A 344711-nucleotide genomic window follows, 5' to 3' on the forward strand; every position below is an offset into this window, starting at 1 on the left:
TGGGTTGATAGGCCGGATGTGGAAGCCTCGTGAGGGGTGGAGCTGACCGGTACTAATAGGCCGAGGGCTTGTCCATGTGTGCTCGCGTCCACTGTGTAGTTCTGAAACAACCAGCAACCACACACCCGTCTAGCTGTAGGGCTGGGTTGGTGTGTGGGACAGTTTCATAGTGTTTCGGTGGTCATAGCGTTAGGGAAACGCCCGGTTACATTCCGAACCCGGAAGCTAAGCCTTTCAGCGCCGATGGTACTGCAGGGGGGACCCTGTGGGAGAGTAGGACACCGCCGAACAATTTTTCAGCTCGGGTCCCCCGATTAATTCGGGGGACCCGAGCTTTTTTGCGTTCAGCACCCCTGTACGGTGAGCCCGTGCAGTACGACCTGGTGATCTTCGACAACGACGGCGTCCTGGTGGACAGCGAGCCGATCTCCAACCGCATCCTCGCGGACTGCCTCACCGCGGCCGGACACCCCACCACCTACGAGGACTCCCTCCGCGACTTCATGGGAGCCGCACCGCACCGTATCCACGATGTGGTGCGCGAGCGGTCGGGTGCGGAGTTGCCTGCCGACTTCGACGCGGCCTATCACGCGCAGGTCTTCGCCGCGTTCGAGCGGGAGCTGGAGCCGGTGGACGGCGTGGCGGTCGTCCTGGAGAAGCTGGCGGCGGAAGGGGTGCCGTACTGCCTGGCGTCGTCCGGGGGGCATGAACGGATTCGGGTCGCCCTGCGGAAGACCGGGCTGTACGCACGGTTCGGGGAGGAGCGGATCTTCTCCGCGCAGGACGTGGGGCGTGGCAAGCCGGCGCCCGACCTGTTCCTGCACGCCGCACGTGAGATGGGGGTCGCCCCCGACCGGTGTGCCGTGGTGGAGGACAGCCGGCTGGGTGTGGCGGCGGCGCTCGCGGCCAGGATGGACGTGTACGGGTACACCGCGATGACGCCGGCCGAGAAGCTCGTGGGGGCGACGGCGCTCTTCCACACCATGGCGGAGCTCCCCGGCCTGCTGTCCGGCTGACCGTTCCGGCGGCGCGGGCGGCGGCAGGCGCGGCGGTCCGCACCGCACTCGGCGAGGAATCGTTTCCCCGGCCCCTACTCATCCGTAGCTTTCGCGCTTAGCCTGCTCGCTTATGGATGTCGCTCGCCCGCAGGCCCTGCGGCAAGGCCGAGCCGCCCTCGCGGTCAGCTTCTTCGCGCAGGGCGTGCTGTTCGCGTTGCTCGTGACCCGTATCCCCGCGATCCAGGACCGCTACGGGATCAGCGACGGGCTGCTGCCGGTGTTCCTGGCGGCCGTGCCGATCCTGGCGGGCATCGGGAGCGTGCTGACCGAGCAGCTGGTGAAGCGGGTACGGCCGAGCGTGGTGCTGCGCTGGGTGCAGCCGACGGTGGGGCTGGTGCTGGCCGGCCTGGGTGCCGGGGACCGGCTGTGGGTGGCGGCGGTGACGTTGGCGCTGTTCGGGGTGTGCGTCGGCGGGCTCGACGCGTCCATGAACATGCTGGGCGTGAGCCTCCAACGGGCCTGGGGGCAGAGCATCATGCTGGGTTTCCACGCCGCCTACAGCCTGGGCGGCATCGTGGGGGCGTCACTGGCCTGGTCGGGCGCGCACTGGCACTTCGCGCTGTTCTCGCTGTACGCGCCCGCGGCGCTGGTGCTGATCCCGCTGGCACTGACCGCGAGCCGCTGGTACCGCGACCAGCAGCCCGACGACGCGGCCGTGGCCGCCGCCTCCGGTGCCCAGGGCGCCCAGGCGCCCGACGGTGCCCGTGGCGCGGCCGGTGAGGGCCTGGCGGTGCCGTACGGCCCCGAGCCGCCCGCGTCGGCGACCGCGGGCCTTCCAGCCGCGTCCGGGGTGTCCGGGGTGTCCGCCGCGTCCGACCCGGCCGGCGCGTACCCGGCCGTGCCCCGGGCCGTCCAGCAGGTCGCCATGCGGATGCTGCTGCCGCTGTGCCTGGTGATGGCGTTCGCGTACATCGGCGACTCGACGGTCTCCAACTGGAGCGCGAAGTACTTGCAGGACACCCTGCACAGTTCGGACCAGCTCTCCACGGTGCCGTACGCGGTGTACATGGTGACGACGCTGATCGGGCGGTCGGTCGGTGACCTCGGGGTGCGGCGGTTCGGGGCGGTCGCGGTAGTGCGGCTGGGCACCGTGGGGGCGGTGGCCGGGTTCGCGGTGGTGGCGGTGGCGCCGGGGCCCTGGGTGGGCATGCTCGGCTTCATGCTGCTCGGGCTCGGGTTGTGCGTGGTCGTGCCGCAGACCTTCGCCGCGGCCGGGCGGATGTTCCCCGACGCGTCGGACACGGCGATCGCACGGCTGAACATCTTCAACTACGTCGGGTTCCTGGTCGGGTCGCCGCTGGTGGGCGCGCTCGGCGACGCGTGGAGCTACCGCGGCGCCATGGTCGTACCGATGGTGCTGGTGGCGGCGACGCTGGTGTACGCGCGGTCATTCGCGGCCGGGCCCGCCGGGTACGGTGTCGGCCATGAGCGGCCGCGCACAGTTGATGTGGGATGACCAGGAGACGGCGTACGACTTCGGGGCCGGGCACCCGATGGACCCCGTGCGGCTCAAGCTGACCTGGGCCCTGGTGCGGGCGTTCGGCCTGGACGCGGGGTTGAAGGTGGTGGCGGCGCCGCCGGCCGGGGACTCGACGTTGGAACTGGTGCACCGGGCGGACTACCTGGCGGCCGTGCGCCGGGCCTCGGCGGACCCGCGGGCCGCGCAGGCCGGCGCGGAGGCGGGGTACGGGATCGGCAGCGTCGACAACCCGGCGTTCGCCGCGATGCACGACGCGTCCGCGCTGATCGCGGGGCAGTCGGTGGGTGCGGCCGAGGCGGTGTGGCGGGGCGAGGTCGAGCACGCGGTGAACTTCGCCGGCGGGCTGCACCACGCGATGCCGGGCCAGGCGGCGGGCTTCTGCGTCTACAACGACGCGGCGCTCGCGGTGGCGCGGCTGCTGGAGTTGGGCGCGGAGCGGGTGGTGTACGTGGACACGGACGTACATCACGGGGATGGCGTGCAGACGGTGTTCTGGGACGATCCGCGGGTGCTGACGATCTCGCTGCACGAGACGCCGCGCACGCTCTTCCCGTATGCCAGCGGGTGGCCGGAGGAGACCGGCGGGGCGGCGGCGGAGGGCGGCGCGGTGAACGTGGCGCTGCCGGCCGGGACCGGGGACGCGGGCTGGCTGCGGGCGTTCCACGCGGTGGTGCCGGAGTTGGTGGCGGCGTTCCGGCCGCAGGTGCTGGTGTCGCAGCACGGCGTGGACACCCATGTGGAGGACCCGCTGGCGCATCTCGCGGTGTCGCTCGACGCGCAGCGGGTGGTCGCGGAGGCGTGCCACCGGCTGGCGCACGAGCACGCGCAGGGGCGCTGGTTGGCGCTGGGCGGCGGCGGTTACGCCGTGGCGGACGTGGTGCCGCGGGCGTGGACGCATCTGGTGGCGATCGCGGCGGGGACGCCGGTCGCGCCGCAGACGCTCGTGCCGCAGGAGTGGCAGGAGCAGGCGTACGCGCTGACCCGGACGTCGGTGTCGGCGCGGATGACGGACGGGGCGGCGGCGCGCTGGACGGAGTTCGACGACGGCGGGTACGACCCGGCGTCGCGGCTGGACCAGGCGGTGCTGGCGACGCGGCGGGCGGTCTTCCCGCTGCACGGGCTGCTGCCGTAGCCGCGGTCGCGGCCCGGTGCCGGGACCCGGCGCCCCACCCGTGGGAGTGATTTCGGAGGGTTCGTCATGCGCCGGGCGCACGACGTGGGCAGGATCGGCCGGGTGGTGAGTGTGGGTGCGCTGCGCGCACATCTGGTGGCGGTGGGGCTCGCGGGCCGGGTGGGCACCGCGCGGGAGCAGAGCCTGGTGAACTACGGGCTGTTCGCGGCGCGTGATCCTCGGCAGACCTGCGGGCTGGAACCCGACGGCGAGTGGGGGCGGGCGGAGTTGCTGCGGTTGATGGCCGACCGGTGCGGGGTGTCGGCCGATCCGGGGCAGACGTCGGGGCCGGACGCGATCGATCCGGACCGCACGGTGGCGGCGCTGGACGCCTTCGCGGAACGCCTGGCACGGGCGGCGCACGACCGCGTACCCGTCCTGTTGGGCACAGGACATCCACATCGCCTCCTTGGTTTCTACGCAACTTTGGCCGCCGCTCTGTCGGCGGCCGGGTGCCAAGTGCTCACCCCGCCCTACGCTCGCTGCATGCGTATGTCCACACACTTCGGCGTACGCGCACACCGCCTCGGCTACGTCGGAGGGGTGGCTCTGGTGCGTTCGGAGGGGGCGGAGCGCGGGGCGCACACGCACTCGCCGCTGCCGGTCCGGGCGGCGCTCGCGGCGGCTGCCGAACAGACCGGGATATTGCCGAAACTGGTGGTCGGAGACCATGGATTCGTCTGCGGGGCAGGGCAGTTGGGCATCGAGGCGATCGGCCTGGGGGACTGCGACGACCCCGCGGTTTTCGTCGCGGAAGCGGAGGGCAGGGTGTCGGTGGCCGTACCACTCGACGACACCGCTCGCTCGGACTACTACCGGCCGGTCACCCGCTACGTGTTGAAGAGTGCGTGGCTCGCACAGTAGTCAACCCTTCGCAACTCCTCTTCCCCACTCGCATCATCCGCCCCTAATCTGAGGGGGAGCGCACATGCCTGTTTGGAGTCGCCGGAGGGGAAGCCGGTGGCCGTCATGTGCGGAAGGTTCAGGTGTGTCATGGCTGTAACTGAAAGTCGGCCTCTCAACGAGGTCGTGTTCCTCACCGTCGCCGAAGTCGCGGCGGTAATGAGGGTGTCGAAGATGACCGTGTACCGGCTGGTGCACAGCGGTCATCTGCCGGCGATTCGCGTGGGTCGGTCCTTCCGGGTTCCGGAGCAGGCCGTGCACGAGTACCTGCGGGAATCCTATGTGGGGGTGGAGTCTGCCTGAGCTGCCCGAGGCGGCCCGGTAACGGGCCGGTGACGGACCGCGTGGGCCTCGATTACGTTCGTCCGCTCGGGGCGGGTAGGCTTGGCCGACGTAGGTCGTGTGGGCTCGGACGCCCCGCACCGAGTGAAACCGAAGCGAGGGTTGTCGTGGGCTCTGTCATCAAGAAGCGGCGTAAGCGTATGGCGAAGAAGAAGCACCGCAAGCTTCTGAAGCGGACGCGTGTTCAGCGCCGTAACAAGAAGTAAGCGAGCTTTTTGCCGCTCTCCTGCCCCCTTCCTCCGCCTGATTCAGGGTGGTCGAAGGGGGCAGTGGCATGTACGGGGGCCGGTCGGGGCGCGGGGGCGTTTCGTCACCGTCGCGCAACAGCGGCGGGGTACGGTGACAGCATTCCCCGAGGAAGGCGCTGAACGTGGGCAAGGTGGTGCTCGTCACCGGAGTCGCGCGGCAGCTCAGCGGGCGGTTCGTCCGGCGTGTGCAGCGTGAGCCCGAGGTCGACCGGGTGGTCGCGGTCGACGCGGTGCCGCCGGAGCACGACCTGGGGGACGCGCAGTTCGTGCGGGCCGACATTCGGCAGCCGATGATCGGCAAGGTGCTGGCGCGGCACTCCGTGGACACCGTGGTGCACCTGGACGTCAGCGGCACCCCGCTGGGCTCCGGCGGCCGCACCCAGGCCAAGGAGACCAACGTCATCGGCACGATGCAGCTGCTGGGCGCGTGCCAGAAGGCGCCGACCGTCCGGCGGCTGGTGGTGAAGTCCACCACGAGCGTCTACGGTTCCGCGCCGCGCGACCCGGCGGTGTTCAGCGAGACCACCCCGGTCAAGTCGCTGCCCAGCGGCGGCTTCGCGAAGGACGCGGTCGAGGTCGAGGGGTACGTCCGCGGCTTCGCCCGGCGCCGGCCCGACGTGGCGGTGGCGGTGCTGCGGTTCGCGAACATCCTCGGCCCGCGGGCGGACACCCCGCTCGCGGAGTTCTTCGACCTGCCGGTGCTGCCCACCGTGTTCGGGTACGACCCCAGGTTGCAGTTCGTGCACGAGGACGACGTCAACGAGGTGCTGGTGGTCGCGGCCACGGAGGCGCGGCGCGGGACGCTCAACAGCGGCACGTTCAACATCGCGGGCGACGGGGTGCTGCTGCTGTCGCAGACCGCGCGGCGGCTGGGCCGTCCGACCGTGCCGGTGCTGCTGCCCGCGGTGACGTGGGTGGGCCGGATGCTGCGGACCGCGGGCGTGACGGACTTCTCCAGCGAGCAGATCCGGCTGCTCACCCACGGCCGGGTGGTCGACACCCGGCAGATGCGGGAGACGCTGGGCTTCCACGCCGCGTTCACCACTGCGGAAACGTTCCACGACTTCGCCCGCACCCGGCAGCCCGGCCTGCTGCCGCCCGCACGGGTGGCGGCCGCGGTCGACGAGGTGGCGGCCAAGGTGCGGCGTACAGAGCCGGCGCGATGACGGTGGACGTGGCGGCGGTGGACGCGGTGACGGCGGATGCGGTGGACGCGGTGACGGCGGTGGACGGCGTGGGATCGATGCGGGGGCCGGAGCGGCAGAAGGAGCGGCAGCCATGACGGACGCGAAGGTCATTCCGTTCGGGGATGACGCCCGTCGCCGCGGCAGTGGTGGCGGCAGTGGTGGCGCAGGAGCCGGGGCGCGGCGGTCGCGGAGCCGGGAGCGCAAGGCGGGCCCGCCGGGGGCGGGCCAGACGGCCGAGGGACGCGCCCAGGCGCCGCTGGCGGCCGTACCGGAGGAGGGCCCGGGGATTCCGGCGCAGGCGGACGGGTCGGAGCCGGCAGGGCCGGGGGAGGGCCCGCACGGCGGCACCGCGGCCGAGGGGTCCGCGGCCGGCACGAGCGGTGCCGGCGACTCCGGAGGCCCGGGGTCCGATCAGGGCGCACCGCTGGCCGCGGCGCTCGGCGCGGTCGCCGACCGGCTGCTCGGCGGGCCGTGGGAGCGGAAGGTCGCGGCCGGGCTGTCGTTCCTGCGCCGGCGGGTGACCGGGGACTACGACGTCGACGAGTTCGGTTTCGACGCCGACCTCACCGACCAGGTGCTGCTGTCGCTGCTGCGCCCGCTGTACGAGGGGTACTTCCGGGTCGAGGTCAAGGGCATCGAGAACATCCCCGCGGAGGGCGGCGCCCTGGTGGTGTCGAACCACTCCGGGACGCTGCCGTTCGACGCGCTGATGACCCAGGTCGCCGTGCACGACCACCACCCGGCCGGGCGGCACCTGCGGCTGCTGGCCGCGGACCTGGTGTTCGTGCTGCCGGTCATCAACGAGCTGGCGCGCAAGGCCGGGCACACCCTGGCCTGCTCGGAGGACGCGCAACTGCTGCTGGAGCGGGGCGAGGTGGTCGGGGTGATGCCCGAGGGCTTCAAGGGCCTGGGGAAGCCCTTCTCCGAGCGGTACAAGCTCCAGAGGTTCGGGCGGGGCGGGTTCGTGGCGACGGCCCTGAAGACGAAGGTGCCGATCGTGCCGTGCTCGGTGGTGGGCGCGGAGGAGATCTACCCGATGGTGGGCAACTCCCGCACGCTCTCCCGCGTCCTCGGCGTCCCGTACTTCCCGCTCACGCCGACCTTCCCCTGGCTCGGCCCGCTCGGACTGGTTCCGCTGCCGACCAAGTGGACGATCCAGTTCGGCGAGCCGATCCCCACGGAGTCGTATCCGCCGGAGGCCGCGGACGACCCGATGCTCGTCTTCAACCTGACCGACCAGGTCCGCGAGACCATCCAGCACACGCTGTACGAGCTGCTGGTGGAGCGGCGGTCGGTGTTCTTCTGAGGGCTGCCGTAGGGGAGCGCAGCCCTATGTGAGCCTGCCGCACGGAGATCGGGGGCGGGTGGTCCGGGTGGACCGTCCGCCCCCGACGCGTGCCGTGATGCGTGCCGTCAGCCCTGGTCGTCGCTGCTGGTCAGGCCGAGACCGGGGAGGAGACCGGGGAGCAGCGGGGGCAGCTCGACGGAGTGGTGCGGCGAGCTGGGGGTCTCCGTCGGGGTCGCCCCGGGGATGCCGGGGAGGGTGGGCTGCGTGTCGAGCAGCTTGCCGGAGCCGCCGATGAGACCGTCGGGAGCGCTGTCGGAGGGCGAGGGGCTGGGGCTCTGCCCGCTGTCCTCGCCTGCGGTGCCCTTCGTCGTGGTCGTCGCCGACGGGCTGCCCGAGGGACCGCTGCCGGGGATGCCGCCGTCGTGACCGGTCCCGGAGCCGTCCGCGCCGTGGGTGGCGGGTGTGCCGGGGCGGTCCTTCTGCGGCAGGGACAGCGGCGCGACCTCTGCGTCTATGGCGTCGAAGAGCGAGGTCACCTGGTCGGAGACGTCGGTGAGCTGGCTGGGCAGCTTGCCGCTCAGGTCGGCCCAGCCCTGCCGGTGGCTCTCCGCGAAGGTGTTCAGCAGCTCCATCGGCTGGAGCGAGCCGTCCTTCTGGTAGGCCGCGGTGAGCAGGCGGTGCCCCTCGGACACCTCCTGGTGCATCCCGGAGAGCGCCTTGCGCACCTCGCCGACCGACTCGCTGTCGAGCTGGCCGCCGCGCCCGCGGTCCATCAGCCGGCGGGCCTCCTGCATGCGGGTGGACGCCATGTCGAGGTAGACCTTGCCCCGGGAGGAGTCGCTGCCCGCCATGTCCAGCTTGATGTCCTCCATGCTGCGCTTGAGGCCGTAGAGGCTGTCACCGGGCAGGGCGTTGGTGCTCGCCGCCGCGACGCCGCCGAAGGCACCGGCGGCGACTCCCATGGTGAGCCCGCCGACCGCGATCCGGCGTGACAGCCGGGAGCGTGGGGCGAGCTTGCGCAGCGCGGCCGCGGGTGCTCGCCTGGGGCTCTCGCCGCGTTGCTCGGGCACCCGGGCGGTGGCGCGGAAGCTGCCGTCGGCGATGGCCTGCTCCATGGCGGCGATCAGCTGGGCGCGCTGCACCGTTTTCTGCTCGGGGTCCATCGCGGGGCGGGGCCGCCGGCCGAGCACCTCGGCGAGCGCGACCATCGAGACCTGCTCGGGGTCGGCGTGCCGGTCGGCGGCATGGGAGCCGTGCGCGCCGCCGTGGCCGCCGTGCTCGCCATGGCTGCCCGTACCGGCACCCGCGCCGGAACCGCGGGCACCGGACCCGTGGCCGTCGGCACCGCCGTCCGTACCGGTACCGGCGCCGTGCCCACCGGTGGTCTCCTCGCGGCCGCCGTCAAGCCCGGCGTCCTCGACCGCCTGGGCGAAGGCGTTCGCCCGACGGTGTGCCGTTGCCTGTCCGATCACGGGCGGCACCTCCTCTCGTCTCCACACTCGACTCCTCCCGCCGTCTGGAAGGTTGCCCTCTCCCAGGCCGTCCACCCGATCGGGTGAAAAACGGTGAGCGGCGTGCGGCGCGGAAGTGTCTGCATGTGTTGCAACGAGTGCCGGTCCGGTTGGGTTACGCAGGTCTGATGATCGGGCAGGGTGAACCGTACGCGGTGCTCATCTGGCGTCTTCGGGCAGCAGGCGGGCCAGGGTGCGCACCGCGCGGTACTGGAGCGTCTTGATGGCGCCCTCGTTCTTCCCCATCACCCGGGCGGTCTCGGCCACCGACAGGCCCTGCAGGAAGCGCAGGGTGATGCACTCCTGCTGCTGCGGGTTGAGCTTGCGGACGGCGGTGAGCAGCGCCTCGTTGGAGAGCTGTTCCAGGACCGATTCCTCGGGGCTGCGGGCCACCTCGTTGGCGTCCAGCATTTCGCCGGTGGTCACTTCGAGTCGGAACCTGCTCGACTTGAAGTGGTCGGCGACCAGGTTGCGGGCGATCGTGACCAGCCACGCGCCGAAGTCGCGGCCCTGCCAGGTGAAGGTGCCGATACGGCGCAGGGCGCGCAGAAAGGTCTCGCTGGTCAGGTCCTCGGCGGTGGCCTTGGAGCCGACCCGGTAGTAGATGTACCGGTAGACGGTGTCGCTGTAGTGGTCGTAGAGCCGCCCGAAGGCCTCGGTCTCGCCGCTCTGCGCGGCTTCGACCAGGTCCATCATGCGGCCGCTGTCGGTGTCCGACGCGGGCCGGCGGGCGTGGGCGCCCTTGTCGGCGGCGCTCTGGCCGCGCTGCGGGCTGCTGTTGCGGGTGCGTCTGCCTGCGGCGGTGCTGACTTCGGCCAGGGCGTAAGCCGAGCCGGGGACGGTGGGACCGGACGTGGCGAGGGCGGGCACGGCGAACGCGGGGACACGCGGCAACTGGTCGGAGACCAGAGCGCGCAGCGCAGCCAGGCCGGAGGTGACAACCCCGTCGTGTGGGTACACGGGACTCCCAGAGGCAGAACTTCCATCACGTGCAGTACGGGACCGTTCACCCGTCGTGGCGACGTGTGGGTACCGGAATGCGTCTGAGGAGAATAACGCTTCGTACAGGCGACGCTACACCGAGTTGTGGAATTCGCCGTTTCCGGCACTTCCTGTGCGGAATCGTGATCGACCAATTATCGAACAGGGCACCCGAGTTGACCACTTGCAGTCGTGAAGCGCTCGTGTGAAGCGCGTGTTGTGCTCGTGTCGAAGTCGGCGAAGCGAGCCGCGTGTTCGACGGAGCGAGCCATGCGGGGTGGCCGCGGTCGGCCGCGCCGGGGCGTACGCGGGCGGACCGTGAGGGGGCGGGTCGAACGAGGGCGGGTCGAACGGCGGCGGGCCGTACGGGAGCGGGGTCCGGGTCTCCGCGGTCGGGCCGGGCGGCGCGGGTTGGTGCGGTTGGTGCGGGCTCGCCGTCAGCGGTAGCGCCGGCGCACGGCCACCGCCGCCAGCACCCCACCGGTCACCGCGCCCATGCCGGCGGCCGCGGGAATCCCGATCTTCGCGGCCTTGCGCCCCGTGCGGTAGTCGCGCAGCCGCCATCCCTCGGCCCGCGCGTGCTTGCGCAGCGCGCTGTCGGGGTTGACCGCGTACGGGTGTCCGACCAGCGAGAGCATCGGGATGTCGTTGGTGGAGTCGCTGTAGGCCGCGCACCGCGACAGGTCGAGGTCCTCGGCCGTCGCCAGCGCCCGTACCGCCTCGGCCTTGGCCGGGCCGTGCAGGGGTTCGCCGACCAGCCGGCCGGTGTAGACGCCGTCGACGGACTCGGCGACGGTGCCCAGCGCCCCGGTCAGGCCGAGCCGGCGGGCGATGATCGTGGCGGTCTCCACGGGCGCGGCCGTGACCAGCCAGACCCGCTGCCCGGCGTCGAGGTGGGCCTGGGCGAGCGCGCGGGTGCCGGGCCAGATCTTGCCGGCCATGTACTCGTCGTAGATCTCCTCGCCGATGCTCATCAGCTCCTCGACCCGGTGCCCCTTGACGATGGACAGCGCGCTGTCGCGGGCGTCCTGCATGTGCTCGGGGTCCTCGGAGCCGGCCAGCCGGAAGTACGCCTGCTGCCAGGCGAACCGGAGCAGGTCGCGCTTGTCGAAGAACTTCCGCTTGTACAGCCCGCGGCCGAAGTGGAAGAGCGCGGCGCCCTGCATCACGGTGTTGTCGAGGTCGAAGAAGGCGGCGGCCCGCGGGTCGCCCGCCACCGGGAACTGCGGCTCCTCGGTTTCGGCCGCCGCGTCGCCGGACCGCGCCTCGCTGCCGAGCGCGGCCTCCGCGGCGGCCTCTCCTGCCAGCACGCTCCGCTCGGTGGCGGACTGCTTACGGGGGGTGAGCCATTTGAGAGCGGCCATGTCGCGAGCATAACCAGATCGGGGGGCGGGTCGGCTGCGGCCGGGATGCGGGCGCGTGAACGGCGCGGGACACAATGGCGGGTATGACGACGACCCCGAAGACGGTGACCTTGATCGGCAAGCCCGGCTGCCACTTGTGCGACGACGCCCGAGCCGTGATCGAGAAGGTCGCCGCGGAGACGGGCGCGGCCGTGGCCGAGCAGGACATCACCCAGGACGCCGAGTTGTACGACCGCTACTGGGAGCAGATCCCGGTGGTGCTGGTCGACGGCGAGCAGCACACCTTCTGGCGGGTCGACGAGCGGCGGCTGCGCGCGGCGCTGGCCTGAGCGGGCGCTGAGCCCGACCCCGCGCCCACCTGACCCGACCTGGCCCGACCCGGCGCTCACCTCACCTGGCGCACGGCCCCGGCCGCCCGACCCGGCGCTCGGACACGTGAATCCGTGCACGAACCCCGGGGCATTTTGAGCGGATTGCCTACGGAGCCGCGTATTCGATTACCATCAGGGGCGTTTTGTACACCCGGGGGCGATGCGTGAGGAGTGTGGGCACGTGCTTCCGGGCCGGAGTCAGGGTTCGTACGGCTATGCCGTCGTGGACTTGGAGGCGACCGGCTCGTCCTCGCACCGGCACCGGGTGGTGGAGTTGGCGGTGCTGCTGCTGGACCCGGACCTGGTGCCGCAGGGCGAGTTCACCACGCTGATCGACCCGCAGGGACCGGTCGGCCCCACCCACATCCACGGCATCGAGCCGGAGCACCTGAGCGGGGCGCCGCGGTTCTCCGCGATCGCCGCCCGGCTGCTGGCGCTGCTGCGCGGCCGGGTGCTGGTCGGCCACAACGTCGGCTGTGACCGGGCCTTTCTGGTCGCGGAGTACGCGCGGCTGGGCCTGCGGCTGCCCGCGGTGCCCGAGGTGTGCACGATGCGGATCGCGGCGGCGGCCGGCGGCGGCCCCGCGCCGTACGGGCTGTCGCTGCGGGCCCGCGCCGCCGCGATCGGGCTCACCGACTGGAGTCCGCACACCGCGCTCGGTGACGCCCGCGCCACGGCGGCGCTGCTGGCCCACCACGCCCCGCAACTGCCCGGCCTGTCCGAGCTGCTGGCGACCGCGGCCGGGCTGCGGTGGCCGGAGCCGTCCGACCTGCCGGCGGCGGCGGACGGCCTGTGGGTTCGGCGCAGCAACGATTCGGCACGGCGAACAGTGCCGAATGTCCGGCATGGGCATGCGTGATGCCCATCACTTCCGCCGGGCAAATCGGACACCATCTTTGTGCACGCGTTCACAAAGACATAGCCTGGCGTCCACGGGGCGTCCCCAAAGACCGTGGTCGCCCTCAGCCCAGCTCTACCCGCAGGAGCACCGTGGCAACTGGCCGAACACACCGACCGGCGACCCGCGGCCGAGGAATTCCCGAGGCCACCGTCGCCAGGCTTCCGCTGTATCTGCGGGCACTGACAGCACTCTCGGAGCGCTCCGTGCCCACCGTCTCCTCGGAAGAACTCGCCGCCGCCGCCGGAGTCAACTCCGCGAAGCTGCGCAAGGACTTCTCCTACCTCGGCTCCTACGGGACGCGCGGGGTCGGATACGACGTGGAGTACCTCGTCTACCAGATCAGCCGGGAACTCGGCCTCACCCAGGACTGGCCGGTCGTCATCGTCGGTATCGGCAACCTCGGCGCCGCGCTCGCCAACTACGGCGGGTTCGCCTCCCGGGGCTTCCGGGTCGCCGCGCTGCTGGACGCCGACGCGGGCCTGGCCGGGCGCCTGGTCGCGGGCCTGCCGGTGCGGCACATCGACGAACTCGAGGCGATCGTCGCGGACAACCAGGTGTCCATCGGGGTGATCGCGACCCCGGCCGGCGCCGCCCAGGAGGTCACCGACCGCCTCGTCGCGGCCGGCGTCACCTCGATCCTCAACTTCGCCCCGACCGTGCTGTCGGTGCCCGACGGGGTCGACGTGCGCAAGGTCGACCTCTCCATCGAACTGCAGATCCTCGCCTTCCACGAGCAGCGCAAGGCCGGTGAGGAACGCCAGGACCCGGACGGTGACGTACCCGCCGTGATGCCGGCATGAGCGAGCGCAGCGAGAGCACCCTCGGAAGGTGCGCCCCGGCCGCGGGCCGGCCCGAGCACAGCGGGAGGCGCGCATGAGCCTCCTTGTCGTCGGGCTGAGTCACCGCACCGCGCCGGTCAGCGTCCTCGAGCGCGCCGCGCTGCCCGAGGGCGCGCGCGCCAAGCTGCTCCAGGACACGGTGGCCTGCGAACCGGCCACCGAGGCCGCGGTGCTGGCCACCTGCAACCGCATAGAGCTGTACGCCGACGTCGACAAGTTCCACGCCGGGGTGGCCGAACTGACCACGCTGCTCGCCCAGCACAGCTCCGCCGGCCTGGACGAGCTGACCCCGCACCTGTACGTGCACTACGAGGACCGGGCCGTCCACCACCTGCTGTCGGTGGCCTGCGGGCTGGACTCCATGGTGGTCGGCGAGGGCCAGATCCTCGGCCAGATCAAGGACGCCCTCGCCCTCGGCCAGCAGCAGCACACCGCCGGCCGCCTGCTCAACGACCTGTTCCAGCAGGCGCTGCGAGTCGGCAAGCGGGCCCACTCCGAGACCGGCATCGACCGCGCCGGACAGTCCCTGGTCACCTTCGGACTGTCCCAACTGGCCCCCGCCACCGGCCCGCTCGACGGCCGCAGCGCCCTGGTGGTCGGCGCCGGATCGATGTCCTCGCTCGCCGCGGCGACCCTCGCCCGGGCCGGCGTCCGCGAGTTGGCGATCGCCAACCGCACCGTCGAACGCGCCCAGCGGCTGGCCCGCGCGCTCGCCGACCAGCACCCCGGCCTGGGCACCCGCGCCCTCACCATCGCCGACGTGCCCGACGCCGTCGCGCAGGCCGACCTCGTGGTGTCCTGCACCGGCGCCACCGGCCTGGTGCTGACCGCCGACGACCTGGGGACCGCCGTCGCCCGCCGCACCGGCGAAGGACCGCTGGCCGTACTGGACCTGGCGATGCCGCGGGACGTGGACTCGGCCGCCCACCAGCTCGACGGCCTGCACTTCGCGGACATCGAGTCGCTCGCCGCGGCCTCCGCCGACGCCCCGATGGCCGCCGACGTGGACCAGGTGCGGGCGATCGTCTCCCAGGAGGTCGCCGCCTTCGGCGCGGCCCAGCGGGCGGCCCGGATCACCCCCACCGTGGTGGCGCTGCGCGCGATGGCGGCCGACGTCGTGGCGGGTGAACTTTCCCGACTCGACGGTAGGCTGCCCGATCTGGACGACAAGCAGCGCGCCGAGATCACCCAGACGGTACGCCGTGTGGTGGACAAACTCCTGCACGCTCCGACCGTGCGGGTCAAGCAGCTTGCCGGTGAGCCCGGCGGCGCCGGGTACGCCGACGCGCTGCGTGAACTCTTCGACCTCGACCCGCAGGCGGTCGCCGCCGTCAGCCGGGCCGACACCCGGCCGCCGACCCGGGTGGCACAGAACCGAATCGAGGCGGGCAATGAGTAACCCTGCGGGGCCGGGACCGGAAACGGTGCGGCCGTCGGCCGCGGCCCCCGGACCGATCGGCGCCGGTGCCGCCACCGCGGAGGCGGGCCCGGCAACGGACCGGCCCGCGCCGGCCGCTGACGTGCGCGCGCCCCACCGCGACTCCGCCCCCGGCGGGCGACCGCTGCGGCTGGGCACCCGCCGCAGCAAGCTCGCGATGGCGCAGTCCGGCATGGTCGCCGACCAGGTACGGCAGTTGACCGGCCGGCCGGTCGAGCTCGTGGAGATCACCACCTACGGCGACGTCTCCAAGGAGAGCCTGGCCCGCATCGGCGGCACCGGGGTGTTCGTCTCCGCGCTGCGCGACGCGCTGCTCACCGGCGGGATCGACTTCGCCGTGCACAGCCTCAAGGACCTGCCCACCGCCGAGCCCGACGACCTGGTCCTGGCCGCGATCCCGGTCCGCGAGGATCCCCGCGACGCGCTGGTGGCCCGTGACGGCCTCACCTTCGCCGAGCTGCCGCCCGGCGCCAAGGTCGGCACCGGCTCGCCGCGCCGCATGGCGCAGCTCAACGCGTGGGCACGGTCACACGATCTGGACATCGAGACGGTCCCGATCCGTGGCAACGTTGACACCCGAATCGGGTACGTTACTTCAGGCACGCTCGACGCGGTCGTGCTGGCCGCCGCCGGGCTGAACCGTATCGGCAGGCTCGCCGAGGCGAGCGAGCTGATCGACACCAGCGTCAGCCTGCCCGCTCCCGGACAGGGGGCACTGGCCGTCGAGTGCGCCGCCTCCAACCAGGAGTTGGCCGCACAGCTCGCCGAACTCGACGACCCGTTCACCCGGGCCGCCGTGACCGCCGAGCGATCCCTGCTCGCCGCCCTTGAGGCCGGTTGCTCCGCCCCCGTGGGCGCGCTGGCCGACCTCGTGGCCGACGGGCAGTTTACCGAGCTGCGCCTGCGCGGCGTCGTCGGCACCACCGACGGCACCTCGCTGGTGCAGATGTCCACCACCGGTCCCGTACCGGCGTCGGACGACGAGGCGCGGGCCGTTGGCCGCGAACTCGCCGTGGCGATGCTCGCCAAGGGTGCGGCCGGTCTTATGGGGGAGCGCACATCTTGAACCCCGCCGCCGTCGCTACAACCAACCCGGCCGGCACCGCCGCCGGTCCGGCCGTACCAGCAGCCGGGCACGTGACCTTCCTCGGTGCCGGGCCCGGTGACCCGGGCCTGCTGACTCTGCGCGCCGTCGAGGCACTCGCCCTCGCCGACGTGCTCGTCGGCGCCGGACACGTGCTCGACGTCGTCCGCGGCCACGCCCGCGCCGACGTGGGCACGGCCGAACCCGCCGTCAACGGTGAGGTGTTGGACACCGCCGACGCCGCCGCTGCTGCCTCACAGCTTGTCATGTCGTCCGCGCGCACCGGTAAGCGGGTGGTACGCGCGGTGGCCGGCGACCCCGGTCTGGACGCGTCCACGGCCGAGGAGATGCTGGCCTGCGCCCACGCGGGCATCCCGTTCGAGGTCGTCCCCGGCGTCGCCGCCGCCCTCGGCGTGCCCGCGTACGCCGGCGTGCCGCTCAGCGGCGACGTCCGGTTCGTGGACGCGGCCACCGCCTCCGACCAGTGCTGGGGCGAGGTCGGCGCGAGCTCCGCGACGCTGGTGGTCTCCACCACGCTGCAGACCGTCGCCGCGGCCGCCGCCGAACTCGTCGCCGCCGGGCGCAAGCCCGACACCGCGCTGACCGTCACCGTGGCCGGCACCACCACCCGGCAGCGCACCTGGAGCGCCACCCTGGCGACCATCGCGGCCGAGCTGAAGGCGACCAAGGCGCTGCCGACGCCCGAGGGGCCGATCGCCGCGATAGCCGTGGTCGGCGAGCCCACCGCGTACCGGCGGCAGCTGTCCTGGTTCGAGACCAAGCCGCTGTTCGGCTGGCGGGTCCTGGTGCCGCGCACCAAGGAGCAGGCCGCCTCCCTGTCGGACCAGCTGCGCTCCTACGGCGCGGTCCCGCACGAGGTGCCGACCATCGCGGTCGAACCCCCGCGCACCCCGCAGCAGATGGAGCGCGCGGTCAAGGGCCTGGTCACCGGTCGCTACGAATGGATCGCGTTCACCTCGGTCAACGCGGTCAAGGCGGTCCGGGAGAAGTTCGAGGAGTACGGCCTGGACGCCCGGGCGTTCGCCGGGATAAAGGTCGCCGCCGTCGGCGAGCAGACCGCGCAGGCGCTGGTCGAGTTCGGCGTCAAGCCGGACCTGGTGCCCAGCGGTGAGCAGTCCGCCGCCGGGCTGCTGGAGGACTGGCCGCCCTACGATCCGGTCTTCGACCCGATCGACCGGGTGTTCCTGCCGCGCGCCGACATCGCCACCGAGACGCTCGTCGCCGGTCTGGTGGAACTCGGCTGGGAGGTCGACGACGTCACCGCCTACCGCACGGTGCGCGCCTCGCCCCCGCCGGCCGAGACCCGCGAGGCGATCAAGGGCGGCGGCTTCGACGCGGTGCTGTTCACCTCGTCCTCCACGGTGCGCAACCTCGTCGGGATCGCCGGCAAGCCGCACAACGTGACCGTCATCGCCTGTATCGGCCCCGCGACCGCGAAGACGGCGGAGGAGCACGGGCTGCGGGTGGACGTGATGGCTCCCGAGCCGTCCGTGCACGCGCTCGCGCAGGCGCTCGCGGAGTTCGGGCGGGCACGACGTGCCGCGGCCGAGGAGGCGGGCGATCCTGTCACGCGGCCCAGCGAGCGTCGGCCGGGTGCCCGGCGCCGCTCCCGGGTCTGACGGGACCCTCCGGGTGGATGGTCCCGTCGGTTCCGGGACCACCCACCAGTGGGCGGTCCCGGAACCGGCGTGCGGGGGCACGCCGGAGGGTCAGGGCCGCCCCGGGAGCACCGACTTTGCGTCGGGAAGAGCACCCTGCGTACGGGCGTACCGTGGAAAGCCTGGTACAGATCCGCACCCTTCTCCTGAAAGGCGGCGCAGCCGATGAGCAGCCGATACGGCGAGTTCCCTGGAGCGCGGCCCAGGCGCCTCCGGACGACCCCCGCGATGCGCCGCCTGGTTGCCGAGACACGCCTGAACCCGGCGGAGCTGATCCTCCCGATGTTCGTGCGGGAGGGCGTCAGTGAGCCGGTCGAGGTCTCCTCGATGCCGGGAGTGGTCCAGCACACCCGTGACAGCCTCCGCAAGGCCGCCGTGGAGGCGGCCACCGCCGGTGTCGGCGGGCTGATGCTCTACGGCGTGCCCGAGACCAAGGACGCGGTGGGCAGCGCCGGTACCGACCCGGACGGCATCCTCCAGCAGGCGATCCGTGACGTGGTGGCCGAGGTCGGGGACGCGGCCGTGGTGATGTCCGACCTGTGCCTGGACGAGTACACCGACCACGGCCACTGCGGCGTGCTGGACGACCAGGGCCGGGTCGACAACGACGCGACGCTGGAACGTTACGCCGAGATGGCCCGGGTGCAGGCCGACGCCGGCGTCCATGTGGTCGGCGCGTCCGGGATGATGGACGGCCAGGTCGGTGTGACGCGCGACGCACTCGACGAGATAGGCCGCCAGGACGTGGCGATCCTCGCCTACACCGCCAAGTACGCCTCCGTGTTCTACGGTCCCTTCCGCGAGGCGGTCAACTCCTCGCTCCAGGGCGACCGAAAGACGTACCAGCAGGACCCGGCGAACTTCCGGGAGTCGATGCGCGAACTGGCGCTCGACCTCGCGGAGGGCGCGGACATGGTGATGGTCAAGCCCGCGTTGCCGTATCTTGACGTGCTGAGGAAGGTCGCGGACACCGTCGACGTGCCGGTCGCGGCGTACCAGATCTCCGGTGAGTACGCGATGGTCGAGGCCGCGGCCGCGAACGGCTGGATCGACCGGGAGCGTGCGATCCTGGAGACGCTGACGTCGATCCGGCGGGCGGGTGCGAACCTGATCCTGACCTACTGGGCCACGGAAGTCGCCCAGCGGCTGTAGCGGCCGCGGTGGTCGTACGGCCCGAGCGGCCGCGGGACCGCGGCGGTCATGACGGCCGCCGGGCGCGTGTTGAGGAAAGGGGAGGGGTCCGATGAGCCGGGGCATACCCTCGTGGGCAACGGTGAGCGGGCTGACCGCTGCGGCGATGGCCGCGGTGTCGGTGCTCGCGATCCAGGCCAGCGGATCGTCCCCGAGTGGCAAGCCGACCGCCGCCGGGCCCACCCCGCACCCCACCGCGACCAAGCAGCATGCCCCGCAGGCCCCGCCGCCGGTGCCCCCGCACTCGGACACCGGCAAGCGGATCGTCTACTCGCTCTCCCAGAACCGCGTGTGGGTGGTGCCGCGCTCCGGCCCGACCTCCACCTTCCTGGTGCAGCCGGGTACGGTGCCGGCCCAGGTGGGCACCCACTACGTGACCCGCCGCAAGCCCACTGGTGTGGGTACCGACGGCACGAACATCGAGAACATCGTGTACTTCGAGTACACCGCCGAGACCTGGGTGGCCTTCTCCGCCCCGGTCAACGACAAGGTGACGGCGCCCTCCTCCTCGCTGCACACCGGCGCCATCCGTGCCCACCGCGCCGACGAGACGAAGATCTGGAACAACACGGTCATCGGGTCCACGGTCGTCGTCCTGAAGTGAGCGCGCGCCCGGCCGGCCCGCCTCAGTCCCACCAGAAGGTCCAGACCCCCTCGTCCACCAGGGACTTGGCGTAGGCGCGCAGGGTGCCGGGGCCCTGGGTGATGTTGTCCGGGCAGAAGGAGAGGTGCTCGGCGGCGACGGCCTCGGCCTCCTCGACGGTGGTCGGCGGGGCGGCGACGGTGGCGGTCAGCGTGGCGAAGCCGAGGGCGACCACGCGCAGGCCGAAACGGTCCTCCCAGGAGCGCAGCACCGCGCACAGCCGGGCGACGTCGTGCTCGTGGTTGACCGGGCCGGTCCAGCCGATGGCGGCGGGTACGTCGGCGCTCCGGCGGGCGTACACCAGGGCCGCGCGCGGGTCCCGCAGGCGGCCGGAGCCGGTGAGCGCCGCGGTGAGTTCGGCGGCGACCGCGTCGGGCCGGCCGGCGGCGGCCTCGGCGGAGGTGAGCAGCTTCGGGGCGAGGCCGGGGAAGGCGGGGCCGAACGGGGCGACCAGGTCGCGCAGTTCGTCGTCCCACTCCGCGTCCGCCGGGTCGTCGTCGCGGTCCGCGGGGCCGGCGTCCGCGTCCTCGGCCGTGTCGTCGTCGCGGTCCGCGGATACGTCTGCGTCCGCGGGTACGTCTGCGTCTGAGTCCGTGTCCGTGTCCGCGGCTTCGGCGCACAGCGGCCAGGCGTGGGCCAGGACCTCTTCGGCGTCATGGTGGCCCGGATACGACATCGCGCCGGGGTCCAACTCCCAGGTGGCGACGTCCTCCATGCCGGGTATCCCCCCGGACTCCAGCAGCACCGGCAGCAGGCCCACCGCCCGGGCCGCCGCCGGCTCCGGCCAACCGCCGGGCCCTGCCGGGGTGTCAGCGTGCCAGAGCAGCGGCTCGTGCCAGGTCCCGTCGCAGGTGGTGTCGACCAGTCGCCCCGGCGGCAGCCGCAGGCCGAGAGCGGCACCGCTGAGGTCGTCCGTGAGCCGGGGGAGGGGGTTCGGAAGCATCGCCATGCCGAGACTCTAGGACCGGGCCGCGACAGCGTCCGCACCGCGGTCCTCGGCGCCCGCCCGGGCCCGACCCGCACCGCGGTCCCCGGCGCGCACCGAGGACCGCGGGGCACGGTCCTACAGGCGCTCGGGGCTGCGGATGCCCAGCAGTTCCAGGCCCTTGCTCAGGGTGCGGCCGGTCAGTTCGCACAGCAGCAGGCGGTTCTCCACCTGCGCCGGGCCGCCGTCCGCGGTCAGCACCGGGCACTGCTCGTAGAACGTGGTGAACAGCGAGGCGAGTTGGAAGAGGTACGACGCCAGCCGGTGCGGCTCGTAGCTCTCCGCGACCTCCGCGAGGCTGTCCCCGAACGCGTCCAGGTGCAGCCCCAGCGCGCGCTCGGCCGGCTCCAGGGCCAGCTCCGGGTGGGCGACGGGCCGCTGGTCGGCGCCGGCCTTCCGGAAGATGGACCGGGTCCGGGCGTACGCGTACTGGAGGTAGACGCTGGTGTCGCCGTTGAGCGAGACCATCCGGTCCAGGTCGAAGATGTAGTCCCGGCCCAGCGAGGTGGACAGGTCGGCGTACTTGACCGCGCCGATGCCGACCTGCCGGCCGTTGTCCACGATCTCCTGCTCGGACAGGCCGATCTTCTCGCCCTTCTCCCGCACCACCGCGGTGGCCCGCTCGACGGCCTCGTCGAGCAGATCCTCCAGCTTCACGCTGGCACCGGCCCGGGTCTTGAACGGCTTGCCGTCCGCGCCCAGCACGGTGCCGAACGGGAGGTGCCGCGCCACCACGCCGTCGGTGAGCCAGCCGGCCCGCCGGGCGGTCTCGAAGACCATCCGGAAGTGCAGCGACTGCCGCACGTCCACGACGTAGAGCAGGGTGTCGGCGTGCAGGTCGCCGGTGCGGTTCCGGATCGCGGACAGGTCGGTGGCCGCGTACCCGAAGCCGCCGTCCGACTTGCGGACGATCAGCGGGACCAGCTCGCCGTCCTTGCCCTTGATGTCGTCGAAGAAGACGCACAGCGCGCCCTCCGAGCGCACCGCCACGCCGGACTTCTCCAGCAGCTCGCAGGTCTCGACCAGCATGTCGTTGTACCCGGACTCGCCGACGATGTCCTCGTCGGCGATCTCGATGTCCAGCTTGTCGTAGACCGAGAAGAAGTAGATCTTCGACTCGTCGACGAACCGCTGCCAGGTCGCCAGCGTCTCGGGGTCGCCCGCCTGGAGGTCGACCACCCGGCGCCGGCCCCGCTCCTTGAACGCCTCGTCGGCGTCGAAGAGGGCGCGCGACGCTTTGTACAGCCGGTCGAGCCGGGACATGGACGCCTCGCCCGAGTCCGCGTCGGCGCCCTCGGTGTGGTCCAGCGCGTGCGGGTGCTCCAGCAGGTACTGGATCATCATGCCGAACTGGGTGCCCCAGTCGCCGATGTGGTGGCGCCGTACCACCCGCTCGCCCGCGAACTCCAGGATCTTCACGATCGCGTCGCCGATCACCGAGGAGCGCAGGTGGCCGACGTGCATCTCCTTCGCCACATTCGGCTGTGCGTAGTCGACGACGGTGGTGCCGGGGGCGGCCTTCTCGGGCACGCCGAGCCGGTCGTCCGCCACGCGCAGGGCGAGGTTCGCGGTGATCGCGGAGTCGGGCACGCTGATGTTCAGGAAGCCGGGGCCGGAGACCTCGACCTGGCCGACCACCTCGTCGGTGGGCAGCGCGGCGAGCACGGCCGCGGCCAGCTCCCGCGGATTGGCCTTCGCCCGCTTGGCCAGACCCAGCACGCCGTTGGCCTGGAAGTCCGCCCGGTCGCTACGTCGCAGCAGCGGGTCGGCGTCGACGGCCGACGGCACCGCGGCCGCGAGGGCGGCGGAGACGCGCTGCTGGAGCGAAGCGGAGAGGGAAGCGACCGAGGCCATGGAGGTGCCGTTCCGTGTGTTGGGGAGATCGGACGTGCTACGGCGAGGTAGCAGCATCATTGTCCCATGGGCCCCGCGACCGGCTCACCCGGTTATCCACAGGCCGCACGGTCGCCGTCGGGTTATCCACAGGCGGGATTATCCGCTGGCGAGCGGAGGCGCCAGGTCTGGGAGAATGAACGTGCCGGGCCGCTCCGGCCGCCGGGGCCCAGGCCCCGGGAAAAACCATCGGAACCCCCCCAGGAAGAAGAGGACCGTGGCTGCAAGCACCGAGGCCGACTGGGTCTCCCGTTTCGCGGACGACGTCATCGCCGAGGCGGAGCGCCGCGCCCCCGGGAAACCCGTTGTCGTCGCGTCCGGGCTCAGCCCCTCCGGCCCGATCCACCTGGGAAACCTGCGGGAGGTCATGACCCCCCACCTGGTGGCCGACGAGATCCGCCGCCGCGGCATCGAGGTGCGCCACCTGATCTCCTGGGACGACTACGACCGGTACCGCAAGGTGCCCAAGGGCATCCCCGGGATCGACGACTCGTGGGCCGAGCACATCGGCAAGCCGCTGACGTCGGTGCCCGCCCCCGCCGGCTCCGCGTACCCGAACTGGGCGGAGCACTTCAAGGCCGCGATGACCGACGCGCTCGCCGTCCTCGGCGTGGAGTACGACGGCATCAGCCAGACCGCGCAGTACACCGCGGGCGCCTACCGCGACCAGGTGCTGCACGCGATGCGGCACCGCGCCGACATCGACGCCATCCTCGCGCAGTACCGCACGAAGAAGCCCGCGCCCGCCGCCAAGCAGGGCCAGAAGCCGGTGGACGACGCGGAGCTGGCAGCGGCCGAGGGCTCGGGAGCCGCCGCGGAGGACGACGGCAGCGGCACCGGTGCCGAGTACTACCCCTACAAGCCGTACTGCGCGCAGTGCGGCAAGGACCTCACCACCGTCACCGGATACGACGACGAGACCACCGAGCTGACCTACACCTGCGCCTGCGGCCACTCCGAGACGGTCCGGCTCAGCGAGTTCAACCGCGGCAAGCTGGTCTGGAAGGTCGACTGGCCGATGCGCTGGGCGTACGAAGGGGTGGTCTTCGAGCCGTCCGGCGTCGACCACTCCTCGCCCGGGTCGTCCTTCCAGGTCGGCGGGCAGATCGTCGGACCGATCTTCGGCGGGAAGCAGCCGATCGGGCCGATGTACGCGTTCGTCGGCATCTCGGGGATGGCGAAGATGTCCTCCTCCAAGGGCGGCGTGCCCACCCCGGGAGACGCGCTGAGGATCATGGAGCCGCAGATCCTGCGCTGGCTCTACGCCCGCCGCCGTCCCAACCAGTCCTTCAAGATCGCCTTCGACCAGGAGATCCAGCGGCTGTACGACGAGTGGGACGCGCTGTCCCGCAAGGTCGCCGACGGCACCGTGCTGCCCGCCGACGCCGCCGCGTACGGCCGGGCGGTCGGCACCGCCCGCGGCGAACTCCCGCACACCGTCCGCCCGCTGCCGTACCGCACCCTCGCCTCGGTCGCCGACGTGACCGCGGGCGCCGAGGCCCAGACGCTGCGCATCCTCTCCGAGCTGGACCCGGAGCACCCGCTCACCTCGCTCGACGAGGTGCGGCCCCGCTTGGACCGCGCCGAGGACTGGATCTCGACCTACGTCCCGGCCGAGCAGCGGACCGTGGTCCGCGACCAGCCGGACACCGACCGTCTCGCCGCACTCGACGACGCCGACCTCGGCGCGCTGAAGCTGCTGCTCGACGGGCTGGAGTCGCACTGGTCGCTGGACGGCCTGACCACCCTCGTCTACGCGGTGCCGAAGATCCGGGCCGGCCTCGCGCCCGACGCCAAGCCGACGCCCGAACTCAAGGTGGCCCAGCGGTCGTTCTTCGTGCTGCTCTACGAACTGCTGGTCGGCCGGGACACCGGTCCGCGGCTGCCCACCCTGCTGCTGGCCGTGGGCCAGGACCGGGTGCGTTCGCTGCTGGGCGGTGCCTGACCGGCCCCAGCGGGACAAGTGCCGGGCGGTGCCGGCCGGTGGGGGACCTGGCGTGGTCCCCGCCGGCCGGCGCCCGCCGGGATGACGTGACGGGCTGTCGAGTCCGCTTCCGGCGCTCACGGTCGGCGGCGCTCGGGGCGGGGGCCGGCCCGTCGGCCGCTATCGGGGTGCCCGCGATCCGCGAGGCGCGGCGCCGTACGCCCGGTGGCCTGGCCGCGTGCGACAACTGCGGTCGCCGAACGACGCGTTGACGTTCGACGCGCGCCGGCCGCAGGGGCTGAAGGGAAGCCGGCCGCCCGGGCGGCGTCCCGGCCCCGGACTCGTGGGGCGGCACGCCCCGGGGGACTACGGGATGTACTCGGTCTCCGCCTCGGACGTGTAGCGGTAGCGCAACTCGCGGTGCGCGGCGATGAGTTCGCGCAGCTCGGGCGCGTTGCCGCCGTATGCCTCCTCCAGCAGCCGGGCGAGCTGGCGGGCGTTGGGGAAGGTGCCATGCTCCCGCACGTACTGGCGGTAGGCGGCGAAGTAGGCGTCCTCGACCGGCACGTCGTCGGGCAGGCGCAGGGTGCCGGAGGGGTAGGTCGCGAGATCGGCCTCCGGCTCCGGTTCGGCCGCCGGCTCGGGCGCCGGGGCGGCGGTCCGCTGCTCGGCCGGGCCGGGTTCCTCGGAGCGCTGCCCGGGGAGGGAGACGCCGTTCGCCTCACCCGAACCGTTGACCGGGTTGGCGCCGTTGCCGCTGCTCATGCCGTTGACCGCGTCGCCGTCCGTGCCCACGCTGCCCAACGGGCGGGTGCGGTTGGGCCCGGCGGGCACCATCACCTGGGGCTGCGGCTGCTGGTGGGCCGGGCCCTGCCCCGGGAACTCCTCGCCGGGGAAGTCCTGCCCCGGCACCTGCTGTCCCGGCACCTGCTGCGGCATCTCCTGCGGCGCGTACGCCTGCTGCGGATCGGCGTATCCTGCCGGGCCGTAGGGGTAGGGGTACGGATGTCCCTGGGCCTGGGCGGCCTGCTGCGCGGCGAACCAGGGGCTGTCGTGCGGCGCGCCCTGCCAGTCCTGCTGGTAGGCCTGCTCCTGGAGCTGGCGTTCGTACATCTGCCGCTCGTACTCCTGCGCCTGGGCCAGTGCCAGGTCGAAGTCCTGGTCCAGCTCGCTCGCGGGGCCGGCCGGCCGCGCGGGCCGAGCCGCCACGGCCGCCACCTGGTCGCCGCTGCGCTCACCCGCCTGCTCGCCAGTGGCCTGCCCGGCGGCCGGCTCGGCAGCCTGCCCGGTGGCCGGCTCGCCCGTGGCCGGAGCGCTCGCCCCTGACGTGGCCGCCGTCAACTGCTTGGCCGCAGGCTGGAGTTCGATGCCCGCCGCCTCCAGGCCCGCGTCCGCGGTCTCGGACAGCGGTACGCCGTAGCGGGCCAGCCGCAGCGGCATGATGGCCTCGATCGGGGCCCTGCGCCGCCACGCGACGCCGTAGCGGGCGCGCAGCCGGGCGCGGTAGACCAGCCGGTCCTGCTCGCGCCGGATGACCTCTTCGTAGGAGCGCAGCTCCCACAGCTTCATCCGCCGCCACAGCCGGAAGGTCGGCACCGGGGCGAGCAGCCAGCGGGTCAGCCGCACGCCCTCCATGTGCTTGTCGGCGGTGATGTCGGCGATCCGGCCGATCGCGTGCCGGGCGGCCTCGACCGCCACCACGAACAGCACCGGGATGATCGCGTGCATGCCGACGCCGAGCGGGTCGGGCCAGGCCGCGGCGCCGTTGAAGGCGATGGTGGCCGCGGTGAGCAGCCAGGCGGTCTGCCGCAGCAGCGGGAAAGGGATGCGCAGCCACGTCAGCAGCAGGTCGAGCGAGAGCAGCACCACGATGCCGGCGTCCACGCCGATCGGGAAGACGTTCGCGAACCAGCCGAAGCCCTTGTGCAGGGCGAGCGTGCGCACAGCGGCGTACGAACCGGCGAAACCGATTCCGGCGATCACCACGGCACCGGAGACGACGATACCTATCAGTATCCGGTGAGTCCGGGTCAAACGTATCGCGGCCACCCGCGACCCTCCTGCTGGTCGGCACCTGTCCCGTGAACTGGCCGACCCAGACTGCCACATGCGGGTGGCGTCGGGAGGATCGGTTGACGCCGGAGTCGACTCGCGGTCGGACAAACGTACGGATACGGGGCCCATGAGGCCGAGTTGTTACGCGCTGCGGAGGGCGGCGGGCCGAGGCGGGCCGCGGCGGCGTTGCGGCAGCGTCGCCGCGGCGGCGTCGGAGGGGAGTCGGAAGCGGAGGGGAGTCGGAAGCGGAGGGGAGACGGAAGCGGCGTGGAAGCGGCGTTACGCGTTGGCCGCCGCGACCGAGGCGACCACGTCCTTCGCGGCGCGCTGGGCGTCGCTGTTCACGGTCTTCGCGCTCGGGTTCTTCTTGCCCTCCAGGCCGGCGCCGTCGTACTCCACGATCAGGACGACGTTGCCGGTGCGGACCACCACCGAGTCGTTCTGCGACTTGACCTTCGAGACGATCGTCCAGCCGCTGATCGAGCGGGCCTCGTCGCCGAGCCCGGTCACGCCGGTGGCGGAGGTGCCCGCGGTCTTCTCCACGGCGGAGACCTCGTCGGTGAACCGCTTGTGCGCCTGGAGGTCGGCCGCGCCCAGCTCGGGGGAGGAGTCGTAGCGCTCCAGGGTGACCGAGAGCCAGCGGTACTGGAAGCCGTCCTTGCCGTTGCCGGTCCACGAGCAGCCGCTGCGGGAGTTGCCGGTGTCTGCGGTGTCCGTCGCCGTGCCGCCGCTGTGCTTGGCCTTCGGGACCAGCTTGCTGATCGTGTCCTTGGTGATCGTCTTGCAGGACGACGGCAGCGTCTTGAAGCGCGCGGGCGCGATCGGCGGTGTGGTGGTGGCGCTCGGGGTCGGCGCGGCCGAGCCGTTCTTCCCTCCGGAGCCGGAACTCGCGGTGGAGCCGGAGGCGGAGTGGGACGAGCCGCCGGAGCCCGAGGAGCAGCCGGCCACCAGCAGGGCGGGCACGGTCGCGCAGGCGAGCAGCACGGCCAGGCGGCGCTTGGAGGGGCGTCGACGTCGTTCCATGGTCTCGGGTTCCTTCGGCAGCGGAGGCGGTCGGCCGGTTCGGCCCACCACCCTAAGGGGTCGCGGTGGACCCCTGGCCCGCGCGCCGGTTCAGCCCTCGACCTTGTGCTGGAGGTCGCTCGCCACCTTCTCGGCGCCCTTCTGCAGGTCAGCGCTCTTCGGTGGCTGTGCGTCGGTGGGCGACGACTGCGTGTAGGTGACGGTCGCCAGGACGTTCGCGGTGCGGAAAACCAGCGTCACCGTGCGGCTCGAGCCCTTTCCGGGCTTCTTCGCCACGTCGTTGATGAATGCGGCGTTTCCCACACCGGACAGCAGCCGCGGGGCGAGATCGGGGCTGCCCGTGTTCGCGTCGTTCGCCGCGTTCGACCCGATTGCGTCGTTCGAGGAGCCGGTCGAGGACGGAGTGCCCGAGCCGGACGAGGAGTTGCCGCCCGCGCCGCTGGTCGCGCTGCTGCCGCTGGTGCCCGCGCTCCCGTTCGACCCGCTGTTCGCGGTCCCGGTCGACGACGAGGTGGTCGGGGTCGTCGGGCTCGTGGTCGACGGCGAGCCGCCGGGCGGGGTCGACGGGATCGACGCCGCCTGGGCCCGCTTGTCGAAGTCCGACGACGCCTGCGCCTCATCGCTGACCGACGGGTCGTACGACACCACCCGGACCAGGCTCAGGCTCAGCGAGCGGGAGGTGCCGTCGGCCGCCTTCACCTTCCACGAGCAGCCCACCAGCCGGTCGGTGTCGTACGTCAGGGACTCCGCGCCCGAGTAGTCCTGCAGGCCCGGCACCAGCTTCTTCAGCGAGTCCGTGTCCACGGACGTGCAGGGCTGCGGCAGCGTGCGGTACTTGCCCGGGGGAGCGGACGAGACGCTGCCGCCCGTGACCGGCCCGGTCTTCCCGTCGCCGTCCGCGCCGTCCGACGAGCCGGAGCCGGTGCACGCGCCCAGGGTGGCGACCGCGACCGCGGTCAGCACGGCCCCGGCGGCGAGCGGCAGCCTTCGTGTCGACGGCAACGTGGACCGCACCGGCCGGACCCCTTTCGTCATTCCTCGCGGGTAATTCCTTGGCGCATACGAGCGAGCCTTGGACACAATGTCTATCGCACCCGGGACCGAAACCGCCCGTCGGGGCGGTGCGCCGGACGGCCCGCGCAAGCCCGCCGGTACGACCCGATCGTCACGCCGTACGCGCCCCCACGGGCTGTGCGGAGCGTGTCCTCGCTCCCTTTCTTCGTATTGTCGCTCAATTATCCGTACCGCCATCGGGGGGAATCCATGTCGTACACCGAGCTGCCGGGCGTCCGCGTACCGATCCGGATGTGGGCCGACCCCGCGTCCGTCGAACAGGGCGCCATGCAGCAGCTGCGCAATGTCTCCTCGCTGCCCTGGATCAAGGGCCTCGCGGTCATGCCCGACGTCCACTACGGCAAGGGCGCGACCGTCGGCTCGGTCATCGCGATGCACGGCGCGGTCTGCCCGGCCGCGGTCGGTGTCGACATCGGCTGCGGGATGAGCGCGGTCAGGACCTCGCTGCGGGCGGGCGACCTCCCCGGCGACCTCTCCCGGCTGCGTACCAAGATCGAGCAGGCCATCCCGGTCGGCCGCGGCCTGCACGCCGACCCGGTCGACCCGGGCGCGATCCACGGGTTCCGCACCGCGGGCTGGTCCGACTTCTGGACCCGTTTCGACGGCCTCGCCGACGACGTGAAGTTCCGCGCCGAACGCGCCGCCCAGCAGATGGGCACGCTGGGTGGCGGGAATCACTACATCGAAGTCTCGCTCGATGCCGACGAAGCGCTCTGGCTGACCCTGCATTCCGGTTCCCGGAACATCGGCAAGGAACTCGCCGAGCACCACATCGGGATCGCCCAGGGCCTGTCCCACAACAAGGGCCTGGTCGACCGTGACCTCGCGGTCTTCGTCGCCGACACCCCGCAGATGGCCGCCTACCGCAGCGACCTCTACTGGGCGCAGGAGTACGCGAAGTGGAACCGGGCCGTGATGATGACCCTGCTCCGCGAGGTCGTCCGCAAGGAGTTCAAGAAGGCCAAGCCGGTCTTCGAGCCCGAGATCTCCTGCCACCACAACTACGTCGCCGAGGAGCGCTACGACGGCATGGACCTGCTCGTCACCCGCAAGGGCGCGATCCGCGCGGGCAGCGGCGAGTACGGCATCATCCCCGGCTCCATGGGCACCGCGACGTACATCGTGCGCGGCCTCGGCAACACGGCGGCGTTCAACTCCGCGTCCCACGGCGCAGGCCGCCGGATGAGCCGCGGCGCGGCCAAGAAGCGCTTCACCACCCGCGACCTGGCGGAGCAGACCCGCGGCGTCGAGTGCCGCAAGGACTCCGGCGTCGTGGACGAGATCCCCAGCGCCTACAAGCCGATCGAGCAGGTGATGGACCAGCAGCGCGACCTGGTCGAGGTGGTGGCGAAGCTCAAGCAGGTCGTCTGCGTCAAGGGCTGAGCCGGGCGGGGGCGAGCCGAGGCCCGTGCCCGGCTGGTGCGCCCGGGTGCCGGGCCGGTGCACGCCGGCCCGGGCTGCGGCGAGTTCAGAGGTTTCCTTGAGGTGGGGTGGGGGTGGGGGTGGGTACTGTCCCGGGCACAGGGGCCGGGGTGTGGGGCCCACCGGGGGAAACGCGAGGGGGACGCGGTATGGACGCGATGTTCTATGGGGTGCCCGCGCTGATCGGGCTGGTGGCGCTGGCGGTGGCGATCGGGAGCGTGCGGCGGGCGCTGGAGTTGCGGGCGGCGTGGCGCAGCGGGCTGACCGCCGAGGGGCGGTGCCTGCGGGCGTACACCACGCACAGCGAGGACAGCACCACCCACCACCACGTGTACGCCTTCACCACGAGGGACGGGCGCGAGGTCCGGTTCGAGGAGCGGAACGGGCCGACGACCCGGGTGGCGGGCGACCACGTCACCGTGCACTACACGGCGGCGCGGCCGGAGAAGGCGACGGCGGCCGCGCCGGGGGGCGTGAAGAACGCGGCGGGCGCGGTCGCGGTGGTGGCGTTCTGCGGGGTGATGATCGCGTTCTGCGCGGTGTTCGCGATCACGGTGCCCACGTAGCCGCGGCCGGAGCCGCGCGGCGTGCCGCGCGGCTCACTGCTCCCGGTGGACCTTGGTGTTGCTGGCCTGGGCGCGCGGTCGCAGCACCAGGAGGTCGACGTTGACGTGGGAGGGGCGGGTGACGGCCCAGGCGACGGTGTCCGCGACGTCGTCGGCGGTGAGGGGTTCGGCCACGCCGGCGTAGACGGCCTCGGCGCGGGCGGCGTCGCCGTGGAAGCGGGTGAGCGCGAACTCCTCGGTCCTGACCATGCCGGGGGCGATCTCGATCACCCGCACCGGCTTGCCGTTGAGCTCCAGGCGCAGCGTCTCGGCGATGACGTGGGCACCGTGCTTCGCCGCCACGTAACCGCCGCCGCCTTCGTACGTGCCCAGGCCCGCGGTCGAGGAGAGCACCACGACGGTGCCGTCACCGGAGCCGGTCAGCGCGGGCAGCAGGGCCTGGGTGACGTTGAGCACGCCGAGCACGTTGACCTCGTACATGGTGCGCCACTCGGCGGGGTCGGCGGTGGCGACCGGGTCGGTGCCGAGCGCGCCGCCCGCGTTGTTCACCAGGACGTGCAGCGGGGGCAGGGCGTCCAGGGAGGCGGCGAAGGCGTCGACGGCGGCGCGGTCGGTGACGTCGAGGGCGTGCACGGAGGCGCTGCGGCCTTCGGCGGTCAACTCCTTGGCGAGCGCGTCCAGTCGGTCGGTGCGGCGGGCGGCGAGTGCGACGTGGTAGCCGGCCTCGGCGAGCCTGCGGGCGGTCGCGGCGCCGATGCCGCTGCTCGCACCGGTGACCACTGCGGTACGGGAACTCATGTCGGGCTGCCTTTCGGACGGTCCTGCTGCTGAGGCCGGTTGAGCCGGTTGAGCCGGTCGAACCGGGTCGAGTCGGTCGAACCGGGTCGAGCCGCTTGACGGGCTCCGGACGCGCCGGACGGCTCGGCTCCTACCTGTTCAGCATAGGTGCGGCCGTACCGCCGGCGCTCAGGAGTCCGCGTTCAGCGCCCGCAGCATGATCTTCTGGTCGAAGGCGAGCAGGGCGACCGTCGTCGCGCACATCAGCAGCGCGAAGGCGACGTGCGCGGCCGGCGAGGTCGCCTCGACGCCGACCAGGCCGAGCACGAAGTGGACGCCGACGCGCAGCGCGATCAGGCCGACGGCGAGCTTGCGGGTCTTCCTGCCGCGCAGGATCGCCTTCGCCATCTTCAGCCGGCCGCGCAGCACGGTCCTGGCCAGCACCACGTTCACCGCGACCGCGACCACGATGACGATCCAGCCGTGCGGGTCGCTCTTGACGATGTCGTACGAGGCGCCGATCAGGCCCTCGAAGGCGAAGAACCAGACCGGGACGGGCTGGTAGCCACCGGTGGCGGTGCCGGTCTTGGCGTCGGCACCGCCCTTCGCGCCGGTGCCCGTGCCGATGCCCGTGCCGATGCCGGTGCCGTTGCCAGTGCCGGCGGGGGCGCCGCTCCGCGGGGACGGCCAGGTCGTGGTCTGCGTGACTGCCTCGGTGGTTGCCATGGACTCAGCTTCGCGTCCGCGGGGGTGCCGGCGGCAGAGCCGGACGTCCGGGGTCGGCGATGACATCTGTCATGTCCGGCCCCGCCGTTCGTCACCCCTCGGCCGCCCGGCGGGCGGCGAGCACGGTGTGCCGCAGCAGCAGCGCCGTGGTGATCGGGCCGACCCCGCCGGGCACCGGCGACACCGCGCCCGCCACCGTCGCGGCCGACGCGTCCACGTCGCCGGCCAGCCCGCCCTCCGGCGTCGGGTTGGTGCCGACGTCGACCACGACCGCGCCCTGGCGCAGGTGTTCCGCGGTGATCAGCCCGATCCGGCCGGCCGCCGCGACCACGATGTCCGCCTGCCGGGTGACCGCCGGCAGGTCGGCGGTGCGGGAGTGGGCGACGGTCACCGTGGCGTCCCGGTCCAGCAGCAGGTGCGCCAGCGGCTTGCCGACCACCGTGGAGCGGCCGACGACGGTGACCGTACGACCGGAGAGCGGGACGTCGTGGAAGTCCAGGAGCTGGACGACGGCTTCGGCGGTGGCGGGGGCGAAGGCGGGCAGTCCGGCGGCGAGCCGGCCCAGGCTCAGCGGGTTCGCGCCGTCGACGTCCTTGGCCGGGTCGAGGGCCGCGGCCAGTTCCGCGGCGACCGCGCCCTTGGGCAGCGGGGTCTGGAGGATGACGCCGTGCACGGACCGGTCCGCGCTCAGCCGCTCCAACTCCTCCCGGATGAGCGCGGGTTGGCTGTCGGCGGGCAGCGTCACGAGGTCGCAGGCCAGCCCGGCCTTCTCGGCGGCGCGGGCGATGGAGCGTACGTACCAGGCGGTCGACTCGTCCTCGGTGGCGACCACCACGGCCAGCCGGGGCCGGTTCCCGCCCGCGGCCGACTCGGCGGCGGCAAGGGCGACTTCGGCCCGGATCTCGGCGGCGCGCGGGCGGCCGTCCAGGGCCACCGAAGGCGTGGCGGTCATCGGGCGATCGCCTTGCGTACGGCCTCGGTCACGGCGTGGGCGCGGGCGGCGAGCCGGTCCACGCCCCCGATGGCGATGGTGAGTTCGGCCCGTACCGCCTCGTCCTTGATGCCGCCGAGGTTGATCTCGACGTTCACCCGGGCGGTGGTGGCCGCGGCGCGCGCGGCCTCGGTGGCGGCGGCGATGTCGGTCACGACGTTCGGGTTGCCGAACGGCAGCAGCTCCTCGGCGAGTTCGACCACCCGGGCGGCGACGGCGATCACGTCGGCCGGCGGCCGGGCAGCACCCGCGAGCGCGTCGGCGATGGCCAGCGAGCGGGCCGCCTTCTGCTCGGCCTCGGCCCGCGGCAGCTTGTACGCGTCGGTGACGGCGGTGAAGGCCCGCGCGTCCTCCTGCGCCAACTCCAGCGCCCGCAGCCGCAGTTCATCGGCCGCCGCGGTGATCGCGGCGACCTGCGCGGCATGTGCGGCGTACTTCTCGCCGGTGGTGTAGCGGGCCACCATCGCCAGCAGAGCCGCACCCTGGGCCGCGTGCAGGGCCGCCGCCGCCCCGCCGCCGGGTGCCGGTTCGCGGGCGGCGAGCCGATCCAGATAGCCGCCGATCGTCTGGTCCTGCATACGGGCTCCCACCTCGCGCCTGGCCACTGCCGTCGTCGCCCCGACCCTATCGCCGGAGACCGCAGGAGACCTCCGGGGACCGCCGCGGACGGGCGCGTTCGCGGGTGTGGTCACGGGCGCGTTCGCCGGCGCCTCCACGGCCGTGGTCGACGGCACGCTCAGTGCTGCGAGGAGGCCCGGTAGCCGTCGGCCACCCCGGCGGTGAAGACGATGTCGGAGTCGGTGTGGTCGGTGCGGTAACGCGCTATCTCGCGGTACGCGGGCGAGGCGTACCAGTCCCGCGCCGCCGCCAGGTCGGGGAACTCGATGACGATCAGGTGGCCGGGCCAGGTGCCCTCCACCACGTCCAGCACCGAGTCGTGGACGAGGAAGCGGCCGCCGAAGGGGTCGAGGGTGTCGGAGATCCGGTCGAGGTAGAGGCCGATCTCGGGGTGCGGGGTGACGCTGCGCATGTGGGCGACGGCGTAGGCGGTCATGTGGGGCTCCTCGGGTCGTCCGGTCCTGCCGGGCCGGGGCGGTCGCCCCGGCCGGTGCTCCGGTACGGCAGACGCTACGGAGGGCCGGCGCCGGCGGAATCCGTCACGCTTAGGTAGTCGCGCCCGGTGCGCGGCCCCCGCCGTCCCGCCCCCGCCGCACCCGCACCCGCCGGGCCCGTACGCCACCGCCTCCGCACCCACCGGCCCCGCACCCACCGGCCCCGTACGCCCCGCGCACCGCTCGCGCCTCCCCGCGTCGCCCCGGCGGTCCCATCAGCCCCGCTCGCCCCGCCCGTACGGCCGCAAGTACTCTCGATCGTTCCGCAAGAACCCGACGGACAGGCGTAGTTGTTCGCCAAAGACACGAAATACCTGTGCAGGAATCTTGTGGTGGCGGATCGGGCCGCCCTACTGTCACCTCACCGTTTCGCCCCCTCAAGAGAAACGAGCTAGCGATGTCACGGAGCATCACCGGTGCGGTGGCAAGTGGGCCCGGCAGATCCCGACGAAGAGCGGCGGCCGCCTTCGCCGCGGTGACCGCGGCCGCGGTCGGCCTCGGTGTGCTGGCCGGCGCACCCGCGTACGCGGGCGGCGTCGCCCACGGCGGGGGGCCGGGCGCGGGCCAGGCCGCGGCCGTCACCCGCGCCGCCCTCGACCCCTCGCTCGTCGCGGGCCGGGGCGCCGACCTCGGGTTCGCCGAGCAGGAGGCCGAGGACGCCGCCACCGACGGCACGGTGATCGGCCCGGGCACGGCCGCGTACACCCTGCCCGCCGAGGCGTCCGGCCGCAGTGCGGTGACGCTGAAGCCGGGCCAGTACGTCGAGTTCACGCTGCCGAGCGCGGCCAACGCGATCAGCGTCCGCTACAGCATTCCGGACGCGCCGGCCGGCGGCGGCATCACCTCGCCGCTGGACGTCTCGCTGGCGGCGAAGAGCGGCGGCGGTGTCCAGGGCCGCAAGACGATGACGCTCACCTCGCAGTACGCCTGGCTCTACAACCAGTACCCGTTCTCCAACGACCCCGACGCGGACCTGCTCTACCCCGACCAGTGGATCACCGAGTGCGCGTGCGTGCCGGACCAGACCACGCCGACGCCGACGGTCGCCAAGCCGTTCCGCCCCAACCACTTCTACGACGAGCAGCGGCTGCTGCTCGGCCGCACCTACCAGGCGGGGGAGAAGGTCCGGCTCACGGTGCCGAAGGGCGCCGCGACCACCACGGTCGACCTGATGGACTCGCAGCTGGTGGCCGCGCCGAAGATCGACCTGCCGGCGGCGAACGTGCTGGCCTTCGGCGCCGACCCGACCGGCCGCCGGGACTCCGCGGACGCCATCGACAAGGCGATCGCCTTCGCCAGGCGGGCGCACCTGAAGGTGTACATCCCGCCGGGCACCTTCCAGGTCAACCGGCACATCGTGGTGGACCACGTCACGATCGAGGGCGCCGGCAACTGGTACACGGTCATCAAGGGCCACCAGGTCACGCTGAGCAAGCCCGCTCCTGGGAGCACCTCCCAGCCCGCAGGGCCTGGGGGAGGGTCGCTCCACACCGGCGTCGGCTTCTACGGCAAGGACGCGGCGGACGGCGGCAGCAGCGACGTGCACCTGTCCGGCTTCGCCATCGAGGGCGACGTCCGGGACCGGGTGGACACCGACCAGGTCAACGGGATCGGCGGCGCGCTCAGCGACTCCACCATCTCCGGCCTGTACATCCAGCACACCAAGGCCGGCATGTGGTTCGACGGCCCGATGCACGACCTGACGATCACCGGCAACGAGATCGTGGACCAGACCGCGGACGGCATCAACTTCCACACCGGCGTGACCGATTCGGTGGTGCGGAACAACGTCGTCCGCAACACCGGTGACGACGGGCTGGCGATGTGGTCGGACAAGGTCGAGGACGCGAACGACACCTTCGACCACAACACCGTCCAGACGCCGGTGCTCGCCAACGGCATCGCGATCTACGGCGGCACCGACAACACCGTCTCCGGCAACCTGGTCGCCGACCCGATCCGCGAGGGCAGCGGCATCCAGGTCGGCTCCCGGTTCGGCGCCGAGGCGTTCACCGGCCACCTGTGGATCACCGGCAACACCACGGTGCGGGCAGGCACTTACGACCTGAACTGGAACATCGGGCTCGGCGCGATCTGGTTCTACGCGCTGGAGAAGAACATCAGCGCCGACATCGAGGTGACCGGGGACGACTTCCTCGACAACACCTACAACGCGATCATGCTGGTGAGCGACTTCCCGGTGAAGGACCTCTACTCGATCACCAACGTGCACTTCAAGGACATCAAGGTGGACGGCACCGGCACGTCGGTGCTGAGCGCGCGGGTCGCCGGCGGCGCCACCTTCCAGAACGTGGACGCCCGCAACGTGGGCGCGGTCGGCGTCAACAACTGCGGTTCGTTCAACTTCACGCCCAGCGGCTCGGAGTTCACGCTCACCGACCTCGGCGGCAACGACGGCGGGGGCACCACCGGGGACTGGCTCGCCCCGTGGGAACTGCCCAACACGATCACCTGCGACGACCGTCCCGCGGTGGTGCCGCCGCCGGCCCCCTCGGCATGGTGACGCGCTGAGCGCACGCCTTCGGTGAACCGCGGCCGCCCGGCCCTCCCCCCGGGCGGCCGCGGTCGTGTGGGCCCGGCGGCCGATTGCCGGGGTGCGCCTACGGGTTGCCTACGGGTTGGGGCGGCCGGACCTGGTGTTCACCCAGGCCGGGCCGCCCGCCGCGTGGAAGACGGCCATCGGCAGCGCCCCGAGCGCGGCCGCGACGCAGGCCGCGCCGGGATGGTCGCCGGGGCGGGCCCAGTACAGGCTCAGCCCGGCGACCACGAAGAGCGCCCAGCCCCCGATCGCGTTCGGCACCGGCCCGTTGCCCGTCACGCTCGGGTACGGGCGGCCGGTGATGCCGCTGACGAAGTGCGGCAGCGCGTTCGCGGCCATCAACCCGGCGAACGCGCTGAGCAGGACGGTCTGGGTCATGGCAGTGCTCCTGGAGTCGAGAGCGGGCGGGCCGGTGCGGGTGCGGGTGCCGGTGCGGGTGTCGGTGCCGGACCGCGGCCGGGGTACGGGCCCGGCCGCGGCGCATGGGGGCGCAACACGGTGCAACGCGGCGCAACATGGTACGGAATGGCGTGAAACGGTGTGTCGCGGCACGCCTCGGCCGCACGACGCGGCACGTTTCGTGCAACGCGTGTTGACTCAAACGACGGTAGCGGTCGCCGGCCCTTCGGTCAACGCGTGTAGGCTGAATCTGTGACGCCCCCGGATAAGCCGCCGACCGCCTCCGGCTCGGCCTCCACCTCCCCCTCCGACTCGGCCTCCGTCCCGGCCCGGACGACCACGCGGGCCGAGCGGCGGCGTGCCACCGAGGCCCGTATCCTCGCCGCCGCGCGCCGGCTGTTCGCCGAGGTCGGGTACGAGCGGGCCACCGTACGGGCCATCGCCGCCGCGGCGTACACCGATCCGAGCCTGGTCACGCGCTACTTCGGTTCCAAGGAGGCGCTCTTCCAGCAGGTCGCGCGGATGGCGCCGGACGACGTCTCCGCCGACACGATCGAGGGGATCGCCGAGCAACTGCTGGCCGCGCTCGCCGACAAGCTGTCGGACGAGCCGACCGACGTGATGGCGGTGCTGCGGTCGATGTTCACCCGTCCCGAGGCGGTGGTGGAGGCCCGCGAGGCGATGCTGGAGCAGCAGCGGCGCACCGCCGAGCGGATCGACGGGGAGGCCCCCGACCTGCGGGCGGGGCTGGTCGGCGCGATCACGATCGGCTCGGTCGTCGGGCGGCACCTGCTTGGGCTCGACGGGTTGCGGGACGCCTCGCCGGAGCAGGTCGTCGCGATGCTGCGGCCGGCCTTCCACGAACTGCTCGGCGTCCCGAACCCCCCGAGCGCCCCGAACCCCCCGAGCCCTCCGGCCGCCCCGAACTCCCCGGCCGCCCCGCCCGGTTAGCCGAAGGACCCTCGCCCGGTTCCGGGGCGCGGCTCACTCCGGGGCGCGCTCCGCGCCGGCCTTCAGGGAGGCGGCCTCGGTGTCGACCATGCGGCGGATCGTGGCGGCGCCGAGGCGGCCGAGGAGGGCGCCGGCCGGGCCTTCCATGGCGAAGGTGAGGACGACCTCGCAGCGGTCCGCGCCGTCGGGGCGGACGACGTGGTCGGCCCACTGCCGGACGCCGCCGGCGCTGCGGCTCCAGCGGAAGCGGCGGCCGGGCTCGACGGTGTCGACGGTGTACGTGGTGGGGCGGCGGCCCGGTTGGGTGAGGGTGACCGGCGTGCCGACGGCGAGTTCGGCCGCGCCGTGGACCTCGGCCGCGGTGACCGTGGGGGTCCACCGCGGCCAGCCGCCGAGGTCGGCCAGCAGCGCCCACACCGTCCGCGCCGACGCGTCCACCCGTATCTGCGTCTCGTACCGCATGCCCGCCTCCCGGGGTCCGGCTGCCTTGACCATCTGGTCAAGTCGCTCGCCCCCACCCTAGCCCTTGCGGTCACGTAGGGTGAGGGATGTGAGCGCGAAGGACGAGTTGACCGGCGCCGTGCTCGATCACCTGCTGAGCGACGCCGGCCGGGAGGGGTTCGACGGGAGCCTGCGCTCGCTCGCCGGGGCGATCGGGGTCGGCCACTCGCTGCTGCTGTACCACTTCGGTTCGCGCGAGGGCCTGCTGGTCGCGGTGCACGAGGCGTGCGAGCGGCGCGAGCGGGCGCACCTCGCGGCCTTCGGCGCCGAGGACGCCGATCCGGCTACGACGATGCGCCGGATGTGGCGGCACCTCGCCGAGCCCCGGATGTGGCCGCTGTACCGCGTCGGGTTCGCGCTGCGGGCCCGCCGGCCCGGCGTGGACGAGACCCGCGAGCCGTGGATCGACGAACTGCTGCCGCTGGTAAGGGCGGTGGGCGTCCCCGCCGGCCGGGCCCGGGCCGAGGCGCTGCTGTGGCTGGCCACCAGCCGCGGCCTGCTGTCGGAACTCACCACGGGCGCCGACCCGTTGGCGGTCGACGCCGCGGCCGAGGCGTTCTTCGCGCACTACGCGACGGCGGCGCGCGAGCGCTGATCCGGGGCCTGCGCCCGCCGACTGCGCCGCCGACTCGCCTGCCCCGGAAGGGTGTTGTGCGTGTCCAGGACGTTGCGGTGATCCGCCAGCGGCAAACCGGGCGAAGGGGGCGAAGCGCGCCGCCGGACGAAGGGGCCGGGACGGGCCCCAGGGGGAGGTGCTACGGCCAGACCAGGCAGTAGAGCTGGTGGCCGGACTCCTCGCAGCGGCGGGCGAAATCCTGCCATTCGTGCAGCATCTGGTAGATCACGAACGCGTCGCGCGGGCCGCGCCGGTCGGGCACCGTGGACCAGATGAAGGCGGCGGCGCCCAACGACTCCTCGTTGGCGGTGCGCAGCGGGTCGACCACGGACGCCGGCAGCCGGACCACGGCGTAATCCGGGTGCAGGACGACGAGTTCGAGCGGCGGGACCTTCGACGGAGGTATGCCCTCGATGCCGGTGAGCACCATCGCGGCCATCGTCTCCGGCTTGACCTTGGTGTACATGCCCTGGCCGAGTTCGTCCCCCCCGAGTTCCTCCGGGCGCATGGAGATCGGGACGCGGGCCGCCGTGGCCCCGTCGGGCGCGCCGAAGTACTTGTAGGTCACCCCCACTCGGCCACCCCTGCTCCTGCCCTCTGCGGTCGGTCGCTGTTCCGGGCGGTCGGCCCCGGAGTCGTTGTTCTCCTGCGGTACGCGATCGGCGGGCCGGCGTCGCCGGCCGGTGGGACGGGGGTTTTCGGGCTCGCGATCGCCCGGCACGTCGCCCGGTTCACCACCGCGCTGCTGCATTCCACTACCCGACCATCCGTCGACCCAACCATGCAACCCGATCATCGTCTCAGATACGAGGTCGAGACGTTGCGGCGCAACGCCCGTCGTTTGAGAGCATGTGCCTGTGAGCTATCCGTACGAAGCACCAGTGTCCCAGGAACTCTTCGACCGCGCGGCGGCCGTGACCCCAGGTGGCGTGAACTCCCCGGTGCGGGCGTTCCGCGCGGTGGGCGGCACGCCGCGGTTCATGGTCTCCGGTGCGGGCCCGTACCTGACCGACGCCGACGGGCGCGAGTACGTCGACCTCGTCTGCTCGTGGGGACCGATGATTCTCGGCCACGCGCACCCGGAGGTGATCGCGGCCGTGCAGGCGGCGGTGGTCGGGGGCACCTCCTTCGGTACGCCCACCGAGGGCGAGGTCGCGCTCGCCGAGGCGATGGTGGCGCGGGTCGAACCGCTGGACCAGGTGCGCCTGGTGTCGTCGGGCACCGAGGCCACGATGTCGGCGATCCGGCTGGCCCGCGGCTTCACCGGCCGCGCGAAGGTGGTGAAGTTCGCCGGCTGCTACCACGGTCATGTGGACGCGCTGCTGGCCGCCGCCGGTTCCGGGGTGGCCACCTTCGGGTTGCCGGACACCCCCGGGGTGACCGGCGCGCAGGCCGGCGACACCATCGTGCTGCCGTACAACGACATCGAGGCCGTACGGGCCGCGTTCGCCGCGCACCCGGGAGAGATCGCCTGCGTCATCACCGAGGCGTCGCCGGGCAACATGGGCGTCGTGCCGCCGCGGGACGGCTTCAACGCGCGGCTCAAGGAACTGTGCACGGCCGAGGGCGCCCTCTACATCTCCGACGAGGTGATGACCGGCTTCCGGGTCAGCGCGGCCGGCTGGTACGGCATCGACGGGGTGCGCCCGGACCTGCTGACCTTCGGCAAGGTGATGGGCGGCGGCTTCCCGACCGCGGCCTTCGGCGGGCGCGCCGACGTGATGGCCGCGCTCGCCCCGGCCGGGCCGGTCTACCAGGCCGGCACGCTCTCCGGTAACCCGGTCGCCACCGCCGCCGGGCTGGCCCAACTCCGCCTGCTGGACGCGGCCGCGTACGCCCGGCTCGACGCGGTCTCCGCGCAGATCCGCGAACTGGTGAGCGCCGCGCTGGACAAGGAGGGCGTCGCGCACCGGGTGCAGACCGCGGGCAGCATGTTCTCCGTCTTCTTCACCGACGCCGAGGTACGGGACTTCGACGACGCGAAGAAGCAGGAGGCGTACCGTTTCACCGCTTTCTTCCACGCGATGCTGGCGCAGGGCGTCTACCTGCCGCCGTCCGCGTTCGAATCCTGGTTCGTGTCGACCGCACACGACGAGCAGGCGGTGCAGCGGATCGCCGCGGCGCTGCCCGCCGCCGCACGTGCCGCAGCGGAGGCCCACGCATGAGTGCCGATCCCACCGAGCTGACCGTCGTGCACCTGATGCGCCACGGCGAGGTGCACAACCCCGAGGGGGTGCTGTACGGGCGGCGGCCCGGCTACCACCTCTCCGAACTCGGCCGGCAGATGGCCGACCGGGTCGCCGGGCACCTGTCGGGGCGTGACATCCGCCACGTCGTCGCGTCCCCGCTGGAGCGGGCCCAGGAGACCGCGGCGCCGATCGCGAAGGCGTTCTCGCTGGACATCGCGACCGACCCGCGGCTGATCGAGGCGGCGAACATCTTCGAGGGCAAGACCTTCGGGGTCGGCGACGGCGCGCTGAGCCGGCCGGCGAACTGGAAGTACCTCACCAATCCGTTCCGGCCGAGCTGGGGGGAGCCGTACGTCGACCAGGTGGTGCGGATGATGGCGGCGCTGGGCGCGGCGCGGGACGCCGCGCGCGGGCACGAGGCGGTGTGCGTCAGCCACCAGTTGCCGATCTGGATCGTGCGGTCCTACGCGGAGCGGCGCAGGTTGTGGCACGACCCGCGGAAGCGGCAGTGCACGCTGGCGAGCGTGACCAGCTTCACGTTCCAGGGCGACGAGATCATCTCCGTCGGCTACAGCGAGCCGGCGATCGACCTGGTCCCGGCGAGGTTGCGGGCGGGCGCGAAGCCGGTACGGGGCTCGGTGGGCGCGTAGGCGCGTAGCCGGCAGGCGGGTAGGCGCACCCTGGGTCCGTCACGGAAGAGGGTGCGCACGTAGGTAAGGGGCGCTGGGAGGTATTCCCCGCGCCCCTTTTCGCTGCCCTTTTCCGTCAGGGCACCGTGCCCCTTTGCTTGGCACCCTTCTCGCGCATATGCCAGCTCCAGGCCTCTTTTAAGGTGATCTGTTTAGCCCATAAGTGGGCTATTCGGCGGAGAGCCCCCGTTTCCCCATGACCGTGAGGAAGTGGTGAGGGGCAACGACGCGGACGCAGAACGCAGACGCAGAACGCAGACGCCGAGAGACGGGGATCGCATGAGTGCCATGACCCGAAGGGCCCTGTTGACCACCACCGCCGGAGCCGCCGCGGGTGTCGCCATGGCGGGCTGCAGCGCCAAGGAGGGGGGCACCTCGGGTTCCGCCCCGAGCGCCCGCAAGACGGGGGAGCACTCCGGCGCGAGTGGCGCGAAGGCCCCGTCGACGACCGTGCGGCTGATCGGCGACGGCTCCACCGCCGACACCGGCCCGCAGCCCGGCCAGCCCGTGGTGGACCGGCTGGAGCCGGGCCAGACGCCCCCGCAGTTCGTGGTCTTCTCCTGGGACGGCGCCGGCGAGATCGGCAACGGCCTCTTCCCCCGCTTCCGCAAGCTCGCCGACGACCACGGCGCCAAGATGACCTTCAACCTCTCCGGCCTCTACCTGCTGCCGGAGGGCAAGAAGCTGCAGTACGCGCCGCCGAACAGCCCGCTCGGCGCCTCCGACATCGGGTACCTCGCCGACGACCACATCAAGATGACGCTCGACAACCTGCGGCAGGCGTGGAACGCCGGCCACGAGATCGCGACCCACTTCAACGGCCACTTCTGCGCCGGCGCCGGCAGCGTCGGCCGCTGGACCCCGGCGGACTGGAAGAGCGAGATCGACCAGGCCGTGTCGTTCGTCACCCAGTGGAAGACGAACACCGGCTGGCACGACGACGAGCCGCTGCCGTTCGACTACGAGAAGACTCTGATGGGCGGCCGCACCCCCTGCCTGCTCGGCCAGGACAGCCTGCTGCCCACCGCGGCCGCGCTCGGCTGGCGCTACGACACCAGCAACCCCGGCGGCAACCAGACCTGGCCGGACAAGATGCAGGGCCTGTGGAACTTCCCGCTCCAGCTCATCCCGTTCCCGGGGCACACGTTCGAGGTCCTGTCGATGGACTACAACATGCTCGCCAACCAGTCCCACGCCGCCACCAAGTCCGACCCGCGCAACTACCCGTACTGGCGCAGCCAGGCGACCGCCTCGTACGTCGCCGGGTTCCAGCGCGCCTACGAGACGAACCGCGCGCCCTTCTACATCGGCAACCACTTCGAGGACTGGAACGGCGGCATCTACATGGACGCCGTCGAGGGTGCCTTCCAGCACATCGCCTCGCTCGGCTACAAGGACGTGCGGCTGGTCTCCTTCCAGCAGCTCAGCGACTGGCTGGACGCCCAGGACCCGGCGATGCTGGCCAAGCTGCGCGAGCTGGAGGTCGGCGGGCAGCCGCCCGGCGGCTGGAAGGAGTTCACCGGGCAGGTGCCGGCCTCCGACGCGACCGGGGCCGCCCCCGCGACCGGAGCCGCGCCCTCGGTGCCGGCGGCGACCTGACCCTCGCATCCTTACTTGGGGCAATTGCCGTCTTTGGGGTTGACGGTGGGGGGGTGCGGAAGATCGTCCGAGGGCCCATGCGAAACTTTTCACATGAGTTCTCCGTGCGCCTTCGGTCGCCGCCTGCTCCGTCGCGCCGCCGCGCCGGCCGGAGCCGTGGCGCTGGCGCTGACGCTCGCCGCATGCAGTTCGTCCACGTCGTCGTCCGGCGCCGGCAACTCCAACTTCGTCGGTGGCAACGGCGACATCACGATGGTCAAGGCCGCCCAGCGCAAGCCCGCCCCGGAACTGTCCGGCAAGACCGTGGCCGGCGCCACCACCAGCCTCGCCGCGTACAAGGGCAAGGTCGTCGTGGTCAACATCTGGGGGTCGTGGTGTGCGCCCTGCCGGGCCGAGGCGCCCAACCTGGCCAAGGTCGCCACGGCCGAGGCGGGCAAGGGCGTCCAGTTCCTCGGCATCAACACCCGTGACCTGGACCGCTCCAACGCCGCCCGGTTCGACAAGCGCTTCGGCATCACCTACCCGAGCCTGTACGACCCGTACGGCAAGCTGATCCTGAAGTTCCCCAAGGGCAGTCTCAACCCGCAGAGCCTGCCGGCCACCCTCGTGATCGACCGGCAGGGCCGGGTCGCGGGGCGGGCGCTGGCCGCGCTCACCGAGGACCAGCTGCACAAGCTGATCGACCCCGTCGCCGCGGAGAAGTGACGTGGCGGGCGGCACTCTCCTCCTGGCCGGCAGCGCGGACACGGTGACGTCCGGAGCGCTCATCGCGGCCATACCGATCGCGATGTTCGCCGGGCTGATCTCCTTCGCCTCGCCCTGCGTCCTGCCGCTCGTGCCCGGCTACCTCTCCTACGTGACCGGCGTCACTGGCAGCGACCTCGGCGAGGCCCGGCGCGGGCGGATGTTCGCCGGGTCGCTGCTGTTCGTGCTCGGCTTCAGCGCGGTGTTCGTCTCCGGCGGTGCCCTGTTCGGCAACTTCGGCTCCGACCTCCAGGAGCACCGGCAGCTGCTGACCCGGATCTTCGGCTCGCTCACCATCGTGCTCGGGCTCGCCTTCATGGGCATCCTCGGCGGCATCACCCAGCGGGAGTTCCGCTTCCACTACCGGCCCGGGGTCGGGCTGGCCGGCGCCCCGCTGATCGGCGCCATGTTCGGGCTGGGCTGGACGCCCTGCGTCGGACCGACGCTCGGCGCGGTGCAGTCGCTGGCCTTCAGCAACGCCAGCGCCGGGCGCGGCGCGCTGCTGATGGTCTTCTACTGCCTGGGCCTCGGGGTGCCCTTCATCGTGGCCGCGCTGGCCTTCCGCCGTACGCTGGGCGCCTTCGGGTGGGTCAAGCGGCACTACGCGTGGGTCATGCGGATCGGCGGCGGCATGCTCGTCGCCGTCGGGGTGCTGCTCGTCACCGGCGTGTGGGACCACATCACCTACCAGATGCAGATCTGGTCCAGCGGCTTCTCCACAGGGGTCTGAACCGTGAGCATCACGCACAAGCCAAGCGACGGCCGTGTCCCCGGCCAGGGCCCCGGGCCGGACGCCGGCCGGGACCGCGACGTCCGGGAGGACCGGGACCCCGGCATCCAGGAAGAGGGGACCGGCGGCGAGGACGGCCTCGGTGCCGCGGGCGCGCAGCTGTCCACCCAGCCGGTGGACACCCTGGCCAGCGGGCCCTCGCTCGGCGTGCTCGGCTGGCTGCGCTGGATGTGGCGGCAGCTCACCTCGATGCGGATCGCGCTGATCCTGCTCTTCATGCTGTCGCTGGCCGCGATCCCCGGCTCGCTGATCCCGCAGCACAGCGACGAGCTGAAGGTCGCGGCGTTCAAGAAGGCGCACCCGGACATCAGCCCGCTGTACTCCAAGCTGGACCTGTTCCACGTCTACGGCTCGCCGTGGTTCTCGGCGATCTACATACTGCTGTTCATCTCGCTGGCCGGCTGCATCGTGCCGCGCAGCTGGCAGTTCGTCGGGCAGCTGCGGGCCAAGCCGCCGGCCGCGCCCCGGCACCTGGTCCGGCTGCCCGCGTACAGCACCTGGCACACCGACGCGAGCCCGGAGCAGGTCGCGCAGGCGGCCCGGAAGGCGCTGCGCGGGCGGCGGTTCCGGGTCAACGCCACCGGCACCTCGGTGGCCGCCGAGAAGGGCTATCTGCGGGAGGCCGGCAACCTCTGCTTCCACGTGGCCCTGTTCGGCCTGCTGATCGGCTTCGCCTGGACCTCGCTGAACGCGGCGTCCGGCGGCAAGCTGGTCGTCGAGGGCCAGGACGGCTTCGTCAACAACCTCACCCAGTACGACGACTTCTCCGGTGGCACGCTCTACGGCGCCGACGACCTCAAGCCGTTCGGCTTCACGCTGGACAGCTTCGACGACCAGTACGCCACCAGCGGCCCGGAGCGCGGCACCGCGCTGAAGTTCCAGGCGAACATCCACTACTGGAGCGGCACCAGCGGCGCGCACACCACGAAGGGCACGATCTCCACCAACCACCCGCTGAACATCGGCGGCGAGAAGGTGTACCTGATCTCGCACGGCTACGCGCCCGTGGTCACCGTCAAGGACGCCCAGGGCAATGTCGCCTACCAGGGCCCGGTGCCGTTCCTGCCGCAGGACGCCAACCTGACCTCGACCGGTGTGATCAAGGTCCCGGACGCGATGGGCAAGAACGGCAAGCCCGACCAGCTCGCGTTCGAGGGCTACTTCACGCCGACCGGTGACACCTCGCGCGGCCCGATGTCGCTCTTCCCCGGCGAACTGCAGCCGATCCTGTGGCTCAACGCCTACCACGGCGACCTCGGCCTGGACTCCGGCATCGCGCAGAACGTCTACCAGCTCGACACCACGCACATGAAGCAGTTCAAGCTGAACACCAAGACCGGTGTGAACGGCGTCGCGCTCGGCCCGGGCGACTCCATGGACCTGCCCGGCGGCGCCGGCACCCTGGAGTTCGACGGGGTCAAGCGCTGGGCCAGCTTCAGCATCTCCCACCAGTCCGGCAACGAGCTGGCACTGGTCAGCGGCATCGTCGCGATCCTCGGCCTGATGGGGTCGCTGTTCATCCAGCGGCGCCGGATCTGGGTGCGGGCGGTGCCGTCCGATGGCGGCACCCTGGTCGAGATGGGCGGCCTCGGCCGCAGCGAGTCGGCCAGGATCGCCGACGAGTTGGGCGAACTCGTCGACCAGCTCCAACCGGCCGCCCCGGTCAGATCCGCCGCCGCGCGGACCGACGACCCCGAGCCGGCCGACGACTCCGCTGCCGATCCGGCCACCGGGTCCGCGTCCGAGCGCCCCTCCGATACCGCCGACGAGGCCACACCCGGGACCGTATCCGGGTCCGGCGCCTCGAACGCCCCCGACGAACCGCAAACCCCGCCCGACGACGAAGGAGCCCGCGCGTGAACCTCGCGGCCGCGGTCAACGAGAACTTCGCGAACTACAGCAACTACCTGATCCGCTCGGCCATGTTCGTGTACGCGCTGGCCTTCCTCGCGCACCTCGCGGAGTGGGTCTTCGGCGGCCGCAGCAAGATCGCCGTGCAGTCGGCCGCGCTCACCCGGGAGGCGGCCCAGGACGCGGCCGTGCCCGCGGTGGCGGTGCGCTCGGCAGGCGGCACCACCACGCTGGAGCGCCCCAAGGTCGTCACCCGCTCCTCCGCCAGCGACCGCGACATCGCGGACGGCCCGGGCGCCGCGGGCGACAACGACAAGGGCGACCTGTACGGCAGGATCGCGATCTCCTTCACCGCCCTGGCGTGGCTGCTGCACGTCAGCGGCGTCGCCTTCCGGGCCGCCTCGGTGCAGCGCGCGCCGTGGGGCAACATGTACGAGTTCTCCACCACGTTCGGCGCGGTGGCGGTCGGCGCGTACCTGCTGCTGCTGGTGCTGAAGAAGAACGTCCGCTGGATCGGGCTCTTCCTGACCACGTCGGTGCTGCTCGACCTGGGCCTGGCGCTGTCGGTGCTCTACACCTCCAGCGAGCAGCTGGTGCCGGCGCTGCACTCGTACTGGCTGTGGATTCACGTGTCCTGCGCGATCATCTCCGGCGCGGTGTTCTACCTCGCGGCCGTCGGCACGCTGCTCTACCTGTTCCGCGACCACTACGAGATGGCGCTGCTGGCCGGGCGGGCGCAGGACAACCGCTGGGGCGACATCATGCGGCGGCTGCCGGCCGCCGCGAGCCTGGACAAGTTCGCGTACCGGATGAACGCGCTGGTCTTCCCGCTGTGGACGTTCACCATCATCGCGGGCGCGATCTGGGCGCAGGCCGCGTGGGGCCACTACTGGGAGTGGGACCCGAAGGAGACCTGGTCGTTCATCACGTGGGTGGTGTACGCCGGTTACCTGCACGCCCGCGCGACCGCCGGGTGGAAGGGCCGCAAGGCCGCGTACCTGGCGCTGGTCGCCTTCGCGTGCTTCCTGTTCAACTACTACGGCGTGAACATCTTCGTGACCGGCAAGCACTCCTACGCCGGGGTGTGACGAAGCTCGCCTCGCGGCGTACCGCTCACCGGGACGGTACGGCTCACTCGCCTTCGGGGGAGGGGGCCGTGCCGTCCCCGCGCTTCTGCCGGTTCAGCTCGGCGAGCGAGCGCAGGAACTCGGGGTTGTCGTCCGGCGGCACCCAGTCCTCCCGCGGTGCCTCGAGCAACTGGCCGTCCAGCGGCCGGCGCTCGGCCGGGCGGGACAGCTCAGGCCCCCACGTGGGCCGGACCGCGCCGCGCGGGCCCGGCACCCGCCGCTTGCCCAGCGCCAGCCAGGCCAGCGGGCCGATCAGGATCTCGCCGAAGAAGAGCACGATCAGCAGCCAGACCACCTTCGGCAGGCCGCGCACCTGCCGGTCCGGCGTGCCGAGGCAGTCCACGAACGCGTATATCCATACCGCGATCACCAGCAGGAACGGCATGTAGCGCGTCATTTCGAGAACCCCGGCACCATGTTGACCAATCCTTGACCCCACCCAGGTTACGTCCTGGCGTCCGGCGTCCGGCGGCCCGGCCGCGTACCGCCGCCACGGGGTGGAAGACTGACCGCATGGCTTACGACGATCTCCGCTCGCTGCTGAGGGCACTGGAGAAGGACGGCGACCTCAAGCGGATCACCGCCGAGGTGGACCCGTACCTCGAAGTCGGGGAGATCACCGACCGGGTGAACAAGGCCGGTGGCCCCGCGCTGCTCTTCGAGAACGTGCGCGGCTCGCTCGCCCCGCTGGCGATGAACGTGTACGGCACCGACCGGCGGCTGCTGAAGGCGCTGGGCCTGACGTCGTACGCCGACATCGGGGAGAAGATCGGCGGGCTGCTCAAACCGGAGCTGCCGCACGGGTTCGTCGGCGTGCGGGAGGCGTTCGGCAAGCTCGCCGGGATGGTGCACGTGCCGCCGAAGAAGGTGAAGGACGGCCCGGTGCAGGAGGTCGTGCTCACCGGCGACGACGTGGACCTGGACCGGCTGCCCGCCCTGTTCACCTGGCCGCAGGACGGCGGGTCCTTCTTCAACCTCGGCCTGACCCACACCAAGGACCCGGTCAGCGGGGTGCGCAACCTCGGCCTGTACCGGCTCCAGCGGCACGACCGGCGCACCATCGGGATGCACTGGCAGATCCACAAGGACAGCCGCAACCACTACCAGGTCGCCCAGCGGCGCGGCGAGCGGCTGCCGGTGGCGATCGCGTTCGGCTGCCCGCCCGCGGTGACCTACGCCTCGACCGCGCCGCTGCCCGGCGACATCGACGAGTACCTGTTCGCCGGGTTCGTGCAGGGCAAGCGGGTGGAGATGGTGGACTGCAAGACGGTGCCGCTCCAGGTGCCCGCGCACGCCGAGGTGGTGCTGGAGGGCTGGCTGGAGCCCGGGAAGACGCTGCCGGAGGGGCCGTTCGGCGACCACACCGGCTTCTACACCCCGCAGGAGCCGTTCCCGGCGCTGACCATCGACTGCGTGACGATGCGGAAGCGGCCGGTGTTCCAGTCGATCGTGGTCGGCCGGCCGCCGACCGAGGACGGGCCGCTGGGGCGGGCCACCGAGCGGTTCTTCCTGCCGCTGCTGAAGATCATCGTGCCGGACATCGTGGACTACCACCTGCCGGAGGCGGGCGGCTTCCACAACTGCGCGATCGTCTCCATCGACAAGAAGTACCCCAAGCACGCGCAGAAGACGATGCACGCGGTGTGGGGCGCCCACATGATGTCGCTCACCAAGCTGATCGTGGTGGTGGACGCCGACTGCGATGTGCACGACCTGCACGAGGTGGCCTGGCGGGCGTTCGGCAACACCGACTACTCCCGCGACCTGACGGTGGTGGAGGGCCCGGTCGACCACCTCGACCACTCGTCGTACCAGCAGTTCTGGGGCGGCAAGGCAGGCATCGACGCGACCCGTAAGCTGCCGGAGGAGGGCTACACCCGTGACGGCGGCTGGCCGGAGATGGTGCTCTCCGACCCGCAGACGGCGGAGCTCGTGACGAAACGGTGGAAGGAGTACGGATGGTGAGCGACGCACGCGAGGCCGCCGGGCGGCTGCCGAAGACGAGACCCGCACTTTCGTGCCGAGCGGGCGGTGGGGGTACCTCCCAGGCGGCAGCGCTGGGAGAGAGCGGAGACGAGCTGTGAGCGCCACGACGCCGGATCTGTTCGAGTCGGAGCCGCGGCCCGACAGCAGGGTGCGGGCCTTTCTGCGGCTGGTGATGATCGAGCACTCGGTCTTCGCGCTGCCGTTCGCGTACATCGCCGCGCTGACCGCGATGTTCCGCGAGAGCCACAGCGTGCACTGGCGCCAACTGCTGCTGGTGACGGTGGCGATGGTGGGCCTGCGGACCTTCGCGATGGCCTGCAACCGGATCATCGACCGGGAGATCGACGCCCGCAACCCGCGCACCGCCAAGCGCGAACTGGTCACCGGCGCGCTGTCGGTGCGCTCGGCGTGGACCGGGGCGCTGGCGGCCGTGGTGGTCTTCCTCGGCGCCGCCGCGCTGCTCAACCCGCTGTGCCTGGCGCTGGCGCCGGTCGCGGTGGTGCCGATGGTGGTCTACCCGTACGGCAAGCGGTTCACCAACTTCCCGCACGCGATCCTGGGTGTCGCGCAGGCGATGGGGCCGATCGGCGCGTGGCTTGCGGTGACCGGCTCCTGGGACTGGCACGCGGTCGTGCTGGGCCTGGCGGTCGGGGTGTGGATCGGCGGGTTCGACCTGATCTTCGGCAGTCAGGACGTGGCCGCGGACCGGGCGCACGGCGTGAAGTCGGTGCCGGCCCGGTTCGGCATCCCGGCGGCGCTGTACGGGGCGCGGGTCTGCCATGTGATCACCACCGCGCTGCTGGTCTGGTACGGCGCCACGACCGGCGCGGGCGGCTTCTGGTGGGTGGGCATGGCGATCGTGGCCGGCGCGTTCGTCTACGAGCACTCGATCGTCAAGCCGCACGACCTGAGCCGCCTGAACCGGGCGTTCTTCACGGTGAACGGCGTCATCGGCATCACGCTCTTCGTCTTCGCGCTCTTCGACCTGATCGCGCGCGGCCTGGGCTGGTAGCGGGCAAACGGACTTGTGAACGGCCCCGGCGGGAGGGTGTGATCCGCCGGGGCCGTCGCCGTCCTGTGTCACGCGTCTCGCGGTCCGCGCCGCACGGCACGCCTCACCGGGCGGGCGTCGTGCGGCGCGGGTGGGGCCGCGCTCAGAACATCGAGTTGTCCGAGCCGTCGCCGCCGAACTGCTTCATGATCGCGCTCACCACGTCCTGCGGGTTGAGCGCGACCGCGCCGCTCGGCGCGGAGATCGGCGCCGCGCTGCCCTTGAACCCGACGGTCAGCGGCAGCGGGCCGGTGGACTGGCTGTCCAACTGGTGGATGTCGAAGGTGATCGACTCGATCTTGCCGTCCTTGATGGCGACGTCGGCCGCGACCTTCTTGTTCGGCACGCCCTCGGCCTTCTGCAGGCTGTCCAGGTCGGACTGCTTCATGCCGGGGATCTGCTTGAGCGCCGGGGTGACGCCCGTGGCCACGTCCTTCGCGAACTGCTGCGCGGGCACGGTGACCGTGATGTGGTCGGCGCCGCCCTTCTTGCCGGCGTCGGCGAAGGTGGCGTCCTTCGTCAGCGCGGCGCGCAGCGAGGTGACGATCTGGTTCTGGGTCTGCGGGTCGAGCGTCGGGGTGGTCGAGCCGGAACCGCTGTCCGCGCCCTGGGCGGCGAGGGCGCTCTTGACGAACGCGCTCCACACCGTCGGGTCGATGCTGACCCACTTGCCCTTGAGCGCCGACCCCACCGAACCGGGCGTGCTGGTCAGGCCGTTGAGGTACTGCTCGTTGAACTGGTTGATGGAGTCGCCGTCGGACTTGCTGGTGTCGAGCTTCTCCAGGCCCTGGATGTCGGCCCGCAGGTAGACCTTCTGGTCGACCATGCGCACCTCGATCAGCTTCTTGCCGCTCGGGCCGTCGGTGGAGAGCAGGAAGCCCGCGGAGGAGCCCTTGGTGGCGTCCGCGCCCTTGCCGAAGCTCTTGCCGAGCAGGTTCAGCGACTGCTGCGAGCTGCCGCCGATCGTGACGTGCAGCGAGGCGAGCAGGTCGGCGTCGGCCTGCGTGAAGCCGTCCTCGTTCTTCATGGCCGAGTAGATCTGGGCGGAGGTGCCGCTGAAGCCCAGGTCGACGGAGACGGTGTTCTGCTTGCCGAGTTTCTGGAAGGCGTCGCTCACCTTTCCCTGGGGCGAGGCGGGGCTGTCCGCACCGCACGCTGCGGACCCGGCGGATATGAGGGCCACCACTCCGGCGGCGGCGAGGCCCTTGCGCATGCTGATGATGACGAACTCCTAGGAAAGGGGTGGGTAAGTGGACGAGCTGGAGCAGAAGCGTAACTGTGCGGGCGCTGTGGAATCACCCGGGTTGTTCAGGGCGAGTTGCCGGCCGGTTGGTTGCCGGAATCCGGCAACCGCTCAGCCGCCGTACGGTGGTTCGCCGGCCCGTACCTCGGCCGGCCGTTCACGGAACAGGTAGGCCGCGGCCACCCCGCCGACGAGGCCGAAGAGATGGCCCTGCCAGGAGACGCCGGTGTGCACCGGCAGCACGCCCCACAGGATGGAGGTGCCGTAGTACGCCCCGACGAGCAGGCCCACCACCAACTCCAGCGCGCGGCGGTCGACGAAGCCGCGCACCAGCAGATAGCTGAACAGGCCGAAGATCAGGCCGGACGCGCCCGCGGTGTTGGTGTGCGCGGGGGAGAACGCCCAGACGCCGAGCCCGTCGATGACGATGACGGCGAAGGCCACGCCCAGGAAGCGGCCGATGCCCCGCAGCGCGGCGATGAAGCCGAGCACCAGCAGCGGCAGGGTGTTGGACGCCACGTGCCCGTAGCCGAAGTGGATGAAAGCCGAGGGGACGATGTCCACCAACTCGCCGGCCCTGCGCGGCTGGACGCCGAGGCTGTCCAGCCGGTGGCCGGTCGTCATGTCGACGACCTCCAGGGCCCACAGCAGCGCCACCCAGGCCACCATCAGCACCGCGGCGGAGGCGAGCCGGTCGCCGGCCGTGGCGGACGTGGTCCGGTCACGGGCGCGCAGCGGTGCGCGCAGCGCCCCCCCGCGGCCGGTGTACGCCGCGATGCGTCCGTACGCCACCGAATCCCCCCAATCCCGCCACGTCCCCACGTGGTTCAGTGCTCTCCAGTGTGCACGACGCCGCCGACACCGTCTGCGGTTCCCGTCCCGCTCGGGCCGATCGGCCGGAACCGTCCGTACCGGGGGAGACCCGGGCGAACCTGCCCGGGTCGGCGCCTTGCGCAGGTCGCGGCTACGCTCGACCGCGTGGAGGACGCGGACCGGGACGAGCTGGACAACGTGGGCGGCAGGGACGGCGTGACGGACGCGGACCCCGGCCGGGGCGCGGGCGCAGGCGCGGGCGTGGGCGGCGGTGCGCCGGGGCGCGGTGGGCGCACCCCGTGGATCGTCGGTGTCTCCGGCGCCTCGGGCACGCCGTACGCGGCGGCGGTGCTGCGCGCGCTGCTGGCCGCCGGCGAGAGCGTGGACCTGGTGGTCAGCCGGGCCGCCCGGCTGACCCTGCTCGACGAGACCGGGGCGGCGGTGCGGGACGCGCACTGGCGGGAGGACCTGGCACGGTGGCTGGCCCGCGGCGCCGACGGCCGTCCGGACGCCTTCGCCCCCGGCCCCGACCTGGCGGCCGTACGGTACTGGCCTGCGGGCGACCTCGCGGCCGGGCCGTCCTCGGGTTCCTATCCGGCCAAGGGCATGCTGATCGTGCCGGCCAGCACCGCGTGCGTGGCCGGGGTGGCGCTGGGCCTGTCCAAGGACCTGTTGCAGCGCGCGGCGAGCGTCACGCTCAAGGAGCGCAGGCCGCTGGTGGTCGCGGTGCGCGAGACCCCGTTGAGCGGTCAGACGCTGCGCCAGCTCACCGCGTTGGCCGACGCGGGCGCGGTGGTGCTGCCCGCCTCACCGGCGTTCTACGCCGGCGGCACCACGGCGCAGGAACTGGTGGACTTCGTGGCCGGGCGGGTGCTGGACGCGGCAGGCGTGCCGCACCGGTTGTACCGGCGGTGGACGGGCGAGCTCGGCGGTGCGTCGGGCGAGCGGGACGGGGCGCCGGGCGGGACACCGCACGGATCTTCCGACGGGACGTCCGACGGGCCTTCCGACGGGTCGTTCGGCGGCATCGAAGTGTAGATGCGCAGGGCAAGAACCGTTTCATGCCTTAGATTCGTGTCCTGACAGCGCAGTCACCAGGCGAACGGGAGGGTCCAATCCGATGGACGCGGTGGACAGGCAGCTCATTCAGGCGTTGCGCGAGAACGGCCGGGCGTCCTACGCCGAGCTGGGCCGGCTCGTCGGTCTGTCCGGGCCGAGCGTCACCGATCGGATCAACCGCCTGGAGCAGGCTGGCGTGATCACCGGTTACCGCGCGACCGTCGCCCCCGCCGCGATGGGCCTGGGGGTGACCGCGCTGGTCGGGCTCCAGCTGTCGGACGCCGCCGACCACGAGGAGGTGGCCCGGCGGCTGTCGGACCTGGACGAGATCGAGGACTGCTGGTTCATCGCGGGCGACGACTCGTACATGCTCAAGGTCCGGGTCGGCGACGTGGACGGGCTCGAACACACCATCCGCAGGCTGTCCGGCACCAAGGGCGTGGCGAGGACCCGTACCACCATCGTGCTCTCCACCAAGTGGGAGAACCGGGTCGGGCACCTTCCCGAAGAGGTGTGACCGGGGCACTTCCGCCGGCTGCGCCGGGAGGTGCCCCCACCGCCGGCCGCGGGTCGGGGGAGTACCGTCGGGTGGGCCGAACCGCGTAGGAGGAGAGACACAGACATGGACGCTGGGCTCAAGCGCGAGCTGGAGGAGAAGGTCCACGCCGGCGAGCGGCTGACCCGTGAGGACGGGGTCGCGCTCTACGAGTCCGACGACCTGGCGTGGCTGGGCGGCCTCGCGCACGAGGTGCGCACCCGCAAGAACGGCGACGTGGTCCACTTCAACGTCAACCGCCACCTGAACATGACGAACGTGTGCACCGCGTCGTGCGCGTACTGCTCCTTCCAGCGCAAGCCGGGCGAGAAGGACGCGTACACGATGCGGATCGAGGAGGCCGTCCGGCTGGCCAAGGCCATGGAGGGCGACAACCTCACCGAGCTGCACATCGTCAACGGCCTGCACCCGACGCTGCCGTGGCGGTACTACCCGCGGTCGCTGAAGGCGCTCAAGGAGGCGCTGCCGCAGGTCTCGCTGAAGGCGTTCACCGCCACCGAGATCCACCACTTCGAGACGATCTCGGGCCTGTCCGCCTCCGACATCCTCGACGAACTGATCGACGCCGGCCTGGAGTCGCTGACCGGCGGCGGCGCCGAGATCTTCGACTGGGAGGTGCGGCAGCACATCGTGGACCACCGCACCCACTGGGAGGACTGGTCCCGCATCCACCGGCTGGCGCACTCCAAGGGCCTCAAGACCCCGGCGACGATGCTCTACGGCCACATCGAGGAGCCCCGGCACCGCGTCGACCACGTGCTGCGGCTACGCGAACTCCAGGACGAGACCGGCGGGTTCCAGGTCTTCATCCCGCTGCGCTACCAGCACGACTTCGTGGACATGAAGGACGGCAAGGTCCGCAACACCCTCCAGGCCCGCACCACCATGGCCACCGGCGCGGAGGCGCTGAAGACCTTCGCGGTGTCCCGGCTGCTGTTCGACAACGTGCCGCACGTGAAGGTGTTCTGGGTGATGCACGGCCTGTCCACGGCCCAACTCGCCCTCAACCACGGCGCCGACGACATGGACGGCTCGGTCGTCGAGTACAAGATCACCCACGACGCGGACGACTACGGCACGCCCAACAAGCTGACCCGCGACGACATCCTCGACCTGATCAGGGACGCGGGCTTCCGTCCGGTCGAGCGCAACACCCGCTACGAGATCCTCCGCGAGTACCCGGGCCCCGACGGCTCCCGCCGGGAGTCGCCGCAGCCCATGCGGGTGTGACGCGGGTGACAGGAAAACGGCGGGCGGCCGCACGCGGGTAATAGGTACTCTGCTGCTATGGCACTTACCTTCGTACTCGATCCGGTGATCGACGACGACCTGCGCGAGGGCATACTCGCGCTGTGGGCGGACGTGAGCAACGCGGGCGGCGCGGTCGGCTTCGTGCCGCCGGTCACCCCCGGGGAGATCGCGCCGTCCCTGGCGGAGTCGCTCGCCGAGGTCGAGGCGGGGCGGCGCCGGCTGCTCGTCGGCCGCGACGAGGACGGTCGGGTCGCCGCGACCGCGTTCCTCACGTACAACTCCCACCGGCTGATGACCCACTGGATCTGGCTCTACACGGTGATGGTCCACCCGCGCCACCAGGGTGCGGGGTACGGCCGGGCGCTGCTGGCCGAGGCCGAGCGGGCCGCGCGCGGGCTCGGCGGGGTCGAGGCGATCCGGCTGACCTGCCGCGGCGGCCTCGGCCTCGAACGCTTCTACGCCTCCTGCGGCTACAAGGAGGTGGGCCGGGTGCCCAACGCGATCCGGGTCGCCCCGGACGACGACCGCGACGACGTCTTCATGCTGCTGCCCCTGTCCTAGGAGCGCGGAGCGGGGAGGCGGGGGTGGGCCGAGGGCCGGGATCGGGGCGTGCTTCACTGGACGCATGCTCCGATACACCGCAATGCGCTTCGGCCTCATCGTCGGCAGCTTCGTGGTCATCTGGGGCCTGGTCCGGCTGCACATCCTGCCGGCCGGGCTCGGGAACTCGAACTACCTGTGGGTCGCCCTGCTCGCGCTGATCGTCTCCGCGCCGCTGAGCTTCGTGCTGCTGCGCGGCGCCCGTGAGCAGGCCGCCGCCCAGGTCTCCAGCCGGGTCGAGCGCACCCGGCTCAACCTGGCCGCCGCCGCGGGCCAGGAGGACGACGCCGACGACGAGGCCCGCGAGGTCACGCACGGCGGGAAGCCGCACGCCGCCTGACCGGCCGGTCCCCGCGACCGACCACTGAGCACGGGGGAGGGTGGCGCCGGTGGGGACCCAGGGCAAGCGCGCGCAGCGCGTGCCGAGGGCGGTCCGCGAGCGGCAGATGCTGGACGCGGCCGTGGCCGTCTTCGCCCGCCGCGGCTACCGCGCCACCTCCATGGACGAGATCGCCGTCGCGGCGGGCGTCAGCAAGCCGCTGGTCTACCTCTACCTCAACTCCAAGGACGAGCTGTTCACCGCGTGCGTACGGCGCGAGGCCCAGGCGCTCAGCGCGGCGGTGCGCGCGTCCGTCGAGACCGGTGCCGCCCCTGACCGCCAACTGTGGTCCGGGCTGCTCGGGTTCTTCCGGTACACCGCCGAGCATCCCGACGGCTGGAACCTTCTCTACGGCCAGGCCCGCAGCGGGGGCGCTCCCTCCGGCGACGAGGTCGCCGCGATGCGGGCGGAGCTCGTCGACTTCGTCACCGCGTTGATCGGTTCCGCCGCGCGCGGGGCGCCCTGCGGGCCGGCGCTGGCCGAACGCGAGGTGCGGGCGCTGGCGCTCGCGCTCGTCGGTGCGGCGGAGTCCCTTGCGGGGTCCTCGCCGGACGGGCTGGAGACGGCCGCGACGTTGATGAACTTCGCGTGGGCCGGGCTCGGCAACCTTCTTGAGGGGAGTCCTTGGGTGCCCTGAGGCCCTGGGGTATCTGACTCCCTGGGGTGCCCCTGACCCTCCGGGGTGCCTCGTTCGCTGCGATACGGGACCTTGCGGTCCGCGGTGGCTTGTCGCGCAGTTCCCCGCGCCCCTGTTGTGGCCGGCCGCCGCGGAAGAGGTGCACCATCCAGGGGCGCGGGGAACTGCGCGGGCAACCCCCCACCGGCAGGTGGTCCCTGAACCGGCAGGCAGGGGCACCCCGGGGGGTCAGCTTGCCCCGGAAACGTGGAGGCCTCGCCGTGAGCGCACCTCGAACCGTGGTCCGGAAGCCGCGAAGGTGACCGTGGAGGGCAGCGGCACCGGAGCGCGGAATTCCGCGCGCACCGTCTCGCTCAAGCCGAGCGCAGCGACACTGCGGGCGACGGTCCACATCCCGTGGGCGATCGCGCGGGGGAAGCCGAGCGGCCGGGCCGTCCAGGCGTGCAGGTGGATCGGGTTGTAGTCGCCGGAGACACGGGCGTGGCGGCGCCCGAGATCGGCCGGCAGCCGCCACTCCTCGACCGCGGGCAGCTCGGCTTCGGGGGCGCGGTCGGCCCGCGGCTCCTGCGGGCGGCCGGTGGCGTGCCGGGCCAGATACGTACTGCGGTCGGTCCACACCGGCTCCCCGCCGAGCAGGGCCTCCGTGACGAACACCACTTCCGTGCCGCGCCGATGCGGCCGCAACTCCTCGGCGTGGACGGCGATCTCGGGCCGGTCCCGGCTGGTGAGGGGCCGCCGCGCGGCGATCTCGATCGAGGTGTGCACCAGGCCCATCAGCGGCAGCGGGAAGTCCCGCGCGGCCATGATGCGCGCGGCGAGCGGGAATCCGAGGATGTGCGGGTAGGTGAGCGGCACCCGGTCGGCCGCGGGGGAGTAGCCGCAGACCTCCGCGTACCGGGCCATCCGCGCCGGGTCGATCCGTACGTCCGGCTCGGTCAGCCGCCGGTGCGGCAGCGCGGCGCCGGCCGAGGGCTTCTTGCCGATGCCGGTCAGCGCGCCGCGCCCCAGGGTGAGCAGCAGCGCCATCTCACGCCCCCAGCAGGGACTGGCCGCAGACGCGGACGACCTGGCCGGTGACGCCGCCGGAGCCGGCCGCCGCGAACCAGGCCACGGTCTCGGCGACGTCCTGCGGCTGCCCGCCCTGGCCGAGCGAGTTCATCCGCCGCCCGGCCTCGCGGATGAACAGCGGTACGGCGGCGGTCATCCGCGTCTCGATGAAGCCGGGGGCGACCGCGTTGACGGTGATGCCGCGCTCGCGCACCTCGGGGGCGGCGGCCAGCGCGCGGACGAAGCCGATGATGCCGGCCTTGGAGGCGGCGTAGTTGGTCTGGCCGACGTTGCCCGCGATGCCGGCGATGGACGCGGTGCCGACGATCCGGCCGTGCGGGCGGACCACGCCGGCCTTCAGCAGGTGGTCGGTGACGCGCAGCACGCTGCCGAGGTTGACCTCGATCACCGCGTCCCAGCCCTCGGCGGCCATGTTGGCGAGCTTGCGGTCGCGGGTGATGCCGGCGTTGTGCACCAGCACGTCCAGGCCGCCGGGCACCGCGGCCGCGATCCGCTCGGCGGCGTCGGGCGCGGTGATGTCCACGGTCAGCGCGGTGCCGCCGATCCGGGCCGCGGTCTCGGCGAGCGCGTCGGCCGCCTGCGGTACGTCCAGGCAGATCACGTGGGCGCCGTCCCTGGCGAGCGTGGCCGCGACCGCCGCGCCGATGCCGCGGGCCGCCCCGGTGACCAGCGCCGTACGCTTGCCGCCCGTCCCCGCGGCCCCGTCCCGGGCGGAGGCCGCGCCGGTCGCCTCGGCATCTCCGGTGGTCGGCCCGCCCACCTCCGGGCCGACCTCGATCACCTGCCCGCTGACGTACGCCGACTTGGGCGAGAGCAGGAACTCCAGCGTGGAGTCGGCGGCGGCGCCGGGCGCGAGCCGGACCAGCTGTACGGTCCTGCCCCGGCCGATCTCCTTGCCGAGCGAGCGGACGAAGCCCTCCAACGCCTGCTGGGCGGCGGCCTGGTGGACGTCGGCGTGGTCCGGCCGGGCGCCGAGCACCACCACCCGGCCGCACGCGGCCAGCGAACGCACCAGCGGGTGAAGGCTGTCGCGGACCGCCCGCAGCCCGGCCGGTTCGGTGACGCCCGTCGCGTCCAGCACCACCGCGGCCGGCCTCGGGTCGCCCGGGGCGGCGGGCGGCGCCGGCTCGCCTGCGGTCAACCGCAGCACGGGGCCGTCGAGTTCGGGGGTCGCGGCCGACCAGCGCCGCAGCGCGGTCGGCTGCGGCAGCCCGAGGCGCCGGGTGAGGAAGCGGCCGGGAGCCGTACCGGTGAAGCCGAGATAGCGGTCGGCCATTGGCCTTCTCCTTACTCTGGAGTAAGTTTACCGCCGGTAAGGCTACTGGTGAGTTGTCGCTCCGGCCAAGAGCCCTCAGGAGTTCCGCATGCATACCGTTCGCCGCGTCGCCGTCATCGCCGGCCACCGCATCCCCTTCGCCCGCTCGGACGGCCCCTACGCCACCGCGTCCAACCAGGACATGCTCACGGCCGCGCTGAACGGCCTGGCCGAGCGCACCGGCCTGGCCGGCGGCGGCGCCCCCGCCGAAGGCCGCGCGACGGTGGGGGAGTTCGCGGCCGGGGCGGTGCTCAAGCACGCCCGCGACTTCAACCTCGCCCGGGAGACCGTGCTCGGCTCCGTCCTCGACCCGACCACCCCCGCCTACGACATCCAGCAGGCGTGCGGCACCGGTCTCCAGGCCGTCTTCGCGGTCGCCGCCAAGATCGCGCTCGGCGTGATCGACTCCGGCATCGCCGGCGGCGCCGACACCACCAGCGACGCGCCGCTCGGCGTCAACGACGAGCTGCGCCGCACCCTGCTCGCCGCCCGCCGCGCGAAGACCCTCGGTGGCCGCGCCCGCGCGCTGGCCGGACTGCGCCCCCGCCACGTCGTGCCCGACATGCCGCGCAACGCCGAGCCGCGCACCGGCCTGTCGATGGGCGAGCACGCCGCCGTCACCGCCGCGCAGTGGGGCATCACGCGGGCCGCGCAGGACGAGTTGGCCGCCGCCAGCCACCGCAACCTCGCCGCCGCCTACGACCGCGGCTTCTTCGCGCCCCTGGTCAGCCCCTATCGCGGCCTGGACCGCGACCAGAACCTGCGGCCCGACTCCACCCCGGAGAAGCTGGCCCGGCTCAAGCCCGTCTACGGCGGGCCCGGCGGCACCATGACCGCGGGCAACTCCACGCCGCTCACCGACGGCGCCGCGGTGGTCCTGCTCGGCTCCGAGGAGTGGGCCGCCGCACACGGGCTGACCCCGCTGGCGTACCTGACCGCGTACGAGACGGCCGCGGTCGACTTCGTCTCCGACCGGCCCGACGCGGACGGGCTGCTCATGGCACCCGCCTACGCCGTGCCGCGGATGCTGGAGCGGGCCGGACTCGGCCTCGGCGACTTCGACTTCTACGAGATCCACGAGGCGTTCGCGTCCCAGGTGCTGGCGACGCTGGCGGCCTGGGAGGACAAGGCGTTCTGTGCGGATCGCCTGCGGCTGGCGGGGCCGCTCGGCACGATCGACCGGGCGCGGCTCAACGTGGCCGGGTCGTCGCTCGCGACCGGGCATCCCTTCGCCGCGACCGGGGCACGGATCGTGGGGACCCTGGCGCAGCTCCTCGCGGAGCGCGGGTCGCCCGGGCGCGGCCTCATCTCGATCTGCGCGGCGGGCGGACAGGGCGTCACCGCGGTGCTCGAACGTCCTTAGCGGGACCGCCCGGGGCGCCCCGTCCCGTGAGTGCCCGGACCTTTCGGTCCGCGGGTGGCTCGTCGCGCAGTTCTCCCCCTGGCCTCGCCGGGAGGTGCCCCCAGCGCCCCTGGGTATGTGCGGCCACCTCCGCGGAAGGACGACGGCAACCCCCAAGGGGCGCAACTCACCCTCACCTCTTCTGGAGCCGCAACCATGTCGATCGAAGCAGGGCAACCGGTGCATCCGGCGCCGCAGTTGGTGACCGAGGAAGGCCGGACCGTGCAGGCGGCCGTACCCCCGTTGGTCGAGGCGCCGAGGAGCGGCAGCTTGGCGGACATCCCGTTCACCAACGCGGCCGAGGCTCCGCGGGACGTCGTGCTGAGCCGGGAGGGCGCGGACGGGACCTGGCGTGACGTGACCGCCGCGGAGTTCTGCGCGGAGGTGACCGCGGTCGCGAAGGGGCTGATCGCGGCCGGACTGCGGCCGGGCGAGCGGTTGGCGATCATGGCGCGGACCAGCTACGCGTGGACGTTGCTGGACTTCGCGGGGTGGGCCGCCGGGCTGGTGACCGTACCGATCTACCCGACCTCGTCCGCCTCGCAGATCGCGTGGATACTCGGCGACTCGGGCGCCGCGGCCTGCGCGGTGGAGAACGTGGAGCAGTCCCGGCTGGTGACCGGGCGCCGCTCCGACCTGCCGGAGCTGCGCCAGCTGTGGCAGCTGGACGCGGGCGCGATCGCGCAACTCAGCTCGGAGGGCAAGGAGTTGCCGGACGCGCTCGTCACCTCGCGGCGGCAGGGCCTGGCCCCGGCGAGCACGGCCACGCTGATCTACACCTCGGGCACCACCGGCCGCCCCAAGGGCTGCGTGCTCACCCACGGCAACTTCTTCGCCGAGGTCGACAACGCCACCGAGTTGCTGCACCCGGTCTTCAAGTCGGTGAGCGACGAGCCCGCCTCGACCCTGCTCTTCCTGCCGCTGTCGCACGTCTTCGGGCGGATGGTCGCGGTCGGCTGCCTGCGCGCCCGGGTCCGGCTCGGCCACGCGCCCAGCATCGCCACCGAGGACCTGCTCGCCGACCTGGCCGGCTTCCGGCCGACCTTCCTGCTGGCCATCCCGTACGTGCTGGAGAAGGTCTACAACACCGGCCGGGCGACCGCGGAGAAGATGGGCCGGGCGTCGTCGTTCGACCGTGCCGCCACGATCGCGCAGCGTTACGGCCGGGCGGTGGTCGCCCAGCGGACCGGCGCGGGACCCGGGCCCTCGCTGGGCCTGCGGATGGCGCACGCGCTGTACGACCCGCTGGTCTACCGCCGGATACGGGCCGCGCTCGGCGGCAAGGTCAAGTACGCGATCTGCGGCGGCTCCCCGCTGGGCGAGCGGCTCACCGCCTTCTACGCGGGCGCCGGGGTGATGGTCTTCGAGGGGTACGGCCTGACCGAGACCACCGCGGCCGCCACCGTCACCCCGCCGCTGGCGCCGCGGCTGGGCACCGTGGGGCAGCCGCTGCCCGGCACCGCGGTACGGATCGCCGACGACGGGGAGGTGCTGCTGCGCGGCGGGCAGGTCTTCACCGGCTACTGGAACGACCCGAGCGGGGTGCCGCAGGTGGACGGGTGGTTTCCGACCGGGGACATCGGCGAGCTGGACGGGGACGGGTATCTGCGGATCACCGGCCGGAAGAAGGAGATCCTGATCACCGCGGGCGGCAAGAACGTGGCGCCGGCGCCCCTGGAGGACCGACTGCGGGCCCATCCGCTGGTCGGCCAGTGCATGGTGGTCGGCGACAACCGGCCGTTCGTGACCGCGCTGATCACGCTGGAGGCGGACGGCCTCACGCACTGGCGGCGGATGCGGCACAAGGAGGGGCTGCGGCCGGCGCAGCTCGTCACCGACCCGGACCTGCTCGCCGAACTGCAGAAGGCCGTGGACGACGCGAACTCCACGGTGTCCCGGGCCGAGTCGATCCGCGCCTTCCGGGTACTCCCGGTCGACTTCACCGAGGAGAGCGGCCACCTCACCCCGTCGATGAAACTCCGGAGGGCGGCTGTCGCCGCGGACTTCGCCGAGGACATCGAGGCGCTCTACCTCCGTTAGGGTGCCCTCGATGCCCGACCTTGAACGGTGCAGGAGAGAGGGCGGTAAAAGGAGGCAGGGGCCCCGCGCAATTGCGGGGCCCCTTGGTACTGCAGGTTCTGGGCGCGATCGCGCCGCTGTCCGTCCCGACTAGTGGAGAACTAGCTGGGGGTGACGTTCTCCGCCTGGGGGCCCTTCGGACCCTGGGTGACGTCGAAGGTCACCGGCTGGTTCTCCTCGAGGGAGCGGAAGCCGGTCGCGTTGATCGCGGAGTAGTGAACGAAGACATCCGGGCCGCCGCCGTCCTGGGCGATGAAGCCGAAGCCCTTTTCAGCGTTGAACCACTTCACGGTTCCGGTAGCCATAAAGCCCTCCTTGGGCCCAAAGGGTTGCCCTGCTCCAGAACCTGCAACAGCGAAGTCTGAAAACTACAAAAGCCTGCGGGTTACATGATCCGCAGGCTTTAGTACTGCAAGGAAACCAAACTGCAACTTGCGATGAGCCTAGCATGTGGGGTCCGGAGCGGGGAAGGGTTGCAAGATCCTTCTTACGGCTCGCCGGGGCACCCCCGCACAGCTCCGCGGTGACCCAGGAGTAGCGTCCGCCATATGGACACAACCGCGCGTGAAAGCGACAGCGACCGGGTCCGCCCCCGGGTCGGCCACATCCAGTTTCTGAACTGCACCCCGCTCTACTGGGGCCTGGCCAGGACGGGTGCGCTGCTGGACGTGGAGCTGACGAAGGACACCCCGGAGAAGCTCAGCGCCCAGCTCGTCGAGGGCGATCTGGACATCGGCCCGATCACCCTCATGGAGTACCTCAAGCACGCCGACCAGCTGGTGGCGCTGCCCGACATCGCGGTGGGCTGCGACGGCCCGGTGATGTCGTGCGTCATCGTCAGCCAGCTGCCGCTGGACCGGCTGGACGGCCAGCGGGTGGCGCTCGGCTCCACCAGCCGCACCTCCGTCCGCCTCGCCGAGCTGCTGCTCGCCGAGCGGTACGGCGTCACCCCGGACTACTACCGCTGCCCGCCGGACCTCTCGCTGATGATGCAGGAGGCCGAGGCCGCGGTGCTGATCGGCGACGCCGCCCTGCGCGCCTCCCTCCACGACGCGCCCCGGCTCGGCCTCACCGTCCACGACCTCGGGCAGATGTGGAAGGACTGGACCGGGCTGCCCTTCGTCTTCGCCGTCTGGGCGGTCCGGCGGGACTACCTCGCCGCGCACCCCGACGCCGTGCACGAGGTGCACCGCGCCTTCCTCGCCTCCCGCGACCTGTCCCTCCAGGAGGTCGACAAGGTCGCCGAGCAGGCGGCGCGCTGGGAGGCGTTCGACGAGGAGCTGCTGCGCAGCTACTTCACCACCCTGGACTTCTCGCTCGGCACCCCCCAGCAGACCGGCATCACCGAGTTCGCCCGCCGCGTCGGCTTCCCCCCGGGCGCCGGCGTGGAACTCCTCCCCCCGGCGTGAGCCCACCGCGCTGAGCCCACCGCCCTTGAGCCGAGCGGCCCACGTCGGAGCCCGCCGTCGGTACCGTGCGGTGGATGGGGAGACGACGGGGAGCCGCCGAAGCGCTGGACGCGTTCTTCCGGGCCGGCAGCGAGGCGGAGCGGTACGCCGCGGCGCCGCGGGTGGTCGAGGCCGTGGGGCAGCCGCGCCTGGCCGCGATCCTGGCCGGGACGCGGGAGCGGATCGGCCCGTTCGAGGGCGTCGAGGAACGACCGGACGGGCTGTTCGCACGGGGGCCGCGCGGCCGGGTGGCCGTGGCCGGCCAGGTCGACGACGAGGGTCGGCTGGCCGCGCTGTACGTGGCCGGGCGGCCCGCGGCCCGCTCGCCGTGGCGGGCGGCGCCGGCGCTGCGGGCCGCACGGGTGTGGTCGGCGCGCGTGGTCTGGCCGCTCGCGCTGGTGGCCGCCGGGGCGGCCCTGTGGACCGCCGGCTCGGCGGGGGAGTGGCTGGACCGGGCCGCGGTCGTGGGGTTCCTGCTGGTGATGGCGTTCGGCTTCAAGGCGCCCTCGGCCACCGACCTTCCCCGGTGGGCCCGTTGGGCGCTCGCCGCGCTGACGGTCGCCTCGGCGGCCTCGGCCGTGCGCCTGCCGGGCCGCCCGCGGGGCACCGTGAGCCTGTGGGGGGCCGTGGAATGGGTCCTGGTGGCGGCGCTGGCCGCAGTGGTCGCTTCGAGCCGACGGGCCAGGGCGGCCGAGACGGTGTCGAGCCCCCTGCGGCTGCCGCTCGACCCGGGGGTGTGGTGGGTGATGCAGGGAGGCGGGCGCTGGCTCAACCACCACCACGTCGTGCCGGAGCAGCGCTGGGCCGTCGATCTGGTCAAGCTCGGTCCTGACGGCACCCGGGCGCCCGGTCTGCGGATCGACCGCGACGCGTCCACGTACGCGGCCTACGGGACCCCGTTGTACGCGCCGTGCGCCGGCACCGTGGTGCGGGCCGCCGACGGCTGGCCGGACCAGGCGCCGGGCCGGGTGGTGTTCGCGCCGCCGGCCGGCAACCACGTCGCGATCGACACCGGCCGCGAACACGTCCTGCTCGCGCATCTACGGCCGGGCACCGTACGGGTCCGGGTCGGCGACCGGGTGGCGGTCGGCGACCGGCTCGGCGAGGTCGGCAACTCCGGCAACTCCACCGAGCCGCACCTGCACCTCCAGGCGGACCGGGACGGCCGGAGCGTCCAGTTGCGGTTCGAAGGGGTGCGCGGCCGGCTCCGGCGGGGCCGGCGGATCAGCGTCCCCGGGTAGCGGCCCGCCGTCGTGACGGTCGCCGTACCTCCGCCCGGGCGGCCCGGGGAGCCCACGGTGGGGCGGTCGGGCAGGGGGTCAGGGGTGGGGGAAGGCGCTGGCGTAGGCTGGGCCGGTCCGGATTCGTATCCTCCGAAGGGCCTGCCACGGTGACTTCCTCGACCGAACTCGCAGCCGTCCTCGACCGCGCCGCCGCAGGGGGCAGGATCACCCCGGAGGAAGCGCTCGACGTCTACCGGTCCGCGCCGCTGCACGCGCTCGGGGCCGCCGCCGACGCGGTGCGCCGCCGCCGCTACGCGGGCACCGAGCACATCGCGACGTACATCATCGAGCGCAACATCAACTACACGAACGTGTGCGTCACCGCGTGCAAGTTCTGCGCGTTCTACGCGGCGCCGAAGGACACCGGCAAGGGGTGGAGCCGCGGGCTCGACGACATCCTGCGCCGCTGCGCCGAGACCGTCGAACTCGGCGGCACCCAGATCATGTTCCAGGGCGGCCACCACCCGGACTACGGCGTCGAGTACTACGAAGAGCACTTCGCCGCGATCAAGCGGGAGTTCCCGCAGCTGGTGATCCACTCGCTGGGCGCGTCCGAGATCGACCACATGGCGCGGGTCTCCGGGGTCAGCGCGGAGGAGGCGATCCGCCGTATCCACGCCGCCGGGCTCGACTCGTTCGCCGGCGCCGGCGCGGAACTCCTGCCGGAGCGGCCGCGGAAGGCGATCGCACCGCTGAAGGAGTCCGGCGAGCGGTGGCTGGAGATCATGGAGACCGCGCACGGGCTGGGCGTGGAGTCCACCACGACCATGCTCATGGGCACCGGTGAGACCAACGCGGAGCGGATCGAGCACCTGCGGATGATCCGCGACGTGCAGGACCGCACCGGCGGGTTCCGGGCGTTCATCCCGTACACCTACCAGCCGGAGAACAACCACCTGAAGGGCCAGACGCAGGCGACGCTCTTCGAGTACCTGCGGATGATCGCGATCGCGCGGCTCTTCCTCGACAACGTCGCCCACATCCAGGGGTCCTGGCTCACCACCGGCAAGGAGGTCGGCCAACTGTCGCTGCACTACGGCGCGGACGACCTCGGGTCGGTCATGCTGGAGGAGAACGTCGTCTCCTCGGCCGGGGCGAAGCACCGCTCCAACCGGATGGAGCTGATCCATCTGATCCGCGCGGCCGGGCGCGTGCCCGCGCAGCGCGCGACCACCTACGAGCACCTCGTCGTGCACGACGACCCGGCGAACGACCCGGTCGACGACCACGTCGTCTCCCACCTGTCCTCGACCGCGATCGAGGGCGGCACCGCGCACCCCGAGTTGAAGATCCTCGAAGCCAGGTAACAGCCGGGTGGTAGCCGGGTGGTCGCTCCACGGGCCGGGCCGCACCACGTCCGGACGGGCCCGCGCCCCTGGAAGGCCGCCCTGCTCACCTTGGACGTAGGGTGGGGCGCGTGACACGGGCCTCCTTGGAGAAGCAGCCGCAGGACGTCGCCGCGATGTTCGACGGTGTGGCGGCGAAGTACGACCTGACGAACGACGTGCTGTCGCTCGGCCAGACCCGGCTGTGGCGCAGGGCGGTGGCGCAGGCGCTGGACGTACGGCCGGGCGAGCGGGTGCTCGACCTGGGCGCGGGCACGGCGACCTCGTCGCTGCCGTTCGTGGCGGCGGGCGCGCAGGTCGTCCCCTGTGACTTCTCGCTCGGCATGCTGCGGGAGGGCAAGAAGCGCCACCCGGAGCTGCCGCTGACCGCCGGCGACGCGACCCGACTGCCGTTCGCCGACGGGGTGTTCGACGCGGTCACCATCTCGTTCGCGTTGCGCAACGTGCACGACACCGACGCGGCGCTGCGCGAGATGCGGCGGGTGGCCAGGCCCGGCGGGCGGCTGGTGATCTGCGAGTTCAGCCACCCGACGTACCGGCCGCTGCGCACCGTCTACACCGAGTACCTGATGCGCGCGCTGCCCCCGGTGGCGACCAAGGTGAGCAGCAACCCGGACGCGTACGTGTACCTCGCCGAGTCGATCCGCGCCTGGCCCGACCAGCGGGCGCTGGCCGGGCGGTTGAAGGACGCGGGCTGGACGGGCGTGGCCTGGCGCAACCTGACCGGCGGGATCGTGGCGCTGCACCGCGGCGCGAACGGGTAGCTGTATCCGGCAAGCGGTAACCGGCCTCCACGGAAGAGGAATCCGCGGTTCCGGGTCGTCGTCGCCGGTGGGGGCCATATGCTGCGATGTCCGCGGGGGGACAGCAGCCCCGCCGTCTCCCGGAGTTGCCGATGCCGTTCTGCCCCGCGTGCGGGAACCAGGTCGCCGAGGCGGAAGGCGTCCGCTTCTGCCCGCGTTGCGGCCGTGACCTGACCGCGCCTTCCCTCCCCGCGCCGCCCCCGCCCCCGCCGACCGACGCTCCCGCGCCGCAGGCCACTCCGACCCAGGTCGGGGCGCTGCCTCCACCGCCTCCTCCACCGCCGCCGCCGTACGGCGCGCCGCCCGGGCAGACGGCGATACCGCCGGGCCCGCCCGGCTACGGGCCGGGCTACCCGCCGCCCGGACCGGTCGTGCCCTCGCCCGCCGCGGTGTTCGTGCGGAGGGTGTTCACCGGCCGCTGGGAGATGCCGCTGCTGGTCGCGCTCGGCCCGGCGCTGACCATCGTCGCGGCGGCCCTGGCGATCGCGGGTGTCGCGGGCACAGCGCTGCCCAGCGGCTCGGTCGGCATGGCCACCCGCACCCGGGCCGCCCTCGCCGCCCTCGTCCAGGGCCTCGGCGGCAACCTCAAGGCGAGCACGACCTACACCGACGACACCGGCTTCGACGACTCGGACGACGGTGACGGGTTCTCCGACGGTGGCAGCGACGGCAGCGACGGCGGTGACTTCTCCGACGGCGGCTCCGACGGTGACGAGTTCTCCGACGGCGGCAGCGACGGTTCGGATGGCTCCGACGGCTATGACGGCGGCAGCGACGGGTACGACGACGGCTCCGACGGGTACGACGACGGCAGCGACGGGTACGACAACGGCTCCGACGGTTCGGACGGTTCGGACGGCTCCGACGGCTCTGACGGGTACGACACCTTCGACTCCGGCAGCGACGTCGGCTACACCATGAGCGGCAGTGGCAGCGGCGGCCACGCGCACACGTACCACGCGTCGCTCACCGTCCTGCCCTGGACGGTCACCCTGCTGTGGGTCCTGGTGCTGGTGCTCGGCCTGCGGATGATGCGCAAGCGGCAACTCGCCACGGCCGCCGCCTCGGGCGCCGGCCCGGTCACGACCGCCGACAGCGCCGCGGCCGCCGTACGCGTCGCGCTGCTCGCCGCCGCCGCGGCGCTCGCCGTCGGCTTCTTCGCCGAGCCGCACATCGCCCTGGCGCACTTCACCACCGCGCCGTTCCTGGCCATGCTGGGGACCTTCGTGCTCAGCCTGGTCACGGCGCTGATCGTACTGTGCCGTCCGGCGCTGACGGCGTGGCTCGCCGCGCGGCCGGGTGCCGCGGCCACGTACCGGGTGGTCTCCACCACGGCGATCGCGCTGCTGGCCACCCTGCTCATCGCGGGCGCCGTGGTCTTCGTGATCGCGGCCGCGCACTACCACGACCTGACCGGCTGGGGAGTGGCCGCGGCCGGGCTGCTGCTGCTCAACCTCGGGGTCTCCGGGCTGGGGCTGAGCTGGGGGGCGCCGTTCCGGGTGGGCTCGGACTACGGCAACGGCAACGAGCACCACGTGTCCTTCGGCCTGGGCGACCTCAACCACGTGTGGGGCGGCTGGTCGGTGACCGGCACGGTCGCGGGCGGGCTCGGCTGCGCGCTGCTGATCGGGGTGCTCGCGGTCCGGCGGACCCGTGGCCGCCCCGAACAGTTCGCGGTGGCCGCGCTGTTCACCGGCCTGCTGGTGATCCTGGCCGCGGTCAGCGGCGCGCGCACCGGCGGGGACACGGCCCTGACCGGCGTGCTCGACCACGTCAGCGCGGGCACGAAGGTGCCCGAGATGCTGGGTCTCGGCCTGCTGTGGACGTTCGGCGGCGTGCTGGTCGCGCCGTACGTGTGGCGGGTCTTCGGCGGCCGGGTGCCGCCGGCGTACCCGGTCGGACCGGGCGCCCCCTCGCCGTACGGCCCGGTTCCCCAGAGCGGAGCGGCGTACGGCGGGACGTACGGGACGACCGGCGGGACGTACGGCGCGGTCCCCGGTGGCGCGGTGCCGCCCCAACCCGGCCCGCCCGCCGGGGCGTACGGCCCGCCGCAGCCCCCCGGCCCGCCCGCGCCGGCGGAGCCTGTCGTGCACGACCTGGGCGTGGTGGAACCGGACCGGCTGCGCAAGCCGCCGCCGGACCCGCACTGACCCGCCGCTCTCCCGAGAGCCGCCGCTCCACCCGGAGCGGCGGCCTCATACACTCGGCATGACGTCCTCGCATCCGACGTCGAACACCAGCAACAGCCCTTCGCCGAACCGGGAGAGTCCACGTGACCGACACCGCACTGTCCGAGCGCAGCGCCGATGTGATCGTCGTCGGCGCCGGGCCCGCCGGTTCGACGACCGCGTACTACCTGGCCAAGTCCGGTCTCGACGTGCTGCTGCTGGAGAAGACCGCCTTCCCGCGCGAGAAGGTCTGCGGCGACGGGCTGACCCCGCGCGCCACCAAGCAGCTGGTGTCGATGGGCATCGACGTCTCGGAGGAGGCGGGCTGGCTGCGCAACAAGGGCCTGCGGATCATCAGCGGCGGCATGCGGCTGGAGATGGACTGGCCGGAGCTGGCCGCCTACCCGGACTACGGACTGGTGCGCAGGCGCGAGGACTTCGACGAACTCCTCGCCCAGCAGGCCGTGAAGGCCGGCGCGCGGCTGTACGAGCGGTGCAACGTCGGAGCGCCGATCGTCGATGAGCGCACCGGCCGGATCACCGGCGTCACCGCCAAGCTCGGCGAGGAGAAGACGCCGGCCGCCTTCCACGCGCCGCTGGTGGTCGCCGCCGACGGCAACTCCACCCGGCTGTCGCTGGCGATGGGCCTGCACCGCCGCGACGACCGCCCGATGGGGGTCGCGGTGCGGACGTACTTCACCTCGCCGCGGCACGAGGACGACTACCTGGAGTCCTGGCTGGAGCTGTGGGACCGGCGCGGCGCCGCCCCGCGCCAACTGCCGGGCTACGGCTGGATCTTCGGCCTCGGCGACGGCACCTCCAACGTGGGCCTCGGCATCCTCGACTCCTCGGCGGCCTTCCGCGAGCTGGACTGGCGCGAGGTGCTCAAGGCGTGGGTCGGCTCCATGCCGGAGGACTGGGGCTTCACCCCGGAGAACATGACCGGGCCGATCCGCGGCGCCGCGCTGCCGATGGCCTTCAACCGCCAGCCGCACTACACCCGCGGCCTGCTGCTGGTCGGCGACGCGGGCGGGCTGGTCAACCCGTTCAACGGCGAGGGCATCGCCTATGCGATGGAATCCGGGCAGATCGCCGCTGACGTGATCACCCAGGCGCACGCCCGCGCCACCGCCGGGCAGCGCGAACTCGCGCTCGCCGCCTACCCGCGCATCCTCAAGGACACCTACGGCGGCTACTACAACCTCGGCCGCGCCTTCGTGAAACTGATCGGCAACCCGAAGGTCCTCCAGCTGTGCACCCAGCGCGGCCTGACCCACCCGATGCTGATGCGCTTCTGCCTCAAGCTCCTCGCCAACCTCACCGACCCCACCGGCGGCGACGCGATGGACCGCATCATCAACGGCCTCACCAAGATCACCCCCCGCGCCTGAACCGGCGCCCGGGCAACGCGGGGCCGGGCCCGTACGGCTCCGGGGCGACCGGCGGTCAGACGGGCAGGTCCCAGCCCGGACCGTCCTCGTCGCCGATCCAGACGCGCTGCCCGGTCGGGGAGACGGTGAGGCCGAAGCCCTCCTGGTGCGGGGCGCCGGCCTCCTGCCAGCGCTGAACGGCCGCTTCGACCCGGTCCCACAGCCGTACGGGCCCGCGCTGTACGACCGTCCAGCCGCCGTCCGGTCCGGGCGTGGTCCGGGCCTGTGAACCGGTGGAAACGTCCCACAGGACCTGTTCGGCTCCCGCTCCCAGCCGCTCTGCCGCAGGCGCGGCGAGCTGGGCGACCCAACCGCCGGTCCAGGTGGTGATGACCGCGGGATCGATGGTGCTCGGACGGTCGTCGCCGGGCAGCAGGGCAAGCGCGGGGCGGGGCGGCCGGTCGTGCGGGCGGGCGATCATGAAGCTGGTGTACCCGGGCAGGAACCTGCCCGTGGCGGTGCCGGGTCCGGTCACCGTGAGGAGCACCAGCCCGGACGCGTAGCCCCAACCGGACAGCGTGACCAGGATCTTCCCGCCCGGTTTCACCTGGTGCAGCCAGGCCAGGGGGATGTAGCGGACGGAGCAGGTGGCGATCAGGCGGTCGTACGCGCCGCCCTCCGGATCTCCGCGCAGGCCGTCCCCGACGATCAGCCTCGGTGCGTACCCGGCTGCGCCGAGTGCTGCGGAGGCTGCCTGCGCGACCACCGGGTCGTACTCGATGCTGGTGAGCGCGGTGCTCCCGAGGCGGTGCGCCCCGATGGCGGTCGAGTACCCGGTCCCGGTCCCGACCTCCAACACCCGCTGCCTCGACTCGACATCGAGCTGGTGCCACATGCGCAGCACCAGCGAAGGAAGGGTGGACGACGAGGAAGGGGAGCCGGTGACGGTCCCTTCGGTCACATCGCCGGGCCGGATGCGGCCGTCCAGTTGCGTGATCAGCGTCCGGTCGCCGTAGACGCCCTCCAGCCAGCCGTCGTCACCTTGGTGCACGGGTCGGTAGCGGGTCGGGAAGCTGTCCGGGACCTCGTCGAAGTAGGACGGTGTGAACAACTCCCGGGGAACCGTCTCGACGGCGCCACGCCACGCGGGGTCCGTCAGCGTGCCGTCCTCGGCGAGCCTGTCCGCCAGCGCGGCGCGCAGTTGAGCCAGTGTGCTCACAGGTCGGAGTCCTTCTGTAGTTCGTCGCAGATGGCGTGCGCGATGGCGTCGGTGGTTTCGGCCGGCTGCCAGGCCCACTGCCCGTTGGGGTTGCACTCCAGGAAGTACCACCGGCCGTCAGCGGTCACGGCGAAGTCGAACGCGCCGTAGGTCAGGCCGAATTCGCCGAGGTAGGAAGCGATGGAGTCTGCGACCGCCTCCGGCACGGCGATCGGTCCGCACCGCATGAGGTCCTGCCGGTGACGCCAGTCGACGTCCGAGCTGTCGATCCGGGTACCGAACAACCGATCGCTGACGGCGGTCACCCGCACGTCGAACTCCTTGTCGACCGTGGCCTGGAACAGGTGCGGGCAGACGGCAACGGCACTCGTGATCTCGTCCTCGTTCACCTCGCGCACCCAGACACTGCGCGGCTGACCGTCCACCCGGTAAGGCATGCTCCACAGAGGTTTGTACACGACTGTGCCGACTTGGCGCGCCATGAAGTCTTGGACCTCGTGTTCGTCCGTGGTGATGAGGGTGTCGGGCACCAGGAACCCGTTTCTCTGCGCGGCGGCGAGTTGGGCGGCCTTGTGCTCGGCCGCACGGTTGCGCCACGGGTGGTTGACGTAGTGCGCTCCCGGGAGCGAGGCGAGGATGCCTCCGGTTCCCCAGGTATGCTGCGCCGCAGCGAACCTGCGGTCTTGTTCGTCCAGCCCGGGAGGGCCCCCGTAGGGCGAGGGCCTGCGGACCCAGACGGACCGTACGTGTGCGAGATCGAGTTGCCGGCTCGGGGTGCGCAGGAGGCATCCTTGTTCGCCCGTGCCGTATCCGGCGGACAGCGAAGCACCCGCGTACAGGTCGATGCCGGGGTCGAGGCGGACCACGGGAACTCGTCGTGCGGCGAGTATCCGCAGCACGACATCCGACGTCACGTCTCGGCTGTTGGTCAGCACCAGCACCGACCCGGGTCGGTCGTCCATCAGTCGGACTGGTCCTGGTCGTAGGACTCGGTGACGTCCGAGTCCGTCGGGCCACTCGGCCCCGCGCCATCGCCGGGCGTCGTACTGGTGGGTGTGACACCGCTCGTACTGGTGCCGTGGTCTCCCAACTCGACCGTGCGGCCCTCCTCGTCCACGATCATGGCGATCTCGTGGGACGCCCACCCGGTACCAGGCCGCATCAGCTCATCAGTGGCTCAATGGGCACGTTCCGAGGGAGAGTTCACACGCGCTTGTGCTGGAAGCGTTCGCACGCCGTCTTGGGCGGGCGGTTACCTGCGCGGAAGCGGGCCTGCCCCTCTCCGCGGCTGAAACGTCCGCGTTCGCCGGGGAGGCGGGTTGGTCCGGGGATACGGTGGTGGGACTCGTCACGATGGGGAGAGCCGATATGGACCCGTCCAGGCGCAATTTCCTCTCAACTGCTCTCTATGCCGCCGCGTTGCCGGTTCCGCTGTACGCCGAGGTGGTCGGTCGGACCGAGTACGGCGCGGGAGGGCACACGACTCGTATCGGTGCGGGCGACGTCACCACCGTACGGACGATGACCGAACGCATCGCGGACATTCTCGACGAACTGGGGGGAGGCCACGCCCGCCCCATGGCCGCCGCCTTCCTCGTCAACACGGTGGCACCGTACCTACGGGCCGACGCGTCGGACGCCACCCGGAAGAGCATGCTCGCCGCTGCGTCGGACCTCGTGTACCTCACCGGGTGGATGGCCATGTACGAAAAAGCGCACGGTCTCGGTCAGCGCTACTACCTGCAGGCACTTCGGCTGGCCGGGGAGGCAGAGGACCACGTGACGTACTGCCGCACGCTGCGTGGCATGGCCCTGCAGGCGGCTGATCTCAGGCATGCGAAGCGAGCGCAGGAACTCGCCGACTCCGCAGCCGAGGCGGGGCCCAAGGCGGGCCCGCGACTGCGGGCGTTCCTCACCGGACAGCAGGCGCAGGGGGCCGCACTCGTCGGCGACAAGCGCCGGGCCTTCTCCCATCTCGCCGAGACGGCGGACGCCCTTTCGCAGGCCGACAACCGGCGCGACTTCGTCGGCGGTTACGACCAGGCCGCGTACCACTTCCACGTGTCCAGCGTGCTCTACGCCTTGGGCGACGTGCGGGGATCGGTCACGGCCATGCAGGAGTCCAACCGGGCGCGGCCCCCGATGGAGAAGCAGGGCAGGGCCCACGCGAACGGACTGCTCGCCCAGCGGCAACTCGAGGTCGGGCAGATGGAAGCCTCCTGCGCCACCTGGGACGACTTCCTCGACGACTACGCGCACTTGTCCTCTGCACGCGCCGACGAGCACTTCGGTGTCCTAAGGAGACGCCTGCGCCCGTACCTGAAGAGCTCCCGGGTGCGCGAGGTGTACGACCGGGCCGCGGACGTGGCGCGTCACAAGGCCGCGTAGAACCCTGGCCGGTCTCGGACCCGAAGGGCCCGACGGACCGCGCGTACGGCCGTACGCCCGTACGAAGGTGCGGGGAGCCGCTCAAGCTCCCTCTGGACGGTCCCCCGCACCCGCGTTCGCTTCGGGACCCGCTGGACCTACTCGCTCCGACCGGTCTGCCCGGCGGGCAGGCCGACCCGGTTGCCCGCCTTACGCAGCGGCACTCAGAGGACGTTGACCGCCCAGTCAGGCATGTAGTCCGCGAGCTGGTGGATGGCGACCGGGGTGGACGGGTTGGCCGCGTCCAGGTACTGGCCGTCACCGATGAAGACGCCCACGTGGTAGGCGCTGCCCTCGCCGCCCCAGAAGATGAGGTCGCCGGGCTGGAGGGCGGAGATCGAGACGGGCGTGCCGACGGTCGACTGGTCCTGCGAGGTCCGCGGGATGTCGACGCCGATGGAGGCGAACGCCGCCTGGGTCAGGCCCGAGCAGTCGTACGAGCCGGGGCCGGTGGCGCCGTACACGTAGGGCTTGCCGAGCTGGGACTTCAGGAACGCGATGAGCTGGTCGACCTTGCTGGACGAGGCCGCGGTGACGGTCGCGGTCGGCGTCGCGGTGACCGAACCCTGTCCGGACGAGCCGAGCGTGGTCCTGGTGGTGGAGCGCGAGGCGGCCTGGCCGGCCCGCGCCTTGGCGGCCTTGGCCGCCTTCGCGGCGGACTCGGCCTTCCTGAGTGCGGCCTTGTGCGCCTTGGCCGCGGTCTTCGCGGCGTCGGTGGCGGCCTTCTCCTGGTCGGCGGAGAGGGCGGCGGACAGCGCCTCCCGCTCCAGCGCCGCGACGGCCTGCTGAGCGGAGGCAGCCGTGGAGAGCGTCGCCGCCCGGACGTTGAGGTCGCGCGCGGACTGCGCGTCCCGCGTGGCCTGCGCCGAGGCGGCCGTGGTGGTGGTGTGCGTGGTCTCGGCCATGGCCGGAGCGGCCGCGCCGCACAGGGCGAACGCGCTGACGACGCCGCCGACGAGTCCGGCCCTGCGGACCCACTTCGGGTCACGGGGCGCCGCGTGCCGTCGGCGGCCGGTATGGGTATGCGTGTCGGACACCTGTGTCCGGGATGTGTTCGGGGACATGGGTCCCTGGCTATCAGGAACGAATGGTTCCGTTCAATAAAGGTGGGATGCGCCACAGTTGACGTGCTCACGGCTCAATTGCCCGTTTCACGATCTTGCTTGACGGGTGCTTTGATCCGTTTTCGCTCCTCCGGTGACGTATGCGCTCGTGCACACTTTCACGCGCGTCATTCCCGGGTTCCGCGGCTCACCCGGGCGGGTTCGGCGGCGCTATCACGGCGATTCGTCCATCGCCAATTTGCCTGCTGCGGAGGCTGTCTGATAGTGGATGCGCCGCGCTGACCAGCGAGAACGCCCACGAATGTGACGTGAAGTGATCGTTTGGGTGCCATCCGCCGCAAGATCACCGCTCATCCGACTTCATGATCGTTGGTCAGGTGGTGGAGATCACAAAGCTCGTGCTGACCCCCGTGTCGCAGATCACAGACCGGGAGGCATAGGATGCAGGCGGCTTGGGCTTGTGAACTGCCTCACATAGGCGCGATCTTCGCGGTTTTGTGGCGTGGCGCACCGCCCCGGTCACGGTCCGTACATCAGTCACAGTCGACTGGAAGGAGCGGGGGACGGTGAACGCCTACGCGCCCATCCTCGTGCTGGGCGGCCTCGCGGCCGGCTTCGCGATCTTCTCCGTTTTCATGGCCTCGATCATCGGGCCGAAACGGTACAACCGGGCCAAGTTGGAAGCGTATGAGTGCGGCATCGAGCCGACTCCGCAGCCGGCCGGTGGTGGCCGCTTCCCGATCAAGTACTACCTGACGGCGATGCTCTTCATCGTCTTCGACATCGAAATCGTCTTCCTCTATCCGTGGGCGGTCACCTTCGACCGGCTGGGGATGTTCGGGCTCGTCGAGATGCTCCTCTTCGTGCTCACCGTCTTCGTCGCCTACGCCTACGTGTGGAGGCGCGGCGGCCTGGAGTGGGACTAGGGCCTGACGAGTTCCGGCAACTGACGGCGACCAGGGGACCGAGGAGACCAGGAGCCAACCCATGGGTATCGAAGAGAAACTGCCGAGCGGATTCCTGCTGACGACGGTGGAGACCGCGGCGGGCTGGGTGCGTAAGGCGTCGGTCTTCCCGGCCACCTTCGGCCTCGCCTGCTGCGCCATCGAGATGATGACCACCGGTGCCGGGCGGTACGACATGGCCCGGTTCGGCATGGAGGTCTTCCGCGGATCGCCGCGGCAGGCCGACCTGATGATCGTGGCCGGCCGGGTCAGCCAGAAGATGGCCCCGGTGCTGCGCCAGGTCTACGACCAGATGCCGAACCCCAAGTGGGTGATCTCGATGGGCGTGTGCGCCTCCAGCGGCGGCATGTTCAACAACTACGCGATCGTGCAGGGCGTCGACCACGTGGTGCCGGTCGACATCTACCTGCCCGGCTGCCCGCCCCGCCCCGAGATGCTCCTCGACGCGATCCTCAAGCTGCACGAGAAGATCCAGCACGGCAAGCTCGGCGTGAACCGTGAGGCCGCCGCCCGCGAGGCGGAGGAGGCGGCGCGCAAGGCGCTCCCCACGATCGAGATGAAGGGGCTCCTGCGATGACCGCCACCCCCAACCCGCCCCAACTGCCGGAGGAGCCCGCCGAGGGCGGGGTGCCCGCGCAGCGCCACGACGCCGGCGAGGTGATCGGCGTCCGCAAGGGGATGTTCGGCGCCAACAACGGCGGCGACACCACCGGTTACGGCGGCCTGGTCCGTACCGTCCGGCTGCCCGGCGCGACCAACCGGCCCTACGGCGACCCCTTCGACGAGATCGCCGACGAGCTGGAGGGCGCCCTGGAGGAGCAGGGGCTGCCGCCGGCCGAGGCGATCGAGAAGACCGTCGTCGACCGCGGCGAACTGACCTTCCACATCGCCCGCGAGCACCTGGTCCGGGTCGCCCGCACGCTGCGCGACGACCCCGCGCTGCGGTTCGAGCTGTGCACCGGCGTCAGCGGCGTGCACTACCCCGGCGACACCGGGCGCGAGCTGCACGCGGTCTACCACCTGCGCTCGCTCACCCACGGCCGGCTGATCCGGATCGAGACCAGCGCGCCCGACGCCGACCCGCACGTCCCCTCGCTGGTCCCGGTCTACCCGACCAACGACTGGCACGAGCGCGAGACCTACGACTTCTTCGGCATCGTCTTCGACGGCCACCCCGCGCTCACCCGGATCATGATGCCGGACGACTGGCCCGGCCACCCGCAGCGCAAGGACTACCCGCTCGGCGGCATCCCCGTCGAGTACAAGGGTGCCCAGATCCCGGCTCCCGACCAGCGGAGGTCGTACTCATGACCCCACACCGTCGCCCGACCGCCACCCCTCAACGACTCCCTGCGGGAGGCTGTTCATGAGTTATGGATACACCGCCCCCCAACAAGCCGAGGAGCGGGAGACCACCGAGGGCCGGGTGTTCACCGTCACCGGTGGGGACTGGGACGAGCTCGCCGAGACCGTGGGCAAGGCCGACGACGAGCGGATCATCGTCAACATGGGCCCGCAGCACCCGTCCACCCACGGCGTGCTCCGGCTGATCCTGGAGATCGACGGGGAGACGGTCACCGAGGCCCGCTCCGGCATCGGCTACCTGCACACCGGCATCGAGAAGAACATGGAGTTCCGGACGTGGACCCAGGGGTCCACCTTCGTGACGCGCATGGACTACCTCACGCCGCTGTTCAACGAGACCGCCTACTGCCTCGCGGTGGAGAAGCTGCTCGGCATCACCGACCAGATCCCGGACCGGGCCAGCGTCATCCGGGTGCTGATGATGGAGCTCAACCGGATCGCCTCCCACCTGGTCTGCATCGCCACCGGCGGCATGGAGCTGGGCGCGACCACCATCATGATCTACGGCTTCCGCGACCGCGAGTACATCCTCGACATCTTCGAGCTGGTCACCGGGCTGCGGATGAACCACGCGTACGTCCGCCCCGGCGGCCTCGCCCAGGACCTGCCGCCCGGCGCGGTCGACCAGATCCGCGAGTTCGTGAAGAAGTTCCGGAAGAACCTGCCGGAGTACGACAAGCTCGCCACCGGCAACCCGATCTTCAAGGGCCGGATGCAGGACGTCGGCTACCTGGACCTGACCGGCTGCATGGCGCTCGGCGCCACCGGCCCGATCCTGCGCGCCGCCGGCCTGCCGCACGACCTGCGCAAGGCCGACCCGTACTGCGGCTACGAGAACTACGACTTCGAGGTGCCGACCACCGACACCTGCGACTCCTACGGCCGCTTCCGGGTCCGCCTGGAGGAGATGCACCAGAGCCTGCGGATCGTCGAGCAGTGCCTGGACCGGCTCGCCCCCGGGCCGGTGATGGTCGAGGACAAGAAGATCGCCTGGCCCGCGCAACTCGCGCTCGGCCCGGACGGCATGGGCAACTCCCTGGACCACATCAAGAAGATCATGGGCACCTCCATGGAGGCCCTGATCCACCACTTCAAGCTGGTCACCGAGGGCTTCCGGGTACCGCCGGGACAGGCGTACGCCGCCGTCGAGTCGGCCAAGGGCGAGCTGGGCGTGCACGTCGTCAGCGACGGCGGCACCCGCCCGTACCGGGTGCACTTCCGCGACCCGTCCTTCACCAACCTGCAGTCCATGGCCGCGATGTGCGAGGGCGGCCAGGTGGCCGACGTCATCGTGGCGGTGGCGTCCATCGACCCCGTGATGGGAGGTGTCGACCGATGACCGAGCTCTCACAGGGCAGCGGCTCCCCCGGTGTGTCCCTGGGCATCCCCGAAATGCCCGCCCCCGACTACCCGGCCGACGTCCGGGCCCGGCTGGAGACCGACGCCAAGGAGGTGATCGCCCGCTACCCCGGCTCGCGCAGCGCGCTGCTGCCGCTGCTGCACCTGGTGCAGTCCGAGGAGGGGTACGTCACCCGCACCGGCATCCGGTTCTGCGCCGAGCAACTGGGCCTCACCACCGCCGAGGTCACCGCGGTCGCCACCTTCTACACGATGTACCGGCGCAAGCCGTCCGGCGAGTACCAGGTCGGCGTCTGCACCAACACGCTGTGCGCGGTGATGGGCGGCGACGCGATCTTCGAGGAGCTGAAGGAGCACCTCGGGGTCGGCAACGACGAGACCACCGAGGACGGCAAGGTCACCCTCGAACACATCGAGTGCAACGCGGCCTGCGACTTCGCGCCCGTGGTGATGGTCAACTGGGAGTTCTTCGACGACCAGACCCCCGAGTCGGCCAAGCAACTCGTCGACGACCTGATCGCCGGCCGCGAGGTCCGCCCGACCCGCGGCGCCCCGCTGTGCACCTACCGGCAGACCGCCCGCATCCTGGCCGGCTTCCCCGACGAGCGCGAGGGCGCCGTCGAGGCGACCGGCGGCGCCGGCCCCGCCTCGCTGGCGGGCCTGCGGCTGCACCGCGGCGAGCTGCCCGCGCCGAAGGTGGTCGGCCAGCGCGACGCCTCGCCGAGCGGCGAAGCCGGGACGTACGACACCGCCACCTCGCCGTCGCCCGCGCAGCACCCCAGCTCGCACGACGCGCCCGCGCAGACCGCCGAGTCCGACCCGGCCCACCCCGCGGACCCGGTGGCCGAGCACGTGGACCACGCCACCGAGGAGGAGGGCGAGTGATGACCGTCGAACCGGCCGAGAAACTGCTCGCGCCCGTACTGTCGGCGTTCTGGGACGACCCGCGGTCGTGGACGCTGGAGACCTACCGCAGGCACGACGGGTACGAAGCGCTCACCAAGGCGCTCGCGATGGCCCCGGACGACCTGATCGCCTACGTCAAGGACTCCGGCCTGCGCGGCCGCGGCGGCGCGGGCTTCCCCACCGGCATGAAGTGGCAGTTCATCCCGCAGGGCGACGGCAAGCCGCACTACCTGGTGGTCAACGCCGACGAGTCCGAGCCGGGCACCTGCAAGGACATCCCGCTGCTCTTCGCCAACCCGCACTCCCTGATCGAGGGCATCGTGATCGCGTGCTACGCGATCCGCTCGCACCACGCCTTCATCTACCTGCGCGGCGAGGTCGTCCCGGTGCTGCGCCGGCTGCACGAGGCGGTGCGCGAGGCGTACGCCGCCGGCTACCTCGGCAAGAACATCAAGGGCACCGGCTTCGACCTCGAACTCACCGTGCACGCGGGCGCCGGCGCCTACATCTGCGGCGAGGAGACCGCGCTGCTGGACTCCCTGGAGGGCCGCCGCGGCCAGCCCCGGCTCCGCCCGCCGTTCCCCGCCGTGGAGGGCCTCTACGCCTGCCCCACCGTGGTGAACAACGTGGAGTCGATCGCCTCGGTTCCCGCGATCATCCAGCGCGGCAAGGAGTGGTTCAAGTCGATGGGCAGCGAGAAGTCCCCGGGCTTCACGCTGTACTCGCTCTCCGGCCACGTCGCCCGCCCCGGCCAGTACGAAGGCCCGCTCGGCATCACGCTGCGCCAGCTGCTCGACATGGGCGGCGGGATGCGCCCCGGCCACCGGCTGAAGTTCTGGACCCCCGGCGGCTCCTCGACCCCGATGTTCACCGACGAGCACCTCGACGTGCCGCTGGACTACGAGGGCGTCGGCGCGGCCGGCTCCATGCTCGGCACCAAGGCCCTGCAGTGCTTCGACGAGACGACCTGCGTGGTGCGGGCCGTCACCCGCTGGACCGAGTTCTACGCCCACGAGTCGTGCGGCAAGTGCACGCCGTGCCGTGAAGGCACCTACTGGCTGGTCCAGTTGCTGCGGGACATCGAGGCCGGGAAGGGCCGGCCGGAAGACCTCGACAAGCTCCAGGACATCGCCGACAACATCAACGGCAAGTCCTTCTGCGCCCTGGGCGACGGTGCCGCCGCCCCGATCTTCTCCTCGCTGAAGTACTTCCGCTCGGAGTACGAGGAGCACATCGAGCAGAAGGGCTGCCCCTTCGACCCGGCCCGCTCCACCGCCTGGGCCGACAAGTCCCGTACGGAGGCCCACGCGTGACCATCACTACGAACGCACCCTCCGGTGGGCAGCCGGCGCCGCCCCCTGAAGACCTGATCTCGGTCACCATCGACGGCATTCCGATCTCGGTGGCCAAGGGCACCCTGGTGATCCGCGCCGCCGAGCAACTGGGCATCGAGATCCCCCGGTTCTGCGACCACCCGCTGCTCGACCCGGCCGGCGCCTGCCGCCAGTGCATCGTGGAGATCGAGGGCCAGCGCAAGCCGGTCGCCTCCTGCACCATCACCTGCACCGACGGCATGGTGATCACCACCCAGCTCACCTCGCCGGTCGCCGAGAAGGCGCAGCGCGGGGTGATGGAGCTGCTGCTGATCAACCACCCGCTGGACTGCCCGGTCTGCGACAAGGGCGGCGAGTGCCCGCTGCAGAACCAGGCGATGTCGGTCGGCGACCCCGACTCCCGCTTCGAGGGCCGCAAGCGCACCTTCGAGAAGCCGGTGCCGATCTCCGCGCAGGTGCTGCTGGACCGCGAGCGGTGCGTGCTGTGCGCGCGCTGCACCCGGTTCAGCCAGCAGATCGCCGGCGACCCGATGATCGAACTGCTCGAACGCGGCGCGCTCCAGCAGGTCGGCATCGGCGAGGGCGACCCGTTCGAGTCGTACTTCTCCGGCAACACCATCCAGATCTGCCCGGTCGGCGCGCTCACCTCCGCCGCCTACCGGTTCCGCTCCCGCCCCTTCGACCTGGTCTCCTCGCCGTCGGTGTGCGAGCACTGCGCCGGCGGCTGCGCCACCCGTACCGACCACCGCCGCGGCAAGGTCATGCGGCGGATGGCCGCCAACGACCCGGAGGTCAACGAGGAGTGGCTGTGCGACAAGGGCCGGTTCGGCTTCCGCTACGCGCAGCGGCCCGAGCGCCTCACCCACCCGCTGGTGCGCGGCGCCGACGGTGAACTCGCCCCCGCCAGCTGGCCGGAGGCGCTGGCCGCCGCGGCGGCGGGACTGACCGCGGCGCACGGCCGGGCCGCGGTGCTGGCCGGCGGCCGGCTCACCGTCGAGGACTCCTACGCGTACGGCAAGTTCGCCCGGGTCGCGCTCGGCACCAACGACGTGGACTTCCGGGCCCGCGCGCACTCCGCCGAGGAGGCCGACTTCCTCGCCGCCCACGTAGCGGGACACGGCGTCGACCTGGACGGCAGCGGGGTGACCAACCGGGCGCTGGAGCAGGCGCCGACCGTGCTGCTGGCCGGACTCGAGGCCGAGGAGGAGGCCCCGGGGGTCTTCCTGCGGTTGCGCAAGGCGCACCGCAAGAGCAAGCAGCAGGCGTACGCCCTGGCCACCTACACCTCGCGCGGCCTGGAGAAGGCCGGCGGCATCCTGCTGCCGGCCGCGCCCGGCACCGAACCGGAGTGGCTGGACGCGCTGGCCGGCGGGGTGGGCCTGGACGAGGCGGGTCGGCTGGCCGCGGAGGCGCTGCGCAAGCCCGGCGCGGTGATCCTGGTCGGCGAGCGGCTGGCCGCGGTGCCCGGCGGGTTGACCGCCGTGCTGCGGCTGGCCACCGCGACCGGCGCCCGGACGGCGTGGATTCCGCGCCGGGCCGGCGAGCGCGGCGCGGTCGAGGCGGGGGTGCTGCCCGGGCTGCTGCCCGGCGGGCGCCCGGTCACCGACCCGCGCGGTCGCGACGAGGTCGCCCGGGTGTGGGGCCTGCCGGCCCTGCCGACCCGGTTCGGCCGCGACACCGGGCAGATCGTGGAGGCCGCGGCGGACGGCGAGCTGGCCGCGCTGGTGGTCGGCGGCGTCGAGGTCGCGGACCTGCCGGACCCGGCCCGGGCCCGGATCGCCTTCGGCAACGTCGGGTTCCTGGTCAGCCTGGAGCAGCGGCCGAGCGAGGCCACCGAGCGCGCCGACGTGGTGCTGCCGGTCGCCGCGGTCGTCGAGAAGTCCGGCACCTTCCTCAACTGGGAGGGCCGGGCCCGGATGTTCGAGGCCGCGATCAAGCCCGACCAGGCCACCACCCGGCACCAGCTCCCGGACGCCCGGGTGCTGACGATGCTCGCCGACGCGATGGACGTCGCACTCGGCCTGTCCGACGTGCGGGCCGCGCGCCGCGAACTCGACCGGCTCGTGGGGGCTCCCACGCCGCAGGCAGGGGGATGGTCCGGCACCCACGCGACCGCGCCCGCCGAGACGTCCGTGCCGCTGCCCAGGCCCGGTTCGGGCCAGGCGGTGCTCGCCGGGCACCGGCTGCTGCTCGACCAGGGCCGGCTGCAGGACGGCGACGACGCGCTGGCCGCCACCCGGCACGCGGCCGTCGCCCGGCTGTCGGCCGCGACCGCCGCGGAGGTCGGGGTGGGCGACGGCGAGATCCTCACCGTGGCCGGACCGGACGGCACCGTGGCGCTGCCGCTGGCCGTCACCCCGATGCCGGACCGGGTGGTCTGGGTGCCGCTCAACTCCGTTGGCCACGGCGTCACTTCGGACACCGGTGCCCGCCCCGGGCAGGTCGTCTCGCTCAGCGCGGAGGTCCAGTCATGACCGCCCTGTCCACCGGCGGGAGCCAACTCGCCGCCACCACCACGGAGAACCTGTCGTTCTTCGGCACCGACCCGTGGTGGCTGATCGTCATCAAGGCGGTGTTCTGCTTCGCGTTCGCGATGCTGACCGTGCTCTTCTCCATCGTGTGGGAGCGCAAGGTCGTCGCCTGGATGCAGTTGCGGATCGGCCCGAACCGACACGGCCCCTGGGGCATGCTCCAGTCGCTCGCCGACGGCATCAAGCTGATGCTGAAGGAAGACCTCACCGTCAAGCGCGCGGACAAGGTGGTCTTCATCCTCGCGCCGATCGTGGCCGCGATCCCCGCCTTCATGTCGTTCGCGGTGATCCCCTTCGGCCCGGCCGACAACGAGGTGTCCATCTTCGGCCACCGCACCGCGATGCAGCTCACCGACCTGCCGATCGGCATCCTCTACATCCTGGCCACGGCGTCGGTCGGCATCTACGGCATCGTGCTCGCCGGCTGGTCGTCCGGCTCGACGTACCCGCTGCTGGGCGGCCTGCGCGCCTCCGCGCAGATGATCTCCTACGAGATCGCGATGGGCCTGTCCTTCGCGGCGGTCTTCCTCTACTCCGGCTCGATGTCCACCTCGACCATCGTCGAGGCGCAGCACGGCCGCTGGTACATCATCCTGCTGCCGGTCTCCTTCCTGGTGTACATCTGCACGATGATCGGCGAGACCAACCGGGCGCCGTTCGACATGCCGGAGTCCGAGGGCGACCTGGTGGGCGGCTTCAACACCGAGTACAGCTCGATCAAGTTCGCGCTGTTCATGCTCGCCGAGTACGTCAACATGGTGACGGTCTCCGCGGTCGCCACCACCCTCTTCCTCGGCGGCTGGCGGGCACCCTGGCCGATCACCACCTTCTGGGACGGCGCCAACCACGGCTGGTGGCCGCTGCTCTGGTTCGTGATCAAGGTCCAGCTGCTGCTCTTCTTCTTCATCTGGCTGCGCGGCACCCTGCCCCGGGTCCGCTACGACCAGCTGATGAAGCTCGGCTGGAAGGTGCTCATCCCGGTCTCGATGGTCTGGCTGATGCTGGTCGCCGCCGTGAAGGCGATGCGCAACGAGAACTACGACTTCACGAAGATCGTGCTGTACATCGGTGGCGCGGTCGTCGCGCTGCTGCTGATCTCGCTGGTCATCGACGTCTTCCGGGACCGCGAGGAGAAACGGAAGGAAGCCGCGGGCGGCGGCGCACTGGCCCCGCAGGAGCGGTTCGACCCGATGGCGGGCGGCTATCCGGTGCCCCCGCTGCCGGGCCAGCAGCCCGAGCGGGTGCCACGGCGGCCCAGCCGTGCACAGGCCCAACTCGTAGGCGCACCTGGTGCGTCCGGCGTGTCCGGCTCGCCCGGACAGGACGCCGCGCAGACGGAGAACACGGAGGACGGCGATGCCTGAGTTCCTGGACCCGGTCGCGGGCTTCGGCGTGACCTTCAAGGCCATGTTCAAGAAGCGGCTGACCGAGCAGTACCCCGAGTACAAGAAGCCGACCGCGCCGCGTTTCCACGGCCGCCACCAGCTCAACCGGCACCCGGACGGGCTGGAGAAGTGCATCGGCTGCGAGCTGTGCGCCTGGGCCTGCCCGGCCGACGCGATCTACGTGGAGGGCGCGGACAACACCGAGGAGGAGCGCTACTCCCCGGGTGAGCGCTACGGCCGCGTCTACCAGATCAACTACGCCCGCTGCATCCTGTGCGGGCTGTGCATCGAGGCGTGCCCGACCCGCGCGCTGACCATGACCAACGAGTACGAACTCGCCGACCGCACCCGCGAGTCGCTGATCTTCACCAAGGAGCAGCTGCTCGCCGGCCTGGAGGAGGGCATGGTCGAGTCGCCGCACTCGATCTTCCCCGGCATGGACGAGGGCGACTACTACCGCGGCCAGGTCACCGAGGCCGCGCCCGGCACCGTACGGCAGGTCGCCGTCTCCAAGGGCGAGAAGGCGGACGAGTCGGTGCCGGTGGAGAACCCGTACACCGGTGAGCCGGAGGCGGCCGAGACCGTCGCCCCCGGCGGCGCCGCCCCGGCCGGGACGGGGGAGGAAGCATGACCGGCTCGATGCAGTCGCTGCAACTCGCCGCCGGCTACCAGACCTCCACCGGCGAGGCCGTGCAGTTCTGGGTGCTGGGCACCGTCGCCGTGATCGGCGCGCTGGGCACCGTGCTGATGAAGAAGTCGGTGCACAGCGCGCTGTCGCTGGCCGGCACCATGATCGTCCTCGCGGTCTTCTACCTCGCCCAGGGCGCGTACTTCCTCGGCGTGGTGCAGATCGTCGTCTACACCGGCGCGATCATGATGCTCTTCCTCTTCGTCGTCATGCTGGTCGGCATCACCGCCGCCGACTCGCTCAAGGAGACGCTGAAGGGCCAGCGGTGGATGGCCGCGGTGTGCGGCCTCGGCTTCGGCATCCTGCTGATCGCCGGCATCGCCAACGCCTCCCTGGACACCTTCGCCGGCACCGGCGGGGCCAACGCGGCGGACGGCGGCAACGTCCAGGGCCTGGCCCACCTGGTCTTCACCAAGTACGTGTGGGCGTTCGAGATCACCGGCGCGCTGCTGATCACCGCCGCGATCGGCGCGATGGTGCTCACCCACCGCGAGCGGACCGAGGAGCGGCGCACCCAGCGCGAGCTGGCCGAGGCCCGGGTCCGCGAGGGCAAGCAGGTCACCCCGCTGCCGGCGCCCGGCACCTACGCCCGGCACAACGCGGTGGACGTCCCGGCGCTGCTGCCCGACGGCTCGGTCTCCGAACTGTCGGTCAGTTCCACGCTGCGCGAGCGCGGCCAGATCCGCGACGTGTCGCGGGACGCGATGCGGCGGCTGGCCGAACTGGACCAGCGCTCCGACGAGTGGCTGGAACGCGCTCCGGAACAGCCCGAGTTGGAGCAAGACGGCGAGCGGGCCCCGGCCTCCGCCGAGGAGGGTGCGAAGTGAACCCGGCGAACTACCTCTATCTCGCGGCGCTGTTGTTCACCATCGGCGCGGCGGGAGTGCTGATCCGGCGAAACGCGATCGTCGTGTTCATGTGCGTGGAGCTGATGTTGAACGCCTGCAACCTGGCGTTCGTCACCTTCTCCCGGCTGCACGGCAACCTCGACGGGCAGGTCATCGCGTTCTTCACGATGGTCGTGGCCGCCGCCGAAGTCGTGGTGGGCCTGGCGATCATCGTGTCGATCTACCGAACCCGCCACTCGGCCTCGGTCGACGACGCGAACCTGATGAAGCTGTAAGGGGCTGCGAGACGTGGAAACCCTGATCGGACTGCTCGTCGCGGCACCGCTGCTGGGCGCGGGCATCCTGCTCACCGGCGGCCGCCGGCTGGACCGCACCGGCCACCTGCTGGGCACGCTGCTCGCGCTGCTGTCGTTCGTGCTCGGCGTGGTGCTCTTCGTCAACATGCTCGGCAAGCACGCCGACGCCCGCGCTCTGCACTCGCACCTGTTCACCTGGGTGCCGGTGGAGGGCTTCCAGGCGCAGGTCGGCTTCCAACTCGACCAGCTGTCGATGACGTTCGTGCTGCTGATCACCGGTGTGGGCACGCTGATCCACATCTACTCGATCGGCTACATGGAGCACGACGAGCGCCGCCGCCGCTTCTTCGGCTACCTCAACCTCTTCCTCGCGGCGATGCTGCTGCTGGTGCTCGCCGACAACTACCTTCTGCTGTACGCGGGTTGGGAGGGCGTCGGGTTGGCGTCCTACCTGCTGATCGGCTTCTGGCAGCACAAGCCGAGCGCGGCGACCGCGGCGAAGAAGGCGTTCCTGGTCAACCGGGTCGGCGACATGGGCCTGTCCATCGGCATCATGCTGATGTTCACCACCTTCGGCTCGTTCGCGTTCTCCAACGTGCTGCCGAGGGCGGCGGGCGCCTCCGCCACCCAGCACGCCACGATCACCGGCATCGGTTTCATGCTGCTCCTCGCCGCCTGCGGCAAGTCGGCCCAGGTGCCGCTGCAGTCTTGGCTCGGCGACGCGATGGAGGGCCCGACCCCGGTCTCGGCCCTGATCCACGCCGCGACCATGGTGACCGCGGGCGTCTACCTGATCGTCCGCTCCGGCGCGATCTTCAACGCGGCGCCGGACGCGCAGACCGCGGTGGTCACCGTCGGCGCGGTCACGCTGCTCTTCGGTGCGATCGTCGGTTGCGCCAAGGACGACATCAAGAAGGCGCTGGCCGGCTCCACGATGTCGCAGATCGGCTACATGATCATGGCGGCCGGGCTCGGCCCGATCGGCTACGTCTTCGCGATCATGCACCTGGTCACGCACGGCTTCTTCAAGGCCGGGCTGTTCCTCGGCGCCGGCTCGGTGATGCACGGCATGAACGACGAGGTGGACATGCGCCGCTACGGCGGCCTGCGCAAGTTCATGCCGATCACCTTCGTCACCTTCGGCCTGGGCTACCTCGCGATCATCGGCTTCCCCGGGCTGTCCGGCTTCTTCTCCAAGGACAAGATCATCGAGGCGGCCTACGCCAAGGGCGGCACCGAGGGCTGGATTCTCGGCAGCGCGGCCCTGCTGGGCGCCGCGATCACCGCGTTCTACATGACGCGGGTGATGCTGATGACGTTCTTCGGCGAGAAGCGCTGGGTCCCGGACGCGGAAGGCCACGAGCCGCACCCGCACGAGTCGCCGAAGTCGATGACCGTCCCGATGATCATCCTGTCGATCGGCTCGGTCTTCGCCGGCGGCCTGTTCAGCATCAACTCGGCGTTCGTGAAGTGGCTGGAGCCCGTCACCGGGCACAGCGAGGGCAACTCGCCCCTCAGTACCGGCACGCTGACCGCCGCCACCCTGGTCTGCCTGGTGGTCGGCGTCGGCATCGCCTGGCTGATGTACGGGCGCCGGTCGGTGCCCGCGACCGCGCCGCGCGGCAGCCTGGTCACCCGGGCGGCCCGCCGCGACCTGCTCCAGGACGACTTCAACCACGTGGTGCTGGTCCGCGGCGGCGAGCACCTGACCCGCTCGCTGGTCTACCTCGACCACTCCCTGGTCGACGGCGTCGTCAACGGCACCGCCGCCTCCGTCGGCGGCCTGTCCGGACGGCTCCGCCGGCTCCAGAACGGCTACGTCAGGTCGTACGCCGTCTCCATGCTCGGCGGTACCGCGGTGGTGGTCGCCGCGACCCTTCTCATGAGGGCGGTCTGATAGCTCATGTCGTTTCCTCTGCTGACCACCACTGCGGTACTGCCCGCGGTCGGCGCCATCGCCACCGCGGCCGTGCCCGCCGCGCGGAGGGTCGCCGCCAAGTACACGGCGCTGGCCTTCTCGCTCGGCACGCTGGTGCTGGCGATCATCGCGATGGTGCGCTTCGACCCGCACGGCGACCGCTACCAGCTCACCGAGTCGCACACCTGGGTGAAGAGCTTCGGGCTCCACTACGACCTGGGCGTGGACGGCATCGCGGTCGTCATGGTGGCGCTGACCGCGCTGCTGATCCCGTTCGTGATGCTCGCCGGCTGGCATGACGCCGACCCGCTCGAAGGGCCCGACCCCAACCGGCGCTGGCGGCCCACCCAGGGCTTCTTCGCGCTGATCCTGCTGGTCGAGGCGATGGTGGTGCTCTCCTTCGAGGCCACCGACGTCTTCCTCTTCTACATCTTCTTCGAAGCCATGCTGATCCCGATGTACTTCCTCATCGGCGGCTTCGGCGACCGCGCGCACGCGGCAGGGGAGGAGGAGGCGGCCCGCCAGCGCTCGTACGCGGCGGTGAAGTTCCTGCTCTACAACCTGGTCGGCGGGCTGATCATGCTGGCCGCGATCATCGGCCTGTACGCCGCCACCGCGCAGCAACTGGGCACCGGGACCTTCTCGTTGCAGGAGATCCTCTCCGCCCGCGCCTCCGGGCACCTGCACCTGGCCACCTCCACCGAGCGGTGGCTCTTCCTCGGCTTCTTCTTCGCCTTCGCGGTGAAGGCGCCGCTGTGGCCGCTGCACACCTGGCTGCCGAACGCGATGGGCGAGGCCACCGCGCCGGTGGCGGTCCTGATCACCGCGGTGGTCGACAAGGTCGGCACCTTCGCGATGCTCCGCTTCTGCCTCCAGCTCTTCCCGGAGGCGTCCAAGTGGGCGACGCCGGTGATCCTGGTGCTCGCGGTGATCAGCATCATCTACGGCGCCCTGCTCGCGGTCGGCCAGCGCGACATCAAGCGGCTGATCGCGTACGCGTCCGTGTCGCACTTCGGCTTCATCATCCTGGGCATCTTCGCGATGACCAGCCAGGGCCAGTCCGGCGCGACGCTCTACATGGTCAACCACGGCATCTCCACCGCCGCGTTGATGCTGGTCGCCGGGTTCCTGATCACCCGGCGCGGGTCGCGGATCATCTCCGACTTCGGCGGGGTGCAGAAGGTCGCGCCGGTGCTCGCCGGCACCTTCATGATCGGCGGTCTGGCCACGCTGTCGCTACCAGGGCTCGCGCCGTTCGTCAGCGAGTTCCTGGTGCTGGTCGGCACGTTCAGCCGCTACCCGGTGCTCGGCATCATCGCCACCCTGGGCATCGTGCTCGCCGCGCTGTACGTGCTGGTGCTCTACCAGCGGACCATGACCGGCCCGGTGAAGGCCGGCATCGAGGGCATGGCCGACCTCAAGGCGCGTGAAGTGCTGGTGGTCGCCCCGCTGATCGCCCTGCTGCTCTTCCTCGGCGTGTACCCGAAGCCGGTGGCGGACATCGTCAACCCGTCGGTCAAGCACACGCTCTCCGACGTGCACAAGACCGACCCCAAGCCCGCGCTGGAGGCGAAGAAGTGAGCGCCGCACTGCATACGGGACCCGCCGTCCACACCCTGTGGACGAGCGCCGCGTCCACCACGGACCGCTTCCCCACCCCGCACATCGAGTACGCGCAGCTCTCACCGGTGCTGATCGTCTTCGGTGTGGCGATGGTGGGGGTGCTCGCCGAGGCGTTCGTGCCCCGCAGGTCCCGCTACACCGCGCAGGTGGTGCTGGCCGTGGTCGGCCTGGCCGCCGCGTTCGCCGCCGTGGTGGCGCTCGCCGAGAAGGGCTACGGCACCACCAAGGCACACATCGCGGCCATGGGCGCGGTCGCCGTGGACGGCCCGGCGCTCTTCCTCCAGGGCACCATCCTGCTGGTCGCGCTGGTCGCGGTCTTCACCTTCGCCGAGCGCCGGCTCGACCCGAAGGCGCACGGCAACCACGTCGACTCCTTCGCCGCCCAGGGCTCCGCGGTGCCCGGCGGCGACCAGGAGAAGGCCGCGGTACGGGCCGGGTTCACCACCACCGAGGTCTTCCCGCTGCTGCTCTTCGCGGTCGGCGGGATGCTGGTCTTCCCGGCCGCGAACGACCTGCTGACGCTCTTCGTCGCCCTTGAGGTCTTCTCGCTGCCGCTGTACATCCTGTGCGCGCTGGCCCGCCGCAACCGGCTGCTGTCGCAGGAAGCCGCCGTCAAGTACTTCCTGCTCGGCGCCTTCTCGTCGGCCTTCCTGCTCTTCGGCATCGCCCTGCTGTACGGCTACGCCGGCACCGTGTCGTACTCCGGGATCTCCTCGGTGATCGACGGCACCGCCAAGATCACCCCGGCGCTCGCCGACACCACCGGGAACGACGCGCTGCTGCTGATCGGGCTGGCGATGGTCACGGTCGGGCTGCTCTTCAAGGTCGGCGCGGTGCCCTTCCACATGTGGACGCCGGACGTCTACCAGGGCGCGCCCACCCCGGTCACCGGGTTCATGGCCGCGGCCACGAAGGTCGCCGCCTTCGGCGCCCTGCTGCGGCTGCTGTACGTGGTGCTGCCCGGGATGCGCTGGGACTGGCGGCCGGTGATGTGGGGCGTGGCGATCGCCACGATGATCGCCGGTGCGGTGATCGCGGTCACCCAGACCGACGTGAAGCGGCTGCTCGCCTACTCCTCGGTCGCGCACGCCGGGTTCATCCTCGCCGGCGTGATCGCCACCGACAAGTCCGGTGTGTCCTCGGTGCTCTTCTACCTCGCCGCGTACTCCTTCGTGACCCTCGGCGCGTTCGCGGTGGTCACCCTGGTGCGCGACGCGAGCGGCGAGGCCACTCACCTGTCCCGCTGGGCGGGGCTGGGCCGGCGCTCGCCCCTGGTCGCCGCGGTCTTCGCGGTCTTCCTGCTCGCCTTCGCCGGCATTCCGCTGACGTCCGGCTTCGCCGGGAAGTTCGCGGTCTTCAAGGCGGCGGCGCAGGGCGGCGCGATGCCCCTGGTGATCGTGGGTGTGATCTCCTCGGCGATCGCGGCGTTCTTCTATATCCGCGTCATCGTGCTGATGTTCTTCAGCGAGCCGAAGCCCGACGGCCCCTCGGTCGCCGTGCCCTCCCCGCTGACCTCCACCGCGATCGCGGTCGGCGTCGCGGTCACCCTCGTCCTGGGCCTGGCCCCCCAGTACTTCCTCGACCTGGCCGACAAGGCGGGCGTGTTCGTGCGGTAGTTCCCTGCGGCAGGGACGGAAGGAGGGGCCCGGGTGACGAACCGGGGCCCCTCCTTCCGCACTTCGTCCGGGCGACGCCGCTACGGCCGACTCGCCCGCCACTCCTTGAACGCCGTCGGAAGTTCCGTGCGGCCGTAGTCGACCAGCCCGTCACCGTAGGACCGCAACCTGGCGTACGCCCTCTTGAGTTCGCCCTCGGTGGGGAACCTGCCGTGAAGAATCGCCAGTTGCAGGACCTGCTCGATGGTCAGCACGGTGAGGTCGTAGCGTGCGGAGGTGGCCTGGCCCTCCTGGTCGTCGATGGCTACGAATACCTCGTGGCCGCGTTCCACGAACTCCACCGCGTGGGCGATCACCACTGCCTCGCCGAGGTCCTTGGGACGGCGCAGCGCCTTCTCGAACTGCAACCCCCGGATCTCCTCGAAGACCTCGACGACCCGTGGTGGCGCGGTGGCGGCCCGTAGCGCCGGAAGTACGCGCACGCAGTCGCTCGCGACCAGCCGGCGCCAAGGCGCCTCGATCGAACCGTACTTCCTTGCCTTGCCGAGAACCTCCTGATGAACCTCCTCCGGCACCAGAAGGACCAACTGCGCGGCGCGGAGTACGTCGACCAGGAGCCGCTGCAGATTCGCCCCCACGAAGTGGACGCAGATCACCGCATCGAGCACGCACAGCGAGTCGAGCCCGGTGGACGAACCGCCGTCGCCTTCCACGGCTTCGTCACGCTTCTCGGGCAATCCCCACCCCTTTGTTCGGTACTCTGTCCGGCTCTGACAGCCCGTCCCCGATGAGCAGCGGCGCCGCCCCCGAGTCCTAGTGATCCTCAGTGTCGGGTTCGGGCCGAGCTCTGGCGGCGAGACGGGTGATGTCGGCTCGCTTGGGTGTCTGCGGTTCGGGTACGAGCCCGGCTTCGCGCAGGGCGGCCTCCGTCTCCTCGACGCCGCGTCCTTCGAGCATCGCCAGCACTCTCACCCCGATCCGGTGCCCGCGGTACGCGAGCATCGCCCGTTCGAGGATGCGTCGAGGAGGGCGCACGGTCTGGGAGGCGTCGATCTCCTGCTCGTAGGCCGGCCCCCAGCCGTAGCGCTGCGAGAGTTCGACACCGGTCGGGCCCTTCAGCGAGCTCTTGCGAGCGGCCGAGATCAGGTTCAGGCATTCCAGCTGGATCAGCATCACGGGGAAGCTCACCCGGAAGTGGCGTGCCAGCAGAGCGGCGGTCCGCTCGTCGACGAGCTCGTCGGCTTCGGAGTCCGGGCCTTCGTCCGGAGGACCCAGCCAGGTCCGGATGCCGGTCAGGGGGGCCAGCAGGTGCCGTGCGAACGCGTCGCAGCGCTGCTCGGCAGGGGTTCTGGCGCCACCCAGCTCGTGCACCTCCGTGCCGTCGCCCTGGAGAAGGTGCCCGAGCTCGTGGGCGAAGGTGAACCTTTGCCGTTCCGGTACGTCGCACGCGCGGACCGCGATGAGAGTGGTGTTCCGTTCGGGGTCGGTCACCGTGAAGCCGTCGACGGGTTTGGGCAGTCGGAGCACCGCCGTGTCCACGCCGGTGAGGTGCTCGATGAGCTCGTCGATGTCCGCGATCGGTGCCGCGCCGAGGCCGAGCGTGGAGCGCACGGACTCCGCGAGCGCCTTCCCCTGCTCCTCGGGCGTGGCGCAGGTGCCGACCGGGCGCGGCCCGGTCGCGGGCCGGCGAGGCGGCCGATCCGTCACACCGTCACCGGCGCCGCTGTCCAGGCGCGCGTCGAGTTCGAGCACCTCGACGACCAGACGCAGCGCGTCTTCCTTGTCCTCCTCGGCGACCGCGGGGTCGATGCGCGCGGCGATATGCACGCGTTCACGCACAGGGCTACCGGTCGTGAGCTGCCGTACCGGCAGGTCCAGGGCGTGCGCCAGCCGGTCGATCTCGGCAAGGGTGACCTGCGCCCGCGTGCCGAGCTCGATGCGGTGGAGGGTCGGCTGGGAGAGACCGGCGAGTTCGGCGAGGGCCCGCTGGCCGTATCCGGCCCGCTCGCGCTCACGGCGGATTCGCCGTCCCACAGCTACCAGATCCACTGAGCACCTCCTTGCTTGAATCAATTCTACTTCGGTGATTCACGCTGTCCATCCGTATGTCTACCAGGGGGGTACGACAGCGCGTGTGCCGGTCGTGTCGTGAGAGGGCGGCGTCGTGTGCCCGAGCGTCAGGCAAAGGCGGGGGCGAGGCGGCGTCAACTCAGATGAATATCAAGTTGTTTGTCGTTCACATCAGTTGACCTTTGCTCGGCGGGTGGGCGATGCTGAACGGCGTCGCCGCCGGCAGCCCCTCCGCCGTACGGCGAGGGGACGCGGAGACGCGTGACGGGCACGGAACGTGCAGGGAGCGGCAGGAGCGCGCCCCTCGCCGGTCGCGCGGCCGCCGCCGTGGACGCGTCCTGTGTACGGTCCGGCCACGGCGCGACCGCACCGCCGCTCCTCGGCCGGGCCCGACCTGGGCCCACCCGGCCCCACGTGGTCGGAGCCGGTCCGGGACCGGAATCCGCCGGCCGGAGCCGGGAGCGGTCCGGGTCCCGACCGCAACGGCGGCCGGCCACCCGGCCGGCCACGACCGAAGGAGAACCCGTGTCCCCTCTCGCCGCGAAGGCAAACGACAGCACCGCCCTGGCCGCCGTCCCGCTCCGTGCCACCGACGTCCAGCGGCTGGCCAACACCGAGGTCGCGCCCATCCTGTCCGTCGTCCTGGTGACCTGCTCCGTCAGCGTGTCCATCAGCGTCTCCGGCGGGACCGAGCCGACGGGCATGTAGCGGCGGGCCCGCCGTACCGGGCCGGGCGATGCCACCCGGCCCGGTCCGGCGTGCAGCTCCGATCGCGTGCGCGGAGCGTCGGCGTCCTCCCGCGTCCTCCCGCCAACACCCGGCAACTCCCGCCCCCGCCAAGCTCCTTGCGGCCCGGGCGAACTCCCAGCCGAACTCCCAGCCGAACTCCCAGCCGAACTCCCAGCCGAACTCCGAACTCCGAGTGAAGGGGAAGACCCGTGCCGAGACTCCGGCGGATGCTGCGTGCCGCGGTGGCACCTCCCACGGTCGACCGCGGCACCGCGCTGACCGTCATGGAACGGCTCGGCGCGGTCAACCACCTGGTGGCGAGCCTGGAGTACCTGGTCACCCCCGACGACCGCCGCCCCGGCGGCCTCAACGACTGGCAGGTCGCCCGGGGGCAGTTCGCGCGGTGGCCGCGCCCGGCCCGTGCCGCACTCGACGTGGTGGGCCGGCCCGCCGTGACGCGCGCGCTGCACGGCGCCCGCGTCGCCGCGGCCGGCGCGCTGCTGCTGCCCCTGCCGCGCCGCGGCCGGCTGGCGGCCGACCTGGTGCTCACCGCCGCGTCCCTCGCGCTCTACCCCCGCAACCACTACGGCACCGACGGCGCCGACCAGGCCGCGTTCCTCGTGCAGACCGCGGCGGCGGTCGGGCGGGCCGCGGAGGACCGGCCCCGTACCGTCGACGCCTGCCTGTGGTTCGCGGGAATGCAGTCGGTGCTCTCCTACACCGCCTCCGGCTGGGTCAAGGCGTCCAGCGAGACCTGGCGCAGCGGCCGCGCCCTGCCCGGCATCCTGCGCACCGTCTCCTACGGCGAGGAGCGCGCCTGGCGGCTGGTCCGCGACCACCCGCGCGCCGCCAAGGCGGTCTGCACCTGCGTGGTGGCCCTCGAATCGTCGTTCCCCGCGGTCCACCTGGCCCGCGGCCGGGCGGCCAGGCCGATGGTCGCCGCCGCGGCCGGCTTCCACCTCGCCAACGCCGGCGTGATGGGCCTGGGCCGCTTCCTCACCGGCTTCTGCTCGCTGCACCCGGCGGTGCTGTACGTCACCGGCCCGCGCGAACGCGTCCTCGCCGACGGCCGGGTGCAGCGGCGCGACGACACCTTCCCGGTCGCCGCGGGCGCCGCGCTGGCCGCGGCCCTGACCGCCGGGGCGCTCGTCCGGGCCAGGGACCGGCGGACCGTGCTGCGCGGCCGTGGCGACGAGCGGCGGTTCACCACCGCCGCGGGCACCACGCTCGTCCACCGCCGGATCGACCCGCCCGGTGGCCGTCCGGCCCCGGACACGCCGGTCGTGGTGGTCAGCGGAGCGCTCGCGGAGTCCCCCGAACGGGCCGAGTGGCTGGTCCGCGAACTCGCCGAACGGCACACCGTGGTGACCTACCACCGGGCCGGCCAGGCCGGTAGCGCCGCCGTGCGCGGGCCCCGCCCGGGCACCGGGCTCGACGGCGCCGCGGCCGACCTCGCCGACCTGGTCCGCCACACCGCGGCCGGCCGGCCGGCCGTGCTCGTCGGCCACGGCCTGGGCGGTCACATCGCCGCGTCCGCCGCCACCCGCCTGGACGGGCACCTGTCGGGCCTCGTCCTCGTCGACCCCCACCACCCCGACGACGCCCCCCGCCAGGACCCGGACGGGGGCGACGGCGACACGGGCGACGGCGGGGCAGGCGGTGGCGGTGACCGTGGCCGCGACCCCGATCACCGCGAAGTCACCGCGCTGCTGGACCAGATGGCCGTCTCCCTGCGCCTCGGCCTGGGCCAGCTGCTGCGCGACCCGGACTGGCTGCGCCTGCTGCCCGAGGACGTCCGCGGCCTCGCCCGCGCGCACTACCGCGACGCCGCCGGCTGGAACGCGGCGCGCCAGGAGTGGCGGGCGCTGCGCGCGGCGCGGCGGCGGACGGGTACGGTCGCGGTCCCGGCCGCCGCCGTGTCCACCTGCCTGATCCTGTGCGAGCCGGGCGGCCCGCCGCCCGACGCCAGGCGCGCCCTCCAGGAGGAGTACGTGCGCCGCGCCCCGCACGCGGTCGTGCACGCCGTGGACGCCCCGCGCGAACAGGTCCTCGCCGCCCGGGCCTCCGCCCGCGCCGTCGCGGAGTTGGTGGCGGGGTTCGCCGCGGCGAGCCTCCCGCGGGGGAGGGCCGCCGATGTCCCCGCTTAGCGGTGGAGGGCCGGCCGGCGGGCGGGACCTCGCGGGCGCGGCGGCGATCGCGGCGCTCGCGGCCTGGTTCGCCGCCACCGTCCTGAGCCAGCACCCGCGCCCGGAGTTCAACCGGCTCGCCGTCCTCGACGGCACCGGCGCCGTCATCCCCAACTGGCGCTTCTTCGCGCCCGAGCCGGCCCGCCACGACTTCCATGTGCTGTTCAGGACCGAGGACGCCGAGGGCCGGGCCACCCCGTGGCAGGAGGGCTCCGCGATCACCCCGCGGCGACCGCTGCACATCGTGTGGTTCCCCTCCCGCCGCCGGGAGAAGGCGCTCTACGACCTGTGCCACGAACTCGTGGCGGTCATGCGGCAGTTCGGCGGCGACCTGACCCTCGCACCGGCCTACCGGATGCTGCGCAACTCCGTCGCCCGCACCGTCTCGGGCCTGCCCGGGGACCCGCCTCGCGGCTTCCAGTTCGTGGTCGCCCGGCACACCGGCCACGACCCCGGGCACGACCCGGACTACCTCTTCGTCTCGCCGTACATCCCCTACACCCCGGACGCGCCCTACGCGTGAGTCAGGACGTGGTCGCCCAGGCCAGCAGCGCGGCGTGCGGCAGGGACAGCGCGCCGTCCCGGGTGCGGAACTGCGCCGACAACTCGTCGTAGTGGCGGCGTACTTCCGCGACGGTGCCCGGGGGAAGGGCGTGCAGGATCTGGCCGATGGTGGCGATCCCGGCGGCCGGACCCGACCACCAGACGTCGGGGTCGACCACGTGGTCCCAGCGCAGCGTCGTACAGCGGGCCCCGGTCAGCCCGGCCGCCGTCAGCAGTCCGGCCAGGCCCTCCTCGGTGCGGGGGAAGTCGTCCTCTGCGGCGAGCGCGGGTACGGAGGACGGCCGGGCGGCGCCCGCCGCTTCCAGGGCGCGGCCCAGCAGCGCCTGCCCGGGGGCGGGCGGCGCGGCCCAGATCGTGACCGCGACCCGGCCGCCGGGGCCGGCCACCCGCCGCAGGTCGGCGAGCGCCGCGGCCGGGTGCCCCACGTGGTTGAGCACGAAGTTCGCCACCACCGCGTCGAACTCGCCGTCCGCGAAAGGCAGTCCGGGCAGCAGCCCGTGCCGCACATCCGCTTCCGGCACCGCTCGCGTCGCCCGCTCGACCATGCTCGGCTCCGCGTCCACCGCGCACACCTCCGCGCCGCGGCGCACCGCCAGCGCTGCCGCGGTGCCGGGCCCGGTGCCGACGTCCAGCACCCGCACGCCCGCGCCCACCCCGGCCGCGTCCAGCAGCTTGGGCACGGCGTGCGCGCACAGCATGCCGAAGCTCCGCGCGTACGCCTCCGCCCGGCCGGCCCATGCCTCCCGCTCGAACGCGTCGAAGTCGCCCACCGCACACCTCCGTGCCGTACCGAACTGGTCCCCGAACGCCTGTGGTTGATCACTTTAGAGGAGGGATACGACACTCCACGCCACTCGCGTTCAACCCCGCTCGGCCACCAGGAACGCGCCCTCGGCCGGACGTTCGGACCCCCGCCCGTACGCGGCCGCCAGCGCCGCCTTCCCGTGCGCGGTGACCGTCCAGCCGTGCCGGGTCAGCCACGCGTCCGGCGGTTCGGCGAGGCCGCCCCGCCACAGGTCGCTGATCGGCCGGAACTCGTCCCCGGTGCGGGTCTGCCGGACCATCCGCGCCAGCCCGCCGCCGTGCGTGAACGACAGCACGCTGCCGGGCGCGGACAGGTCGCCGACCGTACCCAGCACGGCCGCCGCCTCGTCGGCCGTCAGATAGATCAGCGGCCCCTCCACCAGCCACGCCGTGGGCGCCGCCGGGTCGAACCCGGCGGTCCGCAGCGGCACCGCCCACTCCCCGCGCAGATCCACCCCGACCACGGCCCGCCGGCAGCGCGGCACCGCGCCCGCCCCGGCCAGCACCTCCTCCTTGAAGCCCACCATGTCGGGCAGGTCCAGCTCGAACACCCGCAGCCCGTCCGGCCATTGCAGCCGGAAGGCCCGCGTGTCCAGCCCCGCCGCCACCAGCACCACCTGCGCCCGGCGGCCGTCCGCGACCGCTGCGCGCAGGTAGTCGTCGAAGAACCGCGTGCGCAGCACCACCTGTTCGGCCATCACCCGCCCGGTCGGCGACTCCCCGCCGGGCCCGTCCGGCGGCCGGCCCGCCGCGTCCGCCGCCCGCACGAACGCCGCGGCCAGCGGGTCGTCGAACAGCCGGTCCGCCCGCCGGCTCTCCGCCGCCCGCACCCGCGCGGTCCCGATCGCGGTCCGCCCCACACCCGCCGGTACTCCCGTCCGCTCCATGCCCGGCCAACTCACGCACCCCGCCCCGGTGTTCCCGTCGGAGGACCGGAACACCGGGGCGGGGCAGCGGCGGGCGGGCCGAACGGCCCGGCCGGGCAGGTCAGTTGGGGACGGCGAGGAGGAGGGCGAAGCGGGCGGCGGGGTCGGTCCACCAGTGGCGGACGGTGAAGCCGCCTTCGTGGAGTTCGGCGGTGAGGGACTCGCGGCGGAACTTGCAGGACAGTTCGGTGCGCACGTCCTCACCGGCCGCGAGGTCGAAGGAGAGGTCGAGGTCGGGGATCTTGACGGTCTGCGCGACCCGCGACCGCAGGTGCATCTCGATCCGCTCGTCCTCGGCGTTCCAGACGGCGACGTGCTCGAACGCGTCCGGGTCGAAGTCGGCACCGAGCTCGCGGTTGAGGACGTGCAGCACGTTCTTGTCGAACTCCGCGGTGACGCCTGCCGCGTCGTCGTAGGCGCGGACCAGCACCGCCGGGTCCTTGACCAGGTCGGCGCCGAGCAGGAGCACGTCGTCGCTGCTGAGCGAGCGGGCGAGGGTGCGGTAGAAGGCGGCGCGCTGCGGGCCGTCGAAGTTGCCGATGGTGCTGCCGAGGAAGGCGAGCAGGCGCGGGCCGGGTTCGTCGGAGAGCGGGATGCCGCCCTCGAAGTCGGCGACGGTGGCGGAGACGGTCAGCCCCGGGTAGTCGGCGCAGATCGCGCGCCCGGCCTCTTCGAGGGCGGAGGCGCTGACGTCCAGGGGCGCGTAGCGGCGCAGGGTGCCGGCGGCGGTGAGGGCGTCGAGCAGCAGCCGGGTCTTGCGGGAGGAGCCGGAGCCCAGCTCGATCAGGGTGGCCGCGCCGGTGGCCGCGGCGATCTCGGGCGCCCGGCGGACCAGGATCTCCTGCTCGGCCCGGGTCGGGTAGTACTCGGGCAGCCGGGTGATCTGCTCGAACAGGTCGCTGCCGCGCTTGTCGTAGAACCACTTCGGCGGCAGGGTGCGCGGGGCGGCGGTGAGGCCGCCGGTCACGTCGGCGTGCAGCGTGTCGGTGAAGTAGCCGGCCGGAAGCCGGTCGTCGAGGGTGAAGCGGCTCTGGTTCTCGGCGCTCATGAGGGTGGTGTCCTTGCGTTCGGGGCGCAGCGCGATGACGCGGACGCCTTCCGGGGTGGCCAGGAGCAGGGAGCGGTCGGGGACTTCACGCCATTCGCCGAGCAAGTCCCCGGCCGCGTCGTCGGGTTCGGACGCGACGACCACCGCGCCCGGACCGAGCCGGTACCAGAGCGTGTCGCCCCACGCGCTGGCGGCGATGGTACGGCCGTCGGTGAGCAGGAAGTTGAGCCGTGCGGTGGGCCGGGCGGCGGCGACCTCGCGGACCACCGCGGCCAGCGCGCCGCCCGGCGGCTCGCCCCGGCGCAGCCGGCCCGCGAGCATCGCCCACAGCAGCGCGGAGTCGGAACGCGCTTCCAGGGCGAGCAGTTCGGCCGGGTCCAGCCCGGTCGGCAGCCGGGTCCAGTCCGGCACGGCGCCGTTGTGGCTGAAGAGCCAGCGCCCGTCCCGGAAGGGCGCGGCCGCCGACTCGTCGGGCGTGGTGCCCTCGGTGGCCGACCGGACCGCGGCCAGGACGGCACCGCTGCGGATCACCCGGGCCAGCTCGGCGAAGTTCGGGTCGGCCCAGACCGGAAGCGCCCGCCGGTAGCGCGCGGGCACGGCCGGCCCCTCGTCGCCGGGCCGCTCGGGACCGGGCGAGCTGTCCGCCGGCGGCGGCCCGTACGGCACGGGCGCCCCGGGCTCAGCGGGTCCGCCGGGCTCAGCGGGTCCGTCGGGCTGACCGGGCACACCGGGCCCACCGAGCACGCCGGGTGCGGGCTCCGGCGGGTACCAGCCGACCCCGAACCCGTCGGCGTTCACCGTGCCGTGCCGCTGCCGGCGCGGCTGCCAGGACTGCTCGTACAGCCCCCGAGGCGGCTCGACGAGCAGCCGCGCCAGCGTCAACGGCGGCCCCACGTACGCGAGATGGCGGCACATCAGGCGGCCCCTCCGCCCGCCGGACCCGAATCGCCGTGATCCGCGGCCGCGTCCGCCGGGTCCGTGACGTCCCTCGCCGTGCGGAACCCGGCGAAGATCTGCCGCCGGATCGGGTAGTCCCAGTTCCGGAAGGTGCCGCGGCAGGCCACCGGGTCCACCCCGAAGGCGCCCCCGCGCAGCACCTTGTACTCCGGGCCGAAGAAGACCTCGGAGTACTCCTTGTAGGGGAACGCGGCGAAGCCCGGGTAGGGCGTGAAGTCCGAGGACGTCCACTCCCACACGTCGCCCACGAGCTGCCGGGCGCCGCTGGGCGCCGCGCCCTCGGGGTAGCTGCCCACGGGGGCGGGCCGCAGATGGCGCTGGCCGAGGTTGGCGTGTTCGGGGCCGGGGTCGGCGTCGCCCCACGGGTAGCGGCGCGAGCGGCCGGAGAGCGGGTCGTGCCGCGCCGCCTTCTCCCACTCCGCCTCGGTCGGCAGCCGCCGGCCGGCCCACCGCGCGTAGGCGTCGGCCTCGTACCAGCACACGTGCAGCACCGGCTCGTCGGCGGGCACCGCCTCCACGTGGCCGAACCTGCGGCGTATCCAGCGGTCGCCGTCGCGGGACCAGAACAGCGGCGCGGTGAGCCCCGCGTCCTGGACGTGCCGCCAGCCCTCGGGCGTCCACCACTGCGGGTCGCGGTAGCCGCCGGCCGCGATGAAGTCGGCGTACCGCGCGTTGCTGACCGGCACGGTGTCCAGCCAGAACGGCGCCACCGGCACCTCGTGCGCGGGCAGTTCGTTGTCCAGCGCCCACGGCTCGGTGCTGGTGCCCATCGTGAACGGGCCGCCGGGGACGAGGACTTCACGCGGCAGCGCGGCCGCGTCGGCGGGTGCGGGCGGCGGCGCGGGCGCGTCCAGCACGGCCGGCCCCGACCTCAGCTGGTGGGTGGCGAGCATCGTCTCGCCGTGCTGCGCCTCGTGCTGGGCGAGCATCCCGAAGACGAAGCCGCCCGCCAGCAGCCGCTCGGGGTGCGCCGGGTCGGTGTCGATGCCGGCCAGCACGTCGAGGGTCTCGTCGCGTACCTCGGCGACGTAGCCGCGGGCTTCCGCCGGGCCGAGCAGCGGCAGCGCGGGGCGGTCGGCGCGGGGGTGCCGGAACGCGTCGTAGAGGTGGTCCAGGTCGGGCCGCACCCCGGTGCGCCGACCCGCCTCGCGGATCAGCCACAGCTCCTCCTGGTTGCCGATGTGCGCCAGGTCCCACACCAGCGGCGACATCAGGCGGGAGTGCTGGGCGACGAGGTCGTCGTCGGTGACGGAGTCGGTGAGCAGGCCGGTACGGTGCCGCGCGGCCTGGAGCGCGGCGAGCGCGCGGGTGGCCGGGTCGGCGGGCGCCGCGACCGGCCCGCCGCTCGGACCCGCCGGGTTCTCCGGGGCTGGAGTGGCGGAAGGGTCTGATGAGTCGGATGCGGCTGAAGTGGTCCGGTTTTCGGCAGTGTTGCGGTGCGGAGTGCGAGGGTCTGTCACGACTAGCCTTCCGGAGGGTCAGGCGCGGCTCAACGCGTCCAACTGGTCGTGGGCCGGACATCGGCCGCGTTCTGGATAGCGCTCGGCGAAGTCGGAGACGGCCCGCCGCAGGGCCGGGGAAGCGCCGGGGCGCGCGAGGGCGCTCTCGGCGGCGGCGAAGCAGGCGCGGGCCGCCTTGGCCAGTTCGGGGTCGGCCAGGCCGACCCGGGCGGCGCGACGCCAGACGAGATCGGAGGGGAGAGGGTCACCATCCGTGCTGAGCGGTTCGGTGGCCGCGTACGCGGTCTCGGCGGCGACCGGATCGTCCAACAGGGTTGCCGCGAGCACGGTCGGCACGATCCACTGCTCGCCGTCCTGCGCGTCGGTCATCCGCAGCTCCAGCCAGCCGCGCGGGCGGACCGGCGGGAAGAGAGTGCTGAGGTGGTAGTCCAGATCGGCGACGGTGGGCCGCCGGACCCCCGGGGCACCGCGCACCCACTGGCGGAAAGTGAGCCCAGGAGGCGCGGACCAGTCCTCAAAAGAAGCTCTCACCGTGCCGACGTTCGAGCCGAGGTCAGAGCCGGATTCCGAGTCTTCGCACTCCTGGCGGATGCACAGCACCCTGGCGTCCAGGGCGTACCGCGCCCAGGCGGCCCGCGGGTCCTCGTCCAGCCCGTCGTGGTGCGGCTGCCGGGTCCTGCCGGGGTCCATCAGGGCCCAGTTGGCCTGCCGGGTGGACACCCAGCCGGTCGGGCGGCCGTCCCGGAAGGGCGAGTTCGCGAACGCCGCGACCATCACCGGGCCGATCCGGTGGGCGAGCGCCCAACGCCTGCGATAGCCGGCCACGCCCTCGCTGTCGTCGCCGCTGTCCAGGTTGACCTGCAACGACGCCGTGCGGCGCATCATCGTACGACCCCAGGGGCCCTCGCGGTCGAAGAAGCGTTCCATCGCCCGGTAGCGGGGATGGTCGAGGACCCGGGGCGGTTCGCGGTGGGGGTCCATGCCGTGTCCGACGAGCACCAGTCCGGCTCGTTCGACGGCTTCCCTGAGGGTGGCGAGGTCTTCTGCCATCGCCTTCACGCACCCCGCGAGGGTGGGTGCGGGTGGAGAACTCAGCTCCACCTGGCCACCCGGTTCACGGGTGAGCCTGCTGCCCCGGGGCAGTGCCCCTGGGGCCTCGACCGGCGCGAGCGCCGCGTCCAGTCGTTCGACGGGTATCAGTTCGCGTGGATCGGAGCGGTCCTGGACGAGCCACTCCAGCTCCACGCCGGTCCGCTCGGGCGGGCCCGTCTTGAAGCACACCCCGCGTACGTGGGCTTCCGCCCCGTCCTCGGTGAGGTCTTCACTACGGTCGGCACGCTTGGTAGCCATCGGTCCACCTCCTCAGTTCTTCTGTCGGGTGTTCATCCGAAGCGAGGACATGTCACATGTTGCTGTCGAGAGTGTAGTTCGCCATGGTGCGTGGCGGTCTTACGTAATGATGAACGGGCATGCGGTCAAGCATTCGATATCGGCCGAGTATTCCCCTGTCCGCGCGCTTCACTCTTTCGTGTGGGTCATATATGAATAAACCAGGTGATCGGGATTATACGGGCGGTGATCGTCCGTAGCTCGTCGCAGGGCGATGCCCCGGCGGTGATCAACACCTGACCGGCTACCCTGCCGGTAGGAGCAGTCGCAGGTCCCCGTCCCCGGATGGAACCCGCGGAAGTGCCCCGGTCGTCGTAGCCGCGTAGCCGCCCAAGCCCAGACCCCGCCAGATGCCAGACCAGCGACAGGAGTACCCCTCGTGACCGTCGTCGGGCCCTTCGGGCTGAGCGTGTGGGACGAGAACCTCGATGCCGACGTCCAGGCTGGTCTCGCAGCCGTGGAGGAAGGGCTGCTGGAGGCGACCAAGAGCGACGTCCCCTTCATCACCGACACGGCCAGACACCTTCTGCAGGCCGGCGGCAAGCGCTTCCGGCCACTCCTGGTGATGCTCGGGGCCCAGTTCGGCGACCCGCACGCGCCCGGCGTGGTGCCGGCCGCCGTCGTCGTGGAGTTGACCCACCTCGCCACCCTCTACCACGACGACGTCATGGACGAGGCGGACGTACGGCGCGGGGTGCCCAGCGCCAACTCCCGCTGGGGCAACTCCGTTGCCGTGCTCACCGGCGACTTCCTCTTCGCCCGCGCCTCCCACATCCTCGCCGACCTCGGACCGGAGGCGGTGCGGGTGCAGGCCGAGGCGTTCGAACGGTTGGTCACCGGGCAGATCATGGAGACCGTCGGCCCGCGCGACGGCCGCGACCCGCTCGACCACTACCTGGAGGTCATCGCGGGCAAGACCAGCTCGCTGATGGCGGTCTCCGGGCGGTTCGGGGCGATGATGTCGGGCGCCGACGAGTCGGTCGTGCACGTCCTCACGCAGTACGGCGAGCGGATCGGCGCGGCGTTCCAACTCGCGGACGACGTGCTGGACATCGCCAGCGACAGCCACGAGTCGGGCAAGACGCCCGGGACGGACCTGCGCGAGGGGATTCCGACGCTGCCGGTCCTGCACGTGCGCAGGTGGCACGCGCAGGGGAAGGGGTCGGCGACGCCGGAGGACCGGCGGCTGAACGAACTCCTCGACGGTGACCTCACGGATGATGTGCTGCACGCGGAGGCGCTGCGCCTGCTTCGGGCGCATCCGGCGTTGGAGCAGGCTCGACGGGACACGGTGCGGTACGCGGATGAGGCGCGGGCGGCGCTGGCGCCTCTTCCGGATCTTCCCGCGAAGGCGTCTTTGGCGGCGCTGTGCGATGCGGTGGTCCACCGCGCCGGTTGAGGGGGCCCATGGCTCTCCAGGGCGGGTGGTTCCGTCGGTTGGGGGACCACCTCTCGGTGGTGGGTGGTTGCGCGCGTAGTTCTCCCCCGGGGCTTCGCCTGGGTGGTGTCCCCACGCGCCCCTGGGTGGTGCGGTTCCCTCCGTGAAGAGGGGCATCCACGGAGGGAGTGTCATACCGGGGGCGTAGGGAGGGGCGCGACCCCGGAGGGATGCGCGGGGGGCGGGGGTTTGGTCGTATGGGGGTGCCCCATTTCACGGCGGACTGGGCGACAATGGCCCGGGTAGTGGGACACGTGCGAGTAGGCCGCCGCTCACGACGGAGGTAGGACGCAATGGCACTGATCCAACCGATCGGGCGACCCGAACCGGACGAGCCCGACGAACCGCGCGGCCGCGGCCGGAAGATCGCGCGCTACACCGTGCCGGTCGCCGTGGCGGGCGTGGCGGTGGCGACCATCACCCTGGTCCCGGCGCTGGCGGACGCGGGCGACCCCTCGCTGCCGAAGATCACCACCCAGCAACTGCTGACGAAGATCGCGGCCTCGAACACCCGGACCGTCGACGGCACCGTGAAGGTGAGCACCGACCTCGGCCTGCCCGACGCGCTCTCGGGGGGCGCGGCGGGGAGCCTGCTGTCGGGCGCGGGCGGCGCCGGCAAGAGCGGTTCGTCCTCGGCGGCGCCGCAGAGCCGGCTCGCCCAACTGCTCGTCGGCACCCACCAGCTGCACGTCTCGGTCGACGGCCCGGACCGGCAGAAGGTCTCGATCATCGAGCCCACCGCCGAGTACAGCGTCATCCACAACGGCACCCAACTGTGGGCGTACGACAGCGCGTCCGACCAGGCGTACCACTCGGCCCTGCCCGCGGCCGCGCCGGACCAGCAGCCGTCGCAGCTGCCCGAGGGCGTGCCGACCACCCCGCAGGCCGCCGCCGAGCAGGTGCTGAAGGCGGCGCGGGGCATCGCCTCGATCACCGTCGACGGCACCGCACGGGTGGCCGGCCGCAGCGCGTACGAACTGGTGGTCACGCCCGAGCACGCCGACACCACCACGGTCGGGAGCATCCGGATCGCGGTGGACTCCTCCACCGGGGTGCCGCTGAAGTTCACCCTCGTCCCGAAGGGCGGCGGCAAGGCGGTCTTCGACATCGGCTTCACCAAGGTCGGTTTCGGCGCGCCGGCCGCGAGCACCTTCTCGTTCAGCCCGCCCAAGGGCGTGAAGGTGACCGAGGGCAAGACGTCCGGCGCGCGCCCCGGCGACGTCGGCAACGGTTCGCAGAACTCCGTGCCCGGCGCCGCCGAGCCGACCGTGCTCGGCACCGGCTGGGACTCCGTCGCGGTGATCGACACCGGCGCCCTGGCCTCCGCGGGCAAGGCGGCGGACAGCGGCGCGGGCTTCGGCTCGGACGGCAAGGGCAAGGCCGGTTCCGGCCCCGGCGGCGGCGACCCGCAGTCCCTGCTCAACAGCTACGGCACCAAGGTCACCGGCTCCTTCGGCAGCGGCACGGTCTTCCACACCCGCCTGGTCAACGTGCTCCTCACCGACAAGGGCAAGCTCTACGTCGGCGCGGTCACCCAGTCCGCGCTGACCGCGGCGGCCGACGCCGCGAAGTGACGCGGGCGGCCGGACCCGGGCGGGCAGCGGACCGGGGGAGCGAGGGAGCGTGATGGCGAAGCCGGCCCAGGCGGCGGCGCGGGACGAGGCAGCGGCGCGGGACGAGTCGGCGGCGCGGGTTGAGACGGGGCCGCGGGCTGAGGCGGAGGCCCCGGGCGAGGTCGTCATCGAGACCCGCGGCCTCGCCAAGCGCTACCACGGCACCCTCGCCGTCGACGGCCTGGACCTGCGGGTGCCGCGCGGCAGCGTCTTCGGCTTCCTCGGGCCGAACGGCTCGGGCAAGACCACCACCATCCGGATGCTGATGGGCCTGATCGAGCCGACCGCGGGCACCGCCCGGGTACTGGGCCGCCCGATGCCGCGCGCCGCCCGCTCGGTGCTGCCCCGGGTCGGCGCGCTCATCGAGGGCCCGGCGCTGTACGGCTTCCTGTCCGGCCGCGACAACCTGCTGCGGTACGACGCGGCCGACCCGACCGCCGACCCCCGCACCCGCCGGGCCCGGGTCGGCGCCGCCCTGGACCGGGTGGGGCTGGCCGCGGCCGCGGGGAAGAAGGCCAAGCAGTACTCGCTCGGCATGAAGCAGCGCCTCGGCCTGGCCGCGGCCCTGCTCCAGCCGCGCGACCTGCTGGTGCTGGACGAGCCGACGAACGGCCTCGACCCGCAGGGCATGCGGGAGATCCGCGCCCTGGTCAGGGAGTTGGCCGCCGACGGCACGACCGTCTTCCTCTCCTCGCACCTGCTGGACGAGATCGAGCAGGTCTGCACGCATGTCGCCGTGATGGCCCGCGGCCGGCTGATCACGCAGGGACCGGTCACCGAACTGTCGGCCGGCAGCCGCGGGCGGCTCGCCGTCACCACGCCGGACCCGGCCGACGCGACCCGGGTACTGGCCGAGCACGGCGTGATCGCCCTGGCCACCGACGGGCAGCGCGTCACCGGCGAACTGCCCGCCGACCCGCCCGACCTCGCGGAGCTGAACGCCGCCCTGGTCGCGGCAGGCGTCCGGGTGCGCGGCTTCGGCCTCGAACGCGGCTCGCTGGAGGACGCGTTCGTGGCGCTGACCGGGGAGGGTTTCGATGTCGCGGGCTGAGACGGCACCGGAAGGCGCCGGCACGGACACGGCTACGGGCGCGGGTACGGATACGGATACGGATACGGGTGACGGTGCCGCGCGGGACCGTACCGCTCGGAACCCCACCGCGCCGGAGCCGGACCGCGGCTCCCCCCGGGCGCCGCGGCTGCTGTGGTCCCTCGGGCTGTTCCGCTCCGAACTGGTCACCGTGTTCCGGCGCTGGCGCACCCTCGCGCTCTTCGCGGTGCTGGCGGGCGTGCCGGTGCTGGTGGGCATCGCGGTCCGGATCGAGACCCGCCACGGCAGCACGATCAGCGGCGGTTCCAACGGCGACGGCGGCCCCGCGTTCATCCAGCAGGTCAGCAACAACGGCCTGTTCCTCGCGTTCACCGCGCTCGCCGCCACCCTGCCGTTCTTCCTGCCGATGGCGATCGGCGTGGTCGCGGGCGACGCGATCGCGGGCGAGGCGAGCGGCGGCACCCTGCGCTACCTGCTGGTCGCGCCCGCCGGGCGGTCCCGGCTGCTGCTGGCCAAGTACGCCTCGGTGCTGGCCTTCTGCCTGGTGGCCACGCTGGTCGTCGCCGTGTCGGGCCTGGTCGTCGGTTTCGTGCTCTTCCCGGTCGGCGACGTGACCACGCTGTCCGGCACCACCCTCCCGCTCTCCCAGGGCATGCTGCGGGCCCTGCTGATCGCGGTCCTGGTGGCCGGGTCCCTGGTGGGCATCGCCGCGCTCGGGCTGTTCGTCTCCACCCTCACCGACAGCGGGATCGGCGCCATGGCGGCCACCGTCGGGCTGCTGATCACCGTGCAGATCGTGGACACGATCCCCCAGCTGCACGCGGTCCAGCCGTACCTCTTCCCGCACTACTGGCTGAGCTTCGCCGACGTGCTGCGCGACCCCGTGCCGTGGGACGCGATCGGGAAGAACCTCGGCCTCCAGGCCCTGTACGTGGCCGTGTTCGGGTCGGCCGCGTGGGCGCGCTTCACCTCGCGGGACGTCACCGCGTAGCCGGGCCGGCGGTCGTCGTCGGGTTCGCGGGACCGCTCGCGCTCTCGTTCCCGTCCGCGGGTCCCTCTGCGGGTCCCCCCGCGGGTCCCTCCGCGGGTCCCTCCGCGGGTCCGTCCGTGGGCTCGGCCGCGGGTCCGGCCGCGGGTCCGTCCGTGGGTCCGGCCGCCGCGCCGGCGAGCGCGAGCCGGCCCCGGCGGGCGGTGCGCAGGGCGTCCCAGGTGAGCACCGCCAGCGCGGCCCAGACCAGGAAGAACCCGGCCCACCGGTCCGGCGGCATCGTCTCGTGGAAGTACAGCACCCCGATCAGGAACTGGGAGACGGGGGTGAGGTACTGCATCAGGCCGATCGTGGAGAGCGGCAGCCGGGTCGCGGCCATGCCGAAGAAGATCAGCGGTATCGCGGTGACCAGCCCGCAGGCGGCGAGCAGCGCGGCGTGTCCCGGACCGTGGTGGGTGAAGGTCGAGTGCCCCTGGGCGCCCAGCACCATCAGGTAGGCGAGCGCCGGCAGGAACTGGACGCCGGCCTCGGCGGCGAGCGACTCCAGCCCGCCCATCGCCACCTTCTTCTTGATCAGCCCGTAGCCGCCGAAGGAGAAGGCCAGGGTGAGCGCGATCCACGGCAGCCGCCCGTAGCCGACGGCCAGCACGACCACCGACAGGCAGCCGATGCCGACGGCCGCCCACTGCACCGGCCGCAGCCGCTCGTGCAGCACCAGCACGCCGAGCGCGATGGTGACCAGCGGGTTGATGAAGTAGCCGAGCGCCGCCTCGACCACATGGCCGGCGTTCACCGCCCAGATGTACACGCCCCAGTTCACCGTGACCGCGGTCGCCGCCGAGGCGATCAGCGCCATCCGCCGCGGCTGCCGGACCAGTTCGGCGATCCACGCCCAGCGGCGCAGCGCCAGCAGGATGACGGTGGCCACCCCGAGCGACCACACCATCCGGTGCGCCAGGATCTCCAGGGCCCCGGCCGGCTCCAGCAGCGGCCAGTACAGCGGGAAGAGGCCCCACAGCCCGTACGCCGCGAAGCCGTAGCCCAGTCCCACCCGCTGCTCGCCCATTCGCCCGCCCCTCCCGACGCCGCACGGCACTGCCGACGTTAGCGGGCGGCGGCTCGGCCTGTCATGGCCATATCGAACTGTGGTCATGACAGGCCGAGCGCCGCACAGCGAGGGGCGAGGGTCAGCCCTTGAGCGCGGCGGCCACCGACTGCGGCATCGGCGTGGTCGGGCGGCCGATCAGCCGGGACAGCTCGCCGCTGGTGCCGGCGAGCAGGCCGCGCCCGATCGCCCGGTCGACGTCGACCAGCACCTCGGCGAACGACGCCGGCAGGCCCGCGCCGACCAGCACGTCCAGATACTGCTCGGACGAGACGTTCTGGTAGGCGATCTCCCGGCCGGTCGCCGCCGAGACCGCCGCCGCGTACTCCGCGAAGCTCCACGCGGTGTCGCCGCTCAGCTCGTACACCTTGTTCTCGTGGCCCTCGCCGGTGAGGACCACGGCCGCCGCGGCCGCGTAGTCCGCCCGCGCCGCCGAGGCCACCCGGCCCTCGCCCGCGCTGGCGACCACGGCGCCGTGCTCCAGCACCGTGCCGAGGTTCTGCGTGTAGACCTCGGTGTACCAGCCGTTGCGCAGGAAGGTGTGCGGCAGCCCCGAGTCGAGGATCAGCTGCTCGGTCAGCTTGTGCTCCTCGGCGAGCGCGAAGTCCGCCGCCGGTCCGCCCAGGATGCCCGTGTACGCCAGCAGGCCGACCCCCGCCTCGCGTGCGGCGTCCACCACGGCGGTGTGCTGCGGCAGCCGCCGGCCGACCTCGCTGCCCGACACGAACAGCACCCGGTCGCCCGCCTTGAACGCCTCCTTCAGCGTCGCCGGCTCGTCGTAGTCCGCGACCCGCACCTGCACGCCCTTCGCGGCCAGGTCGGCCGCCTTGCCCCGGTCCCGTACGACCGCGGCGACGTCCCCCGCCCCCACTCCGCGCTCCAGCAGGTCCTCGATGACGAGCCGGCCCAACTGCCCGCTGGCCCCGGTGACGACGATGCTCATGCTGTTGCTCCCGTTCTGCGGTGATATGCGGATCTCTCCGGCTTCCCCGCCACCGTAACGCGAACACTAACTCTGGGAAAGTACCTACCTTGGCGTACGGTACCTACATGAAGGTAAGTGAAGCGGCCAGGGCCGGCTGTCCCGAGCGGGCCGTCCTCGAACACGTCACCAGCACCTGGGGCGTCCTCGTTCTCGTCCAGCTGTCCGACGCGGGGACCCTGCGCTTCAGCGAGCTGCGCCGGCGGATCGGCGGGGTGAGCGAGAAGATGCTGGCGCAGACCCTGCGGACCCTGGAGCGCGACGGTTTCATACGCCGCCGGGCCCGCCCGGTGATCCCGCCCCACGTCGACTACGACCTCACCACGCTCGGGGTCCAGGTCGCCGAGAAGGTCGGCGCCCTCGCCGAGTGGACCGCCCGGAACGTCACCGCCGTCACCGCGGCCCAGCAGACCTACGACGCGGCACTCTGACGCCGCGCCGGAACGCGACCGCCCCGCCGTGCCGGGCGGTGCCGGCGGGGCGGGGCGGGTGCGGGGCGGGTTCAGCGTGCTGGGGGCTAGTCGGTGACGGTCCAGGTGTCGGTGCCCGCGAGGAGGCCGGCGAGGTCGCCGGGGCCCTGGCGGGTGGTGGCCGCTTCGAGCTGCTCCGCCATGTCCGTGTCGTAGACGGCGCGGGTGGTGTCGCGGAAGACGCCGATCGGGGTGGCGGTGCCGGGGCCGAAGGCGGTGCCGTCGGTGAGGCGGGACAGGGCGAAGGCGTTGGTGGGCGAGGGGGAGTGGGCGTCGTGGACCAGGACGTCCGCCTCGTTCTCGGCCGTGACGTCCACGATGCCGAGGTCACCGGTGCGCGGGTCGCGGACGATGCCGCGCGAGCCCTCGGGGCCGAAGCGGACGGGCGCGCCGTGCTCCAGCCGGATCAGCGCGCTCTCCGCGGTGCTCTTGTCCTTGAGGACGTCGAAGGCGCCGTCGTTGAAGATGTTGCAGTTCTGGTAGATCTCGACGAGCGCGGTGCCCTCGTGGACGGCGGCGGCGCGCAGCACCGACTGGAGGTGCTTGCGGTCGGAGTCGATGGTGCGGGCGACGAAGGAGGCTTCGGCGCCGATCGCCAGCGACAGCGGGTTGAACGGGGCGTCGAGGGAGCCCATCGGCGTGGACTTGGTGATCTTCCCGACCTCGGAGGTGGGGGAGTACTGGCCCTTGGTGAGGCCGTAGATCCGGTTGTTGAAGAGCAGGATCTTCAGGTTCACGTTGCGGCGCAGCGCGTGGATGAGGTGGTTGCCGCCGATGGACAGCGCGTCGCCGTCGCCGGTGACCACCCACACGCTCAGGTCGCGCCGGGAGGCGGCCAGGCCGGTGGCGATGGCCGGGGCGCGGCCGTGGATGGAGTGCATCCCGTAGGTGTTCATGTAGTACGGGAAGCGGGAGGAGCAGCCGATCCCGGAGACGAAGACGACGTTCTCGCGGGCCAGGCCCAGCTCCGGCATGAAGGACTGGACGGCGGCGAGGATGGCGTAGTCACCGCAGCCGGGGCACCAGCGCACCTCCTGGTCGGACTTGAAGTCCTTCATGGTCTGCGGGCCGCCGGCCTTGGGCACCAGCGACAGCGCCGTCGCGCCGGCGAGCGGCCCGACAGCGGCGCCGGCGGACGCACGTACGGAGGCGCCGGCGGCACCGCCGGCGCGTGTGGCGGCGGGAGTCTCAGACATCCGCGTTCTCCTTCGCGATGGCCTGCGCCAACTGCTCGGCCTTGAACGGCAGTCCGGTCACCTGGGTGTAGGAATGGGCGTCCACGAGGTACTTCGCCCGGAGCAGGTGCGCGAGCTGGCCGAGGTTCATCTCCGGCACCAGCACCTTGTCGTACCGGGCCAGCACCGCCCCGAGGTTGGCCGGGAACGGGTTGAGGTGGCGCAGGTGGGCCTGCGCGACCTGGCCGCCCTCCCGGCGGATACGGCGGACCGCGGCGGTGATCGGCCCGTAGGTCGAGCCCCAGCCCAGCACCAGGGTCCGCGCCGCGCCGCCGGGGTCGTCCACCTCCAGGTCGGGCACCGCGATGCCGTCGATCTTCGCCTGCCGGGTGCGGACCATGAAGTCGTGGTTGGCCGGGTCGTACGAGATGTTCCCGGTGCCGTCCTGCTTCTCGATGCCGCCGATGCGGTGTTCGAGGCCGGGGGTGCCGGGCACCGCCCAGGGCCGGGCCAGGGTCTCGGGGTCGCGCAGGTACGGCCAGAAGCTCTCCGTGCCGTCGGCCGCGGTGTGGTTCGGGCCGGACGCGAACTCCACCCGCAGGTCCGGCAGTTCGGCGACGTCGGGGACGCGCCACGGCTCCGACCCGTTGGCGAGGTAGCCGTCGGAGAGCAGCATCACCGGGGTGCGGTAGGTGATCGCGATCCGGGCGGCCTCCAGCGCGGCGGTGAAGCAGTCCGCGGCGGTGGCCGGGGCCACGATCGGCACCGGCGCCTCGCCGTTGCGCCCGTACATCGCCTGGAGCAGGTCGGCCTGCTCGGTCTTGGTCGGCAGGCCGGTGGACGGCCCGCCGCGCTGGATGTCCACCACCAGCAGCGGCAGCTCCAGCGACACCGCCAGGCCGATCGTCTCGGACTTCAGCGCCACCCCGGGCCCGGAGGTGGTGGTGACCGCCAGCGACCCGCCGAACGCGGCGCCCAGCGCCGCGCCGATGGCCGCGATCTCGTCCTCGGCCTGGAAGGTCCGCACGCCGAAGTTCTTGTGCCGGCTCAGCTCGTGCAGGATGTCCGAGGCCGGGGTGATCGGGTAGGAGCCGAGGAACAGCGGCAGCCCGCTGCGGCTCGACGACGCGATCAGGCCGTAGGCGAGCGCGAGGTTCCCCGAGATGTTGCGGTAGGTGCCGGCCGGGAAGGCGCTGGCGGCGGGCGCGACCTCGTAGGAGACCGCGAAGTCCTCGGTGGTCTCGCCGAAGTTCCAGCCGGCGCGGAAGGCGGTGACGTTCGCCTCGGCGATGTCCGGCTTCTTCGCGAACTTCTTGCGCAGGAAGGACTCGGTGCCCTCGGTCGGGCGGTGGTACATCCAGGAGAGCAGGCCCAGCGCGAACATGTTTTTCGCGCGCTCGGCGTCCTTGCGGGCCAGGCCGCTGTCCTTCAGCGCCTCCAGGGTCAGCGTGGTCAGCGGCACGGGGTGCACCGCGTACGCCGCCAGCGAGCCGTCCTCCAGCGGGCTGGCGGCGTACCCGACCTTCGCCATCGCGCGCTTGGTGAACTCGTCGGTGTTGACGATGACCTCCGCGCCCCGCGGCAGGTCGGCCAGGTTCGCCTTCAGGGCGGCCGGGTTCATCGCCACCAGCACGTCGGGGGCGTCACCCGGGGTGAGGATGTCGTGGTCGGCGAAGTGCAGCTGGAACGAGGAGACGCCCGGCAGCGTGCCCGCGGGGGCCCGGATCTCGGCCGGGAAGTTCGGCAGCGTGGACAGGTCGTTGCCGAACGACGCCGTCTCGGAGGTGAAGCGGTCGCCGGTGAGCTGCATCCCGTCACCGGAGTCGCCGGCGAACCGGATGATCACCCGGTCGAGCCGACGGGTCTCCTTGTCGGAGGTGCGCTGTTCCCCGCGCTCCGCGAGCCCTCCGCGCTCTTCGAGCTCCCCGAGCTCCCCGAGTTCCTTGAGGCTCCCGAGCGCTTCGGCTTTCCCGACCGGGGAGCCGAGAGCGGTACCCGGGCCCTCGTGTTCCTCGTTGATGGGGCTGCTGACCTGGCTGGTCACTGAACGGACCTCCTTCGCGGCGGCACGGCGCAGAGCCTGTCCGGTGGCCTCCGCCCGGGTGGCACCCGACAGGCTCTCACCGGTCATCGTACGTCGGTAAGGGTCGCCTTCCCGGTACGTCCCGGCATCTGGCAGCCGGGCGCACGGTGGTGCGCGCACCCGGCTGCCCGCCCCTGCGCAGCGCTGTTGCCCGTCCCGCCGTCAGACGGCCGGTCGGTGATTCCGGAAATTCACGAGTTCAAATAGGTCAGCACCGCCAGCACCCGGCGGTGATCTCCCTCACTTGGCGCGAGCCCGAGCTTCAGGAAGATGTTGCTCACGTGCTTCTCCACGGCGCCGTCGCTCACCACGAGCTGCTTGGCCACCGCCGAGTTGGTCCGGCCCTCGGCCATCAGGCCCAGCACCTCGCGCTCGCGCGGGGTCAGCCCGGCCAGCACGTCCTGCTTGCGGCTGCGGCCGAGCAGCTGCGCGACCACCTCGGGGTCCAGCGCGGTGCCGCCCTCGGCGACCCGGACCACCGCGTCCACGAACTCGCGGACCTCGGCCACCCGGTCCTTGAGCAGGTAGCCCACCCCGCGGCTGCTGCCCGCCAGCAGCTCCGTCGCGTACTGCTCCTCGACGTACTGCGACAGCACCAGCACCCCGACGCCCGGGTGCTCCTTCCGCAATTGCACGGCGGCGCGCACCCCTTCGTCGGTGTGCGTCGGGGGCATCCGCACGTCGGCCACCACCACGTCGGGAGGCGCGCCCTGGTCGGCCAGTTCGCGCACCGCCTTGATCAGCCCCTCGGCGTCGCCGACCCCCGCGACCACGTCATGACCCCGGTCGGTCAGCAGCCGGGTCAGTCCCTCCCTGAGCAGTACCGAATCCTCGGCGATGACGACCCGCACTCTTTCCTCCACGGTCTTCAGCTTCCCCCGTCCGAACCGACTCCCCCAGCATCCCAGCATCGGCGGCCCAATGAGGAATACGGTGCGGGGTGGGCAAGGTTGCGCCCGGCGATCAGAGGCAGCTGCCCATGCGGGCGGGGGCCCAGGGAGAGGAGAACGTGTGCGCGCGGTCGGTTTCGACGTCATCGGCGGTCCTGAGGTGCTCAAGCCCGTGGATCTGCCCGCCCCCGTGCCCGGCCCCGGTCAGCTCCTGGTCCGGGTCGCGTACGCGGGCGTCAACCACGACGAGATGCGGCACCGGCTCGGGGACTTCGGCACGCCGCGGCGCACCACCGTGCCCGGCTTCGAGGTCTCCGGCGAGGTCGCGGCGGTCGGCCCCGGCGTGACCGGCCTGGCGGTCGGCGAGCAGGTCGCCGCCTACCTCCCCGACGGCGGCGGCTACGCCGAGTACGCCCTCGCCCCCGCGGACTTCGCCTTCCCGCTCGACGGGATCTCGCTGCGCGACGGCGGCGGCGCCGGCCTGACCCTCACCGCCGCTTACGGCATCCTCGCCGGCGCCGCCCGGCTGACCGCGGGCGACACCGTGCTGATCCACGCCGCCGCCGGCGGTATCGGCTCGGCCGCCGCGCAGATCGCCCGCGCCCTGGGCGCCGCGGCGGTCTACGGCACGGTCGGCTCCCCGGCGAAGGCCGAGTACGCCAAGCGCTTCGGCTACGACGCGGTCCACCCGCGGGACGCCTTCGCCGAGGCGGTCCGCGAGGTCGACGTGGTGCTCGACCCGATCGGCGGCCCGACCCGGCTCGCCTCGCTGCCGCTGCTCGCCCCCTTCGGCCGCCTCGCCCTCTACGGCGAGGCCGCCCGCCACCCCGACCTCACCCTCCCGCTGCTGCCGCTGTGGCAGAACAACCGCTCGCTGGCCGGCTACCACATCGCCGACCTCGCCCGCCGCGCCCCCACCGCCGTCCGCTCGCACGCCCTGGCCGCGCTGTCCCTGCTGGCCTCGGGCGCGATCCGGCTCGACGTCACCTCGGAACTCCCGCTCGACCGGGCGGCCGACGCCCACGAGGTCCTGGCGGCGGGCCGCGGCACCGGAAAGGTGCTGCTGCGGGTCGCGTAGCCTCCGATGAAGCCGGCGGTCCGCGACGAGGCGGCCGGCGTACCAAGCCGATCGACCCGGGAGTTGGGCATGGAACGCGTGACGGAGCGGCTTCTGCTCCGGGGGTGGCGGGACGAGGACCTGGTCCCGCTGGCCGACATCTACGCCGACCCGGAGGTGATGCGGTTCATCGGCGCCGGTGCCACCCGCACCTACGAGCAGACGGCCGCGAGCTTCGCGATGCTGCGGCAGGAGTGGCGGGACCGCGGCTACGGCATGTTCGCCGTCGAGGTCCGGGCGACCGGTGAGCTGGCCGGCTGGGTCGGCATGACGGTGCCGGCCTTCCTGCCGGAGATCCTGCCCGCCGTGGAGATCGGCTGGCGGCTGGGCCGGGCGCACTGGGGGCGCGGATACGCCACCGAGGCCGCGCGCGAGGCGCTGGCGTACGGCTTCGACGAGGCCGGCCTGGACCGGATCGTCAGCGTCTGCAACGTGGAGCACCACGCGTCGCGGCGGGTGATGACCAAGCTGGGCATGGTGCTCGACCGCCGCACCACGGTCCCCGCGCACGGGACGCCGGTGGACGTCACGGCGATCACCCGGGCGCAGTTCACGGCGGCGCGGGCCGCCGGGGCGTGACGCGGCCCCCCGGCGGCCGGGTTCCGGCGGCGGGGCGGCAACGGCGCCGCCCGGATGGGCGGTTGGCGCGCCTGCGGCCGGACCCGCTCGATCGCGGCGAGGTCGATGGCCGGGGCGTCCCGCGCCGGGCGAGCCGGATCAGCGCCGACGGCCGGGCCGGGGCCAGTCCGTGCGGTCTTGCCGGCGTACCCGCCGGCTGGCCGTCCTTACCCGGTCGCCGCCGTGAGGTCGTGGGCGAAGGTGACGCGGTCCAGGCCGGGGCCGTCGTAGTCGGGGTGGACCGAGGGGGCGGCGTCGGGGGAGCCGGGGAGTTCAGTGAAGCCGATCCGGGTGTGGAAGGCGCGGGACGCGGCGTTCGCCGGGCTGGTGATCGCATGCACCTGACGGCAGTGGCGGGCCCGGGCGAGGGCGAAGAAGCGGTGGTAGAGCGCGGTCGCGATGCCACGGCCGTGCAGCGCCGGATCGACGCCGACGAAGTGGATGTAGGCGATGTCGGGCCGGTCCTGGGAGAGGAAGCCGACGAGGAACGCGGCGAGTTCGCCACTGGGGCGCTCGGCGACATGGCTGGTGCCGGTGAAGTGCTGGAAGTACAACCGCGGCAGCAGCAGGGCCCGCTCCCGTGACCCCGTCTCGCCGCCCAGCCCTCCCCACCACTGGTCGAGTACGGCCAGTACCCGTGCGTGGTCCTCGACGCGGGGGTGACGCAGGGCCAGCCCGCCGGGAAAGTCGTCGGTCATCCCTCCAGTCTCCCAGCAACCCCCGCCGAGCGGCGCGCCGGAACCCGTGGGCGTGGACGATCGGCGCCCGGCACCGCGCCCGCACCCCGCGCCCGCCCCCTCACCCGCACCTCCTCACGGCGGGCGGACCCTGACCGTGCTGCACCTGCCCGGCCACCCCCCGGGTCGGTCGCCCTGCTGGAGGAGCACACCGGGACGCTCTGCTCCGGTGACGTCGTGTACGACGGCCACCTCGTGGCCGACCTGCCCGAGTCGGACCCGGCGGCCTACCGCCGCAGCCTGGAGGTCCTCGCCCAGCTGGACGTGGCGGTGGTGCACCCGGGCCACGGCCGCAGCTTCGACCGGGCCCGGCTGCGCCACATCGTCACGCGCCACCTCGGCGGGCGGTAGCCGGGCGGACTCCCCCCGGCCGGCCGCGGCCGGTCACACCCGCCAGGGCAGCTCCGCCGCGATCCGGGTGGGACCGCCCGGCGGGGAGTCCACCACCAGCACCCCGTCGACCGCGTCGAGGCGCTCCGCCAGGCCGGCCAGGCCCGAGCCGGCGTCCACCGACGCCCCGCCGCGGCCGTTGTCGTAGACGTGCAACATGAGCCGGTCGTCGGTCTGCCAGACGTCCACGGAGGCGCGGGAGGCGCCGCTGTGCTTGCTGACGTTCTGCAGGAGTTCGGAGACCGTGAAGTAGGCGATGCCCTCGATCGCGGGCACCGGCCGGGCCGGCAGGTCGACGGTGACCGAGACCGGCACGGTGCAGCGGGCGGCGACCGCCGAGAGCGACGGGCCCAGGCCGCGGTCGGTGAGGATCGCCGGGTGGATGCCGCGGGCGAGGTCGCGCAGCTCCTGGAGGGCCACCTTCACCTCGCCGTGCGCCTCCTCGACCATGGCCGCGCCGGTCTTCGGGTCCTCCAGCAGCTTCTCCTTGGCCAGGCCCAGGTCCATGGCCAGGGCGACCAGCCGGGCCTGGGCGCCGTCGTGCAGGTCGCGCTCGATCCGGCGCAGGTCCGCCGCCGCGGTGTCCACCACCGCGCCGCGGTCCGACTCCAGCTCGGTGACGCGGTCGGCCAGCCGGGACGGGCCGAGCAGGCCGCTGACCAGCATCCGGTCCACGTGCGCCATGCCCCGCACCACCCACGGCAGCAGCGCCACCAGCGCCAGCCCGATCACCACGCACAGCAGCAGGTCCGCGGGGGTGTGCAGCCACCAGCCGTGGTGGCGGTCGCCGTCCCCGTAGACCTGGAGGCCCTGCTGGCCGAAGTAGACCGGGAAGACCCAGCGCCACAGCGGGTAGGTGAGCAGCCCCCAGCCGTAGGTGAAGAAGCTGATCGACACGCAGAAGGTGAGGACGCCCCACGGGAAGTGCAGCAGGCAGTAGATCGCGTGCCGCCAGTTGACGCCGCTGCCGAGCTGGCCGCCCAGCCACGGGAGGAAGCCGCGGCTCTTGGTGCGGACCGGGCCGGGCTCCTCGACGTCGAGCCAGAGCAGCGAGCGGGCCCGCGCCCGCTCGACGTAGCCGACGGCCCGGCAGCCGCCGAGGGCCAGCACCAGCACCGGCAGCCCGATGAAGGTGATCAGCAGGCCGGCGCCCAGCGACAGCATCGTGACCGTCCACACGAAGCCGATCAGGCACATCGGGAGGTTCAGCAGGAGGTACGCGAGTTCCCGCCAGGTACGCGCCTCGACGGGCGCGCGCAGTGCGGTGGGCAGCCGGTGCTCTCGCTCGGCCGGCTGGTTGCCGTACGCCATGGTCGGGACCGTCCTTTCGGTACTGCTGGTCATACCGACCACAGTGCCCGGGCCGGAGGCGCGCGCCCATGGTGCGGATCGGCGTCTTGGGGGTGGGGATTTCCCTACCTATCGCTGGGGCGTGCCGCTGCTCCACGCCCGCGGGCCTGCCGGCACTGCCCTGACGGCGCGGCCCTCGCCGCACTGCCCTACCGGCGCGGCGCGGCCTGCGTGCCGAATTCCCGGTCCCGCCACGGCAGCTCCGCCGTCACCATGGTCGGCCCGCCCACCGGAGAGGCCACCACGAACAGGCCGTCGACGGAGTCCAGCCGCTCCGCGAGCCCGGCCAGGCCGGACCCGGAGCTGACGTCCGCGCCACCCTGCCCGTCGTCGCGCACCTGGATCATCAGCCGGTCGCCCGAGTGCCACACGTCCACCGACGCGGTACGGGCCCGGCTGTGCTTGCTGACGTTCTGCAGGAGTTCGGAGACCGTGAAGTACGCGATGCCCTCGATCGCCTCGGCGGGCCGGGCCGGCAGGTCCACGGTGACCGAGACCGGCACGGTGCAGCGGGTCGCGACCGAGGACAGGGCCGCGTCCAGGCCGCGGTCGGTGAGGATCGCCGGGTGGATGCCGCGGGCGAGGTCGCGCAGCTCCTGGAGGGCCACCTTCACCTCGCCGTGCGCCTCGCCGACCATCTTCGCCGCCGCCTCGGGGTCCTCCAGCAGCTTCTCCTTGGCCAGGCCCAGGTCCATGGCCAGGGCCACCAGCCGGGCCTGGGCGCCGTCGTGCAGGTCGCGCTCGATCCGGCGCAGGTCCGCCGCCGCGGTGTCGAAGACCACCCCGCGGTCGGACTCCAGCTCCGCGATCCGCTGCTCCAGCTCGTCGGAGGGCTGGAGCAGCCCGCGGGCCAGCGCCCGGTCCACCGTCGACATGGCCCTGGCCAGGTAGGGCAGCACCGGCCACAGCACGAACAGCGAGGTGAGCGTCACCGCGAAGGTGACGATGCCCCACGGCAGCCGGATCGAGAAGTAGAGCGCGTGCCGCCAGGCCACCGGGTCCTTCAGCGACGCCCACAGCCAGGGCAGGAACCCGCCCAGCGTCTTCTTCCGCAGCGGCCGCGGCTCCTCCACGTGCACCCCGAGCAGCTTGCGCACCCTGGCCCGCTCCAGCTTGCCCAGCAACCGGCAGCCGCCCAGGCCGAACGCCAGCAGCGGCAACCCGATCACCGTCACGGACAGGCCGGCGCCCAGCGACAGCGTGGTCACGACGTAGATGAAGCCGATCAGCGACATGAAGAGGTTCAGCAGGAGGTTCGCGATCTCCTTCCACGTCACGGCGTCGAAGGCGAACCGGGCCGGGGGCAGCGGTTCGGACGTCGAGGTCGCGGAGCTGCGCGGGGCGGGCGAGGTGTCCATGGGTCAAGCCTGCCGTTCCGGCGGGGGCCCGCGCCATGGGGTGCGCGCTCCGGCGTGTGGTGGGGTTATCCCCCGTATCCGCTGGAAGCGGCCCGGCGGTGCGGGTTGAGTGCATTCGCCGGGGCTCGTCCCGGGGCTCGCACCGCGGTCCCCTCGGCCGCCTGCCGCGGTCCGGCCGCCCTCTCCTCCGTCATCCGTGGACGGCTGCGTCCGCCGGTGGGACCAGGGCCTAGACTCCCTCCGTATAAATCGTCTAAAGATCCATCCGGATCGCTGGACATCGCTGGTCAACGAGTGAACGAGGGGCGGACGGACGTGGACTACTTCCACGGCTACTCGGTCGTCGGTCTGGTCGCGGTCGTCGGCGTGCTCTTCGTGACGGTCTCGTTCACGGCCGGGCGGCTGCTGCGGCCTGACGTGCCGACGCGGGAGAAGCTGCTCACCTACGAGTGCGGCGTCGACCCGGTCGGCGAGGACTGGGCGCACACCCAGATCCGCTACTACGTGTACGCGTTCCTCTATGTGATCTTCGCGGTGGACGCGATCTTCCTCTTCCCGTGGGCGACGGTCTTCGCGGCCCACGGCTTCGGCGGCACCACGCTCGTCGAGATGTTCGTCTTCCTCGGCTTCCTCGCGGTCGGGCTGCTCTACGCGTGGAAGAAGGGCGTGCTCGAATGGACGTGACCCTGCCCGACCCGGCGCAGCCGGCCCCGCCCAGGGTGGCACTGCCCGAGCCCCGCCGGCTCGGCCCGCTGGCCCGGCTGGCGCCCGAGCCGATGAAGGTCGTGCTCAACTGGGGCCGCCGCTACAGCCTGTGGGTGTTCAACTTCGGGCTCGCCTGCTGCGCGATCGAGTTCATCGCCGCGTCCATGGCCCGGCACGACTTCATCCGGCTCGGCGTGATCCCGTTCGCGCCCGGCCCGCGCCAGGCCGACCTGATGGTGGTCTCCGGCACGGTCACCGACAAGATGGCGCCCGCGGTGAAGCGGCTGTACGAGCAGATGCCCGAGCCGAAGTACGTCATCTCCTTCGGCGCCTGCTCCAACTGCGGCGGCCCGTACTGGGACTCGTACTCCGTGACGAAGGGCGTCGACCAGATCATCCCGGTGGACGTCTACGTGCCCGGCTGCCCGCCCCGGCCCGAGGCGCTGCTCCAGGGCATCCTCAAGCTCCAGGAGAAGATCGCCCGGGAGTCGCTGGGCGAGCGGTACGGCCACGGGCCGGCCGCGCGGCCCTCGACCGCCGCGCTGACCAGCGGCCTCGTCACACCGCCGCCGCCCCCGGCGCCGTCGCCCCCGCCGGCTGCCTCGGACTCACCCGGGGACGGCTCGGGGAACGCCGGCCCGGGGAACGCCGGCCCGGAGGCGGACGGACCGGAGGCGGGGGAGCGGTGAGCGCCTTCGAGCAGCTCCCCGAGGGCGCGGCCGAGGTCTTCGGCGAGGGCGCGACCGCCGAGGAGGCGTACGGCCTGCTCACCGTCGACGTCCCGCCCGCCGGGTGGGTGGCGGCGCTGACCGCGGCCCGGGACACCCTCGGCTGCACCTTCTTCGACTGGCTCAGCGCGGTGGACGAACCCGGCACCGGCTTCCGGGTGTGCGCCCATGTCGTACGGCTCGAACGCGGCGTCGGGCGGCTGCTGGTGCGGACCACCGTGCCGCACGACGCGGCCGAACTGGCGACCGCGACCGGGGTCTACGCGGGCGCGGGCTGGCACGAGCGCGAGACCCACGAGATGTTCGGCGTCGCCTTCACCGGGCACCCGGGGATGGCCCCGCTGCTGCTGCCCGAGGAGTTCGAGGGGCACCCGCTGCGCAAGGACTTCGTGCTGGCCGCGCGGGTGGCCAAGGCGTGGCCGGGCGCGAAGGAGCCGGGCGAGTCCCACGACGGCGGCCCGAAGCGGCGGCAGATGCTGCCGCCGGGCGTGCCGGACCCGAACGAGTGGGGCCCGTTGAAGGGCCAGCTGCCGCCGGCGCCGGCCCGCCCTGCGCGGCGCGCGGGTGCCGCGGGTGCCGGTGCTGGTGCGGGGGAGCGGCCCGCCCGCAGGACCCGCAGCGCGGGCGACGGCTCGGCGAGCCAGACCCCGTCCCGCCCGGCCCGGACACCGCGCCCGGCCACACCGGACGCGCCCTGGCAGAAACCGGCGGAGCAGCCTCCGGCGGACCAACCGCCCGCCGAGCAGCCCCCCGCCGAGCAGCCCCCGGCCGAGCAGTCTCCGGCCGAGCAGCCCCCGGCGCCGCCCGCCCGTGACGAACCCCCCACCGCCGAACCGCCCGCCGCCGAACCGCCCACCGACGAAGGAGGCCGTACCCCGTGAACGACACGCTCCATGTCGTCCTGCGGCTGGTCGCCGTCCTCGTCGTGTTCCTGGTGCTTCCGCTGGTGGTCGGGCAGACCGAGCACAAGGTGATGGCGCACATGCAGGGCCGGCTCGGCCCGATGTACGCCGGCGGATTCCACGGCTGGGCCCAACTCGTCGCCGACGGCGTGAAGTTCGCGCAGAAGGAGGACGTGGTCCCGGCCGACGCGGACCGCCGGATCTTCCAGCTCGCGCCCGCCGTCGCCCTGTTGCCGTACCTCCTGGTGCTGATCGTCATCCCGGTCGGGCCGCACGGCTTCGTCGGGGAGGCGATCGACGCCGGGCTGTTCTTCGTGCTCGCCGTGATGGGTGTCGGCGTGCTCGGGTCGCTGATGGCCGGGTGGGCGTCGGCGAACAAGTTCTCGCTGCTCGGCGGTCTGCGCACGGCCGCCCAGCTGATGGCGTACGAACTGCCGATGCTGCTCGCCGCCGCGTCCGTGGCGATGGCCGCGGGCACCTTGTCGCTGCCGGGCATCGTCGAGTCGTACCACTGGTGGTGGACGCTGTGGCAGCTCATGGGCGGCCTGGTGTTCTTCACCGCCGGGCTCGCCGAGTTGCAGCGGCCGCCGTTCGACATGCCGGTGGCCGACTCGGAGATCATCTTCGGCGCGTACACCGAGTACACCGGGCTGCGCTTCGCGCTGTTCCTGCTCGCCGAGTACGCCGGGATCGTGGTGCTGTGCGCGCTGACCACGGTGCTGTTCCTCGGCGGCTGGCACGGGCCGTGGTCGGGCAGCGTCGGCTGGCTGTGGACGCTGCTGAAGACCGGCGTGCTCGCCTTCGTGGTCATCTGGCTGCGGGTGAGCTACCCGCGGCTGCGCGAGGACCAGTTGATGAAGTTCGCCTGGACCGTGCTGATCCCGATCTCCCTCGTCCAGATCGCCCTGACCGGCGTCGTCAAGGTGGTGACCTCGTAAGCCATGCCTCTTCCCGGCTCCGGTCTGGCCAAGGGCCTGGCCGTCACCCTGCGCACGATGACGAAGAAGACCGTCACCGCCCGCTATCCCGACGCGCAACCCGAACTCCCCCCGCGCAGCCGCGGCGTGATCGCGCTGTTCGAGGAGAACTGCACGGTGTGCATGCTGTGCGCCCGTGAGTGCCCCGACTGGTGCATCTACATCGACTCGCACAAGGAGACGACGCCGCCCGCCGCGCCCGGCGGCCGCGAGCGCAGCCGCAACGTGCTGGACCGCTTCGCGATCGACTTCTCGCTGTGCATGTACTGCGGCATCTGCATCGAGGTGTGCCCGTTCGACGCGCTGTTCTGGTCCCCGGAGTTCGAGTACGCGGAGACCGACATCCTCGAACTCACCCACGAACGCGACAAGCTGCGCGAGTGGATGTGGACGGTGCCGGCGCCGCCCCCGCTCGACCCGGCGGCGGAGGAGCCGAAGGAGATCGCGGCGGCCCACAAGGCGGCGGAGAAGGCGGCGCAAGCGGCGGCGCAGGAAGCGGCCCAGGCGGCGGCTGAGGCGGCGGACCGGTCCGCGGACCAGGCTGCCGACCAGGCCCAGGCGCCCGACGAACCCGGGGAGGACGCGTCGTGAACGTCCACCACAGCGCCCTCGCGCACCACGGCTTCCTCTCGCCCACCGGTGTCGAGATCACCTTCCTGCTGGTCGGCCTCGCCACCCTCGGCGCGGCCGTCATCACCGTCACCACCCGGCAACTCGTGCACGCGGCACTGTGGCTGGTGGTCGCGCTCGGCGGCATCGCGGTGGAGTACCTGCTGCTGACCGCCGAGTTCATCGCCTGGGTGCAGGTGCTGATCTACGTCGGCTCGGTCGTCGTGCTGCTGCTGTTCGGGCTGATGCTCACCCGGGCGCCGATCGGCCACTCGCCCGACGCCGACTCCGAGAACCGCTGGGTCGCCCTCGCGGTGGCGGTCGCCGCCGCGGCCACCCTGGTGTGGGTGGTGGTGGACGCCTTCCGCAGCACCTGGATCGACGTCCACCACGCCGCCGGGCAGAGCGCCACCAAGGTCACCGGCACCAGCCTCTTCCGGTTCTGGGTGCTGCCGTTCGAGGCGCTGTCGGTCCTGCTGCTGGCCGCCCTGGTCGGCGCGATCGTGCTGTCGAAGCGCGGGCCCGACGCGGTGCCCCCCGGCGGCGCGAACGGCCCGGCCGTACCCGGCTCCGGCGGCCCCGCCGCCCCGAACGGCAAGGACCGCTGATGCACCTCGTCTACCCCGCCGTGCTGGCCGCCCTGCTGTTCTGCGTCGGCCTGTACGGGGTGCTCGCCCGGCGCAACGCGATCCTCGTCCTGATGTCCGTCGAGCTGATGCTCAACGCCGTCAACCTCAACCTCGTCGCCTTCGACACCTGGCTCGGCGACCGGCTGCACTCCGGGCAGGCGCTCACCCTGTTCACCATCACCATCGCCGCCGCGGAGATCGGGATCGGCCTGGCGATCGTGCTGCTGGTGCACCGCAACCGCGGCACCGCCGACATCGACCGCCTCACCGACCTGGCCGACCCCGGGCAACCCCTCGGCGTGCCCGGGCCCCCGGAACCGGGCCCGGCCACCGCCTCAGGCCACGACGAGAAGGCAGAGGCCACCGCGTGACCCTGACCGCCCTTGCCGCGCTCGTCCCCGCACTGCCCTTCCTGGGCGCGGCCGCCGGACTCCTGCTCGGCCGGCGCGCACCCGGCTTCGTACGCCCGCTTGCGGTGCTGCCGACCGCGGTCTCCTTCGTGCTCGCCGCGATCGTCGCCGCCCGGCAGGGCACCGGAGCGGCCACCGACGCCTCGCACCGGCTGACCGTCACCGGCTCCGTGCCGATCGACCTCTCGCTGCACCTGGACGGCTTCTCCGTCCTGATCGCGCTGCTGGTCGGCCTGGTCGCCACCTGCGTGCAGGTCTACTCCGTCTCCTATCTGCGCGACGACCCGCGCTACCCCTCCTACGCGGCCGTGGTCTCGCTGTTCACCTCCGCGATGCTGCTCGTCGTCTACTCCGGCGACCTGATGGTGCTGCTGGTCGGCTGGGAGGTCATGGGCATCTGCTCCTACTTCCTGGTCGGTCACTACTGGGAGACCGAGGCGGCCCGCTCGGCCTCGATCAAGGCGTTCCTGGTCACCAAGCTCGGCGATGTGCCCTTCCTGATCGGCGTGTTCGCGCTCGCCGCGGACGCCGGCACCTTCCGGATCAGCGGCATCCTGCACGCCGCCGCCGACGGGCGGCTGCACCACCCGACGGTGATCGCGCTGCTGCTGCTCGCCGGCGTGGCCGGCAAGTCCGCGCAGTTCCCGCTGCACACCTGGCTGCCCGACGCGATGGCCGGCCCCACCCCGGTCTCCGCGCTGATCCACGCCGCGACCATGGTGGCCGCCGGCATCTACCTGGTGGCCAGGCTGCTGCCGGTGTTCACCGCGTCGGCCGCCGCGCTCGTCGTGCTGGCCGTGATGGCCGCGGTGACCATGGTCGGCTCGGGCCTGGCCGCGCTCGCCCAGGACGACATCAAACGGGTCCTCGCCTACTCCACGATCGGCCAACTCGGCTACATGGCGGGCGCGCTGGCCGTCGGCGACCGCGACGCCGCCGTCTTCCACCTCCTGTCGCACGGCGCGTTCAAGGCGCTGCTCTTCCTGGGCGCGGGCGTGGTGATCCACGCGGCGGGCACCAACTCGCTGACCGCGATGTCCCGTACGGGCGGGCTGCGCAAGCGGGTGCCCGACGCGATGTGGACGATGGCCCTCGCGCTGGCCGCGCTCGCCGCCCTCCCGCCGCTGTCCGGCTTCTTCTCCAAGGAGTCGGTGCTGCGCGCCGCCGAGCACGCCTCCTCCGGCGACACCGCGCACGTGCCGTCGGCGGTCGGCTGGACCGTGCTGGTCGCCGGGCTGGCCGCGGCCGTCCTCACCGGCGCCTACGCCACCCGCCTGTTCCTCCTCGCCTTCCTCGGCAACGGCCCGGCCGCCCCCGACCACGGACGGCAGCCGTTGCCGATGACCGCCGTGCTGTGGGTGCTGGCGATCCCCACCCTCGCCTTCGGCGGGCTCACCTACCGCAAGCTGCCCGACTGGTTCGGCGGCGGCACCCCGCTCGGCCCGACCCTGGTCACCTCCCTCCTCGGTACCGGGCTCGCCCTGGTGGGCGTGCTGATCACCTACGGGGCCTGGAAGGCGGTCGCCGCCACCCGCCGGGCCGTGCCGATCGGCGCGGTCGTCTCCGAACCGCCCGGCACCGGCAGCGCGCTCACCGACCACCTGGACGCGGACTCCGAACCCGCCCTGATCGAGGCCGAGGCCGAGGACAGCCACAAGGAGGTCTACGGCGACGTCGCCACCGCGCACGACCCCGGCGACCCGGGCCGGCTGCTGCTCGGCCCGCTGCACGCATCCGCCGCGCACGGCTTCCGCCTCGACGCCCTCTACACCGCGGTGTTCGTCCGCCCGGTGCTGGCCGCGGCCGCGCTGGTCCGCTTCCTGGACCGGGACGTCGTGGAGACCTGGGTACGCGGCGCCGCGGGTACCCCGAACCTGCTCGGCGCGGCCGTCCGCAAGGCCCAGACCGGAAACGTCCAGACCTACCTCAGCGCGCTGCTGGCCGGTGCGGTCGTCCTCGCCGTCCTCGTCGCCGTCGGAGGCTGAGCCCGAAGTGAACGACACCGCCCTTCAGTACATCCTCGCGGCGATCCTCGTGCTGCCGCTGCTCGGCGCGGTCGGCGCCCTGCTGCCGCCTCCGCCCGGTCTGCGCGGCCGCGACCCGGACCAGGCGGTGCTGCGGCACGGCGTGACCGTCACCGGCGCGGTGCTGGTCCTCGCGATCGTGCTCGCCGCCGGCTTCGACCACGACCACCCGGCGAAGATGCAGGCCACCACCGACCTCAACTGGATTCCCGCGCTGCGCATCCACCTCCACCTCGGTGTCGACGGCATCTCGCTGCCCCTGCTGGTGCTGACCGCGCTGCTGACCTTCCTGTGCGCGCTGTACTCGTACTTCAAGATGCCGGACGGCCCGCGGCCCCGGGCCTTCGTCGCGCTGCTCCTGCTGCTCGAAGGCGGCACGCTGGCCAGCTTCGCCGTCCTCGACCTGATCCTCTTCTTCCTCGCCTTCGAGACCGTGCTGGTCCCGATGTACTTCCTCATCTCCCGCTGGGGCGGCGCGAACCGGGAACGCTCGGCGCTGCGCTTCATCGTCTACACCCTTCTCGGCTCCGTGATCATGCTGCTCGGCCTGCTCCTCATCGGGGTGAAAGCGGGCACATTCGACATGGTGGCACTCGCCACTGACAACGGGTCACACCTCAGTCACACCACGCAACTCGTCGCGGTCCTCGCGATCGGTCTCGGCCTCGCCGTGAAGGCCCCGATGTGGCCGCTGCACAGCTGGCTGCCCGACGCCCACACCGCCGCCCCCACCGTGGGCTCGGTGCTGCTCGCCGGGGTGCTGCTGAAGATGGGCACCTACGGCCTGGTCCGCGTGGTGCTGCCGATCGCGCCCGGCGGGATGCGCACCTTCGCCCCGTACCTGGCGGCCTTCGCGGTCGTCGGCATCATCTACGGCTCGCTCGCCTGCCTCGCGCTGGTCCGGCAGGGCAACGGCGGCGACCTCAAACGGCTCATCGCCTACTCCTCGGTCGGCCACATGGGCTTCGTGCTGCTCGGCATCGCCTCCATGAACCCCACCGGCGTCAACGGCGCCCTGTTCGCCAACGTCGCCCACGGCCTCATCACCGGCCTGCTCTTCTTCCTCGTCGGCGCCCTGAAGGACCGCTACGGCAGCAGCGACCTCGACCAGCTCGCCGGCCGCACCGGCGCGGCCCTCTACGGGCGGGCGCCCCGGCTGGGCGGCCTGCTGGCCTTCGGCGCCGTCGCCTCGCTCGGGCTACCGGGCCTGGCCGGGTTCTGGGGGGAGATGCTGGCGATGTTCGGCGCCTTCAAGCCCGGCGCCGGGCTCAGCCGTCCGGCGTATCTCACCTTCACCGCCGTCGCCGCCTTCGGCACCCTGCTGACGGCCGCCTACCTGCTCACCGTGGTCCGCCGGATGTGCATGGGCGACCGCGACACCGCGCGGGCCCAGCCGGCCCTGGCCGACGTACGCGGCTACGAGTTCGCCGCGTGGACACCGCTGGCCGCGCTCACCGTGCTGGCCGGGCTGTGGCCCGCGCTGCTGCTCGGCCTCACCGATCCGGCCGTACGCTCCCTGCTCGGAGGAAGCTGATGACCTCCCTCGGCGCGATCCCCGCCGCGATCCCCGCCGCGCTTCCGGGTGCGATCGCCACCGCGGGCCCCGCCCACAGCCCGGCCCCCGGCCTGGTGCACGGACCCGGGTTCGCGCTGGCCTCCTCGCTGACCGAGTCCGTCGACTGGAGCGCGGTCGCCCCGGCCGCGATCCCGGCCGCGCTGGCCGTCGTGCTGCTGGTCGCCGACCTCTTCCTGCCGCCGCGCCGCAAGCAGCTGCTGGCCTGGGTGACGGTCGCCGGGCTCGCGCTCGCGCTGCTCTCCCTGATCCCGCTGCGGGCCGGCCACCACGCCACCTTCTGCCGTACCGACGTCACCGGTGGCGGCTGCTCGTACACCGCCGACCGGTTCGCGCTCGTGGTGCAGGTGCTGGTGCTCGGCGGGGCGCTGCTGACCGCGCTGCTGTCCGCGCCCGCGGTCGAGGAGGAGCTGCCGGCCGGCGAGTTCTGGTTCCTGCTGCTGGCCTCCGCGGCCGGCGCCACCCTGCTGCCCGCCTCCCGCGACCTGGCCACGCTGATCGTCGCGCTGGAGGTCACCACGCTGCCGTCGTTCGCCCTGGTCGGGCTGCGCCGCGGCGACCGGCTGAGCAGCGAGGCCGCGCTGAAGTTCTTCCTCACCTCGGTGACCGCCACCGCGGTGTCGCTGCTCGGCGTCAGCTTCCTGTACGCCACCACCGGCACGCTCTACCTGGACCGGATCGGCCGTACGCTCGGCCACGAACCCGGCCAGCTGCACACCCTCGGCAAGGCCGGTGCCGCCCTGACGCTGCTCGGCTTCGCCTTCAAGCTGGCCGTGGCGCCCTTCCACTTCTGGGTGCCCGACACCTACGCGGGCGCACCGCTGCCGGTGGCCGCCTACCTCTCGGTGGTCGGCAAGGCGGCCGGCTTCTCCGGCCTCATCCTGCTCACCACGCTCGCCTTCCACCCGTACGCCGGCACCCTGGGCCCGGCGATGGGCGTCCTCGCCGCGCTGACCATGACCGTCGGCAACGTCGGCGCCCTGCGGCAGCGGCCCGACGCCGAGCGCGGCGCCGTACGCCTGCTGGCCTGGTCGTCGATCGGGCAGGCCGGCTACCTGCTCGTGCCGCTCGCCGCCGAGGCCGCCGGCCGCCCCGCGGGCTACCACGTCGGCACCACCGTGGCGTACGCCCTGATGTACGCGGTGGTGAACCTCGGCGCCTTCGCCGTCGCGGCCCTGGTCAGCCGCGGTGCGCCGCGCGGCCGGCTGACGGACTACCGCGGCCTGTACGCGTCCCGGCCCGCGGCCGCCCTCGCGCTCGCCTTCTTCCTGCTGTGCCTCGCCGGGCTGCCGCCCGGGCTGATCGGCCTGTTCGCCAAGGTGGCCGTCTTCTCCACGGCCGTCGACGCCCAGCACGGCTGGCTCGCGGTGATCATGGCCGTCAACGTGGCGATCGCCCTCGTGTACTACCTGCGGTGGACGGCGCTGCTGTTCGGACGCGCGAAGAGCGGGCAGGAAGGGGACATGGACGGCACGGTGGGCACGGCGGGCGACGCGGCGGGCCTCGCGACGGCCGCACGTACGCCCTTCGCCCTGACCGCCGCCATCGCGCTCGCCGCGGCGGCCGGCGTGGTGCTGTCCGGCGCGCCCCAGATCGTGCTGCGCTACGCGGAAGGGGTGCTGCTGTGAGCGCCGCCGCGGGCGCCGCAGGTGGGACGGGTCGCCGACGCGGATCGGACGGTAGCGCTGCGTGCGCGCGGGGGAACCAACGGCGTCCGAGTCGCGTTGACCAGTGCAGGAGGTTTTCCTGAAGGGGGAGATCCCCCCGACGCACACTTTGGAGGGCGCACGTGCACCGCCGGCACAACGGGCTGAAGACCGCCGTACTCCTCGGCGGGCTGTCCGCACTCATCCTGGTCATCGGCGCGTTCTTCGGCCGGACCGGGCTCATCGTGGCGCTCGTCATCGCCCTGGGCACGAACGCGTACGCGTACTGGAACAGCGACAAGCTGGCGCTGCGGGCCATGCGCGCGCGGCCGGTCAGCGAGTTCGAGGCGCCCGAGATCTACCGGATCGTGCGCGAGCTCTCGACGGCCGCCCGCCAGCCGATGCCGCGGCTGTACATATCGCCCACCGAGGCGCCGAACGCGTTCGCCACCGGCCGCAACCCGCGCAACGCGGCGGTCTGCTGCACCGAGGGCATCCTGCAGATCCTCGACGAGCGCGAGCTGCGCGGAGTGCTCGGCCACGAGTTGAGCCACGTCTACAACCGGGACATCCTGATCTCGTCGGTGGCGGGCGCGCTCGCCTCCGTCATCGTCTTCGTGGCGAACTTCGCCTGGCTGATCCCGATCGGCCGCTCCGACGACGACGACGGCCCCGGCATCCTCGGCATGCTCCTGCTGATGATCCTCGGCCCGATCGCCGCCTCCGTGATCCAGCTCGCCGTCTCCCGCTCGCGGGAGTACGAAGCGGACGCCTCCGGTGCCCGCCTCACCGGCGACCCGCTCGCGCTCGCCTCCGCGCTGCGCAAGCTGGACGCCGGCACCCAGCAGCGCCCCCTGGCGCCCGAACCCCGGCTGGAGACCACCAGCCACCTCATGATCGCCAACCCGTTCCGCCCGGGCACCGCCTCCAAGCTGTTCTCGACCCACCCGCCGATGGCAGAGCGCATCTCGCGCCTGGAAGAGATGGCAGGTCGTAACCGATGAAGACGATCCTGAACGTGATCTGGCTCGTGCTGTGCGGGCTGTGGATGTGCCTGGGCTACTTCCTGGCCGGGCTGATCCTGTGCATCACCATCATCGGCATCCCGTTCGGCATCGCGGCCTTCCGGATCGGCATCTACGCCTTGTGGCCCTTCGGCTACACGGCGGTCGAGCGGCGCGACGCCGGAGCCGGTTCCTTCGTCGGGAACGTGCTGTGGCTGATCCTCGCCGGCTGGTGGCTGGCACTCGGCCACATCGTCACCGGGATCGCGCTGTGCATCACGATCATCGGCATCCCGTTCGGCCTCGCGAACTTCAAGCTGATCCCGCTGTCGCTGATGCCGCTGGGCAAGGAGATCGTGCCGACCGATCAGCCGTTCGCCACGCGCTGAGCGGGCGCGGGACGGGGCGACCTACGGCGGGACGCGGGGTCGGGCGTGCGGTGAACGGACCGTCGCCCGGGCCCGTACTCTCCTAGTCCAGCCCTTACCGAGGAGATCGCGATGACCCTGCAAGTCGGCGACAAGGCACCGGACTTCACCCTCCCCGACCAGTCGGGCACGGGGGTGACGCTCAGCGAGCGGCTGCGGGAGAAGGTCGTCGTCCTGTACTTCTACCCCAAGGACAACACCCGCGGCTGCACCGCCGAGGCGTGCAGCTTCCGCGACGGCTACGAGAGCTTCACCGACGCCGGCGCCGAGGTGATCGGCGTCAGCTCCGACACCGTCGAGTCGCACGAGAAGTTCGCCGGGCGGCACGAACTGCCCTTCACCCTGCTCTCCGACCGCGACCGCGCGGTCCGCAAGCAGTACGGCGCCACGACGCTCGGCGTCGTCCCCGGCCGGATCACCTTCGTCATCGACCAGGACGGCACCGTCCGGCACGCCTTCTCGTCGATGATGAACATCGGCGGGCACGTGGACGACGCGCTGGCGGTGGTGAAGCGGTTGCAGGGGGAGGGCGCCGCCGCGGGTGAGGGCTCAGGTCCGGGCGCCGGCTCGGGCGAGGGCTCAGGTTCGGGTGGGGGCGCCGGCTCGGGTGAGACCGGGAGCGGGGAGTAGCGAAGCGCGGAGGCGGAGGCCGGCGTGGGTGCGTGGACGCCCAGCCGGCCTCTCGCCGTTCCTGCCGTTCCTGCCGTTCCTCCTACTGCTGCCGCCGCTCTCGGCGCCGGTCAGCGGTAGTTGACGAACTGGAGCGCGAAGTCCAGGTCCTTGCCCTTGAGCAGGGCCTGCACGGACTGGAGGTCGTCACGGCTCTTGGAGCTGACCCGCAGCTCGTCGCCCTGGACCTGCGCCTTGACGCCCTTCGGGCCCTCGTCCCGGATGATCTTCGCGACCTTCTTGGCGTTCTCCTGGGAGATGCCCTCTTCGATCGTGGCGAAGATCTTGTACTCCTTGCCGGACAGCTGCGGCTCGCCCGCGTCCAGCGACTTCAGCGAGATCCCCCGCTTCACCAGCTTGGTCTCGAAGACGTCCAGGATCGCCTTCACGCGCTCCTCGGAGTTCGCCTCCAAGAGGATCTTCTCGCCCGACCAAGCGATCGACGCGCCCACGTTCTTGAAGTCGTAGCGCTGCGAGATCTCCTTGGCGGCCTGGTTGAGGGCGTTGTCGACCTCCTGCCGCTCGACCTTCGAGACGATGTCGAAACTGGAGTCGGCCATCTTCAGTGGGCTCCTTGACTGTGTTCATCGGTACGTCGGTTCCATCACTTCCGCGACGGCCCAACCCGGCACCGCCACCGGCCCAGCCTAGTCACCCGCGCCCCCGATGCCCTGATCAATCCGGTGGCGAACCACCCCTCTGCATCAGGTATCGTTTACCCCGTCGCCACGACCCCCGGCCCCCCAGGCCGGCCCGAGGCGCATCTCATGGCGGTATGCCCGAGCGGCCAATGGGAGCGGACTGTAAATCCGTCGGCTTAGCCTACCGTGGTTCGAATCCACGTGCCGCCACACCCAGGGAAAACCCTCTCTGACCAGCGACAACGCTGGCTCGGAGAGGGTTTTTTCATGCCCTGGACGCCTACTCGAACGTGGATCGAAATCCGGTACTTTGTCTCACCCTGTCTCGGGCTGAATCACGCCCTGATCAGTGCGTGTCCCCCAGGTGTCCCCCGGGGGACGGCCCCGTCCCCCGCCAGTCGTGCAGGGCCGCATCGATCTTCTGGTTGGCTCGGTCCTGCGACTGAGCCAACACCTTCGCGTACACACGGAAGAGGACAGCGACGGAGTGCCCTGCCCTGCGCGCGCACTCGATCGGCTCCACTCCCGAACTGAGCCACAGGGAGACGCCGGCGTGCCGTAGGTCATACGGCCGCCGCGCCAGCCGCGAGGCCCCCGCGGCGTCCGTACCAAGTGCCGTACGGCGTGCCCGCGCCCACACTTCGCCGTAGCCCGACTCCTGCAACAGGCCGCCCCGCTCGGTGCGAAACAGTCTGCCGTCGGGAGCCGTGCCATAGGTCTCCAGGTGGTGCCGCAGCAGCCGGACGAACGGCGGTGGGATCGGCACCGGGCGGGAGTCCTGCACGGCTCGCGCTTTGAGGTGCCGCCGCTCGTGCGCGCTGCCGTCGTCGGTCCAGCTCCGACCCACCCGCACGATGCCGCCTCGCAGCACGAGAGAGCCCCAACCGCTTGCCGGCAGGTGGCACTGTTCGGCCCGCAGTGCGGCGGCCTCGGCCGGGCGCATGGCCGCGAAGTACAGGCAGCCGAAGAATGCCTCCAACTTCTCGCCGCGCGGGCCCTGCTGGCGGACCGCACGCAACAGGAGGTCAACTTGCCCGGGGTGCGGTACGGCCTCGGGGTCGACGGCTTCCGCTGACTTCGGAGCGCGCCATTTCACGGTGCTGAGGGGGCTTACCGGGGTCCGGAAGTACTGGGCTTCGGCCGCCATGTTGAGCACGTCGCTCAGGCAGGCTTTCTTGCGGCGGGCGGTGCTAGCGGCGGCGGCAGTCCCGTCCGTCTTCCTGCTGAGGGCGTCCAGAGCCAGCCGCAGCGTTGCCGGGTCTTCGAGTGCGGAGATCGGGACCGAGTTCTTCTCAATCCAGCGCAGGGCAGCCGCTACGTCCGCAGGCTGCTGTCCCGGCCAGCGATTCCGGTTGAACGCCCAGCCGTACAGCGCACGTCGCAGAGATTCCGGGGCGGGAGCTCCCGGGGCGCCCGTCACCAGAGCGGGGGTGATGGTGGCCAGCGCATCGGCGTAGCTCTTGCGGGACTTGGCGGGGGCGGTGTCCCATTTGCGGTCGATGTAGGTCCGCGCGTGCTCGTACCAGGTCACGGAGCTTTGCCGTGCCCTCAACTCCGAGGCAGGCAAGCCCGTTTCCTCGTCGAACTGGTCCTGATTGCGCAGCGCCGTCATCAGCTCCGACCGGCGGCCGTCGGCCTGGGCCTTGATCGTGTAGCTCTTGGAGTGCTTGCGGGTACCGACCAGCCACCGCAGCCGGTAGGGCTTCGGCCGGTCTCGGCGCGTCTCGATCGAGTAGATGCGTACGTCGTAGGTGAGCACGTGTCTCCCATCGGTAGGGGGCCCGCCGGCACGGCGGGCCCCGGGCCGGGTTAGGTGGGGGGCTGCTCGCACGAGGTCAGCCAGGCGTCGAGGTCACTGCGGCGCACGCGGATCTGGCCGTTGGGCAGCTTGATGCACTTCGGGGCCTGACCACGGGCGCGGAGGCGGTAGAAGGCGGCGCGCGACATGTTGATCTCGTCCAGGACTTCGGGGAGTTTGAGGCTCGGGCAGCGGGCGGGTGCGCGGCGGTCCGTGGTGTGCGGGTGCCCGTTCACGCCGGCTCCCCGGTGCTGGTGTCGGTGTCGAGGTGGGGGAAGACGGAGTACATGCGTACGGTCGTCTTGCCGATGGCGGTCACGCACTCCAGGTGCTGGCGGTTGTCGAACGTCCGGTACGTGGCCGAGTTGGCGGGCACGTTGAGGGTGCCGCGCCAGACTTCCCAGGCGCTCGGGGTGTCGAGTTGGACGTCGATGCCGCCGGGGGTGACGTTGCGGGAGACGACGTACGCGCCGGGGAGTTCGGGGTGCTGCTCGGCGATGTGGAGCAGGGCGCGTAAGGCGTCCGCTTGCGCCGCGAGGGGCGGTTGCGGGCCGGGGTCGTAGGGCATGCTGGGGGCACCTCCTGTGCCGTGGCTGCGGGATGGGAGGGACCGGAGCAGCGGGTGTACGTTGGCCCGTCGGCCGCTGCTCCGGGTTGAGTCAGGTGTCGTCGCTCGCGGGGTGGTCGGTGGGGGCGACGGTGGTGGTGGCGACGAGGGAGACGACGCCTTCGGGCTCGCCCTCGAAGACGGTTTCCATCCAGTCCCAGGTGTGTTCGCCGTCGAGCGGGGTGTAGCCGAGGGACGCGAGGGCGTGGGTGCGGGCGCGGAGGGTGGGGATGCCGTCGGTGAGGGGGAAGGGGACGGTGGGCCACCGGATTTCGTCGGGGAGAGCGACGAAAACCTGCCATTCGGTGCCGTCGTAGGACTGGATCATGTGGGCGCGCAGGGCGCGGGTGTGGGGCATGCGCTCCTTTCGGTCGGGGATGGGGATCGTCAACTCGCGTGCAGGAAGCCGTGGGTGGCGGCGAAGCGGATGAGGTGGTGCAGGGCGCCCTCGGCGTGCTCGCCGTAGGCGTGGGCGGTGTCGGCGAGGGCGGTGGAGAACTCGACCTCGGCGTCGGCCTGTTCGTCGTCCTGCGCCTGCTCGCAGGCGATGAGTCGGGTGCGGAGGTCGGCGAGTTCGTGGGCGCCGGCCTGGACGGTGAGGGAGCCGTCGAAGTCGGGGAGGTCGTCGGCGCCGAGGGGGTAGTTGCCGTTTCGGTCGCGCGGGAGTTCGACGTGGTGGGGGTGTTCGCTGCGTAGGACGGCGGCCAGGGCGGTGGCGGTGCCGTGGGCGTAGCCGAGGGCGGCGTTCTCGTAGAGGTCGCGGGTGTGGTGGTCGAGGACGAGGTAGAGGTCGCTGAGCTGCCAGAGGGCTTCGTCGTGGGGGCGCACGGGGTCGGCGCCGGGGACGGTGAGCAGGCCGGGGACGGGGATGATGCGGGCCGGGTCGGTGGTGCGGGCGGTGTGGCGGGCGTGTTGGTGGGCGTCGCGCAGCTCGCGGGCGGCGGAGCCGAGGGCGTGCACGCTTTCGAGGAGGGTGAGGTGCCATTCCGGGGTGGCGGGGGTGGTGTCGGGCATGGGTTCCTCCGTTGGGCGGGCCGGGCGGGCTGTCCGGTCCTCGGCATGGCCCCAACTCCGTTGCCTGGTTGGGGCCGTACCGGGAACCGTCAGACCAGCGGGCCGAACGCGGACAGCCCGGCCCGTTCGAGGAGCTGCCGCAGGTCGCCGCCGACGGCGGCGAGGCGGTGCTCGATGGCCTTCCAGGACTCGGCGTCGATGGCCATGAGCGAGGCGATTGCGTTGGGGGCCTGGCCGAGTTGGAGGGCGGTGAGGGCGTCGCGTAGGTCGCCGACGGCCATCAGGGAGAGCCGGGGCTCGGTCGCGTGGGCGCACATGGTGATCTCCCTTGTTTTCACTGGTGGTTGCCGGGGATGGCGTCGCGGAGGGCGGACATGATCTGGTCGACCGAGGGCGCGGCGCTGCTGCGGGCGAGGTAGAAGCCGAAGAGCAGGGCGGCGATCGCGGCGCCGGCGCCGAGGGCGCGGTAGCGGATGAGCAGGGCCACGAGGGCGCCGAAGAGGACGAGCGCGGAGATGCTGAAAGCCATGAGGGTGCCTTTCTCGGGTGGGGCCGCGGCCTCAGCGGGTGCCCTCGCGGTGGAGGCGCGTGGCGACGTTGTAGAGGTGGCGGCCTACGCGGACGCGCTGTCCGTAGCCGTGGCAGCGTCGGCACTCCCGGCCGCGGACGATCCGGCCGCGCCGGTTCTGCCGCACCTTGAATCCGAACCCGCCGCACCTGCGGCAGGTGCCGAGCGGACTGGCCGCGCACAGGGCGGCGTAACAGGCGGTGGTGAGGACGACGAGGGTTATAGCGGCGGCGAGCGGAGGCATGACAGACCCCTTTCCAGGGCGGAACCAGGGCGTGCGGGAAGTGGGCCGCTAGGAGCTAGCGGCCAGGTCAGAGGGGGCGTGGGGCGCTAGCGGGGGTGCTAGACCTAGCGGGGTGCGGTGCTAGGGCGAGCACCGCGAGCAACTACGCGCACTTACGCGGCGGCGCTGCCGGCGTCACGCTCGGTGAGGGCCTTGAGGACGTCCGTACGGCGTAGGCCGCGGCGGTTGGCGCCCTTGCCGTCGGCGGTGCCCCATACCTGCACGGTGCGGATGCCGTACGGCTTGACGGCGGCGGCCAGTTGCTCGGTCGTCCAGCCCGTGTAGACCTCGGGGCGGAGTTCGGCGAGCCGGGTGACGATGTCCTCGCTCCACGCCTTCGCCTTGCCGGCGGGCAGCGCGGCGACAAGATCGGTGAGGAGGTCGTACGACGCCGAAGCGCTCGTCTCGACTTCTTCGCCGAGGGCGTGACCGGTCAACGTGTTGGCCTGCTTGCGTAGTTCGTGAACGCGCAGTGCCAACGTGTCGGCGCCGGGGGCGTCCACTTCGACGCACCGCACGATCCGGGCGTCGGCTCCCTCGCCGACGAACCAGGCGATGCCCTTGTCGGCCCAGGCCAGGGTGTTGGCGCGGATGCCGCGCTTGTAGGAGCCGGTGCCGAGGACCATGTCGTTCTCGATCTGGCCCATGACCTTGAGGCACCAACGGACCGTGGCGTTCGCCGAGATGCCGGTCGGCAGCGACTTGGAGTCCGGGCGCTGCGTGGCGAGAAGCAGCGTAATGCCCAGCGCCGGGCCACGCTTGACGAGGTCGGTGCAGTGCTCTTCGAACTCGGCCCCGTGCTGCGGGTGTTCGAACCACTTCTGGCACTCGTCCACGCCGATGACGATCGGGTGCAGGCCGAGCGACTTGCGGTCGGCGAGCGTGGAGGTGACCTTCGACTCCGGGCAGAGGTCTTTCGGCAACTCGCGGATGACCCGGGTCCGACGCCTCAACTCGGCACGCAACTCACGGAGATCGGCGAGCGCGTACGCGATGTCGTCCTCTTCCTCGCCTGCCCGGTAACGGTGGGCGACGCGGGCGACGGCGGAAAGGTCGCCGGTGCCCTTGAGGTCGTACGCGTGGATCTCCGCGCGCAGGTCCATGCAGGCGATCAGCAGAACCAGACGGAGCAGGAAGGTCTTGCCCATCCGGGGGACGGCGCCGATGATCCCCGAGACGTACATCAGTGTCTGGCCCACCCACCGGCCGCGCTGGTCGGTGGCGAACGGCTGCGGCTTGAACAAGTCGAGCGGTTTTCCTTCCAGGAGTGGCCACTTTGGCTGCCGGGTCCGGGACATGTCCTGGTCCCCGACCCACAGCCGCAGCCGCCCGGTGTGCTCGTCGGGTACCGCCTCGGGCCATACGCAGCCGAGCGGGCGACGCAGTCCGGAGGCCAACTTCTCCCGCCGGTCGAGGACATCGGCGACGGTGACGCCGTACGGGAGATCGCCCTCGGCGAGCCACCCGGGACCGTCACGGGTGATGGGCGCGGTGAAGGCGAATCCCGAACCGCCCTTGCTCTGCGCCTGGTTGACCGCAGGAATGCCGAGAGCACCGAGAGCGCGCAGCACGATGTCGCTCGTGAGGCGGGTGGCCTTCGGGATTTCCACAGCCCTGTGGATGACCGGCGCGTCCTCGGCCTGGCCGAGCCGGCCCAGCGTGAGGGTGAGCGCCGTACAGCAGGCGGCGAGCATCCAGGCCGGGGCGAGGACGTACAGGGCCAGCGCGGTCACCGCGCCGAAGATCACGGCCAGGACGCCGACGACCGTACGCCATCGCACTCGCCGGTCCCGTTGCCGCGACAGCTTCAAGTACTCCTCTACGTCCTCGCGCGTCGCCGCTGCCTGCCGTAGCGGTTCGCCTTCCGCGTCGACCACCCACCGCAGCGAGCCGCCGACGAACCGGGCTGTGCCGCGCGGGGCTTGGAGGGTGAGCCGCAGGGCGTACCAGGGCGCGCGGACCGCGTGGTACGCGCCGATGTGGCCGGCGTACCCGCCCGCCCACCGCGCGGTCTTGCGCAGTTCGCGGTGCGAGCGCGCCCAGGCCGGGACCACCGGGCGCCGCTTGGCGCCCCGGACGCGGTCCGTGAACCCGGAGTCGGCCGGGCCGCCGGGCTTGTCGACCAGGACCGCAGGCTCCGGGGGCGGTAAGGGGGTGTACGGGGGTTCGTCGTCGGGATCGTGCTTCACTGGCGATTCCTTCCTTGCACGGAGGGATGCCAGGGCCCGGCCCTACCCGCCAAAGCAGCGGCCGGGCCCCGGCGCGGAACGATGGGGGCGAAGCCGTCAGGACTTCGCGGCGCCGGGGACAGGCGCGGGTGAGCGGGGAGTCGACGTGTTCACCGGACGCGGGCCGCGTTCACGGTCGAGCCGTACGAACACGCCGTGGACGTAGCTCGGTGCTCGGGTGGCGCGGCGGGCCGTTTCGCGGACGGTGAGACCGTCGGCCCAGCCGCGTTCGATGACCGCCAACGCCTCGGAAGTGCCGAGCTTGGCGGGCGGACGTGCGGCCGAACGGCCCCCGCTGTCCGGGGTGTTCAACGGCGGGAGTTCGGTGAACAGCCGTCGGGGGTACTGGCGGACGTTCGCCGTCGCCCGGGCCATCTGGTCGCGGACCTGCCCGGCCAGCGCCGAGGCGGCCGGGTCCGCAGCCGTGTTCGCCCAGGGCGAGGGCAGGGCGATCGTGGCGAGCGAGACCGCGTTGCGGCGGGCGGCGAGCTGGTCGAGCAGCTTGCGCCGCTGCTCGGCGTCGGTGCCGACGCAGGCCCGGGCCACGGCGACGGACAACCGTCGCGCGATCCGGCGCCCGCGCCGGCTCTCCCGCCGCTTCGGGCTGATCTCGGCGAGCCGGGAGGCGAGGGCGACCGCTCGTACGGTGGCACGGTCGCGGGTGATCTGGGCGGCGTCGCGGTGGCGTACGGCGATGCCGAGCCGGGAGAGCAGACGTTCGCGCAACTCCCGTACGAGCAGGGCGCCGAAGCCGTTGGACGACGCGTCCGGTGTGCGGTGCCGCAACTCGATGCCCATCGCGAGGTGCCAGAGCATCGCGGCCATCACCGGCCCGACGAAGGCGCGTACGGTGCCGCCGACCGGGCCGGATTCGGCGTACGCCGGGATGACCTGTACGCCGGTGATCACCCACACCAGGACGCCGGGGACGCCCGGGGCCGCGGTCGGCCCGTTGAGGTTCTGTCGGGCCATCAACGCCGTTGAGAAGAGGGCGAGTTCGGCAGCCCCGAACAACGCGGCTCGTTCGGCGGTCCCGGCCATGTCGAGGAAGTCGGCGGCGAACCGCCATGACGTGTCAGCGCTGTACGCCGTGCAACCAACCGCCGCGAGCGCCGCAACCCGGATCGCGGGCGTGCCCCGCCTGAGCTGCCGGACAGTGCCCCACGCCAGCCAGGCCCCGAGCAGGGCACCGACGTACGGGGCACCGGGGGTATGGGCGAGGGCGAGGAGGACGTTCATGCCGCCTCCGTCGCCACACGCGTGGTGCTGCGCAGCAACTCAGCACCGCCGAGCCGCACCGCGTACCACGCGGTCTGCAAACTGACCGGGTCGTGCTCGCCCTCTTCCAGCAGTTCGGCGAGCACATCACGGGCCGCCGCCAGACGGGCGGCCCGCTGTTCCGCCGACTCGCCCACACCGGGCGGCCCGCGGAACAGATCCCCGAAATCGGCCGGGGGTACCTCTAACTCGAAGTCGTCGCCACCTTCGCAGCGACGCGTGGACGTACGCATGAACGCTCCTGGTCATGGACGGGGGTGGGAGCTGCGGACAGCTCAGACGCGGAACCGCCGCGGCGCTGCCAGCCGAGCCGTCCACCGGACGACCGAGGTCGCGGCGCTGTAGCCACCGGCCCCGGCCAGGAACGTCAGCAGCCAGTCGGCGCCGACCTCGCGGGCGGAGTGGCCGGCCACGAAGGCGAAGAGCACGGCGATGACGTGTCCGGTCGCGCGTGCCGCGCTCCTGCCGCGGGCGGCGGGGACGACGGCGCGGGCGACGATGTCGAGGTCGGCCGGCTCCGCGAGGTGCAGATCATCGGCGACCTGGAAGGCGACGAGGGGACCGTCGGGGTGGCTGGCCACGCCGGCCACCCTGCCGAGTGACCGGTCGGTACGGTCACGGACCACGTCGCCGATTGCGAGATGCATCGGGTCCCTCCTTGGGATGACGGCGGGACCGCTCATCACGGACGAGCGGTCATGACCTCCGGCACCGCCGACCGCTGAGGACGGCGGCCGTGCCGGGATCAAAAGCACTCGTTCGTTTCGCGTGCGCTGTGGAGTTTTCAAGCGGCGGGCGCTGCCTTCGGGACCGTGACGCGGGCCCTCCGGACGCTGCTCCGAACTAGACAACTCCTCAGGACCTCCTGTCCTCAAGTCCTCTTGAGGAGTTGATGGAGTGAGACTATGACCTACAACTCCTTAAGTCGTCAAGACCTCTTGAGGAGTTGTATGCTGAAGCGGCCCGATGATCAGGACGGTGAGCCGCATGGCCAAGGCGTACGAACGGATCGCTGATGATCTACGCGACCGCATCCGCGCAGGTGAGCTGAGTCCTGGTGACCGCTTGCCCTCGGAGACGGCGCTCGTGGACGAGTACGGCAAGAGCCTGCCGACCCTGCGGCAAGCCCTTGCTCTCCTCCAAGCCGAGGGGCTGATCGAGAAGCAGCACGGCCGCGGCAACTTCGTCCGGCGGCCACGTACGCGGGTGCTTCGTACGAATCTGCGGCACCAGTGGGAGAAGGACCGCGCTCGGGAGCCGGAGCAGCAGCGGAAGAAGACCGGCGCCACGGAACACGACACCGGGCTCGAAGTGGACGACCTGGTCTTCCACGCGTCGTACGAGCAAGTCGAGGCCGGCGCGGAGCTGGCGGAGATCTTCGACGTGCCGGTCGGCACGATCATGCTGGAACGCACCTACCGCACCCGATACCGGGCGGAGGACTACCCCTTCAGCCTGGTCGACTCCTACCTCGTCCGCGACGTGGTCAGCGCGAACCCTGATCTTCTCGACGCCGCCAACGAGCCCTGGCCCGGCGGTACGCAGAGCCAGCTTCACACGATCGGCATCGAACTGGACCGGATCGACGAACGCGTTCTCGCCCGGCCGCCGTCCGCCGAGGAAGCCGAGGAACTGGGCTTGCCGCCGGGCACCTCGCTGATCGTCCTCGGCAAGACCTCGTACGACATCACCGGCCGCGTGGTCGAGCACTCCTTCGTCCGCCTGCCGGGCGACCGCACCGTCATGACGTACACCACCCCCCTGGAAAGGTGGTGACCGCCGTGGCGGACCGCCGCATCGACGTCATCACCGCCGTCCACGCCCCCTCCGCGCCCTACCTCGCCGACGCGTACAAGTCGCTGTGCGCCCAGGAGTTGCCCGCCGACTGGGAGTGGCACTGGATCATCCAGGAAGACGGCCAGGGCGACGCCGTACGGCCTCACGTCCCGGACGACCCGCGCGTCACCTTCCACCAGGGCCGCCCCGGCGGCCCGGGCGTCGCCCGCACCATAGCCCTCGCGTATGCCTCCGGCCCCTACACCAAAGTCCTCGACGCCGACGACCAGTTGACCCCAGGCGCCCTCGCCCGCGACCTGGCCCTCCTGGAGGCCGACCCAGATCTCGGCTGGGCCACCTCCCGCGTCCTGGACGTTCTTCCCGACGGCTCGACCGCCGGCTTCGACGGAGACCCGGAGGGCGGCCCCGTTGAACGCGGCGCCGTCGTCGCCTACTGGAAGGCCAACGGCTTCCGCGCCCAGGTCCACCCGGCGACGCTTTTCGTCCGCCGTGACCTGCTGCTCGCGCTGGGCGGGTGGATGGCCTTGCCGGCCTCCGAGGACACCGGCCTGCTGCTGGCCCTGAACACCGTGAGCCGCGGCTACTTCACGCGGCAGTACGGCCTCCTCTATCGCAAGTGGGAAGGCCAGGCCACGGCCCAGGCCAGCCACACGAACGAGGCGGAGAGGGAAGCGCGGATGGCCGTGGTGGCTGCGCGGGCGGAGGCGTTGGGACGGTTCTCACTCTGAGAACCGATGATCCCGGAGCCCTCGACACGCTTTAGCGGGCACCCGGTCAGGGGTTTGCGGGGAGGGAATGCACCGTCAGGTGATCGATCCTTCTTATCATTCTCGACCCGTCGGCGCTGTCCATTTCATGCATCAATGAATAAATCTTTGGAGCGTGCAGCCTCGCACTGAAACTAGGAGGGCGAGGCTGCACGCTCATCCGATCTTTCAGCGCGAATGGAGCCACCAAGTGAAAAATGCCACCGCGCTCTGCCCTGCTGCGGTCCCGATGCCGCGGGCAAAGGAACCACAAGCTGATACTGCTGCTCTTCTTACAACGTGCCGTTTCTGCCCTGGACGCGCCCTGGAGTGCGTCGCCGGAGCGCCTGGTTTCTTGCCATGCGTTGATGCCATGCATCCATACTGTGCGTCGCACTCAAGAAGGTGATCGCTCCAGGACGGTGCGAGACACTATCAGTCTGTCTAACTGCCTGACGTCTGACTTTGGAGCTGTCAGACTGATGGCAGTAGACACTTCGCGACACTTGAGGCAGGGCGATGGCGGAGCGCAGAGGACACCGCGGCATCGAGCTCCCAGACGAAGCACGGGTACCGCCTGGCGCGCACCGTGATCTTCTCATCGAGTTGCATAAGCTATACGTTGCGGCAGGGCGACCAGGCGTCCGTACGATTGCAAATGGGATAGTCGAAGACGATTCCCTGGCCGCGACTATCAACTATCGCACAGTTGGAAAGATTCTTAACGGTACGGTCTTGGCGTCTCGCAGGCAAATTCAGACAATTTCCGTATGGCTGGCGCGAGAAGCCAATGTCGAAGATTCACAGTACTCGATCAGTGCTTTGATGCGGCTCTGGCAAAGCGCAGAAGAGGCCAGACTTTCGGTGCTGAGGAGATCGGATATTGGCGAGGTTCGGTCGGAGACTTCACCCGATACACCTGAAATTGAAGGCGATGCGGATGTGCCGACTTCCAACCAAAATAAGGTTTCTGACACACCGGAAAAAGTTGATCTAGAGGCCGAGCGTAGGGTCTTGGCGGCGATGCTGAAGTCTCCCGACGCGACGGCTGACATAATCGAGATCATCTCGGCGCAAGATTTCTATGATCTAGACAACCGCGAGACATTCAGGGCGATCTGTCTACTTCATTCAGAAGATCCGCGATCCGTAAACTTTTCTGCTGTTGTGCACGAATTGCAAGACTACCGAGTTGGCGACTTCGATGGGGTGGGATATCTCCGTGGCATCGTCGAAATTGAGACGAATCCTCGGGACGCCGAGCGCGACGCGGAGATCATGCGGAGGGCTTCACTGCTCCGAGCTCTGAAAGAGGTGGGCGCTCGAATCGCAAGTATCGGCAGTACAGAGCTCCCGGACGCCGGGGGTGATGAAGATGCCTTGATCGACTCCGCTGAGGAAGAAGTCCAAAAACTAGTTCAGCGTTATAGCCCTAAATTGGATGCGGGCTATCGGTGGGAGGTTGTCCTGGATGAGATTGAGGCATTGGGAGCCATGCCTCATCACCCTTCCGGAGTTCCAAGTGGGTTTCCCAAACTAGATGCGATTATTGGAGGATTCAAGCCTGGAAAGTTGATTATCCTTGCTTCGGCCTCGGCGATAGGGAAATCAACATTGGGGCTTGACTTTATCCGGAGTTCTGCGATCGCACATAAAATGCCAAGTGCTATTTTTTCGCTGGAATCTGAGGAGGTGGAGATATCGAAGCGTGTATTAGCTGCTGAGTCACGTGTCCCAGTAAACCGAGTCAACTCGGGCACTTTGACGGATGACGACTGGACCAAAGTCGCGCGCCGGATGGCTGATGTGACAAGCGCCCCTCTGCATATATTTGACCAAACGGACCTTACGGTCGAGCTAGTGGTCAGGCAGTGTAGGAGGCTGTGGCGAAGACAGGGTCTGCGTTTGGCACTGGTAGACACGATCCAGGCCCTGTCTATGCAGCCTGAGCGTGGCGGTTCGGCTCTGAATCTCACTACGCTTCTGCATCAGTTTCGCACCATGGCTAGGGAGATCAACCTTCCTGTAATATGCACTGCGAGACTTGAATATCCCAACGGTCGTCCAGATGTACACGATCGCCGACCGAAGCTCGATTACCTGGCACCCGCCCTGGTTGAAATGGCGGATGTTGTGATACTTCTCCATCGTGAAGATGCTTACGATTTGGAATCACCCAGGGCAGGAGAGGCCGATCTCATAATAGCGAAGCACAGGGATGGTCCCACGGCCGTAGTAACAGTCGCCTTCCAAGGGCATTATTCCCGGTTTGTAGATATGGGTGAGAGCTGACTGTAAAATCTGAAGGATCTCATGGCGCGGTCTCAGTTCCGATGGCAGCCCTGTGCTGCCGTGCCCTCTCCCTGCCGGCGGTTGGACCGGTCTGGGCGATTTTGGAGTACAGGCGGTGCCAGACTAGAACAAGCAGAGAAAGCTCGCGAGCCATGGCGGCTGTCCCCGTTGGACCGCTTCGCTCCACTCGCGGTCAAGGTGGGCCTGACTGATGGGCCGTAACGAGAAACCCTAGTTGGAGCCACGGCCTCGGACGGCGCCGGGCGGTGACTGACGCGCGGCCCAAGCCGTCACCCATGCGGTTAGCGCTGTTCTGGACAGGCCAATTGGCGCGCCCAGAAGCCCTGCAGTCGCCTCATGATCAGTTCCTGCAGCGTTGCTTAACGAACTGGAACTTCGTAGACCACTTCGCACAGGTTGGCCGGGACCACGATGTCTGCCGTCTCGACCGGGCGGCCGTCTTCCGCGTAGTAGGTGCGGGTGATGTGCGTGGCCAGGGTGCCCTTCTGGACGCCGAGCAACGCGGCTTCCTCGGCGGTCACGGCTCGCGGTGAGGGTTGCTCCACCGCTCGCGTGACCGTCACCCCGATCTCGGCCATGCGGCGGACGACGCCGAGGCCGGCGTGGGGCCCGCCCTCGGGGAGGACGATCAGCGTGCCCGCCGTCAGGGCGTAGGGCTCCCAACTCGTGGAGAGCTGGGCGGGCTTGCCGTCGGCGAGGAATTCGTAGGCCGTGCGGACGCACAAGTCGCCCTCGGCGATGCCGAGTCGGGCCGCGATGTCGGCCGGGGCCGGCACCTTCGCGTCGGTGCGGCTCTCCCAGGAGCCGCGCTTGCCCAGGGCGGCCATGTCGGCTTGGAAGGGCGAACCGCCGACCTGTTCGCGGTAGAGGGAGCGGACGATCCGGAGCCGTTCGCGCGGCGCGGCCACGTACGTGCCGGAGCCGGCGCGGCCTTCGAGGGTACCCACGGAGATCAGCAGCTCTTGGGCGCGGCGGATGACGTTGTCGCCGACGCCGTAGGCCGCGGCGAGGTCGGCGCGCGACGGCAGGCGGTCCCCGGGCGTCCACTCCTGCTCGGCGATGCGCTTGCGGAGGGCGTCCGCGATCCGGAGATACGGCGGCTGATCAGGCATGTGGACAATCTAGTCCACTAGCTCTAATCTAGTGAACTAGCTTCACTGAGAGTGCTTGATTGGCAACGGAGGACCGTCTTGTGCTGCCACCTGAAGCGCGCATTGCCGACATCTGCGCGCGCCTGGCTGCCGTAGGGCTGACGCCCGAACGGACGGACGGCGGCGACCGCACGCGGATCGAGGCGCGGGTCCCGTCGGACTTCCCCACCGGGAGTTGGTCGGAGCTTTTGGCGGTCCTCGAAACGGCCGACCGGTTCGGCCTTGCCGACGGCGCCTCACGCGGTCGCCTGCTGTGGGCGGTCGTGTGCACAGACCCTCCCGAGGCGAGCCACGCCCCGGGGGGCCGGGACAGACCTGAACCGTAGGAGCTGATCCAATGCCCCATCTCTGCAACCGAGTTGTCGTGTGGATCGCGCGGCAACTCTTCCCGCCCGCCGGACGGCACAGGCAGCAACGCCTCTTGCGGAACGACCCGTTGGTGCCGATCGCCGATCCCGCGACTACCGAGTTCGTGACCCGCGTCGGGCCGCCGCCTCCGCACTGGAGCCTGATCCGCGCGGAGGAGACCGTACTCGTCCGCCCGTACGTCCTCGCCGCAGAACGACGGCTCGCCTCGGCGGTGCGGCTGTGACCGCGCGCCACCAGGTCGTGGCCGACGACCTGCGTCGCCTGATCACCGCGGGGGACTACGCCGAGGGAGAGCGGTTGCCTCCAGAGACCAGGCTCGCGGCGCGATACCACGTCAGCACGCCCACCTTGCGCGATGCTCTCGAACTCCTGCGAGCCGAGGGGCTGATCGCCAAGCACCAGGGTCGCGGAAACTTCGTCTGCCGAGCGCCCCAACGGCTCACCTACCCCTCGGCGGCCGACGACCTTGACGTCATCGTGAGCGCCCAGGCGACCACCGCCATCGGCGAGTTGGCCGATCACCTCGGCAGACCGCCCGACGAACCCCTCACCGAATACGTCCTGTTGAGCCACCGCGACGACGCCGTTCAGTCCCTCGCGCGCATCTACGTACCGCTGTCCGTGGCGAAGGAAGCCGGCGTGGTCCGGGTCACCCGATCCTCGCCGTGGGGCATGGAGTTGTTCGTCAGCCTCGCGGCCGGGTCCGGCAGTTCGATGGTGATCAGCACCGACCAGGTCACCGCCCGGTTCCCCACCGGCGCGGAAGCACAGTCGTTGCGCATCACCGCCCGTACGCCGCTCCTCGCGATCGAGCGCACCCTCAAAACCGACGAGGGACAGGTCCTCGCCTACGCCCTCGTCGTGCTGCCCGGTGACCGCGCCGAGGCAGCCTTCACCGTCCGGATCGGTACGGAATCACCCACCGAGGAGGTGCGCTGATGATGCGGTTGCTGCCGTGGCCCGGCGTCGACGGGAAACCGTGCTACCTGGACTCGGACGCCGCCGGCACGTCGTTTCTGTCCCGGCTCGCCGACAACCTGGAATCGGTCCAACTCGGGATGAGCCGCGAACTCCTGGACCACGTGCGGACCGACGTGTTGCAACGTCACGTCGATGAGATCGAGTTGAGCGTCGTCGTCTCGAACCTGTGCTCCGCGCTCACTGACGTGTTGCGGGTGGCCGAGTGTCGTGGCCAGCGCCTCCCGGCTCCGGATGACGACCTCGACCCCGAGGAGGCGGCCCGCATGACCGAGGTGGTGGGTGCCTTCACCAGCCGTGCCCTCACCCGTCGCGAGGCCCGCTGAGCGCCTGCCAGAGAGGAATTATGACCACTCAACGTGGTTCTCGTGCCGGGCCCGCACTGAGGTTCATCTGCGGTCGACGTGCCCTGATGTCCGAGGAACTGGCACGTACGGTGCTGAGCCTGGTGCCCGCCGACGACCCGTGCGCGTACACCCGCGAGGACGTGTTCGCCACGCTCGTCTGCACGATCGAAGCGCATGGGGGACCCGTGCACTACGGCGCCGCGCTGAACCTCCGAGGCCCGGACGCCGGGACGGTTTGGGCGCTCTGGCGGGAGGGCGAGACGGCACGCGCGGCCATCGAGATCCCCGACTGCCCGGCCGTCCGCGCGGAGGACGACGACGCGTGCAGCGAGTTCGCGGGCCACCCCGGCGGCCACAGTTGGACGCTGGGCGACCCGCCCCAGCCTGCCGAGCCCTTCCCGCTTCCGCGCCCTCTGCCGCTGTAGCCGACGGACAGCCCCGTCAACTCCCTTGCTCAAAGCCCCAAACCTCGAAGACAAGGAGCAACCTGCGCATGGTCAACGAGACCTCGGCCGACCCCGGCTCCGGCGACACCGCCGGGCCACCCTCCGCCACCCCGCGGAGATGGACCCTCACCACGATCGACGGCGCCACGATCCACGGCCACCTGCCCGGCTGGGCGGGAGCCGACCCCAGCGAACACAACGTGCCGACGAACGAGTTGGCCGACCGGCTCGCCGACATCCACCACACCGTCCGCTTTCCCGGTCAGACCCTGCCCGTCTATACCGCCGCCGCGCGCACGGGAAAGTCCGTCGAGCAGGAGATCCTGTCGTGCTCGGTCGACTGCACCCCGTACGCGAAGGACCCCGAACCCCGAGCCCCGGTCGCCAACTTGCACCTTTGCGAGGAGAACTGGATTCCCGACCTCGACCCGGACGGATTGGCCCGGGTCGCGGACCACTTCCGTGCGCAGGCCGACCGGATCGACCACCAGATACTGCCCATGCTCGTGGCCGCGTGTGAGGACTGGAACATCAACGGCGGTACGGTGCTGGGCCGATCGGATGAGTGACGCCACCAATCCCCCTGAACTCTCGCCGGAGGGAGACACGTCGATCCCCAGGCGCCGCGCCACCAACAGGCTTTACCAGGAGCCGGAAGCAGTCACCTGGGCGCGGAAGATGGCCGGTTTGACCAAGCGGGCGTTGGCCCAACGGGTAGGTATCTCAGAGCAGTTGATGGGCGAGATCGAGTCCGGCTGGCGCAGCGCCACCCCGGCGAACCTCATCAAGATCGCCGAGGCGCTGAACTGCCCACGCGTCGTCCTGGAACGCAAGCGCGTTCCTGATGACGGCCAGGACGCCGCCTGAACTGCCTCTGTAAGTCCCGCTCCTGCAAACCACGTTGGGCCCGGCCGCCGTACCGGGCCCAACGCTTTTCCGCGTCCGCAGCGCTTCTCTCCCTGTTGCTCCGCCGGCGCCCAAGGGCAACTACGGCAACGTCTCCGCGTCCACCCGGGAGAAGACGAGGTCGCTCTCGCCTGTGACGGGGCCTCGCCACCGTACGGGGACTGCTGAGGCGCCGCGCAGTGCGGCGGGGTACGAGGCTGCGGCGTACTCGTTGGCGAGCCGGTAGACGTGGAAGCCGGCGTCGCGCATCGTGTCGAGCAGTTCCTCGACCGAGTCGCCGAGTTGTTCCATGCGCTCCGGTGTGACCTCGACGGTGACCTCGGCGTCGGGTCGTAGGCGTTCGAGCATGGGGGCCATGCCCCGCACGACGCTGCCCTCGGCGCCCTCGACGTCGACCTTGACGACCCGCGCGCGGGTGATCTCCTCGTCGGTCAGTACGTCGGGGAGCGGGTGCGCGTCGATGTCGAAGACGGACTCGGTCGGGCCGTCCCAGGGGACGATGCTGTTCGCGCCCATGTTCGCCGAGCTGGCGAGGATGAACGTCAGCGTCTGGTCCTTGTCGGAGACGGCGGTGTGCACGGCGCGGATGTTCGTGCAGCCGTTGAGCCGCGCGTTCTGCTCTACACGGTCAAGGAAGGGGCGCGACGCCTCTATGGCGACGACGTGCCCGGTGGGGCCTACGAGTTGCGAGGCGAGCACGCTGAAGTAGCCGATGTTCGCGCCGACGTCGATGTACGTGTCCCCGGGCCCCAGGCGGTTGCGGAGCCAGTGGGTCATGCGCGGTTCCCACGTGCCGAACAGGTACAGGTAGCGCTGGATCAGGTCCTGCGTGTCGACGGCGAAGCGCGCGCCGCTCGCGGTTTCGGTGACGCGCCGGCGCGGCTCGTCCCGCAGGTGCGGGTTCAGCCAGCGGCCGGCGAGCGTGCCCTTGCCGAGGGTGCCGGGGGCGTTGCGCACGTACCAGCGGCCCAGGGTGACCAGGGCTTCCGAGGTGGGGTTGCTCATCCGTTCGCTCCTCCGCCGCACGCGCCGCACGCTGCCAGGGCACCCACCCTACGGGCGCGCGCCCGCGGCCACCGAGGGCCCCGCGACCCGGAAGCCCCGGAACCGCTCCCGCGTCGCCGTCCACCCTCCTAAAATCCTCAAGACGTCTTGATGACTCGGGGACCGGGGGTGGGCTTGAGCACGTCCGAGCAGTTGCTGACCATCGCCGCCGTCCTCCTGGGCGCCCTCACGACGTACGTCACCAACTACTGGACCGAGCGCCAGCGCATCCGCCGCGAACTGCTCACGCGCTGGGACACGAAGAAGCTCGAAGCGTACGAGAACTACATCGACCGCGTCCGCGCCGCCGTTTACCTCGCCGTCGAACTGTACGAACACCGCGAGGGCATCCGCGTCAGCGACGACCCCGAGTCCCGCCAACGGGCCGACCTCTACGAAGCCACCCACCTCCGCGGCCGGGCCTTCGAGCGCATCATGCTCCTGGCCGGCGACGAGGTGGTTGAGGCCGCCCACGCCCTGAACGCGGCGACCCTGGAGGTCGACTGGCAAGCCACCGGCAAGACGCCGGGCACCCTGGACGACTGGCGCGCCCGCAACCGGGCCGTGTTCGCAGCGATCAACGCCTTCCACGAAACCGCGCGGGTTGACCTGGGCGTCAGCGGCTCCGTGATGGGCGAGGTGCACCCGGAACGGGACCTTCTACTCCCCGATTCTCGATCCGCACAGGGCGAACACGAGGTCTGAAACTAGTTGGAGTCTAAACGTCACATCGCGGCCTTCGGAGGACCGGCCGGATAATAGGCTGACTCCACGATGTTTGCCGTAGTAGCTCTCTCATAGCTTGGGCGGCTTCTCGCGGGCTCTACGAATCGATTGATCGCTCGTGAAGCAGGTAGCTTTTCTCCTTTAAGCGGATTGGTAACCAAAATGTCGAGTGCAGGGGCTGCGGTGATGGCCGCCGTCGTGACGGCGCTTGCAACAACGGTAGTTCTGGAACTGACTGTAAAGCCATGGCTCGAAGCCCGTGGTGAGAGAGTAAAGGAGAGCCTCCGGGGCCGGTATCGCTTAGCTCGGCAGGCGGCAATTATTTTGGCCGCCTGCGACCGATTGGAAGCGGGGCGGCGGACGGCAGACGGAGCCACGGTGACAACGCGAGAATCGCGCGATGGTCGAATGGTAACAAGTACACACTTCAGAAGCATGGTTCAGAAGGTACATGTTGAAGAACGTCGTTGGCTTATTCAGCTTGATGAAGCAACCCAGGAGATCGTGGATAGCTATGAATCGGGTGGGCATTCTCTAGCTAAGCGCCTATTTAGTGATATATTTGCTGACTTTGCGCTCGCGACGCGTTGGGTCGTTGTGTCCGACCTGCCTTTGGAGACTAAAATTGCGCACCTGCGGGCGATGACGAATCCTGCCCGTACCTTGTTTTTCTCAAGTTGGCCCGTCTGGCTGCGCAGTGGTGGCGGATCAAATTCGGTTGAAATGGTGCGAGCTGAACTTAGGGTGGCCATTGATGCTGTCAGCCGTGGGAACTTGCTTTCCTACGAGCAGCCAACCCTGTTCGAAATCATGGATCAATATAGGCAAGATGAAGGCCGGCAAAGAGCCGGTGGGGATGATTTTGGAAATACGTTTCAGGATTAAGGTCGGCGCGAATGGACAATTTCACGCGGTTTGGATTCGCGCGACTTTATTGAAATATAGGTTTGCTCACTTTCGCAGTCGCACTGGCTGCCAGGCGTGTCGGCTGGTGCTCGGTGCTGCGTGCGCTCGAATCAAGATCAGGACGTGGCGCGGACGGGGGCACGTTGAGGTCTTCGGTATCGAAGGTCCAACCTGGTCTCAACTCAAGGCGGTTGAGCAACAAACGGGGACCGCACCGTGTGAAGCGCTCTTTCTCTCAGCCCTCACGGCTGCCCGACTGGCAGAGCCCTACCCCGAACTGCTAGCGGCTAGTTCTCACTTGCTCGCCGTCGGTCACTCGCCAGGCTGAGCACCCGACGGATACCCGAGGCGATTAGCCGAGCTCGTGGGATAGATGGAGTCTCAGTGTCTTTTGCTACCCGGCCTGTCAGCATGTCGTCATATACGTCAAGAAGAATCATGGCGCACGCTAAAACCGGATGTATTCTGCATGACGTACCTATTTCCCCGCTTTACTAGGCTTCCGGTAACCGATACAGAAGCACCGCTTTCATGTGCCCGCGTGGCGACAGAGTAATCCTCTTCTGCCAGATCGAGCCAAATCCTTCTCAAGCGATCGTTGAATCCACCTTCAACGATGCCGGCGATGCTGACTTCTCCTGGACCCAGTTTGCCTTCGCGATGGAGCCTTACTACTGCGCCGATAACAGTGACGTCATCCTCTGGGGCAGCGGCACGCAAGTCTTGCGCCGCCTCAGTAAGCACAACCACCTGATCCCGATTGAGAACTATTGGCGCCTCCGGTTCGACAGGGCGGGACAATGCCCACGAGAAGTCAATGCGGGCTCCCCCTCCCTCCCTGGAAGTAAATCCGGTGAGTGCTTCGCAAAGGTTGGCGTTGACGCCCAACTCTGCGCGCCTCGTGAAAGCCTCGATTCCCTCGCGACGTTGAATCACCTCGTCGGCAGCCGAAATTGCAGCGCGGGTAGCCTCGCGTAATTTGAGGGACACGCGCCGTTGAAACGGCTGGTTGAGAAGCCTTATCTGCGGGTGGTCAACTTCGATCGCCGTTTGCCCGATTAGGGGGGGCACCGGGATGTAGACAGTCAGAACATAACTGCCTTCAAAGGTTGGCCCGAGGCGAACGGCGCGCATGAAGTCTAGCGCAGCAGCGGGCTTCCGCGCCGGCTGTACGAGGCGCGCCTTTCCGGAGGTTGCGGAAACGGCGCCAGACAGAACCCATTGCCGTAGACTCTCGAATGCCCTGACGCCTTCATTAATAGGCGTAGTTCCCGGGTCTGCGTCGGGATCTGTATGTACAAATTGTACGTCTGCATCAGAAACGGAGATCTCAAGGGCAATCTGCGCTTCATTTCGCCCTTCGGCAACTGCAAGAGTCTTGAGCATGCTGCTCAGATACGAAGAGTATCCCCTCATGCTGCGATGCCGGGGGACGAATACTTCGAATGCTTCGTCATGTGCGACCCAGAGGGTCCCGCCAGAGTCGTCTTGCGGCTGCCATCCACGCGAGGTTAAGTAGAGGGAGATGCGTTGAGGATCGCCAGATAGAGCGTAGCGGAAGTCTCCTACATTTGTAATCAACTAGAACGACCCCCTTCGATAACGCCACCCTTGACTAACTGCGTTAAGCTGTCGACTGTCAGTAGATTCACCGTCGGGACGTGAACCGTTTTGTATGCCTGAGAGTCGGGATCTATCGGCTCCCGATCCATCAAGTCGACCCAATATATCGCGTGATGGAAGTTGCTCGAACCGGGTGTCGAAGTAACATAATCTGCTTTAGATGCGGGGGTGTGTACCAGAAACAGATATCGTCGAGTGGGTAATTCGATCCCAACTCGGCCGATAAGGTCATTATAGTTTTTTACGGGGATAGAATAGGCGAAGCAATCGCGAACGTAAGAAGGATTGCAGCAGGATTTTACCTGTGCCTCGATCAGTGGGTAGCGCATAGTGCTTGCCCTACCGGGGAATCCAATCTGGATGTCGACTCCGTCCACATCCAATACGCGCTTGCCCGGGTTAAGGCCGGCCGCGCACGATAGGGCCCAAACTAGTCCTTCGGCGAAATGTCCCTGCCAGACTTCGCTGTTTAAGCCCACCTGATCTCCCCCCGCCGCGGACGGCAGTCTCGCAGCCTCAGGCAGTCATTTTGGTCCGACGAGCGAGGCCGCGCAATAGGGCGACCAGCTCACACGTCCTGACCAGCAACTACCGGCCCGAACACGTCGACGGCACGCGGATCGTCGATCCCACCCGGGGCCCCGCCGGCCGTGGCGGGGGGTTTCGTGTGCTGTACGACGCCGGTTGCGAGACTTGCCGCATGAAGAAGCAAATCTTCGCCTGGATGCCTACGGCGGAGGAAGCGGACCTGCTCAAACGGGGAACCCTTCGCGCCGCGTCCCTGCTCGGGCCCCACCGCGCTGGGCGGTCACGACTTGCGAGACGGACGGCGCCGCGGACCGGTACTTGCGAGGCTTCGCGTCATCGTCGTGATGACCGGTGCCAACAGCTCCACGTCCAAAGCTCGAATGCCTCGGCGTGAGGTAGGTGTACTTTTTCGAGTTCATCCAATCGACTTAGTCAAAGTCAGAATAATCGACTTACCCGTGTTCTCACGGCGTCCACAACTGACTTCTTTTTTGCATCGGCGTGTAGACTGCGTGTTGCTCTGCGGAAAACATGGCTTGAGCTACGTCTAGATTGGCAACATGCGCCATGCCATCCGGGACTTCAATTCGATAGTCGTTGACAATCGCAGAGTAGCTACGGAATTTCTGTGGCACGGGTAGTGGGCCAAGCCATGCGTGGAAGTTACGCCCGCCCAGCTTATCTGTGCTCAATCCTTTTGTTTTTCCTTTGATGTACAGAACTCTATACATCTCCCGCTCTGCTCCGAAAGTTATCGCAGAGGCTCGGACTCCCCATTTCCAGCACGAGACGCCGACGAATCTGAAGTTGCTCGGCAATACTTCCTGGAGCATGGAGTCGGGGCGGTAGGCCAGTACGTTGTTGGTGCCTACAAAAATTCCATTATCGAGAACCTCTTGTGGTACTGGAGCAAGGGGGAATCTACTGAAGCAATCTGCGTAAGCGTCTGCGAGTAGCATGGAACGGTAATGCGTATCCAGCAGCCAGATGAGCTTGAAAAATTGTTCTTCGATGTCAGCATCCTTCGTAAGGATGATGGTGCTGACTCCAGTTGACAGAGCCCGGTGAATCGCTGCAAATACTAGCTTTTCGTCGGTTCCTCGGGTGTCGCCAATTCCTTTCATGGAGAGCTTTGCCGCCCGCTCGCCAAATACCTTCTGGGCTATTGCGTACGGCGTAATAGGTGTGCCGTTTTTGTCTTTTGCGGATTGCGCTTCTTCGATAATCGAAGGCATGGCAATTGCCCTCCTTCGAGCGCGAAGGAGGGCGACGTAGTAATCTTTCGCCAATTGATCGATACTCGTCAGTTCCGAGTCGTCAATGACCGTGAGGCGTTCACTCTTGGTCGCGATCATCTGGCTGACCGGATGGTTGGGACGGATGGCGAGCCATGGTGTAAGTTCTTCGCGAACTTCAGTCGTGATGAAGAACTTTCCGGGGTGATTTGCCAGCGCTTCCCAGAGCTTGGGATCGGCGTCATCTTCAAAGATGCTGTTGTCGCAAAAGAATTGCTTATCGTTTGCTCCGGCCACGGCATCTACTATGGCGGAGCTGGAGACCTGTGAGCCGTAACCGACTCGAAAGGAGAGTCGGGCCACGAAGGTGGGGTCTGCGAACGTCTTTTCGGGCACTTCGACGATGCCGGTTTGATACTTTCGGCTATGCATATGGTGCAGAGTTGGTGAGATCCTGCTCATTAAGGAAGAGTGTCCCAGAATCACCTTTGCGTCAACGGATTTGCCAGATTCTGTGGGCTCGTGCGACTCGGGGTTGGTGTATCGACTTGGACGACCGCCCGTGGTCGGCTCTACTGTCCGCAACGGCAGAAGCTGTCGGATGGTCTTGGTCGACCGAAATCCGATGCCGAGTGGCCTGCTCCGCTGGCCCGTCTTACGCAACTAGTCGGAAGGGACCGAGCAATGCAGCGAAAGCTTGATCGTCCCCCCAGCGGCCCCCGACTGAAGGAGGTTGCGGGAAAATACCTGGTCAGGAGGGGTGAAGCCGGTTCACTGTAAATCCGTCGGCTTAGCCTACCGTGGTTCGAATCCACGTGCCGCCACACCATGAAGAGGCCCCTCACCTGCGCTCGCGCGGGGGAGGGGCCCTTTGGCGTATCGGGGCTCCTCCCGGCTCGCCGTGGGGGTCGGCCCACCGCATCCTGGGTCCATGAGCGAGCCAACGCCGGGGCAGGACCCCGGTCCGGAGCGGAAGGAGCCCCGCGGAGGGCCAGCCGCGGGGCCGGCGCCCGAGCCGCACGGACATGTGCACCCTCCTCCGCCGCGAAGGAGGCGGAAGCGGCCGTGGGTCCTGCTCGCCGCGGCCGTGGTCTTCTTCGGCGGCATCATCGCCATCGCGGCCGTCGTCCGCGGTGACGCGGGCAAGTCGGTCACCGTGAGATACCGCGTCACCGGCACCGCCCGCGACGTGACCATCGGGTACCCCACCTGGCACGACGACACCATCTCGACGACCAAGGTGACGGCGAAGACGCTGCCGTGGCAGAAGGAGTTGACGACGAAGAGTTTCGTCAAGGGCGGCTCGCTCTCCCTGACCCTGGGACCGGGCGGCGGCACGGCGACCTGTTCCGTCGTGGTCGACAACGGCAAGGCGCACACGGCCACCGCGACCGGCCCCTCCGCGACCGTCGACTGCAACGGCTTCTGACCCCCCGACCCTCCGGTCCCGATCCGAACGCCCGTGGCATGGAAACGCCCTGTCCGGCCTTCAGATGCCGTACGCGCCCGGCGGCACCCCGTGTGCCGCCGCGTACGGGGTCAGCGCGATGACCCCGGTCCCGCGCGAGGGCGTGTCAGGCCCGATGGCGGGTTCGAGGGCGAGCGGGCTCACCCCCAAGGCGCGGGCGATGTCCGGTGCCATCTCGTACGCCTCGTGCGTCCACGTGTCCTCGTCCTCCTCGCTCTCCTGGGCCGGGTCCCATTCGGGCCGCAGGCCCACTTTCGTGCGGTGCTCACGTTCGAACGCGAGGGGCTCGCCGAGGGTCAGCAACTCGTCGTCGGCCTCGCCCGATTCGCAGTAGCGCCGCACCACGGCGCCGCGCTCGGCGACGAGCCAGGCGGAGCCGTCTCCCTGGCCTCCCCAGTAGTACGCCTGGGCCTGGCCGTAGCGTGCGCTCAGTTCGGTGCACAGGCGCAGGACGTCCGCGCTCCGCTCCTCGTGGCACGGGCTGCACCATGCGCCGAGGACGAGGGTCCAACCGTCGAGTTCAGGGGTCACGAAGACCCGGGAGTAGGCGGAGTCGTCGTGGCAGTGGCCGTCGGAGTCGATGACCTCGTGGGCGAGCTTGAAGGTCGCGGACCTGGGGTCGGTCAGGCCCAGGACCGCCATGACTCCTGCCTGGTCCCCACTCGGAACGGCGATCCAGTGGTTCCAGCAGGCCCAGATCCCCGTCGGTCTGTCGTCCTGGAGCCTGATCCTGATGAGCCGTTCGACCGCGGCCACGTCAGCGGTGGACAGCGCCGCCTCCCCGCCGATGTCCGCGAGCACGGTCAGCGCCCGCGCCCGCAGCCGGCCCGGCCCGCGCCTGCGGACGTCCTGGAGCAGCGGTACCACCTCCTGCCCGTGGTGGACCAGCAGGAACTGCGCCTTCCTGGCGATCTCCGGGTCCGGGTCGACGAGCAACGGCAGCACGGCGGGGAGTGCGGTCCGCCCGGCTTCGTCGCATCCCCGGACGCCTTCGACAGCCGCGGCCCGGATGAACGGCTCGTTGCTCGCGAGCGCCGTCCGGTAGTGGTCGAGAGCGGCCGGGCCGAAGGAGGAGAACGCGTAGCCCAACCGACTCCGGGACGCCTCGGCAGGTGCCGACCGGAATCCCTGCCACAGTCCCTCCAGCGCCCCGCTGCCGATCCGTTGGAGCACTTCGCGGATCTGCCGCGGCCCCACCGGGGAGTCGCCGTCCGCCAACTCCCGCACCAGCGGCTCCACCGCTTCCGCGCCCAGCGCCACCAGGGCGTTCGCGGCCGCCTCACGTGTGTCGTCCGACGCGAGGCCCCGTATCGGATCTGTCGCCACTCCGGCCCCCTCTGCCTGCCCGTGATCGTCCCCGGCTTCAGCATCGCGCACGGGTCCGACACTCGGCCGCCACCGATTCCGCCACCGATTCCGGCACCGACTCCGCCACCGATTCCGGCACCGCCGCTGACCCCGATGTCGCTGTGACCGTCGGGGCAGAGGAGACCGGCTCCGACGAGCGCGGAGGACCCCGGAGAACCGGTGCGGCGGGCTCAGAGGCCGGGGATGCCCTCCTGGTCGACCTCGAACCGGCCGGGGCGCCGCACACTCGCGTTCCCGCCCAACTTGCGCCGGCAGTTCTCCCCGAGCCCCCATGCGCGGCTCTCCGCGTCGGACAGCGGATGCCCGCACATGCCGCAGAGCACCACCCGCCGCCCGGCAGCCGCCAGTTCCTCGTCGGTGGCGAGGCCGGGGAGCGGGGCGTCGGAGGGCATGAGGACAGTGTGCGCGATACCCCGGCCGCCGCGGGAATCCGGTCGCGCCGGACGGGTGGTGCCTGGCAGGCTCGGCGGCGTGGATCACGCGGAGGTGTTGCTCATCGGCGGGCGGGCCGGCGTCGGGAAGTCGACGGTGGCGTGGGAGGTTTCGGCGGGCCTGCGGGGAGCGGAGGTGCCGCACGCGGTGGTGGAGGGCGACTTCATGGGGCAGGTGCACCCGGCGCCGGAGGGGGACCCTGACCGCTCGCGGATCACCGAGCGCAATCTGGCGGCGCTGTGGGCGAACTACGCCCGGCTCGGCTACCGGCGCCTGGTCTACACGAACACCGCGAGCGTGCTGCCCGAGTCGGCCGCGATGTTCACCCGCGCGATGGGCGCGGACCTGCGGATCGTACGGGTCCTGCTCACCGCGTCCGACGCCACCGCCACCGCGCGGCTGACGGGCCGCGAACTCGGTTCGGAGCTGGAGCGGGAGGTGGGCAACAGCATCCGCAAGGCCCGCCTCCTGGACGAGCGGACCCCGGCGGACGCCGTACGCGTGGCCACCGACGGCAGAACGGTCCCCGACATCGCCCGCGAGGTGCTCGCCGCCACGGGCTGGATCACCGCGCGGAGTTGACGGGATCACCGCGCGGAGTTGACGGGATCACCGCGCGGAGTTGACGGTGGCCGCGCGGAGTTGCCGGCACCGCGTGGAGCTGGCAGCGCCGCACCGCAGGTCTCAGACGGGCGTGCCGCCACCGGTGCTGACGGTGTGGCGGACCTTGTCCACGGCCTTCTGGTAGAGCGCGGAGGCGAGTTGGGGCGAGTCGCCGGCGATCTGGAAGAACGTGTAGCCGACCAGGACCGGGCCGACGCGCCCGAACGCCATGTACCCGTTGACCTGCACGCCGCTCAACTTCCCTTCCATACGCGTCGCCGTGCTCTCGCCGCCGCCGAAGCGGATCGGCTTCAGGGTGAGGGCGAGCCGGGTGCCGCCCTCGGTGAGGGTGAGGTCGCGGCAGGAGGTGAGCGCGGCCTTGGCCCGTGCGTAGACGGCGCCCTCCTTGGCCGACGTGCCCGCGGTCAGCTCTTCGCTCAGCAGCGGCCCGGTCTGGCCGCCGCTGAAGTCGGCCTCCTGCGTCCCCGCTCCGGGCGGCGCTTCCAGCACCTTCACCAGCGCCGGGCAGCCGGAGATCCCGTCGCCGCCGACGCCGCCACCGCCGCCGGTCGAGTCCGCACCGCTCAGCCCGGTGTCCCCGGGGGTCAGCAGCGCCGCCTTCAGCTCGGACGGGCTCGGTGCCGGTCCCTCGCCGCTCCGCGCCCCGGTGGCGGCCCCCGCGGTGTCGGCGGCCACCGTCCCGCCGAGGACGGCCGCAGCGGTGAGCACCGCGGCCGTACACATCAGACGGTTCCTGCGCACCCCGTGTCGACGACGCGTCCCCAGCATGGCGTCTCCCTAGGACTCGGCACCCGGTCCACCTTCCCGGCCAGTGTGCGCCGACCCCCGCCGTACCGCATTGTCAGAGCCCCCGACCGCCCGGCCGCCTGGGTTCATGACACTCCGTGACGGTACGGTCGCGCCGGTCGCGGCCACCTGTCTTCTGGCTGACGGCACCGGCGGTTCTGACGGCCCCGTCGGTCAGGACGCTGACTTCTCCTGCGCCGCCTTCTGGACGTACTCGTCGGTGTAGGTCTTCGCCAGGTCGATCTTGTGACCCTTGACGGCCGGGTCGATCGCGTTCAGCACCCGCAGTACGGTCTGCGGCGCGTCGGCCGGCATCTGGCCGGTGGGGTTGTACATGCCCATCTCGTTGGCCAGCGCCTGGATGTACTGGTCCTTGCCGCTGCCGGAGTAGAAGTCGGCCGGGACCTGGGCGGTGATCTGCGCGGCCGAGTGCGACTCCATCCACTGGAGCGTCTGGTAGATCGCGTTGACCATCTTCTGCGTGGTGTCCTTGTGGCTGTTCGCCCACGCCGTCTGGACGGTCAGCGCGGTGCCCGGGTACGGGCCGCCGAGGGCGGCCTTGGTGCCGGCGGCCGTGCGCATGTCGGCGACGATCGTGCCGAGGTGCTTCTTCAGCAGGGTCGAGATCGTCGGTTCGGTGGTGACACCGGCGTCGACCCGGTTGTGCTGGAAGGCCGCCACGAAGGTGGGCCCGGCGGCCACGGCCACCAGATGGGTCTGGGCCAGCGGGATGTTGTTGTGGACCGCCAGGTAGGAGCCGATGTTGGAGCTGGCCGAACCGAGCGAGGTCACCCCGACCGTCTTGCCCCGCAGGTCCGCCGGGGACTTGAGCGACTTCTCGTTCGCGCGGGTCATCTCGACCATGCCGGGCGCCTGGAGCAACTGGACGACCGCTTCGGTGTTCTTGCCCTTGGCCTGGAGGTCGAGGTTGTGGTCGAAGAACCCGATCATGCCCTGGACGTCGCCCTTGAGCAGCGCGTCGGAGACCTGCGGGGTGCTCTGCAGGTTGTCGATCTTGACGTCCAGCCCCTGCTTCGTGAAGTAGCCCATCCGCTCGGCCAGGATGAGCGGGAGGTAACTCTGGTTCGCCTGGTTCGACAGGGCGATGGTCACCTTCGTCAGGGAGCCCTCGCTCGCCGCGTCAGTGCTGCCGGACTTGTCGTCCGAGCAGGCCGTCACCCCTGTAGCCAGGAACGTCGTCGCGGCTATGAGAACGATCTTCTTGCGCCACATGAGCCTTGCTTTCTTCTCGGGAGCGGACGCGCCGCCGGCCGTCTTCGGCCGTGCCGCGTTCCGCCGGTCATTGCGGGGTGGACATGCGTCAGGGAGTTCACGTCGATCGCCGGGTCAGGCTCCCGCGCCGGACCGCTGCGGGCGCGGTTGCCACCGCAGCAGGCGCCGTTCGAGGAGCGTGATCAGGCCCTCGGCCGCCAGGGCGAACGCGGCGGTGATGACCAGGCCCGCGTAGACGCCGTCGGGGTCGAAATTCGCCTGCGCCTGGAAGATGAGCAGCCCGAGGCCCTGCTGCGCCCCGAGCAGTTCCCCCACGATCGCGCCGGTGACCGCGAAGCCGAACGCGACGTGCAGGCTGGTGGTGATCCAGCTCAGCGCGGACGGGACGACGACCTGCAAGGTCACCTTGGCGTTCCCGGCGCCGAGGATGCGGGCGTTGGCGATGAGGTTGCGGTCCACCTCGCGGGCGCCCTGGAAGGCGTTGAAGAACACGCCGAAGAAGACCAGCACCGCCGACAGCGTGACCTTGGAACTGATCCCGAGGCCGAACCAGATCGCGAACACCGACCCGAGCAGGATGCGCGGTATCGAGTTCAGCGTCTTGATATAGGGGGCGAAGACGTCGGCCAGGAAGCGCAGCCGACCCAGCAGGATGCCGAACACGACGCCGAGGGTCACGCCGATCCCGAAGCCCATCAGCGTCTCCTGGAGCGTCACCCACACCTGGTCCCACAGCGAGCCCTGCGAGGTGCCGTGGCGTACCCAGTCCCACAACTTCGAGCAGATGCCGGACGGTTCGCCGGTGTAGAACCTGTCGATCGTTCCCGCCGAGGCGAGCCACTGCCACAGCCCGACGAACAGGGCGAGGACGAGGACCCGGGTCAGGTTGACCAGCACGTGGCGCCGCAGCCGTTGCCGCCGGGCCGTGGACCCGGTTCGGGCCTCGCTCTTCGACGGTTCGGGGCGGGCGGTGCGGTCCGCGGCGTCACCTGCGGCATCACCCGTGGCTTCACCGCTCGCGCCGTCGGTCACTTCCTCGACCGCGTCACCGGTCGCGCCCTCGGCCGTACTGGTGGTGTCGGGATCGGCGTCCGCCGTATCGGCAGTGGACCGGGGACCGTGCACGTTCATGCGCTCTTGCCTCTTCCGGCGGGGGTGGGTCAGGCCGCGGTCTCGGGCGTCGCGGTCACGGTGCGGCGGTAGGCGACCTGGACCTCGTCGCGCAGCGATTCCCAGATCCGCTCGTGGAGCTTGACGAAATCGGGGGTGTGCCGGATCTCGCGTGGATTCCTCGGCCGGGGGAGATCGATCTCGAACGTCTCCTTCACGGTGGCCGGTCCCGCCGTCATGACCACGACCTTGTCGGCGAGCGAGATCGCCTCCTCCAGGTCGTGGGTGACGAACACCACCGACGGGCGGGTCTGGTCCCACAGGGAGAGGAGCTCGTCCGACATGATCTGGCGGGTCTGCACGTCCAGGCCGGCGAACGGCTCGTCCATGAGGAGCACGCGCGGCCGGTTGATCATCGTCTGGGCGAGTGCGACCCGCTTGCGCATCCCGCCGGAGAGCTGGTGCGGGTGGTACCGCTCGAACCCCGTCAGGCCCACCCGGCCTATCCAGTCGGTGGCCTCGGCGTGTGCCTCCCGGCGTGACGCGCCGCGGAAGCGGGGGCCGGCCGCCACGTTGCCGAGCACCGTCTTCCAGGGGAACACCGCGTCGGTCTGGAAGACGAAGCCGACGTCCTTCCCGATGCCGTCCACCGGGCGGCCGTCGATGAGCACCTCGCCGGTGTCCGGCCGGTCCAGGCCGCAGATCAGCGACAGCGTGGTCGACTTACCGCAGCCGGTGGGACCGACGACCGCGGTGAACTCGCCGGCCGCCACCGAGAAATTGACGTCGCGCAGGACATCGTGATTGCCGCCCTGCGGCGTGTTGAAATGTTTGGTCACATTGCGCATCACGATAGGAGGCGTCGTCGGTTGCGGCGATGTGACCGACCCATTGGTGTCTGCACGCTGGGATTCGCTTGTCACGCGAGTGAGGCTGCCAGAACCCGGCGCGGGACAACAACCTCGCCGAACAAGGGTCCACTGACTTAAGCGCGGGCAGGGCGCCTATCTGCGGCTCCTCTCCGCACGACGACCTCCCCGTGTCCGGAGAAAATCCGCAAAGTGTGCTTTCTGTGCATTGTCGACGATGGTTAGACGCGGCGCGTTCTTCGGAGGTAACTTCTAGCGATGACGTTCCGTTATCTCGGCATACCGTCTGAAACCCCCCTTCCGGACCGGCTTGCGCTGCGCATGCTCGTACAGACTTTCCGGCCGGAACTAATGGATCGGCTGGTGGACAAAGCCGAGCGGAGAGAGCGCCGCAGACGGCTGCTGCCCGCGCGGCTCATGATGTATTTCGCTCTCGCGATGTGGCTCTTCGGGACCTCTTCCTACGAGGAGGTGCTCGCCAAGCTGACCGGCGGCCTCCCGGAGATGTTCCAGGACGCCGGTGACCTGGCCTCCGCTGCCGCGATCGCCCGGGCCCGCATGCGGCTGGGCGTCGAACCGCTCAAGGAACTCTGCGCCCACGTGGCCGCGTCGGCCGGGCAGCCGGGACCGCCGGGCACCGAGCGGGTGTTCGCCTTCGAGAGCGTCGCCATGGAGGTGCCGGACACGCCCGCGAACCGGGCCGCGTACGTGCTGCCCGGCGTCGACGGGGAGGCGACGGGCGAGGCGACGGGGGACGGCGAGCGCGGCGACGGCGCCGACCGCGGCGACCGGACGAGGAGACCTACGAAGGGTCGCGCCCTGGACGTGTGGCTGGTCTCGCTCACCGAGTGCCGGATGTGCCTCTCCGTCGCCTCGGCGATCGCCCCCAGCCCGGAGTTGGGTATCGAGGGCATCATCGCCGAATGGCCGCACGACCTCCTCGGCGCGGGGGCGCTGGTGGTCGGCGAACGTGAGGCGGTCCCCACGGCGATGTGGAACGCGCTGGCCGCGGCCGGCGCCCATCAGATCTGGCGGCTGGACGGCCGCACCGACACCGCGCGGCCCCTGCCGGTGGTGCGCGCGCTGCCCGACGGGTCGTACCTGTCGAAGCTGCCGCCGGACGGCCGGGCCGCGGGTGCCGAGCCGGGTGCGGAGTTGGGGGCGGAGTTGGGTGCGGGGGCCGTCGTCCGCGTGGTGCCGTGCGGACCCTCCGCTTCCGCTCCCGGCCGGTCGCGGGGACCGGCCGGGAGCGCTCCGGTGCTGGTCACGTCGTTCCTCGACGATTCGGTGACGGCGGGCGAGATCACGGCACGGCACGAGAGTGTGGCGGAGATGTGCCGAAACGGTGTCGGCCGGTTCGCCGATCAGATCGCGGGGCTGCGGGTGGTATTGCGGTCGAAAAGTCCCGAACTCGTCCGGCAGGAAATATATGCGATGCTCTGCACGTATCACGCCGTCGGGCACCTGCTATCCCCGATGCATTCGGCGGACCAGCTTTCGGTCGAAGCGCGCGGACGGACGGTGTGACCGGGGGAGACCTCTTAAGTCAGTAGCGAGATCCTTTGCTCCCGCGGGCGTGCGTGTGCTGCAATGAGGTCCCCGACCAGCGCGCGGAAGTAACGCGCCGGCGACTTGGTGTGTACCTGAGTCGAGCGCTTGTTGTGGTGAACCGAATGACCGAGCGCCGCCGCGTCATGCTGCGACGTTATGAGGGTTGAGGGTTAGTAAATGGAAGACCAGGGGCCTCGCGAAGCCGGCTATCCGTTGACGTGCGGGGACCGCTTGGCGCAGCACAATGTGGCGATGCCGTGACAACGGCACGGAGATCCCGTTCCGCTTCCGCACCGAAGTGGATCACCGCCACCGGCGGAAAGGTCCTCGCCCGGCTGCACGTCAAGCGCCACCTGGGCGACTGGCGGCTCCGCAGCCGCATGCTGGTCCTGGTGCTGGTCCCGCTGATCGCGATCATCCCGCTCGTCGGTGTGCGCGTGGTCTCCGAGGTCGGCAGCCTCCGGTCCGCGGCGCACATCCAGGGGCAGACGCAGCTCGCCCGGCAGATCTCCACCCTGGTCGGCGCGCTCGACGACGAGCGCGACCTCACCGAGGTCGCGCTCAACGGGTCGGGCGTCGCCCGGGACAAGGAACTGACGGCGGCCCAGCGGACCACCGACGCGCAGGTGCGGGAGTTCGACGAGAGCCTGCGCCGGCAGCAGGACAGCGTCGACGCCCTGCCCGCCATGGTGCGCCAGCTCGGCGCGCGCGGGGAGGCCCGGCTCGGTGACCTGAGCCCGCTGCGTGCCTCCGCGCAGGGCCTCGCGGCCGGCGCCGGCACGCCGACCTTCAGCGCGTACAGCACGATCATCGGCGACCTGCTCGACTTCAGCGACCAGCTCGCCGCGGTCAGCTCCGATCACACGCTCGGCAGCCTGGTCGCCACGCTCTCCTCGATCGAGCAGATCGAGCAGCAGACGTCGAGCGAGCGCGGCTACCTCGTCGACGTGCTCGACAGCGGCGGCTTCACGCTGGAGCAGAAGGAGAACATCGAGCAGGCGCAGTTCGAGACGGCCGGCGACGCGCTCGCCAACAACGCGCCGACCTCGCTCCTCAACCTGTACCAGTCGACGGTCAGCGGCGACAAGGTCGGTGCGGCCGACGGCACCGTCCAGGCGGTCTCCACCGCCGCGCAGGAGGACATCCCGCTCGCCGACCTGGGGATCAGCAAGGCCACCGCGTTCAACCAGCTGACGGACAAGCTCGACGCGGTGCGGATCGTCGAGCGGCAGGCCGTCGCGGACATGAACGACCGCGCCTCGCACCTGCTGTCGGCCGGGCGGACCCAGCTCTACGAGAACATCGCGATCATCGTCGCGGTGGTCGCGCTGTCCTTCCTCGGCGCCCTGGTCCTCGCCAGGTCCGTCGTACGCCCGCTGCGCCGGCTGCGCGTCTCCGCGCTGGACGTCGCGGACAACCGGCTGCCCGAGGCCGTGCGCCGGCTTCGTGACGTGGAGCCCGCGGAGACCGACGAGCCGGTGCAGGTCCAGCCGATCGAGTTGCAGACGCAGGACGAGGTCGGCCAGGTGGCGCGCGCCTTCGACCGCGTGCACTTCGAGGCGGTCCGGCTCGCCACCGAGCAGGCGAGGATGCGCAGCAACGTCAACGCGATCTTCACCAACCTCTCGCGCCGCAGCGAGAGCCTGGTGCTGCGGCAACTCCAGCTCATCGACGACCTGGAGAACAGCGAGCAGAACCCGAGCCAGCTCGCCAGCCTGTTCCAGCTCGACCACCTCGCGACCCGGATGCGCCGCAACAACGAGAACCTCCTGGTGCTCGCCGGCGAGGAGCAGAGCCGCCGCTGGAACCAGCCGGTGTCGCTGTTCGACCTGGTCCGCGCCGCCACCGCCGAGGTCGAGCAGTACGAACGCGTGATGCTGTACGAACTGCCCGACGTGGCGGTGGCCGGCCATGCCGCGACCGACGTCGTCCACCTGGTGGCCGAACTCATCGAGAACGCCACCGCGTTCTCCGGCCCCGAGACCCAGGTGCTGGTGGGCGCCAAGATGCTCACCTCCGGCGATGTCGTGCTGGACATCGCGGACGCGGGCATCGGCATCCGGCCCGAGGAGCTGAACCGGATCAACCGGCGGCTCGCCGAGCCGCCCGTGCTCGACGTGGCGACCTCCCGCCGGATGGGTCTGTTCGTCGTCGGGCGGCTGGCGGCCAAGTACGGCATCCAGGTGCGGCTGACCGGGTCCGGCCGGACCGGCCTCAACGCGCTGATCCGGATACCGCCGGCCCTGCTGCTGCCGGTCAGCGAGATCGACGCGGGCATGGGACCGGCGTTCGACCAGGCCACCATGCGCCCCGGCCCGTACGACCTCCCCGAGCCCGGCACGCTCCCCGCCCGGGGCCCGTCGTCGGCGGTCGGCGACCCGCGGTTCGGCGACCCGCGGGCCACTGACCCGCGGTTCGGCGACCCGCGGTTCGACACTTCCTACGGTCCGGCGGTGGAGACCGGTGCGGGCGCGCGGCGCCTTGAGGAGGCGCCGTCCGGGCGCCACTCGGGTCCGCCCGACGGCGGCTTCCCGTGGTTCAACGAGGAGGAGCAGGCGGCGGGGCAGTCCGGCCACGGATTCTCCTGGTTCGCGCAGCCGGTCGAGGAGCACCCGCTTCCGGGCGGTATGGACGGCCGGCCGGCGATGGAAGGACCTCCGCAGGCCGGGTCCCACGTGGCGGGCAGTCACACGGCGGGCGCCCGTATACCCGACGCGCCGCAGCCCGGCCGGCACGCGTACCCGGACCCGGCGCCCGGCGGCCACGGGTCCGAGCGGCTGCCGATCTTCGAGTCGACGAGGTCGGGGTGGCCCGGCCCGGAGAGCGGCCAGGGACAGCCGGACCGCGGGCAGCCGACCCGTGGTCTGCCGGACCCCGGCCGGCCGGCGATGGGCGGGCCGCAACCGGCGCAGTCCGGGCCCGCCCCGCTCCCGCAGCGGCCCCAGCCCCAACCCCCGCGGTCCGCGCAGCCCCAGCCGCAATCCCAGCCGCAATCCCAGGCACAGCCGCAAATCCAGCAGTCCGCGCAGCCCCAGCCGCAGCCTTCCCGGGACGGCGCCCACCCGTCGCCTTCGTGGGCGCGGCCCGACACCAGCCCGCGCCCCGGGGCCGGCGGAGAAGCCGGGCCGTCGACCGGCGGTTCGGTGGTCGGAGGTTCGACCGCTCAGGGACTGCCCCGGCGCGTGCCCTTCGGCAACCTCGCCCCCGGCGCGGGGGCACGCGACAGGGCGGCACAGCCGCACGCGGCGCCGGTCGCACCGCGCCAGGCCGACCTGATGCGAGAGCGGCTGTCGAGCTTCCACCAAGGCGTCAGGCGAGGGAAGGACGGCGCCGAGCGCGGCGACGGGTCCGAGCGTGACGACGGGCGCGGCCGGTCACCGGGCGGATCGGGTCCGGTATGAGCGGGTCGCCGTCCCCTCTGCCCGCAGCGCCCTCGGCCGATGTCCCCCGCAGCATAGGAAGCAGCCACACCCATGAGCGATCTGAGCACCGAAGCGCAGAACCTGAACTGGCTCATCGCCAACTTCGTCAAGCAGGTGCCGGGGGTCGCGCACGCGGTGGTCGTCTCCTCGGACGGAGTCCAGCTGCTGGCCTCGGCGTCCATGCCCAAGGACCGGGGCGACCAACTCGCCGCGATGGCCTCGGGACTGGCGAGCCTGACGCAGGGGGCGGCCACGCTCTTCGAGGCCGGCGCGGTCACCCAGACCGTGGTGGACATGCTGAACGGTTTCCTCTTCCTGACCTCGATCAGCGACGGCTCCGTCCTGGTGGTGCTCGCCGCGCCCACCTGCGACATGAAGGTCGTCGGTTACGAGATGACCTTGCTGGTCGAACGGACCGGCGACGTGCTCACCCCCGCCGTGCGCCGAGAACTGCAGAGCGCGCTGGCCGGCTGAGGCCCGGCGCGATCAGCCGTCCGCGTCACACCCGGAAGGATGTGCGTTCGTGAGTGCAGACCGCAGGCGCAACTCGTCGCCCTTCGTACGCCCGTACGCCGTCACGCGCGGACGTACCACGGCGCGGACCGACTTCGCGCTCGAGGCGCTGGTCAGCACCACCGCACGCGCCTGGGAGAACGGGGTACGGCTGTTCCCCGAGCAGCAGGCGATCTGCCGGCTGTGCCTGAACCTGACCTCGGTGGCCGAGATCTCCGCGCTGCTGCACATCCCGCTTGGCGTCACGCGCGTCCTGGTGGGCGACCTGGCCGAGAGCGGCCTGGTCAACGTCCAGCAGCCGGGCCACGAGGGGGGACGGCCGGACGTCACCCTGCTGGAGAGGGTGCTCACCGGCCTGCGCGGCCTGTGAGTTCCCGCCCGGCGCCCACCTTCCCGGGCCACGCGACAACCTAGGGAGTGCCATGTCCCAACTGCCCGAGCTCGCGGTGTCCTTCGGTGCCGCGGCGCAGGACTACGACCGCTACCGGACGGCGCCGCCGGCCCAGGCGCTCGACTGGCTGCTGCCCGCGGACTGCGCCTCGGTCCTCGACCTGGGCGCCGGCACCGGCCTGCTGACCCGTCAACTCGCCGACCGCGCCGCCGAGGTCGTGGCGGTCGAACCCGACGCCCGCATGCGCGAGGTGCTGGCCGTCGCCTGTCCGCGGGCGACGGTGCTGGAGGGGACCGGCGAGCACATCCCGCTGCCCGACGCCCGGGTCGACGCGGTCACGATCTCCGCGGCGTGGCACTGGATGGACCCGGCGGTCGCGCTCCCGGAGATCGCCCGGGTGCTCAAGCCGGGCGGGACACTCGGCATCCTGTACACGCGCCGGGACCGGCGGGTGCCGTGGCTCGACCGCCTGGACGCCTACGTGCACGACGAGATGGGGACCGACGACCGGGTCGGCGACCTGATCGGGCGGATGAACGACGGGCCGTGGCTGCCGGACGGCGTGCCCTTCACCGAACCGGAGCCCCACGCCGACACCTGGACCGCCGCGATGAGCGCCGAGGAGGTGACCGCCATGTTCGCCACCTACAGCAGGTTCATCGCGCTGCCGGCCGACCGGAAGCGGGAACTGGCGGCCCGGATCGAGGCGAAGGTCCGCGAGACGGCGGAGATACGGGACGACCTGGTCCGGCTGCCCCTGGTCTGCTACTCCTGGCGCACCCGGCGGACCGGCTCCTGACGCGCGGACCCTTCCTGGAGCGCGCACCGTCCCCCTGACTCAGGGACGCTCTCCTGACTTAGCGGGGCTCCGGACCGCGTGACCCGGCCCCTTACTCCCGCCGGCTCCCGCCGGCTCCCGCCGGCTCCCGGTCCTAGCTGCCGGACGCCACCGCGCGCACCGCCTCCGCCACCGGGTCGGGCCCCGCGATCAGCTCCAGGGTCAGCCCGGCCGTGCCCGGCACCGTCAGCAGCTCCGCCAGCACCGCCGCCACGTCGTCCCGCGGCACCGAGCCGCGCCCGGTGGACGCGGCGAGGTGGACCCGTCCGGTGCCGCTGTCGTTCGTCAGGGCACCCGGGCGCAGGATCGTCCACTCCAGCCCCTTCCGGGCCCGCACCGCGTCGTCCGCCGCGCCCTTCGCCCGCAGGTATGCCGTGAAGACCGGGTCCACACCGGTCGCCTCCGCGTCCGCGCCCATGGACGAGACCACCAGGAAGCGCCGTACCCCGGCCCGCTCGGCCGCGTCCGCGAGGAGCACGGCCGCGCCCCGGTCCACCGTCTGCTTGCGCTCCGCCCCGGAGCCCGCGCCGGCGCCCGCCGCGAACACCGCCGCGTCGGCGCCTTCCAGCACCGCCGCCACCTGCTCCAACGTCGCCGACTCCAGGTCGAGTACGACCGGTTCCGCGCCCACCGCCCGCAGGTCGTCAGCCTGGGCGGCGTTCCGGATCAACCCGGCCGCGCTGTCCCCGCGCCCGCTCAGCAGCCGTTCGAGCCGCAGCGCGATCTGTCCGTGTCCACCAGCGATCACCGTACGCATGCCGCGACGCTACGCCTCGCGGTGCGCCTGACGCGGGAGGTCGAGGGTCGCGTCGCCCGCCGAGTCGCAGTACTCGCGTACCGCGCTGGTCCGGGAGACCACCCGGCCGCGGTGGATCACGATCCGGCTGTAGGCGAGCGAGAGCACGCCGGCCAGGCTCTCCCCGCGCACCGCGAGCAACTCGGCCGGGAAGCCCGCCTCCACGCGTACCTCCGGCAGCCCGAGCACCGCCCGGGCCTCGGCGCTCACCAGGTCGTACGCCCGCGGGGGAGGGCACTCGCCGTGCGAGGCCAGCAGGTAGGCCGCCTCCAGCGGGTCGCCGCGGCCGACCGGGTTGGCCAGGTCGCAGAGCGCGCCGCTGCCCGCGGTGACCCGTACTCCCGCAGCGCGCAGCGCGCGGACCGCGGTGAGCGGCGCCAGCGGGCGGACGGAGGCGGCGGCGCGGGCGGCCGGGGTGTCCGGCGCGGGCGCGCAGCGGTCCAGGGCGCCGCAGCCGCCCTGGGGGAGTGCGACCACGGAGACGCCCGCGGCGGCCAGCCGGTCTGCGGTGCGCGCCACCCCGTCAGGACCCTGCGCGGCCAGGCCGTGGCAGGGGCCGAGGGTGACGCCGGGCCGCAGCCCGCCGGCCATCGCGGCCAGCCGGGCCATCCGCGCCGGGTCGTCGGCGGCGGTGTGCAGGTCGACCGGCAGCCCGAACTCGGCGGCCAGCGCCAGCACCGCCTCGGTGTAGCCGCTCGGGTCCGGGTCGAGGTCCGGGCAGCCGCCCACCGCGGAAGCGCCCATCTTCAGCGCGTCCCGCAGCATCGCCAGGCCGTCCGCCCCCGCGGCGCCGGTCAGCACCCTGGGCACGGCCACCGCCTGCACGTCGAGCAGCCCGCGCAGCGACTGCCGGGCCTGGAGCACCGCCTCCAGCGAGCGCAGCCCGCGGACGTCGCCGATCCGTACGTGGCTGCGCACCGCCGTGGCGCCGTGGCCGAGTTGGAGCAGCGCGGCCTCGGTGGCGCGGCGCTGGACGTCCTCGGTGTCGCCGGAGGGCGGGCCGCCGGCGGTGAGCGCGAAGTCCAGGTGCGCGTGCGGCTCGGCGGGCGCGGGCAGCAGGAGGTAGCCGCGCAGGTCGATCCGGGCACCGCGCTCGATCCGGCCGCCCCGGTCGGGACGGTCGGGGGTCCGCTCGCCGCCGAGGCCGCCGCCGCGGTCGGGGCGTTCCGCGGACACGGCGAGGCTGCCCGCGGTGCCCACGGCCTCGATCCGCGAGCCGCTCAACCGGACGTCTACGGTCCGGCCGTCGGTGAGGCGGGCGCCGCACAGCAGCAGGGTGGCGGTCTCCGCGGTGGTGCCGCGGGAACTGTCGGTCATCGCGCTCCTCCGGTACGGGCCTTGCGAGCGGTGGGAGGCAGGATCACGGGACAGGAAGACGGACGATCATCTGCAGATCACGGAAGATGATCGGTGAGCAGGACATACGGCATGATCACGCACTCCGAGCGTAGGGCGCCGGACGGCGAGGTCCTGGCAGGAGCGCATTAGTCGTACCGGCCGGGGTCGCGCCAAACGTCCTGCGCACGGGCCGGTTCACCGGCCGCGCGCCGGCCTGGGCGCGGTACGCGAAAGGGTGCCGACAGGCCCCGGGCGAGGCGCGGTTCGGGTGTCCGCCAGGTCCGATGTGCCCTGCCGGATACGGATTTCACGTATCGCTGCGGAGCGTGTAATGTCTTCCTCGCTCGCCCCAATAGCTCAGTCGGTAGAGCGTCTCCATGGTAAGGAGAAGGTCTACGGTTCGATTCCGTATTGGGGCTCTGATGGATCGCACCCCCGTCGTTTCGGCGGGGGCCGGTTCGTCGAGGCGGCGTAGCTCAGTCGGTAGAGCAAGCGGCTCATAATCGCTGTGTCACCGGTTCAAGTCCGGTCGCCGCTACTCTCCGTAGCCGATTGCGGGTTCGGTCCCTCGATCGGCTACTCTTTCTGTGTTCATAACACCCGTTCGTCAAGGAGCACTCACGTGGCCGCCACCGACGTCCGCCCTAAGATCACGCTGGCCTGCGTGGAGTGCAAGGAGCGGAACTACATCACCAAGAAGAACCGGCGCAACGACCCGGACCGTCTTGAGATGAAGAAGCACTGCCCCCGCTGCAACGCCCACACCGCGCACCGCGAGACCCGCTGACCCAGGCGGTCCCTCTCCCAGTGCCGCCGAGGCGGGGCTGTTCGCGGCAGGCCGCCGGTACCCTACGGTTCCGGCAGACCGCGACTTCGGGCTCCGCAGCGGCGGAAGCCCGGGCCAAGTCCGGCTGAAAGCTTTACCGTGAGGCCGTTCCCGTATTCCGGGGGCGGCCTCACGGCATGTCCCGACCCGCGCCGGCCCCCTCGCGCCGACCGCACTCCCGCCGACCCCATCCGTATCCGGAGGTAACGATGGCCCTCGACCCGTCCTTCGTGGGGCGGAGCTATCCGCCCAGTAGCGTCTACGAGGTCGGCCGGGAGAAGATCCGCGAGTTCGCCGAGGCGATCGGCGACCCGAATCCGGTGTACGTCGACGCCGACGCGGCCAAGGCGCTCGGCCACCCCGACGTGATCGCGCCGCCGACGTTCCCCTTCGCGATCAGCTACAAGGCGGCCGGCGTGGTGGTCCGCGACCCCGAACTCGGCCTCGACTACAGCCGGGTGGTGCACGGCGACCAGAAGTTCTCCTACCGCCGTCCGGTTCGGGCCGGCGACCGGCTCACGGTCACCTCCACGATCGACACGATCAAGTCCCTTGCGGGCAACGACGTCATCGAGATCCGCGGGGAGATCCACGACGAGTCCGGCGAGCACGTGGTGACCGCCATGACCAAGCTGGTGGCCCGCGCGGCCGAGCCGGACGACGCCGACGTGAGCGGCAGCGACAAGAGAGGGGACGTGTGATGGCCGCGGCAATCGCCTACGACGACGTCGAGGTCGGTACCGAGCTGCCCGCCCGGGAGTTCCCGGTCAGCCGGGCGACCCTCGTGCAGTACGCCGGCGCCTCGGGTGACTTCAACCCCATCCACTGGAACGAGAAGTTCGCCCGCGAGGTCGGGTTGCCCGACGTCATCGCGCACGGCATGTTCACGATGGCCGTCGCCATCCGTGTCGTCACCGACTGGACGGTCGATCCCGGCGCCGTCGAGGAGTACGGCGTCCGCTTCACCAAGCCGGTCGTCGTCCCCAACGATGACCAGGGCGCCACCGTGCACGTCGCCGCGAAGGTCGCGGCCAAACTCGATGACCGCCGCGTCCGGATCGACCTCGTCGCCACCTCCGACGGCCAGAAAGTCCTCGGCATGTCCCGTGCGGTGGTCCGCCTCACCTGACCCCCGGGCGCCCCCGCCCCTCCGCCGAAGTCCCACCCCCCGGTGCCCGGTGCGGTGCCCTACGGTTCGTCCCCGGCTCACGGCCGGTGGTGGGTTGCCCCGTTCCCGGGGTGGCCGGGCGCTGCGGAGGAGCCGCACATCCCCAGGGGCGCGGGGAACTGCGCGACAAGCCCACCACCGGCGGGCGGGCAAGCAAGCACCGCACGGGGCACCCACCCAGAGCCGGCCGTCAGACGAGGACGAGGCAGCCACCCCGCAGGGGACCACACGGAACCATCGACGGCGCACCCCCTCCCCGCCGACACCCCACCCGCCGAGTTGACTGGTAAGTGATTGACCACTAACTTAGTCCCCATGGCAAGGATGAGCGCCGAAGACCGACGCGCCAGCGTCATCAGCGCGGCAATGAGCGAGTTCGCCCAGGGCGGCTACAAGGGCACGTCCACCGAAGCGATCGCCCGCCGCGTAGGCGTCTCCCAGCCGTACCTGTTCCGCCTGTTCCCCAACAAGCAAGCCATGTTCATCGCGGCCGCCGAACAGTGCCTCACCCAGACCCGCGAGGTCTTCGCTCACGCCGTGGAGGACGTCCCCATCGAGGGGCGGCTGCCCGTGATGGCCGCGGCGTACCAGCAACTCCTCCGTGACGACCCGGAGAAGCTGCTGATGCAGATGCAGATGTACGCGGCGGTCGCGGCGGCCGAAGCCGCCGGCGACCACGACTTCGGCTCGACCCTCAGGACGTCCTGGCAGCAGATGTGGGACGAGGTCCGCACCGCGCTGGGCACGGACATCGACGAGACGACGCAGTTCTTCGCGTACGGAATGCTGATCAACACCTTCGTCTCGTTGGGCTTCCCGCCGGGTCACCGGAACTGGGAGGGCTTCTACGTGGAGGCGAGGCCCGAGTGACCGGGGCCGAGCGGGCCCCGGTGCCGGCGGGCATATTTTTTTGACCTCGTAACTTAGTGACCAATAACTTACTATCAAGCGCGGCACCTACTGCCGGCGAACGCAACAGGGGGTAGCACGATGAGTACCGCAGAGCAGCAGCCGCAAGGCCGTACGGAGGCACCGGCACCGGACGGGAAGAAGGGGCCGGGGCTCGGGTGGGCCCTGGTCATCACGAGCGTCGCGGGCTTCATGGCCGCGCTGGACAACCTGGTCGTCACGACCGCGCTGCCCTCCATCCGCAAGAGCCTCGGGGGAGCGCTGTCGGACCTGGAGTGGACGGTGAGCGCGTACACCCTCACCTTCGCGGTGCTGCTGATGTTCGGCGCCGCGCTCGGCGACCGCTTCGGCCGGCGCCGGCTCTTCCTCGTCGGGATCACCATCTTCACCGGCGCGTCGGCCGCCGCCGCGCTCTCCTCCGGCATCGACGCGCTGATCGCCGCACGGGCGCTGCAAGGCGTGGGCGGCGCGATCATGATGCCGCTCACCCTGACCCTGCTGACCGCGGCCGTCCCGAAGGAGAAGCGCGGGATGGCGTACGGGATCTGGGGCGCCGCCAACGGCCTCGCGGTCGCCTGCGGCCCGCTGATCGGCGGCAGCCTCACCCAGCACATCTCCTGGCACTGGATCTTCTGGCTGAACGTCCCGATAGGCCTGGCCCTGCTGCCGCTGGCCCGGCTGAAGCTGCGCGAGTCCTACGCACCCGACGCCCGGCTGGACTTCCGCGGCACCGTACTGATCAGCCTCGGCCTGTTCGGCATCGTCTACGCCCTGGTCAGCGCGAACGACCACGGCTGGAGCAGCGCCCGGGTGCTGGCCGGACTGATCGGCGGCGGCATCCTGGTGGCGGCGTTCGTCCGGCACGGCTTCACCGCGAAGCGGCCCATGGTGCCGATGCGGATGTTCGCCAACCGCGGCTTCGCGGCGACCAACGCGACCAACATGCTGATGTTCATCGGCATGTTCGGCTCGATCTTCCTGCTCAGCCAGTTCCTCCAGACCGTCGTCGGGTACGGACCCACCGAGGCGGGGCTGCGGATGCTGCCCTGGACCGGCATGCCGATGATCGTGTCGCCGTTCGCGGGCTACCTCGCCGACCGGATCGGCGGGCGGGTGGTCGTCGCCACCGGGCTGGCCTTCCAGGCCATCGGCCTCGGCTGGTACGCGTCGGTGGTCTCGACGGACGTCTCCTACGCCGCGCAACTGCCCGCGCTGATCATCAGCGGCGTCGGGATGGCGCTGTTCTTCGCCCCCGCCACCACCCTGATGATGGGCGCGGTGAAGGAGTCGGAGCAGGGCATCGCCTCCGGCACGAGCAACTCGCTGCGCGAGGTCGGCGGGGCGCTCGGCATCGCGATGCTCAGCACGATCTTCTCCTCGCACGGCGGCTACCAGTCCCCGACGGCCTTCGTGAACGGCATCACCCCGGCACTGTGGGTCGGCGCGTCGGTCCTGGCGCTCGGGATGGTCGCGGCGCTGTGCAACCCGACGCGTCGGGCGCTCGCCGCGAAGGGCGGGGCGCCGGGCGCGGAGGGCCCGCGGGACGCGGCCGAGCCGGCGCTGAGCGCGCGGTAGCGGCCCTGGCGGGCAGCGGGACACGGAGCCTGCGTTCCACGCGGGGAACAGAACGTTCCTCGCGGGGAACGTAGGCTTTCCGCGTGGATGTCGTGGATACAACGGAGAACGCCCGGCTCGCGCCGCTGACCACCTTCCGGTTGGGCGGCCCGGCCCGGCGGCTGGTGACCGCCAGGACCGACGAGGACGTGGTGGCGGCGGTACGCGAGGCGGACGCGCGCGGCGAGCCGGTCCTGCTGATCGGAGGCGGCAGCAACCTGGTGATCGCCGACGAGGGCTTCGAGGGCACCGCCGTCCGGATCGCCACCCGGGGCGTGGCGCTGCACGGCACCGCCCTGGAGCTGGCGGCGGGCGAGGTGTGGTCCGACGCGGTGACCCGGACCGTCGAGGCGGGCCTGGCCGGGGTGGAGTGCCTGGCCGGCATCCCGGGCTCGGCCGGTGCGACACCGATCCAGAACGTGGGGGCGTACGGCCAGGAGGTGTCGTCCACGATCACCGAGGTGGTCGCGTACGACCGGCAGCGCGGCGAGGTCGTCACGCTGCCGAGCGCCGAGTGCGCGTTCGCCTACCGGTTCAGCCGTTTCAAGGCGGACCCGGCGCGGCACGTGGTGCTGCGGGTGCGGTTCGCGCTGGAGGACGCGGGCGGGCTGTCGGCGCCGCTGAAGTACGCCGAGACCGCGCGGGCGCTCGGCGTCGAGGCCGGCGACCGGGTGCCGCTCGGCAGGGCCCGCGAGACGGTGCTGGCGCTGCGGGCGGGCAAGGGGATGGTGCTCGATCCCGCGGACCACGACACCTGGTCCGCCGGGTCGTTCTTCACGAACCCGGTGCTGAGCGCGGCCGAGCACGCGGAGTTCCTGGTGCGGGTGAAGGAGCGGCTCGGCGCGGAGGTCATCCCGCCCGCGTATCCGGCCGACGCCGACCACGTGAAGACCTCAGCGGCCTGGCTGATCGACAAGGCCGGGTTCGCCAAGGGGTACGGCACCGGGCCGGCCCGGATCTCCACGAAGCACACGCTGGCGCTCACGAATCGTGGTGCGGCCACCACGGCTGACCTGCTGGCGCTCGCCCGTGAGGTCCGTGACGGCGTCCACGACGCGTTCGGCGTCACTCTGGTCAACGAGCCGGTGTTCGTCGGCACGGCTCTCTGACCGCTGGGGCCTGATCGCTGGGGCCTGACCACCGGGCCTTGACCGCCCGGGCTGCCCCGTCCTGCCGGTTCCCGCACCTCGCGGTCGTGACGGGTTGCGCGCGCGGTTCTCCCCCCAGAGCCTCGCCTGGGAGGTGCCCCCACGCGCCCCTGAGGGACCCCGGAGGGTCAGGGGGCCGCCCACTGGGTGATGCCGGACAGGAGGCGGTCGCGGACGTCCTTGGGGGCGCGGGAGGCGCGGACCGACTGGCGGGCCAGCTCCGCCAGTTCGGGGTCGGAGAAGCCGTGGGCGTCGCGGGCGAGGTCGTACTGGGCGGCGAGGCGGGAGCCGAAGAGGAGGGGGTCGTCGGCGCCGAGGGCCATGGGCACGCCGGCGTCCCAGAGGGTGCGCAGGGGGACGTCCTCGGGTTTGTCGTAGACGCCGAGGGCGACGTTGGAGGCCGGGCAGACCTCGCAGGTGATCCCGGAGTCGGCGAGGCGGCGCAGCAGGTAGGGGTCCTCGGCGGCGCGGACGCCGTGCCCGACCCGCTGGGCGTGCAGGTCGTCGAGGCAGTCGCGGACGCTGGAGGGCCCGGACAGCTCGCCGCCGTGCGGTGCGGCGAGCAGGCCGCCCTCGCGGGCGATGGCGAAGGCCCGGTCGAAGTCCCTTGCCAGGCCGCGCCGTTCGTCGTTGGACAGGCCGAAACCGATCACGCCCTGGTCGGCGTAGCGGACCGCGAGGCGGGCCAGCGTGCGGGCGTCCAGCGGGTGCTTCATCCGGTTGGCGGCCACGATGACGGCCATGCCCACCCCGGTGTCGCGGGAGGCGGTCCGCACCGCGTCGAGGATGATCTCGATGGTGGGGATCAGCCCGCCGAGCCGGGGCGCGTACGAGGTCGGGTCGACCTGGATCTCCAGCCAGCCGGAGCCGTCGGCGGCGTCCTCCTCCGCGGCCTCGCGCACCAGCCGCTGGATGTCCTCGGGCGTGCGCAGGCAGGAGCGGGCGATGTCGTAGAGCCGCTGGAAGCGGAACCAGCCGCGCTCGTCGGTGGCGCGCAGCTTCGGGGGTTCGCCCGAGGTCAGCGCCTCCGGCAGGTGCACGCCGTGCTTGTCGGCCAGCTCCAGCAGAGTGGCGGGCCGCATGGACCCGGTGAAGTGCAGATGCAGATGTGCTTTGGGCAGCTCGCGGATCTCGCGTGCCGTCGTCCCTACCTCGCGTGCCATCTGTAGATCCTGCTATACGTCGGCCCCCGCCCGGAACCATTTTCTCCGAACGGGGGCTTGCCCGAAAACGCGAACGGGTGCGAACGGGCACGGAAGGCGCGCGGAACGCGCCCGGAAGCGGAGGGCGCCGAAGCAACTGGACTAGTCGGTGGCCTCGCCGAGCAGCTTCTGAATCCGGGAGACGCCCTCGACCAGGTCCTCGTCGCCGAGCGCGTAGCTCAGCCGCAGGTAGCCGGGCGTGCCGAACGCCTCACCGGGCACCACCGCGACCTCGGCCTCGTCGAGGATCAGGGCGGACAGCTCCACCGAGGTCTGCGGGCGCTTGCCGCGGATCTCCTTGCCGAGCAGGGCCTTCACCGACGGGTAGGCGTAGAAGGCGCCCTCGGGGACCGGGCAGAGCACGCCGTCGATCTCGTTGAGCATCCGGACGATGGTCTGCCGGCGGCGGTCGAACGCGGCGCGCATCTCGGCGACCGCGGACAGGTCGCCGCTCACCGCGGCGAGCGCGGCGACCTGCGCCACGTTGTTGACGTTGGAGGTGGCGTGCGACTGGAGGTTCGCGGCGGCCTTGACCACGTCCTTGGGGCCGACGATCCACCCGACCCGCCAGCCGGTCATCGCGTACGTCTTGGCGACGCCGTTGACCACCAGGCACTTGTCGCGCAGCTCGGGCACGATCGCGGGCAGCGAGGTGAACTTCGCGTCGCCGTAGACCAGGTGCTCGTAGATCTCGTCGGTGAGCACCCACAGGCCGTGCTCGACCGCCCAGCGGCCGATCTCCTCGGTCTCGGCCTCGCCGTACACCGCGCCGGTCGGGTTCGACGGGGAGACGAAGAGCAGCACCTTGGTCCGCTCGGTGCGGGCCGCCTCCAGCTGCTCGACCGACACCCGGTAGCCGGTGGTCTCGTCGGCGACGACCTCGACCGGCACGCCGCCCGCGAGCCGGATCGACTCGGGGTAGGTGGTCCAGTACGGAGCGGGCACGATGACCTCGTCGCCCGGGTCGAGGATCGCGGCGAACGCCTCGTAGATCGCCTGCTTCCCGCCGTTGGTGACCAGGACCTGCGAGGCGTCCACCTCGTAGCCGGAGTCGCGGAGCGTCTTGGCGGCGATGGCGGCCTTCAGCTCGGGCAGGCCGCCGGCCGGCGTGTAGCGGTGGTACTTCGGGTTCCGGCACGCTTCCACGGCCGCCTCGACGATGTAGTCGGGGGTGGGGAAGTCGGGCTCGCCGGCGCCGAAGCCGATCACCGGACGCCCGGCGGCCTTGAGGGCCTTGGCCTTGGCGTCCACGGCCAGCGTCGCGGATTCGGAGATCGCCCCGACGCGGGCCGATACCCGCCGGTCGGTGGCGGACGGTGCGGAGGGTGTGGCGGAGGGAGTGGCTGCGCTCATGACTGCATCGTCCCAGACCCGGCCCGGGCCCGGCACCTGTGTTGGCCGGGCCCGTTCGGCTCTTTCGGGTGCAAGGCGTTCGACGGGGCGGCCCGGACCACGTACACTCATCGGTCGGTGGCCTTCCCGTCGTACCGTTGCGGTACGTTGGGGGTGTCAGCGTAGGGTCGTAGCTCAATTGGCAGAGCACTGGTCTCCAAAACCAGGGGTTGTGGGTTCGAGTCCCTCCGACCCTGCTCCACACGTCCGACGGTGGGCGTGGGCGCAGGTAGCAGACAGAAGCACTCGCCGTACCGCGCGACGGGCGCGGCATGGCCACGACCCGGAGTCAGGTGAGGACGAGTGACTGAGATCACGGACTCCGTTGAGGTCCCTGCTGAGGACGACAAGGAGACCGACAAGAAGCCCCGCCGCGGTGGTAAGCGCGGCAAGAAGGGCCCGCTCGGTCGTCTCGCGCTCTTCTACCGTCAGATCGTCGCCGAACTGCGCAAGGTCGTCTGGCCGAGCCGCAATGACCTGTCGACGTACACCACTGTGGTGATTGTGTTCGTTGTCGTCGTCATCGCGTTCGTCAGCGTGGTTGACTACGGTTTCGAGAAGCTTGTCTCGTACGTCTTCGGATGAGCCTTCCCTCGTAACCGCGGCCCGCTCCGGATTCCACGGCGGCGAGCCGTATGTCCCACCCTTTGAGAAGTCAGGAAGAAGCAGTCACCGTGTCTGACCCGAACGTGCACGATGCCGACGTCGCCGACGAGTCCGTGCAGGACGAGGACTCCGCACTCGACATCGTCGACGCTGCCGACGGCGACATCGACGAGGCCGAGGCTGCGGACCTGGCCGCGGGGGAGCCTGCCGAGCAGGGCGCGGTGCACGACGTGGACCCCGAGGCCCCCGAGAAGGCCGAGGAAGCCGCTGACGACGACCTGGCCCAGGCGGACGCGGTAGCCGCGAACGCCGCCGCTCACGCCGAAGAGGCTGACGACGAGGCCGCGGCCGAGGACGAGGTCGAGGACGACGAGGCGGAGGACGGCGCTGAGGACGACGCCGACGCCGAGGAGGCCGCTGACGCCGACGCTGCCCCCGCCGCCGAGCCGGTCGACGCGGTCGCCGCGTTCCGCGAGGAGCTGCGCACGCTGCCCGGCGAGTGGTACGTCATCCACACCTACGCCGGCTACGAGAACCGCGTGAAGTCCAACCTTGAGCAGCGCGCCGTCTCGCTCAACGTCGAGGAGTACATCTACCAGGCCGAAGTGCCCCAGGAAGAAGTAGTCCAGATCAAGAACGGCGACCGGAAGACCATCCGGCAGAACAAGCTCCCCGGCTACGTTCTGGTTCGCATGGACCTCACCAACGAGTCCTGGGGCGTCGTCCGCAACACCCCCGGCGTCACCGGCTTCGTCGGCAACGCCTACGACCCCTACCCGCTGACGCTGGACGAGATCGTCAAGATGCTCGCCCCCGAGGTGGAGGCCGCGGCCGAGGCCGCCGCGATCGCCGAGGGCACCGCCCAGCCGCGCAAGGTCGAGGTCCAGGTGCTGGACTTCGAGGTCGGCGACTCGGTCACCGTCACCGACGGCCCCTTCGCCACCCTCCAGGCGACGATCAACGAGATCAACCCGGACTCCAAGAAGGTCAAGGGCCTGGTCGAGATCTTCGGCCGCGAGACCCCGGTCGAGCTCAGCTTCGACCAGATCCAGAAGAACTAGCCCCACCCGCCTTCCGAAAGAACCCCCGGCCCACGGATTTCCGTAGCCCGGGGGTTCTTTGGCGTGCGGGGGTTCTTCGGGTGGCGCGTGGGCGGTCAGGACGCGTGGGTGGTCAGGAGGCGTCGGTGGTCAGGACCGGGAGGTAGCCGTCGGCGTGGCCGGTGGCGGTGGGGTGGTAGGACTCCCAGGTCGGGCTGATGACCAGGGAGTGCAGCCAGTCGTCGCCGGAGCACAGCTCGTGGCCGTTGAAGGTGGTGCGCACGTCGCCGAAGGTGAAGCCGTGCGCGGCGGCGCGGGCGGCGATGGTGGAGTCGATCAGGTCGGCGGCCTCGTTGAGCTTGTTGTGCTTGGTCGTACTGAGGCCGAGGCACAGCGTGTTGAGCTTGTACAGGTGCGGGTAGTCGAGGACGACGACCTTCGCGGAGGGCGCCTTCGCGCTGATCGCGCTGTAGACGGCGTCCAGCCGGCCCGGAAGCGTGTTCTGGATGTAGCTCTCGGCGGTGTTGACCCGGCTGACGCAGGTGTCGTCGGAGCCGGTCACGCAGGTGGTGATCACGTCGGAGAAGCCCGCGTCATCGCCGCCGACGGTGACGCTCACCAGACCGGTCGAGGCGTTCAGAGAACCGAGCTGGTTGTTGATCACGTCCGTGGTCACCGCACCGGAGCACGCGGCGAACGTGAACGAGGACGGGCTGTGCGCGCCGGCCCACAGGGCAGGGTAGGCGCTGTTGCTCCGGTGGCAGTCACCACTGGAACTGATGTAGTTTCCGGCGCCGTTGCCGGCCGCGTACGAGTCGCCCAGCGCGACGTACGCCGGTCCGGCAGCTTGCGCCGGGGCCGCCAGCAACATCGCTGCCACCAGGGCGAATGCCACGGCGGCAAGGGCGGTCAGGGACTTGGTCAGTCTCACGAAACCTCCAAGGGCAGGATCGCTGCGACACCTTGGTACCGCGCGGTAGCTTCGCTTGGGAAGTGTCCATGCCAAGAATTCTCCCCGCGTAGACCTGAGTGTCAGTCAGTGGTACCCGAGAAGCAGGTGTGTTGGGGAGCGGCACGTGAGACGCGTGGGGGCGCACTGGGGTGTTAGGGGGTCGTGCTGGGGTACGGGGTTGCGGCAGGGCGATGCCGGGCGCCGTGCCGAAGGTTCAGCCTGGGGTGCGAGGTTGTGGGAATGCGCCAAAGGGCGGCGCCGTGCCGAAGGTTCAGCCGTCGGTCCGCTGCTTGCGGCGGGAGACCACTTCGGTGAACGACCGCCGGGGCGGCCGCGCGGTGATGTCGCCGCCGCGGGACTCGCCGGCCAGCCGTACCCGCAGGATCGTCGGGCTCTCCGGCTCGGCCGGGCGGATCTTGATCTCGCCGCTGCCGCGTTCCAGCCCGTCGGTGTCGACGACGATCCCCGGCCTGGTCACCAGCAGCAGGTTCCCGCCGACCCGCAGATTGAGGTCCACGTCAAGGGTGTTGTGGGTGATGACCGCGTCCGTGAAGTCGAGCTTCGCCTCGCAGAACATCAGCCGGATCTCCATCCGGCGCGGCACCAGCCAGCGGCCGGCCCGCGAGACGTCCCCGAACCGCTGGTCGATCCGGATCAGCTCGGCGGCCTGCGGCGGCATCCCGTCGGAGGGCAAATCCGCGGTGAGCCGGGCGAGTTCGCCGACGGTGCGCGAGGACAGCGCGGCGTCCAGCCGCTCGTCCAGCTCCTCCGCGGTGATCCGCCCGTCGCCCGCGGCCACTTGGAGGATCTCCACGACTTGGTCCCGTTCCCGATCGGACGCCCGCAGATCCGGTGCCCGCAGGTCCGGCGCCGCACTTCGCCCGGGTACTCCGTCGACGGGCCCGGCTTCATCAGTCATGCGGGCAATTCTGCTGCGCGGGCCGAGGTCCGGGCAACGTACGGCGTTCAGGTGCAGCGGGTGAGTTCCAGGGCGAGTTGGGAGGCGAGGAACCAGGGAGCCGCCTCCCGGTCGCCGTAGGGCATGTACGTGTCCGCGGAGTTGACCAGGGCGCCGGTGGGGGAGGGGGTGACGAAGCCGCCGAAGACGCCCCAGACACGGGGTTTGCGGGAGCGGACGTAGAGGGGCGCCGCGAGGTGGGGGCAGTGGCGTACGGCCAACTCCGCGCAGGGGTGGCAGATCGGCGGCTTCGTGGTCAACGTGCCCTCGATCGGCTCCGGTTCGGCGCAGCCCTCCTCTCCCGGCGGCGCGGCCGGCATCAGAAAGAGCCAGCCCTTGGCCGTACGGTCCGCCGGCCCCCCGCACACCTGGCACAACTTGCACAGCGCGGCGACCCGTTGGCGGTGGGAGCTCATCGCGCGGTAGTCGGGCCGCCCGACCCCCACGGCCTCACCCATCCGGGCCCACAGCACCCCGTGCCCGTCCCGATCCGCGGCGACCTCGTCCTCGTACGCCAACCCCGAACCGTCCGGCTTCACGACCAGCCCCGCGGTGCTGACGGATTCCCCGCTCCAGCGGGCCACATACGGCACAGGCAGCCGCCCCGGCCCCCACGTAAGGAGGTCGGGCGGGGCGGAAGTGGTCGCGGTACAGGGCATGGGTAGCTCCTTTGTGCGAGGGCGGCTGGGTGGCTTTCGCGGGGTGCGTGACCTCCGACCCCTCCAGACTGCGCAGCTTGCGATGGGCGGCGCAACGAAATCCGCCCGTTTCACTGCGAAGTGCATAGTCGGTTGCATATGCTCTACGTGACTCGTTAAGTGCTCTGCGTCAGATTCGTCGGGCTCGCGGAGCGCTCGACTGCACTCACTGCTTGGGGAGGACGACTCATGGCGGCGCCAACAGGGCCCACTGTTCGACGCGTACAACTAGGCGCGGAACTGCGTAGGTTGCGCGAGAAGGCCGGGCTCACCCTGGTCGACGCTGTGGATGGACTGGCCCTGTCAACCACGAAGGTCCATCGTGTGGAGAACGGCCTGACCGCATTCAAGTCGACTGCCGAACTGCGTCTGCTGCTCGATCGCTACGGCGTTGAGGACGAAGAGGACATCGAGTTCCTGGTCGAGATCCAGCGGGACTCGCTCAATCGCGGTTGGTGGTCGCAGTATCGGAGTGTGCTGCCGTCCGGCATGGAGATGTACGTCGGTCTGGAGACCGGCGCGCGCACTATCCGGGCATGGCAACCAACCGTGGTGGTGGGCCTCTTGCAGACCGAGGGTTATGTCCGCGAGATGCTCCAAGCGGCGAAGCCCGTTGAGGAAACGACGACCGAGTTCGTCGAGCGCATGATCCAACTGCGGATGGAACGCAAGGAGCGGCTGATCGGCAGGGCCAACGGCCTGGAGCTGTGGGCCATTGTGGACGAGGCCGCGTTGCGCCGGGTGATTGGCGGACCGGACACGATGCGGGAGCAGTACGAGGAGATCATCCGCTTGACGAAATTGGATAATGTGACGGTTCAGATCCTCCCGCTGGCCAGCGCCACCTATCGCTCCAGCGTCAACTTCACCCTGCTGGAGTTCGGCGATCCGAAACTCACGGTTGTTCAGACCGACGTGCCGGAGGGATCGAACGTCAGCGACAAGGACACGACGACTTGGGCCTACACCCGCAGGTTCGACGCTTTGCGAGCTGGCGCCCTGCCTCCGGGCGAGACGCCGACCTTCCTGCACCGACTAGCCGGAAAGATCTGATCACTATGACGCACCGCACGGCCCCTGACCTCGCGCTCGACGTTGACTGGTTCACGTCGTCCTACAGTCAGGAACAGGGCAACGCCTGCATAGAGGTCGCCGATCTCGCCCCCACCGGGCAGGTGGCCGTGCGGGACTCGAAGGACAAGGCCGGCCCGGCCCTGCTCTTCCCGACGGAGTCGTTCACCGCATTCGTGGCTGCCGTGCGGGACGGTAGTTTCGGCGCTTGACCGTAGGGCCGGATCTGGCCTAGGTCCGGTGCGTGACCCGACCTCACACTGTGGGGGCGGGTCATTTCGCATGCGGATCGAGGAGGTCGCGGTGCCGAAGCGCGTCGCTCCTGAAGGCGCCTGGTTCAAGTCCTCCTACAGCCAGGAAACGGCCAACGCCTGCATAGAGGTCGCCGATCTCGCCCCCACCGGGCAGGTGGCCGTGCGGGACTCGAAGGACAAGGCCGGCCCGGCCCTGCTCTTCCCGACGGAGTCGTTCACCGCATTCGTGGCTGCCGTGCGCGGTGGGCGGTTCGGCGGCTGAGCCGCTGGGGAAACACCCCCTCCCTTCCACTTTCCGACAACTGCCCTCCCAGAACAAGACTGCAGTTTTCACGGTCAAACCAGGACACTTGCTCGCGGGGGTGGTGGCACGCGCCGCTTCCGACGGGAGGTGCCGTATGGCAGAGATCTGGGACCCGCACGGCAGCCTGCACCGGATGCTGTGGATCGGGGGAGCGCAGTGGTGCGGGAAGAGCACCGTGTCCGAACTCCTTGCCCGTGAGCACGGGTTGACGGTGTACCACTACGACTACCACGACGCCCGCGGCCACCAGGACCGCAGGGTCGCGCGGCGGGTCGCGCGGGGGGAACCGCTGGGGGAGCGGACACCCGACGAGAGGTGGGTGGGCCGGAGCCCGCGGGAGATGGTCGAGGAGACGCTGGCCGGGTTCCCGGTGCGGTTCGCGTGGGTGCTGGACGACCTGCGCGCGCTGTACACGGGCCGCCCGGCGATCGCCGAAGGCTGGGGGTTGCGGCCGGAGTTGGTCGCGCCGCTGCTCGACTCACCCGGGCGGATGGTCGTGCTCGTCCCGACGGAGGACTTCCGGCAGCACCAGATCCGTACGTTCCCGCGCGCGGGCCGGCTCGGCGTCACGGTCCGCGACCCCGACCGCGCGCAGGCCAACCGGGTCGCCCGTGACCGTATGGTCGCCGAGGACGCGGCTCGCCACGCCCGCCGGCTCGGCATCCGTGTCATCGAGATCGACGGCTCGCTCGACGCAGCGGGGGTGGCCGCGGAAGTGGCCGAGCAGTTCGCGCCGTACCTGGAGCTGTACGCGTAGCGCTGCCGGTCGTCGGAGGTCGCGTTGCGGCGGGCCGGTCGATGGCCCGAGGCTGACGTGGTGCCGCCGTGGTGAAGCGGAACGTCTACTTCACGCCGCGCCGTCGGCGCGTTCGGCGAGCAGGTGGTCCGCAAGGTGCGCGCGGGCTTTCCGTACGGTCACCGTGTCCTCGGTCGTGGAGTAAGCGTGCGCGCATCCGTGTACACGGGCTTCGGTGTGCGCGAGCCGTGGCCGAGTCCTCCACTAGGTGAGCCAAGGAGCTCGGAATAAGGCTCTCATAGTCTAGAATGTGTGCCACGCCGTGGCGGCCATCCGGCAGTTCGGCCGTGTTGATCCGCGTGGGCCGGAAGTCGGCTCCGCTCACGGCCGACCGGCACACTGGAGGAGCCTTGAGATCGATGATCGCGCCAATCGGAGAATGGTGCGGGCGGCGAGCGGGAGGACCACATGCCTGAGACGGATGCCTGGCGGGAAGCCGTTCGGGAGGCGGCGGAGGTACTCGGGCACCGTGACCCGGGTATCCCGCGCACCGTCGCCGGCATCCAGGATGCCTTGCGGCACGAGCTTCGCGACGAGTTCCTCGCGGAGTTGGGGACGCTGTCCGACGGTGGCCCCTTCGAGGTGTTCCTGGACCACTGGTGGACGCAGGTCGTGGTGGACGCCGCCACCGACGAGCAGGGCCGGGATGCCGCGCTGGATTTCGCGGACCTGGCGGTGTCGCTGCGCATCCTGAGCGACGGGCGTCCTCCGGTGCCCACGGCCGAGGTCGAGGCCCTGATCAGTTCCTTCGGCACGGCGGAGGCCCAGTGAGGTACACGATCATCTGGGAACGCGCGGCCAAGGACGGGATCAACCGACTGCGTCAGAGGGACGGCGACGCGGTGAAGCCGTTCGTCCGGGCCATCAACGGCTTAGCCGTGAACCCGGAGCCACCGGAGAGCAGCAAACTCGGCGGGTCGCGCGTCCGTCGGCTGCGCGTCGGCAGATACCGGGCGACTTACGAAGTCGACGGCGACAGGATTGCCGTTCACCTGGTCCTGGTGGGCAGCGTCCCCGCGTAACTGCCCTTCGGGCGCAGGAGCCAGGGTGGAATCCCGCCTCGGCCCAGCCGCACCCGGGCCGCTACTCCCCGGACTGCCGGCCGAACTTCGCGAGGGCGGCGTCGGTGACGGGGGTGAAGAAGTTGACGAGGTTGCCGTCGGGGTCGCGGAAGAGGAGTGCGCGGTTGCCCCAGGGCATCGTGGTGGGCTCGTTGACGAAATCCGCTTCGTCGATGAAGCCGGCGAGGTCGCGGTAGATGGCGTCCACGTCGTCGACGAGGAACTCGATGATGACGCTGCGGTTGGCGGCGGGCTCGGCGGAGCCGGGGGCGAAGAGGGGGACGGTGCGGGTGCTGCCGATGGCGAGGGTGGCCGCGGAGGTGCGGATCTCGGCGAAGTCCTCGGTGGCCCAGGCGGCCGGTACCCCGGTGACGCGCTCGTAGAAGGCGACGAGGCGGGCGATGTCGTCGGTGATGACGCGGATCGAGACGAGGTTCATGGGGTCGCTCCGAAAGTCGTCGGGTGCCGTCGGTGGCGGCGGGTTCGGCACCGGTCGGTGCCCCTGACCACACGCTAGGGCGGATACTGGGCAGAATCCGCCCGCTATCCGGGGGAGAATCGGGGGCATGGCCCGACCCATCGCCCGCGTGCTCACCCTGCTGGAACTCCTCCAGTCCGGCGGCATCCGCACCGTGGGCGAGCTGGCCGACCGGCTCGGCGTGGACGAGCGCACCGTGCGGCGCTACGTCGACCACCTGCTCGACCTCGACGTGCCCGTCGAATCGGTCCGCGGCCGCTACGGCGGCTACCGGCTCGGCCCCGGCTACCGCATGCCCCCGCTCATGCTGAACGACGACGAGGCGCTCGCCGTACTCCTCGGCCTGGTGGCGGGGCGCCGGGCCGGCCTGACCACGGCCGCGGGTGCGGGTGCGGGCACGGTGAGCGAGACCGCGGCCGGCGAGACCGCGGCGGCCAAGATCCGGCGGGTGCTGCCCGAGCGGCTCCGGGCCCGGCTCGACACCGTGCTCGGCTCCCTCGCCTTCACCGGCCCGGGCGGTGAGGAAGCGGCGGTGCCGGACACCACCGTCCTGCTCGCGCTCGCCGACGCGGTGAGCCACCACCGCCCGGTCGCCCTCCGCTACACCACCGCCGGCGGCCGGCGCGGCGAGCGCACCCTGCGCCCGTACGGCCTCGTCGCCCACGCGGGCCGGTGGTACGTCACGGGCGCGGCCGAGCCGAGCGGCGAGGACCGTACGTTCCGGTTGGACCGCATCGCGGACGTACGCACCCTGCCCGGCGCGTTCGAGCCGCCCGCCGACGTCGATCCGGCCGCGCGCGTGCTGACCGGCCTCGCCACGGCGCCGTACCGGTACGAGGTGGTGCTGCGGATCGCGGGCACCACCGAGCAGATCCGCACCCGCCTGCCCGCGTCAGTCGCGGTCGTGACGGCGCCGCCGACCCCGCCGGCCCCGGCGAGCGGCCCGGACGACCCCGCCCACTGGCCCCGCGTCGAGCTGCACGTGGAACGGCTGGACTGGCTGCCCGGCGTGCTCGCCTCGCTCGACCTGCCGTTCGCCATCGAGCGCCCCGACGAACTCCGCGCCCTGGTCACCGCCCTGTCCGACCGCCTCCACCACTCGGCCCACCGCCCCCCGCCCGGGGCGACGTAACGGCATCGCGGCCGCCGCCGCATGGTGCCGGGGCTTACGATTTCAGGGCGCGCCCCGATACCCGCTATCGTGGTGCGGTATGCCTGCTCGCAGGCATGAACACTCTCAACAAGACCCGGAGAGAGCAATGCCTCCCAAGAAGAAGAAGGTCACGGGGCTGATCAAGCTCCAGATCAACGCCGGTGCGGCCAACCCGGCGCCGCCGGTCGGCCCCGCGCTGGGCCAGCACGGCGTGAACATCATGGAGTTCTGCAAGGCCTACAACGCGGCCACCGAGTCGCAGCGCGGCATGGTGATCCCGGTGGAGATCACGGTCTACGAGGACCGTACCTTCACGTTCATCACCAAGACCCCGCCGGCCGCGAAGCTCATCCTGAAGGCCGCGGGCGTGGAGAAGGGCTCCGGCGAGCCGCACGTCAAGAAGGTCGCCTCGCTCAGCCGTGAGCAGGTGCGGGAGATCGCCACCACCAAGCTCCCCGACCTGAACGCGAACGACCTGGACGCCGCGGAGAAGATCATCGCGGGTACGGCTCGTTCCATGGGCATCACCGTCCAGGGCTGACGCCTCGCTCACGGGTACCCGCCGACGCGGCGGCCCGGAGCACCCCCCGGCAGTGAGTGGCAGGGCCTGCTCGGCTCGGACCACGACTCCAAGACAACGTAGGAGCAGCAAGTGAGCAAGCGCAGCAAGTCTCTCCGCGCTGCGGACGCCAGGATCGACCGGGAGCGCGTGTACGCGCCCCTGGAGGCCGTCCGTCTCGCCAAGGAGACCGCGACCACCAAGTTCGACTCGACCGTCGAGGTCGCCTTCCGCCTGGGTGTGGACCCGCGCAAGGCCGACCAGATGGTCCGTGGCACCGTGAACCTTCCGCACGGCACCGGCAAGACCGCCCGGGTCCTGGTCTTCGCGACCGGTGACCGTGCTGCGGCCGCGGAAGCCGCGGGAGCCGACATCGTCGGCTCCGACGAACTGATCGACGAGGTGTCGAAGGGCCGGCTCGACTTCGACGCCGTCGTCGCCACCCCGGACCTGATGGGCAAGGTCGGCCGGCTGGGCCGCGTGCTCGGCCCGCGTGGTCTGATGCCGAACCCGAAGACCGGTACGGTCACCCCGGACGTGGCGAAGGCGGTCACGGACATCAAGGGCGGCAAGATCGAGTTCCGCGTCGACAAGCACTCGAACCTGCACTTCATCATCGGCAAGGTCTCGTTCGACGAGACCAAGCTGGTGGAGAACTACGCGGCGGCGCTGGACGAGGTCCTGCGCCTCAAGCCGTCCGCGGCCAAGGGCCGTTACATCAAGAAGGCGGCCGTCTCCACCACGATGGGCCCGGGCATCCCGCTCGACTCGAACCGCACCCGCAACCTCCTCACCGAGGAGGACCCGGCCGCCGTCTGACGGCAGCCAGGTCGCGCGTCAGCGCGGTAGCGCGGTAGCCGGGCCCCCGCCCGGCCGCACCAGTGGCACCAACCGCACCACGGCACCACCGCAGCACCACGGCGCCCCGCTTCCCCCGGTATCCACCGGGCGGAGCGGGGCGCCCGCCGTTTACAGTGGGGCGCTCACCCGTGACGCAGGGGCACGGGGAGCATGGGGCAACCAGGGGTGGGGACCACGCGATGAGATCAACCACGGCTGTCTGCTGCGCTGTTGCCGCGACAGCACTGCTCGCCACGGCAGGCTGCGGCGGCACCACGCACCACGCGGCGGGGGACCGCCACACGGCCGCGGCGCCCGCGAAGGGCGCGGCGAAGGACACCGGGACCACGCCCCCGGCCGGCGACAGCGCGGCGAGGGCCGCCCTGACGGCAGCGGCAAAGTTGGCGGAGTCGAAGAAATCCGCGGACATCACGCAGACCATGGACCTGTACGGCAAGCGCACGTCGGCGAAGGGCAGTTACACGTGGGGGACCGGCGAGGCGCGTAGCGACACGATGGTCGATGCCGCCAAGGTCGGCTTCCAGAAGCTCGTCCACACCGATCAGATCGAGGCGCGGCAGATCGGCACCGCCACCTACTACCGCATCGACCCGCAGCCCAGCGGCCCGCTCCAGGGCAGGCACTGGGTGAGGATCGACCTGTCGGCGTACCTGGGCACGGCTGCGGCGAACACCGACGCCGGGGACGCGGCCAAGGGTGATCCGGCCGTCGCGCTGCGCCGGCTCGCGGCCTCCACCGATCTGCGGACGGTCGGACCGGCGACGGTCGACGGCAGGCGGACGACGCACTACCGCGGCCACGTCCCCGCGTCCGCGGCCATGAAGAAGCAGGGCCTCGTGGAGCCGCCGCTGGAGGACGTGTGGCTCACGCCCGACGGCACGCTGGTCCGCGTCCGGCAGGACGTCAGCTCGGTGATCACCACCCTGGACTTCACCAGCTTCGGCGGGGTCAAGGAGATCGCGGTTCCGCCGGGCTGGGACACCGCCGACAGGACCGACGAGGTCGCGGCACAGCGCCAGAAGGCGCTGCACCCGTCGACCCCGGGCGCGACGTCATGAGAACCGCCCGAGCCCTCCCGCTCGCCCTCACCGGCACCGCCGTCGCCCTCGCCGCACTGACGGCCTGCGCCGGATCGAGCAGCCCCGGCAGCCGCGCCCACACCGGGCAGCCGACCGCGGCCACGTCCGCCGCTCCGCCGTCCCACCCGGCTCCCCGGCCCGCCTCCGCCGTGGCCGCGCTGAAGCAGGTCCAGGCCCGGCTCGCCCAGGTGCACTCGGTGCGGGAGGACTCCTCCGACGCGTCGGGCGCCCTCAGTTGGCGGGAGAAGGGGGTGAGCGACTGGTCGCACGGCACCGTCGACGACACGGTCGTGACGTTCACCGACTCGGTCGACAAGGCCGTCCTTCAGCAGTTCGGCGTGAGCCACAGCCTGGAGACCAGGTCGGTGGCGGGCACGAGCTACGTCCGCATCGGGCCGCAGGAGGCGGCGAAGAACGGCGGCCGGACCTGGGCGAGGTCGGCGGGCGGCGTGGGGGCCTTGGCGATGCTCCAGACGGTTCCCCAGCAGGGCGACGCCGGCCCCGCGGGGATCGTGTCGAAGCTGCTGGCGGTGCCCGGCGTGCACAGCGTGGGGACCGAGACCGTAAGCGGTGTGCGGGCGGACCACTACACCGGGACGCTGACCGCGAAGCCGCCGACCCGCGACGCCGACGGGAAGCTGGTCATGGCCCCGGACACCCTGCATCAGGACATGCAGGCGGCCAACCTCACCCGGGAGAAACTGGACGTGTGGGTGTCGGTCGAGGGGCCGGACAAGGGATTGCCGGTCCAGGAGTCGCTGTACGGCACGGCGCCGCACCACAGCAGCGACACGGTCTCGATCCTCGCCCACTACTCTGGCTTCGGGCTGAAGGTGCACGTGGTCGCGCCTCCCGCGAAGGACTGCGTGGACGCCTTCGCGTTGCGGTAGCCGGCCGCGAACGACCGTACTCCGCCGGAGCCCGCGGCCCGTTCCGTACCGGCCCCGGCGGAGGCGGAGGCGGAGGCGGAGGCGGAGGCGGAGGCGAGGTGCTTCGGGGCGACGCCGTTCCCGTGCCGGGCGCCTCGGAAACCCTTGTCGAAGAGAAGGATTTGCCCGACGGGCTCCCGCTCCCGTACTCTCAGCACGAAGCCAAAGACCGCAGGTTGTCGTCGTGCCCGTCATCGGGTGGGGCGGCCGAAGGAATCCGCTGAGTGCGGACGGCCCGCGTAGGTGATCGGACCAAGACCTCCGGAAGTGCTGAAGCACTTTCGTCGAGTTCCGCCCCGTGCGCCTGCGCTCGGGGCGTTTGTGTTGTCGCGCCAGTCACGTCCCCTTCGTCAACCGGGCGGTCCGCAATCACCCGGAAGGAGGCCGAGACTCATGGCGAGGCCCGACAAGGCTGCCGCGGTTGCCGAGTTGACGGATCAGTTCCGCTCCTCGAACGCCGCAGTGCTGACCGAGTACCGCGGTCTCACCGTGGCGCAGCTCAAGACGCTGCGCCGTTCGCTCGGTGAGAACGCCACGTACGCCGTGGTGAAGAACACGCTGACCAAGATCGCGGCCAACGAGGCCGGGATCAGCACGCTCGACGACCTGTTCGCAGGTCCGTCGGCCGTCGCCTTCGTGACCGGTGACCCGGTCGAGGCGGCGAAGGGTCTGCGCGACTTCGCCAAGGACAACCCCGCTCTCGTCATCAAGGGCGGTGTCCTTGACGGTAAGGCGCTGTCCGCCGACGAGATCAAGAAGCTTGCGGACCTCGAGTCCCGCGAGGTTCTGCTCGCCAAGCTGGCGGGCGCCATGAAGGCCAAGCAGTCCCAGGCTGCCGCGCTCTTCCAGGCGCTCCCGTCGAAGTTCGTCCGCACCGCGGAGGCGCTTCGGGCCAAGAAGGCCGAGGCCGAGGCAGAGCAGGGCGGTGCCGAGTAACTCGGCTCGCACAATGACCGCCGCCTGACCCGTATCCGTACGGAGCGGGAGCGGTCGCCGCGGGCCCGATGTATGCCCGCCGACATGTACACCACGGCACCAGCCGAATGAATGGAAGGACGCCATCATGGCGAAGCTCACCCAGGACGAACTGCTCGCCCAGTTCGAGGGCCTCACTCTCATCGAGCTCTCCGAGTTCGTGAAGGCGTTCGAGGAGAAGTTCGACGTCACCGCCGCCGCCCCGGCCGCCGTCGCCGTTGCCCCGGGTGCCCCGGGTGCCCCGGCCGACGCCGCCGAGGAGAAGGACGAGTTCGACGTCATCCTCACCGCCGCCGGTGACAAGAAGATCCAGGTCATCAAGGTCGTGCGCGAGCTGACCTCGCTCGGCCTGAAGGAGGCCAAGGACCTCGTGGACGGCGCCCCGAAGCCCGTCCTGGAGAAGGTCACCAAGGAAGCCGCGGAGAAGGGCAAGGAAGCCCTCGCGGGCGCCGGCGCCTCGGTCGAGGTCAAGTAACACCTCACCGCGCTTCTGCTCCACCCGCCGTAGGGCGGCCACCCGATCGGGTGGCCGCCCTCGGTCGTTTTCGATCTCCGCGAGGCTTGGGCCTTGACGGATGGCACGCAGCGCGCAATTCTCAGGACGCGCTGCCACACGCGGTCACCCGATCCCGCACACATCCGCCGCACACTTCTTGGCGAGCCGGATGCATGGATCGTCGGCGAACCGGGAATGGATGCGATGGTGGTTGAGTGACCGGTTCCGGCCGGGCGCGCAGCAGGCAGGACAGGATGACGGAAGCGGCACCCGGGCTCCGAGGGCCGGGCGACGCGGACGATGAGACAGGCGGAGGGGGCGACGATTCGGTACTCCGAATCTCAGCCTGGACATCAGTGGGCCAAGTGGCTACACTGACCCTTTGCGCTGCCTGTTAGCTGCTGCCTGGCCCGTCACCAGGGGTATGCCCGTGTCCGAGCACTCGTGAGGAAGCCTGTCATCAGGGCTTTTCTCTTCCGCTCGGGTTCGGTCCGGTACGCGCGTAGTGAGTCCGAGCCCTCGGAAGGACCCCCTCTTGGCCGCCTCGCGCAACGCCTCGACCACCAATTCGAACAACGGCGCAAGCACCGCCCCGCTGCGCATCTCTTTCGCGAAGATCCGTGAACCGCTCGAAGTTCCGAACCTCCTCGCGCTCCAGACCGAGAGCTTTGACTGGCTGCTCGGCAACGCCGCGTGGAAGGCCCGTGTCGAGGCGGCCCTGGACAGTGGGCAGGACGTCCCCAGGAAGTCCGGTCTGGAGGAGATCTTCGAGGAGATCTCCCCGATCGAGGACTTCTCCGGGTCGATGTCCCTCACGTTCCGTGACCACCGCTTCGAGCCGCCGAAGAACTCGCTCGACGAGTGCAAGGAGCGCGACTTCACCTACGGCGCCCCGCTCTTCGTCACCGCCGAGTTCACCAACAACGAGACCGGCGAGATCAAGTCCCAGACCGTCTTCATGGGCGACTTCCCCCTGATGACGAACAAGGGCACCTTCTGCATCAACGGCACCGAGCGTGTCGTCGTCTCGCAGCTGGTCCGCTCGCCGGGTGTCTACTTCGACAGCTCCATCGACAAGACCTCCGACAAGGACATCTTCTCCGCCAAGATCATCCCGTCCCGGGGTGCCTGGCTGGAGATGGAGATCGACAAGCGCGACATGGTCGGTGTCCGCATCGACCGCAAGCGCAAGCAGTCGGTCACCGTCCTGCTCAAGGCGCTCGGCTGGACCACCGAGCAGATCCTCGAGGAGTTCGGCGAGTACGAGTCGATGCGCGCCACCCTGGAGAAGGACCACACCCAGGGCCAGGACGACGCGCTGCTGGACATCTACCGCAAGCTGCGCCCGGGCGAGCCGCCGACGAAGGAGGCCGCCCAGACCCTGCTGGAGAACCTCTACTTCAACCCGAAGCGCTACGACCTGGCCAAGGTCGGTCGCTACAAGGTGAACAAGAAGCTCGGCAGCGACGCGCCGCTGGACGCCGGCGTGCTCACCACCGACGACATCCTCGCCACGATCAAGTACCTGGTGAAGCTGCACGCCGGTGAGACCGAGACGGTCGGCGAGTCGGGCCGGTCGATCATCGTCGAGACCGACGACATCGACCACTTCGGCAACCGCCGCATCCGCAACGTCGGCGAGCTGATCCAGAACCAGGTCCGTACGGGTCTCGCCCGTATGGAGCGGGTCGTGCGCGAGCGCATGACCACCCAGGACGTCGAGGCGATCACGCCGCAGACCCTGATCAACATCCGGCCGGTCGTCGCCTCCATCAAGGAGTTCTTCGGCACCAGCCAGCTGTCCCAGTTCATGGACCAGACGAACCCGCTGTCGGGCCTGACGCACAAGCGCCGGCTCAACGCGCTCGGCCCCGGTGGTCTGTCCCGTGAGCGGGCCGGCTTCGAGGTCCGTGACGTGCACCCGTCGCACTACGGCCGGATGTGCCCGATCGAGACGCCGGAAGGCCCGAACATCGGTCTGATCGGCTCGCTCGCCTCCTACGGCCGGGTCAACGCGTTCGGCTTCATCGAGACGCCGTACCGCAAGGTCGTCGACGGCCAGGTCACCGACGACGTCGACTACCTGACCGCCGACGAGGAGGACCGCTTCGTCATCGCGCAGGCCAACGCGCCGCTGACCGAGGAACTGCGGTTCGCCGAGTCCCGCGTGCTGGTCCGCCGCCGTGGCGGCGAGATCGACTACATCCCCGGCGACGACGTCGACTACATGGACGTCTCGCCGCGCCAGATGGTGTCGGTCGCGACCGCGATGATCCCGTTCCTGGAGCACGACGACGCCAACCGCGCCCTGATGGGCGCGAACATGATGCGCCAGGCCGTGCCGCTGATCAAGGCCGAGGCGCCGCTGGTCGGCACCGGCATGGAGTACCGCTGCGCGGTCGACGCCGGCGACGTGATCAAGGCCGAGAAGGACGGTGTGGTCCAGGAGGTCTCCGCCGACTACGTCACGGTCACCAACGACGACGGCACGTACACCACGTACCGGATCGCCAAGTTCTCCCGCTCCAACCAGGGCACCTCCTTCAACCAGAAGGTCGTCGTGGACGAGGGCGCCCGCGTGGTGGCCGGCCAGGTGCTCGCCGACGGCCCGTCCACGGACGAGGGCGAGATGGCCCTCGGCAAGAACCTGCTGGTCGCGTTCATGCCGTGGGAAGGCCACAACTACGAGGACGCGATCATCCTGTCGCAGCGCCTCGTGCAGGACGACGTGCTCTCCTCGATCCACATCGAGGAGCACGAGGTCGACGCCCGCGACACCAAGCTGGGCCCCGAGGAGATCACCCGGGACATCCCGAACGTCTCCGAGGAGGTGCTGGCCGACCTCGACGAGCGCGGCATCATCCGGATCGGTGCCGACGTGGTGGCCGGCGACATCCTGGTCGGCAAGGTCACCCCGAAGGGCGAGACCGAGCTGACCCCGGAGGAGCGGCTGCTGCGCGCGATCTTCGGCGAGAAGGCCCGCGAGGTCCGCGACACCTCGCTGAAGGTGCCGCACGGCGAGGTCGGCAAGGTCATCGGCGTGCGCGTCTTCGACCGTGAGGAGGGCGACGAGCTGCCGCCCGGTGTCAACCAGCTGGTGCGCGTGTACGTCGCGCAGAAGCGGAAGATCACCGACGGCGACAAGCTGGCCGGCCGGCACGGCAACAAGGGCGTCATCTCCAAGATCCTGCCGGTCGAGGACATGCCGTTCACCGAGGACGGCACCCCGGTCGACATCATCCTCAACCCGCTCGGCGTCCCGTCCCGGATGAACCCGGGCCAGGTGCTGGAGATCCACCTCGGCTGGCTCGCGAAGCAGGGCTGGGACGTCTCCGGTATCGCCGAGGAGTGGGCCAGCCGGCTCGACGCCATCGGCGCCGGCCGGGTGGAGCCCGACACCAACGTGGCCACGCCGGTCTTCGACGGCGCCCGCGAGGACGAGATCGTCGGTCTCTTCGAGGCCACGGTCCCCAACCGCGACGGCGACCGGATGGTGAAGTCCTCCGGCAAGGCCCGGCTCTTCGACGGCCGCTCCGGCGAGCCGTTCCCGGAGCCGATCTCCATCGGCTACATGTACATCCTCAAGCTGCACCACCTGGTGGACGACAAGCTGCACGCGCGCTCCACCGGTCCGTACTCGATGATCACCCAGCAGCCGCTGGGTGGTAAGGCGCAGTTCGGCGGGCAGCGATTCGGCGAGATGGAGGTGTGGGCGCTGGAGGCTTACGGCGCCGCGTACGCACTCCAGGAACTGCTGACCATCAAGTCCGACGACGTGCTCGGCCGCGTGAAGGTCTACGAGGCCATCGTCAAGGGCGAGAACATCCCCGAGCCCGGCATCCCCGAGTCCTTCAAGGTGCTCATCAAGGAGATGCAGTCGCTCTGCCTCAACGTGGAGGTGCTGTCCAAGGACGGCATGTCCATCGAGATGCGGGACACCGACGAGGACGTGTTCCGTGCGGCGGAGGAGCTCGGCATCGACCTGTCCCGGCGCGAGCCGAGCAGCGTCGAAGAGGTCTGACGGGCCGGCCCGTCCGGTCTCCAGCCGGACGGGCTCTCCCGCGACCCGTTCAGACCATTTGAGAATCAACCCTGAGAGGGATTGACGACACAGTGCTCGACGTCAACTTCTTCGACGAGCTGCGGATCGGCCTGGCCACCGCGGACGACATCCGGACCTGGTCGCACGGCGAGGTCAAGAAGCCCGAGACCATCAACTACCGCACCCTCAAGCCGGAAAAGGACGGGCTCTTCTGCGAGAAGATCTTCGGCCCCACCCGGGACTGGGAGTGCTACTGCGGCAAGTACAAGCGCGTCCGCTTCAAGGGCATCATCTGTGAGCGCTGCGGCGTCGAGGTCACCCGCGCCAAGGTGCGTCGTGAGCGGATGGGCCACATCGAGCTGGCCGCGCCGGTCACCCACATCTGGTACTTCAAGGGCGTGCCCTCGCGCCTGGGGTACCTGCTCGACCTCGCCCCGAAGGACCTGGAGAAGGTCATCTACTTCGCGGCGTACATGATCACCTGGGTGGACGACGAGCGCCGCACCCGCGACCTGCCCTCGCTGGAGGCCCAGGTCTCCGTGGAGCGCCAGCAGGTCGAGCAGCGGCGTGACGCCGATGTGGAGGCCCGGCAGAAGAAGCTGGAGGCCGACCTCGGCGAGCTGGAGAACGAAGGCGCCAAGGCCGACGTCCGCCGCAAGGTGCGTGAGGGCGCCGAGCGCGAGATGAAGCAGCTGCGCGACCGCGCCCAGCGCGAGCTGGACCGGCTCGACGAGGTGTGGGCCCGCTTCAAGAACCTCAAGGTCCAGGACCTGGAGGGCGACGAGCTGCTCTACCGCGAGCTGCGCGACCGGTTCGGCACGTACTTCCAGGGCTCGATGGGTGCCGCGGCGCTGCAGAAGCGCCTGGAGTCCTTCGACCTGGACGAGGAGGCCGAGCGCCTCCGCGAGATCATCCGCACCGGCAAGGGTCAGAAGAAGACCCGCGCCCTGAAGCGGCTCAAGGTGGTCTCCGCGTTCCTGCAGACCACCAACAAGCCCGGCGGCATGGTGCTGGACTGCGTCCCGGTGATCCCGCCGGACCTGCGTCCGATGGTCCAGCTCGACGGTGGCCGGTTCGCCACCTCCGACCTGAACGACCTGTACCGCCGTGTGATCAACCGCAACAACCGCCTGAAGCGCCTGCTCGACCTCGGTGCCCCCGAGATCATCGTGAACAACGAGAAGCGGATGCTCCAGGAGGCCGTCGACGCGCTCTTCGACAACGGCCGCCGCGGCCGCCCGGTGACGGGTCCCGGCAACCGTCCGCTGAAGTCGCTCTCCGACATGCTCAAGGGCAAGCAGGGCCGGTTCCGCCAGAACCTGCTCGGCAAGCGCGTGGACTACTCCGCGCGTTCGGTGATCGTCGTCGGCCCGCAGCTCAAGCTGCACCAGTGCGGCCTGCCCAAGGCCATGGCGCTGGAGCTCTTCAAGCCGTTCGTGATGAAGCGCCTGGTGGACCTCAACCACGCGCAGAACATCAAGTCGGCCAAGCGCATGGTCGAGCGCGGCCGCACGGTCGTGTACGACGTGCTGGAAGAGGTCATCGCCGAGCACCCGGTGCTGCTGAACCGTGCGCCGACCCTGCACCGGCTGGGCATCCAGGCGTTCGAGCCGCAGCTCGTCGAGGGCAAGGCCATCCAGATCCACCCGCTGGTCTGCACCGCGTTCAACGCGGACTTCGACGGCGACCAGATGGCCGTGCACCTTCCGCTGTCCGCGGAGGCGCAGGCCGAGGCCCGCATCCTGATGCTGTCCTCGAACAACATCCTCAAGCCCGCCGACGGCCGCCCGGTCACCATGCCGACCCAGGACATGGTGCTCGGTCTGTTCTTCCTGACCACGGACTCCGAGGAGCGCGAGGTCAAGGGCGAGGGCCGGGCGTTCGGCGCCACCGCCGAGGCGATCATGGCCTTCGACGCGCGTGAGCTGTCGATGCAGGCGCGGGTGGACATCCGCTTCCCGGTGGGCACCGTCCCGCCGCGCGGCTGGACCCCGCCGGAGCCGGTGGAGGGCGAGGAGCCGTACCAGGTCGGTGACAGCTTCCGGCTGCGCACCACCCTGGGTCGGGCGCTCTTCAACGAGCTGCTGCCCGAGGACTACCCGTTCGTGGACTACGCGGTCGGCAAGAAGCAGCTCTCCGAGATCGTCAACGACCTCGCCGAGCGGTACCCGAAGGTGATCGTGGCGGCGACGCTCGACAACCTGAAGGCGGCCGGCTTCCACTGGGCGACCCGCTCGGGCGTCACCGTGGCCGTCACCGACATCGTCGTGCCCGAGGCGAAGAAGGGCATCATCGCCTCCTACGAGGCGCTCGACGAGAAGGTCCAGAAGCAGTACGAGCGCGGCCTGATCACCAAGCAGGAGCGCTCGGACGAGCTGATCAACATCTGGACCAAGGCGACCAACGAGGTCGCCACGGCGATGAACGCCAACTTCCCGAAGACCAACCCGATCTTCATGATGGTCGACTCGGGTGCCCGCGGGAACATGATGCAGATGCGTCAGATCGCGGGTATGCGTGGCCTGGTGTCGAACGCCAAGAACGAGACGATCCCGCGTCCGATCAAGGCGTCCTTCCGCGAGGGCCTGTCCGTGCTGGAGTACTTCATCTCCACCCACGGTGCCCGTAAGGGTCTGGCCGACACCGCGCTGCGTACCGCCGACTCGGGTTACCTGACCCGTCGTCTGGTGGACGTCTCGCAGGACGTGATCATCCGCGAGGAGGACTGCGGCACCGAGCGCGGTCTGAAGCTGCGGATCGCCGAGCGGGCCGAGGACGGCACGCTGCGCAAGGCGGAAGACGTCGAGACCAGCGTGTACGCGCGGATGCTCGCCGAGGACGTCGTGGTGGACGGCAAGGTCATCGCCCCCGCCAACGTCGACCTGGGCGACGTGCTCATCGACCAGCTGCTGCGGCACGGCGTCGAGGAGGTCAAGACCCGCTCGATCCTCACCTGCGAGTCGGCCGTCGGCACCTGCGCCTACTGCTACGGGCGCTCGCTGGCCACCGGCAAGCTGGTGGACATCGGCGAGGCGGTCGGCATCATCGCCGCCCAGTCGATCGGCGAGCCCGGCACCCAGCTGACGATGCGTACCTTCCACACCGGTGGTGTGGCCGGTGACGACATCACGCAGGGTCTGCCGCGTGTGGTCGAGCTCTTCGAGGCGCGCGTGCCCAAGGGTGTCGCGCCGATCTCCGAGGCGGCCGGCCGGGTCCGGGTCGAGGAGACCGAGAAGACCAAGAAGATCATCGTCACCCCGGACGACGGTGCCGACGAGATCGCCTACCCGATCTCCAAGCGCGTCAAGCTCCAGGTCGGCGAGGGCGATCACGTCGAGGTGGGCCAGAAGCTCACCTACGGCGCGACCAACCCGCACGACGTGCTGCGCATCCTCGGCCAGCGCCAGGTCCAGATCCACCTGGTGCAGGAAGTGCAGAAGGTCTACAACTCGCAGGGCGTGTCGATCCACGACAAGCACATCGAGATCATCATCCGGCAGATGCTGCGCCGGGTGACGATCATCGAGTCCGGCGACGCGGAGCTGCTGCCGGGCGAGCTGGTCGAGCGCGGCCGGTTCGAGACCGAGAACCGTCGCGTGGTCTCCGAGGGCGGTCACCCGGCCTCGGGTCGTCCGCAGCTGATGGGTATCACCAAGGCCTCGCTGGCCACCGAGTCCTGGCTGTCGGCCGCCTCCTTCCAGGAGACGACCCGGGTGCTGACGGACGCGGCGATCCACGCGAAGTCGGACTCGCTGCTGGGTCTGAAGGAGAACGTCATCATCGGCAAGCTCATCCCGGCCGGTACGGGCCTGTCCCGCTACCGCAACATCCGGGTGGAGCCGACCGAGGAGGCCAAGGCCGCGATGTACTCGGCCGTCGGCTACGACGACATCGACTACAGCCCGTTCGGCACCGGCTCCGGCCAGGCGGTGCCGCTGGAGGACTACGACTACGGCCCGTACAACGGCTGAGTGGTGGGCCTGACGGTCTGAAGGACCGCGGTACGAAGGAAGGGCGGTCGCCCCGGGACTCCGGGGCGGCCGCCCTTCTCGTGTGCCCGGGGGGCGTGCGTGGGGCTGTGTGGGCCGTGCGTGGCGCCGTGCGTGCGGCCGGGCCGGCCGGTTGGGCCCGGGGTGCTGTCGGGGCGGAGATAGATGCGTGTTACCGTTATCTCCGTTGTCATCATCTGATGACATCAGTGGGTGACAACTGACCCGGGAGAGCGACGGCATCGTGTCGATCAGCGGAGACATAGCAAGCGGGCCCGCCGGGCCCGGGGCCCTACCGCGCGGGCTGCGACTGCGCCTGCTCGGGCCGACCCTGGTGATCGTCGGCTCGCTGATGTCGGTCGTCTCCAGCCTGGGCGCCCCGCTGATCCCCACCATCGCCCACGCCGACGGCGTCTCGCTGAGCACGGCTGAGTGGCTGCTGACCATCACGCTGATGACCGGCGCGCTCGCCACGCCCCTGATGGGCCGGCTCTCCGACGGGCCCCGGCAGCGCGAGGTGATCCTCGCCGCGCTCGGCTCGGTGGTGGCCGGCTGCGTGGTCGCCGCGCTCTCCAACGGCTTCGCCATGCTGATCGTGGGCCGCGGCCTGCAAGGGGTGGGGCTCGGCCTGCTGCCGGTGGCGATGGCCGTCGCCCGGCGCAACCTCGCGCCCGAGAAGTCACGGCAGGCGATCGCCACGCTCTCGGTCACGGCCGCGATCGGCGCCGGGCTCGGCTACCCGCTGACCGCGCTGATCGCGGAGACCTTCGACTTCCGGGGCGCGTACTGGTTCGGCGCGATCACCGTCGGCTGCGCGTTCCTGCTCGCCGCCTTCGTGCTGCCCGGCCGCGCCGAGGTGCCCACCCGGCGGTTCGACACCGTGGGCGCGACCCTGATCAGCCTGGTCGTCGTCGGGCTCTCGGTGGCGCTCAGCGAGGCGGGCGGCTGGGGATGGACGTCGGCCCGCGCGCTGGGCCTCTTCGCCGGCAGCCTGGTGCTGCTCGCGGTGTGGATACCGTACGAGCTGCGCACCACCGACCCGTTGATCGACCTGCGCCAGGTCAAGAACCGCTCGGTGCTCACCGCCGACACCGGCGGGTTCCTGATCAGCGTGGCGATGTACCTGCTGCTGCCGGTCGTGGTGGAGTTCGTCCAGGTCCCGGCGTCCCAGGGCTACGGCTTCGGGGCCTCGCTGGTCGTCTCCGGCCTGGTGCTGGTGCCCTACGCGGTGACGAACTTCGTGGCCAGCCGCTTCCTCGGGATGTACGAACGGCGGTTCGGCACGCGGAGCATGATCCCGCTCGGCTCGCTGATCTTCGCCTTCGGCACCGGCTTCTTCGCGCTGGAGCACTCGCACCTGTGGGAGGCGTTCGTGGTCTCCGGGATCGCCGGCTTCGGCATGGGGTTCACCTACGCCGCGATGCCCGGCTTCATCGTGCGCGCGGTGCCGGCCGGCGAGACCGGCAGCGCGACCGGCTTCTACCAGGTGCTGCGCAGCATCGGCCTCACGCTCGGCAGCGCGCTGTCGGCGGCCGTGCTGATGGCGCACACCCACGCGGGGAGCGCGCTGCCGGAGGTGTCGGGGTTCCGGATGGCCCTGATCATCGCGTCCGCGCTGGGCGTGGCCACGGCCGTCATCAGCTTCGTGCTGCCCGGGCTGGGGGCCGGCCGCCGGGTCGCGTCGGGCGCCCCGGCCCCGGCGGCGGTCGTCCCTATGATGGAGGAGGAGGCCGAACTCGCCGGCTCCGGCTACATGACCGTCGACGACCGGACTTCCGACACCCGCTGAGGAGGACCAGGGTGAGCGCCGAGCACGCGGTGCCCGAGCGGCCGCGGGCGGGCCGGGCCCGGGACGCCGCCGCCAGCAAGCAGGCCCTGCTGCGGGCCGCGCAGGAGCTCTTCGGGCAGAAGGGCTTCGAGCGCACCACGATCCGGGAGATCGGCGAACGCGCCGGTGTGGACGCGGCGTTGATCGCCCGCTACTTCGGCAACAAGGCGGAGCTGTACGTCGCCGCGGTGGTGGCCGAGGACGCCGCCGCGCGCATGCCGGCCGACTTCCGGGGGCTGGCGCAGATCACCCACACCCTGGTCACCAGGTCCGACGAGCGCGGGCCCGGCCCGATCCTCCAGGCGCTCATCCGGTCCGACACCTCCCCGGAGATCCGGGTGGCCGCCGGTGACCGGATCGCCCGCCGCGTCGTCGAGCCGCTGGCCGCCGACCTCGCCGACCGGGACCTGGACCGCGCCCGGCTGCGCGCGGAGATCGCCGTCTGCGCGCTGTACGGCATCAGCCTGGGCCGCTCGCTCGGCTGGTTCGAGGAGATCCGTTCGGTCCCCAAGGACGAACTGGTCGCCCTGGTCACGGAAGCGCTCAGCGCGCTCGCCACGCCGGGAGCGAATGAGGAGCCGGGCGGCGTTCCCGGCGACGGGTAGCCGTCGCCCGCCGTCGCGCGATTCCCGCAACCGCACCGCGATTCCTCCCGCGGACCGCCGTTTTGGGGCATCCTGGAGGCATGCTGGCCGGTGACGCGGATCGTGAGCACGCGGTGGACATCCTCAAGGAGGCGTACACCGAGGGCCGGTTGAGGCCCGAGGAGTACGACGAGCGGATCGGCTGGGCGTACCAGGCACGCACCTACGCCGACCTCGACCGCATCACCGCGGACATCCCCCACGCTCCGGCGCACCGGGCCCCGCCGCAGCCGTATCCGCCCGTCCCCCTCACCTTCGCGCCGGTCCCGCGCACCAACAGCGCGGCCACCGCCGCTCTGGTCTGCGGCATTCTCGGCTTCCTGACCCTGGGCGTCACCTCGCTTCCGGCGGTCATCTGCGGCCACGTCGCCAGGGGCCAGATCCGCCGCACCGGCCAGCACGGCGACGGGCAGGCCACCGTCGGCCTCGTCCTCGGCTACCTCGGCCTGGCCGGCCTGCTCGCCCTCATCAGCCTGATCGCCGTCCTCCTCGCCTTCGCCCCGGGCCCCTGACACCGGTCCCCTGACGCCGGGCGGCCGCCCCCCTCCGGCGGCCGCCCGGCGCCGATCAGCGGGCGGGCTCCAGGTAGGGCCGCAGGTGGTGCAGCCGGGTGTGGTAGTCGGGGTGCGAGGACAGCAGCCTGGTGAGCAGACCGCCTTCCGTGGTCGCGGCCGTCGCGCCGTGTGCCGGCAGGGCGAGGGTCGCCGTGCGGGGGTCCCGACGGCTCTGCGACTGCATGGTCTGGAGGACCTCCGCGAGCATCGGCCCGAAACCCAGCGCTGCCGCGTGCTGGTCGGCGCGCAGCTCGGCGCGGCGGCCGACGGCCGCCAGCAGGTACGGGGCCACCAGCAGCGGGAGCACGACGAACCAGTACGACACGGCGAGCGCCACCACGAACCCGGCCGCCATGATCAGCAGCAGGAACGTCAGGCAGCCGTTGACCCGCCGGAAGAAGCGCGCCACCGCGCGGACCGCGGCCCAGGCCAGCCGGCCCGGCGTCGCGTACCACTGGCCGAGCAGCGACGACCAGGCGTGACCGCCGGTGTGGTGGCTGAGCTCGTGGGCCAGCACGGCCGCGAGCTGGCCGTCGGGCAGGGTGAGGGAGAAGCGGGTGACGCCCACGATGTGGCCCGCCGCCGAGAGGGCGTTGAGGTCGTCGCGGTCCTCGACCCACAGGTGGTACGCGCGGCCCTCGACGCCGGCCAGCGCGGCCACCTTGCGCCACTGCGGCTCCAGCCGGTGCCACTCCGACGGGGTCGGATAGCGCAGTCCCAGCAGGTGGCGGGCGATGAAGCTCTCGGTCGGCGGGTGGAAGACCAGGGCCCCTGAGGCCAGCCAGGCGGCCACGATCACCCAGTCCGCGCGGGGGAGGACGGCGTGCGCGATGCCGGCGACGAGGATCAGGCTCACCAGGAAGCTCGGCAGGTGGAGGAGGAGCTGGCCCAGCGCGGTGGCGTCCGCTCCGCGCTGCCGCCTGGTGAGGTGCACCCGCCCCGGCGCGGCACCGGCCGTCCACGGCTGCTGCTGCCGCGGAAACGGTGGAACGACGGGTCCGGGGGGTGGCGCGGCCGTGGTGGTGGCCGTGGAGGGCCGCGGTGGCAGGCCGCCGGGGTAGGGAGGCGGCGATGGCCGGGCGCCCGTGGGGTAGCGCGGCGGCATGGAAGGGCCGCGGCTGTCGGGCGGGTCGTCGTCGGTGGCGGACGGGGTGGTCATGCGATGTGCCTTCCGATCGGGCGTCGCGGGTGTCGGTCAGCCGAGGAGCAGGGCGCTGGGCAGCAGCACCGCGCCCGCGGCATATGCGATCAGCCCCACACGTATCCAGGTGTGCTTGGTGCCGACGATGCGGCTGGTGGCGGAGAGGGCGTCGATCAGGCCCGCGTCCGCGGCGGCGTCGGTGTCCGCCAGCGCGCGCGGCAGCACGTCCTGGGCGACCGCCCGCCGGATGTCGTCGAAGTAGGTCAGCGGGCGGCCCGGGGCCCACAGGTCGCTGCCGTAGCGGGGTGTGATCGCCAGCAGCAGGGCCAGCAGGCAGCCGGCGAGCGACGCGATACCGGACCACCACAGGAACTGGTCCGCGGTCGCCAGCCGGGTCGGCGTCCAGCCGTGGGCCGCCAGCAGCGCGCCGACCAGGCCCGCGGTCATGCTCAGCGCACCGAGCAGGACCGATGCCTTGTTGTCGGCGTGGGAGATCTCGGAGCGCAGCTCGGCGAGTAATCGTTGGCCCGCGGTGGCGCTGCTCACGACTCGCCCGTTTCCGGCCCGTTCGGGCCGCTGGGTCCACTCGGCTCGCTGGACCCATGGGGCCCGCTGGGCGGTGGTGCGTCGTGGGGTCGGGTCCACGGCAGCACGCCGGGCATGGGCGGCGGGGCCTTGGTGGCGCCCGGCAGATTGCGGGTGAGCACCTCTTCGATGATCTGCGCGGCGTGCTTGTTCATGTCCTCACGCTGGTACTCCTCCAGACCGGCGCTCTTGAGCACGTCCAGGGCGACGTTCACCTGGCTCTGGATGAGGGCGAGCTGGTCCTGGCGCAGGCTCTCCATCACCAGCCGGGAGTCCTCCGGGTGCTGGGCGAGGTGGAACGCCCAGGACCGCACGCCCTCCTGCTGGAGGTAGTACTGGTAGAACTCGATCTTCTCCGCTTCCAGGCTCTGGCGTTCGATCTCCCCGCGCCCCTTGAGCATCGCCAGCTCGTGTTCCTGCTCGGCCTGAGCCGTCGTTCGTTCCGCCTGGAGCCGGTCCTCGCGCATCGCGAGCGCGTGCGAGGCGCTGAGCTTCTCGTCCGCGTAGCGCGTCTGGCGAAGCTCGCGCTGGTGCGCCAGCGCGTCGTCGTCCACATGCAGGCGCAGCATCCAGTCCACCCGCAGCCCGGCATCGCCGCCCAGCGGCCCGGCCGTCTCGACGGCGCGCCGCACGGCCTGTTCGGCGGCTGAGGAGCGGTCGATCGGCAGTGCCCGGGTGTGCGGGCGGGCGAGTTCTTCGAAGCGCCGTTCCAGCAGCGTCGGCACGTGGCGCTCGCCGCTGGCGACGAAGAGGTCGGGTCGGACGACCTGCCAGCTCAGCTCCAGTTCCGCGGTGAAGTGGAAGGCGTCGTTGTCGCTCGGCAGGCGCAGCGAGGACGCGCAGCGGTGGATGCCCACGTCCACCTCGTACACGGCGGAGTACCGCTTGGTGGCCATCTCCGAGCGGGTCGGCCGGTGCGGTGGCATGAAGACGTCGTAGCCGCCCTTGCCGGTGGTGAACACCAGGGCGTTGTCGATCCGGCTGTAGAGCTTGCGGTACTCGAATCGGGCGAGTTGGCGCACCACCAGGACCGGGTCGGACAGATCGCTGTGTCGGTCGGCGCCCTGGTCCCAGTCCGGGGGGCGGCGGAAGTCCGCCATGGTTCGTCGCTCCTTGTCGTCGCGGGTGGCGAGGTGTCGGGATGTCGCGGGGGTCGGCGTGCCGTGCGCGGTCTTCGTCGTCGTTCGTCGTCGTTCGCCGGTGCCGTGGTGCCGTGGTGCCGTGGTGCCGTCGTGCCGTGCGCTGCCGCGCTACAGGGCGGCGAGCAGCCTGCCCGCCACCTGCGGCGGTTGCCCGCCGTGCGGTGCCGGCAGCGTGCGCAGCAGGTGGCTGAGGCGCTTGCGGTCGTCGGCGGTCACCGCGATCGCCGGGAGCAGGCCCAGCAGCGCGGACTCCACTGTCGGGTCGGTGTCGGCCTGATGGACCCAGCGGCGAAGCGCCTGCAACGCGTCGCCGGTGTACGACAGGTCGCCGAGGGCGGCGCGCCACAGCGCCGAGAGGTGCCGGTCGTCCGCCGTGCCGCCCGACGCCGCCGCTTCGGCGTGCCAGCGCAGGAGGAGCAGGTCGTCGGTGTGCTCGCAGGCGAGGACGAACGCACGAAGCGTGACCCGGCGTACCGGTGGCTTGTCGTGGACCAGTTCGGCCAGTTCGGAGAGCACCCGGCTGCGGGTGTCGGCCGCCGGCGCGGTGAGCAGCAGGGCGATCGACTCGGCGATCTGCTCGGCCTCCTCGTCGTCGCCCTCGGCCCGGGCCGCGTCCGCGAGCGCTTCCAGCGCCTCTTCGGGCATCTCCGCACCCACGAGCGCGTACGCGCGGATCGCCGTCCACCGCAGCCGCTCGTCGGGCTGCTCCCGGTCGCACCAGGCCCGCAGGATGCTGGGCACGTTGGGGGCGCCCAGGCTGTGGGCGAGGGCGAGGGTGTTGGCCGCGACGAGGCAGAAGCGGTACCGCCTGGCACCGGCCCAGCCGTGCACGAGGAGCGCCATCGCCGAGGGCAGGTCGGCGTAGGTCAGCACCGCCGCGGTCACCGCGGCGCGGGTACGGACCAGTGGACGGCCGTCGTCCGCGAGCCGGCGCAGCCAGTGGATCAGGGCGGGCCGGGCGGACGGGTAGCTGGTCCACACCTCGCGCAGGAGCACGATCGCGGCCAGCGGCTCCTCGAAGCGGGCCTTGTACTGGCTGACCGGGCCCCACTCGGTGTGCTCCATCTCTTCGTAGCCGCGCGCGCGGGCCAGGCGCAACCGCTTGGTGATGGAGGTGCCGAAGACCGGGATCAGCGGCCGGACACCGGGGTGTTCGGTCCGCTGGAGAGCCGCGTGCAGCTCGTCGCTCAGCTCTGCGGCCAGGGCATAGGGGGCCTCGTCGAAGGCGGCGAGCGCGATCAGGAACGCCTTGTCGCGCAGCGGGGTCTCCTCGTCCCCGAACCACTCCTGCACCTGGTCGGTCACGGCAGCGGCCTGGAAGGAGCTCAGTGTCTGCTCGGTCAACTCGCCGCGGGCGTAGGCCGCCAGTGCCTCCGCGAACCTGGCGGCCTCCCGAAGCTGGTGGTGGCCGTGGGCGACGAAGTCCTGGGCGGGCTCCAGCGCGAGCAGCATCCGCTCGCGCTGCGCGTCGCCGACACGCCGAGCCAGGTGGGCTCGCAGGACGGCATCCGGAGCGGGCGGCTGCCAGGGCATCGGCCGGACCCCGGACAGCGAAGCCGCCAGACCGATCGTGACCACGAGATAGGCGTCCTCCTTCACCAACTCCTCCCGGACACCGAGCAGATCGATGTCCCGCAGCGGATGGTCCCGGTCGGTGGTCAGGTCGCACAGCAGGTATCCGCGGGCACCCGCGCCCAGTTCGTCCTTGAGCGCCGTGGGCCGGGTCTTCGGGTCGAGCGCGCGGACGGGAGCCGCGCCCAGCGTGTGCAGCAGCATGAGCGCGGCGCTGCGGCGGCCGGTGTAGGGGGCGCCGGACAGCACGAGCACGCGATCGTCGCGCAACCGGGCCAGGGCGGCGTCGACGTGTTCGGTGTCGGCGACGAACACCTCGGCCAGTTCGGCCAGTTCGGACGGCGGGAGCTCGCCGGAGGTGTGGGTGGAGGAGCCGAGGCGGAAGTGGTTCTCGACCTTGCTGCCCATGATCAGGTCGCCGTGCAGCCGGCCGCCGGTCATCCCGATCTGGTCGCCGGCGGTGAGTCCGCCGCCGAATGCGGTCGGGGCGTGCAAGTACAGCTCGCGGCGGGCGACCCAGGGGTCCTGCGGGCGGTCGTCCTCCTCGGCGGGCTGGTCCTCGCCGGCCTCCTGCTCGTCAACCGGCGGCTCTTCCGGCTGCGGCTCTTCCGGTGGGTCCGGCCGGTCCTTTCCGTGCGGCTCGCTCATCGGCGCTCGCCGCCGGAGTCCCGGTGGACGCTGCCCATGATCACGTCGCCGGTGACCTGGCCACCGCTCACGCCGATCTGGTCTCCCGCGACCTGGCCGCCGCCGAAGGTCTGGGAGCCGCCGTCGAAGGTGAAATGGACGCCGACGTCAGCGGCCTGGGGGCGCCGCCGGGGCTGTGGCTGCGCCTGTTCCCCCGGTTCCGCCCGTTCCCCCGGTTCCGCCCGTTCCCCCGGGCTCACCCGTTCCCCCGGGCCTACCCGTTCCCCCGGCAGCGCCGGCTCCCCCCGCGCCCCCGAGCGCTCCCTCCCCACACCGGCGGCGTCGCGGTCGCCGCCGTGCCCGCCGGGCACCGGTCCGTACAGCCAGGCGTCCAGCCGGTCCTCCTTCACCGCCACGGCGACGCGATGGAACTCCTCCTTGGCCAGGCCCCGATGGCCGTGCCGGACCACCCCCTCGTAGACCGGCGCCGAGACGCACAGCACGCAGTCGGCCGTCTCCCGCTGCCGTAGTGCCTCCCGCAGGACGTCGGCGTCGAGCAGCCGGCACGCCTGGTTGAGGTCGTGGCCGACGAGACCGCCGACCGTGCTGCCCTGCGGATCGTGCGCCACCTCGCCGGAGGCCAGCACGATGCGCAGCCGCATCTGGGTGCTGCTGGCGGCGAAGCGGTTGTAGGCGCGAAGCGCGTCGGGTGTCTCCTTCAGCAGCGCGCGCAGCAGCCGGGCCTTCGAGACGTCGCCGCTGATCAGGATGATCAGCCCGTCGCCGCGGTCCTCGCGGTACTGCTGGGTGCGCTCCACCCCGGCCGCGGCGAGGCTGTCCGCCACGACGCTGTCGAGGCCGCGCCGCAGGAACGCCTGCTCCATGTCGTCCCGCCGGCTGAAGCGCTCGATGTCGAAGAGCAGGATGGTGCGGTTCACGGGTTCGGTCATGGCCGCCTCTCACGAACTCGACTGTGCGTGCCGACTCTCCCGCACCGCACTGACAGTCGGGAGGGACGTCGACACAGACGATCTGTGACCGAGTGCACACAACGGGGCTCCGGCCTGTGGCAGCCGCCGTCCGCTGCTCGCCGCTGCTCGCCGAGACCGACTACTCGCCGCGGCCGACTACTCGCCGCGGCCGATCCGGCGCAGTTGTTCCGGCCGGACGATGATCAGACTGCGGCGGCTGGTGCGGACGATGCCGCGCTCGCGCAGGTCCTTGAGCAGCCGCGCGACGGCCTCGCGGGAGGCCCCCACCGAACCCGCCAGATCGTGCTGGCTCAGGCCGGTGGTCAGCCGCAGCCCTTCCGGTACCTGCGTGCCGTGGGTGCGGGCCAGTTCCAGCAGCAGGATGGCCAGCCGCTCCCGTACCCCGAGGGCGCCGAACTCCACCCGCCGGCGGTCGCTGGCCCGGGTGCGGTCGGCGGTGAGGCCCAGGAGCTTCAGGGCGATGGCGGGTGAGGCGGCCAACTGGGCCAGGAACCGGTCGCGTTCGACGGTGACCGCGTTGACCTCCTCCAGCGCGGTCACGGTCGCCGAGCGCGGCCGCCCGCTGACCGCGGACGCCTCGCCCACGATGTCGCCGGGGCCGCGGAGGGCGAGCAGCGCCTGGTATCCGTTGACCGCGGAGCGCGTGACCTTGGTCCAGCCGGTGAGCACCAGCAGCACATGGGCGGCCGGCTCGTCCTGGTGGACGAGGGTCGATCGCGCGGGGTAGACGAGCGGGCGGCCGAGGGCCAGCAGCGCGACGCGGTCGTCCTGCTCCAGGCGGGCCAGGAAGGGAATCCGGTCGTCCAGCGTGCTGGGCTGCTCCGCCCAGCCGGGAGAGGTGCTTCGGCCGGCGTCACCGGTGACAGTCATGAGCGAAGCTCCCCCGAATCGCGGCGGTACGAGGCCGCAGCACCCTAGCGCAGCGCGCGGCCCCGGGGAGCGGAACGGCGTCGGCGGGCGGCCGGTGGAAGCCGCCTCCACCAGGGTCAAGGGGTGAGGTGCATTTGTTTTGACCGTAGCCGATGCGGTAGGTACGCTCTCATCTTGTGCCTGGGGTGTGCCCGGGTCCTTGTGCGTGCCATGTGACCGGACGAGGACACCGAGGCCGCGGCGCCCGACCAAACGCACTTTCCGTTCCTTCGGATACGTGCGGGGTCCGCGACACACCCGACCGCGTGGGTCGGTCCCCAGGTTAGTTTTATCGAGATCGGCACACAGAAACCGGAGAAACGGTGCCTACGATCCAGCAGCTGGTCCGAAAGGGCCGGCAGGACAAGGTCGAGAAGAACAAGACGCCCGCGCTGAAGGGTTCGCCCCAGCGCCGCGGCGTCTGCACGCGTGTGTACACGACCACCCCGAAGAAGCCGAACTCGGCTCTCCGTAAGGTCGCGCGTGTCCGTCTGACCAGCGGTATCGAGGTCACTGCCTACATCCCGGGCGAGGGCCACAACCTTCAGGAGCACTCCATCGTGCTCGTGCGCGGCGGCCGTGTGAAGGACCTGCCGGGTGTTCGCTACAAGATCATCCGCGGTTCGCTCGACACGCAGGGCGTGAAGAACCGCAAGCAGGCCCGCAGCCGCTACGGCGCCAAGAAGGAGAAGTAAGCATGCCTCGTAAGGGCCCCGCCCCGAAGCGCCCGGTCATCATCGACCCGGTTTACGGCTCCCCGCTGGTGACCTCGCTGGTCAACAAGATCCTCCTGCACGGGAAGCGCTCCACCGCCGAGCGCATCGTGTACGGCGCTCTCGAGGGCGTGCGCGAGAAGGCCGGCGCCGACCCGGTCATCACGCTCAAGCGCGCTCTGGAGAACATCAAGCCGACCCTTGAGGTCAAGTCCCGCCGCGTCGGCGGCGCGACCTACCAGGTGCCGGTCGAGGTCCGTCCGGGCCGCCAGAACACGCTGGCGCTGCGCTGGATGGTCGGGTACTCCCGCGCCCGTCGCGAGAAGACCATGACCGAGCGACTGATGAACGAGATCCTCGACGCCAGCAATGGCCTCGGCGCCTCCGTGAAGCGCCGCGAGGACACGCACAAGATGGCCGAGTCCAACAAGGCCTTCGCGCACTACCGCTGGTAGTCACCACCCCCATCGAAACCGAGAGAAGACTGAGCCACATGGCCACCACTTCGCTTGACCTGGCCAAGGTCCGCAACATCGGGATCATGGCCCACATCGACGCGGGCAAGACGACGACCACCGAGCGGATTCTGTTCTACACCGGTGTCTCCTACAAGATCGGTGAAGTCCACGACGGCGCTGCCACCATGGACTGGATGGAGCAGGAGCAGGAGCGCGGCATCACCATCACGTCGGCCGCGACGACCTGTCACTGGCCGCTCGACGATGTCGACCACACCATCAACATCATCGACACCCCCGGCCACGTCGACTTCACCGTCGAGGTGGAGCGTTCGCTGCGCGTCCTCGACGGCGCCGTGACCGTGTTCGACGGTGTCGCCGGTGTGGAGCCGCAGTCCGAGACGGTCTGGCGTCAGGCCGACCGTTACGGCGTGCCCCGCATCTGCTTCGTCAACAAGCTCGACCGCACCGGCGCGGAGTTCCACCGCTGCGTCGACATGATCGTGGACCGCCTCGGCGCGGTGCCGCTGGTCATGCAGCTTCCGATCGGCGCGGAGGCCGACTTCAAGGGCGTGGTCGACCTCGTCCAGATGAAGGCCCTGGTCTGGTCGCTCGAAGCGACCAAGGGCGAGATGTACGACGTCGTCGACATCCCGGACACGCACGTCGAGGCGGCCGAGGAGTGGCACGGCAAGCTGCTCGAGGCTGTCGCCGAGCACGACGACGAGATGATGGAGCTGTACCTGGAGGGCCAGGAGCCCACCCAGGAGCAGCTGATGGCGGCCATCCGCCGGATCACGCTCGCCTCCAAGGGCAGCGCGGACTCGGTCACCGTCACCCCCGTGTTCTGCGGCACCGCGTTCAAGAACAAGGGCGTGCAGCCCCTGCTCGACGCGGTCGTGCGCTACCTCCCGTCGCCGCTGGACGTCGAGGCCATCGAGGGCCACGCCGTCGGTGACGCCGACGAGATCATCAAGCGCAAGCCGTCGGACGACGAGCCGTTCTCCGGTCTCGCGTTCAAGATCATGAGCGACCCGCACCTGGGCAAGCTCACCTTCGTCCGGGTCTACTCGGGCCGCCTGGTGTCGGGTACAGCGGTGCTGAACTCGGTCAAGGGCAAGAAGGAGCGCATCGGCAAGATCTACCGCATGCACGCGAACAAGCGTGAGGAGATCGAGTCGGTGGGCGCCGGCGACATCATCGCCGTGATGGGTCTGAAGCAGACCACCACCGGTGAGACGCTGTGCGACGACAAGAACCCGGTGATCCTGGAGTCGATGGACTTCCCGGCGCCGGTGATCGAGGTCGCGATCGAGCCCAAGTCCAAGGGCGACCAGGAGAAGCTGGGTGTCGCCATCCAGCGGCTCTCGGAGGAGGACCCCTCCTTCCAGGTCCACTCGGACGAGGAGACCGGCCAGACCATCATCGGCGGCATGGGCGAACTGCACCTCGAGGTGCTGGTCGACCGGATGCGGCGCGAGTTCCGGGTCGAGGCCAACGTCGGCAAGCCGCAGGTCGCGTATCGCGAGACCATTCGCAAGACGGTCGAGCGCATCGACTACACCCACAAGAAGCAGACCGGTGGTACCGGTCAGTTCGCCAAGGTGCAGATCATGCTGGAGCCGCTGGAAGGCGGCGACGCGACCTACGAGTTCGTCAACAAGGTCACCGGTGGCCGCATCCCCCGCGAGTACATCCCCTCGGTGGACGCGGGTGCGCAGGAGGCCATGAAGTTCGGCATCCTGGCCGGCTACGAGATGGTGGGCGTCCGCGTCACCCTGCTCGACGGCGGCTACCACGAGGTCGACTCCTCCGAGCTGGCGTTCAAGATCGCCGGTTCGCAGGCGTTCAAGGAGGGTGCCCGCAAGGCGAGCCCCGTGCTTCTCGAACCGATGATGGCCGTCGAGGTCACCACCCCCGAGGACTACATGGGCGACGTCATCGGCGACCTCAACTCCCGCCGTGGCCAGATCCAGGCCATGGAGGAGCGCAGCAGCGCCCGGGTCGTCAAGGGCCTGGTTCCGCTGTCGGAGATGTTCGGCTACGTCGGTGACCTGCGGTCCAAGACCTCGGGCCGGGCCAGCTACTCCATGCAGTTCGACTCCTACGCCGAGGTTCCGCGGAACGTCGCAGAGGAGATCATCGCGAAGGCCAAGGGCGAGTAGTACCCCTCGGTACCTCGTTTAGGCTTGACAGCAGGCTTTCGGGGTGTTTCCGGCACAATGTGTCGGAAACGCCCCCGGGTCGGCATTCCAGCAAAGATCACCTGGCGCCGATGAACCAAGGCGTACAGATCCACTCCCAGGAGGACCCCAGTGGCGAAGGCGAAGTTCGAGCGGACTAAGCCGCACGTCAACATCGGCACCATCGGTCACATCGACCACGGTAAGACCACGCTTACCGCGGCGATTACCAAGGTGCTGCACGACGCGTACCCGGAACTCAACGAGGCTTCGGCCTTCGACCAGATCGACAAGGCTCCTGAGGAGCGCCAGCGCGGTATCACCATCTCGATCGCGCACGTCGAGTACCAGACCGAGTCGCGTCACTACGCGCACGTCGACTGCCCCGGTCACGCGGACTACATCAAGAACATGATCACCGGTGCCGCGCAGATGGACGGCGCGATCCTGGTGGTCGCCGCGACCGACGGCCCGATGCCGCAGACCAAGGAGCACGTGCTGCTGGCCCGCCAGGTCGGCGTGCCGTACATCGTGGTGGCCCTGAACAAGGCCGACATGGTGGACGACGAGGAGATCCTGGAGCTCGTCGAGCTCGAGGTGCGCGAGCTGCTCTCCGAGTACGAGTTCCCGGGCGACGACCTGCCGGTCGTGCGCGTCTCCGCGCTCAAGGCCCTCGAGGGCGACAAGGAGTGGGGCGAGAAGCTGCTCGGCCTGATGAAGGCCGTCGACGAGTCGATCCCCACCCCCGAGCGTGACGTCGAGAAGCCGTTCCTGATGCCGATCGAGGACGTCTTCACGATCACCGGTCGTGGCACCGTCGTCACCGGTCGTATCGAGCGCGGTGTGCTCAAGGTCAACGAGACCGTGGACATCATCGGCATCAAGACCGAGAAGACCACCACCACGGTCACCGGCATCGAGATGTTCCGCAAGCTGCTCGACGAGGGCCAGGCCGGTGAGAACGTCGGTCTGCTGCTTCGCGGCATCAAGCGCGAGGACGTCGAGCGCGGCCAGGTCATCATCAAGCCGGGCACGGTCACCCCGCACACCGAGTTCGAGGCGCAGGCGTACATCCTGTCCAAGGACGAGGGCGGCCGCCACACGCCGTTCTTCAACAACTACCGCCCGCAGTTCTACTTCCGTACCACGGACGTGACCGGCGTGGTGACCCTCCCCGAGGGCACCGAGATGGTCATGCCGGGCGACAACACCGCCATGACGGTCTCGCTGATCCAGCCGGTCGCCATGGAGGAGGGCCTGAAGTTCGCCATCCGTGAGGGTGGTCGTACGGTGGGCGCCGGCCAGGTCACCAAGATCAACAAGTAAGTCCTGCGGGCTCGTTGAGCCGTAGCCGAGGTGCCCCACTCCGCTTGGAGTGGGGCACCTTCTTGCGTGTGGAGGGTCAGCGCAGGAGCTTGTTCGCTGCCGCGCTCGCCGCGTAGGCGATGGCCGCCGTGAGGAGCACCGTGACCGTCAGCACGGTGGCGGGGGCGCCGTGGGAGAGCGTGAGCGCCAGTACCGTCACCGCGACGAGCGGCCCGGCCGCGTACCACGCGAGGTAGATGAGGGGCCCGGGGGAGCCGATGGGGGAGCCGCCGCCGAGGAACATGAGCTGGGTGCGGGCGGGGCCGCGGCAGGCGCCGTAGAGCGCGGCGGCGGTGAACGGGAAGGCGCACAGCGGCAGGTAGAGCAGGGCGATCGGGGCGCCGTGCAGCGCGAAGGGCACCGCGGCGAGCAGGCCGAGGACCGCGCCCACGACGGCCGGCACGATGCCGTGTTGCAGCATGAGGCCGCGCAGCCGGTACGGCGACCAGGCCGCGCGGCGCAGGTCGTCGGTCTCGACCCGGGCGGACTCGGCGAGCGCGCCGACCGCGAGGTAGCCGCAGACCAGGCCCACCACCAGGCCGACCGGGCGCCGCTCGCCGCCGAGGTCGGCGCCGAGCCCGGCCGCGGTCGCGGCGGCGGCCGTCCACAGCACGGCCCGGCCGACCCGGCCGGGCGCGCGCAGCAGCGTCAGGGCGTCGCGCCAGACGACGGCGAGGTGCCGGGCCCAGCGCCCGCGCGGGGGCGGCAGCCGGACCATGCGGGTGGCGTCACCGCCGCCGGCCTCCAGCAGGGCGAGCTTGGCGGCGCGCAGTTCGAGCGACCAGGCGACCGAGGCGACGGTGGTGGCGGTGGCGGCCCTGGCCCGCAGTTGCCCGGTCGGTACGGCGGCGGCCTCGCGGTGGGCGAGCACGACCGCGGCGGCGGTGGCGGCCAGCAGCAGCGCCAGGGCGGCCGGCCAGCCCGGCACGCTGCCGCCGCAGGCGCGGACCACCGGCTGGGCGGCCCAGCCCCACGGCCCCGACCACAACTCGACCCACTCCAGCGGCCGGACCCGGTGCCCGGAGCCGGCCAGCCCGGTCTGCGCGCCGAGCGCGGCCAGCAGCAGGACGGCGGGCGCGGTCCAGCGCCGTACGGTCCTGGCGCGGTCCGGGCGGCGCTCCACGGCCATGCCGAAGGCGACCGCGAGCAGGGGCAGGCAGACGGCGGCGGGCAGCGCGGCCGGCAGAGCCTCGCCGATGGACGCCTGGCCGGTGACGCGCAGCGCCACCGCCCCCGCGACGCCGCCGAGCACGCCGGGGATCAGCGCGAGCCCGGCGGAGAGCCGGAACCACGGCCGCAGCACCGCCGCGCGCCGCACGGGCTGCGCCAGCAGCCAGCCCACGGCCGGGCCGGGCAGCACCACCGGGCCGCGCCACAGCGCGTCGCGGGCCGAGACCAGGAACAGCAGCAGGCTCAGCGCGGTGAACAGGGCGGGCAGGCCGCGGGTCAGACCGGCGCCGAAACCGCCGTAGTCCGTCCCTTCGTCGAGGCCGCGCAGGAAGTGCACGGCCAGCCCGCTGCCGTAGCCGACGACGGCGAGCAGCACGGAGTAGAGCAGCACCGCCAGGTCGCGGCCCTGCCGGCGGCGGTGGGCCTTGCGCTTGGTCCGCAGCCAGGCGAGCGTCTCGGTGGTGCGGTCGTCGTCGGCCTCGCTCCAGCCGCCGGAAGCGTACGTGTCGGGGTCGTCGGCTGCCGGGTCGTCGGCTGCCGGGTCGTCGGGTGCGAGCTCGCCGGGTACGGGGCTGTCGGGCGCGGGGCTGTCGGTCATGTCGGCGTCGTGGTCCGCGAGTCCGGGCCCCTCGGGGGTGTCCGCCGAGGCGCGGCTGCTGCCGGTCATGCGCCCGCGCCGAGCTGCCGCAGCACGTCGGCCGGCGGGCCCTGGGCGGCGACCCGGCCGTCCTCCAGGGCGACCAGGTGGTCGGCGACCGCCTCGGCCAGCTCGGCCTGGTGGGTGGCGAGCAGCACCGCCACGCCGCTCTCCTTCTCGGCGACCAGCAGTTCGGCCAGCCGCTGCCGGGCGTCGGGGTCGAGCCGCTGCTCGGGCTCGTCCAGGACCAGCAGGTCCCGCGGGCGGACCAGCGCGGCGGCCAGCAGCAGGGACTGCATCTGGCCGGAGGACAGGGCGCCGGGCAGCGCGTCCGCGTGGTCGGACAGCCGCCGGTCGGCGAGCACCTGGTCGATCCAGCCGGCCGCGTCGTCGACGGCGTGCGCGACCGTCACCAGTTCCAGGTGCTCGCGCACGGTGAGGTCGGGGTAGCAGGCCACGGTGTCACCGACCACGGCGACCCGGGCGCGTACCTCCGGGTCGTCCTCGCTGATCGGCCGCCCGGCGAAGAGCGCCTGGCCGCTGGTGGGGGCGTCGCGGCCGGACGCGATCCGCAGCAGCGTCGACTTGCCCGACCCGTTGTGCCCGAACAGCGCGGTGCACTTCCCGGCGGTCACATCCAGGTCCAGCGGCAGCAGCGCCTGCCGCTTCCCGTAGTTCCTGCTGACCTTCCGCAGCCGCAGCAGGGCACCCGAACCCTGGGCCTTCACCGCCATCGCGGGCCTCCCTGCACTAGGTGGATTCCCGTGACCCTAGTACGGCCGGCTGCGCAGGCGGCGGGGCGTGTCAGTTTCGCGACCGCCCGCCCCCGGTGCGGAGCGGTCGCCCGGCGAGCGCCGGACCGGGCATCGGTGCGGGCCGGCGCCGGTCATGGCCTGACACCCCACAGCGGTGTGCCGAGGACGCCGGCCGCATGTCGCCTGACCTTCCGCACCCTCACGGTTTGGCCCGGACCCACTTCTGGTTGGAGGTGCCGGCGCAGTCCGCCAACTGCAACTTGGTCCCGTTGCCGGTTCCCTTGTTGACCGCGGCCACGCACTTGTTGGCGAGGATGCTCACCAGATCGCCGCCCGTGGTGGTGTTGAGGGTCCACACCTGGGCCGGGCCGCCGTTGCAGTTGGCCAGCTGGACCGTGGTGCCGGCGGCCGTGTTCGCGTTGGCGACGTCCATGCACAGTCCCAGCGAGTGGATGGTGCCCCGGTAGTCGGCCTTCCCGTCCAGGACGAAGGTCCACTGCTGCCAGGCGGCGCCGCTACAGTCCCACAGCTCCAGCGGCTTGCCGTCCTTGCCCCCCGGCGCGACGCCGTCCGTCACCGTGATGCACCGGTGGGAGCCCTGGCCGACCAGCTCGACGGCCGAACTCCCGCTGGCGGGCGGCGTCGTGTGCTTGGGGCCGCTGCCGCTCCCACCGCTGCTTCCGCCGCCGTGGCCCCCACCGCTGCTGCTACCGCTGCTGCCGCCTCCGCCGCTGGTGCCGCCGCCTCCGCGGGCCGGGGTGTCCTGCGGGGTGGTGGGCACCGCCGCACTCGGGGTGGTGGCGGCCGGCTGCGGCGGCGCGGGCGCGGAACTCGGGCTGGGGAGCACACTCGCGGTGCTCTGCTGGACGAGTGGCGTGGCCCGGCTGCTGAGGGCGGGCGCATGGGTGAACCAGAGCGCGACGCCGACGATGACGAGCCCCAGGCAGAGGGTGAGGGCGGTGAAGAGCCAGCGGGGCAGGACGCCGCGCTGGACGTAGGCGCCGTCCACGGTCAGCGGGCTGACCCCCGAGCGGGACACCGACAGCCGGTACGGCCGGTTCTGCTTGGCGCCGATCCAGATGATCTGGCGGGGCTTCAACGTGGCGGCGACGAAGGCCGCTCGGCCCGGCTCGATACGGACGTTGGACGGGACGATCTCGTAGCCGAGCTGGTCGCCGTTGTCCTCGCCGGTCACGGAGGCGGTGAGGGCGGTGTTGCCGAGGTTGTCGACAGCCAGCTTGGGCCGTCCCCGGAAGCGCCCCTTGACGGTGTGCGGGACGAGTTCCGCGCGCACCTCGACGAACGGCGTCACCGTGATGTTGCCCTCGGGGACGGTGGTCGCCTCGGGCTGCTCGGACGGGGTGATCTGCACGGCGTAGGGGTGCGGCCCGGCGGTGGCGTCGGGGGTGCGGGGCGGCGCGACCGTGAGCTCGACCGTGCCCGTGGTGCCCGGGTAGAGGCGGAGGGTCGCCGGTTCGGCGGTGATGTAGGGCGCGAGGTCACCGACGACGGTGAAGCGGTACTCGTCGACGACGTCGCCGGTGTTGCGGATGCGAAGGCGCACGGCCGCGGTGCTGCCCGCGTCGACAGTCGTGGACGGGGGCTCCAGGGAAGTCCATAGGCTCACCTTGGAAAGTTACCCGGGCGGGCGGGTATCGGGACAGAGCGCCAATAGGCCACGTTTCGCGCCTCAAAGCGCCTGCCGCGCGCCCCTGTTGACCGCCGCCCGGGCGGGCGGGGCGGACACCGGCGGGGCGACGGCCCCGCGCGGGCGGTGATCGGGACCTGTCCGGACCCGCCCCGCCCAGGTTTGGGTGTTCCGGGCCACGGGGTAAGCTACCCGGCTCGATTGGCGTCCGGTGCGTCCGGTATGGCAGACTACCCAAGTTGCTCGGTCGAGCGCCGATGTTGCGCGCCTCCCGTCGGGAGGACCGGAAGCGAGTCCCACAGTACTCGTCGTCCTTATCTGCCCTCCGGGCAGCGCTGGGGCGGACGTACGGGAATCTTCCGGGAAGTGTCAACGCGGCTCCGATCAGGCATCCGGTGGGTGAGATCTCCCACGCAAATCCCTGGTGCAGGGCCTTTCCGCATGCGGAAAGTCATGTGCGAGAGACGCGACACGCCCGACCGCGTGGGTCGGACAAGCGGATGCCAGAGCGTAAAAAGAGACAAGGACTACGGAGTAGCCATGGCGGGACAGAAGATCCGCATCCGGCTCAAGGCCTACGACCACGAGGTCATCGACTCTTCGGCGAAGAAGATCGTCGAGACGGTGACCCGTACTGGTGCGCAGGTCGCGGGCCCGGTGCCGCTGCCCACTGAGAAGAACGTGTACTGCGTCATCAAGTCGCCGCACAAGTACAAGGACTCGCGCGAGCACTTCGAGATGCGCACGCACAAGCGCCTGATCGACATCCTCGACCCGACGCCCAAGACCGTTGACTCGTTGATGCGCCTGGACCTGCCGGCCGGCGTCGACATCGAGATCAAGCTCTGAGAGGCGCGGAGAAGATGACCAAGCAGATCAAGGGCATCCTGGGCGAGAAGCTCGGCATGACCCAGGTCTGGGACGAGAACAACCGTGTCGTCCCGGTGACCGTGGTCAAGGCCGGCCCGAACGTTGTGACCCAGGTGCGTACGAACGACGCCGACGGCTACGAGTCGGTCCAGCTCGCCTTCGGCGAGATCGACCCGCGCAAGGTGAACAAGCCCCTCAAGGGCCACTTCGCCAAGGCCGACGTCACCCCGCGCCGCCACCTCGTGGAGCTGCGCACGGCCGACGCCGCCGAGTACACCCTCGGCCAGGAGATCACCGCCGAGGTGTTCGAGGCCGGTGTCAAGGTCGACGTGACCGGCAAGAGCAAGGGCAAGGGCTTCGCCGGTGTCATGAAGCGCCACAACTTCAAGGGCCTCGGCGCCGGCCACGGTGTCCAGCGCAAGCACCGCTCTCCCGGCTCCATCGGTGGCTGCGCCACCCCGGGCCGCGTGTTCAAGGGTCTGCGTATGGCGGGCCGCATGGGCAACGAGCGGGTCACCACCCAGAACCTGACCGTTCACGCCGTTGACGCGGAGAAGGGCCTGCTGCTCATCAAGGGCGCGGTTCCCGGTCCGAACGGCGGCCTCGTCCTGGTCCGCAGCGCGGCCAAGGGGGCCTGAAGGATATGAGCACCAGCATCGACATCCTGTCGCCCGCGGGCGACACCGCCGGGACCGTAGAGCTCCCGGCCGAGATCTTCGACGCCAAGGTCAGCATCCCGCTGATCCACCAGGTCGTCGTCGCGCAGCTTGCCGCGGCCCGCCAGGGCACGCACAAGGTCAAGACGCGTGGCGAGGTCCGCGGTGGTGGCAAGAAGCCGTACCGCCAGAAGGGCACCGGCCGCGCCCGTCAGGGCTCGACCCGCGCACCGCAGTTCGCCGGCGGTGGCGTCGTGCACGGCCCCGTGCCGCGCGACTACTCGCAGCGCACGCCCAAGAAGATGATCAGGGCCGCCCTGCGCGGTGCCCTGACCGACCGCGCCCGGCACAGCCGTATCCACGTCGTGACCGGCATCGTCGAGGGCGAGACGCCGTCGACCAAGGCCGCGAAGACGCTGCTGGGCAAGATCAGCGAGCGCAAGAACGTGCTGCTCGTCGTCGAGCGGGCCGACGAGGCCGGGTGGCTGTCCGCCCGCAACCTCCCCCAGGTGCACATCCTGGAGGCCGGCCAGCTCAACACGTACGACGTGCTCGTCTCCGACGACGTGGTCTTCACCAAGGCCGCCTTCGACCGGTTCGTCAGTGTCCCCGGTACCGGCGCCGCCGAGACCGAAGGGAGCGACGCCTGATGGCCGAGCAGACCGAACTGACCGAGGTCACCGACCAGGTGCCGGCCGCCTCGATCACCAGCAAGACCTTCACGGACCCGCGCGACCTGCTGATCAAGCCGGTCGTCTCCGAGAAGAGCTACGCGCTGCTGGACGACAACAAGTACACCTTCGTCGTCGACCCGCGCGCCAACAAGACCCAGATCAAGCAGGCCGTCGAGGCGGTCTTCCAGGTCAAGGTCACCGGGGTCAACACGATCAACCGGCAGGGCAAGCGCAAGCGCACCCGCACCGGTTTCGGAAAGCGCGCCAACACCAAGCGCGCCATCGTGACCCTTGCCGAGGGCGACCGCATCGACATCTTCGGCGGCCCGGTCTCCTAACGGGGATCGGTTCGAGTCGAAGTCCGGAATATTCCGAGGACTGAGAAATGGGTATCCGCAAGTACAAGCCGACGACCCCGGGCCGTCGTGGCTCCAGCGTCGCCGACTTCGTCGAGATCACGCGGTCCACGCCGGAGAAGTCGCTGGTCCGCCCGCTGCACAGCAAGGGCGGCCGTAACAACGCCGGTCGTGTGACCGTTCGCCACCAGGGCGGTGGCCACAAGCGCGCCTACCGAGTGATCGACTTCCGTCGGCACGACAAGGACGGCGTGCCCGCCAAGGTCGCGCACATCGAATACGACCCCAACCGCACCGCGCGCATCGCGCTGCTGCACTACGCGGACGGCGAGAAGCGCTACATCCTCGCCCCCGCCCGCCTGCAGCAGGGCGACCGGATCGAGAACGGCCCCAGCGCCGACATCAAGCCGGGCAACAACCTGCCGCTGCGCAACATCCCGGTCGGTACCACGATCCACGCGATCGAGCTGCGGCCCGGTGGCGGCGCCAAGATCTCCCGCTCCGCGGGCGCCTCGGTGCAGCTGCTGGCGAAGGAAGGCAACATGGCCACCCTTCGCATGCCGTCCGGCGAGGTCCGGATGGTCGACGTCCGCTGCCGCGCCACCATCGGTGAGGTCGGCAACGCCGAGCAGTCGAACATCAACTGGGGCAAGGCCGGCCGCATGCGGTGGAAGGGCGTTCGCCCGACCGTCCGCGGTGTCGCCATGAACCCGGTGGACCACCCGCACGGTGGTGGTGAGGGCAAGACCTCCGGTGGTCGCCACCCGGTCTCGCCCTGGGGTCAGAAGGAGGGTCGTACTCGTTCTCCCAAGAAGGCGAGCAACAAGTACATCGTCCGCCGCCGCAAGACGAACAAGAAGCGCTAGGAGCGGGTTTAGATGCCGCGGAGTCTCAAGAAGGGGCCCTTCGTCGACGACCACCTGATCAAGAAGGTGGATGTCCAGAACGAAGCAGGCACCAAGAACGTCATCAAGACCTGGTCCCGCCGCTCGATGATCGTCCCGGCCATGCTGGGCCACACGATCGCGGTGCACGACGGCCGTAAGCACGTCCCGGTGTTTGTCACTGAGTCGATGGTCGGCCACAAGCTCGGCGAGTTCGCGCCGACCCGCACCTTCCGCGGTCACGAGAAGGACGACCGCAAGGCGCGGCGTCGCTGACCAGCGGCGAGAAGCGACCGACCATGACAGACACTGAAGGGACAACCATGGAAGCCAGGGCCCAGGCGCGGTACATCCGCGTCACGCCCATGAAGGCCCGCCGCGTGGTGGACCTCATCCGTGGCATGGATGCCACGGAGGCTCAGGCGGTCCTGCGTTTCACGCCGCAGGCCGCGAGCGAGCCGGTGGGCAAGGTGCTCGACAGCGCCATCGCCAACGCCGCGCACAACTACGACCACACGGACGCCGAGTCGCTGTTCATCAGCGAGGCGTACGTGGACGAGGGTCCGACCCTGAAGCGGTTCCGGCCGCGCGCCCAGGGCCGCGCCTACCGCATCCGCAAGCGGACGAGTCACATCACCGTGGTCGTTGCCAGCAAGGAAGGGACCCGGTAATGGGCCAGAAGGTTAACCCTTACGGGTTCCGGCTCGGCATCACCACGGACTTCAAGTCCCGGTGGTACGCCGACAAGCTCTACAAGGACTACGTCAAGGAAGACGTCGCCATCCGCCGGATGATGACGCAGGGCATGGAGCGGGCCGGCATCTCCAAGGTGGAGATCGAGCGCACCCGTGACCGCGTCCGCGTCGACATCCACACCGCCCGGCCGGGCATCGTCATCGGCCGTCGCGGCGCGGAGGCCGACCGTATCCGCGGTGACCTGGAGAAGCTGACCGGCAAGCAGGTCCAGCTGAACATCCTCGAGGTCAAGAACCCCGAGATGGACGCGCAGCTGGTGGCCCAGGCGGTCGCCGAGCAGCTCTCCTCCCGGGTCTCCTTCCGCCGTGCCATGCGCAAGAGCATGCAGGGCACGCTGAAGGCCGGCGCCAAGGGCATCAAGATCCAGTGCGGTGGCCGTCTCGGCGGCGCCGAGATGTCCCGCTCGGAGTTCTACCGCGAGGGCCGGGTGCCGCTGCACACCCTGCGGGCGAACGTGGACTACGGCTTCTTCGAGGCCAAGACCACCTTCGGCCGGATCGGTGTGAAGGTGTGGATCTACAAGGGCGACGTGAAGAACATCGCCGAGGTCCGCGCCGACAACGCCGCGGCCCGTGCCGGCAACCGCCCGGCCCGTGGCGGTGGCAACGAGCGTCCGCAGCGCCGCGGTGGCGAGCGCGGCGGCCGTGGTCGTCGTCCCCAGACGGACGGTGCCGCAGCGGCCCCCAAGGCCGACGCGCCCGCTCCTGTCGAGGCGGCGGCTCCGGCTGCTGAGACCCCCGGAACGGAAGGCTAAGTACCATGCTGATCCCCCGTAGGGTCAAGCACCGCAAGCAGCACCACCCCACCCGGCGCGGTATGGCCAAGGGCGGCACGGAGCTGGCGTTCGGCGAGTTCGGCCTGCAGGCCGTCACCCCCGCCTACGTGACCAACCGGCAGATCGAGTCCGCTCGTATCTCCATCACCCGCCACATCAAGCGTGGCGGCAAGGTCTGGATCAACATCTACCCGGACCGCCCGCTGACGAAGAAGCCGGCCGAGACCCGCATGGGTTCCGGTAAGGGTTCGCCGGAGTGGTGGATCGCGAACGTCAAGCCCGGTCGGGTGATGTTCGAGCTGTCCTTCCCGAATGAGAAGGTTGCGCGCGAGGCGCTCACTCGTGCCGCGCACAAGCTTCCGATGAAGTGCCGCATCGTGCGGCGCGAGGCAGGTGAGTCGTGATGGCGGCCGGTACCAAGGCGACCGAGCTGCGCCAGCTTGGCGACGAGGACCTCGTCGGCAAGCTGCGTGAGGCCAAGGAGGAGCTGTTCAACCTCCGCTTCCAGGCGGCCACCGGACAGCTTGAGAACAACACCCGGCTCAAGACCGTCCGCAAGGAAATCGCCCGGATCTACACCCTCATGCGTGAGCGTGAGCTCGGCATCGAGACGGTGGAGAGCGCCTGATGAGCGAGAAGAATGTGACTGAGACCCCCGCCAGTGACGCGCGCGGCTTCCGCAAGACCCGTGAGGGTCTCGTGGTCAGCGACAAGATGGACAAGACCGTTGTGGTCGCTGTCGAGGACCGCGTGAAGCACGCGCTCTACGGCAAGGTCATCCGCCGCACCAACAAGCTCAAGGCACACGACGAGCAGAACGCCGCAGGCATCGGCGACCGCGTCCTCCTGATGGAGACCCGGCCGCAGTCCGCGACGAAGCGCTGGCGTGTCGTGGAGATCCTCGAGAAGGCCAAGTAACCCAGTAATTCCTGCGGGGATTCCCTCGCAGGACGGTTCCGCCAGGCTCGGCGGGCGCCACGCAGGTCAGCTTGCGTGGCGCCCGCCGGGAACCGGCAGACAAACAGGAGACAGACGTGATCCAGCAGGAGTCGCGACTTCGTGTCGCCGACAACACTGGTGCCAAGGAGATCCTTTGCATCCGTGTTCTCGGTGGTTCGGGTCGCCGCTACGCGGGCATCGGTGACGTCATCGTCGCCACCGTCAAGGACGCGATCCCCGGTGGCAACGTGAAGAAGGGCGAGGTCGTCAAGGCGGTCATCGTCCGGACCGTCAAGGAGCGCCGTCGCGCCGACGGCTCGTACATCCGCTTCGACGAGAACGCCGCCGTGCTTCTCAAGAACGACGGCGACCCCCGCGGCACCCGTATCTTCGGCCCGGTGGGCCGTGAGCTGCGCGAGAAGAAGTTCATGAAGATCGTCTCGCTCGCGCCGGAGGTGCTGTAACCGATGAAGATCAAGAAGGGCGACCTGGTCCAGGTCATCACCGGCAAGGACAAGGGCAAGCAGGGCAAGGTCATCGTGGCCTTCCCCCGCGAGGACCGGGTCCTGGTCGAGGGTGTCAACCGGGTCAAGAAGCACACCAAGGCCGGCCAGACCGACCGCGGTTCGAAGACCGGCGGGATCATCACCACCGAGGCGCCGATCCACGTCAGCAACGTGCAGCTGGTTGTTGAGAAGGACGGCAAGAAGGTCGTGACCCGCGTCGGCTACCGCTTTGACGACGAGGGCACCAAGATCCGCGTTGCCAAGCGGACCGGTGAGGACATCTGAGATGACTACTGCAACTTCAGGTGCCGCTACCACCAGCACCGCTCCGCGTCTCAAGACGCGCTACCGCGAGGAGATCGCGGGCAAGCTGCGTGAGCAGTTCGACTACGCGAACGTCATGCAGGTCCCCGGTCTCACCAAGATCGTGGTCAACATGGGTGTGGGCGACGCCGCCCGCGACTCCAAGCTGATCGAGGGCGCGATCCGCGACCTCGCCACGATCACCGGCCAGAAGCCGCAGGTCACCAAGGCCCGTAAGTCCATCGCGCAGTTCAAGCTGCGTGAGGGTCAGCCGATCGGCGCGCACGTCACGCTGCGCGGTGACCGGATGTGGGAGTTCCTGGACCGCCTGCTGTCGCTGGCGCTGCCGCGTATCCGCGACTTCCGGGGCCTGTCGCCGAAGCAGTTCGACGGCCGGGGCAACTACACCTTCGGTCTCACGGAGCAGGTCATGTTCCACGAGATCGACCAGGACAAGATCGACCGGGTCCGGGGCATGGACATCACCGTGGTCACCACGGCGACCAACGACGACGAGGGTCGTGCCCTCCTTCGTCACCTCGGCTTCCCGTTCAAGGAGAACTGACCGTGGCGAAGAAGGCTCTGATCGCTAAGTCGGCTCGCAAGCCCAAGTTCGCTGTGCGCGCGTACAACCGCTGCCAGCGCTGTGGCCGGCCGCACTCCGTCTACCGCAAGTTCGGCCTGTGCCGCGTGTGCCTTCGTGAGATGGCCCACCGTGGCGAGCTGCCGGGCGTGACCAAGAGCTCCTGGTAGTCCTCTTCCGGACATCAGGACCCGATCCACTACGCCGTAGGTCCCCGCACCACACCCGCTCCCGGCTCAAGCCGGGGGAGAGGGACGGAGCAGACAGGAAACCCCGGCGAGAGAGGCCCAGGGCCAACTCATGACCATGACCGACCCCATCGCAGACATGCTGACCCGTCTGCGGAACGCTAACTCGGCGTACCACGACGAAGTCGGGATGCCGTTCAGCAAGATCAAGTCGCACATCGCGGAGATCCTCCAGCAGGAGGGTTACATCACCGGCTGGAAGGTCGAGGAGGCCGAGGTCGGCAAGAACCTCATCCTCGAGCTGAAGTTCGGCCCCAACCGCGAGCGCTCGATCGCCGGCATCAAGCGGATCAGCAAGCCGGGTCTTCGGGTCTACGCAAAGTCCACCAACCTGCCTCGGGTGCTGGGCGGCCTGGGCGTGGCGATCATCTCCACGTCGCACGGTCTGCTCACCGGCCAGCAGGCGCAGAAGAAGGGCGTGGGTGGGGAAGTCCTCGCCTACGTCTGGTAACCGGGAAAGAGAGGTAGAGCAATGTCGCGCATCGGCAAGCTGCCCATCTCGGTTCCCGCCGGAGTGGACGTCACCATCGACGGCCGCACGGTTGCGGTGAAGGGCCCCAAGGGCTCCCTCACCCACACCGTTGCCGCGCCGATCGAGATCGCAAAGGGCGAGGACGGCGTGCTGCTGGTCACCCGCCCCAACGACGAGCGTGTCTCGAAGGCCCTGCACGGCCTGTCCCGCACGCTGGTGGCGAACATGATCACCGGCGTGACCGCGGGCTACAGCAAGTCCCTTGAGATCAGCGGAGTCGGGTACCGCGTCCAGGCGAAGGGCTCCAACCTGGAGTTCGCGCTGGGATACAGCCACCCGATTCTCGTCGAGGCCCCCGAGGGCATCTCCTTCAAGGTCGAGTCCCCGGTGAAGTTCTCCGTCGAGGGCATCGACAAGCAGAAGGTCGGCGAAGTGGCCGCCAATATCCGCAAGCTGCGGAAGCCTGACCCGTACAAGGCGAAGGGCGTCAAGTACGCCGGCGAAGTCATCCGCCGCAAGGTCGGAAAGGCTGGTAAGTAGCCATGGCATACGGTGTGAAGATCGCCAAGGGCAAGGCGTACAAGGGTGCGGCGCTCAAGCGGCGCCACATTCGGGTCCGCAAGCGCGTCAACGGTACGACCGAGCGCCCGCGCCTGGTGGTGACGCGGTCCAACCGCGGCATCGTGGCGCAGGTCATCGACGACCTCGCGGGCCACACGCTCGCGTCGGCGTCGACCCTCGACGCGTCCATCCGCGGCGGCGAAGGCGACAAGAGCGCCAAGGCGAAGCAGGTCGGCCAGCTCGTGGCCGAGCGTGCGAAGGCCAAGGGCGTCGAAGCTGTCGTATTCGACCGTGGCGGCAACCAGTACGCTGGGCGGATCGCCGCCCTGGCGGACGCCGCCCGCGAAGCCGGTCTGAAGTTCTGACCGGTTCCGTTAGCTAGCGGATAACGAAGAGAGGTAATTCCAATGGCTGGACCCCAGCGCCGCGGAAGCGGTGCCGGTGGCGGCGAGCGACGGGACCGTAAGGACCGGCGGGACGGCGGCCAGCAGGCCGAGAAGACCGCCTATGTCGAGCGGGTCGTCGCGATCAATCGCGTCGCCAAGGTTGTGAAGGGTGGTCGTCGCTTCAGCTTCACCGCGCTGGTCGTGGTGGGCGATGGCGACGGCACCGTCGGTGTCGGCTACGGCAAGGCCAAGGAGGTGCCGGCCGCCATCGCCAAGGGTGTTGAGGAGGCCAAGAAGCACTTCTTCAAGGTCCCCCGTATCCAGGGCACCATCCCGCACCCGATCCAGGGCGAGAAGGCCGCGGGCGTCGTCTTGCTCAAGCCGGCTTCCCCCGGTACCGGTGTGATCGCCGGTGGCCCGGTGCGCGCCGTGCTGGAGTGCGCGGGCATCCACGACGTGCTGTCCAAGAGCCTCGGCTCGGACAACGCGATCAACATCGTGCACGCCACGGTGGCCGCGCTCCAGGGCCTTCAGCGGCCCGAGGAGATCGCCGCCCGCCGCGGTCTGCCGATCGAGGATGTCGCGCCGGCCGCGCTGCTGCGCGCCCGAGCCGGGGTCGGTGTGTGATGGCGCGCCTGAAGGTCACGCAGACCAAGTCCTACATCGGCAGCAAGCAGAACCACCGTGACACCCTGCGTTCGCTCGGGCTCAAGCGCCTGCACGACGTCGTGGTCAAGGAGGACCGCCCGGAGATCCGCGGCATGGTCCACACCGTCCGCCACCTCGTCACGGTCGAGGAGGTCGACTGATCATGGGTGACAACCCGATCAAGGTGCACAACCTCCGTCCGGCTCCGGGCGCCAAGACCGCCAAGACCCGTGTGGGTCGCGGCGAGGCGTCCAAGGGCAAGACGGCCGGTCGTGGTACCAAGGGCACCAAGGCCCGTTACCAGGTTCCGGAGCGCTTCGAGGGCGGGCAGATGCCCCTCCACATGCGCCTCCCGAAGCTCAAGGGCTTCAAGAACCCGTTCCGCACCGAGTACCAGGTCGTCAACCTGGACAAGCTCGCCGCCCTCTACCCCGAGGGTGGTGAGGTCACCGTTGCCGACCTGGTCGCCAAGGGTGCCGTGCGCAAGAACCAGCTCGTCAAGGTGCTCGGCGCCGGCGACGTCTCCGTGGCTCTGCAGGTGACCGTGGACGCGGTCTCCGGCTCCGCCAAGGAGAAGATCACCGCGGCCGGCGGTACCGTCACCGAGCTCGTCTGAGCCGGATGTGCAACCCGACCGGGGACGCCCAGTACCTCAGGGCGTCCCCGGTCGTTCATTTCTGTGAATTTTCCCTGGCCGATGGGTCATTCCTACCGGGGCCACGTCGCCGGTAAGGTGGCCGAGCCCCTATCCGTCAGAAATCTCACCAGAGACCGTCCTTCCGCCGTGGCGCGGGGGGTGCAGGAGGCACCGTGCTCACCGCGTTCGCCCGGGCGTTCAGGACGCCCGACCTGCGCAAGAAGCTGCTCTTCACGCTGGCCATCATCGTGGTGTACCGGCTGGGCGCGCACGTCCCGGTGCCCGGTATCGACTTCGGCGTCGTCAATGACTGTGTGAAGCAGACGAAGGGCAACAACAGCCTCTTCGGTCTGGTCAACATGTTCAGCGGCGGAGCTCTGCTCCAGCTCACCATCTTCGCGCTCGGGATCATGCCGTACATCACGGCGAGCATCATCCTGCAACTGCTGACCGTGGTGATTCCGCGGCTGGAGGCCCTGAAGAAGGAGGGGCAGGCCGGCACCACCAAGATCACGCAGTACACCCGGTACCTGACGGTCGCGCTGGCGATCCTGCAGGGCACCGGTCTGGTGGCGACCGCCCGCTCCGGCAACCTCTTCTCGACCTGCTCCAAGGGCAACGACATCGTCCCGAACCAGTCGATCTTCACCACCGTCACCATGGTGACCTGCATGACCGCGGGCACCGTGATGATCATGTGGCTGGGCGAGCTGATCACCGACCGCGGCATCGGCAACGGCATGTCGATCCTGATGTTCGTCTCGATCGCGGCCGGCTTCCCCGGCTCGCTGTGGGGCATCAAGGTCTCCGGCACCATCGCGGGCGGCTGGGTCGAGTTCCTCGCGGTGATTCTGATCGGCCTGGTCATGGTCGGCCTGGTGGTCTTCGTCGAACAGGCCCAGCGCCGTATCCCGGTGCAGTACGCGAAACGCATGATCGGCCGCCGGTCCTACGGCGGCACCTCGACGTACATCCCGCTCAAGGTGAACCAGGCCGGTGTGATCCCGGTCATCTTCGCCTCCTCGCTGCTCTACATCCCGGCGCTGATCGTGCAGTTCTCCGGGTCGACGGCCGGCTGGGCACAGTGGATCGAGCGCAACTTCACCAAGGGTGATCACCCGGCGTACATGGCCGCGTACTTCCTGCTGATCGTCTTCTTCGCCTTCTTCTACGTCGCGATCTCCTTCAACCCCGAAGAAGTAGCCGACAATATGAAGAAGTATGGTGGGTTCATCCCGGGTATCCGGGCCGGTCGCCCCACCGCTGAATACCTGAGTTACGTGCTCAACCGCATCACGTGGCCCGGTTCGCTGTACCTGGGCCTGATCGCCCTCGTTCCGACGGTCGCGATCGCGATCTTCAACGGGAGCAACGGCAACTTCCCTCTGGGTGGCACCAGCATCCTCATCATCGTCGGTGTGGGTCTGGAGACCGTGAAGCAGATCGAAAGCCAGCTCCAGCAGCGTAACTACGAAGGGTTCCTCCGCTGATGCGTATCGTCCTGGTCGGGCCGCCCGGCGCAGGCAAGGGAACGCAGGCCGCGTTCCTCGCCAAGAACCTCTCGATCCCGCACATTTCCACGGGCGACCTGTTCCGCGCCAACATCAACCAGGGCACCGACCTGGGCAAGCAGGCGAAGGCGTACATGGACGCCGGCGACCTGGTGCCCGACGAAGTCACCATCGGCATGGCCGAGGACCGGCTGGAGCGCCCGGACGCCGCCGGCGGCTTCCTGCTGGACGGCTTCCCGCGCAACGAGCACCAGGCGCGGGCGCTGGACGCCTACCTGGCCCGGCACGACATCGCGCTCGACGGCGTGCTGGACCTGGAGGTCCCGGAGGAAGAGGTGGTCAAGCGGATCGCCGGCCGCCGGATCTGCCGCAACGACAGCGCGCACGTCTTCCACGTCGAGTACAAGCAGCCGAAGACCGAGGGTGTCTGCGACGAGTGCGGCGGCGAGCTGTACCGGCGTGACGACGACGCCCCGGACAAGGTCCGCAACCGGCTGGAGATCTACCACCGCGAGACCGAGCCGATCATCGACTACTACAAGAAGCAGGGCCTGGTGGTGACGATCTCCGCGCTCGGCGCGGTGGCCGACGTCACCGGGCGGGCCATGGCGGCCCTGCGCGCGGACGCGGACAGCGAGCAGAGCGCGTAGCCCACCTGGTACCGGCCCGGCCGGTACGCGTACCTCCCACGGCCGTGGTGCCCCGACGGGCGCCACGGCCGTATGGTTGGTGGAGGCAAGGACTTACCGCAGCAACGACTTACGGCAGTAGCGACTCACGGCAGTAGCGACTCACGGCAGCAAGGAAGGCATCAGCCGCGATGGTGGAGCTGAAGACCCCGGAGCAGATCGCCAAGATGCGGGAGGCCGGTCTGGTCGTCGCGGCGATCCACGAGGCGACCCGGGCGGCGGCCGTACCGGGCGCCAGCACCAAGGACCTGGACGAGGTCGCCGCGAAGGTGATCGCCGACCACGGCGCCAAGCCCAACTTCCTGGGCTACGGCGGCTTCCCCGGCAACATCTGCACGTCGGTCAACGACGTGGTGGTGCACGGCATCCCGGACGCCGTGACGGTGCTCAAGGACGGCGACATCCTCGCGATCGACGCGGGCGCGATCGTCGACGGCTGGCACGGCGACGCGGCCTTCACCTGCCTGGTGGGCACCGGACACGCCCCGGAGCTGGCCGAGTTGAGCCGGGTCACCGAGGAGTCCATGTGGGCCGGCATCGCCGCCTTCCGCAAGGGCAGCCGGCTGGACGACATCTCGCAGGCGGTCGAGTCGTACATCCGCCGCCAGCCGCGCCCGTCCTCGGGCAAGTACGGCATCGTGGAGGGGTACGGCGGCCACGGCATCGGCACCCAGATGCACATGGACCCGCACGTGCTCAACTACGTCACCAAGAAGCGCGGCCGCGGCATCCGGCTGGTGCCCGGGCTGTGCCTGGCGATCGAGCCGATGGTGACACTCGGCACACCGCACACCCACGTGCTGGAGGACGAGTGGACCGTCAAGTCCGACGACGGCTCCTGGTCCGCGCACTGGGAGCACACCATCGCCCTCACCGAGCAGGGCCCGCTGGTGCTCACCGCCCCTGACGGGGGCAAGGCCAAGCTGGCGGAGTACGGCATCACCACCGCCCCCGACCCGCTTCGTTAGCGCCTTCTCGCCTCCGGCCGGCTGAACCCGTCCTTCGGCTCGCCGGCGAGGGGTGGCCTCCGCGCGTAACGATCACGCTCGGTGGGCATACATCTCGATTCGTGTTTCAGCGGCGCTTGCCGTAGACTCATATGTCGGCCCCGCGTGTCTTCCGGCATGTCCGGAGCCGACCCCGGTAGCCGATCCCGAAAGCAGGACATGGCCAAAAAGCAAGGCGCCATCGAGATCGAGGGCACCGTGATCGAGTCTCTGCCGAATGCGATGTTCAAGGTGGAACTGCAGAACGGTCACAAGGTCCTCGCGCACATCAGCGGCAAGATGCGGATGCACTACATCCGAATCCTTCCGGATGACCGGGTCGTCGTGGAGCTGTCTCCCTACGACCTGACGCGCGGACGGATCGTCTACCGATACAAGTAACCCGCTTGTAGATCTCACCACGACCCGGAGAACCTCAGTCCCATGAAGGTCAAGCCGAGCGTCAAGAAGATCTGCGACAAGTGCAAGGTGATCCGCCGTCACGGCCGGGTCATGGTCATCTGCGACAACCTGCGCCACAAGCAGCGCCAGGGCTGACGCCCGCCGACCACCCCTGCACCAGCAGAACTTCGCGCGACGCACCACGCGTACATACGCAGTTCCCATCCCCGTCCGGTACGGGGATGACACCCCCGGTGGAGGCCGGGGACCCGTTCCGTACCTGGTACGGCGGAAGGGAACCCGGAACTGCGGAAGACCTCCGAGAACACCAGGAGCCAAGCACATGGCACGCCTTTCAGGCGTTGACCTCCCGCGCGAGAAGCGCGTGGAGATCGCCCTCACCTACGTCTTCGGCATCGGGCGCTCGCGCGCCCAGGAGATCCTGAAGAACACCGGTGTGAACCCCGACACCCGCGTCCGCGACCTTGCCGAGGAAGACCTCGTCAAGATCGGCAAGTGGGTCGACGAGAACTACACGACCGAGGGTGACCTCCGCCGTGAAGTCCAGGCCGACATCCGCCGCAAGGTCGAGATCGGCTGCTACCAGGGTCTGCGCCACCGTCGGGGCCTGCCGGTCCACGGCCAGCGCACTCACACCAACGCCCGCACCCGCAAGGGCCCGCGTCGCGCCATCGCCGGTAAGAAGAAGCCGGGCAAGAAGTAGTCCGACAGCCAGACCCCATCAGCGGTCTTCGCTGTAGGACCGATCACCTCCACCGGGAGAAGTTGACACATGCCTCCTAAGGGCCGTCAGGGCGCAGCCAAGAAGGTGCGCCGCAAGGAAAAGAAGAACGTCGCTCACGGGCACGCCCACATCAAGAGCACGTTCAACAACACCATCGTCTCGATCACCGACCCTGCCGGGAACGTGATCTCCTGGGCCTCCGCCGGTCACGTCGGCTTCAAGGGCTCGCGCAAGTCCACCCCCTTCGCCGCGCAGATGGCCGCCGAGTCGGCTGCCCGCCGCGCGCAGGAGCACGGCATGCGCAAGGTGGACGTCTTCGTCAAGGGTCCCGGCTCCGGCCGCGAGACCGCGATCCGCTCCCTCCAGGCCACCGGCCTCGAGGTGGGTTCGATCCAGGACGTCACCCCGACCCCTCACAACGGCTGCCGCCCGCCGAAGCGCCGCCGCGTCTGACCAGCTGATACAGGAGAACTGAGACAATGGCGCGTTACACCGGGGCCGACTGCAAGCGATGCCGTCGGGAGAAGCAGAAGCTCTTCCTCAAGGGAGCTAAGTGCGAGAGCGCGAAGTGCCCGATCGAGATCCGTCCTTACCCCCCGGGTGAGCACGGACGCGGGCGCACCAAGGACAGCGAGTACCTTCTCCAGCTTCGCGAGAAGCAGAAGTGCGCGCGTATCTACGGTGTCCTCGAGAAGCAGTTCGTGAACTACTACAAGGAAGCGAACCAGAAGACCGGCAAGACCGGTGAGAACCTTCTGCGCATCCTCGAGACCCGCCTCGACAACGTGGTGTACCGGGCCGGCTTCGCCAAGTCCCGTGACCACGCCCGTCAGCTGGTCCGGCACGGACACATCACCATCAACGGCCGCAAGACCGACATCCCGTCGGCGCGCGTGGCCGTGAACGACATCGTCGAGGTCCGCGAGCGCTCTCGTAACCTGACCCCGTTCGCGGTGGCGCAGGGCGAGGCCGGCGACAAGACCGTGCCCGCGTGGCTCGAGTCGAACGCCGGCAAGCTGCGGATTCTGGTGCACAGCATGCCCGAGCGCCAGGTGATCGACACCCAGGTGCAGGAGCAGCTCATCGTCGAGCTCTACTCGAAGTAGTAGTCGAGTAGAAGTTCGCAGGTGGGGGGTGGTGCGGCGGCCGTTTCACGACGGTTTCGCCGCGCCACCCGTACCCTCGTAGTACAGGGGGCGTCAAATAGCGGGCGCCCACGACTGAAGGACCGAACACATGCTGATCGCTCAGCGTCCCTCGTTGACCGAAGAGGTCGTCGACGAGTTCCGCTCCCGGTTCGTGATCGAGCCGCTGGAGCCGGGATTCGGCTACACCCTCGGCAACTCCCTGCGTCGTACGCTCCTCTCCTCGATCCCGGGTGCGGCTGTCACCTCGATCCGGATCGACGGGGTCCTGCACGAGTTCACCACCGTGCCGGGCGTCAAGGAGGACGTCACCGACCTCATCCTCAACATCAAGCAGCTCGTCGTCTCCTCGGAGCACGACGAGCCGGTCGTGATGTACCTGCGCAAGCAGGGCCCGGGTGTGGTCACCGCCGCCGACATCGCGCCGCCGGCCGGTGTCGAGGTGCACAACCCCGACCTGGTGCTGGCCACGCTCAACGCCAAGGGCAAGCTGGAGATGGAGCTGACCGTCGAGCGCGGTCGCGGCTACGTCTCCGCGGTGCAGAACAAGCAGCAGGGCCAGGAGATCGGCCGTATCCCGGTCGACTCCATCTACAGCCCGGTGCTCAAGGTCACATACAAGGTCGAGGCGACCCGTGTCGAGCAGCGCACCGACTTCGACAAGCTGATCGTCGACGTCGAGACCAAGCAGGCCATGCGGCCGCGTGACGCCATGGCGTCGGCCGGCAAGACCCTGGTCGAGCTGTTCGGCCTGGCCCGCGAGCTGAACGTCGACGCCGAGGGCATCGACATGGGTCCGTCCCCGACGGACGCCGCCCTGGCCGCGGACCTGGCGCTGCCGATCGAGGAGCTGGAACTCACCGTCCGCTCCTACAACTGCCTCAAGCGCGAGGGCATCCACTCGGTGGGCGAGCTGGTGGCCCGCTCCGAGGCGGACCTGCTCGACATCCGCAACTTCGGTGCCAAGTCGATCGACGAGGTCAAGGCGAAGCTGGCCGGCATGGGCCTGGCCCTCAAGGACAGCCCGCCCGGATTCGACCCGACCGCCGCCGCCGACGCCTTCGGCGCCGACGACGACGTGGACGCGGGCTTCGTGGAGACCGAGCAGTACTGACCGTCTCCGACGGTTGACGTGTGACATGCCCCGAAGGGGCGCGTGGGAACTCCCGGGCCGCCAGGCCCAGGGGGAGGACCCCGCGCCCCTTCGGGGAGCCCCGAGGCGCGAGCCTCGGGTACTGACGAGTCGGCGGCCGCCGGCTCGCACTGACATCGGTACCTGACACGGCCGGTGCAGCGTAGAAGGAGAAGGACCATGCCCCAGCCCGCTAAGGGCGCCCGTCTGGGCGGGAGTGCCGCGCACGAGAAGCTGCTGCTCGCGAACCTCGCGAAGTCGCTCTTCGAGCACGGCCGGATCACCACCACCGAGGCCAAGGCGCGCCGGCTGCGCCCGGTCGCGGAGCGGCTGATCACGAAGGCGAAGAAGGGCGACATCCACAACCGTCGCCAGGTGCTGCAGCAGATCACCGACAAGGGGATCGTGCACACCCTCTTCACCGAGATCGCGCCGCGGTACGAGAACCGCCCGGGTGGCTACACCCGCATCACCAAGATCGGCCCCCGTCGCGGCGACAACGCCCCGATGGCGGTCATCGAGCTGGTGGAAGCCCTCACCGTGCAGCAGAACGCGGTGGGCGAGGCCGAGGCCGCCACCAAGCGCTCCGCCAAGGACCGCGCCGGTGACGAGGCCCTGGCCGACGTCAAGAAGGACGCGCCGGTCGAGGACGCCGCGCCCGAGGCCGACGCGGCCGCGGACGAGGAGTCCAAGGACGCCTGAGCGTCCTGACGGTTCCCCGGATCTCCGAGGACCGACGAGCGGGCCCGCACCCTCCGGGGTGCGGGCCCGCCGCCGTATGGCGAGGGTGAGGGCGGTGCGCGCCGTGGCGTGGGCGCGGGCCGAAGCAGGTGGCACAGGCACCGGACGGGGCACCGGACCCGGGGCACGAGGCGCGAGGAGCGACGGGTGAGCGAGGGGCCGGCGGCCGGATTCGTACGGGTCAGGTTGGATCTCGGGTACGACGGGGCGGACTTCTCCGGGTGGGCGAAGCAGCGCAGCCGGCGGACGGTGCAGGGGGAGCTGGAGTCGGCGATCGGCACGGTGCTGCGGCTGCCGGACCCGGTCGAGCTGACGGTGGCGGGCCGCACGGACGCGGGGGTGCACGCGCGCGGGCAGGTGGCGCACGTGGACCTGCCGGCGGAGGTGTGGGAGCGGGAGAGCGGGAAGCTGCGGCGCCGGCTGGCCGGGCGGCTGCCGTGGGATGTGCGGGTGTGGGGGGTGGCGCGGGCGCCGTCCGGGTTCGACGCGCGGTTCTCGGCGGTGTGGCGCCGCTACGCGTACCGGATCGGGGACCACCCGGGCGGGGTGGACCCGCTGCTGCGCGGCCATGTGCTGTGGCACGACCGCCCGGTGGAGGTGGACCTGATGAACGACGCCGCGAAGCTGATGCTCGGCGAGCACGACTTCGCCGCGTACTGCAAGAAGCGGGAGGGCGCGACCACCATCCGCACCCTGCTCGACCTGTCGTGGGAGCGGACCGCGGACGGCCTGGCGGTGGCGACCGTACGGGCCGACGCCTTCTGCCACAACATGGTGCGGGCGCTGGTCGGCGCGATGATCCTGGTCGGCGACGGGCACCGGCCGGTCGGCTTCCCGGCGGAGGTGCTGGCCGGACGGGAGCGGCACTCGGCGGTCAACGTGGTGCGGCCGCACGGACTGACGCTGGAGGAGGTCGGCTACCCGGCGGACGAGCTGCTGGCTGCGCGCAGCCGGGAGGCCCGCAACATGCGGACGCTGCCCGGCTGCCTGGAAGGACCCGGGGTGCCAGGGCCCGCGGTGTGAGGAGCTGGGGTGTAAGGACCCGCCTCCTGGAGGTGGGTCCTTACCCGCGTCCTTACTGCTTGTTCGCCTGGGCCTGCGCCGCGTCGCGGCCGCGCTGGACGATCCGCTGGAAGGCGAAGTCCGAGGCGTCGTTGGCGGCCTGGGTGCCCGTGGTGTTGCCCGCGGTGAGGGTCTTGCCGTTCTTGAAGCCGGCGATCGCGAAGTAGGCGTACCGGCCGACCGAGTTCGAGGTCATCTGGCAGGCCACGGCGTGGCAGAAGTCGGAGATGCCGCCGCCGTTGAGCGGGGCGACGTACTGCGCGACGTTGTGCACCTTGGTGGCGCGCGCCTCGTCCGCGAAGACCGCGACGCCGACGGTGACGGCGATCTGGCCGTTGGTGTACGTGGCGCGCAGCAGCTTGGTGCAGCCGTTGGAGGCGAGCACGCCGGACAGCTGGCCGCCGGCCGCCGAGGAGCAGCTGGTGGTGCTGGCGCTGTTGGTCTTGACGTAGGTGCGGCCGCCGAGCACGAACTGCTTGCCCGGGAAGAGCGACGCCGGGGTGATGGGCGCCTTGTCCTTCGCCGCCGTGGAGAGGAAGTCCAGCGGGTTCGCGGGCGGCGGCGGGGCCACCGAGGAGAACGACGGCTCGGGCGGCAGCGGCTTCTGGCTGGCCGTGCCGCTCCCCGACGCGCTCGGGTCGGCGATGGCGTGGCCCGAGCTCTTGCCGGACATGACCACGGCGGTGGCCACACCTCCGGCTATCACCGCCACCGCGACGATCCCGCCGACCAGCATCATGACCCGGCGCCGCCGGGCCGCCCCGCTGGCCTGCTCCTCGGCCAGGGCGCCCCAGTCCGGCGTCCCCGGCTCCGAGGCCGGGCCGGGCCCCCTCGCGGGTGCCGGGCCGGTCGAGGGCGCCCCCGGCCCGTTGCCGCCGCCCGCGCCGGGACCACCCGGAGCGCCCGGCCCACCGGTGCCTTGCGGGCGCGGGAAGCCGTATCCGCCCTGGGAGGCAGGGGGTGCGGCGGGGTTGCCCGCGGTTCCGGGTGGCTGCTGCTGGGGGAAGCCGTATCCGCCCTGGCCGCCGGGAGGTGTGCCGGGGTTGCCCTGGGCGGCGGGTGGCTGCTGCTGCGGGAAGCCGTACCCGCCGGCCGGCTGGCCCGGCCGGCCCTGAGGGCCGCCCTGGGCGGGGCCGGGGTTCTGCGCCGGGCCGGGGTATTGCGCCGGGCCGGGCGGCGCCGGGGCGGCCTGCGTGGGGGTGTGCGGGGGCTGCTGCCCCGCGGCTGCCCCACCACCGGGCCGGCCAGGGCCTCCGGGGCCACCGGGGCCGCCAGGGCCGCCCGGCCGGAAGCTGTAGGGGCCGTCGGGGGTGGCGCCCCCGGGTGCCGTGGCGGCAGGGCCCTGGGGGTCCTGCTCCGCCTCCTCCCGGGGCCGCGCGTGCTGCGGAGGGCCTGCGAAGCCGCGCCGGGGGTCGGATGTGCGGGAGGGGATGACGCGTCCCTCCAGGACCTCGCGGGGGCCGTCGGAGGCTTGGTTACGGGGTTCCTGCGGGGGCTGCTGCCCCGGCCCTTCACTCATGTGGCGCATCATATTGCCGCCGAGGCCCCGGAAAAGGACTTGGGGCAGGTCCGTGGAGGCAGGGAGAATCCGGGCCATGGGTCATGTGGAAGCCGCGCACATCGAGTACTACCTCCCGGACGGCCGGGCGCTGCTCGGCGACGTCTCGTTCCGGGTCGGCGACGGCGCCGCGGTGGCCCTGGTGGGCCCCAACGGCGCGGGCAAGACGACACTGCTGCGGCTGATCTCCGGCGAGCTGAAGCCGCACGGCGGCACCGTCACCGTCAGCGGCGGCCTCGGCGTGATGCGGCAGTTCGTGGGCAGCGTCCGCGACGACCGCACCGTCCGCGACCTGCTGGTGTCCGTCGCGCACCCCCGTATCCAGGCCGCCGCGAAGGCCGTCGACGCCGCCGAGCTGGCGATCATGGCGCAGGACGACGAACCCGCGCAGATGGCGTACGCCACGGCGCTGAGCGAGTGGGCGGAGGCGCGCGGGTACGAAGCGGAGACGCTGTGGGACATGTGCACCATGGCGGCGCTCGGGGTGCCGTACGACCGGGCGCAGTGGCGCGAGGTGAAGACGCTCTCCGGCGGCGAGCAGAAGCGGCTGGTGCTGGAGGCGCTGCTGCGCGGCCCCGACGAGGTGCTGCTGCTGGACGAGCCGGACAACTACCTGGACGTGCCGGGCAAGCGCTGGCTGGAGGAGCAGATCGCGCAGACCCGTAAGACCGTGCTGTTCGTCAGCCACGACCGCGAGCTGCTGTCGCGTACCGCGGAGAAGATCGTCAGCGTGGAGACGGGCCCGGCCGGGTCCACCGCGTGGGTGCACGGCGGCGGGTTCGACACCTTCCACGAGGCCCGCAAGGAGCGGTTCGCCCGGTTCGAGGAGCTGCGCCGCCGCTGGGACGAGGAGCACGCCAAGATCAAGGCGATGGTGCTGCGGCTGCGGCAGCAGGCGGCCATCAGCCCCGACATGGCCTCCCGGTACCACGCGGCGCAGACCCGGCTGCGGCGGTTCGAGGAGGCCGGCGCGCCGCAGGAGCCGCCGCGCGAGCAGGACATCCGGATGCGGCTCCAGGGCGGCCGGACCGGGGTGCGCGCGATCACCTGCGAGCAGCTCGAACTGACCGGCCTGATGCGGCCGTTCGACCTGGAGGTGTTCTACGGCGAGCGGGTCGCGGTGCTGGGCTCCAACGGCTCGGGCAAGTCGCACTTCCTGCGGCTGCTGGCCGGGGACACGTCCGTCGCGCACACCGGGGTGCACAAGCTGGGCGCCCGGGTGGTGCCCGGGCACTTCGCGCAGACCCACGCCCATCCCGAGCTGACCGGCCGCACCCTGGTGGACATCCTGTGGGCCGAGCACGCCCGCGACCGCGGCCGCGCGATGTCCGTGCTGCGGCGGTACGAACTCGAGCGGCAGGGCGACCAGCCCTTCGACAAGCTGTCCGGCGGCCAGCAGGCCCGCTTCCAGATCCTCCTGATGGAGCTCCAGGGCACCACCGCGCTGCTGCTGGACGAGCCGACGGACAACCTGGACCTGGAGAGCGCGGAGGCCCTCCAGGACGGCCTGGAGGCGTACGACGGCACGGTCCTCGCGGTCACCCACGACCGCTGGTTCGCCCGCGCCTTCGACCGCTACCTCGTCTTCGGCTCCGACGGCCTGGTCCGCGAGACGGCGGAGCCGGTCTGGGACGAGCGCCGCGTGGACCGGCCGCGCTGACCCCCCGGGGGTGGTGCGTTCTGTCGGTCGAGGGACCACCTGTCGGTGGGTGGCTGGTCGCGCGGTTCCCCGCGCCTCCGGCCCCCGCAGGGGATCGTTTTGACCCGGCAGGGACCACACGGGTATTCTGCGATGTCGTTATGCGTATTGGCTTGCTCTATCTCACGTGAGAGGCCCTTACGCCGGTCCACCGGGCCGATGACCAGCGGTAGGCCCATGGGTTGCGTCCCCTTGTGTCTCCAAGGCTGTCGTGATCGCCGGGTGGCCTTGTCAGGACCAACTCACCGAAGATAGCGAAGGCTAACGACCGTGCGTACGTACAGCCCCAAGCCCGGCGACGTTCAGCGCCAGTGGCATGTCATCGACGCGCAGGACGTCGTCCTGGGTCGCCTGGCCACCCAGGCCGCGACTCTCCTGCGGGGCAAGCACAAGCCCATCTACGCGCCCCACGTCGACACCGGTGACTTCGTCATCATCATCAACGCCGACAAGGTGCACCTGTCCGGGAACAAGAAGACCCAGAAGATGGCCTACCGCCACTCCGGGTACCCCGGCGGCCTGCGCTCCGTGCGCTACGACGAGCTGCTGGCCAAGAGCCCGGAGAAGGCCGTCGAGAAGGCCGTCAAGGGCATGCTCCCCAAGAACACCCTGGGCCGCCAGATGCTCACCAAGCTGAAGGTCTACTCGGGCGACCAGCACCCGCACGCTGCCCAGCAGCCGGTGCCGTTCGAGATCACCCAGGTCGCGCAGTAGTCCCGGCCACCTGCTACCAGAAAGAATCTGAGGAGAATCGTGGCTGAGACCACCGCCGAGACCGTCGTCGAGGGCGAAGAGTCCTACGACGAGATCACGACCTTCGAGTCCGAGGCCGTCGAGGGGGAGTACACCTCCGAGTCGCTCGCCTCCCGCTTCGGCGACCCGCAGCCGGCTGCCGGCACCGGCCGCCGCAAGCGCTCGATCGCCCGCGTCCGGATCATCCCCGGCAGCGGCAAGTGGAAGATCAACGGCCGCACCCTTGAGGGCTACTTCCCCAACAAGGTGCACCAGCAGGAAGTCAACGAGCCGTTCAAGGTGCTCGAGCTCGACGGTCGCTACGACGTCGTCGCCCGCATCTCCGGCGGCGGCATCTCCGGCCAGGCCGGTGCGCTGCGCCTGGGTGTCGCCCGTGCGCTCAACGAGGCGGACGTCGACAACAACCGCGGCCCGCTCAAGAAGGCCGGCTTCCTGACCCGTGACGACCGCGCGGTCGAGCGGAAGAAGGCCGGTCTGAAGAAGGCCCGCAAGGCGCCGCAGTTCAGCAAGCGCTAGTCGTCCCGACGGGGGAGTCGGGCGTTCCGCTTCACCCCCGTTCGGCGCGCAACGCAACGCCCCGGAGGCACATCGGTGCCTCCGGGGCGTTCGCATGATGAGCTAGGGGCGTATATGTGTGCTTGTACGACCCAGCGGCACCGCGACACCCAGCGGCACCGCGACACCCAGCAGTACCGCGGCACACCGCAAGCACCGCAAAGCAGAGCCGCCGCATCGCATCGGAGGAAACACTGTGGGACGACTCTTCGGCACCGACGGGGTGCGGGGCATCGCCAACGCCGACCTGACCGCGGAGCTGGCGCTCGGGCTGTCGGTCGCGGCGGCGCATGTACTGGCCGAGGCGGGCAGTTTCGCCGGACACCGGCCGGTGGCCGTGGTCGGGCGCGATCCGCGTGCCTCGGGTGAGTTTCTGGAGGCCGCCGTGGTGGCGGGCCTGGCCAGCGCGGGCGTGGACGTCCTGCGCGTCGGTGTGCTGCCCACTCCCGCGGTGGCGTATCTCACCGGCGCGCTGGGCGCCGACCTCGGCGTGATGCTCTCCGCCAGCCACAACGCGATGCCGGACAACGGCGTCAAATTCCTGGCCCGCGGCGGCCACAAGCTCGACGACGAGCTGGAGGACCGGATCGAGTCGATCTACGAGGAGCACCGCACCGGCGCCCCGTGGGTCCGCCCGACCGGCGCCGGCGTCGGCCGGGTCCGCGACTACGACGAGGGCTTCGACCGCTACGTCGCCCACCTGGTCGCGGTGCTGCCGAACCGGCTCGACGGCCTGAAGATCGTGCTCGACGAGGCGCACGGCGCGGCCTCCCGGGTGTCGCCCGAGGCGTTCTCCCGGGCCGGCGCCGAGGTGATCACCATCGGCGCCCAGCCCGACGGCCTCAACATCAACGACGGCTGCGGCTCCACCCACCTCGACCTGCTCAAGGCCGCCGTGGTCGAGCACGGCGCGGACCTGGGCATCGCCCACGACGGCGACGCCGACCGCTGCCTGGCCGTCGACGCGGCCGGCGAGGAGGTCGACGGCGACCAGATCCTCGCGGTGCTGGCGCTGGCGCTGCGCGAGCAGGGCACGCTGCGGGAGAACACCGTGGTCGCCACGGTGATGTCCAACCTCGGCTTCAAGCTGGCCATGGAGCGCGAGGGCATCACCTTCGTGCAGACCGCGGTCGGCGACCGCTACGTGCTGGAGGCGATGAAGGAGCACGGCTACGCGCTCGGCGGCGAGCAGTCCGGCCACGTCATCGTGCTGGACCACGCCACCACCGGCGACGGCACCCTGACCGGGCTGCTGCTGGCCGCCCGGGTCGCCGCCACCGGCCGTTCGCTCGCCGACCTGGCCACCGTCATGCAGCGGCTGCCCCAGGTGCTCGTCAACGTCCCCGACGTCGACAGGAGCCGGATGTCCCGCGCGCCCGAACTGGCCGTCGCCGTCACCGAGGCCGAGGCCGAACTCGGCACCACCGGACGGGTCCTGCTGCGCCCCTCGGGCACCGAGCCGCTGGTGCGGGTGATGGTCGAGGCCGCGGACATCGACCACGCGCGCACGGTGGCCGGCCGGCTGGCGGACCTGGTCAAGGCGACGCTCGGGTAGTGCCCGGGCCCGGCGGACGGGTACGCGTACGGGCCCGGCGGAAGGTCAGCGCGGGGCCCGGCCCGGGCCGCGCCGGGTGAACAGGCCCTTGGGATACCGCTGCACGTTGCTCGCCCAGTACCACTTCTGGGCGAGCAGCGTCAGCGTGCCGGCCATCGCGATGCCCGCCAGGTTCAGCGCGAGCTGCACGGTGGAGCCCCAGACCTCGTGCCAGTCGGTGTACGAGATGGCCAGCGCGGCGTTCGCGGCGGCCGGCACGGTGGTCACCGAGATCGCCACGCCGACCAGCGCGCCGGACTTCGCCGACGTCAGCGACAGTATTCCGGCGATTCCGGCGAGGAAGGCCACCATGAAGGAGTCCGCGGTCGGCTGCCAGATGAACTGGGTGGCCGGGTGCGGGGCGGAGAACTTCGCCTGGGTGAACAGGCCGACGGCGTTCAGGATCTCCGCGAAGGCGCCGGTGAGCAGCACCGCCAGCGGGAAGCCGATCAGCAGCGCCACCAGCGAACGCCGGGCCAGCGCCGCGTCGCGCCGGACCAGCGACGTGCAGAACCCGGCCAGCGGGCCGAACTCCGGGCCGACCACCATCGCGCCGACGATCAGGATCGAGCTGTCCAGCATCACGCCGTAGGCGGCGAGCATGGTCGCCACCGTGAGGAACGCCAGATAGGTGACGGTCAGCGAGGACTCCTCGTGGGTCTCCTCGACCAGGGACTCCCACAGCACGGCGTCGGCGCCCTCGCCCGGTGCCTCCTCCTCCGCCCGGTCGGCGCTCTTCGAGAGCGTCAACTCGACCGGCTCCACCGAGATCGAGCCGGTCTCGCTGATGCCGAGCTCGCGCAGCGCGGCCAGCAGCGGGTCGGCCGCCTCGCGGGCCACCTCGCACGTCAGCAGGTCGCCGGGCGGGTCGAGCGCGGCGCCGCGCAGCCGGGTCAGGTGGGTGGCGCCGACGGTGTTCCGTACCAGGTCGCAGACCTGCTCGGTGCGGTCGGACGGCACGATCAGCCGCAGATGAAGCACGGGTTGCTCTCCGTCGGGTAGCGCGGGGTGGGAGGGCCGGGAGGCGGGTCCGCCGCAGTGGGGCGGGGGTGGTTCTGGGCGGCTGCCGGGCGCCGGCCGGTCAGAGCTTGCGCAGCCTCAGCCGCTGGACCTTGTGCCCCTCGCCCTTGCGCAGCACCAGCGTGGCGCGGCTGCGGGTGGGCAGCACGTTCTCCTCCAGGTTCGGCTGGTTGATGGTCCGCCACATCAGCCGGGCGTAGTCCAGCGCCTCCTCCTCGGGCACCTGGGTGTACTTGCGGAAGTACGAGTCCGGGTTCTGGAAGGCGGTCGCGCGCAGCTTGCGGAAGCGGTCGAGGTACCACTGCTCGATGTCCCCGGTGCGCGCGTCGACGTACACGCTGAAGTCGAAGTGGTCGGCGAGGCCGATCCGGGTGCGGCCGTCCTTGCCGGGCAGCGTGGGCTGGAGGACGTTGAGCCCCTCGACGATCAGGATGTCCGGGCGGCGCACGGTCAACCGCTCGCCGGGCACGATGTCGTAGCTCAGGTGCGAGTAGACCGGCGCGGTGACCTCGGGGCGGCCGGACTTCACGTCCACGACGAAGCGGGTGAGCGCGCGGCGGTCGTAGGACTCGGGGAAGCCCTTGCGGGCCATCAGCCCGCGCCGCTCCAACTCGGCGTTGGGCAGCAGGAATCCGTCGGTGGTGACCAGCTCCACGCGGCGCGGGGGCCGCACGGCGCCCCCGGACGGGGCCTGGGGGAGGGCGAGCAGGGCGCGCAGCACCCGGGCGGTGGTGGACTTGCCGACCGCGACGCTGCCGGCCACCCCTATCACGAACGGCGTGCCGGGCTGCACGCCGGCCGGTCCGGCCGCCGCGCCGAGGAAGGTGTTGAGCGCGCCGCGCAGCCCGCTGTGCGCGGCGATGTACAGGTTCAGCAGCCGGGACAGCGGCAGGTAGACGTCGACCACCTCCTCCACGTCGACGACGTCGCCGAGCCCGCGCAGCCGCTCCACCTCCTCGGCGGTGAGCGTCAGCGGCGTATGGTCGCGCAGCGCGCTCCACTGGGCGCGGGTCAGGTCGACGTAGGGACTCGTGGCGGCGGCGAGCGGCGGCGTGGTCGGCACCGGGCCATTGTCCAGTGGCCGCGGGCCGGCGGTGCCGCGGGGGCGGGTGCGGACGGCGTTCAGGTCGCCCGCCGCGCCCTAAGCTGACCTCCATGGACGGCAGCACGCGGCAGGGCGGTCCGGTCGGGACGGCGCCCCGGACCGCATCCCGGACCGCATCCCGGACGGCACCCGGTACGGTCCCCGGCACGGTCCCCGGCACGGCAGCGGGCGCGGCGTGATCGTCGGCGTCGGCATCGACGTTGCCGAGATCCAGCGCTTCGAGGCGGCTCTGGCCCGCACCCCGGGCATGGCCGGACGCCTCTTCACCCCGGCCGAGTTGCTGCTGCCCTCCGGCGCCCCGCGCGGGTCCGCCTCGCTGGCGGCCCGCTTCGCCGCCAAGGAGGCCCTCGCCAAGGCGCTGGGTGCGCCCGCGGGCCTGCAGTGGCTCGACGCGGAGATCACCACGTCCCCGGCCGGCCAGCCGCACCTCGCCGTCCAGGGCACCGTCGCCGCCCGCGCCGCCGCTCTCGGCGTCCGCAACTGGCACGTCTCGCTCTCCCACGACGCGGGCATCGCCTCGGCCGTGGTCATTGCCGAGAGCTGAGACCGCGACGGCTCACCTCGGCCGGGCCCCGGAGCGGGCACCACGGGTCGGCTTGGCGTGGCAGGGAGTTCGGGTGCTCCGTAAGCTCGGGAGGGGCGCCGAGCGGAAGGTTGCTGATGAGGTACGGGCACAGTGTGGAGACCGTGCGGCGGGGCGAGGCGGCGCTGATGGCGCGGGTGCCGGAGGGCGCGCTGATGCAGCGCGCGGCGGCCGGGCTGGCCACCGCGGGCGCGGACCTGCTGGGACGGGTCTACGGAGCGCGGGTGGCGGTGCTGGTGGGCAGCGGCGCGAACGGCGGGGACGCGCTCTTCGCGGCGGCGCGGCTGGTCCGCCGGGGCGCGGCGGCGACCGCGGTGCTGCTGAACCCGGAGCGGGCGTACGCCGAGGGGCTGGCGGCGTTCCGGGCGGCCGGGGGACGGGTGGTGACGGCGGACGAGGGTGCGCGGGCCGTCGCGCGGGCGGACCTGGTGCTGGACGGCGTGACCGGCATCGGCGGCAAGGGCGGGCTGCGGCCCGAGGCGGCCGACCTCGCGCGGGCCGCCCAGGACGCGCGGGCCGCGGTGCTCGCCGTGGATCTGCCCAGCGGGGTGGACGCCGACACCGGCGAGGTGCACGGCCCGGCGGTGCGCGCGGACGCGACCGTCACGTTCGGCACGTACAAGCCCGGGCTGCTGATCGACCCGGCGGCGGGGTTCGCCGGGGCGCTGCGGCTGGTGGACATCGGCCTGGACGGCGACCTCGGGGCGCCCGAGTTGGCGGCGCTCCAGCACGCCGACGTGGCCGCGCTGCTGCCGCGGCCGAGCGGGGAGAGCGACAAGTACCGGCGGGGCGTGGTCGGGGTGGCCGCCGGGTCGGAGCGGTACCCGGGCGCGGCGGTGCTCGCGGTGTCCGGGGCGCTGCGCGGCGGCGCGGGCGCGGTGCGGTACGCCGGGCCCGGCGGGGCGGCGGTGCTGGCCCGGCACCCGGAGACCCTGGTGTCGGCCGGATCACCGCGCTCCGCGGGGCGGGTGCAGGCGTGGGTGGTCGGGCCCGGGCTCGGCGACACCGCGGACGCGCACACCGCAGTGGACGACGCGCTGGCCGCGGACGTGCCGATCCTGGTCGACGCGGACGGGCTGCGGCTGCTGACCCCCGAGGCGGTCCGGCGGCGTACGGCGGCCACCGTGCTGACCCCGCACGCCGGGGAGGCGGCGGCGCTGCTCGGCTGGGCGCGCGAGGAGGTGGAGGGGCGGCGGCTGCACGCGGTGCGCGAGTTGGCCGCGCGGTTCGGGGCGACCGTGCTCCTCAAGGGCTCCACGACCCTGGTGGCCGACCCGGACCCGGCCCGCCCGGTGCGGGTCAACGCGACGGGCAGCGCGTGGCTGGCCACGGCCGGCAGCGGCGACGTGCTGTCCGGGCTGACCGGTTCGCTGCTCGCGGCCGGCCTCGCGGCCCAGGACGCCGCCTCGGTCGGCGCCTACCTGCACGGCCTGGCGGCCAGGCTGACCGAGGTCCCGCTGACCGCGCTCGACCTCGCCGACGCGCTGCCCCGCGCCTGGCGGAACGTGTCGGGTTAGGGCTTGCCGCCGTCAGACCCGGGGGACCAGGTCGCGGTCGGGTCGCCTGGTCCGCGCAGCCCGCTCAGCTTGTCGGGGTTGACCTGGAAGCGCAGCTCGCTGATCAGGCCGTCGGTGACTTCGAAGGTCAGCGCGCCGACAGGGTGGCCGCCGAGGGTGAACAGCACGCCGGGCTGCCCGTTGATGCCGGCCGCCCGCACGACGACGTCGGCCAGCTCCGGCTTGGCGAGCACCCCCAGCATCCAGCGGGCGACGCGGTCGGGCCTGCGCAGTGGCCTGGTCGCCGCGGTGACCTTTCCGCCGCCGTCGGACCAGGAGGTCACGTCGGGCGCGAGCAGTTCCATCAGCGCGTTGACGTCGCCGCCCGCGCTGGCGGCGAGGAACCGCTCGGTCAGTTCCCGCCGCGCCGCCTGGTCGACGTCCTCGGTGTCGTAGCGGGGGCGGCCGGCCTGGACGTGGTTCCTGGCGCGGTGCGCGGTCTGCCGTACGGCCGGCTCCGTACGGTCCAGGAACCCCGCGATCTCGCCGTAGCCGTAGCCGAAGACGTCGTGCAGCACGAACACCGCCCGCTCCAGCGGGCTCAGCGACTCCAGGACCACCAGCATCGCCATCGACACCGAGTCCGCGCGTTCGGCGTGTTCGGCCGCGTCCGGGCTCGCCAGGCCGGTCAGCAGCGGCTCCGGCAGCCACGGTCCGACATACGTCTCCCGGGTGGCACGCGCCGACGTCAGGCGGTTCAGGCACAGATTCGTGACGGTGCGCACCAGATACGCCGTCGGGCGCTCCACCCTCGTACGATCCACCGCCGCCCACTTCAGCCAGGCGTCCTGCAGCACATCCTCCGCGTCCGCCACGCTCCCGAGCATCCGGTACGCCGTCGAGAAGAGCAGCGCCCGGTCCCGGGTAAACGGCTCCACCGCCGCCCCCCCGACCACCTCGCCCTCCCCCGACTCCCCCTCAAAAAACCCGCGCATACGCCCACGCTATCCCGACCCCCGAGCAACCGGCCCCCGGCGGGTGCCCGGGGCAGGCCCGGGTGAGCCGCACTTATCCGGGGGCGCGGGGAACTGCGCGCGCAACCGGTCACCGGCGGGTGGCCGGGGCAGGCCCGGGTGAGCCGCACCTACTCAGGGGCGCGGGGAACTGCGCGCGCAACCGGTCGCCGGCGGGTGCTCGGCGGCGAAGCCGGAACCGTCGCGGCGGGGAGCCGGGGGACCCGCGGGTACACGCGGCGAGCAGCCACTCCCCAGGGGCGCGGGGAACTGCGCGCGCAACCGGTCACCGGCGGGTGCCCGGCGGCGAAGCCGGAACCGTCGCGGCGGGGAGCCGGGGGACCCGCGGGTACACGCGGCGAGCAGCCACTCCCCAGGGGCGCGGGGAACTGCGCGCGCAACCGGTCACCGGCGGGTGCCCGGCGGCGAAGCCGGAACCGTCGCGGCGGGGTGCCGTCGCCCGTTTCTGCGGCGGGAGCCGAATTGCGGGGTGCCGTCACCCGTTTCTGCGGCGGGAGCCGAACTGCGGGGTGCCGTGGCCCGTTCCTGCGGCGGGAGCCGAGCTGCGGGGTGCCGTCGCCCGTACCCGCGGCGGGAGCCGAGCTGCGGGGAGCCGTCACCCGTACCCGCGGCGGGAGCCGAACCGCGGGGCCCGGGCCTGCGACACTTGCACGTGCGCAACGCGCAAAACCGCACCCGGACCGCCGCCCGACAAGAAGATTCCGCACCGCACCCACAAGTCACCGCAAGGACCACCGCCATGGACACCGACTCCGCCGTCGCCCCCGCGCTTCGCGCCACCGCACGGATCGACCTCGCCGCGCTCCGCTCGAACGTGGCCGCGCTGCGCGCGCACGCGCCCGGCGCGGCGTTCATGGCCGTGGTGAAGGCGGACGCGTACGGCCACGGCATGGTGGCGTGCGCGCGGGCCGCGCAGCAGGCCGGCGCGGAGTGGCTCGGCGCGGCCACCCCGCAGGAGGCCCTCGCGTTGCGGGCGGCCGGCCTCGGCGGCAGGGTGCTGTGCTGGCTGTGGACCCCCGGAGGGCCCTGGCAGGAGTGCGTGGAGGCGGACATCGACGTGACGGTCAGCGCCCGTTGGGCGCTGGACGAGGTGGTCGCGGCGGCCCGCGCGGCGCACCGCACCGCACGGGTCCAGCTCAAGATCGACGCGGGCCTGGGCCGTAACGGCGCGCAGCCCGCCGACTGGCCGGACCTGACCCGCGCGGCACGCGCCGCCGAACGGGCCGGCGCGATCCGCGTCACCGGCGTGTGGTCCCACTTCTCGTGCGCCGACGAGCCCGACCACCCCTCGATCGCGCGCGAGCTCGGCGTGTTCCGTACCGCCCTCGCGCAGGCCGCGGAGGCCGGGCTCGACCCGGAGGTGCGGCACCTGGCGAACTCGCCCGGCACGCTCACCCTCCCCGAGGCCCACTTCGACCTGGTGCGGCCGGGCGTGGCGATGTACGGCATCTCGCCGGTGCCGCAGATCGGCGGCCCCGCGGACTTCGGGCTGCGCCCCGTGATGACGCTCGCGGCCCGGCTCGCCTCGGTCAAGCGCGTCCCCGGCAACCACGGCGTGAGCTACGGCCATATGTACGTCACCCCGGGTGAGACCACGCTTGCCCTGGTCCCGCTGGGGTATGCAGACGGTGTACCGCGGCATGCGTCGGGCAGCGGCCCGGTGCTGGTGGCCGGCAAGTGGCGGACGGTGGCGGGACGGGTGGCGATGGACCAGTTCGTGGTGGACCTCGGCGGCGACACCGCGGCGCCGGGCGACGAGGCGGTGCTCTTCGGTCCGGGCGACGCGGGCGAGCCCACCGCCGAGGACTGGGCGCGCGCCTGCGGCAGCATCGCGTACGAGATCGTCACCCGGATCGGCCCGCGGGTGCCGCGCGTGTACGTGGGCGAGGTGGCATGAGCGGCCAGGCCCAGGGGGCGCGGTCGGCGGGCTTCCGCGCGCCGGCGTGCATCGATCGGGTCCAGTGCGCCCCCACCTCCGGCCGGCCCGGCCGGAGTGCCGCCTCCACACCGACGGGGAGTGGCTGACCGATGGCGGAGGGAGCGGGGATGAAGTGGGAGCGGGCCGGGCTGGTCGGCGCCGCGATCGGCGTGGTGGCGGCCGGCGCGGCCGCGGGCGTGGCGATCGAACGGGCCACCGTCGGCCGCGGGATGCGCCGCCGCGCGCAGCTCGCGCTCGATGCCGCGGGCCCGTACGGCAGCCTGCGCGGCACCCCTGGCGTCGCGGTGGCCGAGGACGGCACCGAGCTGTACTACGAGGTGGACGAGCCGCCGCCCGCACCGGAGCCGGAGAGCCCGCCGCCACCCGCCAGGTCCGCCCGTCCCGCCAATCGCGGCTGGCTGCGCGCCCGCCGCGCCGAGTCCGACGCCGAGTCCGGGGCCGGGCCGGAGGCCGAAGGGGCGCCGCAACCGCCGGTCACCGTGGTCTTCTCGCACGGGTACTGCCTCAACCAGGACTCCTGGCACTTCCAGCGGGCGCTGCTGCGCGGCGCGGTGCGGGCGGTGTACTGGGACCAGCGCAGCCACGGCCGCAGCGAGCGCGGCCGGGACCAGCTCGCGGGCGAGCCGGCCACCATCGACGAGCTGGGCCGCGACCTGAAGGCGGTGCTCGACGCGGCGGTGCCGCAGGGCCCGGTGGTGCTGGTCGGGCACTCCATGGGCGGGATGACGGTGATGGCCTTCGCGGACCAGTTCCCGGAGTACGTCCGCGAGCGCGTCGCCGGAGTCGCGCTGATCTCCACCTCGGCGGGCAAGCTCGCCGCGGTGCCGCTGGGTCTTCCCGCGGTCGGCGCGCGGGCCTTTCGGGCGCTCGCGCCCGGCATGCTGCGGGTGATGGGCCGCCAGGCGGAGCTGGTGGAGCGCGGCCGGCGGGCCACCGCCGAGCTGTTCGCCGGCGTCATCAAGCGCTACAGCTTCGGTTCCAGCGACGTCGATCCGGGCGTGGCCCGCTTCGCCGAGCGGCTGATCGAGGGCACCCCGATCGACGTGGTGGCCGAGTTCTACCCGGCGTTCACCGAGCACGAGAAGAGCGAGAAGCTCGCCGCGCTCGCCGGCCCGCCCGCGCTGGTGCTGGCCGGCGACAAGGACCTGCTGACGCCGAGCGCGCACAGCGCGGACATCGCCGAGAAGCTGCCCGGCGCCGAGCTGGTGGTGGTGCCGGGCGCCGGTCACCTCGCGCTGCTGGAGCAGCCCGAGGTGGTGGGGGCCGCGCTGGCGGGGCTGATCGCGAAGGCCGCGGACGGCGTGCGCGCCCCCGTACCGCAGCGGCTGCGCGACCTGACGGCCACCATCGACGCGTAGCATTCGCCTTCATGGGCAAACCGCACGACCCTTATCCCGCGGCCGCGGGCACCGCAGAAGACGCGCACGCGGTCCGGATCACCGTACGCACCGCGGATCACATGCGTGAGCTGGGCAGACGGCTCGCCGCGCTGCTGGTTCCCGGCGATCTGGTGCTGCTCACCGGTGAGTTGGGCGCCGGCAAGACCACGCTCACCCGCGGGCTGGGCGAGGCGCTCGGCGTGCGCGGCGCGGTCACCTCGCCGACGTTCGTCATCGCCCGGGTGCACCCCTCGCTCACCGGCGGACCGGCGCTGGTGCACGTCGACGCGTACCGCCTCGGCGGCGGCCTCGACGAGATGGAGGACCTGGACCTCGACGTCTCCCTGCCGGAGTCCGTGGTGGTGGTGGAGTGGGGCGAGGGCAAGGTCGAGGACCTGTCGGACGCGCGGCTCCAGGTGGTGATCGGCCGCACGATCGGCGAGGAACGGGACCACGCGGCGGGCGGGGAGCCGCCCCACCCGGGCCCGGACGACGCCCTCGGGTCGGAGCCGGAGGGCGCCGACGACACGCGCGAGGTGACCGTGATCGGAATCGGGCCGCGCTGGGTCGGGCAGGACCTCACACCGCTGGTCTTCTGAGCGGCCGAGCGAGCGGCCGGCCGAGCGGTCCGCCGAGCAGTCGGACCCGCGGTCGGCCATGCGGTCCGCCGAGCCGGAGGTTACGCCGACAGGCTGTCGGGAAGATGTTGCGCGAGGGTGGGTGGCCGTGGTGTGCTGGTAGCGGACACCTGCTTAGGGTTGCCTAACTTCTCTTCCCGGGGAGGCGCGCATGACGGCCCACGACGACGCTGCTGCACAGGCCCCGGCGCCTGCTGTGCCCAGGGTGCCCACGGTGCGGGATGTCCTCGCGTCCTGCGCCGCCGCGCGCACCGTCTCCACCGCTCCCTGCGACCCCGCCGCGCGGTCCGAGGACGAACCGGCCGACGGCCCGGCCCCGTCCGCCTGAGATCGCGGGGCTACGGCACCACGGCCACGAGGGAGCCCATGGGCGCGTGCCGCCAGAGCGCGGCGGCGTCGGAGGGCGCCTCGCGCATCACGGCGCCGGGAGCGCCCGCGCCCGCCCCCGCGGCCGCACTGGAGCCGAACCCGACGTTCGCTCCGTTGGTGGACGCGAACAGCACCACCTCGCCGCCCTCGCGGGCGAAGACGCGGTGCGTGCCGCGCGCGGGGGCGACGGTGCCGCCGCGCACCCCGTAGGTCCGCAGCACACCCTCGTGCGCGTCGACGAGCCACACCCGGTGCCGCCCGAGGCTGTAGACGACCCGGGCGCCGTGCCCGGAGCCGGCGGGGAGCGCGGTGGGCGCGGGGTCGGGGGAGGCGGCGGCGGAGCCGGGCGCGGAGGTGGCGGTCCTGCCGGGTGCGGCGCCCGGGTGGTGCCGCGGCGGCGCGCCCACCGCGGCGGCCGTGAGCATCCCCACCGTCGCGAGCGCCGCCGCAAGGAACCCGGCCGCCGCGACCCCCGAACTGATCCGCACCACGGCCGCCGTCCTCCCGCCGGATCGACGTGCCGCCGAACCGACTGTCATATACGTGTAATGAGGCTTTTGTCGGAATTGAAAGTAGCAGTCGCACCGCTCGCCCCCCTGGCGCCCCGCCGCGCCCCGCGTGCGCCGTAGGCTGGGGTCGTGCTGCTGCTTGCCTTCGACACCGCCACACCCGCTGTCACCGCCGCCCTGTACGACGGGGAGAGGGTGCTCGCCGAGTCCACCGTGATCGACGCGCGCAGGCACGGCGAACTTCTCGTACCCGCCGTCGACCGGGTGCTGGGCACCGCCGGCCGCGCCCTCGCCGATGTCACGGGCGTGGTCGTCGGCACCGGCCCGGGCCCGTACACCGGGCTGCGGGTCGGCCTGGTCACCGCCGCGTCCTTCGGCGACGCCCTCGGCGTTCCGGTGCACGGCGTCTGCACGCTGGACGGGCTGGCCTGGGCGGCCGGCGAGGCGGGCCTGGACGGCCCGTTCGCGGTGGCCACCGACGCGCGCCGCAAGGAGGTGTACTGGGCGCGGTACGACGGCCCGCTGCACCGGGTGGGCGAGCCCGCCGTGGACCGCCCGGCCGACATCGCCGCCGAAGTCGCGGGGCTGCCCGCGGTCGGCGCCGGCGCCGCGCTCTACCCCGACGTCTTCACCGACCACCGCCCCGACCCCGCGCACCAGTCGGCCGGTGCGCTCGCCGCGCTCGCCGCCCACCGGCTGGCCGCGGGCGAGACGTTCCCGCCGGCCCGGCCGATGTACCTGCGCCGGCCCGACGCCCAGGTGCCGGCCGGCTACAAGGCGGTACTGCCGAAGTGACCGAGCGAACCGGCGGCGCCCCCGCGGGCGGCGCCACCCTGCGCGCCATGCGCTGGTGGGACCTGGACGCCGTACTCGCCCTCGAACACGAACTCTTCCCCGAGGACGCGTGGTCGCGCGGCATGTTCTGGTCCGAACTCGCCGACGCCCGGCACCCGTCCGCCAGCCGCACCTACGTCGTCGCCGAGGAAGCCGTCGAGGAAGCCGTCAAGCAGGCCGGGGCGCAGGCCGCCCCGGACCCGCCCGGCGCCGCCCCGGCCGGCGCCCCGCGGATCGTCGGCTACGCCGGTTTCGCGGCGATCGCCGGCACCGGCGACGTGCAGACCATCGCCACCGCCCGCGACCAGTGGGGCAGCGGCCTCGGCGGCCGGCTGCTCACCGAGCTGCTGCGGGCCGCGACCGCCGCCGAGTGCCACGAGGTGCTGCTGGAGGTGCGAGTGGACAACGCCCGCGCCCAGCGGCTCTACCAGCGCTTCGGCTTCGAGCCCATCGGCGTGCGCCGGGGCTACTACCAGCCCGGCAACGTGGACGCGCTCGTGATGCGGCTGGCCGATCCCGCGCAGACCTTCGCCGCCGACCTTCGTTGAGGAATTCTGAGGATCTGAGGAACTGATGGCTGACGAACCCCTGGTCCTGGGTATCGAGACCTCCTGCGACGAGACCGGCGTCGGCATCGTCCGCGGCCACACCCTGCTCGCCGACGCCGTCGCCTCCAGCGTCGACGAGCACGCCCGCTACGGCGGGGTGGTGCCCGAAGTCGCCAGCCGCGCGCACCTGGAGGCGATGGTCCCCACCATCCAGCGCGCCCTGAAGGACGCCGGGGTCAGCGCCCGCGACCTCGACGGCATCGCGGTCACCGCCGGGCCCGGGCTGGCGGGCGCGCTGCTGGTCGGCGTCTCGGCCGCCAAGGCGTACGCCTACGCGCTCGGCAAGCCGCTGTACGGGGTCAACCACCTCGCCTCGCACATCTGCGTCGACCAGCTCGAACACGGCGCGCTGCCCGAGCCGACGATGGCGCTGCTGGTCTCCGGCGGCCACTCCTCGCTGCTGCTCGCCCCCGACATCACCAGCGACGTCCGCCCGCTCGGCGCGACCATCGACGACGCGGCCGGCGAGGCGTTCGACAAGGTCGCCCGGGTGCTCGGCCTCGGCTTCCCCGGCGGGCCGGTGATCGACCGCTACGCCCGCGACGGCGACCCGCGGGCGATCGCCTTCCCGCGCGGCCTGACCGGCGGCCGCGACCCGATCTACGACTTCTCCTTCTCGGGCCTGAAGACCGCCGTCGCCCGCTGGGTCGAGGCGCGCCGCCGGGACGGCGAGGACGTACCGGTCGCCGACGTGGCGGCGTCCTTCCAGGAGGCCGTGGTCGACGTGCTGACCCGCAAGGCCGTCCGCGCCTGCAAGGACAACGGCGTCGACCACCTGATGATCGGCGGGGGAGTGGCCGCCAACTCCCGGCTGCGCGCGCTCGCCCTTCAGCGGTGCGAGGACGCCGGCATCCTGCTGCGGGTGCCGCGCCCCGGGCTGTGCACGGACAACGGCGCCATGGTCGCCGCGCTCGGCGCCGAGATGGTCGCCCGCGGCCGCTCGGCCTCCACCCTGGACCTGCCGGCCGACTCCTCGCTGCCGGTCACCGAGGTCTCGGTGCCCGGCCACACCCACGACGAGCAGCACCCCCACGACCACGGCCACGCACATCCCCACGACCACGACCATGTGCACGAGTTGAGCAAGGACAACCTGTACGGATGACCGTCACGCTGATGTGGGAGGCGGCCGCGGCCGACGACCGCGGCGCCGAACTCCTGGACTGGGCACGGCGGCAGGAGCTGTCCGGCGCGCCCGAGCGGGTGGAGTACCTGACCGCGCCCGGCGACCGGGTGCTCGTCATCACCTGGTGGGACGCGCCCTACGGCGCCGAGCTGCCCGAACTCCCGGACCCGCCGGCGGAGTTGGTCCGCCGTCAGGTGCACCGCTGGCGGTTCGTGTCGGTCGCGGTCAGACCCTGATCCGGCCGTCCCACGCCACCGGCTCGCCGACCAGCATCGCCGGCGCCCCCGCCATCCGGGTCAGGAACACCGTCGCCTCGTGCGGCCCCCGCGGCCGTACCCGGCGCCTCAACTCCTCGGGTTCCATGGCGAATCCGCGCTTCTTCACGGTCAGCCGCCCCACCTCGCGCTCCCGCAGCAGCGCCTTGAGCCGCTTGAGCCCGAACGGCAGCGCGTCCCGGATCTCGTACGCCGCCGCGTACGGCGTCGGGTGCGGCGCGTCGCCGGTCACGTACGCGATGGTCGGGTCGATCAGCCCGCCGCCCACCTCGTCCGCCACCAGGGCGACCAGGTGCGCGCGGATCACCGCGCCGTCCGGCTCGTACAGGTACCGCCCCACCGGCCGCACCGGCGGGTCCGGCGGCAGGCCGCGCGCGGCGAGGTCCGCCCCACCCGGCAGCAGCGTGGCGCGTACGGTGCCGGGCGCGGTGCCGAACCACAGCGCCGCCTCCTTCACCTCGCCCCGGTCCGAGACCCACTCCGCCTCCGCGTCCTGGGGCACCGCCTCGTGCGGGATACCCGGCGCCACCTTCACCGCGGCGTGCGGGACGGTGCGTGCCGCCGCCAGCGCCCAGGACAGCGGCGGGGAGTACGCCTCCGGGTCGAACGTGCGGCCCCGGCCCGAGCGGCGCGCCGGGTCCACGAACACCGCGTCGTACCCGGCGGTGTCCACCTCCGCGACGTCCGCGCAGCGCACCTCGATCCGGTCGGCCAGGCCCAGCGCGTCGGCGTTCGCCCGGGCCACCGCGCAGGTGAGCGGGTCGCGGTCCACCGCCAGCACCTCGATGCCGGCGCGGGCCAGCGCGACCGCGTCGCCGCCGATGCCGCCGCACAGGTCGGCCAGCCGACGTACGCCCAGCGCGCGGAAGCGCTCCGCCCGGTGCGCGGCGACCGACGCGCGGGTCGCCTGCTCGACGCCGTCGGGCGTGAAGTACATCCGCGCGGCGTCCTCGGCCGCGAACTTCGCCGCGGCGCGCTGTCGCAGCCGGCTCTGCCCGAGGGCGGCGGAGACCAGCGAGATGTCGTGGGTGCGCCGCAGCCGGGTGGCGGCCGTCAGTTCGTCGGCGGGGTCCAGTTCACGCAGCTCGGCGAGCAGGGCCTGCCCCTCGGGGGTGAGCAGCGCGTCGAAGTCCTCGGGATTCACCCGCCCATTGTCCGCGCCCGGGCGAAGCCCCTTGGACGGGGCCGCGGGTACACCCGTATGTGCGGCGCCGCTGGCACTCCGCTTGACCGAGTGCTAAGCGCGTCCTAGTCTCGGTTCTGGCACTCGGCACCGCTGAGTGCCAGAACTCAGCGACGGGCAGGTCCGGCACCCGCGACGACGGGCCTACCAGGTCGCCGACCCAGACAGACACTCCCGTGAGCCCTTTGAAGGGGGAGGTCGGATCGTGACGACCGCCAGCACCAAGGTTGCCATCAAGCCGCTTGAGGACCGCATCGTGGTCCAGCCGCTCGACGCCGAGCAGACCACGGCCTCGGGCCTGGTCATTCCGGACACCGCCAAGGAGAAGCCCCAGGAGGGCGTCGTCCTGGCCGTGGGCCCGGGCCGCTTCGAGGACGGCAACCGGCTGCCGCTCGACGTCGCCGTCGGCGACGTCGTGCTCTACAGCAAGTACGGCGGCACCGAGGTGAAGTACAACGGCGAGGAGTACCTCGTCCTCTCGGCCCGCGACGTTCTCGCGATCATCGAGAAGTAATTTTCCGGCTTCACCACCAGCCGTGATCCCGCCCCGGATTCTCCGCGCCCTCTTCCGGCCGGGGCCGGGGCGGTTTCGTTGACCGTCCTCACTGACTGACGACGACATACGAGTAGACGAGGTAGTTCGCAGGCATGGCCAAGATCCTTAAGTTCGACGAGGACGCCCGTCGCGCCCTTGAGCGCGGTGTCAACAAGCTCGCCGACACCGTGAAGGTGACCATCGGCCCCAAGGGCCGCAACGTCGTGATCGACAAGAAGTTCGGCGCCCCGACCATCACCAACGACGGCGTGACCATCGCCCGCGAGGTGGAGATCGAGGACCCGTACGAGAACCTGGGCGCCCAGCTCGTCAAGGAGGTGGCGACCAAGACCAACGACATCGCGGGTGACGGCACCACCACCGCGACCGTGCTGGCGCAGGCGCTGGTCCGCGAGGGCCTGCGCAACGTCGCCGCCGGCGCCTCCCCCGCCGCGCTGAAGAAGGGCATCGACGCGGCCGTCAAGGCGGTCTCCGACGAGCTGCTCTCCTCCGCCCGCGCGATCGAGGGCAAGGAGGACATCGCCGCCGTCGCCGCCCTGTCCGCGCAGGACAAGCAGGTCGGCGACCTGATCGCCGAGGCGATGGACAAGGTCGGCAAGGACGGTGTCATCACCGTCGAGGAGTCCAACACCTTCGGGCTCGAGCTGGACTTCACCGAGGGCATGGCCTTCGACAAGGGCTACCTGTCGCCGTACTTCGTCACCGACCAGGAGCGGATGGAGGCCGTCCTCGACGACCCGTATATCCTCATCCACCAGGGCAAGATCGGTTCGATCCAGGACCTGCTGCCGCTGCTGGAGAAGGTCATCCAGGCCAACTCCTCCAAGCCGCTGCTGATCATCGCCGAGGACGTCGAGGGCGAGGCGCTCTCCACCCTCGTGGTCAACAAGATCCGCGGCACCTTCAACGCGGTCGCGGTCAAGGCCCCCGGCTTCGGTGACCGCCGCAAGGCCATGCTGGGCGACATCGCCACGCTGACCGGCGCCACCGTCATCGCCGAGGAGGTCGGCCTCAAGCTCGACCAGGCCGGTCTCGACCTGCTGGGCTCCGCCCGCCGGGTCACCGTCACCAAGGACGAGACCACCATCGTCGACGGTGCCGGCGACAAGGCCGAGATCGAGGGCCGGGTCGGCCAGATCAAGGCCGAGATCACCACCACCGACTCCGACTGGGACCGCGAGAAGCTCCAGGAGCGCCTCGCGAAGCTGGCCGGCGGCGTCTGCGTGATCAAGGTCGGCGCGGCCACCGAGGTCGAGCTGAAGGAGAAGAAGCACCGCCTGGAGGACGCGATCTCCGCGACCCGCGCGGCCGTCGAGGAGGGCATCGTCTCCGGCGGTGGCTCCGCGCTCGTGCACGCGGTCAAGGTGCTCGGCGACAACCTGGGCAAGTCCGGCGACGAGGCCACCGGTGTCGCCGTCGTGCGCCGCGCCGCGGTCGAGCCGCTGCGCTGGATCGCCGAGAACGCCGGCCTGGAGGGCTACGTCATCACCTCCAAGGTCGCCGAGCTCGACAAGGGCCACGGCTTCAACGCCGCCACCGGCGAGTACGGCGACCTGGTCAAGGCCGGCGTCATCGACCCGGTGAAGGTCACCCGCTCCGCCCTGGAGAACGCGGCGTCCATCGCCTCCCTGCTGCTCACGACCGAGACCCTGGTCGTCGAGAAGAAGGAAGAGGAGCCGGAGGCCGCTGCCGGCGGTCACGGCCACAGCCACTGACGCACACCCGCGTCCGAGGCCCCTTGAGGCCCCGAGGGCCCGCCACCCCGTTCACGGAGTGGCGGGCCCCGGTCGTTCCCGCGGATGGGTTCCCGCGGTGGCCGGCCCTCGCCGCGCGGTCAGCCCTTCGGGTCGAACCGGCCGGTCCGGCTGGAGGCCGCGCCGAAGAGGGCCGGCGGCACATGGCGGGCGAGCGAGACCGCCACCTTGTAGCGGGCCGACGGCACGCTGATCGTGCGGCCCCTGGCCAGGTCGCGCAGGGCGGTGGCGACGACCGCGTCCGCGTCGAGCCAGGCCCACGACGGCAGCCGGGAGGCGTCCATGCCGGCCCGGGCGTGGAACTCGGTGCGCACGAACCCCGGGCACAGGGCGAGGAAGCGCACCCCCGAGCCGCGCAGTTCGTGCGACAGCCCTTCGGTGAACCGCACCACCCACGCCTTGCTCGCGCCGTACGTGCCGCGCGGCACGTAGGCCGCGACCGAGGCGACGTTCACCACGAAGCCGCGCCGTCGCTCCCGCATCCCCTCCACCGCGGCCGTGGTCAGCCGCAGCACCGCCTCGCAGTGCACCTTGATCATCCGCACCTCGTCCTCGACGGGCACGTCGAGGAAGGTGCCGCCGTGGCCGAACCCGGCGTTGTTCACCAGCACGTCCACCGGCCGGGCGGAGTCGCGCAGCCGCGCCTCGACCGCCTCGATCCCGGTGTCCGTCGCGAGGTCGGCGGCCAGCACCTCCACCTCGACGCCGTGCCGCTCGCGCAGGTCCGCCGCGAACCGGGCGAGCCGGTCGGCGTTCCGGGCGACCAGCACCAGGGCGTGATCGTCGGCGGCGAGCCGGCGGGCGAAGGCCGCGCCGAGGCCCGCGGTCGCCCCGGTCACCAGAGAAGTCGTCATACCGCCACCCTAGAAGGGCCGGGCCGCGCCTGGCGCCCCGCCGCGGTCAGCGGTCCAGCCGCCGCCGGATCTGCGCCCGGTCCGCGGCCGGGAAGGCGGCCAGGTCGACCAGCAGCGGCAGCAGTTCGGGCTCGCTGGTCACCGCGCGGAACGCCACCGCCACGGTCACCTCGTGCGCCGGCCGGTCCACCACGTCCACCGCGTCGCCCGCGCCGACCTCGCCCGCCTCGATCACCCGCAGATACGGTCCCGGCCGGGCGGCCCGCACGAACCGCCGGGTCCACCCGCCCTCCGCCAGCCATCCGGCGAAGGTCGCACACGGGATGCGCGGGCAGGACACCTCCAGCAGCGCGGAGCCGATCCGCCAACGCTCCCCGATCAGCGCCGCGTTGACATCGATCCCGGCCGTGGTCAGGTTCTCCCCGAAGGAGCCGTTGGGCAGCTCCCGGCCCAACTCCTGCTGCCAGCGGTCCAGATCCTCCCGGGCGTACGCGTACACGGCCTGGTCGTCGCCGCCGTGGTGCTTCACGTCGTACACCCGGTCACCCGCGAGCCCGACCGCGCCGGTTCCCTTCGGACCAGGCGCCGCCACGGCCACCGGACCGGGCACCGGCCGCTTGTCGATGCCGGTCGCGGGCAGCTGCTTCCACTGATTCGGCTGCGGCCGACCGATGTTGACGGTCAGCACCTTCCGGTCCATCGTCCGCCGCCCCTTCGTCAGTCCGCCGCGAGGATGTACGGCGTGGTGACGGCCAGCGCGGCGAAGCCCAGCCGCTCCAGGATCGGCCGGCTCTGGTCCGAGGCGTCCACCTGGAGGTAGCGGCAGCCGCGCGCGGCGGCGATACGGGCGCGGTGCGCGACCAGCGCGCGGTAGATGCCGCGGCCACGCCACTCCTCGACGGTGCCGCCGCCCCACAGGCTCGCGAACTCCGTGCCCGGGTGGAACTCCATCCGGGCGCCGCACACCGGCCGCTCGCCCGCCATCGCCACGGTCATCTCCACGTCGGGACCGCCGACTTCGGCCAGCAGCCGCTCCCTCAGGCGGGCGGATTCCGTGCCGAACGCCTGGTCGTGCACGTCCGCGATCAGGTGCACGCCCGCCGCGTCCGTCACCGGCTCCAGCCGGACCCCCTCCGGCACCGGGGTGTCCGTCGGCAGCGCCGCGATCTCCGCGACCATCAGGGTCTCCGGGGGTTCGGCGACGAACCCCGCGGCGGTCAGCCGCTCGGGGAGGTCCGCGGGCAGGTCGTACGAGTACAGCTTCCACTCGAACTCGCGGCCCTTGCCTTCGGGGGAGCGCAGCCATGTCCGCTGCGCGGCGATCGCCCGGTCCGCCTTCGCGCCCTCCTCCGCGGTGAACCCCGACCACACGACTCCGGCCCACCCGTTCGGGCCGTCGCCCTCGACCAGGCGCACGACCCCCTCCGCCGTCACCGGTCCCGCCCCCCGCCGGATCTGGCCGTCAAACGTCTTCCGCAGCTGCCCCATGTCCATCCCCGCACTCTAGGGGGCCCCTGTCCCCCCGGGCTGCCCCTTTTTCCCCGTCCGGGACCTCGCGGCCGGTGGGTGGTTGTGCGCGCCGTTCTCCCCCGGAGCTCCGCCTGGGAGGTGCCCCCACGCGCCCCTGAGCAACTGCGGCTCGCCGCGTGCTTGCCCCGGGGGACCCGGGCATGTCCGCGCAACCGGCCACCGGGAGGTGGTCCCGGAGCCGACAGCACGAGGCACCCCGGGGGGTCAGGGGTCCCTCAGGGAGCAAGGGCGTTCAGGACCCGCTCCACGTCGGCTGACGTGTTGTGGAGGTGGACCGCCAGACGGATGGCGCCGAGGGGCGCGGAGAAACGGATGCCGGCGGCGGAAAGGCGGCTCGGGTAGGAGGAGGGCGCCCCCGGCACCGAGACGATCGCCGAGTCCCCCGGCACCGCGGGATACCCGAGCGCGGCGAACCCTTCGCGCAGGCGTGCCGCGAGCGCGAGGTCGTGGGCACGGACGGCGTCCACGCCCAGCTCGGCGAGGAGCGAGAGGGACGCGGCGGCACCGACGAACGGCAGATACGCCGGGCGGGAGTCGAAGGCGTGCGCGGCGGCCGCGAACCGCTCGATCGGGCCGTAGCAGTTCGCCCACCGGTCCGCCGCGGCGTACCACCCGGCGGAGCCGGCGGACAGGGCGTGCTCCGCCCCTTCCCGCACCGTGAGGAAGCAGGCTCCGTGCGGGCTCACCAGCCACTTGTAGCCGTGGGCCACCACGAAGTCGTAGTCGTCGGCGCACAGCGGCAGCCACCCCACCGACTGGGTGCCGTCGATGAGGACGCGGGCCCCGGCCGCCGCGGCGGCCGAGCGGATCGCCGGGAGGTCGGCCACCCGGCCGTCCGCGGACTGCGCACCGCTGACCGCGACCAGCGCGGTGGAGGGCCGGACCGCGTCGGCGATCCCCTCCAGCGGCACCAGCCGCAGCTTCAGGTCCGCGCGGGCCGCGAAGGGCTGGACCAGCGAGCTGAAGTCCCCCTCGAAGGCGACCACCTCCGCCCCGGCGGGCAGCGCGGCGGCGATCAGGCCGACCGCCTCGGCGACGGTACTGGCCAGCGCCACCCGCTCGACGGCGACGCCGACCAGCCCGGCGTACGCGGCCCGCGCGGCGGCCACCGCGGCTTCGTATCCGTCGAGGTCGGGCCGGCCGGCCGCCCACGCGTCGACGGCGGACCGCAGCGCGGCGGCGGTACGGGCCGGCGCCAGCCCGTGGCTGGCCGTGTTGAGGTACCCGGGCGCGATGCCCGCGTACTCGGAGCTGACGATTTCCTGGAAGCGGGAGGCGTCGGTGTCCATGACTCCTGAGCCTGACGGCTCCTCGTCCCAAAGTCCATCAACGATGTCTGTCGTGTACATCCAAGCTCCGCTTATGGTTGTGGGGTGATCGAGGCACGACATCTACGAGTGCTGCGCGCGGTGGCCCGTACCGGTTCCTTCTCCGCCGCGGCCCGCGAACTGGGCTGTACCCAGCCGGCGGTGAGCCAGCAGATGAAGGCGCTGGAGGGCGCGGCGGGCACCCCGCTGCTGGTCCGCGGTGCCCGCGAGATGCGGCTGACGGAGGCCGGCGAGGTGCTGGTGCGGCATGCGGCGGGCATCCTCGCCGGGCTGACCGCGGCCGAGGAGGAGGTCGCGGCGATCGCCGGGCTGCGGGCCGGACGGGTCCGGCTCGCCTCCTTCCCCTCGGGCAGTTCCACGCTCGTGCCGACCGCGGTGGCCGATCTGCGTGCCCGCCATCCGGACACCCGCGTCTCGCTGGTCGAGGCGGAGCCGCCCCGGTCGGTGGAGATGCTGCGGGCCGGCGACTGCGACATCACGCTCGCCTTCCGGTACGTGGACCTGCCGACCCCGGCCGAGGAGTCCTGGTCGGACCTGGTGGTGCGCCCCCTGTTCACCGACCGCCTGGTCGGCCTCGTCCCCGAGGGCCACCGGCTGGCGAAGGCGGGAACGCAGACGGGGGCGGAGCCGGGAGCCGGGACGGAGAGCGGGGCGCCGACAGCGGCGGTGGCCGACACGCGTGCCGCCGCGGGCCCGCACGGCTCCCGCGCGGGCGGGGCGCCCGTGCCGTACGCGGAGCTGGCCGCCGAGCAGTGGATCGCCGGCTGCCCGCGCTGCCGCCGGCACCTGGTCGAGGTCTGTGAGCGGGTCGGCTTCACCCCCCGGATCGACTTCGCGACCGACGACTACCCGGCGGTGGTCGGCCTGGTCGCCGCCGGTCTGGGCGTGGCCGTGCTGCCCGAACTCGCCCTCGCGGCGGTGCGGACCGACGGGGTGGCCGTGCTGGAGATGGCCCCCGCGGTGGAGCGCGAGGTCGTGGCGCTCACCCTCCCCGACCTCGCCCACGTACCGGCGGTGGACATGATGCTCACCCGGCTGAGCCGGGCGGCGCTTCGTTCCCGAGTCCCCCGATGACCCCCCTCCGATGACCGAGCCCCCCGACACCCCCCGGCGGGGCCCGTGGGGACCCCGTCTGAAAAATCGATTCTTCGGAACGGTCGCGGTATCCCGCGGTCAGTAGATGCGCACCGCTTCGGTGTCGCGGTCGGGCTCCATGCCGAGGTCGGGCTCGCCGTCGTACGGGTCGTAGTCGTCGTGGGCGTCGTGGCCGGCGTGCGGGCCGTCCTCGTCGGCGTCCGCCGCGGCTTCGGCGGCGTCGGCCTCCTCCAGGTCCGCGTCGGCGTAGCGCTCGTACCGCTTGCGCTCGCGGTCCCGCTCACGTTCGCGCTCGCGTTCGTCGTCGTCCCGGTCGTTGGCGCGGTGGCGCGAGCGGCCCATCATGGCCTCGCGCTCGTCCTCGGTGAGCCCGCCCCACACTCCGTACGGCTCGCGTACGGCCAGTGCGTGGGTGGCGCACTCCGCGCGGACCGGGCAGCGCATGCACACCTCCTTGGCGGCGGCCTCGCGCGCGCTGCGGGCAGCGCCGCGCTCGCCCTCGGGGTGGAAGAACAGCGAGCTGTCGACGCCGCGGCAGGCGGCGACGAGCTGCCAGTCCCATAGGTCCGCGTTCGGGCCGGGAAGGCGGGAGAAGTCTGCCATTGCTCATCCCCTCGAAGCGTGGGTGACGGCCTGGGAGGTCGGCTTCGCTCAGCCGTACGTCCGACCGTACATCTACTGTCGTAGTAGATGTAAATATGACTCATCGCCAATCTAGCGGCGATTACCCCACGCACCAGAAAAGAGCCGCCAAACAGTGCAAATTCCGGCATAAGACCCGTTTGGCAGAATTCGCGAACCCGATCGCTGCGCCGCGCGGGTGGCGCGTCACCCCTCGCGCGGCTGAACCAGGCCGCCCGTCACCTCGGAAATCACGGCCGCCTCGCCCATCTGACCTGCGACATGGTCGATCCGTACACGCATGATCACGTAGAGTGCACACGACTGCGATCCGACGTCGTAACTCTTTCGGGTGAGGGTCGTTGAGTGTGGCGGAAGCGGTTGGCGGGATCACGTGATTCGGGCACTTGCCCGAGCCGTCAGCCCCAACGGTGAAGATTCGTACTTCGTACAGCCTGGAGGCACAAGTGACGCGGTTCAGCTGCGGAGGGCGGTCATGACTTCCGTCCTCGTCTGCGACGACTCCCCGCTCGCCCGAGAGGCCCTGCGCCGCGCGGTGGCCACCGTGCCCGGCGTCGAGCGCGTTACCACCGCGGCCAACGGCGAGGAAGTCCTCCGCCGCTGGGGTGCCGACCGCTCGGACCTCATCCTGATGGATGTCCGCATGCCCGGCCTCGGCGGCGTGGAGACGGTACGGCGGCTGCTGTCCGCCGACCCCGGCGCCCGCATCATCATGCTCACCGTCGCCGAGGACCTGGACGGGGTGGCGCTCGCCGTGGCGGCCGGCGCCCGCGGCTACCTGCACAAGGACGCCTCGCGCGCCGAACTGCGGGCCACCGTCACCCAGGCGCTCGCCGACCCGACCTGGCGGCTCGCCCCGCGCCGGCTGCGCTCGGCCGAGATGGGCGCCGCGCCCACCCTGACCGCCCGCGAGATCCAGGTGCTCGAAGGGATGAGCCACGGCCGCTCCAACGCGGAGATCGGCCGCGAGCTGTTCCTGTCCGAGGACACCGTCAAGACGCACGCCCGGCGGCTGTTCAAGAAGCTCGGTGCCTCCGACCGGGCGCACGCGGTCGCCCTCGGCTTCCGCTGGGGCCTGGTCCGTTAGGGCCGTGTCCCGGTGGGTGTCGGCGGGTCCATTCGGTCGCCCGGACCCCCGGCCGACCTCGGCGAACTCCCGTGGAACTGCCGCGGGAACGCCGGGAAGTCACCGGCGGGTCCTCGGTTTCCCGGGGGAGGACGCATGCTTGACGTATGGACTTCCTCGGGGATCGGTGGGGGCCGGGTATGGCGGAGATGACGGCGGCGGGCGCGCGAGCGCGGCCGTCCGTGCCCGCTCCCGGTGTGAACGGCGGGCCTGACGCCGTGCGGAGCGCGCCTTCCGGTGCGGCTTCCGCGGCTTCGGCAGCCTCGGCTGCTCCGGCGGTGCCGGGCGCCGTGCCAGGCGCGCGGTCGTCCGTTGCCGCGCGCGGCACTTCGTCCGGGGCGCCGTCCGCGGCGCGGTCCGGAACCGGGTCCCCGGCAGGGGCCGGAACCGGGGCCGGAACGGGCGTCGCAACTGGCGTCGCGACCGGGTCCGATGCCGCGGGCGACTCCGTCCCGGAGGCCGGGCCGGGGGCTCCGTCGGGTGCCGTGCCGGGCGGACCGCATAACGCTTCGGTGCAGAAGTACGGCCGCGATGCGGCGAATCGTCCGGTGGCGAGGCACCATGGGGGGATGCGTGACGACGACCCCCCGGCCATCGGTGCCCTCGTTCGTCGCGCGGTCGACGGGGATCAGCGGGCCACCCACGACCTGCTCGCCGCCGTTCACCCCCTCGCCGAGCGCTACTGCCGGACCAGGCTGTCCCGTCTGCCCGGTGACGCGCGGCACTTCGTGGACGACCTCGCCCAGGAGGTCTGCCTCGCGGTGCTGTGCGCGCTGCCCCGCTACCGCGACCTCGGCCGCCCGTTCGAGGCGTTCGTCGTATCGATCGCCGCGCACAAGATCGCCGACCTCCAGCGGGCCGCGATGCGCGGTCCCGGCGCCGCGGTGCCGTCCGACGAGATGCCGGAGAAGCCGGACGACTCGCTCGGGCCCGAGGAGCGCGCGCTGCTCAACAGCGACGCGGCGTGGGCCCGCAAGCTGCTCGCCCGCCTCCCCGACCACCTGCGCGAGCTGGTGCTGCTGCGGGTCGCGGTGGGCCTGAGCGCGGAGGAGACCGGGCAGGTGCTGGGCATGTCGCCGGGTGCCGTCCGGGTCGCCCAGCACCGCGCGCTCAGCCGGCTGCGGGCGATCGCGGAGGAGTCCGGCGCGGTGTCGGCCGAGACGGACGCGTCGGGCCTGAGCGCGTAGCCGTTCCGGGTACAGCGGTTCGGCGGGTTCGGCGGTTCCGGGGTCGACCGGCGGTCCGGGAGGGTCGTTCGGGTTGAGTCGTTCCGGGGTGAGTTCCCGGTCGGTCGTTCCCGCTCACGCGTTCCGGGGGCGCTCGTTGCCGGTCACGCGTTCCGGGGCGGCCGTCCGCGGGCGGCTGTTCGCGGGGAGCCGCCGTTCCGGGGCCGGGGCGCCCGCGTCCCCGGGCGGTGCGGGCGACGCGCGGGGGTGGCGAAGCCGACAGACCGGGCGGCTCCGGGCGGTCAGGGGAATAGCGGCAAAGCCACTACCATTGAACAACTCGCCGGGCAAGACCATTCGGGAAGGTGTCATGTCGCTGAACGCCGACGGAGTAGCCGAGAAGTTCGCCACGCTCGGGCTCACCTACGACGATGTGCTGCTGCTCCCGGGGGCGTCCTCGGTGCTGCCGCACCAGGTGGACACCTCCTCCCTGATCTCGCGGAACGTCCGGGTGAACATCCCGCTGCTCTCCGCCGCGATGGACAAGGTCACCGAGGCGCGGATGGCGATCGCGATGGCCCGCCAGGGCGGCGTCGGCGTGCTGCACCGCAACCTCTCGGTCGAGGACCAGGTCAGCCAGGTCGACCTGGTCAAGCGCTCCGAGTCCGGCATGGTCACCGACCCGATCACGGTCCGGCCCGACGCCACCCTCGGCGAGGCCGACGCGCTGTGCGGCCGGTTCCGGATCAGCGGCGTGCCGGTCACCGACGAGGCCGGGCGGCTGCTCGGCATCGTCACCAACCGCGACATGGCCTTCGAGTCCGACCGCAACCGCCAGGTCCGCGAGGTCATGACCCCGATGCCGCTGGTCACCGGCAAGGTCGGCATCTCCGGCACCGACGCGATGGCGCTGCTGCGCCGGCACAAGATCGAGAAGCTGCCGCTGGTCGACGACGAGGGCCGGCTCAAGGGCCTGATCACCGTCAAGGACTTCGTCAAGGCCGAGCAGTATCCGCACGCCGCCAAGGACGCCGAGGGCCGGCTGCTGGTCGGCGCGGCCGTCGGCGCCAGCCCCGAGGCGCTCGACCGGGCCCAGGCACTGGCCGCCGCCGGCGTCGACTTCCTGGTGGTCGACACCTCCCACGGCCACAACAGCAACGCGCTGGACTGGATGGCGAAGATCAAGTCCAGCGTCCAGGTCGACGTGGTCGGCGGCAACATCGCCACCCGCGACGGCGCCAAGGCGCTGCTCGACGCGGGCGTCGACGGTGTCAAGGTCGGTGTCGGCCCCGGCTCGATCTGCACCACCCGGGTGGTCGCCGGCATCGGTGTGCCCCAGGTCACGGCGATCTACGAGGCGGCGCAGGTCTGCATCGACGCCGGTGTCCCGGTGATCGGCGACGGCGGCCTGCAGTACAGCGGCGACATCGGCAAGGCGCTGGCCGCGGGCGCGAGCAGCGTCATGCTCGGCAGCCTGCTGGCCGGGTGCGAGGAGTCGCCCGGGGAGCTGCTGTTCATCAACGGCAAGCAGTTCAAGTCCTACCGCGGGATGGGCTCGCTCGGCGCGATGCAGTCGCGCGGGCAGGCCCGGTCGTACTCCAAGGACCGTTACTTCCAGGCCGACGTCTCCTCCGACGACAAGCTCGTTCCCGAGGGTGTCGAGGGGCAGGTCGCCTACCGCGGTCCCCTCTCGGCGGTCCTCCACCAACTGGTCGGCGGGCTGCGGCAGACCATGGGGTACGTCGGCGCGGCGGGCATCGCCGAGATGGAGTCCAAGGGGAAGTTCGTCCGCATCACGGCCGCGGGGCTCAAGGAGTCCCACCCGCACGACATCCAGATGACCGTCGAGGCCCCCAACTACCACGGCTGAACCCGGACGGGACCGCCCGGGTCGCCTGCTTGCCGATCTGCCCGGACCTTGCGGTCCGCGGGCGGCTTGTCGCGCAGTTCCCCGCGCCCCTGGATCACTGCGGCTGCTTCCGGGGCAGGCAACCCACCCGGGGGGACCCGTCATACTGGGCTGCGCAGGACGTACAGAGAGGCGTAGGACGTGACTGAGATCGAGATCGGGCGGGGCAAGCGGGGCCGCAGGGCGTATGCGTTCGACGACATCGCCGTGGTGCCCAGCCGGCGGACCCGGGACCCCAAGGAGGTCTCGATCGCGTGGCAGATCGACGCCTACCGGTTCGAGCTGCCGTTCCTGGCCGCGCCGATGGACTCGGTGGTCTCCCCCGAGACGGCGATCCGGATCGGCAACCTGGGCGGCCTCGGGGTGCTGAACCTGGAAGGGCTGTGGACGCGGTACGAGGACCCGGAGCCGCTGCTCGCGGAGATCGCCGAGGTCGACGACTCCCGGGCCACCGCGCGGCTCCAGGAGATCTACGCGGCGCCGATCCGCGAGGAGCTGATCGGCCAGCGGATCAAGGAGGTGCGCGACGCCGGGGTGACCACGGCGGCGGCGCTGTCGCCGCAGCGTACGGCGCAGTTCTCCAAGGCCGTGGTGGACGCGGGCGTCGACCTGTTCGTGATCCGCGGCACCACGGTGTCGGCCGAGCACGTCAGCGGGTCGCACGAGCCGCTGAACCTGAAGCAGTTCATCTACGAGCTGGACGTGCCGGTGATCGTCGGCGGCTGCGCCACGTACACCGCGGCGCTGCACCTGATGCGGACCGGGGCCGCGGGCGTGCTGGTCGGCTTCGGCGGCGGGGCCGCGCACACCACGCGGAACGTGCTGGGCATCCAGGTGCCGATGGCGACCGCCGTCGCGGACGTCTCGGCGGCCCGCCGGGACTACATGGACGAGTCCGGCGGCCGGTACGTACACGTCATCGCGGACGGCGGCTTCGGCGCGAGCGGCGACCTGCCCAAGGCGATCGCATGCGGCGCGGACGCGGTGATGATGGGCTCCCCGCTGGCCCGTGCCACCGACGCGCCCGGCCGCGGCTTCCACTGGGGCATGGAGGCGGTCAACACCGAACTGCCGCGCGGCAAGCGGATGAACCTCGGCACCGCCGGGACCACCCAGGACATCCTGCTCGGCCCGTCGCACGCCCCTGACGGCTCGATGAACTTCTTCGGCGCCCTGCGCCGCTCGATGGCCACCACCGGCTACTCGGACCTGAAGGAGTTCCAGCGCGTCGAGGTCACCGTGTCGCCGACCCACCACCGCTGAGGCCGGGAGCACCGGAACCGGAGCGCCGGAGCCGGAGCACCGGAGCCGGAGCCCCCGACCGGGAGCACACGAAGGGGCCCGTACCGCGTCCGCGCGGTACGGGCCCCTTCGTCATGCGGTGGTGGCGGCTCAGCTTTCGCCCATCCGCTTGGCCAGGCCGAAGGCGGCGAGCGCGGCGAAGATCAGGAAGAAGACCCGCATCGCGCCGAAGTCCGACTTCCACGCCTTGAAGAGGGTGCCGAAGTGGTGGAAGAGCAGCTGGCTGACGGAGAGGTCCCCGCCCTGCTGGCTGATGTAGTGGCTGATGACCAGCGCGCCGCCGAAGATCTCGCCGAACATCACCGAGAGCAGCGCGAGCACGATCGCCACGAACGGCAGCGCGAGGTTGCGGCCGCCGACCTTGCCCATCGCGACGCCGATCAGCGCGCCGACCGCGAGCGCCGCGTAGCGGAACTCGACCGTGGTGCCGTCGCTCTTGGCCATGGCGCGCAGCAGCCCGCCGTAGGCGAGCGCCGCGACGATGGCGACCACGACGCCGGCCACGATGCCCAGGCCCACGTTGTCGCGGTGCTGGGCGACCGCCGGCGGCGGGTAGGCGTTCGGGTTGAAGGCGGGTGCGGCCTGCGGAGCGCCGTACGGGTTCTGCGGCTGGTTCTGCGGCTGGCCGTACGGGCTCCCGGCCGGCGGCTGGCCGTAGGGGCTGCCGGGCGGCTTCGGGGCGAACGGGTTCTGGCCGGACGGCTGTTGCGGAGGTGGGAAGTTGGCGCTCACGAAAGGTTCCCCCGGGGACGGAAGCGGGTATCGCACAAGGTTGCGCAGGTGCGAAACAGTGACGCCGAAATCTAGCAGGGGGGGATGACAATCGGACAAGATGCTTCATCTGCTCGTTACAGGACCACGACAAGTGTGCGCAACCTCCGCCCCACGGGACCCTGTTGTCCCGTCCCGGGCCCGCGGCCTACAGCCGGGCCGCCGCTCCCGCGGGGGTCGCGCCCCTGGTGTCCAGCAGGAGTTGGGCCTTGACCGCCAGCCCCTGGAGGTCGTAGGTGCGGTGGTGCTGGAGCAGCAGCGTCAGGTCGGCGTCGGCGGCGGCCTCCCACAGCGAGTCGGCGCGCGGCACCGGATGGTCGAGAACGCGCCACTGCGGCACGTACGGGTCGTGGTAGCAGAGTTGGGCGCCCAGTTCCATCAGCCGGGTGCCGATCTCCCGGGCCGGCGCGCCCTCCTGGTCGGCGAGGTCCGCCTTGTAGGTGACACCGAGCAGCAGCACCCGGGCGCCGCGCAGTGACTTGCCGTGCTCGTTGAGCAGGGCCGCGGCGCGCTGCACCACGTAGCGCGGCATGCGGCCGTTGACCTCCTGGGCGAGTTCGACCATGCGCAGCGGGTGGCCGGGGGTGCGCGGGCGGCCGGTGCCGCCGCCGGTGCCGGTGGCGAAGTGCGGTGCCGCGTTGGGGTCGAGGGGCACCGCGTGGCCGCCGACGCCGGGGCCCGGGCGGAACGCCTGGAAGCCGAACGGCTTGGTCTCCGCGCAGCGGATCACGTCCCACAGGTCGACGCCGAGGTCGTGGCAGTAGACCGCCATCTCGTTGGCGAAGGCGATGTTGACGTGCCGGTAGTTGGTCTCCAGCAGCTTGACCGCCTCGGCCTCGCGCGGGCCGCGGGCGCGTACCACCCGCTCGCTCAGCCGGCTGTAGAAGGCGGCCGCCGCCTCGGTGCAGGCGGGGGTGAGGCCGCCGACCACCTTGGGGATGTGGGAGAGCGGGAAGTCGCGGTTGCCGGGGTCGAGCCGGCCGGGGGAGTAGGCGAGGTGGAAGTCGCGGCCGGCCCGCAGCCCGCCGGCCTCGATCAGCGGCCGCAGGTACTCCTCGGTGGTGCCCGGGTGCACCGCCGACTCCAGGACGACGGTGGTGTGCGGGCGCAGGTGCCCGGCGAGCGCGCGGGCGGCGGCGGCGACCGCGGTCAGGTCCAGCGCGTGGTCCTCGCCGAGCGGGGTAGGAGCGCAGATCACAGCGGTTCTGACCCGGCCGAGCACCGCGGGGTCGCTGGTCGCGCGGAAGCCGCCGGCCAGCATCCGGCGCAGTTCGGCCGCGGCCAGGGTGCCCGGCGGCACCCGGCCGGCGTTGATGTCGGCCACGACGGCCGGATCGGGGTCGTAGCCGATGGTGCCGATACCGGCGGCGGTGGCCGCCTGCGCGAGGGGGAGACCGGTATGGCCCAGTCCGAGTACGGCGAGGTCTGCGGGCATCGTTGCGGGTCCTCTCCCTGGAGCCGACCCTCGGTGAGACACACAAAGAGGCTCACAGATGGTTTTAAAACAGGCTAACCAGACAAATCACTGATATGACCACACGGCGCGCCGGGCAGCGCTGGCCGGTCGGCGCGGGTGCGGTCACTATCGAGAGGGAGCGGGTAGGTACGCGGCGGCCCGGTCCGACCGCGCCACCAGCCGCGGAACACGCTGTGGCGGCGACGCCACGGCACCGATCGGCAGGCGGCAGCGCGACACCGCGCGACAGCGAGCGACACCGAGACACCGAGCGACACCGCAGCGACGCAGTCACGGAGGCACGGATGCGTACGACATCACTCGGCCCGGCGGAAAGGGCCCAGGCTCTCGCCCGGATGGCCGAGCACGAACTGGACATCCTGGTCGTGGGCGGCGGCGTGGTCGGCGCGGGCACCGCGCTGGACGCCGCCACCCGCGGCCTGTCGGTGGGCCTGGTCGAGGCCCGCGACTGGGCGTCCGGCACGTCGAGCCGGTCGAGCAAGCTCATCCACGGCGGCCTGCGCTATCTGGAGATGCTGGACTTCGCCCTGGTCAGAGAGGCGCTGAAGGAGCGCGGCCTGCTGCTGGAACGGCTGGCCCCGCACCTGGTCAGGCCGGTGCCGTTCCTCTACCCGCTCCAGCACAAGGGCTGGGAGCGGCTCTACGCGGGCTCCGGCGTGGCGCTCTACGACGCGATGTCGATCTCCTCCGGGCACGGCCGCGGCCTGCCCGTCCACCGCCACCTCAGCCGCAAGCACGCGCTGCGGATCGCGCCCGCGCTGCGCAAGGACGCCCTGGTCGGCGCCCTGCAGTACTACGACGCCCAGGTCGACGACGCCCGCCTGGTGATGACGCTGGTGCGCACCGCGGCGTCGTACGGCGCGGTGGTGGCCAACCAGGCCCGCGTGGTCGGGTTCCTGCGCGAGGGCGAGCGGGTGGTCGGCGCCCGGGTCGAGGACCTGGAGGCCGGCGGCGAGTACGAGGTCAGGGCCCGTCAGGTGGTCAACGCGACCGGGGTGTTCACCGACGACACGCAGGCCCTGATCGGCGAGCGCGGCCAGTTCCACGTCCGCGCCTCCAAGGGCATCCACCTGGTCGTGCCGAAGGACCGCATCCACTCCAGCACCGGGCTGATCCTGCGGACCGAGAAGAGCGTGCTCTTCGTCATCCCGTGGGGCCGGCACTGGATCGTGGGCACCACCGACACCGACTGGGACCTGGACAAGTCGCACCCGGCCGCGTCCAGCGCCGACATCGACTACCTGCTCGAACACGTCAACTCGGTGCTCGCCACCCCGCTGACCAGGGACGACGTCCAGGGCGTGTACGCGGGCCTGCGGCCGCTGCTGGCCGGCGAGTCCGACGCGACCAGCAAGCTGTCCCGCGAGCACACCGTCGCCCACCCGCTGCCGGGCCTGGTGGTGGTGGCCGGCGGCAAGTACACCACCTACCGGGTGATGGCCAAGGACGCGGTGGACGAGGCCGTGCACGGCCTGGACCGCAAGGTGGCCGGCTGCTGCACCGAGGAGGTGCCGCTGCTCGGCGCCGAGGGCTACCAGGCGCTGTGGAACGGCCGGGCCCGCACCGCCGCCCGTACCGGCGTGCACGTCGCCCGGGTGGAGCACCTGCTCAACCGGTACGGCACGCTCGCCGAGGAGGTGCTGGCGCTGATCGACGAGGACCCCTCGCTCGGCGAACCGCTGCCCGCCGCCGACGACTACCTGCGCGCCGAGATCGTCTACGCGGCCCAGAGCGAGGGTGCCCGTCACCTGGAGGACGTGCTGACCCGCAGAACGCGTATCTCGATCGAGACCTTCGACCGCGGCACCGGAAGCGCGCGCCCCGCCGCGGAGTTGATGGCACCCGTGCTGGGCTGGGACCAGGCGCAGATCGACAAGGAAGTCGAGTACTACGAGAAGCGGGTCGAGGCCGAGCGCGAGTCGCAGCTCCAGCCCGATGACCAGACCGCGGACGCCGCTCGGTTGGGCGCGCCCGATATCGTGCCTCTCTAGGCGCCAAGTTCGCCTGGGCGCAAGACGGGAGGCGCCCGCGGGGGACCGGAAGGGCACGACATGAATGGGGCCGGACACGGCGACGAAGGGCGGCTCGTCGCGGGCCGCTACCGGCTGCTCGAACGCATCGGCCGGGGTGGGATGGGCACGGTGTGGCTGGCCGAGGACGAACTCCTCGGCCGGCGGGTCGCGGTGAAGAAGCTGCACCCGCCGCAACCGCACATGGACGACGAGGAGATGGCCACCCTCTTCGAGCGCACCAGACGCGAGGCCCGGGCCGCCGCGCGGATCAGCCATCCCAACGTGGTGGTCGTGCACGACGTGGTCGACGACGCCGGGCTGCCGTCGATAGTGATGGAGTACGTCCCCTCGGTCACCCTGGGCGAACGGCTCAAGGCGCAGGGCCCGTTGGAGCCGGCCGAGGCCGCCCGGGTGGGCCGCGGCATGGTCGCCGCGCTGCGCGCCGCCCACCGCGCCGGGGTGCTGCACCGCGACGTGAAGCCCGGCAACGTGCTGCTCGGCGAGGACTCCCGGATCGTCCTCACCGACTTCGGCATCGCCCAGGCGTCCGGCACCTCGACCCTCACCCGCACCGGCGAACTCATCGGCTCCATCGACTTCCTGAGTCCGGAGCGGATACGCGGCGTCCTGCCCGGGCCCGAGTCGGACCTGTGGGCGCTGGGCGCGACCCTGTACCAGGCGGTCGAGGGCATCTCGCCGTTCCGCCGCCCCACCGCGATCGAGACCGCGTACGCCATCGCCGAGGAGCCGCTCGAACCGCCGGGCAAGGCCGGGGTGCTCGCCGACCTCATCGCCGGACTGCTCGTCAGGGACCCGCAGCAGCGGCTGTCGGCCGAGGATGCCGAGCGGATGCTGCGGCTGCCGGCCGCGGAGACGGACACCGCGGAGGTGGAGCGCGAGCGGTTCGGCGCCGAGCAGTCGCCCCGCACCGGGACCACCGTCGTCACACCGCTGGGCACGGGCACGGCGGCCGGCCCGCAGCAGGGCGCGGACGCCGCTCAGGAGCACCCTGGCGGTGCTGCGGGAGCCGCGGGCGGCCCGGGGACGCCGCCCGGCCCGGGGGAGCCCGAGCCGGGCGGGCAGGGCCGGGACGACGACACACCGCGGAGCCCGCAGCACAGCGACTCGCTCGCCTCCCACCGGTCGGGCACCGCCCCACGCCGCCGGCGCCGCGCCCTGCCGTGGATCGCGGCCGTCGCCGTGGCCGCCCTGGCCGCCGGCGGCGCGCTGTACGCCGTCCACCGCTCCCACAGCGGCGGCGCGGACGACTCCGCCGTCGGCAGTCCGACACCGACCGCTCCGACCAGCGCCCCGGCTCCCACCACGGCCCCCGCGCCGACCACACCGCCGCCGCCGAAGCTCCCGGCCGGCTACCGGCTCGCCACGGAGCAGCACGACGGCTACGACTACTCCTTGCCCGTGCCCGAGGGGTGGACCAGGTCCACGCCGAACGGCAGCGACGAGGTCGACTGGCTCACCGCCGACGGGCTGGTCGGGCTGAAGGTCAACGCGCTGCCGTTCGGCAGCACCGATCCCCTGGAGCACTTCGAGGAACTGGAACCGCAGACCGAGAAGCAGGTCGACGGCTACCACCGCAAGCGGATGGACCGCACCCTGGTCCTCGGCGAGCGGGCCGCGCTGTGGGAGTTCACCTTCAAGGGCAAGATCCGCGACTGGCACGCCATCGACATGGGCTTCGGCAAGCCGGGCGGCACCGAGTACGCGATCTACCTGTCGGCCCCCGAGGCCCAATGGCAGCAGTGGCTACCGGTGTTCAACAACGCCGTCGCCGGATTCCGGGCCAAGGACTGACCTGCGGGGTTCGCAAGCACCTTCCCCGTTCGGGGATGATGGGTAGCCGAACCGCCCGACAACCGCCGCCGGTGAAGCCGTTGGCGGCTGCCGCCATCCGGCACGCGCGCAGGCGAGCACCGGTGCGCGCCGCCACCCCGGGAACCAGGCACCCACCCGGAAGACACGACAGAGGGATTCCATGAGCGAGGACGAAGGTACCGACGGACGCCTGCTCGCCGACCGGTACCGCCTCGGTGGCGTGCTCGGCAAGGGCGGCATGGGCACCGTGTGGCGCGCGGTCGACGAGACGCTCGGCCGCAGCGTCGCCGTGAAGGAGCTGCGCTTCCCCGGCAACGTGGACGAGGACGAGAAGCGCCGGCTGGTCACCCGCACCCTGCGCGAGGCGAAGGCCACCGCGCGCATCCGCAACACCGGCGCCATCACGGTCTTCGACGTCGTCAAGGAGGACGACCGGCCGTGGATCGTCATGGAGCTGGTCGAGGGCCGCTCGCTGGCCGACGCGATCCGTGAGGACGGGCCGCTCTCCGCCCGGCGCACCGCGGAGATCGGCCTGGTGCTGCTCGACGTGCTCAAGGCCGCGCACGCGGAGGGCATCCTGCACCGCGACGTGAAGCCGTCCAACGTGCTGCTCGCGGAGACCGGCGACGACGAGGAGGGCCGGGCCTCGGGCAGCGGGCGGGTCGTGCTCGGCGACTTCGGCATCGCGCTGATCGACGGCGACCCGTCGGTGACGTCCACCGGCATGCTCGTCGGCGCGCCGTCGTACATCTCGCCCGAGCGGGCCCGCGGCCAGAAGCCCGGCCCGCCCGCCGACCTGTGGTCGCTCGGCGCGCTGCTGTACGCCTCCGTCGAGGGCCACCCGCCCTACGACAAGGGCTCCGCGATCGCCACCCTCACCGCGGTGATGACCGAGCCGGTCGGGCCGATGCGCAACGCCGGGCCGCTCGCCGAGGCGATCAACGGGCTGCTGGTCAAGGACCCGGACCGGCGGCTGGACGACGCGGGCGCGCGGCGGCTGCTCAACGCCGTGGTGAACGCCCCGGAAGAGCCGGTCGAGCCGGCCGCCGACCCGACCAGCGTGATGCCGATGCCGTCGGTGCCACCCACCGTGGGTACCGCGATCGACCCCCAGCCCGTGCCGACGGACGCGCCGCCCGCCGCCCGCAAGGCCGCGATCGACCAGGCCAGGGCACGCGAGGCGCTGCGCGCGCTGCGCAAGGCGACCGACCGGAAGGTGCCCGCCGGAGCGGGTGCGGCGGCCCCGGCCGGACCGGCGCGCGCGCCGCTGAGCGACGTGGTGCCGCGCCGCACCATGGTGATCGTCATCGCCTTGGTGGTGCTGGCGCTGCTGGGCACCGTGATAGGCATCGCGATAGCCAACTCCGGTGGCGGCGACGGCAAGAGCGGCAAGGGCGCGTCCGGCGGCGGCGCGCCGAGCACCTCCGCCCAGGGCACCGACGAGAACGCGGCCAAGGAGAAGGGCCAGGGCCAGGACCCCGACGGCGCGGCCGGGTCGCCCAGCACGGCCGGCACGGCCGCCTCCACCACCCCGCCGGCCTCCGGGTCCGGCACCGACGCCCTCCCCCAGGGCTGGCACACCTTCAAGGACTCCGAGGGCTTCTCGATCGCGCTCCCCGCGGGGTGGAAGCGGGTCGGCGACGACGGCTACGGCGTCGGCTCGCGCTTCAAGGGCAGCGGCGGCGAGAACCTGCTGGTGGACTGGACCCACAGCCCGGGCAAGAGCGCCCTGCACAACTGGCAGGTCTCGGCGGCCGCCGCGCCCGGGCAGATGAAGAACTACCACCAGATCAAGGTGGCTTCCGCGGACTACCGTGACTACGACGCCGCCGACTGGGAATACACCCGGCAGCAGAACGGCAAGGCCGTACATGTCCTGAACCGCGGCATGGTGACGGACAAGAAGCACGGCTACGCCCTGATGTACACCACCCCGGCCGGCGCGTGGGGCAGCGACGTGAACCAGCACAGGCTCACGACCTTCTTCAGTACCTTCAAACCGGCCAAGTAGGCGGGGCGAAGCACGTAAGGTGAGTGCGTGTGGACTGTCCGCAGCCGGATACGGACCGACTCGCCGTCGGAAGTGTCCGGACCTGAAAGGGCCTGACCGTTTCGGGTGCGCGGGCGGATGAGCGAACGGGCGGGCCGGAAGGGGGGCGCCGTGGAGGAGTACGCAGGACGGGTGCTCGCTGAGCGCTACCGGCTGCCCCGGCCGCCCGCCGACGAGTTCGAACTCGTCGAGAGCCGCGCCTTCGACACCTACAGCGGCCAGGAGGTCCTGGTCCACCAGGTGCTGCTGCCCGAGGTGGTCAGCGCCGACCCCGGCGAGGAGGGCCCCGGCGGGTCCGACGGCGCCGAGGGGCTGGACGAGAGCGCCCGGCGCGCCCTGGAGGCGGCCCGCACCGCGGCCGCCATCCCCGACCACCCGCGGCTGGTCCAGGTCTTCGACATCTTTGTCGAGGACGGCAGCCTGTGGATCGCGAGCGAACTGGTGTCCGCCCGGTCGCTGGCCGCGTTACTCGCCGAGCGCCCGCTGGACGCCTACCGCGCCGCCGAGGTCGCCTCCGACGTGCTGACCGCGCTGCGCGCCCTGCACGCCACCGGCTGGACGCACCGCAACGTCACCGCGAGCACCGTGCTGGTCTGCGACGACGGCCGCGCGATGCTCGCCGGCCTGGCCGCGGGCGCCGCCCAGGAGGCGCTGTGCGGATACGACCCGGTGCCCGAGCAGGTGCTCGCCGGCGGCACCGACGCGGACCCCGACGACTGGCACGGCCCGCGGTCCGCGCTGGAACAGGAGCGGGCCCGGCAGAACCGCATCACCGTGGTCGGCGCCGTCACCGAGCGCTGGGCGCCCGAGCAGGCGCACGAAGTGCACGAGAACTGGCGGCTGTCCCCGCCGGTCGGCCCGGCCGCCGACCTGTGGGCGCTCGGCTCGCTGCTGTTCCGCAGCGTCCAGGGCCACCCGCCCTTCCCCGAGGAGAGCGCGGCCGAACTCGTCCAGCTGGTCTGCGCGGAGCCGCCGGCCTTCGCCGAGGAGTGCGGCCCGCTGCGGCCGATCGTGGAGTCGCTGCTGCGCCCGGACCCCGAGGAGCGGCCGGAGGCCGAGGAGCTGGGCGGCTGGCTGCGCTCGCTGATCCGCTCCGCGCCCGAACCCGACCTCGGCGTCAGCACCGTGCAGGTGCCCACCGACCCGGCGAAGCTGCCGGTGAAGCGGCGCCGGGGCGAACTGGTCCGGCGGCGCCGGCGGAAGGCGGCCGCCGAGGAGGCCGGCGCCCAGCACCGCAGGCACGCCCGCGGCAAGCAGGCCAAGGTGGGCCGCCCGCCGAAGCCGCCCAAGCCCGCCAAGCTGCCGAAGGCGCCCGGTGCCACGACCGCCCTCGGGATGTCCGGCACCGGTCCGGCCCCCGCCGCGCCGGTCGCGCCGGCCGCGTCGATGGAAGCGACCCGCCCGGCCAAGGCGGCCCGGCAGCCGCGCCCGTCCGTGCCGGCCCAGCCCACCGCCGGCCGTAGCGGCCCGCGCACCGCGGCCCGCCCGCACATCCACGAGGAGGACGTCGTCTACCGGCGTCCCGACGGCAGCGACGACTCGCCGCGCCGGCTCGGGGTGCGGCTGCTGATCGCGGTGCTGGTGATCCTCGCGGCCGCGGTGGCGTACGCCCTGCTGGTGATGCCGCACCGCGGCGACTCCTCCGACGGCGCGAAGGCCGACCGCAGCGTGCCGGCCCGGATGCCGAACCCCGGTGCGGGCAAGGGCGACGGCAAGGGGGACGCCTCCACGGCGCCGTCCACCGGCACCTCCGCGCCCGCCGGCAAGTCCCCGACCAAGCCCGCGAAGACGGCGCCCGCCTCCCCGTCGGGACCCGCGCTCGGCCCCGGCTACGCGCTGCGGCACGACGCGGCCGGCTTCTCCGTCGCGGTGCACACCGGCTGGCAGCGCTCGGGCCCCAACGCCCAGGACGAGGTCACCTACTCCGGCGACGACCTCCAACTCACCGTGGTCCCCGGCCGCGACAAGTCCTCCGCGCGCGGCACCGACCCGGTCGCCTACCAGCTCAACGAGCCGGAGCTGTCCGACTTCCGCTCCTCGTCCTGGTCCTCCGCGTCGGGCCTGCAGTCCCTGACGCTCGACGGCCACCCGGCGGCCGAGGGCGAGTACACCTACCGCAACTCCAGCGGCCAGGGCGTGTACGCGCGGAACCTCGCCATCCTGATCGACGGGAAGTACCACATCGTGCTGGTCACCGGCCTGGACAACCAGCGGGCGGCGGTCCAGCAGGCGTTCGACAAGGCCGTCCAGACCTACACCGCGAACTGACCCCGGCCCGGCCCCAGGCCCGACGGTCCGTCAGCCCGCCGCCCGTTCGCGGTCCCGCTCGTTCGCCGGTCCGTGCGTGCGCCCGCCGCCGGTCGTTCGCCTGCCGTCCTTCCGTTCGCCCGCCGGACCGCCGTCCTTCCGTTCGCCCGCCGGACCGCCGTCCGTCCGCCCGCCTGTTCGACCGTGCTGACCTGCGAAGATCACCACGATGCCATTGCACGCTGGCGTGGTTGCAGAAGTCACGGAGAAAAAAGCTACTGATGGGTACCCACGGCGGGCCGGTCGCCGTACCCTCACCGGCATGACGGATTCGCCGGAAAGCGTGACACGCAGTGCCTCCCTCACCGACGGCAGCACCGACAACCCCGTCGCGCCGCAGCCCGCCACCGCACGCGGCCCGCGGGATGTCGTCACCCCCGACCTCGTCGCCCGGCTGACCCGGGGCGTGCTCGGCTCCGGCCGCACCGCCGGCCACACCCCGCTGACCGGCGACAAGCTCGCCGACCTGCCGGAGGCCACCCCGGACGACGTCGCCGAGGCGTACCGCCGCGCCCGCGCCGCCCAGACCGGCTGGGCGGCGACCTCCGTACGCGAGCGCGCCCGGGTGCTGCTGCGCTTCCACGACCTGGTGCTCGCCCGGCAGGCCGAAGTCCTCGACCTGATCCAGCTGGAGACCGGCAAGGCGCGGCTGCACGCCCACGAAGAGGTGCAGGTGGTCGCGATGGCCGCCCGGCACTACGGCTTCAAGGCGCCCGCCTACCTCAGGCCGAAGCGGCACACCGGCGCCGTGCCCACCCTCACCAAGGCGCTCGAAGTGCGCCAGCCGCGCGGGGTGGTGGGGCAGATCGCGCCCTGGAACTACCCGCTGGAGCTGTCCGTCGGCGACGCGCTGCCCGCCTTCGCGGCGGGCAACGCGGTGGTGATGAAGCCCGACACCGAGACCGCGCTGACCGCGCTGTGGGCCCGCCGGCAGCTCATCGAGGCCGGGCTGCCCGAGGACGTCTGGCAGATCGTGATCGGGGACGGCCCGGTGGTCGGCCCCGCGGTGGTCGAGCACGCCGACTACGTCTCCTTCACCGGCTCCACCCGCACCGGCCGCGAGGTCGCCCAGCGCGCCGCCGCCCGGCTGGTCGGCGCCTCGCTCGAACTCGGCGGCAAGAACGCCCTGCTGGTGCTGCGCGACGCCGACCTGGACCGGGCCGCGGCCGGCGCGGTGCGGGCCTGCTTCGCCTCCGCCGGGCAACTGTGCATCTCCATCGAGCGGTTGTTCGTGCACGAGTCGGTCGCCGACGCCTTCACCGCGAAGTTCGTCGAGCTGACCCGCTCGCTGCGGCTCGGCACCGCGCTGGCGTACGGCGCGGGCATGGGCTCGCTGGTCGGGCCGCGGCAGCTCGACGTGGTCACCCGGCATGTGGACGAGGCCCGGGAGAAGGGCGCCACGGTGCTCACCGGCGGCCGCCCGCGCCCCGACATCGGCCCGTACGTCTACGAGCCGACGGTGCTGACGGGCGTCGAGGCCCCGATGGCGGTGTGCGCCGAGGAGACCTTCGGCCCGGTGGTGTCCGTCTACCGCTTCCACGACGAGGACGAGGCGGTCGAGCGCGCCAACGCCACCGAGTACGGCCTCAACTCCAGCGTGTGGACCCGCGACGTCCGCCGCGGCACCGCGCTCGCGGCCCGGCTGCGCTCCGGCACGGTCAACGTCAACGAGGCGTACGCGGCGGCCTACGGCAGCGTGCGGGCGCCGATGGGCGGCATGAAGGACTCCGGGCTCGGCCGCCGGCACGGCTCGGAGGGCATCGTGAAGTACACCGAGGCGCAGACTATCGCGGTGCAGCGGCTGATGCCGATGGGCCCGGCGTTCGGCATGAGCGACGAGAAGTACGCGGCGCTGCTCAACGCCTCGCTGCGGCTGATGAAGGGGCTGCACATCCGCTGAGCGCGGCCCGGCTCCCGACGTGCGCCGGCTCCCGACCGCGCCGGTTTCCGACGTGACCCGACCCGACCCCGCTCGACGACCGATCATCCTCCGGAGGACCAGGTGGCACAGGAAGACGGCTACGACTACGACGTCATCGTCGTCGGATCGGGCTTCGGCGGTGCGGTGTCCGCGCTGCGGCTGACCGAGAAGGGCTACCGGGTCGGCGTGCTGGAGGCGGGCCGCCGCTTCACCCGCGAGGAGCTTCCGAAGAACTCCTGGGACGTGCGCAACTACCTGTGGGCGCCCTCGCTCGGCCTCTACGGCATCCAGCGCATCCATGTGCTGGGCAAGGTGCTGGTGCTGGCCGGCGCGGGCGTCGGCGGCGGTTCGCTGAACTACGCCAACACGCTGTACGTCCCGCCGGCCGCGTTCTTCCAGGACCGGCAGTGGGGCGCGATCACCGACTGGCAGCAGGAGCTGGCGCCGTACTACGACCAGGCCAAGCGGATGCTCGGGGTGCGGCTCAACCCGACGATGACGCCGTCCGACGTCCATCTGAAGTCCGCCGCCGAGAAGATGGGCGTGGGGGAGAGCTTCCACCTCGCGCCGGTCGGGGTGTTCTTCGGCGACGGGCGGGACGCCTGCGGCGGCGAGGGAGCCGGCGGCGAGGGCGACGGGACCGGCGGGCCGGGCGCGGCGCCCGGCGAGGAGGTCGCGGACCCGTACTTCGGCGGCGCCGGGCCGCGCCGGCGGGCCTGCGTCGAGTGCGGCGAGTGCATGACCGGCTGCCGGCACGGCGCGAAGAACACGCTCAACGAGAACTACCTCCACCTCGCGGAGCGGGCCGGCGCCGAGATCCGGGCGATGACCACCGTCGTCGAGCTGGCCGACGACCCGGCGGGGGGCTACCGGGTCACCACCGTGCCCACCGACCGGCGCAGGAAGGGCGCCCGCGGCGTGCTGCGGGCCCGCCAGGTGGTGGTCGCGGCCGGCACCTACGGCACCCAGACGCTGCTGCACGCCATGCGCGACTCCGGCCGGCTGCCGCGGATCTCGGCCCGGCTGGGCGAGCTGACCCGGACCAACTCCGAGGCGCTGGTGGGCGCGCAGACCTCCGCGTCCCGCTACCGCAAGCGCCACCCGGACCGCCCGCTGGACTTCACCCGGGGCGTGGCCATCACCTCGTCGGTGCACCCGAACGACCACACCCACATCGAGCCGGTCCGCTACGGCCGCGGCTCCAACGCGATGGGCAACCTGTCGATCATGGCCGCGCCGTACCGAGGGAAGCTGCCGCGCTGGGCGGAGTTCGCGGTCAACTACCTGCGGCACCCGGCGGTCGCGTTCCGTTCGCTGTCGAACTTCCGATGGTCGGAACGGACGATCATCGGACTGGTGATGCAGACCAGCGACAACTCGCTGACCACCTACCGCAAGGACAAGGGCCTGGGCAAGGGGCTGCTGACGGCACGTCAGGGCCATGGCGCACCGAACCCCGTGCACATCCCCGAGGGCGCGCGGGCGGCCGAACTGATCGCCGAGGAGATCAACGGCTTCGCGGGCAGCAACGTCGGCGAGGCCACCGACCGGCCGATGACCGCGCACTTCCTGGGCGGCTGCCCGATCGGCGCGGACGCCGACCACGGCGTGATCGACCCGTACCACCGGCTGTTCGGGCATCCGGGCATCCATGTGGTCGACGGCGCCGCGGTCTCGGCGAACCTCGGCGTCAATCCCTCGCTGACGATCACCGCACAGGCCGAACGGGCGATGTCGCTGTGGCCGAACAAGGGCGCGGCGGACCCGCGGCCGTCCCAGGGCGAGGCGTACCGCAGGATCGCCGCGGTCGAGCCGGAATCCCCGGCGGTGCCGGCGGACGCGTTCGGCGCGCTGCGGCTCACGCTGCTGCCGATACCCCGAGTTCCTCGGGCGGAAGAAGCGCCGCGGGTGCCCAAAACGTCCTGAACACGCTGTAATGTGTCACTCGCAGAGCGGCCGGTCCCGGGCGTCCCCGGGAACCGACCGCCTCTTTAGAGTCGTGACCGGGCTGCTGTCCCCTGCCGTCCGGCCACTCGCACCGATGCGAGGTCCCACGGCGGCCACATTGCCGCGGCCGCCTCATCGCACCGGCTCACACCCCGCCTAGCTGCGTCTAGGCGGTGTCCATTTCCACGCGTGGTGTTGGGTTACCGCCCCTGGCTGGCACGGACATCACCTCCAACGAAGGGGCCGTCGGCCGGTCACGTGCCGTTCGGGTGATCCCCCTCGAAAGGGGAACCTCGCCCGTCGCGGTCATACCGTCATACCCGACCCCGGCCCAGTTCCAGCAGGGTCATCGCGAGCGCGGTGCCGGGGCGGCCGAGGGTGTCGCCGTACGCCCGCAGCACCTCCATCTCGCGGGCCAGGTGCAGCCGCCGGCCGCCGGCGCCCATCCGGGCCCGCTGCACATCCTGCGACACCGCGACGCGCTGCTGGACGAGTTCGATGATCCGCGCGTCGAGGTCGTCGATGCGCTGCCGGGCCTCGGCGATGATCTGCTCGGTGTCGGAGGGAAGGGTCTCGGTCACGGTCTGCTCCTCGGGTCGGTGGCACGTCGGTCACGACCCGGGCCGCGGTCCGGGGAAACGACAGGCGCCCCGGGCCGAGTGGCCCGGGGCGCCTGGAGGTCGCTTGCGTCAGCTCACGCGACGCGACCATGGCAGCCGGACCAGCCGGTGCCATAGGTAAACGCGAAGGTGTGCGTGTGCATGGCGCCCAGTATGGACCACCGACCGGGTGCGCGCGCAAGGCGGGGCGCGGGCGGTGCGGCGGCGGTGCGGTGGGGGCTGCGTCGGACGGTGTGGCGCTGGGCGCGCGGGGCGGGGCGGCGGGCGGAAGCGGCGGGGGCGGCGGGCACCGTCGGGGGAGCCGCCCGGCGCTGGGTAGACTGGCGGCACACTCCCGCACCCTCGCCGGAAGGCCGCCCGTGTCCTCAGCGACCCCAGCCGACCCCGCTCCCGACGGCGCCGCCGCCACCGACACCGTCCTGGTCGTGGACTTCGGCGCGCAGTACGCCCAGCTCATCGCCCGCCGGGTGCGCGAGGCGCGGGTCTACAGCGAGATCGTGCCCTCGTCCATGCCGGTCGCCGAGATGCTGGCGAAGCGGCCGAGCGCGATCATCCTGTCCGGCGGCCCCTCGTCGGTCTACGCACCGGGCGCGCCCAGCCTGGACCGCGAGCTGTTCGAGGCCGGAGTACCCGTCTTCGGGATGTGCTACGGCTTCCAGCTGATGGCCACCTCACTCGGCGGCACCGTCGACAACACCGGCGCCCGCGAGTACGGCCGGACCGCGCTCGAGGTCTCCAAGCCCGGCTCCACCCTCTTCGAGGGCACCCCCGCCCAGCAGTCGGTGTGGATGTCCCACGGCGACGCCTGCTCGGCCGCGCCCGACGGCTTCACCGTCACCGCGAGCACCGACGTCGTCCCGGTCGCCGCGTTCGAGAACGACGAGAAGCGGCTGTACGGCGTGCAGTACCACCCCGAGGTGATGCACTCCACACACGGCCAGCAGATCCTGGAGCACTTCCTCTACCGCGGCGCCGGCATCAAGCCGGAGTGGACCACCAGCAACGTGGTGGACGAGCAGATCGCCGCGATCCGCGCCCAGGTCGGCGACCGGCGGGCGATCTGCGGACTGTCCGGCGGGGTGGACTCCGCGGTCGCCGCCGCGCTGGTGCAGCGCGCCATCGGCGACCAGCTGACCTGCGTCTACGTCGACCACGGCCTGATGCGCAAGGGCGAGACCGAACAGGTCGAGAAGGACTTCGTGGCCGCCACCGGGGTGCGGCTGAAGGTCGTCGACGCCTCCGAGCGGTTCCTCGCCGCGCTCGCCGGGGTGTCCGACCCGGAGCAGAAGCGCAAGATCATCGGCCGGGAGTTCATCCGGGTCTTCGAGCAGGCGCAGGCCGAGATCATCGCCGAGGCGCCGGACGACCAGCCGGTGGAGTTCCTGGTGCAGGGCACCCTCTACCCGGACGTGGTGGAGTCCGGCGGCGGCACCGGCACCGCCAACATCAAGTCCCACCACAACGTGGGCGGCCTGCCCGAGGACCTCCAGTTCGCCCTGGTCGAGCCGCTGCGCAAGCTCTTCAAGGACGAGGTGCGGATGGTCGGGCAGGAGCTCGGCCTGCCCGACGAGATCGTCCAGCGGCAGCCGTTCCCCGGCCCGGGCCTCGGCATCCGTATCGTCGGCGAGGTCACCAGGGACCGCCTCGACCTGCTGCGCGAGGCCGACGCCATCGCCCGCGAGGAGCTGACCGCGGCCGGCCTGGACCGCGACATCTGGCAGTGCCCGGTGGTGCTGCTCGCCGACGTCCGCTCGGTGGGCGTCCAGGGCGACGGCCGCACCTACGGCCACCCGGTGGTGCTGCGGCCGGTCTCCTCCGAGGACGCCATGACCGCCGACTGGTCCCGGCTGCCGTACGACGTGCTGGCCCGGATCTCCACCCGGATCACCAACGAGGTCGCTGACGTGAACCGGGTCGTGCTCGACGTCACCAGCAAGCCGCCGGGCACCATCGAGTGGGAGTGAGCGGGCACCGCCCCCGGACGGTCTCGCGCCAGGGGGCGGTCCGGTGCGGCAGCAGGTGCGGCGTCCGGTGCGGCGGCCGGTGCGGCGGCCGGTGCGGCGGGCCCGGAAATGTCCCGCCGGGTTGAGTCACAGCCCGCCGGTATACGTATGACCCCCTGACGCCGCTGCAACGGAAGACGACTTCCACCCCACCAAGAGCGGCGGGAGAGGCGGGAGACGATGCTGGAGATGTGGCGGGAGACCGCACGTCGCTACGCACTGCTGCCGTTGCGGATCTTTCTCGGTGTGACGTTCACCTACGCCGGGCTCGACAAGCTGACCAGCAACACCTTCTTCACCGACTCGGCGAACGGCTCGCTGCTGCAGACCCTGCACGGCGTGCGGGACTCCGCGGCGATCCCGGCGATGGTCGACCTCGCGCTGAAGGCGCCGCACGGCTTCGGATACGCGATCGCGCTCGGCGAGCTGGCGGCCGGTCTCGGCGTGCTCTTCGGGCTGCTCGGCCGGGTCGCCGCGCTCGGTGGCGCGCTGATCTCGCTGAGCCTGTGGCTGACCGTGAGCTGGTCCACCACGCCCTACTACTACGGCAACGACCTCGCCTACCTGATGGCCTGGCTGCCGCTGGTGCTGGCGGGCACGCCCTACCTGTCGATCGACCTGCTGATCAGGAAGCGGCGCACCGGTGCGGGCGCCGGCGCCGCCGTCGCCGGGGCGCCCGGACCCGCGGCGGCTACCGCCGAGGGGATCGACGCTTCCGCAGGGCCCGTACGGTCCGCACCCCCTGCGTGACGACCCCCGTCGCCACCACCAGGCCGAGGCAGGTGCCCGCGACGGGGATCGACAGGTTGGGGTCCGAGAGGTTCCCCACACCGGCCACGTCGAGGAAGAAGGCCACCGCCAGGCCGATCAGGACCAGGCCCATCACCAGGGCGGTCGGTTCAAAACGGTGCCGCTTCACCGGACCACCCGCAGATCTCCGACGCCGACCTTGACCGTGAGGTCGATGGTGCCGGTCGACGGGGTGCCCGGCCTCGGGCTGTAGACCTCGGTGTCGTGGGTGCCGCTCCTGATGTTCACTCCGCTGTGGCTCTTTCCCGGCAGCAGCACGTCACCGACGCCGATGTGGTAGGTCAGGACCACCGTGGCGTTCGGCGGCAGCTTCACTTCCGCCTCGCCCACGTGCACGTCCAGCCGGGTGCTGACCGTGCGGTTGCCCAGGGACACGGTCCGCAGGTCGAGGACGCCGTCGCCCGCGCCGCGCACGTACGACGGCTGGATCGCGGTCGCGGTGGCCGGGGTCCAGCGGCTGGTCCACCCCTCCTGGTCCTTCGGCAGCGAGGCGGCGCCGATCAGGCCGGCGATGGTCAGCAGCGACCAGAACGCGGTCAGGCCGCGCGGCCGCCCCGCGAAGGACGCGATCAGGTAGGCCACGCCGAACACGCCCAGCGCGGACGCCAGTCCGATCTCCACGCTGCTGCCCACCGACGTCCGGTGCACCGCCACGCAGGTGCCCACGCCCGCGGCCGTCGCCGCCAGCAGGAAGGCCACCAGGCCGAACGGCCACTGGCGTTCCTTGCGGGTCTTCCTCTTCCGCTCCCGCCACGCCTGCCGGTCCGCCGCCTGGTACGGCCCGTCGTCCGGGCCCCACAGGTAGGGCGGCGCCTTCGTCAGCGGGTCGCGCCACCAGGACGGGGCGCTGCCGGGCTCGGGCGGCGCCTGCGCGGCGGGCGGTGCGTCGGCGACGGCGCTCGCCGCCGCGAGCGGGGTCTCGCCGGCCGCCTGCATCCTGGTCCGCTGCTGCGACCAGTACACGGCGGCCACGGTGGCGGCCAGCAGGATCAGGGAGAACGCCTGGTTGGCGCCGTTGCCGAGCATCGAGGCGTACAGACCGCAGCCGACCAGTGCCATCAGCACGGCGGTCAGCGGCGCCCCCTCGATCCGGCCGGAGAGCAGGCGGTGCGCCTCGCTCTCCTCCTCGTCCTCCTGCGGGATGACCAGCCAGCCCAGGCCGTAGATGATCAGACCGATGCCGCCGGTCAGCGCGAGGACGGCGAGCACGATACGGAAGATGACCGGGTCGACGCCGAAGTAGCGGCCCGCGCCGTGGCAGACGCCGGCCAGCACCTTGTCCTTGCCGTGGCCGCGCCGGAGTTGCGGGCGGCTGTCGTCGGAGGTGCCCTCGCCGTCGCCGTCCTTGCCGTCGTCCCCGTGCGAGGCGCGGGTGCTGCCGGACCGCGTGCCGGTGTCCGTGCCGCCCGCGTCGGTGCCGCGGTCGTCCCGGGTCGCGCCGGCCGGCCGCGGGGCCTCGTCCGCGGGCGAGGGGGGCGGCGCACCGGCGCCCTCGTCCCGAACCTCGCCGCGGACCTCGTCCCGGTCCGTGGCCCGGTTACGGGCCGCGCTCGTCTCGGTGGGGTCGTCGGTCATGGACACCATGGTCGCCCGTCCGCCGCCGTACCGGCACCCGCCCCGACCCTGGTACGACCCTGATCCCGCCCCGGACGCTCCCTGGGGGTCGGGCCGGGCAATCCTCGGGGGTTCACCCTGATGCCCGCGAGGACGTGCTTGTGTGACGATCGGGGTATGTCAGCCAGCACCCCGCCGCCGCCCGGACCGTCCGGCGGCGTCTCCGGAGCGTCCTTCCTCACCCCGCCCGAACCGGCGGGGTCCGGTGTGCGCAAGCTCTACCGCAGCTCCGAGGGCCGGATGGTCGGCGGGGTGGCGCGCGGGCTGGCCGGCCACCTGGGGCTGCCCGTGCTGTGGGTACGGGCCCTGTTCGTGCTGCTCGCCGTCTTCAACGGCATCGGCATCCTGCTCTACGCGGTGTTCTGGTTCTTCGTGCCGCTCGGCGTCGGCGGTGTCTCCGAGGCCAAGGAGCCGCGCGACGCCCGGTCCTGGCTGGCGGGCAAGCGTCCGGACAAGGGCCAGATCATGGCCCTGATCGCGCTGGCCGGCGGCACCGGCATCCTCGTGGACAACCTCAACCTCGGCGCGGCCAACCGCGCGGTGTGGCCGCTGCTGCTGATCGGCGCCGGCGTCGCGCTGGTGTGGCGGCAGGCCGACAACGCCCGCAAGGCGCGCTGGGTCGAGATGAGCCACGGCAAGCGGTTCTGGCCGCTGGTACGGGCCGCGGGCGGCATCGTGCTGGTGATCGCGGGGGTGACCGGCTTCATCGTGGTGCGCGGTTCCGGCAGCCACCTCGGCGGCATCCTCCAGGCCGCGCTCGCCGTGCTGGTCGGGGTCGCGCTGATCGCCGGGCCGTATCTGGTGCGGATGACGCAGGACCTGTCCGCGGAGCGGCTGATGCGTATCCGCGCCCAGGAGCGCGCGGAGGTCGCCGCCCACGTGCACGACTCGGTGCTGCACACGCTCACGCTGATCCAGCGGCACGCGGAGGAGCCGCGCGAGGTGGCCCGGCTGGCCCGGGCCCAGGAACGCGAGTTGCGCGCCTGGCTCTACCGCCCCGAGGGCACCGGCCGCGACGACGAGCCGACCACGCTCGCCGACGCCGTACGGGCCGCCGCCGCGGAGGTGGAGGACGCGCACGGCGTGCCGGTGGAGGTGGTCTGCGTCGGCGACTGCCCGCTCGACGAACGGCTGGCGGCGCAGATGCAGGCCGCGCGCGAGGCCATGGTCAACGCGGCGAAGTACGGTGGCGACGGCACGGTCCAGGTCTACGCCGAGGTCGAGGAGGCGAAGGTGTTCGTCTCCGTACGCGACCACGGTCCCGGTTTCGACCTCGACCAGGTTCCCGGCGACCGCATGGGCGTAAGAGAATCGATCATCGGACGGATGCGGCGCAACGGCGGCGAGGCCCGGTTGCGGGCCGCGCCCGGCGGCGGCACGGAAGTCGAACTCGAGATGGAGAGGGTGGCGGTGGCATGACTACGCCCACGGGAGACGAACGACGGGTCCGGGTGGTCCTCGTCGACGACCACCGCATGTTCCGCACCGGGGTGCAGGCGGAGATCGGCGTCACCGCGGAGACCGGGGTCGAGGTGGTCGGGGAGGCGGCCGACGTGGACCAGGCGGTCACCGTCGTCAACGCGACCCGGCCGGAGGTGGTGCTGCTCGACGTCCACCTGCCCGGCGGCGGCGGGGTGGAGGTGCTGCGGCGGTGCGCGGCGCTCAGCGCGGACCCGGACCGGCCGGTGCGCTTCCTCGCGCTGTCGGTGTCCGACGCGGCCGAGGACGTGATCGGCGTCATCCGCGGCGGCGCGCGCGGCTACGTCACCAAGACCATCACCGGACCCGACCTGGTCGACTCGATCTTCCGGGTGCGCGACGGCGACGCGGTCTTCTCGCCCCGGCTGGCCGGCTTCGTGCTGGACGCCTTCGCCTCCACCGACGCCCCGCCCGTCGACGAGGACCTGGACCGGCTCACCCAGCGCGAGCGCGAGGTGCTGCGGCTGATCGCCCGCGGCTACGCCTACAAGGAGATCGCGAAGCAGCTGTTCATCTCGGTGAAGACCGTCGAGTCGCATGTCTCCGCGGTGCTGCGCAAGCTCCAGCTCTCCAACCGGCACGAGTTGACGCGCTGGGCGACCGCCCGGCGGCTGGTCTGAGCGCGCGGGTCGCGAAGAGCGGGCCGGGCCGGGCGGCGACGGCTCACTCGTCCTCGTCGGTGGGCCAGACCAGGACGTAGTTGGGGGTGTGCGCGGTGCGCTCTTCCACCGGGGTGTGCACGGAGTCCATGGGGACGTCGTCCGGCACCGCGCAGCGGCTGAGGTGGATGCCGGTCAGGCACCCGTCGCACCAGAAGGACGCGTAGCCGACGCGGTCGGCGGGCAGACCGCAGAAGGTCAGATTCAGCTCGCGGGCACCGCAGTTGGGACAGCGGACGTCCGGCGCCGTGCGCGGCAGCCGGTCGTAGCGCTGCTGGAAGGCTGCCATCCAGTCGCCCCAACTCGCCTTCAGGGCTTGCATCGGTGGTTCTCCCGTCGGGTCGGCTCATCGGGCGAGCGTAGACACTACGCCGGTGCGGGGCGGCGACGGTCGGAATGCCCGAACCGTGACCTTCGGCGGCGCTGGGAACGGCGATTGGTCTTTTATGCCGGACAAGTTCTCACAGAAACTTCACAGCTCGTGCAACGTGTGCGGGCGCGGGCCCGTCAAGCAGGGTGAGCCACAAGGCTCTTGATTCCTCTCGTCACGGCGGCCGGGCCTCCCGGCCGCCGTGACGCTGCTCAAGCGGAGAATCCATGCGTATACGCGCAACCGCGGCCGTCGCAGTCGTCTCGGGCGCACTGGCCCTGACTGCCGTCGCGATCCCGGCCGCACAGGCGACCGGCGCTTCCGGCGCTTCCGGCGCTTTCCCGGCCCACGGCGGCTGGGCGTCCGCCCACCGGTTCGCGGTGGGCACCTCGGCCGCCGGGCCGGAGGCCGGGTCCGCCGCCAAGCCGGCGGTGAAGGAAGCCACTTCGGCCGCGACTTCGGCCGCTGCCTCGGCCGCGACCACCGCCGCCGAGCCGTACCCGCTCGCCGTGACCTTCTCCCAGCTCAAGGTCGACAACGGCAAGCCGGCTGTGGTCGTCGGCACGACGAACACGGTGCACGTGCCCTTCAGCTTCACCCTCACCGCCACGAACGTCGACGTCCGCGCGGCCGACTTCTACGCCGGCGTCGACCTCTACCGCGGCTCGGCGAACACCCCGAGCAACGACCTGTTCGGTGACAACCCGCCGAAGTGCAGCGTCACTTCCTCCACCAGCTCCGCGAACTCCGTGGTCACGGTGGAGAGCTGCAAGGGCACCGTGGACATCTACCCGGGCCAGGACCTCACCTTGAAGGACGCGGGCACGGGCTGGCACTCGGTGGCCTGGGCGGTCGCGCTCAACGGCCAGGACGGCGACAACCCGGACCCGAGCAAGATCGGGCAGGCCGCGCTCACCGGCCAGCACGCGCCGGCCATCCAGCGCTACGCGACGCTGACCGCGAGCGCCAAGCCGAAGCCGGTGAAGAAGGGCGGCACCGTGACCGTCACCGGCAAGCTCAGCCGCGCCAACTGGGACACCCACAAGTACGCCGGCTACACCGGCCAGCCGGTCAAGCTGCAGTTCCGCAAGAAGAACAGCAGCACCTACACCACGCTCAAGACGGTGAAGACCGACAGCCACGGCAACCTGAAGACCACCTACAAGGCGACGGCCGACGGCTACTGGCGGTTCTCCTTCGCCGGCACGTCGACCACCCCGGCGGTCTCGGCCGCGGGCAGCCACGTCAGCCTCAAGTGAGCAGGGCGCCCCGGCCGGTTGACGGTCCGGGGCGCCCCTGAGGTGATTCCTGACGGAGTCCTGATGGGAGTCCTGACGGAAGTTACGGCGTGGCGGGGGCGACCACGTCCGCCACCACGCAGCTCACGTTGTCGGGGCCGCCCGCGCCGTTCGCGAGAGCGATCAACGCGCGGGTGGCCTCGTCGGGTTCGGCCTCCTCCATCAGCACCCGGCGGATGTCGGCCGGCTCGGCGACCACCGGCAGCCCGTCGGAGCACAGCAGGTAGCGGTCGCCGGGCCGCGGGGCGTGCAGCTTCAGGTCGGCGGTGGGCGGCGGGCCGTCGGACAGCAGCGCCCGCAGCAGCAGGGACCGGTCCGGGTGGGAGGCCGCCTCGGCCTCGGTGAGCCGGCCGTCGTCGATCATGGACTGCACGAGGGTGTGGTCGTGGGTGATCCGGAACAGCTCGCCGTCGCGCAGCAGGTACGCCCGGCTGTCGCCGATGTGCACCAGGGCGAGGTGGGTTCCGGTCCACAGCATGGCGGTGAGCGTGGTGCCGACGGGGGCCGTGCCGGGTGCGGGTGGTGCGGGTGGTGCGGACGGTGCGGATGCCGGTACGGGTGCGGGTGCCGCGGTCCCGACCGCGCGGGCCGCTGCCTCCACCGCGTCCTGGAGGACGTTGAGCAGGTTGCCCGGCGGGAGCGGTGCGCCCGTGTCCAGGTCGGCGAGCGCCTCGATCGCGGCCGCGCTGGCCGGGGCGCCGGCCGGCCCGAAGCCGTCGGCGACCGCGAGCAGGCGGTCGCCCGCGTACACCGCGTCCTGGTTGCCGGGCCGGACCAGACCGGTGTCGGAGCGGGCGGAGTAGCGCAACGTCAGAGTGGTGTCGGGCATGGGTGCGTTCCCTTCTGAAGGGCCAGGTGTTCGGGGGCCGTGCTCTTGGGTGTCGGGCTCTTGGGTGTCGGGCGCTTGGCGGCCGGTTGCTCCGGCGTGCGGGGCGCGGTCGAGGTGGGCGAGCAGGAAGCCGGCGAGGTCCCGCCGCGCGGCGGTCTCCGCCTCCACCTGCGCCCAGTACCCGCGTATCTCCTGGGCGGCGGCCGCGTCGGTGGCGCACGCGCACACCCGCTGGATGCGGGCCAGCGGCATGCCCAGCCGGCGCAGCCACGCCACCAGCCGGGCCCGTTCGAGCTGTTCGGGGGCGTAGAAGCGGTAGCCGGTGTCCGGGTCCACCCGGGCCGGGGGGAGCAGGCCGAGGTCGTCGTACAGCCGCAGCGCCTTCGGCGAGAGCCGGGCCGCCTTCGCGAAGGCGCCGATGGTCAGCAGGTCCATGCCCGGGTCAGGCCGCGGCCGCGACGTGGGAGGCGATCCGCTCCCGCGTCGTCGCGTTGTCCGTGTGCAGCACCGCCGACATGCCGAGCGCCTGGGCCGCCTCGACGTTCGCCGCCAGGTCGTCCACGAACAGGCAGTCCGCCGGGCGCGCCCCCAGCCGCTCGCAGGTCAGCGTGAAGGCGCGCGGATCGGGCTTGGACCACCGGATCTCGTGCGAGTAGACCACCGCGTCCGCGCCGCCCACCAGCGCCGCGAAGCCGTACCGCTCCTCCTCGCGCTCCCGGGCGCCGACGAAGCTGTTGCTGAGGATGCCCAGGGTGCAGCTGCCCTTCAACTCCCTTATGTACGCGATCAGTTCGGTGTTCGGCGTGCCCAGGTACTCCGTCCACAGGTCGGCGAAGAACGCGTCGGTCCGGGCCGGGTCGAGGCCCAGCTCGGCGCTGACCGCGGCCCGGGTCTCCGGCTCGGTCATGGCGCCGGACCCGCCCGCCGTCCACACCGCCTCCAGCCGCTGGTCCACCGCGCCGGCCGGCAGCCCCAGCCGCCGCTCCCAGGCGGCATCCCAGCCGGTGCGCGGGGTCAGTTCCAGCACCCCGCCGATGTCGAGGATCAGGCACGCAGTGGTCATCCCGGTCGTCCTTCCGACGCGTGGCCGGGCGGGCGGCCCGGGGAACCGGCCTGGTCGGCGGCCGGTACGACCACGATGGGCCCTGTCCCAGGGGGAAGGTCAAGCACGGCCCGGCCGGGCGCCCGGCCGCCATCCGGTGGGCGCCCGGCCGATGCCCGGCAGATGCGGGCCCTCGGGCCGCCCCCGGATCGGCCTCGGGCCGGCCTCGGCCCAACCCCTGGACAGTGCGGCCCGGTTTTTGGCACGGTGGGGTGCGCCGACCCACCCTTCGAAAACGTGGCCGATGGTCGACGTCACAGTCGAATGCCGCAGGCAGGGGGCTCCACCATGACCGCAGACCGCCTCGCCCCAGAGGAAGCCGCCTTCTACGCCTCGCAGAGCAGCTTCTCCGACCCCGGCGAGCTGGTCGGCTGGTACACCGACCTCCCCAGGGACGTCGGCGAACTCGCCCGGGTGGTGCGGGACGTGATGGTCCACCGGGTCGAGGGCGGCCAGTTCGGGGTGCCGATCGCCGAGGACCGGATGCGCGACGACGCGGAGACCCGCTACGTCGACGACATCCTGCGGCTGGTGGTGAACCGCAACGGCGCGCCGCTGGTGGAGCGGCGGGAGTTCGCCGACCGGTTCGTGGGGATCTGCCGCGACTTCACCCTCCTGCACGTCTCCCTGCTGCGCCACGTCGGCATCCCCGCGCGGCTGCGCTCCGGGTTCGCCGACTACTTCGGCGACGACGGGTTCCACTTCGACCACGTCGTCACCGAGTACTGGGACGACCAGCGCGGCTGGCTGCTGGCCGATGCCCAGATCGTCGACCCCGAGCGGTACTCGATGCCGTTCGACCCGACCGACGTGCCCAGGGACCGCTTCCTGGTCGCGGGCAAGGCGTGGCAGCTCATCCGCGCCGACGGGGCGGACCCGAAGTCCTTCGGGCTCCACCTGCCGGAGGGGCCGATGGTGGGCGCGTGGTTCGTGGCCGGCAACGTCAGGCTCGACCTGGCCGCCCTCAACAAGGTCGAGACCCTGCTGTGGGACGTCTGGGGGACCGGCGCGGGGTCGGACGACGAGATGGGCGACGAGATCCGCGACCTCTACGACACCGCCGCCCGCGTTACCGGCGACGAGGTGCCCTTCGCTGAGGCCCGCGCGCTCTTCGCGGACCACGACGGGCTGCGCACGCCGTCCACCGTGCTGTCGCTGGCCCCCTTCAACGGCCCCAGCCGGGTCGCCCTGCGCTGACGATCGGCCCGCGCTGACTGCCGACCCCGCACTGACAGCCGACCCGGCGCGCGGGTCCGGCCGCCGGTGATCCTCGCCTCCCACCCGACAGAGAGGTACTTGACATGGTTCAGGTGTACGAGGACCGGCGGCTCGCCGGCTCCTACCACGCGGGAAACGACATGCCGGACGCTTCGCTCCGCGCCTGGGCCGGACTGATCGCGGACTGCGCTCCCGTCCCGGCGCCGCGCGTGCTGGAAGTGGGCGCCGGCACCGGCATGTTCGCGGCTGCGCTGGCCCGGTGGACGGACGCGCGCCTCGTGGTGGGCGTCGAGCCGTCGCCCGCGATGCTCGCCGAAGCGCATCGGCTGCACCCGGCCGCGCACCGCCCGGACCGCCTGCACTTCGCGGCGGGCCGCGCCGAGGCGGTGCCGCTCCGCCCGCGCTCGGTCGACCTCGCCCTGCTCTCGCGGGTGATCCACCACCTGCCCGACCGCCGCGCCTGCGCACGGGAGTTGGCGCGGGTGCTGCGGCCCGGCGGGGTGGTGGTCGTCCGGACCACCTTCCGGGAGCGGCTGGACGCCGTCGTCTACACCTACTGGCCGCGGCTGCTCGACATCGACCGCGTCCGTTTCCCCGCGGAGGCGGACGTCCGCGCGGACTTCGCGGTGCACGGGTTCGAGGTCGTACGGATCAGCTCGCACGCCGAGCCGGTCGCCGCCGGCCTGCGGGCGTACCACCAACGGCTGGTGACGCGCCCGCAGTCGAAGTTCACCCACCTCACCGAGGCCGAATTCGCCACGGGGCTGGCCCGGTTGGCCGCTGACGCGAAAGCCGAAGCCGAGGCCGAGGCCGGAGCCGCAGCCGGAGCCGGAGCGGACGCCGAACCGCTCGTACGGCCGCGCCCCGTGTCGGAGCGCTACGACGTGGCGGTGTTCCGGCTCCGTTAGCCGGTCACGCGGGGCGGGTGGCGCCGGCGAAGGGCATCTCGGAGATGGGGGCGATCCGGATCGGGGCGCCCGGGTGCGGGGCGTGGATCATCTCGCCGTGGCCGATGTAGAGGCCGACATGGGAGATGCCGGAGTAGAAGAAGACCAGGTCGCCCGGGCGCAGTTCGGACTCGGCCACGCGGGTGCCGGCGTTGATCTGGGTGTAGGTGGTGCGCGGCAGGGAGACGCCCGCGGCCCTCCACGCGGCCTGGGTGAGGCCGGAGCAGTCGTACGAGCCGGGCCCGGTGGCGCCCCAGACGTAGGGCAGCCCGATGGCGCGGTAGGCGAACGCGACGGCCTGGGCGGCGCGCGCGGAGGGTGCGGGCGAGGCGTCGAGCGGCGGCCGGGAGGTGCCGCGGGTGGCGGTGCCGGAGCCGGGGGCGCCGGAGCGGTTCGCGTCCGCGCCGCCGTCGGAGCCGTCGACGGTGGCGCGCTGGGCCGGCGTGAGGGAGTCCAGCAGCACCTGCGCCTGGTGCAGCGCGGTCTGCACGGTCCGCTTGCGGTCGGCGAGTTGGCCCTGTGCGGCCTTGAGGGTGGCGAGCTTGCCGTCCGCCTCGGCGCGGGTCTGCTCGATGTCCCTTCGCTGCCCGGCCAGTTGGGCGAGCGTGGCGGCCTGCCGGTCGCCCATCCGGTCCAGCGCGCCGACCTGGGCGAGGTAGGTCTCGGGCGAGGAGCTGAGCGCGAGTTGCAGGGCGGGGTCCAGCGTGCCGGAGCGGTACTGCGCGGTCGCGATCGAACCCAGCCGGTCCCGGGTCGTGTTGAGCTGCGCGGTCTTGCGGGCCAGCTCGTCCTGGAGGTCGGTGACCGCCGCGCGGGCGGTGGCGGCCTTCTGCCGCGCGCCGTCGTACTGCTGCGTCGCCGCCTCCGCCTGCTGGTAGAGCGCGTCGACCCGCGCCTTGACCGCCGGGACGGAACCGGCCGGGCCGTCCGCTCCGGACGCCGTCGTGGCGCCGGCGGCGGCCGGGCCCGGTTCGGCCTGCGCACTCTCGCCGAGCAGGCTGACGGACGCGGCCGACACCAGCGCCAGCGACAGCGCGGCGCGGGCGGTCGCCCGTGAGACGAGCGGTGGCCGGGCGGCGGTGCGGTCCGTGGCGCGGTCAGCGGGGACCGGGCCGCGGCGGTGGCGACTCCGGCGACTGTGCGAGGCCATGCGGCCGTCACTCCTTCGGCAGGGCGGGCCCGGCGGCGCCGCGTTACGGGGGGACGCGGCACCGCCGGACGTCGGCAGGGCGGCCGTGCCGCCGACGTACCGACGGCGAAGGGAACCGGCCACCTGCCAGTGACGCTAAACCTGCCCCGGGGGCCGTCCGGGGCAGGTGTCCGGGACTGCCCGCTTTCCGCCGCGGCCGACCGGATTCGACCGCCGTTCGACGGGTGACCCGCCCGCATCCGGGCGCCCGCCGACCGAAGCCCGCGATACGGCACCCCGCCCGCCGCGCGCTGCTATACGCGCCGTAGGGTCCGGCCCATGGACACCCTCATCAATGTCTTTGTCGGGCTGCACATCATCGGCATCGCGGCGCTGCTGGGCGGCTTCCTCACCCAACTCAAGGCGATGGGCCGGGGCAGCGCCGAGCCGCGGTTCGTGCCCGGCATGCTCTACGGGGCCGGCACGATGCTCGTCACCGGGGTGGCGCTGGTCGGCCTCGCACACGCCGACGACCGGCACCTCAGCAACGTGAAGCTGGGCATCAAGCTGGTCGTGCTGCTGGTGATCCTCGGGCTCGTCTACGTCAAGCGCGACGAGGAGAAGGTCGACGCGGCCTCCTTCGGCGCGGTCGGCGGCCTGACCGTCGTCAACATCTTCATCGCCGTGCTCTGGACCTGACCGCGATGACCGGCATCTCCTACGACCGCGCCACCGCCGAGCAGTACCGGCTGGCCCGCGAGGTCCCGCGCGCCGGGCTGTCCGCGTGGCGGGCGGCGATCGAGGCGGCGGTCGAGGCGACGGCTGAGCGCACCCCCGGGCTCACCCCCGGGATGACCGTGCTCGACGTCGGCGCCGGCACCGGCGGTTTCGCGGCCGCGCTGCACGACTGGTTCGGCGTCCACGTCGTGGCGGTCGAACCGGCCGAGGCGATGCGCGCGCTCATCCCGCGGGCCCCCGCGACGGACGGCCGCCCCGGCATCGAGGCCCTGGCCGGCCGGGCCGACGCGCTGCCGGTGCCGGACGGCGGCGCGGACGCGGCCTGGCTCGGCTCGGTGCTGCACCACATCCCCGATCTGCCCGCCGCCGCCCGCGAGTTGCGCCGCGCCCTGAAGCCCGGCGCGCCGGTGCTGATCCGCAACCTCTTCCCCGGCCGGGCCGACCGCGACCTGCGGGTCCGCTTCTTCCCCGAGACGGTGGCGGAGATCGACGGCTACCGGACGGTGGACGGCGTCTGCGCCGACTTCGCGGCCGCCGGGTTCGTACGGCGCCGACTGGTCGCCGTACCGCAGGAGAGCGCGCCGAGCCTCGGGCACTACGCCCGCCTGCTGCGCCGGGACACCGACTCCAAGCTGCGGGCGCTGAGCGACGAGGACTTCGAGCGCGGCATGGCACGGCTGCGGGCGGCCGATCCGGCGGCGCCGGCGACGAGCTGGATGGACCTGCTGGTGCTGGCCTGAGCCGCGGGGTGGGGCACGAAGGCCATGAGTAAGGGCCGGTCTCCTGGAGACCGGCCCTTACTCATTACGTGCTGACGTGGCCTGCGTTCAGCCGCCGCACGCCCGCTTACGCGATGCGGCGGGCCGCCGCGAACGGCATCCAGTCCATCGGGGCGACCTCGACCGTCGCGCCCGTGTGCGGGGCGTGCACGATGTTGCCGTTGCCGATGTAGATCCCGACGTGGCTGATGCCGGAGTAGAAGAACACCAGGTCGCCCGGGCGCAGATCGGCCTTGGAGACCGCGGTGCCGTCCTTGACCTGGTCCCAGGTGGTGCGCCCGATGGTGATCCCGGCGGCGTGGTAGGCGGCCTGGGTCAGCCCCGAGCAGTCGTACGAGTCCGGGCCGGTGGCGCCGCGGTAGTACGGCTTGCCGCGCTGGGCGAGCGCGAACTGGATCGCGGCGGCGGCGCGGCCGGACGCGGGCCCGTTGTACTTGTAGGTCGAGCTGGAGCCGGACGACGAGGACGAAGACGAGGACGACGAAGAGGTCGACGTCTTGGGCTGCATCGCGGCGAGCTTCCTCTTCTGCTCCGCGTTGAGGCTGTTGAGCAGTTTCTGCGCGGCGGCGAGCTTCGTCTGCAGGTTCTTCTTCTGCGTGGCGAGCGTGCTCTGCGAACCGGTCAGCTTCTTGAGGCTCGCGGTGGCCTGGGCCCGCTGGACCGACGCCTGCTCCTGCTGGATCTTGAACGTCTTGAGCGCCTGCTCCTGAGTGGCGGTCATCCGGTCCAGCAGGTGGTTCTGCGAGAGGAAGCTCTCCGGGTCGTCGGAGAAGAGCAGCTGCGTGGTGGCACCGAAACCGCCGGTGCGGTACTGCTCGGCGGCGAACTGCCCCAGCACCCGCCGGGACTCGTTCATCTGCTGGGTCTTGTCGGCGACCTGGGCGAGCAGCTGGTTGGTCTTGGTGCGCTGCGCCGCCGTGTCCTCCTGGGCCTGGTCGTACTTCTGCGTGGCGACCTCGGCCTGCTCGTTCAGCGAGTCGACCTGCTTCTTGACCTCGGCGATGGAGGGCTTCGCGGGCGCCGCGTTCGCGGTCTCGCTCATCAAGGTGACCGAGGCCAGGGCCGCGGTGGTGATACCGACGGCGGCCCGTGTGCCGGTCGACGCGAGTATCGGGGTACGCGGCTTGCGATGCGACGCCAAGGAGACGACTCCTTCCGGGTACCGCCGACCGGGTTAGCTGACGGGTTCGGGCGGGGAAGGTCGCCCTACGGGTCGAACGCTCGTCGCGTCCACCCCGATTCACCCCAAAGTGCCTGTGGGTCCCCGGTTCCGGCCTCCGGCCGGATTAGGCGGAGATGGTTCGCTGCCGGACCTTCGCCGACGGGAGGCGGACCACCTAGCGGGCTACCGTAGTCAACTTCGCCGGGTCTTGGGAAGTTTGGATTGCAATGTGACCGAAATCGCTTTGTGACCTTGGGTTTTGCCGGATACTTCGCCCCGGCGCCTTATCGGTCATCCGGGTCATCCGGTGGCGACCCGGTCGGGATGCTCCATTACGGACGGACGGCCCCGTAGAAGGGCATCTCGGTGATCGGGGCGATCTTCACCACGGTGCCGGTGTGCGGGGCGTGGATCATCTCCCCGTTGCCGATGTAGAGGCCGACGTGGCTGACGTCGCTGTAGAAGAAGATCAGGTCGCCCGGCTGAAGGTCGGCCTCCGACACCCGGGTGCCCACGTCCACCTGGTCGTAGGTGGTGCGCGGCAGGTCGATCCCGGCGGCCTTGTAGGCGGCCTGGGTCAGCCCCGAGCAGTCGTACGAGTCCGGGCCGGTCGCGCCCCACACGTACGGCTTGCCGATCTGCTTCCGGGCGAAGGCGATGGCCTGGTCGGCGGCCGAGGAGTTGACCGGCGCGACGGGCGCGTCGGTGCCCTTGGCGGCGGCGGCCTTCGCGGCGGCCTCCGCCTTCTGCTTCTCCTGCGCGGCGAGCTTCTTCGCCTTCTCCTTCGCCTCGGCCTCCTGCTTGGCCTGAAGCTCCGCCAGCCGCTTCTTCTCCTGCGCGTTGAGGCTGTTGAGGAGCTTCTGCGCCGCGCCCAGCTTCGTCTGCACGTCCTGCTTGGCGGACTTGAGCTGCCCCTGCTGCGCGGTCAGCGAGGCCAGGCTCTTGGCCGCCTCGATCCGCTGCTGGGTGACCGCGACCTGCTGGGTCTGGTAGTCCTCGACCGCCGCCTGCTGCCGCTTGCCCATCACGTTGGCGAGGTGGATCTCGTTCGCGAGGTCCTGCGGGTTCTCCGACAGCAGGTAGCGGGTGGTGGTCAGGTCGCCGCCGCTGCGGTACTGCGCCGCCGCGAACTCGCCCAGCACGCGCCGCGAGTCGTTGAGCTTCTGCGTCTTCTGGGCGACCTGCGCGAGCAGCTTGTTGACCTTGGTGTTCTGCTGGTCGGTCTGCTCCTGCGCCTGGTCGTACTTCTGGGTGGCGGCCTCGGCCTGCTGGTTGAGGGAGTCGACCTGCTTCTTGACCGTGCTGATCGACGGCTGCTTGGGCTTGGTGGGAGCGGGGGTGGCGCTCGCGCTCTCGCTGAGCAGCGTCACAGTGGCCAGTGCCGCCGTGGTGAGCCCCACGGCGGCACGCGGACCGGGGGTGCTGAGTAGCGCGGTACGAGCCTTACGGTGCGTCGCCATGGCGCGCGGACTCCTCTCGGACGCTGCCGGTTCCGGCTGGTGCGGCACGCTAGCCAACGCCCGGCGCGCCTGGGAAGGGCGATGTCCGATAGGCCCGATACCTTTTCGTAATCTTTTGCCGAAGCGGCGCGGCCGTCACGCAGCGTGGTAATCGGGCTACCCGGGAGGCCGCTTTCCGGGTAGCCCGGGCGCCGAGCGCGTGGACTTCGGCGGACGGCGGTGGACTGTCGGTGCGGGCGCCTAGACTCGGGAGGCGATGAGCAGCCTCTTTGACGACAACTTCCTGGCCGGTATGGACGCGGCCCACGGGCCTTCCGACGGCGAGCAGCCCCCGCCGCCGGAGGACGGCCCCGGTGGCGAGGACGTCCCGCACGACCTGTTCCAGGGGCGGTACGACAGTCCGCCCGCGCACGACGCGCACTACCGCAACGGCGCGGCGCGTCCCGTGCTCGACCCCGCGCAGCTCCTCGTGGGGCTCAACGAGCAGCAGCGCGCCGCCGTCGAGCACCACGGCGGGCCGCTGCTCATCGTCGCCGGCGCCGGCTCCGGCAAGACCCGCGTGCTCACCCACCGCATCGCCCACCTGCTCGGCGCCCGCGGCGTCCACCCGGGCGCGATCCTCGCCATCACCTTCACCAACAAGGCCGCGGGCGAGATGAAGGAGCGCGTCGAGGAACTGGTCGGGCCGCGCGCCAACGCCATGTGGGTGTCCACCTTCCACAGCGCCTGCGTGCGCATCCTGCGCCGCGAGTCCAAGACGCTCGGCTTCACCTCGTCGTTCTCGATCTACGACGCCACCGACGCGCGCCGGCTGATGGCCCTGGTCTGCCGCGACCTGGACCTCGACCCCAAGCAGTTCCCGCCGAAGTCGTTCAGCGCCCAGGTCTCCAACCTCAAGAACGAGCTGGTCGACCACGAGACGTTCGCCGCCAAGGCGGAGAACCCCTTCGAGCGGAAGCTCGCCGAGGCGTACGCGATGTACCAGGCCCGGCTGCGCGACGCCAACGCGCTGGACTTCGACGACATCATCATGACCACGGTCAACCTGCTCCAGGCGTTCCCCGACGTCGCCGAGCACTACCGGCGGCGCTTCCGGCACGTCCTGGTCGACGAGTACCAGGACACCAACCACGCCCAGTACACCCTGGTCCGCGAGCTCGTCGGCACCGGCGACGAGGCCGCCGAACTCTGCGTCGTCGGCGACGCCGACCAGTCGATCTACGCCTTCCGCGGCGCGACGATCCGCAACATCCTCCAGTTCGAGGAGGACTACCCGCAGGCCCGCACCATCCTGCTGGAGCAGAACTACCGCTCCACCCAGAACATCCTCAACGCCGCCAACGCCGTCATCGAGCGCAACGCCGGCCGCCGCGCCAAGAACCTGTGGACGGAGTCCGGCGAGGGCCCCGTCATCACCGGCTACGTCGCCGACCAGGAGCACGACGAGGCGCAGTACGTCGCCGAGGAGATCGACCGGCTCACCGACGCCGGCGACGCCCGCCCCGGCGACGTCGCGGTCTTCTACCGCACCAACGCCCAGTCCCGTGTCTTCGAAGAGATCTTCATCCGGGTCGGCCTGCCCTACAAGGTCGTCGGCGGCGTCCGCTTCTACGAGCGCCGCGAGGTCCGCGACGTCCTCGCCTACCTGCGCGTCCTCGCCAACCCCGAGGACGCCGTGCCGCTGCGCCGCATCCTCAACGTGCCCAAGCGCGGCATCGGCGAGCGCGCCGAGGCGATGATCGACGCGCTCGGCCGGCGCGAGCGGATCTCCTTCCCGCAGGCCCTGCGGCGGGTCGACGAGGCGTACGGCATGGCGGCGCGCTCGGCCAACGCGGTCAAGCGCTTCAACACCCTCATGGACGAGCTGCGCACGGTCGTGGAGTCCGGCGCGGGCCCGGCCGTCGTCCTGGAGGCGGTGCTGGAACGCACCGGCTACCTGGCCGAGTTGCAGGCGTCCACCGACCCGCAGGACGAGACCCGGGTCGAGAACCTCCAGGAACTCGCCGCCGTCGCGCTGGAGTTCGAGCAGGAGCGGGAGGGCGAGGAGACCGGATCGCTCGCCGAGTTCCTGGAACGCGTCGCCCTGGTCGCCGACTCCGACCAGATCCCCGACTCGCCCGAGGGCGAGGAGGACACCGGCGGCGTGATCACCCTGATGACGCTGCACACCGCGAAGGGCCTGGAGTTCCCGGTGGTGTTCCTCACCGGCATGGAGGACGGCGTCTTCCCGCACATGCGCGCCCTCGGCCAGGCCAAGGAGTTGGAGGAGGAGCGCCGGCTGGCCTATGTCGGCATCACCCGCGCCCGCCAACGGCTCTACGTCACCCGGTCGATGATGCGCAGCGCCTGGGGCCAGCCCTCCTACAACCCGCCCTCCCGCTTCCTGGAGGAGATCCCCGAGGCGCTCATAGAGTGGAAGCGGACCGGGCAGTCCTCCGGCGGTGGCGCCGGGTCCAAGGCGGCCGCGTCCGTCGCGTCCTCCATCGGCGCCCGCGGGCGCTCCGGCACCGGCGGGTTCGCCACGAAGCGCTCCGTCGGGGACCGGCCGGTGATCTCGCTGAGCGTGGGAGATCGCGTCACCCACGACCAGTTCGGGCTCGGCACCGTGGTCGCGGTCACCGGGCGCCCCGGTGACGAGAAGGCGACGATCGACTTCGGGGACGAGCGGCCCAAGCAGTTGCTGCTGCGCTACGCGCCGGTGGAAAAGCTCTAGCGAGGTAAGGGGGCTCCCTCCGTGCCTGGCGCGGGAGGAGCCGCACTTGCTCAGGGGCGCGCGGGGGCACTCCCCCTGGCTCCGCCGGGGGCACCCCACCCAGGCCAAGCTCTGGGGGGAGAACGGCGTGGCAAGCCACCCGCTCGGCGCAAGGTCCCTCGACCCGTGGAACCGGGACTACCTCGGGTCCAGCCCGTGGGAGAGAAGCCAGGGGAGGGGGTCGATGGGGGTGCCGCCGTGCGGGCGGACCTCAAGGTGGAGGTGCGGCCCGGTGGTGTTGCCGGTGTTGCCCGAATAGGCGATGACCGTCCCGGCCTTGACCGTGCCGGAGCGGATCTTCGTGCTGCTCAGGTGGCAGTACCAGGTCTCCGTGCCGTCGGGCGCGGTGACGATCGCCATGTTGCCGTACGAACTGTTCCACTGGGTGCGCACGGTGCCGTCGGTCACGGCCATCACCGGGGTGCCGACCTGCACCGGGAAGTCGATCCCGGTGTGCAGCGCCATCCAGTGCTCGCCGGACTGCCCGAAGTACGCGCTCAGGCCCTTCTGCTTCACCGGCAGCACGAACTTCGGCCGCAGCGCCTCCTTGCGGGCCGCCGCCGCCTCCGCGGCCTTCTTCGCCGCGGCCTGCCGGTCCTTGAGGTCGACCCGCTCCTGGGAGCGGCTGGCGCGGCTGGCGAAGTCGTCGGCGTCCCGGCTCACTCCGGACAGCTGCCGGTCGAGCTGGGTGGTCGGAGCCTTGCCCGCGGCCTCGTCGGTCGTCGTCCTCGAGGTGTCCCGGGCGACTCCGACCCCGCCGAACGCCGCCGCACCGACCGCCGCCACGCCCATCACGGCCACCGACGGCACCCCGACGGTCAGCAGCGCCGAGCGCTTGGCCGGCTTTCGGCGGCGGCTGCGCGCGGTGGGCACCTCGTCGTCGGTGAAGTCGTGCCGTACGGGTTCGTCGTCGTCGGGCGTGCCGAGTGCGAACTCCTCGCCGAGCAGCGCGGTGTCGTCGGGCGCCGACTCGGGCGCGACGGGCGACACGGTCGCCATCGTGGCCGTGGCAGAGCCCGGTTCCGCGGCCGGCTGGTAGCCGGACCCGTACGCGGTGGCGGAGTAGCCGGCGGGCGCTTCGTACGCCTCGGAGGTCGCGAACGGCGCGGACACCTGCTCGTAGACGCCGGTGTCGCCGCTGCTGTCGTACCCGTAGCCGTACCCGTAGGCCGGGTAGGCGCCGGACTCCCACTCCTGCTGCTGCGGGTAGGCCGGCTGCTGGGTGGTCTGCCAGGCGGTCGTGTCGTACGTGCCGGTGTCGTAGTACGTCGTACCGGTGCCGGTCGTGGTGCTGGTCGCGGCGTACGGGTCGTACGTGGAGAAACCGCCGGTGTCGTAACTGCCCGTGTCGTAACCGCCGACGGCGTACGTGCCGGTGTCGTACCCGTTCGGGTCGTAGCCGGGCTGCGGCTGCTGGGCCGCGCCCTGGTCGTAGCCGTAGGCGTACTGCTGGTCGTACGGGGCGGCGGCCTGCTGCGGGATCTGGGCGTAGCTGTAGCTGCCGGTCGTGTCGTCCGCGTAGGTGGTGCCGACGGTCGGGTAGGAACCCGAGGAGTAGGCGTCGTACGCGTGGGCGTCGTGGTCGGAGGCGTACTCCGACGGGTGACGTTGGTTCACCGCCAGCTTCTCTTTCGCCTAGGCAGCAGGAGAATTAGCGGCGACTGTAGCCCTCCGTACCGGCTACGGACAATCTTCTGGCCGGACCTGGCGCCCGCCTTGCCCGGTGTTCGGTTGATATTCGACCGTTATGTGTCCGTTATGCGGCGTCGATCGCGTCGGGCAGCGGCCCCGGACCGGACAGTGCCTGCCTGATTTCGGCGGCCACCGAGCCGTGCACGGGGAGGGCGAGGTGACCGATCCCGCGCACCTTGATGTTCGCGGTGGAAAGGTCCGGGTGTTCGAGGCGCGCCGACTCGGCGGGGATCATGAACTCGTCGAGGTCGCTCCAGAAGGCCACGAACCGGGTCCGGCAGCCCGGGGCGGGGCCCGCCAGCTCCGCCAGCACCGGCGAACCCGGCCGCATCTGGCGGGCCAGCGGGTGCGGTGCGAGCGCGGGCACCGCGCGGGTGCCGGAGTGCGGGGTGCCCATGGTGACCAGGTTGCGCACCCGGGCGTCACCGCCCAGGCACTGGACGTAGTAGCGGGCGACCAGGCCGCCCAGGCTGTGCCCGACGATGTCCACCTGCGCGTGCCCGGACTCGGCGCAGACCCGCTCGATGTGCGGGCCGAGCATCGCGGCGGCGGTGCGGATGTCGCCGGTCAGCGGGGAGTAGTTCAGCGCCTGGACGCGGGTCCAGCCGTGCCGCAGCAGCGAGCGGCGCAGCAGGGTGAAGGCCGAGCGGTTGTCGACGAAGCCGTGCAGGAGCAGGACCGGGGGCTGGTCGCGGCCTTCGGAGGGGCCTTCGGAGGGGCCCTCGGCGCGGCGCTCGGTGCGGCTCTCGGCGGGGAGCGGTGTGGCGCCGCGGGCGCGCCGTGCGCGGGTGGCCCCGGAGCTGCCGGAGCTGCCGGAGCTGTCGGAGCCGTCAGGGCCGTCCTGGTCGTCCGGCGGGCGCGGTGGCGTGGGGATGCGCTCGGGCAGTATTCCGGTCGGATACAGCAGCAGGTGCCCGGCGAAGAGGGCGAGGTCGATGGCGGCGACCTTGGCCAGCTCGGCGCTGTGCCCGCTCCACAGTGAACTGGTCCACAGCGCGTGACCCGGGATGCGGTTCCAGTGGCTGTCGCCGGGGGGCTCCTCCGGTGTCGGCCCCGGCTCCGGCTCGCTTTCCGAGGACTGGGCTGCCATGGCCCACCTCCCGTCGCGGCGCCGCGGGGTCGTCGTCGACCCCGGGTGCCCTCAGCGGGAGCCGGAGCGGATGCCGCACCGCCGCGCCCTGCGGCTTGATACGCGGTGATGCGGCGTCCTGGCTGCGGCTCTCGAAGGAACGAGCCGGGCGTCCCCGCGGCTCCCGGCGTGTCCCGCGCCGGCCGCCGTGGGCAGCCCCGACCCTTTGGTGAATGTGTCCCACTGTGTGATTTCCCCCTCCTCGCCCCACGTAAAACTGTCGGGTGCGGCGCGTGGGCGCTAACGTTCGTTTACGCGGTACAGCTCGCTCACTCTGCGCCACCGCACCCGGTGTGCCGCATCCCATGATCATGGAGGCAGTTATGGGAGTGTCCGGACCGATCCGCGTGGTGGTCGCCAAGCCGGGGCTCGACGGCCACGACCGCGGAGCCAAGGTGATCGCGCGTGCGCTCCGCGACGCCGGCATGGAGGTCATCTACACCGGGCTGCACCAGACGCCCGAGCAGGTGGTGGACACCGCGATCCAGGAGGACGCCGACGCGATCGGGCTCTCCATCCTCTCCGGCGCCCACATGACGCTCTTCGCCAAGGTGGTCGAGCTGCTCCGCGAGCGCGACGCCGCCGACATCAAGGTCTTCGGCGGCGGCATCATCCCCGAGGCCGACATCCCCCCGCTCACGGAGCTGGGCGTCGCCGCGATCTTCACCCCCGGCACGTCCACGGGCGAGGTCGTGGCGTGGGTCAAGGCGAATATCGGGCAGGCCGCCTGACAGGACCCTCCGGGGCGCCTCGCTCTGGCACCCCTGGGCACGTCAGGCCGCCCCCAACTCCTCGGCCATCAGCGCGCGCAGGCGCAACGTGGTGGTCAGCCGCTGGAACGCCTCCGACCAGTAGGCGGTTGCGCCGGGGGAGCCGTTGGGGGCCTCCTCGGCGGCGGCGCTGAGGAGGGCGACCTGCTCGGCCGCGGCGGGGTCGAGGCAGCGTTCGGCGAGGCCCATCACCCCGCTGAAGCTCCACGGGTAACTCCCGCCGTCCCGGGCGATGTCGAGCGCGTCGACCACCGCGCCGCCGAGCGGCCCGCTCCACGGCACCGCGCACACCCCGAGCATCTGGAACGCCTCGGACAGACCGTGGGCCGCGACGAACTCCGCGACCCAGCCGGCCCGTTCGTCCACCGGGAGGATCGCCAGCAGCTTCGCGGGGTCGCCGATCGCCGCCACCGGACCGCCCCGCGCGGACGGGGCGCCGAGCAGGGCACGGGCCCAGGCGGCGTCGCGTTGGCGTACGGCCGCTCGGCACCAGGCCGCGTGCAGGTCGGGCTGCCAGTCGTCCAGCACCGGGAGGGCGACGATCTGCTCCGGGGTGCGCCCGCCGAACCGCGCCGGCCAGGTCGACAGCGGGGCGGCGTCCACCAACTGGCCCAGCCACCAGGAGCGTTCGCCCCTTCCGTTGGGCGGCTTCGCGGCCACCCCGTCCCGCTCCATGGCCGCGTCGCACTCGTACGGCGCCTCGACGGTGACGCCGTCGGGGCCGAGCGACACGCAGCTACGGGCGCGGGCCGCCATCCGCCCGGCCAGCGCGGAAGCGGGCAGCGCGGAGAGCAACTCGGCCGCCGTGGCACGTACGTTGCGGCTGCGGTCCGCCAACGAGGATTCCAGGAACGGTTCGTCCGACGGAGACAGGCCGGTACGCAGCGCGTCCATGAACATCAGCCGGTCCTCGGCGCGTTCGCTGCGCCAGGTGGAGACGAGCAGGGCCAGCGCGCCCGCCGCGTCGGTCTGGCGCAGCCGGGTCAGCAGGGCGACCCGCTCGGCGAACAGGCCCTCATCCCAGAGCCGTTGCCGTGCCGCCTCGTCGCCGGCCGCTGACGCCGCACCCACCGCGCCGCCGCCCGCCCGCAGCGCGAACTTCCACTCCGGGTTCAGCTCCGCCATCCACAGCGCCCGCGGGCCCGCGAACGCCAGGGCGTCCGCGCGCAGGTCCGTGCGGGCCCGGGCGATGTCCAGGAGCGCGGGCAGCAGCGCGGGGGGTGCGGCGAAGCCGCGGACGCGGGCCGTCGCCAGCCACTGCGGCAGCAGTTCCAGCAGGTTGGGCGCTGTGCCCTGCCGGCTGCGGCCGGTCTCGGTCAGCATCATCTCCAGCCGGCGCCGGGCCGCGTCGGGCAGCTCCGGGCGCGGGTCCGGCGCCACCGTCTTCGGCCGCTGCCCGGCGACCCCCGGCCGCAGTCCGGCCCGGCGCCGCACCACGCCCACCGCGGCGGCGTCCAGCAACCCGACGGCGGCTTCCTCCGCGTCCCCCACGACCCCCGTGGGCCGGCGCCGCTCCGTGCCCAGCAGCGCGCTGCCCACCAGGTCCTCCCACGTCCCACCCATCGGGTTCCCCTTCCTTCCACTGCTTGCGTCTCAACAGGGCCGGTGCTGCGGTCTCTTCGGTCTCCCGGGTCTGCCGGGTCTGCCGGGTCTCTTCCTCGGTCGCGCGGCGGGCGCGCGGCGGCGGTCAGGGCAGGACGGGGGTGGGCGTGGGCGAGGACGGGGACCACGCGGTGAGCGGCTTCGCCCCGGTGGGGGTGAGTTCGGCGAAGAGGGTGAGCGGGTGTCCGCCGGACAGGGCGGCCAGGCGCCAGGGCGCGGGGCCGTTGAGCGGGATGGCGTCGGTGCCCGCCGCGTCGGCGAGTTGCCAGCGGTCGGGCCCGGGTATGGGGACGACATCGCTGAGCAGGACCGGCCAGGCGTCCAGCCAGGGGTCGTCGGCGAGGGCGGCGCCGTACGCGTCGAGCGCCGGGCCGATCGGGGTGCCGGGCGGGACGGCCGCCGGGGGAGTGGTGGTGGTCCCGTGCGGGCCGAGCGCGGCGCGGAGCGGGACCGCCGACGGGTGGTAGGCGAGGTCGGCCTCGATCATGACGCCGACCGGCAGGGCGAGTTGGGGCGCGCGGCCGGCGGCTCCGAAGGACAGTACGAGGGCGAACCGCCCGGCCGCGCTGTCACGCAGCCAGATCCGGCGGATCGTCAGATCCTCGGTGGTGTCGTACTGGGCGAGGACCAGCCAGTGCCCCCGCACGGTCGGCCCCGCGAGCAACTCGGCGCTGTCCACGGTGAATCCGACCCGCGCCCGCACGGTGTCCACCAGCGGACCCGGCAGGCCCTCACGGCCGAGGAACCCGCGGGCGAGCAGGTGCAGCAGCGCGGTCTCCTCCAGCATGCGGGACGGCCAGTCACCGCCCGACGCCGGTATCGCGCCCAACTCCCGCACCCGCGTGGCCAGTCCAGGCGCCTGGGCGTCCACCATCCGGGCCGCCGTCTCGTCGAACGAGCTGTGCCCGGCGCGGTCGGCCCCGGCCAGCCCGCCGCGCAGCAGATCGGCGAGCCGCTGCTCCAACTCGGCGGCGCCGCCCTCGACCCGGACCGCCCGCCGGTCGGCCCGCCGCCTGGCCGCCTCCGGGTCCGCGGGCCCGGACGCACGCGGCGCACCGGCGCCGGCGGCATCGGCCTCCTCCTTCTTACGCCGCGCGGCCACCCACTGCTCCACCCACTCCGGCTCCGAGCCCGCCGCGCCGGCCGTCGCCATCGGCCCGTCCGCGCCGCCGGCCCACAGCAACAGCAGCGCCAGCGCGTGCTTGCACGGGAACTTCCGGCTCGGGCAACTGCACCGGTACGCGGGCCCGCGGGTGTCCACCGCCGTCTGGTACGGCTTGCTGCCGCTGCCCTTGCACAGCCCCCACACCGCCGTGCCCGCCGTCCCCGTGCCGGACCACGGCGCGGGCGTGGCGAGCTTCGCGCCGGCCTTCCGTGATGCGGCGTCAGGCGCGAGCGCGAGCACCTGATCCACCGTCCACCGCGTTTCCGTCTCCATGTCACAGACCGTAGAACCCGCCACTGACAATCGTCATGACCTGCGGAAATAGCGCTGGGTGACCGATTGTCAGTGGTCGGGTGCATCGTGGAGACCACACCGAACGAGCACGGGGCCGAAGGGTCCCGCGCAAGCGAGTGGGGGAGAACCGTGTCGCTCATGTCCGAAACCAGCAGCACCACCGCCGGTCCCGAGCCGGTCGCGCCCGGCGGCGGCTTCGGCACCGCTCAGGCCGGTCCTGACGGCAGTGCCGCGCCCGGCTTCGAGCAGGCCCTGCGGCCGCACGCGGAGGACACCTTCGCGGGCGAACTCGCCGCGCTTGCCGCCGCCGACGACCGCACCCGCCCGGCCCGCTGGAAACTGTCCCCGTGGGCGGTCGCCACCTACCTGCTCGGCGGCACCCTCCCGGACGGCACCGCGATCACCCCGAAGTACGTCGGCCCGCGCCGCATCGTGGAGGTCGCCGTCACCACCCTCGCCACCGACCGCGCGCTGCTGCTGCTCGGCGTGCCCGGCACCGCGAAGACCTGGGTCTCCGAACACCTCGCCGCCGCGATCAGCGGCGACTCCACCCTCCTGGTCCAGGGCACCGCGGGCACCCCGGAAGAGGCGATCCGCTACGGGTGGAACTACGCACAGCTGCTCACCCACGGCCCCACTCCCGACGCCCTCGTGCACAGCCCGGTGATGCGCGCGATGGCCGAGGGCCGGATCGCCCGGATCGAGGAGCTGACCCGCATCCCGGCCGACGTGCAGGACACCCTCATCACCATCCTCTCCGAGAAGACCCTGCCGATACCGGAGTTGGGCACCGAGACCCAGGCCGTGCGCGGCTTCAACATGATCGCGACCGCCAACGACCGCGACCGCGGGGTCAACGAACTGTCGAGCGCCCTGCGCCGCAGATTCAACACCGTGGTGCTGCCGCTGCCCGCCACCGCGGAGGAGGAGGTGGACATCGTCTCCCGCCGGGTGGACCAGCTCGGCCGCGGCCTCGACCTGCCCGCCGCCCCGCGCGGCGCCGACGAGATCCGCCGCGTGGTCACCGTCTTCCGCGAACTGCGCGGCGGCGTCACCGAGGACGGCCGCACCAAGGTCAAGTCGCCCTCCGGGACGCTCTCCACGGCCGAGGCGATCTCCGTCGTCACCGGTGGGCTCGCGCTCGCCGCGCACTTCGGCGACGGGGTGCTGCGCGCGAGCGACATCGCCGCCGGAATCCTCGGCGCGGTCGTCCGCGACCCGGCCGCGGACCGGCTGGTCTGGCAGGAGTACCTCGAAACGGTGGTCCGCGGGCGCGACGGCTGGAAGGACTTCTACCGGGCCTGCCGCGAGGTGTCCGCATGACCGCCCTCGGCGGTGAGGCGGTCGCGGTGCGGTCGGCCGCCGTCATGGCCGCAGCCGCGGCCTCTGTCGAGTCCGCCGCGCCGGATGCCGCACCCGCACCCGACGTCGTGGCCGGCGCGGTCACCGGTCCGTCCCCGTCGCGACTGCCCGCGGCCCGGCGCGTCCGGGCCACCCGCGGCGCGGACGACGTGCTGCTGCTGGGGGTGCGGCACCACGGACCCGGTTCGGCGCGGGCGGTGCGTGCCGCGCTGGACGCGTACCGCCCGGAGGCCGTGCTGATCGAGGGACCGCCGGAGGCCGACGCGTTGACCGCGCTGGCCGCGGCCCCGGCGATGCGGCCCCCGGTCGCGCTGCTCGCCCATGTGGCCGACGATCCGGCACGCGCCGCGTTCTGGCCGTTCGCCGAGTTCTCCCCCGAATGGGTGGCGATGCGGTGGGCGGCCGAGGCGGGCGCCGCCGTACGGTTCATCGACCTCCCTGCCGCGCACACCCTGGCCCTGCGCGCGGCCGACTCGGCCGAGGACACCCCCGCCGATCCCGCACCCGAAGCCGATCCCGCACCCGATTCCGGTTCCGGTTCCGAAGCCGCGCCCGATTCCGGCCCTGATTCCAGCTCCGATTACGGCTCCGACGCCGCGGCCGTACGGATCGACCCGCTGGCCGTGCTCGCCGAGACCGCGGGGTACGACGACCCGGAGCGCTGGTGGGAGGACGCGGTCGAGCACCGGGGCGGCGGCGCGGACGACACCGACCCGCTCGCGCCGTTCGCCGCCGTGGCCGAGGCGATGGCCGCGATCCGGGCGACCTACGGCGACGGCGGCGACCCGCGCGACCCGCTGCGCGAGGCGCACATGCGGCTGCGGCTTCGGGAGGCCCGCCGGGCGTACCCGCGCACCGCCGTGGTGTGCGGCGCCTGGCACGTCCCGGCGCTCGCCGCGCCTGTCCCGGCCACCGCCGACCGGCAGCTGCTCAAGGGCCTGCCGAAGGCCAAGGTCGAGACGACCTGGGTGCCCTGGACCCACCGCAGGCTCGCCCGGGCGGGTGGATACGGCGCGGGGATCGACTCGCCGGGCTGGTACCAGCACCTGTTCACCGCGCCGGACCGCCCGGTCACCCGGTGGATGACGAAGGTCGCCGGGCTGCTGCGTGCGGAGGACCTGCCGGTCTCCTCGGCCCATGTCATCGAGTCGGTGCGGCTGGCCGACACGCTCGCGGCGATGCGCGGCCGCCCGCTGGCCGGACTCGGCGAGACGGTCGACGCGGTGCGGGCGGTGATGTGCGACGGCTCGGAGGTGCCGCTCGCGCTGATCCGGGACCGCCTCGTGGTCGGCGACGTGCTCGGCGAGGTCCCGCCGGACGCCCCCGCGGTGCCGCTCGCCCGCGATCTCGCCCGCGAGCAGCGCCGGTTGCGGCTGAAGCCGGAGGCCCTGGAGCGCGAACTCGACCTCGACCTGCGCAAGGAGACCGACGCCGACCGCAGCCGGCTCCTGCACCGGCTGCGGCTGCTGGGCATCGACTGGGGCGAGCCGGGCACCGGGCGCGGCGGCAAGGGCACCTTCCGGGAGACCTGGAAGCTGCGCTGGGAACCGGAGTTGGCGATCCGTGTCGCCGAGGCCGGGATCTGGGGCACCACGGTACGGGCCGCGGCCGGCACCCGCGCCCAGGAGGTGGCGGTCGCCGGGGCGACACTCGCCGACGTCACCTCGACCGCCGAACTGTGCCTGCTGGCCGGGCTGTCCGACGCCTTGCCGACGGTGATGCGGGTGCTCGCCGACCGCGCCGCGCTGGACGCGGACGTCGCCCACCTCGCGGCGGCGCTGCCCGCACTGGTCCGCGCGGTCCGGTACGGAGACGTCCGCGGCACCGACTCCGCGGCCCTCGCCCGGGTCGCGGCCGGGCTCGCCGAGCGGGTCCGGATCGGCTTCCCCCCGGCCTGCGTCAACCTCGACCAGGACGGCGCCGCCGCACTGCGCGCCCACATGGACGAGGTCCACCGTGCGATCGCCCTGCTGCCCGAAGCCGAATCCGAGCACGGACCCGAGCGTGTGACAGAGCGCGGACGCGAGCCTAAATCCGGGCGTGTACCCGAGCCTGCGGAGAAGGCCGAGCCCGGGCCCGCCCCCGAACCCGGACCGGCGCCCCCTTCCACCGGCGGCCTGCGGGACCGGTGGGCCGGGATGCTGCGGGCGCTCGCCGAGCGGGACAGCGCCGTGCCGGGGCTGCTGCGCGGCGCCGCCGCCCGGCTGCTGCTGGACGAGGGCCGGCTGGACGCGGCCGAGGCGGCCCGGCTGATGGGCCTCGCCCTCTCGCCGGGCACCGGCCCCGCGGAGGCGGCCGGCTGGGTCGAGGGCTTCCTCGCCGGCGGCGGGATGCTCCTCCTGCACGACGAACGGCTGCTCGGCCTGGTGGACGGCTGGCTGGCCAGGGTGCCGCAGGACGCGTTCACGGACGTACTCCCGCTGCTTCGGCGGACGTTCGCGGAGTTCGAACCCGGAGTGCGGCGCTCGGTCGGCGAGTTGGTGCGGCGCGGACCGGCCGCCGTTCACCGAACGCGGGCGGCGGCGGGCGGCACCGGGGAGGCGGGGCTGCCCGGCTTCGGCCCCGACCTGGACCGGGCCCGCGCGAACACCGCGGCCAGGACCGTACGGCTGCTGCTCGGCCGCGCCGGGACCACCGGCCCGGCCGAACTGGAGGACGACCAGGACCCGGCGGAGCCGGACGACCGAGGGGGAGCGCACGCATGACGCACACACCACACCCGACCGGACCCGGCACCAGCACCGGACCCGGCACCGGCATCGACACCGCACCCGTCACGGGCATCGACACCGCTTCCCGCCCTCCGCACGCCGCCGATGCCGACGAGCGGCTGCGGCGCTGGCGGCTCGTTCTCGGTGGCGGCGCGGCCGAGGGGACCGGTTGCGAGCTGAGCGGCCGGGACGCGGCGATGGACCGTACGCTCGGCGCGCTCTACGGCGGCGGCCGGTCCGGCCAGGGGGAGAGCGGGGGAGCGGAGCGGTCGGCCGGCCTGGGCGGTTCGGCGCCCCGGGTGGCCCGCTGGCTGGGTGACATCCGGACCTACTTCCCCAGTTCCGTCGTCTCGGTGATGCAGCGCGACGCGATCGACCGGCTCGGCCTGTCCGCGCTGCTGCTGGAGCCGGAGATGCTGGAGGCGGTCGAGGCGGACGTCCACCTGGTGGGCACCCTGCTGTCGCTGAACCGGGCGATGCCGGAGACCACCAAGGAGACCGCCCGGGCGGTGGTGCGCAAGGTGGTGGCTGACCTGGAGAAGCGGCTCGCGACCAGGACCCGGGCGACGCTGACCGGCGCGCTGGACCGTTCGGCGAAGACCTACCGGCCGCGCCACCGCGACATCGACTGGGACCGCACCATCCGGGCCAACCTCAGGCACTACCTGCCCGAGCACGGCACCGTCGTGCCCGAGCGGCTGGTCGGCTACGGCCGCGCGGACCAGGCGGTGAAGAAGGACGTCGTGCTGTGCATCGACCAGTCCGGCTCGATGGCCGCGTCCGTCGTCTTCGCCTCCGTCTTCGGCGCCGTCCTCGCGTCCATGCGGTCCATCGACACCAAGCTCGTGGTCTTCGACACGGCTGTGGTCGACCTCACCGACGCGCTCGACGACCCGGTGGACGTCCTCTTCGGCACCCAGCTCGGCGGCGGCACCGACATCAACCGCGCGCTGGCGTACTGCCAGTCGCTGATCACCCGGCCGGCCGAGACCGTCGTGGTGCTGATCAGCGACCTCTACGAGGGCGGTATCCGTGACGAGATGCTCCGGCGGGTCGCGGCGATGAAGGCGTCCGGTGTGCAGTTCGTGGCGCTGCTCGCGCTGTCCGACGAGGGCGCACCGGCGTACGACCGGGAGCACGCCGCCGCGCTGGCCGCCCTGGGCGCCCCGGCCTTCGCCTGCACTCCCGACCTCTTTCCCGAGGTCATGGCCGCCGCGATCGAGAAACGTCCCCTCCCCATACCGGAAGCCTGAACCCCCGGGCACCCCCTTCCGTGCGGCGGGGCCACTCCGCAGGAGGCTGTGACCGTTCTCACCGCCTCCATGTGAGGCACGATTTAGGACGTCACGGCCCACGGCGATAACCTGCAAGACGGACATGCCGCGTACTCGGTCACCGTGTGCGCTTCCCTTGTGACTGCGCACAGTCGCCTTGCCCGTAGCGGCACGCCCAGCCGATCAGGCGGCGCTGTACTTCCGGCGGCAGCCGCCTGCGAGACGCTGAATTCCGGGCCTCCGCCCGAGGAATCCAGAAGACCATAAGGGAGACGGACGCGCGTGGACCTGTTCGAGTACCAGGCGAGGGACCTCTTCGCCAAGCACGGTGTACCGGTGCTGGCCGGTGAAGTCATCGACACGCCTGAGGCGGCGCGCGAGGTGGCGGAGCGGCTGGGCGGCCGGGCGGTCGTCAAGGCACAAGTCAAGGTGGGCGGCCGCGGCAAGGCCGGCGGTGTGAAGCTCGCCGCGGACCCGGCCGACGCGGTGGCGAAGGCCGACGCGATCCTCGGCATGGACATCAAGGGCCACACGGTCCACAAGGTCATGCTCGCCCAGACCGCGGACATCAAGGAGGAGTACTACGTCTCCTTCCTGCTGGACCGCACCAACCGGACCTTCCTCGCGATGGCCTCCGTCGAGGGCGGCGTCGAGATCGAGGTCGTCGCCGAGGAGAACCCCGACGCGCTCGCGAAGGTCCCGGTCGACGCGCTGGAGGGCGTGACCCCGGAGAAGGCCGCCGAGATCGTGGCCGCCGCGAAGTTCCCGGCCGAGATCGCCGACCAGGTCGCGGACGTGCTCCAGCAGCTGTGGACCGTCTTCGTCAAGGAAGACGCCCTGCTGGTCGAGGTCAACCCGCTGGTGAAGACCGGCGAGGGCAAGATCGTCGCGCTCGACGGCAAGGTCTCGCTCGACGAGAACGCCGCCTTCCGGCAGCCCGAGCACGAGGCGCTGGAGGACAAGGCCGCGGCCAACCCGCTGGAGGCCGCCGCCAAGGCCAAGGGCCTGAACTACGTCAAGCTCGAAGGCCAGGTCGGCATCATCGGCAACGGCGCGGGCCTGGTCATGTCCACCCTGGACGTCGTCGCCTACGCCGGTGAGGCGCACGGCGGCGTGAAGCCCGCCAACTTCCTCGACATCGGCGGCGGCGCCTCCGCCGAGGTGATGGCGAACGGCCTGGAGATCATCCTGGGCGACCCGGACGTCAAGTCCGTCTTCGTCAACGTCTTCGGCGGCATCACCGCCTGCGACGAGGTCGCCAACGGCATCGTGCAGGCCCTGGCGCTGCTCGCCTCCAAGGGCGAGGAGGTCACCAAGCCGCTGGTGGTCCGTCTGGACGGCAACAACGCGGAGCTGGGTCGCAAGATCCTCTCGGACGCCAACCACCCGCTGGTGCAGCGCGTCGACACGATGGACGGCGCGGCCGACAAGGCCGCCGAGCTGGCTGCGAAGTAAGGGAAGAGGACTCAAGACACCATGGCTATCTTCCTGACCAAGGACAGCAAGGTCATCGTCCAGGGCATGACCGGCGCCACCGGCATGAAGCACACCACCCTGATGCTGGGCGACGGCACCAACATCGTCGGCGGCGTCAACCCGCGCAAGGCCGGCACCACCGTCACCTTCGAGCAGGGCGACGTCCCGGTCTTCGGCTCCGTCAAGGAGGCCATGGAGGCCACCGGCGCGGACGTCACCGTGATCTTCGTACCGGAGAAGTTCACCAAGAGCGCGGTCGTCGAGGCGATCGAGGCCGAGATCCCGCTCGCGGTCGTGATCACCGAGGGCGTCGCCGTCCACGACACCGCCGCGTTCTGGGCGCTCGCCCAGTCGAAGGGCAACAAGACCCGGATCATCGGCCCGAACTGCCCCGGCCTGATCACCCCCGGCCAGTCGAACGCGGGCATCATCCCCGGCGACATCACCAAGCCGGGCCGGATCGGCCTGGTCTCCAAGTCGGGCACGCTGACCTACCAGATGATGTACGAGCTGCGTGACATCGGCTTCTCGTCCGCGGTCGGCATCGGCGGCGACCCGATCATCGGCACCACGCACATCGACGCGCTCGCCGCGTTCGAGGCCGACCCCGACACCGACCTGATCGTGATGATCGGCGAGATCGGCGGCGACGCCGAGGAGCGGGCCGCGGCCTACATCGAGAAGAACGTGACGAAGCCGGTCGTCGGCTACGTCGCGGGCTTCACCGCGCCCGAGGGCAAGACCATGGGCCACGCCGGCGCCATCGTCTCCGGCTCCTCCGGCACCGCGCAGGCGAAGAAGGAGGCCCTGGAGGCCGCGGGCGTCAAGGTCGGCAAGACGCCGTCCGAGACCGCGCGGCTGGCGCGGGCCATCCTGGCGGGCTGACCGAACCCGCCACCGGGCCCGGACCGGGCCCGGCTCAGTGGTTCACGGCGGCGGGGGGGGGGGGGGGGGGGGGGGGGGGGGCCGGGGCGCCCGGGGGGGGGGGGGGGGGGCCCCGCCCCCCCCCCGCCCCCCCCCCCCCCCCCCCCCCCCCCCCCCCCCCCCCCCCCCCGCCGTGCTGTGCGGGGCCGGTCCGGTCGCCGCTCCGGGCGGGAGCGTGCGCGCCCGGGCCCGACTGCCGTGCACGGTGCGCCGATTGGTGCGCCGGGGTGAGGATCACCGCGACCGTGGTGGCCGCCGCGATCGCCGCGGTCAGGGCGTACGCGCCGACGGTACGATGCCGCGCCCCGCGCTCGCTCGCGGCCCGCACGCCGTCGGGGAGGTCCGGCGGCTCGGCGACGGAACCGGAGTTCGAGCCCGAGTCCCCGCCGGGACCGGCGTCCGGGACGGCGCCGCCGTCGAGCAGTGCGCCGAGCCGCGCCGGCAGCACCGCCTCCGCGAGGTCCGGTACGGCCTCGGTCAGCGTCTCGCGGGCCGCGATGATCCGGGCCGCGGCCGCCTCCTCGCTGGCCTCCACCTCCGCTGCCGCCGCCGGCAGATCGAGCCCGAGCCCGTCGTGGAGCAGGAGCGCCTTGCGCTGGGTCGGGCGGAGCGTGAGCAGGGCTGCCGCCAGCGGGTCGTCGGGGGTACGCGGCCGGGTCCGGTGCCCGCCCGCCCACGCGGGCACCCACCGCTGCCAGGGCGCCAGCGCGTGGTCGTACGCGGCCGCGCGCAGCCAGCCCACCGGGTCGCTGTCCCGCGCCACCTCGGGCCACCGCTGCCAGGCCAGGTCGTACGCGTACGCCACGGACCTCCGCGCCTGGGACGCGTCACCGGTGAGCAGGTCCACCTGGCGCAACAGGGCGCCGGCGGCATGCCGGTAGAGGGCGTCGAAGGCGTCGTCGGGGGTGGCGTCGGCGGGAAGGCCGAGGTCCGGTGCCGGGATCGGGGCGGGGGCGGGCGACGCGGCTTCGGGTACGTACGGTGCGGACACGGGTACGGATTCGGGCGCGGATTCGGGCGCTGGTTCGGGTGCGGGTGCCGTCACCACCTCGGCGTCGAACGGCACTTGAGGTGCCGTCAGGGTGGCGGCGCCGATGGCGGTCGGAGCGGCGGCCGCCACGAGTGCCGCGGACCGGGGGGCCGTACGAGCTGCCGCGCCCGCGCCCACGGGGGTCCTGGCGGGGCCGCCTGCCGCGCGGGGTGCGCGGGTGTCCGCGCCCGCGTACGTGCGGTTGCCCGCGACCGCCGCCTTCTTCCGGTCGGCTTCCCGGCCGGCCTTGCGCCCGCCGCGGCCCGCCCCCGGGCCCGACCCGGCGGTGGCGGCCTTGTCCGTGCTCTGACCGTCGTCCGCGGCGGGCGCCGTGCCCTGACCATCGCCCCCGGGCGTACCCGTGCTCGCGGGCGCCGCCGGGCGGGTCGAGGGGCGGGGCCGGGCGGACCTGGCCGCGGCCGACCGTTTGCGGGACTTGCGCCGCGAACTCATCGGACCGCCTTCCGCCGGGCCCCCGCCGCACCGGTGGCGTCCATCCGTTGACATGACGGTCCGAAAAAATGACACATAGGGCACATCATGGCCGACACGTCGGCTTTTCGCCTTCTCCCGGGGCGAAACGGGTGTTCCTGTCACCATGGGTGGCCGTGACGCAGACGAGCGAGCCGCTGACCGCTTCCGTATCCGCCCCGCCGCCGCGCTGGGCCGCGCTCCGCGTGTCCGCGCTGGCCGCGGGCGCGGTCGCCGCCGGGCTGGGACTCGGCGGGATCGCCGCCGCCGTGCTGATGCTGTGGATCGGTTCGCCCTTCCCCGACACCAGTCTCGGCGGCGCCCTGCACGTGGGCGCCGACCTGTGGCTGCTCGCGCAGGGCGCGGACCTGGTGCGTACCGACACGCTCTCCGGCGACCCCGCGCCCGTCGCCCTGGCGCCGCTGCTGCTCAGCGTGCTGCCCGCGTGGCTGGTCTTCCGCGGCACGTCCTCGGCCGTGGCCGCCGCGGTCGACGGCAAGGACGCCGACGGGCCGGAGAGAGCCACCGACGAAGACGGCTCCGACGGTCACGCCGGCGCGAGCGGCCCGGCTGCCCACGGCGGCTCGCCCGGCTCGCCCGGCGACGACCCCGACGGACGGCTCACCGGCTCGGCCCGGCTGCGCGCCGCCGCCGCGGTGACCGGGTGGGTGCTCGCCGGCTATCTCACCCTCGCCGCGATCGTCGTCGTCTACGCCACCGGCGGTTCCGTCCACGTCGATCCGCTCACCGCCCTGTACGTGCTGCTCTTCTCCGGCACCGCGGCCGGCTGCGGGGCGTGGGCGGGCTGCGGGCGGCCCGGGCCGGAACGGCTGCCGCTGGACCGCTTCCGCGGCGCCCGCCTCCACCGGGTGCACCGGGCCTACGCCGAGGAGGTCGGCGCGGCGGTACGGGCCGCGGCCATGGCCGGCGCGCTGCTGGTGGCCGGCGGCGCCCTGATCGGCGCGGCCGCGCTGGTCTGGCACATGGGAGCGGTCGGCCAGACGTACCAGCAGCTCAGCGCGCCGCTGGTGGGGCGGGTCTCGGTGCTGCTGCTGGCCGTCGGCCTGGTGCCCAACCTCGCGGTGTGGGCGGCGTCGTACGCGCTCGGGGTCGGCTTCGCGGTCGGCACGGGCACCTCGGTGGCCCCGGCCGGCGCCTCCGGACACCTGCTGCTGCCCGGTTTCCCGCTGCTGGCCGCGCTGCCGGACCGCGGTACGTCCTGGGTCGGCTGGACCACGCTCGCGGTCCCGGCGCTGGTCGCGCTCGCGGTGGCGTGGTTCGTCGGGAACGACGCCTGGCCGGTGTGGAGTACGGTCCGCGTCACGGCCGGGGCCTCGCTCGTGCTGGGCGCCGGGTTCGCGGTGCTCGCCGCGTGGTCGGGGGGTGCGCTCGGCCTGCGCAGGCTCGCGGACTTCGGGCCGGCCTGGTGGCTGGCGGGGGCCGCGGCGGCCGGGTGGACGCTGGTGATCGCGGTGCCGGCCGCGCTGGTGCTGCGCTACCACGTGGCCCATCCGCCGCACCCGTGGCGGTCGTTGGTCGGTGAGCTACGGGTGACCCGGCCGCGGATGCCCGACGTGTCGTGGGCGCGGCTGCGCAGGTCGGCGGGGAGCGGTACCGGCGAGCAGGGCCCGAGCGAAGCGGTGGCTCCGGTGCCCCCGGGCCCGCCGGCGCAGGGCGCCCCCGCGTTCGTGCCGAAGCCGGCCCCGGCCGCGCCGACCGCCTTCCCGCCGCCGCTGCCCGGCCTCGCCCCGACGCAGTCCGACCCGCTGCCGTGGCCCAACCCGGCCCCGTTGCCGCTCTTTCCGCCACCGCTGCCCGACCTGCCGCCCTCAGCGCCCCCCGCGCCCCCGGCCCCGCCCGCGGCCCCGCCGACCCCGGTCCCACCCCGTCCGGCCGACCCGCCCGCGGAACCGTCCACCCGTTCCGGAGCCGAACCGCCCGTGCAGGAGCCCGTGAAGTCGGCCGCAAATCCGTCCGTGCAGGAGCCCGTGAAGTCGCCCGCGGAACCCCCCGGGCAGCAGCCGGCCGCGGACCCACCCGCAGAGCCGGCCACCGATCCGTCCGCGGATGCACCCGCCGAGTCCTCGGTCCCACCGGCGCCGCCGGCCGAACCCCCGCCCGCCGGGCAGCCCGAACCCGACGGGCTCTAGGCCCGACCCCTGAGCGATGGCCGGACGGCGCCGGCCCTGGTGGTCAGTCCCGCAGGGCGGGCAGGCCGCGCAGCGGGGAGGGCAGGAGCTTCTGGCAGGCGTGCGAGGCCGGAGCGGTCAGCGCGTCCGACTTGCAGTCGTAGTAGTCGCGGTAGGCGATCTGGAAGCCGTAGGTGGCGCCGACGATCGCGAGGGTGAGCGCGCTGGTGATGACGCCGGTCCAGGCCGCCGTGAGGAAGGAGCGCTGGGCGTCCGGGCCGGGCGCGGGCGGCGCCGGGCGGGGGGACTGGGTGGCGTCGGCGAGCGCGGAGGCGGCCTGGGCGCGGGCCTTGGCGCGGTCCTCGGGGGACATCCGCAGCGCGCTGACGCCCCAGTAGAGGGCGAGCGCGCCGAGCAGCAGACCCAGCGGGGTCCAGCCGAGCAGCGAGAAGATCAGCCCCCAGCCGCCGCAGATCAGGGCGTACCGCGAGCGGCGCTGGGCCGGGTCGGTCGGGTCGAAGCGCGGGCCCTGGCCCTGCGGCCCGGTCGGTCCCTGCTGGTCCCCGGGGCGGCGGGCGAACGGGTCCGGCCGGCCGGACTGCGGCTGGCGGCTGCTCCACTGGTGGCCCCACGCCTGCGGGGCGCCGTGCGGGTGCTCCGGCCCGCCCTGCTGCCCGTGGTCGCCCGAGCCGTGGTCACCTGAGCCGTGGTCGCCCGAGCCGCCACCGGAACCGGTGCCGCCCGAACCCCCGGAGCCGGACCCGGAGCCGCCGGACCCACCTGCCCCGCCACCCTGATGCCCGGGGTCGCCGGAGGGCTGCCTGGGCTGCCACGGGCGGTCCGGGGCACCCTCGGGCGGGGGCGCGAACGGGTTGTCCCGCCGATCGCCCTCGGGCGCGCGCAGCGCGAGTTCAATGCGGCCGCTGCTCATGATGTGATGCGCCATCCCCTTGGGCTCGACTCCTGTCGCGTACGTGTTCTCCCCCAGACGCTACCGCCCGCAGGCTCCCCCGTCCCGTGGGGGCCGTCCGGAGTGCCGGTATCGTTGCTGACGGTCGGCGCACTCGTAGGGTTCCCCGAATTCGAGCGGCCCCGGTCTCATAGAAACATCCAAGCAGCCCGAAATACAGCCGCCAGGGTCCCCGTTCGCGGGATTCCCGCACGCCCGAGAGAGGCCCCCTCCGTGGCCGCCCGCACTCCTGCTCGTCTCGTCGTCCTCGTCTCCGGTTCCGGCACCAACCTCCAGGCCCTGCTCGACGCCATCGACGCCCAACCGGCGTACGGCGCGCGGATCGTGGCGGTCGGTTCGGACCGCGAGGGGATCGCGGGCCTTGAGCGGGCCGAGCGCGCCGGGCTGCCCACGTTCACCGTGCGGGTGCGGGACCACGCCGACCGGGCCGGCTGGGACGCCGCGCTCGCCGAGGCCACCGCGGCGTACGACCCGGACCTGGTGGTCTCGGCCGGCTTCATGAAGATCGTCGGCCCGGCGTTCCTGGCCAGGTTCGGCGGCCGGTTCGTCAACACCCATCCGGCGCTGCTGCCCAGCTTCCCCGGTGCCCACGGCGTGCGGGACGCGCTCGCGTACGGCGCCAAGGTCACCGGGTGCACCGTCCACTTCGTCGACGACGGCGTCGACACCGGCCCGGTCATCGCCCAGGGCGTGGTCGAGGTCCGGCCGGACGACACGGAGGAAGCGCTCCACGAGCGCATCAAGGAAGTCGAGCGACGGCTGCTCGTCGACGTGGTGGGACGCCTGTCGCGTGACGGCTACCGCATTGAGGGACGAAAGGTTTTGATTCCGGCATGAGCGCCACCTCCCAGGACACCCCGCAGGACAGCGGGACGCAGCGGCCCATCCGCCGCGCGCTGATCAGCGTCTACGACAAGACCGGTCTGGAGGAGCTGGCCCGCGGCCTGCACGCGGCCGGCGTCGAACTGGTGTCGACCGGCTCGACCGCCGGGCGGATCGCCGCCGCCGGCGTGCCCGTCACCAAGGTCGAGGAGCTGACCGGCTTCCCCGAGTGCCTGGACGGCCGGGTGAAGACCCTGCACCCGCGGGTGCACGCCGGCATCCTCGCCGACCTGCGGCTGGAGGACCACCGCAGGCAGCTCGACGAGCTGGACGTCAAGCCGTTCGAGCTGGTCGTGGTGAACCTCTACCCGTTCCGCGAGACCGTCGCCTCGGGCGCGAGCCCCGACGAGTGCGTCGAGCAGATCGACATCGGCGGCCCCTCCATGGTCCGGGCCGCCGCCAAGAACCACCCCTCCGTCGCGGTCGTCACCAGCCCCGCCCGCTACGCCGACGTGCTCGCCGCGGTGGGCGACGGCGGCTTCGACCTCGCCGCCCGCAAGCGGCTGGCCGCCGAGGCGTTCCAGCACACCGCCGCGTACGACGTGGCCGTGGCCTCCTGGTTCCTGGACGGCTACAGCGCCGACGACGAGTTCCCCGCCTTCACCGGCGCCACGTACACCCGCCTCAACACCCTTCGCTACGGCGAGAACCCGCACCAGGGCGCGGCGATCTACACCGACGGCAGCGGAACCGGCCTGGCGGGCGCGGAGCAGTTGCACGGCAAGGAGATGTCGTACAACAACTACGTCGACACCGAGGCCGCCCGCCGGGCCGCCTACGACCACGACGGCGTCTGCGTGGCGATCATCAAGCATGCCAACCCGTGCGGGATCGCGGTCGGCGCCGACGTCGCCGACGCGCACCGCAAGGCGCACGCCTGCGACCCGCTCTCCGCGTTCGGCGGGGTCATCGCGGTCAACCGTCCGGTGTCCGTGGCGATGGCCGAGCAGGTCGCGGAGATCTTCACCGAGGTGATCGTCGCCCCCGCCTACGAGGACGGCGCCGTCGAGGTGCTGGCCCGCAAGAAGAACATCCGCGTGCTGCGCTGCGCCGACGCGCCCGCCGCCACCACGGAGCACCGCCCGATCGAGGGCGGCGTCCTCGTGCAGGCCAAGGACCGGCTCCAGGCCGACGGCGACGACCCGTCCACCTGGACCCTCGCGACCGGTGAGCCGCTGTCCGCCGCCGAACTGGCCGACCTCGCGTTCGCCTGGCGGGCCTGCCGGGCGGTCAAGTCCAACGCGATCCTTCTGGCGAAGGACGGGGCGACCGTCGGGGTCGGCATGGGGCAGGTCAACCGGGTCGACTCGGCGAAGCTGGCGGTGGAGCGGGCCGGGGTGGAGCGCGCCGCGGGTTCCTACGCCGCCTCCGACGCGTTCTTCCCGTTCCCCGACGGGCTTGAAGTGCTGACCGCCGCCGGCGTCAAGGCGGTGGCCCAGCCGGGTGGGTCCATCCGTGACGAGGCGGTCGTCGAGGCTGCGAAGAAGGCCGGGGTCACCATGTACTTCACGGGTACCCGCCACTTCTTCCACTGACCTCGCGGGGGCGGTGCCCCTGACCCCCCGGGTGCCCCGCTCCCGCCCGTCCCGGGACCACCCCCCGGTGGGTGGCTTGTCGCGCCGTTCCCCGCGCCCCTTCGGGGTGGTTGCCCGCCGCGTTCACAGTGCCGGTGCGTTGTGGCTTGTCGCGCAGTTCCCCGCGCCCCTAGGACGGTGCCCCTTGCGGTCGTGCCTTCACCTTGCGGTGCGTTGTGGCTGGTCGCGCAGTTCCCCGCGCCCCTGGGTATGTGCGGCTCCCTCCGCGAAAGGAGCCGCACCAAGTGAGGCGCGCTGTGCAGCGGAGGCGCGCCACAAACAAGGGGCGCGGGGAACTGCGCGACCAGCCCATGACCGGGGGAAGGTCCGGGGAGCCCCCGCAAGGGGCAGACTGTGCGGACGCTCAGCGCGTCAACGGAACGGGCTCAAGCACACGGGAGGGGGCGCCCCCGAAAGGAGCGAGGTTCGTTCCGCGGAAGAGCCGCAAGTTGCCCAGGGGCGCGGGGAACGGCGCGACAAGCCACCCACCGGGGGTGGTCCCGAGACGGGCGGGAGGGGGGCACCCGGGGGGTCCGGTCAACCGTTGTCACGGATAACCACGGTGTGGACCATTTTGTCCGCCCAGGTCTGGTGCTTCTCGTCCCAGAGGGGCCAGAGGAAGCCGAGGCAGCAGGGGAGCGAGTCGAGGGCGTGGAGGATGCGGCGGCCGAAAGCGCGCCAGAACCCGAGTGCGGAGCCGTCCGCCTCGCGCAGGAGCCGGATGCCGACGATGCGCTTGCCGGGGGTCTGCCCGGTGCGGCCCTCGCGGTAGGCGAGGAAGAGGAGCGCGGCGAGCGACAGCAGCGCGCCGACGAGCATGAGCATGGCCGAACTGGTGGGCACGCTCGGGGTGGTGCACTGCGACCGCGGGATGTCGTGGTCGTCGCAGGTGTTCCACGCGTCGACCAGCTTGCTCGCGAACCGGCCGTAGCCGGCGAAGAACAGGCCGCTCGGTATGAGGTTGAACATCAGCCCGTCCAGCAGCATGGCGCCGAGGCGGGCGCCCCAACTGGCCGGCGGCGGCATGCCGGGCGGGAGGTTGCTCGGGGCCGGGTAACCGTACGGACCTGCCTGGTAGCCGGGACCGGCACCGTAGGGCTGGCCGCCCTGGGGGTACGGACCCGGTCCGTACGAGGGTTGGCCGGCCGACGGCGGTTGCCCGAAGGGCTGCGGAGGCGGGTCACCGTACGGGTTGGCAGGACCGGGGGGCTGGCTCACGAGCGGATTCCTTGGCAGCAGGGGACGGGCGTGCGCGCACATCGTCGGGCCCGGGCGGGGGAGCGCGCAAGGGGCAGGCTTGCCCGGTTTGGCCGGACCGGTCTCGTTCCGCGCCGCGCCCGCAGGCCCTGCGGAGCCCGCCCGGTGTCCGGTTCGCGGGCGGATTGGTCGCCCGCCGGGCAGATCCGCGAGTATGGAGCCATGACCGCCCAGATTCTCGATGGCAAGGCCACGGCCGCCGCGATCAAGTCCGAGTTGACCGTCCGCGTCCAGGCGCTCAAGGACCGCGGTGTCCAGCCCGGTCTCGGCACCCTGCTGGTCGGTGACGACCCGGGCAGCAAGTGGTACGTCGCGGGCAAGCACCGCGACTGCGCGCAGGTGGGCATCGGCTCCATCCAGCGCGAACTGCCGGACACCGCCACGCAGGAGGAGATCGAGGCGGTCGTCCGCGAGCTCAACGCCGACCCCGAGTGCACCGGCTACATCGTGCAGCTGCCGCTGCCCAAGGGCATCGACACCAACCGGGTGCTGGAGCTGATGGACCCGGAGAAGGACGCGGACGGGCTGCACCCGATGAGCCTGGGCCGCCTGGTGCTCGGCGTTCCCGGGCCGCTGCCCTGCACGCCCAACGGCATCGTGGAGCTGCTGCGGCGGCACGACGTCGAGATCAACGGTGCGCATGTGGTCGTGGTCGGCCGTGGCATCACCGTCGGGCGGTCGATCGGGCTGCTGCTCACCCGCAAGTCCGAGAACGCCACGGTGACGCTCTGCCACACCGGGACCCGGGACCTGTCGGCGCAGTTGCGGCAGGCCGACATCATCGTGGCCGCGGCGGGCGTGCCGCACATCGTCAAGCCGCAGGACGTCAAGCCGGGCGCGGCCGTGCTCGACGTCGGCGTCAGCCGTGACGAGAACGGCAAGATCGTCGGCGACGTCCACCCGGGTGCCGCCGAGGTCGCCGCGTGGCTCTCGCCGAACCCGGGCGGGGTCGGGCCGATGACCCGCGCGCTCCTGCTCCAGAACGTCGTGGAAGCGGCCGAGCGCACGGCGGCGGGCCATGTCGGCTGAGGCGGCGGGCCTTCCCGCGGAGGTGCCCGACGGCACCGCGCGTTCCGTGCCGCGCGAGCCCGGCGGGCGGCCCGAGGCCACGCGTGGCATCGCCCGGCCCGAGGGTGGGGGCCGTGCGGCCGGCAGCGACGCGCCCGCGCCTGCCCGGCAGTGGCCGATCATCGTGGTCATCGCCGGGGCGATCATCGGGCTCATCGTCACCGCGGCCGGGGCGTTTCGGGCCGGCACGGTCCTGATCGGGGCGTCGCTGCTTCTCGGTGCCGTGTTGCGCTGGGCGCTCACCGCTGTCGGGATGCTCGCGATCCGCAGCAGGTTCACTGACGTGATCACCTACGGGATTCTCGGTGCGGCGATCGTTCTGCTCGGGCTCATGGCCCAGCCGGACCCCCTGATCCGGATTCCGTTCCTGGAGGACGTCATTCACTTCTCTGTGCGCTGAGCTTGGCCCTGTCCCCCCGAAGTGGGTGGTCCTGTCGGTTCCGGGACCATCCCCCGGTGGGTGGCTTGTCGCGCCGTTCCCCGCGCCCCTGGGTGACTGCGGCTCTTCCGCGGAACGAACCTCGCTCCTTTCGGGGGTGCCCCTTACCGTGTGCTCGGTCGTGTTCTGTTGGCGGGCTGTGGGTCCGCAGGGTCTGCCCCTTGCGGGGGTTCCCCGGATCTTCCCCCGGTGAGGGGCTGGTCGCGCAGTTCCCCGCGCCCCTTGTTTGTGGCGCGCCACCGCTGCACAGCGCGCCTCACTTGGTGTGGCTCCTTTCGCGGAGGGAGCCGCACATACCCAGGGGCGCGGGGGACTGCGCGGTCAGCGGGTTGCCGGGCGGCGGGCGGGAGCAGGCTGACAGCGCGGGGTGGCGGAGCCGGGGAGGGGCGCCCTTGGGGCGCTCGCTTAGCACGGTGGGGGCCGAAACGGTGGGGGTCGGGGGAAAGTCGTCCGGTTGAGGGAACGTCGTCCTAGCGTGGCCGGGAAACGGGGTCGGGTGAGGGCGAGGGGTTGCCGTGGGGCAGTGGGAGCCGTTGGCGCACCGTATTCCGATGGACGTGCGGCGGCTTGCCACGCAGCTTCGCCGGATGAAGGACCGCAGCGGCCTGACGGTGCCCGCGTTGGCCGCGCGGACCGCGCAACCCGTGGAGACGTGGGAACGGGTCCTGGCCGGACGGCAGTTGCCGCCGCTGGACGCGGTGGAGGTGCTGGCCCAGGCGAGCGGAGCGGACTACGCCCGGGTCGGCGAGCTGTGGCGGCTGGCGGAGAAGGCGAGCACCGGTACGGGTGACCGGGGCAGGGGCAAGGCGGTGCCGCACCCCGACCCGCTGGACCCGCTCGGCGCGGAGGAGGGGCTGCCGGGCCGCCGCCGGCAGTTCCTGCTGCTGGCCACGGTCGCCCTGCTCGCGGTGGGCGCGCTGACCGCGGTCCTGCTGACGGCGGGACCGAGCACCGGCCGGGCCCCCGCGGGACAGGCGGACCCGTCGCTGACGGCGCCCGCCGCACCCGGCGCCTCCGCACCGGCCCATGGGCACGGGAGCGGCGGCACCCCGCGGTCGCCGGGCCCGGGCGACACCGCCACCGCGGGAACGGGCGACCAGAACCCCGGGGCCGTGGACCAGCCCCTCACCGGCGGCGGCGAACCGTCGGCGTCCGGCGCGGGCCCGAACGGATCGGGGGGCTCGGCCGGTTCGGCGGGCTCGGCCGGAACCTCCGCCACCGGCACCCCGGGCAAGGGCGCCCCCGCCACGACCCCGCCCGCGGGCGCGAACGGCGGCGCGGGCGGCGGCACCGCCACGGGCGGCGGCTCCGCCGACCCACCCTCCGCCCCGCCCACGAGCGCCGGCCCGACCCCGGACCCCAGCCCGTCCCACTCCCCGTTCTGCCTCGGCCTGATCCTGCTCGGCGTGTGCGTCGGCTGACGATCCGGCTGACGGCGCCGCGCCGTACGACCCGGCCCCGTACGGCGCACGTACCGCCGTCGGTGACCCGGGCCACAGGAGGCAGCGTCATCTCCGCGCGCGGCGCGCGATAGCCTGGCGACTGGCTCTCTTGACGCCGAGAGATCCACGTTCGGGGCCGCTCGGGCCACTGCCGGGGCGACCGAGTACCCGCCAGTACCACCCGCAGCACCACCCGAAGCAGAAGGCCAGGAGAAGGCAATGACTCGCACTCCCGTCAACGTCACCGTCACCGGAGCGGCCGGCCAGATCGGCTACGCCCTCCTCTTCCGTATCGCCTCGGGCCACCTGCTCGGCGCGGACGTGCCGGTGAAGCTCCGGCTGCTGGAGATCCCGCAGGGCCTCAAGGCGGCCGAGGGCACTGCCATGGAGCTGGACGACGCCGCCTTCCCGCTGCTGCACGGCATCGACATCTTCGACGACCCGAACGCCGCGTTCGACGGCGCCAACGTGGCCCTGCTGGTCGGTGCCCGCCCCCGCACCAAGGGCATGGAGCGCGGTGACCTGCTGGAGGCCAACGGCGGCATCTTCAAGCCGCAGGGCAAGGCCATCAACGACCACGCGGCCAACGACATCAAGGTCCTGGTCGTCGGCAACCCGGCGAACACCAACGCGCTGATCGCGAAGTCCGCGGCCCCCGACGTACCCGCCGACCGCTTCACCGCGATGACCCGGCTGGACCACAACCGCGCGCTCGGCCAGCTCGCGAAGAAGACCGGTGCGGCCGTCGCGGACATCAAGCGCGTCACCATCTGGGGCAACCACTCCGCGACCCAGTACCCGGACGTCTTCCACGCGGAGATCGCGGGCAAGAACGCCGCCGAGGTGATCAACGACGAGCAGTGGCTCGCCGACACCTTCATCCCGACCGTCGCCAAGCGCGGCGCGGCCATCATCGAGGCCCGCGGCGCCTCCTCCGCCGCCTCGGCCGCCTCCGCCGCCCTGGACCACGTGCACACCTGGGTGAACGGCACCGCCGACGGCGACTGGACCTCCATGGGCATCGTCTCCGACGGTTCCTACGGCGTCCCGGCCGGCCTGATCTCCTCCTTCCCGGTGACTACCAAGAACGGCTCGTACGAGATCGTCCAGGGCCTGGACATCAACGCCTTCTCCCGGCCGCGCATCGACGCGTCGGTGCAGGAGCTGGCGGAGGAGCGCGACGCGGTCCGCGGTCTCGGCCTGATCTGATCCACCGGGGGCCGCCGGACCGGCACTCCTCCGGTCCGGGCGCCCGGCACGCCGGTTCCGTACGGCCCCGCCACTCATCTGTTGAGCGGCGGGGCCGTACGCGTCCGCACCGCCGTGGCGCTGTCGGGTTGGTCACAATGCCTGGGCGATACAGGCGAATCGCCCCCAAATGACCACTCCGAATGTGGAGACGGGGTGAAGGAACGCTGTGAAGTCGTGAGCGGACTGCAACCCGGCGCGGGTTTGGTGGGTCTCTGTTGGCGTTCCTGCCAGGTGTGTTCCGTTCGAGGTTGCGGGGAAACGCGTATGACCAGGTCCTCCAGTGGTTCGCGGAGGCACGCCCCGGGGCGCCCGGGGAGCGGCGCCGTGCCGGGGGCCGGCGGGGCGCCAGAGGATGGCACGCCGCCCGGGGCGGGTGCGCCGGGGCCGGCCGGCGGCGGGCGTGCCGCGGCTCGCAGGAGCCAGCGGAAGCGGGGCGGCCGGCGGGCCCTGAAGATCGTCGGTCTGACCATGGGGTTCGTGCTGCTGCTCGGCTGCGGCGCCGCCGCCTACGCGTATTTCAAGCTGTCCGGCAACATCAAGTCCGACGACCTGTCCGCCAACGGCAAGAACGGCGCCGGCACGGAGAAGCCGGACGCGTTCGGCCGCACCCCGATCAACCTGCTGGTGATCGGGTCGGACCAGCGCACCGACGCGGGCGACAGGCAGCTCGGCGGCGCCGCCGACTCCAGCGGCGCCCGGGCCGACGTGGAGATGGTGGTGCACATATCCGCCGACCGTTCCAACGCGACCGTGATGAGCGTTCCCCGCGACCTGGTCGCCAGCTGGAGCGGCTGCCACGACAAGGGCCACCCCAGCATGGGCCCGCAGACCGACCAGAAGATCAACGCGGCGCTCAACGGCGGCCCGGGATGCAGCGTGGACGCCGTGCACCAGCTCACCGGGATACCCATCGACCACTTCATGATGGTCGACTTCAAGGGGGTGGTGAAGATGTCCAACGCGGTCGGCGGGGTGCCCGTCTGCGTCGACAACAACGTCTACGACCCCTACAGCCACCTGAAGTTGAAGAAGGGCAACCACGTGCTCAAGGGCGACGCGGCCCTGGAGTTCCTGCGTACCCGGCACGGCTTCGGCGACTCCAGCGACAGCCGCGGCCGCACCGTCGCGCAGCACATCTACCTCAACTCGCTGGTCGGCACCCTCAAGAGCCACGGCACGCTGAGCAGTCCGACCAAGCTGTGGAAGCTCGCCAACGCCGCCACCTCCGCACTGACCGTGGACAACGCGCTGGACACGCCGACCAAGTTGATCGGCCTCGCGAACGACCTCAACAAGGTCCCGCAGAACCGGATCACCTACGCCACCCTGCAGACCTACGACACCAAGGTGAACGGCGTCGACGAGACGCTGATCAGCAAGCCGAGCGCGCCCGCGCTGTTCCGTACCATCATCGACGACCAGTCGCTCACCACGGGCAGCGGCGCGAAGACGAAGGCGGCGGCCACGCCGACGGTGGCGCCCGGCACCATCGCCGTGCAGGTGCAGAACGGCTCGCGGGCCACCGGCCGGGCCGGCGCGATCGCGCAGGAGCTGATCGGCAAGGGCTTCAGCCCGCAGACCAGCTCCGGTGACGGCCCGGACACCACGACCACGTCGCTCAGCTACCCGGCCGGCGAGCAGGCACAGGCCCAGACCGTCGCCAAGGCGCTCGGGCTGCCGTCGAAGGCGGTCAAGCAGGGCACCGGCAACGGGATCGTGCTGCTGCTCGGCACCGACTGGACCACCGGCACGGTGTACCCGGGCGGCAAGGCCGCCTCGACGCCCTCCGACAGCAAGGCAGCGCTCGAGGGCGCCAACTCCAAGCTCAGCAAGTGCGCGCAGGTCAGTACCTTCGACGACGTCATCGGCCTGAACGCGGCCGGGCAGCCCACCTCCTCCGACCACACCTACGGCAGCACCTCGCCGACCCACGCCTACGCACTGAGCCCGAACATCAAGGACTCGGCGCCGTAAGGGCGTCGGGGCGCCGGGGGCTGGTCCGGGTCAGCCGCAGAACTCCGCGAGCACCCCGCACAGCAGGTCCAGCGCCCCGCCGAACGCGTGCTCGGGCGGGGTGGCGTAGCCGATCACCAGCGCGGGTCGGGCGGCGGTACGGGCACCCAGCAGGTCCAACCCGCCCAGCGCGAGACCGCGTTGCCGGGCCCGCTCGGTCAGCTGCTCCAACGGGCCCGCCGTCGGCGGGAGTTCCACGACCGCGTGCAGTCCGGCGGCGATGCCGGAGACCCGGACCGACGGCACCCGCTCGCCGAGCGCGGCCACCAGCCGGTCCCGGCGGGCCCGGTAGCGCAGCCGCATCCGCCGCACGTGCCGGTCGTGCGCACCGGACCCGATGAACTCCGCGAGCGTCAACTGGTCGAGCACCGGCGAGTGGTGGTCGGCCATCCGCTTCTCCCGGACCACCGCGTCCATGAGGTGCGGCGGCACCGTGATCCACGCCAGCCGCAGCCCGGGCGCCAGGCTCTTGCTCGCGGTGCCTGCGTACACCACGTGTTCGGGCGCCAGGCTCTGCAGGGCGCCGACGGGCTGGCGGTCGTAGCGGAACTCGCCGTCGTAGTCGTCCTCGAAGACCAGGCCGCCGGTGGCACGAGCCCAGTCGACGACCGCGGTGCGGCGCGCGGGCGACAGCGGGACGCCGGTGGGGAACTGGTGCGCGGGCGTGAGCAGCACCGCGTCCACGGTGCCGTCGAGGCGTTCCACCCGGGCGCCGTCGCCGTCCAGCGGCAGCGGTACGGTCTCCAGCCCGGCGGCCCGCAGCAGCGCGCGGGTGTCGGGGAAGCCCAGCTCCTCCACCGCGATACGGCGCCCGCCGCGGGCGCGCAGCACCCGGGCGAGCAGGCCGACCGCCTGGACGAAGCCGGTGCAGACCATCAGCAGTTCGGGGTCGGCCCGCACGCCTCGCACCCGGGCCAGATACGCCGCGAGCGCCTCCCGCAGCTCGGGCCGCCCGCGCGGGTCGGAGTACCCGAACGCCTCGCTCGGCGCCGCGGTCAGCGCCCGGCGTGCGGCGGCGCCCCAGGCGGCCCGGGGGAAGGCGGAGACGTCCGGCGAGCCGGGCCACAGCGAGTACGGCAGCCGTACCGCGTCCGGCACCATCCCCGGCGGCCCCTCGGCGGCGCGCGCCCGGGCGGCCCCGGCCCGTACCGGCGGCGTGGCCTGGCGCGCCGCGACCGCCGTGCCCGACCCCTGCCGCGCGGTCAGCCAGCCCTCCGCGACGAGCTGCCCGTACGCGTCCGCCACCGTGTTCCGCGCCAGGCCCAGGTCACGGGCGAGCGCCCGGCTCGACGGCAGCCGCGTGCCCGGCGCGAGCCGCCCGTCCCGCACCGCCTCGCGCAGCGCCGCCTCCAGCCCCGCCCGCGCCCCCGCCCCCTGATCGCGCTGGGCGGCGAGGTCGAGCAGCAGGTCGTATCCGCCCGCGCGGCCAGGCGCGGCGCGGCGGCCCTGCTCCCCGGAAGTGGCCCGTGCAGTCATACGGCAAGTGGACCACGGGACGGAGCCACTTCGCGGCTACGTTGGCGGTATGAGCACTTCCGAGCAGACCTCCTCCGCCCCGGCCCCCGGCGCCGCCGGTGACGCCACCGTGGCCCCGCCGCCGCGCCGGATCGACCTCAACGACAAGGCGCCGGACTTCTACCAGGCGATGTTCGCGCTGGACAAGGCCGCGTCCGCCGGGCTCGACCCGGTCGTGCGCGAGCTGGTGCGGGTGCGTGTCTCGCAGCTCAACGGCTGCGCGTACTGCGTCGACAAGCACAGCGCCGACGCCCGCGGGCTGGGCGTCACCGAGCAGAAGCTCACCGGGCTGACGGTGTGGCGCGAGACCCCGTTCTTCACCGCGCGCGAGCGCGCCGCCCTCGCGCTGGCCGAGGCCGTCACCGAACTGGGCGCCCACGGTGTCCCCGACCCCGCCTACGACGGTGCCGCCGCGCTCTTCGACGAGGACGAGCTGCCCCGGCTGATCGCCCTGTGCGTGACGATGAACGCCTGGAACCGGATCGGCGTGACCTGCCGGCTCAGCCCCGTGACCCGAGCCTGACGCCCTGCGGCTCGGCGTCGGCGGCCTCCGCCGGCGCCCCGCCCTCCCCGTAGCGGGCCAGCGCGAGCCCGCCGGCCACCGCCAGCACGAACCCCGCGACGGCCGCCGGGGCCCAGCCGGCCCGGGTCCTGTCGTGCAGCGCGAGCACCCCGACCAGTGCGGGGCCGACCGTCTCGCCCAGCACCATCCCCGCGGTGGCCGCGGTGACCGAGCCCTGGTGCAGCGCCGAGGTCAGCAGCAGGAAGGCGGCGCCGCCGCCGACCAGCAGGGCGTACGACGCCGGGTTCGTGACCAGCGCCCGCGCCGTGACCGGGTCGAGCAGCCGCACCGCGACCTCCACCACGCCGAAGCCGAAGCCCGCGCCCAGGCCGAGCAGCGCGGCCCGGAACCGCTGCGGCAGCCTCCCGGCGGGTAGCGCGCCCAGCGCCAGTACCGCGAGTGCGGTCGCCAGGATCGCCCAGCGCAGGGTGCTGCCGCCGTGGCCCGAGCCCTCGCCGCCCGAGGCCAGCGCGAGCAGGGCCAGCCCGCCGCAGACCGTGGCCACCCCGGCCCACTCGCCGCGGGCGAGCCGCGTGCCGAGCAGCGGGCTCGCCAGGACCGCGGTCACCGCGAGGCTCGCGGCCAGCGCGGCGCCCACCGTGTACACCGGCAGGCCGCGCAGGGCGATCACTTCCAGTACAAAGCCGGCGCAGTCCAGGGCGAGGCCGGCGATGTACGGGGTCTGGCGGGCCGCGGCCACCAGCAGCCCCGCGGCGCCGCGGCCCTCTCCCGCGACCCGTGCGGCCATCGCTTGCAGTGCCGTTGCCGCGCCGAAACACACCGCGGCGCCGAGCGCCGCGACCAGTCCGATCCCCATTCGCCGATGTTACGGCGCCCCCGACCCCCCGGGTGCCCCGGTCCCGCCCGTCTCGGGACCACCTCCCGGTGGGTGGCTTGTCGCGCCGTTCCCCGCGCCCCTGGGTGACTTGCGGGTCTTCCGTGGAACGAACCTCGCTCCTTTCGGGGGTGCCCCTTACCGTGTGCTCGGTCGTGTTCTGTTGGCGGGCTGTGGGTCCGCAGGGTCTGCCCCTTGCGG

The 344711-nt window shown here is 71.8% G+C and carries 324 protein-coding genes, 4 tRNA genes, 1 rRNA gene, 5 pseudogenes and 1 riboswitch; of the genes and pseudogenes, 222 read left to right on the forward strand and 112 right to left on the reverse strand.

Going from position 1 to position 344711, the window contains the following annotated elements; all coding sequences use genetic code 11:
• Positions 1 to 173 precede the first annotated feature (173 nt).
• From rrf to ACIPAE_RS20510, 9 genes are all read left to right on the forward strand, one after another.
• Positions 174 to 290 (forward strand): 5S ribosomal RNA (gene rrf / locus ACIPAE_RS20470).
• Between the two features lie 78 nt (positions 291 to 368).
• Complete coding sequence (locus tag ACIPAE_RS20475; protein WP_402446942.1) at positions 369 to 1016, forward strand: HAD family hydrolase; 648 nt, start codon at positions 369 to 371, stop codon at positions 1014 to 1016.
• A 112-nt stretch (positions 1017 to 1128) separates the two neighbouring features.
• Positions 1129 to 2514 (forward strand): MFS transporter, encoded by a 1386-nt coding sequence (locus ACIPAE_RS20480; protein WP_402446945.1) that lies wholly within the window; start codon positions 1129 to 1131, stop codon positions 2512 to 2514.
• Positions 2483 to 3670 carry an acetoin utilization protein AcuC gene (locus ACIPAE_RS20485; protein ID WP_402446948.1) on the forward strand — a complete coding sequence of 396 codons (1188 nt, stop codon included), beginning with the start codon at positions 2483 to 2485 and terminating at the stop codon, positions 3668 to 3670. The genes ACIPAE_RS20480 and ACIPAE_RS20485 overlap by 32 nt, the downstream gene beginning before the upstream one ends.
• A gap of 102 nt (positions 3671 to 3772) precedes the next feature.
• Complete coding sequence (locus ACIPAE_RS20490) at positions 3773 to 4573, forward strand: phosphatase (protein ID WP_402447354.1); 801 nt, start codon at positions 3773 to 3775, stop codon at positions 4571 to 4573.
• 129 nt (positions 4574 to 4702) lie between these two features.
• Entirely contained in the window at positions 4703 to 4915 is a 213-nt protein-coding gene (locus ACIPAE_RS20495; protein WP_202235362.1) for a helix-turn-helix domain-containing protein, read from the forward strand.
• Positions 4916 to 5061: 146 nt separating this feature from the next.
• Positions 5062 to 5160: a 30S ribosomal protein bS22 gene (locus ACIPAE_RS20500; RefSeq protein WP_003948845.1), complete on the forward strand. Its 99-nt coding sequence runs from the start codon at positions 5062 to 5064 to the stop codon at positions 5158 to 5160.
• 164 nt (positions 5161 to 5324) lie between these two features.
• A complete protein-coding gene (locus tag ACIPAE_RS20505; RefSeq protein WP_402446951.1) occupies positions 5325 to 6368 on the forward strand; it encodes an NAD-dependent epimerase/dehydratase family protein in 1044 nt (347 codons plus the stop codon).
• A 112-nt stretch (positions 6369 to 6480) separates the two neighbouring features.
• Entirely contained in the window at positions 6481 to 7695 is a 1215-nt protein-coding gene (locus ACIPAE_RS20510) for a lysophospholipid acyltransferase family protein (protein ID WP_402446954.1), read from the forward strand.
• 107 nt (positions 7696 to 7802) lie between these two features.
• Here ACIPAE_RS20510 and ACIPAE_RS20515 read toward each other — a convergent pair whose 3' ends face one another.
• From ACIPAE_RS20515 to ACIPAE_RS20525, 3 genes are all read right to left on the reverse strand, one after another.
• A complete protein-coding gene (locus ACIPAE_RS20515; protein WP_402446957.1) occupies positions 7803 to 9149 on the reverse strand; it encodes a DUF5667 domain-containing protein in 1347 nt (448 codons plus the stop codon).
• Positions 9150 to 9347: 198 nt separating this feature from the next.
• Complete coding sequence (locus ACIPAE_RS20520; RefSeq protein ID WP_328467712.1) at positions 9348 to 10148, reverse strand: ECF subfamily RNA polymerase sigma factor, BldN family; 801 nt, start codon at positions 10146 to 10148, stop codon at positions 9348 to 9350.
• A gap of 458 nt (positions 10149 to 10606) precedes the next feature.
• Complete coding sequence (locus ACIPAE_RS20525; protein WP_329366055.1) at positions 10607 to 11533, reverse strand: HAD-IB family hydrolase; 927 nt, start codon at positions 11531 to 11533, stop codon at positions 10607 to 10609.
• 83 nt (positions 11534 to 11616) lie between these two features.
• Here ACIPAE_RS20525 and ACIPAE_RS20530 point away from each other — a divergent pair, with 83 nt between their 5' ends.
• The 8 genes from ACIPAE_RS20530 (at position 11617) to ACIPAE_RS20565 (ending at position 19640) form a co-directional block, all read left to right on the forward strand.
• On the forward strand, positions 11617 to 11862 hold the full coding sequence (locus ACIPAE_RS20530) for a glutaredoxin family protein (protein WP_329366053.1): 246 nt from the start codon (positions 11617 to 11619) through the stop codon (positions 11860 to 11862).
• A gap of 223 nt (positions 11863 to 12085) precedes the next feature.
• On the forward strand, positions 12086 to 12763 hold the full coding sequence (locus tag ACIPAE_RS20535) for a 3'-5' exonuclease (protein WP_329366050.1): 678 nt from the start codon (positions 12086 to 12088) through the stop codon (positions 12761 to 12763).
• Between the two features lie 131 nt (positions 12764 to 12894).
• A complete protein-coding gene (locus ACIPAE_RS20540; RefSeq protein WP_103887072.1) occupies positions 12895 to 13605 on the forward strand; it encodes a redox-sensing transcriptional repressor Rex in 711 nt (236 codons plus the stop codon).
• Between the two features lie 73 nt (positions 13606 to 13678).
• The gene (locus ACIPAE_RS20545) at positions 13679 to 15043 is read left to right on the forward strand and encodes a glutamyl-tRNA reductase (protein WP_402446962.1); all 1365 of its coding nucleotides are present in this window, start codon (positions 13679 to 13681) and stop codon (positions 15041 to 15043) included.
• A complete protein-coding gene (hemC, locus tag ACIPAE_RS20550) occupies positions 15036 to 16148 on the forward strand; it encodes a hydroxymethylbilane synthase (RefSeq protein WP_402446965.1) in 1113 nt (370 codons plus the stop codon). Before ACIPAE_RS20545 ends, hemC begins: the two co-directional genes overlap by 8 nt.
• 71 nt (positions 16149 to 16219) lie before the next feature.
• The gene (locus ACIPAE_RS20555; RefSeq protein WP_329374044.1) at positions 16220 to 17806 is read left to right on the forward strand and encodes a uroporphyrinogen-III synthase; all 1587 of its coding nucleotides are present in this window, start codon (positions 16220 to 16222) and stop codon (positions 17804 to 17806) included.
• Between the two features lie 204 nt (positions 17807 to 18010).
• Entirely contained in the window at positions 18011 to 18997 is a 987-nt protein-coding gene (gene hemB, locus ACIPAE_RS20560; RefSeq protein ID WP_329366043.1) for a porphobilinogen synthase, read from the forward strand.
• Positions 18998 to 19088: 91 nt separating this feature from the next.
• The gene (locus tag ACIPAE_RS20565) at positions 19089 to 19640 is read left to right on the forward strand and encodes a hypothetical protein (protein WP_329366041.1); all 552 of its coding nucleotides are present in this window, start codon (positions 19089 to 19091) and stop codon (positions 19638 to 19640) included.
• A 22-nt stretch (positions 19641 to 19662) separates the two neighbouring features.
• On the opposite strand, the gene ACIPAE_RS20570 is transcribed toward ACIPAE_RS20565, so the two are convergent.
• Together ACIPAE_RS20570 and argS are read right to left on the reverse strand one after the other, a co-directional pair.
• A complete protein-coding gene (locus tag ACIPAE_RS20570; protein WP_402446968.1) occupies positions 19663 to 20628 on the reverse strand; it encodes a DUF4253 domain-containing protein in 966 nt (321 codons plus the stop codon).
• A gap of 114 nt (positions 20629 to 20742) precedes the next feature.
• Positions 20743 to 22518 (reverse strand): arginine--tRNA ligase, encoded by a 1776-nt coding sequence (argS, locus tag ACIPAE_RS20575; protein ID WP_329366037.1) that lies wholly within the window; start codon positions 22516 to 22518, stop codon positions 20743 to 20745.
• Between the two features lie 256 nt (positions 22519 to 22774).
• Between argS and lysS the strand changes: the two genes are divergently transcribed.
• Complete coding sequence (lysS, locus tag ACIPAE_RS20580) at positions 22775 to 24502, forward strand: lysine--tRNA ligase (RefSeq protein WP_402446971.1); 1728 nt, start codon at positions 22775 to 22777, stop codon at positions 24500 to 24502.
• Between the two features lie 345 nt (positions 24503 to 24847).
• Here the strand turns inward: lysS and ACIPAE_RS20585 are convergent, their stop codons facing one another.
• The 3 genes from ACIPAE_RS20585 to ACIPAE_RS20595 all read right to left on the reverse strand — a co-directional run bounded on the left by ACIPAE_RS20585 (position 24848) and on the right by ACIPAE_RS20595 (position 28594).
• A complete protein-coding gene (locus ACIPAE_RS20585; RefSeq protein WP_402446974.1) occupies positions 24848 to 26530 on the reverse strand; it encodes a DUF2637 domain-containing protein in 1683 nt (560 codons plus the stop codon).
• A gap of 285 nt (positions 26531 to 26815) precedes the next feature.
• Complete coding sequence (locus ACIPAE_RS20590; RefSeq protein ID WP_366410096.1) at positions 26816 to 27559, reverse strand: DUF3558 domain-containing protein; 744 nt, start codon at positions 27557 to 27559, stop codon at positions 26816 to 26818.
• A gap of 90 nt (positions 27560 to 27649) precedes the next feature.
• A complete protein-coding gene (locus tag ACIPAE_RS20595) occupies positions 27650 to 28594 on the reverse strand; it encodes a hypothetical protein (protein ID WP_402446977.1) in 945 nt (314 codons plus the stop codon).
• A 228-nt stretch (positions 28595 to 28822) separates the two neighbouring features.
• Here ACIPAE_RS20595 and ACIPAE_RS20600 point away from each other — a divergent pair, with 228 nt between their 5' ends.
• Positions 28823 to 30016, forward strand: coding sequence for an RtcB family protein (locus tag ACIPAE_RS20600; RefSeq protein ID WP_366410098.1), 1194 nt, complete (start codon positions 28823 to 28825; stop codon positions 30014 to 30016).
• 188 nt (positions 30017 to 30204) lie between these two features.
• Positions 30205 to 30621, forward strand: coding sequence for a DUF3592 domain-containing protein (locus tag ACIPAE_RS20605; RefSeq protein ID WP_329366026.1), 417 nt, complete (start codon positions 30205 to 30207; stop codon positions 30619 to 30621).
• A gap of 33 nt (positions 30622 to 30654) precedes the next feature.
• Here ACIPAE_RS20605 and ACIPAE_RS20610 read toward each other — a convergent pair whose 3' ends face one another.
• From ACIPAE_RS20610 to ACIPAE_RS20630, 5 genes are all read right to left on the reverse strand, one after another.
• Positions 30655 to 31419, reverse strand: coding sequence for an SDR family oxidoreductase (locus ACIPAE_RS20610; RefSeq protein ID WP_329366024.1), 765 nt, complete (start codon positions 31417 to 31419; stop codon positions 30655 to 30657).
• Between the two features lie 168 nt (positions 31420 to 31587).
• Positions 31588 to 32124 carry a hypothetical protein gene (locus ACIPAE_RS20615; protein ID WP_402446982.1) on the reverse strand — a complete coding sequence of 179 codons (537 nt, stop codon included), beginning with the start codon at positions 32122 to 32124 and terminating at the stop codon, positions 31588 to 31590.
• Between the two features lie 91 nt (positions 32125 to 32215).
• Positions 32216 to 33076 carry a bifunctional 5,10-methylenetetrahydrofolate dehydrogenase/5,10-methenyltetrahydrofolate cyclohydrolase gene (locus tag ACIPAE_RS20620; protein WP_402446985.1) on the reverse strand — a complete coding sequence of 287 codons (861 nt, stop codon included), beginning with the start codon at positions 33074 to 33076 and terminating at the stop codon, positions 32216 to 32218.
• Positions 33073 to 33693: a cyclodeaminase/cyclohydrolase family protein gene (locus tag ACIPAE_RS20625; protein ID WP_402446988.1), complete on the reverse strand. Its 621-nt coding sequence runs from the start codon at positions 33691 to 33693 to the stop codon at positions 33073 to 33075. The genes ACIPAE_RS20620 and ACIPAE_RS20625 overlap by 4 nt, the downstream gene beginning before the upstream one ends.
• A 158-nt stretch (positions 33694 to 33851) precedes the next feature.
• Positions 33852 to 34169 (reverse strand): DUF1330 domain-containing protein, encoded by a 318-nt coding sequence (locus tag ACIPAE_RS20630; protein WP_328467754.1) that lies wholly within the window; start codon positions 34167 to 34169, stop codon positions 33852 to 33854.
• A 455-nt stretch (positions 34170 to 34624) separates the two neighbouring features.
• On the opposite strand from ACIPAE_RS20630, the gene ACIPAE_RS20635 reads away from it, so the two are divergent.
• Positions 34625 to 36751 carry a glycosyl hydrolase family 28-related protein gene (locus ACIPAE_RS20635; protein ID WP_402446991.1) on the forward strand — a complete coding sequence of 709 codons (2127 nt, stop codon included), beginning with the start codon at positions 34625 to 34627 and terminating at the stop codon, positions 36749 to 36751.
• Positions 36752 to 36859: 108 nt separating this feature from the next.
• On the opposite strand, the gene ACIPAE_RS20640 is transcribed toward ACIPAE_RS20635, so the two are convergent.
• Entirely contained in the window at positions 36860 to 37165 is a 306-nt protein-coding gene (locus tag ACIPAE_RS20640; RefSeq protein ID WP_329366013.1) for a hypothetical protein, read from the reverse strand.
• A 273-nt stretch (positions 37166 to 37438) separates the two neighbouring features.
• Between ACIPAE_RS20640 and ACIPAE_RS20645 the strand changes: the two genes are divergently transcribed.
• Positions 37439 to 38137, forward strand: coding sequence for a TetR family transcriptional regulator (locus ACIPAE_RS20645; RefSeq protein WP_402446994.1), 699 nt, complete (start codon positions 37439 to 37441; stop codon positions 38135 to 38137).
• 33 nt (positions 38138 to 38170) lie between these two features.
• On the opposite strand, the gene ACIPAE_RS20650 is transcribed toward ACIPAE_RS20645, so the two are convergent.
• Positions 38171 to 38599 carry an SRPBCC family protein gene (locus tag ACIPAE_RS20650; protein ID WP_402446997.1) on the reverse strand — a complete coding sequence of 143 codons (429 nt, stop codon included), beginning with the start codon at positions 38597 to 38599 and terminating at the stop codon, positions 38171 to 38173.
• Positions 38600 to 38687: 88 nt separating this feature from the next.
• Here ACIPAE_RS20650 and ACIPAE_RS20655 point away from each other — a divergent pair, with 88 nt between their 5' ends.
• Positions 38688 to 39233: a TetR/AcrR family transcriptional regulator gene (locus ACIPAE_RS20655; protein ID WP_402447000.1), complete on the forward strand. Its 546-nt coding sequence runs from the start codon at positions 38688 to 38690 to the stop codon at positions 39231 to 39233.
• Positions 39234 to 39393: 160 nt separating this feature from the next.
• Here ACIPAE_RS20655 and ACIPAE_RS20660 read toward each other — a convergent pair whose 3' ends face one another.
• Entirely contained in the window at positions 39394 to 40005 is a 612-nt protein-coding gene (locus tag ACIPAE_RS20660) for a hypothetical protein (protein WP_329366007.1), read from the reverse strand.
• Between the two features lie 106 nt (positions 40006 to 40111).
• Between ACIPAE_RS20660 and hemL the strand changes: the two genes are divergently transcribed.
• The 7 genes from hemL (at position 40112) to ccsB (ending at position 48204) form a co-directional block, all read left to right on the forward strand.
• A complete protein-coding gene (gene hemL / locus ACIPAE_RS20665; protein ID WP_329366005.1) occupies positions 40112 to 41419 on the forward strand; it encodes a glutamate-1-semialdehyde 2,1-aminomutase in 1308 nt (435 codons plus the stop codon).
• Positions 41416 to 42093: a histidine phosphatase family protein gene (locus ACIPAE_RS20670; RefSeq protein WP_329366003.1), complete on the forward strand. Its 678-nt coding sequence runs from the start codon at positions 41416 to 41418 to the stop codon at positions 42091 to 42093. Before hemL ends, ACIPAE_RS20670 begins: the two co-directional genes overlap by 4 nt.
• A gap of 318 nt (positions 42094 to 42411) precedes the next feature.
• Positions 42412 to 43731: a hypothetical protein gene (locus ACIPAE_RS20675; protein ID WP_402447004.1), complete on the forward strand. Its 1320-nt coding sequence runs from the start codon at positions 42412 to 42414 to the stop codon at positions 43729 to 43731.
• Positions 43732 to 43824: 93 nt separating this feature from the next.
• A complete protein-coding gene (locus ACIPAE_RS20680; protein WP_328467775.1) occupies positions 43825 to 44436 on the forward strand; it encodes a TlpA disulfide reductase family protein in 612 nt (203 codons plus the stop codon).
• Position 44437: 1 nt separating this feature from the next.
• Complete coding sequence (locus ACIPAE_RS20685; RefSeq protein ID WP_329365997.1) at positions 44438 to 45205, forward strand: cytochrome c biogenesis CcdA family protein; 768 nt, start codon at positions 44438 to 44440, stop codon at positions 45203 to 45205.
• Positions 45206 to 45310: 105 nt separating this feature from the next.
• The gene (locus tag ACIPAE_RS20690; RefSeq protein ID WP_402447356.1) at positions 45311 to 47125 is read left to right on the forward strand and encodes a cytochrome c biogenesis protein ResB; all 1815 of its coding nucleotides are present in this window, start codon (positions 45311 to 45313) and stop codon (positions 47123 to 47125) included.
• Complete coding sequence (ccsB, locus tag ACIPAE_RS20695) at positions 47122 to 48204, forward strand: c-type cytochrome biogenesis protein CcsB (RefSeq protein WP_366410107.1); 1083 nt, start codon at positions 47122 to 47124, stop codon at positions 48202 to 48204. Before ACIPAE_RS20690 ends, ccsB begins: the two co-directional genes overlap by 4 nt.
• A 43-nt stretch (positions 48205 to 48247) precedes the next feature.
• On the opposite strand, the gene ACIPAE_RS20700 is transcribed toward ccsB, so the two are convergent.
• On the reverse strand, positions 48248 to 48640 hold the full coding sequence (locus tag ACIPAE_RS20700; protein ID WP_328467781.1) for a PLD nuclease N-terminal domain-containing protein: 393 nt from the start codon (positions 48638 to 48640) through the stop codon (positions 48248 to 48250).
• A 116-nt stretch (positions 48641 to 48756) separates the two neighbouring features.
• Between ACIPAE_RS20700 and ACIPAE_RS20705 the strand changes: the two genes are divergently transcribed.
• Together ACIPAE_RS20705 and mqnP are read left to right on the forward strand one after the other, a co-directional pair.
• Positions 48757 to 50208 carry a menaquinone biosynthesis decarboxylase gene (locus ACIPAE_RS20705; RefSeq protein ID WP_329365993.1) on the forward strand — a complete coding sequence of 484 codons (1452 nt, stop codon included), beginning with the start codon at positions 48757 to 48759 and terminating at the stop codon, positions 50206 to 50208.
• A 115-nt stretch (positions 50209 to 50323) separates the two neighbouring features.
• Positions 50324 to 51241, forward strand: coding sequence for a menaquinone biosynthesis prenyltransferase MqnP (gene mqnP, locus ACIPAE_RS20710; protein WP_329365991.1), 918 nt, complete (start codon positions 50324 to 50326; stop codon positions 51239 to 51241).
• Positions 51242 to 51383: 142 nt separating this feature from the next.
• Here mqnP and ACIPAE_RS20715 read toward each other — a convergent pair whose 3' ends face one another.
• Positions 51384 to 52493 carry a hypothetical protein gene (locus tag ACIPAE_RS20715; RefSeq protein ID WP_402447010.1) on the reverse strand — a complete coding sequence of 370 codons (1110 nt, stop codon included), beginning with the start codon at positions 52491 to 52493 and terminating at the stop codon, positions 51384 to 51386.
• 141 nt (positions 52494 to 52634) lie between these two features.
• Positions 52635 to 53192, reverse strand: a complete 558-nt coding sequence (locus tag ACIPAE_RS20720) for a rhomboid family intramembrane serine protease (RefSeq protein ID WP_329374040.1) — start codon at positions 53190 to 53192, stop codon at positions 52635 to 52637.
• Positions 53193 to 53597: 405 nt separating this feature from the next.
• Between ACIPAE_RS20720 and ACIPAE_RS20725 the strand changes: the two genes are divergently transcribed.
• The 6 genes from ACIPAE_RS20725 (at position 53598) to ACIPAE_RS20750 (ending at position 57818) form a co-directional block, all read left to right on the forward strand.
• The gene (locus ACIPAE_RS20725; RefSeq protein ID WP_402447358.1) at positions 53598 to 54374 is read left to right on the forward strand and encodes a UbiX family flavin prenyltransferase; all 777 of its coding nucleotides are present in this window, start codon (positions 53598 to 53600) and stop codon (positions 54372 to 54374) included.
• An 82-nt stretch (positions 54375 to 54456) separates the two neighbouring features.
• Entirely contained in the window at positions 54457 to 54912 is a 456-nt protein-coding gene (locus ACIPAE_RS20730; RefSeq protein ID WP_328467791.1) for an Lrp/AsnC family transcriptional regulator, read from the forward strand.
• Positions 54913 to 55017: 105 nt separating this feature from the next.
• On the forward strand, positions 55018 to 56181 hold the full coding sequence (mqnE, locus tag ACIPAE_RS20735) for an aminofutalosine synthase MqnE (RefSeq protein WP_328467793.1): 1164 nt from the start codon (positions 55018 to 55020) through the stop codon (positions 56179 to 56181).
• 57 nt (positions 56182 to 56238) lie between these two features.
• Positions 56239 to 56763: a GNAT family N-acetyltransferase gene (locus ACIPAE_RS20740; protein ID WP_402447014.1), complete on the forward strand. Its 525-nt coding sequence runs from the start codon at positions 56239 to 56241 to the stop codon at positions 56761 to 56763.
• A 64-nt stretch (positions 56764 to 56827) separates the two neighbouring features.
• Entirely contained in the window at positions 56828 to 57142 is a 315-nt protein-coding gene (locus ACIPAE_RS20745; RefSeq protein ID WP_366410109.1) for a DUF4229 domain-containing protein, read from the forward strand.
• Positions 57143 to 57248: 106 nt separating this feature from the next.
• A complete protein-coding gene (locus tag ACIPAE_RS20750) occupies positions 57249 to 57818 on the forward strand; it encodes a TetR/AcrR family transcriptional regulator (RefSeq protein ID WP_366410172.1) in 570 nt (189 codons plus the stop codon).
• A gap of 228 nt (positions 57819 to 58046) precedes the next feature.
• Here the strand turns inward: ACIPAE_RS20750 and ACIPAE_RS20755 are convergent, their stop codons facing one another.
• Both ACIPAE_RS20755 and ACIPAE_RS20760 read right to left on the reverse strand, forming a co-directional pair.
• The gene (locus ACIPAE_RS20755) at positions 58047 to 58844 is read right to left on the reverse strand and encodes a MaoC/PaaZ C-terminal domain-containing protein (protein ID WP_329365986.1); all 798 of its coding nucleotides are present in this window, start codon (positions 58842 to 58844) and stop codon (positions 58047 to 58049) included.
• A 1-nt stretch (position 58845) separates the two neighbouring features.
• On the reverse strand, positions 58846 to 60162 hold the full coding sequence (locus ACIPAE_RS20760) for a 3-oxoacyl-ACP reductase (RefSeq protein WP_402447018.1): 1317 nt from the start codon (positions 60160 to 60162) through the stop codon (positions 58846 to 58848).
• An 88-nt stretch (positions 60163 to 60250) separates the two neighbouring features.
• On the opposite strand from ACIPAE_RS20760, the gene ACIPAE_RS20765 reads away from it, so the two are divergent.
• Both ACIPAE_RS20765 and ACIPAE_RS20770 read left to right on the forward strand, forming a co-directional pair.
• Entirely contained in the window at positions 60251 to 61564 is a 1314-nt protein-coding gene (locus tag ACIPAE_RS20765) for an acetyl-CoA C-acetyltransferase (RefSeq protein WP_366410112.1), read from the forward strand.
• 195 nt (positions 61565 to 61759) lie between these two features.
• A complete protein-coding gene (locus tag ACIPAE_RS20770; RefSeq protein ID WP_329365980.1) occupies positions 61760 to 63643 on the forward strand; it encodes an AMP-dependent synthetase/ligase in 1884 nt (627 codons plus the stop codon).
• Between the two features lie 140 nt (positions 63644 to 63783).
• Here ACIPAE_RS20770 and ACIPAE_RS20775 read toward each other — a convergent pair whose 3' ends face one another.
• Positions 63784 to 63987: a cold-shock protein gene (locus ACIPAE_RS20775; protein ID WP_328467807.1), complete on the reverse strand. Its 204-nt coding sequence runs from the start codon at positions 63985 to 63987 to the stop codon at positions 63784 to 63786.
• Positions 63988 to 64230: 243 nt separating this feature from the next.
• Here ACIPAE_RS20775 and ACIPAE_RS20780 point away from each other — a divergent pair, with 243 nt between their 5' ends.
• From ACIPAE_RS20780 to ACIPAE_RS20805, 6 genes are all read left to right on the forward strand, one after another.
• Positions 64231 to 65091, forward strand: coding sequence for a menaquinone biosynthesis protein (locus tag ACIPAE_RS20780; RefSeq protein WP_329365977.1), 861 nt, complete (start codon positions 64231 to 64233; stop codon positions 65089 to 65091).
• 74 nt (positions 65092 to 65165) lie between these two features.
• Positions 65166 to 66371: a M23 family metallopeptidase gene (locus ACIPAE_RS20785; RefSeq protein WP_402447023.1), complete on the forward strand. Its 1206-nt coding sequence runs from the start codon at positions 65166 to 65168 to the stop codon at positions 66369 to 66371.
• 149 nt (positions 66372 to 66520) lie between these two features.
• Positions 66521 to 67720 carry a cyclic dehypoxanthinyl futalosine synthase gene (gene mqnC, locus ACIPAE_RS20790; RefSeq protein ID WP_328467813.1) on the forward strand — a complete coding sequence of 400 codons (1200 nt, stop codon included), beginning with the start codon at positions 66521 to 66523 and terminating at the stop codon, positions 67718 to 67720.
• Between the two features lie 110 nt (positions 67721 to 67830).
• The gene (locus ACIPAE_RS20795; RefSeq protein ID WP_329365973.1) at positions 67831 to 68523 is read left to right on the forward strand and encodes a demethylmenaquinone methyltransferase; all 693 of its coding nucleotides are present in this window, start codon (positions 67831 to 67833) and stop codon (positions 68521 to 68523) included.
• Positions 68524 to 68654: 131 nt separating this feature from the next.
• A complete protein-coding gene (locus ACIPAE_RS20800; protein WP_402447027.1) occupies positions 68655 to 70712 on the forward strand; it encodes a zinc ribbon domain-containing protein in 2058 nt (685 codons plus the stop codon).
• A gap of 122 nt (positions 70713 to 70834) precedes the next feature.
• The gene (locus tag ACIPAE_RS20805; protein WP_328467819.1) at positions 70835 to 72121 is read left to right on the forward strand and encodes a geranylgeranyl reductase family protein; all 1287 of its coding nucleotides are present in this window, start codon (positions 70835 to 70837) and stop codon (positions 72119 to 72121) included.
• Between the two features lie 55 nt (positions 72122 to 72176).
• On the opposite strand, the gene tgmC is transcribed toward ACIPAE_RS20805, so the two are convergent.
• Genes tgmC through ACIPAE_RS20820 form a run of 3 tightly spaced genes read right to left on the reverse strand, consistent with a single transcriptional unit; the run spans position 72177 to position 74481 of the window.
• The gene (gene tgmC / locus ACIPAE_RS20810; protein WP_402447030.1) at positions 72177 to 73319 is read right to left on the reverse strand and encodes an ATP-grasp peptide maturase system methyltransferase; all 1143 of its coding nucleotides are present in this window, start codon (positions 73317 to 73319) and stop codon (positions 72177 to 72179) included.
• The gene (tgmB, locus tag ACIPAE_RS20815; RefSeq protein ID WP_402447032.1) at positions 73316 to 74281 is read right to left on the reverse strand and encodes an ATP-grasp ribosomal peptide maturase; all 966 of its coding nucleotides are present in this window, start codon (positions 74279 to 74281) and stop codon (positions 73316 to 73318) included. The genes tgmC and tgmB overlap by 4 nt, the downstream gene beginning before the upstream one ends.
• Positions 74281 to 74481, reverse strand: coding sequence for a putative ATP-grasp-modified RiPP (locus ACIPAE_RS20820; RefSeq protein WP_402447034.1), 201 nt, complete (start codon positions 74479 to 74481; stop codon positions 74281 to 74283). The genes tgmB and ACIPAE_RS20820 overlap by 1 nt, the downstream gene beginning before the upstream one ends.
• Before the next feature lie 359 nt (positions 74482 to 74840).
• Between ACIPAE_RS20820 and ACIPAE_RS20825 the strand changes: the two genes are divergently transcribed.
• On the forward strand, positions 74841 to 75707 hold the full coding sequence (locus ACIPAE_RS20825; protein ID WP_402447037.1) for a hypothetical protein: 867 nt from the start codon (positions 74841 to 74843) through the stop codon (positions 75705 to 75707).
• Between the two features lie 203 nt (positions 75708 to 75910).
• Here ACIPAE_RS20825 and ACIPAE_RS20830 read toward each other — a convergent pair whose 3' ends face one another.
• Complete coding sequence (locus ACIPAE_RS20830) at positions 75911 to 76783, reverse strand: C40 family peptidase (protein WP_402447040.1); 873 nt, start codon at positions 76781 to 76783, stop codon at positions 75911 to 75913.
• Positions 76784 to 77376: 593 nt separating this feature from the next.
• Between ACIPAE_RS20830 and ACIPAE_RS20835 the strand changes: the two genes are divergently transcribed.
• The 14 genes from ACIPAE_RS20835 (at position 77377) to nuoN (ending at position 93644) form a co-directional block, all read left to right on the forward strand.
• The gene (locus ACIPAE_RS20835) at positions 77377 to 77736 is read left to right on the forward strand and encodes an NADH-quinone oxidoreductase subunit A (RefSeq protein ID WP_103887024.1); all 360 of its coding nucleotides are present in this window, start codon (positions 77377 to 77379) and stop codon (positions 77734 to 77736) included.
• A gap of 61 nt (positions 77737 to 77797) precedes the next feature.
• Complete coding sequence (locus ACIPAE_RS20840; RefSeq protein ID WP_093785987.1) at positions 77798 to 78352, forward strand: NADH-quinone oxidoreductase subunit B family protein; 555 nt, start codon at positions 77798 to 77800, stop codon at positions 78350 to 78352.
• On the forward strand, positions 78349 to 79086 hold the full coding sequence (locus ACIPAE_RS20845) for an NADH-quinone oxidoreductase subunit C (RefSeq protein ID WP_328467829.1): 738 nt from the start codon (positions 78349 to 78351) through the stop codon (positions 79084 to 79086). The genes ACIPAE_RS20840 and ACIPAE_RS20845 overlap by 4 nt, the downstream gene beginning before the upstream one ends.
• A 55-nt stretch (positions 79087 to 79141) precedes the next feature.
• Positions 79142 to 80479 (forward strand): NADH-quinone oxidoreductase subunit D, encoded by a 1338-nt coding sequence (locus ACIPAE_RS20850; RefSeq protein WP_328467831.1) that lies wholly within the window; start codon positions 79142 to 79144, stop codon positions 80477 to 80479.
• Positions 80476 to 81384, forward strand: coding sequence for an NADH-quinone oxidoreductase subunit NuoE (gene nuoE / locus ACIPAE_RS20855; protein WP_366410119.1), 909 nt, complete (start codon positions 80476 to 80478; stop codon positions 81382 to 81384). Before ACIPAE_RS20850 ends, nuoE begins: the two co-directional genes overlap by 4 nt.
• Entirely contained in the window at positions 81384 to 82718 is a 1335-nt protein-coding gene (gene nuoF, locus ACIPAE_RS20860) for an NADH-quinone oxidoreductase subunit NuoF (RefSeq protein ID WP_329365953.1), read from the forward strand. Before nuoE ends, nuoF begins: the two co-directional genes overlap by 1 nt.
• Positions 82715 to 85213, forward strand: a complete 2499-nt coding sequence (locus tag ACIPAE_RS20865) for an NADH-quinone oxidoreductase subunit G (protein WP_329365951.1) — start codon at positions 82715 to 82717, stop codon at positions 85211 to 85213. The genes nuoF and ACIPAE_RS20865 overlap by 4 nt, the downstream gene beginning before the upstream one ends.
• Positions 85210 to 86634 (forward strand): NADH-quinone oxidoreductase subunit NuoH, encoded by a 1425-nt coding sequence (gene nuoH, locus ACIPAE_RS20870; RefSeq protein ID WP_328467839.1) that lies wholly within the window; start codon positions 85210 to 85212, stop codon positions 86632 to 86634. The genes ACIPAE_RS20865 and nuoH (ACIPAE_RS20870) overlap by 4 nt, the downstream gene beginning before the upstream one ends.
• Positions 86627 to 87286, forward strand: coding sequence for an NADH-quinone oxidoreductase subunit NuoI (gene nuoI, locus ACIPAE_RS20875; protein ID WP_328467841.1), 660 nt, complete (start codon positions 86627 to 86629; stop codon positions 87284 to 87286). The genes nuoH (ACIPAE_RS20870) and nuoI overlap by 8 nt, the downstream gene beginning before the upstream one ends.
• Entirely contained in the window at positions 87283 to 88170 is an 888-nt protein-coding gene (locus ACIPAE_RS20880) for an NADH-quinone oxidoreductase subunit J (protein ID WP_328467843.1), read from the forward strand. Before nuoI ends, ACIPAE_RS20880 begins: the two co-directional genes overlap by 4 nt.
• Positions 88167 to 88466 carry an NADH-quinone oxidoreductase subunit NuoK gene (gene nuoK / locus ACIPAE_RS20885; protein ID WP_103887016.1) on the forward strand — a complete coding sequence of 100 codons (300 nt, stop codon included), beginning with the start codon at positions 88167 to 88169 and terminating at the stop codon, positions 88464 to 88466. The genes ACIPAE_RS20880 and nuoK (ACIPAE_RS20885) overlap by 4 nt, the downstream gene beginning before the upstream one ends.
• A 13-nt stretch (positions 88467 to 88479) precedes the next feature.
• Complete coding sequence (nuoL, locus tag ACIPAE_RS20890; protein WP_328467847.1) at positions 88480 to 90384, forward strand: NADH-quinone oxidoreductase subunit L; 1905 nt, start codon at positions 88480 to 88482, stop codon at positions 90382 to 90384.
• Between the two features lie 6 nt (positions 90385 to 90390).
• On the forward strand, positions 90391 to 91986 hold the full coding sequence (locus tag ACIPAE_RS20895) for an NADH-quinone oxidoreductase subunit M (RefSeq protein WP_329365948.1): 1596 nt from the start codon (positions 90391 to 90393) through the stop codon (positions 91984 to 91986).
• A complete protein-coding gene (nuoN, locus tag ACIPAE_RS20900) occupies positions 91983 to 93644 on the forward strand; it encodes an NADH-quinone oxidoreductase subunit NuoN (RefSeq protein WP_402447050.1) in 1662 nt (553 codons plus the stop codon). The genes ACIPAE_RS20895 and nuoN overlap by 4 nt, the downstream gene beginning before the upstream one ends.
• A gap of 80 nt (positions 93645 to 93724) precedes the next feature.
• On the opposite strand, the gene ACIPAE_RS20905 is transcribed toward nuoN, so the two are convergent.
• Both ACIPAE_RS20905 and ACIPAE_RS20910 read right to left on the reverse strand, forming a co-directional pair.
• Positions 93725 to 94381, reverse strand: a complete 657-nt coding sequence (locus tag ACIPAE_RS20905) for a hypothetical protein (RefSeq protein ID WP_402447053.1) — start codon at positions 94379 to 94381, stop codon at positions 93725 to 93727.
• A gap of 76 nt (positions 94382 to 94457) precedes the next feature.
• Positions 94458 to 95693 carry a helix-turn-helix domain-containing protein gene (locus tag ACIPAE_RS20910; protein WP_402447055.1) on the reverse strand — a complete coding sequence of 412 codons (1236 nt, stop codon included), beginning with the start codon at positions 95691 to 95693 and terminating at the stop codon, positions 94458 to 94460.
• Positions 95694 to 96239: 546 nt separating this feature from the next.
• On the opposite strand from ACIPAE_RS20910, the gene ACIPAE_RS20915 reads away from it, so the two are divergent.
• From ACIPAE_RS20915 to ACIPAE_RS20925, 3 genes are all read left to right on the forward strand, one after another.
• Entirely contained in the window at positions 96240 to 96422 is a 183-nt protein-coding gene (locus ACIPAE_RS20915) for a hypothetical protein (RefSeq protein ID WP_328467855.1), read from the forward strand.
• A gap of 230 nt (positions 96423 to 96652) precedes the next feature.
• Complete coding sequence (locus tag ACIPAE_RS20920) at positions 96653 to 98590, forward strand: alpha/beta fold hydrolase (RefSeq protein WP_402447058.1); 1938 nt, start codon at positions 96653 to 96655, stop codon at positions 98588 to 98590.
• The gene (locus ACIPAE_RS20925; protein ID WP_366410124.1) at positions 98577 to 99152 is read left to right on the forward strand and encodes a hypothetical protein; all 576 of its coding nucleotides are present in this window, start codon (positions 98577 to 98579) and stop codon (positions 99150 to 99152) included. The genes ACIPAE_RS20920 and ACIPAE_RS20925 overlap by 14 nt, the downstream gene beginning before the upstream one ends.
• 1 nt (position 99153) lies before the next feature.
• Here the strand turns inward: ACIPAE_RS20925 and ACIPAE_RS20930 are convergent, their stop codons facing one another.
• From ACIPAE_RS20930 to egtA, 6 genes and pseudogenes are all read right to left on the reverse strand, one after another.
• Entirely contained in the window at positions 99154 to 99963 is an 810-nt protein-coding gene (locus ACIPAE_RS20930; RefSeq protein WP_366410125.1) for a class I SAM-dependent methyltransferase, read from the reverse strand.
• A gap of 90 nt (positions 99964 to 100053) precedes the next feature.
• Positions 100054 to 100857: an SAM-dependent methyltransferase gene (locus ACIPAE_RS20935; protein ID WP_402447062.1), complete on the reverse strand. Its 804-nt coding sequence runs from the start codon at positions 100855 to 100857 to the stop codon at positions 100054 to 100056.
• 127 nt (positions 100858 to 100984) lie between these two features.
• Positions 100985 to 101971, reverse strand: a complete 987-nt coding sequence (gene egtD, locus ACIPAE_RS20940) for an L-histidine N(alpha)-methyltransferase (RefSeq protein ID WP_402447361.1) — start codon at positions 101969 to 101971, stop codon at positions 100985 to 100987.
• Between the two features lie 375 nt (positions 101972 to 102346).
• Positions 102347 to 102886, reverse strand: a pseudogene (locus ACIPAE_RS20945) (hypothetical protein); the annotation flags it as partial.
• Positions 102886 to 104388 carry an ergothioneine biosynthesis protein EgtB gene (gene egtB / locus ACIPAE_RS20950; protein WP_402447065.1) on the reverse strand — a complete coding sequence of 501 codons (1503 nt, stop codon included), beginning with the start codon at positions 104386 to 104388 and terminating at the stop codon, positions 102886 to 102888. The gene egtB and the pseudogene ACIPAE_RS20945, both read right to left, overlap by 1 nt.
• An 18-nt stretch (positions 104389 to 104406) precedes the next feature.
• A complete protein-coding gene (gene egtA, locus ACIPAE_RS20955) occupies positions 104407 to 105738 on the reverse strand; it encodes an ergothioneine biosynthesis glutamate--cysteine ligase EgtA (RefSeq protein WP_402447068.1) in 1332 nt (443 codons plus the stop codon).
• Positions 105739 to 106156: 418 nt separating this feature from the next.
• On the opposite strand from egtA, the gene ACIPAE_RS20960 reads away from it, so the two are divergent.
• From ACIPAE_RS20960 to ACIPAE_RS20975, 4 genes are all read left to right on the forward strand, one after another.
• Positions 106157 to 107176, forward strand: a complete 1020-nt coding sequence (locus tag ACIPAE_RS20960) for a polyprenyl synthetase family protein (RefSeq protein ID WP_328467869.1) — start codon at positions 106157 to 106159, stop codon at positions 107174 to 107176.
• A gap of 332 nt (positions 107177 to 107508) precedes the next feature.
• Positions 107509 to 108789, forward strand: a complete 1281-nt coding sequence (locus ACIPAE_RS20965; RefSeq protein WP_402447071.1) for an outer membrane lipoprotein carrier protein LolA — start codon at positions 107509 to 107511, stop codon at positions 108787 to 108789.
• A 52-nt stretch (positions 108790 to 108841) separates the two neighbouring features.
• Complete coding sequence (locus ACIPAE_RS20970; RefSeq protein WP_402447072.1) at positions 108842 to 109879, forward strand: ABC transporter ATP-binding protein; 1038 nt, start codon at positions 108842 to 108844, stop codon at positions 109877 to 109879.
• The gene (locus ACIPAE_RS20975; protein ID WP_402447074.1) at positions 109866 to 110870 is read left to right on the forward strand and encodes an ABC transporter permease; all 1005 of its coding nucleotides are present in this window, start codon (positions 109866 to 109868) and stop codon (positions 110868 to 110870) included. The genes ACIPAE_RS20970 and ACIPAE_RS20975 overlap by 14 nt, the downstream gene beginning before the upstream one ends.
• Here the strand turns inward: ACIPAE_RS20975 and rarD are convergent.
• On the reverse strand, positions 110860 to 111933 hold the full coding sequence (gene rarD / locus ACIPAE_RS20980) for an EamA family transporter RarD (RefSeq protein ID WP_402447077.1): 1074 nt from the start codon (positions 111931 to 111933) through the stop codon (positions 110860 to 110862). The genes ACIPAE_RS20975 and rarD overlap by 11 nt on opposite strands.
• 121 nt (positions 111934 to 112054) lie before the next feature.
• A complete protein-coding gene (locus ACIPAE_RS20985; RefSeq protein WP_366410132.1) occupies positions 112055 to 112915 on the reverse strand; it encodes an SDR family oxidoreductase in 861 nt (286 codons plus the stop codon).
• Positions 112916 to 113022: 107 nt separating this feature from the next.
• Between ACIPAE_RS20985 and ACIPAE_RS20990 the strand changes: the two genes are divergently transcribed.
• The gene (locus ACIPAE_RS20990; protein WP_329365925.1) at positions 113023 to 113385 is read left to right on the forward strand and encodes a helix-turn-helix domain-containing protein; all 363 of its coding nucleotides are present in this window, start codon (positions 113023 to 113025) and stop codon (positions 113383 to 113385) included.
• An 86-nt stretch (positions 113386 to 113471) separates the two neighbouring features.
• On the opposite strand, the gene ACIPAE_RS20995 is transcribed toward ACIPAE_RS20990, so the two are convergent.
• From ACIPAE_RS20995 to ACIPAE_RS21005, 3 genes are all read right to left on the reverse strand, one after another.
• Positions 113472 to 114482, reverse strand: coding sequence for a 2-oxoacid:ferredoxin oxidoreductase subunit beta (locus ACIPAE_RS20995; RefSeq protein WP_329374031.1), 1011 nt, complete (start codon positions 114480 to 114482; stop codon positions 113472 to 113474).
• A 130-nt stretch (positions 114483 to 114612) separates the two neighbouring features.
• Entirely contained in the window at positions 114613 to 116643 is a 2031-nt protein-coding gene (locus ACIPAE_RS21000; protein ID WP_402447362.1) for a 2-oxoacid:acceptor oxidoreductase subunit alpha, read from the reverse strand.
• A 230-nt stretch (positions 116644 to 116873) separates the two neighbouring features.
• The gene (locus ACIPAE_RS21005; RefSeq protein WP_328474390.1) at positions 116874 to 117533 is read right to left on the reverse strand and encodes a response regulator transcription factor; all 660 of its coding nucleotides are present in this window, start codon (positions 117531 to 117533) and stop codon (positions 116874 to 116876) included.
• Positions 117534 to 117693: 160 nt separating this feature from the next.
• Between ACIPAE_RS21005 and ACIPAE_RS21010 the strand changes: the two genes are divergently transcribed.
• Together ACIPAE_RS21010 and ACIPAE_RS21015 are read left to right on the forward strand one after the other, a co-directional pair.
• Entirely contained in the window at positions 117694 to 118650 is a 957-nt protein-coding gene (locus ACIPAE_RS21010; protein WP_329365921.1) for a zinc-binding dehydrogenase, read from the forward strand.
• A gap of 69 nt (positions 118651 to 118719) precedes the next feature.
• The gene (locus ACIPAE_RS21015; RefSeq protein ID WP_329365920.1) at positions 118720 to 119268 is read left to right on the forward strand and encodes a GNAT family N-acetyltransferase; all 549 of its coding nucleotides are present in this window, start codon (positions 118720 to 118722) and stop codon (positions 119266 to 119268) included.
• Between the two features lie 206 nt (positions 119269 to 119474).
• On the opposite strand, the gene ACIPAE_RS21020 is transcribed toward ACIPAE_RS21015, so the two are convergent.
• Complete coding sequence (locus ACIPAE_RS21020; protein WP_329365918.1) at positions 119475 to 120005, reverse strand: GNAT family N-acetyltransferase; 531 nt, start codon at positions 120003 to 120005, stop codon at positions 119475 to 119477.
• Positions 120006 to 120221: 216 nt separating this feature from the next.
• On the opposite strand from ACIPAE_RS21020, the gene ACIPAE_RS21025 reads away from it, so the two are divergent.
• On the forward strand, positions 120222 to 120395 hold the full coding sequence (locus ACIPAE_RS21025) for a hypothetical protein (RefSeq protein ID WP_402447082.1): 174 nt from the start codon (positions 120222 to 120224) through the stop codon (positions 120393 to 120395).
• A 33-nt stretch (positions 120396 to 120428) separates the two neighbouring features.
• Here ACIPAE_RS21025 and ACIPAE_RS21030 read toward each other — a convergent pair whose 3' ends face one another.
• Entirely contained in the window at positions 120429 to 121778 is a 1350-nt protein-coding gene (locus ACIPAE_RS21030) for a sensor histidine kinase (RefSeq protein ID WP_402447085.1), read from the reverse strand.
• A 155-nt stretch (positions 121779 to 121933) separates the two neighbouring features.
• Positions 121934 to 123142 (reverse strand): sensor domain-containing protein, encoded by a 1209-nt coding sequence (locus tag ACIPAE_RS21035; protein WP_329365914.1) that lies wholly within the window; start codon positions 123140 to 123142, stop codon positions 121934 to 121936.
• A gap of 315 nt (positions 123143 to 123457) precedes the next feature.
• Here ACIPAE_RS21035 and ACIPAE_RS21040 point away from each other — a divergent pair, with 315 nt between their 5' ends.
• From ACIPAE_RS21040 to ACIPAE_RS21100, 13 genes are all read left to right on the forward strand, one after another.
• Positions 123458 to 123826 carry an NADH-quinone oxidoreductase subunit A gene (locus ACIPAE_RS21040; protein WP_402447089.1) on the forward strand — a complete coding sequence of 123 codons (369 nt, stop codon included), beginning with the start codon at positions 123458 to 123460 and terminating at the stop codon, positions 123824 to 123826.
• Positions 123817 to 124536: an NADH-quinone oxidoreductase subunit B family protein gene (locus tag ACIPAE_RS21045; protein ID WP_329365911.1), complete on the forward strand. Its 720-nt coding sequence runs from the start codon at positions 123817 to 123819 to the stop codon at positions 124534 to 124536. Before ACIPAE_RS21040 ends, ACIPAE_RS21045 begins: the two co-directional genes overlap by 10 nt.
• Positions 124533 to 125456: an NADH-quinone oxidoreductase subunit C gene (locus tag ACIPAE_RS21050; protein WP_402447092.1), complete on the forward strand. Its 924-nt coding sequence runs from the start codon at positions 124533 to 124535 to the stop codon at positions 125454 to 125456. The genes ACIPAE_RS21045 and ACIPAE_RS21050 overlap by 4 nt, the downstream gene beginning before the upstream one ends.
• Positions 125453 to 126415: an NADH-quinone oxidoreductase subunit NuoH gene (nuoH, locus tag ACIPAE_RS21055; protein ID WP_328467901.1), complete on the forward strand. Its 963-nt coding sequence runs from the start codon at positions 125453 to 125455 to the stop codon at positions 126413 to 126415. The genes ACIPAE_RS21050 and nuoH (ACIPAE_RS21055) overlap by 4 nt, the downstream gene beginning before the upstream one ends.
• Before the next feature lie 3 nt (positions 126416 to 126418).
• On the forward strand, positions 126419 to 127045 hold the full coding sequence (locus ACIPAE_RS21060; protein ID WP_402447096.1) for a NuoI/complex I 23 kDa subunit family protein: 627 nt from the start codon (positions 126419 to 126421) through the stop codon (positions 127043 to 127045).
• Entirely contained in the window at positions 127042 to 127671 is a 630-nt protein-coding gene (locus ACIPAE_RS21065; RefSeq protein WP_329365906.1) for an NADH-quinone oxidoreductase subunit J, read from the forward strand. The genes ACIPAE_RS21060 and ACIPAE_RS21065 overlap by 4 nt, the downstream gene beginning before the upstream one ends.
• Positions 127671 to 128063 carry an NADH-quinone oxidoreductase subunit NuoK gene (nuoK, locus tag ACIPAE_RS21070; RefSeq protein ID WP_328467907.1) on the forward strand — a complete coding sequence of 131 codons (393 nt, stop codon included), beginning with the start codon at positions 127671 to 127673 and terminating at the stop codon, positions 128061 to 128063. The genes ACIPAE_RS21065 and nuoK (ACIPAE_RS21070) overlap by 1 nt, the downstream gene beginning before the upstream one ends.
• Complete coding sequence (locus ACIPAE_RS21075) at positions 128060 to 130087, forward strand: NADH-quinone oxidoreductase subunit L (RefSeq protein ID WP_366410140.1); 2028 nt, start codon at positions 128060 to 128062, stop codon at positions 130085 to 130087. The genes nuoK (ACIPAE_RS21070) and ACIPAE_RS21075 overlap by 4 nt, the downstream gene beginning before the upstream one ends.
• Before the next feature lie 7 nt (positions 130088 to 130094).
• On the forward strand, positions 130095 to 131660 hold the full coding sequence (locus ACIPAE_RS21080; protein WP_402447100.1) for a NuoM family protein: 1566 nt from the start codon (positions 130095 to 130097) through the stop codon (positions 131658 to 131660).
• Positions 131660 to 133327 carry an NADH-quinone oxidoreductase subunit N gene (locus tag ACIPAE_RS21085; RefSeq protein WP_402447103.1) on the forward strand — a complete coding sequence of 556 codons (1668 nt, stop codon included), beginning with the start codon at positions 131660 to 131662 and terminating at the stop codon, positions 133325 to 133327. The genes ACIPAE_RS21080 and ACIPAE_RS21085 overlap by 1 nt, the downstream gene beginning before the upstream one ends.
• Before the next feature lie 161 nt (positions 133328 to 133488).
• The gene (htpX, locus tag ACIPAE_RS21090; protein ID WP_329365899.1) at positions 133489 to 134349 is read left to right on the forward strand and encodes a zinc metalloprotease HtpX; all 861 of its coding nucleotides are present in this window, start codon (positions 133489 to 133491) and stop codon (positions 134347 to 134349) included.
• Entirely contained in the window at positions 134346 to 134738 is a 393-nt protein-coding gene (locus tag ACIPAE_RS21095) for a YccF domain-containing protein (RefSeq protein ID WP_366410142.1), read from the forward strand. Before htpX ends, ACIPAE_RS21095 begins: the two co-directional genes overlap by 4 nt.
• A 111-nt stretch (positions 134739 to 134849) precedes the next feature.
• Positions 134850 to 135407: a peroxiredoxin gene (locus ACIPAE_RS21100; RefSeq protein ID WP_402447108.1), complete on the forward strand. Its 558-nt coding sequence runs from the start codon at positions 134850 to 134852 to the stop codon at positions 135405 to 135407.
• A 110-nt stretch (positions 135408 to 135517) separates the two neighbouring features.
• Here ACIPAE_RS21100 and ACIPAE_RS21105 read toward each other — a convergent pair whose 3' ends face one another.
• A complete protein-coding gene (locus ACIPAE_RS21105) occupies positions 135518 to 136006 on the reverse strand; it encodes a YajQ family cyclic di-GMP-binding protein (RefSeq protein WP_328467921.1) in 489 nt (162 codons plus the stop codon).
• A gap of 209 nt (positions 136007 to 136215) precedes the next feature.
• Between ACIPAE_RS21105 and ACIPAE_RS21110 the strand changes: the two genes are divergently transcribed.
• Positions 136216 to 136297 (forward strand) — tRNA-Tyr (locus ACIPAE_RS21110).
• Positions 136298 to 136433: 136 nt separating this feature from the next.
• Here the strand turns inward: ACIPAE_RS21110 and ACIPAE_RS21115 are convergent.
• The 11 genes from ACIPAE_RS21115 to ACIPAE_RS21165 all read right to left on the reverse strand — a co-directional run bounded on the left by ACIPAE_RS21115 (position 136434) and on the right by ACIPAE_RS21165 (position 144510).
• The gene (locus tag ACIPAE_RS21115; protein WP_402447111.1) at positions 136434 to 137846 is read right to left on the reverse strand and encodes a site-specific integrase; all 1413 of its coding nucleotides are present in this window, start codon (positions 137844 to 137846) and stop codon (positions 136434 to 136436) included.
• Between the two features lie 50 nt (positions 137847 to 137896).
• On the reverse strand, positions 137897 to 138121 hold the full coding sequence (locus ACIPAE_RS21120; protein WP_402447114.1) for a helix-turn-helix transcriptional regulator: 225 nt from the start codon (positions 138119 to 138121) through the stop codon (positions 137897 to 137899).
• Positions 138118 to 138453 (reverse strand): hypothetical protein, encoded by a 336-nt coding sequence (locus ACIPAE_RS21125; protein ID WP_402447116.1) that lies wholly within the window; start codon positions 138451 to 138453, stop codon positions 138118 to 138120. The genes ACIPAE_RS21120 and ACIPAE_RS21125 overlap by 4 nt, the downstream gene beginning before the upstream one ends.
• A gap of 91 nt (positions 138454 to 138544) precedes the next feature.
• The gene (locus ACIPAE_RS21130) at positions 138545 to 138850 is read right to left on the reverse strand and encodes a DUF6303 family protein (protein ID WP_402447119.1); all 306 of its coding nucleotides are present in this window, start codon (positions 138848 to 138850) and stop codon (positions 138545 to 138547) included.
• A gap of 29 nt (positions 138851 to 138879) precedes the next feature.
• Positions 138880 to 139506, reverse strand: coding sequence for a hypothetical protein (locus ACIPAE_RS21135; protein ID WP_402447122.1), 627 nt, complete (start codon positions 139504 to 139506; stop codon positions 138880 to 138882).
• An 89-nt stretch (positions 139507 to 139595) separates the two neighbouring features.
• Entirely contained in the window at positions 139596 to 139823 is a 228-nt protein-coding gene (locus tag ACIPAE_RS21140) for a hypothetical protein (RefSeq protein ID WP_402447125.1), read from the reverse strand.
• Positions 139824 to 139840: 17 nt separating this feature from the next.
• Positions 139841 to 140035 carry a hypothetical protein gene (locus ACIPAE_RS21145; protein ID WP_402447128.1) on the reverse strand — a complete coding sequence of 65 codons (195 nt, stop codon included), beginning with the start codon at positions 140033 to 140035 and terminating at the stop codon, positions 139841 to 139843.
• A 435-nt stretch (positions 140036 to 140470) separates the two neighbouring features.
• The gene (locus ACIPAE_RS21150; protein ID WP_402447131.1) at positions 140471 to 142546 is read right to left on the reverse strand and encodes a cell division protein FtsK; all 2076 of its coding nucleotides are present in this window, start codon (positions 142544 to 142546) and stop codon (positions 140471 to 140473) included.
• Between the two features lie 96 nt (positions 142547 to 142642).
• Positions 142643 to 143824 (reverse strand): hypothetical protein, encoded by a 1182-nt coding sequence (locus tag ACIPAE_RS21155; protein ID WP_402447133.1) that lies wholly within the window; start codon positions 143822 to 143824, stop codon positions 142643 to 142645.
• Positions 143821 to 144096, reverse strand: a complete 276-nt coding sequence (locus ACIPAE_RS21160; RefSeq protein WP_402447135.1) for a hypothetical protein — start codon at positions 144094 to 144096, stop codon at positions 143821 to 143823. The genes ACIPAE_RS21155 and ACIPAE_RS21160 overlap by 4 nt, the downstream gene beginning before the upstream one ends.
• 42 nt (positions 144097 to 144138) lie before the next feature.
• Complete coding sequence (locus tag ACIPAE_RS21165; protein ID WP_402447137.1) at positions 144139 to 144510, reverse strand: hypothetical protein; 372 nt, start codon at positions 144508 to 144510, stop codon at positions 144139 to 144141.
• Between the two features lie 340 nt (positions 144511 to 144850).
• Here ACIPAE_RS21165 and ACIPAE_RS21170 point away from each other — a divergent pair, with 340 nt between their 5' ends.
• From ACIPAE_RS21170 to ACIPAE_RS21180, 3 genes are all read left to right on the forward strand, one after another.
• On the forward strand, positions 144851 to 145639 hold the full coding sequence (locus ACIPAE_RS21170; RefSeq protein ID WP_402447365.1) for a GntR family transcriptional regulator: 789 nt from the start codon (positions 144851 to 144853) through the stop codon (positions 145637 to 145639).
• Positions 145636 to 146388, forward strand: coding sequence for a glycosyltransferase family 2 protein (locus ACIPAE_RS21175; RefSeq protein WP_402447140.1), 753 nt, complete (start codon positions 145636 to 145638; stop codon positions 146386 to 146388). The genes ACIPAE_RS21170 and ACIPAE_RS21175 overlap by 4 nt, the downstream gene beginning before the upstream one ends.
• Before the next feature lie 753 nt (positions 146389 to 147141).
• Positions 147142 to 148698 carry a replicative DNA helicase gene (locus ACIPAE_RS21180; RefSeq protein ID WP_402447143.1) on the forward strand — a complete coding sequence of 519 codons (1557 nt, stop codon included), beginning with the start codon at positions 147142 to 147144 and terminating at the stop codon, positions 148696 to 148698.
• Positions 148699 to 149078: 380 nt separating this feature from the next.
• Here ACIPAE_RS21180 and ACIPAE_RS21185 read toward each other — a convergent pair whose 3' ends face one another.
• Positions 149079 to 149831, reverse strand: a complete 753-nt coding sequence (locus tag ACIPAE_RS21185; protein WP_402447144.1) for a GntR family transcriptional regulator — start codon at positions 149829 to 149831, stop codon at positions 149079 to 149081.
• A gap of 460 nt (positions 149832 to 150291) precedes the next feature.
• Here ACIPAE_RS21185 and ACIPAE_RS21190 point away from each other — a divergent pair, with 460 nt between their 5' ends.
• The 6 genes from ACIPAE_RS21190 to ACIPAE_RS21215 all read left to right on the forward strand — a co-directional run bounded on the left by ACIPAE_RS21190 (position 150292) and on the right by ACIPAE_RS21215 (position 152877).
• A complete protein-coding gene (locus ACIPAE_RS21190) occupies positions 150292 to 150462 on the forward strand; it encodes a hypothetical protein (RefSeq protein ID WP_402447147.1) in 171 nt (56 codons plus the stop codon).
• The gene (locus ACIPAE_RS21195; RefSeq protein ID WP_402447149.1) at positions 150459 to 151178 is read left to right on the forward strand and encodes a GntR family transcriptional regulator; all 720 of its coding nucleotides are present in this window, start codon (positions 150459 to 150461) and stop codon (positions 151176 to 151178) included. The genes ACIPAE_RS21190 and ACIPAE_RS21195 overlap by 4 nt, the downstream gene beginning before the upstream one ends.
• Complete coding sequence (locus tag ACIPAE_RS21200) at positions 151178 to 151543, forward strand: hypothetical protein (protein ID WP_402447152.1); 366 nt, start codon at positions 151178 to 151180, stop codon at positions 151541 to 151543. Before ACIPAE_RS21195 ends, ACIPAE_RS21200 begins: the two co-directional genes overlap by 1 nt.
• Positions 151544 to 151629: 86 nt before the next feature.
• Positions 151630 to 151989 (forward strand): hypothetical protein, encoded by a 360-nt coding sequence (locus ACIPAE_RS21205; RefSeq protein ID WP_402447155.1) that lies wholly within the window; start codon positions 151630 to 151632, stop codon positions 151987 to 151989.
• Positions 151990 to 152057: 68 nt separating this feature from the next.
• On the forward strand, positions 152058 to 152579 hold the full coding sequence (locus ACIPAE_RS21210) for a DUF6907 domain-containing protein (RefSeq protein WP_402447158.1): 522 nt from the start codon (positions 152058 to 152060) through the stop codon (positions 152577 to 152579).
• On the forward strand, positions 152572 to 152877 hold the full coding sequence (locus tag ACIPAE_RS21215; RefSeq protein WP_402447161.1) for a helix-turn-helix domain-containing protein: 306 nt from the start codon (positions 152572 to 152574) through the stop codon (positions 152875 to 152877). Before ACIPAE_RS21210 ends, ACIPAE_RS21215 begins: the two co-directional genes overlap by 8 nt.
• 120 nt (positions 152878 to 152997) lie before the next feature.
• Here the strand turns inward: ACIPAE_RS21215 and ACIPAE_RS21220 are convergent, their stop codons facing one another.
• The gene (locus ACIPAE_RS21220; RefSeq protein WP_402447163.1) at positions 152998 to 153921 is read right to left on the reverse strand and encodes an FkbM family methyltransferase; all 924 of its coding nucleotides are present in this window, start codon (positions 153919 to 153921) and stop codon (positions 152998 to 153000) included.
• 168 nt (positions 153922 to 154089) lie between these two features.
• Here ACIPAE_RS21220 and ACIPAE_RS21225 point away from each other — a divergent pair, with 168 nt between their 5' ends.
• The 3 genes and pseudogenes from ACIPAE_RS21225 to ACIPAE_RS21235 form a co-directional block, all read left to right on the forward strand.
• Positions 154090 to 154665, forward strand: a complete 576-nt coding sequence (locus ACIPAE_RS21225; protein WP_402447165.1) for a hypothetical protein — start codon at positions 154090 to 154092, stop codon at positions 154663 to 154665.
• Between the two features lie 456 nt (positions 154666 to 155121).
• A complete protein-coding gene (locus ACIPAE_RS21230) occupies positions 155122 to 155571 on the forward strand; it encodes a hypothetical protein (RefSeq protein ID WP_402447168.1) in 450 nt (149 codons plus the stop codon).
• A gap of 151 nt (positions 155572 to 155722) precedes the next feature.
• Positions 155723 to 155920 (forward strand): annotated as a pseudogene (locus ACIPAE_RS21235) (SAM-dependent methyltransferase); the annotation flags it as partial.
• 98 nt (positions 155921 to 156018) lie between these two features.
• Here the strand turns inward: ACIPAE_RS21235 and ACIPAE_RS21240 are convergent.
• From ACIPAE_RS21240 to ACIPAE_RS21250, 3 genes are all read right to left on the reverse strand, one after another.
• Positions 156019 to 156978 (reverse strand): hypothetical protein, encoded by a 960-nt coding sequence (locus ACIPAE_RS21240; RefSeq protein ID WP_402447170.1) that lies wholly within the window; start codon positions 156976 to 156978, stop codon positions 156019 to 156021.
• Positions 156979 to 157169: 191 nt separating this feature from the next.
• Positions 157170 to 157694: a DUF4365 domain-containing protein gene (locus ACIPAE_RS21245; RefSeq protein WP_402447172.1), complete on the reverse strand. Its 525-nt coding sequence runs from the start codon at positions 157692 to 157694 to the stop codon at positions 157170 to 157172.
• Between the two features lie 513 nt (positions 157695 to 158207).
• The gene (locus ACIPAE_RS21250; protein WP_402447175.1) at positions 158208 to 159440 is read right to left on the reverse strand and encodes a hypothetical protein; all 1233 of its coding nucleotides are present in this window, start codon (positions 159438 to 159440) and stop codon (positions 158208 to 158210) included.
• Positions 159441 to 159909: 469 nt separating this feature from the next.
• Here ACIPAE_RS21250 and ACIPAE_RS21255 point away from each other — a divergent pair, with 469 nt between their 5' ends.
• Positions 159910 to 160407, forward strand: a complete 498-nt coding sequence (locus tag ACIPAE_RS21255) for a hypothetical protein (protein ID WP_329365892.1) — start codon at positions 159910 to 159912, stop codon at positions 160405 to 160407.
• Positions 160408 to 160467: 60 nt separating this feature from the next.
• On the opposite strand, the gene ACIPAE_RS21260 is transcribed toward ACIPAE_RS21255, so the two are convergent.
• Complete coding sequence (locus tag ACIPAE_RS21260; protein WP_402447178.1) at positions 160468 to 161772, reverse strand: HEAT repeat domain-containing protein; 1305 nt, start codon at positions 161770 to 161772, stop codon at positions 160468 to 160470.
• 212 nt (positions 161773 to 161984) lie between these two features.
• Entirely contained in the window at positions 161985 to 162206 is a 222-nt protein-coding gene (locus tag ACIPAE_RS21265; protein WP_329365887.1) for a DUF6011 domain-containing protein, read from the reverse strand.
• A gap of 79 nt (positions 162207 to 162285) precedes the next feature.
• Here ACIPAE_RS21265 and ACIPAE_RS21270 point away from each other — a divergent pair, with 79 nt between their 5' ends.
• Positions 162286 to 162828 (forward strand): AAA family ATPase, encoded by a 543-nt coding sequence (locus ACIPAE_RS21270; RefSeq protein WP_402447182.1) that lies wholly within the window; start codon positions 162286 to 162288, stop codon positions 162826 to 162828.
• 102 nt (positions 162829 to 162930) lie between these two features.
• Here the strand turns inward: ACIPAE_RS21270 and ACIPAE_RS21275 are convergent, their stop codons facing one another.
• From ACIPAE_RS21275 to ACIPAE_RS21290, 4 genes are all read right to left on the reverse strand, one after another.
• Positions 162931 to 163593: a hypothetical protein gene (locus tag ACIPAE_RS21275; protein WP_402447185.1), complete on the reverse strand. Its 663-nt coding sequence runs from the start codon at positions 163591 to 163593 to the stop codon at positions 162931 to 162933.
• Between the two features lie 237 nt (positions 163594 to 163830).
• Positions 163831 to 164889, reverse strand: coding sequence for an ABC transporter substrate-binding protein (locus ACIPAE_RS21280; protein ID WP_329365881.1), 1059 nt, complete (start codon positions 164887 to 164889; stop codon positions 163831 to 163833).
• Positions 164890 to 165003: 114 nt separating this feature from the next.
• Positions 165004 to 166020 carry an ABC transporter permease gene (locus ACIPAE_RS21285; protein WP_402447188.1) on the reverse strand — a complete coding sequence of 339 codons (1017 nt, stop codon included), beginning with the start codon at positions 166018 to 166020 and terminating at the stop codon, positions 165004 to 165006.
• Between the two features lie 29 nt (positions 166021 to 166049).
• Positions 166050 to 166847, reverse strand: a complete 798-nt coding sequence (locus ACIPAE_RS21290; protein ID WP_329365877.1) for an ABC transporter ATP-binding protein — start codon at positions 166845 to 166847, stop codon at positions 166050 to 166052.
• Positions 166848 to 167126: 279 nt separating this feature from the next.
• Here ACIPAE_RS21290 and ACIPAE_RS21295 point away from each other — a divergent pair, with 279 nt between their 5' ends.
• From ACIPAE_RS21295 to ACIPAE_RS21315, 5 genes are all read left to right on the forward strand, one after another.
• On the forward strand, positions 167127 to 168395 hold the full coding sequence (locus ACIPAE_RS21295; protein ID WP_402447195.1) for a transposase domain-containing protein: 1269 nt from the start codon (positions 167127 to 167129) through the stop codon (positions 168393 to 168395).
• 281 nt (positions 168396 to 168676) lie between these two features.
• Positions 168677 to 171820, forward strand: a complete 3144-nt coding sequence (locus ACIPAE_RS21300) for a nitrate- and nitrite sensing domain-containing protein (RefSeq protein WP_402447198.1) — start codon at positions 168677 to 168679, stop codon at positions 171818 to 171820.
• 72 nt (positions 171821 to 171892) lie between these two features.
• A complete protein-coding gene (locus ACIPAE_RS21305; RefSeq protein ID WP_328468007.1) occupies positions 171893 to 172315 on the forward strand; it encodes a roadblock/LC7 domain-containing protein in 423 nt (140 codons plus the stop codon).
• 49 nt (positions 172316 to 172364) lie between these two features.
• The gene (locus tag ACIPAE_RS21310) at positions 172365 to 172724 is read left to right on the forward strand and encodes a DUF742 domain-containing protein (protein ID WP_402447201.1); all 360 of its coding nucleotides are present in this window, start codon (positions 172365 to 172367) and stop codon (positions 172722 to 172724) included.
• 52 nt (positions 172725 to 172776) lie between these two features.
• Positions 172777 to 173544: a class I SAM-dependent methyltransferase gene (locus ACIPAE_RS21315; RefSeq protein WP_402447203.1), complete on the forward strand. Its 768-nt coding sequence runs from the start codon at positions 172777 to 172779 to the stop codon at positions 173542 to 173544.
• Positions 173545 to 173677: 133 nt separating this feature from the next.
• On the opposite strand, the gene ACIPAE_RS21320 is transcribed toward ACIPAE_RS21315, so the two are convergent.
• Together ACIPAE_RS21320 and ACIPAE_RS21325 are read right to left on the reverse strand one after the other, a co-directional pair.
• A complete protein-coding gene (locus ACIPAE_RS21320; protein ID WP_329365866.1) occupies positions 173678 to 174340 on the reverse strand; it encodes an NAD(P)H-binding protein in 663 nt (220 codons plus the stop codon).
• 9 nt (positions 174341 to 174349) lie between these two features.
• Positions 174350 to 175696 carry an amidohydrolase family protein gene (locus tag ACIPAE_RS21325; RefSeq protein ID WP_402447207.1) on the reverse strand — a complete coding sequence of 449 codons (1347 nt, stop codon included), beginning with the start codon at positions 175694 to 175696 and terminating at the stop codon, positions 174350 to 174352.
• Between the two features lie 367 nt (positions 175697 to 176063).
• Here ACIPAE_RS21325 and ACIPAE_RS21330 point away from each other — a divergent pair.
• The 8 genes from ACIPAE_RS21330 to ACIPAE_RS21365 all read left to right on the forward strand — a co-directional run bounded on the left by ACIPAE_RS21330 (position 176064) and on the right by ACIPAE_RS21365 (position 181343).
• Positions 176064 to 176136, forward strand: a tRNA-Thr gene (locus tag ACIPAE_RS21330).
• A 46-nt stretch (positions 176137 to 176182) separates the two neighbouring features.
• A tRNA-Met gene (locus ACIPAE_RS21335) sits at positions 176183 to 176255 on the forward strand.
• Positions 176256 to 176339: 84 nt separating this feature from the next.
• Positions 176340 to 176504, forward strand: a complete 165-nt coding sequence (gene rpmG / locus ACIPAE_RS21340; RefSeq protein WP_004571794.1) for a 50S ribosomal protein L33 — start codon at positions 176340 to 176342, stop codon at positions 176502 to 176504.
• Positions 176505 to 176752: 248 nt separating this feature from the next.
• Positions 176753 to 177244 carry a MaoC family dehydratase N-terminal domain-containing protein gene (locus ACIPAE_RS21345; protein ID WP_329365862.1) on the forward strand — a complete coding sequence of 164 codons (492 nt, stop codon included), beginning with the start codon at positions 176753 to 176755 and terminating at the stop codon, positions 177242 to 177244.
• Positions 177244 to 177672, forward strand: coding sequence for a MaoC family dehydratase (locus ACIPAE_RS21350; RefSeq protein ID WP_329365861.1), 429 nt, complete (start codon positions 177244 to 177246; stop codon positions 177670 to 177672). The genes ACIPAE_RS21345 and ACIPAE_RS21350 overlap by 1 nt, the downstream gene beginning before the upstream one ends.
• 354 nt (positions 177673 to 178026) lie before the next feature.
• Positions 178027 to 178581, forward strand: coding sequence for a TetR/AcrR family transcriptional regulator (locus ACIPAE_RS21355; protein WP_402447211.1), 555 nt, complete (start codon positions 178027 to 178029; stop codon positions 178579 to 178581).
• A 120-nt stretch (positions 178582 to 178701) separates the two neighbouring features.
• Entirely contained in the window at positions 178702 to 180195 is a 1494-nt protein-coding gene (locus tag ACIPAE_RS21360) for a DHA2 family efflux MFS transporter permease subunit (protein ID WP_402447212.1), read from the forward strand.
• A gap of 92 nt (positions 180196 to 180287) precedes the next feature.
• Entirely contained in the window at positions 180288 to 181343 is a 1056-nt protein-coding gene (locus ACIPAE_RS21365; RefSeq protein WP_402447367.1) for a UDP-N-acetylmuramate dehydrogenase, read from the forward strand.
• Between the two features lie 167 nt (positions 181344 to 181510).
• On the opposite strand, the gene ACIPAE_RS21370 is transcribed toward ACIPAE_RS21365, so the two are convergent.
• Complete coding sequence (locus tag ACIPAE_RS21370) at positions 181511 to 182545, reverse strand: adenosine deaminase (RefSeq protein WP_329365855.1); 1035 nt, start codon at positions 182543 to 182545, stop codon at positions 181511 to 181513.
• Positions 182546 to 182686: 141 nt separating this feature from the next.
• On the reverse strand, positions 182687 to 183937 hold the full coding sequence (locus tag ACIPAE_RS21375; RefSeq protein ID WP_366410154.1) for a pyridoxal phosphate-dependent aminotransferase: 1251 nt from the start codon (positions 183935 to 183937) through the stop codon (positions 182687 to 182689).
• A 163-nt stretch (positions 183938 to 184100) separates the two neighbouring features.
• Between ACIPAE_RS21375 and ACIPAE_RS21380 the strand changes: the two genes are divergently transcribed.
• The 3 genes from ACIPAE_RS21380 (at position 184101) to nusG (ending at position 185643) form a co-directional block, all read left to right on the forward strand.
• Positions 184101 to 184173 (forward strand) — tRNA-Trp (locus ACIPAE_RS21380).
• 106 nt (positions 184174 to 184279) lie between these two features.
• The gene (gene secE / locus ACIPAE_RS21385) at positions 184280 to 184561 is read left to right on the forward strand and encodes a preprotein translocase subunit SecE (RefSeq protein ID WP_202235495.1); all 282 of its coding nucleotides are present in this window, start codon (positions 184280 to 184282) and stop codon (positions 184559 to 184561) included.
• Positions 184562 to 184650: 89 nt separating this feature from the next.
• Positions 184651 to 185643 carry a transcription termination/antitermination protein NusG gene (nusG, locus tag ACIPAE_RS21390; protein WP_402447215.1) on the forward strand — a complete coding sequence of 331 codons (993 nt, stop codon included), beginning with the start codon at positions 184651 to 184653 and terminating at the stop codon, positions 185641 to 185643.
• Positions 185644 to 185755: 112 nt separating this feature from the next.
• On the opposite strand, the gene ACIPAE_RS21395 is transcribed toward nusG, so the two are convergent.
• From ACIPAE_RS21395 to ACIPAE_RS21405, 3 genes are all read right to left on the reverse strand, one after another.
• Entirely contained in the window at positions 185756 to 186493 is a 738-nt protein-coding gene (locus tag ACIPAE_RS21395; RefSeq protein WP_402447369.1) for an SGNH/GDSL hydrolase family protein, read from the reverse strand.
• 352 nt (positions 186494 to 186845) lie between these two features.
• The gene (locus tag ACIPAE_RS21400; protein ID WP_402447217.1) at positions 186846 to 187493 is read right to left on the reverse strand and encodes a DUF1707 domain-containing protein; all 648 of its coding nucleotides are present in this window, start codon (positions 187491 to 187493) and stop codon (positions 186846 to 186848) included.
• Between the two features lie 47 nt (positions 187494 to 187540).
• Entirely contained in the window at positions 187541 to 188191 is a 651-nt protein-coding gene (locus ACIPAE_RS21405; RefSeq protein WP_402447219.1) for a hypothetical protein, read from the reverse strand.
• A gap of 228 nt (positions 188192 to 188419) precedes the next feature.
• On the opposite strand from ACIPAE_RS21405, the gene ACIPAE_RS21410 reads away from it, so the two are divergent.
• The 6 genes from ACIPAE_RS21410 to ACIPAE_RS21435 all read left to right on the forward strand — a co-directional run bounded on the left by ACIPAE_RS21410 (position 188420) and on the right by ACIPAE_RS21435 (position 191677).
• Complete coding sequence (locus ACIPAE_RS21410; protein WP_329365847.1) at positions 188420 to 189283, forward strand: helix-turn-helix transcriptional regulator; 864 nt, start codon at positions 188420 to 188422, stop codon at positions 189281 to 189283.
• A gap of 5 nt (positions 189284 to 189288) precedes the next feature.
• On the forward strand, positions 189289 to 189513 hold the full coding sequence (locus ACIPAE_RS21415; RefSeq protein ID WP_402447222.1) for a DUF397 domain-containing protein: 225 nt from the start codon (positions 189289 to 189291) through the stop codon (positions 189511 to 189513).
• Positions 189514 to 189583: 70 nt separating this feature from the next.
• Complete coding sequence (locus ACIPAE_RS21420) at positions 189584 to 189817, forward strand: DUF397 domain-containing protein (protein WP_402447224.1); 234 nt, start codon at positions 189584 to 189586, stop codon at positions 189815 to 189817.
• 136 nt (positions 189818 to 189953) lie between these two features.
• On the forward strand, positions 189954 to 190616 hold the full coding sequence (locus tag ACIPAE_RS21425) for a hypothetical protein (RefSeq protein ID WP_402447225.1): 663 nt from the start codon (positions 189954 to 189956) through the stop codon (positions 190614 to 190616).
• A 447-nt stretch (positions 190617 to 191063) separates the two neighbouring features.
• Positions 191064 to 191426: a hypothetical protein gene (locus ACIPAE_RS21430; protein ID WP_402447227.1), complete on the forward strand. Its 363-nt coding sequence runs from the start codon at positions 191064 to 191066 to the stop codon at positions 191424 to 191426.
• Entirely contained in the window at positions 191423 to 191677 is a 255-nt protein-coding gene (locus ACIPAE_RS21435) for a type II toxin-antitoxin system RelE/ParE family toxin (RefSeq protein ID WP_329365834.1), read from the forward strand. The genes ACIPAE_RS21430 and ACIPAE_RS21435 overlap by 4 nt, the downstream gene beginning before the upstream one ends.
• 61 nt (positions 191678 to 191738) lie before the next feature.
• On the opposite strand, the gene ACIPAE_RS21440 is transcribed toward ACIPAE_RS21435, so the two are convergent.
• Positions 191739 to 192155, reverse strand: coding sequence for a VOC family protein (locus ACIPAE_RS21440; RefSeq protein ID WP_402447229.1), 417 nt, complete (start codon positions 192153 to 192155; stop codon positions 191739 to 191741).
• Between the two features lie 127 nt (positions 192156 to 192282).
• On the opposite strand from ACIPAE_RS21440, the gene ACIPAE_RS21445 reads away from it, so the two are divergent.
• The 12 genes from ACIPAE_RS21445 to ACIPAE_RS21500 all read left to right on the forward strand — a co-directional run bounded on the left by ACIPAE_RS21445 (position 192283) and on the right by ACIPAE_RS21500 (position 209261).
• Positions 192283 to 193326 (forward strand): helix-turn-helix transcriptional regulator, encoded by a 1044-nt coding sequence (locus tag ACIPAE_RS21445; RefSeq protein WP_402447231.1) that lies wholly within the window; start codon positions 192283 to 192285, stop codon positions 193324 to 193326.
• 127 nt (positions 193327 to 193453) lie between these two features.
• Positions 193454 to 193888: a 50S ribosomal protein L11 gene (rplK, locus tag ACIPAE_RS21450; RefSeq protein ID WP_103886934.1), complete on the forward strand. Its 435-nt coding sequence runs from the start codon at positions 193454 to 193456 to the stop codon at positions 193886 to 193888.
• Positions 193889 to 193999: 111 nt separating this feature from the next.
• Positions 194000 to 194725, forward strand: a complete 726-nt coding sequence (gene rplA, locus ACIPAE_RS21455) for a 50S ribosomal protein L1 (RefSeq protein WP_202235500.1) — start codon at positions 194000 to 194002, stop codon at positions 194723 to 194725.
• A 221-nt stretch (positions 194726 to 194946) separates the two neighbouring features.
• A complete protein-coding gene (locus tag ACIPAE_RS21460) occupies positions 194947 to 195825 on the forward strand; it encodes a hypothetical protein (protein WP_402447234.1) in 879 nt (292 codons plus the stop codon).
• Positions 195822 to 196736, forward strand: coding sequence for a hypothetical protein (locus tag ACIPAE_RS21465; protein WP_402447236.1), 915 nt, complete (start codon positions 195822 to 195824; stop codon positions 196734 to 196736). Before ACIPAE_RS21460 ends, ACIPAE_RS21465 begins: the two co-directional genes overlap by 4 nt.
• 432 nt (positions 196737 to 197168) lie before the next feature.
• Positions 197169 to 197711 carry a 50S ribosomal protein L10 gene (gene rplJ, locus ACIPAE_RS21470; RefSeq protein WP_329365825.1) on the forward strand — a complete coding sequence of 181 codons (543 nt, stop codon included), beginning with the start codon at positions 197169 to 197171 and terminating at the stop codon, positions 197709 to 197711.
• A 127-nt stretch (positions 197712 to 197838) separates the two neighbouring features.
• Positions 197839 to 198225 (forward strand): 50S ribosomal protein L7/L12, encoded by a 387-nt coding sequence (gene rplL, locus ACIPAE_RS21475; protein ID WP_366410167.1) that lies wholly within the window; start codon positions 197839 to 197841, stop codon positions 198223 to 198225.
• 556 nt (positions 198226 to 198781) lie between these two features.
• The gene (gene rpoB, locus ACIPAE_RS21480; protein WP_328468064.1) at positions 198782 to 202267 is read left to right on the forward strand and encodes a DNA-directed RNA polymerase subunit beta; all 3486 of its coding nucleotides are present in this window, start codon (positions 198782 to 198784) and stop codon (positions 202265 to 202267) included.
• Between the two features lie 92 nt (positions 202268 to 202359).
• Complete coding sequence (locus tag ACIPAE_RS21485) at positions 202360 to 206259, forward strand: DNA-directed RNA polymerase subunit beta' (RefSeq protein WP_328468066.1); 3900 nt, start codon at positions 202360 to 202362, stop codon at positions 206257 to 206259.
• Between the two features lie 262 nt (positions 206260 to 206521).
• Positions 206522 to 208066 carry an MFS transporter gene (locus tag ACIPAE_RS21490; protein WP_329365821.1) on the forward strand — a complete coding sequence of 515 codons (1545 nt, stop codon included), beginning with the start codon at positions 206522 to 206524 and terminating at the stop codon, positions 208064 to 208066.
• An 11-nt stretch (positions 208067 to 208077) separates the two neighbouring features.
• On the forward strand, positions 208078 to 208710 hold the full coding sequence (locus ACIPAE_RS21495; RefSeq protein ID WP_402447239.1) for a TetR family transcriptional regulator: 633 nt from the start codon (positions 208078 to 208080) through the stop codon (positions 208708 to 208710).
• An 80-nt stretch (positions 208711 to 208790) separates the two neighbouring features.
• A complete protein-coding gene (locus tag ACIPAE_RS21500) occupies positions 208791 to 209261 on the forward strand; it encodes a DUF1707 and DUF4190 domain-containing protein (RefSeq protein ID WP_402447241.1) in 471 nt (156 codons plus the stop codon).
• A 55-nt stretch (positions 209262 to 209316) separates the two neighbouring features.
• Here ACIPAE_RS21500 and ACIPAE_RS21505 read toward each other — a convergent pair whose 3' ends face one another.
• The 6 genes from ACIPAE_RS21505 to ACIPAE_RS21530 form a co-directional block, all read right to left on the reverse strand.
• Positions 209317 to 210462 (reverse strand): M48 family metalloprotease, encoded by a 1146-nt coding sequence (locus ACIPAE_RS21505; RefSeq protein WP_329365818.1) that lies wholly within the window; start codon positions 210460 to 210462, stop codon positions 209317 to 209319.
• Positions 210463 to 210498: 36 nt separating this feature from the next.
• Entirely contained in the window at positions 210499 to 210990 is a 492-nt protein-coding gene (locus tag ACIPAE_RS21510; protein ID WP_329365816.1) for a Pycsar system effector family protein, read from the reverse strand.
• Positions 210987 to 212129 carry a PE-PGRS family protein gene (locus ACIPAE_RS21515; RefSeq protein ID WP_402447244.1) on the reverse strand — a complete coding sequence of 381 codons (1143 nt, stop codon included), beginning with the start codon at positions 212127 to 212129 and terminating at the stop codon, positions 210987 to 210989. Before ACIPAE_RS21515 ends, ACIPAE_RS21510 begins: the two co-directional genes overlap by 4 nt.
• 150 nt (positions 212130 to 212279) lie before the next feature.
• Entirely contained in the window at positions 212280 to 214391 is a 2112-nt protein-coding gene (locus tag ACIPAE_RS21520) for a hypothetical protein (RefSeq protein WP_402447246.1), read from the reverse strand.
• Positions 214388 to 215320, reverse strand: coding sequence for a collagen-like protein (locus ACIPAE_RS21525; protein ID WP_402447248.1), 933 nt, complete (start codon positions 215318 to 215320; stop codon positions 214388 to 214390). The genes ACIPAE_RS21520 and ACIPAE_RS21525 overlap by 4 nt, the downstream gene beginning before the upstream one ends.
• 177 nt (positions 215321 to 215497) lie before the next feature.
• Positions 215498 to 216232: a Crp/Fnr family transcriptional regulator gene (locus tag ACIPAE_RS21530; RefSeq protein WP_329365809.1), complete on the reverse strand. Its 735-nt coding sequence runs from the start codon at positions 216230 to 216232 to the stop codon at positions 215498 to 215500.
• Positions 216233 to 216594: 362 nt separating this feature from the next.
• Between ACIPAE_RS21530 and rpsL the strand changes: the two genes are divergently transcribed.
• From rpsL to tuf, 4 genes are all read left to right on the forward strand, one after another.
• Complete coding sequence (gene rpsL, locus ACIPAE_RS21535) at positions 216595 to 216966, forward strand: 30S ribosomal protein S12 (RefSeq protein WP_014144289.1); 372 nt, start codon at positions 216595 to 216597, stop codon at positions 216964 to 216966.
• A 2-nt stretch (positions 216967 to 216968) separates the two neighbouring features.
• The gene (gene rpsG, locus ACIPAE_RS21540) at positions 216969 to 217439 is read left to right on the forward strand and encodes a 30S ribosomal protein S7 (RefSeq protein ID WP_073492360.1); all 471 of its coding nucleotides are present in this window, start codon (positions 216969 to 216971) and stop codon (positions 217437 to 217439) included.
• A gap of 38 nt (positions 217440 to 217477) precedes the next feature.
• Entirely contained in the window at positions 217478 to 219607 is a 2130-nt protein-coding gene (gene fusA / locus ACIPAE_RS21545) for an elongation factor G (RefSeq protein ID WP_329365808.1), read from the forward strand.
• A gap of 150 nt (positions 219608 to 219757) precedes the next feature.
• A complete protein-coding gene (gene tuf, locus ACIPAE_RS21550; protein ID WP_329365806.1) occupies positions 219758 to 220951 on the forward strand; it encodes an elongation factor Tu in 1194 nt (397 codons plus the stop codon).
• A 76-nt stretch (positions 220952 to 221027) separates the two neighbouring features.
• On the opposite strand, the gene ACIPAE_RS21555 is transcribed toward tuf, so the two are convergent.
• From ACIPAE_RS21555 to ACIPAE_RS21565, 3 genes are all read right to left on the reverse strand, one after another.
• The gene (locus ACIPAE_RS21555) at positions 221028 to 222827 is read right to left on the reverse strand and encodes a hypothetical protein (protein ID WP_402447252.1); all 1800 of its coding nucleotides are present in this window, start codon (positions 222825 to 222827) and stop codon (positions 221028 to 221030) included.
• Complete coding sequence (locus tag ACIPAE_RS21560; protein WP_329365802.1) at positions 222824 to 223531, reverse strand: ABC transporter ATP-binding protein; 708 nt, start codon at positions 223529 to 223531, stop codon at positions 222824 to 222826. The genes ACIPAE_RS21555 and ACIPAE_RS21560 overlap by 4 nt, the downstream gene beginning before the upstream one ends.
• A 220-nt stretch (positions 223532 to 223751) precedes the next feature.
• Positions 223752 to 225179 (reverse strand): ricin-type beta-trefoil lectin domain protein, encoded by a 1428-nt coding sequence (locus ACIPAE_RS21565; RefSeq protein ID WP_402447254.1) that lies wholly within the window; start codon positions 225177 to 225179, stop codon positions 223752 to 223754.
• A 561-nt stretch (positions 225180 to 225740) separates the two neighbouring features.
• Between ACIPAE_RS21565 and rpsJ the strand changes: the two genes are divergently transcribed.
• From rpsJ to truA, 32 genes are all read left to right on the forward strand, one after another.
• Positions 225741 to 226049, forward strand: a complete 309-nt coding sequence (rpsJ, locus tag ACIPAE_RS21570; RefSeq protein ID WP_014144312.1) for a 30S ribosomal protein S10 — start codon at positions 225741 to 225743, stop codon at positions 226047 to 226049.
• Positions 226050 to 226063: 14 nt separating this feature from the next.
• The gene (gene rplC / locus ACIPAE_RS21575) at positions 226064 to 226708 is read left to right on the forward strand and encodes a 50S ribosomal protein L3 (RefSeq protein WP_103886919.1); all 645 of its coding nucleotides are present in this window, start codon (positions 226064 to 226066) and stop codon (positions 226706 to 226708) included.
• Between the two features lie 5 nt (positions 226709 to 226713).
• A complete protein-coding gene (gene rplD / locus ACIPAE_RS21580) occupies positions 226714 to 227376 on the forward strand; it encodes a 50S ribosomal protein L4 (protein WP_328468086.1) in 663 nt (220 codons plus the stop codon).
• A complete protein-coding gene (gene rplW, locus ACIPAE_RS21585; protein ID WP_402447255.1) occupies positions 227376 to 227738 on the forward strand; it encodes a 50S ribosomal protein L23 in 363 nt (120 codons plus the stop codon). The genes rplD and rplW overlap by 1 nt, the downstream gene beginning before the upstream one ends.
• 47 nt (positions 227739 to 227785) lie before the next feature.
• Positions 227786 to 228622, forward strand: coding sequence for a 50S ribosomal protein L2 (rplB, locus tag ACIPAE_RS21590; RefSeq protein WP_202235516.1), 837 nt, complete (start codon positions 227786 to 227788; stop codon positions 228620 to 228622).
• A 12-nt stretch (positions 228623 to 228634) separates the two neighbouring features.
• Positions 228635 to 228916: a 30S ribosomal protein S19 gene (gene rpsS / locus ACIPAE_RS21595; protein ID WP_202235517.1), complete on the forward strand. Its 282-nt coding sequence runs from the start codon at positions 228635 to 228637 to the stop codon at positions 228914 to 228916.
• 47 nt (positions 228917 to 228963) lie between these two features.
• Entirely contained in the window at positions 228964 to 229311 is a 348-nt protein-coding gene (gene rplV / locus ACIPAE_RS21600; RefSeq protein ID WP_328468094.1) for a 50S ribosomal protein L22, read from the forward strand.
• Entirely contained in the window at positions 229311 to 230150 is an 840-nt protein-coding gene (gene rpsC / locus ACIPAE_RS21605) for a 30S ribosomal protein S3 (RefSeq protein WP_328468096.1), read from the forward strand. The genes rplV and rpsC overlap by 1 nt, the downstream gene beginning before the upstream one ends.
• Positions 230151 to 230155: 5 nt before the next feature.
• Entirely contained in the window at positions 230156 to 230575 is a 420-nt protein-coding gene (gene rplP / locus ACIPAE_RS21610; RefSeq protein ID WP_093786106.1) for a 50S ribosomal protein L16, read from the forward strand.
• Complete coding sequence (gene rpmC, locus ACIPAE_RS21615) at positions 230575 to 230799, forward strand: 50S ribosomal protein L29 (protein ID WP_328468099.1); 225 nt, start codon at positions 230575 to 230577, stop codon at positions 230797 to 230799. The genes rplP and rpmC overlap by 1 nt, the downstream gene beginning before the upstream one ends.
• Complete coding sequence (gene rpsQ / locus ACIPAE_RS21620; protein ID WP_328468101.1) at positions 230799 to 231089, forward strand: 30S ribosomal protein S17; 291 nt, start codon at positions 230799 to 230801, stop codon at positions 231087 to 231089. Before rpmC ends, rpsQ begins: the two co-directional genes overlap by 1 nt.
• A gap of 116 nt (positions 231090 to 231205) precedes the next feature.
• Entirely contained in the window at positions 231206 to 231574 is a 369-nt protein-coding gene (rplN, locus tag ACIPAE_RS21625) for a 50S ribosomal protein L14 (protein WP_103886911.1), read from the forward strand.
• A 3-nt stretch (positions 231575 to 231577) separates the two neighbouring features.
• Positions 231578 to 231901, forward strand: a complete 324-nt coding sequence (gene rplX / locus ACIPAE_RS21630; protein ID WP_328468103.1) for a 50S ribosomal protein L24 — start codon at positions 231578 to 231580, stop codon at positions 231899 to 231901.
• Between the two features lies 1 nt (position 231902).
• Positions 231903 to 232484, forward strand: a complete 582-nt coding sequence (rplE, locus tag ACIPAE_RS21635) for a 50S ribosomal protein L5 (RefSeq protein WP_329365791.1) — start codon at positions 231903 to 231905, stop codon at positions 232482 to 232484.
• A 2-nt stretch (positions 232485 to 232486) separates the two neighbouring features.
• Positions 232487 to 232672 (forward strand): type Z 30S ribosomal protein S14, encoded by a 186-nt coding sequence (locus ACIPAE_RS21640; protein ID WP_093713218.1) that lies wholly within the window; start codon positions 232487 to 232489, stop codon positions 232670 to 232672.
• Between the two features lie 130 nt (positions 232673 to 232802).
• Positions 232803 to 233201, forward strand: coding sequence for a 30S ribosomal protein S8 (gene rpsH, locus ACIPAE_RS21645; protein ID WP_328468109.1), 399 nt, complete (start codon positions 232803 to 232805; stop codon positions 233199 to 233201).
• Positions 233202 to 233222: 21 nt separating this feature from the next.
• Entirely contained in the window at positions 233223 to 233762 is a 540-nt protein-coding gene (gene rplF, locus ACIPAE_RS21650; protein WP_328468111.1) for a 50S ribosomal protein L6, read from the forward strand.
• 2 nt (positions 233763 to 233764) lie between these two features.
• Entirely contained in the window at positions 233765 to 234148 is a 384-nt protein-coding gene (gene rplR, locus ACIPAE_RS21655) for a 50S ribosomal protein L18 (RefSeq protein ID WP_328468113.1), read from the forward strand.
• 42 nt (positions 234149 to 234190) lie between these two features.
• Positions 234191 to 234796, forward strand: a complete 606-nt coding sequence (gene rpsE / locus ACIPAE_RS21660) for a 30S ribosomal protein S5 (RefSeq protein WP_031524774.1) — start codon at positions 234191 to 234193, stop codon at positions 234794 to 234796.
• On the forward strand, positions 234796 to 234978 hold the full coding sequence (rpmD, locus tag ACIPAE_RS21665; RefSeq protein ID WP_031524772.1) for a 50S ribosomal protein L30: 183 nt from the start codon (positions 234796 to 234798) through the stop codon (positions 234976 to 234978). The genes rpsE and rpmD overlap by 1 nt, the downstream gene beginning before the upstream one ends.
• Positions 234979 to 234980: 2 nt before the next feature.
• Positions 234981 to 235433, forward strand: coding sequence for a 50S ribosomal protein L15 (gene rplO / locus ACIPAE_RS21670; RefSeq protein ID WP_402447262.1), 453 nt, complete (start codon positions 234981 to 234983; stop codon positions 235431 to 235433).
• Positions 235434 to 235627: 194 nt separating this feature from the next.
• Positions 235628 to 236944: a preprotein translocase subunit SecY gene (gene secY / locus ACIPAE_RS21675; protein ID WP_328468115.1), complete on the forward strand. Its 1317-nt coding sequence runs from the start codon at positions 235628 to 235630 to the stop codon at positions 236942 to 236944.
• Entirely contained in the window at positions 236944 to 237615 is a 672-nt protein-coding gene (locus ACIPAE_RS21680) for an adenylate kinase (protein WP_329365785.1), read from the forward strand. Before secY ends, ACIPAE_RS21680 begins: the two co-directional genes overlap by 1 nt.
• Positions 237616 to 237785: 170 nt before the next feature.
• Complete coding sequence (map, locus tag ACIPAE_RS21685) at positions 237786 to 238622, forward strand: type I methionyl aminopeptidase (protein ID WP_329365783.1); 837 nt, start codon at positions 237786 to 237788, stop codon at positions 238620 to 238622.
• Positions 238623 to 238820: 198 nt separating this feature from the next.
• On the forward strand, positions 238821 to 239042 hold the full coding sequence (gene infA / locus ACIPAE_RS21690) for a translation initiation factor IF-1 (protein ID WP_003956442.1): 222 nt from the start codon (positions 238821 to 238823) through the stop codon (positions 239040 to 239042).
• Positions 239043 to 239084: 42 nt separating this feature from the next.
• Positions 239085 to 239198 (forward strand): 50S ribosomal protein L36, encoded by a 114-nt coding sequence (rpmJ, locus tag ACIPAE_RS21695; RefSeq protein ID WP_003956441.1) that lies wholly within the window; start codon positions 239085 to 239087, stop codon positions 239196 to 239198.
• Between the two features lie 187 nt (positions 239199 to 239385).
• Positions 239386 to 239766 carry a 30S ribosomal protein S13 gene (rpsM, locus tag ACIPAE_RS21700; protein ID WP_328468121.1) on the forward strand — a complete coding sequence of 127 codons (381 nt, stop codon included), beginning with the start codon at positions 239386 to 239388 and terminating at the stop codon, positions 239764 to 239766.
• 69 nt (positions 239767 to 239835) lie between these two features.
• The gene (gene rpsK / locus ACIPAE_RS21705; RefSeq protein ID WP_006376016.1) at positions 239836 to 240240 is read left to right on the forward strand and encodes a 30S ribosomal protein S11; all 405 of its coding nucleotides are present in this window, start codon (positions 239836 to 239838) and stop codon (positions 240238 to 240240) included.
• Between the two features lie 26 nt (positions 240241 to 240266).
• Positions 240267 to 240893: a 30S ribosomal protein S4 gene (gene rpsD / locus ACIPAE_RS21710; RefSeq protein ID WP_328468123.1), complete on the forward strand. Its 627-nt coding sequence runs from the start codon at positions 240267 to 240269 to the stop codon at positions 240891 to 240893.
• Positions 240894 to 241023: 130 nt separating this feature from the next.
• The gene (locus tag ACIPAE_RS21715) at positions 241024 to 242046 is read left to right on the forward strand and encodes a DNA-directed RNA polymerase subunit alpha (protein WP_093786121.1); all 1023 of its coding nucleotides are present in this window, start codon (positions 241024 to 241026) and stop codon (positions 242044 to 242046) included.
• A gap of 198 nt (positions 242047 to 242244) precedes the next feature.
• Complete coding sequence (gene rplQ / locus ACIPAE_RS21720) at positions 242245 to 242766, forward strand: 50S ribosomal protein L17 (protein ID WP_329365777.1); 522 nt, start codon at positions 242245 to 242247, stop codon at positions 242764 to 242766.
• Positions 242767 to 242952: 186 nt separating this feature from the next.
• Positions 242953 to 243828 carry a tRNA pseudouridine(38-40) synthase TruA gene (gene truA / locus ACIPAE_RS21725; RefSeq protein ID WP_402447266.1) on the forward strand — a complete coding sequence of 292 codons (876 nt, stop codon included), beginning with the start codon at positions 242953 to 242955 and terminating at the stop codon, positions 243826 to 243828.
• A gap of 52 nt (positions 243829 to 243880) precedes the next feature.
• Here the strand turns inward: truA and ACIPAE_RS21730 are convergent, their stop codons facing one another.
• Positions 243881 to 245386, reverse strand: a complete 1506-nt coding sequence (locus ACIPAE_RS21730) for a hypothetical protein (RefSeq protein ID WP_402447268.1) — start codon at positions 245384 to 245386, stop codon at positions 243881 to 243883.
• A 76-nt stretch (positions 245387 to 245462) separates the two neighbouring features.
• Here ACIPAE_RS21730 and ACIPAE_RS21735 point away from each other — a divergent pair, with 76 nt between their 5' ends.
• The 4 genes from ACIPAE_RS21735 to glmM all read left to right on the forward strand — a co-directional run bounded on the left by ACIPAE_RS21735 (position 245463) and on the right by glmM (position 249987).
• Positions 245463 to 247085, forward strand: a complete 1623-nt coding sequence (locus ACIPAE_RS21735; protein WP_329365771.1) for an ATP-binding cassette domain-containing protein — start codon at positions 245463 to 245465, stop codon at positions 247083 to 247085.
• A gap of 309 nt (positions 247086 to 247394) precedes the next feature.
• Positions 247395 to 247838, forward strand: a complete 444-nt coding sequence (gene rplM, locus ACIPAE_RS21740) for a 50S ribosomal protein L13 (RefSeq protein WP_103886886.1) — start codon at positions 247395 to 247397, stop codon at positions 247836 to 247838.
• Between the two features lie 39 nt (positions 247839 to 247877).
• On the forward strand, positions 247878 to 248393 hold the full coding sequence (gene rpsI / locus ACIPAE_RS21745; RefSeq protein ID WP_328468134.1) for a 30S ribosomal protein S9: 516 nt from the start codon (positions 247878 to 247880) through the stop codon (positions 248391 to 248393).
• A gap of 235 nt (positions 248394 to 248628) precedes the next feature.
• The gene (gene glmM, locus ACIPAE_RS21750; RefSeq protein ID WP_329365767.1) at positions 248629 to 249987 is read left to right on the forward strand and encodes a phosphoglucosamine mutase; all 1359 of its coding nucleotides are present in this window, start codon (positions 248629 to 248631) and stop codon (positions 249985 to 249987) included.
• Between the two features lie 45 nt (positions 249988 to 250032).
• Here glmM and ACIPAE_RS21755 read toward each other — a convergent pair whose 3' ends face one another.
• Both ACIPAE_RS21755 and coaA read right to left on the reverse strand, forming a co-directional pair.
• On the reverse strand, positions 250033 to 251007 hold the full coding sequence (locus tag ACIPAE_RS21755; RefSeq protein ID WP_366411457.1) for a DUF389 domain-containing protein: 975 nt from the start codon (positions 251005 to 251007) through the stop codon (positions 250033 to 250035).
• Positions 251008 to 251107: 100 nt separating this feature from the next.
• On the reverse strand, positions 251108 to 252109 hold the full coding sequence (coaA, locus tag ACIPAE_RS21760; RefSeq protein WP_402447272.1) for a type I pantothenate kinase: 1002 nt from the start codon (positions 252107 to 252109) through the stop codon (positions 251108 to 251110).
• A 217-nt stretch (positions 252110 to 252326) separates the two neighbouring features.
• On the opposite strand from coaA, the gene ACIPAE_RS21765 reads away from it, so the two are divergent.
• On the forward strand, positions 252327 to 252695 hold the full coding sequence (locus tag ACIPAE_RS21765) for a holo-ACP synthase (RefSeq protein ID WP_328468142.1): 369 nt from the start codon (positions 252327 to 252329) through the stop codon (positions 252693 to 252695).
• 116 nt (positions 252696 to 252811) lie between these two features.
• On the forward strand, positions 252812 to 254251 hold the full coding sequence (locus ACIPAE_RS21770) for an NAD(P)H-hydrate dehydratase (RefSeq protein WP_402447274.1): 1440 nt from the start codon (positions 252812 to 252814) through the stop codon (positions 254249 to 254251).
• Here ACIPAE_RS21770 and ACIPAE_RS21775 read toward each other — a convergent pair.
• Positions 254248 to 255225: an RNA polymerase sigma-70 factor gene (locus tag ACIPAE_RS21775; protein ID WP_329365756.1), complete on the reverse strand. Its 978-nt coding sequence runs from the start codon at positions 255223 to 255225 to the stop codon at positions 254248 to 254250. The two genes, ACIPAE_RS21770 and ACIPAE_RS21775, sit on opposite strands and share 4 nt — an antisense overlap.
• Before the next feature lie 778 nt (positions 255226 to 256003).
• Here ACIPAE_RS21775 and alr point away from each other — a divergent pair.
• The 3 genes from alr (at position 256004) to tsaE (ending at position 259181) form a co-directional block, all read left to right on the forward strand.
• Positions 256004 to 257161, forward strand: a complete 1158-nt coding sequence (alr, locus tag ACIPAE_RS21780; RefSeq protein WP_329365754.1) for an alanine racemase — start codon at positions 256004 to 256006, stop codon at positions 257159 to 257161.
• A 131-nt stretch (positions 257162 to 257292) separates the two neighbouring features.
• Entirely contained in the window at positions 257293 to 258561 is a 1269-nt protein-coding gene (locus tag ACIPAE_RS21785; RefSeq protein ID WP_329365752.1) for an alpha/beta hydrolase, read from the forward strand.
• Between the two features lie 11 nt (positions 258562 to 258572).
• Positions 258573 to 259181 (forward strand): tRNA (adenosine(37)-N6)-threonylcarbamoyltransferase complex ATPase subunit type 1 TsaE, encoded by a 609-nt coding sequence (gene tsaE / locus ACIPAE_RS21790; protein ID WP_402447277.1) that lies wholly within the window; start codon positions 258573 to 258575, stop codon positions 259179 to 259181.
• Positions 259182 to 259558: 377 nt separating this feature from the next.
• Here the strand turns inward: tsaE and ACIPAE_RS21795 are convergent, their stop codons facing one another.
• Positions 259559 to 260080: a hypothetical protein gene (locus ACIPAE_RS21795; RefSeq protein ID WP_402447279.1), complete on the reverse strand. Its 522-nt coding sequence runs from the start codon at positions 260078 to 260080 to the stop codon at positions 259559 to 259561.
• Between the two features lie 147 nt (positions 260081 to 260227).
• Here ACIPAE_RS21795 and tsaB point away from each other — a divergent pair, with 147 nt between their 5' ends.
• The 4 genes from tsaB to ACIPAE_RS21815 are packed head-to-tail and all read left to right on the forward strand — an operon-like array spanning position 260228 to position 262902.
• Complete coding sequence (gene tsaB / locus ACIPAE_RS21800; protein WP_329365747.1) at positions 260228 to 260893, forward strand: tRNA (adenosine(37)-N6)-threonylcarbamoyltransferase complex dimerization subunit type 1 TsaB; 666 nt, start codon at positions 260228 to 260230, stop codon at positions 260891 to 260893.
• A gap of 47 nt (positions 260894 to 260940) precedes the next feature.
• Complete coding sequence (gene rimI / locus ACIPAE_RS21805) at positions 260941 to 261480, forward strand: ribosomal protein S18-alanine N-acetyltransferase (protein ID WP_402447370.1); 540 nt, start codon at positions 260941 to 260943, stop codon at positions 261478 to 261480.
• Positions 261481 to 261505: 25 nt separating this feature from the next.
• A complete protein-coding gene (gene tsaD, locus ACIPAE_RS21810; protein ID WP_366411454.1) occupies positions 261506 to 262645 on the forward strand; it encodes a tRNA (adenosine(37)-N6)-threonylcarbamoyltransferase complex transferase subunit TsaD in 1140 nt (379 codons plus the stop codon).
• Complete coding sequence (locus ACIPAE_RS21815) at positions 262642 to 262902, forward strand: hypothetical protein (protein WP_329365743.1); 261 nt, start codon at positions 262642 to 262644, stop codon at positions 262900 to 262902. The genes tsaD and ACIPAE_RS21815 overlap by 4 nt, the downstream gene beginning before the upstream one ends.
• On the opposite strand, the gene ACIPAE_RS21820 is transcribed toward ACIPAE_RS21815, so the two are convergent.
• Entirely contained in the window at positions 262892 to 264085 is a 1194-nt protein-coding gene (locus tag ACIPAE_RS21820) for an SAM-dependent methyltransferase (RefSeq protein WP_402447282.1), read from the reverse strand. The two genes, ACIPAE_RS21815 and ACIPAE_RS21820, sit on opposite strands and share 11 nt — an antisense overlap.
• Before the next feature lie 244 nt (positions 264086 to 264329).
• On the opposite strand from ACIPAE_RS21820, the gene groES reads away from it, so the two are divergent.
• Both groES and groL read left to right on the forward strand, forming a co-directional pair.
• Entirely contained in the window at positions 264330 to 264638 is a 309-nt protein-coding gene (groES, locus tag ACIPAE_RS21825; protein ID WP_033177833.1) for a co-chaperone GroES, read from the forward strand.
• A 134-nt stretch (positions 264639 to 264772) separates the two neighbouring features.
• Positions 264773 to 266395 (forward strand): chaperonin GroEL, encoded by a 1623-nt coding sequence (gene groL, locus ACIPAE_RS21830; RefSeq protein ID WP_329365739.1) that lies wholly within the window; start codon positions 264773 to 264775, stop codon positions 266393 to 266395.
• 119 nt (positions 266396 to 266514) lie between these two features.
• Here groL and ACIPAE_RS21835 read toward each other — a convergent pair whose 3' ends face one another.
• The 4 genes from ACIPAE_RS21835 to ACIPAE_RS21850 all read right to left on the reverse strand — a co-directional run bounded on the left by ACIPAE_RS21835 (position 266515) and on the right by ACIPAE_RS21850 (position 270107).
• Positions 266515 to 267288, reverse strand: coding sequence for an SDR family oxidoreductase (locus ACIPAE_RS21835; RefSeq protein ID WP_329365737.1), 774 nt, complete (start codon positions 267286 to 267288; stop codon positions 266515 to 266517).
• Positions 267289 to 267334: 46 nt separating this feature from the next.
• Positions 267335 to 267988, reverse strand: a complete 654-nt coding sequence (locus ACIPAE_RS21840) for an MOSC domain-containing protein (RefSeq protein WP_402447285.1) — start codon at positions 267986 to 267988, stop codon at positions 267335 to 267337.
• Between the two features lie 17 nt (positions 267989 to 268005).
• Positions 268006 to 268782: a GNAT family N-acetyltransferase gene (locus tag ACIPAE_RS21845; RefSeq protein WP_402447286.1), complete on the reverse strand. Its 777-nt coding sequence runs from the start codon at positions 268780 to 268782 to the stop codon at positions 268006 to 268008.
• Between the two features lie 251 nt (positions 268783 to 269033).
• Positions 269034 to 270107, reverse strand: a complete 1074-nt coding sequence (locus ACIPAE_RS21850; protein WP_402447288.1) for an aminotransferase class V-fold PLP-dependent enzyme — start codon at positions 270105 to 270107, stop codon at positions 269034 to 269036.
• 84 nt (positions 270108 to 270191) lie between these two features.
• Between ACIPAE_RS21850 and ACIPAE_RS21855 the strand changes: the two genes are divergently transcribed.
• On the forward strand, positions 270192 to 271220 hold the full coding sequence (locus ACIPAE_RS21855) for a LysR substrate-binding domain-containing protein (protein WP_402447290.1): 1029 nt from the start codon (positions 270192 to 270194) through the stop codon (positions 271218 to 271220).
• 342 nt (positions 271221 to 271562) lie between these two features.
• On the opposite strand, the pseudogene ACIPAE_RS21860 reads toward ACIPAE_RS21855, so the two are convergent.
• Positions 271563 to 271844 (reverse strand): annotated as a pseudogene (locus ACIPAE_RS21860) (WhiB family transcriptional regulator); the annotation flags it as partial.
• 514 nt (positions 271845 to 272358) lie between these two features.
• On the opposite strand from ACIPAE_RS21860, the gene ACIPAE_RS21865 reads away from it, so the two are divergent.
• The 4 genes from ACIPAE_RS21865 (at position 272359) to ACIPAE_RS21880 (ending at position 277347) form a co-directional block, all read left to right on the forward strand.
• Positions 272359 to 272970, forward strand: coding sequence for a response regulator transcription factor (locus tag ACIPAE_RS21865; RefSeq protein WP_003948568.1), 612 nt, complete (start codon positions 272359 to 272361; stop codon positions 272968 to 272970).
• A 608-nt stretch (positions 272971 to 273578) separates the two neighbouring features.
• Entirely contained in the window at positions 273579 to 274196 is a 618-nt protein-coding gene (gene shbA / locus ACIPAE_RS21870) for an RNA polymerase sigma factor ShbA (protein ID WP_328468178.1), read from the forward strand.
• A 349-nt stretch (positions 274197 to 274545) separates the two neighbouring features.
• Positions 274546 to 276045, forward strand: coding sequence for an IMP dehydrogenase (gene guaB, locus ACIPAE_RS21875; protein ID WP_329365728.1), 1500 nt, complete (start codon positions 274546 to 274548; stop codon positions 276043 to 276045).
• A gap of 180 nt (positions 276046 to 276225) precedes the next feature.
• The gene (locus tag ACIPAE_RS21880) at positions 276226 to 277347 is read left to right on the forward strand and encodes a GuaB3 family IMP dehydrogenase-related protein (protein ID WP_329365726.1); all 1122 of its coding nucleotides are present in this window, start codon (positions 276226 to 276228) and stop codon (positions 277345 to 277347) included.
• Positions 277348 to 277476: 129 nt separating this feature from the next.
• Here ACIPAE_RS21880 and ACIPAE_RS21885 read toward each other — a convergent pair whose 3' ends face one another.
• Positions 277477 to 278118: a hypothetical protein gene (locus ACIPAE_RS21885; protein WP_329365724.1), complete on the reverse strand. Its 642-nt coding sequence runs from the start codon at positions 278116 to 278118 to the stop codon at positions 277477 to 277479.
• Positions 278119 to 278305: 187 nt separating this feature from the next.
• The gene (locus tag ACIPAE_RS21890; RefSeq protein ID WP_366411448.1) at positions 278306 to 279592 is read right to left on the reverse strand and encodes a nucleotide sugar dehydrogenase; all 1287 of its coding nucleotides are present in this window, start codon (positions 279590 to 279592) and stop codon (positions 278306 to 278308) included.
• A 326-nt stretch (positions 279593 to 279918) separates the two neighbouring features.
• Between ACIPAE_RS21890 and ACIPAE_RS21895 the strand changes: the two genes are divergently transcribed.
• The 6 genes from ACIPAE_RS21895 (at position 279919) to ACIPAE_RS21920 (ending at position 291683) form a co-directional block, all read left to right on the forward strand.
• Complete coding sequence (locus ACIPAE_RS21895; RefSeq protein ID WP_366411447.1) at positions 279919 to 281625, forward strand: glycerol-3-phosphate dehydrogenase/oxidase; 1707 nt, start codon at positions 279919 to 279921, stop codon at positions 281623 to 281625.
• Between the two features lie 60 nt (positions 281626 to 281685).
• Positions 281686 to 283458: a serine/threonine-protein kinase gene (locus tag ACIPAE_RS21900; RefSeq protein ID WP_402447294.1), complete on the forward strand. Its 1773-nt coding sequence runs from the start codon at positions 281686 to 281688 to the stop codon at positions 283456 to 283458.
• 181 nt (positions 283459 to 283639) lie between these two features.
• Entirely contained in the window at positions 283640 to 285490 is a 1851-nt protein-coding gene (locus ACIPAE_RS21905; protein ID WP_402447296.1) for a serine/threonine-protein kinase, read from the forward strand.
• 150 nt (positions 285491 to 285640) lie between these two features.
• A complete protein-coding gene (locus ACIPAE_RS21910) occupies positions 285641 to 287797 on the forward strand; it encodes a protein kinase (RefSeq protein WP_402447298.1) in 2157 nt (718 codons plus the stop codon).
• 301 nt (positions 287798 to 288098) lie between these two features.
• On the forward strand, positions 288099 to 289736 hold the full coding sequence (locus ACIPAE_RS21915) for a succinic semialdehyde dehydrogenase (protein ID WP_329365711.1): 1638 nt from the start codon (positions 288099 to 288101) through the stop codon (positions 289734 to 289736).
• Positions 289737 to 289838: 102 nt separating this feature from the next.
• Positions 289839 to 291683: a GMC oxidoreductase gene (locus ACIPAE_RS21920; RefSeq protein WP_402447301.1), complete on the forward strand. Its 1845-nt coding sequence runs from the start codon at positions 289839 to 289841 to the stop codon at positions 291681 to 291683.
• Positions 291684 to 292018: 335 nt separating this feature from the next.
• Here ACIPAE_RS21920 and ACIPAE_RS21925 read toward each other — a convergent pair whose 3' ends face one another.
• The gene (locus ACIPAE_RS21925; RefSeq protein WP_402447303.1) at positions 292019 to 292285 is read right to left on the reverse strand and encodes a chorismate mutase; all 267 of its coding nucleotides are present in this window, start codon (positions 292283 to 292285) and stop codon (positions 292019 to 292021) included.
• Positions 292286 to 292683: 398 nt separating this feature from the next.
• On the opposite strand from ACIPAE_RS21925, the gene guaA reads away from it, so the two are divergent.
• Both guaA and ACIPAE_RS21935 read left to right on the forward strand, forming a co-directional pair.
• The gene (guaA, locus tag ACIPAE_RS21930; RefSeq protein ID WP_329365706.1) at positions 292684 to 294288 is read left to right on the forward strand and encodes a glutamine-hydrolyzing GMP synthase; all 1605 of its coding nucleotides are present in this window, start codon (positions 292684 to 292686) and stop codon (positions 294286 to 294288) included.
• Positions 294289 to 294507: 219 nt separating this feature from the next.
• A pseudogene (locus tag ACIPAE_RS21935) lies at positions 294508 to 294981 on the forward strand (DoxX family membrane protein); the annotation flags it as partial.
• Positions 294982 to 295018: 37 nt separating this feature from the next.
• Here ACIPAE_RS21935 and ACIPAE_RS21940 read toward each other — a convergent pair.
• Together ACIPAE_RS21940 and ACIPAE_RS21945 are read right to left on the reverse strand one after the other, a co-directional pair.
• Entirely contained in the window at positions 295019 to 295246 is a 228-nt protein-coding gene (locus ACIPAE_RS21940; protein WP_329365702.1) for a hypothetical protein, read from the reverse strand.
• Positions 295243 to 296712, reverse strand: a complete 1470-nt coding sequence (locus ACIPAE_RS21945) for a PspC domain-containing protein (protein ID WP_402447306.1) — start codon at positions 296710 to 296712, stop codon at positions 295243 to 295245. Before ACIPAE_RS21945 ends, ACIPAE_RS21940 begins: the two co-directional genes overlap by 4 nt.
• Before the next feature lie 156 nt (positions 296713 to 296868).
• Here ACIPAE_RS21945 and ACIPAE_RS21950 point away from each other — a divergent pair, with 156 nt between their 5' ends.
• Positions 296869 to 298170, forward strand: coding sequence for a PspC domain-containing protein (locus ACIPAE_RS21950; RefSeq protein WP_402447308.1), 1302 nt, complete (start codon positions 296869 to 296871; stop codon positions 298168 to 298170).
• Positions 298167 to 298850 (forward strand): response regulator transcription factor, encoded by a 684-nt coding sequence (locus tag ACIPAE_RS21955; RefSeq protein WP_328468210.1) that lies wholly within the window; start codon positions 298167 to 298169, stop codon positions 298848 to 298850. Before ACIPAE_RS21950 ends, ACIPAE_RS21955 begins: the two co-directional genes overlap by 4 nt.
• A gap of 43 nt (positions 298851 to 298893) precedes the next feature.
• Here the strand turns inward: ACIPAE_RS21955 and ACIPAE_RS21960 are convergent, their stop codons facing one another.
• Positions 298894 to 299211, reverse strand: coding sequence for a hypothetical protein (locus tag ACIPAE_RS21960; RefSeq protein ID WP_329365696.1), 318 nt, complete (start codon positions 299209 to 299211; stop codon positions 298894 to 298896).
• A gap of 275 nt (positions 299212 to 299486) precedes the next feature.
• Here ACIPAE_RS21960 and ACIPAE_RS21965 point away from each other — a divergent pair, with 275 nt between their 5' ends.
• Positions 299487 to 300518 (forward strand): hypothetical protein, encoded by a 1032-nt coding sequence (locus tag ACIPAE_RS21965; RefSeq protein WP_402447310.1) that lies wholly within the window; start codon positions 299487 to 299489, stop codon positions 300516 to 300518.
• A gap of 82 nt (positions 300519 to 300600) precedes the next feature.
• On the opposite strand, the gene ACIPAE_RS21970 is transcribed toward ACIPAE_RS21965, so the two are convergent.
• Both ACIPAE_RS21970 and ACIPAE_RS21975 read right to left on the reverse strand, forming a co-directional pair.
• Entirely contained in the window at positions 300601 to 301821 is a 1221-nt protein-coding gene (locus tag ACIPAE_RS21970) for a MerR family transcriptional regulator (protein ID WP_402447312.1), read from the reverse strand.
• Positions 301822 to 301828: 7 nt separating this feature from the next.
• A complete protein-coding gene (locus tag ACIPAE_RS21975; protein WP_402447314.1) occupies positions 301829 to 302449 on the reverse strand; it encodes an HAD family hydrolase in 621 nt (206 codons plus the stop codon).
• A gap of 327 nt (positions 302450 to 302776) precedes the next feature.
• Here ACIPAE_RS21975 and ACIPAE_RS21980 point away from each other — a divergent pair, with 327 nt between their 5' ends.
• Together ACIPAE_RS21980 and ACIPAE_RS21985 are read left to right on the forward strand one after the other, a co-directional pair.
• Entirely contained in the window at positions 302777 to 303685 is a 909-nt protein-coding gene (locus tag ACIPAE_RS21980) for a transglutaminase-like domain-containing protein (protein ID WP_366411436.1), read from the forward strand.
• 104 nt (positions 303686 to 303789) lie between these two features.
• On the forward strand, positions 303790 to 304614 hold the full coding sequence (locus tag ACIPAE_RS21985) for a class I SAM-dependent methyltransferase (RefSeq protein ID WP_402447316.1): 825 nt from the start codon (positions 303790 to 303792) through the stop codon (positions 304612 to 304614).
• Positions 304615 to 304618: 4 nt separating this feature from the next.
• Here the strand turns inward: ACIPAE_RS21985 and ACIPAE_RS21990 are convergent, their stop codons facing one another.
• A complete protein-coding gene (locus ACIPAE_RS21990; protein WP_402447318.1) occupies positions 304619 to 305803 on the reverse strand; it encodes an NlpC/P60 family protein in 1185 nt (394 codons plus the stop codon).
• Between the two features lie 318 nt (positions 305804 to 306121).
• On the opposite strand from ACIPAE_RS21990, the gene ACIPAE_RS21995 reads away from it, so the two are divergent.
• Together ACIPAE_RS21995 and ACIPAE_RS22000 are read left to right on the forward strand one after the other, a co-directional pair.
• Positions 306122 to 306481, forward strand: coding sequence for a hypothetical protein (locus ACIPAE_RS21995; protein WP_329365671.1), 360 nt, complete (start codon positions 306122 to 306124; stop codon positions 306479 to 306481).
• A gap of 5 nt (positions 306482 to 306486) precedes the next feature.
• Entirely contained in the window at positions 306487 to 307260 is a 774-nt protein-coding gene (locus tag ACIPAE_RS22000; RefSeq protein WP_402447320.1) for a class I SAM-dependent methyltransferase, read from the forward strand.
• A 106-nt stretch (positions 307261 to 307366) separates the two neighbouring features.
• On the opposite strand, the gene ACIPAE_RS22005 is transcribed toward ACIPAE_RS22000, so the two are convergent.
• Entirely contained in the window at positions 307367 to 308440 is a 1074-nt protein-coding gene (locus tag ACIPAE_RS22005; RefSeq protein WP_329365667.1) for an NlpC/P60 family protein, read from the reverse strand.
• Between the two features lie 6 nt (positions 308441 to 308446).
• Positions 308447 to 308602: riboswitch (cyclic di-AMP (ydaO/yuaA leader) on the reverse strand.
• Between the two features lie 191 nt (positions 308603 to 308793).
• On the reverse strand, positions 308794 to 309921 hold the full coding sequence (locus ACIPAE_RS22010; RefSeq protein WP_366411431.1) for an NlpC/P60 family protein: 1128 nt from the start codon (positions 309919 to 309921) through the stop codon (positions 308794 to 308796).
• Positions 309922 to 310177: 256 nt separating this feature from the next.
• Between ACIPAE_RS22010 and pcrA the strand changes: the two genes are divergently transcribed.
• Entirely contained in the window at positions 310178 to 312634 is a 2457-nt protein-coding gene (pcrA, locus tag ACIPAE_RS22015) for a DNA helicase PcrA (protein ID WP_329365663.1), read from the forward strand.
• 177 nt (positions 312635 to 312811) lie between these two features.
• Here the strand turns inward: pcrA and ACIPAE_RS22020 are convergent, their stop codons facing one another.
• Positions 312812 to 314290: a M23 family metallopeptidase gene (locus ACIPAE_RS22020; protein WP_402447323.1), complete on the reverse strand. Its 1479-nt coding sequence runs from the start codon at positions 314288 to 314290 to the stop codon at positions 312812 to 312814.
• A gap of 139 nt (positions 314291 to 314429) precedes the next feature.
• Entirely contained in the window at positions 314430 to 315455 is a 1026-nt protein-coding gene (locus ACIPAE_RS22025) for an esterase/lipase family protein (RefSeq protein ID WP_402447325.1), read from the reverse strand.
• A gap of 362 nt (positions 315456 to 315817) precedes the next feature.
• Here ACIPAE_RS22025 and ACIPAE_RS22030 point away from each other — a divergent pair, with 362 nt between their 5' ends.
• The gene (locus ACIPAE_RS22030) at positions 315818 to 316225 is read left to right on the forward strand and encodes a cobalamin B12-binding domain-containing protein (protein WP_328468237.1); all 408 of its coding nucleotides are present in this window, start codon (positions 315818 to 315820) and stop codon (positions 316223 to 316225) included.
• A gap of 42 nt (positions 316226 to 316267) precedes the next feature.
• Here ACIPAE_RS22030 and ACIPAE_RS22035 read toward each other — a convergent pair whose 3' ends face one another.
• A complete protein-coding gene (locus ACIPAE_RS22035) occupies positions 316268 to 317827 on the reverse strand; it encodes a DUF5691 domain-containing protein (RefSeq protein WP_402447327.1) in 1560 nt (519 codons plus the stop codon).
• Positions 317828 to 317951: 124 nt separating this feature from the next.
• Positions 317952 to 319304, reverse strand: a complete 1353-nt coding sequence (locus tag ACIPAE_RS22040; protein ID WP_402447329.1) for an SWIM zinc finger family protein — start codon at positions 319302 to 319304, stop codon at positions 317952 to 317954.
• Between the two features lie 159 nt (positions 319305 to 319463).
• Here ACIPAE_RS22040 and ACIPAE_RS22045 point away from each other — a divergent pair, with 159 nt between their 5' ends.
• The 7 genes from ACIPAE_RS22045 (at position 319464) to ACIPAE_RS22075 (ending at position 330723) form a co-directional block, all read left to right on the forward strand.
• Positions 319464 to 320648, forward strand: a complete 1185-nt coding sequence (locus ACIPAE_RS22045) for an AAA family ATPase (protein WP_402447331.1) — start codon at positions 319464 to 319466, stop codon at positions 320646 to 320648.
• Complete coding sequence (locus ACIPAE_RS22050) at positions 320645 to 323392, forward strand: DUF5682 family protein (protein ID WP_402447333.1); 2748 nt, start codon at positions 320645 to 320647, stop codon at positions 323390 to 323392. The genes ACIPAE_RS22045 and ACIPAE_RS22050 overlap by 4 nt, the downstream gene beginning before the upstream one ends.
• On the forward strand, positions 323389 to 324651 hold the full coding sequence (locus tag ACIPAE_RS22055; RefSeq protein WP_402447335.1) for a VWA domain-containing protein: 1263 nt from the start codon (positions 323389 to 323391) through the stop codon (positions 324649 to 324651). The genes ACIPAE_RS22050 and ACIPAE_RS22055 overlap by 4 nt, the downstream gene beginning before the upstream one ends.
• A gap of 303 nt (positions 324652 to 324954) precedes the next feature.
• Positions 324955 to 326127 carry an ADP-forming succinate--CoA ligase subunit beta gene (sucC, locus tag ACIPAE_RS22060; protein ID WP_329365648.1) on the forward strand — a complete coding sequence of 391 codons (1173 nt, stop codon included), beginning with the start codon at positions 324955 to 324957 and terminating at the stop codon, positions 326125 to 326127.
• Positions 326128 to 326148: 21 nt separating this feature from the next.
• Complete coding sequence (gene sucD, locus ACIPAE_RS22065; RefSeq protein WP_329365645.1) at positions 326149 to 327033, forward strand: succinate--CoA ligase subunit alpha; 885 nt, start codon at positions 326149 to 326151, stop codon at positions 327031 to 327033.
• Between the two features lie 266 nt (positions 327034 to 327299).
• Entirely contained in the window at positions 327300 to 327953 is a 654-nt protein-coding gene (locus ACIPAE_RS22070) for a hypothetical protein (RefSeq protein WP_402447337.1), read from the forward strand.
• Positions 327954 to 328710: 757 nt separating this feature from the next.
• Positions 328711 to 330723 (forward strand): DUF6350 family protein, encoded by a 2013-nt coding sequence (locus tag ACIPAE_RS22075; protein WP_402447339.1) that lies wholly within the window; start codon positions 328711 to 328713, stop codon positions 330721 to 330723.
• Positions 330724 to 330766: 43 nt separating this feature from the next.
• Here the strand turns inward: ACIPAE_RS22075 and ACIPAE_RS22080 are convergent, their stop codons facing one another.
• A complete protein-coding gene (locus tag ACIPAE_RS22080; RefSeq protein WP_329365639.1) occupies positions 330767 to 331648 on the reverse strand; it encodes a hypothetical protein in 882 nt (293 codons plus the stop codon).
• A 237-nt stretch (positions 331649 to 331885) separates the two neighbouring features.
• On the opposite strand from ACIPAE_RS22080, the gene purN reads away from it, so the two are divergent.
• Both purN and purH read left to right on the forward strand, forming a co-directional pair.
• Positions 331886 to 332509, forward strand: coding sequence for a phosphoribosylglycinamide formyltransferase (gene purN, locus ACIPAE_RS22085; RefSeq protein ID WP_402447341.1), 624 nt, complete (start codon positions 331886 to 331888; stop codon positions 332507 to 332509).
• On the forward strand, positions 332506 to 334089 hold the full coding sequence (purH, locus tag ACIPAE_RS22090) for a bifunctional phosphoribosylaminoimidazolecarboxamide formyltransferase/IMP cyclohydrolase (RefSeq protein ID WP_402447343.1): 1584 nt from the start codon (positions 332506 to 332508) through the stop codon (positions 334087 to 334089). Before purN ends, purH begins: the two co-directional genes overlap by 4 nt.
• 576 nt (positions 334090 to 334665) lie before the next feature.
• Here purH and ACIPAE_RS22095 read toward each other — a convergent pair.
• On the reverse strand, positions 334666 to 335346 hold the full coding sequence (locus tag ACIPAE_RS22095; RefSeq protein ID WP_329365636.1) for an RDD family protein: 681 nt from the start codon (positions 335344 to 335346) through the stop codon (positions 334666 to 334668).
• A 201-nt stretch (positions 335347 to 335547) separates the two neighbouring features.
• Between ACIPAE_RS22095 and ACIPAE_RS22100 the strand changes: the two are divergent.
• From ACIPAE_RS22100 to ACIPAE_RS22120, 5 genes and pseudogenes are all read left to right on the forward strand, one after another.
• Positions 335548 to 336424, forward strand: a pseudogene (locus ACIPAE_RS22100) (bifunctional methylenetetrahydrofolate dehydrogenase/methenyltetrahydrofolate cyclohydrolase); the annotation flags it as partial.
• 12 nt (positions 336425 to 336436) lie between these two features.
• Positions 336437 to 336853: a DUF3017 domain-containing protein gene (locus ACIPAE_RS22105; protein WP_329374014.1), complete on the forward strand. Its 417-nt coding sequence runs from the start codon at positions 336437 to 336439 to the stop codon at positions 336851 to 336853.
• A gap of 590 nt (positions 336854 to 337443) precedes the next feature.
• On the forward strand, positions 337444 to 338313 hold the full coding sequence (locus tag ACIPAE_RS22110; RefSeq protein ID WP_402447345.1) for a helix-turn-helix domain-containing protein: 870 nt from the start codon (positions 337444 to 337446) through the stop codon (positions 338311 to 338313).
• Between the two features lie 240 nt (positions 338314 to 338553).
• Positions 338554 to 339543 carry a malate dehydrogenase gene (locus tag ACIPAE_RS22115; protein WP_402447347.1) on the forward strand — a complete coding sequence of 330 codons (990 nt, stop codon included), beginning with the start codon at positions 338554 to 338556 and terminating at the stop codon, positions 339541 to 339543.
• 510 nt (positions 339544 to 340053) lie between these two features.
• Complete coding sequence (locus ACIPAE_RS22120) at positions 340054 to 341559, forward strand: LCP family protein (RefSeq protein WP_402447349.1); 1506 nt, start codon at positions 340054 to 340056, stop codon at positions 341557 to 341559.
• A gap of 30 nt (positions 341560 to 341589) precedes the next feature.
• Here the strand turns inward: ACIPAE_RS22120 and ACIPAE_RS22125 are convergent, their stop codons facing one another.
• Positions 341590 to 343074, reverse strand: a complete 1485-nt coding sequence (locus ACIPAE_RS22125) for a PLP-dependent aminotransferase family protein (protein WP_402447351.1) — start codon at positions 343072 to 343074, stop codon at positions 341590 to 341592.
• A gap of 49 nt (positions 343075 to 343123) precedes the next feature.
• Between ACIPAE_RS22125 and ACIPAE_RS22130 the strand changes: the two genes are divergently transcribed.
• A complete protein-coding gene (locus ACIPAE_RS22130) occupies positions 343124 to 343636 on the forward strand; it encodes a carboxymuconolactone decarboxylase family protein (RefSeq protein ID WP_329365625.1) in 513 nt (170 codons plus the stop codon).
• Here ACIPAE_RS22130 and ACIPAE_RS22135 read toward each other — a convergent pair.
• Complete coding sequence (locus tag ACIPAE_RS22135) at positions 343614 to 344492, reverse strand: hypothetical protein (RefSeq protein WP_366412356.1); 879 nt, start codon at positions 344490 to 344492, stop codon at positions 343614 to 343616. The two genes, ACIPAE_RS22130 and ACIPAE_RS22135, sit on opposite strands and share 23 nt — an antisense overlap.
• Between the last annotated feature and the right edge of the window lie 219 nt (positions 344493 to 344711).

Origin of the sequence: Streptomyces sp. NPDC087270 (assembly GCF_044744625.1) — a bacterium.
In the GTDB taxonomy this organism is placed as follows: Bacteria; Actinomycetota; Actinomycetes; order Streptomycetales; family Streptomycetaceae; genus Actinacidiphila.

Excerpts from the sequence above, each read along its gene's own strand:
- ACIPAE_RS20985 (WP_366410132.1), bottom strand. The coding sequence starts at position 112,915 with ATGAGCATCGTCGTCACCGGGGCCAGCGGGCAGTTGGGCCGGCTCGTC.
- ACIPAE_RS21505 (WP_329365818.1), bottom strand. The coding sequence starts at position 210,462 with ATGACCACCCCGTCCGCCACCGACGACGACCCGCCCGACAGCCGCGGC.
- rplX (WP_328468103.1), top strand. The coding sequence starts at position 231,578 with ATGAAGATCAAGAAGGGCGACCTGGTCCAGGTCATCACCGGCAAGGAC.
- ACIPAE_RS20760 (WP_402447018.1), bottom strand. The coding sequence starts at position 60,162 with ATGGCCGACCGCTATCTCGGCTTCACCGGTACGGCTCCCGGCCGCTTC.
- nuoE (WP_366410119.1), top strand. The coding sequence starts at position 80,476 with ATGACCGAGCTCTCACAGGGCAGCGGCTCCCCCGGTGTGTCCCTGGGC.
- ACIPAE_RS21950 (WP_402447308.1), top strand. The coding sequence starts at position 296,869 with ATGTCAGCCAGCACCCCGCCGCCGCCCGGACCGTCCGGCGGCGTCTCC.
- ACIPAE_RS20635 (WP_402446991.1), top strand. The coding sequence starts at position 34,625 with ATGTCACGGAGCATCACCGGTGCGGTGGCAAGTGGGCCCGGCAGATCC.
- ACIPAE_RS21960 (WP_329365696.1), bottom strand. The coding sequence starts at position 299,211 with ATGCAAGCCCTGAAGGCGAGTTGGGGCGACTGGATGGCAGCCTTCCAG.
- fusA (WP_329365808.1), top strand. The coding sequence starts at position 217,478 with ATGGCCACCACTTCGCTTGACCTGGCCAAGGTCCGCAACATCGGGATC.
- ACIPAE_RS22080 (WP_329365639.1), bottom strand. The coding sequence starts at position 331,648 with ATGGCGCATCACATCATGAGCAGCGGCCGCATTGAACTCGCGCTGCGC.
- ACIPAE_RS20600 (WP_366410098.1), top strand. The coding sequence starts at position 28,823 with ATGTCGTACACCGAGCTGCCGGGCGTCCGCGTACCGATCCGGATGTGG.
- shbA (WP_328468178.1), top strand. The coding sequence starts at position 273,579 with ATGCGTGACGACGACCCCCCGGCCATCGGTGCCCTCGTTCGTCGCGCG.
- ACIPAE_RS21410 (WP_329365847.1), top strand. The coding sequence starts at position 188,420 with ATGGCGGCGCCAACAGGGCCCACTGTTCGACGCGTACAACTAGGCGCG.
- ACIPAE_RS20610 (WP_329366024.1), bottom strand. The coding sequence starts at position 31,419 with ATGAGTTCCCGTACCGCAGTGGTCACCGGTGCGAGCAGCGGCATCGGC.
- ACIPAE_RS21945 (WP_402447306.1), bottom strand. The coding sequence starts at position 296,712 with ATGACCGACGACCCCACCGAGACGAGCGCGGCCCGTAACCGGGCCACG.
- ACIPAE_RS20845 (WP_328467829.1), top strand. The coding sequence starts at position 78,349 with ATGACCGCCACCCCCAACCCGCCCCAACTGCCGGAGGAGCCCGCCGAG.
- ACIPAE_RS21220 (WP_402447163.1), bottom strand. The coding sequence starts at position 153,921 with ATGAGCAACCCCACCTCGGAAGCCCTGGTCACCCTGGGCCGCTGGTAC.
- ACIPAE_RS21915 (WP_329365711.1), top strand. The coding sequence starts at position 288,099 with ATGACGGATTCGCCGGAAAGCGTGACACGCAGTGCCTCCCTCACCGAC.
- ACIPAE_RS20700 (WP_328467781.1), bottom strand. The coding sequence starts at position 48,640 with ATGACGCGCTACATGCCGTTCCTGCTGGTGATCGCGGTATGGATATAC.
- nuoF (WP_329365953.1), top strand. The coding sequence starts at position 81,384 with ATGACCGTCGAACCGGCCGAGAAACTGCTCGCGCCCGTACTGTCGGCG.
- ACIPAE_RS21955 (WP_328468210.1), top strand. The coding sequence starts at position 298,167 with ATGACTACGCCCACGGGAGACGAACGACGGGTCCGGGTGGTCCTCGTC.
- ACIPAE_RS21325 (WP_402447207.1), bottom strand. The coding sequence starts at position 175,696 with ATGACCGACAGTTCCCGCGGCACCACCGCGGAGACCGCCACCCTGCTG.
- hemB (WP_329366043.1), top strand. The coding sequence starts at position 18,011 with ATGAGCAGCCGATACGGCGAGTTCCCTGGAGCGCGGCCCAGGCGCCTC.
- rplP (WP_093786106.1), top strand. The coding sequence starts at position 230,156 with ATGCTGATCCCCCGTAGGGTCAAGCACCGCAAGCAGCACCACCCCACC.
- rpsH (WP_328468109.1), top strand. The coding sequence starts at position 232,803 with ATGACCATGACCGACCCCATCGCAGACATGCTGACCCGTCTGCGGAAC.
- ACIPAE_RS22130 (WP_329365625.1), top strand. The coding sequence starts at position 343,124 with ATGAGCACTTCCGAGCAGACCTCCTCCGCCCCGGCCCCCGGCGCCGCC.
- ACIPAE_RS20670 (WP_329366003.1), top strand. The coding sequence starts at position 41,416 with ATGAGTGCCGATCCCACCGAGCTGACCGTCGTGCACCTGATGCGCCAC.
- ACIPAE_RS21275 (WP_402447185.1), bottom strand. The coding sequence starts at position 163,593 with ATGTGTACGGCCGCGGTGCTCACCGCTGCGGCCGTCCTCGGCGGGACG.
- ACIPAE_RS21250 (WP_402447175.1), bottom strand. The coding sequence starts at position 159,440 with ATGAGCAGGATCTCACCAACTCTGCACCATATGCATAGCCGAAAGTAT.
- ACIPAE_RS22055 (WP_402447335.1), top strand. The coding sequence starts at position 323,389 with ATGACGCACACACCACACCCGACCGGACCCGGCACCAGCACCGGACCC.
- rpsD (WP_328468123.1), top strand. The coding sequence starts at position 240,267 with ATGGCGCGTTACACCGGGGCCGACTGCAAGCGATGCCGTCGGGAGAAG.
- ACIPAE_RS21375 (WP_366410154.1), bottom strand. The coding sequence starts at position 183,937 with ATGAGCGCAGCCACTCCCTCCGCCACACCCTCCGCACCGTCCGCCACC.
- ACIPAE_RS21770 (WP_402447274.1), top strand. The coding sequence starts at position 252,812 with ATGAGGTACGGGCACAGTGTGGAGACCGTGCGGCGGGGCGAGGCGGCG.
- ACIPAE_RS21845 (WP_402447286.1), bottom strand. The coding sequence starts at position 268,782 with ATGGACATGGGGCAGCTGCGGAAGACGTTTGACGGCCAGATCCGGCGG.
- ACIPAE_RS21265 (WP_329365887.1), bottom strand. The coding sequence starts at position 162,206 with ATGCCCTCCGACGCCCCGCTCCCCGGCCTCGCCACCGACGAGGAACTG.
- hemC (WP_402446965.1), top strand. The coding sequence starts at position 15,036 with ATGAGTAACCCTGCGGGGCCGGGACCGGAAACGGTGCGGCCGTCGGCC.
- ACIPAE_RS20720 (WP_329374040.1), bottom strand. The coding sequence starts at position 53,192 with ATGGTGGCCTGGGTGGCGCTGCTGTGGGCCCTGGAGGTCGTCGACATG.
- rplR (WP_328468113.1), top strand. The coding sequence starts at position 233,765 with ATGGCATACGGTGTGAAGATCGCCAAGGGCAAGGCGTACAAGGGTGCG.
- rpsM (WP_328468121.1), top strand. The coding sequence starts at position 239,386 with ATGGCACGCCTTTCAGGCGTTGACCTCCCGCGCGAGAAGCGCGTGGAG.
- ACIPAE_RS21890 (WP_366411448.1), bottom strand. The coding sequence starts at position 279,592 with ATGCCCGCAGACCTCGCCGTACTCGGACTGGGCCATACCGGTCTCCCC.
- ACIPAE_RS21085 (WP_402447103.1), top strand. The coding sequence starts at position 131,660 with ATGACCTCCCTCGGCGCGATCCCCGCCGCGATCCCCGCCGCGCTTCCG.
- rplL (WP_366410167.1), top strand. The coding sequence starts at position 197,839 with ATGGCGAAGCTCACCCAGGACGAACTGCTCGCCCAGTTCGAGGGCCTC.
- ACIPAE_RS21280 (WP_329365881.1), bottom strand. The coding sequence starts at position 164,889 with ATGTGGCGCAAGAAGATCGTTCTCATAGCCGCGACGACGTTCCTGGCT.
- ACIPAE_RS22120 (WP_402447349.1), top strand. The coding sequence starts at position 340,054 with ATGGGGTTCGTGCTGCTGCTCGGCTGCGGCGCCGCCGCCTACGCGTAT.
- rplO (WP_402447262.1), top strand. The coding sequence starts at position 234,981 with ATGGGTGACAACCCGATCAAGGTGCACAACCTCCGTCCGGCTCCGGGC.
- ACIPAE_RS21515 (WP_402447244.1), bottom strand. The coding sequence starts at position 212,129 with ATGGCGGACTTCCGCCGCCCCCCGGACTGGGACCAGGGCGCCGACCGA.
- ACIPAE_RS20800 (WP_402447027.1), top strand. The coding sequence starts at position 68,655 with ATGCCGTTCTGCCCCGCGTGCGGGAACCAGGTCGCCGAGGCGGAAGGC.
- alr (WP_329365754.1), top strand. The coding sequence starts at position 256,004 with ATGGACACCGACTCCGCCGTCGCCCCCGCGCTTCGCGCCACCGCACGG.
- ACIPAE_RS21095 (WP_366410142.1), top strand. The coding sequence starts at position 134,346 with ATGAAGACGATCCTGAACGTGATCTGGCTCGTGCTGTGCGGGCTGTGG.
- ACIPAE_RS21405 (WP_402447219.1), bottom strand. The coding sequence starts at position 188,191 with ATGCCCTGTACCGCGACCACTTCCGCCCCGCCCGACCTCCTTACGTGG.
- ACIPAE_RS21835 (WP_329365737.1), bottom strand. The coding sequence starts at position 267,288 with ATGACGACTTCTCTGGTGACCGGGGCGACCGCGGGCCTCGGCGCGGCC.
- ACIPAE_RS21460 (WP_402447234.1), top strand. The coding sequence starts at position 194,947 with ATGAGATCAACCACGGCTGTCTGCTGCGCTGTTGCCGCGACAGCACTG.
- ACIPAE_RS20925 (WP_366410124.1), top strand. The coding sequence starts at position 98,577 with ATGTCCCCGCTTAGCGGTGGAGGGCCGGCCGGCGGGCGGGACCTCGCG.
- rpsG (WP_073492360.1), top strand. The coding sequence starts at position 216,969 with ATGCCTCGTAAGGGCCCCGCCCCGAAGCGCCCGGTCATCATCGACCCG.
- ACIPAE_RS22045 (WP_402447331.1), top strand. The coding sequence starts at position 319,464 with ATGTCCGAAACCAGCAGCACCACCGCCGGTCCCGAGCCGGTCGCGCCC.
- ACIPAE_RS20510 (WP_402446954.1), top strand. The coding sequence starts at position 6,481 with ATGACGGACGCGAAGGTCATTCCGTTCGGGGATGACGCCCGTCGCCGC.
- tsaD (WP_366411454.1), top strand. The coding sequence starts at position 261,506 with ATGGCTGACGAACCCCTGGTCCTGGGTATCGAGACCTCCTGCGACGAG.
- ACIPAE_RS21815 (WP_329365743.1), top strand. The coding sequence starts at position 262,642 with ATGACCGTCACGCTGATGTGGGAGGCGGCCGCGGCCGACGACCGCGGC.
- ACIPAE_RS21415 (WP_402447222.1), top strand. The coding sequence starts at position 189,289 with ATGACGCACCGCACGGCCCCTGACCTCGCGCTCGACGTTGACTGGTTC.
- ACIPAE_RS21230 (WP_402447168.1), top strand. The coding sequence starts at position 155,122 with ATGGTTCAGAAGGTACATGTTGAAGAACGTCGTTGGCTTATTCAGCTT.
- ACIPAE_RS20995 (WP_329374031.1), bottom strand. The coding sequence starts at position 114,482 with ATGAAGGACTTCAAGTCCGACCAGGAGGTGCGCTGGTGCCCCGGCTGC.
- ACIPAE_RS20565 (WP_329366041.1), top strand. The coding sequence starts at position 19,089 with ATGAGCCGGGGCATACCCTCGTGGGCAACGGTGAGCGGGCTGACCGCT.
- nuoH (WP_328467839.1), top strand. The coding sequence starts at position 85,210 with ATGACCGCCCTGTCCACCGGCGGGAGCCAACTCGCCGCCACCACCACG.
- ACIPAE_RS21395 (WP_402447369.1), bottom strand. The coding sequence starts at position 186,493 with ATGTTGCTGGCGGCCCCGGCGCAAGCTGCCGGACCGGCGTACGTCGCG.
- ACIPAE_RS20785 (WP_402447023.1), top strand. The coding sequence starts at position 65,166 with ATGGGGAGACGACGGGGAGCCGCCGAAGCGCTGGACGCGTTCTTCCGG.
- ACIPAE_RS20850 (WP_328467831.1), top strand. The coding sequence starts at position 79,142 with ATGAGTTATGGATACACCGCCCCCCAACAAGCCGAGGAGCGGGAGACC.
- ACIPAE_RS21215 (WP_402447161.1), top strand. The coding sequence starts at position 152,572 with ATGAGTGACGCCACCAATCCCCCTGAACTCTCGCCGGAGGGAGACACG.
- ACIPAE_RS21255 (WP_329365892.1), top strand. The coding sequence starts at position 159,910 with ATGAGCGAGCCAACGCCGGGGCAGGACCCCGGTCCGGAGCGGAAGGAG.
- ACIPAE_RS20750 (WP_366410172.1), top strand. The coding sequence starts at position 57,249 with ATGCTGGACGCGGCCGTGGCCGTCTTCGCCCGCCGCGGCTACCGCGCC.
- ACIPAE_RS21200 (WP_402447152.1), top strand. The coding sequence starts at position 151,178 with ATGATGCGGTTGCTGCCGTGGCCCGGCGTCGACGGGAAACCGTGCTAC.
- tsaE (WP_402447277.1), top strand. The coding sequence starts at position 258,573 with ATGGGCAAACCGCACGACCCTTATCCCGCGGCCGCGGGCACCGCAGAA.
- ACIPAE_RS20880 (WP_328467843.1), top strand. The coding sequence starts at position 87,283 with ATGACCGGCTCGATGCAGTCGCTGCAACTCGCCGCCGGCTACCAGACC.
- ACIPAE_RS20775 (WP_328467807.1), bottom strand. The coding sequence starts at position 63,987 with ATGGCTACCGGAACCGTGAAGTGGTTCAACGCTGAAAAGGGCTTCGGC.
- ACIPAE_RS21445 (WP_402447231.1), top strand. The coding sequence starts at position 192,283 with ATGGCCCGACCCATCGCCCGCGTGCTCACCCTGCTGGAACTCCTCCAG.
- ACIPAE_RS21140 (WP_402447125.1), bottom strand. The coding sequence starts at position 139,823 with ATGTGCGCCCACGCGACCGAGCCCCGGCTCTCCCTGATGGCCGTCGGC.
- ACIPAE_RS21350 (WP_329365861.1), top strand. The coding sequence starts at position 177,244 with ATGGCCGCGGCAATCGCCTACGACGACGTCGAGGTCGGTACCGAGCTG.
- ACIPAE_RS20625 (WP_402446988.1), bottom strand. The coding sequence starts at position 33,693 with ATGCAGGACCAGACGATCGGCGGCTATCTGGATCGGCTCGCCGCCCGC.
- ACIPAE_RS21905 (WP_402447296.1), top strand. The coding sequence starts at position 283,640 with ATGAGCGAGGACGAAGGTACCGACGGACGCCTGCTCGCCGACCGGTAC.
- ACIPAE_RS20485 (WP_402446948.1), top strand. The coding sequence starts at position 2,483 with ATGAGCGGCCGCGCACAGTTGATGTGGGATGACCAGGAGACGGCGTAC.
- ACIPAE_RS20615 (WP_402446982.1), bottom strand. The coding sequence starts at position 32,124 with ATGGCAACCACCGAGGCAGTCACGCAGACCACGACCTGGCCGTCCCCG.
- ACIPAE_RS22040 (WP_402447329.1), bottom strand. The coding sequence starts at position 319,304 with ATGGAGACGGAAACGCGGTGGACGGTGGATCAGGTGCTCGCGCTCGCG.
- ACIPAE_RS22135 (WP_366412356.1), bottom strand. The coding sequence starts at position 344,492 with ATGGGGATCGGACTGGTCGCGGCGCTCGGCGCCGCGGTGTGTTTCGGC.
- ACIPAE_RS20780 (WP_329365977.1), top strand. The coding sequence starts at position 64,231 with ATGGACACAACCGCGCGTGAAAGCGACAGCGACCGGGTCCGCCCCCGG.
- tgmB (WP_402447032.1), bottom strand. The coding sequence starts at position 74,281 with ATGGACGACCGACCCGGGTCGGTGCTGGTGCTGACCAACAGCCGAGAC.
- ACIPAE_RS20755 (WP_329365986.1), bottom strand. The coding sequence starts at position 58,844 with ATGGCGCTGCTGCTCACCCTGGGGCGCGGCGCGCTGACCGGCATCGGC.
- ACIPAE_RS21315 (WP_402447203.1), top strand. The coding sequence starts at position 172,777 with ATGTCCCAACTGCCCGAGCTCGCGGTGTCCTTCGGTGCCGCGGCGCAG.
- ACIPAE_RS21105 (WP_328467921.1), bottom strand. The coding sequence starts at position 136,006 with ATGGCCGACTCCAGTTTCGACATCGTCTCGAAGGTCGAGCGGCAGGAG.
- ACIPAE_RS20650 (WP_402446997.1), bottom strand. The coding sequence starts at position 38,599 with ATGCGGTACGAGACGCAGATACGGGTGGACGCGTCGGCGCGGACGGTG.
- rpmJ (WP_003956441.1), top strand. The coding sequence starts at position 239,085 with ATGAAGGTCAAGCCGAGCGTCAAGAAGATCTGCGACAAGTGCAAGGTG.
- ACIPAE_RS21975 (WP_402447314.1), bottom strand. The coding sequence starts at position 302,449 with ATGACCACTGCGTGCCTGATCCTCGACATCGGCGGGGTGCTGGAACTG.
- ACIPAE_RS21305 (WP_328468007.1), top strand. The coding sequence starts at position 171,893 with ATGAGCGATCTGAGCACCGAAGCGCAGAACCTGAACTGGCTCATCGCC.
- rimI (WP_402447370.1), top strand. The coding sequence starts at position 260,941 with ATGCGCTGGTGGGACCTGGACGCCGTACTCGCCCTCGAACACGAACTC.
- groL (WP_329365739.1), top strand. The coding sequence starts at position 264,773 with ATGGCCAAGATCCTTAAGTTCGACGAGGACGCCCGTCGCGCCCTTGAG.
- ACIPAE_RS22025 (WP_402447325.1), bottom strand. The coding sequence starts at position 315,455 with ATGGCAGCCCAGTCCTCGGAAAGCGAGCCGGAGCCGGGGCCGACACCG.
- ACIPAE_RS21785 (WP_329365752.1), top strand. The coding sequence starts at position 257,293 with ATGGCGGAGGGAGCGGGGATGAAGTGGGAGCGGGCCGGGCTGGTCGGC.
- ACIPAE_RS21165 (WP_402447137.1), bottom strand. The coding sequence starts at position 144,510 with ATGCATCTCGCAATCGGCGACGTGGTCCGTGACCGTACCGACCGGTCA.
- ACIPAE_RS20680 (WP_328467775.1), top strand. The coding sequence starts at position 43,825 with ATGAGTTCTCCGTGCGCCTTCGGTCGCCGCCTGCTCCGTCGCGCCGCC.
- ACIPAE_RS21680 (WP_329365785.1), top strand. The coding sequence starts at position 236,944 with ATGCGTATCGTCCTGGTCGGGCCGCCCGGCGCAGGCAAGGGAACGCAG.
- ACIPAE_RS20525 (WP_329366055.1), bottom strand. The coding sequence starts at position 11,533 with ATGGCCGCTCTCAAATGGCTCACCCCCCGTAAGCAGTCCGCCACCGAG.
- ACIPAE_RS20730 (WP_328467791.1), top strand. The coding sequence starts at position 54,457 with ATGGACGCGGTGGACAGGCAGCTCATTCAGGCGTTGCGCGAGAACGGC.
- ACIPAE_RS21990 (WP_402447318.1), bottom strand. The coding sequence starts at position 305,803 with ATGGCCTCGCACAGTCGCCGGAGTCGCCACCGCCGCGGCCCGGTCCCC.
- ACIPAE_RS21775 (WP_329365756.1), bottom strand. The coding sequence starts at position 255,225 with ATGCGCGGGTTTTTTGAGGGGGAGTCGGGGGAGGGCGAGGTGGTCGGG.
- ACIPAE_RS21205 (WP_402447155.1), top strand. The coding sequence starts at position 151,630 with ATGTCCGAGGAACTGGCACGTACGGTGCTGAGCCTGGTGCCCGCCGAC.
- ACIPAE_RS21425 (WP_402447225.1), top strand. The coding sequence starts at position 189,954 with ATGGCAGAGATCTGGGACCCGCACGGCAGCCTGCACCGGATGCTGTGG.
- rplV (WP_328468094.1), top strand. The coding sequence starts at position 228,964 with ATGGAAGCCAGGGCCCAGGCGCGGTACATCCGCGTCACGCCCATGAAG.
- ACIPAE_RS20570 (WP_402446968.1), bottom strand. The coding sequence starts at position 20,628 with ATGGCGATGCTTCCGAACCCCCTCCCCCGGCTCACGGACGACCTCAGC.
- ACIPAE_RS20590 (WP_366410096.1), bottom strand. The coding sequence starts at position 27,559 with ATGGAACGACGTCGACGCCCCTCCAAGCGCCGCCTGGCCGTGCTGCTC.
- rplF (WP_328468111.1), top strand. The coding sequence starts at position 233,223 with ATGTCGCGCATCGGCAAGCTGCCCATCTCGGTTCCCGCCGGAGTGGAC.
- ACIPAE_RS21160 (WP_402447135.1), bottom strand. The coding sequence starts at position 144,096 with ATGCGTACGTCCACGCGTCGCTGCGAAGGTGGCGACGACTTCGAGTTA.
- ACIPAE_RS21145 (WP_402447128.1), bottom strand. The coding sequence starts at position 140,035 with ATGGCTTTCAGCATCTCCGCGCTCGTCCTCTTCGGCGCCCTCGTGGCC.
- ACIPAE_RS20825 (WP_402447037.1), top strand. The coding sequence starts at position 74,841 with ATGACCGAACGCATCGCGGACATTCTCGACGAACTGGGGGGAGGCCAC.
- purH (WP_402447343.1), top strand. The coding sequence starts at position 332,506 with ATGAGCGCCACCTCCCAGGACACCCCGCAGGACAGCGGGACGCAGCGG.
- ACIPAE_RS21355 (WP_402447211.1), top strand. The coding sequence starts at position 178,027 with ATGGCAAGGATGAGCGCCGAAGACCGACGCGCCAGCGTCATCAGCGCG.
- ACIPAE_RS22010 (WP_366411431.1), bottom strand. The coding sequence starts at position 309,921 with ATGGCGACGCACCGTAAGGCTCGTACCGCGCTACTCAGCACCCCCGGT.
- ACIPAE_RS20630 (WP_328467754.1), bottom strand. The coding sequence starts at position 34,169 with ATGACCGCCTACGCCGTCGCCCACATGCGCAGCGTCACCCCGCACCCC.
- ACIPAE_RS20530 (WP_329366053.1), top strand. The coding sequence starts at position 11,617 with ATGACGACGACCCCGAAGACGGTGACCTTGATCGGCAAGCCCGGCTGC.
- ACIPAE_RS20820 (WP_402447034.1), bottom strand. The coding sequence starts at position 74,481 with ATGCGGCCTGGTACCGGGTGGGCGTCCCACGAGATCGCCATGATCGTG.
- ACIPAE_RS22110 (WP_402447345.1), top strand. The coding sequence starts at position 337,444 with ATGGACGTGCGGCGGCTTGCCACGCAGCTTCGCCGGATGAAGGACCGC.
- ACIPAE_RS20990 (WP_329365925.1), top strand. The coding sequence starts at position 113,023 with ATGAAGGTAAGTGAAGCGGCCAGGGCCGGCTGTCCCGAGCGGGCCGTC.
- ACIPAE_RS21370 (WP_329365855.1), bottom strand. The coding sequence starts at position 182,545 with ATGGCACGCGAGGTAGGGACGACGGCACGCGAGATCCGCGAGCTGCCC.
- ACIPAE_RS21895 (WP_366411447.1), top strand. The coding sequence starts at position 279,919 with ATGCGTACGACATCACTCGGCCCGGCGGAAAGGGCCCAGGCTCTCGCC.
- ACIPAE_RS21520 (WP_402447246.1), bottom strand. The coding sequence starts at position 214,391 with ATGAGCGAGCCGCACGGAAAGGACCGGCCGGACCCACCGGAAGAGCCG.
- ACIPAE_RS21130 (WP_402447119.1), bottom strand. The coding sequence starts at position 138,850 with ATGCCCCACACCCGCGCCCTGCGCGCCCACATGATCCAGTCCTACGAC.
- ACIPAE_RS21525 (WP_402447248.1), bottom strand. The coding sequence starts at position 215,320 with ATGACCGAACCCGTGAACCGCACCATCCTGCTCTTCGACATCGAGCGC.
- ACIPAE_RS21465 (WP_402447236.1), top strand. The coding sequence starts at position 195,822 with ATGAGAACCGCCCGAGCCCTCCCGCTCGCCCTCACCGGCACCGCCGTC.
- ACIPAE_RS20480 (WP_402446945.1), top strand. The coding sequence starts at position 1,129 with ATGGATGTCGCTCGCCCGCAGGCCCTGCGGCAAGGCCGAGCCGCCCTC.
- ACIPAE_RS21155 (WP_402447133.1), bottom strand. The coding sequence starts at position 143,824 with ATGAACGTCCTCCTCGCCCTCGCCCATACCCCCGGTGCCCCGTACGTC.
- ACIPAE_RS21500 (WP_402447241.1), top strand. The coding sequence starts at position 208,791 with ATGCTGGCCGGTGACGCGGATCGTGAGCACGCGGTGGACATCCTCAAG.
- ACIPAE_RS20705 (WP_329365993.1), top strand. The coding sequence starts at position 48,757 with ATGGCTTACGACGATCTCCGCTCGCTGCTGAGGGCACTGGAGAAGGAC.
- rplE (WP_329365791.1), top strand. The coding sequence starts at position 231,903 with ATGACTACTGCAACTTCAGGTGCCGCTACCACCAGCACCGCTCCGCGT.
- rplQ (WP_329365777.1), top strand. The coding sequence starts at position 242,245 with ATGCCCCAGCCCGCTAAGGGCGCCCGTCTGGGCGGGAGTGCCGCGCAC.
- ACIPAE_RS20660 (WP_329366007.1), bottom strand. The coding sequence starts at position 40,005 with ATGCAGCAGCGCGGTGGTGAACCGGGCGACGTGCCGGGCGATCGCGAG.
- rpsS (WP_202235517.1), top strand. The coding sequence starts at position 228,635 with ATGCCGCGGAGTCTCAAGAAGGGGCCCTTCGTCGACGACCACCTGATC.
- rplK (WP_103886934.1), top strand. The coding sequence starts at position 193,454 with ATGCCTCCCAAGAAGAAGAAGGTCACGGGGCTGATCAAGCTCCAGATC.
- ACIPAE_RS21730 (WP_402447268.1), bottom strand. The coding sequence starts at position 245,386 with ATGAGTGAAGGGCCGGGGCAGCAGCCCCCGCAGGAACCCCGTAACCAA.
- ACIPAE_RS21030 (WP_402447085.1), bottom strand. The coding sequence starts at position 121,778 with ATGACCAGCAGTACCGAAAGGACGGTCCCGACCATGGCGTACGGCAAC.
- ACIPAE_RS21170 (WP_402447365.1), top strand. The coding sequence starts at position 144,851 with ATGGCCAAGGCGTACGAACGGATCGCTGATGATCTACGCGACCGCATC.
- ACIPAE_RS21555 (WP_402447252.1), bottom strand. The coding sequence starts at position 222,827 with ATGACCGGCAGCAGCCGCGCCTCGGCGGACACCCCCGAGGGGCCCGGA.
- rpsJ (WP_014144312.1), top strand. The coding sequence starts at position 225,741 with ATGGCGGGACAGAAGATCCGCATCCGGCTCAAGGCCTACGACCACGAG.
- ACIPAE_RS20745 (WP_366410109.1), top strand. The coding sequence starts at position 56,828 with ATGCTCCGATACACCGCAATGCGCTTCGGCCTCATCGTCGGCAGCTTC.
- ACIPAE_RS20595 (WP_402446977.1), bottom strand. The coding sequence starts at position 28,594 with ATGACGAAAGGGGTCCGGCCGGTGCGGTCCACGTTGCCGTCGACACGA.
- nuoI (WP_328467841.1), top strand. The coding sequence starts at position 86,627 with ATGCCTGAGTTCCTGGACCCGGTCGCGGGCTTCGGCGTGACCTTCAAG.
- ACIPAE_RS21400 (WP_402447217.1), bottom strand. The coding sequence starts at position 187,493 with ATGACTGATGAAGCCGGGCCCGTCGACGGAGTACCCGGGCGAAGTGCG.
- ACIPAE_RS20965 (WP_402447071.1), top strand. The coding sequence starts at position 107,509 with ATGGCACTGATCCAACCGATCGGGCGACCCGAACCGGACGAGCCCGAC.
- rpmC (WP_328468099.1), top strand. The coding sequence starts at position 230,575 with ATGGCGGCCGGTACCAAGGCGACCGAGCTGCGCCAGCTTGGCGACGAG.
- ACIPAE_RS21125 (WP_402447116.1), bottom strand. The coding sequence starts at position 138,453 with ATGCCCTACGACCCCGGCCCGCAACCGCCCCTCGCGGCGCAAGCGGAC.
- ACIPAE_RS20840 (WP_093785987.1), top strand. The coding sequence starts at position 77,798 with ATGGGTATCGAAGAGAAACTGCCGAGCGGATTCCTGCTGACGACGGTG.
- ACIPAE_RS20970 (WP_402447072.1), top strand. The coding sequence starts at position 108,842 with ATGGCGAAGCCGGCCCAGGCGGCGGCGCGGGACGAGGCAGCGGCGCGG.
- rplD (WP_328468086.1), top strand. The coding sequence starts at position 226,714 with ATGAGCACCAGCATCGACATCCTGTCGCCCGCGGGCGACACCGCCGGG.
- ACIPAE_RS21240 (WP_402447170.1), bottom strand. The coding sequence starts at position 156,978 with ATGCTCAAGACTCTTGCAGTTGCCGAAGGGCGAAATGAAGCGCAGATT.
- rplC (WP_103886919.1), top strand. The coding sequence starts at position 226,064 with ATGACCAAGCAGATCAAGGGCATCCTGGGCGAGAAGCTCGGCATGACC.
- rplJ (WP_329365825.1), top strand. The coding sequence starts at position 197,169 with ATGGCGAGGCCCGACAAGGCTGCCGCGGTTGCCGAGTTGACGGATCAG.
- ACIPAE_RS21530 (WP_329365809.1), bottom strand. The coding sequence starts at position 216,232 with ATGACTGTCACCGGTGACGCCGGCCGAAGCACCTCTCCCGGCTGGGCG.
- sucD (WP_329365645.1), top strand. The coding sequence starts at position 326,149 with ATGGCTATCTTCCTGACCAAGGACAGCAAGGTCATCGTCCAGGGCATG.
- ACIPAE_RS21210 (WP_402447158.1), top strand. The coding sequence starts at position 152,058 with ATGGTCAACGAGACCTCGGCCGACCCCGGCTCCGGCGACACCGCCGGG.
- ACIPAE_RS22125 (WP_402447351.1), bottom strand. The coding sequence starts at position 343,074 with ATGACTGCACGGGCCACTTCCGGGGAGCAGGGCCGCCGCGCCGCGCCT.
- egtD (WP_402447361.1), bottom strand. The coding sequence starts at position 101,971 with ATGAGCGCCGAGAACCAGAGCCGCTTCACCCTCGACGACCGGCTTCCG.
- rpsE (WP_031524774.1), top strand. The coding sequence starts at position 234,191 with ATGGCTGGACCCCAGCGCCGCGGAAGCGGTGCCGGTGGCGGCGAGCGA.
- ACIPAE_RS20975 (WP_402447074.1), top strand. The coding sequence starts at position 109,866 with ATGTCGCGGGCTGAGACGGCACCGGAAGGCGCCGGCACGGACACGGCT.
- ACIPAE_RS21345 (WP_329365862.1), top strand. The coding sequence starts at position 176,753 with ATGGCCCTCGACCCGTCCTTCGTGGGGCGGAGCTATCCGCCCAGTAGC.
- ACIPAE_RS20545 (WP_402446962.1), top strand. The coding sequence starts at position 13,679 with ATGAGCCTCCTTGTCGTCGGGCTGAGTCACCGCACCGCGCCGGTCAGC.
- ACIPAE_RS21035 (WP_329365914.1), bottom strand. The coding sequence starts at position 123,142 with ATGGACACCTCGCCCGCCCCGCGCAGCTCCGCGACCTCGACGTCCGAA.
- ACIPAE_RS20740 (WP_402447014.1), top strand. The coding sequence starts at position 56,239 with ATGGCACTTACCTTCGTACTCGATCCGGTGATCGACGACGACCTGCGC.
- ACIPAE_RS21440 (WP_402447229.1), bottom strand. The coding sequence starts at position 192,155 with ATGAACCTCGTCTCGATCCGCGTCATCACCGACGACATCGCCCGCCTC.
- ACIPAE_RS21015 (WP_329365920.1), top strand. The coding sequence starts at position 118,720 with ATGGAACGCGTGACGGAGCGGCTTCTGCTCCGGGGGTGGCGGGACGAG.
- infA (WP_003956442.1), top strand. The coding sequence starts at position 238,821 with ATGGCCAAAAAGCAAGGCGCCATCGAGATCGAGGGCACCGTGATCGAG.
- ACIPAE_RS21985 (WP_402447316.1), top strand. The coding sequence starts at position 303,790 with ATGGTTCAGGTGTACGAGGACCGGCGGCTCGCCGGCTCCTACCACGCG.
- map (WP_329365783.1), top strand. The coding sequence starts at position 237,786 with ATGGTGGAGCTGAAGACCCCGGAGCAGATCGCCAAGATGCGGGAGGCC.
- ACIPAE_RS21285 (WP_402447188.1), bottom strand. The coding sequence starts at position 166,020 with ATGAACGTGCACGGTCCCCGGTCCACTGCCGATACGGCGGACGCCGAT.
- rpsK (WP_006376016.1), top strand. The coding sequence starts at position 239,836 with ATGCCTCCTAAGGGCCGTCAGGGCGCAGCCAAGAAGGTGCGCCGCAAG.
- guaB (WP_329365728.1), top strand. The coding sequence starts at position 274,546 with ATGTCGCTGAACGCCGACGGAGTAGCCGAGAAGTTCGCCACGCTCGGG.
- ACIPAE_RS21135 (WP_402447122.1), bottom strand. The coding sequence starts at position 139,506 with ATGCCCGACACCACCCCCGCCACCCCGGAATGGCACCTCACCCTCCTC.
- ACIPAE_RS22000 (WP_402447320.1), top strand. The coding sequence starts at position 306,487 with ATGACCGGCATCTCCTACGACCGCGCCACCGCCGAGCAGTACCGGCTG.
- ACIPAE_RS21100 (WP_402447108.1), top strand. The coding sequence starts at position 134,850 with ATGACCCTGCAAGTCGGCGACAAGGCACCGGACTTCACCCTCCCCGAC.
- ACIPAE_RS21980 (WP_366411436.1), top strand. The coding sequence starts at position 302,777 with ATGACCGCAGACCGCCTCGCCCCAGAGGAAGCCGCCTTCTACGCCTCG.
- ACIPAE_RS21995 (WP_329365671.1), top strand. The coding sequence starts at position 306,122 with ATGGACACCCTCATCAATGTCTTTGTCGGGCTGCACATCATCGGCATC.
- ACIPAE_RS21060 (WP_402447096.1), top strand. The coding sequence starts at position 126,419 with ATGCCTCTTCCCGGCTCCGGTCTGGCCAAGGGCCTGGCCGTCACCCTG.
- ACIPAE_RS21735 (WP_329365771.1), top strand. The coding sequence starts at position 245,463 with ATGGGTCATGTGGAAGCCGCGCACATCGAGTACTACCTCCCGGACGGC.
- ACIPAE_RS21290 (WP_329365877.1), bottom strand. The coding sequence starts at position 166,847 with ATGCGCAATGTGACCAAACATTTCAACACGCCGCAGGGCGGCAATCAC.
- rarD (WP_402447077.1), bottom strand. The coding sequence starts at position 111,933 with ATGGGCGAGCAGCGGGTGGGACTGGGCTACGGCTTCGCGGCGTACGGG.
- ACIPAE_RS21900 (WP_402447294.1), top strand. The coding sequence starts at position 281,686 with ATGAATGGGGCCGGACACGGCGACGAAGGGCGGCTCGTCGCGGGCCGC.
- ACIPAE_RS20620 (WP_402446985.1), bottom strand. The coding sequence starts at position 33,076 with ATGACCGCCACGCCTTCGGTGGCCCTGGACGGCCGCCCGCGCGCCGCC.
- ACIPAE_RS22115 (WP_402447347.1), top strand. The coding sequence starts at position 338,554 with ATGACTCGCACTCCCGTCAACGTCACCGTCACCGGAGCGGCCGGCCAG.
- rpsQ (WP_328468101.1), top strand. The coding sequence starts at position 230,799 with ATGAGCGAGAAGAATGTGACTGAGACCCCCGCCAGTGACGCGCGCGGC.
- ACIPAE_RS21430 (WP_402447227.1), top strand. The coding sequence starts at position 191,064 with ATGCCTGAGACGGATGCCTGGCGGGAAGCCGTTCGGGAGGCGGCGGAG.
- ACIPAE_RS21320 (WP_329365866.1), bottom strand. The coding sequence starts at position 174,340 with ATGCGTACGGTGATCGCTGGTGGACACGGACAGATCGCGCTGCGGCTC.
- argS (WP_329366037.1), bottom strand. The coding sequence starts at position 22,518 with ATGGCCTCGGTCGCTTCCCTCTCCGCTTCGCTCCAGCAGCGCGTCTCC.
- ACIPAE_RS20765 (WP_366410112.1), top strand. The coding sequence starts at position 60,251 with ATGCATACCGTTCGCCGCGTCGCCGTCATCGCCGGCCACCGCATCCCC.
- ACIPAE_RS20605 (WP_329366026.1), top strand. The coding sequence starts at position 30,205 with ATGGACGCGATGTTCTATGGGGTGCCCGCGCTGATCGGGCTGGTGGCG.
- rpsC (WP_328468096.1), top strand. The coding sequence starts at position 229,311 with ATGGGCCAGAAGGTTAACCCTTACGGGTTCCGGCTCGGCATCACCACG.
- ACIPAE_RS21840 (WP_402447285.1), bottom strand. The coding sequence starts at position 267,988 with ATGGACCGGAAGGTGCTGACCGTCAACATCGGTCGGCCGCAGCCGAAT.
- ACIPAE_RS22050 (WP_402447333.1), top strand. The coding sequence starts at position 320,645 with ATGACCGCCCTCGGCGGTGAGGCGGTCGCGGTGCGGTCGGCCGCCGTC.
- ACIPAE_RS21360 (WP_402447212.1), top strand. The coding sequence starts at position 178,702 with ATGAGTACCGCAGAGCAGCAGCCGCAAGGCCGTACGGAGGCACCGGCA.
- ACIPAE_RS21560 (WP_329365802.1), bottom strand. The coding sequence starts at position 223,531 with ATGGCGGTGAAGGCCCAGGGTTCGGGTGCCCTGCTGCGGCTGCGGAAG.
- ACIPAE_RS22030 (WP_328468237.1), top strand. The coding sequence starts at position 315,818 with ATGGGAGTGTCCGGACCGATCCGCGTGGTGGTCGCCAAGCCGGGGCTC.
- ACIPAE_RS20640 (WP_329366013.1), bottom strand. The coding sequence starts at position 37,165 with ATGACCCAGACCGTCCTGCTCAGCGCGTTCGCCGGGTTGATGGCCGCG.
- ACIPAE_RS21045 (WP_329365911.1), top strand. The coding sequence starts at position 123,817 with ATGGACGTGACCCTGCCCGACCCGGCGCAGCCGGCCCCGCCCAGGGTG.
- ACIPAE_RS20715 (WP_402447010.1), bottom strand. The coding sequence starts at position 52,493 with ATGCGCAAGGGCCTCGCCGCCGCCGGAGTGGTGGCCCTCATATCCGCC.
- ACIPAE_RS20895 (WP_329365948.1), top strand. The coding sequence starts at position 90,391 with ATGTCGTTTCCTCTGCTGACCACCACTGCGGTACTGCCCGCGGTCGGC.
- ACIPAE_RS20675 (WP_402447004.1), top strand. The coding sequence starts at position 42,412 with ATGAGTGCCATGACCCGAAGGGCCCTGTTGACCACCACCGCCGGAGCC.
- ACIPAE_RS21020 (WP_329365918.1), bottom strand. The coding sequence starts at position 120,005 with ATGACCGACGACTTTCCCGGCGGGCTGGCCCTGCGTCACCCCCGCGTC.
- ACIPAE_RS21715 (WP_093786121.1), top strand. The coding sequence starts at position 241,024 with ATGCTGATCGCTCAGCGTCCCTCGTTGACCGAAGAGGTCGTCGACGAG.
- rpmD (WP_031524772.1), top strand. The coding sequence starts at position 234,796 with ATGGCGCGCCTGAAGGTCACGCAGACCAAGTCCTACATCGGCAGCAAG.
- ACIPAE_RS20770 (WP_329365980.1), top strand. The coding sequence starts at position 61,760 with ATGTCGATCGAAGCAGGGCAACCGGTGCATCCGGCGCCGCAGTTGGTG.
- rplW (WP_402447255.1), top strand. The coding sequence starts at position 227,376 with ATGGCCGAGCAGACCGAACTGACCGAGGTCACCGACCAGGTGCCGGCC.
- ACIPAE_RS21970 (WP_402447312.1), bottom strand. The coding sequence starts at position 301,821 with ATGGACCTGCTGACCATCGGCGCCTTCGCGAAGGCGGCCCGGCTCTCG.
- ACIPAE_RS21185 (WP_402447144.1), bottom strand. The coding sequence starts at position 149,831 with ATGCCTGATCAGCCGCCGTATCTCCGGATCGCGGACGCCCTCCGCAAG.
- nuoK (WP_328467907.1), top strand. The coding sequence starts at position 127,671 with ATGCACCTCGTCTACCCCGCCGTGCTGGCCGCCCTGCTGTTCTGCGTC.
- ACIPAE_RS21965 (WP_402447310.1), top strand. The coding sequence starts at position 299,487 with ATGCGTATACGCGCAACCGCGGCCGTCGCAGTCGTCTCGGGCGCACTG.
- ACIPAE_RS21295 (WP_402447195.1), top strand. The coding sequence starts at position 167,127 with ATGACGTTCCGTTATCTCGGCATACCGTCTGAAACCCCCCTTCCGGAC.
- ACIPAE_RS22035 (WP_402447327.1), bottom strand. The coding sequence starts at position 317,827 with ATGGGTGGGACGTGGGAGGACCTGGTGGGCAGCGCGCTGCTGGGCACG.
- pcrA (WP_329365663.1), top strand. The coding sequence starts at position 310,178 with ATGAGCAGCCTCTTTGACGACAACTTCCTGGCCGGTATGGACGCGGCC.
- ACIPAE_RS21865 (WP_003948568.1), top strand. The coding sequence starts at position 272,359 with ATGACTTCCGTCCTCGTCTGCGACGACTCCCCGCTCGCCCGAGAGGCC.
- rplB (WP_202235516.1), top strand. The coding sequence starts at position 227,786 with ATGGGTATCCGCAAGTACAAGCCGACGACCCCGGGCCGTCGTGGCTCC.
- ACIPAE_RS21420 (WP_402447224.1), top strand. The coding sequence starts at position 189,584 with ATGCGGATCGAGGAGGTCGCGGTGCCGAAGCGCGTCGCTCCTGAAGGC.
- ACIPAE_RS21850 (WP_402447288.1), bottom strand. The coding sequence starts at position 270,107 with ATGGACACCGACGCCTCCCGCTTCCAGGAAATCGTCAGCTCCGAGTAC.
- ACIPAE_RS20495 (WP_202235362.1), top strand. The coding sequence starts at position 4,703 with ATGGCTGTAACTGAAAGTCGGCCTCTCAACGAGGTCGTGTTCCTCACC.
- egtA (WP_402447068.1), bottom strand. The coding sequence starts at position 105,738 with ATGGCTACCAAGCGTGCCGACCGTAGTGAAGACCTCACCGAGGACGGG.
- mqnE (WP_328467793.1), top strand. The coding sequence starts at position 55,018 with ATGGACGCTGGGCTCAAGCGCGAGCTGGAGGAGAAGGTCCACGCCGGC.